The sequence below is a fragment of the Streptomyces sp. GbtcB6 genome, assembly GCF_019091475.1.
In the GTDB taxonomy this organism is placed as follows: domain Bacteria; phylum Actinomycetota; class Actinomycetes; order Streptomycetales; family Streptomycetaceae; genus Streptomyces; species Streptomyces hyaluromycini.
The window spans coordinates 1-331654 of record NZ_JAGXJL010000008.1 but is presented as its reverse complement, the minus strand read 5'-3'; the positions used below and the strand labels follow the sequence as shown (position 1 = coordinate 331654).

294 protein-coding genes and 17 pseudogenes are annotated in these 331654 nt (G+C 71.0%); 168 read left to right on the top strand and 143 right to left on the bottom strand.

The window, feature by feature from the left end:
- The coding region (locus KVT45_RS16885; protein ID WP_217548232.1) for an NAD(P)/FAD-dependent oxidoreductase at positions 1-789 on the top strand (789 nt) is incomplete at its 5' end.
- An 863-nt stretch (positions 790-1652) separates the two neighbouring features.
- Here the strand turns inward: KVT45_RS16885 and KVT45_RS16880 are convergent.
- Positions 1653-2837, bottom strand: a complete 1185-nt coding sequence (locus KVT45_RS16880) for a magnesium and cobalt transport protein CorA (protein ID WP_217548230.1) — start codon at positions 2835-2837, stop codon at positions 1653-1655.
- A gap of 219 nt (positions 2838-3056) precedes the next feature.
- Here KVT45_RS16880 and KVT45_RS16875 point away from each other — a divergent pair, with 219 nt between their 5' ends.
- Positions 3057-4226 (top strand): winged helix DNA-binding domain-containing protein, encoded by a 1170-nt coding sequence (locus KVT45_RS16875; RefSeq protein ID WP_217548229.1) that lies wholly within the window; start codon positions 3057-3059, stop codon positions 4224-4226.
- A 71-nt stretch (positions 4227-4297) separates the two neighbouring features.
- Here KVT45_RS16875 and KVT45_RS16870 read toward each other — a convergent pair whose 3' ends face one another.
- Complete coding sequence (locus tag KVT45_RS16870) at positions 4298-4945, bottom strand: LysE family translocator (protein ID WP_217548227.1); 648 nt, start codon at positions 4943-4945, stop codon at positions 4298-4300.
- A gap of 86 nt (positions 4946-5031) precedes the next feature.
- On the opposite strand from KVT45_RS16870, the gene KVT45_RS16865 reads away from it, so the two are divergent.
- Together KVT45_RS16865 and dmpI are read left to right on the top strand one after the other, a co-directional pair.
- Complete coding sequence (locus KVT45_RS16865) at positions 5032-5898, top strand: LysR family transcriptional regulator (RefSeq protein ID WP_217548225.1); 867 nt, start codon at positions 5032-5034, stop codon at positions 5896-5898.
- Between the two features lie 92 nt (positions 5899-5990).
- Positions 5991-6173 (top strand): 4-oxalocrotonate tautomerase DmpI, encoded by a 183-nt coding sequence (gene dmpI / locus KVT45_RS16860; RefSeq protein WP_123972902.1) that lies wholly within the window; start codon positions 5991-5993, stop codon positions 6171-6173.
- A 98-nt stretch (positions 6174-6271) separates the two neighbouring features.
- Here dmpI and KVT45_RS16855 read toward each other — a convergent pair whose 3' ends face one another.
- The 3 genes from KVT45_RS16855 to KVT45_RS16845 all read right to left on the bottom strand — a co-directional run bounded on the left by KVT45_RS16855 (position 6272) and on the right by KVT45_RS16845 (position 11047).
- Entirely contained in the window at positions 6272-7063 is a 792-nt protein-coding gene (locus KVT45_RS16855; protein ID WP_217548223.1) for a trypsin-like serine protease, read from the bottom strand.
- A gap of 204 nt (positions 7064-7267) precedes the next feature.
- Complete coding sequence (locus tag KVT45_RS16850; RefSeq protein ID WP_217548221.1) at positions 7268-10069, bottom strand: AAA family ATPase; 2802 nt, start codon at positions 10067-10069, stop codon at positions 7268-7270.
- A gap of 144 nt (positions 10070-10213) precedes the next feature.
- Positions 10214-11047 (bottom strand): helix-turn-helix transcriptional regulator, encoded by an 834-nt coding sequence (locus tag KVT45_RS16845; RefSeq protein WP_217548219.1) that lies wholly within the window; start codon positions 11045-11047, stop codon positions 10214-10216.
- Between the two features lie 128 nt (positions 11048-11175).
- Between KVT45_RS16845 and KVT45_RS16840 the strand changes: the two genes are divergently transcribed.
- Positions 11176-12858, top strand: a complete 1683-nt coding sequence (locus KVT45_RS16840) for an AMP-binding protein (RefSeq protein ID WP_217548217.1) — start codon at positions 11176-11178, stop codon at positions 12856-12858.
- Complete coding sequence (locus tag KVT45_RS16835) at positions 12855-14462, top strand: AMP-binding protein (RefSeq protein WP_217548216.1); 1608 nt, start codon at positions 12855-12857, stop codon at positions 14460-14462. Before KVT45_RS16840 ends, KVT45_RS16835 begins: the two co-directional genes overlap by 4 nt.
- Positions 14463-14551: 89 nt before the next feature.
- Here the strand turns inward: KVT45_RS16835 and KVT45_RS16830 are convergent, their stop codons facing one another.
- Positions 14552-15223, bottom strand: coding sequence for a hypothetical protein (locus tag KVT45_RS16830; RefSeq protein ID WP_217548214.1), 672 nt, complete (start codon positions 15221-15223; stop codon positions 14552-14554).
- Between the two features lie 199 nt (positions 15224-15422).
- Here KVT45_RS16830 and gcl point away from each other — a divergent pair, with 199 nt between their 5' ends.
- Positions 15423-17207, top strand: coding sequence for a glyoxylate carboligase (gene gcl / locus KVT45_RS16825; RefSeq protein ID WP_217548212.1), 1785 nt, complete (start codon positions 15423-15425; stop codon positions 17205-17207).
- 199 nt (positions 17208-17406) lie between these two features.
- Here the strand turns inward: gcl and KVT45_RS16820 are convergent, their stop codons facing one another.
- The 4 genes from KVT45_RS16820 to KVT45_RS16805 all read right to left on the bottom strand — a co-directional run bounded on the left by KVT45_RS16820 (position 17407) and on the right by KVT45_RS16805 (position 21508).
- Positions 17407-17649 (bottom strand): hypothetical protein, encoded by a 243-nt coding sequence (locus tag KVT45_RS16820; protein ID WP_217548210.1) that lies wholly within the window; start codon positions 17647-17649, stop codon positions 17407-17409.
- A 356-nt stretch (positions 17650-18005) separates the two neighbouring features.
- Entirely contained in the window at positions 18006-19463 is a 1458-nt protein-coding gene (locus tag KVT45_RS16815; RefSeq protein WP_217548208.1) for a catalase, read from the bottom strand.
- Between the two features lie 184 nt (positions 19464-19647).
- Positions 19648-20541 carry a 2-hydroxy-3-oxopropionate reductase gene (locus tag KVT45_RS16810; protein ID WP_217548206.1) on the bottom strand — a complete coding sequence of 298 codons (894 nt, stop codon included), beginning with the start codon at positions 20539-20541 and terminating at the stop codon, positions 19648-19650.
- Positions 20542-20650: 109 nt separating this feature from the next.
- Complete coding sequence (locus KVT45_RS16805; protein ID WP_217548204.1) at positions 20651-21508, bottom strand: TIM barrel protein; 858 nt, start codon at positions 21506-21508, stop codon at positions 20651-20653.
- Positions 21509-21641: 133 nt separating this feature from the next.
- Here KVT45_RS16805 and polX point away from each other — a divergent pair, with 133 nt between their 5' ends.
- The 16 genes and pseudogenes from polX to KVT45_RS16725 all read left to right on the top strand — a co-directional run bounded on the left by polX (position 21642) and on the right by KVT45_RS16725 (position 38601).
- Positions 21642-23381, top strand: coding sequence for a DNA polymerase/3'-5' exonuclease PolX (gene polX, locus KVT45_RS16800; protein ID WP_217548202.1), 1740 nt, complete (start codon positions 21642-21644; stop codon positions 23379-23381).
- Between the two features lie 193 nt (positions 23382-23574).
- A complete protein-coding gene (locus tag KVT45_RS16795; RefSeq protein ID WP_217548201.1) occupies positions 23575-24228 on the top strand; it encodes a Crp/Fnr family transcriptional regulator in 654 nt (217 codons plus the stop codon).
- A 147-nt stretch (positions 24229-24375) separates the two neighbouring features.
- Positions 24376-25242: a hypothetical protein gene (locus tag KVT45_RS16790; protein WP_217548199.1), complete on the top strand. Its 867-nt coding sequence runs from the start codon at positions 24376-24378 to the stop codon at positions 25240-25242.
- Positions 25239-27452 carry a hypothetical protein gene (locus tag KVT45_RS16785; protein ID WP_217548197.1) on the top strand — a complete coding sequence of 738 codons (2214 nt, stop codon included), beginning with the start codon at positions 25239-25241 and terminating at the stop codon, positions 27450-27452. The genes KVT45_RS16790 and KVT45_RS16785 overlap by 4 nt, the downstream gene beginning before the upstream one ends.
- On the top strand, positions 27449-28567 hold the full coding sequence (locus KVT45_RS16780; protein WP_217548195.1) for a hypothetical protein: 1119 nt from the start codon (positions 27449-27451) through the stop codon (positions 28565-28567). Before KVT45_RS16785 ends, KVT45_RS16780 begins: the two co-directional genes overlap by 4 nt.
- Positions 28564-30087, top strand: coding sequence for a protein phosphatase 2C domain-containing protein (locus tag KVT45_RS16775; RefSeq protein WP_217548194.1), 1524 nt, complete (start codon positions 28564-28566; stop codon positions 30085-30087). The genes KVT45_RS16780 and KVT45_RS16775 overlap by 4 nt, the downstream gene beginning before the upstream one ends.
- Entirely contained in the window at positions 30084-31232 is a 1149-nt protein-coding gene (locus KVT45_RS16770; RefSeq protein ID WP_217548192.1) for a hypothetical protein, read from the top strand. The genes KVT45_RS16775 and KVT45_RS16770 overlap by 4 nt, the downstream gene beginning before the upstream one ends.
- Before the next feature lie 49 nt (positions 31233-31281).
- Complete coding sequence (locus KVT45_RS16765; RefSeq protein WP_217548190.1) at positions 31282-31959, top strand: VWA domain-containing protein; 678 nt, start codon at positions 31282-31284, stop codon at positions 31957-31959.
- 240 nt (positions 31960-32199) lie between these two features.
- On the top strand, positions 32200-32454 hold the full coding sequence (locus KVT45_RS16760) for a hypothetical protein (protein WP_217548189.1): 255 nt from the start codon (positions 32200-32202) through the stop codon (positions 32452-32454).
- Entirely contained in the window at positions 32451-32819 is a 369-nt protein-coding gene (locus KVT45_RS16755) for a helix-turn-helix domain-containing protein (protein ID WP_217548187.1), read from the top strand. Before KVT45_RS16760 ends, KVT45_RS16755 begins: the two co-directional genes overlap by 4 nt.
- A gap of 148 nt (positions 32820-32967) precedes the next feature.
- Positions 32968-33480, top strand: coding sequence for a 2-oxo-4-hydroxy-4-carboxy-5-ureidoimidazoline decarboxylase (gene uraD / locus KVT45_RS16750; protein WP_217548185.1), 513 nt, complete (start codon positions 32968-32970; stop codon positions 33478-33480).
- 4 nt (positions 33481-33484) lie between these two features.
- Positions 33485-33889 (top strand): hydroxyisourate hydrolase, encoded by a 405-nt coding sequence (gene uraH, locus KVT45_RS16745; RefSeq protein ID WP_217548184.1) that lies wholly within the window; start codon positions 33485-33487, stop codon positions 33887-33889.
- 6 nt (positions 33890-33895) lie between these two features.
- Positions 33896-34828: a factor-independent urate hydroxylase gene (pucL, locus tag KVT45_RS16740; RefSeq protein WP_217548182.1), complete on the top strand. Its 933-nt coding sequence runs from the start codon at positions 33896-33898 to the stop codon at positions 34826-34828.
- 119 nt (positions 34829-34947) lie between these two features.
- Positions 34948-36282 (top strand): annotated as a pseudogene (locus KVT45_RS16735) (8-oxoguanine deaminase); the annotation flags it as partial.
- A 314-nt stretch (positions 36283-36596) separates the two neighbouring features.
- On the top strand, positions 36597-37925 hold the full coding sequence (locus tag KVT45_RS16730) for a nucleobase:cation symporter-2 family protein (RefSeq protein ID WP_217548276.1): 1329 nt from the start codon (positions 36597-36599) through the stop codon (positions 37923-37925).
- Positions 37926-37980: 55 nt separating this feature from the next.
- Positions 37981-38601: a TMEM175 family protein gene (locus KVT45_RS16725; protein ID WP_217548180.1), complete on the top strand. Its 621-nt coding sequence runs from the start codon at positions 37981-37983 to the stop codon at positions 38599-38601.
- A 5-nt stretch (positions 38602-38606) separates the two neighbouring features.
- Here the strand turns inward: KVT45_RS16725 and KVT45_RS16720 are convergent, their stop codons facing one another.
- A complete protein-coding gene (locus KVT45_RS16720) occupies positions 38607-39776 on the bottom strand; it encodes an Lrp/AsnC family transcriptional regulator (protein ID WP_217548178.1) in 1170 nt (389 codons plus the stop codon).
- A gap of 89 nt (positions 39777-39865) precedes the next feature.
- On the opposite strand from KVT45_RS16720, the gene KVT45_RS16715 reads away from it, so the two are divergent.
- The gene (locus tag KVT45_RS16715) at positions 39866-41128 is read left to right on the top strand and encodes an amidohydrolase family protein (RefSeq protein WP_217548176.1); all 1263 of its coding nucleotides are present in this window, start codon (positions 39866-39868) and stop codon (positions 41126-41128) included.
- Positions 41128-42699: an AbgT family transporter gene (locus KVT45_RS16710; protein ID WP_217548175.1), complete on the top strand. Its 1572-nt coding sequence runs from the start codon at positions 41128-41130 to the stop codon at positions 42697-42699. The genes KVT45_RS16715 and KVT45_RS16710 overlap by 1 nt, the downstream gene beginning before the upstream one ends.
- A 5-nt stretch (positions 42700-42704) precedes the next feature.
- On the opposite strand, the gene KVT45_RS16705 is transcribed toward KVT45_RS16710, so the two are convergent.
- Genes KVT45_RS16705 through KVT45_RS16690 form a run of 4 tightly spaced genes read right to left on the bottom strand, consistent with a single transcriptional unit; the run spans position 42705 to position 45908 of the window.
- The gene (locus KVT45_RS16705; RefSeq protein ID WP_308310743.1) at positions 42705-43493 is read right to left on the bottom strand and encodes an alpha/beta hydrolase; all 789 of its coding nucleotides are present in this window, start codon (positions 43491-43493) and stop codon (positions 42705-42707) included.
- Between the two features lie 11 nt (positions 43494-43504).
- Entirely contained in the window at positions 43505-44560 is a 1056-nt protein-coding gene (locus KVT45_RS16700; RefSeq protein WP_217548173.1) for an LLM class flavin-dependent oxidoreductase, read from the bottom strand.
- Positions 44560-44880: a ferredoxin gene (fdxA, locus tag KVT45_RS16695; protein ID WP_217548171.1), complete on the bottom strand. Its 321-nt coding sequence runs from the start codon at positions 44878-44880 to the stop codon at positions 44560-44562. Before fdxA ends, KVT45_RS16700 begins: the two co-directional genes overlap by 1 nt.
- 11 nt (positions 44881-44891) lie before the next feature.
- A complete protein-coding gene (locus KVT45_RS16690; RefSeq protein ID WP_217548170.1) occupies positions 44892-45908 on the bottom strand; it encodes an NAD(P)/FAD-dependent oxidoreductase in 1017 nt (338 codons plus the stop codon).
- A 221-nt stretch (positions 45909-46129) separates the two neighbouring features.
- Between KVT45_RS16690 and KVT45_RS16685 the strand changes: the two genes are divergently transcribed.
- On the top strand, positions 46130-47107 hold the full coding sequence (locus KVT45_RS16685) for an ABC transporter substrate-binding protein (RefSeq protein WP_217548168.1): 978 nt from the start codon (positions 46130-46132) through the stop codon (positions 47105-47107).
- On the opposite strand, the gene KVT45_RS16680 is transcribed toward KVT45_RS16685, so the two are convergent.
- The 7 genes from KVT45_RS16680 to KVT45_RS16650 all read right to left on the bottom strand — a co-directional run bounded on the left by KVT45_RS16680 (position 47076) and on the right by KVT45_RS16650 (position 53413).
- The gene (locus KVT45_RS16680) at positions 47076-47501 is read right to left on the bottom strand and encodes a MaoC/PaaZ C-terminal domain-containing protein (RefSeq protein WP_217548166.1); all 426 of its coding nucleotides are present in this window, start codon (positions 47499-47501) and stop codon (positions 47076-47078) included. The genes KVT45_RS16685 and KVT45_RS16680 overlap by 32 nt on opposite strands.
- On the bottom strand, positions 47498-48004 hold the full coding sequence (locus tag KVT45_RS16675; RefSeq protein ID WP_217548164.1) for a MaoC family dehydratase N-terminal domain-containing protein: 507 nt from the start codon (positions 48002-48004) through the stop codon (positions 47498-47500). Before KVT45_RS16675 ends, KVT45_RS16680 begins: the two co-directional genes overlap by 4 nt.
- Positions 48001-48726: an IclR family transcriptional regulator gene (locus KVT45_RS16670; protein WP_308310745.1), complete on the bottom strand. Its 726-nt coding sequence runs from the start codon at positions 48724-48726 to the stop codon at positions 48001-48003. Before KVT45_RS16670 ends, KVT45_RS16675 begins: the two co-directional genes overlap by 4 nt.
- A gap of 242 nt (positions 48727-48968) precedes the next feature.
- Positions 48969-49829: an alpha/beta fold hydrolase gene (locus KVT45_RS16665; RefSeq protein ID WP_217548161.1), complete on the bottom strand. Its 861-nt coding sequence runs from the start codon at positions 49827-49829 to the stop codon at positions 48969-48971.
- Positions 49826-50788, bottom strand: a complete 963-nt coding sequence (locus KVT45_RS16660) for a catechol 1,2-dioxygenase (protein ID WP_217548159.1) — start codon at positions 50786-50788, stop codon at positions 49826-49828. The genes KVT45_RS16665 and KVT45_RS16660 overlap by 4 nt, the downstream gene beginning before the upstream one ends.
- Complete coding sequence (locus tag KVT45_RS16655; RefSeq protein WP_308310742.1) at positions 50785-52104, bottom strand: peptidase dimerization domain-containing protein; 1320 nt, start codon at positions 52102-52104, stop codon at positions 50785-50787. The genes KVT45_RS16660 and KVT45_RS16655 overlap by 4 nt, the downstream gene beginning before the upstream one ends.
- Positions 52105-52219: 115 nt before the next feature.
- The gene (locus KVT45_RS16650) at positions 52220-53413 is read right to left on the bottom strand and encodes a Rieske 2Fe-2S domain-containing protein (RefSeq protein WP_217548157.1); all 1194 of its coding nucleotides are present in this window, start codon (positions 53411-53413) and stop codon (positions 52220-52222) included.
- Positions 53414-53714: 301 nt separating this feature from the next.
- Here KVT45_RS16650 and KVT45_RS16645 point away from each other — a divergent pair, with 301 nt between their 5' ends.
- Genes KVT45_RS16645 through KVT45_RS16635 form a run of 3 tightly spaced genes read left to right on the top strand, consistent with a single transcriptional unit; the run spans position 53715 to position 56328 of the window.
- A complete protein-coding gene (locus tag KVT45_RS16645; protein ID WP_217548155.1) occupies positions 53715-54575 on the top strand; it encodes an ABC transporter ATP-binding protein in 861 nt (286 codons plus the stop codon).
- Positions 54572-55381, top strand: a complete 810-nt coding sequence (locus KVT45_RS16640) for an ABC transporter permease (RefSeq protein WP_217548154.1) — start codon at positions 54572-54574, stop codon at positions 55379-55381. Before KVT45_RS16645 ends, KVT45_RS16640 begins: the two co-directional genes overlap by 4 nt.
- Entirely contained in the window at positions 55378-56328 is a 951-nt protein-coding gene (locus KVT45_RS16635; RefSeq protein ID WP_217548152.1) for a zinc-binding alcohol dehydrogenase family protein, read from the top strand. Before KVT45_RS16640 ends, KVT45_RS16635 begins: the two co-directional genes overlap by 4 nt.
- A gap of 6 nt (positions 56329-56334) precedes the next feature.
- On the opposite strand, the gene KVT45_RS16630 is transcribed toward KVT45_RS16635, so the two are convergent.
- Both KVT45_RS16630 and KVT45_RS16625 read right to left on the bottom strand, forming a co-directional pair.
- Positions 56335-56742: a MaoC family dehydratase gene (locus KVT45_RS16630; protein ID WP_217548150.1), complete on the bottom strand. Its 408-nt coding sequence runs from the start codon at positions 56740-56742 to the stop codon at positions 56335-56337.
- 11 nt (positions 56743-56753) lie between these two features.
- Positions 56754-57218, bottom strand: coding sequence for a MaoC family dehydratase N-terminal domain-containing protein (locus KVT45_RS16625; RefSeq protein ID WP_217548148.1), 465 nt, complete (start codon positions 57216-57218; stop codon positions 56754-56756).
- Between the two features lie 102 nt (positions 57219-57320).
- On the opposite strand from KVT45_RS16625, the gene KVT45_RS16620 reads away from it, so the two are divergent.
- Genes KVT45_RS16620 through KVT45_RS16610 form a run of 3 tightly spaced genes read left to right on the top strand, consistent with a single transcriptional unit; the run spans position 57321 to position 62099 of the window.
- Positions 57321-58187, top strand: a complete 867-nt coding sequence (locus tag KVT45_RS16620) for an alpha/beta fold hydrolase (RefSeq protein WP_217548147.1) — start codon at positions 57321-57323, stop codon at positions 58185-58187.
- Positions 58188-58206: 19 nt separating this feature from the next.
- On the top strand, positions 58207-60477 hold the full coding sequence (locus KVT45_RS16615; protein ID WP_217548145.1) for a CoA transferase: 2271 nt from the start codon (positions 58207-58209) through the stop codon (positions 60475-60477).
- The gene (locus KVT45_RS16610) at positions 60474-62099 is read left to right on the top strand and encodes an AMP-binding protein (RefSeq protein WP_217548143.1); all 1626 of its coding nucleotides are present in this window, start codon (positions 60474-60476) and stop codon (positions 62097-62099) included. The genes KVT45_RS16615 and KVT45_RS16610 overlap by 4 nt, the downstream gene beginning before the upstream one ends.
- On the opposite strand, the gene KVT45_RS16605 is transcribed toward KVT45_RS16610, so the two are convergent.
- Complete coding sequence (locus tag KVT45_RS16605; protein WP_217548270.1) at positions 62047-62838, bottom strand: AraC family transcriptional regulator; 792 nt, start codon at positions 62836-62838, stop codon at positions 62047-62049. The genes KVT45_RS16610 and KVT45_RS16605 overlap by 53 nt on opposite strands.
- A 93-nt stretch (positions 62839-62931) precedes the next feature.
- Here KVT45_RS16605 and KVT45_RS16600 point away from each other — a divergent pair, with 93 nt between their 5' ends.
- Complete coding sequence (locus KVT45_RS16600; RefSeq protein WP_217548141.1) at positions 62932-63795, top strand: NAD(P)H-binding protein; 864 nt, start codon at positions 62932-62934, stop codon at positions 63793-63795.
- A 67-nt stretch (positions 63796-63862) separates the two neighbouring features.
- Here KVT45_RS16600 and KVT45_RS16595 read toward each other — a convergent pair whose 3' ends face one another.
- On the bottom strand, positions 63863-65200 hold the full coding sequence (locus KVT45_RS16595; protein ID WP_254646860.1) for an MFS transporter: 1338 nt from the start codon (positions 65198-65200) through the stop codon (positions 63863-63865).
- A gap of 203 nt (positions 65201-65403) precedes the next feature.
- On the opposite strand from KVT45_RS16595, the gene KVT45_RS16590 reads away from it, so the two are divergent.
- Positions 65404-65805, top strand: a complete 402-nt coding sequence (locus KVT45_RS16590; protein WP_217548138.1) for a helix-turn-helix domain-containing protein — start codon at positions 65404-65406, stop codon at positions 65803-65805.
- Between the two features lie 30 nt (positions 65806-65835).
- On the opposite strand, the gene KVT45_RS16585 is transcribed toward KVT45_RS16590, so the two are convergent.
- The 5 genes from KVT45_RS16585 to KVT45_RS16565 all read right to left on the bottom strand — a co-directional run bounded on the left by KVT45_RS16585 (position 65836) and on the right by KVT45_RS16565 (position 69417).
- Entirely contained in the window at positions 65836-66258 is a 423-nt protein-coding gene (locus tag KVT45_RS16585; protein WP_089107115.1) for a thioesterase family protein, read from the bottom strand.
- A 57-nt stretch (positions 66259-66315) separates the two neighbouring features.
- Complete coding sequence (locus tag KVT45_RS16580) at positions 66316-66951, bottom strand: hypothetical protein (RefSeq protein WP_217548136.1); 636 nt, start codon at positions 66949-66951, stop codon at positions 66316-66318.
- Positions 66952-67041: 90 nt separating this feature from the next.
- Entirely contained in the window at positions 67042-67641 is a 600-nt protein-coding gene (locus KVT45_RS16575; protein ID WP_217548134.1) for a histidine phosphatase family protein, read from the bottom strand.
- A gap of 3 nt (positions 67642-67644) precedes the next feature.
- The gene (locus tag KVT45_RS16570; protein WP_217548133.1) at positions 67645-68175 is read right to left on the bottom strand and encodes a hypothetical protein; all 531 of its coding nucleotides are present in this window, start codon (positions 68173-68175) and stop codon (positions 67645-67647) included.
- Positions 68176-68208: 33 nt separating this feature from the next.
- Positions 68209-69417: a pyridoxal phosphate-dependent aminotransferase gene (locus KVT45_RS16565; protein ID WP_217548131.1), complete on the bottom strand. Its 1209-nt coding sequence runs from the start codon at positions 69415-69417 to the stop codon at positions 68209-68211.
- Between the two features lie 82 nt (positions 69418-69499).
- Here KVT45_RS16565 and KVT45_RS16560 point away from each other — a divergent pair, with 82 nt between their 5' ends.
- Positions 69500-70132, top strand: coding sequence for a winged helix-turn-helix transcriptional regulator (locus KVT45_RS16560; protein ID WP_217548129.1), 633 nt, complete (start codon positions 69500-69502; stop codon positions 70130-70132).
- 241 nt (positions 70133-70373) lie between these two features.
- Here KVT45_RS16560 and KVT45_RS16555 read toward each other — a convergent pair whose 3' ends face one another.
- From KVT45_RS16555 to KVT45_RS16545, 3 genes are all read right to left on the bottom strand, one after another.
- Entirely contained in the window at positions 70374-71171 is a 798-nt protein-coding gene (locus KVT45_RS16555; RefSeq protein WP_217548127.1) for a hypothetical protein, read from the bottom strand.
- Complete coding sequence (locus KVT45_RS16550) at positions 71171-72436, bottom strand: VWA domain-containing protein (RefSeq protein WP_217548125.1); 1266 nt, start codon at positions 72434-72436, stop codon at positions 71171-71173. Before KVT45_RS16550 ends, KVT45_RS16555 begins: the two co-directional genes overlap by 1 nt.
- Before the next feature lie 140 nt (positions 72437-72576).
- The gene (locus tag KVT45_RS16545) at positions 72577-74082 is read right to left on the bottom strand and encodes an IucA/IucC family protein (protein ID WP_217548124.1); all 1506 of its coding nucleotides are present in this window, start codon (positions 74080-74082) and stop codon (positions 72577-72579) included.
- Between the two features lie 108 nt (positions 74083-74190).
- On the opposite strand from KVT45_RS16545, the gene KVT45_RS16540 reads away from it, so the two are divergent.
- Complete coding sequence (locus KVT45_RS16540) at positions 74191-75693, top strand: IucA/IucC family siderophore biosynthesis protein (RefSeq protein ID WP_217548122.1); 1503 nt, start codon at positions 74191-74193, stop codon at positions 75691-75693.
- Positions 75694-75844: 151 nt separating this feature from the next.
- A complete protein-coding gene (locus tag KVT45_RS16535) occupies positions 75845-77263 on the top strand; it encodes an MFS transporter (RefSeq protein WP_217548120.1) in 1419 nt (472 codons plus the stop codon).
- 15 nt (positions 77264-77278) lie between these two features.
- Here the strand turns inward: KVT45_RS16535 and KVT45_RS16530 are convergent.
- From KVT45_RS16530 to KVT45_RS16515, 4 genes and pseudogenes are all read right to left on the bottom strand, one after another.
- Positions 77279-78122, bottom strand: a pseudogene (locus tag KVT45_RS16530) (IS5 family transposase).
- A gap of 86 nt (positions 78123-78208) precedes the next feature.
- Positions 78209-78448, bottom strand: coding sequence for a hypothetical protein (locus KVT45_RS16525; protein ID WP_254646858.1), 240 nt, complete (start codon positions 78446-78448; stop codon positions 78209-78211).
- A 406-nt stretch (positions 78449-78854) separates the two neighbouring features.
- Positions 78855-79571 carry a class I SAM-dependent methyltransferase gene (locus tag KVT45_RS16520; protein WP_217548118.1) on the bottom strand — a complete coding sequence of 239 codons (717 nt, stop codon included), beginning with the start codon at positions 79569-79571 and terminating at the stop codon, positions 78855-78857.
- Between the two features lie 53 nt (positions 79572-79624).
- On the bottom strand, positions 79625-80140 hold the full coding sequence (locus KVT45_RS16515) for a hypothetical protein (protein WP_217548117.1): 516 nt from the start codon (positions 80138-80140) through the stop codon (positions 79625-79627).
- A 135-nt stretch (positions 80141-80275) separates the two neighbouring features.
- Here KVT45_RS16515 and KVT45_RS16510 point away from each other — a divergent pair, with 135 nt between their 5' ends.
- The 3 genes and pseudogenes from KVT45_RS16510 to KVT45_RS16500 all read left to right on the top strand — a co-directional run.
- A complete protein-coding gene (locus tag KVT45_RS16510; protein ID WP_217548115.1) occupies positions 80276-81559 on the top strand; it encodes a histidine kinase in 1284 nt (427 codons plus the stop codon).
- Positions 81547-82197, top strand: coding sequence for a response regulator transcription factor (locus tag KVT45_RS16505; protein WP_067360243.1), 651 nt, complete (start codon positions 81547-81549; stop codon positions 82195-82197). The genes KVT45_RS16510 and KVT45_RS16505 overlap by 13 nt, the downstream gene beginning before the upstream one ends.
- A gap of 44 nt (positions 82198-82241) precedes the next feature.
- Positions 82242-82679 (top strand): annotated as a pseudogene (locus KVT45_RS16500) (IS5 family transposase); the annotation flags it as partial.
- A gap of 115 nt (positions 82680-82794) precedes the next feature.
- Here KVT45_RS16500 and KVT45_RS16495 read toward each other — a convergent pair.
- Positions 82795-83292 (bottom strand): hypothetical protein, encoded by a 498-nt coding sequence (locus tag KVT45_RS16495; protein ID WP_308310741.1) that lies wholly within the window; start codon positions 83290-83292, stop codon positions 82795-82797.
- Positions 83293-83504: 212 nt separating this feature from the next.
- Between KVT45_RS16495 and KVT45_RS16490 the strand changes: the two genes are divergently transcribed.
- Both KVT45_RS16490 and KVT45_RS16485 read left to right on the top strand, forming a co-directional pair.
- Positions 83505-84410, top strand: coding sequence for a HipA family kinase (locus KVT45_RS16490; protein WP_217548113.1), 906 nt, complete (start codon positions 83505-83507; stop codon positions 84408-84410).
- Positions 84411-84700: 290 nt separating this feature from the next.
- The gene (locus KVT45_RS16485) at positions 84701-84988 is read left to right on the top strand and encodes a SelT/SelW/SelH family protein (protein ID WP_217548111.1); all 288 of its coding nucleotides are present in this window, start codon (positions 84701-84703) and stop codon (positions 84986-84988) included.
- Between the two features lies 1 nt (position 84989).
- Here KVT45_RS16485 and aceB read toward each other — a convergent pair whose 3' ends face one another.
- Both aceB and KVT45_RS16475 read right to left on the bottom strand, forming a co-directional pair.
- Positions 84990-86612, bottom strand: coding sequence for a malate synthase A (aceB, locus tag KVT45_RS16480; RefSeq protein ID WP_217548109.1), 1623 nt, complete (start codon positions 86610-86612; stop codon positions 84990-84992).
- 183 nt (positions 86613-86795) lie between these two features.
- On the bottom strand, positions 86796-87395 hold the full coding sequence (locus tag KVT45_RS16475; protein ID WP_217548107.1) for an NTP transferase domain-containing protein: 600 nt from the start codon (positions 87393-87395) through the stop codon (positions 86796-86798).
- A gap of 154 nt (positions 87396-87549) precedes the next feature.
- Here KVT45_RS16475 and KVT45_RS16470 point away from each other — a divergent pair, with 154 nt between their 5' ends.
- Positions 87550-87861 carry a DUF5955 family protein gene (locus KVT45_RS16470; protein ID WP_217548106.1) on the top strand — a complete coding sequence of 104 codons (312 nt, stop codon included), beginning with the start codon at positions 87550-87552 and terminating at the stop codon, positions 87859-87861.
- A 120-nt stretch (positions 87862-87981) separates the two neighbouring features.
- On the opposite strand, the gene KVT45_RS16465 is transcribed toward KVT45_RS16470, so the two are convergent.
- The gene (locus KVT45_RS16465) at positions 87982-88773 is read right to left on the bottom strand and encodes an IclR family transcriptional regulator (protein WP_217548104.1); all 792 of its coding nucleotides are present in this window, start codon (positions 88771-88773) and stop codon (positions 87982-87984) included.
- 273 nt (positions 88774-89046) lie between these two features.
- Between KVT45_RS16465 and allB the strand changes: the two genes are divergently transcribed.
- Together allB and alc are read left to right on the top strand one after the other, a co-directional pair.
- A complete protein-coding gene (gene allB, locus KVT45_RS16460; RefSeq protein ID WP_217548102.1) occupies positions 89047-90387 on the top strand; it encodes an allantoinase AllB in 1341 nt (446 codons plus the stop codon).
- Positions 90388-90445: 58 nt separating this feature from the next.
- A complete protein-coding gene (gene alc, locus KVT45_RS16455; protein WP_217548101.1) occupies positions 90446-91561 on the top strand; it encodes an allantoicase in 1116 nt (371 codons plus the stop codon).
- Between the two features lie 144 nt (positions 91562-91705).
- On the opposite strand, the gene KVT45_RS16450 is transcribed toward alc, so the two are convergent.
- Positions 91706-92452: an SDR family oxidoreductase gene (locus tag KVT45_RS16450; RefSeq protein ID WP_217548099.1), complete on the bottom strand. Its 747-nt coding sequence runs from the start codon at positions 92450-92452 to the stop codon at positions 91706-91708.
- Between the two features lie 110 nt (positions 92453-92562).
- On the opposite strand from KVT45_RS16450, the gene KVT45_RS16445 reads away from it, so the two are divergent.
- Complete coding sequence (locus KVT45_RS16445) at positions 92563-93375, top strand: AIM24 family protein (protein WP_217548098.1); 813 nt, start codon at positions 92563-92565, stop codon at positions 93373-93375.
- Between the two features lie 89 nt (positions 93376-93464).
- Positions 93465-94091, top strand: coding sequence for a dihydrofolate reductase family protein (locus KVT45_RS16440; RefSeq protein ID WP_217548096.1), 627 nt, complete (start codon positions 93465-93467; stop codon positions 94089-94091).
- Between the two features lie 77 nt (positions 94092-94168).
- Here KVT45_RS16440 and KVT45_RS56330 read toward each other — a convergent pair.
- Positions 94169-94291: pseudogene (locus tag KVT45_RS56330) on the bottom strand (IS5/IS1182 family transposase); the annotation flags it as partial.
- Between the two features lie 85 nt (positions 94292-94376).
- Positions 94377-95538: pseudogene (locus KVT45_RS16435) on the bottom strand (FAD-dependent oxidoreductase).
- A gap of 417 nt (positions 95539-95955) precedes the next feature.
- Between KVT45_RS16435 and KVT45_RS16430 the strand changes: the two are divergent.
- From KVT45_RS16430 to KVT45_RS16420, 3 genes are all read left to right on the top strand, one after another.
- Complete coding sequence (locus KVT45_RS16430; protein ID WP_217548092.1) at positions 95956-97404, top strand: MFS transporter; 1449 nt, start codon at positions 95956-95958, stop codon at positions 97402-97404.
- Positions 97405-97525: 121 nt separating this feature from the next.
- The gene (locus KVT45_RS16425; protein WP_217548091.1) at positions 97526-97939 is read left to right on the top strand and encodes a hypothetical protein; all 414 of its coding nucleotides are present in this window, start codon (positions 97526-97528) and stop codon (positions 97937-97939) included.
- A 142-nt stretch (positions 97940-98081) separates the two neighbouring features.
- Positions 98082-98606, top strand: a complete 525-nt coding sequence (locus KVT45_RS16420) for a MarR family winged helix-turn-helix transcriptional regulator (protein ID WP_217548089.1) — start codon at positions 98082-98084, stop codon at positions 98604-98606.
- A gap of 348 nt (positions 98607-98954) precedes the next feature.
- Here KVT45_RS16420 and KVT45_RS16415 read toward each other — a convergent pair whose 3' ends face one another.
- The gene (locus KVT45_RS16415; RefSeq protein ID WP_217548087.1) at positions 98955-99986 is read right to left on the bottom strand and encodes a serine hydrolase; all 1032 of its coding nucleotides are present in this window, start codon (positions 99984-99986) and stop codon (positions 98955-98957) included.
- A gap of 753 nt (positions 99987-100739) precedes the next feature.
- Between KVT45_RS16415 and KVT45_RS16410 the strand changes: the two are divergent.
- A pseudogene (locus KVT45_RS16410) lies at positions 100740-100979 on the top strand (IS5/IS1182 family transposase); the annotation flags it as partial.
- Positions 100980-101024: 45 nt separating this feature from the next.
- Here KVT45_RS16410 and KVT45_RS16405 read toward each other — a convergent pair.
- The gene (locus KVT45_RS16405; RefSeq protein WP_217548086.1) at positions 101025-101636 is read right to left on the bottom strand and encodes an RICIN domain-containing protein; all 612 of its coding nucleotides are present in this window, start codon (positions 101634-101636) and stop codon (positions 101025-101027) included.
- A gap of 547 nt (positions 101637-102183) precedes the next feature.
- Here KVT45_RS16405 and KVT45_RS16400 point away from each other — a divergent pair.
- Positions 102184-102918 (top strand): alpha/beta hydrolase, encoded by a 735-nt coding sequence (locus KVT45_RS16400; RefSeq protein WP_217548084.1) that lies wholly within the window; start codon positions 102184-102186, stop codon positions 102916-102918.
- A 210-nt stretch (positions 102919-103128) separates the two neighbouring features.
- On the opposite strand, the gene KVT45_RS16395 is transcribed toward KVT45_RS16400, so the two are convergent.
- Complete coding sequence (locus KVT45_RS16395) at positions 103129-103869, bottom strand: peptidase E (protein WP_217548083.1); 741 nt, start codon at positions 103867-103869, stop codon at positions 103129-103131.
- Positions 103870-104079: 210 nt separating this feature from the next.
- Positions 104080-104238: pseudogene (locus KVT45_RS58095) on the bottom strand (IS5/IS1182 family transposase); the annotation flags it as partial.
- 320 nt (positions 104239-104558) lie between these two features.
- On the opposite strand from KVT45_RS58095, the gene KVT45_RS16390 reads away from it, so the two are divergent.
- Positions 104559-104954 carry a ribonuclease gene (locus KVT45_RS16390; protein ID WP_217548081.1) on the top strand — a complete coding sequence of 132 codons (396 nt, stop codon included), beginning with the start codon at positions 104559-104561 and terminating at the stop codon, positions 104952-104954.
- Positions 104955-105076: 122 nt separating this feature from the next.
- Here KVT45_RS16390 and KVT45_RS16385 read toward each other — a convergent pair whose 3' ends face one another.
- Positions 105077-105277: a hypothetical protein gene (locus KVT45_RS16385; protein WP_217548079.1), complete on the bottom strand. Its 201-nt coding sequence runs from the start codon at positions 105275-105277 to the stop codon at positions 105077-105079.
- Positions 105278-105447: 170 nt separating this feature from the next.
- On the opposite strand from KVT45_RS16385, the gene KVT45_RS16380 reads away from it, so the two are divergent.
- From KVT45_RS16380 to KVT45_RS16370, 3 genes are all read left to right on the top strand, one after another.
- Positions 105448-106713, top strand: coding sequence for a sensor histidine kinase (locus tag KVT45_RS16380; RefSeq protein WP_217548077.1), 1266 nt, complete (start codon positions 105448-105450; stop codon positions 106711-106713).
- Between the two features lie 47 nt (positions 106714-106760).
- The gene (locus KVT45_RS16375; protein ID WP_217548076.1) at positions 106761-107423 is read left to right on the top strand and encodes a response regulator transcription factor; all 663 of its coding nucleotides are present in this window, start codon (positions 106761-106763) and stop codon (positions 107421-107423) included.
- A 74-nt stretch (positions 107424-107497) separates the two neighbouring features.
- Positions 107498-108679: a cytochrome P450 gene (locus KVT45_RS16370; RefSeq protein WP_217548074.1), complete on the top strand. Its 1182-nt coding sequence runs from the start codon at positions 107498-107500 to the stop codon at positions 108677-108679.
- A gap of 61 nt (positions 108680-108740) precedes the next feature.
- On the opposite strand, the gene KVT45_RS16365 is transcribed toward KVT45_RS16370, so the two are convergent.
- A complete protein-coding gene (locus tag KVT45_RS16365; protein ID WP_217548072.1) occupies positions 108741-109751 on the bottom strand; it encodes a Gfo/Idh/MocA family oxidoreductase in 1011 nt (336 codons plus the stop codon).
- A 130-nt stretch (positions 109752-109881) separates the two neighbouring features.
- Here KVT45_RS16365 and KVT45_RS16360 point away from each other — a divergent pair, with 130 nt between their 5' ends.
- The 5 genes from KVT45_RS16360 to KVT45_RS16340 all read left to right on the top strand — a co-directional run bounded on the left by KVT45_RS16360 (position 109882) and on the right by KVT45_RS16340 (position 117639).
- Positions 109882-110619: a GntR family transcriptional regulator gene (locus KVT45_RS16360; protein ID WP_217548266.1), complete on the top strand. Its 738-nt coding sequence runs from the start codon at positions 109882-109884 to the stop codon at positions 110617-110619.
- 294 nt (positions 110620-110913) lie between these two features.
- On the top strand, positions 110914-112059 hold the full coding sequence (locus tag KVT45_RS16355) for an ROK family glucokinase (protein ID WP_217548070.1): 1146 nt from the start codon (positions 110914-110916) through the stop codon (positions 112057-112059).
- Positions 112056-112637, top strand: coding sequence for a sugar kinase (locus KVT45_RS16350; RefSeq protein WP_217548068.1), 582 nt, complete (start codon positions 112056-112058; stop codon positions 112635-112637). Before KVT45_RS16355 ends, KVT45_RS16350 begins: the two co-directional genes overlap by 4 nt.
- A gap of 98 nt (positions 112638-112735) precedes the next feature.
- Positions 112736-115552: a DEAD/DEAH box helicase gene (locus KVT45_RS16345; protein WP_217548067.1), complete on the top strand. Its 2817-nt coding sequence runs from the start codon at positions 112736-112738 to the stop codon at positions 115550-115552.
- Positions 115549-117639 carry an SWIM zinc finger family protein gene (locus tag KVT45_RS16340; protein WP_217548065.1) on the top strand — a complete coding sequence of 697 codons (2091 nt, stop codon included), beginning with the start codon at positions 115549-115551 and terminating at the stop codon, positions 117637-117639. The genes KVT45_RS16345 and KVT45_RS16340 overlap by 4 nt, the downstream gene beginning before the upstream one ends.
- A 31-nt stretch (positions 117640-117670) precedes the next feature.
- Here KVT45_RS16340 and KVT45_RS16335 read toward each other — a convergent pair whose 3' ends face one another.
- The 5 genes from KVT45_RS16335 to KVT45_RS16315 all read right to left on the bottom strand — a co-directional run bounded on the left by KVT45_RS16335 (position 117671) and on the right by KVT45_RS16315 (position 124242).
- Entirely contained in the window at positions 117671-119782 is a 2112-nt protein-coding gene (locus KVT45_RS16335) for a bifunctional serine/threonine-protein kinase/ABC transporter substrate-binding protein (protein WP_217548063.1), read from the bottom strand.
- A 5-nt stretch (positions 119783-119787) separates the two neighbouring features.
- Positions 119788-121980, bottom strand: a complete 2193-nt coding sequence (locus KVT45_RS16330) for a bifunctional serine/threonine-protein kinase/ABC transporter substrate-binding protein (protein ID WP_217548062.1) — start codon at positions 121978-121980, stop codon at positions 119788-119790.
- On the bottom strand, positions 121973-122860 hold the full coding sequence (locus tag KVT45_RS16325; protein ID WP_308310740.1) for a hypothetical protein: 888 nt from the start codon (positions 122858-122860) through the stop codon (positions 121973-121975). The genes KVT45_RS16330 and KVT45_RS16325 overlap by 8 nt, the downstream gene beginning before the upstream one ends.
- Before the next feature lie 125 nt (positions 122861-122985).
- Complete coding sequence (locus KVT45_RS16320; protein WP_217548060.1) at positions 122986-123462, bottom strand: OsmC family protein; 477 nt, start codon at positions 123460-123462, stop codon at positions 122986-122988.
- A 45-nt stretch (positions 123463-123507) separates the two neighbouring features.
- Positions 123508-124242 carry a DUF1345 domain-containing protein gene (locus tag KVT45_RS16315; RefSeq protein ID WP_217548058.1) on the bottom strand — a complete coding sequence of 245 codons (735 nt, stop codon included), beginning with the start codon at positions 124240-124242 and terminating at the stop codon, positions 123508-123510.
- Between the two features lie 408 nt (positions 124243-124650).
- Between KVT45_RS16315 and KVT45_RS16310 the strand changes: the two genes are divergently transcribed.
- Positions 124651-124983 carry a hypothetical protein gene (locus KVT45_RS16310; RefSeq protein ID WP_217548057.1) on the top strand — a complete coding sequence of 111 codons (333 nt, stop codon included), beginning with the start codon at positions 124651-124653 and terminating at the stop codon, positions 124981-124983.
- Between the two features lie 103 nt (positions 124984-125086).
- Here the strand turns inward: KVT45_RS16310 and KVT45_RS16305 are convergent, their stop codons facing one another.
- On the bottom strand, positions 125087-125260 hold the full coding sequence (locus KVT45_RS16305; protein ID WP_217548055.1) for a CsbD family protein: 174 nt from the start codon (positions 125258-125260) through the stop codon (positions 125087-125089).
- Between the two features lie 488 nt (positions 125261-125748).
- Here KVT45_RS16305 and KVT45_RS56325 point away from each other — a divergent pair.
- Positions 125749-125997: pseudogene (locus KVT45_RS56325) on the top strand (NAD(P)/FAD-dependent oxidoreductase); the annotation flags it as partial.
- 26 nt (positions 125998-126023) lie between these two features.
- Here the strand turns inward: KVT45_RS56325 and KVT45_RS16300 are convergent.
- Together KVT45_RS16300 and KVT45_RS16295 are read right to left on the bottom strand one after the other, a co-directional pair.
- Positions 126024-126953, bottom strand: coding sequence for an SRPBCC family protein (locus KVT45_RS16300; RefSeq protein WP_217548052.1), 930 nt, complete (start codon positions 126951-126953; stop codon positions 126024-126026).
- Between the two features lie 3 nt (positions 126954-126956).
- Positions 126957-127793 carry a histone protein gene (locus tag KVT45_RS16295; RefSeq protein ID WP_217548051.1) on the bottom strand — a complete coding sequence of 279 codons (837 nt, stop codon included), beginning with the start codon at positions 127791-127793 and terminating at the stop codon, positions 126957-126959.
- Between the two features lie 262 nt (positions 127794-128055).
- Between KVT45_RS16295 and KVT45_RS16290 the strand changes: the two genes are divergently transcribed.
- From KVT45_RS16290 to KVT45_RS16255, 8 genes are read left to right on the top strand one after another with little or no spacing between them, the layout of a single operon-like run.
- Positions 128056-128406, top strand: a complete 351-nt coding sequence (locus tag KVT45_RS16290) for a gas vesicle protein (RefSeq protein ID WP_217548049.1) — start codon at positions 128056-128058, stop codon at positions 128404-128406.
- A gap of 30 nt (positions 128407-128436) precedes the next feature.
- Positions 128437-128919 (top strand): gas vesicle structural protein GvpA, encoded by a 483-nt coding sequence (locus tag KVT45_RS16285; protein WP_217548047.1) that lies wholly within the window; start codon positions 128437-128439, stop codon positions 128917-128919.
- Between the two features lie 27 nt (positions 128920-128946).
- Positions 128947-129660, top strand: a complete 714-nt coding sequence (locus KVT45_RS16280; RefSeq protein ID WP_217548045.1) for a GvpL/GvpF family gas vesicle protein — start codon at positions 128947-128949, stop codon at positions 129658-129660.
- A gap of 10 nt (positions 129661-129670) precedes the next feature.
- Positions 129671-129913, top strand: a complete 243-nt coding sequence (locus KVT45_RS16275) for a gas vesicle protein GvpG (RefSeq protein ID WP_217548044.1) — start codon at positions 129671-129673, stop codon at positions 129911-129913.
- A gap of 39 nt (positions 129914-129952) precedes the next feature.
- Complete coding sequence (locus KVT45_RS16270) at positions 129953-130360, top strand: gas vesicle protein (RefSeq protein ID WP_217548042.1); 408 nt, start codon at positions 129953-129955, stop codon at positions 130358-130360.
- Positions 130353-131183, top strand: a complete 831-nt coding sequence (locus KVT45_RS16265) for a GvpL/GvpF family gas vesicle protein (RefSeq protein ID WP_217548040.1) — start codon at positions 130353-130355, stop codon at positions 131181-131183. The genes KVT45_RS16270 and KVT45_RS16265 overlap by 8 nt, the downstream gene beginning before the upstream one ends.
- Entirely contained in the window at positions 131180-131428 is a 249-nt protein-coding gene (locus tag KVT45_RS16260; protein WP_217548038.1) for a gas vesicle protein, read from the top strand. Before KVT45_RS16265 ends, KVT45_RS16260 begins: the two co-directional genes overlap by 4 nt.
- The gene (locus KVT45_RS16255; protein ID WP_217548036.1) at positions 131412-131822 is read left to right on the top strand and encodes a gas vesicle protein K; all 411 of its coding nucleotides are present in this window, start codon (positions 131412-131414) and stop codon (positions 131820-131822) included. Before KVT45_RS16260 ends, KVT45_RS16255 begins: the two co-directional genes overlap by 17 nt.
- Positions 131823-131926: 104 nt before the next feature.
- Here KVT45_RS16255 and KVT45_RS16250 read toward each other — a convergent pair whose 3' ends face one another.
- The 6 genes from KVT45_RS16250 to KVT45_RS16225 all read right to left on the bottom strand — a co-directional run bounded on the left by KVT45_RS16250 (position 131927) and on the right by KVT45_RS16225 (position 134723).
- Entirely contained in the window at positions 131927-132082 is a 156-nt protein-coding gene (locus tag KVT45_RS16250; RefSeq protein ID WP_217548034.1) for a DUF6131 family protein, read from the bottom strand.
- A gap of 88 nt (positions 132083-132170) precedes the next feature.
- The gene (locus KVT45_RS16245) at positions 132171-132779 is read right to left on the bottom strand and encodes an alkaline shock response membrane anchor protein AmaP (protein WP_217548033.1); all 609 of its coding nucleotides are present in this window, start codon (positions 132777-132779) and stop codon (positions 132171-132173) included.
- Between the two features lie 30 nt (positions 132780-132809).
- Entirely contained in the window at positions 132810-133520 is a 711-nt protein-coding gene (locus tag KVT45_RS16240; RefSeq protein WP_254646857.1) for a DUF6286 domain-containing protein, read from the bottom strand.
- Between the two features lie 52 nt (positions 133521-133572).
- Positions 133573-133986 (bottom strand): Asp23/Gls24 family envelope stress response protein, encoded by a 414-nt coding sequence (locus KVT45_RS16235; RefSeq protein ID WP_217548031.1) that lies wholly within the window; start codon positions 133984-133986, stop codon positions 133573-133575.
- Positions 133983-134153 (bottom strand): hypothetical protein, encoded by a 171-nt coding sequence (locus KVT45_RS16230; RefSeq protein WP_217548280.1) that lies wholly within the window; start codon positions 134151-134153, stop codon positions 133983-133985. Before KVT45_RS16230 ends, KVT45_RS16235 begins: the two co-directional genes overlap by 4 nt.
- Before the next feature lie 81 nt (positions 134154-134234).
- Positions 134235-134723 (bottom strand): Asp23/Gls24 family envelope stress response protein, encoded by a 489-nt coding sequence (locus tag KVT45_RS16225; protein WP_217548029.1) that lies wholly within the window; start codon positions 134721-134723, stop codon positions 134235-134237.
- Positions 134724-134880: 157 nt separating this feature from the next.
- Here KVT45_RS16225 and KVT45_RS16220 point away from each other — a divergent pair, with 157 nt between their 5' ends.
- The 5 genes and pseudogenes from KVT45_RS16220 to KVT45_RS58410 all read left to right on the top strand — a co-directional run.
- Positions 134881-135456 (top strand): RNA polymerase sigma factor, encoded by a 576-nt coding sequence (locus KVT45_RS16220; RefSeq protein WP_217548027.1) that lies wholly within the window; start codon positions 134881-134883, stop codon positions 135454-135456.
- On the top strand, positions 135447-136121 hold the full coding sequence (locus KVT45_RS16215) for a hypothetical protein (RefSeq protein ID WP_217548026.1): 675 nt from the start codon (positions 135447-135449) through the stop codon (positions 136119-136121). The genes KVT45_RS16220 and KVT45_RS16215 overlap by 10 nt, the downstream gene beginning before the upstream one ends.
- On the top strand, positions 136121-136489 hold the full coding sequence (locus tag KVT45_RS16210) for a hypothetical protein (RefSeq protein WP_217548024.1): 369 nt from the start codon (positions 136121-136123) through the stop codon (positions 136487-136489). Before KVT45_RS16215 ends, KVT45_RS16210 begins: the two co-directional genes overlap by 1 nt.
- A 214-nt stretch (positions 136490-136703) precedes the next feature.
- Positions 136704-136832: pseudogene (locus KVT45_RS58415) on the top strand (hypothetical protein); the annotation flags it as partial.
- A 32-nt stretch (positions 136833-136864) separates the two neighbouring features.
- Positions 136865-137092, top strand: a pseudogene (locus KVT45_RS58410) (PQQ-binding-like beta-propeller repeat protein); the annotation flags it as partial.
- 316 nt (positions 137093-137408) lie between these two features.
- Here KVT45_RS58410 and KVT45_RS16195 read toward each other — a convergent pair.
- The 5 genes from KVT45_RS16195 to KVT45_RS16175 all read right to left on the bottom strand — a co-directional run bounded on the left by KVT45_RS16195 (position 137409) and on the right by KVT45_RS16175 (position 142970).
- Positions 137409-138995, bottom strand: a complete 1587-nt coding sequence (locus tag KVT45_RS16195; RefSeq protein ID WP_308310739.1) for an AMP-binding protein — start codon at positions 138993-138995, stop codon at positions 137409-137411.
- 35 nt (positions 138996-139030) lie between these two features.
- On the bottom strand, positions 139031-140755 hold the full coding sequence (locus KVT45_RS16190) for an aldehyde dehydrogenase family protein (protein ID WP_217548022.1): 1725 nt from the start codon (positions 140753-140755) through the stop codon (positions 139031-139033).
- Between the two features lie 80 nt (positions 140756-140835).
- Positions 140836-141135: an EthD family reductase gene (locus KVT45_RS16185; protein ID WP_217548020.1), complete on the bottom strand. Its 300-nt coding sequence runs from the start codon at positions 141133-141135 to the stop codon at positions 140836-140838.
- Positions 141136-141199: 64 nt separating this feature from the next.
- Positions 141200-142213: a zinc-binding dehydrogenase gene (locus KVT45_RS16180; protein ID WP_217548019.1), complete on the bottom strand. Its 1014-nt coding sequence runs from the start codon at positions 142211-142213 to the stop codon at positions 141200-141202.
- A 130-nt stretch (positions 142214-142343) separates the two neighbouring features.
- Positions 142344-142970, bottom strand: coding sequence for a TetR/AcrR family transcriptional regulator (locus tag KVT45_RS16175; protein ID WP_308310738.1), 627 nt, complete (start codon positions 142968-142970; stop codon positions 142344-142346).
- Positions 142971-143855: 885 nt separating this feature from the next.
- On the opposite strand from KVT45_RS16175, the gene KVT45_RS16170 reads away from it, so the two are divergent.
- From KVT45_RS16170 to KVT45_RS56310, 3 genes and pseudogenes are all read left to right on the top strand, one after another.
- Entirely contained in the window at positions 143856-144683 is an 828-nt protein-coding gene (locus KVT45_RS16170; protein WP_217548017.1) for an MBL fold metallo-hydrolase, read from the top strand.
- A gap of 51 nt (positions 144684-144734) precedes the next feature.
- Positions 144735-144857: pseudogene (locus KVT45_RS16165) on the top strand (oxidoreductase); the annotation flags it as partial.
- Between the two features lie 272 nt (positions 144858-145129).
- Positions 145130-145361 (top strand): annotated as a pseudogene (locus KVT45_RS56310) (IS5/IS1182 family transposase); the annotation flags it as partial.
- Between the two features lie 394 nt (positions 145362-145755).
- Here the strand turns inward: KVT45_RS56310 and KVT45_RS16160 are convergent.
- The 11 genes from KVT45_RS16160 to KVT45_RS16110 form a co-directional block, all read right to left on the bottom strand.
- Complete coding sequence (locus KVT45_RS16160) at positions 145756-146931, bottom strand: TfuA-like protein (RefSeq protein ID WP_217548015.1); 1176 nt, start codon at positions 146929-146931, stop codon at positions 145756-145758.
- A 3-nt stretch (positions 146932-146934) separates the two neighbouring features.
- Positions 146935-148185, bottom strand: a complete 1251-nt coding sequence (locus KVT45_RS16155; protein ID WP_217548013.1) for a YcaO-like family protein — start codon at positions 148183-148185, stop codon at positions 146935-146937.
- A 178-nt stretch (positions 148186-148363) separates the two neighbouring features.
- The gene (locus KVT45_RS16150) at positions 148364-149557 is read right to left on the bottom strand and encodes a cytochrome P450 (RefSeq protein ID WP_217548011.1); all 1194 of its coding nucleotides are present in this window, start codon (positions 149555-149557) and stop codon (positions 148364-148366) included.
- A gap of 60 nt (positions 149558-149617) precedes the next feature.
- Entirely contained in the window at positions 149618-150304 is a 687-nt protein-coding gene (locus KVT45_RS16145; RefSeq protein ID WP_079174205.1) for a phytanoyl-CoA dioxygenase family protein, read from the bottom strand.
- On the bottom strand, positions 150301-150984 hold the full coding sequence (locus KVT45_RS16140; RefSeq protein ID WP_075029620.1) for a phytanoyl-CoA dioxygenase family protein: 684 nt from the start codon (positions 150982-150984) through the stop codon (positions 150301-150303). The genes KVT45_RS16145 and KVT45_RS16140 overlap by 4 nt, the downstream gene beginning before the upstream one ends.
- Entirely contained in the window at positions 150971-151780 is an 810-nt protein-coding gene (locus KVT45_RS16135) for an aldo/keto reductase (protein WP_217548010.1), read from the bottom strand. The genes KVT45_RS16140 and KVT45_RS16135 overlap by 14 nt, the downstream gene beginning before the upstream one ends.
- 7 nt (positions 151781-151787) lie before the next feature.
- Positions 151788-152648: a radical SAM protein gene (locus tag KVT45_RS16130; protein WP_168497240.1), complete on the bottom strand. Its 861-nt coding sequence runs from the start codon at positions 152646-152648 to the stop codon at positions 151788-151790.
- Positions 152645-153826 (bottom strand): radical SAM protein, encoded by a 1182-nt coding sequence (locus KVT45_RS16125; protein WP_217548008.1) that lies wholly within the window; start codon positions 153824-153826, stop codon positions 152645-152647. Before KVT45_RS16125 ends, KVT45_RS16130 begins: the two co-directional genes overlap by 4 nt.
- A 226-nt stretch (positions 153827-154052) precedes the next feature.
- Positions 154053-154403, bottom strand: coding sequence for a hypothetical protein (locus tag KVT45_RS16120; protein ID WP_075029623.1), 351 nt, complete (start codon positions 154401-154403; stop codon positions 154053-154055).
- Between the two features lie 247 nt (positions 154404-154650).
- Positions 154651-157638 carry a BTAD domain-containing putative transcriptional regulator gene (locus KVT45_RS16115; RefSeq protein WP_308310737.1) on the bottom strand — a complete coding sequence of 996 codons (2988 nt, stop codon included), beginning with the start codon at positions 157636-157638 and terminating at the stop codon, positions 154651-154653.
- Between the two features lie 293 nt (positions 157639-157931).
- The gene (locus tag KVT45_RS16110; RefSeq protein ID WP_254646893.1) at positions 157932-160964 is read right to left on the bottom strand and encodes a glycine--tRNA ligase; all 3033 of its coding nucleotides are present in this window, start codon (positions 160962-160964) and stop codon (positions 157932-157934) included.
- A 984-nt stretch (positions 160965-161948) separates the two neighbouring features.
- Between KVT45_RS16110 and KVT45_RS16105 the strand changes: the two genes are divergently transcribed.
- From KVT45_RS16105 to KVT45_RS16065, 9 genes are all read left to right on the top strand, one after another.
- Positions 161949-164144 carry a peptidase domain-containing ABC transporter gene (locus tag KVT45_RS16105; protein ID WP_217548005.1) on the top strand — a complete coding sequence of 732 codons (2196 nt, stop codon included), beginning with the start codon at positions 161949-161951 and terminating at the stop codon, positions 164142-164144.
- Positions 164132-165460: a condensation domain-containing protein gene (locus KVT45_RS16100; RefSeq protein WP_217548003.1), complete on the top strand. Its 1329-nt coding sequence runs from the start codon at positions 164132-164134 to the stop codon at positions 165458-165460. The genes KVT45_RS16105 and KVT45_RS16100 overlap by 13 nt, the downstream gene beginning before the upstream one ends.
- Positions 165461-165538: 78 nt before the next feature.
- Entirely contained in the window at positions 165539-165787 is a 249-nt protein-coding gene (locus KVT45_RS16095) for an acyl carrier protein (RefSeq protein WP_075029626.1), read from the top strand.
- 6 nt (positions 165788-165793) lie between these two features.
- Positions 165794-167206 carry a class I adenylate-forming enzyme family protein gene (locus tag KVT45_RS16090; protein WP_217548001.1) on the top strand — a complete coding sequence of 471 codons (1413 nt, stop codon included), beginning with the start codon at positions 165794-165796 and terminating at the stop codon, positions 167204-167206.
- A complete protein-coding gene (locus KVT45_RS16085) occupies positions 167193-168938 on the top strand; it encodes an AMP-binding protein (RefSeq protein ID WP_217547999.1) in 1746 nt (581 codons plus the stop codon). Before KVT45_RS16090 ends, KVT45_RS16085 begins: the two co-directional genes overlap by 14 nt.
- The gene (locus KVT45_RS16080; protein WP_217547997.1) at positions 168935-169870 is read left to right on the top strand and encodes a cupin domain-containing protein; all 936 of its coding nucleotides are present in this window, start codon (positions 168935-168937) and stop codon (positions 169868-169870) included. The genes KVT45_RS16085 and KVT45_RS16080 overlap by 4 nt, the downstream gene beginning before the upstream one ends.
- Before the next feature lie 353 nt (positions 169871-170223).
- Entirely contained in the window at positions 170224-170829 is a 606-nt protein-coding gene (locus KVT45_RS16075; protein WP_217547996.1) for a LuxR C-terminal-related transcriptional regulator, read from the top strand.
- A 114-nt stretch (positions 170830-170943) separates the two neighbouring features.
- Complete coding sequence (locus tag KVT45_RS16070) at positions 170944-171801, top strand: AfsR/SARP family transcriptional regulator (protein ID WP_167450166.1); 858 nt, start codon at positions 170944-170946, stop codon at positions 171799-171801.
- A 187-nt stretch (positions 171802-171988) separates the two neighbouring features.
- A complete protein-coding gene (locus KVT45_RS16065) occupies positions 171989-172201 on the top strand; it encodes a hypothetical protein (RefSeq protein ID WP_217547994.1) in 213 nt (70 codons plus the stop codon).
- A gap of 1239 nt (positions 172202-173440) precedes the next feature.
- On the opposite strand, the gene KVT45_RS16060 is transcribed toward KVT45_RS16065, so the two are convergent.
- On the bottom strand, positions 173441-174208 hold the full coding sequence (locus KVT45_RS16060) for a dienelactone hydrolase family protein (RefSeq protein ID WP_217547993.1): 768 nt from the start codon (positions 174206-174208) through the stop codon (positions 173441-173443).
- 157 nt (positions 174209-174365) lie between these two features.
- Between KVT45_RS16060 and KVT45_RS16055 the strand changes: the two are divergent.
- The 13 genes and pseudogenes from KVT45_RS16055 to KVT45_RS16005 all read left to right on the top strand — a co-directional run.
- Positions 174366-174512: pseudogene (locus KVT45_RS16055) on the top strand (transposase); the annotation flags it as partial.
- Between the two features lie 173 nt (positions 174513-174685).
- Positions 174686-175048 carry a MarR family transcriptional regulator gene (locus tag KVT45_RS16050; RefSeq protein WP_217548255.1) on the top strand — a complete coding sequence of 121 codons (363 nt, stop codon included), beginning with the start codon at positions 174686-174688 and terminating at the stop codon, positions 175046-175048.
- The gene (locus KVT45_RS16045; protein ID WP_217547991.1) at positions 175045-176478 is read left to right on the top strand and encodes an MFS transporter; all 1434 of its coding nucleotides are present in this window, start codon (positions 175045-175047) and stop codon (positions 176476-176478) included. The genes KVT45_RS16050 and KVT45_RS16045 overlap by 4 nt, the downstream gene beginning before the upstream one ends.
- 33 nt (positions 176479-176511) lie before the next feature.
- Entirely contained in the window at positions 176512-176805 is a 294-nt protein-coding gene (locus KVT45_RS16040) for a DUF1330 domain-containing protein (protein WP_217547989.1), read from the top strand.
- Positions 176806-177030: 225 nt separating this feature from the next.
- The gene (locus tag KVT45_RS16035; RefSeq protein ID WP_217547987.1) at positions 177031-177762 is read left to right on the top strand and encodes a transposase; all 732 of its coding nucleotides are present in this window, start codon (positions 177031-177033) and stop codon (positions 177760-177762) included.
- Between the two features lie 520 nt (positions 177763-178282).
- Positions 178283-178384 (top strand): annotated as a pseudogene (locus KVT45_RS58090) (3-oxoadipate enol-lactone hydrolase); the annotation flags it as partial.
- Positions 178385-178926: 542 nt separating this feature from the next.
- Complete coding sequence (locus KVT45_RS56305; protein ID WP_308310736.1) at positions 178927-179427, top strand: transposase; 501 nt, start codon at positions 178927-178929, stop codon at positions 179425-179427.
- Positions 179428-179493: 66 nt separating this feature from the next.
- Positions 179494-180168, top strand: a complete 675-nt coding sequence (locus KVT45_RS56300) for a transposase (RefSeq protein ID WP_254646852.1) — start codon at positions 179494-179496, stop codon at positions 180166-180168.
- A gap of 430 nt (positions 180169-180598) precedes the next feature.
- Complete coding sequence (locus KVT45_RS16025) at positions 180599-181276, top strand: urease subunit gamma (protein ID WP_217547985.1); 678 nt, start codon at positions 180599-180601, stop codon at positions 181274-181276.
- On the top strand, positions 181269-183266 hold the full coding sequence (ureC, locus tag KVT45_RS16020; protein WP_217547984.1) for an urease subunit alpha: 1998 nt from the start codon (positions 181269-181271) through the stop codon (positions 183264-183266). Before KVT45_RS16025 ends, ureC begins: the two co-directional genes overlap by 8 nt.
- A gap of 95 nt (positions 183267-183361) precedes the next feature.
- Positions 183362-184036, top strand: coding sequence for an urease accessory protein UreF (locus KVT45_RS16015; protein WP_217547982.1), 675 nt, complete (start codon positions 183362-183364; stop codon positions 184034-184036).
- Between the two features lie 41 nt (positions 184037-184077).
- Positions 184078-184791, top strand: coding sequence for an urease accessory protein UreG (ureG, locus tag KVT45_RS16010; RefSeq protein WP_217547981.1), 714 nt, complete (start codon positions 184078-184080; stop codon positions 184789-184791).
- A 24-nt stretch (positions 184792-184815) separates the two neighbouring features.
- Positions 184816-185622, top strand: coding sequence for an urease accessory protein UreD (locus KVT45_RS16005; RefSeq protein ID WP_217547979.1), 807 nt, complete (start codon positions 184816-184818; stop codon positions 185620-185622).
- Between the two features lie 120 nt (positions 185623-185742).
- Here the strand turns inward: KVT45_RS16005 and KVT45_RS58405 are convergent, their stop codons facing one another.
- From KVT45_RS58405 to KVT45_RS15970, 8 genes are all read right to left on the bottom strand, one after another.
- Positions 185743-186153 (bottom strand): transposase family protein, encoded by a 411-nt coding sequence (locus KVT45_RS58405; RefSeq protein ID WP_368857552.1) that lies wholly within the window; start codon positions 186151-186153, stop codon positions 185743-185745.
- A 197-nt stretch (positions 186154-186350) separates the two neighbouring features.
- Complete coding sequence (locus tag KVT45_RS16000; RefSeq protein ID WP_217547977.1) at positions 186351-187730, bottom strand: cytochrome P450; 1380 nt, start codon at positions 187728-187730, stop codon at positions 186351-186353.
- A gap of 300 nt (positions 187731-188030) precedes the next feature.
- A complete protein-coding gene (locus tag KVT45_RS15995; protein WP_217547975.1) occupies positions 188031-189656 on the bottom strand; it encodes a PEP-utilizing enzyme in 1626 nt (541 codons plus the stop codon).
- On the bottom strand, positions 189653-190615 hold the full coding sequence (locus KVT45_RS15990; protein WP_217547974.1) for a hypothetical protein: 963 nt from the start codon (positions 190613-190615) through the stop codon (positions 189653-189655). The genes KVT45_RS15995 and KVT45_RS15990 overlap by 4 nt, the downstream gene beginning before the upstream one ends.
- A 1-nt stretch (position 190616) precedes the next feature.
- Positions 190617-191789, bottom strand: a complete 1173-nt coding sequence (locus KVT45_RS15985) for a PEP/pyruvate-binding domain-containing protein (protein WP_217547972.1) — start codon at positions 191787-191789, stop codon at positions 190617-190619.
- Positions 191786-192352, bottom strand: coding sequence for a hypothetical protein (locus KVT45_RS15980; protein WP_217547970.1), 567 nt, complete (start codon positions 192350-192352; stop codon positions 191786-191788). Before KVT45_RS15980 ends, KVT45_RS15985 begins: the two co-directional genes overlap by 4 nt.
- Positions 192318-193373, bottom strand: a complete 1056-nt coding sequence (locus KVT45_RS15975) for a pentalenene synthase (protein WP_217547969.1) — start codon at positions 193371-193373, stop codon at positions 192318-192320. Before KVT45_RS15975 ends, KVT45_RS15980 begins: the two co-directional genes overlap by 35 nt.
- Before the next feature lie 337 nt (positions 193374-193710).
- Positions 193711-193866: a hypothetical protein gene (locus KVT45_RS15970; protein ID WP_217547967.1), complete on the bottom strand. Its 156-nt coding sequence runs from the start codon at positions 193864-193866 to the stop codon at positions 193711-193713.
- Positions 193867-194262: 396 nt separating this feature from the next.
- On the opposite strand from KVT45_RS15970, the gene KVT45_RS15965 reads away from it, so the two are divergent.
- The 9 genes from KVT45_RS15965 (at position 194263) to KVT45_RS15925 (ending at position 201265) form a co-directional block, all read left to right on the top strand.
- Positions 194263-194526: a transposase gene (locus KVT45_RS15965; protein WP_308310744.1), complete on the top strand. Its 264-nt coding sequence runs from the start codon at positions 194263-194265 to the stop codon at positions 194524-194526.
- Between the two features lie 32 nt (positions 194527-194558).
- Positions 194559-195878, top strand: a complete 1320-nt coding sequence (gene pcaC, locus KVT45_RS15960; RefSeq protein WP_217547965.1) for a 4-carboxymuconolactone decarboxylase — start codon at positions 194559-194561, stop codon at positions 195876-195878.
- Between the two features lie 89 nt (positions 195879-195967).
- On the top strand, positions 195968-196603 hold the full coding sequence (locus KVT45_RS15955; RefSeq protein ID WP_217547964.1) for an MBL fold metallo-hydrolase: 636 nt from the start codon (positions 195968-195970) through the stop codon (positions 196601-196603).
- Between the two features lie 106 nt (positions 196604-196709).
- Positions 196710-197489, top strand: coding sequence for an exodeoxyribonuclease III (locus KVT45_RS15950; RefSeq protein WP_217547962.1), 780 nt, complete (start codon positions 196710-196712; stop codon positions 197487-197489).
- A 16-nt stretch (positions 197490-197505) separates the two neighbouring features.
- Positions 197506-197913 (top strand): DUF6278 family protein, encoded by a 408-nt coding sequence (locus tag KVT45_RS15945; RefSeq protein ID WP_089107738.1) that lies wholly within the window; start codon positions 197506-197508, stop codon positions 197911-197913.
- Positions 197914-198068: 155 nt separating this feature from the next.
- On the top strand, positions 198069-198812 hold the full coding sequence (locus KVT45_RS15940; RefSeq protein WP_217547961.1) for an amino acid ABC transporter ATP-binding protein: 744 nt from the start codon (positions 198069-198071) through the stop codon (positions 198810-198812).
- A gap of 16 nt (positions 198813-198828) precedes the next feature.
- Positions 198829-199764: a glutamate ABC transporter substrate-binding protein gene (locus tag KVT45_RS15935; protein WP_217547959.1), complete on the top strand. Its 936-nt coding sequence runs from the start codon at positions 198829-198831 to the stop codon at positions 199762-199764.
- An 11-nt stretch (positions 199765-199775) separates the two neighbouring features.
- Positions 199776-200420 carry an amino acid ABC transporter permease gene (locus KVT45_RS15930; protein ID WP_217547958.1) on the top strand — a complete coding sequence of 215 codons (645 nt, stop codon included), beginning with the start codon at positions 199776-199778 and terminating at the stop codon, positions 200418-200420.
- The gene (locus KVT45_RS15925; protein ID WP_217547956.1) at positions 200417-201265 is read left to right on the top strand and encodes an amino acid ABC transporter permease; all 849 of its coding nucleotides are present in this window, start codon (positions 200417-200419) and stop codon (positions 201263-201265) included. The genes KVT45_RS15930 and KVT45_RS15925 overlap by 4 nt, the downstream gene beginning before the upstream one ends.
- Before the next feature lie 43 nt (positions 201266-201308).
- Here the strand turns inward: KVT45_RS15925 and KVT45_RS15920 are convergent, their stop codons facing one another.
- Complete coding sequence (locus KVT45_RS15920; protein WP_217547955.1) at positions 201309-202877, bottom strand: CocE/NonD family hydrolase; 1569 nt, start codon at positions 202875-202877, stop codon at positions 201309-201311.
- A gap of 116 nt (positions 202878-202993) precedes the next feature.
- The gene (locus KVT45_RS15915; protein WP_217547953.1) at positions 202994-203758 is read right to left on the bottom strand and encodes a hypothetical protein; all 765 of its coding nucleotides are present in this window, start codon (positions 203756-203758) and stop codon (positions 202994-202996) included.
- 143 nt (positions 203759-203901) lie between these two features.
- On the opposite strand from KVT45_RS15915, the gene ggt reads away from it, so the two are divergent.
- Entirely contained in the window at positions 203902-205695 is a 1794-nt protein-coding gene (gene ggt / locus KVT45_RS15910) for a gamma-glutamyltransferase (RefSeq protein WP_217547952.1), read from the top strand.
- An 88-nt stretch (positions 205696-205783) separates the two neighbouring features.
- On the opposite strand, the gene KVT45_RS15905 is transcribed toward ggt, so the two are convergent.
- Both KVT45_RS15905 and map read right to left on the bottom strand, forming a co-directional pair.
- Positions 205784-208321: an ATP-dependent Clp protease ATP-binding subunit gene (locus tag KVT45_RS15905; RefSeq protein WP_217547950.1), complete on the bottom strand. Its 2538-nt coding sequence runs from the start codon at positions 208319-208321 to the stop codon at positions 205784-205786.
- Between the two features lie 603 nt (positions 208322-208924).
- Entirely contained in the window at positions 208925-209704 is a 780-nt protein-coding gene (gene map, locus KVT45_RS15900) for a type I methionyl aminopeptidase (RefSeq protein WP_217547948.1), read from the bottom strand.
- 57 nt (positions 209705-209761) lie between these two features.
- On the opposite strand from map, the gene KVT45_RS15895 reads away from it, so the two are divergent.
- From KVT45_RS15895 to KVT45_RS15855, 9 genes are all read left to right on the top strand, one after another.
- Positions 209762-210013 (top strand): helix-turn-helix domain-containing protein, encoded by a 252-nt coding sequence (locus tag KVT45_RS15895; RefSeq protein WP_217547946.1) that lies wholly within the window; start codon positions 209762-209764, stop codon positions 210011-210013.
- Between the two features lie 126 nt (positions 210014-210139).
- The gene (locus KVT45_RS15890; RefSeq protein WP_217547944.1) at positions 210140-211621 is read left to right on the top strand and encodes a hypothetical protein; all 1482 of its coding nucleotides are present in this window, start codon (positions 210140-210142) and stop codon (positions 211619-211621) included.
- A gap of 278 nt (positions 211622-211899) precedes the next feature.
- Positions 211900-212742: a nitrilase-related carbon-nitrogen hydrolase gene (locus KVT45_RS15885; protein ID WP_217547942.1), complete on the top strand. Its 843-nt coding sequence runs from the start codon at positions 211900-211902 to the stop codon at positions 212740-212742.
- Positions 212739-214022: an aspartate aminotransferase family protein gene (locus KVT45_RS15880; protein ID WP_217547941.1), complete on the top strand. Its 1284-nt coding sequence runs from the start codon at positions 212739-212741 to the stop codon at positions 214020-214022. Before KVT45_RS15885 ends, KVT45_RS15880 begins: the two co-directional genes overlap by 4 nt.
- Before the next feature lie 191 nt (positions 214023-214213).
- Positions 214214-215794: a PucR family transcriptional regulator gene (locus KVT45_RS15875; RefSeq protein ID WP_217547939.1), complete on the top strand. Its 1581-nt coding sequence runs from the start codon at positions 214214-214216 to the stop codon at positions 215792-215794.
- A gap of 170 nt (positions 215795-215964) precedes the next feature.
- Positions 215965-216807 carry a nitrilase-related carbon-nitrogen hydrolase gene (locus KVT45_RS15870; protein ID WP_217547938.1) on the top strand — a complete coding sequence of 281 codons (843 nt, stop codon included), beginning with the start codon at positions 215965-215967 and terminating at the stop codon, positions 216805-216807.
- Positions 216808-216885: 78 nt separating this feature from the next.
- Positions 216886-218289, top strand: a complete 1404-nt coding sequence (hydA, locus tag KVT45_RS15865) for a dihydropyrimidinase (RefSeq protein ID WP_089107723.1) — start codon at positions 216886-216888, stop codon at positions 218287-218289.
- Positions 218290-218300: 11 nt separating this feature from the next.
- Positions 218301-219323, top strand: coding sequence for a TIGR03842 family LLM class F420-dependent oxidoreductase (locus KVT45_RS15860; RefSeq protein ID WP_217547936.1), 1023 nt, complete (start codon positions 218301-218303; stop codon positions 219321-219323).
- Between the two features lie 134 nt (positions 219324-219457).
- A complete protein-coding gene (locus KVT45_RS15855; RefSeq protein WP_217547934.1) occupies positions 219458-220978 on the top strand; it encodes an NCS1 family nucleobase:cation symporter-1 in 1521 nt (506 codons plus the stop codon).
- A 35-nt stretch (positions 220979-221013) separates the two neighbouring features.
- Here the strand turns inward: KVT45_RS15855 and KVT45_RS15850 are convergent, their stop codons facing one another.
- Together KVT45_RS15850 and KVT45_RS15845 are read right to left on the bottom strand one after the other, a co-directional pair.
- Entirely contained in the window at positions 221014-221697 is a 684-nt protein-coding gene (locus KVT45_RS15850) for a hypothetical protein (RefSeq protein ID WP_217547932.1), read from the bottom strand.
- A 259-nt stretch (positions 221698-221956) separates the two neighbouring features.
- Positions 221957-222226, bottom strand: a complete 270-nt coding sequence (locus tag KVT45_RS15845) for a GlsB/YeaQ/YmgE family stress response membrane protein (RefSeq protein ID WP_089107720.1) — start codon at positions 222224-222226, stop codon at positions 221957-221959.
- Positions 222227-222484: 258 nt separating this feature from the next.
- Here KVT45_RS15845 and KVT45_RS15840 point away from each other — a divergent pair, with 258 nt between their 5' ends.
- The 11 genes from KVT45_RS15840 to KVT45_RS15790 all read left to right on the top strand — a co-directional run bounded on the left by KVT45_RS15840 (position 222485) and on the right by KVT45_RS15790 (position 234876).
- Complete coding sequence (locus KVT45_RS15840) at positions 222485-222847, top strand: metalloregulator ArsR/SmtB family transcription factor (RefSeq protein WP_217547931.1); 363 nt, start codon at positions 222485-222487, stop codon at positions 222845-222847.
- 227 nt (positions 222848-223074) lie between these two features.
- Positions 223075-224778: an LCP family protein gene (locus KVT45_RS15835; RefSeq protein WP_254646850.1), complete on the top strand. Its 1704-nt coding sequence runs from the start codon at positions 223075-223077 to the stop codon at positions 224776-224778.
- Positions 224779-224880: 102 nt separating this feature from the next.
- The gene (locus KVT45_RS15830; protein ID WP_217547929.1) at positions 224881-226677 is read left to right on the top strand and encodes a gamma-glutamyltransferase family protein; all 1797 of its coding nucleotides are present in this window, start codon (positions 224881-224883) and stop codon (positions 226675-226677) included.
- A 131-nt stretch (positions 226678-226808) separates the two neighbouring features.
- Entirely contained in the window at positions 226809-227657 is an 849-nt protein-coding gene (locus KVT45_RS15825; protein ID WP_217547928.1) for an inositol monophosphatase family protein, read from the top strand.
- A gap of 84 nt (positions 227658-227741) precedes the next feature.
- Positions 227742-229151 carry an NAD(P)/FAD-dependent oxidoreductase gene (locus KVT45_RS15820; RefSeq protein ID WP_217547926.1) on the top strand — a complete coding sequence of 470 codons (1410 nt, stop codon included), beginning with the start codon at positions 227742-227744 and terminating at the stop codon, positions 229149-229151.
- Positions 229148-229657, top strand: coding sequence for an O-acetyl-ADP-ribose deacetylase (locus KVT45_RS15815; RefSeq protein ID WP_217547924.1), 510 nt, complete (start codon positions 229148-229150; stop codon positions 229655-229657). The genes KVT45_RS15820 and KVT45_RS15815 overlap by 4 nt, the downstream gene beginning before the upstream one ends.
- Before the next feature lie 67 nt (positions 229658-229724).
- On the top strand, positions 229725-230651 hold the full coding sequence (locus tag KVT45_RS15810) for a YhjD/YihY/BrkB family envelope integrity protein (RefSeq protein ID WP_217547922.1): 927 nt from the start codon (positions 229725-229727) through the stop codon (positions 230649-230651).
- Positions 230652-230830: 179 nt separating this feature from the next.
- Positions 230831-233491: a LuxR C-terminal-related transcriptional regulator gene (locus KVT45_RS15805; RefSeq protein ID WP_308310735.1), complete on the top strand. Its 2661-nt coding sequence runs from the start codon at positions 230831-230833 to the stop codon at positions 233489-233491.
- Between the two features lie 110 nt (positions 233492-233601).
- Positions 233602-233799: a hypothetical protein gene (locus KVT45_RS15800; RefSeq protein WP_089107713.1), complete on the top strand. Its 198-nt coding sequence runs from the start codon at positions 233602-233604 to the stop codon at positions 233797-233799.
- A gap of 126 nt (positions 233800-233925) precedes the next feature.
- Entirely contained in the window at positions 233926-234396 is a 471-nt protein-coding gene (locus KVT45_RS15795; protein ID WP_217547921.1) for an SHOCT domain-containing protein, read from the top strand.
- A gap of 33 nt (positions 234397-234429) precedes the next feature.
- Entirely contained in the window at positions 234430-234876 is a 447-nt protein-coding gene (locus KVT45_RS15790; RefSeq protein ID WP_217547919.1) for a hypothetical protein, read from the top strand.
- A 39-nt stretch (positions 234877-234915) separates the two neighbouring features.
- Here the strand turns inward: KVT45_RS15790 and KVT45_RS15785 are convergent, their stop codons facing one another.
- Complete coding sequence (locus KVT45_RS15785) at positions 234916-235803, bottom strand: LysR family transcriptional regulator (protein WP_217547918.1); 888 nt, start codon at positions 235801-235803, stop codon at positions 234916-234918.
- Between the two features lie 143 nt (positions 235804-235946).
- On the opposite strand from KVT45_RS15785, the gene KVT45_RS15780 reads away from it, so the two are divergent.
- From KVT45_RS15780 to KVT45_RS15770, 3 genes are all read left to right on the top strand, one after another.
- The gene (locus KVT45_RS15780) at positions 235947-236837 is read left to right on the top strand and encodes an SDR family oxidoreductase (protein ID WP_217547916.1); all 891 of its coding nucleotides are present in this window, start codon (positions 235947-235949) and stop codon (positions 236835-236837) included.
- Positions 236838-236931: 94 nt separating this feature from the next.
- Positions 236932-238398 carry an AlkA N-terminal domain-containing protein gene (locus KVT45_RS15775; RefSeq protein ID WP_217548250.1) on the top strand — a complete coding sequence of 489 codons (1467 nt, stop codon included), beginning with the start codon at positions 236932-236934 and terminating at the stop codon, positions 238396-238398.
- Between the two features lie 10 nt (positions 238399-238408).
- Positions 238409-238891 carry a methylated-DNA--[protein]-cysteine S-methyltransferase gene (locus KVT45_RS15770; protein WP_217547915.1) on the top strand — a complete coding sequence of 161 codons (483 nt, stop codon included), beginning with the start codon at positions 238409-238411 and terminating at the stop codon, positions 238889-238891.
- 16 nt (positions 238892-238907) lie between these two features.
- Here the strand turns inward: KVT45_RS15770 and KVT45_RS15765 are convergent, their stop codons facing one another.
- The 5 genes from KVT45_RS15765 to KVT45_RS15745 all read right to left on the bottom strand — a co-directional run bounded on the left by KVT45_RS15765 (position 238908) and on the right by KVT45_RS15745 (position 244849).
- Positions 238908-240251, bottom strand: coding sequence for a D-arabinono-1,4-lactone oxidase (locus tag KVT45_RS15765; protein ID WP_217547913.1), 1344 nt, complete (start codon positions 240249-240251; stop codon positions 238908-238910).
- A 53-nt stretch (positions 240252-240304) separates the two neighbouring features.
- Positions 240305-241576, bottom strand: a complete 1272-nt coding sequence (locus KVT45_RS15760) for an MFS transporter (protein WP_217547912.1) — start codon at positions 241574-241576, stop codon at positions 240305-240307.
- Between the two features lie 72 nt (positions 241577-241648).
- Positions 241649-242902: an amino acid deaminase/aldolase gene (locus KVT45_RS15755; protein WP_217547910.1), complete on the bottom strand. Its 1254-nt coding sequence runs from the start codon at positions 242900-242902 to the stop codon at positions 241649-241651.
- Positions 242903-242955: 53 nt separating this feature from the next.
- Positions 242956-243795 carry an SDR family oxidoreductase gene (locus KVT45_RS15750; RefSeq protein ID WP_217547909.1) on the bottom strand — a complete coding sequence of 280 codons (840 nt, stop codon included), beginning with the start codon at positions 243793-243795 and terminating at the stop codon, positions 242956-242958.
- A gap of 82 nt (positions 243796-243877) precedes the next feature.
- On the bottom strand, positions 243878-244849 hold the full coding sequence (locus KVT45_RS15745) for an SMP-30/gluconolactonase/LRE family protein (protein WP_217547907.1): 972 nt from the start codon (positions 244847-244849) through the stop codon (positions 243878-243880).
- Positions 244850-244991: 142 nt separating this feature from the next.
- Between KVT45_RS15745 and KVT45_RS15740 the strand changes: the two genes are divergently transcribed.
- The gene (locus tag KVT45_RS15740; RefSeq protein WP_217547906.1) at positions 244992-246533 is read left to right on the top strand and encodes an aldehyde dehydrogenase family protein; all 1542 of its coding nucleotides are present in this window, start codon (positions 244992-244994) and stop codon (positions 246531-246533) included.
- A 52-nt stretch (positions 246534-246585) separates the two neighbouring features.
- A complete protein-coding gene (locus KVT45_RS15735) occupies positions 246586-247395 on the top strand; it encodes a class II aldolase/adducin family protein (protein ID WP_217547904.1) in 810 nt (269 codons plus the stop codon).
- Here KVT45_RS15735 and KVT45_RS15730 read toward each other — a convergent pair.
- The 4 genes from KVT45_RS15730 to KVT45_RS15715 form a co-directional block, all read right to left on the bottom strand.
- Positions 247392-247994, bottom strand: coding sequence for a TetR/AcrR family transcriptional regulator (locus KVT45_RS15730; RefSeq protein ID WP_254646848.1), 603 nt, complete (start codon positions 247992-247994; stop codon positions 247392-247394). The two genes, KVT45_RS15735 and KVT45_RS15730, sit on opposite strands and share 4 nt — an antisense overlap.
- 83 nt (positions 247995-248077) lie before the next feature.
- A complete protein-coding gene (locus KVT45_RS15725; protein WP_217547902.1) occupies positions 248078-248812 on the bottom strand; it encodes a Sir2 family NAD-dependent protein deacetylase in 735 nt (244 codons plus the stop codon).
- A 56-nt stretch (positions 248813-248868) separates the two neighbouring features.
- Positions 248869-249363, bottom strand: a complete 495-nt coding sequence (locus KVT45_RS15720; protein WP_217547900.1) for an NUDIX hydrolase — start codon at positions 249361-249363, stop codon at positions 248869-248871.
- Positions 249360-250454, bottom strand: a complete 1095-nt coding sequence (locus tag KVT45_RS15715; RefSeq protein WP_217547899.1) for an ADP-ribosylglycohydrolase family protein — start codon at positions 250452-250454, stop codon at positions 249360-249362. The genes KVT45_RS15720 and KVT45_RS15715 overlap by 4 nt, the downstream gene beginning before the upstream one ends.
- A 174-nt stretch (positions 250455-250628) precedes the next feature.
- Between KVT45_RS15715 and KVT45_RS15710 the strand changes: the two genes are divergently transcribed.
- Positions 250629-251747 carry a glycerate kinase gene (locus tag KVT45_RS15710; protein ID WP_217548246.1) on the top strand — a complete coding sequence of 373 codons (1119 nt, stop codon included), beginning with the start codon at positions 250629-250631 and terminating at the stop codon, positions 251745-251747.
- Between the two features lie 6 nt (positions 251748-251753).
- On the opposite strand, the gene KVT45_RS15705 is transcribed toward KVT45_RS15710, so the two are convergent.
- The 10 genes from KVT45_RS15705 to KVT45_RS15660 all read right to left on the bottom strand — a co-directional run bounded on the left by KVT45_RS15705 (position 251754) and on the right by KVT45_RS15660 (position 264274).
- Positions 251754-252998, bottom strand: coding sequence for an alpha/beta fold hydrolase (locus tag KVT45_RS15705; protein WP_217547897.1), 1245 nt, complete (start codon positions 252996-252998; stop codon positions 251754-251756).
- 230 nt (positions 252999-253228) lie between these two features.
- Positions 253229-254053: a CDP-diacylglycerol--serine O-phosphatidyltransferase gene (gene pssA / locus KVT45_RS15700; protein ID WP_089104116.1), complete on the bottom strand. Its 825-nt coding sequence runs from the start codon at positions 254051-254053 to the stop codon at positions 253229-253231.
- A gap of 22 nt (positions 254054-254075) precedes the next feature.
- The gene (locus tag KVT45_RS15695) at positions 254076-254732 is read right to left on the bottom strand and encodes a phosphatidylserine decarboxylase (protein WP_189266580.1); all 657 of its coding nucleotides are present in this window, start codon (positions 254730-254732) and stop codon (positions 254076-254078) included.
- 169 nt (positions 254733-254901) lie between these two features.
- Entirely contained in the window at positions 254902-256107 is a 1206-nt protein-coding gene (locus tag KVT45_RS15690) for an acyl-CoA dehydrogenase family protein (RefSeq protein ID WP_217547895.1), read from the bottom strand.
- Positions 256108-256110: 3 nt separating this feature from the next.
- On the bottom strand, positions 256111-256623 hold the full coding sequence (locus KVT45_RS15685; RefSeq protein ID WP_217547894.1) for a MaoC family dehydratase: 513 nt from the start codon (positions 256621-256623) through the stop codon (positions 256111-256113).
- 15 nt (positions 256624-256638) lie between these two features.
- Positions 256639-257598 carry a CoA ester lyase gene (locus KVT45_RS15680; RefSeq protein ID WP_217547892.1) on the bottom strand — a complete coding sequence of 320 codons (960 nt, stop codon included), beginning with the start codon at positions 257596-257598 and terminating at the stop codon, positions 256639-256641.
- Positions 257595-259643, bottom strand: coding sequence for a protein meaA (locus KVT45_RS15675; protein ID WP_217547890.1), 2049 nt, complete (start codon positions 259641-259643; stop codon positions 257595-257597). The genes KVT45_RS15680 and KVT45_RS15675 overlap by 4 nt, the downstream gene beginning before the upstream one ends.
- A gap of 17 nt (positions 259644-259660) precedes the next feature.
- On the bottom strand, positions 259661-261004 hold the full coding sequence (gene ccrA, locus KVT45_RS15670) for a crotonyl-CoA carboxylase/reductase (RefSeq protein WP_217547888.1): 1344 nt from the start codon (positions 261002-261004) through the stop codon (positions 259661-259663).
- 515 nt (positions 261005-261519) lie between these two features.
- Entirely contained in the window at positions 261520-262332 is an 813-nt protein-coding gene (locus tag KVT45_RS15665) for a TetR family transcriptional regulator (protein ID WP_217548244.1), read from the bottom strand.
- Between the two features lie 136 nt (positions 262333-262468).
- The gene (locus KVT45_RS15660; RefSeq protein WP_217547887.1) at positions 262469-264274 is read right to left on the bottom strand and encodes a 3-hydroxyacyl-CoA dehydrogenase family protein; all 1806 of its coding nucleotides are present in this window, start codon (positions 264272-264274) and stop codon (positions 262469-262471) included.
- Positions 264275-264653: 379 nt separating this feature from the next.
- Between KVT45_RS15660 and KVT45_RS15655 the strand changes: the two genes are divergently transcribed.
- Positions 264654-265229, top strand: a complete 576-nt coding sequence (locus tag KVT45_RS15655) for an adenylosuccinate lyase (RefSeq protein ID WP_217547885.1) — start codon at positions 264654-264656, stop codon at positions 265227-265229.
- On the opposite strand, the gene KVT45_RS15650 is transcribed toward KVT45_RS15655, so the two are convergent.
- The 8 genes and pseudogenes from KVT45_RS15650 to KVT45_RS15615 all read right to left on the bottom strand — a co-directional run bounded on the left by KVT45_RS15650 (position 265216) and on the right by KVT45_RS15615 (position 273724).
- Positions 265216-265782, bottom strand: coding sequence for a GNAT family N-acetyltransferase (locus KVT45_RS15650; RefSeq protein ID WP_254646847.1), 567 nt, complete (start codon positions 265780-265782; stop codon positions 265216-265218). The two genes, KVT45_RS15655 and KVT45_RS15650, sit on opposite strands and share 14 nt — an antisense overlap.
- Before the next feature lie 46 nt (positions 265783-265828).
- Positions 265829-266227 (bottom strand): RidA family protein, encoded by a 399-nt coding sequence (locus KVT45_RS15645; protein ID WP_217547883.1) that lies wholly within the window; start codon positions 266225-266227, stop codon positions 265829-265831.
- 56 nt (positions 266228-266283) lie between these two features.
- Entirely contained in the window at positions 266284-267852 is a 1569-nt protein-coding gene (locus KVT45_RS15640; RefSeq protein ID WP_217547882.1) for an alpha/beta hydrolase, read from the bottom strand.
- Between the two features lie 398 nt (positions 267853-268250).
- Positions 268251-269567: a carboxylesterase family protein gene (locus KVT45_RS15635; protein WP_217547880.1), complete on the bottom strand. Its 1317-nt coding sequence runs from the start codon at positions 269565-269567 to the stop codon at positions 268251-268253.
- A 241-nt stretch (positions 269568-269808) separates the two neighbouring features.
- On the bottom strand, positions 269809-271152 hold the full coding sequence (locus tag KVT45_RS15630) for an MFS transporter (RefSeq protein WP_217547879.1): 1344 nt from the start codon (positions 271150-271152) through the stop codon (positions 269809-269811).
- Entirely contained in the window at positions 271149-272318 is a 1170-nt protein-coding gene (locus tag KVT45_RS56290) for an NAD(P)/FAD-dependent oxidoreductase (RefSeq protein WP_217547877.1), read from the bottom strand. Before KVT45_RS56290 ends, KVT45_RS15630 begins: the two co-directional genes overlap by 4 nt.
- Complete coding sequence (locus tag KVT45_RS15620) at positions 272315-272512, bottom strand: ferredoxin (RefSeq protein ID WP_217547875.1); 198 nt, start codon at positions 272510-272512, stop codon at positions 272315-272317. The genes KVT45_RS56290 and KVT45_RS15620 overlap by 4 nt, the downstream gene beginning before the upstream one ends.
- A gap of 12 nt (positions 272513-272524) precedes the next feature.
- Positions 272525-273724, bottom strand: a pseudogene (locus tag KVT45_RS15615) (cytochrome P450).
- A 176-nt stretch (positions 273725-273900) separates the two neighbouring features.
- Here KVT45_RS15615 and KVT45_RS15610 point away from each other — a divergent pair.
- Positions 273901-274503 (top strand): TetR/AcrR family transcriptional regulator, encoded by a 603-nt coding sequence (locus KVT45_RS15610; protein ID WP_217547873.1) that lies wholly within the window; start codon positions 273901-273903, stop codon positions 274501-274503.
- 191 nt (positions 274504-274694) lie between these two features.
- On the top strand, positions 274695-275672 hold the full coding sequence (locus KVT45_RS15605) for an aldo/keto reductase (RefSeq protein ID WP_217547872.1): 978 nt from the start codon (positions 274695-274697) through the stop codon (positions 275670-275672).
- A gap of 83 nt (positions 275673-275755) precedes the next feature.
- Here the strand turns inward: KVT45_RS15605 and KVT45_RS15600 are convergent, their stop codons facing one another.
- On the bottom strand, positions 275756-276607 hold the full coding sequence (locus KVT45_RS15600; protein ID WP_217548241.1) for a menaquinone biosynthetic enzyme MqnA/MqnD family protein: 852 nt from the start codon (positions 276605-276607) through the stop codon (positions 275756-275758).
- Positions 276608-276777: 170 nt separating this feature from the next.
- Entirely contained in the window at positions 276778-277818 is a 1041-nt protein-coding gene (locus KVT45_RS15595) for an Rv2578c family radical SAM protein (RefSeq protein WP_217547870.1), read from the bottom strand.
- Positions 277819-277998: 180 nt separating this feature from the next.
- Here KVT45_RS15595 and KVT45_RS15590 point away from each other — a divergent pair, with 180 nt between their 5' ends.
- The 11 genes from KVT45_RS15590 (at position 277999) to KVT45_RS15540 (ending at position 292534) form a co-directional block, all read left to right on the top strand.
- Positions 277999-278442, top strand: coding sequence for an SRPBCC family protein (locus KVT45_RS15590; RefSeq protein ID WP_217547868.1), 444 nt, complete (start codon positions 277999-278001; stop codon positions 278440-278442).
- A gap of 155 nt (positions 278443-278597) precedes the next feature.
- Positions 278598-280988 carry an MFS transporter gene (locus tag KVT45_RS15585; protein WP_217547866.1) on the top strand — a complete coding sequence of 797 codons (2391 nt, stop codon included), beginning with the start codon at positions 278598-278600 and terminating at the stop codon, positions 280986-280988.
- Between the two features lie 207 nt (positions 280989-281195).
- Positions 281196-283643, top strand: a complete 2448-nt coding sequence (locus KVT45_RS15580; RefSeq protein ID WP_217547865.1) for a SpoIIE family protein phosphatase — start codon at positions 281196-281198, stop codon at positions 283641-283643.
- Positions 283644-283796: 153 nt separating this feature from the next.
- The gene (locus KVT45_RS15575) at positions 283797-284522 is read left to right on the top strand and encodes a class I SAM-dependent methyltransferase (protein ID WP_217547863.1); all 726 of its coding nucleotides are present in this window, start codon (positions 283797-283799) and stop codon (positions 284520-284522) included.
- Positions 284523-284620: 98 nt separating this feature from the next.
- Positions 284621-285454: a M55 family metallopeptidase gene (locus KVT45_RS15570; protein ID WP_217547862.1), complete on the top strand. Its 834-nt coding sequence runs from the start codon at positions 284621-284623 to the stop codon at positions 285452-285454.
- Positions 285447-286751 carry a M20/M25/M40 family metallo-hydrolase gene (locus KVT45_RS15565; protein ID WP_217547860.1) on the top strand — a complete coding sequence of 435 codons (1305 nt, stop codon included), beginning with the start codon at positions 285447-285449 and terminating at the stop codon, positions 286749-286751. The genes KVT45_RS15570 and KVT45_RS15565 overlap by 8 nt, the downstream gene beginning before the upstream one ends.
- Before the next feature lie 36 nt (positions 286752-286787).
- Positions 286788-288722 carry a prolyl oligopeptidase family serine peptidase gene (locus KVT45_RS15560; protein ID WP_217547858.1) on the top strand — a complete coding sequence of 645 codons (1935 nt, stop codon included), beginning with the start codon at positions 286788-286790 and terminating at the stop codon, positions 288720-288722.
- Positions 288723-288745: 23 nt separating this feature from the next.
- The gene (locus KVT45_RS15555; protein ID WP_217548239.1) at positions 288746-289669 is read left to right on the top strand and encodes an LD-carboxypeptidase; all 924 of its coding nucleotides are present in this window, start codon (positions 288746-288748) and stop codon (positions 289667-289669) included.
- Between the two features lie 62 nt (positions 289670-289731).
- Entirely contained in the window at positions 289732-289977 is a 246-nt protein-coding gene (locus tag KVT45_RS15550; protein WP_217547856.1) for a LapA family protein, read from the top strand.
- 19 nt (positions 289978-289996) lie between these two features.
- A complete protein-coding gene (locus KVT45_RS15545) occupies positions 289997-290560 on the top strand; it encodes a GNAT family N-acetyltransferase (RefSeq protein ID WP_217547855.1) in 564 nt (187 codons plus the stop codon).
- A 57-nt stretch (positions 290561-290617) separates the two neighbouring features.
- Positions 290618-292534, top strand: a complete 1917-nt coding sequence (locus tag KVT45_RS15540) for a DUF5107 domain-containing protein (RefSeq protein ID WP_217547853.1) — start codon at positions 290618-290620, stop codon at positions 292532-292534.
- Here KVT45_RS15540 and KVT45_RS15535 read toward each other — a convergent pair whose 3' ends face one another.
- Positions 292535-292885, bottom strand: a complete 351-nt coding sequence (locus tag KVT45_RS15535) for a VOC family protein (RefSeq protein WP_217547851.1) — start codon at positions 292883-292885, stop codon at positions 292535-292537.
- Between the two features lie 390 nt (positions 292886-293275).
- On the opposite strand from KVT45_RS15535, the gene KVT45_RS15530 reads away from it, so the two are divergent.
- Entirely contained in the window at positions 293276-295123 is a 1848-nt protein-coding gene (locus KVT45_RS15530; RefSeq protein ID WP_217547850.1) for a transketolase, read from the top strand.
- Between the two features lie 100 nt (positions 295124-295223).
- Positions 295224-295910 (top strand): GvpL/GvpF family gas vesicle protein, encoded by a 687-nt coding sequence (locus KVT45_RS15525; RefSeq protein WP_217547848.1) that lies wholly within the window; start codon positions 295224-295226, stop codon positions 295908-295910.
- 24 nt (positions 295911-295934) lie between these two features.
- Here KVT45_RS15525 and KVT45_RS15520 read toward each other — a convergent pair whose 3' ends face one another.
- The 4 genes and pseudogenes from KVT45_RS15520 to KVT45_RS15505 all read right to left on the bottom strand — a co-directional run bounded on the left by KVT45_RS15520 (position 295935) and on the right by KVT45_RS15505 (position 298163).
- The gene (locus KVT45_RS15520; RefSeq protein ID WP_217547846.1) at positions 295935-296105 is read right to left on the bottom strand and encodes a hydrophobic protein; all 171 of its coding nucleotides are present in this window, start codon (positions 296103-296105) and stop codon (positions 295935-295937) included.
- Positions 296106-296153: 48 nt separating this feature from the next.
- Positions 296154-296969 carry a class I SAM-dependent methyltransferase gene (locus KVT45_RS15515; protein ID WP_217547844.1) on the bottom strand — a complete coding sequence of 272 codons (816 nt, stop codon included), beginning with the start codon at positions 296967-296969 and terminating at the stop codon, positions 296154-296156.
- A gap of 146 nt (positions 296970-297115) precedes the next feature.
- Positions 297116-297590 (bottom strand): annotated as a pseudogene (locus tag KVT45_RS15510) (diacylglycerol kinase family protein); the annotation flags it as partial.
- Positions 297591-297689: 99 nt separating this feature from the next.
- Positions 297690-298163, bottom strand: a complete 474-nt coding sequence (locus KVT45_RS15505; RefSeq protein ID WP_308310734.1) for a hypothetical protein — start codon at positions 298161-298163, stop codon at positions 297690-297692.
- A 296-nt stretch (positions 298164-298459) separates the two neighbouring features.
- On the opposite strand from KVT45_RS15505, the gene KVT45_RS15500 reads away from it, so the two are divergent.
- The 6 genes from KVT45_RS15500 to KVT45_RS15475 all read left to right on the top strand — a co-directional run bounded on the left by KVT45_RS15500 (position 298460) and on the right by KVT45_RS15475 (position 305326).
- Positions 298460-299107 carry a histidine phosphatase family protein gene (locus KVT45_RS15500; RefSeq protein ID WP_217547843.1) on the top strand — a complete coding sequence of 216 codons (648 nt, stop codon included), beginning with the start codon at positions 298460-298462 and terminating at the stop codon, positions 299105-299107.
- Positions 299108-299306: 199 nt separating this feature from the next.
- A complete protein-coding gene (locus KVT45_RS15495) occupies positions 299307-300926 on the top strand; it encodes an ABC-F family ATP-binding cassette domain-containing protein (protein ID WP_217547841.1) in 1620 nt (539 codons plus the stop codon).
- A gap of 109 nt (positions 300927-301035) precedes the next feature.
- Positions 301036-301293, top strand: coding sequence for a DUF6158 family protein (locus tag KVT45_RS15490; protein ID WP_217547840.1), 258 nt, complete (start codon positions 301036-301038; stop codon positions 301291-301293).
- 247 nt (positions 301294-301540) lie between these two features.
- Positions 301541-302785 (top strand): hypothetical protein, encoded by a 1245-nt coding sequence (locus KVT45_RS15485; RefSeq protein ID WP_217547838.1) that lies wholly within the window; start codon positions 301541-301543, stop codon positions 302783-302785.
- A 115-nt stretch (positions 302786-302900) separates the two neighbouring features.
- Complete coding sequence (locus KVT45_RS15480; RefSeq protein ID WP_217547837.1) at positions 302901-304205, top strand: aminotransferase class I/II-fold pyridoxal phosphate-dependent enzyme; 1305 nt, start codon at positions 302901-302903, stop codon at positions 304203-304205.
- Positions 304202-305326, top strand: coding sequence for an MBL fold metallo-hydrolase (locus KVT45_RS15475; protein WP_217547835.1), 1125 nt, complete (start codon positions 304202-304204; stop codon positions 305324-305326). The genes KVT45_RS15480 and KVT45_RS15475 overlap by 4 nt, the downstream gene beginning before the upstream one ends.
- A 94-nt stretch (positions 305327-305420) precedes the next feature.
- On the opposite strand, the gene KVT45_RS15470 is transcribed toward KVT45_RS15475, so the two are convergent.
- Positions 305421-306059, bottom strand: coding sequence for a DedA family protein (locus KVT45_RS15470; protein WP_254646868.1), 639 nt, complete (start codon positions 306057-306059; stop codon positions 305421-305423).
- Positions 306060-306061: 2 nt separating this feature from the next.
- Positions 306062-306835, bottom strand: a complete 774-nt coding sequence (locus KVT45_RS15465) for an MBL fold metallo-hydrolase (RefSeq protein ID WP_217547833.1) — start codon at positions 306833-306835, stop codon at positions 306062-306064.
- Positions 306836-306919: 84 nt separating this feature from the next.
- Here KVT45_RS15465 and KVT45_RS15460 point away from each other — a divergent pair, with 84 nt between their 5' ends.
- The 4 genes from KVT45_RS15460 to KVT45_RS15445 all read left to right on the top strand — a co-directional run bounded on the left by KVT45_RS15460 (position 306920) and on the right by KVT45_RS15445 (position 312571).
- Positions 306920-307345, top strand: a complete 426-nt coding sequence (locus tag KVT45_RS15460) for a hypothetical protein (protein WP_217547832.1) — start codon at positions 306920-306922, stop codon at positions 307343-307345.
- A 161-nt stretch (positions 307346-307506) separates the two neighbouring features.
- On the top strand, positions 307507-309546 hold the full coding sequence (locus KVT45_RS15455; protein ID WP_217547830.1) for an alkaline phosphatase family protein: 2040 nt from the start codon (positions 307507-307509) through the stop codon (positions 309544-309546).
- A 158-nt stretch (positions 309547-309704) separates the two neighbouring features.
- Positions 309705-310766, top strand: a complete 1062-nt coding sequence (locus KVT45_RS15450; RefSeq protein WP_217547828.1) for an ATP-binding protein — start codon at positions 309705-309707, stop codon at positions 310764-310766.
- On the top strand, positions 310763-312571 hold the full coding sequence (locus tag KVT45_RS15445) for a hypothetical protein (protein ID WP_217547827.1): 1809 nt from the start codon (positions 310763-310765) through the stop codon (positions 312569-312571). The genes KVT45_RS15450 and KVT45_RS15445 overlap by 4 nt, the downstream gene beginning before the upstream one ends.
- A 20-nt stretch (positions 312572-312591) precedes the next feature.
- On the opposite strand, the gene KVT45_RS15440 is transcribed toward KVT45_RS15445, so the two are convergent.
- Both KVT45_RS15440 and KVT45_RS15435 read right to left on the bottom strand, forming a co-directional pair.
- Positions 312592-315114: a VWA domain-containing protein gene (locus KVT45_RS15440; RefSeq protein WP_217547825.1), complete on the bottom strand. Its 2523-nt coding sequence runs from the start codon at positions 315112-315114 to the stop codon at positions 312592-312594.
- Positions 315104-315883, bottom strand: a complete 780-nt coding sequence (locus KVT45_RS15435) for a M48 family metallopeptidase (protein WP_254646846.1) — start codon at positions 315881-315883, stop codon at positions 315104-315106. The genes KVT45_RS15440 and KVT45_RS15435 overlap by 11 nt, the downstream gene beginning before the upstream one ends.
- 144 nt (positions 315884-316027) lie before the next feature.
- On the opposite strand from KVT45_RS15435, the gene KVT45_RS15430 reads away from it, so the two are divergent.
- The gene (locus KVT45_RS15430) at positions 316028-316453 is read left to right on the top strand and encodes an OsmC family protein (RefSeq protein WP_217547823.1); all 426 of its coding nucleotides are present in this window, start codon (positions 316028-316030) and stop codon (positions 316451-316453) included.
- Between the two features lie 138 nt (positions 316454-316591).
- Positions 316592-318439: a molecular chaperone DnaK gene (gene dnaK / locus KVT45_RS15425; protein WP_217547821.1), complete on the top strand. Its 1848-nt coding sequence runs from the start codon at positions 316592-316594 to the stop codon at positions 318437-318439.
- A gap of 74 nt (positions 318440-318513) precedes the next feature.
- Here the strand turns inward: dnaK and narI are convergent, their stop codons facing one another.
- The 7 genes from narI to KVT45_RS15390 all read right to left on the bottom strand — a co-directional run bounded on the left by narI (position 318514) and on the right by KVT45_RS15390 (position 327768).
- Entirely contained in the window at positions 318514-319230 is a 717-nt protein-coding gene (gene narI, locus KVT45_RS15420; RefSeq protein ID WP_217547819.1) for a respiratory nitrate reductase subunit gamma, read from the bottom strand.
- Entirely contained in the window at positions 319227-319721 is a 495-nt protein-coding gene (narJ, locus tag KVT45_RS15415; protein WP_217547817.1) for a nitrate reductase molybdenum cofactor assembly chaperone, read from the bottom strand. The genes narI and narJ overlap by 4 nt, the downstream gene beginning before the upstream one ends.
- Complete coding sequence (gene narH / locus KVT45_RS15410; protein ID WP_217547816.1) at positions 319721-321325, bottom strand: nitrate reductase subunit beta; 1605 nt, start codon at positions 321323-321325, stop codon at positions 319721-319723. Before narH ends, narJ begins: the two co-directional genes overlap by 1 nt.
- Positions 321325-325008, bottom strand: a complete 3684-nt coding sequence (locus KVT45_RS15405) for a nitrate reductase subunit alpha (protein ID WP_217547814.1) — start codon at positions 325006-325008, stop codon at positions 321325-321327. The genes narH and KVT45_RS15405 overlap by 1 nt, the downstream gene beginning before the upstream one ends.
- Before the next feature lie 78 nt (positions 325009-325086).
- On the bottom strand, positions 325087-325902 hold the full coding sequence (locus tag KVT45_RS15400; protein ID WP_217547812.1) for an SAM-dependent methyltransferase: 816 nt from the start codon (positions 325900-325902) through the stop codon (positions 325087-325089).
- A gap of 67 nt (positions 325903-325969) precedes the next feature.
- Positions 325970-326833: a helix-turn-helix transcriptional regulator gene (locus tag KVT45_RS15395; RefSeq protein ID WP_217547811.1), complete on the bottom strand. Its 864-nt coding sequence runs from the start codon at positions 326831-326833 to the stop codon at positions 325970-325972.
- Positions 326834-326919: 86 nt separating this feature from the next.
- Complete coding sequence (locus KVT45_RS15390; RefSeq protein ID WP_217547809.1) at positions 326920-327768, bottom strand: helix-turn-helix domain-containing protein; 849 nt, start codon at positions 327766-327768, stop codon at positions 326920-326922.
- Between the two features lie 118 nt (positions 327769-327886).
- Between KVT45_RS15390 and KVT45_RS15385 the strand changes: the two genes are divergently transcribed.
- The 3 genes from KVT45_RS15385 (at position 327887) to KVT45_RS15375 (ending at position 331026) form a co-directional block, all read left to right on the top strand.
- A complete protein-coding gene (locus KVT45_RS15385; RefSeq protein ID WP_217547807.1) occupies positions 327887-328192 on the top strand; it encodes a 4a-hydroxytetrahydrobiopterin dehydratase in 306 nt (101 codons plus the stop codon).
- Between the two features lie 5 nt (positions 328193-328197).
- Positions 328198-329019 (top strand): class I SAM-dependent methyltransferase, encoded by an 822-nt coding sequence (locus KVT45_RS15380; protein ID WP_217547805.1) that lies wholly within the window; start codon positions 328198-328200, stop codon positions 329017-329019.
- 120 nt (positions 329020-329139) lie between these two features.
- Positions 329140-331026 (top strand): rhamnogalacturonan lyase, encoded by a 1887-nt coding sequence (locus KVT45_RS15375; RefSeq protein ID WP_217547804.1) that lies wholly within the window; start codon positions 329140-329142, stop codon positions 331024-331026.
- A 6-nt stretch (positions 331027-331032) separates the two neighbouring features.
- Here KVT45_RS15375 and KVT45_RS15370 read toward each other — a convergent pair.
- Positions 331033-331654, bottom strand: a pseudogene (locus KVT45_RS15370) (MerR family transcriptional regulator); the annotation flags it as partial.

The window sequence follows — 331654 nt, the reverse complement described above, 5'->3', positions numbered from 1 at the left end:
GAAAGCCTGACCCGTCTGGCGATGGACCAGGCGCTCAAGTTCGGTGTACGGATCCACGCGCCCTGCGCGGTGGCCGGCCTGGACCTCTCCGAGGAGCGACGGCCGGCCGTTCTGCTGGAGGACGGCACACGCATTCAGTGCCGCGCGGTGATCGCCGCGACCGGGGCGCAGTACCGGCACCTCGACCTGCCGCAATGGACGACTTTCGAGAAGTCCGGTTGCGTCCGGTATGCCGCGACCGAGCTGGACGTCCGAGGCTATGAAGACCAGCCGGTGACGGTCGTCGGCGGCGCCAACTCGGCCGGGCAAGCGGCCCTGTCCCTCGCCGCCCGTGGTGCGACGGTGGATCTGATCGTCCGCGGCGCCGATCTCGGAGCCCGGATGTCGTCCTACCTGACCGACCGGATCCGAGCGCATGCGCGGATCCAGGTCCACACGAGCAGCACGATCCGCGAAGTGGACGGCGACGACACCCTCGCGTCGATCGTGGCCGAGAGGTCCGACGGGCGGCAGGACCGGCTGGCTTGCCGCGCCCTGTTCTGCTTCATCGGCGCCGACCCGGTGTCGGGCTGCGTGGGCGGCGTGGCCAAGGACCACAACGGCTTCGTCCTCACGGACAGCCGCCTGCCTGCCGAGCCGCTCGGTACGGCCCTGCCGTTTCAGACCAGCGCACCCCGGGTCTTCGCGGTCGCCGACCTCCGTGCGGGCTCGACGAAAAGAGTGGCCACCGCCGTCGGCGATGGCGCCGGCGCAGTCTCCTCCGTCCACGAGGCACTCGCCGGCGACTGACACGTCCCTCGGCCGCCGCCGGGGGATTCACCTCTGTCGATACCCGAAGGACCGTGTCGGCAACTGGACGGACACCTCGTACCGGGCGCCTGCCACCGCCGCCGCGATGCCTCCCGAGGAGAGATGACACCGGGGCGGTCGTTGACGGTCGCCGCATGTCCTCGTGCCGCGCTGCCGACCACTCGCGCGCGGATGGCGACTTCGGCGGCTCCGAGGGTGACGAACGCGCAGTTCGGAGTGTGGACGGTGAACTTGCTCGGGGCGTCAGCCTCGGAGCAGGGCCGTCGAGACCCCCGGCCGACGGACGACGTCTTCCCGGTCGCCGGAAGCGAAGATCTCGTGGACACCGACGGCCCTCGTCGACGGAGTAGCGTACGTCGACCGTTTACGCTCATTTGACGCTCTGAGGTCCTGAGGACTCGCCCGAGGAGCTCAATAGTGGCCTCTGACCTGGCATTTTTCCTGCCCCAGCTCTGTGTGACGTGTTTCTGATGACGCATCATGTGAAGAAGCCAAAGGTCATTTCTGCGCGTCCGTCTCACCGTATGGGCGCCGGGCTGGGTATTTGTGTCACTCTCTGCGACATGTCGCAGGGGTGATCAACTCGGCGTAAGCCGGGGAACGGGGAGACCTGGCGGGTTCGTTGCGCCTGGCGGAAGGTGGGGAGTGGTATTCGATTCTCCCCGGATTCTCCCCAGCGTCGGCAGGCGCCCAAAAGGCCAGGTCAGAGGCGTGGTTTTGTGAGGGCGAGGAGATCATCCGCATCACTTCTCCCCAGAGGCTCCCCAGAGCCGGTCGGGGCCCCGCTTTGGGGAGGTGCGAGAGCAAACAGCGGAAACTTCGCGTGGGCGAGGGCTCGACCTCTAGAGCCAGTCCCGTCGCTTGAAAATCACGTACAAACTGGCGCATACAACCCCCATCAAGCCGATCGCGAAGGGGTATCCGAACCCCCAGTGCAGCTCGGGCATGTGGGAGAAGTTCATGCCGTAGATGGTGCCGACGAGTGTGGGAGCAAACAGAATCGCCGCCCACGACGAGATCTTCTTGATCTCCTCGTTCTGTTCGAAGCCCGCCTCCGCCAACGCTCGCATTTCCGCGTTCTGTTGCTGGGTGACCAGGGTCGCGTTGACCGTGAGGATTTCCGTGAGGGCCTGGCGGAAGCCGTCCACGCGTTCGCTGATGTGGGTGACGTGGTCGGCTACGTCGCGGAGGTAGCGCTGGAGTTCCTCGTCGGTCTCGTACTTGGTGAAGCCGGCCATCAGGCCGTGCAGCATGCCGACGAGGGGGCGGGTCGCGCGCTGGAACTCGACCATCTCGCGGGAGAGTTCGTAGATGCGGCGGGACACCGACGGGTCGCCGCGGAAGACCTCCGTCTCGATCTCGTCGATGTCGTTCTGGACGCCCTCCACGACCGGGGCGTAGCCGTCGACCACCGCGTCGAGTATCGCGTAGAGGACCGCCTCCGGGCCGAGCTTGAGGAGGTCGGGGGAGTCCTCCATGCGGCGGCGGACCGCCGAGAGGTCCGGGGCCGCGCCGTGCCGGACCGTGATCACGAAGTCCGGGCCGACGAACACGTGCAGCTCGCCGAAGTCGACCTCCTCCGGTGTGTCCAGATAGCGGGCGGCGCTCAGGACGACGAAGAGGGTGTCGCCGTACCGCTCCAGCTTCGGGCGCTGGTGTGCCTCCATCGCGTCCTCGACCGCGAGCGGGTGCAGGTCGAACTCGGAGGCCAGGGAAAGGAGTTCGTCCGAGGTGGGACGGGCCAGGCCGATCCACGCCATGCTCGAGGGCGTGTCGCGCAGTTCGCGGTACGTCTCCGCGAGGGTCGACGGTGTCGACACGCGCACTCCGTCGCTGTACAGCGCCGCCTCCACGATGCTCGGCGGCTCGCCGGGCTCCGCGGCCGATGCGGGCCCGGGCCCCGGCAGCCCGGCCGTGTCGTCATGCTCCGGCGGCAGGGCGCGGCGCCAGACGGACCTTCTGGTACCTCGGCCGTTCCTGCCGTTCGAGGAGTTCTTCGAGGCCGGGCTGGGGCGTCGCTCTGACATCGCGGCCGCCTCTCGGTGGAGCCTGCATCGGCGTGATCTGTGCGATCTGCGTGATCGGTGTGATCCGCGTGGTCCAGGTGATTACGCGTGATCGGTGAGTCTCGGAGCAGGATATACGGGGCATACGGGCCCGGCGGAGGGAATCGAGGACGGGATTCGGTGAGAGGTGCGGACAGGAGCGGACAGAAGCTGTCCGCATTCGGCGTTAGCGTGCCCGGTATGACGAAGCAGCCGCCCGCCCCGGTCCTCGGTACCCGCGCCCTCAACCGGGCCACCCTCGACCGTCAGCTCCTGCTGCGCCGCTCGTCCCGGTCGGCGAAGGAGGCCGTGGCCCACCTCGTCGGCCTCCAGGCGCAGAACGTCAAGCCGCCGTACTACGCCCTCGCCGCCCGCCTCGACGGCTTCGCCCCCGAGCAGCTGTCCAGCCTGATGGCCGACCGGGAGGTGGTCCGGATCGTCACCCTGCGGTCGACCATCCACACCCACACCGCCGCCGACGCGCTCACCCTGCGCCCGCTCGTCCAGCCCGCCCGGACCCGGGAGCTGACCGCCTTCCGCAAGGGCCTGGCCGGTGTCGACCTGGACCGGCTCGCCGCGCTCGCCCGGGATCTGGTCGAGGCCGAGCCGCGCACCATGGCCGGGCTGCGCGAGGCGCTGCGCGCCGAGTGGCCCGACGCCGACCCGCAGTCCCTCGCCGTCGCCGCCCGCTGCACCCTGCCCCTCGTCCAGGTCACCCCGCGCGGACTGTGGGGCCGGTCCGGGCAGGTCGCCCTCACCACCGCCGAGCACTGGCTCGGCCGCCCCGTCGAGTCGGCGCCGACCGCTGACGCCGCTGACGCCACGGTCCTGCGATACCTCGCCGCCTTCGGCCCGGCCTCCGTCAAGGACATGCAGACCTGGGCCGGACTGACCCGGCTCCGCGAGGCCTTCGAACGGCTGCGGCCCCGCCTCCTCACCTTCCGCGACGAGGGCGGCGCCGAGCTCTTCGACCTGCCCGACGCGCCCCGCCCCGACCCCGATACCCCCGCCCCGCCACGCTTCCTCCCGGAGTTCGACAACCTTCTGCTCTCGCACGCCGACCGCACCCGCGTCGTCCCGCCCGGGCTCCGGGGCCGCGCCTGGCAGGGCAACCAGGCCTACCGCACCCTGCTCGTCGACGGTTTCCTGGCCGGCGTGTGGAAGCTGACGGAGGACGCCCTGGTCATCGAGACCTTCGGGCAGAGGAGCCGGGCGGGGGAGCGGGACGCGATCATGGCGGAGGGCGCACGGATGCTGGCCACCCTGCACCCCGGTGCGTCCTACGACATCCGCTTCGGGGCCGTCGCACCCCAAGCCGCCGTACCCCAAGCCGTCGTACCCCGAGCCGTCGTACCCCAAGCGGGCGGGTGAAAGCCCCGGCCGGTGAAAGCCCCGGCCGGTGAACGCCCCCGGGCCGGTGAGCGGCTTCCGTCGGCGCGCGTTCAGTCCGCCCGGCCCGTCACCGCCACCGTCACGCCCAGCCCGATCATCGTCACGCCGCCCGCGCCGCCGATCAGCGACAGGCGGCGGTCGGACCGGGCGAACCAGGTGCGGGCCGCGGACGCCGTCAGGCCCCACAGCGTGTCCGTGACCAGGCCGATGGAGATCGGGACCAGGCCGAGCAGCAGCATCTGAACGGGGACATGGCCCGCCGAGTGGTCGACGAACTGGGGGAGGACGGCGGCGAAGAAGACCACGCCCTTGGGGTTCGTGGCCCCCACCAGGACACCGTCCAGGACCGTGCGCAGATCGCCGCGCGGTTCGCCCGCCGGGGCCCGCCGGACCGCGGCGGCCGTCAGCTCCTTGCGGTGCCGGACGGCCTGGACGCCCAGGTACACCAGGTAGGCCGCGCCCAGCAGCTTGACCGTCAGGTACACCGTCACCGAGCGCTCCACCAGCGAGCCGATGCCGACCGCGACCGCCACCACCAGCAGATACGAGCCGAAGACGTTGCCGACCGCGGTGGCCACGGCGGTGCGGCGGCCGTGGGCGAGCGCCCGGCCGATCACGAACAGCACGCTCGGTCCCGGGATCGCGATGACCAGCAGTGACATCGCGGCGAACGCCAGGACCCGGTCCGTCGACACCATGTGCAGCACCTGCAACACCCCTCCCGAGCCACCCGTACGGAGCCCATTGAAACAGCCTGTTCGGACCGGGCTCTAGAGTCGGGACCATGGAACTGCGGCAGCTCAGCTACTTCGTCGCCGTCGCCGAGGAACTGCACTTCGGGCGGGCCGCCGACCGGCTGCACATCGTGCAGTCGGCCGTCAGCCAGCAGATACAGCGCCTTGAACGGGAACTGGGCGCCGACCTGTTCGACCGCTCGCCGCGCCGGGTCCGGCTCACCGGCGCGGGGGAGCGGCTGCTGCCCGAGGCACGGGCGGTGCTGGCGGCGGCCGAGCGGGCCCGGGCCGCGGTCGCCCCGCCGGCCGGGCTGAGGGTCGGCACGAGTACGGGGCTCGGTGCACACCTGGACCGGGTGCTGGCGGCGTTCGCGCGCCGCGCGCCGGACGTGCCCGTCGAGCTCTTCTCGTTGCCGGCCGCCGAACGCCTCGCCCGGGTCGCGGGCGGCGGCCTGGACGCGGCCTTCGTCCGGGCCGCCGAGCCCGTGCCCGGCGTACGGGTCCATCCGCTGTGGCCCGACCCCCTGGTGGCCGCGCTCCCCGCCGGCCACCCCCTCGCCGGCCGCACCGAGATCGGCGTCGACGAGCTGGCCGGTCTGCCCCTCGCGCTCACCGAGCGCCGCACCAACGCCGCCCTCGTCGACCTGGTCGTCGGCGCCTGCCGCGACGCCGGCTTCGAGCCGCTGCCCGGACCGTCGCCGGGCTCCCTCCAGGACACCCTCGCCAGCATCGGCACCCGCCCGCTGTGGACGGTCGTGTACGCGTCCCACGCGCGCGTGCTGCACAGCCCCCGGGTGGCCTTCGTGCCGTTCCGTGCTCCGGGCCTGGCCCTGCCGACGGGCCTTGCCGTGCCCGCCGTCAGCCCCTCCCCGCACCTGGCCACCCTGCTCCTGGCCTGCGACGATCACGAGAGCTGATCGCTGCGGTCGGGATCTGCTTCTTGGTCGCGGACGTCCCGTGCGATGGACTGGACCCACCGAACAGGACACCCACTCGGAGGAGTTCAGCGATGCCGATCGTCACCATCCAGCAGGGTCCCCGCGACACGGAGCTCAAGCGGGACCTCGTCAGGCGCGTCACCGACGCGTTCGTCGACGCGTACAAGATCCCCGCCGAGACCGTGCAGGTCTGGATCCACGAGGTCCCGGCCGACAGCTGGGGCGCGGCGGGCACACTCACCGCCGACAAGTAGCCGGGCCGGGACGTGGATAGGGGGCGTTGCGGGCTGCTCGTGGTAGCCCGCAACGCCCCCTGGTCACTCACCCGAGGGATACTCGGGAGGTCTTCTGGTTACGAGTTGACCTGCGTGGTCACCAGGTTCGAGAAGGTGGTCAGCCGGGTGTAGACACCCGGGTAACCGGCCTCCGCGCACCCCTCTCCCCAGGAAGTGATCCCTGCCAGGACGCCCCCGATGAGCAGGGGACCGCCGCTGTCGCCCTGGCAGGTGTCTGTGCCGCCGGACGTGTATCCGGCGCAAACCATGTCGGTCTGGACGAAGTCCGAACCGTAGGAGCTCTTGCAGCTGGTGTCGGACACGATCGGGACGGTCGCGGTCCGCAGCTGGTTGGAGGAGCTGCCGTTCTCCGAGGTGGTGCCCCAGCCGAGGATGCGGGCTGTGGTGCCGGCCGCGTACACGCTCGTCTGGGAGGACGTCACGTACGACGCCGGGGTGTACGACATCGCCGTCGAGAGCGTCAGGACGGACACGTCGTCGCCGTTGGTGGCGTCCGTGTAGTCCGGGTTGATCCAGATCTTGCTGACCCGGCTCACCGTGCCGTTGGTGCCGTTCAGGTACGTGCGGCCGCCGACCACGCGGACGCTGCTGGTGGACTCGCCCTCCATACAGTGCGCGGCGGTCACCACCTTGGTGGCCGACACCAGGGTGCCGCCGCAGAACTGGCTGCCGGACGCGTCCGTGATCTGCATCATGAACGGGTACGCGGTCGTGGTGGTCGTGGTGCCGCCGACGATGGGCTGGGGGGCGGCTGACGCGGTGGGGGACGCGATCAGCGCGGTCGCCGCGGCTGCGGCGGTGGCCACCAGGACTGCGGCGGTCTTTCTTGCGCGGTGGTGCCCGAACATGAGTCTCCTCAGTGGGGGTTGCCGGTGGGGGTCGCGCGGGTGTGGGGGGTGCAGCACGGGGGTCGCGGGACCGACCCCCGTATGCCCGGGCGAGCGGCACATCCATAAGCTAGGACCCGGAACCCCACCCTCCCAATGAGGGAACCCCCTAGGGGGATGGGGGAGGGAAAACCCTCGGTCCGCCTCAGTTAACCGGGAGCGCTCTCACTTCGCGCGTCGCCCTGCCGCCAAACGGACTATGTCCACGCGCGATCGGATGCCCAGCTTGCGGTAGACCCGGGTCAGTGTCGCCTCGACCGTCTTGACGCTGATGAACAGCCGCGCGGCGATCTCCCGGTTGGTGGCGCCCTCCATGACCAGCGCGGCGACCTGACGCTCCATCGCGGCCAGCCCGTCCAGGACGGCCGGCTCGGCCGGTGCCTCCACGGGAGGTTCCGGCACCGAGACGGCCTCGTCCACCTGCCGCAGCCACGGTAGCGCCCGGCACCGCCGGAACAGCCTGGTGGCCTCGTCGAACGCCGCGGGGGAGCGCCGGTCGCGCAGCGCGGCCCGCGCGAACGCGGCCCGCGCCTCCTCCAGGCCGTAGCCCAGTTTGGCGAACCGGTCCTGAGCCGAGGTCAGCTGGGCGACGGCCGCGTCGTGTTCCCCGTGCGCCGCCCGGACGAGGGCCTCCGCCCGGTCGAGTACGGCGAGCACGCTCTCCCGGCCGAGCCGGAGCGCGTGCTCCCGGGTGACGTCGATGACGTCCTGCGCCTCGGCGGCTTCACCCACCCGGACGAGTGCCTCGGCGAGGTCCCCCTGCCAGCGGCCCCGTGCCGGGTCGGTGATGCCGAGGCTCTGCTCCAGCTCCCGGACCCGGCGCAGCGAGCGGACCGTGCCCGCCGGGTCGCCGGCCACCAACTGGGCGTATCCGAGAGCGCCCAGGGCCCGGGACAGGTACATTGTGTCGCCGTCCTGCTCGGCGTGCTCCACCGCCTCCCGGGCCAGCGCCAGGCCCCGGTCCACGTCGCCGCCGGACGCCTCGGCCAGCGAGGTGAGCATCGCGGAGGCGGTCTCGCCGATCCCGCTGTCGTGGGCGAGGTGCAGGCCCTCCCGGGCCAGGTCCAGCGCCCGGCCGCAGTGCCCGGAGCGCAGCTCGGTCTCGGCGAGCCCGCGCAGGAAGTGCACCTCGCTCTCCACCTGCCCGCGTCGGCGCACCTCGCGCAGCAGCGCGGTGACGGTGGCCCGTGCCTCGGCCAGCTGGTCGCCCATCACCAGCCAGCGGAACCGGGCGCTGCCCGCCCCGTTGTGGTGGCAGGCCACGTTCGGGTCCTGGGGCTCCTTCAGGGCGCGCTTGATGGTGGCGGGTGCCGCCGGATGGCCCATCAGGGTCTCGACCTGGGCCTGGAGGGACAGCGCGAGGAGTTCGGTGCGCCGGTCGCCGCCCTCGGCCGCGAGGTCGGCGGAGTGCGCCGCCGCCTGCCGGGCCTCGGTGAAGTCGCCGCCCACGATCAGGGCCCGCCAGGCCAGCTGGTAGTGGACCTTGCCGAGCAGCCGCGGATCGTCGCCGGCGTCGGCGAGGGCGTGCGGGAAGGCCGCGTCGACCTCGGTCATGGTGTGGCCCGCGGAGTCGATCACCAGGATCCAGGCCCGCACCCGGTCCGCCGGACGGGTGGCGTGGGTGAGCACCTCGCGGGCGATGTCCTGGGCGAGGTCGATCTCGCCCGCGCTGGTCGCGTCCTCGGCCGCCTGGAGCCGGCGCTCGTCCGGGGAGGGCGTGTGGTCGCCGGGGGTGTGCCGGGCGGCGAGCAGGCCGATCTGCGCGGCCACCGAGGGCGCGCCCCGGTCCCGGGCCTCGGTGGCGGCCTCGGCCAGCCGGTCGGCGACCTCCGGGTCGGTGCCGGTGGTGGCCAGGGCCAGGTGCCGGGCCCGCTCGATCGGGTCGGAGGCGGCCGTGGACAGCGCCGCGTGCGCGGCTCGGCGCTCCTGCGCGGGCGCCTCCGCGTACAGCGCGGCGGAGATCAGCGGATGCGCGAAGCGTACGGCGGGACCTTCCGGCTCGGTCGCCAGCAGCCCCAGTTCGGCCGCCTGGGCGCACTCGGCCTCGGCGTTCTCCCGGCCGGCCGCGTGCAGCAGGGCCTGGGTGGGGCGGGCGCCGGCGCTGGCCACCAGCAGGGTGCGGCGGGCCTCGACGGAGAGCATGTCGAGGCGGCTGAGCACCAGGGCGCGCAGCGAGGTCGGCACCGGCAGCGGCTCGCCCGGGCGGGGCGGGGTCGCGTTCTCGGCGAGGGCGCGGCCGAGTTCAAGGGCGAAGAGCGGGTTGCCGCCGCTCGTGCGGTGGATCTCCCGGACCGTGGAACGGGTCAGCCCGGTGTGGCCGCGGTGGTCGAGGAGTTCGGAGACCTGTCCGCGAGTGAGCGGGCCGAGGCGGACGGCGACGGTGTCCGGGGGCGACGCGCGTAGGTGACGGTCGTACTCCTGGCCCTCCGTGCGGACCGCGCACAGCAGTTGGACCGGGGTGCCGCCGAGCCGGCGGGCGGCGAAGCCGAGGAGTTCGGCGCTGGCCGGATCCAGCCACTGGAGGTCGTCGGCGACGATCAGGACGGGCCCCTCGGCGGCCAGCACGCGCAGCGCGGACAGCACCGCGAGGCGCAGGGCGAGGCCGTCGCGCTGGAGGGTGGACTCGCCGCGGCCGGTGAGTGCCGACTCCAGCGCGGTGCGCTGGGCGCCGGGCAGGTGGGCGGAGACGTCGTCGAGGACCAGGCCGAAGAGGTCGGCGAGGGCGAGGAAGGGAAGATGGGATTCGGACTCGGTCGCCGAGCAGCGCAACACGGTGTGGGCGGTGCCGGCGTATTCCGCGTCCAGTGCCCGCAGGACGGTGGATTTTCCAATTCCGGCGGGCCCGTGCAGGAGGACGCTGCCGCCTGAGGCGAGCTGCTCCCGGGCGGCCGCGACCAGCTCCGCCCGGCCGATGACCAGGTCGGGGCGGCATCTGGCAGGCTCCTGGAAGTCCCGTCGCACGGTCACCGCTCCCCTCGTGTGTCGTGTCCAAACCAAATTCTAGGCAATGAACCCTGAAATCCGGCCGAACGGCATGGTGAGGGAAATAACAGGGGCTTGGCAGATGGCAATTCACAGCGCGTCCGCATGAATGGAATGGGTCCCCTCCGGCTATGGCAACACCCCCGTCCGACGAGCCGCCGACACCGCCTCCCCCCGGGTGTGCGCGCCCAGCTTCCGCATCGCCGAGCGCAGGTAGCCCTTGACCGTCTCGGGCCGCAGCCCCAGCCGCTCGGCCACCGCCGCGTTGGTCGCCCCGGCCGCCACCCACGCCAGCACATCCAGTTCCCGGGGCGCCAGCACCGCTTCGGCCTCCGGTGCCGGTGCGGTCAACAGGCCGCAGGCGGCGAGCAGTTCGGCGCGCAGCTCCGGGTCGGCGATCCGCGGCGCCAGGGCCCGCAGCGCGGCATGAGCCTCCCGCACCTGCTCCCAGGCGGCCCCCGGATCCGGTACGACGGCGGGTTCCGGCCGCGCCGCCGCCAGCAGCCCCCTGGCCTCGTCCTGCACGACCAGCGCCTGCTCCACGTCCCGGGCCGCCGCCACCGCCGCGCCCAGCGTGCGGTCGCCCAGCGGCTGGGCGGTGCGCAGCGCGCCGTACAGCACGCCCCGCACCCGGCGCCGTACCACCACCGGTACCGCGAGCACCGAGCGGAGGCCCTCGGCCGCCACCGGGATGTCGTACTCGTGGCTGATCCGCCGTGAGGCCGAGTAGTCGATGACCGCGCAGGGGCGGGCCAGGGCCACCGCCTTGCCGCCCAGGCCGTTCCCGGAGGTGACCGCGAGCGAGCGCAGGGACGCCGTGTTGGTGCCGGTCAGTTCACTGATCCGGACCTGTGTCCGGCCCGCCTCGACCAGCCCGCCGAAGGCGATCGGCAGCCCGGTGGTGCGCCGGAGTCTGGACAGCGCACCGCGAATCTCCACCGCCCCCGCGACCTCTGCTGCCACCTGTCCTGCCCCTTCGACCCCGGCCTTGTGCTGTCCACACCCCCGTTCGGGGGTAGTGAGACCTGCATCACGGATTACACGATGCCAGAGAGCCGCCCGGCAATGGTCCGGTACTGAAGGAGACGCGTATGACGAGTGCGACGGAGGACTTCCGGAGGGCACGGGACTTCCTGCTGGAAAACCGTGCGGACTACGCCACCGCCTACGAGGGTTTCGCCTGGCCGCGTCCGGACCACTTCAACTGGGCGCTGGACTGGTTCGACGTCATCGCCGAGGGCAACGACCGCACCGCCCTGCACATCGTCGAGGAGGACGGCGGCGAGACGAAGCTGTCCTTCGCCGAGCTGTCCGAGCGCTCCGACCGGGTCGCGAACCACCTGCGCGCGCGAGGCGTCGAGCCGGAGGACCGCATCCTGGTCATGCTCGGCAACCAGGCCGAGCTGTGGGAGATCGCGCTGGCCGCGATGAAGCTCCGGGCCGTGGTCATCCCGGCCACTCCGCTGCTCGGCCCGGCCGACCTGCGCGACCGGGTCGACCGGGGCCGGGTGAAGCACGTGATCGTGCGCGCGGAGGACGCCGCGAAGTTCACCGAGGTGCCGGGAACGTACACCCGGATCACGGTCGGCGGCCTGCCGCCGGCGGAGGCCGGAGCCTGGGAGCCGTACGAGGACGCCTACACCGCTTCCGCCGAGTTCGTGCCCGACGGGCCCACCCTGGCGGACGACCCGCTGATGCTCTACTTCACCTCGGGCACCACCGCCCGCCCCAAGCTGGTCGAGCACACCCACACCTCGTACCCGATCGGGCACCTGGCGACCATGTACTGGATCGGCCTCAAGCCCGGTGACGTGCACCTGAACATCTCCTCGCCGGGCTGGGCGAAGCACGCGTGGTCGAACCTGTTCGCGCCGTGGAACGCGGAGGCGACGGTCTTCATCCACAACTACTCGCGGTTCGACGCGGGCCGGCTGATGGCGGAGATGGACCGGCACGGGGTGACGTCCTTCTGTGCCCCGCCGACGGTGTGGCGGATGCTGATCCAGGCCGATCTGACGCAGTTGCGGACGCCGCCGCGTGAGGTGGTGGCGGCGGGTGAGCCGCTCAATCCCGAGGTGATCGAACAGGTGCGGCGGGCCTGGCACGTCACCATCCGGGACGGGTTCGGGCAGACGGAGACGGCCGTGCAGGTCTCCAACAGCCCCGGCCAGCCGCTGAAGACCGGGTCGATGGGCCGCCCCAGCCCGGGATACACGGTGGAACTGCTGGATCCGGTGTCGGGTGCGCCCGGTGCGACGGAGGGCGAGATCGCCCTCGACCTGTCGGTGCTGCCAGTCGGCCTGATGACCGGCTACCACGGGGATGCGGACCGTACGGCGGAGGCGATGGCCGGGGGCTATTACCGCACCGGGGACATCGGCTCCCGCGACGAGGACGGCTACATCACGTACGTCGGCCGTGCGGACGATGTGTTCAAGGCGTCGGACTACAAGATCAGTCCGTTCGAGCTGGAGAGTGCGTTGCTGGAGCACGAGGCGGTGGCGGAGGCGGCCGTCGTGCCGGCGCCGGACGAGCTGCGGCTCGCCGTACCCAAGGCGTACGTCGTCCTTGCGGCGGGCTGGGAGGCGGGTCCGGACACGGCGAAGGTGCTGTTCGGGCACTCGCGTCGGGTTCTCGCGCCGTACAAGCGGATCCGGCGGCTGGAGTTCGCCCCGCTGCCCAAGACCGTGTCCGGGAAGATCCGGCGGATCGAGCTGCGCGAGGCCACGGCCGCCGGCTCGGCCGGCGAGTACCGCGAGGAGGACTTCCGGTGAGCTCGTCGTACACACACGGCACGAGCGGCACCACGCTGCTCGGCGACACCATCGGGGCCAACCTGGACCGGGCCGTCGCGGCCTGGCCGGACCGCGAGGCGCTGGTGGACGTACCGACCGGCAGGCGCTGGACGTACGCCGAATTCGCCGCCGACGTGGACCGGTTGGCATACGCGCTGCTCGCGAGCGGGGTCGCCAAGGGCGACCGGGTGGGCATCTGGGCGGTCAACTGCGCCGAATGGGTCCTGGTGCAGTACGCCACCGCCCGGATCGGCGCGATCATGGTCAACATCAACCCGGCCTACCGCACCCACGAGGTCGAGTACGTCCTCAACCAGGCCGGGATCTCCGTGCTGTTCGCCTCGCTCCGGCACAAGACCAGCGACTACCGGGCGATGGTGGAGGAAGTACGGGGCAGGTGCCCCGAGTTGCGGGAGACCGTGTACATCGGCGACCCGAGCTGGGCGGCGCTGACCGCCCGCGGAACAGCCGACAGGGCCTCCGAACTGGCGGCCCGCATCGCCGAGTTGTCCTGCGACGACCCCATCAACATCCAGTACACCTCGGGCACCACCGGCTTCCCGAAGGGGGCCACCCTCTCCCATCACAACATCCTCAACAACGGCTATTTCGTCGGAGAGTTGATCGCTTACAGCGAGCAGGACCGGATCTGCATCCCGGTCCCCTTCTACCACTGCTTCGGCATGGTGATGGGCAACCTGGCCGCCACCTCGCACGGCGCCTGCATGGTGATCCCGGCCCCGTCCTTCGAGCCGAAGGCCACCCTGGAGGCGGTCCAGCAGGAGCGCTGCACCTCGCTGTACGGCGTCCCGACCATGTTCATCGCGGAGCTGAACCTCGCCGACTTCGCGTCGTACGACCTCTCCACGCTGCGCACCGGCATCATGGCGGGCTCGCCCTGCCCGGTGGAGGTGATGAAGCGGGTGGTCGCGGAGATGCACATGGCGGAGGTCTCCATCTGCTACGGCATGACGGAGACGTCCCCGGTCTCGCTCCAGACCCGGATCGAGGACGACCTGGAACACCGCACGGGCACGGTCGGCCGGGTGCTGCCGCACCTGGAGGTCAAGGTCGTCGACCCGGCCACCGCGGTCACCCAACCCCGCGGCGTCGCAGGCGAGTTGTGCACCCGTGGCTACAGCGTGATGCTCGGCTACTGGAACGAGCCCGAGAAGACGGCGGAGGCCGTCGACCCCGGGCGCTGGATGCACACCGGCGACCTGGCGATGATGCGTGACGACGGGTACGTCGAGATCGTCGGCCGCATCAAGGACATGATCATCCGGGGCGGCGAGAACATCTACCCGCGCGAGATCGAGGAGTTCCTCTACGCCCACCCCAAGATCCGGGACGTCCAGGTGGTCGGGGTGCCGCACGAGAGGTACGGCGAGGAGGTCCTGGCCTGCGTCATCCCGCACGACCCGGCCGACCCGCCGACCCTGGAGGAACTGCGCACCTTCTGCGAGGGCCGCCTGGCCCACTACAAGGTGCCGAGCCGACTCCAGATCCTGGCCGACTTCCCGATGACGGTGTCGGGAAAGGTCCGCAAGATCGAACTGAGGGAGACCTATAGCGCCCTGTAAGGGGCAGCGCCCCGCAAGGGGCGCGGGGCCGTATCGATATGCGGCCCCGCCGCGTGGGCGCGACCAGCCCCCACCGGGCCCGCAGGTGATCACCGACCTGGGCCGTGCAGTTCATCGGCGTAACCATTCACCGGCTGCGGCGTCCCCGTGAAGTCCAGCACGAACAACGGCACCCCCAAAGCGTCGGCCCGCTCACGCGCCTCCTCGGCGTACCCCGCAAGGGAGAAGTAGACGCACCCCGAGTCCTCCGTCATCGCCGTCAGCCACAGGCACTCCACGTCCCGCAGCGAGGCCGGCTGCACGGTCGGGTCCACCTGGGCCACCAGCCCCCGGGCGGCGAGGCCGATGCCGGACGGCGGCCGCTGGTCGGCGCGGCGGATGTCCCGGTAGCCGAGCCAGCGCAGATACAGCGCGGCCGCGGTGACCGCGTCGCGGGCGGTGCGGATCGTCACGGGATGGAACGCGGTCCGGGGCTCGGGGGCCGGCGGGGCCGCCGACCGGGTGCCGGCGACCGCTATGCGCAGCACCGCCCCGCACGGGCAGCCCAGCTCCGGCTGCGGCCACTGGTCCCGGCGGCCGCAGGAGCCGCAGCTCACCGTCACCCAGTCGGCGTCCCAGGCGCGGTGCGCCACCGGCGTCGGCTCGGCCGTGTCGTCCAGGCTCGGGGTGACCGGCGCGCCGCAGGCGCAGGGGTACGACGGCGCGGTGTAGACGTGCTCGCGCCGACAGGCCGGACAGCGCACCGGCACGCTCTCGGACATGGCCCCACCTCAGGCGTCGCGTCGCTTCAGCCGTCCCATGGTGCTCCCGCCGGGGCCCGGTTGTCCGTCCCTTGACGACGTTCGTCCCCGCACCTACATTGATTTCAGATAGTAGAAGTTAGTTTCCGTAATACGGAATTATGCTCACCGCGGGGCGCGACGGGGGCAGGCATCCGACAGCCGAAAGCAGGAGTTCTCGATGGCTCGTATGACCGCTGCCCGCGCGGCAGTTGAGATCCTCAAGCGCGAGGGCGTCACCGATGCGTTCGGTGTGCCCGGCGCGGCGATCAACCCCTTCTACGCGGCGCTCAAGGCCTCCGGCGGCATCCATCACACCCTCGCCCGTCATGTCGAGGGCGCCTCGCACATGGCCGAGGGCTACACCCGCACGCACCCCGGCAACATCGGCGTCTGCATCGGCACCTCCGGCCCGGCCGGCACCGACATGATCACCGGCCTGTACTCGGCCACCGGCGACTCCGTCCCGATCCTCTGCATCACCGGCCAGGCCCCGACCGCGGTGATCCACAAGGAGGACTTCCAGGCCGTCGACATCGCCTCGATCGCGGGGCCGGTCACGAAGATGGCGGTGACCGTGCTGGAGGCGGCCCAGGTCCCGGGCGTCTTCCAGCAGGCCTTCCACCTGATGCGCTCCGGCCGGCCGGGCCCGGTCCTGATCGACCTGCCGATCGACGTGCAGCTCACCGAGATCGAGTTCGACCCGGAGACGTACGCACCGCTCCCGGTCTACAAGCCCGCCGCCACCCGCGCCCAGATCGAGAAGGCGATCAGGATGCTGAACGCGTCCGAGCGCCCGCTGATCGTCGCCGGCGGCGGGATCATCAACGCGGACGCCGCCGAACTCCTCGTCGAGTTCGCCGAGTTGACGGGTACTCCGGTCGTCCCGACCCTGATGGGCTGGGGAGTGCTCCCCGACGACCACGAACTGAACGCCGGCCTGGTGGGCCTGCAGACCTCGCACCGCTACGGCAACGCGACCTTCCTGGAGTCCGACTTCGTCCTCGGCATCGGCAACCGCTGGGCCAACCGCCACACCGGCAGGCTGGACGTCTACACGGCCGGCCGCGCCTTTGTCCACGTCGACATCGAGCCCACCCAGATCGGCAGGATCTTCGCCCCCGACTACGGCATCGCGTCCGACGCGAAGGCGGCCCTGGAGCTGTTCGTCCGGGTGGCAAGGGAGCTGAAGGCGGCGGGCGGCCTCCCCGACCGCTCGGAGTGGGCGGCCGCGGCACAGGAGAAGAAGGCGACCCTCCAGCGCCGTACGCACTTCGACGACATCCCGATCAAGCCGCAGCGCGTCTACGAGGAGATGAACAAGGCCTTCGGCCCGGAGACCCGGTACGTCTCCACGATCGGCCTCTCGCAGATCGCCGGCGCCCAGATGCTGCACGTCTTCAGGCCCAGGCACTGGATCAACTGCGGCCAGGCGGGCCCCCTCGGCTGGACGATCCCGGCCGCGCTGGGCGTCGCCAAGGCGGACCCGGAGGCGTCCGTCGTCGCCCTCTCGGGCGACTACGACTTCCAGTTCATGATCGAGGAGCTGGCGGTCGGCGCGCAGCACAAGATCCCGTACGTCCACGTCCTCGTCAACAACTCCTACCTGGGCCTGATCCGTCAGGCGCAGCGGGCGTTCGACATCGACTTCCAGGTCAATCTGGAGTTCGAGAACATCAACTCGCCCGAGCTGGGCGTCTACGGCGTCGACCACGTCAAGGTCGCCGAGGGCCTGGGGTGCAAGGCGATCCGGGTGACGGACCCGGCGGAGCTGGGCGCCGCCTTCGAGGAGGCCAAGAAGCTGGCCGCCGAGCACCGGGTGCCGGTCGTCGTGGAGGCGATCCTGGAGCGGGTCACCAACATCTCCATGTCGACCACCAACGACATCTCGAACGTCGTCGAGTTCGAGGAGATCGCGACCGAGCCGGGGCATGCCCCGACGTCGATCAGGACGCTGAAGGTCTGAGCCGGCGCAGACGAGAGCGGGCGGCCCGTCCGGGGGGACGGGTCGCCCGCTTCGTGCTGTCGGTCACTCGGTGCCCGCCGCCCCCGTGCCGGCGGGCACCGTGTGACGTGAATATGCCCCCTGACTGGGGCGGTTGAAGCGTGCTGAACAGAGTTCAGAGCTTTATTTGAGGATCGGCCGGCGCATTCGTACCGGTGCGTCAGCTTTCGGGGTGCTCGCTCAGTCCCGGCCAGTCGTCCGGGCCGCCGCCCTGCCACTCGATGAGGTCGCTCTCCTCGACCTCGATCCGGTCCAGGTCGGCCATCCGCAGGATCTCGATCACGTCGTCGAGGTGGGAGGCGATCCCGAGGGTCACGTCGCCCTCGGTGACCCGCCGGGAGCCGTCCAGGGCCGGTGCGTGCACGACGATGTGCGGAAACTCCGTCGGTGGATGTGCTGTCATGCCTCAAGGCTCCTGCGGCGGGCGCGGAAACGCACGCCGAAGCGCCGGACGCGGGCGGTTCCGCGTCCGGCGCTTCGGCCAGTCCGTGAGGCTCTCCTCGGCTGTGGCCGTCCGACGGCGCGAGGCTGGGCGCGACAGGACGTTCGCGCCGCCGGACGGGGCTGGGGGAGTGTGGCTGGGACCGCGGCGGGTGCGACGGAACCGGGGGCGTTCCTCCCTCTGGTCGGGAAGAGCGCCCGGTTCCTTCACCACCGCACTGGCTCGCACGCCGCCGCGGTCCTCGCCCCGCCCGCGCACCGACACCGACCGGCCACCCCTCATCCGGGCCGTTCGGCCGCCGCGGGCCGTCTGCGGGCTCAGTCCTCGCGCAGGGCGCGGACCGCCTCCGCCACGCGCCTGCCGTACTCCGGGTCGGCGGCGTGGAAGTGGGCCAGGTTCTTCTCGATCACGTCGTCACGGGAGACCTGGGAGAGGCCGCCGGCGATGTTGGCGACCAGCCGCCGCCTCTCCTCCTCGGACATCAGGCGGTACAGCTCGCCCGCCTGCGAGAAGTCGTCGTCCTTGGTGTGCAGCGGGGCCTCGTGGGTGCCCGTGTGGCCGGTCACGGCGAGCGGGGCCGACAGCGGGCGGCCGGTCTCCACCGGGCCGTCGTAGGAGTTCGGCTCGTAGTTCCTGGCGTGCCGGCCCTGGGGGTTGGCGGCCATGAGGCCGTCCCGGCCGTAGTTCTGCGCGGTCGTCGCCCTCGGGGCGTTGACGGCCAGCTGGGTGTGGTTGACGCCCAGGCGGTAGCGGTGCGCGTCCGCGTAGGCGAACAGCCGGCCCTGGAGCATCTTGTCGGGGGAGGGGCCGATGCCGGGGACGAAGTTGTTCGGCGAGAACGCGGCCTGCTCGACCTCGGCGAAGACGTTGTCCGGGTTGCGGTCCAGGACCAGGCGGCCCACCCGCTGGAGCGGGAAGTCGCGGTGCGGCCAGACCTTGGTCAGGTCGAAGGGGTTGAAGCGGTAGTCCGCCGCCTCCGCCGCGGGCATGATCTGGACGTAGAGGGTCCAGGAGGGGTTGACGCCCCGCTCGATCGCCTGGAGCAGGTCCGTCTGGTGCGAGGCCGGGTCCTTGCCGGCCAGTTCGGCGGCCTGCTCGGCGGACAGGCTGCGCACGCCCTGGTTGGTCTTGAAGTGGTACTTGACGAAGAAGGCCTCGCCCTCGGCGTTCGTCCACTGGTAGGTGTGCGAGCCGTAGCCGTTCATGTGGCGGTACGACGCCGGGATGCCGCGGTCGCCCATCAGCCAGGTCACCTGGTGCGTGGCCTCGGGGCTGTGCGCCCAGAAGTCCCAGACGTTGTCCGGTTCCTGACGGCCCGTGAAGGGGTCGCGCTTCTGCGAGTGGATGAAGTCCGGGAACTTGAGCGGGTCCTTGATGAAGAACACCGGGGTGTTGTTCCCGACGAGGTCGTAATTGCCCTCTTCCGTATAGAACTTGACGGCGAAGCCGCGCGGGTCGCGGACGGCGTCGGCGCCGCCGAGGGAGTCGGCGACCGTCGAGAACCGCAGGAAGACCCCGGTGCGCCGGCCGACCGCGCTCAGGAAGTCGGCGTGGGTGAAGCCGGTGACGTCGTCGGTGACCTCGAAGTAGCCGTAGGCGCCGCTGCCGCGTGCGTGCACCACGCGCTCCGGGATCCGCTCGCGGTTGAAGCGCGCGAGCTTCTCCAGGAGGTGCTGGTCCTGGAGGAGGAGCGGGCCGCCGACGCCGGCGGAGGCGGAGTTCTGGTTGTCGGCGACCGGGGCGCCGGACTCGGTGGTGAGCACGCGCTTCGACATCGTGGGCCTTCCGTGCGGGTGTCAGCGGAAATTCATTTCCGCTTCGTGGAGCCTTCGAGGAGCCTAGGATCGGGTCGACCTGGGAGTCAACAGTTTGTTGAAGTGGTTTCCGGGCGGCGCCGGCGCCTGGGCGCGACAGGACAGTTGTCGGCGCCGGCGCCGCCCGGAAGTCATGGGGACCGGCTCAGACCTGGGCGCCGGACAGGCGCTCCACCGAGCGCAGCAGTGCGGAGTGGTCCAGGCCGCCGTCGCCCTGCGCGCGCAGGGAGGCGACCAGCTGCGCCACCACGGCACCGACCGGCAGGGCGGCGCCGACGTTGCGGGCCGCGTCCGTCACGATGCCCATGTCCTTGTGGTGCAGGTCGATCCGGAAGCCCGGCCTGAAGTCGCGGTTCAGGAAGTTGTCCTTCTTCCGCGTCAGCACGGTCGAGCCGGCCAGGCCGCCGTTCAGCACGTCCAGCGCGGCCGCCAGGTCCACGCCGGACTTCTCCAGGAAGACCACGGCCTCGGCGCACGCCTGGATGTTCACGGCGACGATCAGCTGGTTGGCGGCCTTCACGGTCTGGCCGGAGCCGTGCGGACCGCACAGCACGATGGTCCTGCCCAGCGCCTCGAAGATCGGCTTCGCGCTGTCGAAGTCGGCCTGCTCGCCGCCGACCATGATGGACAGCACGGCCTCGACGGCCCCGGCCTCGCCGCCGGAGACGGGCGCGTCGAGCACGCGGATGCCCTTGTCCCGCGCCGCCTTCGCCAGATCGACGGAGGTCTGCGGGGTGATGGACGACATGTCGATCAGCAGCGTGCCGGACCCGGCGTTGTCGAGGATGCCGTCCGGGCCGTAGGCGATGGCCTCGACCTGCGGCGACGCGGGCACCATCGTGATGACCACGTCGGCGTCCCGCACGGCCTCGGCGATCGAGGCGGCCGCGGTGCCGCCGGCGGCGGCCAGCCGGTCCAGCTTGTCCTGCTCCAGCGTGAAGCCGGTGACGTCGTAACCCGCCTTGATCAGGTTCTCGGACATGGGGGAGCCCATGATGCCGAGGCCTATCCAGGCGATCTTGGGGAGTGTGCTGCTCATAGGGGGTGCCTCTCTGGATACGTCGATCGCACAGCCCGTCCGGCGCTTGAGGACGAGGCCGAAGGCCGAAGCGGGGGTCTGGGGGCGGCAGCCCCCAGGGGCGGTCACATCAACGGGCGGCGCGCTGTTCCACCGGCAGCCAGCCGAAAGCTTCGGCGCTCGGCGAAGCCCCCGCCTTGTACTCCAGGCCCACCCAGCCGTCGTACCCGGCCTTCCGCAACCCGTCGAGGAGGTCCGCCAGCGGCAGCGATCCCGTGCCCGGGGCGCCTCGGCCCGGGTTGTCGGCGATCTGGACGTGGCCCGTCTTCGGCGTGTACCGCGCGATCACCGATGGCAGGTCCTCGCCGTTCATGGACAGGTGGTAGAGGTCCATCAGAAAGCGTGCGTTGCCGAGTCCGGTGGCCTCGTTGACCTTGTCGACGACCTCGACGGCGGCCGGTGCCGACACCAGCGGATACCGCGGCGACTCGGGCTTGTTCAGCGCCTCGACCAGCAGGATCGCGCCGATCCGGTCGGCCGCGCGCGCCGCGAGTGCCAGGTTCTCCAGCGCCAGGGCGTCCTGCTCGGCGGGGTCCACGCCGTCGACGCGGTTGCCGTACAGCGCGTTGAGGGCCGTGCAGCCGAGCGACTCCGCGAAGCCGGCCGCGACGTCGATGTTGGCGCGGAACCGCTCCGACTCCGCGCCCGGGACCGACAGGGCGCCCCGGTCGGGGCCGGGGAGCTGCCCGGCGTAGAAGTTCAGGCCGGTCAGCCGGACGCCCGCGTCCTCGATCGCCTTCTTGAGCGCGTCGAGCTCGGACCGGTCGGGGGTGGGGGAGTCGACCCACGGCCACCACAGCTCGACCGCCGTGAAGCCGGCCGCGGCGGCGGCCGCCGGGCGCTCCAGGAGCGGGAGTTCCGTGAAGAGGATCGACAGGTTGACGTTGAAGCGCTGCTCTGCAGCTGTGCCCGATTCAAAACCTGGCATGGGGGTCGGCGCTCCCTTCCGCTGTCTATATTTCCGTATTACGGAATTTGGTTTCTGCTTAATGGAAGACTGCCTGTGACCGGGGAGAGCTGTCAAGAGCGCCCGCGCAAAACCGGCGCCCTACCCTGAAGACATGGCTCGGTCCAACGACGAGGTGGCCACGCTGCTCCAGGAGTACGCGGACCTGATCTCGATCACCGGCGGAGACGCGTTCAAGGCGCGGGTCTACGAGAAGGCCGCCCGGTCCGTCGGCGGCCACCACGCGGATGTCTCCACCCTCGACCTCAAGGGGTTGCAGGAGATCCCGAACGTCGGGAAGTCGATCGCCCAGAAGGTCCGCGAGTACTTCGACAGCGGCGGGGTGGCCGCCGTCGAGGAGCTGCGGGCGAAGATCCCGGACGGAGTCCGGAGGCTGACGGCCATCCCCACCCTCGGCCCGAAGAAGGCCATGGCGGTCTACCAGGAACTGGGCGTCTCGTCCGTGGAGGAGCTCGCGGACGCCATCCACGACGAACGGCTGCGCGACCTCAAGGGCTTCGGGCCGAAGACGGAGGAGAACATCCTCCACGGCATCGAACTGCTCCGGTCCTCCGGCGGACGGGTGCAGATCGACGTGGCCATGGAGCTGGCCGAGGACATCGTCGGCGCGCTCTGCGCGGTGACCGGCTGCGAGCGGTGCACGTACGCCGGCTCACTGCGCCGGATGCGCGAGACGATCGGCGACATCGACATCCTCGCGGCGGCGACGAAACCGCTGCCGCTCATGCGGGCGTTCACCGGGCTGCCGTACGTCACCGAGGTCATCGGGCAGGGCGAGAAGAAGACCTCCGTACGCACCAGCAGGGGCCTCAACGTCGACCTGCGCGTCGTACCGCCCGACTCCTGGGGCGCGGCCCTCCAGTACTTCACCGGCTCGAAGGCCCACAACATCCGCACCCGGGAGATCGCGGTGCACCAGAAGCTCAAGCTCTCCGAATACGGGCTCTTCGATGTCGAGAGCGGCGAGAGGATCGTCTCCGGGACCGAGGAGGAGGTGTACGCCCGGCTCGGCCTGCCGTGGATCCCGCCGACGCTGCGCGAGGACCGCGGGGAGATCGAGGCCGGGCAGCGCGACGAACTGCCCGGACTGGTCACCGAGGCCGACCTCCGGGGTGACCTGCACACCCACACCGACCTCACGGACGGGCTCGCCCCGCTGGAGGAGATGGCCGAGGCGGCCGCCGCACGCGGCTACGCCTACTACGCGATCACCGACCACGCGCCCGACCTGGTCATGCAGCGCATGACCGACGAGCGGATGCTGGCCCAGCGGGAGCGGGTGCGCGAGCTGGACGGCACGTACCCCGTCAAGGGCCGGCGCGGCGGCCTGCGGCTGCTGCACGGCACCGAGCTGAACATCGGCCCGGAGGGCGAGGTGGACTGGCCGGACGACTTCCTCGCCGGGTTCGACCTGTGCGTGGCCTCCGTGCACTCGCACTTCAACCAGAGCCGCGAGGCGCTGACCCGGCGGCTGGTGCGGGCCTGCGAGAACCCGTACGTCAACGTCATCGGCCACCCCACCACCCGCCTCATCGGCAAGCGCCCCGGCATCGACGCCGACCTCGACGCGGTCTTCGCCGCCTGCGCCCGCACCGGTACGGCCCTGGAGGTCAACGCCCACCCGCACCGCCTCGACCTGCGCGACGAGGACATCCTGCGGGCCCGCCGGCACGGCGTGAAGTTCGCCGTGAACAGCGACGCCCACGCCGTCCCGCACCTCGCCAACATGCGCTATGGCATCGGCACCGCCCAGCGCGGCTGGCTCACCAAGGACGACGTGATCAACACCTGGCCGGAGCGGCGGTTGCGGGGTTTCCTGCGCAAGAGCCGGTGAGACCCGGCCGGTGCGGCAACCCCACGGTTCTGGGGCAAACACCTCACTACACGGAACTTCCGCCTCTACAGTGGTCGTCCCGGGCCTCAGCCGCGGCCGAGCGCCCGACCGGAACGGGGGAGGGGGAGTTCCTGTGCGGGACGACGTACGTTCGGCGCCGGAGCCCGGTTTACGTCATGTGTCAGCGTTACAGGTGTTCAGTTCGGAGCACCTGACCCTGCTGTACGACGCGGGTGTGGTGGAGACCTGGCAGCACGGCGACGTGCTTCTGCGCCAGGGAGAACGAGGCGACCGGGCGATCCTGTTGCGCAAGGGCGTCGTGAAGGTCGTGTCCGAGTCCGTGGGGGGCTACACCAGCCTGCTCGCCTTCAGGGGAGCCGGGGAACTGGTGGGCGAACTCGCCTGCATCGACGGTGGAACACGCTCGGCCTCGGTGATCGCGACACAGGACGGGCACGGGGTCTCGGTGTCCGGCAGCAGGTTCGCCGCACTGCTGCGCGCCAACGGCGACCTCGGCCTCGCGGTGCTCCGGAGCGTCAGCGCACGGCTGCGGCACGCCGACGGCCAGCGTGAGGCGCTGGGGGCCGAGCCCGCCGCGACACGGGTGGCACGGCTGCTCGTCGAGATGGCCGGCCGGTACGGCGTGGACGCGTCGGCCTGGGCCCCGACGGCCCGGTCGGTACGCATCACCCAGTACGAGTTGGCGAGCGCGGTGGGCACGTCGCGGGAGTCCGTCGTGCGGACCCTGCGCGAACTGCAGGCCTGTGAACTGGTCGCAACCCGCAGAGGCGTCATCGTGGTCCTGGACCCCGCCTCGCTCGCCACCTGGGAATCGGATCGTCCCTGACCGACGCCAACTGCTCTCCAGTGGGTCATTTGATGCGGAAGAGAGGGCAGGGCGTCGGCTTATCTGGGGTGCGGCGGTCGTCGGAGCACGACCGGGGGAAGCCCGGCGGCCGCTGTCCCACGCAAACGAAGGAGAGGTGCATCCGGCATGGACGGCAAACCGCGCTATTACCTCATCGTGGTCATCGACATAGAGCGATTCGGCCGCCGCACGGACCCCATGCAGCGATGGCTGAGGGAACAGCTCTACGCCATCCTCGACAAGGCGCTGGAGCAGGCGGGGATCGGCACCGACGACGTGGCGGTCACGAGCGACCGGGGAGACGGCTGCTTCCTCCTGTTGCGTCCGTCCGTCTCCAAACTCGACCTGACCACCAGGTTCTTGGACGCCCTGCAGACCGGTCTGCGCGGTCACGCCCAGCGCGGCAACGAGGAGACCGCCTTGCGGGTGCGCGTCGCGCTGCACGCCGGCGAGGTGTCGGAGGACAGGCGCGGCTGGGTGGGCGAAGCGCTCAACACCGCCTGCCGGCTCGTCGACCTGGACGCGCTGCGGACCACCCTCGCGGCGGCCTCCCGTTCCGGCCTGGCGCTGGCCGTGTCCGAGGACTGGCACGCCGCGGTCGTCCGCCACGACTACCCCGAGCTTCCGGCGTCCGGTTTCCGTGAACTGCCGTTCGTGGCCAAGGAGATCACCTCGCACGCCTGGTTGCGCGTCCCCGGCTACGACGAACCCCCGGGGCTGGGCGCTGCGGCCCCGGCCGCCGAGCGCCCGACGCCGTCCGCACCCCGTCCCGCCACGGACACCCCCGCCACGCACGCGTCGGCCGCGGACTCCGCGTCCGCCGCCGCGACCCCGGGCCCCGCGGCTCCGGCCCCTCCGGCGGGCGGCAACCACGGTCCCTTCGCGGGCGCGGTCTTCCACAACCCGGGCCGGGTGTACGGCGGGAACCACTACGAAGGCGTCACGCCGGACGAGGCGCACGCCGACCCCGCCCGGAACGGGGACGGCGCATGACGGAGGAATCCGCCCAGGGCTCCGCCCGGAACGGCCCGGAGAACACCTCGCCCGCCCAGGAGGGCGAGGTCCCGTCCCCGGTGTCCGCCGGTCCGGCGGACACCCCGGAGCTCGGCGTCGAGGACATCCGCCGGGCCCTGTCGGCACGCGCGGCCCAGCCCGGCTCGACGGACGAACGCCTCGACGCGGGACGCGACGCGCGTTCCTACCTCTCGCGCTTCGCGCAGTCGCGGATCACCGGTGAACGGGTGTACGGCGGAGATCACATCGAGGTGCTCCTCGGCCAGGGCCGCCGCTCCGTCCGCGCCTACCAGCTGTCGGCCCAGGACATCGACCTCGTCTCCTCGGCGTTCCTGCCTCCGGCCTCCTACGGCGCCCTCCTGCGCGACAGCGAGCCCTTCCGCGTGGTGCTGCTCAGCGGTGCCCAGGGCCACGGAAAGTACGCGGTGGCACAACGGCTGCTGCTGGAACGCGGGCACGCCACCCTGCAGTGCCTGGAGCCGGACGCCGACCTGACACGACTCGAAGAGGCGTCGCTGCGGCCCGGTCACGGTTACCTGCTCCAGGAGCTCAGCCCCGGCGGCACCGCCCCTGCGCTCACCGGCTTCGAACTCCAGCGCCTCAACTCGGTGATGCGCGCCCGGGACTGCCGCCTGGTCATCACCCTGCGCGACGGTGCGCGAACGGCGGATCCCGAACTCGGCAAGCAGACCTTCCCGGTGAGCGGGCCGCCCGCACCGTGGGACGTCTTCGAGAGACACCTGCGCTGGTGGCTCGGCCCGCAGCGGACGAGACGGGCGGAGGAACTGCTCCGCGCGCCGGAGACGGCCGCGCTCTTCACCGAGCCGCAGTCGGTCGGCACGTCGCTCGCCAGGGCGGCCGAGAACGCCCGTCTGCTCTCCGAGTCGTCGGCCGCACCGGCAGACGCCGTACGCCAGGTCAGGGAACACGGCTCGCTGCGCGACGCCCAGGAGTTCGAGAAATGGTTCGACGGCCTGGACGACCTTCCCACGCAGTGCGTCGCCGTCGCCACGGCGGTCTTCGGCGGAGAGGCCTACGAGACGGTGTCCGCGCTGGCCACCTCGCTCGGCCGGCGGCTCCAGCCGCCGCCCACCGCCGAACACCCCGAACGACCCCGCAACGAGGCGGTCACCGCGACCCGCGCGACGCGGCTGCGCCGGCTCAACGCCTCGCTCGTCGGAGCACAGGTCGCGTCCCGGCACGGTGGCGCCCCCGCGAAGGTGGTGCGCTTCGACGACTCCCGGATGGCGAGCCGTCTCCTGCAGAACGTGTGGGAGGAGTACGACGTCCTGCGCCACCAGCTGCCGGGCTGGTTGAAGGACTGCGCGGGCCATGAACTGGCCACCGTCCGGACCAGGGCGGCGGTCGCCGTCGGGTTCCTGGCCGAGCTGTCCTTCGACAGTCTGCGCACGGGTGTCCTGCAGCCTTGGGCCAGGAGCCCCGCGCGAGCGCTGCGCGAGGCCGCCGCGACGGCCCTGGTCATCGCCGCCGAGAATCCCGAACTAGCCTCACCGGTAAGGGATTTGATCCAGGCGTGGGCAGGCGGTGACGCGGTTCTGCGGGCCACGGCGGCGCGCGCCTGGACCGCCCTCGGGCGCTCCGACGCCGGCAACGCCGGTGAGGCCGTAGCCCTCCTCGACGCGCTCGCCGCCACCGACAGCGCGGAGATCATCGAGGCGATCTGCCTGGGGGTCACCGAGTCGCTCGCCGCGCCGGACGGCCATGAGGCGCGCGACGCCCTCCACCTGCTCCGGCACTGGATCTCCCGGCGTGACGCACAGCGCCGGACCGTCGGGGAGCTGTCCTTCCTCTTCGCGGCGGCCGACCTCCTGGAGGACATGCCGGCACGCGGCGGCGAGCCGCGCCGCCGGTGGCCCAAGCTGCTGGCGCTGGCCACCCGTGACCCCGTGCGCCAGCGGGACATCGCGCTGCTCTGGGACGCGGTCCTCCAGTCCCCCGAGACCTACGAGGCGGCCACCCAGGTCCTCACGGAATGGGCCCGCATGGTGGACCCCGACCCCTCGGGCCGCCGCGCGCTGGCCCGGCTGCTGCACGCGGCGGCACCGACCGACCGCAGCAGACGCTTCCTGCTGCGCCATGTCTCCACCTGGAGCACACCCGACAGCCGCGCCGCCCGCAGCGCCGGGCAGATCCTGAGCCACTTCGACAGCAAAGGCAGCACACCATGACCATGTCCGATCCCGAGCAGCTGATCGCGGGTCCGTGGCCCGCCGGGATGGTGAACCGGGGGGAGACACCGCGGCCGGGGACGGCCCTCGTGTTCTCGCTCGACACCGGCGAACCCGTCGTAGTGGACCGCAAGCCGTCCTTCTTCGAGTCGTCGCGGTTCCACTACCGCTACGAGGTGGACACCACCGACCACCACACCAACTGGCAGGGCACCCTGCCCAGCCGGACCAGGGGATTCGACTTCCAGGCCGAGATCAGCACGGCCTGGCGGGTCAGTTCGCCGGACGTGGTGGTGAAACGCCGCCTCACCACCGTGGCCACGGCGGAGTCGCTGGTGCGGGGCGTGCTCAACGACCTGCTGCGCCCGCTCACGCGGGGGTTCGACATCGAGGACGTCGCCCGCGCGGAGGACTCGGCGAACCGCTCCCTCCGCAGCCGTGAACACCCCTTCGACGCCGGGCTGACGGTCTTCGCCTGCGCGGTCCGGCTCGGTCTGGACGAGACCGCCGAACGCCAGCTGCGCCAGCACCGCGATCTGGCCTGGCAGCGGGAGCATGCCGAGCTCACCCACCAGGTCAACCGGGTCCAGACCGAGGGCGAGCAGCAGCTGACCTCGCTGATGGAGGAGCACGAGGCACGACGCGTCCGGCAGCGGACCGCGGCGCTGCAGGCCGCCCAGCAGGGCGAGGGAGGACTCCTGATGCACCTCGTCGCCCAGGACCCCAGCCAGTTGCGCAGCATCCTCCAGGAGATCGCGGCCAGACAGGACATGGCACTGGAGCGGAAACAGACTCTGCTGCGGGACCTCAAGGGCGACCTGCATCCCGCCGAGTACGCCGAGTGGGTCCAACGGTTCATGGGCGAGCCGCTCCCCTACGCCGGCCCCGCGCTGGGCGGCGGGACTCCCTCACCCCTTCCCCGGCCCCACACCCCCGCGTCTCTGGGAGCGGAGAACGGCGCGACCGGTACGTCCCGACCGGAGCCCGCCACGGGCACCGGCGGTCCGCGGCCGGAGGAACCGGGAAGCGGAGTCGTCAGCTGGAAACCGGTCGGCGGACGACGTGCCCAGGCCCACGGCGACCCGCACCGGGGCGAGGAGGACGACAAGGGATGAACCAGGATCCCCCCGGTCACGACTACGGCCACGAGCAGGGATACGCGTACCCCTACGACCGCGCCAGGCCGCAGGGCCCGAAGTCCGCAAGGCGCGGGCCCGGCAGGTTGCCGGGCGGAGCGCCGGCGGGCACGCCGGGCGGACAGCCGCCCGGTGATCACCGCGGCACGTCCGCAGGACGCTGGCGTCCCGCCGGTGTCATCGGCTGGAGCATGGCACTGCTGGCACTGCTGGTGGGCACTCTGGGAGGAATCATGGCAGGGCCCTACGGCGCGACTGCCGGGTTGGTCGTGGGAGCGATCGCCGGCTTCCTCGCGGGGGAGGCGGTCATGGCGGTCACCTCGCGCAAGCAGGACGAGCAGACGATGCCGGGAGGTGCCGCCGACGGTCCGCGGCAGGGCACCGGCCCCGCCGCGGCCCCCTCGCCCCATGCCCCGGCCTCGTGGCACAGCACCCCTGTCCCGGCCTCGTGGAACAGCACGACCACCCCGGCCGCGTGGCAGAGCCCCCCTTCCCCCGCGGACGAGCGTCCGCCCACGGCCGGTCCCGTCGGCGCGGAGGAACGGGTTGCGGCAACGCGGCCTGTGGCGGAGCCGGCGGTCCCGGCGGTCCCCGCGGTGAGGAAGCGCGTCCCGTCCGGGGCGGCGTGGGCCTGCCCGCCGCCCCCGGTGATGTACCAGCCGTCCCGCCTCGCCGAGTTGCCCTGGCGGCTGCCGCAGCAGCCGGCGCCGCCGGGCATGGCGGCCGACTCCGCGCGGGTGGGCGATCTGGAGGTCCGCGCCGCCTCGGTGGTGGGACCCGGGCACCGGATCGACGAGACCGGTGCCGGCCCCCGCCAGGACTCGTACCGCATCGGCCGGGACGCCGCCGCACGCCATCTGGTCGTCGCGGTCGCGGACGGCATGTCCGACAGCAGCCACTCCGACGCCGCGGCCGCCGTTGCCACCCTCTCCCTCGTCAACTCCCTGCGGCGCCAGCTCGACGAGGGTGTACCGCCGTTCCACCTCGATCACGGCAGCGCCTTTCTGGAGGCGGCGCAACACGTCCACACCCACGCCAGGCAGCGCCAGTGGTCCGCCGACAGCGTGCGCACCGTCGCCGTGGCGGCCGTCGTGCCCACCGGCGCGGCTCCCGACGGCGACCGCGACGTCTGGATCGCCGGACTCGGCGACACCAGCGCCTGGGCACGCGGGCCGCACCGCTGGACCCAGTTGCTGGGCGAAAAGGAACAGGGGCCCGACGCCGGACGGCTCCGCACCTATCTGCCGCACACTCCCGAGGCCGTCGAACGCCGGCACGTCTCCCTCGGCCCCGGCCAGGCGCTGGCCCTGACCACCGACGGGGTGGGCGACGTGCTCGCGGAACTGCCGCAGGCGCACGACTGGTTCCACCACCACTGGGCCGCCCCGGTCACCGCTCTGGACCTGTTGCTGCACATCAGTTACGACTCCCACCAGCGAAACGACGACCGGACCGCCGTCGTCGTCTGGACCCCGTCCGCGGACGGAGGGCGGCGATGAGCACCTGGTCGGACAACCCCTTCCCGGACGACATCCCGTTGTCCTCGGTGAAACTCGCCGGAGAGAACCTGGGCGGAGGCGGCCAGGCGCACACGGTGGAGCGCCTTTCGGACCGTCCCGGCTGGGTCGCCAAGCTGTACAAGGCGCCCATGACCCCGGCGGAGGCGGTCACGCTCGGGCGACTCGTAGCGCTGCCGCACTCGATGACCGAGGCGGACCTGGAGACGCTGGACCGCAGCGCGGCCTGGCCGGTCTCCCGCATCACGGACGGGGACCGGACGGTCGGCGTCGTCATGGCCGAGGCGCCGGCACGCTTCTACGTGCCGTTCAATCTCCGTGGCGGGCGGCGCAGCGGGCCACGGGAACTCCAGCTCGACCATCTGGTCAAGGACTCGGCCTACCTCACGGACATCGGTGTACGCCCGCCCACGCGTCAGCGCAGGCTGGAGATCGCCTGCCGGTTCCTGGAGCTGGGCGCCGTCCTGGAACGGCACGACGTCGTCTACGGCGACTGGTCCTACCGGAACGCGCTGTGGGACCAGGACAGCGACTCGGTGTACCTGCTCGACATGGACTCCTGCGGCATAGGCACCCGGTCGTGGATCGCATCGCCCGACTGGAGCGATCCGGCGTTCCCCGAGGGCACCCCGCTGACCGTCCCGACCGACCGGTACCGGATGGCCCTGCTCACCCTGCGCTGCATCACCGGTGCGCGGGGCGAACCGCTGGAGAATCTCAGCAGACTGGAGCGCGACTGGCCGGCGGGCGACACCTTCCCCGGGCTGCTCCGGCAGGCACTCGACCGCGGCGATCTCCGGAACCGTCCGCGGACGGCGACGCTCCTGAAGGCGTTGCGGAGTCCGGGCGGCAACGGGGCCCAGACGGACGTCACGCCGGGCAGCAATGTCACCGGCTTCCGCCCGGTACGCCACCGCCCGGCCGAGAAGACCGCCGGCGGGACGGCCCGTACGGCCGAGCCGCGCACCCGAGGTCCGGCGCCGCAACCGGCCGCCACCACCGCTCCCGGGCCGGGATCTCGCCCGTCACCGGCGGGGGACCGCAAGGGCGCGGGTCAGTTCATCGGCTGTTGCATCGCCCTGGCCCTGCTCGCGCTGGTCGTCGTCCTCTTCATCCTCTGGGCGTGACCCGTCCCGCGACCGCGCCCCGTCACCAGGCAACTCGAAAAGGATCACCATGAGTTACGCACCGTCGTCCGGCCTGCCCATGTACGTGGTGCTGGACACCTCGGGCTCCATGCAGAAGTCCGAGCACCTGCTCAACCAGACGCTGGAGACGATCTACGACACCATCGACACGACGCCGCAGGTCAAGGAGTTCGTCCACCTGTCCGTGCTGTCGTTCAACAGCCGGCCCCATGTCGTCACCCAGATGACGGACTTCGACGACGTGAACCACCTGCCCACGGTCACGTGTTCCGGACGCACCAACTTCGGCCCCATGTTCCAGCTGGTGCGCACGCGGATCGAGGCGGATGTGCCCGCCCTGGTCGACAAGGGAGTCCGGGTGCTGCGGCCCGTCGTCTTCATCCTCACGGACGGCATTCCCACGGACAAGGAGGATCTGCCGAACGACCCCTGGGAGAACCATCTGGACGACCTGCTGGACCCCCAGTGGAAGACCAGGCCCCACATCATCGCCTACGGCTTCGGCAACGCCCGCGAACAGGTGATCAAGAGGATCGCCACCGTCGCGGCCTTCGTGGCGGAGAACTCGGACGACAACACGTCGGCCCTGCGGAACGCGCTGATCAGCTTCCTGCACTCCATGGTCGCTTCCGCCGCCAGCCGCAGGCTCGAGGTCCCGGAACAGGTCAAGGGCTACCGAACGGTCCCCCTGGACTACGTGGACTGATCGACCCCCGTGGTTCCGGCGCGTCGCTCGCCGACGGTGCCGGACCCCGCACTCTGCGGAGTCCTTGCGGATCAAGGCTGATCGCCGCGGACGAGTCCGTTAAGGTCGTGTCGGAGCGACAGACCGGGGTGGCGGTGGACCGCGTGTTCGGCCCGTTGGCGGGCGTATGTGCCCCGGATGTGCCCTCTCGGTCGGAAGAGTGAGAGAACGCGCAGATCAGAGCCGTGTCATGGGGGCGCAATGCGATTGAAAGTGGAGTTCACCACCGAGCCCTTCGACCTCGACGAGGCCCCCGCGCACGCGCTGGTCGCGCGTGAGGTCATCGAGGCGGCCGAGCTGGACGCGGTGGACGTCGGGCCGTTCGGGAACACGGCGGAGGGCGGCTCCGACGCCGTGCTCGGTGCCGTGGACGCGCTGCTGCGCAGGGCGCTGGAGGCCGGGGCCACCCGGATCTCGCTCCAGGTCAACGTGGTGGGGGAGGGTGACGACAAGTGACCGGAAACGCGGACGAGCCCTTCATCACCGCCGTGAAGCCGCTGGTCGACGCCATGGGCGGGGAGATGCTCCCACCCGACGAGGCCGGCCCCGACGACGTCGTGCTCGCCTGGGAGGGCGTCGACGTGGTCGCCGTACGGCTGCCGCAGCTCGCGGACTCCCTCGATCACATCCTGGCCGCCATGGAGCGCAGGCAGGGCAAGCCGCTGGCCGACCTGGACCGCAAGGCGAAGCAGGAGGTCGTGCGCATACTGGAGGCGCGGGGCGCCTTCTCCGTACGGCACGGCGTGGAGACCGTGGCGAGCGCGCTCGGGGTGAGCCGCTTCACCGTCTACAACTACCTCAACCGCGAGAAGGAGAACTGACCCGCGGGGGTGTGTCCGGGGTGTGTCCGGGTGCGCCCGGGGGTTGTTACGCGGAATTTTCAACAAAGTGTTGACGTCGAGTTCCGGAGGGCGTTAGCTAACGGCAGCCCGTTCAGCACGAAGGCCACCCACGGCCACGGAGGCTCCCGTGACGTCGACTTCCACGCCCCCGGGCCTGGCCCGGTTCAACGACCTGGAGGAGCACGCGGCCCTCGCCGCCCTCCACGAGGCGTGTGCCTCCACGGCATGGGCCCGGCGCCTGCTCGCCGCCCGCCCCTATGCCACCCCGGAGGCCCTCTACACCGCCGGCGACGCCGCCATGGCCGAGCTGAGCACGGCGGACCTGGCCGAGGCCATGGCCGGGCACCCGCCGATCGGCCGCCCCAAGCCGGGCGACCCCACCTCGGCCCGGGAGCAGTCCGGCATGGCCGGTGCCGCGGAGGGCCTCAAGGCGGAGATGCTCGAACTCAACCTGGCCTACCAGGAGCGGTTCGGCCATGTCTTCCTGATCTGTGCCACCGGCCGCAGCGGCGAGGAGATGCGGGACGCGGTCAAGGAGCGGATCGGCAACCCGCCCGAGCGGGAGCGGGAGATCGTCCGCGCCGAGCTGGGCAAGATCAACCGCATCCGGCTGGCCCGACTCGTCGAAGAGGACGCCTGACACCATGAGCACCAGCACCACCGCCTCCGTGTCCACCCACATCCTGGACACCAGCGTCGGCCGCCCCGCCGGGGGCGTCGCCGTCCGGCTCTCCGCCCGCCCCGGCCGGGAAGCGGACTGGCAGGCGCTCGGCGGCTCCGCGACCGACGCGGACGGCCGGTGCAAGGACCTGCCGGCGCTGCCGGAGGGCACCACACACGTACGGCTCGACTTCGCCGTAGAGCCGTATTTCGAGAAGTTCGCGAAGAAGCAAGCCGATGCGCAGCAGGACGCCCCCGCGAATCGGGACAGCGGACCGGCCGTGTTCTTCCCGGAAGTGGCGATCACGTTCGCCGTCGTACCGGGCGAGCACTACCACGTACCGCTGCTGCTCAACCCGTTCGGCTACTCCGTTTACCGAGGGAGCTAGCTACAGATGCCCACGATTCTTGGACAGAACCAGTACGGCAAGGCCGAGAACCGGGTCGTGAAGATCACGCGGGACGGTGCCACCCACCACATCAAGGACCTCAACGTGTCGGTGTCGCTCTCCGGCGACATGGACGAGGTCCACTACTCCGGCTCCAACGCCAACGTCCTGCCGACCGACACCACCAAGAACACGGTGTTCGCGTTCGCCAAGGAGCACGGCATCGAGTCCGCGGAGCAGTTCGGCATCCACCTGGCCCGGCACTTCGTGACCAGCCAGGAGCCGATCAGGACGGCCCGGATCCGCATCGAGGAGTACGCCTGGGAGCGCATCGAGGCCTCCGACGCCAACTCGAAGTTCATCGGCGCCGACGAGGTCAAGCACTCCTTCGTGCGCAAGGGCCAGGAGACCCGGCTCACCCAGATCACCTACGACGGCGAGCAGTGGGAGGTCATCTCCGGACTCAAGGACCTCGTCGTGATGAACTCGACCAACTCCGAGTTCTGGGGCTACGTCAAGGACAAGTACACGACGCTCCCCGAGGCGTACGACCGCATCCTGGCCACCCAGGTCTCCGCGCGCTGGCGGTTCAACTGGACCGACGACGAGCAGAAGACGCCCCACTGGGAGAAGTCCTACGAGCAGACGAAGAAGCACATGCTCCAGGCCTTCGCCGAGACCTACTCCCTCTCGCTCCAGCAGACGCTGTACCAGATGGGCTCGCGGATCATCAACAACCGCGGCGAGATCGACGAGGTCCGCTTCTCGCTCCCGAACAAGCACCACTTCCTGGTGGATCTGGAGCCGTTCGGTCTCAAGAACGCCACCGAGGACGGTGCCGTGTACTACGCCGCCGACCGGCCCTACGGCCTGATCGAGGCGACCGTCCTGCGGGACGGCTGCGAGGCGAAGATCCCGGTGGACCTCACCAACCTCTGACCAACTCCCCACATCGGCACCCGCGGCCGGCGGGGTTCCCGCTCCCCGGCCACGGCACTCAAATCTCCAGGGTCCTGCCGTGCCCTCACCACCAGTCCACTGAGCGAAAAGGACGAATCATGGCAGCAGACCAGCGCATCGTCATCGAGAACTGTTCGATCGCGACCGTCGACGCCCACGACACCGAGTACGCCGACGGGTACGTCGTCATCGTCGGCAACCGTATCGAGTCGCTCGGTGCGGGCAGGGCTCCCGAGGGCCTGGAGAACGTGGTACGCCGTATCGACGCCACCGGCCACCTGGTGACCCCCGGCCTGGTCAACACCCACCACCACTACTACCAGTGGATCACCCGGGGCCTGGCCACCGACCACAACCTCTTCAACTGGCTGGTCGCGCTGTACCCGACGTGGGCGCGCATCGACGAGCCCATGGTGTACGCGGCCGCGCAGGGCTCGCTCGCGATGATGGCCCGGGGCGGCGTGACCACCGCGATGGACCACCACTACGTCTTCCCCAGGGACTCCGGCGACCTGTCCGGCGCGATCATCCGCGCCGCCCGCGAGACGGGCGTCCGCTTCACCCTCGCCCGTGGCTCCATGGACCGCAGCGAGAAGGACGGCGGCCTGCCCCCGGACTTCGCCGTGGAGACCCTCGAAGGCGCCCTCACCGCCACCGAGGCGACCGTCAAGGAGCACCACGACCCCTCCTTCGACGCGATGACCCAGGTGGCCGTCGCCCCCTGCTCGCCCTTCTCCGTCTCCACCGAACTCCTGCGGCAGGGCGCCGAGTTGGCCCGCCGCCTCGGGGTACGCCTGCACACCCACGGCTCGGAGACCGTCGAGGAGGAGCAGTTCTGCAAGGAGCTGTTCGGGATGGGCCCGACCGACTACTTCGAGTCCACCGGCTGGCTCGGCGAGGACGTGTGGATGGCGCACTGCGTCCACATGAACGACTCCGACATCGCCGCGTTCGCGCGCACGAAGACCGGTGTGGCGCACTGCCCGTCGTCCAACGCCCGGCTCGCGGCCGGCATCGCCCGCGTCCCCGACATGCTCGCCGCCGGCGTCCCGGTCGGCCTCGGCGTCGACGGCACCGCGTCCAACGAGTCCGGCGAACTCCACACCGAACTGCGCAACGCCCTCCTCATCAACCGCCTCGGCGCGCACAAGGAGGCCGCGCTCAACGCCCGCCAGGCGCTGCGCCTCGGCACCTACGGCGGCGCCCAAGTACTGGGCCGCGCAAGCCAGATCGGCTCCCTCGAACCCGGCAAGCTCGCCGACCTGGTCCTCTGGAAGCTGGACACCCTCGCCCACGCCTCCATCGCCGACCCGGTGACCGCCCTGGTCTTCGGCGCGGCCGCCCCGGTCACCGCCTCCTTCGTGAACGGCCGGCAGATCGTCGAGGCGGGCCGCCTGCTGCACGTCGACGAGGACGCGATCGCCCGCGCCACGGGGGCCGAGCCACGGGGGGGGCCCCCCCCCGCGGGGGGGTACCCCCTCTCCCCGCTCGGGCCCGGGGGCCCGGGGGGGGAGGCGGGCCCCCGGCCCGGTGGCCGTGGACCCCGAACAGGGTCCACGGCGGCTGTCTCCTGGGCGCGCGCTGCCCTGCGCGCGCCCAGGAACGGTCACCGTCCTTCGGTCCCGCACGACCACATGCACCACCTCCCTGAAACCCGCGTCAGAGCCGACGTGTCAACCGACCGGAGGAGCCGCCCGTGTCCGCGCATCCCGTGCACCCCGTCGACGAGAAACTCCCCGCCCTGAAAATGGCCACCACGGGCCTTCAGCACGTGGCCGCCATGTACGCCGGAGTCGTCGCCCCACCCCTGATCGTCGGCGCGGCCATCGGCCTCACCGGCACCGAACTGACCTTCCTGACCGGCGCCTGCCTCTTCACCGCCGGCCTCGCCACCTTCCTCCAGACCCTCGGCATCTGGAAGATCGGCGCCCGGCTGCCCTTCGTCAACGGCGTCACCTTCGCCGGGGTCGCCCCGATGACCGCGATAGCCGCCGCCACCCATGACAGGTCCGACGCCCTGCCGGTCATCTTCGGCGCGGTGATCGTCGCCGGCCTCCTCGGTTTCCTCGCCGCCCCCTTCTTCGGCAAGGCGGTCCGCTTCTTCCCGCCCGTCGTCACCGGCACGGTCATCACCCTCATCGGTGTCTCCCTGCTCCCGGTGGCCTTCGGCTGGGCACAGGGCCCCGACCCGACGGCCGACGACTACGGCTCGGCGAAATACCTCGGCCTGGCGGCCGCAACCCTCCTCGTCGTTCTCCTCCTCCGCCGTTTCACCGGCGGCTTCGTCAAACAGATCGCCGTACTCGTCGGCCTGGTCGCGGGCACGGTCATCGCCGTCCCCTTCGGTGCCACGGACTTCGGTCCGGTCGTGGACGCGGATGTCATCGGCTTCCCGACCCCTTTCCACTTCGGCGCCCCGCAGTTCCAGGTCGCCGCGATCCTGTCGATGTGCGTGGTGATGGTGGTCTCGATGACCGAGTCGACCGCGGACATGCTGGCGCTGGGCGAGATCGTGGAACGGCCCGCCGACGAGCGGACGATCGCGGCGGGCCTGCGCGCCGACACCCTCGGCTCGGCGATCAGCCCGCTCTTCAACGGGTTCATGTGCAGCGCCTTCGCGCAGAACATCGGCCTGGTCGCGATGACCCGGATCCGCAGCCGGTTCGTGGTCGCGGTCGGCGGCGGCTTCCTGGTGCTGATGGGGCTGTGCCCGATGGCCGCCTCGCTGATCGCCGTCGTACCCCGCCCGGTGCTGGGCGGCGCCGGCGTGGTCCTGTTCGGGTCGGTGGCGGCCAGCGGCATCCAGACCCTGGTCAAGGCAGGCCTCGACAAGGACGAGAACATCCTGGTCGTCGCCGTCTCCCTCGCCGTGGGCATCGTCCCGATCACCGCGCCGGACTTCTACCACGCCTTCCCGCAGACCGCCCGGATCGTCCTCGACTCGGGCATCTCGACGGGCTGTGCGGCGGCCGTGCTGCTGAACCTGGTCTTCAACCACCTCGGCCGGCGGCGCGCGGAAGCGAAGGGCACGACAGACGCCGCCCTGCCCCTCGCGGCACCTCGGTCGATCACGTGACTCAGGCGCTGGGGTGGCGGTAGAAAGTCACCGTGAGCCGACGGGGGAGTACGTCATGAACGAGTCGGGCCGAGTGGAGGCCTTCAGCGACGGGGTCTTCGCCATCGCCGTCACCCTGCTCGTCCTGGACATCAAGGTGCCGAAGACCGCGGAGGGCGACAGCCTCTGGCAGGCACTGGGCGCCCAGTGGCCGTCCTACGCCGCCTATGTGGTGAGCTTCCTGGTCGTCGGGATCATGTGGGTCAACCATCACCAGCTGTTCAGCTATGTCGCCAGGGTCGACCGGAAGCTGATGTTCCTGAACCTGCTGGTGCTGATGGTGGTGTCCGCCGTGCCCTGGCCGACGGCGATGCTCGCCGAGTACCTGCGGGAGGACGCGTCCTCGCACGCGGCGGCGGCCGTCTACAGCCTGGTGATGGTCCTGATGGCGGCCGCCTTCCAGGCACTGTGGTGGCATCTCACCCGGACCGGCCACCTCTTCGACGCCCGCGTCGACGTCGAGGCCGCGCGTGCCACCCGCGCCCGCTTCGCGCTCGGCTCACTCGGCTACCCGCTCACCGTCGGCCTCGCCTTCGTCTCCGCACCGCTCACCCTGGCCGCACACGGCCTGCTCGCCCTCTACTACGGCTTCAACCAGGTACCGGTCCCGACCCGCCCGGACCAGGCCACGCCGTAGCGTCCTCACGTCCAGGCAGCCGAATTCAGCGCGCGGTGCGCGCCGGCGACCTGGGGGTTGCGCAGCGGGACCACTCCCACGCAGCGGCCGTCGTGGTCGAGCAGCCGGCCCATGTGCTTGACCGTGCGCAGCACCACCGAGCGGTCGGCGACGGTCAGCCGGGGCAGCCTGCGGGACAGGTGGGCCTCGAACGCGTGCACATCGCGCAGATCGCGGAGCCAGACATCGATCACCAGGTTGTACGGCCCGGCCGTGATCGAGCACGAGCGGACCTCGCGCACCCCGGCCAGCACCCTGCTGGTCTCCTCCACGTACTGGCCCGGCACCGAGGCGAAGTAGACGGCGGACAGCGGCCAGCCCGACAGCGGCCGGGCCAGGTCGCAGCGCAGACAGAGCCGGGAGGCGAGCAGCGACTGCACCCGGCGGCGCAGGGTGGTGAGGCTGGTTCCGGTGGCCGCCGCCAGGTCGCGCAACGACATCCGGCCGTCCACGCTGAGGAGCTCGAGCAGGCGGGTGTCCAGCTCCTCCCAGCGCGGCTCGGCCAGGGCCGCCGGCGGGCCGGACGGGGGGAGCGCCGCTTCGAGGCGGGCCGCCTGGGCCTCGTCCAGGCTGCGCAGCCGCCAACGGCTGCCCTCCGTCGAGACGCCGGTCGAGACATGCGTACGGGTCGCGCGCACCCCCGGCGTCCGCTGGAAGAGCGAGGTGGTGAGCCGGGCCAGCTCGTCCAGGCTGCGGGTCTGCACCGCGGCCACCAGGTCCCGGCCGCCCGCCGTGAGCTTGATGTTGGGCACCGCCGGGTCCTTCGCGATGGCCTGCGCCACGTCCTCGGCGGCGCCCGGCTCGGCGTCCACCTCGACGGTCCCGGTCACCACGATCCGCGGGTCGTACAGCCGGGGATAGGCGGTCACCCAGGCCAGGCCCGCCTCCTGGAGCCGCTGCCAGCGCCGGGCCGCGGTGACCGGGTTGACCCCGAGCACCTCGCCGACGAGCGTCCACGGCGCCCGGGGGTGGATCTGCAGGGCGTGCACCACACACCGGTCCAGCTCGTCGAGGTCCGGTTCCGGTTCCGATTCCGGGGCGGCGTAATCCTGCACCCCCAGGAGCGGCGCTTCCCTGCGCGCGGTCCGGGAATCCGGCGCGAAGTCTGCATCGTCACACCAGGTTTTCTTCAGCATTCCACACTCCCTTCTCCTGTCCCCGACTGTGCCCGACGGCCCCTGACGGCCCCTGACTGTTCTCGACAGAGGAGGAGTGACCGCACCCCATGACGGATCCCATCACCCCCCGGACCGCTCTGCGGATCCAGCGAGCCCGCCTCATCGACGGCACCGGCGCCGCCCCGGTGGACGACGCCGTAGTGACCATCGATGCCCAGGGCACGATCACCTACGCCGGTCCCGCCGCGACCGCCCCGCCCGCCGCCGGTGAGCGGGTCCTCGACGCGGATGACCGCACGGTACTGCCCGGTTTCTTCGACTGTCACGTCCACCTCGCCTACGCCCACGGCGCGGCACCCGGCCGCCGCGCCGAACTCGACCCGGTGCTGGTCACCCTGGACACGGTCACCCGGCTGCGCCGGACCCTCGACGCCGGCATCACCACCGCCCGCGACCTCGGCGGCCTGTCGGCGGGCTTCCGCACCGCCGTCGAGACCGGCAGGATCGTCGGCCCCCGGCTGCACACCGCCGTCCGCATCATCAGCCACACCGGCGGCCACGCCGACGTCCGCCTGCCCGACGGGACCGATCTGAGCGCCGGGATGTCCGAGATCGCCGACGACACGGCGGCGGCCCGGCTCGCGGTGCGCCGGGTGCTGCGCGACGGCGCCGACCTGGTGAAGGTCTGCGCCACCGGCGGCATGGGCAGCCCGTACGACGACCCTGACGACGAGGGCCTCCTGGAGGAGGAGATCCGGGCCGTCGTGGACGAGGCCCGGCGGCACGGCGGCAAGCCGGTCGCCGCGCACGCCCAGGGCAACGCGGGCATCCTCAACGCCCTCCGCGGCGGCGTCACCAGCATCGAGCACGGCTACGGCCTCGACGAGCGCGCGCTGGACCTGGCCGGAGAGCGCGGGGTGTTCGTCGTACCGACGCTGTCCACCGTCTACGCGGGCATCAACAAGGACACGATGCCGGACTACCACTACCAGAAGAAGACCCGCTGGTCCGGGGTGACCAAGGAGAACATCGCGCGGGCCATCGAGTACGGTGCCCGGATCGCCCTCGGCACGGACGCCGCCGTCGGCCCGCACGGCGTGAACCTGATGGAGCTCTCCTACCTGGTGGACCTCGGCATGGACCCGATGGCCGCCATCGTCGCCGGCACCCGCACCGCCGCCGAACTCCTCGGCGTCGCCGACCGCCTCGGTACCCTCACCGCAGGCCGCACCGCCGACCTGATCCTCTGCGACGGGGATCCGCTCCGGGACATCGGCGTCCTCGGGGACCCCGCGAACATCGTCTGCGTCGTCCAGGACGGCGTCGTACGCAAGGACCTCCTGCCAACAGCGACGGAAGGGCGGCTCTGATGTCCTCACTCACCGACCTCCCCGCCCCGAGCGAGTCCCCGGACAAGCAGCGGCCCAGCGGCGTCGACCGGGTGCTCGCGCTGATCGAACGCGCCGGCAACGCGCTCCCCAACCCGATCCTCCTGTTCACCGCCCTCTTCCTGCTGCTGGCCGTCGTCTCCACCGCGCTCGCACTCGGAGACGTGCACGTCACCGTCCCCGGCACCACCGACACCAAGCCGATCACGGGGCTGTTCACCGGGGAGGGCGTGCGCTGGCTGACGGAGAACCTCGTCACCAACTTCGCGACCTTCCCGCCCGTCGCCGCCGTACTCCTCATGATCATGGCGGTGGGGGTCGCCGAGAAGGCCGGACTCCTGGAGACCGTCATGCGGGCCACCCTGGCCCGCGCGCCCCGGGCGCTGCTGCCGTACCTGGTCGCGCTGGTCGCCTGCCAGGCGCACATGATCAGCGATGTCGCCGCGATCGTGCTGCCGCCGCTGGCCGCCGTGGTGTTCAAGAGCGCGGGCCGTCATCCGGTGGCCGGTCTGATCGGCGGCTTCGCGTGCGTCGGCGCGGGCTACGCGGCCGGGTTCACGATCGGCTCGCTGGACGCCCTCTACATCGGCATCACCCAGCAGGCGGCCGCGGTCCTGCCCGCCGCCAAGGGCCTCGACCTCAACCTCCTCGTCAACTACTTCTTCACCGCCTCCAGCAGCCTGGTCCTGGGCCTGCTGGGCGGCTTCCTCATCAGCCGTGTCCTGGAACCGCGCCTGGGCACCTACGAGCCCTCCGCCGACGAGCCGGAGGAGGAGCAGGACCTCGCCCTCACCCCCGTCCAGCGCCGGGGCCTGCTGTACACCGCGCTCGTCGTCCTCGCGTACGCGGCCGCGGTGCTGTCGCTGTGGCTGCCCGAGGGCGCCCCGCTGCGCGGCGACGGCGGGGCGCTGGTGCCCTCCCCGCTGCTCACCGGCATCGTGCCGGTGCTGTTCGGGGCGTTCCTGCTGGCCGGCCTGACCTACGGCTTCACGGTCAAGGCGCTGAGCGGCTCGGAGGGCGTGGTCACGGCGATGACCGGCTCCGTGCAGAACATGGCCGGCTACCTCGTCCTGATGTTCGTGGCCTCCCAGGTCATCGCCCTGTTCAACTGGTCCAATGTCGGCATCCTGCTGGCGGTGAAGGCGGCGGCCGGCCTGGACGCGATCGGCCTGACCGGCTTCTGGGCGCTGGTCGCGTTCGTGCTCCTCGCCGCCTGCCTGAACCTGTTCATCGTCTCCGGGTCGGCGCTCTGGTCGCTGGTGGGGCCGGTGTTCGTGCCGGCGTTCATGCTGCTCGGCATGAGCCCGGCCCTCAGCCAGGCGGCGTTCCGCATCGGCGACTCGGCCACCGGCATCATCACGCCGATGAACCCGTACGTCTTCCTGCTCCTCGCGATGCTCCGCCGCTACGAACCCGACGCCCGCCTCGGCACCCTCATCTCCCGGCTGGCGATCTTCACCGTGCCGTTCCTGGTGGTGTGGCTGGCCATCCTGGGCGTCTTCTACGGCTTCGACCTGCCGCTGGGGCCGGGGGCGCACATCGGCCTGAAGTGACCGGGTTACCCGGCCGCCGTCCATTCCAGCACGGTCTTCGCGAACTCCCCGGGCAACTGCTCGGGGAGTGGCACGTGCCCGCCGGACAGTACCCGGGTCTCGCAGCCGAGGGCGGCCGCGAACTTCTCCAGGGCGGGCAGGGAGTAGTGGTCGCCGGGCGCGCAGACGGCGAGGACGCGGGCGGTGATGTGCGGCAGCCGGCGGTCCATCTCGTAGGCACGGACGGCCACATGGCCCTCCTCGACGCGGTCCAGGACGCTCAGCGCGTCCACCATGAACCGGGTGAGCGCGGCCTCCTGGCCCTCCTCGTAGAAGCCGCGCCGCCGGTTCCACAGGTCGAGGAGGTGGGAGCCGTCGGGCACCGGGTCCACGTGGTCGACGGGCTTGCGTTCGGCGGCCGTCCGGCGCTTCTCGTCGTCGACGAACGGGGTGGCGGACAGCAGGAGGCTGGCCACCCGGTCCTGGAGGCGGGCGGCGAGTTCCACCGCGATCACCCCGCCGGTGTGATGGCCGACCAGATGGAAGCGGTCCAGGCCGAGCGCGTCCGCCAACTCCTCGGCCGCGTCGGCGAACAGCTCGATGGAGAACGGTCCCTCGGGCCTGGCGGAGGCGCCGAAGCCGAGAGTGTCCATGGCGACGGCCCGCCGCTCGGCGCCGACCAGGGGCAGCACGTCGAGGTACTCGGTCCACGAGCGCGGCGTCTGATGGAGCATCAGGACGGGTTCGCCGGCCGCGTCACCGCACTCGACGTAGTGCAACTGGCCGAAACTGCTGGGCACATAGCCTTTTCTCACGGTCTTCTCCCTCAGTTGAGTCGGGGCAGCACGGCGCTGCCCACCGCCTCGATCAGATCGGTGGGCGGGTCGTAGGAGCCGACGTGCTGGAGGAACACGCCGGTGACGCCGCTCGCGGGCAGGGCGCGGAGCCGGGCGGCGATCTCGTCGGCGGTGCCGAACAGGCAGAACTCCTCGGCGAACCGGAGTGCGTTCTCGTCGCTGATCCAGGCCGAGCAGATGTCGACGGCGGCCTTCCAGTCCTCCGCGTGGACCAGGTCGGGGTAGATGCCCTCGACCTTTTCCGGCACGTGGACGTCGATGCCGGCGAGGGCGAGGAAGGGCGCTCCGCCGTTCTGGGCGATCGAGGCGCAGATCGGCTTGAGCTGTCGCGCCTCGGCCTCGATGTCGTCGGTGACGGCGCAGAACGCGGAGACGGTGAGCGGGAGTCGGCCCTCGCGTCCGGCGGCTCCCTCCCGGACCCGGGCGGTGGCCTGGGCGAGGGTCCGCGGGGAGACCCCGCTGAGCAGGATGACGCCGTCGGCGATCTCCCCGGCCAGGCGCAGGTTCTTCGGCCCGCTCGCGGCCAGGTGGAGGGGGATCCCCGTTCCGGGATTCCCCGGATTCCCCGGACTTCGCGAACTTCGCGGACTTCCCGGGCCCGGGTCGCGCAGGCGTGAGCGGACCCCGCCCGGGAACTCCCACTCCTCGCCCGCGAGCAGGGCGCGCAGCATGCCGATGCCCTCGCGCATCGCCGCCGAGGTGCTCTGCCGCAGTCCGACGGGACCGACCGAGCTGTTGCCGACACCGAGGCCGAGCGTGAAGCGGCCGGGCGCGAGTTCGGCGACGCTCCGGGCGGCGGAGGCGACCACGGCCGGGTGGCGGGTCGCCAGATTGGTGACCGCGGTGCCCAGGCCGATGCGGTCGGTGCCGAGGGCGGCGGCGGTGAGGGTGGTGAACACGTCCCGCCACAGCAGCTGGGAGTCCGGGAACCAGACGTCGTCGAAGCCGAGCCGCTCCGCCCGCCGTACGGTCTCCAGGACGCGGTCGGCCCGGTCGCAGGGCGGGACGCGGATCCCGACCCTCATCAGCGGGCCTCGACGAGCGGGGTGTCGACGCCCACCGGGCCGAGCGTGTTCGCACCGCCCGGCGACCCCAGCGGCGCCGCCCGCCCCGGCAGGGTCTGCTCGAAGAACCGCTTGTTGTCGGCGCGGAACTCGGGGTCGGCGAGCCGGTCCACGGTGATCGCCAGCTCGGGGCAGGCCGTCTCGCAGGCACCGCAGTCGATGCACTCGGCCGGGTTGATGTAGAGCTTGCGCTCGCCCTCGTAGATGCAGTCGACGGGGCACTCCTCGACACAGGAGCGGTCCATGATGTCGACGCAGGCCGGGCCGATGACGTAGGCCATGTCAGTTCTCCTCAGGTATCAGTCGAGTGGCCGGGGAACAGCGCGGCCTCGGGGTCGAGGACGGTGGCCGCGTTGTTCACGGCGGTGGCGACCTCGCCGAAGCCCACGGCGATCAGGCGCACCTTGCCGGGGTAGTCGGTGATGTCCCCGGCGGCGAAGACCCGGGGCAGGTTGGTGGCCATGCGGGTGTCCACCGCGATGCGGCGGGCGTTCAGGGCGAGGCCCCAGTGCTGGAGCGGGCCCAGGTCGGCGACGAAGCCGAGAGCCGCGACCACCGTCCGCGCCGGGACCTCCCGGACGGCCTTGGTGGTGCGGTGCCGCAACTCCACCCGCTCCACGTGCGCGGCGCCGTGCAGGGCGCTCACCTCGGTGTCGGTGATGATCTCGATGCCGAGTTCACGGACCTTCGCCACGCTCGCGTGGTGGGCGCGGAAGCGGGCGGTGCGGTGCACGAGCCGCACGGACCGGGCGACCGGGGCGAGGACCGCGGCCCAGTCGAAGGCGCTGTCACCGCCGCCGACGACCACCACGTCCTGGCCGGCGTGCTCGGCGGGGTCCGGGACGAAGTACACCTGGCCGCGCCCGAGGAAGTCCTCGCCGGCCGGCAGCGCCCGGGGCGTGAAGGTGCCCACCCCGCCCGTGACGACCACCGCCCCGGCCCGGACCACGGCCCCGCGGTCGCTGCGCACGACCGGGTACAGATCGGGCCCGTGGGCCAGCTCCACGGCCCGGTGGCCGAGCAGGTAGCGCGGTCCGTACGGCTCGGCCTGCGCGACCAGGTTCGCCACCAGGTCCCGGCCGCGCACCGCCGGGAACCCGGCGATGTCGTGGATGGGCTTCTCGGGGTACATCGCGCTGATCTGCCCGCCCGGCTGCGGCAGCACGTCCATGACCGTGACGCGCAGTCCGCGGAAGCCGGCGTAGTAGGCGCCGTAGAGGCCTGCCGGTCCGGCGCCGATGATCAGGATGTCCGTCTCGATCGTGCCGGGTTCGTGCGTGCTCGTCGGCACGTCGGTGAGAACGCTCATGGCCCGGGAGCGTAGGAGCGGGGCCGGATACCGTCCTACGGTTCCGTTCCGGTGAGCAGGACGCTCCGCCCGCGCCCCTTCGCCCGCCCCGCTCCGTTCCGGTGAGCGGGACGCTCGGCTCGCCCCTTGCCGTTCCGGCCAGCAGGACGCTTCGCTTACGTGTCCCGGCCCGGCACTGGGACCGTCCTCCCACCCATGCAGCACGACGCCGGGAGGGCGACATGCACAAGGACGCGATCGGCAGGAGAGGTGTCGTCGGGGCGGCACTCGCCCTGTTCCTGACCACGGCCTGTACGGCAGGGTCGACGGACTCGACGGGGGTGTCGGCGGCGGGACTGCCGACGGTGCGGGTGGCCCTCGGCATCGACGCCTCGTACGCCCCCTTCTATCTCGCGGAGGAACGCGGCCTGTTCAAGAAGGCGGGCGTCAACGTGGAGCTGGTGAAGACGGAGGGCGGACCCGCCGCCTCCCAGGCCGTGACCGCGGGCACCGCGCAGATCGCGGCCAACGCCGACTCGACCGCCCTGTCCCTCATGGTCACCGACCCCGGACTGCGCGCCCTCGGCGTCTTCCAGTCCTCCGACCGCTACCTCAAGGTCGTCCTCCGCGACGGGATCACCTCGCCCAAGAAGATCAGGACCATGGCGTCGATCGGCGGGCTCGGCCTGTACGCCACCCACCAGTACCTGCTGCACAACGGCATCGACCCGAAGTCCGTGAAGATCCTCCAGAGCTCGGCCCCGGAGATGCCCGGCATGCTGGAGCGCGGCTCGATCGACGGATACGTGCTGTACGAGCCCTGGGCGGCCAAGGGCGCCGCGTCCGGCGGCCACATCACCGCCCGCATCGGCGACTTCGGGGTGCGCTATGTGCAGTGGCTGCTGGCCGACCAGAACTGGCTCAAGGACAACGAGGACACCGCCGGCAAGGTCTTCAAGGCCGTCGCCCAGGCGGACAGGCTGGTCACCTCCGACCCCGAGGCGGCCGCCGAGGCCTCGAACAAGCAGGTGAAACTCCCTGTCGCGGACACGGAGAAGGTGCTCCCGGAGATCACCTTCTCCGCCCGCGGCATCGACAGCGGTGACGTCACCTCGGCACAGAAGATCGTCGACTTCCTCCTCGGCCAGAAGCTGGTCAAGAAGTCCCCCGACCTCGACACCGCCCTGCTCAAGGGCTGGTACGACCAGCACGCCAGGTGAGTTCCACGAGCCCTGTGACACAGGGGACGCCGTCGCCCTTGACCACGGCGACGTCGAGCGTCACCCGCGTTCCCCCGTCACAGGGCTCGGCCGCACGGACCGTCCCCGTCCAGGTGAGCGGCTCGCCGGCCACGGCGGTGGCCCGGTTGCGCCAGCTCACCGACTCCAGCGCCGCCCCGGGCCCGGCCCACTCCAGGGCATGGCGGCTGAGGGTCTCGCCGTGCAGGGTGGACTGTACGACGACCCCGGGGAACCCCTCGGAGGCGGCGTACCCGGCGTCGTAATGGATGCGGTGCGCGTTCCACGACACGGCGCTGAACCGGAACAGCTGTACGGGGCTGTGCGTGTAGGAACGCGGCGGGCAGACCTGCCCGGCCGCGGGCGCGCCGCTCACGGACCCTCCAGTACGACGATCGTCTCGTCCATCGCCATCAGTTCGGCACCGTCCTGCGCGGTGAAGCGGGTGGTGACGCCGAGCAGCACGAAGTCGCCGGTCCGGCCCTGCCGCAGGTCCGCCGAGATCACCGCCCGTGCGGCGGTCACCCGGGTACCGGCGACCGGGGTCCGCCGCAGCCTGACCGTCTGGCCCCCGTGCACCTGGCGGACCGGCAGTCCCTCGGTGCACGGCGACTCCCGGACGGCCAGCCCGTCCGGGCGCAGCTCGTGCTCGACGGGGCCGTCCTGCCAGCTCATCGTCCCGGCGAGGAACAGCGCGGGGGCCGCGACCGCGTCCCCGGCGGCCTCCTGGGCCCGGGCCCGGCGGAGATAGCCGACGTCGTTCAGGGCCGCCGCGTACCGGCAGAAGTCCTTCACGGCGAGCACCCCGCAGTCCTCGCTCTCCCACTCCCCGACGAGCCCGCGGGCCCGCGCCAGGACCTCGTCCAGTACGGCGCTCACCGCAGCGACCTGGCGATGCCCAGGGCGGCCGTGCGCAGCGCCACGGCATGGCCGGGGCCGTCCATCCGGTAGGTGGGCGCGGTGATGGACAGCGCCCCCACCAGCGTGGACTGGGGGCTGAAGACGGGCACCGCCATGCTCGCGTAGCCCAGCCGGATCTCCTCCGCCTCGGTCGCCACGCCGTCGGCCCGGATCCGCTCCAGCTGGGCCCGCAGCCGCCCCGGCGAGGTCACCGTGTGCCGGGTCAGCGGCTTCATCCCGCTCCGGACCACCTCCGCGAACAGGGAGGCGGGGGAGAACGCCAGGATCGCCTTGCCGGTGGCCGTGCAGTACAGCGGCAGCCGGCCCGCCACCCGGGACTCCTCGCTCAGGCCGCGGTGCGGGAAGATCTTCTCCAGGTACACGACGTCCAGGCTGTCGTGGATCGCGAAGTGGATGGTCTCCTGGGTGGCCAGCAGGAGATCCTCCATGTACGGCTGGGCCACCTCGCGCAGGATCCGCTGCCGGTGCACCCGCTGCCCGATCTCGAAGAGCCTGAGCCCCAGCCGGTAGTCGCAGCCCGAGCGCTCCAGAAGCCCCCAGACGACCAGCTCCTGCGCGAGCCGGTGCACGGTCGCCTTGGCCACCCCGGTCCGGCGCACCAGCTCGGCCAGGGAGAGCGCGTCGTCCTCGGCGGTGAACGCCTCCAGGATCGGCCTGACCTTGCCCAGGACCGAGTTCATGGTGTCCTGGCCGGGAGCCTCGGCCCGGCCGGGAGCCTCGGCCCGTGGGATGACGGAACCGCGCGGGACGGCGAGTGCGGGTTCGGCTGGAGTGGTGTCGGCGCGGCCGACCGTGGTGACGGTCATGGGCGGAACCTCCCGGTCAATCCGTTGCCATGCGGAACTCAGTCCTCTGTCATGCGGGAAACGGAACCATGCGTCCCGTGATCAGGCCATAGGCCCCGTGTAAATTCGCCGTACCGTTAGCGGGCCTCGCCGAGAAACGCCAGGCTGAGCGGGTTGTACAGCTCGGCCTTCTCGTGCTGCGGCCAGTGCCCGCACTCGGTGAAGACCTCCAGCCGGGCCCCGGGGATCGCGGCGGCGATGGCCTCGCCCTCGGGGACGTCCCCGAACGGGTTCTTGTTCGCCCACACCACCAGCGTGGGGGCCTTGATCCGGGCCATCCGGTCCGGCCGGAGCAGGTTGCGCTCACGCCGGTCGACCTCCTGGAGGGCCAGCAGGTTGTGCAGGTTCCGCTGGAACTCCGGCTGGTGGTAGATCTCGTACCGGACCCGGGTCAGCTCCTCGCCGAGGTCCTCGTCCCACTCCGCCCACAGCAGCCGCAGCCGCTCCCGGGTGAGGGAGATGTCGTCCTCCAGGGCCGCCGCCGTCGTCGAGGTCTTCAGCCGTTCCATCACCTGCGGGTTGATCTTCGTGCCGCCCATGCACAGCAGCTGCAGGGAGGCGACCCGGTCCGGGTGCTCGCTCGCCGCCCAGGACGCCACCCAGCCGCCCAGCGACTCACCGACCAGGTGCGCCCGCTCGGCGCCCACGGCGTCCATATAAGCGAGCAGGTGTTCGACGTAGGCCGGAATCTCACCGGGCCGGTCGGGCTTGTCGGTGTAACCGTGGCCGAGCATGTCCACGGCGTGGACGCGGTACCCGGCCGCGGCGTGCACCGGGATGTTCTTGACGAAGGCCTCCAGGTGGCCGGTGGTGCCGTGCAGGAAGACGACGTGCTCGCCGTCCTCGGGCCCGGCCTGGAGGGCGCGGGTACGGATGCCGCCGGCGTCGACGTAGGCGAGACGGTGGTCGGTGCCGGTCAGTTCGGTCCAGATGCTCATGACTGCCTTTCGGAGGACGCGGGGGACGCGGGGTCGAGGACGGCGACGGCCATGCCGGTGAGCCACTCGGGCATCTGCTCGTAGGCCAGCCGCTGCCCGGGGACATGGCCGAGGGCGGCCGCCATGAGCAGCCAGGTGCGGATCTCCTGGGCGCCGTTGCCGGCCCGCTTCTCCAGTTCCCCGGTGGTGAGGCCGGTGAGCCTGCGGGTCTCGCCGCGCTCCACAAGGCTGAGGAACTCCTCGTCGAACTCCGGGGTGAGCGCGGCCTCGGCGGCCCGGATGATCTCGCGGCGGCGGACGTCGTAGTCCTGCCAGTTCTCCCGGCCGTTGAGCCAGGCGTCGACCATGAACTCCTCGTCGCCGCCGTGCGGTTCACGCCAGTCCGGCCAGGGCAGCCGGTGCGAGAGCCCGCCGGAGCCGATCACGGCGACCCGCCGGTCCGCCGGGAAGGAGAGGACCGTCTCCCTGATGGCACGGCCGAGTCGCTCGCAGCGCTCCAGGGTCGGCAGCGGCGGCGCGAAGACGTTGACGACGAGCGGCACGAGCTCCACGTCGAGTCCGTCCAGCAGGTACTGGATCGCGTGCGACTGGCCGTGGTCGATCTGCAGCCGGGCGGAGAAGGCGATGTCGAAACCGTGGTTCTCGACAAGGGAGCCGGCGAGGTGCCGGGCCAGCGGGACGTCGACCCGCTGCGGGCCCTTCGGGGTGCCGGACTCGCCGCTCGCCACGCACTCGCCCACGCCGAGGGTGAAGCTCGGGATGAGGTCCAGCCAGAAGCCACGGAAGTGGTTGGAGCCGACCAGCACCACCGTGTCCGGGCGGGCGGCGGCCAGCCGGTCACGGGCCTCGGCGAGGGCGTCGCGGAAGCGCTCGGCGCGGTCCTTGTGGAAGGTCTGGTCCCAGTGGGTGTTCATCAGCGTGCTGTGCGACGCGCCGACACCCAGGACGATCTCGGTCATGCCGGGTCTCCGGGGATCTCTGTGCGGGGGCGGGTGACGGTGTCGAGCGCCGTACGGATCAGGTGGCGGGTCAGCTTCTCCATCGCCCGCACGGAGACGGTGTTCATCCCGCGTGCGAAGTCGATCTCGAAGGGCGCCTCGGCCTGCGGGACCTTCGGCATGCCGACGCGCACCGTCGGGATGCCGCGACCGCGCAGGATGTTGGCGTCGGTGGCACCGCTGTTGCCGCGGATCACCTCGTGCTCGCGGCCCTCGAAGGCCTCCCACGCGGCGGTCGCGGACCGGCGGATCCAGCTGTCCGGGTCGGTCCGGGTGCCGGGAACGGCGAGCACCATCTCCGCGGTCACACCCTCGAACTTGGCGAGGGCGGCGAGGAACTCCCGCTTCGCCTGCATCGGTGAGGTCTCCGGGGCGATCCGCAGGTCCACCATGAGGGTGCAGGAGGCCGGGGTGACCGCGGCCATGCGCGGCCAGCCGCCGCGCACGGAGGAGACGATGCCCTGCGGGGCGACCGTGCCGCCGGTGTGCCGCTCGGCGTACTCGGCGAACCACTCCTCCAGGTGCCGGGCGACCTCCCCGGCGCGGGCGACCGCGTTGTCGTACGGGAGCCGGTGGCGCGAGCCGACGTAGGTGTGGGTGCCGTGGACGGTGACCTCGAACCAGACCAGGCCGACCTCGTCCCAGGAGACCGTCCAGCCGGGCTTGGCGATGACCGCGTAGTCGGTCCACACACCCTGTTCGAGGAGGTACGAACAGCCGACCCCCTGACCGGTGTTGAGCCTGGAGCTGCCGGGCCGGGCGTTGGTGGGCATGCCGCCCGCGCCGAACGCCGCGACCAGGTCGCCGGTGAGCGGGATGCCGGCGCCCGCGATCGCCTCGGCGGCCATCATCACGCAGGCCGCGTGGCCCTTGGGATTGGAGGCGCCGAGGCCGGTGACCAGATCGTCGTACACCCTCGCCTGAGGGCGCATGTCCTCGCGCAGCTCCGGACCGATCCAGGGGAGGTCCTCACGCTCGTCGCCCACCGTGAGGGTGTCGATGGGGGCGTAGAGCATGAGGTCGGGGCCGGTGCCGTCGCCCTTGAGACGGGACCGGGCGTTGGCTTGGCGGTCGTCGAGGGGCTGGGTTGTTGAATCTTTAATGGTATGTGACATCGTAAGGGCGATGTGCCGGGCCAGTCGGCCTTCGTCGCCCGTCGGGCTGGGGATGTCGACCAGGCCGATGATCAGTTCGCGCAGGCGTTCGCCGGTGACGTGCCGCCAGGCCTCCGTGACCCAGCCGGCGCGCCGCTCGTCGAGGCCGGCCAGGGCGTTCACTGGTTGATCCTGTGCACCTGGGTCATGGTGGTGCGCTCGAAGCGTCGCCTGGCCAGCGGCAGCCCGATGGCGAGGGCGGCCCCGGCCAGCAGGGCGAACAGGGTACGGCGCATACTCACGCCTCCTTCTCTGCAGTTGAGTCGGCCCCGGTCCCGGCCAGCTTCTTGGCGTACTCCTCCTCGCTGAGGTTCCGCCAGGAGGTCAGCGAGACGTCGGGGCGGTAGAGCTTCTCCGGAGGCGCGTCGGTGACGTCGACCATCCAGGCGTCCTGGCCGGAGAACTGGCCGTGGAACAGCCAGCGGATGGCGCCCAGGTACTTGGCGTAGAAGCGCAGGGTCGACCAGCCCTCGGTGAAGTTGACCATCACACCGACGTAGTTGTGGTGGTCGGCGTCCACCGGGACGTAGAACTCGTAGTGGATGAAGTTGGGGTAGACGATCCGCAGCACACCCGGCATGGACAGGGACGCGAAGCCGGGGAACTCCTGGGCCTCGATCGTCGGGTTGATGCTGTCTGCCTTGCCGGTGTTGCCGATGTTGAAGGTCTCCTTCGGCGGCTGCATCTTCCACCAGCGCTTGTTGGACCAGTGGCCCACGCCGGGGAAGTCGGCCTCCCAGTGGACCTCGTCCTGGACCCGGTAGATCCAGCGGCCGCGGGGCACGATCCTGGTGATGTTCCAGGTCGGCATCGGCTTGAAGAGCCGCCACAGGGCCGTGCGGTGCAGGTACTTGGCGTGGCCCTCGTCGAAGCCGTTCTCGCAGGCGAACCGCCAGTTGCCGCCGCGCGGCTCGATCCGGCCGCCCATCACGAAGGGGTTGGAGACGAGCTCCTCGGGAAGCTGCTCGTCGATGGGGTGGGGTTCCTCGTCGGCCAGCGGGATGTACACCCACACCATGCCGAGGCGCTCCTCGACCGCGTACGTCCGTACGCTCACCTTGCCGGTGAGCCGGCAGCCGGGCCCGTCGGTGATGACCGCGCTGAGCCTGCCGGTGGGCAGGTCGAACGTCCAGCCGTGGTAGGGGCAGCTGACCGTGCCGGGGAACTGCTGGTCGCCCTCGGACAGCGGCACCCCGCGGTGCGGGCAGCGGTTGTGCAGGGCGTACGCCTTGCCGCCGTCCCGGATGAGAGTGATCTTCTCGCCGCAGATCGTGAACGGCTGCGGCTTGTCGGTCAGGTGGCTGGACCAGGTGACCGGGTACCAGTAGCCGCGGAAGCCCTGGGCGGCGCCGTCGTAGTGCGGCCATGAAGACCAGTCCTGCCGGCCGGGCGCGGTTCGGCTTCTGCTCTTCGGGCCTTCACCCGTCGTCATCGTGCGTGACCTCCTGGTGCCGTCGGTGCGTGGAGACGAGCTTCGGGTCACGGCAGGTGGCGGCCTACGAAACCGTTCCGCTGAGCAGACCGCCGACGCGCCGGCGGCCCTTGGCGGCGGGCGTCCCGCTCAGCGGACCACCGGCCATGCGCGCACGTCCCGGCGCGGTCTACGGTGCGCGAATTCCCTGCACCCCCGGTACCGCCCCAGGCCGCTTCCCCGCCAACCCTCCGAGGTGCTCATGGAGCCACAGGCCAGCAGCAGAAGCCTCCTCCCGCTCGACACGAAGGGATCGTGAGCGATGACGAAGGCCATCCGGACGGGCCCCGCGCCGGCCCGGACCGAGGGCACGGACAACCGGGAGGGCGGGCACGGCGCCGCCGTCCGCGTCGACGGCGTCGGGATCCGGTTCGGCTCCTTCCACGCCGTGGACGGCATCACGCTGGACATCGCCGCCGGTGAGTTCCTGTGTCTGCTCGGGCCGAGCGGCTGCGGCAAGTCCACCCTGCTGTCGGCGCTGGCGGGTTTCGTCCGGCCGTCCGAAGGAGTTCTGACCGTCGACGGGAAGCCGGTCACCGGACCCGACCCGGACCTCGGGATGGTGTTCCAGAGCAGCGAGGCGCTCTTCGACTGGCTGACCGTCCGGCAGAACGTGGCCTTCGGGCCCCGGATGCGCGGCCGCTCCCGCGCCGAGCAGCACGAACTGGCCGACGAGTACCTGGGGCTGGTCGGACTGCGGCACTGCGCCGACCGGTTCCCCGGGCAGCTCTCGGGCGGTATGGGGCAGCGGGTGCAGATCGCGCGGGTACTGGCCAACCAGCCCCGGGTCGTGCTGATGGACGAGCCGTTCGGCGCGCTCGACGCGCAGACCCGGCAGGTCATGCAGGAGGAGATGGCCCGCATCTGGCAGGCCTCGGGCTGCACGGTCGTGTTCGTCACCCACGACATAGAGGAGGCGATCCTGCTGGCGGACCGGGTCGCCGTCATGACGGCGGGCCCGGCGGCCTCCGTCAAGTCCGTCTACCCCGTCGACCTGCCCCGGCCCCGGGACGAGGACGACCCGGCCGCCCTCGACCTGCGCCGCAGCCTGCGCCAGGACATCGGCGAAGAGGTCCGCAAGGCCCTGCGCGACCAGGGACTCGACCCGGAGGAGTCGTCATGACCACGGTGACCGTGGCCGCCCCGCCGAAACCGCGCGCCGAGCGCAAGGCGGTCCTCGGACTGCGGGCCGCCGGCCTGTACGCCGTCTCCGTTCTCGTCGGCCTCGGCGTCTGGCAGCTCCTGGCCCTGCACTACGGTCCCTCGCTCGTGGCGTCCCCGCACGAGACCTTCACCGCCGCCGGCGACCTCGCCGAGGACGGCACCCTCACCAACTCGATCATCGCCTCCAGCCGCCGCATCCTGATCGGCTGGGGCCTCGGACTGCTCGTCGGCGTCCCGGCCGGACTGCTCGTCGGCCAGATCAAGGTCGTACGCCAGCTCCTGGAGCCGTACATCGAGTTCTTCCGGTTCATCCCGCCGGTCGCCTTCGTCACGCTGGCCGTGGTCTGGCTGGGCATCGGCGAGTCCTCGAAGGTCGTGCTGATCTTCTACACGGCCGTCTTCATCGTCATCCTCAACACCAGCGCCGGGGTGATGTCGGTCGGCGAGTCCAAGCTGCGCGCCGCCGCCTCCCTGGGCGCGAGCCGGGGGCAGATCCTGCGCGGGATCGTGCTGCCCTCGACCGTGCCCTACATCGTCACCGGTGCCCGGCTGGCCATGGGCAACAGCTTCCTGACCATCGTCTCCGCCGAGATCGTCGCCGCCCAGGTCGGTCTCGGCTCCCTGATCTGGACCTCCCGCAACTACGGTCGCATCGACTGGGTGTTCGTCGGGATCATCACCCTGGGCATCCTCGGGTTCGTCTTCGACCGCGTGCTGCGGATCGTGGCCTCCCGGGTCCTGCGTCGATACGGAGTGAAACTGTGAGCGGCAAGTCGAGTGCCCTGGTCCTCGAACGGTTCGGGGTGCTGCCCCGGCTCGTGGAGCGGCCGGTGCCGGAAGCACAGCCGGGCCACACCCTCGTGCGGATGCTGGCGGCACAGGTCGGCCACCTCGATCTGAACGTGGTGGACGGCAAGTTCGGCATCCTGCCGGACCTGCCCGCCGTGCCCGGCACCAACGGGGCCGGTCTCGTGCTCGCCTCGGACACCCACCCGGTGGGCAGCCTGGTCAGGATCAACGGCAAGGGGCTCGGCCTGCGCCGGGACGGCTGCTGGCGGAGCCACGCCCTGGTGCCGGACGCCACCGCGATCCCGGTGCCGGAAGGCACGGATCCCGCACTCGCCTGTGGCTTCTTCACCCCGGCCGGTACCGCCTGGGCGGCGGTGCACTCGGTGGCGGGCGTGCGGCCCGGCGAGCGGGTGCTGGTCACCGGTGCCGCGGGCGCGGTCGGATCGCTGGCCGTGCAGGTCGCGGCGCGGGCCGGAGCCGAGGTGATCGGCGTGGTCGGGCGGCCCGCCAAGCTCGAACGGGTCCCGGTCGCCGCGAAGGCGGTCCTGGCGGGGGACCTGACGGCGGAGGCGGTCGGCGGGCCGGTGGACGCGGTCGTCGACACCGTGGGCGGGCCGGTGCTGCGGGCCGCCCTGGGCCTGGTCCGGCCGCGCGGCCGGGTCGCCCTGGTCGGCTACACCGCGGGCCGCGAACTCACCGTCGACCTCGCGGACTTCCTGCTCGCCGACGTCTCGCTGCTGCCGGTGAACCTGATGACCCGGGGCCGGGAGGTCACCGCCGACGTCGACCGGATGCTGGGCGAACTGGCGGCCGGAGAACTGGAGTTGCCCGTCGAACGGCACCGGCCCGAACGGCTGGCCGAGGCGGTGGAACGGCTGCGGACGGGGGAGGCGGTGGGGAAGGTGGTGCTGGACTTCTCCTGATCGGGGTCAGTCCCGGGTGCGGTCCGGTACGACGACGGCGTGGCCCCGGCAGCACACGGCACCGTCCGTGCGGTGTTCGACGAGATCGAGGGTGATCTCACCGCTGACGGGGTCCACGTCCCGTACCGTGCTCGTCACCGTGAGCCGGTCGCCGGGGTGGGCAGGCGCCCGGTTCTGCCAGGAGACCTCCCGCACCCGCCCCGCCGGCCCGGCGTGGGCCGCGGCCGCCCGGTGCAGCAGACAGCCGTGCAGCTGCGCCATGACGACCGGCCCGTCCAGGCCCTCCGACCGGGCGAAGGCGGTGTCGTAGTGGATGCGGTGCGTGTTGCGGGTGACCGCGCCGAAGCGCAGCAGCATGACCTCGTCGGGCACGAGCTCCGCCGTCGCGGCCTCCGCCGTCGCAGCCCCTGTCATCGCGGCCTCTGTCATCGCACGATGAACCTCTCCGTGACCTCGATCAGGGGCCCGCGTTCGGCGGCGTACGTCTTCTCGACGGTGATCAGGAGCAGATCCGGCCGTTTCCGGTCGACAGCCGTGACCGCACGGCGTACTTCGACGCGATCGCCGACCCGGACCTCTCCGACCCAGCGCACCGCCTGACCGCCCGCCATGAGCCGTACGTCCAGCCCGTCGGTGCCCGGCACCTCGTCGCGGTACATGCCGTCCGGTCGCAACTCGCCCGGCTCCGCGCCCGGTTCGGGCCGCAGCAGGCTGACGAGGTACATCGGGTGCACCACGAAGGCGGGGTCCGCGGGATCCACCAGCGCCGGCGCGGTGTCCCCGGCGGCCCGTGCGAACTCGGCCGCCGCCTCCGCCCGTACGACTCCCAGCGAGCGAGCCTCCCAGTGGCCCATCGCCGCCTGGGCTCTTTTCTCAGCGACATCCAGCATGCGGGGGACCTTAGGAAGGGCGGCACCCCGTGGCCACAGACCCGGACCACTCAGCGGACCGCCCCGCTTGGACCCGCCCGTACCGCCCGGCACGATCCGCTCATGGATCTCATGGACATCCAGGCGCCCCCGCAGGGCGCCTACGCGGAGGCGGACGGCGTCAAGTACCACTACATCGAGCTGGGCACGGGCAGCCCCACGATCTTCCTGCACGGCGGCGGCCCCGGCTGCACCGGCTGGTCGGACTTCGGGCAGGTGGCTCCGCTGTTCGCCGCCGGCCGGCGCTGTCTCCTGGTCGACATCCTGCAGTACGGCAAGTCGGCGAAGCCCGTCATCGAGGGGCCCATGTGGGACTACCACGCGGCGAAGACCGTGGCCCTGATGGACGCGCTGGAGATCGACCGGGCCGACTTCGTCTGCAACTCCTGGGGCGGCACCATCGCGCTGAACCTGGCCGCCAAGTACCCCGAGCGCGTCCGGTCGTTGGTGGTCACGGGCAGCATGCCGGTCTTCTACGGCCCGCTCGCCCCGCTCCCGGAGGGCGGCCGCCGCGGCCGCAACGCCCGGGACGTCTACTACGGCGGCGACGGCCCGTCCCTCACCAAGATGCGCGAGCTGATGGCCCGCCTGGAGTGGTACGACCCGGAGGCCATCCCCGAGGGCACGGTGCGGCTGCGCCACGAGCAGAGTCTCGACCCCGAGGAGACCGCGCTGGCCGGCGCCTCCGACAACCCGCGCGGTGACTGGCAGGACCTGACCGCCGAACTCGGCACGATCCAGGCACCCGTGCTGTTCATGTGGGGCATGCAGGACGCCTTCCTCACCCCCGACTACCCGCTGATGCTCGCCCGTATGATCCCCAAGGGGAGCCTGCACGTGATGAACGAAGCCTCCCACCACCTCCAGGAGGAGCGGCCGTACGACTTCCACAGCGTGGTCGACGGCTTCCTGAACCAGCGGCACGGCTGACCGAAGGGCAGGAGGACAGGTGAGCGCAGCAGCAACTCCGCGGGTCGTCGAACTGAGCAGCCCCTTCACCCGCTTCGCCGGCCGGCTGCTGGTCGGTGTCGGCTACGAGGTCGTCCTGGCCGAACCCCCCGAGGGCCACCCCGACCGGCAGGAGGACCCGGTCGGCTTCGCCCACTGGCACGCCGGAAAGCGCTCGGTGAGCGTCTCGGGGCCACCGGAGCTGCGCCGCCTGCTCGCGGGCGCCGACATCCTCCTCGACGGCACCCCCGAAGGCGCCGACACCACCGGCCTCGACCATCTGGTCCACGTCCGCGTGACCCCGTTCGGGCTGGTCGGCCCGCGCAGCGACTGGCAGGGCACCGATCTCGTCGTGGCCGCCCTCGGCGGGATGCTCGCCCAGGTCGGCGACCCCGACGGGCCGCCGCTGCACCTGCCCGAGAACCAGGCGGAACACCTCGCGGGCGTCAACGCGGCGATCGCCGCCCTGCTGGGACTGCGGGCGCGCCGGCGCGGCCCCGGACAGCTCGCCGACGTCTCCGCGCAGGCCTGTGCAGCCGCCGCCCTGGAGGCCGGCACCCTCGCCTACCTGCACGAGGACCGGGTGCCGCCGCGCCCCGGACACGTACACCCCCTGGTCCCGCACGGGCTCTTCCGGGCCGCCGACGGCCATCTGGGCGGCGGGCTCGGCGGCAGCCCCCGGATGTGGGACGCGCTGCTCGACTGGCTGTGCGAGCAGGGGGCGCAGGCGGACCTCACCGAGCCCCGGTGGCAGGACCCGGTCGAACGCAAGAAGCACCAGGAGTACGTTTTCAAGGTCGTCCAGGACTTCGCGGGCACCTGGCCGAAGGCCGAGTTCGCGGAGCGCGCCCAGGACCGCAAGCTGCCCTGGGCCGCCGTCGACGTACCGGCCGAACTGCCGGACAACCCCCAGCTCGTCGCGCGCGGCTTCTTCACCGAGGTCGATGGCCGCACCGACCTCGGATTCCCGTTCGCGTTCCCCGAGGGCCGCAGGATCACCGCTCTCACCGTGCCGGCGGCGGGCGCCGACCAGAAGCTGCTCGCGGAGCCGCGCCCGGTGTCCGTGGGGGAGGGCGACTCCGCCCGCCCCGCCCTCGACGGCGTCCGCGTCCTCGACCTGACCTGGGTGCTCGCCGGCCCCTACTGCACCAAGGTCCTCGCCGACCACGGCGCCGACGTCATCAAGGTGGAGTCGGCCGGCCGCCCGGACCCCACCCGGTTCGCGCCCTTCATGCACCTCTCCCGCGGCCCCCACACCGACCCGGACACCAACGGCTACTTCAACGAGGTCAACCGCAACAAGCGCAGCATCGCCCTCGACACCCGCACCGACGACGGCGTAGCCGTGCTGCGCGACCTCATCGCGTCCAGCGACGTCCTCGTCGAGAACTTCAGCGCCACCGTCATGACCAGGCTCGGCCTCGGCTGGGACACCCTCCGCGAGCTCAACCCCCGGCTCGTCTACGTCAGCATGTCCGGCATGGGCCACACCGGACCGCGGGCGGGCTGGGTGTCGTACGCCGACACCGTCTCGGCGAGTTCGGGGCTCACCGGCCTCACCGGCTGGGGGCCCGGCGACGTGGTCGGGGTCATCTACGGCCACGGCGACATCGTGGCCGGACTGCAGGCGGCGCTCGCCACCGTCGCCGCGCTGGAACACCGGGAACGGACCGGCCGCGGACAGCACATCGACCTCTCCCAACTGGAGGCGATCGCGGCCCACATGGGCACCAGCCTGCTCACCTCCGCGCGGACCCCGATCGGCAACACGCATCCGGTGTGGAGTCCACAGGGCGTGTACCGGTCGCTGGGCGCGGACAACTGGCTTGCCGTCAGCGTTCGTTCGGACGAGGAGTGGGCGGCGCTGTGCCGGGTGATCGGACGCCCCGACCTGGCGGCGACGGCCGACCGCAGGGGGCACAGCGCCCTCGTGGACGAGGCGATCGGCGCCTGGACGCGCACGCTCCCCGCCGACCTGGCCGCCGAGTTGCTGCAACAGCAGGGGGTTCCGGCCGGGGCCGTGCAGGACGGTCGTCAACTGGTCGAACACGACCCGCAGTTGAGGGCACGCGGCTTCTACGTCCGCATGGTGCACCCCGCCGCCGGCGCCTTCCTCCACGAAGGCCCGCCCATCCGGCTCACCCGCACCCCCGGCTCGGTCCGCACACCCGCACCGTTGCTCGGCGCCGACACCGAGGAGGTGCTGCGCGAGGTGGCGGGATACTCCCCGGAACGGCTCCGGTACCTCTACGACGCGGGAGTGCTGCGGTGAACACTGTTGCCGTCGGCCCGACCGTGCCGGAACTCGTCGAGGCGGCCGCGGAGCGCTACGGCGACCGCCCGTTCCTGCGCGTCGGCCGGACGGCACGCACGTACGCCGAGACCCGCGAGGCGGCGGCCGGGATGGCCGGGGCACTGGCGGCCCAGGGCTGCAGGCCGGGCGACCGGGTGGCGGCGCTGCTGGGAAACCGGGTCGAACTCGTGGACCTGTTCCTCGGCTGCGCCTGGCTGGGCGCGGTCGCGGTACCGCTGAACACCGCACTGCGCGGCCGGTCGCTGGAGCACGCCCTGCGGGAGGCACGGCCCCGGTTCCTGTACGCCGAGCCCGAGCCGGCCGGGCGGGCGGTCGAGGCCGGGTACCCCGGCACGGTGTGGATGGCGGGGGAGACGGCGCCCCGGCACCCCGGCGAAGCCATCGGACTGCCGCCGCACCCTGGCGGAGCCGCCGGGCCGCCTCCGCACCCCGGCGGTGCCACGCCGTTGCCGCCGTCCCCCGTCCGGCCGCAGGACACCGCCGCCGTCCTCTTCACCTCCGGCACGACCGGTCCGGCACGCGGAGTCCGCTGCCCCCAGGCCCAGTTCGTGTGGTGGGGCCGCACGGTCTCGGACGCCCTGCGCCTCACCTCCGACGACGTGCTGTTCACCTGCCTCCCGCTCTTCCACACCAACGCCCTGAACACCCTGGCCCAGGCGATGACGGTGGGCGCGTGCGTCGTGATCGGCGAGCGTTTCTCCGCCTCGCGGTTCTGGCGGCAGGCGGCAGACGCCGGTGCCACCACCGTCCATCTGCTCGGCGCGATGGTCCCCATGCTGCTCGCCGGGCCGCCCGGCCCGGACGACCGGGCGCACCGCGTGTGGCGCGGCCTCTCCCCGGCCACCCCCGGCCCGCTCTGGGAGCCCTTCCGCGAGCGGTTCGGCGTCACGCTGGTCGACGGGTTCGGCTCCACGGAGACCAACCTCGTCATCGGCTCCACCCCCGAGCACCACCGGCCCGGGTACATGGGCACCGTCCGGCCGGGCTTCGACGCCCGCGTGGTCGACGGGGATCTCGGCCCCGTACCGGACGGCACCCCGGGCGAACTCCTCGTCCGCAGCCACCACCCCTACGCCTTCGCCACCGGCTACCTGGGCGATCCCGAACCGGCCCCGGACTCCTGGCGCCGGACCGGCGACCGCGTGGTCCGCGAGCCCGACGGCTGGTTCCGGTTCGTCGACCGCATCAAGGACGTCATCCGGCGGCGCGGCGAGAACATCTCCTCGTACGAGGTGGAGGCGGCCGTCCGCTCCCACCCCGCGGTCGTCACGGCCGCCGCCTTCCCGGTCGCCTCCGAACTGGCCGAGGACGAGGTGATGGTCGCCGTGGTCCTGCGGCCCGGCTGCGTGCCGGACCCGGCGGACCTGGCCCGGCACTGCGCCCGCGAACTGCCCGCGTTCGCCGTTCCCCGCTACATCGAGGCGGTTGCGGAGCTGCCGCTCACCGAGACCGGCAAGGTGCGCAAGGCGGTACTGCGGGAACGGGGGGTCACGCCCGGCACCTGGGACCGTGACCGCGCGTCCGGGTTCAGTGCTGCCGGATCGACTGGCAGGGAGTCGTGGCGGGCAGCCGGCCCCTGAAGTAGGAGCGGGGCGGGACGCCCATCAGGGCACGGAAGTCGGTCGTCATGTGCGACTGGTCGAAGTAGCCGGTCGCGGCCGCCAGTTCGGACCAGCCGGCGCTGCCCGCCCGGGCGGCGACCGTGCGGACCCGGTCGATACGGGCGTAGTGCTTCGGGGAGACACCGACGCCGTCCGTGAACAGGTTCCGCAACTGGCGTTCGCTGACCGCCAGTTCCCGGGCCACGTCCCGCACCTGCGCGGGCACCCGGTCCATCCGCACCGACAGCGCGGCCACGCCCGCCCGCAGCAGTGCCGTCCGGGCCGGGTCAGCCTGTTCCGCCAGCAGCCCGGGCAGCACCTCGGCGATGCGGGGCAGCGCCTCCCGCGGATCCAGCCACCGCACCTCACGCGCGAACCGGCGGGCCACCCCGCCCGGCAGGGCGTCCAGCGGCACCACCCGCCCGACCAGCCCGGCGGCCGGCACACCCAGCAGAGCCCGGGCGGTACCCGGCGCGAGGCGCAGCTCCGCGCACGCGATATGGGCCTTCCCCTCGTGGTAGGCCGCCCGCACCCGCGGCCCGACGGCCAGCACGTCACGCCGCCCGTCCCCGGTCACCCGCAGCACCACCTTGGTCCCCGCGTCCGGCAACTGGACGAACGTGCCCTCGGGCGGGTCGGTGAAGGACATGGTCCGCACCTCCGTGACCCACGGGCGCAGCACCTCGGGCGTGGTCGGAAGCGGCTCGGCGATGGTCATCGGCACCCTTCCACCGTAACGGCCCGGCGTCGCCGCCCGGTCGGACCGGCCGTGCCGGAATTTCCAAGAGCCGGGCTCCCCGGCGAGCCCACCGTGGACCACATGATTCTGGTGACGGGTGCCACGGGCACCATCGGAAGTGACGTCGTACGACAACTGGCCGGGCGCGGTGCGAAGGTGCGCGCCCTCACCCGCGACCCGGCGAAGGCGCAACTGCCCGCCGGGGTGGAGGTGGTGCGCGGGGACTACGGCGACCCGGCCTCCCTGGACGCCGCGTCGGCCGGGGCGACGGCCGTGTTCCTGCTGCGGCCGCCCGGCCCCGACGAGGGGCAGGACGCGGCCCTGGTCGCCGCGGCGCGGGCCGCCGGCGCCGACCGGCTGGTGAAGCTCTCCGCCATCGCCACCGGCGAGCCGGACTCCGGTCCTTCCGGGTCGTGGCACGTGGCCGGCGAGCGGGCCGTGCGGGACAGCGGGCTCGCCTGGACGGTGCTGCGGCCGTCGTCGTTCGCCTCCAACACGCTGACCTGGCTCCAGGCCCTGCGCGCGGGCGAGCCGGTGCCCAACATGACCGGGGACGGCGCGTCGGGCGTGATCGACCCGTGCGACATCGCCGAGGTGGCGGTGCGGTCCCTGCTGGACGCCGGGCACGCGGGGCGGACGTACACCCTGACCGGTCCCGAGGCGATCACCGTCCCCGGCCAGGCCGCCGTGCTCGCCGAGGTCCTGGGCCGCCCGGTCCCGACCCGGGACCTGTCCCCGGACGAGACCCGCGCATTCCTCCGCACGGCCTGGGGCATGGACGAGACCCGGGCGGACGGTGTCCTGACCGGCCTGGCGTTCGTCCGCGCCGGAGGCAACGCGGTGCTCACCGAGGACGTGGCCGAGGTGCTGGGCCGGCCGGCCCGGACCTTCCGGACCTGGGCCGCCGACAACAAGGGCCTCTTCGAGGTGAGCTGAGGTCAGCCGGCGGGCCGGCGGGCCGAGCCGAGGCCCTGCCGTAGGCCTGCGCGGCCGCGGTACGGCCTCACCGGCTCCGCGGCCGCAGTACCGCCCCCGCCAGCACCAGGGCCGCCACCGCGATCCCGGTCGCCACCCGGAACGCCAGCCGGTAGCCCTCCGCCGTGGCCGGGACCAGCTCCGCGCCCCGGTCGAGCAGTCCGCCGGTGCGGCTCGCGGCCAGCGTGCTCAGCACCGCCAGCCCCAGCGAACCGCCCACCACCTGCGTGGTGTTGAACAGCCCCGAGGCCAGGCCGGCGTCCTCCTCGGCGGCGCCGGACATGGCGAGACCGGTCAGCGGGGGCATCGCGGCCGCGAACCCGGCCGCCATCAGCAGCATGGGCGGCAGCACATCGGCGGCGTACGAGCCGTCGGCGGGGGCCCGGCTCAGCAGCGCCATGCCGCCGCTGATCAGCACCAGCCCGGCGAGCAGCACCCGGTACGCCCCGAAGCGGCCGATCGCCCGCGCGGAGAGGGTCGTCATCAGCACCCCGAGCGCCACCGGCGCCGGGAGGAAGGCCAAGCCGGTGGCCAACTCCCCGAATCCCAGGACCCGTTGGAGGTAGAGCGCACCGATGAACTGGAAGCCGTACATCGTCGCGATCATCAGGATCTGCACGCCGTTCGCGCCGGCCAGCGACCGGGAGCGGAACAGCCTGGGCCGCAGCAGCGGGCGTCGGGCGCGCGTCTGGCGGACGGCGAACGCCGTGAACAGGACGAGGGTGAGCGCCGTCAGCAGCAGGGTCGTGGTCGTGCCGCGGTCGGCGGAGCCCACGACGACGTACACGGTGAGCATCAGCGCACCGGTGACCAGCGCCGCGCCCGGGTAGTCGGCGCCGTCGCGGAGCCCGGCGCCGCGCTCCGGGGACAGCACCCGGACCGCCGCCACCCAGGCGACGACGCCGATCGGCAGATTGATCAGGAAGATCCAGTGCCAGCTCAGCGCCTGGGTCAGCGCCCCGCCGAGGAACGTGCCCAGCGTGGCGCCCAGCGACCCGACCGCGCTGAACACCGCGATGGCACGGGCCTGTTCGCGCGGCTCCGGAAAGAGGGCGACCAGCATGCCGAGCACGACCGCCGAGGCCATCGCCCCGCCGACGCCCTGCACGGCCCGCGCCGCGATCAGCAGCCCCTGGCTCGTGGCCACCCCGCACAGCACGGAGGCCGCGGTGAACACGGCGATCCCGGCCGTGAACATCCGCTTGCGGCCCAGCAGATCACCCATTCGGCCGACCAGGAGAAGCAGTCCGCCGAACGGGATCAGATACGCGTTCACCACCCAGGCGAGCCCCGCCCCGGAGAAGCCCAGGTCGGTCTGGATCGCGGGCAGCGCGACGGTCACGATGGTGCCGTCCAGAATCGTCATGAGGGCTCCCGCGCACAGAATGGCGAGAGATGCCCGGCGAGGGTACGTTCGATGCCGTGTGCGCGTCGGTGACGTGGTGGGAGCCGTCATGGCGCTGTGGCCTCCGTGTTCTCCGGCGGAACCGGGTTCCGGTCCCTAGGTGCACGACTTGTAACGGAGGACATCGTGGGTGACCATGGGAGTCGGCGTAAGGAGGCAGTCGGATGTCCCAGAGGAACACCGGTGTTACCAGCCAGGTCGTGAACGCGCACGCGTGCCCGGTCCGCGAGGTTCTTGACAGGGTGGCCGGCAAATGGAGCGTCCAGATCCTGGTCGCGGCCTCGCACGGGCCCATCCGCTTCACCGAGCTGGAGCGCGGCATCGAGGGCATCAGCCGCCGGATGCTGACCCTCACCCTGCGCAACCTGGAGCGCGACGGCCTGGTGACCCGCACCGTGTACCCGACCGTGCCCCCACGGGTGGAGTACGGACTCACCCCGGTGGCGCTGGAGTTGCACGAGACCCTGCTGCGGCTGACCGACTGGGCCGAGCGCAACCGCGGGTACATCGCGCAGGCACGGGCGGCCTACGACGCCGAGCACCAGCCCGAACTGCTCGACGCGTAGACGGATCGAAGCCGATGGGCCCGCCGGCTCTCAGAGCCCGAACAGCTCCGGGTCCGAGGTGAGTTCCTTGAAGATCTCACGAGGGTCGGCGACCAGCTTCCGGGCCTTCAGGTCCAGCAGCCCGCCGACCGCGTCGACCTCGGCGGCCAGCGTGCCGTCCGCCTTGGTTATCTTCTGGACCACCCGGAACGTCTTGCCGCCGCTCCACTCGAACGCGCAGGTCACATCGACCTCGTCACCGGCGAGCAGCTCCCGTTTGTAACGGATGGTCGTCTCCAGCCCCACCGGGCCCACGCCCCGCCCGATCAGCTCGGCCTGCGTGACCCCGGCCGCCTGGAGCAGCGACCAGCGGGCGTGCTCGGCGTAGTTGATGTACACCGCCTGGTTCACATGGCCCTGCACATCGGTCTCGTAGCCACGGACCGTGACGCGGACGGAATACGGTTCGCTCACGACTTCCCCTTCTCGTGTACGACGCACTGATCCTTTGGCGGCATCCTGACATGCCCGTCACACCCGGCGTGGCGATGCCAGCAGATAGCGCGTTCTGTTCCGGGGCTCGGTGTACTCGCCGGTCTGCCAGCCCGCCCGCTCCAGGGTGGCCGCGCACGCCCGCAGCGGCTCGCCCTCCGGTGCGTACACCGCGACCGCCTCCGGCTGCGGGGTCGCGCGCACCCGGTACCCGGGGGTGTCCGGCCCCTCGGGCGGATGCCCGGCCGCCTCCAGGGCGAGTGCGGCGGCCCGCACCAGATGCGCACGCTCCCAGCCGCACGGCCGGTCCGTGGCGCCGTCGGGATTGGTCATCCGGCGCAGTTCGAGCAGCCCCTGCCAGGCGCTGTGGACCTCCCGGGCGCGGGCGGGGCCGGCGTCGGCCGTGTCCTCCCCGCCGACCCGCGCGGCGAAGCCCCCGGTCGGCTCGGCTTCTGTCGAGGCCCGGGGCTCCGTCGCGGTCAGGGGCTCCGGAGCCTCCCGTGTCCGATGCCCCGCCGGCGTCAGGAAATGGTCGTGCGGCGGGCGCGGGTGCCGGAAGGCGAGCCCGCGCTTCACCAGCGCCGCCAGCTGCGCCTCCGTACCCCGCAGCCGTCCGGTGACCGGGTCGGCGGCGTCGATGACCCGCCGCTGCGCGGCGGTGGGCGGTCGGGTCACGGTGCTCCTCCCCGGTGGTCCGATGGTCCGGGACCGCCTGATGGGCGGCCTGCTCGAAGACTACGACCGGGGACTGACAACGCGGTCCGGCTACCCGCCGGGCCGGATGTTCCAGCCCGCGATCACCGGCCGCTCGTGCTCCGTGCCCAGCCGGCACAGCGTCCCGGTCGCCAGCTGGAAGAGGGCCCCGGCGGACGGGGGCAGGCCGAGGCGGCGGGCGGTCAGGACGCGCAGGAAGTGCCCGTGGGCCACCAGCAGCACGACCCCCTCCGTGTTGGCGAGGGCCGCCTCGACCTTGCCCAGCATCCGGTCCGCCCGCTCCCCGACCTGCTCCGGGCTCTCCCCGGGATGCTCCGGCGGACCGGGCGCCACCCCGTCCGTGAAGAGGAACCAGCCCGGCCGGGTGCGCTGGATCTCCATGGTGGTCACGCCCTCGTAGCCGCCGTAGTCCCACTCCCGCAGGTCGGTGTCGACCCGGGCATCGGGCACCCCGATCAGCTCGGCGGTCTCGCGGGCCCGCTGGAGCGGGCTGACGAAGGCGGCACCGATACGGTGCGAGCGGATCAACGGCACCAGCCGCCGGGCCTCGTCCCTGCCGTGCTCGGTGAGCGGCACGTCGGTCCACCCGGTATGCCGTCCGGACCGCGACCACTCGGTCTCACCGTGCCGGACGAGAAAGACATCAGCCATATGTCAGAGGCTAAGAGCCCATCGCTCCAGTTCGGCGAACTCACGCGCCCGCAGGCCGTGCCGCGGGTCCACCGGAAGGAGCAGTGCGGGGCCGTCGTGGTGCTCGGCGACATGGCGGACGTCGAGTTCGGTGACCATGTCGTCCACCCACACGAACGGCCGCCCGGCCGCCCACGCCACGACGGTCCGCGTCTTCCAGTACAGACCGTCCGGATCCGTCGCGAACAGCTCCGGCCACTCGATGACGGGCAGCTCGGGCAGCCCGATGACCGGCCCGATCATCTCGTTGGCCTGGTGCATCCAGGTGGTGGCCCAGGCCGGCTCGTAGGGCAGTGCGAGCAGCCGGGCCCCGTGCCCCGGATTCAGCCGCACCCGCAGCCCCCGGCGCAGCTTGCGGGAGCCGGGCCGCTGGCGGGCGGACCAGTTGGCGGGGTGCAGCCTGCGGGTCACATACCCGCGGTGCCGCAGGAACCGGGCCCGGAAGGGGTTGAGGGGGCCGTCGACGTCGAGGAGGAGCAGAGGCCGCTGGGTCATGGGGACGACATACCCGGACAGCCCCGCGGTCCACTACTGCCGATAACCGCTCAGGAACCGACCGATCCGGCCGATCGCGGTCTCCAGGGTCTCCGCGTGGGGGAGTGTGAGGATGCGGAAGTGGTCGGGGGCGGGCCAGTTGAAGCCGGTGCCCTGGACGACCTGGATCTTCTCCTGGAGCAGCAGGTCCAGGACGAACCTCTCGTCGTCGTGGATCGGGTGGACCTTGGGGTCGATGCGCGCGAAGGCGTAGAGGGCGCCCTTCGGCTTGACGCACGAGACGCCGGGGATCTCGTTGAGCTTCTCCCAGGCCACGTTGCGCTGCTCGTACAGCCGGCCGCCGGGGGTGACGAGTTCGCGGATGGACTGGCGGCCGCCGAGCGCGGCCTGGATGGCGTACTGGGCGGGGGCGTTGGCGCACAGCCGCATGGAGGCCAGCATGGTGAGGCCCTCCAGGTAGTCCTTGGCGTGCTGCTTCGGGCCGGTGACGACCAGCCAGCCCGAGCGGAAGCCGGCCACCCGGTACGTCTTGGACAGGCCGCAGAAGGTGAGGACGACCAGGTCGGGGGCGAGGGCCGCGACGGAGTGGTGGACGGCGTCGTCGTACAGGATCTGGTCGTAGATCTCGTCCGCGAAGACCATCAGGCCGTGCCGGCGGGCCAGGTCGAGGATGCCCTCCAGGATCTCCTTGGGGTACACCGCGCCGGTCGGGTTGTTCGGGTTGATGATGACAACGGCCTTGGTGCGGTCCGTGATCTTCGACTCCATGTCGGCCAGATCCGGGTACCAGTCGGCCTGCTCGTCGCAGAGGTAGTGCACCGCCTTGCCGCCGGCGAGGGTGGTCACCGCCGTCCAGAGCGGGAAGTCGGGGGCGGGGATCAGGATCTCGTCGCCGTCCTCGACCAGCGCCTGTACGGCCATGGAGACCAGCTCCGAGACGCCGTTGCCGAGGAAGACGTCGTCGACGCCGACCTCCAGGCCCAGCGTCTGGTAGCGCCCCGCCACCGCCCGGCGGGCGGAGAGGATGCCGCGCGAGTCCGTGTAGCCGTGTGCCTGGGGGAGCATCCGGATCATGTCCTGGAGGATCTCCTCCGGCGCCTCGAAGCCGAACACCGCGGGGTTGCCGGTGTTCAGGCGCAGCACGCTGTGGCCCGCCTCCTCCAGCGCGTTGGCGTGCTCGATCACCGGTCCGCGGATCTCGTAACAGACCTCGCTGAGCTTGTTGGACTGCCGGAACTCCATTGCGCCCCTCCGGAAACTCGTGTTGCTTGGTTTTACCAAGTAGGAGCTTGGAAAGTCCAACATCTTGTCTAGACTGCGTCGCATGTCACCTCGCCGAAGCTACGACCAGTACTGTTCCGCAGCCCGCGCCCTCGACGTCGTCGGCGACCGCTGGACCCTGCTGATCGTCCGGGAGCTGCTCGCCGGTCCCCGCCGCTACACCGACCTGCACGCGGATCTGCCGGGGGTCAGCACGGACGTCCTCGCCTCCCGGCTGAAGGACATGGAGCGGGACGGGGTCACCACCAGGCGGAAGCTGCCCCCGCCGGGTGCGGCGTACGTCTACGAACTCACGGGGCGCGGGCGGGAGTTGCTCCCGGTACTCCAGGCGCTCGGCAAGTGGGGAGAGCCGGAACTGGGCGAGCGCCGGCCCACCGACGCGCTACGCGCCCACTGGTTCGCGCTGCCCCTGCTGCGGGCCCTGGACGGCGAGGGTGAGGGGCTCGTCGAAGTCCGGCTGGGGGAGGGGCACTTCCACCTGCACGTCGGCGCCGAGGACGGCCCGGTGTACGGCGACGGCCCGGCCCCGGCCGAGCCCGACGCACGGCTCGCCCTCGACACCGGCACGGGCGCGGCCCTGGCCCGGGGGGAGCTGGCGCTGCCGGAGGCGGTACGGACCGGGCGGGTGACGGTGACGGGCGACGGGGCCTTGGCCAAGGAGCTGCGGGAGGCCTGACGGCGGGGGGTCCCCGGACTTCGACTCCCTCGCCGACCGAGCCAACGGAGTCGGCCGAGCCGACCGAGCCCTCCGAGCGGGCCGAGTCGACCGAGCGAGCCGAGCCCTCCGAGCGGGCCGAGTCGACCGAGCGGGCCGAGCCAATCGGGTCGGCCGAGCCCGGGGTGTGGCAGCGAGCCGGCACCCCGGACCTGGACTTCTCAAGTGACCGAGTCGGGCGGGTGGGTGGGCAACGCGGCGGTCAAACCCCCCGCGGCCGCCCCGACCCCCGCGTCAGCGCGTACCCGCCGATGCCCGCCAGCGCGGCCAGCACGCCGCCGATCCCGGTCCACACCCAGCGGTCGGTCCACCAGCCGGAGGACCAGCCGTCGTCGGGCTCGATGGAGGACAGCACCGCCGACTTGGTCGACGAGGAACTGTCCTCGTCCGACTCGGACTTGACCGCGATCCCCGGCACCAGCGGCTTGGCCAGCGAACCGTCCACCGCCGCCGAGCCGCCGATGTCCTTGGAGTCGACCTTCACCTCGGCGCTCACCGGCTGACCGAGGTCCGCCGAGGTCAGGTTCACCACCGTCAGCCGGATGTAGTACGTGCCGGGCAGCGGGTCGTCGGCCCACGGCTCCGACCAGGCCCGCACCGTCCGCATCACGCACGCCAGCTCCACCGAGGCGGCGCCCTGCGCGGCCGTGCGGGTCTGCGCGCCGTACTGGCAGGCCTGCCGGCGCCGCAGCCCGTCGTACACGTCGAGCTGCCAGGTCTGCCCCGCGTGCGAGTCGGGCAGCTTCACCGTCGCCTTGACGTCGGGCCGCTGCCCGGCGTCCGCCGGGAAGGACCAGTACAGGTAGTCGCCGGTGGATCCGCTGGCCGTCGCCTGCTGTCCCTGGTCGATCTCCGTCGCCGTACGGAAGGACGTGCCCGCCTGGGTGGGCGCGTCGCTGTCCGCCGAGGCGCTCGGCGAGGGCGAGGAGTCGGCGACCGCCGGACCCGCCGCAACGCCCACCGCCAGCAGGGCGGCGCTCAACACACGTGTGATCGACATCAGTTGGTCCTCCAGACCGCGACTCGCCAGCGGGACACCCAGCCCCACACCAGACCCGCGAGGAAGCCGGTCAGCACCAGTGCGCCGAGCAGCCACCAGCCGCGGCCGAGACCGAAGGAGGCGACGTCGCTCGCCTTCGACGGCCCGTCCACCACGTCGACCGTCAGCTCGACCGGCAGACCGGGGCTGGTCTTCACCCCGGACGCGGCCGAGAAGGAGTTGGTCACCTGGAGGCAGACGGTCTCCGGGGTGGTGTCCTCGTCGTCGTCGCTCTCGGCCTTCGGGTACCGCAGCCCGGTCGAGATGACGTCCGTACGGCCCAGGCCCGACGCCTCGCCGCGCACGATCTCCCGCCCGTGCACGGTCACCGCGCGCAGCAGCACGCCGTAGTCGGAGTTGACGGCCCGGTCGGCCGCCACGCTCACCGAAGCGCGCAGCTCCTGGCCGGGGTTGACGTCGACCTTGTACCAGCGCTGCTGCCCGAACTCCTCACGGTCGGTGTACAGCCCCGACTTCAGCGCGGGCGCGGACGAGCACTGGTCCGTCCCCTCGGTCGCCACCGGCGTGACCACGGGGTCCGCCGCGCGGTCCACCAACTGGCCGACCCGGTCGGTCAGTTCCTCCTTGTGCTGGACGGAGGTGTACGTGCCGCCGGTCGCGTCCGCGATGCAGCTGAGCTGGTCGCGGGTCTTGGCGTCCGGCACCAGACCGAGGGTGTCGATGGTCAGCCCGACGCCCTTGGCGGCGATCTCGCGGGCCACCTCGCACGGGTCCAGCGGCTGGCAGGTGTCCTCGCCGTCGCTGATCAGGACGATACGGCGGGTCCCGGTACCGCCTTCGAGGTCGTCGGCCGCCTTGAGCAGCGCGGGGCCGATCGGGGTCCAGCCGGTCGGCGTGAGGGTGGCGACTGCGGTCTTCGCCTCGGTGCGGTCCAGCGTGCCGACCGGGTACAGCTGCGCGGTGTCCTTGCAGCCCTCCTTGCGGTCGTTGCCGCGGTAGTTGGCGCCCAGGGTGCGGATGCCGAGCTGGACCCCCTCGGGCGTCGCGTCCAGCACCTCGTTGAACGCCTGCTTGGCCGCGGCCATCCGCGTCCCGCCGTCGATGTCCGCTGCCCGCATGGAACCGCTGACGTCCAGCACGAGTTCCACCTTGGGGACGGCCTGTGTGGTCTCGTCGGCGACCGCTTGGCCGGGGAACGCGATCCCGGCCGCCAGGGCGGCGAGCAGAGCGCAGACTCCTGCCGCCGGCCGATGTGTTCTGATCATCGGCGGATCCTATTGATCAAAGGTGCCGGGCTCCAAAACGGGGTCCGGACCCCGAAACGTGAGTGACCGGCAGGCCAACGGACGGCGACGGGCGGGCCGGTGCGACCACCGGGCGGGTGCCGGTGAGCGGGCCGCGGCGTTCACCGGGTGTCGGCAAGGGGGTTCGGCAGCGCCGCCCACTGGTCCCCGGGCACCTCCGGCGACAGCCGCATCAGGGTCAACGCCTTGGCCGGCAGCGGGCCTTCGAGAAGGGCCGTCAGGTCGGGGGTGGCGGGCAGCTGCCCTACGGCCGCCTCCAGGGCCGTCGCCAGCGCCGGTCCGGAACCCGCCGTGCCCGCCAGCGCGCCCGCGATCAGGGAGCCGAACAGCTTGCGGCGCAGAGTCGTTTCGTCGTCCGTGACCAGGCGGCCCGTCAGGTCGGGCGGGGTGATGCCGTGCCGGCTGAGGCGGGCGGGGCTGAGGCGGATGTCGGCCAGGTCGCGGTAGACCAGCCGGAGGGGAGCCCCGGTCCCGGAGAGCACCACGAGGAGGTTCTGGCCGTGCGCCTCCAGGGCCACGCCCAGGTCCAGCAGCCGCAGCCCCACCGTCAGGGCGAGCCGGGCGAACTCGGCAAGCCAGGACGGCGATTCGGGGAGGGCGGTGGTCGCCAGCGCGGCCACCGGGAGGACCCGCTCGCCGGGCGCCGCGTACACCTCCGGCGACTCGCGCAGCAGCGCTGCCAGATCGGGGGAGCCCGCGGTCACCGCGCCCAGGGTACGGGTGACGTGCAGGAGGCCGTCCGTGCGGGAGGCCAGGTCCGCCGCGAACGACGACAACGTCGCCGCCGCGCCGACCGAGTACGCCGAGATGTCCCGCACGGACGAGGTCAGCCGGGCACTGAGCGCGGTCTTCACATGCGGACCGCCGGGGAGCGCGAGCGTGCGCAGGGACATCAGCGGATGCGCGTCCCGCCAGTGCCCGGCGGAACCGCCCTTCAGGACATGGGCGCTCTGCCACGGGTGCACGGGGACCAACAGCCGCTCCCCGTCCCGGAGTTCGTCCGGCCAGTCGCCGGTCAGCAGACAGTCGCCGACCGCGACCGGGACCGTCTCCAGGCCTACGACCGGCCGGTGCTCCGGCCCGTACGCGAGCTGCTCCGCCGCCGAGAAACCGGGCCGGGAACGGCAGTTGGGATGGAAGGGGTGCCCGTCGACGACCCGCTGCTCCCACTCCCAGTCCTGACCCGGCCACTCCTTCGGGGGAAGCTCCCGGTCGGCCCGCGAGAGCGCCAACGACGCGGCACTGTGTCCGAGTTCGGCCGCGAACCCGCTCGAGTGCGGCCACCCCAGATCCGTCATCAGCCGCGCCGGATCGTCGTACGCCACCCCGTCCAGACGCACGGCGGTCACATACGCGTCGGTGGCGTACGGATCCGCCCGCGGGCCGTGCAGCGCCCGTCCGTCGGCCAGCCACAGGGCCAGGCTGTGCGCCCCGCGCACCCGGCGCGCCACCCACGGCAGCGGCTCGTGGGCCAGCGCCCGCCACAGCCGGGTCAGCACCGCCGCCCGCGCACCGGGCAGCTCGGCCGCGTACCGGTCGACGAGGTCCGGCCGCGCCTCGGCCAGCTCCGCGGCGAGCCGGGTCTCGATGGGGGAGGGACGGTGCACGGGAGGGCTCCTCGGGGGACGGGTACCACAGTCATGATGACCGGTGACGACCGACATACTGATCACGATCGGACTCTGTGGACGCAGAGAACGAGACGCACAGAACGAATGGAACGCGTGGACCTCATGCCCTCCAGCGACGCCGTCGGCGAACGTGCCGACGCGTACGCTGCCGCGCCCCTGCTCAACTGCCTGCTGCGGGAGGTGGCCCAGCCGCTCCCGGACGCCGGGGAAGGGCGGCCGCGGGTCTACCGGCTGCCCGGCGGCGGCCGGCTGCTGCGGGTGCGCGGGGAACGCCGGCCGGCCGCGCCCGAGGTGTACGCGGACGGCAGCTGGCACCGCATCGGCCACGCCGAGCTGGTGAAACTCGTCGCCGAGGAGCTGCGCAGGCACACCGGACTGTCCAACGGCGACCTGCCGACCGAGATGATCGACAGCCGGGACACGGTCGCCGCGCTGCTCGCGGCACGCGCCCGGGCGACGGCGCCCGACGACCCGTATCTGCGTTCGGAGCAGTCCCTCATCACCGGCCATCCCTACCATCCCGCCCCCAAGGCACGCGGCGGCGGCCCGGTCGCCGCCTGGTTGCCGTACGCCCCCGAGGCACACGCCCGGTTCCCGCTGGTGCTGCTCGCGGTCCGCGAGGACGAGGTGGTGGAGGAGGGCGACACGGCCGCGCTGGACGCCTCGGCCGCCGTACCGCGGGGCTACCGGCTGCTGCCCGCCCACCCCTGGCAGCTGGACCTGGTCGCCCGCGACCTCGCCCCGGCCTTCGCGGACGGGCGGCTGTTGCGCCTCGGCGAGACCGGCTTCACGACCTGGCCGACGGCCGCGATCCGCACGGTGTACGAGCCGGAGCGGGATCTCTTCCTGAAGTTCAGCCTGGACGTCCGGATCACCAACGACATCCGCCGCCTCTGGGCACATGACCTGCGCAGACTGCGCCGTACCAATGCGGCCGCGACCGCCGCGTTCACGGCGATGGACGGGCCCGCCGGCTGGCTCGGCGACCGCGGCTACCGCACCGCCCGCTTCGCCTTCGAGGAGCTCGCCGTGCTGGTCCGGGACGGGCTGCGCGGGGCGCTGCTGCCGGGGGCCACCCCGATGCTCGCCGCCGGCCTGGTGGAGGGCTTCGACGGCGACCCGCTGGCCGCGGCGGCGGACCCGGGTACCTGGTGGGAGGCGTATCTGCGGGCGGTCGTACCCCCGGCCCTCACCGCCTTCGCCGAGCACGGCGTCGTCCTCGAAGCACATCTGCAGAACACCCTGGTCGCCGTCGACGCCGACGGTACGCCGGTGCAGGCGCTGTACCGGGACGCCGAGGGGGTCAAGCTGCTGACCGACGTGGAGCGGGCCGCCGGGTGGGAGCGGCTGGTGTACTGCCTGGTCGTCAACCACCTGACCGAGGTGGCCGCCGCGCTCGCCGAGCGCCACCCCGGGTTCGATCCGTGGCCCGCGGCACGGCGGGAGCTGGCCCGGCACCCGCTCCCGGAGGTGACCGACCTGCTGGCCTCCCCGACCCTGCCGGGCAAGACGAACCTGCTGCTGCGCTGGACCGGGGCGGACGGCGCCGACGCGCGCTATCTGCCGTTGCCGAATCCCCTGGCCTGAAATCTTCCGTACTGCGTGCCGGGTCCATCCAGGGGCATGGCGTCACGTCACACGTGAACCGGACCAGACGGCTCGTCAAATGTGCATTATTGTGACTTGTGATGCCATGCGTCATATTTCGCATGCCGTTGAATGGGACGGAGTTGGTGCCGTGGCGTTCGCGGAGCCGGCCGGCGGTGGTGAGCCGGTGTCCTCTCCCGAGTCGGCTCCGGAGTCCGGGCGACGGTCCTGGGCACCGCTGCTGGCGGTGTGCGCCGGGTATTTCATGGTGATCCTGGATGTGACGGCCATCAACGTCGCCGTACCGGTGATCGGCCGGGAACTGTCGGCCTCGCTCACCGGTATCCAGTGGATCACCGACGGCTACACCCTGGTCTTCGCCGGGTTCCTGCTGACCGGTGGCGCGCTGGGGGACCGGGTGGGCAACCGCCGGGTCTTCTGCGCGGGTGTGGCGGTGTTCACGCTGTCCTCGGCCGCGTGCGCGCTCGCGGTGAGCGCCCCGTTCCTGGTCGCGGCCCGGCTGGTGGAGGGGCTCGGTGCGGCTCTGATCGTGCCCGGTTCCCTGGCCCTGCTCCAGCAGGCCTACCCGGCGCCGGCCGCACGCTCGCGGGCCTTCGGGCTGTGGGGTTCGATGGCGGGCATCGCGGCCGCCGCCGGTCCGCTGCTGGGCGGGCTGCTCGTCACCACGCTGGGTTGGCGCTGGGTGTTCCTCGTCAACCTGCCCGTCGGGGTGGCCTGCCTGGTGCTGACGCTGCGGCATGTGGCGCGCTCGCCCCGGCGCGCCGCCCGGGCACTGGACTGGCCGGCGCAGTGCGCGGTGGTGGCGGCCGCGGCGCTGCTGACCGCGGCGCTCAACGAGGCCGGACGCCGGGGCTGGTCCGATCCGGCTGTGCTCGCCGGGGTGGGCCTGGCCGTGCTGGCCGCAGCGGCGTTCGCGGTGCGCGAGCGGCTGGCCCGCACTCCCGTCCTTCCGCCGAGCCTGCTGCGCTCTCGTGCGATGAGCGGTGGAGCCGTCATCGGCCTCCTGTTCAACTTCGGCTTCTACGGCATGGTGTTCACCGCCAGCCTGGAATTCCAGCACCAGCGCGGCTTCAGTGCCCTCGGCACCGGGCTGGCGCTGTTCCCGGCGGTGGCGATGACCATGTTCGCCTCGGTCCTGTCCGGGCGGCTGGCCCGCCGCACCGGCGATCGTCCGCTGGTGGTCTCCGGCATGCTCCTCGCGGCCCTGGGGCTGGCCGGGTGGGCCGCGGCGGGAGCCGACCCCGCCTACCCGGTGCTGGTGGTCCCGATGATGGCCGCGGGGTTCGGTACCTCCTTCGCCCTCACCGGTTCGACCGCCACCGTGATGGGTGCCGCGCCCGCGGAGTACTCAGGCGCCGCCTCCGCCCTGTTCAACACCACCCGCCAGATCGGCAGCGCCACCGGCGTCGCGCTCGGCGGCAGCCTGCTCGCCACCGCCACCGACTACACCACCGGGCTGCGCACCAGCATGGCCATCGGCGCGCTCGCCTACCTGGCCGCCGCGGGCCTCGCATGGCTGTGCGTGCCGGCGGTACCGACAAAGACCTAGGCGGTTTCGTTTGGATCACCTGGCTGACCAGAGGAAGATGCTCGCACCGTGGAGTCCGGCCAGGTAGACGGCTGCTGTCTTCTCGTAGCGGGTGGCCATGCCTCGCCACTGTTTCAAGCGGTTGATGCAGCGTTCGACCGTGTTGCGTTGCTTGTAGGTGTCGCGGTCGAAGGCGGGTGGCCTGCCACCCCGGCTGCCGCGTCGCAGACGGTGGCCGCGTTGATCGGCCGGCACGGGGATGACCGCCCGGCTGCCGCGCCGCCTGAGGTGTTCACGGATGGCCCGCGACGAATACGCCTTGTCTGCGAGGACTGCCGCTGGCCGGATCCGGGGCCGTCCACGCCGTCGGGGAACACGCAGCCGCGCCATCACGTCAGCGAAGGCAGGCGCGTCACCGGCCTGTCCGGCGGTGAGATGGAAGGCCAGGAGCCGGCAGTTGCCATCGGCCGCGAGATGGATCTTCGTGGTCAGTCCGCCACGGGACCGGCCGATGGCGTGGTCGTACGGCTCGTCGGCCGGGGCCCCTTTTTGCGGGCTCCGGCCGCGCGCTGATGGGCTCGCACGATCGTGGAGTCCACCGAGGCGACCCAGTTCAGCTCCTCGTCGGCGTCGGCCTGTGCCACAAGCGCGGTGAACACCCGCTCCCATGTGCCATCGGCGGACCACATCCGCAGCCGGTTGTAGACCCCCGCCAGTTGCCGTACTTCTCCGGCAGCTGCACCCACTGTGCCCCGGTCTGAAACGTCCAGGCGATGGCGTCGATCACCTCTCGGTGGTCCCGCCACCGGCCACCCCGCTTCGGTGTCCGGTCCGGAAGCAACGGCTCGATCCGCGCCCACTGCGCGTCAGTCAACGGCACACCAGGACAAACGAGCAGACGATCCGAAGGGAGCGACTACACGCAGCCGGTGCCATCGGTTTTCCCGGCAGCTGTCCACCAGGACATCACCCGGGCAGCCATCGCTTCCGGCTCTGACGGAAGAGGGGTGAGACCGAAGTGGTCTTCCAGCTCATGCCGCAGGAACTCACCGATCTCCGCCTGGTCGGCGCCCCCGGGAGCCACTGAAGGAGAGGGACCAGCATGCAGTCGTACTCCTCCTGCACCGCGTCAGCGACGCCGATCGGATCCCACTCATTGAGCAGATGCCGCAGGCCGTTCTCGGTGACGTCGGTCCCAGGTCGCATCGCTCCAGGGTGCCACCCCAGAACCGCCGTCATCACTCACCCCCACCTTGATCCAGAAGAAACCGTCTACACCAGCCCCGCTCACCTGTGGCTGGGTAGCACCGCCGAAAACCGCGCGGAATGGGCCAGTCGGCACTGCACCACCACAGGCCCGCTCGCAGAACTCCGCGGGGCTGCTGGACGCACCCGCCTTGTCGCCGTCGCCCGGGCTTGCTGCCGGAGAGGACCCAGCACGATCGGAGACCGGAATCACGCAGCAGAAGCCGCAGGACTCCCCTCTCACCTTGCGGGGGCGCCGCGGTTTTCGTGGCTGGCCGCGGTTGGGGCGGAGCCCCCTCGCCTCCTGGAGCGGCCTGCCGCGCGCCAGGTTGTTCAGCTCGGTGATCGCGGTCCCTGCGTGTGGTGCTCACGCTTTCCCGTCGTCGCTTTCCCGGTCGCCGTCGGCGAGGTGCTCGCCCTGGCGAACGGGCGCGTGGGCTCCGCAGGGTCGGAAGCGGGCGAGGTATGCCGGGCTTGGGCCGCGGCGCTCGGTCAGGTGGAGGCCGGCGGCGTCGGCGAGCCGGTGCAGCCGGCCGAAGGGGATCCAGTGCCGGTCGAAGAACTCGCCGATCACCAGTCGCCCGCCTGGTGCCAGCACCCGTGCCGCCTCGCGCAGTACCCGATCCGGCTCGGGGATCTCGCCGAGCGCGGTCACGGCGTATATGGCGTCGAATGTCCCGTCGGCGTAGGGCAGTTCACGTGCGTCCGAGCGGGTGGGCGTGATCGTCGCCAGGCCGTCGCGCTCTGCGCGGCACATCACGTGGTCGAGCATCTCCTGCTGGATGTCGAGCACATCGAGCCGTCCCTCCGGCCCGAGCTGCGGGGCGACGTGCAGCGACTGCAGTCCGGTCCCCGGGCCGATCTCCAGGATCCGCTCCCCCGGCCGCGGCCGCAGTACGGCGTCCATCCGGTCGGCGGTCAGGAACGGCAACGGCACGTCGAGCAGGCCGCGTTGGGCGTACGGATAGGGCGCCGTGTCGCCCAGCCACCAGGCGGCGGCCAACGCGGCGCCCGCGCCGACGGCGACCGCCCAGCGGGTCCGGGCCGGGATCGGGGCGACGGGGGCGGTGGTGATGCGGTGCATGGTGTTCTCCGGTGGATCGATTCGGTCCGTGGCATGTGGCTGGGCGGTCGGCGTCACGCGGGCCGGCTCAGTGCCCGCAGCGCCAGCCGGCCGCACAGCGCGGCGAGCGGCAGCTCGGCGCCGAGCGCCATGGCGATCGCGGTGGCGAAGTCGCCGCCCGGGGCCGCGGTCGTGGTGTCGAACCAGGCGTCCACCGCAAGCAGCGTCGCGGTCGCGGCGGCTGCCAGGGCCTGCCGCCGGTCGCCGCGGGCGGCGAGGAGGCCGGTGGCGATCAGGCCGAGCGCCTCCAGCGCGTCGAGCCCGACCCAGGCGACCGGCCAGTGCGCCGCGGTCGCGGTGGCCGGCAGGCCGGTGGCCAGCACGTACAGCCACGGCAGCAGGGCGAGCCCGCAGGCGACCAGCAGCCACCCGGCTCGCCGTATGCCCCGCGCCGGGCGCGGTTCCTCCGCCTCTTCGTGGAGCGGGATGACCTCGGCGCGGTCGAAGTCCTCGGCGCTGGCCACTTCCTCATCGCACAAGCCCAGTTGACGCATCGTCTTCCCCCGCTCCCCGCCGGCTCTCCCCTTCACGTGCTCCACCCTCCGCCGCACACCAGGGCGCCGTCAGTCACGCAGGGTTCCGACCCGGGGTGGAGACAAGTGCACCCCCGAACCGGGCGGGAGCGTCATGGCACGGGGATGGCCTGCGGCTTTACCGTTTGACGCATGCAACTCACGACGTGGCTGCAGCTGGTGCTGGGCCGGCCGTTCCGCAGGGCGGGACACCGGACCGCGCTCGTCGCCGCCGGCCTGCCGCTCCACCTCGCCGTGGTGCCACTGTGGCTCTGGCTGGTCGGCACGCTGGCGGCGTTGGTGCCGGCCGTGACTCCGCTGCCCGTGCTGCTCACGCTCGTGGCGCTGCCCGTGCTGCTCACGCTCGTGGTGACACCCCTGCTGACCGTCGGGCAGCGGCGGCGCTACCGGGCGCTCGTCGGCAAGGACCTCCCGCGCCCCGCCGTACCCGGGCCGGGACGCAACTGGAAGTCGGCGGTGCGCCGGCTGACCACGCGGGCCTGGTGGCGGCAGGTCTGCTACCACGCCGTGGCGGGTCCGCTGCTCGCCGTCCTGGACCTCGCCGTCCTCGCCGTCTGGGCCGTCGCTCTCGTGGCCGCCTCCATCTACGTGTGGATCTGGGCGCTGCCCCCGCAGTGGCGGGTCACCGACCTCGGGTACACCACGCAGGCCGCGTACATCACCGCCGGCGGTCTCGCCCTGCTGTTCCTCGGGCCCCGGCTGACCAGCGCTCTGGTGCGGCTGGAGACCCGGGCGGCCGAGGTCCTGCTCGGCCCCAGCCGCACGGAGAAGCTGGCCCGCCGGGTCGCCGACCTCGCCGAGAGCCGGGCCGGCGTGCTCGACGCCGCCGACGCCGAGCGGCGGCGGATCGAGCGCGACCTGCACGACGGCGCGCAGCAGCGCCTCGTCTCACTCGCCGTCAACCTGGGCCTGGCCAGGTCCACCCTCGGCGACCTGCCGGAGGACGCCCGCAAGGTGATCGACGAGGCGCACCGCGAGGCGAAGGAGGCGATCGCCGAGCTGAACAACCTGGTGCGCGGTCTGCATCCGGCCGTCCTTGAGGACCGTGGCCTCGACGCCGCGCTGTCCGGGGTCGCCGCCCGCCTCCCGATCCCGGTACGCGTGGCGGTGGATCTGCCGCAGCGCCCCTCACCCACGGTCGAGGCCGTCGCGTACTTCGTGGTCTCCGAAGCCCTGACGAACGTGGTCAAACACGCCCAGGCGACCCGGGCGGACGTGACCGTGGAGCGGATCGGGGAGACACTGCTGGTGGTCGTCGCGGACGACGGCGCGGGCGGCGCGGATCTCGCGGCGGCCGGCGGCACCGGGCTCGCCGGGCTCGCCAAGCGCGTCGCGTCCGTCGACGGCACGTTCTCCTGCCGCAGCCCCGCCGGGGGGCCGACCGTCATCACCGTGGAGCTGCCGTGCGCGCCGTGATCGCCGAGGATTCCCTCTTGCTGCGCATCGGTGTGGTCAAGGTGCTGGAGGCGGCCGGCTTCGAGATGTGCGCGCAAGTCGCCGACGCAGAAGGGCTGCTGGCGGCCGTCGAGGAGCACCGGCCCGACATCGCCGTGGTCGACGTGCGCATGCCGCCCGGCTTCACCGACGAGGGAGTGCGCGCCGCGCTGGTGATCCGCCGCCAGTACCCGCGTACCGCCGTGCTCCTGCTGTCGCAGTACGTGGAGGAGCGGTACGCCGCCGATCTGCTCGCCGCCAACACCTCGGGCGTCGGCTATCTGCTCAAGCAACGGGTCGCCGACGTCGAGGAGTTCGCCGAGGCGGTACGCCGGGTGGCGGCCGGCGGCACCGCGCTCGACCCGCAGGTCGTCGCGCAGCTGCTGGTGCGCCGGCACAGCGATCCGCTCGACCGGCTGACACCGCGCGAGCGGGAGGTGCTGGAGCTGATGGCGGGCGGCCGGTCCAACTCCGGCGTCGCCGCCGAGCTGGTCGTGAGCGAGAGCGCGGTCGCCAAGCACATCAACAGCATCTTCACCAAGCTCGACCTGCCCAAGGCCGACGCCGACCACCGCCGCGTCCTGGCGGTGCTGCGCTTCCTGGGCGTTGCGACCGCATAGTGCGCGATCACGCCCGCATGCCCAGTCGACAACGGTGCTGGGCCCTCGCGGCCGATGGCAACTGCCGGCCCCTGGCCTTCCATCTCACCGCCGGACAGGCCGGTGACGCGCCTGCCTTCGCTGACGTGATGGCGCGGCTGCGTGTTCCCCGACGGCGTGGACGGCCCCGGATCCGGCCAGCGGCAGTCCTCGCAGACAAGGCGTATTCGTCGCGGGCCATCCGTGAACACCTCAGGCGGCGCGGCAGCCGGGCGGTCATCCCCGTGCCGGCCGATCAACGCGGCCACCGTCTGCGACGCGGCAGCCGGGGTGGCGGGCCACCCGCCTTCGACCGCGACACCTACAAGCAACGCAACACGGTCGAACGCTGCATCAACCGCTTGAAACAGTGGCGAGGCATGGCCACCCGCTACGAGAAGACAGCAGCCGTCTACCTGGCCGGACTCCACGTTGCGAGCATCTTCCTCTGGTCAGCCAGGTGATCCAAACGAAACCGCCTAGGTGTTTTACGGCAGTCGGGCAGGCCGGGACGGCCCGGGACTTGCCGGTCAGGACCCGGCGGCGAGGCGCTCGGCGGGGGCGGTCTGTTCGCCTGGATCAGGGGGATCCGGAGGGGGAGGCCAGTGCCCTGAGGCGATGGCGCCAGGCGGCCGACACGCTCGGCGGGATTCTCGTGGTCAGTCCGGCTTCCTTGGTGAAGGCGAGTCCCCGGCTGTAGGCGCCGCCGCCGCAGCCGTCGGACTGGTGGGTGAGCCGCACGGCGGAGGAGGCGTCGATCTCGGGCCTGCGGCTTCCCTCAGGAGTGACCCGGAAGCGGACCGTTCCGGTCTCGGGGTCGACGTCGTCGGGGAGGGGGAGGCTCACCCGTGTGATGTCCTCCCGTTCGAGTTCGCCCTTGACGCACTTGCCGCGTGCGCACAGCTCGTAGGAGGCGCCGTCAAGGTCGGTGTAGCCCTCCTGGAGGAACATCACCCCTACGCCGGACTCGACGCCCACTCCGGCGCACGGCTTCGAGTTGCCGCCGCACGCCGAGACCGTCGTCATGACGGCGATCACGGCCGCACCGATACCCAGCCGTACGGTGTGTGTCCCCACTACCTGCCCCCACCCGGAAGTGCCTTCTCCGCCGGTGCGATGACCGTGCAGAACACCGTGCGTCGCCGGCCCAGGCACCGCTGCCTGATCATGCAGTATCCGCCACGGTCGCAGGTCATGCTCGGTCACTATGCTCTCTTCATGCGGGAGACTCGAAGCAGGAGCCGCACGGTCGTGGAAAGTAAGGCAAAACACCGGTGGAGCCCTGGAAGATGATGAGAGAGGTCGCTGCAACCCGCTACATCGAACCCCTGAGGGCCGGTGGTTCCGTGCCCGCAGTCGTCGAGGCCGACGACCTCGGCACCTACGTCGTGAAGTTCACCGGGTCCGCGCAGGGGTACAAGGCGCTGGTCGCCGAGGTGATCGTGGGGGAGCTGGCGCGGGCGCTCGGGCTGCGGTTCCCCGAGCTGGTCCTGGTGCACTTCGACCCGGCGATCGCCGGGGACGAGCCGCACCAGGAGGTGCGCGACCTGCACGCGGCCAGCGGCGGAGTCAACCTCGGGATGGACTTCCTGCCCGGTGCCGAGGACTTCACCCCGCAGATCGCCGAGGTCTTCCCGGTGGACCCGCTGGAGGCGGGCCGGATCGTCTGGCTGGACGCGCTCACCGTCAACGTCGACCGCACAGTGCACAGTTCCAACCTCATGGTCTGGCCGACCCTCGGCATCGCACCCCCGCGCCTGTGGCTCATCGACCACGGCGCCGCCCTCGTCTTCCACCACCGCTGGGACACCTCGGCCCCCGGGAAGGCGTACGACTTCCGTCATCACGCCCTCGGCCGGTACGGCCCCGACACCCGGGCCGCCGACGCCGAACTCGCACCCAGGGTGACCGAGAAGCTGCTCCGGGACGTCCTAGCCGAGGTGCCGGACGCCTGGCTCACCGACTTCGGCACGCCCGACGAGATGCGCGAGGCCTACGTCGGCTATCTGCTGGCCCGGGTGCGGGCCTCCGCCGAGTGGCTCCCCACCGACTTCCCGAGCCGCGACCAGCTCGTGGCCGAGGAGGCCGCCCGCGCGGCCAGGACCCGGCAGGGCCGCCCGGAGTGGCTGAAGCGGGTTCCCGACCTGCACGGCAAGCCCGCGGCCCAGCAGGACTGGTCGGTACACCTCGGCTGACGAGCAGCCGGGCGATGCCCTGCTCGCTGGACACGTCCCGCAGGGCGAGGACGATGCCGCGACCTCGCCGCAGGTGCACAGGGCGTCGCTGCCCTCGGCAGGATCGTCGAGTACGGCACGTCGCCGACGTCTACGGCAACCCGCAGCACCTCTGCACCGCCGGCGCACCCGGAGCGGACGGTCTGCGCGGAGACCGACCCGCAGCTCGTGCTCACACCGGCCGGACAGCGGGCCGCCTGCCACTTCGCCGGTGATCTCCCCGTGTGATCACCTTCGGTTACCATGCCGGGATGAGTGAGAGCCGCCGCGTCGAGATCGAGTACTGCACCCAGTGCCGCTGGCTGCCGCGGGCGGCCTGGCTGGCGCAGGAACTGCTGACCACCTTCGAGACCGAGCTGACGGAGCTGGCGCTGAAGCCGGGCAAGGGCGGGATCTTCGTCGTACGGGTCGGTGACGAGGTGGTGTGGGACCGGCGCGAGCAGGGTTTCCCCGAGCCCACCGCCGTGAAGCAGGCCGTACGCGACCGAGTGGCCCCGGGGAAGTCCCTGGGCCACTCGGACAAGCCGGCGCCGGAGTAGGTCAGCCGCGCAGCTGCTCGTACGCGGGCAGCGTCAGGAAGTCCGCGTAGTTCTCGTCGAGGGCGACGGTGAGCAGCAGGTCGTGGGCCTGCTGCCAGTGGCCGGCCGCGAAGGCCTCCTCGCCGGTCTCCGCGCGGATGGCGGCGAGTTCCTCGGCGGCGATCCTGCGGGCCAGCTCAGGCGTGGCCTTCTCGCCGTTCTCGAACTCGACACCGGCGTTGATCCACTGCCAGATCTGCGAACGCGAGATCTCCGCGGTGGCCGCGTCCTCCATGAGGTTGAAGATGGCCACCGCGCCGAGGCCGCGCAGCCACGCCTCGATGTAACGGATGCCCACCTGGACGGCGTTGACCAGACCCGGGTAGGTGGGCTTCGCCTCCAGCGAGTCGACCGCGATCAGGTCGGCGGCCTCGACGTGGACGTCCTCGCGCAGCCGGTCCTTCTGGTTCGGCTTGTCGCCGAGGACCCGGTCGAAGGACTCCATGGCGATCGGGACCAGGTCGGGGTGGGCGACCCAGGAGCCGTCGAAACCGTCGTTCGCCTCGCGGTCCTTGTCGGCGCGCACCTTCTCGAAGGCGACCTTGTTGACCTCGGCGTCCCGGCGGGACGGGATGAAGGCCGCCATGCCGCCGATCGCGTGCGCGCCGCGCTTGTGGCAGGTGCGGACGAGGAGTTCGGTGTACGCCCGCATGAACGGGGCGGTCATCGTCACGGCGTTGCGGTCCGGCAGGACGAACCGGGGCCCGCCGTCACGGAAGTTCTTCACGATGGAGAACAGGTAGTCCCAGCGCCCGGCGTTCAACCCCGAGGCGTGGTCGCGCAGTTCGTAGAGGATCTCCTCCATCTCGTACGCGGCCGTGATCGTCTCGATCAGCACGGTGGCGCGGACGGTGCCCTGCGGGATGCCGACGTAGTCCTGCGCGAAGACGAACACGTCGTTCCAGAGCCGGGCTTCGAGGTGCGACTCGGTCTTCGGGAGGTAGAAGTACGGCCCCTTGCCGAGGTCGAGCAGCCGCTGGGCGTTGTGGAAGAAGTAGAGCCCGAAGTCGACGAAGGCGCCGGGGACCTGCTCGCCGTCGACCTCGACGTGCCGCTCGTTCAGGTGCCAGCCGCGCGGCCGCATGACGACCGTCGCGAGCTCCTCGTCCGGGCGCAGTGCGTACGACTTGCCGCTCGCCGGGTCCGTGAAGTCGATGGTCCGGGTGTAGGCGTCGATCAGGTTCAGCTGGCCCAGGACGACGTTCTCCCAGGTCGGGGCGGAGGCGTCCTCGAAGTCCGCGAGCCAGATCCGGGCGCCCGAGTTGAGGGCGTTGATGGTCATCTTGCGGTCGGTCGGGCCGGTGATCTCGACCCGGCGGTCGTCGAGCGCCGCGGGGGAGGGCGCCACCCGCCAGGAGTCGTCCGCGCGGACGGCGGCGGTCTCCGGGAGGAAGTCCAGGGTCGAGGTACGGGCGATCTCGGCGCGGCGCTCGGCGCGGCGGGCGAGGAGTTCGGCGCGGCGCGGCGAGAACCGCCGGTGCAGCTCGGCCACGAAGGCGAGCGCCGCGCCGGTGAGGACCTCCTCCTGCCGGGGCAGGGGCGCGGCGTCGACGATGGCCGGCGGAGACGGCGCTGGTGCGGACATGAGCTGTCACTTCCTTCAGCGGTGGCACCGGGTGCCAGTCGTTCCGGGTGGAGCGAAGCGCATCCGATCAGAGGCAGACGCTTCTGAACAGTGGATACTAGTTTCCTCATTGTGGAAGTTCAATGGTTTGTTGATGTCGAGATTCTCCGAGTCGAGCCAAGGTGGCGCTCAGTGCCATCCCGTTCACTCAAGGTGTCCCAGGTCCGCTTCCGTGTCGATGTCGTACGGCTCGGCCACGTCCCCGCACTCGACGAGCGTGATCGTGTCCTCGTGGGCCCTGAGATAGGCGCGGGCGCCCCGGTCGCCGGTCGCGCTCGCGGCGATCCCCGCCCAGTGCCGGGCGCCGAACAGCACGGGATGCCCGCGCACCCCGTCGTAGGCGGCCGACACCAGCGAGTCCTCGTCCCGGTACCCGCCGAGCACCCGCGCCACGGCCGCGCCCCCGATCCCCGGCTGGTCCACCAGTGACACCAGGGCCGCCCGCACCCCCGCCCCGGCGAGCGACTCCAGCCCCACCCGCAGCGAGGACCCCATGCCCTCCGCCCAGTCCGGGTTCTCCACGACCACGCAGCCGCCCAGTTCGGCCCGCTCCCGCACGTCGTCCGCACGGGCCCCCAGGACCACGTGCACCGGCCCGCAGCCGCCCGCGCGCAGTACCCCGACCGCGTACTCCACCAGCGGCCGGCCCCGATGTGTCAGCAGCGCCTTGGGTCGCCCGCCGAGCCGTCTGCCACCGCCGGCGGCGAGCAGCAGCCCGGCGATCCGGTCATGCGTGTCCGTCATGCGTCCTGCATACCCGACGCCGGGGCGGGCGGGCGGTTCCCAAGGACTGAAATTCGGTCCGCGCTGTAGCGCTTTCCGTACGGAAGGGCGTTTACTGACCCGCGTCCCCGGGCGCCCGACCACCGTCCTGGGCACCTGGCGAGGGGGGAGAGCTGTGTTGCGGAGCTTGGGGCAGAGGCCAGTGACCGGCAAGGACGAGGATCCGAGGGTGACGGAACTACGCACGGCGGTCTCCCGGCTGCGCCGCGAACTGGCCGCACATCCGGCCGAGTTCCCGGACCGCGCGATAGCCGAGGACGAACTGGCGGCCCTGGCGGCGATGGCGACGGGCGGCATGCCGGAGATCCCGCGCCTGCGCCGCTCCCTGTTACTGATAGCGGGCGCGATCGGCTCGATGAGCGCCCTGTCCCGAGGCCTGTCGGACGTACGCCAGGCGGTGGACCTGTTCGGAGAGCCGAGACGTTGAAACGCCGCCAGGATCGCCAACCTGGGGGCGCGGGGCTGTATTGATTTGCGGCTCCGCCGCGTGGGCGCGACCAGCCGCAACGCGACCCGCACCCGCCCACGGCGAGGCGGGCCCTACCCCTTAGGCTCCTGAACTCACCAACGCCTCGGACAACTCAACGGCCACCTGCTGCAGCACCGGCACGATCTTCTCGACCGCCGCCTCCGTGACCCGCCCCGCGGGCCCGGAGATCGAAATGGCGGCCGCAGTCGGCGAATCCGGCACGGACACCGCCAGGCACCGCACCCCCACCTCCTGCTCGTTGTCGTCCACGGCGTACCCCAGCCGCCGCACCTCCGCCAGGGCGTCCAGGAACCCCTCCGGAGTGGTGATCGTCTTCTCGGTCGCCGCAGGCATCCCGGTCCGCCCCAGCAGCGCCCGCACCTCGGCGTCCGGCACATTCGCCAGCAACGCCTTGCCCACCCCCGTGGAATGCGGCAACACCCGCCGGCCCACCTCGGTGAACATCCGCATACTGTGCTTCGACGGCACCTGCGCCACGTACACGATCTCGTCCCCGTCGAGCAGCGCCATGTTCGCCGTCTCCCCGGTCTCCTCGACCAGCCGCGCGAGGTACGGCCGCGCCCACGTGCCCAGCAGCCGGGACGCCGACTCGCCGAGCCGGATCAGCCGGGGCCCGAGCGCGTACCGCCGGTTCGGCTGCTGGCGCACATAGCCGCAGACGACCAGCGTGCGCATCAGCCGGTGGATCGTCGGCAACGGCAGCCCGCTGCTCGCGGACAGCTCGCTGAGGCCCACCTCGCCGCCCGCGTCCGCCATCCGCTCCAGCAGATCGAAGGCACGCTCGAGGGACTGGACCCCGCCGCCGCTGGACTTGGCGGAGTCGGTGGTGCTGGCGCTGGACGTCGGCACGGCGCGTTCCTTTCGGGGCTGGCGGGAAGGGCAGAAGCCTACCCGTCAGTCGGTTGACTCCCTGATCGTACGTAGCTACGTTCTGCTTGCCGGAATTGTAATTCCGCTTTGTGGAAACGTCCAGAGTGGGCGCCTGTGAGGCCCCGAGAAGCAGTGTGCCCTTGACGGCGCGGGAGCGGGAGTGAAGACTCCTTCAACAGAACGTTGAATTCCGTTACATGGGTGTAAATCCCGTTTCCCGGAAGTAAAACGGCGGCAGAGAGAGGGGTCCGGGTGTCCGACGCTGAACTGGTGCTGCGCTCGACGCGCGTCATCACCCCGGAGGGGACGCGGGCCGCCTCGGTCGCCGTGTCCGCCGGGACGATCACGGCCGTACTGCCGTACGGCGCCCCCGTCCCGGAGGGCGCCCGCCTGGAGGACTTCGGCGACGACGTCCTGCTGCCCGGTCTGGTCGACACCCACGTCCACGTGAACGATCCCGGCCGTACCGAGTGGGAGGGCTTCTGGACCGCCACCCGCGCGGCGGCGGCCGGCGGCATCACCACCCTGGTCGACATGCCGCTCAACTCCCTCCCGCCGACCACGAACGTCGAGAACCTCCGCGTCAAGCAGCAGGTCGCGGCCGACAAGGCGCACACCGACGTCGGCTTCTGGGGCGGAGCGCTGCCCGACAACGTCAAGGACCTGCGCCCGCTGCACGAGGCCGGTGTCTTCGGCTTCAAGGCGTTCCTGTCGCCGTCCGGCGTCGACGAGTTCCCGCATCTCGACCAGGAGCAGCTGGCCCGGTCGCTGGCGGAGATCGCCTCCTTCGACGGCCTGCTGATCGTGCACGCCGAGGACCCCCACCACCTGGAGGCCGCCCCGCAGCAGGGCGGCCCGAGGTACGCCGACTTCCTCGCCTCCCGCCCGCGCGACGCGGAGGACACGGCGATCGCCCAGCTGATCGCCCAGGCGAGACGCCTGCACGCGCGCGTGCACGTCCTGCACCTGTCCTCGTCCGACGCGCTGCCGCTGATCGCGGCGGCCAAGGCGGACGGCGTCCGCCTCACCGTCGAGACCTGCCCGCACTACCTCACCCTCACCGCCGAGGAAGTCCCGGACGGCGCCAGCGAGTTCAAGTGCTGCCCGCCCATCCGCGAGGCGGCCAACCAGGACCTGCTCTGGCAGGCGCTGGCCGACGGCACCGTCGACTGCGTGGTCACCGACCACTCGCCCTCCACGGCCGACCTCAAGACGAGCGACTTCGCGACGGCCTGGGGCGGTATCTCCGGCCTCCAGCTCAGCCTCGCCGCCGTATGGACGGAAGCCCGTAAGCGCGGCCACGGTCTTGAGGACGTGGTCCGCTGGATGTCGGCCCGCACGGCCGCGCTCGTCGGCCTCGACGACCGCAAGGGCGCCATCGCGGCCGGCCGGGACGCCGACTTCGCCGTCCTCGCACCCGACGAGACGTTCACCGTGGACCCGGCGGGCCTGCAGCACCGCAACCGGGTCACCGCGTACGCGGGCAAGACCCTCCACGGCGTCGTGAAGTCCACCTGGCTGCGCGGCGAACGCATCGTCGCGGACGGCGAGTTCACGCCCCCGCAGGGCCGCCTGCTCACCCGCACCCCCTGACCCCTTCTCCTGCCTCCCGCACCCGCACCCGCAGCGGCCGACACCGAAAGGAACACCTTTGACGGCGATCCCGACCTTCACCGGCGACGCGCACCCCTACTCCGGCGGCGACCCGTACGCGGACTACCGCACCGCCGACTTCCCCTTCACCCGGTACGCCGACCTCGCCGCCCGGCAACTCGGTGCCGGGGTCGTCGCCGCCAACGACGAGTTCTTCGCCCAGCGGGAGAACCTGCTGGTGCCGGGACGGGCCGAGTTCGACCCCGAGTACTTCGGGCACAAGGGCAAGATCATGGACGGCTGGGAGACACGCCGCCGCCGCGGGGCCTCGGCCGGCCATCCCTGGCCCACCGCGGAAGACCACGACTGGGCACTGGTCCGGCTCGGCGCCGCCGGCGTCGTCCGCGGGATCGTCGTCGACACGGCCCACTTCCGCGGCAACTACCCGCAGGCGGTGTCGGTCGAGGGCACGTCGGTCGCCGGCTCGCCGTCCCCGGAGGAACTCCTCGGCGACGACGTGAAATGGACGACGCTCGTCCCCCGCACCCCCGTCGGCGGCCACGCGGCGAACGGCTTCACCGTCTCCGTCGAACAGCGCTTCACCCACCTCCGCGTCAACCAGCACCCCGACGGCGGCATCGCGCGCCTGCGCGTGTACGGCGAGGTCGTGCCCGACCCCGAGTGGCTCGCCGTGCTCGGCACCTTTGACGTGGTCGCCCTGGAGAACGGCGGCCGGGTCGAGGACGCCTCCAACCTCTTCTACTCGCCGGCCACCAACACCATCCAGCCGGGCCGCTCCCGCAAGATGGACGACGGCTGGGAGACGCGCCGCCGCCGCGACCGGGGCAACGACTGGATCAGCTACCGGCTCGCCGCCCAGTCCCAGATCCGCGCGATCGAGATCGACACGGCGTACCTGAAGGGCAACAGCGCGGGCTGGGCGTCGGTGGCGGTGAAGGACGGCGAGGACGGCGACTGGCGGGAGATCCTCCCGCGCACCCGCCTCCAGCCGGACACGAACCACCGCTTCGTCCTGCCGACCCCTGCCGTCGGCACGCACGCGCGCGTGGACATCTTCCCGGACGGCGGAATCTCCCGGCTGCGGCTGTACGGCTCGCCCACGGAGACGGGCGCATCGGAGCTCGACGCCCGGTACCAGGAACTCGGCGGCTGATCCCGCGAGGCGCACCGGCCCCCGACACCGGCGCGCCTCGCTGGTCGACCGGGTGCTCGCGCGTGCGGCGTTCCCGGTGGAGGGCCGGGACCGCCTTTCCTGGACGGTGACCGACATCAGCGGCCCGGCCCGGGCCGCTGAACGTCAGGCCGCGTGCCCTCCGTCCACCGCGAACTCCGCGCCCGTGACGTAGTCCGCCCCTGCGAGATACGCCACCGTCGACGCCACCTCGCCCGCCGTGCCGAAGCGCCCCAGCGCCGTCATCGCGGCCTGCCCCGCCGCATAGGGGCCGTCCGCCGGATTCATGTCGGTGTCGATCGGACCGGGGTGCACGATGTTCGCCGTGATCCCGCGGTCCCCGAGTTCGCGTGCCAGCGCCTTCGTCAGGCCGACCAGAGCCGACTTGCTCATGGCGTACAGCGTTCCGCCGGGCCCCGGCACCCGGTGCGTCATGCACGTGCCGATCGTGATGATCCGCCCGCCGGACCCCATCCGTGCGGCCGCCGCCTGCGAAATCAGGAACACCCCGCGGACGTTCACCGCCAGGACCCGGTCGACATCGGCGGGCGACAGGCCGGACAGCGGACCCAGCACGCCCAGACCGGCGTTGTTGACCAGCACGTCGAGCCCGCCCAGAGCCCGAGCCGTGCGCTCCACCGCGCCCGCCGCCTCGTCCGCGTCCGCGGAGTCCGCGCGCAGGGCCACCGCCCGACGGCCCAGTGCCTCGACCCGCTGTACGACGTCCTCGGCCGCCTCCTTGCCGTTCACGTAGGTGACGGCCACGTCCGCGCCCTCCCCGGCGAGCCGCAGTGCCGTCGCCGCGCCGATGCCCCGGCTGCCGCCGGTCACCAGGGCCACCTTGCCGTGCAGGAATCCGTAAGTCGTTGTCATGGGTACATCCCAGCGACCGGGACACGGGGGTGCTGGCGGCGAACGGACACCGAGTTCGGCGGACCGGGGACCGGCGGAACTCTTCGCACGGCCTCTCGCGTTCTCCCCTCGTGACTCTTCAGCAAGAAATCGTCGGCAACGCCATGCAGATGGCGGTCGTCAACCTGCACCCCGGCCAGACCGTCTACTGCGAGGCCGGCAAGTTCCTGTTCAAGACGACGAACGTGACCATGGAGACCCGGCTGAGCGGCCCGTCGGGCAACGGCGGCCAGCCGCAGGGCGGCGGCGGTGGCATGGGCGGCATGCTGCGCCAGGCCATGGGCACCGCCATGCAGGTCGGCCAGCGCATGCTCGCCGGTGAGTCGCTGGCGTTCCAGTACTTCACCTCCCAGGGCGGCGAGGGCACCGTCGGCTTCGCGGGCGTGCTCCCGGGCGAGATGCGCGCCCTGGAGCTGAACGGCACGCGCGCGTGGTTCGCCGAGAAGGACGCCTTCGTCGCCGCCGAGTCCACCGTCGAGTTCGGCATCGCCTTCTCCGGCGGCCGCACCGGCATGAGCGGCGGCGAGGGCTTCATCCTGGAGAAGTTCACCGGCCACGGCACCGTGATCATCGCCGGCGCGGGCAACTTCATCGACCTGAACCCCGCCGACTTCGGCGGCCGTATCGAGGTCGACACGGGCTGCGTCGTCGCCTTCGAGGAGGGCATCCAGTACGGCGTCCAGCGCGTCGGCGGCCTCAACCGCCAGGGCGTCATGAACGCCGTCTTCGGCGGTGAGGGCCTCTCCCTGGCCACCCTGGAGGGCAACGGCCGGGTGATCCTCCAGTCGCTCACCATCGAGAGCCTCGCCAACGCGCTGAAGAAGGCGCAGGGCGGCGACAAGCAGGGCCCGACCGGCGGACTGTTCTCGACCCACGCGGGATGAGGTGCCCTGCCGCCGACCGATGACTTGCCGGCGCCCCGCGGGTCTGAGCTGATGACAACAGACCGCACCCCGGGAAGCAGGCACCCCTCATGGGCAGACTCGTCTCCACCATGTTCGTCACCCTCGACGGCGTCTACCAGGCGCCCGGCGGCCCCGAGGAAGACCCCAGCGGCGGCTTCACCCACGGCGGCTGGAGCTTCCGGTACGGCGACGAGGACTTCGGCCGGTTCGTCGCCGAGGTCTTCGAGCGGGCCGGCGCCTTCCTGCTCGGCCGCCGTACGTACGACATCTTCGCGGCCTACTGGCCGAAGATCACCGACCCCGGCAACCCGATCGCGGCCAGGCTCAACGCACTCCCGAAGTACGTCCCGTCCGCGACCCTGACCGACCCCGGCTGGTCCGGCACCACGGTCCTCGCCGGAGACCTCGCCAAGGAGGTCACGGCCCTCAGGGAGCGCGCCGACGGCGAGCTCCAGGTGCACGGCAGCGGCGCGCTGGTCCGCTCCCTGCTGGACCTCGGCCTGGTCGACACCCTCCACCTGGTGACGTTCCCGGTGGTGCTGGGCTCCGGCCGCCGCTTCTTCCAGGAGGGCGCCGTGCCGACGAAGTTCCGGCACACCGGCGGGCGGGTCACCACGGCGGGCGTCTCCGTCCAGTCGTACGACATCGCGGGCCGTCCCGAGTACGGCTCGTACATCGCCGAGGCGAACGCCTAGGACCTGTCCGGCCGACCATGTGCGGAGCCGGCTGACGAGGGCTGCTGCGGTGGTGGTGTGCCGAGGGAGACGTAGCCGCGCTTCTTGTACCGCTCCTCGTCGAAGCCTGGTGACCGCCCACCGCGTGAGCCTTTGCGTACGTGTGCGGCCTGGCTGTCGGTCTGCTCCGGGATCACGTGCCGGATGCCCCGTCTGCGCAGGCACGCGCGGCACGGCCCGCTGCTGTACGTCAGCCGACGGCACACTGCCGACGCCGGCCCGGCCCCGTAGGGCGAGGCGGTGCTGTCAGGCGGCGGGCGTGATACGCGCCTCGAAGTCGATGTGATGACCCTGGAGCCACATCATCGACTTCCCGTCGCCCTTGGCGGCCTGCTTGAAGATCACGGGCAGCATCAGATCTCGGATGACGCGGCCGACGGGGCCGGCGGCCTTGCTGTTCGAGCCCCGGTTGCCGTGCTTGACGATCTTCTGGACGCGGGCGCGGCGCAGGGCCTCGAAGGTGACGAAGGCGCTGGTGGTGTCGGGGCAGTCACGCAGGCACTGGGCGAGGATGACCGCGTCCTCCAGCGCCATGGACGCCCCCTGCCCGGCGGAGGGCGCGGTGGCGTGGGCCGCGTCACCAATGATGATCATGTTCTGGTCGTTGTGCCACTTCTCGACCATGGGCAGGTCGTAGGTGGGCCACGCGGTGATCTGGTCCGGCGCGGCGTCGATGATCTCGTGCGCAGGGCCGACGTCGCCCTTCATCAACTCGTGCAGCCGGCGGCGCCACTGGGCGTCGCCGATGGCTGACAGCTCGCCCCGCTTGGGTTCGTTGACCATCGGGGGGTTGGCGAACCACACGATGCCGCCGTCGGGGGTGGGTGCCCAGCCGAAGAAGCAGCGGGTGCCGAACTGCATGCGGAACTCGCCCGCGGGCACGTCCACCCGGAAGCCGGGTATGTAACCGCCGGTGTTCAGGACCGGAACGTAGCGCGGCTTGTCGGCCTTGGGGTCGATGGCGGTGCGCACGCGTGAGTGGATGCCGTCGCAGCCGATCAGCAGGTCCCCGACGGCGCTTGAGCCGTCGGCGAACCGGGCGCGCACGCCACCGTTGGACAGCGTCTGCGCGCCGACGAACTGCTTGCCGTGCACGACCTGCGCCCCGCGGTCGGCCGCCATCTTCTGCAGCACGGTGTACAGGTCGGCCCGGGGGGAGCATCTGCGAGGAGCGCCCGTCGGGGCGGCGGGCGGCCATCGGCATGCGGCCCAGGGACTTGCCGGTGCCGTTGATGAAGCTGATGCTCTCGACGGGGAAGCCCAGGGAGTCGACCCCGGCGTCGGCGTCGATGGCCTGCAGGGCGTCCATGCCGTTGGCCTGGAAGTTCAGCCACGAGCCGCGCAGGTTAGCGGGCCCGGCGTCGCGTTCGGAGACGGTCGAGGCGATGCCCGCGCGCTGCAGTGCCATGGCCGTCACGGGGCCGGCGACGCCGGAGCCGATGATCAGTGCGTGCGTCATCTCATGCCTCCGTGATGGCGGTGCGGAGAGCGGGAGCGGTTCGGTCGGCGGCCACGGCGACCGCGGTCCTGAGGGTCATGGTGAGTGGTCCTTCCCCTGGGCGGCAGCCCAAGATGGCACGAGTATCGACTAAGTCGAATGTCATGTGACTTGACGATCGAGCTATATTCCACACTGGAAGAGGATTGCTCGAAAGTCGAACGATCCATGCGCGACACCCTCTGAGGTGCACCCCTTCGCAGGTCAGGCGATGCCTGATGGGTCCCGCTTGACAATCGAGAGGCTTGCCTTCAATCTCAAGTAGCTCGAAGAACGAGAGACATGTTCATCGAGGGATATCACGTGACGAGACACTTGGGAGATCTCATGTCCACCAGGACCGCCGGGGCCCCTCCCGCACTGGCCACCACCACGGGGGCGTACCCGAAGCGCTGGGCCGCCGCGATCATCATGATCATCGCCGCACTGATGGACATGATCGACGGCTCGATCGTCAACACCGCCCTGCCTTCGATCGGGCGCGGCCTGCACGCCGACTCCGCGCAGCTGCAGTGGACCGTCTCGGCCTACATGCTCGGCTTCGCGGCGGCGCTGATCATCGCCGGGCACCTGGGCGATCGCTACGGCCGCAAGAACCTCTTCCTCGGCGGCACCGCCCTGTTCGCGCTCGCCAGCCTGGCCGGCGCCGTCGCCGACAGTCCCGGCACGCTCATCGGTGCCCGCGCCGTCCAGGGCGTGTCCGCTGCCGTGCTGATGCCGCAGGTCCTGGCCTCATTTCGGACCATGTTCGACGAGAAGGAACGCGGCAAGGTCTTCGCCGTCTACGGCGCCATGGCGGGTCTCGCGGTCTCCGCGGGCATCGTGCTCGGCGGCGTGCTGACCGACTGGAACCTGTTCGGATGGGGCTGGCGCACCATCTTCGCCGTCAACATCCCTGTCGCACTGCTCGTCCTGGCCCTGGGTGCGAAGTGGATTCCCGCGATGCAGGAGCGGGCGCGCGGCCGGATCGACCTGCTCGGCAGTCTGGTCCTGGCCGGTGCGCTGGTGGCGATCGTGCTCCCGCTGGTGCAGGGCCGCGACAACGGCTGGCCGCTGTGGGGCTGGCTGCTGCTGGCCGCGGGCGTGGTGGCCCTGCTCGGGCTGACCGTGTTCGAGTCCAGGCGCGGCGTCGAGCACCCGCTGCTGCCCGCGGCCCTGTTCCGCAAGGCCGCCTTCAGCGGCGGCCTGCTGATCCAGTTGGTCTTCTACGGCAGCATGACCGGCTTCGCCCTGGCGTTCACCATCTGGCTCCAGGCCGGGCAGCAGTACAGCGCGACGCAGGCCGGCGTCGTCATGGTCGCCTCCTCCGCGGGCGCGATCATCTCCGCGCCGATGGTGGACGGCCTGGTCGCCAAGTACGGCCGCAAGACCCTGATCGTCGGCGGCCTGATCATCGCCTGCGGCTACTTCTGGGTCCACTACGCCACCCAGCACTCCGCCGCCCACCACACCGGCGCCTGGCCCCTGGTTCCCGGCCTGGTCCTGTCCGGCACAGGCATGGGTCTGATCATCATCCCGCTGGTCAACATCGTGCTCTCCGCCGTGCCCGAGCACCTGGCCGGCGGCGCCTCCGGGATCTTCTCCACCGCCCAGCAGTTCGGCGGAGCACTGGGCGCGGCCGTCATCGGCAACGTCTTCTTCTCCCACCTCAGCCGCGGCATGACCGCGGCCATCGACCAGGCCGGGCTGTGGACCGTGGGCGCGTTCCTGCTCTGCACCGCCCTGTGCTTCACCCTGCCCCGCAGGCCCATCGCCTCCCACGCCGACGGGCACTGAGCCGTCGGGCACTGAGCCGTCGGGCACTGAGCCGACGAGCACTGGCAGACCGCTGCCGACCCCGGCAGTGGCACCACCCGCTCCCTGCGGAGCGGCAACCTCTCACAAAGGAAGCAGAACCATGACCGACACCGTCCTGACCCCCGCCGAGGCCCAGACCCTGCGCACCGCCGCCCACGGCACCGTCCACCTCATGGTCGCCGCCAACCCCGGCCCGGTCTCCTCCACCAAGTCCGGCATGGCCACCGGCAAGGCCATGACGACCGCCACCGGACTGGTCGGCCGCATCCTGGCCGAAAAGATGAAGGACCTGGACCTCGGCGGCAAGAACACCGCCGACATCACCGACCACGTCGGCGGCACCATCACCTCCACGATCTCCACCCTCCTGGCCAAGGTCCCCGAAGAGGTCGACAACTTCCGCCGGACCCTCGACCTGATCATTGACTCCGCCGTCAACTCCCACAGCGGCGGCCCCAAGCCCGCCGTAGCGGAGATGGCCCGCAAGCTCCGCGAGGTCATCCACGCCGCCTGAACCGGCTACCCCGCACGGAAGCGACGTCCGGGCGGCGCCCCGGCCCACCAGGACCGGAGCGCCGCCGACCCGTTCCCGAACCCGCCTTTTCCTCGGGTACCTTGAGAGACGAGCTAAAGGACTGTGAAGGGACCGCGCTGTCATGAGTGCCGAGACCGCCGACGCCAAGGAACCATCGCAGCAGGGTCTCGGTGAGGCCACCCGCGCCTACCAAGCCGCCGTCGACGACTTCGACCGCGAACTCGCCCGGCTCTTCGGAATCAACGAGACCGACCTGCGCTGCCTGGAAATCCTGCTCCTCGAACTACCTGAAGCCCTGCCCAGCCAGCTCGCCGAACGCCTCGGTCTGACCACCGGAAGCACCACCGCACTCCTGGACCGCCTGGAAAAGGCCGGCCACCTCGCCCGCTCCCCCCACCCCACCGACCGCCGCAAGAGCATTGTCCGCGCCACCCCCGCCTTCCAGAAGGCCGCCTACGACCTCATGGCCCCCCTGGTCGACGAAGGCCATCAGATGGTCGCCGACAACTACACCCCCCAGCAGATCGCTACCATCACCGACTACCTCCGGCGCGCCATCGCCCTCCAGCAGCGCCACACCCGGCAACTGCGCTCGATGCCCCGCATGCGCGGCGCCGAACAGGACACCACGGCCAGCCGGGGCTGACCCCACCGCGGAGCACAACAGGCCCTGCAGCCAGCCGCCAGCCGCCGAGCCCCGCCCGCGTACGCGTACGCGGATGTGCCGCTGTGCTCTCGGCCCTGGCCCAGCAGCCGATGCATCCATACAAGATCTCAAGATCTGGCCTCGCCGCACTCGGTGCGCTCAGTCACCAGGAGATCCCCCCTGTTGCGGGCGCGACTTGGCCTTGGTCGACAACCCGTCTGCCAGGAGCTTCACCTGTTCCCGGACACCACCCCCACGCCGACTCGCCGCCCGATCACCCAAGTTGAAACCGCTCAGTTGGGCGTTTCACATCGTGGTCCGGAGGCGGCTCCCTCGGAAACGCGCTGGTCAGTCGAAGATGGCGCAGTTGACCGCGTCCATCAGGGCCGCGCCGGTCTGGTGCGCCTGTTTGGTGAGAGTGGACGTGGCAAAGAAGAAGGCGGCCGTGCGACGGCCGGTGGAGTCGGTGACGTTGTAGGTCGCATAGCCCGGGACGATGCCGACGTGGTCCCAGACCGTGCCACAGTCGGTCTTCGCCGTCTCGATGCCCAGCCCGTAGCCGAGCTCGTCCGGGTCCCCCGGCCCGTCCTCCGGCACGGTGGTGCGCATCTCGGCCAGTTGGGCGGCGGGCAGCAGGCGGCCCGACATCAGCGCGCCGTAGAAACGGGACCAGTCACCGGCGGTGGACACGATCGCGGCATCCGCTCCGTCGGCCGTGACGTAGTCGGCGGTGACGTCCACGTGGTCGTCGTGCTGCGGTCCGGCGTAGTTCCTGAACGCCTCGGGGACGTCCGGTGGCATGTGGGCGGCGTCGGGTTCGTAGCCGTGGGCGTGCCGGTCGTGCCAGGCGGAGCCGGTGGCGTAGAAGGTGTGCCGGAGTCCCAGGGGTCCGGCGATCCGGTCCCGCACCAGCGCCGCAAGGCTCTTACCGGTGGCCTTCTCCAGGACGGCGCCGATCGCGATGTAGTTGGTGTTGCTGTACGACCACTCGGTGCCGGGCTCGAACAGTGCCGGGTGTCTGCTCACCAGGCTCAGGATTTCCGTCGACGTCCATACGTGGGTGTCCTGGCCAGTGAGGGCCGGGGCGAGGGCGGGGTCGTCGGTGTAGTCGAACAACCCACTGGTGTGGTTGAGCAGCATGCGCAGGGTGATCGCCTTGCCGTTGCGCACCTGGCCGGGCAGCCACTTGTCGACCGGGTCGGTGAGGGCGAGTCTGTGCTCAGCGACCAGTTGCAGGACGAGGGTGGCCATCACCGTCTTGGTGTTGGACGCTTCCCGCACCTCGTCGTCCGCCCTGAGCCGATGGTCCTTCTTCGTCCAGGCGGCCTGCTCGGAGATCTCGATGGGCCTGCCGTGACCGTCGTCCACCCGCACGATCACCCCAGGCACTCCTTCTTCCACCAACTTCCGCGCAAGCTCCCGCAGGTGAGCGCGTGTCTGCGCAGTGCCGTCCTGTCGGACCGCCGAGAGCGTCCGAGGGCCGACGGCCGCGCTCTCGCGGACCGCCGCACTCTCGTGGACCGTGTTCGCACTCGACGGGGTCGCAGCGAGGGGCACGACGAGGGCCGCGGACACCGCAACTGTTGCCACTGCGCGAAATCCCGTCAGTTGCGGGCGCCGTCGAACACGCACATTCACACGCAATTCATGCTCCTTCGAGAATCCGGGAAGGCCGTCGGGCACGATCGGGGGACGGGGAGGAGAACACGGGACTCCGCCCGGCGAGTTGTCGCCCGGCCCTGGGGCGAAGCCGGCTCCGGCGGGCCCTGCTCAGCTCTGGGGAATCCTTCGGAGGATAGCCGAAGGCGGGGGTGAAAAAGATGAATGTCGGTTTCTCACTCGTGATTTCCTGGGCGGAGTCCGCGAAATGAGTGGTTTCAGTGAGTTGTTGGGCTCGACCTCGATGTCCCGTGACGACCGGCCGGCTTCACCTACGGACCACGAACCCCATCGAGTCAACGTTCTCCACGGTCCAGCTCCGCACCAAGGTCACGCGAGACGCGGGCGGCCCGGCTGCGCTCTCTCGTGTTCGTGGCAGCGGTTGTGAGAGACAGTGAGCGGTTTTAACTTGGGTGATCGGGCGGCGAGTTGGCGTGGGGCTGGTGTCCGGGAACAGATGAAGCTCCACCCATCAAGGCCTTCGTCATCCTCGACGGCACCCTGCTTCCCATCGACCGGGTCGCCGCCGACCGGCCGTACCACTCCGGGAAACACACGAAGCACGGCATGAACGTGCAGGCCATCGCCGACCCGTTCGGCGAGCAGGCGATGGCCACCCCGAAGTCCTGGCGCCTGCTGCGCAAGCTCCGCTGCAGCACCACCCGCATCACCGACCTGGTCAAGGCCGTCCTCGCCCTGCATCTGACGACGTCAAACCGAGGTTGGAAAAGGCTCCTTGCCGCTCAACCCGAAGTGGGCTCAGCTCACGATCCACACCTGGGCCTCTGCCGGGTGGGCATCGTCGCAATTCCATTGCATGAGCTGGCTGCCGGCGCCGCCGACCGTGTCGAGGCACAGGTTGGTGCCCGCGTGGGTGAACTTTACGCCGGCCGTCTGGTTTATGATTACGGCTGTTTCCACCCATTGTTCCGATGCCAGCCCGTCGCAGAGGTATTCGTCGACGGCTTCTCCCGGGATGCTGGTGCCGTTGTTGACCTCGGCGCAGTACCCACTTGCCTGATTCACCAGGTAGTAGGTATTCGGCGCCCCGGTCGACACGAACGCCCAATTCTGGGTGCTGGAACCGTTACAGCCGACCAGCTGAAGTCTGACGTTGAGTACCCCACCCGGCGCGTCGACGCATTGGCTGTAGGCCAGGTTCTTGATCGTGTGGTAGCTGCTCGCGGCCGCGGCGGCCGTAATGCGGGCGGAGGTGCCCCCTGTTGAGTCCGCAGTCGGCGTGGCGGCGCTTGCCCCGGTCGCCAGGGCCATCATGCCGGCACTGGCCAGAAACGCCCCTGCCAGGACAGACATTTTGTTTCGGATCTTCATCGTCGCGACCTCCAGGTCATTTTGGTCGGAGAACTCCAACAGCCCGCCCCGAAGCAGTGATCCGGCAGAGCGGAGGCACACGGCCACCCTCGAAACGAAATCGAGGTTCGAGTCAGACGGACCGGCTGGAGCAATCAACTCCCTCGCTGACATTGCCCTGTTCACGGAGAGCGTGCCCCGCCGGAAGACCGATGTCGCCCTATGTTCCGCCCAGCGGACCACACCCCGTTTCACCGGCAGGGCCCCGGAGTATTCCGCGAAGATCCCGGCATGGCTTGCCGGCATCCGGCCGCTCTTTACTTGGCACGGTGGCGAAGTGGGTCCGGGACCGGCTGGATGAGCCGTCGCGACGACACCCCGAGTAGCTCTGCGTTGTGTCTCCGTGGCATCCGGCTCGGAGACTCCGCAAAAACCCGTTGGCGGACGAGGACGACCACTGCTACGTTTTCGGTGGCCGTGCGAGAGAACGAGGAGGTGGTACCCGTGAACGCAGTATCGACATGGGTGCTCCCCTCCGGGGCCACGGTCGGGCGATAGGCAGGTCGTCCGGGAGCGCCGTTCCAGTGCACTCCCGAAAGGCACGACCATGCATTTCACTTCCGAGCAGCGCCTCGACGACGGCGTTCTCGAACGCGAATTCACCCTCGGTGAGATCCCCGGCATCCTGTGGACACCCACATCCGCATCCGCACCGGCGCCACTGATCCTGCTCGGCCACCCTCCCCTCGGGCTGCGCAAGATGTACCCCCGACTGGTGGCCCGGGCCCGGCACTCCGCGGCGGGGGGCTACGCCACGGCCACCATCGAGCTTCCCGGAAGCGGCGACCGGCCCCGTTGGCCCGCCGTCGAGCAGGCCCGCGCCGACCTGCGCCGGGCGATGGAGGCCGGCGAGCCGGTCAGCGACGAGATCGTCGACGCCCTCGTCCTCCCGCTGGTCGACAAGGCGGTCCCGGAATGGCAGGCCGCCCTGGACGCCCTCCTTGCGCTGCCCGAGATCGGCGGCCCGGTCGGGTACTCGGGGGGAGTGATCTCCATCGGCGTCCGGCTGGCGGCGGTCGAGCCTCGCATCTCGGCCGCCGTTCTGTTCGCCGGGAGTTTCGTGCCTCGCGCCCTGTTCGAGGAGGCCCGGCAGGTCACCATTCCACTGCACGTCCTGCTGCAGTGGGACGACGAAGGGAACAACCGGCAGGCGGCCCTGGACCTGTTCGACGCCTTCGGTTCCAAGGAGAAGTCCCTGCACGCCCATCTCGGCGGGCACACCGGCGTCCCGCAGTTCGCGGGGGATGCCGCGGCCCAGTTCTTCACCCGACATCTGAAGTGAGGCCGGGCCGTCAGACCGGCAGCAGACGGTAGCTGATGCCGGCCGGCATGCCGTTTGTCGAGCACAGGTACCGGCCTTCCGCAGCTCTCTGCACCGTGGGCCCCTGCTGAACTCTCAGCAGGGGCCCGTCCCGCCTGAAGTCATGACCTGTTCGATCTCTGCAAAGACTGACTCAGTCACCGGCACCGCCTGGGCTCACACATCATCAGTTCACGCGGGCGGAGTGGGCTGGTGTGCTGGGCCGAGCAGACGACATGGCCGGGCTTGTTCCCTGACTCCGTTGTCTCCGTCCGGTTCTACCCGATAAAGCCGGGCCTGAGGCGTGCGAGTCACCGCGTCCGTCAACTGGCCGTCGGTGAAGAGGGCGCCGACGCCGTCCTCCACTGCCCAACCCGCGGGAAGCGCGCGGTCTGCCACGGCCGTCTGATAGGACGATCGACGCCCCGGCTCACTGTCGTAGTGGGGGCAGACCGAGCCGGACAGCAGGCCCAACCCATCAGAGAGATGAGTCAGCGGACCGAAGGAGTCGGTATGCGAGCCCTCGGCCCAGCAGTTGGCGCCGGCGCTGATGCCGCACAGCAGGGTCCCGCGGTCGAAGGCCTCACGCAGTAGTCGGTCCACGCCGTGCGCACGCCAGACCGCCAGCAGATTCGCGGTGTTGCCCCCACCCACATAGACGACGTCCTGAGAGAGCAGGAACGTTCGCAGGGCATCGTCATCGAGCTCCCGCCGAAACAGCTGCAAGACACTGGGCTCGCAGGAACGTGACCGGTACGCCGCGAGAAACTGCTCGACGTAGGCGGGAGCGTCGCCACTGGCTGTCGGAGCGAAGCACACCTTGGGCCGAGGAGCCCGCACCTGATCGAGCATCCAGTCATCCAGCAGACCGTCGTCGTCGGTGGAGAAGCCGCCTCCAAGGAGAGCCAGACGACGTTCCAGAACGACAGCCACGAGGGTTGCCTCCTCAGTTCACGATTCAGACGCGGACGATGCCTCGAACAGTGCCAAGCCATCGGCTACGGCCACAATCGAACAGACCCTCCGTCGACGCGAGGTCCTGTCTGCGCATCACAGGACAAGGACCGACCGCGGACGGAGAACAGCGGCAGGACGACCCGCTCACGATCCACTCCTTACTGAGTGTTCGTGACTGAGTGTTCGTGGGTGGGTCTCGTGGTCGCCGGCGAGGCGACGGTGGTGCATGAGCCGGCCGGTGCTCCGCTCGATCGTCCACCGCCTCGGGGGCACTCTGAACCCGTTGGTGCCGGGCTCGCGTTGGACGGGGTGCACGTCGATGCCGGGGCGGGCGCCGTGGCCGATGGCGGTGGGCGGCCGGTGATCCGCTTGCCGGCGTCGATGCCCGCAGGCGGAACGACGGGCAGGAAAGGCCGCAGCCGTTCCCACTCGGCATCCGTCAGGTCACCCCGCCCCATGTCCACATCAGCGACCCGGACAAGCAGCAGGCACATGATCGGCCGGACAAGGTCCCAGCGGCCCGGCCCCGGTCTTCCCCCAGGCCGGGGCCCGCCCGTGGAGGTCGCGGACCGCAGGTTAATTCCCTGAAAACTCGGGTGACCCGACGGGAAATTCTTCGGACTTGTCATTGACATGCCACACTCTACGCGCGTCATCATGGAGTCATGAGATTCCCCCCACGAATCACCCGCATCGGCGCCGCCGGCGCCCTGCTGTCCGCCCTCCTTGTCGGCGGTACCGTCTCCGCCGCCACCGCGGACGCCGCTGCCAGCTCGGTCGGCAGTATCTGCTACAGCGACCTGCCGTCGCAGGCGTACGACACGCTCGACCTGATCGCGTCGGGCGGCCCGTTCCCGTACTCGCAGGACGGGGTCGTCTTCCGCAACCAGGAGGGCGTGCTGCCGAGCCAGTCCAGCGGCTACTACCACGAGTACACCGTGAAGACGCCCGGTTCCTCCACCCGCGGCGCACGGCGGATCGTGACCGGCAAGCAGTACGAGGAGGACTACTACACGGCGGACCACTACGTCACGTTCAACCTGATCGACTTCGACTGCTGAGTCGCTGACCGAGTCGGCCCAGCGATACCGGCACGTCGACGTCGGCACGTCGACGTCGGCACGTCGATGTCGGCTCGTCCGTCGTCAGGAACGGCGCGACCGGCCGGAGGTCCGGTCCGCGTTCAGCCGGACCTCCGGCTCCCCGCGACGGCGAACAGCGCGCACGCCAGCACGATCAGCGCGACGCTCGCGTAGACGCCGTAGCTGTCGAGGAAGCCGAGCCGTTGCAGGAGGCCCACCCGCCAGTGGGTGAACTCATGCAGCAGGCCCAGCACACCCTGCACCAGAGCAACGAATCCGAGCAGTTCAAGCAGCTGTTTCACGGTACGACCCTCGCCCCGCGGCCGCCCCCCACGCCATCGGCCGTGGGGCGAGTCGTGCCCGCCGGAAGACTGTCCGCACGCGCGCGTGGCACACCGAAAGTCCACGCGAGCGCAACTTTGGTCGACGATCCCGTGCTCGGGTAGGTGCCGCGAGCCGGTCATGCGTAGATTTGTCGACCGTGAGCGGTGACCTTTCCATACGGACGTTCGAGGGACGGCGGTGGCTCTTTCCCTCCGCTGTGATCCATGAACTCGACCCCGACCCCGACGCCGGTCCGGCCGGCCGGCGGCCCCGGCGCACCGCGCGCGACTGGCTCGTCGACTTCAGCTGTTTCCTGCTGGCCGTCCTCCTCGGAGCGGCGGCGGCCAACACGATGCGCCAGGACCCGAACGTCTCGCACGGCCTCGCCGTCGCCGACCAACTGATCGGCGGGCTGGCCTGCGGCGCGGTCTGGCTGCGCCGCCGCTGGCCGACGGGCCTGGCCATCGCCATGATCCCGGTCGGCTTCGCCTCCGACACCGCGGGCGGCGCCGCCATGGTCGCGCTGTTCACGCTCGCCGTGCACCGCCCGTTCCGGTACGTCGCCTGGATCGGCGGCATCAACCTCGCGCTGGTCCCGCTCTTCTACTGGCTGCGCCCCGACCCCGACCTGCCTTACCTGGCCGTCGTCATCCTGGTCCTGCTGTTCAGCCTTCTGGTCGTCAGCCTCGGCATGTTCGTGCGCTCCAAGCGGCAGCTGATGGTCAGCCTGCGCGACCGGGCCCGGCGGGCCGAGACCGAGGCCGGGCTGCGCGCCGAGCGGGCCCAGCGGCTGGCCCGGGAGGCCATCGCCCGCGAGATGCACGACGTCCTCGCCCACCGGCTGACCCTGCTCAGCGTGCATGCCGGGGCGCTGGAGTTCCGGCCCGACGCGCCCCAGGAGGAGATCGCCCGGGCGGCCGGGGTCATCCGGGAGAGCGCCCACGAGGCCCTTCAGGACCTGCGCGAGATCATCGGCGTGCTGCGCGCCGCCGACGGCGACGAGGCGGGCGGGCGGCCACAGCCGACCCTCGCGGCCCTGGACGCGCTGGCCGCCGAGTCCCGCCAGGCCGGCATGAAGGTCATCCTCGACAACCACGTCGGCGACCCGGCCGCCGTCCCCGCCTCCGTCGGCCGCACCGCCTACCGCATCGCCCAGGAGGGCCTCACCAACGCCCGCAAGCACGCTCCCGGCGCCGAGGTCACCGTCCGCGTCACCGGCGCCCAGGGCGACGGCCTGGACATCACCGTGCACAACCCCGCCCCCGCGACGGAGGCCCCGCACGTCCCCGGCTCGGGCCAAGGCTTGATCGGCCTGACCGAACGCGCCACGCTGGCCGGGGGGCGGCTGGAGCACCGGGCCACCGGCGACGGCGGCTTCGAGGTGCGGGCCTGGCTGCCCTGGCCCGCCGCCTGAAGAACGACCGACCACGAACGCCGTATCCGCGTGATTACGTAGGAGCCATGACCGCGATCAGACTGCTGCTCGTCGACGACGATCCGCTGGTGCGGGCGGGGCTGGCCCTCATGATGGGCGGGGCCGGGGACATCGAGATCGTCGGGGAGGGCGCCGACGGCGACGAGGTCGAGGCGCTCGTGGACCGCACCCACCCGGACGTCGTCCTGATGGACATCCGCATGCCGTCCGTGGACGGGCTCACCGCCACCGAGCGGCTGCGCGCGCGTGCCGACGCCCCGCAGGTCGTCGTCCTGACCACCTTCCACGCCGACGAACAGGTGCTGCACGCCCTGCGCGCCGGAGCCGCCGGGTTCGTCCTCAAGGACACCCCGCCCGCCGAGATCGTCGCCGCGGTACGCCGGGTCGCGGCCGGTGACCCCGTGCTGTCGCCCGCCGTCACCCGGCAGCTGATGCGGCACGCGGCCGGCACCCAGGCCGACACCCGGCAGGCACGCGCGCGTGAGCGGCTCGCCGCTCTCAACGACCGCGAGCGCGAGGTCGCCGTCGCGGTCGGCCGGGGCCTCGCCAACGCCGAGATCGCCACCGGCCTCTTCATGAGCGTCGCCACCGTCAAGACCCACGTCTCCCGCATCCTGGCCAAGCTCGGCCTCAACAACCGCGTCCAGATCGCCCTGCTGGCGTACGACGCGGGATTGCTGGAGGAATAGGGCACCTGTGGGGCGGCCCGTGCGTTCTCCGGGTACGGGACGGCCTCGGGGGTCTCCTGAAGGGGGAGCTGAGCATGCAGGTGACCGACCTCGGCGAGTACGGCGACGGTCTGCGCACGGACCCGCACACCGTGTACGCGCGACTGCGCGAGCGCGGCCCGGTGCACCGGGTGCGGTGGCCCCTTCCCGACCAGTACCACGAGACCTGGCTGGTCGTGGGCCACGAGGAGGCACGCGCGGCGCTCGCCGACCCCAGACTGGTCAAGGACACCGAGAAGATCGGCTTCAAGTTCCTCGACGAGGAGCTGATCGGCAAGTACCTGCTGCTCGCCGACCCGCCCCAGCACACCAGGCTGCGCAGCCTGATCACGCGCGCGTTCACCGCCCGCCGGGTGGCCGGTCTTGAGCCGAGAATCCAGGAGATCACCGACCGGCTGCTCGACGAGATGCTCCCGCGCGGCCGTGCCGACCTCGTCGACGCCCTCGCCTACCCGCTGCCGATCACGGTGATCAGCGAGCTGCTCGGCGTCCCCGAGCTGGACCGCGCGCGGTTCCGGAAGCTGTCCAACGAGGTGGTCGCGTCCAGCCGTCCGGGCAGCGAGTACGACGCCTTCGTCGCGCTCGCCGACTATCTGGCGGAGCTGATCGAGGACAAGCGCTGCGCCGGCCCGAGCGGCGACCTGCTCAGCGACCTGATCCGCACCACCGCCGAGGACGGCGACCGGCTCTCCGTCGGGGAACTGCGCGGCATGGCCTTCGTCCTGCTGATCGCCGGCCACGAGACCACCGTCAACCTCATCGGCAACGGCGTCCTCGCCCTGCTCACCCACCCGGACCAACTCGCCGCCCTGCGCGCCGACATGAGCCTCCTGGGCGGCGCGGTCGAGGAGACCCTGCGCTGGGAGGGCCCGGTGGAGAACGCCACGTACCGGTACGCCGCCGAGCCCCTGGAGATCGCCGGCACCGCCATCGACCCGGGCGACCCCGTGATGATCAGCCTCGCCGGCGCCGACCGTGACGCGGACCGCTATCCCGAGCCCGACCGCTTCGACATCCGCCGCGACCACCGCGGCCACCTCGCCTTCGGCCACGGCATCCACTACTGCCTGGGCGCACCGCTGGCCCGCCTTGAGGGCCGGATCGCCCTGCGCACCCTCCTGGAGCGCGCCCCGGGCCTCGCCCTGGACGGCCCGCACGGGGAGTGGCTGCCGGGCACCCTGATGAGAGGGGTGCGCAGCCTCCCGGTGCGCTGGTAGCGACGGTCCCCGGCGGGTCCGGGAGGGTGGTGGGACCGGGCCGGCCTGCCCGGTGCGGCGGTCAGGCCTGCCGGTCCGGGATCTCGGCGAGTCCCACTGCTCGGTGCTCGTGCCGGGAGATCTCGCAGGCCTCCGCGATCCGCAGCGCCTGGAGCGCCTCGCGCCCGTCGCAGGGGTTGGCCAGCTGGCCCCGCACCACGTCGACGAAGGCGCACAGCTCGGCCTCGTAGGCGGGCCCGAACCGCTCCAGGAAGCCGGGCCACGGCTTGTCCGCGGGCGGCGGCCCGGTCGGCTCGGTCGAGGCCACCGGCGTACGGTCGTCCAGGCCGACCACCACGGTGTCCCGCTCGCCGGCCAGCTCCATCCGCACGTCGTACCCGGCGCCGTTCAGCCGGGTCGCGGTGGCCGTGGCCAGCGTGCCGTCGTCCAGGGTGAGCACCGCCGCGCCCGTGTCGACGTCACCGGCCTCGCGGAACATCGCGGGCCCGGCGTCCGAGCCGGTCGCGTACACGTCCACGACCTCGCGGCCGGTCACCCAGCGCAGCACGTCGAAGTCATGGATCAGCGTGTCCCGGAACAGCCCGCCGGACAGCGGCAGCCACTCCGGCGGGGGCGGGGACTGGTCGGAGGTCAGCGCCCGTACCGTGTGCAGCCGCCCGAGGCGGCCCGAGCGCACCGCCTCCCGCGCACCGGCGTACCCCTTGTCGAAGCGCCGCTGGAAGCCCATCTGCAGCACCGTCCCGGCCTTCTCCACCTCCGCCAGGGCCTGCAGCGTGCCCGGCAGGTCGAGGGCGATCGGTTTCTCGCAGAAGACCGGCAGCCCGGAGCGCGCAGCCCGGCCGATCAGGTCGGCATGGGCCGAGGTGGCGGCGGTGATCACCACGGCGTCCACGCCCCACCGGAAGATCTCGTCTGTACTGGGCGCCGCCGTCTCCCCGAGCCGGTGCGCCAGATCCTGGGCCCGCCGGGGATCCACGTCCGTGAGGATCAGCGATCCGACCTCGCGATTACGGCTGAGCGTGTTCGCGTGAATGGTGCCGATGCGGCCCGTCCCGATGACCCCGATGCGCATGGGAACAAGGTGCTGGTGCACACCGTGCGCTGTCAATCCGTATGTCCGGACAATCGAACTACACAACTTCCCGTCAACCCGTCACGGGGATACGCTCGGCCCCGTGCCGAAACCAGATGTGGACCCGACCGTGTCGCTCGACCTCAGTGTGGACCGGAGCTCCCCGGTGCCGTTGTACTTCCAGCTCGCCCAGCAGCTGGAAGCGGCCATCGAGCACGGCTCGCTCACCCCCGGCAGCCTGCTGGGCAACGAGATCGAGCTCGCCGCGCGGCTCGGCCTGTCCCGCCCGACCGTCCGCCAGGCCATCCAGTCCCTCGTGGACAAGGGCCTGCTCGTCCGCCGTCGGGGCGTCGGCACCCAGGTCGTGCACAGCCAGGTCAAGCGCCCGCTGGAACTCAGCAGCCTCTACGACGACCTGGAGTCGGCCGGTCAGCGCCCCGCGACGAAGGTGCTGGTCAACACGGTCGTCCCGGCGTCCGCCGAGGTCGCCGCCGCGCTCGGGGTCGCGGAGGGCGCCGAGGTGCACCGGATCGAGCGGCTGCGGCTGGCGCACGGCGAGCCGATGGCGTATCTGACCAACTACCTGCCCCCCGGCCTGCTCGACCTGGACACCGCCCAGCTGGAGGCGACCGGCCTGTACCGGCTCATGCGGGCCGCCGGGATCACCCTGCACAGCGCCCGCCAGTCCATCGGCGCGCGCGGCGCCGCGGCCGCCGAGGCGGAGCGGCTCGCCGAGCCGGAGGGTGCCCCGCTGCTCACCATGCAGCGCACCACGTACGACGACACCGGCCGCGCCGTCGAGTTCGGCGACCACATCTACCGGCCGACCCGTTACTCCTTCGAGTTCCAGCTGCTCGTACGGTCCTGAAGGCACCACCGCATTGGTCATAATGTCCGGACAATGTGACCGTCCTCATCGCCGGCGGAGGCGGTCTCCCTGGAACCAGGGCCTGGGTGTTGTGTTTGTCACCCATTGACCCGCATCACGCGTACTTGGTCGGGGAGCGCTTCGTGCTGCTCAGGAGGGGCACGAGGTCTGTATCGATGTGCGGCTCCGCCGCGTGGGCGCGACCAGCGCCCACGCACCTGCACCCGACGACGCACCTGTTCCTTATCTCCCCCGAACGGCACTGCACGCACACGTACGGCAGAATCAAGCCCGATGAGCACCTACCGCGACCTCACCGCCCCCATCGGCTCCCGCCGAGCCCCGGTCCTGCGGACCGTCGGCACCCGGGAACGCCGCTCCCACCTGACGGCACCCCGTGTGCCCACGGTCGGTATCGACATCGGCGGCACCAAGGTCATGGCGGGCGTCGTGGACGCCGACGGCAACATCCTGGAGAAGCTCCGCACGGAGACCCCGGACAAGTCCAAGAGCCCGAAGGTCGTCGAGGACACGATCGTCGAGCTGGTCCTGGACCTGTCCGACCGGCACGACGTGCACGCCGTCGGCATCGGCGCCGCCGGCTGGGTCGACGCCGACCGCAACCGCGTGCTCTTCGCCCCCCACCTGTCCTGGCGGAACGAACCGCTGCGCGACCGCCTCTCCGGCCGGCTCTCGGTCCCCGTCCTCGTCGACAACGACGCCAACACCGCCGCCTGGGCGGAGTGGCGCTTCGGCGCCGGCCGCGGCGAGGACCACCTGGTCATGATCACGCTCGGCACCGGCATCGGCGGCGCGATCCTGGAGGACGGCCAGGTCAAGCGCGGCAAGTACGGCGTCGCAGGCGAGTTCGGCCACATGCAGGTCGTGCCCGGCGGTCACCGCTGCCCGTGCGGCAACCGCGGCTGCTGGGAGCAGTACAGCTCGGGCAACGCGCTGGTCCGGGAGGCCAAGGAGCTGGCGGCGGCCGACTCCCCGGTGGCGTACGGGATCATCGAGCACGTCAAGGGCAACATCGACGAGATCACCGGCCCGATGATCACCGAGCTGGCCCGCGAGGGCGACGCGATGTGCATCGAGCTGCTCCAGGACATCGGCCAGTGGCTCGGCGTCGGCATCGCCAACCTCGCCGCCGCCCTCGACCCGTCCTGCTTCGTGATCGGCGGTGGCGTCAGCGCCGCCGACGACCTGCTGATCGGCCCCGCGCGGGACGCGTTCAAGCGCCAGCTGACCGGCCGCGGCTACCGCCCCGAGGCCCGGATCGCGCGCGCCCAGCTGGGCCCCGAGGCCGGCATGGTCGGGGCCGCCGACCTCGCCCGCCTGGTCGCCCGCCGGTTCCGGCGGGCCAAGCGGCGCCGCGTCGAGCGGTACGAACGCTACGAGCGGTTCGCGGAGGCCCGCCGCACCCGGGACACCGCATGACCGCTTCGCTGCCCCGCCAGGCCGCGTCCCCGGAGGAACCGCAGCGCCCGCCCGAGACCCCTGGGCACAAGGCCAAGCGCAGGGCGCTGACGCTGCTGATCATCGGGCTGCTCATCGGCGTACCGGCCGGCTATCTGGTGATCTCCGCCGCCCAGAGCCGCAACAGCGGCAAGGACAAGGAGTCCAAGTACTCGGCGACCGGCCTCACCGCGGGCTGGCCTTCGAAGGTGCAGCGGCGCCTCTACCAGGTGCCGGTCCCGCACCCGGCCGACACGATCGCCTACTACGAGACGAACAACTGGAAGACCAGCCGTCTCTACGTCCAGTTCCGCACCAACAGCGCCGGACTGGACAGCTTCCTGGAGGGCATGGGCGTCAACCGGGACGCGCTCAAGAAGGACGACATCAGCATCGGCTCCCGCGACCAGAAGGTCTCCGGCTGGAAGTTCACCGGCCCCGGCACCTGGTCGGGCCTGACACACAAGCAGAAGAACCCGGCGCCCACCCAGGACGTGGTGGTGAACACGGCCGACCCGAACTACCCGATGATCTACGTCGTCTCGCGCACCGTCCCGTGACGACCCGCCCCGGCCGGTCGCCGGGGCCGACTGTCAGACCCCGCCCGTACAGTCGAAGACGTCTGATCCGACGTGTGGGCGGGAGGGGGTAAAAACGTATGAGCGGCACGACGGCCGAGGCCGAGGCGGGCGTACCGGTGCGCCTGGCGGCGGTCTATCTGCCCGCCGACCTACCCCGCCAGGGCCGGATGGCCTTCTGGGACCCCGACGGGGACCCGTTGCCCGCCGCCGCGACCGAGGAGCTGACGGTCGTACGACCGCACGGCGCCGCCGGTGTCCGCCGTCGGCAGGTGCCCGCGCTCGCCCTGCCGCTCGCCGACGCCCTCCCGCTGCTCGTCCGGGCCCGCCGCGACCCGGCCGCCCATCCCGCCACCGCCTGCTGGGGCGCCGCCGCCCTGCACGCACTGCGGCTGGCCGCCCGCGGCCGGCTGCTGCCCGGCCTCACCCCGGCCGGTCACGACGCCTGGCGGGCCGGCCCGCTGGAGCCCGCCGACATCGCCCACCTGCGCGCGGTGGCCGCCGCCCTGCCTCCCGAGGGCCATGCCGTCCCACTGCCCGGCCCCGGCCCGCTCCTGCTGCCCCAGCCGGAAGCACTGATCCGCTCCTTCCTGGACGCGGTCGCCGACACCCTGCCCCGCACCCCGGCCGCCCCGCACACCTCGGGCCGGCCCTTCGCCGCCCGCGAAGCCCAGCGGCTGCCCGACGCCCACGAGTGGGCCGCGGAGGTCGCCGCCGGCATGGACGCGGGCGTGCGGATCTCGCTGCGCCTGGACCTGTCGGCGTACGACCTGTTCGACGACGGAGAAGGCGCGCCCCGCGCGGGCGCGGCGATCGTCCAGGTGCACAGCCTGGCCGATCCGACCCTGGTGACCGACGCGGCGGCGCTGTGGTCGGGGGCCTCCGACGCCGCCTTCGGCCCCCGCGCGCGCGTGGACGCGGCACTCGCCGTACGCCGGGCCGCGCGGGTGTGGCCCCCGCTGGACCGGCTGGCGGAGCAGGACGTGCCGGACGTGCTCGCGCTCTCCGAGGAGGAGCTGGGGGAGCTGCTCGGGGTGGCGGCGACCAGGCTCGCGGCGGCCGGGGTCGCCGTGCACTGGCCCCGGGACCTGGCACAGGACCTGACCGCCGCGGCCGTGGTCCGGCCCGCGCCCGGCTCGGCCACCGACGGCACGGGCTTCTTCGAGAGCGAGGAACTGCTCCAGTTCCGCTGGCAGCTGGCGCTCGGCGGCGATCCGCTCAGCGACGCCGAGATGGACGCCCTCGCCGAGGCCCACCGTCCGGTCGTACGGCTGCGGGACCGCTGGGTGCTCGTCGACCCCGCCCTCGTCCGCAAGGCGCGCAAGCGCGAACTGGGCCTGCTCGACCCGGTCGACGCGCTCTCCGTGGCGCTCACCGGCGAGGCCGAGGTGGACGGCGAGACCGTCGAGGCGGTCCCCGTCGGCGTCCTCGCGGCCCTGCGCGACCGCCTCACGGCCGGTATCAGGCCGGCCGAGCCGCCCGCCGGTCTGCACGCCACCCTGCGCGACTACCAGCTCCGGGGCCTGGCCTGGCTCGACCTGATGACCTCCCTCGGCCTCGGCGGCTGCCTCGCCGACGACATGGGCCTCGGCAAGACGATCACCGTCATCGCCCTGCACCTGAAGCGGGCCCGCACCGAGCCGACCCTGGTGGTCTGCCCGGCCTCGCTGCTCGGCAACTGGCAGCGGGAGATCGCCCGGTTCGCGCCCGGTGTCCCGGTCCGCCGCTTCCACGGCCCCGACCGCACCCTGGACGGCCTCGCCGGCGGCTTCGTCCTCACCACGTACGGCACCATGCGCGCCACCGCGCCCCGGCTCGCCGAACAGCCCTGGAGCATGGTCGTCGCCGACGAGGCACAGCACGTCAAGAACCCCTACTCGGCCACCGCCAAGGCGCTGCGCACCATCCCGACCCCCGCGCGCGTGGCACTCACCGGCACCCCCGTGGAGAACAACCTCTCCGAACTCTGGGCCCTCCTCGACTGGACCACCCCCGGACTCCTCGGCCCGCTCAAGTCCTTCCGCGCCCGGCACGCGCGCGCTGTCGAGAACGGCGAGGACGAGGAGGCGGTGACCCGGCTGGCCCGCCTGGTCCGCCCGTTCCTGCTGCGCCGCAAGAAGTCCGACCCGGGCATCGTCCCCGAACTCCCGCCGAAGACGGAGACCGACCACCCCGTCCCGCTCACCCGCGAGCAGGCCGCGCTGTACGAGGCGGTGGTGCGCGAGTCGCTGCTCGCCATCGAGACGGCGGACGGCATCGCACGCCGCGGCCTGGTGCTCAAGCTCCTCGGCGCCCTGAAGCAGATCTGCGACCACCCCGGGCTGTATCTCAAGGAGGACGGCCACGGCCGCCCGGACACCCTGGCCGCGCGCTCCGGCAAACTCACCCTGCTCGACGAGCTGCTGGACACCGTGCTCGCCGAGGACGGCTCGGCCCTCGTCTTCACGCAGTACGTCGGCATGGCCCGCATGATCACCGCGCACCTCCAGGCCCGCGCGGTCCCGGTCGACCTGCTGCACGGCGGCACACCGGTGCCGGAGCGGGAGCGCATGGTGGACCGTTTCCAGAGCGGTGCGACCCCGGTCCTCGTGCTGTCCCTGAAGGCCGCGGGCACCGGCCTCAACCTCACCCGCGCCGGCCATGTCGTCCACTTCGACCGCTGGTGGAACCCGGCGGTGGAGGAACAGGCCACCGACCGCGCGTACCGCATCGGCCAGACCCAGCCGGTCCAGGTCCACCGCCTCGTCACCGAGGGCACCGTCGAGGACCGCATCGCCGAGATGCTGGAGGCGAAGCGGGCCCTCGCCGACGCGATCCTGGGCTCCGGCGAGTCCGCCCTGACCGAGCTGACGGACCGCGAGCTGTCCGACCTGGTGTCGTTGCGGAGGACGTCATGAGCGGCGAGGGCGAGCAGCGCCCCGGGGACGCGGCACGGCGTGCGCTGCGGGCGGCACGGGGGCGCGGGGCGGAGACCGGAGACGAGGGTGCGGCACCGGGGGAGCGTGCCGAGCGGGAGCCGAGGCCGGGGGACGCCGCGCGTCTGGCGCTGCGGGTGGCTGCCGCCGCGAAGGAGGCAGAGGAGCGGGATGCCGAGCCCGACCCCGAGCCGGAACCCGAGGCCGGTGCCGGTGCCGACCGGACCGACCAGGCCGACACCGGCGCCTCCGCTGCCGTCCGGCCGGGCGGCCGTCCCGGTGACGTCGCGCGGGCAGCGCTGCGGGCGGCGCGCGCGGAGGCGAGGCGGGCCGGGGAGGCCGCTGCGGCGGAGGCTCCGGAACAGTCCCCGCCCCGCGCGGTACGGCGCCCGCCCTCGCCCTCCCCGGCCCCGGCGTCCGCGGCTCGCGGCCGCACCGCCCGTGACCTGAAGCAGTTCCTGACGACCGCCTTCCGGATGCCGAGGGACGAGTCCGAGCCGGATGAGCCGGAGCAGACCGACGTCCGGGCGGATCAGGAACCCCAGGCGGAACACCCCGAGGGCGCGCGGCCCACGGTCGGGCGGCTTCCCCGGGCCACCGAGGCGGCTCCGCTGCACGCCTCGGCCTCCGCGCTTCCCGAGCCGGCCGAGGAGGCGCCCGCCGCTCCCTCGTGGCGCCCCGCGCCGGCCGAGTCGCCTGCTCCCGCCAAGGCCTCACACCGCCCCGAGCCGAACACCCCCGCTCCCGTCCCCGCCGCGCTACCCGCCCCCTCCACCGGGAGCACACCGGCCGGTCCCCGCCTTCCCTCCACCATGGCCACCCCGCACCGCGACACCGAACTCCGCCGCACCTTTCCTTCCCTCTCGCCCCGTGCCTCCGCCTCTGCTTCCGGCTTCGCGGAGACCTGGTGGGGCAACGCCTGGGTGCGGGCGCTGGAAGAGGGTGCCTTGGACGTCAAGCGGCTCGGTCGCGGGCGGGGTTACGCCGAGCGCGGGCATGTGGACGCCATCACCGTGACCCCGGGACTGGTCCTGGCGTATGTGCAGGGGAGCCGGCCCCGGCCGTACCGCGTGCAGCTGAGGCTGCGGACCTTCGGCGAGGACGAGTGGGAGCGGCTGCTGGAGGCCGCCGCCGACCGGCCCGCCGACATCGCCGCGCTGCTCGACAAGGAGCTGCCGCAGACGCTCGCCGACAGCGGGGTGCCGCTGCTGCCGGAGCCCGGCGAGCTCGAACCCCGGTGCAGCTGCCCGGACTTCGGTCACCCCTGCAAGCACGCGGCCGCCCTCTGCTACCAGACCGCTCGGCTGCTGGACGCCGACCCGTTCGTGCTGCTCCTGCTGCGCGGCCGCGGGGAGCGCGAGGTGCTCGACGCGCTGTCCCGGCGCAGCGCCGCCCGCGCGGCCCGGGAGCGGCAGCCGGCCTCGCTGCCCGGCATCCGGGCCACCGAGGCCCTCGTGCCGCGTCAACTCCCGCCGCTGCCACCCCCGTTGCCGGTTCCCGCGCACCCTGAGCAGCCCCCGGTCTATCCGGGGGTGCCCGGCGGCCCGGACCCGTTCGCGCTGGACCAGCTGGCCACCGACGCGGCGGCCCGCGCCCACGCCGTGCTCACCACCGGACGCGACCCGGTCGGCGACCTGACCCTCTGGCAGGACGCGGTGCGGCTCGCCGCGGCCCGCCCCGGTTCCGGCCTGACCGCGTCCACCCGTGCCCTCTACGCCACGCTCGCGGACGCCGTGGGCCGCACCCCGGGCGACCTGGCGCGCGCGGTCGCCGCCTGGCGCCAAGGCGGCCTGGAGGGGCTGGCCGTACTGGAAGAGCCCTGGGACCCGCCGGCCGGCCGCTTCGACCGGGCCCGGCCGCTGCTACTCGCCGCCGACCTCCCGGCCTTCCGGCCGTCGCGCAATCACCTCACCCACCCCGGCGGCCATCTCCAGCTCCGCTTCGGCCGCGACGGCCTGTGGTACGCCTACGAGTCGGAGCCGGGCCACGACGACTGGTGGCCCAGAGGCACCCCCGACCTGGACCCGGTGGGCGCGCTGACCGGCCTCGGCGCATCGGACGACCTCTAGTCCCGCTGGTTCCGCGTTTTCGCTGGAGGGCCTACGACTTCTTCTTCCCGATGTCGTCGTACCGGGCCACGAACCGGGCCCCGCCGTCCTCGACGCGGTAGAGGAACCAGCCCCCGTCCTGGCCGGTCTCCAGGTACTGGGACTGGCTCTCGTAGCTGTACCTACGGGTGATGCCCTGCCAGGGCTTGCGCAGCAACTCTGCGCGCAGGGATTCGCGTTGGTCGCCGCCGGGCGCGGCGAGGCCGTGGGCGGCGTAGCCGACGGCGTCGTACGCCTCGGCCGCCCACGGGGGCGGAGCCGTGCGGTAGCGGGTGCGGTAGGCGGCGGCGAACGTCCGGGTCTTCGGGTCGGTGGCCGGGTCGCAGTACCCCGTGCTGATCCACCAGCCTCCGCCCGCCTTCAGGAAGGGCGAGCCGAGGATGTGCTCGTCGCCGCCACGGAAGCCGCGGTGCCCGGAGTCGGTCAGGGCCTGGGCGCAGGCGGCGGCGCGGGCCGGGAGGCCGCCCGTGAAGAGGACGGCCGTGTCCGGGTGGGCGGCGAGGCCGTGGGCCACGTCGGTGAAGCCGGCACCCTTGGCGACCTGGGCCACCTCGACGGTGCCCACCAGCAGATCCCCGTACACGGTGACGATCCGGACGGTGGCCTCGCCCCCGTCGGCGTCGGTGAGGTCGTACACGACGACGGTCCGGGCCGGTCGTACCACCCGGTTGAGGTATCTCAGCACGGAGCCGGGCCCCGCGGTGCGGGTGCTGCGCAGGATCAGGGAGCTGGTGATGTTCGTGACGTCGAGCGCGTCGGTGTCGGCGCGGGTGATCAGCAGGCAGAGACCGGCCGCGGTGCACACCGGCACCGCGGCCGGCACGGCCGTGTTGGTGCCGGCGCCGATCACCGCGTACACGTCCCGGGCGGCGACGAGACGGGCGGCCGCGGTCGCCGAACCCGCCGCGGTGCCCTGGTCGTCGGCCGTGCGCAGGGCGAGGTCGAAGGTCCGGTCGGAGCTGGCGTTGTGTGCGTCGACCGCCAACCGTGCCCCGCGCGCCTGGGCCTGGACGACGGCGGTGGACAGGTCGCCGAGCAGCGCGATCGTACGGGTCGGCAGCGGGCCCTTGCCTGCCCTCGGCGTCCCGGACCGCGCCCAGCGCCACCAGGCGGTGCCGCCGCCCACCGCGCCGACGCCGGCCGCCGCCGAGGAGATCAGCAGCCACCGCCGGGACGGGGCGGGCGGGGCGTCGGTGAAGGGCACCTCGGAGAGGGCGGTGGGCTCCGGCACCGGCAGGTCGAGGACGCGCGCGGCACGGTCCGCGACCAGGGCCGGCAGGCCCGCCGGCAGCCACGACTCCGCGGCGAACTCGCCGAAGTCGGAGAGCAGTCGGGGAACCGTGGGGCGGTCGTCCGGCTGTTTGGCCAGGCAGGCGCGCAGCGTCGGGGCGAGGTCCTCGGGAAGGCCGGTCAGGTCCGGGTCCTCGCGGACCGTCCGGTACAGGACCGCGGCCGCGCCTCCGGTGCCGAACGGCGGCCGTCCGGTGGCCGTATGGGCGAGTACGCACCCCAGGGAGAAGACGTCGCTGGGAGGTCCCACGGTCCTGCCGCGGGCCTGTTCCGGTGACAGATAGCCGGGGGAGCCGATGACCGAGCCGTCCGTGGTGAGTGCCGTGGCGCCCACGGCGCGGGCGATGCCGAAGTCGATCAGGCGCGGTCCGTCGGCGGCGAGCAGGACGTTCGCGGGTTTCACGTCACGGTGGACCAGTCCGGCGCGGTGCACGTCGGCCAGGGCCGCGGCGAGGGCGGCGCCCAGGGTCCGGAGCTGTGCGGGCGGCCAGGGGCCGTGCAGCGCGAGCGCCTCGGACAGCGGCAGGCCGGGCACGTAGGCGGTGGCCAGCCAGGGCGCGCGGGCGTCCGCGTCGGCGGTGAGCACGGGTACGGTCCAGCGGCTGGTGAGCCGGGACGCCAGCTCCGTCTCCCGGCGGAACCGGGCCCGGAAGCCGGGGTCCCCGGCGTACTCCTCGCGGATCACCTTCAGCGCCACCCAGGCGCCGTGCGGTGACCGGGCCAGGTACACCACACCCATGCCGCCGGCCCCGAGCCGGCCCACCAGCCGGTGGCCGCCGACCGACGAGGGGTCGGCGGCCTGGAGCCGCTCCAACTCCGCTACCCGTTCGTCTGCTTGGCCAGGACCGGCCCGACCTGCCGGAACCGCCCGTCGTGCACCTGGTGGACGTAGGTCTCACCGCCCATGGTCCGCGCGTCGGCGTTGAACTGGTTGTAGTCGTTGAAGGTGTAGGTGCGTGCGATGCCCTGGTAGGTGGCCTTGTGGAGGCGCAGGGCTAGGGCGAGCCGGTCGGGGCGGCCGCCGCCGGACGGTACGGTCCGGGCGAACTCGCGCAGCACCATCTGGACGCTGTCGTACGCCTCGGCGCCGTACGGGTCCGGGATGCCGCCGTACCGCTTGCGCCAGGCCGCCGTGAACCGCTCGGCCGCCTTGGTCTTCAGGGCGCTCGCGTCGACGGCGGGCGTCACCACGAACCAGCCCTCGCCCGCCGCGCCCGCGAGCTTCGGGAAGTCGGAGCCGTACAGGAGATGGGACATCCAGCGCGGTCCGGTGAAGCCGGCCGCCGACAGTTGCCGGGCCGCCCGGACCGTCGCGTCCAGCGGGCCCAGGTACACGAAGTCGTGGACCTTGCGGGAGAGGACGGAGGCCACGGCGGCCGGGGCGTCGTCAGTGTCCTCGGCGACGACCTCCGGGACCACCTGGGATTGCAGCGACTTCCACCACTGGGTGACCAGGACACTGCCCTGGTCGTACTCGACGGAGCCCCCGGAGCGGTCGATGACGATACCCGCCGGGGCGACCAGGCCGCCCACCAGCGCCTGCAGGGCGATCGCGGTGCCCGCCGCCTGCTGGCCCGTGCCGGTCTGGAAGGTGACGGTCGGCGACCAGACGTAGTAGTCGTTCTGCCCGGTGGTGCTGGTGATGTGGGTGAGCTTCGCCGACGCGTAGACCCGTGAGGCGGCCCGCAGCGTCAGTTCGGTGACCGGGCCGAGCACGGCCACGACAGCGCGGTCCGCGGCCAGTTCGTGGGCGACCGCGGTGGCCCCGTCGACGGTGCCGTGGTCGTCGAGGACCCGTACGCCCAGGTCGAAGGCGCGGTCCGCGGTCGCGTTGTGCTGGGCTACGGCCAGCCGCGCGGCCCGCTCACAGGCCCGCGCCAGGGGCGCCGCCGCCCCGCTCTTCGTCACCTGCACACCGAGCACGTACGACGGCCGGGCCGCCGACTTCTTACCCGAGCCGTCGTCGCGCCCCGCCGCCCAGAGCGCCGCCCCGGTGCCACCGCCCGCCAGCAGCACCGCGCCCCCGGCGAGCAGCAGGCGCCGCCGGGAGGGGCGGGCCGGCTGCCCGGTGCCGGGGTCGTCGAGCACCGTGGGTTCGATGTCCGGCAGGGCGAGGCTCTCCGCCGACCGGGCCGCCACCATGCGGGCGACCGGGTCCGGCAGCCAGGCCGACGGCGACTCCGGTGCGCCGGCGGGCGCCCGTAACGGAAAGTCCTCGGCGAGCCGCAGCCGCAGGTCCCCGGCGCCCGGCCGCTCGCCGGGGTCCTTGGCGAGGCAGGCGTCCAGCGTCTCGCGGAGTCCGCCGGTGACGCCGTCGAGGTCGGGCTCGTCGTGCACCGTGCGGTAGAGCAGCGCGTCCGGGGCGCCGGTGCCGAACGGCGGACGGCTCGTGCCCGCGTACGCCAGCACACAGCCCAGCGCGAAGACGTCGCTCGCCGCTGTGGCCGTCTCGCCGCGGGCCTGCTCGGGGGCGAGGAAGCCCGGGGTGCCGACCACCATGCCGGAGGCGGTCAGGGCGGTGTCGTCGGCGGCCCGCGCGATGCCGAAGTCGATCAGCCGCGGGCCGTCGATCGCGAGCAGCACATTGCCCGGCTTCACGTCCCGGTGGACGAGTTCCGCCGCGTGCACGGCGGCCAGCGCCTCACCGAGCAGCGAGCCCAGCACGCGTACGGCGGCCGGTGGCAGCGGTCCGTGCGCGGCGACCGCCTCCGCGAGCGAGGGACCCGCCACGAACCCGGTCGCCAGCCACGGCTCGCGGGCCGCGGCGTCCGCGCCGAGCAGCGGTACCACCCAGGGGCTGTCGACCCGGGCCGCCAGCTCCGCCTCCCGCGCGAACCGGGCCCGGAAGCCGTCGTCGGCGGCGCTCTGCGCCTGGATCACCTTCACGGCGGCCAGCGCACCCGTCTCGGAACGGCCCAGATAGACCACGCCCATACCGCCGGCGCCGAGCCGCCGCAGCAGTCGGAAGCCCCCGACCGACGACGGGTCGGACGGCCGCAGCGCCTCACTCATCGCCCGCTCCCTTCACCTCGGTGGACGAAGTGGCGGACGGGGTGGCGGAGGCCCGGTTCCGGCCGTAGCGGTCCACGTTCGCCGTCACATAGCCGACGCCCGTCAGCGCGGCCGAGGTGACGGTCGTCTGCTCCTGGTCGCTCTCACCGGCGGCGTGCCGCACGGTCGCGGCCACGGTCACCGGACCGAGCCGGTGCTTGTACCAGTCGAAAGGGCGCGGTTTCGCGGCGCCGTCGGCGACGTACTGGCCGAACTCGGTGAGGTCGTCGTCGGTCGTGGCGTTGCGCTGCTCGTCGAACGGGTCGCCGCGTGAGGTCATCTGCTGCACGGTGTCGGTCGCGTTGAGCCGTTCCTGCGGGCAGCGCAGCGGCTCGTCCAGCGAGGACGCCATGTCCCGGCGGGCCTGGCGCGTCGAGATGTGCACGGTGACGGTGAGGGACACGTACACCGCGCCCGTGCCGCCGGTGCCCGGCCGGACGAACAACCTGGTCAGACTGGCCAGCACGGTGGACGGGAGCGCCTCGCGGCGCCACAGGCAGTCCTCGCCGAGCACGGCCCAGCTGGTCGGACCCAGCTCGTACGGGTCCCGTCTGCGGTACCCGGTGCCGAAGTAGTCGGGCTGCACGGTGAGCCCGCGGACGAACGCCTCGGCCTCGGCCCGTGTCTTCGGCGCGGCGGCCTCGGCCAGTGTGTAGGGCTGGCTCGACGCGGACGGGGAGGCACTCGCGCTCCCCGAGGCGGTCGGGCTGCCCGCCGTACCGGAACCCTTTCCGGCCGTGTCCTTCTGCGTCGCCTCGTCCTCGCCGTGCCCGCCGTTCGTACAGCCCGCGAGCAGCAGTGCCGCCGCCGCCGCGGACAGGACCGCTCTCCGTCCCACCACGCTCAACCCCCCAGCAGACCGCCGAGCGGCCCTCCGCCGGGGGCCGTAGGTCGAACGCTAACGCCATCCTGTGTCAACTGGGCGTGCTGGAAGGAGAGTTGATTCGAACGGTAACCCCTTGGCCATCACTCGGTGACAGTCCGGGCCGTTCGGAATGTCATCCCTTGATGCCGAGCTTCGCCATCCACCGACACGGCGACGGGCGTCCCCGCCTCGACCGTGCGGCTGACCGTGCACAGCCGGTCGTGGGAGACGGCGACCGCCCGTGGCAGGATCGCGCGGGCGCGGTCGCCGGAGGCGCCCTCCGGGAAGGTGACGGAGAAGGCGACCGCGAGGTCCGTCATCCGGTTGCCGTCCTCGTCGCCCACCTTGTGGCCGCTGACGGTGACGGTGAAGGCGGTCGGTGCCACGTGACGGCTCGTGGACACGTCGACGTCCGCCGCCGTACAGCCCCCGATCGCGGCGAGCAGCAGTTCGACCGGGGTGAATTCCGTGCCGTCGCCGGTACCGAAGGCGATGGTGCCGCCACGGGCGTTCGTCGCGGTGAAGCGGCCGGTCGAGGTGCGCTCGAGCGTGACGAGGCGCAGGGAGTCTTCGCTCATGGAGACGAACCTAAGGCAGCCCGGCCGCCTGTGCCGTCAGCGCCGTCAGTGCAGGATGTTGACGGCCCGTGCCACCACCAGGACCACCGTCACCAGCGAGACCGAGGACTGCAGCATCATCAGCATCTTGGCCCAGTGCGACAACGGCATCACGTCGGTCGGGCTGAAGGCGGTGGAGTTGGTGAAGGACAGGTACAGATAGTCGAGAAAGCTCGGCTCCCAGTCCTGCGGCGCGGTCTCCGGACTCTGCATCTGCACGAAGAGGAAGTCCGCGAACTGGTGCCGGCCGAGGACCCGTGCCATCGGTCCGCCACGGTCCCACTCCCAGTACCAGAGGGCGAACACGATGACGTTCGTCAGCCAGATGCCGCCGCCGGTCAGCAGCAGCGGCCCGGCGTCATCCCCCTCGGTGCCGTTCACGAGACCGGCCACCAGCCGGACCGCCGCCCAGCCGTTGGCCAGGCTGATCACCCCCATCAGCACCAGTCCCAGCACCCGCAGCCACCGGGTACGGGGCTCCACCCGCCGGGGGTTGCCGGCGATGAGGCCGGCCAGCAGCACCACCTCCAGGACCGGCAGGGCCCAGTACGGCTGGAAGGCGAGCCGGTGCGGCAGCATCAGCTGGAGGGCGACCGCCACCAGGATCACGGCGGTCACCGCCCACCGCGGCTCGCCCTGCGTCGCCCGGCGCCACGCGGGCACCACATCGCGCTCGCCGCTCTCCAGCAGCCCCTCGATCCTGGCGATCCGGTTCTCGGCATTGGACATTCGGTCGGTCATGGCCACGATTGTCCCGAGTCCGCCCGAGGATCCGCCGACCGGCTCGGCCCCTCGCTCGGCACCACCTGGCACGGGTTGTCGGTAGCGCCTTGTGCGGTCTGTCGGTTGGTGCCGACGGGGGGTTCTGCGGGTGGCGGCGAGTCGTGCGGTGCGGTGTTCGGCGGTGGCCACGCCGGGGTCATGGCGTCAGGAGACGGCCGGCGGCCCGCCGGAGAATATGGCGGGCCACCGACAGTGTTAAATCTGTTCCTCTGGTCTTCCAGTTTTTCTCCGGGTCCGCACTGATTCCATGCGGGACTTCGATGGTCACCGAGTGGGCCCGCGTTCGCGGCGCGGGTCGGAAAGGCACGCCTGTGCTCAGCGTAGTCACCGACTGGGGGATCGAGTCGAGCGAGAGGGGGCAGCCGCGTGAGTGAGATCCCCGGCCCCGGTAGCGGTCGTCACAGCGTAGAACTGCAGATCGACCGGGTCATCGTCGCATCCCTCGAACAGGTCACACTCAGCGTGCGCTGCCTGCGGGGGCCGGTCCGTCGTGGTGCCCGCTTCAACCGGCTCAGCGGTTCAGCCCAAGCGATCGACCTGAAGCTGACGCAGACCGTCTTCTTCAGGCATCGAGTGGCAGCACTCGACACCGGCCTCACCGCGTTCGTGACGCTCCGAGGAGAGGGCGTCCAGCATCTCAAGTCGGGCACCTTGGCCTCCGGATGGCAGGTCATCGAAGGCGTCAACCCGCTGTCCTGACCCGGTCATCCGTACCGCTCCAGGCGAAGCCGCACACGCCCTGGGTTCGATGGCACAAAGGAGCGGGATCCCCGAAATGAGATCCCGCTCAGCATCGGCCTTGTCAGTGCTTGAAAACGTCCTTCGTCTTCTCCTTGGCCTGACGGGCCGCACCCTTCGATTTCTTGGCCTGCCCTTCGGCCATCATCCGCTCGTTGCCGACGGTACGGCCGACGGCCTCCTTGGTCTTTCCCGTGGCCTCTTCCATCTTGCCCTTTGCCTTTTGCTTTCCGGACATTTTCGTTCACTCTCCTAGCTCCGTGGGAAATCGTGCACCTATCCCGAGTACCCCCTGTCGGGCAGTAAAACGGGGTGGCGCTCAAGAAGCGGGTGCCCGAGACGCGGCAACCGGCGGTCAAGAGGTTTCTTCGGTCGGGAGCTCGGGCTCGTTTCCATCCTTGGCCCTTACCTTGTCCCGGACATCTCGCGGCGTGGGCGTGGTGACGTTCCGCTGCTCCGCGGACCGTTTCCGCGTCTCGTCGGCTACCGGAGGTGTGTCTTTGTCACCAGGGGTGTTCATGAGATTCCCTCTCTCGGGTTTTGGGTCGCAGGCTGTGCCGCACTCCTGCCGGTACGTGCCGCACATCGGGCAAACAAGCCGGCCTCGGTTTCGATGGCCCACTCGGGACCCACAACGCGAGTGATCCCGAGCAGCCGAGTCAAACATCGTCTGGGCGACGGATCCTCGCTTTCCCGCCGGTCCGCTCCGGGCTCCGTCCGGCGGCGAAGTTCCGGGGCGAGGCAGGACGGCTCCTGCTGGCCGGGAACGCCCTGCAAGCCGACCTGGCCCCCGAGGCGGTGGGCAGCGGCGGATTCGGCTGGCTGATGTCGATGCTCGGACAGAGCCACGGCTTCCCGGTACCCGTCGGCGGGGCGGGCCCCCTGACCAGGGCGCTCGTGAGCCGGCTGCCGCACCGCGACGGTGTCCTGTGGTGCGGGGAGCGCGCGGTGTCCGTCGTCGTACGGGGGTGCCGAGGGGGAGTCGCTCGGCTCGGGCCGCGTCAGCGCTCCTTCTCGTCGGCCTCCTCGCCCTCGTCGGCCTCCTCGTCGTACTCGCCCTCCGGCTCCTCTTCCTCGTACTCCTCCTGGTCCTCGTCCTCTCCTGCCGCTTCCTCCTCTTCCAGTGCCTCCTCGTGGCTGCGGACCACCTCGCCGTCGCGGATTTCTCCGCGCCAGCCCTCGACTTCCTCGTCGGCGAAGGTGACGTAGCGCTGGAAGTTCTTGAAGTCCAGCCGCAAGCGGCGGCCTTGGGCGCGCCACAGGTTGCCGGTCTTCTCGAAGAAGCCCGAGGGGTAGTACTCGACGACGAGCACGATGCGCGTCAGGTCGGGCGTGAGTTCGTGGAAGCTGACACAGCCGTGAGTGGTGCCTTTCGCGCCCTCGGAGCTCCATACGATGCGCTCGTCCGGCACCTGCTCCTCAACTGATGCCTTCCAGCCCCGAGTCGACGGACCGACCTTCACCTTCCAGGTGCTGGCGACCTCGTCGTTCTTGGACACACTGCGTACACCCTTGGTGAAGCCGCTGAACTCCTCGTACTGGGTCCAGTAGTTGTACGCCGTGCGGATCGGGACACCCACGTCCAGCACTTCGACGATGTTCATGACCTTGGTGCTGCCGGCCTTGCCACCGCCTCCTCCGCCGAAGACGCTCTTGGCCTTGCCCATCACGCTGTCCTTGAGCCCCTTGGCCTTCTCACCCACGAATGCCTTCAGCGGGGAGTCGCCCTGGAGAATCCGACTGCCGACGCCGGCGAGTGTTCCTCCGTTCTCGGCCACATCGAGAAGCTGGTCGGTGACATCTCCCAACTTGTCCCCCGCCTTGTCGACGAGATGTTCCATCTGGGCGCCGAGGTAGTCGACGAGTTCTTCGCGCAGCAGGTCCAGACCCGAACTCGCTTCGTGATCGGTGTCACGCACTTTGCCGGCCATGACCTACCTCCGCCGCGCGGTCGTCTTCTTGGCAGCGGTCTTCCTGGCCGGGGCCTTCTTCGCGGTCGCCCTCTTCGCCGAAGTCTTCTTGGCGGCGGGCCTCTTCGCGGCGGCCTTCTTGGCGGGACGCGGAGCCCTCTTCGCAGCCTCCTTCGCCGGCGCCGCCTTCTTGGCGGGGGGCCTGTGCGCTGCGGTCTTCTTCGCCGGAGCCGCCTTCCTGCGCGGAGTAGCCTTCTTGGCGGCCGCCTTACGGGCAGCGGGCGCGTCCGGGCGCTTCCTCGCCGCGGTTCCCGTCCGCCGGCGGCGACGCTGCGGCGGTTCCTCCTCGGCCTCTTCCTCGGTCTCTTCCTCTTCGGGTTCCTCCTCCTCGGCCTCTTCCTCCAGTTCGTCCTCCGGCTCTTCTTCTTCCTCTCCCTCTTCCGCCTCTTCTTCCTCCTCGTAACGCCCCTCGCCCTTCTCCTGCTCCTCCTCGTCCTCCTCGTACTCGTCTTCGTCCTCTCCGTATTCGTCCTCTTCCTCGTCCTTTTCCTGGCCAATGCGCAGCGTCCGCTCGTGGAGCGAGTCGGCGAGGTCGGAGAGGCGGCGATCGGCAGCGGCTGCCAGGGCCTGGCGGCCGGCGCCCAGTAGTTCGCCGCGCACCTGCTCGTTCAGTTCGGCGACCCCTGGAACATCACCGATCTTGCGGAGTCCGGTCGTCAACAGCTGCTGAGGGTCGAGTCCAAAGCGGCGGCCGGCAAGGTAGGTTGCCATGGCGAAGGCAAGGCGCGCTTTCTTCGTACGTCCGAGCACATAGCCCGCTGCGACGGCGGCGGCGAGGCCGACCTTGGTCGTGTCGTTCATGAGCGATTCCCTTCGGAAAGGGCAGATGAAAAAGCCCGCATCCGGACCAACGCCCCGGTCCCGAACCCGCGATGGAAACAGAAGGCGGATCGCACGCACCGTGCCTCACAGCCCGCTGTGTCACAGACACACCATGCAACCACCGGGCAGGTCACCGCGAAGGCATCCACGCTAGGGCGATACATGTCCCTATGTGATGAAATTATAGGGTTCGTGGGTGGGATATGGCGCCCGCGAACCCGCTCCGACCACCGGAGAGATCATGGCCGCACCAGAACCCCGAAGGCGATCCAGCGGCCGGAGCCGCGGCTCCGACGAGGGCGGCGCGAGCGGTTCCCGTCGCCGCTCCGGCAAGGGCAACGCCGGCTGGGCCATACGCTCCGCTGTCGGACAACTCCAGGAGTTGCTCGGCCGTGCCCCCGAGTCCGTCTCGGCACTGAAACCGACCGAAACCGGTTGGGAAGCCGATGTCGAGGTACTCGAATTGGAGCGCGTCCCCGAAACCACCAGCGTGATGGCCACCTATCGAGTGACGCTCGACGAGGAAGGCGATCTGGTGGGATACGAACGGAAGCGCCGCTATACGCGTGGTCAAATCGACCGGCGGGGCTGAGACGGCACAGCCGGTGTGAAGGGAGGCACCATGACAGTGGTGCCGCAAAGTGGAGGCAGCGTCGCTCGCGGTGGCGGGACCGGCAGCCTCTACGACGTCCTGGAACTCATTCTCGACCGCGGGCTTGTCATCGACGTGTTCGTCCGCGTGTCGCTGGTGGGGATCGAAATCCTCAAGATCGACGCTCGCATCGTCGTGGCCAGCGTCGACACCTATCTGCGTTTCGCCGAAGCGTGCAACCGCCTTGACCTCGAATCCGGGAGGAAGGCGCCCGCCCAGCTGACCGACATCGTCGGAGACACAATCGAGAGCGGAGCCAAAGGAAAATCCAAAGGGGCGCTTTCCGGCGCGGCGGAAGCGGTCACCGATTCCCTCAAGGGGATCACCGGCCGTGACGACGCCGAGGAAGCCGAAGAAGAGGAGCCCGAGGAAGAAGACGAGGGCAAGGAAAGGGAACCCGTGGAGAGGCGACGGCGGCCGGTTCGGCGCACCTCCCGACGTGAGCGCGAATGAGGCTCGCCGCGTGAGAAGGAATGAGCCATGGCCGTATACATCTACTCGATCACCGGCAAGCAGCATCCGCTCCGCCTCGACGGTCTCAACGGCGTCGGTGAACCCCCGGCGGGACTGCGGACAGTGACGGCCGGACCGCTGTGTGCCGTGGTCAGCGACGCGCCGGAGGATCTGCGTCCCAAGCGCCGCGACGTCATCGCGCACCAGGAGGTACAGGAGCGCCTCATGGCTGACGGCACCGTGCTCCCCATGCGGTTCGGTCTCATCGCCGAGAACGACGAGGCCGTCCTGGCGGCCCTGGAGCAGAATGCCGCGGACTACACGGACCGGCTTCAGGCACTGGAGGGGTGCAGCGAGTACCACCTCAAGGCGTCGCAGGACGAGGACGCACTGCTACGCCAGATCCTGCGGGAGTCGGACGTGGCCCGGGAGCTCAATGACGAGATCCGCGGCGGTACCGCCGCCCCCGACGCATCGCTGCGACTCGGTGAGCTGGTCGCCCAGGAGGTACAGGCACGGCAGGAGGCGCTGGCGGCGGGTGTGGTCGAAGCACTGCGCCCCTTCGCCCGGTCGCTTGAATCGTCCCAGCCGACGGGTTCGGACTTCCTCAACGTGTCGTTCCTGGTGACCGAGGACCGGGAAGAGGCGTTCCTCACGACGGAGTTGAGCGTGGCCCATCAGATGGGCGACGACGTCGACTTCCGGCTCAACGGCCCCCTGCCCCCCTACAGCTTCGTCTGAAGGAGTTCTCATGGGCCTGTTCACCCAGCTCGTCACCCTCCCCCTGGCCCCCGTGCGCGGCGTCGTATGGGTCGTGGAGCGGGTCCGCGAGGAAGCCGAGAACCAGTACTACGACCCCGCACCGGTGCACCGCGAACTCGCCGAGCTCGAACGTCTCCTCGTCGCGGGGGACATCGACGAGGAGACGTTCGAGCGGCGCGAGGACGAACTGCTCGACCGGCTGGAGGAGATCCGTGCCTACCGGCAGGGCTGACACTCCTGATCCGGCACGAGGGAATTCGAGGCCGCAACCGTGACTGAACCCCTGGCCAACAGGCTTGGTTCCTACCCGTCCCGAGCGGCTCCGCCCTACGGGCAGGGCTCCTCCGCCAATCTCGCCGACATCCTTGAACGCGTACTCGACAAGGGCATCGTCATCGCGGGCGACATACAGATCAACCTTCTCGACATCGAGCTGTTGACCATAAAACTGCGCCTCCTGGTCGCCTCCGTCGACAAGGCGAAGGAAATGGGCATCGACTGGTGGGAGCACGATCCCGCGCTCTCCTCCCGGGCCGGCGGTGAACGGTCGCTGGCCGAGGAGAACCGCCGGCTGCGGGCCGAGATCGATGCTCTCCGCCAGAGCGACGCCCTCCCCGTGGAGGAGGAAGCGCCCGGGGTCACGGGCGGCCGTCGCCGGGGACGTGCTCGCGATGAGTGACCTGCTGACATACGCGTATGCGGTGCTACGCGCCGCCGAGGGACTGCAGGAGGCGGCCGCTCCGCTCCGGGGCGTCGCCGACGCCCCGGTCGGCCTCGTCACCGACGCCGGCGACGACCGACTGGGGCTCGTGGTGAGTCATGTGCCGGCGCAGGACTTCACGGAGGACGCACTCAAGCAGCATCTCGAGGACCTGGAATGGCTGGAGGCGGTGGCCCGGTCCCACCACGGCGTCATCGAGGCCCTGGCCGAGCGCACCACCGTCCTTCCCCTGCGCCTGGCAACCGTCTACCTCGACGACCAGCGGGCCCGGGAGGTCCTGGAAGCCGGGCGGACCGTGTTCGCCGAGCGCCTGGCCCGGCTCTCCGGACATGTCGAATGGGGGGTCAAGATCTACGCCGAGCCGTCCGAGGTCCCCGCGGCCCCGGCCGTTCCCGCGGCGGACCTGACCCCCGGGCGCGCCTATCTGCGGAACCGCCGGCAGCAGCAGAGTGTTCGCGACACCGTCTACCAGGCTGCGCAGAAGGCCGCCGAGCGGGTGGAGACCGCGGGCCGCAAGCACGCCTCCGACCGGGTACGGCACCGCGTGCAACAGGGTTTCCTCGCCGAAGCGGCCGGCAGCGCCGCCGGGGCCGGCGAGAACGTGGTCAATGACGCCTACCTTGTGCCCCGGAACCGTTGCGACGACTTCCTGGCCGACGTTACGCATGCCGCCGACGGACTGGACGGGGTACGGGTCGAGGCCACCGGCCCCTGGGCTCCGTACTCCTTCGCCATGCCGCCCGGTGAATCCGGCGGTACCGCGGAGGGAGCACCCCCGTGAGCACCCCCGGCCGGCCACCCGAAGCGGAGCGCCTGCCTCAGCGGCAGGTCGCTCTCATCGACCTGCTGGACCGGCTGCTGACCGGTGGGGTCGTCCTCACCGGTGACGTGGTGCTGTCCATCGCGGACATCGATCTGGTACGCGTCTCACTGCGTGCCCTGATCGTTTCCATCAGCGAGCAGAACCCCTCGCCATGGACGAGCACCGGCCCGCTGCGAGGCGGCGACCATGACGGCCGAGGGTGAGAGCCGGCCGCCGTGCCGCGCCGACGAAGTCGCGGAGGCCGCCGCCCGCGCCTTCCGGCTGCTGCCCGCCGCCCCACGCGACCTGGACCCGCCGGCCGGAAAGGGCCCGCGTTCCCCGGCTCGGCGGATCAGCTCCGACCGCGACACCGTCGAACGGGACCTCCTCAGGCTCGTCCTCACCCTCGTGGAACTGCTGCGCCAGCTCATGGAACGACAGGCCCTGCACCGCGTCGACCAAGGAGACCTCACCGACGAACAGGAAGAACGCCTGGGCGCGACACTCATGCTCCTCCACGACCGCATGAGCGACTTGTGCGCCCAGTACGGACTGACCATGGAGGACCTCAACCTGGACCTCGGGCCGCTGGGCACACTGCTTCCGCCCTCCGACTGAACCCCCCCGGTGCCTGTCGAGGGCCGGAAACGAGGCAGCGCCTGAGTCGACCGAAGTCGAGTCGGGCGCTGCACGGCAGGTCAGAGGGGTACGCCGTGGGGCGATCACCAGTAGTGGCGTCGACCGGCGACGGCGTGTCCCATCCCGCCGACGATCCACAGGACGGCTCCGACGACCGCCAGGATGATCCCGATGGTCCACAGGATGGATATCCCGGTGACGAAGCCGATGACGAGCAGAATGATGCCGAGGATGATCATGGTCTCTCCATGGGGGAGTGGTGCCAGCGCCTCAGCGAACGGCGAGAGACCGTAAGAAGGTGTGACACGGGGGCGGGTGGTTCTCTCCTCACTCCGTGCGGTGCGGTTTGTGGGCGGTGACCTGCAGGCGGACCTCGGTGGGCATGTGTGAGGAACCGGTGGACCGACGGGCGGTGCGGAGCGGGCCTTCGCACAGGGCGTCGAGGACGGTGCCGGGTGCCGCCTGAGAGGTGAGAGTGAGTCTGACGCGGGTGAGGGGGCGGGCAGGTCGGCCGGTGATGCGTACGGCCGTTTGCTCCACGCCTGGCAGGGCACCGGCTTCGGCGGCGATCGCGTCGCTGAGCGCGTGGTCGCGCAGTTCGATGCCTTCCTGCGGGGGCGTGCCGCCGACGGGCAGTGTTCCGGGGCGGCGCCGGCGCAGTTGGGCGAGCAGCCACCACAGGGCGAGCAGGGCGACGAGGGCGAGGGCGGCGATGACCGCGGGCCACCACCACCAGCCCTGGCTGCTCCAGCGGGCCCGGTCGGCGGAGCCCAGCAGGACGTCGTCCGGGGTGGTCAGGGGCCAGCCGACGGGCGGCACCAGATCGTGTCGCCGGTAGATGTCGAATCCGGCGAAGAGGATCAGCAGACCGCCGCCGAGCAGTACCAGCCCGGCGAGGGCCAGCAGACTGCGGTTGACTACGGGTTGCGGCGTCATGTGCGGGCTCCGGTGCTGCTGGTTTTTCGGTCAGTCGGTGCGTCGCCGTACCCGTACGACGATGCGGGGAGGGCGGGCAAGGGCGAGTTGGTCGCGCTCGTCGTCGAGGACGGCGGTGAGGTCGTCCTTCACCTGCCGGGGATCGCGGAAGCGGACGTCCGCGCGGGCTTTGACGAGGTGGCGGCGCACCCGGATGCGAGCCTTACCGACTCCGGGTACCCGCATGGCGGCGTCGCGAATCAGATCGGCGGCGCCGTCCCGGTCCAGGGCGGCCCGCAGCCCGGGTGCGGGGGAGCGCAGGGGCAGCCAGTGGCGCAGGCCGGGGGTGAGGGCCAGCACGATCAACCAGACGCCGACGGCGGCCGCCACGGCGGCTCCCGTGAGCATCCACACGTCGTCCACCGGGCGGGTGGCCAGTTCGTCGGCCAGGTGCCGGCGCCAGGCTGCCGCAGGGCGTCCCGCCCGTACGGCGACGACGTCGACCAGTGCCGCGCCCGCCGCCACGAGAACCAGCGCGGCGACCAGTGCGGCCGGAAGGCGGCGCGCGGACCACGGCCGGTGGCTTCGGTGCCCTCTGCCGTGCTCACCGGCCGTCAGGTTCGGTGGGGGAGCGTCGTGTTCGGGCGGAGCGGGCTCTGTCGGCTGCTCCCTCGGCTCCTCGGGCTCCTTTGCCGGCGGCACCGTGGCAGGGCGCGCGGACGGTGCGGTGCTGTGGGTGGGAAGGTCCGGGTCGGATGTCATTCCGGTCCTCCTTCCTGCGTGGTGTGACCGGCGGCACCGGTCACGGGGCGGCTCACCGGACCCGTCCCCGGTTCGCGCCGGTGGCGGTCACCAGTCGCCGGACGGTGAGCGTGACCTCTCGTACCTTCAAACCGGTCAGTTGAGCCACCCGTTCGGCGACGTCCTGCTGTATCCGTTCGCCGATCCGGGGGATGTCGGCGGGGTAGGGCAGGTCCATGGCCAGGTGCAGGCGCACCGAACCGGTACGGGTGGCCGCGGAGGCGGCGGGCGCCGCCGGTCCGTTGCGGTCGGACGGTACGGCGGCGCGCCGGGACTGGGCCGTGCGGGCGGCTTGGGCGGCGATACGGGCGACCACCCTGTCCGGTATGACGGTGGCACCCCGCTCGGCCGGGGGCGGCAGGCCGGCGGCCCGTGCAAGCGGGCCGGACCCTTCGCCGAGGGGCGGGGCACCGGGCCGGGTGTTCACCGCTGCCTCCGCGCATGGAGGTCGAGGTCGCCCTGCACGACGAGGCCGACGATCAGCCCCGCCGTTCCGAGGACGAGAACGAGCAGGAATGCCCAGAAGCCGCCGAAGTAACCGGCGAAGCCCAGGGCCATGCCGGCCGCGAGGCCCGTCGTCGCTGCGTTCATCATGCACTCACCCGTCTCGCGAGCGTCCGTGTCGCCGCGATCACCCGCTCATGCCCGAGGACACGGCGGTGGTCACGGCGGCGGTCACCGCACCCGGCCCTCGTCCGGTTCGGTCGGCCCCTCCTCGTCGTCGGGGAGATGGACGTCGTCGACGACGATGTTCACCTCGACGACCTCCAGTCCCGTCATCCGCTCCACGGCGCTGATCACGTTGGTGCGTACGCCGCCGGCGACGTCGACGATGGAGACGCCGTACTCGACGACGACATCCAGGTCCACGGCGGCCTGCCGCTCGCCGACCTCGACCTTCACTCCGCGTGTGACACCTCCGCCGCCGCCACCGGGGACGCGTTCCCGCATGGCGCCGAAGGCGCGGGCCATCCCCGCTCCCAGGCTGTGGATGCCCGGTACCTCACGGGCGGCCATGCCCGCGATCTTGGCCACCACGCCGTCCGAGATGGTGGTCTTCCCTCGTGTCTCGGCCGGAGCCCCGGCCCCGGTACGGCCCTTCAGCGCGCTCACGCCCGCATCGGCCCGGCCGCCCCCGCTGACGCTGGTGATGTTGTCCGTCATGGCGGTCGCCTCGATCGGTCAGTGGGAGACACCTGTGCGGTGCCGTCGAAAGGTTGGACACATGTGGCGGCGCACTTCTCACACCCAACAGATGTGACGTGCATCACATGTCTTTCTGCGGGTAGCTGCACGTTCCGAGCCCTGTGCGGGAGTTGTCATGATCGAACGCACCGCTTCGCCACGGCTGGAATGCGACCTGCCGGACGGACTGCTGGCCGTACGCGCGGCCGAGGGGGACGAGGACTCCTTCACCGTTCTCGTCCGACGGCACAGCCGGTCCCTCCTGACCCTGGCCTGTTGCATGCTCGGCAACCCGCAGGACGCCGAGGACGCCGTCCAGGACGCCTTCGTCAGCGCCTGGCGGCGACTGCCGGAATACCGCCACAGCGCGGAGTTCCGTACCTGGATGTACCGGATCACCGTCAACCGCTGCCTCACCATGCGCCGGCGCCGGCTGCCGCCGCTGTCCCTGAACACCGTCGTCGAACCCATGGCGGGCGACGCGTGGAGCCAGCCCGACCGGTCCGCCGAGCAGGACGCGACCGCCGCCGCTCTGACCCGCGCGCTCGCCGAACTGGACGCCGGGCAGCGGATCTGCTGGATCCTGAGAGAGGTGCAGGGCCTGCCCTACAGGGAGATAGCCCACATGACGCGGACCACTGAGCCGACGGTGCGCGGCAGACTGTTCCGGGCCCGCCGATCCCTGCAGGAGGCGATGGGCCCATGGCGCTAGACGACCCGCACACACGGCCTTCCGAACCGCCGGAAGCCGACGGGCCCCGCACCGGATCGACCGCCGCCGACGTGCTGCCGATCCCGGGGGACGAGGTGCTGCCCTGCGGCCGCCTGCTCAGCCAGGTCTGGGAACAGGCCCAGGACGAGGCGCCGGCCGCGGACCCGCACCCCGTGTCCTGCCCGCACTGCCGCGAGGCCGTCGAGGGACTGGCCACGGTGAACGCGGCCACCCGGGCGCTGCGCGCCGTGGACCGACCCGGACTGCACGCACTCGCCGACCGCGTCATGAACGCCGTCAGGACGGAGGTCAGGCTGGGACGGCTGCTGCCCCTGGCCGATCCGGACCGGGACCTGCGGATCACCGAGAGTGCCGCGGCGAAGGTTCTGCGGCAGGCCGCGGACACGGTCCCCGGTGCGAGGACCGCGACCTGCCGGCTCACATCCGCGGGCGAGGGCACCGGCGTCCGGGTGACCATGACCCTGGCCGCCACCCTCGACCGTCCGCTGCCCGAGCGCGTTCATCAGGTACGCCGATCGGTCCTCCACTCGGCCGGTCAGGATCTGGGGCTCGCCGTGACGGCCGTCGACATCGCCGTGGTCGACGTACTGGAGCCGTGGCCGCCGCACCCTGGCGCCGGCATCGGGACCGGTGGGGGTGCGTGATGACCACCGTCGACCCGACCACGCTCCTCGGCGTCGCGGCCGAGGCGGCCCTCGCGGTTCCCGGCGTGACCGGCCTGCAACCCCGACTCGCCCACCGCCTCGCGGCAGCCGCCGTGTCTCCCAGGACCCACCCCGCATCCCACCGCACGCCTCCCGAGGCGGGCGTCCGCGCCGAGCGGGCGCCGGACGGCTCGGGCTGGCACATCGAGGTGCGCTGCGTCCTCGCCGAGGGCCGGCGGGCGCTGGACGTAGCCCGCAACGTACACGGCCGGGTGCGGACCGCCGTCATCTCCCGTCTCGCCGCCCCGGATCCCGTCACCGTCACGGTCACCGTGACCCGCATCGCCACCGGGTACGAGGCGCCATGAGCGCCGGCCCCACGGACCGTCAGCGGTGCGACCGGCGGGCAAGAGTCCCCTGATCGGGCCGATGCTCACCAGTCGGTAAAGGAGTCGGCTTCAACGGACCTGTTGGGGACGCGGCGAGCGGACCGCCCCCCTCACACCCACAGCGCACCCCGAGACACGCGGGCAGCAGGGGTTCCGGCATCCGTTCCGGACGTTTTCGCGCGCTGACGGACGGTTGGGCCCGCGCGGACATGCATGCGGTCGGGGCGGGCAGGAGACGCTCACCCTCGAGGATTTCAGCTCCGCCGCGGTGGCCGACGGCCGGGTCTACGTTTCCTTCCCCCGCGACTCCTTGTATGCGGTGGACGCCGCCACGGGAAGCAGGCCGGCGGGAAGCGCTGGGAGCTGCCCTTCAGCGGGTCGACGTGGTCCACGCCCGCGGTCGTCGACGGGACCGTGTACATGGGCAGCAACGGCTGGTACCTGTGGGCTGTGGATGCGGCCACAGGGGAGGAACGCTGGAAGCAGGAGACCGGAGCCGCTCGCCAGTCGTCGCCGGCGGTGGCTGACGGGACGGTGTACGTCGGCAGTTTGGACGATTTCCTGTACGCGATTCACACCTGACGCCCGTGTTTCCCCTTCCCGCACGGGGAACGATCACTCGCCGGACGGGCCCTGCACTGCCACTGCAACACGGTCCTGAACGGGCGCCACGCGGAGGCGTCCCGGGCCACGACCCGTTCACGGTTTGGAGCGGTGGTCGGGCCGATCAACCGCGTGGGAAGGGGATGCGACTGGGCGACGCGATCGCCCGGTACGGGCGGATCGCCACTGTGTCTTCGGAGGTCAGCACGCTGGCACAGGTGTGTTCCGGATCGCCCGGGAGGCTGCCCGGACCGCTGTCGCTGTCAGCGGCGGCCGCACACGTTCGAAGGGCGTCTCAGGCGGTTGCCGGGCGTCCCTTGAGGTCCTTGCGAAGGATCTTTCCTGACGCCGACTTCGGGATGACGTCGATGAAATCGACGATCCGGACCTTCTTGTGCGGGGCGACCCGTTCGGCGACGTACGACATGATCTCGTTCGCGGTCGGGCCGGCGCCGTCCTGGAGGACGACGAACGCACGGGGAATTTCGCCGCCTTCCTCGTCGGGATGCGCCACGACCGCCGCGTCCGCGATCGAGGGATGGGCCAGCAGCACGGCTTCGAGTTCGGCCGGGGGGACTTGGTAGCCCTTGTACTTGATGAGTTCCTTGAGCCGGTCGACCACGTAGACCTCGCCCTTGGCGCCGATCTCGATGATGTCCCCGGTGTGCAGGAACCCGTCCGGATCGATGGTGGCCGCGGTCGCTTCGGGGTTGCCGAGGTAGCCCCGCATGACGTTCGGACCGCGCACGAGCATCTCGCCGGCGGAGCTGCGCCGACCTGGTGTCCAGGCGACGTCCTGGCCGGTCGCGGGGTCGACGGCCTTGAACTCGAGGTTCGGGACGGCCACACCGATCGAGCCGACGGACATGTCCGGGTCGTCGAGCGGGGTGAGATGCGAGACGGGACTGAGTTCGGTCATGCCGAAGCCCTGCATCAGCCGGACGCCCAGTCGTGTCGCGAGGCGGTTGCCGAGTGCCTCGTCCAACGGTGCGGCACCGCTGACCACCATCCGGAGGCTCGCCAGGTCGTACTGATCGACCATCGGGTGCTTGGCCAGGGCAACCGCGACCGGCGGGGCGATGTAGAGGAAGGTGCAGCGGTTCGCCTGGATCCTGGTCAGGAACTCCGCCAGGTCGAACCGGTCCATGGTGACCAGCGTGCCGCGTGCTCTGAGGGTCAGGTTCAGCAGGACGTTCATGCCGTAGATGTGGAAGAACGGCAGCACCGCGAGCACGGTGTCGCGCTCGGTCACCTCCAGCATCGGCTCGCACTGGGCGATGTTGGCGACGAGGTTGGTGTGGGTGAGCATGACGCCCTTGGCCAGGCCGGTGGTGCCCGACGAGTACGGCAGCACCGCGAGGTGGTTGGCCGGGTCGACGGCGATGTCGGGTGCGGCCGCGTCCTGGCCGAGCAGGTCGGGCAACGACGGGTAGCCCTCGGTCGGGTCCAGCACGATGAACGCGTCCCGGCCGAGCCCCGCCTCTTCGGCGCCCGCAAGCGCGCGCGGCAGGAGCGACGAGACCGTGACGTACGTCGACGCGCCGGAATCGCGCAGCTGGCCCGCGATCTCGTGCGGGGCGTACATCGCGTTGAGCGCCGTCGCGGTGGCCCCGGCGCGCAGGATCCCATGGAAGGCGATCGCGAAACCGGAACTGTTCGGCGCGTGCAGTGCCACGACGTCGCCCGGCGCGACCCCGCGAGCGGCGAGAGCGCCCGCGAACCGGTCCACCGCCTGTCTGAGCTCGCCGTAGGTCAGCGTGCGGTCACCGTCGACGACCGCCGTCCGACCGAGATCGGTCTCGCTCAACGAGCCGAATATGTAGTCGTAGACGCTGGTCGACGGGATCTCCACGTCGGGATACGTGCTCTTGATGCTGGTCACGGAGTGCTCCTTCGCCGGTTGTGGGATGCAGAGAGTCAGCCGCGGAATGCGTCGGCGAAGATTCCGGGAAGCTTGAGCCAGCTGGGCTTCGCCGCGAACGCGGACAACTTGGCTCCACTGCGGTGCGCCGTCCTGGCCGTCACAAACCACGGCGGTCGCGGGAACAGCGAGTTCTCGCCGTGCAGAACCGAGCGCGGGAAGGCGCGGTAGGGGCCGTAGACGACCGAGCGTTCGGTGTTGTCGATGAGGTGGGCGTTGTGGACGACCCCGATGCCGGAGCCCACCTGCTCCAAGGTGTTGCCGGGGAACGCGCCCCAGGTGAAGGGGGCGCCCAGGAATGCCACAGCGCTCCACGCATTGACTCCGATGGAGCCGTAGCGGAGTCCGGCGAGGATGTCGTCGAAGTCCTTGATCGCCCGCTTGTCCTTCGGGGCTACGGCGATGCTCGCGCCGAGGGTGCCGTCCAGCTCGGTGTTGGCGAACTCCACCGCGGCCCGGAAGAACTCCGCGCCCGTTCCGGCGAGAGCGGTGTGGCCGAGCACGGGTGAGAAGTACTCGGTCGCGAAGAGGTCTCTGCTCGTGGCTTCGGACACCTCGACCAGCAGGCGCCCGGAGTGGTCCTCGGCCTGGGGGTAGGAACTGCGGGCGGTGTCCATCTTGCGGTCGGAGCCGGGGTACCACGGCTCGCGTCGGGGCAGGCGGTCGAAAACGCGGCGCAGCTCGGCGAGGAACTCCTCCTTCTGCTTCCACTCCGCGGACAGGATCAGCGTCTGGGTGGCGATGCAGTTGTGGCCGGAGTGCTGCAGGCGCTGGGTGGCGATCTGCTCGGCCTGGAACCTGAGGTCGGCCTTGGTCCATCTGCCGGGGATGACGATCGTCGGTGAGACGCCCCCGAGCTCGGAGCTGATCGGCTTGTCCAGGACGGGTGTGCCGGCTTCACGGTTCGCCGAGGCGGTGGCGCCGGTGCCCCACACGATCGCGTCGTGGGTCGCGGCCGAACCGGTGATGTGCACGTGCGCGATGCCGGGGTGCCGGGTGAGATAACCGCCCACCTCTGCCGCGCCGTTGACGATCCGCAGCACGTTCGCGTCGATGAGCGGCTTGAACGCCGCGCTGTAGGCCTCGGTGAGTCCTGCGAACGTCGGGTTCAGTTTGAGCACTGATGCCCGGTTGAAGGCGACGAGTTCGTAGAGCACGTCCAGCGGCCCGATCGAGGCGATGTTGCCGGCACCGAGCACCAGCCCGACGCCACCGTTCTCTCCGACGCGCAGCGCTCCGAGACCGGCCTCTCCTCGTGCCTGATCCTCCGCAACGCCTGGCTTGAGCCAGACCTCGCCCGTGAAGCCGTGGAAGAGGGTGTGCTCAAGCAGGCTCGACGGCAGCACCTTGAACCGGATCCGGCCGCCGGGTGCCGACCGGGCCTTCACGCCGCTGAGCGGCGACTCGCCCTTCGCCATCAGGGTCAGGCTGTGTGCGACGCGACCGAAGCCGGCCAACGACGCGTACGGCCCGGAGATCCACTCCTCCCCCTCCATCGAGCCCTCGTGGGTTCCCTTGGCCGCGATCGCAGCCACGACCCAGTCGTTCGCGTGCCGCGCGATCGACGCTTGTGTTTCCGTGATCAGCGTGGCCCGTTGGTCCAGGCCGAGCCTCGACCAGGCGTCTGCTCCCACGGTGAGGTCCGCGATCGCCCTGTCGAGGTTCGCCCGGACTTCCTCGGTGATCTCGTCGTCGACAGGGGGTATCCGGGTCGCGCTCATCTCTGGTTCTCCTAGGGCGGGTTGACGCGGCGGCGTCGACGAATCGGGGGCTGGTCGAGCCTGTGGCGGGCCTTCTCGTCTCAGGCCTGCTGCGGAGCGGAGATGTACAGGGCGGTCGAAGCGACGTCGAACCCTGCCGCGTGCTTTCCGGCCTCCGCGAACTCGGCGGACTTCAGCGCGGTGGCTACGGCGTCCTCGTCGGCGAAGAACATCTCGACCACCAGATACGGCGTCACGCCCCTGAGCCCGCGTGGGTGGGAGAGCTGGAAGTCGACGACGCCGGGAATGGCCTTCGCCAGCGCGACATGCTCGTCGCGGTACCGGGCGTCGAAGGCGTCGGGGTCGGCGGGGTCGAAGTACTGGACGACGATGCGGTTCATGGGGTTTCTCCTTGGCGGGGTGAGCAGGCCGTTCGGTGTACGGGGTGAGTAGCCGTCGTCCGGTCTAGTAGCCGTCGCGGACGACGAGCGGCTTGCGGAGGCCCTGGGCCAGGGCGGTCGGGGCGTCGTCGAAGCTCACGACGTCGGAGAACACCGGGAGCGGGTCGACGGTGCCGTCGGCGATCAGGGCGAGTACGTCGGGGATGACCGGGCCGACGTTGGGCCGGCCCGTCGTGAACGTCACGCCCTGCATGTACATCGAGAGCACGGGCACGGCGACGTCCTGCCAGTAGATGCCGAAGCTGTGACAAGTGCCGTTCCGGGCGACCGCGTTGAGGGCCGCGTGCAGTCCGTCGGGACGGCCGGACGCGTCGAACGTCACCTGGAACTCGCGGCCACGGGGCACTTCGTCGAGGATCTCGGCGCCCAGTCCGCGGGCGAGTTCGACGCACTCGGGGTCGAAGGTGTCGACGTAGCAGACCGAGGAAGCGCCGAGGGCCTTGGCGAAACTGACGGCGAAGACTCCGACCGAGCCGGTTCCTCCGATGACGAGGACATCGGCGCCCGGCGCGTTGCGCAGTGCCGGGGCGACCGCGCTGTAGGTGTCGGAGAGGTTGTCGCCCACCGACGCCGCCGCACGTGCACTGACCCCCTCGGGCAGCGGCGCCAACGCGTAGCCGGCGAAGGGGATGCGGACCGCTTCGGAGAAGAAGCCGCCGAAGTCACCGCCGGTGGGCAGTCCGAACATCGCGTTCCGCGGCACGTTCGTACAGCCGGTGGGGCGACCGGACGCACACGCGGCGCAGGTGCCGCACGCGACATGCCAGGCGGGGACGACCAGTTGACCGGGCTTCACGTGCGAGACGTTGTCGCCCACCTCAAGGACCTTGGCGACGGTCTCGTGTCCGAGGGCGAACGGGCCCTCGAACGGGGCCAGTCCCGCGATCATGAAGCGGTCCAGGTCGCAGGTGGTCGAGACGACCGGCTGGACGATCGCGTCGTCGTCGGACTCCAGCACCGGCATCGGAACGTCGACGTATCGCAGCTCGCGCTTCTTGACGAACTCGAATCTCTGCATGGGTGGCCCTCCTTGGGACTCGGTCGTGCGGGACCGGAAACCGGCGCGTGCCGGTCGGGGTTCCGGGTGGGTGAACGAAGGTCTGTCTCCGGGGAGTTGACGCCGACGCTCATCGATCAGGCGAGACGCGTCAGCCGATGTCGGGCATACGGCTGGGAGCGGGGTCGGCATCGGGGCGGTTGCTCAGCGCATGGGCCAGCAGGTCGTGGATCTCGGCGGCGACCGCCTCGATCGGGGCGCTGCTCTGCTGGGCCCGGCACATGACCACCGCTCCTTCCTCCGCGGCGACGACGAGGGCGGCAAGCCGGCGGCTTCGGTCCTCGGCCAGGCCGTGACGCCGGAACACGGCCGTGAACGCCTCCTGCCAGCCGGCGAAGACCGCGCCTGCAGAGCGGGCGAGGTGGGGGGCTTCGTCGTTGGTCTCCACGGCCACCGCCACGATCGGGCAGCCGACCCGGAAGCGGCTCTCCACGAGTCCGTCGCGCCACACGGTGAAGAACGTGTCGATGCCTGCCACCGGATCGTCGGCCTGCATGGCGGCCTCGATCACGCCGGCCATGAAACCGCCGGCCAGCTCCACCGCCTCTTCGACCAACTGCGTCCGCCCGCCGGGGAAGTGGTGGTAGACCGAGCCGCGCGGGGCGCCGCTGTGGGCCAGCACCCGGTCGATGCTGGTCGCGCTCGCGCCGTACTCGCGCAGCAGGGCCGCGGTACTGCTGACCATCCGCTCGCGGCTGTCGCTCTTACGAGGGCTCACGAAACCACCACCTCAGTACGCCCCGCGTGGTCCGAGATGGGCCCGGCCGCGGAGATCCGACGTTCGTCCATGCTGGTCCGTCTTCCTCGCCGTGGAGTTGCGGGGCTGCCCACCCAGGCGGACTCACTGAAGCTAATCTATGGTGTATGACATAGAACATGCAAGGGGGTTCGTGCGCTCCCCCTGGTCCGACGTCTGTGCCTGATCAGCCGGAGCCCGCCGCGAAGTCGGCAGCGAAGCCTTCCGATCCCCGCCCATGCGACTCGGTACGCCGAGGAGTCCTCCCGTACGGGCCGCAGAGGAGTGAACGATGACGACAGCCGGTCCCGCCGAACCCCCGGGCTCGATGGACGCCAGAGAGCGGCGGCTCGTGGTGCGCACCACCGCTGGTGCCGTGCGCGGCCGCCTGGAGCACCGCCTGACCGTTCCGCGGCATACCGTTCACCGCGCCGCCGGTGGGGGACGCCCGCAGAAGTCCGGATTCGGGGGCATCTTCGACGTTCCGACGCACAGCACATCGCCCGCGACGGCGATGTCGTCGTGGGCACCTTCAACTACCGCGTGGGTACAGGTGTCTTCGGCGCCTGCCACGGCCTGGACGTCCCGCTGCTGTTCGGCGCGTTCGAGGCCGGCTTCGGGCGCCTGCTGCTCGCCGACGCGGCGGTCACGCCCGAGGCGACGGAGCTGTCATTCCCGCTTCCGCACCGCGTGGACGGCGTTCGCGAGGACGGGGGACCCGGGCCGGCCGGCGTACGACACACGGCGGCGGCTGGAGCCGGAGCTCGACGCGAAGCCGGAGTTCAGGCGGTACCCGGCCCGACCACTTCCCATCCACAGATCACCTACGTCCGTATGACTCCGTATGACAGAGAGGAACCGAGTCGCATGCCCACTCAGCTGAACGTCAACGTCTTCACCGCCCCGGAGAAGCCACTGGTGGGAGAACGGCCCCGGCCCTTCGGAGCGCCGCTGGCCTGGGATCCGATGACCTCGACCCTGATCTACGGTGAGCGCGACGCCGTCCTGGTCGACCCGCTCACCACCGTCGCCGAGGCCGAGGCACTGGCCGACTGGGTCGCGCTGCACCACCGCAACCTGACCGCGATCTACATCACCCATGGCCACCTCGACCACTTCGGCGGGCTCGGTGTGCTGCTCCGGCGCTACCCCGAGGCCCGCGCCATCGCGACACCGGGCTCGGTCGAGCTGGCACGAGCGCACGGCAAGGCGCTGCCGGCCTTCCGCAAGTGGTTCCCGGGGCAGATGCCGACCACGCTCACGCTGCCAGAGCCCTACGAGGACGACACCTTCGCCTTGGAGGGCCACGAGCTGCGGATCATCGAGCAGGGCCACACCGACGGCAAGAACAGCACCTCCCTGTACGTCCCGTCGATCGACCTCGTTGTCGGTGGTGACGTCCTGTACAACCAGTGCCACGCGTACGTCGCCGAGACCACCCCCGCGATCCGCGAGAACTGGATCGCCGCGCTGGACCGGCTGGCGGCACTGAACCCGAAGACGGCCGTGGCCGGTCACAAGAAGCCCGGCGCCCCGGACACCGCCGAGTGCATCGAGACGACGAGGCGCTACCTCACCGACTTCGGGCGCCTCCAGGAAAAGACGTCCACCGACCGTGAGCTGTTCGACGCCATGCACACGCTCTACCCCGACTTCGCGGCCAAGCAGGCGTGGCTGATGTTCGGCCTGTCCTGACCGGCCACGCATACACATCCGCAGCACCCTCAGGAAGGCCCCCCCCGCACCATGACCGCGCCGACGGCCCACGCAGCCGGACAATTCGAGATCGCAGGGAAGAAGGTCGCACGCCTGGGCTTCGGCGCCATGCGCCTGACCGGACGCGGGACCTGGGGCGAACCCAACGACCGTGCCGAGTGCATCCGTTCGTACGGCGCGCGCCCGACACGGTCCGTGGTGAACGAGGGGGCCTGGTCCAGCTCGGCATGAAGGGACGGCCCCCGCTGGGCCGCCCCGAATACCTGTGGCGGTACCGCCGTCTCAACCGCGGCGGGGACCGGCAGGCGAACGCTGCCCTGCGGGGTGCGCCTGCTTTGCGATTGCACTCGCCTACGCGTCCAAGACCGTGTCCTACACGGTCAGTTGATTGTTGGGCTGGGCATGGGGAGGGGCGTTGGGGATGGATCGTTCCGGACGGTCTGTGGGAGTCGGCGAGGCCGCCTGCTCGTCAGCGGTTGCGCCTGGCGGACCTTGCCACCGTGCTTCGGAGCATCGAAGCCGACCGTGCACCGCCGCTTCGCCATCCGGTCCCGCGCCGGGGTCCGGGGCCGGCTGCACCAGAGAGTTCTCCAGCTCCTGGACGAGGAGGACCTGGTCGACCTGTCCCGTGCGGTCCTCGACCCATCTCACGTCCGCTGGTGGCTCAGAGACACCTCCGACCTGGATCCGGTGGGCGCGCTGACCGGACTAGGCCCTGTCGTTTGGATCAGGCCGGCTATGAGGTGCGGCACCTTTCGACCGACCCGAGCGGGGTGTGGTGCGTGCAGCTGCAAGGCGGAGGAGGCGTAGACGATCAGCCGCTGCCGCGGCGGGCGACGCGGTGGGGGCACCTCCCGGCCGAAGGCTGGGGGACGTCGGCGAGTGACGACAACGCCGCTGGGGGCGCCCCCTCTGGGGGAGTGCGTGCCACACCCCGCGACGCCGGGATGATCCAAACGACAGGGCCTAGGGGCGGCGGGCGACCTCCAGAGGTCCGCGCTTTCCTGTCGCCGGCCTCCGTCGGTGTCGCCGCCCGGCGGTTCCGGGGGTGTCAGGACCTGGCGAGAGTCAAGTCGTGACAGGCTTCCTCGATCCAGTCGAGGGGGACCCCGCTGGGCAGGGCGTCGTCACGCAAGTCGGTTGTCAGCGCGTCCCAGTTGTCATAGCCGTGGGCCTTCGCTATCGAGTCCCTGACCTTGGTCTCATGCGGGGGTGTCACCTCCGTGCGGCTCGTCTTGTGATCCTTCAGCCGGTGAACCGCATGCCACAGCATCACTTCCGTCTCGAACTGCCTGAAATGATGAATCTTGTCCATCAGGTTTGCGGACAGTGACGGAATGTCCAGGAAGAGGCCCGCGAGAGCCGGCTCGACCGAGGAATTCCGGGACAGCTTCGACTCGCTCCCGGTGGTCAGTCCTGCGAAATCGAGCTGTCCGGCCAGCAGGAACCGGATGTATTTCTGATACCGGCCGGTTCCGAATATGAACGGAGGGAGTGACAGATCGAGTTCTTCACGGCTGTGGCCGAGAAGCGGGTCGTGCGAGGAGTATCGCGGCCCTTGGCTGAATCGGCGGTCGGTTCCATCGGCAGGTGCCCCGTCGGGCAGGAGCGAAAGAAAGCGAACAGCCCTCAGTGCGTCCAGCCTCTTGATGTCGACGGAGGCTGCGACTTCACCTATCACGCCACTCGGGTCGTCGATCCCGGCCTTCTTGAACAGAAGCCGCCAGACCCGGTCGGGATAGTACGATTCGGCGGCGACCCGGTGAAGCTCCACACCCTGGGACCGGGTGATCAGCTTGAGACCGTACAGCTTTCTGATCGCCGCGCGGATATTGACCAGGGCGACGCTCACCGCCGAGTGGTCGTCGTCGGGATCCGTCGCGACCACCACGGGGTCGTCCGAATCGAAGAGGCCGGACCGGTACATCCTGTAGACGGCTCCGACACCGTGGACGCCGACGGGCCAGCATTCCGCGGCCCGTATGGCCCCCATACTGGACGCCCCGACGATCTGAGCGCCGTCGCGAGCCACCTCGACGACCTCTCGCGGTGACACCGGGAGCACCTGCGAAAACGATCCGTCGATGATGAGGATCCGGGAGCTTCCGCTTTCTCTGGCCCGGTAGACGTCGCCGCGTTTCGCGGGGGGAAGGACGTGCGCCTGCGGCAGAAGGGCCCGTGCCTCGCCCGGCGGCAGGGACGGCCCGGTGAATATGGTGGTTCTCATGGCTCAGATCACCGATTCCAGCAGGCGGAGGGTAGGGGTGCGCGAACTCTCACCGTAGGGAGACGCGAGGCCCGGAACCAGGACACGAACCACCGGCACGCCGAGATCCTCGCGGCTGAGTTCTGTCACCAGGCACTTTTCGTGTCCTGCGTCCCGCAGCCGGCCGACGACCGTGTGTATGTTCTGCAGGATGCTGCCGCTGCCGTCCTTGGCCTGCGGGAACGCCAGGGAGCCGGGGTTCCGGTAAAGAGAGTCGAGCCGCTTCAGCTCGGCCGGCCTGCGCCGCGCGCGCCCGGTCTCGAACACCTCCCGCGCACCCGTGGCGAAGCCGGCGTGACCTTGGCACGCCTCGGTGAGAGCGCGAAGCAGCGCCCGTTCGGGCTGGAGGTCGGCCCCGTACCCGGGGAAGTAGGTCACCTTGCCCTCCTGCCCGAAGTAGCCGTCGTCGAAAAGGACGACCCGGATGACCGGAATGTCGATCGCGTTGGTCAGATCCTGTATCCGGACAACCAGACCCTGACCGGTCAGTGCGTCGATGAGCTCCTTCGCGGTTCCGGCTGGAACCGACTCCGGAGATATGACCCTCAAAGGTCGACGAGGAGAGAAAACCGGGTCGTGGTGAGCGGAGTAGAACGCTTCCTCCGACACCGCGTCGCGCTCGACAAGCTCACCGACCGCGTGGAGGACCGCCTCTGAATACGTATTTCCGGAGGCGAGCCCGTTGGTCTCGATCCGAGCCGTCATGCCTTCCGTGGAGGGATTCAGGACGAGGTCGGTCGGCACCAGATGATGGCCCCCCTGCGCCAGGTCGTACGCTCCCGTCCAGGAGAAAACGGCGTCGGGCCGGTACGTCGTGTCCTGCGGCAGGCTGAAGTCCTCCGGGTCGACCGCAGCGGCGGGAGCGAGTTCCTCGTAGGAACCCCTGACGATCCGGCGGGCCGGAATCTCCTCGGCCGAGACGCGCTCGATCGCCTCCATGACGGCGCTGAGCTTCGCCGCGATCGGCGTCGCCCCCTTTCCCGCGCTCACCATCAGGTCTTTGGCCAGAGGGGTCACGGCCGACCACACGGGGGAGCTGATGTAATCCAGGGGGGTGGTGTCGTACACGCGCGTGACGGGGACGCGGGGCAGCAGTGGTTTCAGGAAGTCCCACGTCTCCTCGAAACTTCTGGCGTGTCCGGCCTCCGAACTTTCCGCATCGGGCTGAAAGCTGTCGGGGCGCAGGGCTGTCAGGCTGTTCGGTTCGACCATCATCGTGATGCCTTGTCTGGAAGCGGGGATCGACGGGAACGCGGACCGCCGCGTCGCTGCGGTTCAGGAGCCGGCGGAGCGGGCCGACGAGGGGCGACGGTCGCCGGTCCACACGGCCCTGCCGGCGCTCGTCACGGCACAGAGGACCGCGACGGCCCGGTCCGCGCCCCTGGGGCCTGCCTCAGGCGTCCCGCGTGACCACGAGGTCGTCGGCGAAACGCGCCCCGAAGTCCCCCTTCCACACCGCGGTCAGCCGAGGCAGCTCCTCCAACAGGCCGGTCGACGCGAGTTGCAGCATCATCTCCCTCATGACCTGCCGCGTGAGTCCGGCGGCCAGACACGCGTGCCGGCCCCGCCCGAAGGCGACATGGCGAGCCCCGGTCCTGTCCGCACGGAAGGTGCCCGGGTCGGCGAACCGCCTCGGGTCGCGGTTGGCCGCCACGAGTACGAGGACCACGCGCGACTCGGCCCGTACGGTGTGACCGTGCAGGGTCAGATCGGACAGCGCGCGCCTGGTGGCCAAGTGGAAGGGCGTGACCAGCCGCAGCGCCTCGTCCACGGCCCCGTCGACGTCTTCCTTCAGGTCGACGGCGGCGCTCTCCGGGCCGGTCAACGCCTCCAACAGGCGTGCGACAGCCGCCGCGGTGGGTTCCAGCGCGCCACTCACCAGCTGGGCGTATATCGCGGTCGCGTCCAGAAGATCCAACGTCCCGTCGGACAGAGCGCGGCTCAGCGCCGAGGCGAGGACCCCCCGGGGAGCCGCGCAGCGCTGCGCGACGAGCCCGGTCAGCTCGTCCAGGGCCTCTTCCGCGAGCCGCCCGATGGCGGGGTCGTACGTCTCGATCGGCCCTACGGCCAGGATCCGGGTGGCGCAGTCCGCGAGCTGTGCCAGGCCGTCCGGCTCCTCGTCCAGGAGATCGCTCAGGCCGGCCGCCAGAGCCGGCCTGACGACATCGGCGAACAGCCTGTCAGGCGTCACCGTGGGACTCGTCGCCGCGACGGAATCCGTCATCGCGGCGACCATCTGCCGAACGGCGGCGGGCGTGAACAGCGGCAGGAGCAGACGCCGCATACCGGTGTGCCGCGGCGGATCGGAGAACACGGGCCAGCGGTCGATGAACTCCGTCACCCGCCAGTAGGTGTTCTCCTGCTCTTCCGTCAGCGAGGGCGGGCAGTAGGTTTCCACCTGGGCGCCGAGCCGGGGATCAGGCAGAAGGTCGTACACGTCGTCGTATCGCGTCACGTACCACGTGTTCGTGCTCTCGTCCCAGTGCACACCGTGCGACTCACGCAGTTCGTCGAACCACTTGACCGGCTCCGCTTCCCGGTCCGTCGGGATCTGCGGCACCGTGGTCTCCGCCGTTACGTTGTCCATCACAAACCAACCCGTTCAATTCACGCGCTTCACAAGCCTGACGGAGTATTGGGGGAGGGGCTACAGGAGCGATCGGTCGGCGAGCAGATAGCTCGTCAGCTCCTGACGCGCTTCGGCCGACTCCGGCACGGCCGCATACGTCGTGGTGATCTGCCGCCGCTTGTCGGCACCGCCGAACGACGCATGGTAGGAGTGCGGATCGAAGGCGATGAGGTCACCGGGGGAGGAGTCGACGGTGAAGGCCGGCACCTCCTCGGGCCGCATCCCGAGGCGACGCATCGGGTTCTCCATCTCCGCGGCGAACGAGTCCCAGCTCCCGCCTCTGCGGTGGGTGCCGGGAATGAACCGCAGCGCTCCGGTGTCGCCGTCGAGCGGCTCCAGATACTGGACGATCTTGAGGAGCCGCAGAGCGCGGTGGTTCCCGTCCCGGTGCCAGTAGGTGGCACCGTCGTAGCGGACTCCGTCGCCGCCGACGTAGACGACATCCGTGCCCAGCAGCCGACGTGCCACCTGAGGACACCGGTCGTCGGCCAGGAGCACCTTCTGGAGCACCTCGCTGCGCTCGGCGATCCGGGCGACGCCCGCACGCCCCTGCCGGCCGACCTGCGGGAAGTTCTCGAAGACGTCTTCGAAGGCGTCGGCGACGGCCGGCACGACGTCGTTCTGCACACCGCGCAGGTGGAGGAACCCGAACGTCCTGAAGCGGGTGACCTCGGCGTCGGTCACCGACAAAGAGGTGAGTCTCATCCGATTGACACCGATCCGGAGACGTAGCGGTTGAGGAAGTAGCGACGCGTGTCGCGCTGCTCGGTCTCGGTCACCGGGTCACCGACACAGTTGAACGCCAGCTGCCGTCGTATGTCGCCGTGCCATGCCGAGTGCAGGACGTTCGTGTCGAAGACGATGACGTCGCCGGGCTCGGACTCGACGACCACCGCCGGAACGTCGCCACCGGTGAGACCGAGGTCCTCCCCGTGCCTGATGACGTGCTGGGTCGGTTCCCCGAGCCAGCCGTTGTCGGCTCGATGTGAACCGGGAAGGAAACGCAGGGCACCCGTGTCGTGCGCGGTGGCGTCCAGGTACAGAACGAAACGCAGGAACGGCGTGGTGTAGAAACCGTCCGAGTGCCAGTACGAGTCGCCGACGAGCGCGTTGGCATCGCTGGTGATGACCTGGTGGTTGCGTTCGAAGAACGCCCCACAGATCGCGCCCACCCACGCCGATCCGGAGATCAGCCCCAGCTCGGGCATCTCGTTGAGGGCGTCGAACCTGGTGACTCTCTCGTTCGGCGTACCGTCGGCCGGCAGATCGATCAGCCGGCCGAAAGCACGCTGCAGTTCCTCCACGGTGTCCGCGGCGGCCCCCCGGAGGCGGGCGAATCCGAACACCCGCAGCTGCTGCGCGACCTCCGCCTCATCGAGTGACATGGGACCGCCCGGGTGCGGAGTGCCGAGCAGCGGACGTGAGCCAGGCCGGCCCCGCCTCGTAGTCATCCAGCTGCTCCTTGGTCCGAGGGCCGATGACCACGGCTTCGGGGCGGTAGATCTCGTGGATCTCGGAGATCCTGGCGGCGATCGCCTCCGCCCTGCGCTCGGGCGGTACCGCCCGCAGCCGAGAGCCGCCCGAGAAGAGACTGCGGATCACGAGACGGTAGTCGGCGAGGAGGCGCGTCACGTTCGTGTCCTGCGGATCCAGCTGGTCCGCCTCGCACATGACCACGCTGCCGGCGGGCAGCCTGCCGGCGATCTGCGGCAGACTCACGTCCGGCAGCAGCACACTGACGCCCACCAGATCCGCCTGCCCCGTCTGTGAGCAGTGCCTGGCGAACCCGGCGAAGTCGATGTCCGACACCCGCCTCGGCTCCGGATTGTGCACGAAGGCGACCTCGACGTGGTCCCGCCCGAGCCGCTGCAGGCTTCCCTGCAGCGACTTGGCCATTCCTTCGAGGCTGTAGTCCAGGGTGGGCAGGGGAGTGGTGGTGTCGATCCCGACCTTGGTCCAGACCGACGCGTCGCCGGGAAGGTGTGCGCCGAGGTCCTCCTCCGCTCTCCCGCGGGCATACACGGGCGAGGTGTCGAACGTGGTGAAGCCCTGGGCGATCGCACCCTCGACGAACTCCCGGCCCTCGTCCGCGTCGCGACCCAGCACCATCAGGCCGTTGAAGGACCCCGAGCAGCGCATGGTGCCGATCACCACGGACGGCTGATCCTGCATCGTGTTCATGGACAACTCACCCTTCGTGGGATTCCGAACGGCAGATCGCCATGCAGGCCAGACCGGTGGTCGGTGGTTCGCAGAACGACTGCTCGAGCGCCTCGCCGATCTCCTGCCGCGTCGCGAAGACCGACACCTGCTGAGAGCTGTCGTAGGGGCAGCGGCGCAGGAAGCCGTCCGCGGACAGGTACAGCCGCGCGGACTGGCAGGACCGGACGACCGGGCCGCGCAGCCACTCGTGGTAGTCCGACACCACTGTCCTCAGCTGCTCCGACATGCCGAAGAAGGTGTCGATCAACGCCAGGTCGCGCTTGAGGTGGGGATTCTCGAAACGGAACGTCGGCGACGGCAGCAGCGGGCTGACCTCCACCGGGACATCGGCCGTCTCGACCACCGAGACGATGGCCTTCAGGTCGTCTTCGTCCAGCTCGTATGCGGTGACATGCAGGCTCGCCCGACGGTGTCCCAACGCCTCGAAGACCTTCGGCGTCGAGGAGATCGTGCGGCCGGTGCGGCCGATTTCGTCCGCTCTGCGGCTGTCGGCGGAGACGGTGACGTGACTGAGCATGCCGGCGACACCGGCGAGGGCATCGAGTCGCGGGCCGGTCCTGGCGGCGGTGACCACCGAGGTGCGGAAGCCGAACTGAAGTGCGACGCGCACGAGTTGACGGAACTCCGGGTGGTCGGTCGGCTCGCCGCCGGACAAGCACAGCTCGTCAACGCCGAGTTCGTGGAGCCGCGACAGTGCCCGGGCGTAGGTGTTGAGGCTCAGGACGTCGCGTCCGACATCGGCCCGGAAGCAGAACCGGCAGTTCACTTCGCAGTTGTCGGCGGTCGAGACGAGCACTCCGCGGAGTGCTCCGAGGCTGTCGGTCACTGCAACCCCGTGTGGTCGGTCAGGGCGAGTTCGAGACCCACCTGGAAGAAGTCGCACATCTGCGGATCGGGCTCGGGGTTGTTCCGGAGCGAGACGTCGTTGCGGGACGGACCACCGCAGACGGCGGCGGCGGGGCACTCTCCGCACTGCTTCGCCGGCAGGAGGTTCTTGGCGGCTCCCGCCAGCAGCTCAGGCTGCTCCCGAAGCTGACTGATCGGGAAGACGAACGAGTCGTCGCGCCAGTTCAGGTCGAGGATGGAGATGCGCCCGCGGGACAGCAGAGCCGCGTTCAGGCCGCCGTCCTGCTGGATGTGCTCGTACATCTTCGGCAGGCGGGTGTCCAGGGCCTGATAGATGCGGTCGAGCGAGGAGAACAGCATGGCACCGCGGGACAGCGCCAGAAGCCGCGAACGGAACACCGCGCGGCACAGCGCCTCGCCGTCGACGTGCCAGCGGCCGGAGATCGGAATGGGGGTGTTGACGTAGATGAAGTTGATGCCGAGGGACAGCACGTACTCGACGGTGTCCGGCAGGTTGCTCACATTGATCGGCGTGGGGGTGAGGTTGCAGCCCACGTGCACCCCGGCATCGATCAGCCGCTGGATGTTCCGGTGGATCCGCTGGTCCGCAGGCTTGCCCGACAGCAGGAACCGCTCGACCTTGTTGTCGTCCGGAGCCCCGTCGAAGGAGACGCCCACGCCGTACTTGAACTTCTTGAAGTGCTCGATCATGGGGTCCTTGATCAGGACACCGTTGGTGACGACGGTGAACTGCACACGCCCCACGCCGTGCTTCTCGGCGAGTTCGAGAGCGTACTCGTCTCCGTACTGCATGAGGTCGAACCGGGTGGTCGGCTCACCGCCGAACCACTGAATGGTGACCTCCTCCTGGCCGGCGTTCTGCTCGAAGAGGTACTCGAGCCCTTCGCGGAGGTCGGGGATGGTGATGTCGTCGGCGCCCGTGTTGGTGTCCACGAAGCAGTACGTGCAGGTCATGTTGCAGCGGTCGGTCACCACGATGCGGTATCCGCTGATCCGCGGCGGCTTTCCGGTCATCCCCAGCCCGTTGAGCCGGTCGAAGATGAGATCACGCTGAGGTGCGGCCGGCGGCTCGGAAGTGAAGCCCAGCTGTTTCATCTCCGCCAGGATCTGGGGATCGTCGTCGCGGATCCGCTTCATCTCATCGGCGGTCAGACTCGCGCTCCCCAGGGAGACGGGATCAAAAACAATACCCTCCGCCCCCTGAGCGACAAGCAAATACTTGTTCCAGAGTCGATCGGCATCGTTCGTCACGGTGAACTCCTAAAGAAACGGAACCAGCCATGCGTCGGAACGAACCGCACAGCGAGAAGCCCGCTGCGGTGCCACCGTCGCTTTCCGATGACACCGCAGCAGGATGGATCGATCAGTCTTCTTGCGCGATGTTCGCGTCCTTCAGGACACCCTGAACGATCTCGGTGTAGTGCTTCTTGAGATGCTCGGTGTTCTCGGACGTCGCACCGTCGGCGAGGACGATGATGCCGGGCAGCGACGGGTTGGGCGCCATGAGAACGATGCCGGGCGGGTCAAGGCTGATCGCCATGACGGCGTCCTCGACCGGCACCCACTCGATCCGTTCCTTGACGGCGTCCATCACGCTGACCTGCTTGGCCTTGAAGTCTTCGCGCTCGCCGAACCACACGCCCGACTTACCGCGCGACCCCACGGCGTCGGCGTAGATGAGGTGGTTGTCCTTCTGTTCGCGAGGTTTGGGCATTCAAACGCCTCCTAAGAAAGGGCCGAATTCGGTCCGCGCCGCCCCGGAGCTGAATTACTGATTGCTCCACGGCTTTTTGTGCGCATATTGCGACCGCTGGCGCTCACTCTCGCACGCCGGGGAATATACGTGGTCCATCCCTGGTATATTCGACGTGCGCCTCGCCTTTTCGGTATTCCCGCTCCATCGCGAGGGGGATTTTAGTGACGTGACGCGATGTGCCGATATGGGCCGGCGACCGGTACCGTCACGGTTCGTCCGTCGGTGCGGAGCCGCCCGGCAGATGATCGAGGATCCGGCTGACATCGTTGGCATCGGGCAGGCCGAGACCGGTGAAGAGTTCGTGCGCCTTGCCGAGCCGGACACGGGCGGTGTCGATGCCGCCGCGATCGGCCTCGGCCCGGCCCAGGACCATCAACGCGTAGGCGTGGTCCCGTACGGCTCCGATCTGTTCGCACCGGACCACGGCCTCGGTGGCGTACCGCACCGCCTCGTCGTACCGCCCTGTCCTGCGGAGGGTTTCGGCGAGCCGGTACAGGGCGTGGGCCTCACGCCCCCGGATGCCGGCGGACCGGCAGACCGCGAGGCACTCGGTGTAGCGGTCGATGGCGTCGTCGAACCGCTCGTGTTCGTGCAGCGCCAGAGCCAGCACGTACAACGCGTAGGCGATCCCCGGAAGGTCGCCCATGGAACGCAGGGTCACCAGCGTCGTCTCGCAGGCCGGGATCGCCTCGGCGGCCCGGCCGCTGCGCACGCGGGCGAGCGCCGCGTTGATGGTGGTCGCCGCCTCGCCGGACCTGTGGCCGAGGACACGGGCGAGTGCGATCGCCTCGTCGAAGCACTCCACCGCCTCGTCGTATCGATGCAGAAACATGACCGCCACACCGAGGTTGTTGAGCGCCTGCCGGAGGATGACCGTGTCCTTCGTGTTCCTCGACGCCGTGACGGCCAGGCGCGCGTGCTCCTCGGTGTCGGACGGGCGGGCGGTCTGCAGGGCGATGCTGCAGCACAGCAACTGTGCCCGGCCCAGAACCCGTTGGTCGCCCCTTAGCTCGGCCTCCCGCGCGAGCTCCAGTGCGGCGGACCGCAGCCCCTCGAACCGGACGTCGGCGCAGAAGGGGCTGACCGCGATGAGCAGGTCGACGGCGGTCCGCAACTGGCCGTCGTAGGGCTCCGTCCGCCGTCCGACGGTGTGCAGCGCGGCCGCCGTCACCAGTCCGATCTCGCCGGTGATCCAGGAACGCGCCGTGCGGACGTCGCCGAAGTGCAGCCCCTGGGAACGCAGCGGGCCGAGGGAGTTCGCCACCGGGTCTCCGGGCACGGCCTGCGCGAAGGCGTTGCACGCGGTGGCCAGCAGGTAGTCGAGCAGTCTGCCGAAGGCCTGCCGGGTGTCGTCCTGGTGTTCCGGCTCCGCGCACTGGGCGAAGGCGCGGAGCAGGTCGTGGTAGCGGTAGCGGCCCGGTTCGGGGGACTCCAGCATGGCGGCGTCCACCAGGGCTTCCAGCAGTTCCTCCGCCGTCTCCTCGTCCGTCGCGAGTGCGGCCGCGGCCACCGGCAGACCGAAGTCCAGGGACCCCGGGACGGCGAGCAGCCGGAAGGCGCGGGCCTGCTCGGGCGGCAGCTGCCGGTAGCCGAGTTCGAAGACCGCGTGGATCGACACGTCACCCACGCGCAGTTCCTCGATGCGTCGCTGCTCGTTGGCGAGCCGGGCGGTCAGTGTCGCGATGGCCCACCGCGGCCGGGACGCCAGCCTGGTGGCCACGATCCGGATGGCCAGCGGCAGGAAACCGCACAGCCGGAGCAGTTCGAGCGCCTGTTCCCGTTCCGCGTCGAGCCGTTCGTGCCCGATGACCGCGCCGAGCAGCGAGAGGGCCTCCTCGGGCCTGAAGGTGTCTATGCTGAGCTGTTTGGTGACCGGCAGACCGAAGAGACGGGACCTGCCGGTGATGATGACTCCGCAGCCGACCGATCCGGGCATCAGGTCCAGGACCTGCGACGCGTCACGTGCGTTGTCCAGGACGATCAGCACCCGGTGGCCGTCCAGCATCGAACGGAGGAGTTTGCAACGGTCTTCGAGGGTCTCCGGTACGGCCTCGGCGGCGACGCCCAGCGACAGCAGGAACCCCGTCAGGACGCCGGCGGGCTCGGCGGGGTTGTCGTCCGCTCCACGCAGATCGGCGTAGAGCTGCCCGTCCGGGTAGGCGTGCCGTACGCCGTGGGCCGTGAACAGGGCCAGTGAGGTCTTCCCGCTGCCGCCCATCCCGGCTATCGCCACGACGGTCGGTGCTCGCCGTCCGGGCGTCGTCAGCAGGGTGTGCATGTCGCTGACGGCGTCGGTGCGGCCGGCGAAGTCGGGAAGCAGCGGCGGAAGCTGTGCCGGAACGGGCAGCGGTTCCCGGTCCCGGGCGGCCGCGGGGAGGGGCTCGGCCGGCTTCGGCTCGTCGGGCACCGCGGGTTCCTCGACGGCCGCTATGGAGAGGGCCGGATCGTTCTCCAGGACCTGCCGGTAGACGGCGGTCAGCTCAGGCCCGGGATCGATGCCCTGCTCCTCCAGCAGCAGCTTCCTGACACCGCTGAACACCGCGAGTGCGTCGGCCTGTCTGCCCGCCCCGTAGAGCGCGCGCATCAACAGGCCGTACGGACGCTCGCGCAGGGGGTGTATGGCCGTGAGGTCCGCCAGGTCGGGAATGACCTGGCGATGGCGGCCGAGGACCAGGTCGACGTCGAAACGTTCCTCCAGCAGAGCGATGCGTAATTCCTCGAGCCGGTCACGCTGCCGCATGGCGAAGGGGCCGGGCACTCCGGCCAGAGTCTCTCCCTGCCACAGGTCGAGTGCGCGGACCAGCCTGTCGCTCGCCTCCTCCAGCCGGCCCGAGGCACGTGCCTGCGCCGCCTCACGAGTGAGCGTTTCGGCCTGCCCCACGTCGAGCGAGGACGGGGGGACGACCAGGCGGTAGCCGTCGCCGACCGACACGAGCACGCTCGGCGTGGAGCGGTCCGGTTCCAGGAGTCTGCGCAGCTGCCAGGCGTAGGTGCGGATCGTGGTGGTGGCCTTGCTGGGGGGCGTGGGACCCCACAACGCGTCCACCAGCTGTGTCTTCGACGCGGTGTGCCCCGGTCGCAGGAGCAGGACCGCCAGCATGGCCCGGAGCTGGGGTGGACCGAGGTGCAGTTCCGCGTCGCCCCGGTATGCACGAACCGCCCCGAGAACGGCGAAGAGCAGTTCTTCCGTCACCTCGCCAAGGCCCTCCTTGCCCGACCACTCCGAACGCCGTCGTCACCACCATGGTCACGAACTCACCGTGGGGATCGGCTCACGCTTGGATCGATCACCTGTGCGCTGAAGTGGCCAGCCGACCGCCGTCGGCTGCCAACCAGCCTATCAATCGCGTCGGTTCATCCTCGAAAATGCGTATACAACGTGAGGCCGCCGGGATTGCGGGGCAGGGGAGACCGGCTCCGGGGAACACCTGAGCGGGTGCCCGTACGGGCACCCGCTCATGAACCGTCAGTGGTCGGCCGGACCTCTCAGACCAGTGACTCCCAGTCGACGATGCCCTCCGCGAGGTCGCGCACTCCGGCGAGCAGGCCCAGCCTGTTGGCCCGGACTGCGGGGTCCTCGGACATCACCAGGATGTTGTCGAAGAAGATGTTCACCGCGTCGACCAGCTCGCCCGTCTCCGCGTTGAAGCGGACGAGCGAGGTCTCCCCGTCGAGGACCTGCCGGCACTTGACCAGGGCGGCGTGCAGAGCCTGCTCGGCGGGCTCATGGAGCTGCTCCGGGTCGTACACCGCCTCCAGCCCGGCCGGCACGATGCGCCGTACCCGCTGGAACGCCGCGAGAACGGTGGCGAACCGGTCGTCATCCTGCAGGCCTTCCAGCTCCTCCAGGGTCCGCGTGGCCAGCCGCGGCGAGTTGCCGCGCACCAGCACCGCGCGGACGTCGGTGGTGGAGTGCCCCAGCTCGATCAGCTGCTGCTCGAAGCGGCGCAGCACGAACTGGGCCGCGTCCTCCAGATGCTTCTGCTCGACCGTGACGGCCTGGTGCTCCGCCGCGACGGCCAGCGCCTGGCCGAGCCTGATCGCGGACAGGTCGCTCCTGCTGAGGAGGATGTTGACCACGCCCAGCGCGGAGCGGCGCAGCCCGAACGCGTCCGAGCTGCCCGTGGGTTCGGCCCCGATCGCGAAGAGTCCGACCAGCAGATCGAGCCGGTCCGCCAGGGCCAGCAGGGCCCCCGGCAGGGTTTGGGGCAACGCGTCGCCGGCGAAACGCGGCAGTTCGTTCTCGTAGAGGGCCTGCGCCACCGCCTGGCTCTCGCCCGCGCGCACGGCGTATTCGCGCGCCATGATGCCCGCGAGGCTGGACAGTTCGGTGACCATCTGGGAGCCGAGGTCGAACTTGGTCAGGGCCGCGGCCCGTTCCAGGACGTCGTGGTCCGTGCCGGACAGGCCGATGACCTTCGCCAGCCGGCGGGCGATGGCCGAGATGCGGTCGGCGCGGTCCGCCATGGAGCCGAGACGCTCCTCGAACGTGAGGAGGTGCGTCTTCTCTCTCATCTCGCTCAGCGGGGTCTCCAGATCCGCCTTCCAGAAGAAGGAGGCGTCCTCGTACCGGGCGCGCAGCACCGCCTCGTTGCCGTGGCGGACGACGTCGTGGTCGCACGTTCCGTTGGCCACCGCGACGAAGTGGGGCAGCATGCTGCCGTCGGCGTCCACCACGGGAAGGTAGCGCTGGTGCTTGCGCATGACGGTGACGAGGATGTCCGCGGGCAGCGTGAGGTACTTCGGGTCGAAGTTCCCGAGGATCGGGGTGGGGGACTCGACCAGGTTGGTGATCTCGTCGATCAGCGCGCCGTACTGCTCCGTCTGGATGTGCCCGCCCACGGCCTCGGCGAGTCGCGCCGCGCCGTCCACCACGAGGCGCCGCCGCTCCGCGGCGTCCGCGAGGATTCCGTGCTCTTTCAGAAAGGGCAGGTACCCGTCGGCCGTCGGCACCTCCGCCGTGGGAGGCACCGCGTCACGGTGAACCTGCGTCGTACGTCCCGACGTCAGGCTGGACACCGTGAAAGGGACGACCCGCTCTCCCAGCAGAGCCATGATCCAGCGGATCGGACGGGTGAAGGAGAGCCGCGGAGCGTTCCACCGCATGTTCTTCTCGGAGCGAAGTCCGGTCACGACCTCCGAGAGGAGAGCGGAGAGGACGTCCTCGGCCGAGCGTCCGACGACCTGCCGGGTGAGCGCGACATGCTCGTTGGCCCCGACGGTGACGCGACCGAGGTCCGCCGGTTCGGCGCCGTTGCTCCTGGCGAAGCCGATGGCCGCCTTGGTGGGGTTTCCCTCCGCGTCGAACGCCGCCGAGACCCGGGGCCCGCGCACGGTCTGTTCGTAGTCGGCCTCGCGGGGTTCCACGCCGAGGACGGTGGCCACCACGCGTCGGGGGCTGGCGTCGACCCTGATCTCACCGTGTCCCAGCCGGGTTGCGCCCAGTTTCTCCGTCAACGCGGTGCGCACCGCCTGCGAGGTCCGTGTGACCTCGGCCGGCGGCATCTCCTCCACGCCGATCTCGACCACGAGGGTGGCCGGCCCCGGTTCGGCCGGCGGGGTCACCGTGCCCTGCTCGGCCCCGACGGGTTCCGCGGCCGCCGCCCGGCCCGGAGCCTCGCTCACCGCGGTGTCGGCCGGGGCGGAGTCACTGCTCGACACGCGGCCCAGAGGGAAACCGAGTTCCTCGCGCCGTGCGACCCACAACTCGGCGACCTCGTGGGCCAACCCGCGCATCCGGGCGAAGGAACGTGCCCGCTCCGTGGTGGAGATGGCGCCCCGCGCGTCGAGCACGTTGAACGCGTGCGAGCACTTGAGGACGAAGGAGTACGCGGGAACGGGAAGACGCGCGTCGAGCATGCGGCGCGCCTCGCCCGCGTAGGCCTCGAAAAGGCTCCGCTGGGTCTCCAGGTCGGCCTCGTCGAGGTAGTAGCGGCTCATCTCGTACTCGGCCTGGCCGAACGCCTCGCCGTAGGTGACACCCGGCGCGTACTTGAGGTCCTTGAAGTGATTGACGCCCTGAAGCGCCATCAGGATGCGTTCCATGCCGTAGGTGATCTCGACGGACACCGGGTCGAGGGTGATGCCGCCTGCCTGCTGAAAGTATGTGAACTGGGTGATCTCCAGACCATCGAGCCATACTTCCCAGCCGAGCCCCCAGGCGCCCAGCGCCGGGGACGCCCAGTTGTCCTCGACGAAGCGAATGTCATGTGCGGCCGTGTCGATGCCCAGTGCCTGCAGACTGCCCAGGAAAAGCTCCTGCGCGTTTCCGGGCTCGGGCTTGAGGATGACCTGGTACTGCGTGTGGGTCTGCAGCCGATTCGGGTTCTCGCCGTAACGTGAGTCGTCGGGCCGGACGCTCGGTTCCACGTATGCGACACGCCACGGCTCCGGTCCCTGGACCCGCAGGAACGTAGCGGGGTTGAGCGTGCCCGCACCCACCTCGGTGTTCATGGGCTGAACGACCAGACACCCGTGTTCGGTCCAGTACTTGTTCAGCACCAGCAGTGCTTCTTGCATCGTCAACACCGAGATCATTCCTCCACGAATACGGCGCATGCTCAGAGCATCTCCCGGCTGAGGCTGCAGGAGACCATGGCCTGCGGGAGTCTACCAATCAGGGCGTTTCCGCTCGGCATCGCCGGGGAGCCAACGGGCGCCACGTCCGGGCCAATTGCGACCGGCCGAGCGGGCCGGCCGGCGTTCCCCCGAGTGGCCGGGACCTGTCGGCGGCCGTCGCCACGGCCCCGTCACCTCCGGCCGCGTCCCGCGGCCGGAGGTGACGGGGCCGGCGCCCGAACGCGGCGGGGAACTCGAAGATCTAGGGAATCCACTAGTCTTTCCGGGCCGCCGTTCTGCCAGTCGATTTTCATGCGACCATGAGTGTGGACGTTTATGCGAAACCTTTCCCTTCCTGCCCAGCCTATTCAGTTCACAGTGTCGGCGGACGGGAAATCGAGGCTTGACTGATCGAATGTTGCTCTCTACGGTTCAGTCGTTCGGTCATCCGGACGTGAAGTGAACGCATTTCATCCCCTGTGCTTCCTCTCGTCAGGTGGTTCGGTGCCTGTAGTGGATTTCGTCCGGGCATCGCTTTTCGGTGATTTCTTGGTGTGGCTCGACACAGTTCTCTGGTTACAGAATCCGATCCACGGATGCGAAGAAGCCCCTGCGAAAGAGAGAAGTCATGGAAAACTTCGACGACATCGACATTTCCGACCTGTCGGAAGAGGAGCTGGACGACATCGTCGGCGGCCAGTTCGGGATTTCCCTCACCTGCGTCATCTGACGATCTGAAGCCCGCGGTCCGTCCGCCGAGGGGGCCTGCGCTTCTTCGGCGGACGGGCCGACGGCTCACGTCCGGACGTCCTGTCGCGGGCAGACAGGCCGGTGACTCACAACGGGAAGGGACTCATGCCTGGCGATTCGCGTTTCAACGCCGAGGCGCTCGAACACCATCGCAGGAGCGATGGCCTTGGACCGGTCTTCGGTCACGCTCCTGCCGTGACCCGGCCCAAGGGAGCAGCCGAGCGGATCACGGCGGTCCGCGAGCGGTTCAGACGACGCACACGCGGAGCGCGGCTGCAGGTCTGCTTCCAAACCCAGGTCAGCGACTGCGGTCCCGCCGCTCTCGTGACCGTGCTGCGCCACCACGGCGTGGACGTGTCCCTCGACGAGATCCGCGCGCGTGCGGGTTCCGGACGCAATGGCGCATCGGCCCGCACCCTCCTGGAGATCGCCCGCGAATACGGCGTCAAGGGCCGCGGCGTACGCGCCGGCACGGAAGCCCTGGCGCGGCTGTCCCCCGGTTCGATCCTGTTCTGGAACTTCAACCACTTCGTCGTCCTGGAGGGAGCCGGCAAAGACCATGTGGATGTCGTCGACCCTGTCCATGGACGCCGCAGGCTCACCATGGCAACGGTCGCCGAGTCCTTCACGGGCGTGGCCCTGGAGTTCGAGCAGCCGCTCGAAGCCGGCTCCGGCCGGCGCCGACGCGGCAGTGAACTCCCCGGCCCCTGGCACCGCTTGCGGCAGTTTCTGCCGCACGGCCGGGAACTGGCGCTGATCCTCGCCTCCTCCGCCGGACTCATGGCCTTCGAACTCGCCCTGCCGCTCACCGCCGGATTCCTGGTCGAACGCGTCCTCGGCAACCGGTCCACCGGCGGAGCGTGGACGGCCTGCGCCATCCTGGCCGGTCTGGTCGTCCTCTATTTCTCCCTGTCAGTGGCGCGATCGTTTCTGGTCACCAGGCGCCAGGCCGTCATCGAGAAACGGCTCACCCTGGGCATCGTCGGGCATATGGCGGACCTGCCCTACGACTTCTTCACCGTGCGCAACTCCGGTGATCTCGCGCTACGGGTCCGCACCAGCAACGTGCTCGTCCAGGTCCTGAGCCTCACCGCGGTCTCGGCCCTCTTCGACAGCCTGCTCATCGTCGTCTATCTGATCGCCATTGCCGTCGCGAACCCGCTCCTGTCGCTTCTCGTCACCGTGCTGGTCGTCGTGCAGACCGGCATCCTCGTGCTGACCTGGCGCCGGCAGACCGGACTGAGCCAAGAAGTCCTCGAACGCCAGACCAAGGCCCAGGAGGAACTGGTGGAGATGCTGGAGAGCATCACCACCCTCAAGGCCGCCGGCATGGACGGCCGGGCGGTGGAGCGCTGGTCGCACACCTTGGTCCATGAGGTCAACAAGCGTCTGAGCGCCCGCCGCGACCTCGCCCTGTTCGCGTCCCTCAGCCGCACGCTGCAGTTCGCCGCGCCCCTGATCGTGCTGGTCGCCGGGATCTGGCTGGTCCTGAGCCACCGCTACTCGCTCGGCGAGGCCATGGGCTTCATGACACTGACGATCGCCCTGTTCATCCCGCTGGAAGGCCTCTTCGACGCCGGCTCCCAGCTGGCCGCGGTCCGGCCCACCCTCGCCAAACTCGACGACGTCCTGCGAGCGGCCTCCGAACCGCGGGGCGCCTTCGCCGGGACCGGCGTGGCCAGACCTGGCCGGATCAAGGCTGAAGCGGTCGGCTTCCGCTATCCGGGAGCTCCGCGGCCCACCCTCGACGGCGTCAGTTTCGAACTCGAACCAGGGCAGTTCATGGCCGTCATCGGCCGTTCGGGCTCCGGGAAGTCCACCCTCGGCATGCTGCTGGCCGGACTGTACACACCCACCGGCGGAACCCTGACCGTCGACGGCACCGACCTGGCCGAACTCGACCGGCCCACCTACCGGCGGCGCATCGGCTACGTCAACCAGAACGCGCACCTCTTCGGCGGCACCATCCGGGACAACATCCTCTTCGGCGGCGACGACATCAGCAAGTCGGATCTGATCACGGCGGTCGGGCTGGCGCACATCCACGAGGAGATCGAAGCCATGCCCATGGGGTACAACACCCTCGTCGCCCCCGGCGGCCACGGGCTGTCGGGCGGACAACGCCAGCGGATCGTGCTGGCCCGGGCGCTGGCGAAGAAGCCCGAACTGGTCATCCTGGACGAGGCGACCAGCGCCCTCGACCCGGCTCTCGAGGAATCCATCATGCGGGGGCTGCTGGACGCGGGAATCACCGTCGTCGTCATAGCCCACCGCCTGACGGTCATGGACGAGGCGGACCAGGTCGTCGTCATGCGAGACGGACGCATCGTCGAGGCGGGTTCCCCCGCCGTCCTCAAGGAGAGCGGAACGGAGTACCTGTGCCTCGCCTGACGGCCTCACGGGTGCGTACCCCGTTCCCCCTGACCTACGAGCAGGAGTGGTTCCACACCAAGACCCTCTCCAGCGGCTGGTCCCACAAGAACACTCAGCTCGCGTTCGAGATCCTGGGCGGCCTCGACACGGACGCCCTCGCCGCGGCCGTACGCGCCTTCGTGGTCCGGCACGACGCCCTGCACCTCCAGATGGATCCGGTGCCGGGCCCGCACCCGTTGCAGTGGACCCGGGGCATCGAGGCCGAGGAGGAAGTCGTCCGACGGGTGAAGGTGAAGGCCGCCTCGCCCGCACAGTTCTCCCACTACGCCTCGGTCCTGCTGTCCCGCGACTGCGTCACCCCGTGGTCGTACGGCACACAACGGCCGTTCGTCATCAGGCTGCTGCGCTACGACGAGAACCACCACGCGCTGCTGGCCACCTTCCAGAACCTCGTCTTCGACGGCCGGGCCCATCACCTCTTCGGGCATGAGGTCTGGCGCGACTACCAGACCCTGCGCGACGGCGGGTCCCCGCCGGACACCGCCCCCTCGTTCGCCGACGCGGCGGTCCGGCAGCGGGAGCGGACGAGCGAGCGGCTGCGCGAGCAGGCGCAGGCGAACTGGCGGGAACGCCTGGCCTTCATGACCCGCGTCTCCTGGCCCCGGACCGGCCCCGCCGAGGCCGACACCGCGGAAGGAGGCATGGTGAGCGCGGAACTGCCGGCCGCGACGGTCACGGCGCTGCGTGGTCTGTGCGCCGAGTTCCGCTTCACCGTCCTGCAGTCGGCGGTCGGGTTGTTCGTCACCGCACTGGCCACTCGAACCGGCATGTCCGAAGTGGGACTGTGGACCTCGATGGACTCGCGTGCGTCCCGGGACATGGACGTGGTGGGCATGTTCGCCGGCTCCTGCCCGCTGACCCTGCGCGACGCCGGCGCCGACGCCTTCTCCGTGCGGACACAGGTGCGTGATCAACTGCTCAACGGGCTCCGGCACCAGAGGCTCGACGCCGAGGACCTCACCGCGCTGACCCGGGAGGCGGAGGAGACCGGCGGCGCACCCGTCAGCCGCGACATCTACGTCAACCTGCGCCGGTTCGAAGGGAACTCCGCGGTCGCGGACGACATCGGCGGTCTGCGCATCACGGCTGACGCCTACCCGCTGCACAGGATCACCTTTCATGACACCTTCGCACTTCACCTCCGGTGCACCGAGTTCCGCGACCGCCTGTGCGTCGACCTCCTCTACGACGGGCACCGGGCCGACCGCCGGCTGGCACGGTCGGTCCTGGACGACATGCTCGCCGGCCTGGCGGCCACCGTGCCCGCCGGATGACCGGGCAGGAGCCGTGAGGGCCGTCCGCCTCCCCGCCGTACCCGATTCCGACCCACGCCCCCCAGCAGAGAAGGCGCCATGTCCGACACGCCGATCGACGAGGTACTGACCGCCGTGAGCGAGGTGTTCGGCAGGCCGGTCGTGCCCGAGGACGATTTCTTCGCCCTCGGCGGCGACTCCATCACCGCGGTCGAACTGAGCCTCCGTCTGGAGGAGAGCCTGGGCGTCGAGGTCGATGTCGAACTGGTCGTCAGCCTCCCCGACCTCGCGGCACTCGCCGCCGCGCTCGCGCAGCCCTCTCCCGCCTCGTCGACAGCCAAGCACTGAGGAATCATGAAGCCTTATCTCTGGGACCCCTGGGCCACCGCGCGGACCCACCCGGACCGCGTGGCCGTGATCGCCGACGGCGAGCAGAGCACCTACGGCGATCTCACCGGCCGCGCGGACGCCCTGGCCCGGGGGCTGCGCGCCCACGGGATCCCGGACGGCGCGGTCGTGTCGACCGACATTCCCACCGGACCGGCCTTCTTCGCGCTGGCCCTGGCCGCGCTGCGACACGGCTTCGGTCTCTTCCCCATCGACCGTGAGCTGCTCGGGATTCCCATGGGACCGTCCCTGCTCGCTTCGGTGTCCACCGCCGTACACATCAGTGCGCGGCCCTGGGCCGACGGACCCGCCCTGCCCTGCCCGGTCGTGACCGACACGCAGCTGACGGCCCGGACGGACGGCCCCGCCACGCCCGCGACGCCGCCGGCCGCGGGCCGCCTCGTGTTCGCCACCTCCGGTACCACCGGACTGCCGCAGGCCGTGGCGCGGACACGTCCACGCAGGCCGTACCGCGGGGTCGCGGTCGTCGAACGCTACGGCGCCGGAGTCGGCCGGGGCCCGCACCTGATGGCCAACCCCACCTACCACTTGGGCACTCTCGGCCCCGCCCTGTACGCGCTGCAGGCGGGCAGCACGGTCGTCGTCCAGCGAAGCTGGTCCTGCGACGCCTTCACGGAACTGGCGGACCGTCACCGTGCGGACAGCGCCATGCTCAGCCCCGACCGCCTGACCGACCTCGTCGAGGCCGGCGCGGCACCGAGCCACCCCTTCCAGGTCGTCTTCCACGGCGGAGCCGCCTGCCCACCCGGGGTCAAGCGCGCGGCCATCGACCTGTTCGGGCCGGTCCTGCACGAGTACTACGGCACGTCCCACGGTGTCATCACCGAGATCACCACGGCGGAGTGGCTGGCCAGGCCCGGATCCGTCGGACGGCCCCTGCCGGGGATCCGCGTCGAGATCTCGCGGGAGGGCCGGCCCGTGCCCGCGGGCGAGACCGGGGACATAGACATCCGGCTGCGGGCGGCCGACCGGGATCCGACCGACACCGGCGTGCTGAAGACCGGGGACGTGGGCCATCTCGACGACGAGGGACATCTGTTCGTCCTCGGCCGGGCCGAGAGCCCGCGGGAGATCCGGATGGCGCGACTGGAGCACGACATCCGGTTGCTGCCCGGAGTCACCGACGCCGCCGCCCTCGACGGCGCCGGCGACCGACCGGTGTGCTTCGTGGAACACGGTCACGGTGCCGACTTCCAGGACCCGGTGCCCGCCATCGAGGCCACGGCGGAAGAACTGGACCTGCCCTGTCCGCGCGTCGTGCTCGCGGTTTCGGGCTCCCTGCCCCGTACGCCCAGCGGCAAGCTGAGGCGGGCCGATCTCGGCGTCCTGGCCCGGAGCGCTCCGCGTGGCCCCCGGTAGCGAAGGACCGGCCCACGACTCCGTCACAGCCACCGGATGGCTCCGGCACCACGCCCGGCAGCGGCCGGAAGCCATCGCCCTGACCAGCTGGGACGAAGGGGAGATCCGGCGCCGTACGACCTTCGGGGAACTGGACCGGCTGGTGGACACCGTCGCCCGCGCGCTGCGGGGCCTGGACGCCGAACCCGGACAACGGGTGGTCCTGGTGCTGCCGAACGACGAGACGTTCGCCGCCGTCCTGCTGGCCGTGATCGGCACCGGACTCGTCGCGGTTCCCGCCCCGGGCCCGCGCACGATGCGCGCGGAGGCGTTCGAGCAGCGACTGCGTGCCATCGTTCGGGACTGCTGCCCGGCTCTCGTGATCACCACGGAAGCGTGGCGGGACACGGTGCGCCCCGCGCTGGAGGACTCCGCCACGCGAGTCAGGATCCGCACCTGGGAGGAGCTGCCGGCGGTCGCCGCCGCCGTGCCGGAGCGCGGCGGCGCGCCCGACGTACGGGCGAGCCCGCGAACACCCGCCTTTCTCCAGTACACCTCCGGATCGACCGGCTCTCCCAAGGGCGTCGTCATCGATCACCGTGCCCTGCGGTCGAGTTGCCGCCAGGCGGCCGTCTGCTACCGCGAGAGCCCGGCCGACGTCGCCGTGACATGGGTGCCGCTCAGCCACGACATGGGTCTGATCACCGGAATCCTCAGGCCGCTGTTCAGCGGATACGAGTCCGTGCTCCTGCCGACCGAGCGCTTCGCCCGCCGTCCGGCGGAATGGCTCTCCGCTCTCACCGTCTGCCGCGGCACGCTGTCCAGCGCTCCCGACTTCGCGTACGACCTGTGCGCGCGCAAGACCACCGACGACGAGATGGCCACCCTGGACCTGCGTGCCTGGCGGGTCGCGCGCAGCGCGGGTGAGGTGGTCCGCACTGCCACCGCCGAGCGGTTCGCCGCCCGGTTCGCGGCAGCGGGGTTCCGGGCCGAGGTCCTGTGTCCCTCGTACGGGATGGCGGAGGCGACCCTCACGGTCACCGCCACCACCCCCGAACTCCCGCCGCTCCGCCTCGCCGTCAGCACCGAAGCACTGCGTGCGGGCCGCGCGGTCCGCGCCGGGCGGGGAACCCCCTCCACCACCCTGCTCTCCTCGGGCGTCCCGCTGCCGGGAACCCGGGTACGCATCGGCGACGGCCGCCAGGACCCGCACCGCGTGGGAGAGATCCACATCCGGGGCCCGCAACTCTTCAGCGGCTACTGGCGCAAGCCGGTCCGGCGATCCCGTTGGCATCCCACCAGGGACCTCGGGTTCCTCGACGGCGGCCAGCTGTTCGTCCTCGGACGGACGGACGACGTACTCGTGCACCGCGGCCGCAACTTCCACCCGGCGGACATCGCCGCGGCCTGTGCCGCCGTACCGGGCCTCAGACCGGGGCGGTGCGCCGCCTTCACCGTCGAGGACGAGGCGGCCGGCGAACTCCTGTGCCTGGTGTCGGAAGTGACCGGCGGCTCCCGCGCACCGTCTCCCGCGCAGGTGGTCGCCCAGGTACGGCGCCGGCTCGCCCAGGTCCTCGACCTGTACGTCTCCGAGGTCGCCCTGCTGCCCGCCGGCGGCCTTCCCGTGACGACCAGCGGCAAGGTGCGGATCTCCGAGACGAAACAGCGCTTCGAGCGGGGCGACCTGCCCGTTCTCCGGCCCCACGTGCCCCGGCGCACATCGTCCGAGCACAGAGAGGAACGCACGACATGACCATTGCGCACTCCACGACACTGTCCCGGTGGGTCGGCGACCCGGCGGCCTTCGCCGCCGACCACTGGCGCCGCCGTCCCGGTGTCTTCACTCCCGACGGCTCCCTCGTCAGTCCCTTCACGCCGGCCGACGTGGACGACGCCCTCGCCAGCGGCTTCCTGCACGAGCCCTACCTGGAGATGACCGGCGCCGAGGGTCCCCTGCCCACCGACACCTACTTCTCGGCACGTTCGGTCCGAGGCGTCTCCCACCCGGGGTTCGCCGACCAGAAGAAGATACGGGGACTGATCGAGCAGGGCGCGACCCTGCTCATGCACCGGGTCGACCAGTGGCACCGCCCCACCCGCGATCTGCTGGCCCGCCTCTCGGCCGAACTCCAGCGGCCGGTGGAGGCGTTCTGCTTCGTCACCCCGCCCGGCGCCCAGGGAGCTCCACTGCATCGCGACGACGCCGATGTGCTCGTTCTCCAACTGGCCGGCAGCAAGGACTGGCGTGTCTACGAGGGACCGGCGAACGGTGAATGGCGCGAGGGGAGTGTGGAAGGGGAGAAGCCGGCGGAGGTGCTGCGCGCCACCGTGCACGCCGGGGACGTCCTGTACATCCCACGCGCCTTCGCCCACGAGGCAGTCGGCAGCGGCGGCCTGTCCGTGCACCTGTCACTGACGATCCGTGAGGTCCACAAGGGCGATCTGTTCCGCAGCCTCCAGAAGCTCACGGCCAGGGCGATGAACGTCGAAGCGCGTCCCCTGGACGACGAAGCCGTCCTCGCCGCCGCCACCGCCATGCTCGAGCACGTGAGCAAGGCACTGGCCGGTCTGACCCCTCAGGACCTGGTGGACCACGCGAGGCGGACCAGGCTTGCCGCCCTGCCCGATCCCGGTGCACCGGTCTCGCTCGGTGACCTGGCCGCCGGATACGCCGATCCGCGGTGATCCCGCGCGTCCCGACGCCGGAGGCCGCACCGGTCGCCACCGGGCGTCCGGAGCCGTGCTGACACCGGGCACCGGTCCGAGGACCCCGGCCGGCCCGTCGTCGTAGCGGCCCGGGGACCGGACGGTCCGCCGGCGCCCGGTGCCGCTCCGCTCGCTGCACCCGGGTGCGGGCGGCGCCCGCACTCATCGATTCCGCACTGATCGTGCGCTGATCGCCGTGAGCCAGTATGGCCGTAACCGAACAGGTCGGGCGCGTGCAGCGCTCCATGCCCAGCGGCGCCTGCGACAGGTCTGCCCTGCGAGTCGCCGTCGATCGGGCCGGCAGGGTGCAGTCGAAAGCCACAGGAGCACGAATGGGTCATTCTGCGCTGACAACGGACAGAGAGGTCTTGGTTTTTCTCGACCGCAAGCACCAGATGCAGTACGGGAGTCCGGAATTCTTCCGACAGTTCGGCGGGTCGGGCGAGGAACTGTACGGAAAGCCGTTTCGCTACCTCATAGAATCGGACCTCCGCGAGGCTATCGACCGCGACCTGAACCAGCTGCTCGTCGGAGACCGGGACCAGTTCAGTCACCGCATAGCACTGCGGCGACGGTCTGCCACACCGCTCAGGGCCGTGCTCACGGCGACAGCCCTATGGGGTAGTTCGCCGAACAGAGCCGTGGTCATACAGCTCTTCCACCCCACGGACCCCGCCGGGCCGAAGACCGTCAGCGAGAGTCTGGTCATCGGTGAGATGGCGGCGAAAATCCTCGAAGGAACCGCGGCAGGACTGACATCAGAATTCCTGGCCTCACGTTTATTCATCAGCCCCAAGACCGTCGATTACCACATCTCGCGCATGCTCCGGCAGTTCGGCATGCCGAATCGGGTGGCGCTGATCGCGCTCGCCTACTCGACGGGAATACTGCAAATCAATTCGTGGCCGCCCCGGGTCGCCGATGAGTTCATAAAATAGGAATCCGGATGAGTCTATGCCCTGCCCCTCGTCTGACACGCGGCCCGTCATCAGGACGCGTCGCCATTTCCCCGGATGGTCCTTGTTTCTCGTAAGGGGGTAGGAGTGGAGCTCATGCGCAGAGCGTGGCAGGGCGGCGGAACGTCCCGTTCGGACGCCGACCCGGACGCGGGGGTCGAGACCGGCCCCACTCAGCTGAATCTCTTAGGGCCGCTCGAGATCCTCGTGTCCGGTGTCACCGTGTCCCCGGGAGGAGCGAAGCCGCAGATCCTCTTCGCCTACCTGTGTCTCCATGCCAACCGGCACGTCTCGGTCGACGACATCATCGAGGCCGTCTGGGGAGAGGCACCACCCTCGAGCGCCAAGAAGAACATCCAACTGTACGTGAGCCGCCTGCGCCGGCAGTTCGCCTACGCGACCGGCGTCCGTCTGATCACGACCAGCGACGGGTACCAGCTCACGGCCGAGTCCGATCAGGTCGACCTGGAGCGGTGCCAGCAACTGTGGCAGCTCGGCCAGGAAAGCCTTCACAACGGTGCGCCCAAGGAGGCCGGCAGGCTGCTGCGCGAGGCGATCCGGCTGTGGCGGGGCAAGCCGCTGAGCGGCCTCACCCACACTCTGGTCATGCAGGCCGAGGCGGCCAGGCTGGAACAGTTCCGGCTCGGACTGCTGATGAAGTACTTCCAGGCGCAGCTCGCGGACGGTCAGCACTTCGAGATAATTCCCGAACTCCTCGCCACGGTCGCCGATCATCCGCACCAGGAACGACTGCGCGCGGATCTCATGATGGCCCTGTGGCGGTCCGGCCAACGCCACGCCGCGCTGGCCACCTATCGCGAGGCGTACCAGCTGCTCGCGGACGACCTGGGAATCTTCCCCGGACGGCAGTTGCATGCGCTGCACCAGGCGATCCTGGCCGACGACGCGGACATCATGGGTGGACTGACGACGGACCGGAGCGTCGCTCCATGACGTCGTTCACGGCCTGCGGGAAGGCGCTCCCGTCGCGGAGGCGGCCGTCGCGGCATTGGGCACAGCAGCCACCGATTCACCGCCCGACCTGCACATTGATCACCCGTTGATCACGGCCTGCCAGCATGGCCAATCGCTGCGGGCCCGGTGGCACGCGGCGCAGAACTCACCAGAACGGATACATGAAGTGAAGCGATGCAAATCCGGCGTTCCGCTGCGTCAGTCCCTGCTTGCCGCCGTCCTGGCGCTGCCGTTCATCCTGGCCGCCGTCATCGTCGGTTCCCCCGTCGGCGGAGTGGCGAACCACCCGTCGTCCGGCACGGTGAACCACCACTACCGGGCCATGGACCCGGAGAGTTGGAACGGCACGGGGTCGAGATACCGCTTGCCCTCCTCGTGACCGGCCGGCGACGGGCGGTCGACGCCGGCGATCGCCAGGGGTGACCGTCGGCCGGGGGCGGCGTGACGCAGCCGGGGGCGGGGCGCGGACTCACCCCAGGGGTGTGCGGCGACCACCGCATCCTCACAACCGTGGCACCACGTTCACAGCCGCCGCGTCCACCGGGTCGGACCCCGGATGACCGCCGGCCGGGACCGGACCCGTCCGCACGCCACGTGACGCCCCCGGCGTGGGCCGATTCCGCGCTGCCGATCCGCTCCCGCCGCTCGGTGTGCCGCGTGCGGCGCGGTGTCCCACCCGGACCGCGGAGGAGCGCGGTGGGAGGTCGGACGGGGAGGGCTGCCGCGATCCGCTCCACATGCCCGGCGAGTGTCTCCCGGTCCGGCTCCACCGGGCACGCGAGGGATTTGCACGTGGCCGCCAGCCGATGCAGGCGTTCGCTGCCCACGGCCGGGTCCGCCACCACGACGCCTGCCGCGTGGGCGCGGTGTGCTGTGAGGAGGGTCAGCTCGGGGTCAGGCCACAGGATCGCACCACGGGGTGATGCCCAGGCCGCCTCTCGCTCGGCGCCATCGGCGCCATCGGCGCCATCGGCGCTATCGGCGGCGAGAACAGGCACGAGTGGCACGTCGGCGAGATCGCAGCCGTGTACTCGCCGGGCTGCCGCGCGCAGCAGCCCGGCTGAGCCTTTGCCGCTCTCCCGGCTCATGAGATCCACCGCCGGCCGCCCCCATTCGGCCTCCGGCACAGCGCGCAGCATCGCCGCAGCCGCAAGGCAGGTCTCGGCGACAGCGTCGAACAGCAGCGCATTGAGCGGGTGTTCAGAGGGCAGGTCGGTGCGGTCGATCTTGGTGAAGAACGGGGCGTTCGCATGCCCGGGGAACGGCGCCGTCAGATCCGCGCCCATCGGCAAGAAGGTATAGATCTGTCCTCGCCGCGGTCGGCGCATGGCGACTTCGTGATGCCCGCGCCGGTGAGGTACCGCTCGACCGCCGCGGTGTACGACGACGGCGGGGCGGACAGAGGTACGACCCGAGCGCGCGGCAACCGAAGTGCGCCCCCGCTCCCGAGTTCGGTCACCGGTTCGATCGTCACGCCGTCCCGCCCTTCCGCGGTGATCACGGTAGGGGCTCTGCCGCAGTAAATCCGGTATTTACTGCGGTAGTTGTGAATACGTCTCCGCGATCGAGTAACCGCCCGAATGCGTTTCTGCTGTGCGGACTTGAGGGGAGTGGACTGTCAGTGCCCGGGGCCAGCATGCTTGCCTGGGTCATGCCCCAGATCCTCCGTCACGGGCAGGCACTCGGCGAGCAGGTTGACGACGTCGCGCCAGGCTCGCTGCGCGTGCCGTGAGTGGTAGCCGACGCCGGGGACCACGGGGTGGCCGACCGGCGGGTGGTGGAAGGCGTGCAAGGCGCCGCCGTAGACCGCGAGGCGCCAGTCGACGCCCGCGGCCTGCATCTCAGCGGTGAACGCGTTCCGTTGCGCGGGCGGCATGATCGGGTCTTCCGACCCGACCCCGGCCCACACCGGGCAGCGAATGCGCGCCGCCTCGCCCGGTCGGCCCGTGGTCAGTGCGTTGACTGTCCCGATCGCGCGCAGGCTGACGCCGTCGCGCCCGAGTTCCAGCCCGACGGCACCCCCCGTGCCGTAGCCGACGGCGGCGATCCGGTCGGGGTCGGTCCGCGGTTCGGTGCGCAACACATCGAGCGCCGCATGGCCGATGCCTCGCATCCGCTCGGGATCAGCGAGCAGCGGCAGGCAGCGGGCCAGCATCTCCTCGGGGTCGCCCAAATAGCGCCCGCCATGAAGGTCGAAGGCCAGCGCTATATATCCCAGCTCGGCGAGAGCATCGGCCCGGCGGCGCTCGACGTCGCTGAGCCCCATGCCCTCTGGTCCGAGCAGCACCGCGGGCCGGCGGTCGACACCGGCCGGGAGCGCGAGGTGCCCGACCATCGTCAAACCGTCGGCCGGGTACTCGACCGTACGCGTCGTAATCGTCGTCATGAGACTGGACGGTAGTGATCGTGGAGCCCGGTCCGGCCGCTGTTCTGCCGCTGGCAGAACAGCGCGGGTATCCCTCTGAAATACGGCGAGGACCCACAAGAACCGTCACAAACCCCGCCCCCACGGCAGCGCCGTCGGATCACCTGCCCGGGCCACCGTCTGCGTGCCGCAGTACGCGCTGAACCTGTCGGACCGCCAGGCCGCCGAGGCGGTGCGCGGCCGCATCGACTTCAAGTACGCCCTCGGCCTGGAGCTGGAAGACCCCGGCTTCCACCACAGCGTGCTGTCCGACTTCCGCGACCGGCCTGCTCAAGGGGCGCGCCGCCCGCGCCAGTCGACCATTTCCATAAACTATGAATATAAAATTGCTACGCTTCGAGCATGAGTCGTCAAGACACCGCTCCTGGCGCGTCCGCCGCCATCGGGGCAGCCCTCTACGGCCTGGCCACCAGGGCCGCGAGACGCCTGCCCCGGGACATGAGCCTGACGTCCGCCGCCACCCTGGCCACCCTGGACCGGACCGGCCCGCGGCGCATCACCGACCTGGCCGCGGTCGAGGGCGTCACCCAGCCCGCGATGACCACCCTGGTCCGGGTGATGGAGGAGTCCGGCCTGGTCGAGCGGCGGGGCGACGCGTCCGACAAGCGGGTCACGCTGGTGTGCCTGACCGAGGCCGGCGCCTCCTATGTCCGGACGCGGCGCCAGGCGGGCGTCCACGCGTTCGAGCGGTTGATCGGCGAGCTCACCGGCGACGAGGTCGAGGCGCTGGTGGCGGCCCTTCCGGCGCTGAAGCACCTGGCAGAGCTCGAAGGCCAGGACCGCGAAGGGCCGAAGCAGTGACCGGGCAGCCGGTCGGCGGGGTCGAGGCGAAGGCGTTCCCGGTGGCGCGTTCCGAGGCGCGGCTGCTGGTCCCCGCCCTGATGTTCATCGCTCTGGTCGTGGCGGCGGTCGCCAGCCTCGGGACGCCGCTCATCACCAGCGTGGCGACCTCGTTCCACGTCTCGCTCGGCAGCGCGCAGTGGACGCTGACCGTCGCGCTGCTCAGCGGCGCCGTCGCCACGCCGGTCCTGGGCCGGCTCGGAGCCGGCCCGCACCGGCGGGCCACGATCCTCGCCACGCTGGCGGTCGTCGTCGCCGGCAGCGCGCTCACCGTGCTGCCGCTGCCGTTCGCGTGGCTGCTGGCCGGCAGGGCGGCCCAGGGCGTCGGGCTCGGGCTGACGGCGCTGATGATGGGCGTGGCCCGGGACCACCTCCCCGAGGAGCGCAGCGCGGCCGTGATCGCCCTGATCTCGGTGGTCTCGATCATCGGGGCCGGCGTCGGCTACCCGCTGGCCGCACTGCTCGCCGAGCTCGGCGGGGTACGGGCCGCCTACGGCCTCGGCCTGGTCGTCACCGCCGCCGCCCTCCTGACCGCGTGGCGCTCCATGCCCGAAGCCCCCGAAGGCCGCTCCGCCCACGTGGACGTGGCAGGCGCGGTCGTCCTGGCCGCTGCGCTGCTCCTGGTGCTGTTCCTCGCCGGCGAACGGAATCTGTGGAGCCGGCACCTCGCCGTGGCGGCGGGCCTCGCCGTCGTCGCGGTGGTGCTGCTCTGCGTCTGGGCCGTCATCGAGCTGCGCGGCACGACGCCCCTGGTCGATGTGCGGGCGGTGCGGCACCCGGCGGTCGCCGGGGCGAACATCGCCATGTTCGTCGGCGGGATCGGCATGTACCTCCTGCTCACGCTCATCACCCGGTACGCGCAGACGCCGCACGGCGCCGGCTACGGCTTCGGGCTGACGACCTTCGTCGCCGGGCTGGTCCTCATCCCGTTCTCGGTGCTGGGGTTCGTCGCCGGCAAGCTCACGCCGCGGGTCCGGACGCGGATCGCCGACCCCCTGCTCCTGGCCGGCAGCGCCGTCGTGGTCGGCGGCGGGTTCGCCCTGTTCGCGGCGGCCCGGTCGGACCTGGCCGAACTGTTCGCGGCGATGGGCGTGCTCGGCTTCGGCGTCGGCGGCTTCTCGGCCGCGATGCCCGGCGTCATCCTGGCCGTCACCCCCAAGAGCGAGACGTCGAGCGCCATGAGCTTCAACTACGTCGTCCGCAGCGTCGGGTACTCCCTGGGCAGCGCCATCGGTGGCCTGATCCTCGCCGCGGGCACCGGCCCCGGCCACCTCTTCCCCGACGACAGCGCCTACACCACCGCGGCGCTGGTCGGCATCGGCGCCATGGCGATCACGACGCTGACAAGCCTCGCTCTCACCCGCCGACGCTCGTCCGAGGCCAACCCGTAAGTCAGATGCACTCATCCCGACACAGGAGGTTCCATGCCCAAGGGCTACTGGGTCAGCGTCTACCGCACCATTTCAGACCCTGAGAAGCTGGCTGCTTACAACAAGCTGGCCCCTGCGGCCGTCAAGGCCGGGGGCGGCCGGGTACTCGTCCGTGGCGGTCGGGTCGTGGCGCATGACGCAGGAATCGCCGAGCGCACCGTCCTGATCGAGTTCGACAGCTTCGAGCAGGCCGTCGCGGCGCACGAGAGTGCGGCCTACCAGGAGGCGCTGGTTGCCCTCTCCGACGGCGTCGAGCGCGACTTCCGCATCGTCGAAGGCATCGACTGACCGAGGTCCAGTCGGATCTTCACTGAAGCAGCAGGATTCTGGGGTGTACCGGCCCGCTCCCGTGAAGGGAGTCACCAGCTGGTTTCCTCACGGCTCAGGCAGCCTGGCCGAGACCGGCGGTGGTCAGGTCCTGCTCGCGCGGCGGGGTGAAGTCGGCGTCGGGTTTCGGGTCGTACGCCTCGGGCTGGATGCCGAGTTCGTGGGTGCGCGAGGGGCGCCACCGGCATGATCATCGTCCGCGCGGACTCGGCGTTCTTCTCCCACAAGGTGGTCGCCGCCTGCCGTCGCCACAAGGCGCGCTTTTCCCTGGCGGTCGCGCAGCGCAAGAAGGTCCGCGGGCTGGTCGCCACCATCGCGGAGGACGCCTGGAGGCCGATCAAGTACCCGAAGGCGATCTGGGACAAGGACGAGGGGCGCTGGATCTCGGACGCGGAGGTCGCCGAGGTGGAGTACACCGCGTTCACCGGCAAGGCGAAGAAGTACCGCACCACCGCCCGGTTGCTGGTCCGCCGGGTCAGACGGCTGAACGACGCCCACATCTCCGATGTCCAGGGCGAGTTGTTCAAGGCATACCGCTTCCACACGGTCTTCACCGACAGCCCGTACGAGCTGGTGGAGGCCGAGAAGTGCCACCGCGCGCACGCCATCGTGGAGCAGGTCTTCGCCGACCTTGAGGACTCCGCACCGGCCCACCTGCCGTCGGGGAAGTTCACCGCGAACGCCGCCTGGCTCACCCTGGCCACGGTCGCGCACAACCTCACCCGCGCCCTCGGCATTCTCGCCTCGGCGTTCCATGCCAAGGCCCGCACGGGCGCCATCCGCCGCCAACTCCTCACCATCCCGGCCAGGTTGGCTGGCGGAGCCCGCACGCTGACCTTCCACCTACCACAACGATGGCCCTGGCAAGCAGAGTTCACGGCCCTGTGGGCAGTGATCGGCTGCCGCCTCCGCACCTGACCGACCGCTCGACCTGCCCGCCCACGACCAAGGACCTCGGAGACCCCGCCACCGGAACGGCCACCCGGCACCCACCCATGCCCACCAGCCCGAAATGCCGAGGAAGTCGACCCGAAAATCACGAGCCGCACTCATCGAACGCGGCTCTGCGGATCCAGGCTGAGAGCACCCGGCTACGGCCCAGCCTTCTACCAAGCGTTCACCGTGTGGTGTTCAAGCAGCTGTTGGGCAGGATTCCCGGAGGTTTTCAGGTGAGTCACGCCGAGCCTCGTCCGTGCCACCACACTCGATGCTGCAGCCCGAACCGCCTGGAGGTCGTGATCAAAGAGGAGAGCGTTGCTCGTAGCGACTGAAGGAGGCACGCGCCCGGAGGGCCCACTGCCGACACGGCCACGAGTACATGCCGGAGAAGGTATACCTGGGCTCTCGTCGGCAGCTCCGGCACTGCCGGAGCGGGGCAAGGCCCGCCAGGTCCACCCCGGCGATGTGACATCTCGTGACAGATGAGAGGGTCAGGCGGGTGAGTGAGACGCCAGCGAATACCCTGCAATACCGCTTTGACGGGCCAGAAGACGCTCCTGTCCTGATCTTGGGTCCCTCGCTGGGTACCACATGGCACATGTCGTAGAAGCCGTCCTCAGGCGTCCACGTGGTCTACATCGCTGCTGTTCATGCAGGTGGGGCCTTTGTGGTCCAGGTGCGTCGACGGGGTTGGTGACAGCAACGTGACACGTGATGGTCGCTGAGGCCCCCGCCGGGCAGGTGCTGGCAGGGTGCCTCAGCGTTCCTCAGCGGCGAGGTCCGCTCCTCGATCCTGCTGCGGCGTCTGTGAACGCCTCCTTGAGGGCCCACAACGGGCGCCGCCGCGCGGCCACCCACTCGACCCGGACGTCAGCTCGTTGGTGCCCTGTCCTACAGCCCTCGAGAGGCGCCGCCCTGGTAGTGAAGCAACCTGAACCAAGATGTCGGTCTCTGTGCCGCAGAATGATCGGCCGGTGTCAGATCCAGGGTGCTCCGGGAGCTGGCACTGAGCATGCTCAGTGTTTCTGGGGGAGGGGCTGTGACGGGCGGGAGAATGGGTGGGTGCTGTCCCGGGTCCGGGCCTGACTCCTGACATCTCTGACCATTGTGTCCCGGTCTCACAGTGTCGGCCGTTGGCTGGGGATGGTGCGTTGTCGGTGCCGGGCCGGCGGGGCGTGTCTCGATAGGGGCCTGCCGTTCGAGTGGCGTCCTCACGATTCTGACCGCCCGACGCGGCCCGGTACCGGCAACGCGACGCGCTATCGGACCGGAAGGGGAGCGGGCATGTCCAGTACGCCGCCTGCTCCGCAGACCCGTCGTCGTCGCCCTGTGGGGGAGGTGGTGTTGGGAGTGGACACGCACCGGGATGCCCATGTGGCTGCGGTGCTCTCCGTGACGGGGACGGTGCTGGCCACTGGCGAGTTCCCGGCCTCTGCGGCGGGATACCGCGATCTGCTGAAGTGGGCCAGGAAGTTAGGAACCGTGAGACGGGCCGGAGTGGAGGGGACCGGCTCCTACGGGGCGTCCCCGTCCCGCTCTCTGCTGGCCCAGGGCATAGACGTGTTTGACGTGAATCGGATGTACCGGGCAGATCGCCGTCAGTGCGGCAAATCGGATCCGCTCGATGCCCACAACGCGGTGTGAGCCGTATTGAGCGGGCGGGCCCGCGCCAGGGCCAAAGCGGGTGACGGGCCGGTTCAGATCGCGAGAATGTACAAACTCACGAAGGCGTCGGCCGTCAAAGTCCGCACACAGGCCATCAACCAGCTCAAAGCCGTCCTCATCACTGCCGACCCCGCCTTGCGGGAAGAACTGGCCGGACTGGGCAACGCCGAGCTCTTCCGTACCTGCGCGCGGTTCACCGACGCGAGCAGCCAGGAAGAGGGCGGTGAAGCGGGGGTGCTGCAGGCCACTCGCGTCACGCTGGGTCTGCTGGCTTGCCGGATCGGCCAGCTCTCCGAGGAGATCCGGGATGTGGACGCTCGTCTGGCCCGCCTCGTGAAATGTCATGCCCCGCAGCTGCTCGATGTGGTGGGGATAGGTCCGGACACGGCCGTCGCCTTGCTGATCACGGTGGGGGACAACCCGGAGCGCCTGGACGGTGAGGCGTCCTTCGCCGCTTTGTGCGGGGTCAGTCCGGTCGAGCGTTCCTCGGGACGCCGGCATTTCCGTCGCCTCAACCGCGGCGGCGACCGGCAGGCCAACGCCGCGCTCCATCGCATCGTGTTCACCCGACTAAAGGTCGACCCGCGCACTCAGGACTACTACGAGCGCCGCGTCAAGGAGGGCAAGACCCGGCGCGAAATCGTCCGCTGCCTCAAACGCTACGCGGCCCGGGAGGTCTTCCACCTGGTCAAACAGCTACAGCCAGGACCCCGCTCATAGGGGCTGTCGTGAACCGGCCACTGCCGACACCAGACGTCTGCGTGCGTGCCGGTTCCTGAACGGGCATTGTCAGGGGAAGGGCGGTATGTGATCACCGAAGGGGCGGCGGCTCCTGTCCGGCTGCAAGTGCGCTTCCAGGCCGTGAGGCCCAGTGCCTCGGCGCAGAAACGTTCGCGTGTTGCGCCCCTTGGGGCAGTGGACCCTGTTTGTCCGGAACTCGCCGATTCGCAGTCTGAAGTCTTATTCCTTCCTCCCTCGCCGAAATGTTCGCCCCGCCGCCCGTCCGAAGTGAAAGCGGAACTTCCGCGTCGACATGTCAGCCCGAGCCAGGACGATCAGACGTGGCGCAGCGTGGCCCGGCCGTCCGGCTTGGGTGGCCCGGCCTGCCCGCGCCGTCGGCAGACGTTGGACTCTGGAGCAGAAGGGCACCATGCATTTCACTCCCCATGAGCAGGAGCGCCTGTTGGTCCATGTGGCGGCCGGCGTGGCGCGGCAGCGCAGAGAGCAGGGAATCAGGCTGAACTATCCGGAGGCGGTGGCACTGCTCACTGCCTACGTCTACGACCAGGCGCGGATCGGCCGGAGCGTCGGCGAGATCATGGACTCGGGGCGGGGGGTCCTGACCAGGGACGACGTCATGGACGGTGTCCCGGAGATGATCGACAACGTCCAGGTCGAGACGACGTTCCCTGATGGCACGAAGCTGGTGACGATCCACGACCCGTTCGACGAGCCGTGCGGGGAGATCGAACTCCACCCCGGCAAAGTCGACTTCGTTGATGAGGCAGTGCCTTTGAACCCGGAGTTGGACGTCACCGAGATCGCGGTGCACAACCCGAGCGACCGGCCGGTGCAGGTCGGGTCGCACTACCACTTCTTCGAGGCGAACGAAGAGCTCGACTTCGACCGGGCGGAGGCATACGGCAAACGGCTCAACGTCGAGGCCGGTACGTCCGAACGGTTCGAGCCGGGGGATCGCCGCACAGTGGAGCTGGTGCGCATCGAGGGCGAGCGGAAGGTGCTGGGGCTGCGCGGGCTGGTAGGTGGGGTCCTGCAGGACCAGGCCCCGGACGACTCCGCCGGTGAGGGAGCTGGTGACGGTGGCTGAGCGGAAGAACACCAGGACGACCAAGCGTGAGGACTACGTAGACCTGTTCGGCCCGACGACCGGGGACGAGATCCGGCTGGCGGACACCGCGCTGCGTATCAAGGTCACCGACGACTGGGCAGGCGGTCTCAGCAAGCATCGGGTGCACGCTCTGCCGGTTCCTGCGGCCAAGGACGAGGACGACTGCCGGAGCAAGGAAAAGAGCAAGGTCAGCCCGCTGATGAGCAGGAGCGGGCACGAGGTGGTCTTCGGCGGCGGCAAGGTGATCCGTGAGTCGATGGGCCAGTCGGCGAGGCCACGCGGCGATGGCAAGGGCGGTCCTCCGGACACGGTGATCACCGGCGTGGTGATCCTGGATCACTGGGGTGTGGTCAAGGCGGACGTCGCGATCCGGGACGGGAAGATCAGTGCTCTCGGCAAGGCGTACAACCCGGAGACCATGGACCCGATCCACGAGGGCCGGACGGACGGGCCGACGGACTTCGTGATCGGCCCGGAGACCGAGGTGATCTCAGGCAAGGGCCGCATCCTGACCGCGGGCGGGGTCGACACCCATGTCCATTTCATCTGCCCCGAGCAGATCGGCGAGGCCCTCGCGTCCGGTGTGACGACCCTGATCGGCGGTGGCACCGGACCGGCCGAGGGATCCACCGCGACCACCGTCACCCCGGGCAAGTGGCACGTCGAACGGCTCTTCAAGGCGCTGGATGAGTTCCCGGTGAACATCGGGGTGCTCGGCAAGGGCAGCACCATGTCCCGCGATTCGATGCTCGACCAGGTGAAGGCCGGCGTGATCGGCTTCAAGATCCACGAGGACTGGGGCGCCACCCCCGCGGTCATCGACACCTGCTTGAAGGTGTGCGAGGGCAGGAACAACCCGGAGGACGACGACCCGGAGAAGGGAGTCGTCAGCAACTACGTGCAACTTGCCCTGCACGCGGACTCGCTGAACGAGGCGGGCTTCGTGGAGAGCACCAAGGCGGCGTTCAAGGACCGTCCCTTGCACATCTTCCATGTCGAGGGCGCGGGCGGCGGCCACGCCCCCGACATGATCACCCTGTGCGGGGAGCCGAACGTCCTGCCCGCCTCCACCAACCCGACGCGCCCCCTGACGGTCAACACCGTCAAGGAGCACATCGACATGATGATGGTCTGCCACCACCTCAACCCGGAGCTGCCCGCCGACCGGGCCTTCGCCGACTCCCGGGTGCGCCCCTCGACGATGGCTGCCGAGGATCTGCTGCACGACATGGGCGCCATCTCGATCATGTCGTCCGACGCGCAGGCCATGGGCCGCATCGGCGAGATGATCATGCGGACCTGGCAGACCGCCCACGTGATGAAGACCCGCTACGGCCAGCTGCGCGAAGGCACCGCCGAGGAGCAGGAACAGCAGCGCGAAGAGGCGGACAACTTCCGCGCCCGCCGCTACGTCGCCAAGTACACGATCAACCCGGCCATCGCCCACGGCGCGGACGGCCTGATCGGCTCCGTGGAGAGGGGCAAGCTGGCGGACCTGGTGCTGTGGGAACCGAAGTTCTTCGGCGTGAAGCCGCACCTCGTCCTCAAGGGCGGGCAGATCGCCTACGCCCAGGTCGGTGACGCCAATGCGTCCATCCCGACGCCGCAGCCCGTCCTGCCCCGCCCGATGTGGGGCGCCACAGGAAACGCGCCAGGCGCCAACTCGGTCAATTTCGTCAGCCCGCAGGCCACGGTCACCGCGCAGGAACTCGGCATCAGCAAGTCCCTGTACGAAATCAAGGACACCCGCAGAGTGTTCAAAGAGCACATGGTCCTCAACGACGCCACCCCGCACATCCGGGTCGACCCGAACACCTACGAGGTGTTCATCGAGGACACCTGCATCACCGAACTGCGCCGGCAGAAGCAGGAACAGGCGCAGGCCGACGAGGCGCCGTGCCCCCAGCGGCCCGCCCCCACGCACTACGCGTCGGAACTTCCCATGGCCCAGCGCTACTTCATCTTCTGACCGTCTGGCGGACGACGGGGCGGGCGGCCCGGCAGGCCGGACGTCTCCCGTCCCGTCTGTCCTGCCGCGCCCTCGAAAGGCATGGCCACCTGTCCATGAGCCGTACCGCTCTCCTCGTCCTGACCGACGGCCGTTTCCCGGCAGGAGGCCACGCGCATTCCGGCGGCGTCGAGGCCGCCGTCGCCGCCCGCGCCGTCCACGATCCCGCCACCCTCTACGCGTTCTGCCGTGGCCGCCTGCACACCGCGGGCCTCACCGCCGCCTCACTGGCAGCCGCGGCCGCAGTCGGACACGATCCGCTCGTCCTGGACGAGGCCGCCGACGCCCGTACACCCGCCCCGGCACTGCGGGCCACGGCCCGCAAGCTGGGCCGGCAGATGCTGCGGGCGGCCCGCGCGGCCTGGCCGTGCGAGGCACTGGAGCGGCTTGCACGCGATCTGCCGGGCGGCGCCCACCAGCCCGTGGTGCTCGGCGTCGCCGCCCACGGGGCCGGCCTCACCGCGTTGGACGCCGCACACGCCGCGGCCTTCGACAGCATCGGAGCCCCCGCCGCCGCGGCCGTGCGGCTGCTCGGCCTCGACCCGTTCGACGCCACCGCGGTCCTGGCCCGTCTTGGCGACGACGTCGACACCGTGGCCCGCCGGGCCGCCGACGCTGCCGCCCGCGTCGCCGATGAGGGAGTCGGCATCCTGCCGGCCGCATCGTCGCCGCTGCTCGACATCACCGCCGAACAGCACGCCGCCTGGCCGATGCGTCTGTTCGCCTCCTGACGCCGACCCCGGACTCACCGCACCCCAAGGAGCTCACGCCCATGCACCTCGACCACACGCACGACGGCCCCACCGCCGTCTCCGCCGACGCCCACCGCCCCGACGGCACCCGACGCGCCCTCAGGATCGGCCTCGGCGGTCCGGTCGGCTCCGGCAAGACCGCCACCGTCGCCGCCCTCTGCCGCACCCTGCGCGACCGCTATTCGCTTGCCGTCGTCACCAACGACATCTACACCCGTGAGGACGCCGAGTTCCTGCTCCGCGAGGCCGTCCTGCCCCCCGAGCGGATCACCGCTGTGGAGACCGGAGCCTGCCCGCACACAGCGATCCGCGACGACATCTCCGCCAACCTGGAGGCCGTAGAAGAGCTTGAGGACCGCCTTGGCCCCCTGGACCTGATCCTCGTCGAGTCCGGCGGCGACAACCTCACCGCCACCTTCTCCAAGGGCCTCGTCGACACGCAGATCTTCGTCATCGACGTCTCCAGCGGCGACGACATCCCCCGCAAGGGCGGACCCGGCATCACCACCGCCGACCTCCTCGTCGTCAACAAAACCGACCTCGCCCCGTACGTCGGCGCCGACCTCACCACCATGGCCTCCGACGCGGCCCAGCGGCGCGGCGACCTCCCCGTCGTCTTCACCTCCCTCACTGGCGACGAGGGTGTCCGGCCCGTCGCCGACTGGGTGCTGGAACGCCTCACCGCCTGGCACCACGGCACCGCGCGGCCCGAACCCGCCGTCGCCGCACACTGATCCCGCTTGGACCCGGCAGGAGACATGAGCACGCTCGCCGAAGACCTCGCGCCCCTCCCGGATGCATCCACCGTCGTGGCAACCGCCCGGGTGCGGGCCGGCCACAACGGCCGCACCACCACCCTTCCGCTGCTCAGCAGCGACGGCCCCTTCCACCTCCAAAGGCTCCGCCCGCGTGGCGGCCTGGCCCGTGTCGACGTCATCGGCGCCATGAGCGGCCCTCTCGGCGGCGACCGGCTCGCCCTCCATGCCGACGTCGGCCCGCACGCCCGCCTCCAGATCACCTCAGCCGCCTCCACCATCGCGCTGCGCGGCCACACCGACGACCCCGCCACCTACGACATCCGCCTGACCGTCGGCGACGACGCCGCCCTGCACTGGCTGCCGCAGCCCTTGATCAGTACCGCCGGCAGCAACCTCCGCCAGACCTGCACCGTCGACTTGGCCTCCACCGCCCGCCTCGTCCTGAGGGACGAACAGATCCTCGGCCGCACCGGTGAGACCAGCGGCAACCTGACCACCCGCCTCACCGTGCTCCGCGCCGGCCGCCCCCTTCTCGACCAGCACACCTCTTACGGCGGCCGCCATCCCGGCTGGGACGGCCCGGCCGTCATGGGATCGCACCGCGCCTGCGGCCAACTCCTCGTCGTCGACCCGTCCCTCGCCCTGGCAGCCCTCTCACCGGTCCTTCTCGGCGACCCCGACACCCCAGCCCACGGTGTGCTGGTCCCCCTGGCCGGCCCGGCGCTCCTCGCCACCGCGGTGGCCGACACCGCCACCCGGCTACGACTCCTCCTTGACGAGGCATTGCAACAAGCGCGCACCCCGTAGCAGCAGTCCAATCGACGCCGTGCCCGCATTGGGCGGACACCCGTCGTGTCCTGGGCGGGGAATCCCCGGTGACCGACCTCTTCGCCGTCTCGGCGAGTCTCTTCATGTCGACGAGGATCGTCACGTAGGTACGACCGCGGTGCAAGGCGAACTCGTCGACGCTGAGACACGGGACAGACGCCAGCGCCGGGACGGGCAGTGCGCGAAGGAGGCGGAGCAGCGTGTCCTTGCCGGTGGTGACGGCCAGGCGTTCGCACAGATTGGCTCCCGCACGTCCGCCCAGAACAAGGCGGTGTCGGTGAGCTGAGCGGTGAGCGCGTTCGTGCGGCGGGAATGTCGACGCGTCAGATCCGGTACTTGCTCGGCGAACGTCCGACGCTCGCAACTGCCGTTGCCGCACACGAGACGGCGTGCCCGCAAATCGAGTCGCACCTGACGGCCGGCGATGGGACGGTGCGCCAGACACCGCTGGTAGTAGCAGTGCACACGCGAGGATCTCCATCCACATCCCGGACAGGTGGCCGCCCCCACCGTGGACCGCACAGTAAGCCGGACCTCAGTGTCTCCAAGGGCCACTCCTTCTACCGCTACCCCAATCCTCGGAAGAAGAAGGTCGGCGAGGCGAACCGCATCCCCTCCCAACACCCAGGTGATGTCCACCTGCTCTTGATCGTCACCACCCCCCCCAAATCAGCGACAGAGCCCGGAAAGTGTTCCAGAACCAGTTTTCACCCGTCGCCGAGAGCGGTACGCCGATGCAGGCGCAGGGGCCCCCTGTGACCAAGGACCAGCCGCGTTACGGTCTTGACCGGCGCGGTGTCGGCGGGTGCTGTGAGGTGCCAGCGGTCGGTGATAGTGGCCAGCGCGAGGGTAGCCTCGATCGTTCCGAAGTCGTTGCCGATGCATTGGCGGGCACCGGTGCTGAAGGGAAGGTATCCGCTGCTAGGACGCGGGCTTGCTTGCGTCAGCCATCGCTCTGGCCGGAACGTGTCCGGGTCGGCGAACACATCAGCACGATGATGCAGTAGGTAGGAGCTGACGACCACGGTGGTGCCCGAGGGCAGGTGCTGCCCGGCCAGTTCTGTGTCGCGGGTGACGGTCCGGGTCAACACCCAGACCGGTGGGTACAGCCGCAGCGTCTCGGTGATGACGCGGCCGGTCATCTTGAGTTTCGGGACGTCTTGTAACCGTGCTGCGCGGCCTCCGAGCACCGCGCTGACCTCGGTGTGCAGCTGGTGCTGGATGTGGGGGTGGCGGGAGAGCAGATGGCAGGCCCCTGCCAGGACCTCGGTGGTCGTGTCGATTCCCCCCAACAGGATGGTGACGACCTGGTCGTAGACCTCGGTATCGGAAAGTGCGCCGATACCGTCCTCTTCTCGGGCTGCCAGGAGAATCGACAGCATCCCGACATCGTCCAGGCTTCCGGACTGGTAGCCGTCGATGATGCGATGGACCACGGTGCTGAGATGCGCATTGGCCCGTACGTACCGGCGTCGGGCCTGGGTGGGGAGCTTGTGCAGCCAACTGGGCAACAGTATCTGCCGGGCTGACCCGATCATGATGTCGTTGACCGAGTCCTCCAGCTTGCTGATCTCCGTCTCGGCCAGGGATGTCCCGAACAAGCTGGTGCACAGCACCCCTGCGGTGACGGTATACATCTCTCTGCCTACGACGATGAGCTGGCCGTCGTGCCAGGACCCGGTCACCTGGTCGATGTGGTCGCTCATCACCGCGGCGTACGCCGGCATCCGGTCACGGTGGAACGTCGGCTGGATGAGCCGTCGCTGGCGGCGGTGGTCGGCGTGGGGGCAGGACACCAGCCCGTTCCCCACGAACTCCCGGGCCTTCTCGAAGATCACACCGCCCTTGTCGAAGGTTCGGTCGTCCAGCAGCACCTGCGATACCAGCTCGGGGTGGCACACGACATACCCTCGCCACGGTCCGACCCTGACCTCCAGTAGGTCTCCGTGGGCCGACAGCGACGCCAGGAATCCCAGCGGATCCCTGGCGATCGGCAGCACATGCCCCAGTACCGGCAATGCCCCCGGTGCTCTGCCGACCCGCCACGCCGTCTCGGTCCTGCCCTTGCCTGCGCTTTCCGGCTTCACTGGGCACTGCCTCTCTCCGCGAACCATTGATCCTGCCCAGATGGGAGCCGAGGGGCCTGTGGCGCAATACCGAAGAGCCGTTCGAGGGGCGACAGCTGTACGCGTCCGGGCTGCGTGGCGTTCCGGCGAGGCGGCAGACGGTGCGCCTTGGCCGATCCAAGGCCGTCTGTCTCCGGCACATCTGCGACCTCCCGCCGGTGACGGCGTGGTGGTCGAGGGTGGCGTAACCCACGTCCCCCGAAAACGGATCCCTTGATGGCCGGGAACCGGATTCTCAGTGCTTCGGCCATCACCACGGTCTCATCCACCGGCACGCTGCTCCCGGGTGGGGGCGTGCTGCAATACCTGTACGGTGCCTGCCCGTCCGTCGACGCGGATGTAGTCACCGGTGTGGAGGTGCCGGGTCGCGTCGGGGCAGATGATGCAGGGGATGCCGAGTTCGCGGGCGATGATGGCTCCGTGGCTGGCGATACCTCCGATGTCGACGACGATCGCTGCGGCCAGTATCAGTAGCGGGGTCCAGCTGGGGTCGGTGACCTTGCACACTACGATCTCGCCGCGTTGGGGCACGGTGTCGGAGGCTGTGCCGAGCAGTACACGGGCTGTGCCCTCGGTGATGCCCGGGGAGGCGGGGGTGCCGGTCAGTTCGTCGGTGTGTGCCAGTTCTTCGTGAGGGGCGGGGGTCGGCATGCCGATGAAGGACAACGGGATGTCGAGGTTCTGGTATTCGGCGTGACGCTGTTTCCGGTAGGCGATGACTTCCCGGACGTCGGGAGCCGTTTCGTCAGCGAGCTTGACCAGTTCGGTCAGGGTGAGGTGAAAAGCGTCCTCGGCGTCCTTGAGGACCCCAGCCTCGACCAGTTCGGTGCCGTGTCGGCGGGTGGCGGCCCGAGCCACGTCGATCGCCATCAGGAACGCTTCCTTGGTCATCTGCAGGTTGCGGATCTGATGGGCTGCCATCCGGGTCGCCAGCCGGAGAGCGAGGCGGTGCCGGCGTGGGAGCAGGCCGTGCAGCTCGCGGAGTGCGTTCTGTCGTTCGGTTACGGCCTTTGCCGCTCGTTGTGCTGGGGCGTCGTCGGCGGGGCGATCCCGCAGAGCGCTGGCGTAGGTGTCGAGGATCGCGGGGTCCTCCCGCCAGGACCGTCCGTACAGATTGCCCTCGTCCACCCCGTGGAAGCCGTACCTGTTGAGTACTGCGGCAAGGTCTCCGCGTTGCCGGGCGATCTGCCACAGCCGCTCACCGAGGTCGCTTTCCGGGCTGTCGCCGGCCCCGGCGAAGATGACGGACAGCAGTTCGGGGCGGCCGGCACGTTCGGTAAGCCGGGCGAGTTGGGTCTGCAGGGCGTCGGTCAGGCCGCGGGAGATCATCTGCAGACGGATGGCCTGCCGGAAATGGTGGAAGGTCTGCTGCAGCAACGCCAGGGCGGGCGCCTGGGCCTGTGGACGGGTGTGGGCTCGCCACCAGGCCAGCTCGCAGGCGTGGTGGCGCCTGGTCCGGCGGGTATGGACGAGCATGGTGACGCTCGCCTTGAAGATGATCACGGGAAGGCGCAGCGGGTCGGCGTGGACGGGTGGGGCATCGGGTCGGACAGTCCCGAAGATGTTGCGTTCGAAATCGTCAGGGGTGCTTCCCGGGACGGTTCCGGCGAGGCGGCGCATGGCGTCCACGCTGATCGCCATCCGCCCGTAGAAGCAGCCCACGAGCCGATCCTCATGGGCGGGGACGCGTCGCGTTCCTCGTCGGCTGAGGACTCCCAGGTCACCGAAGGCTCGGTAGGCGCCCCACGGGGCTCCCTGGGTCCAGAACGACATGCACAGCGGGGACATGACGCCGCTCACGGCCTCAACGGCGTTGACGCGGGTCCACGCCACGTGTGGCAGGGAGGTCCCGCGGATGGGGTCGGAGGGACCGTGCTCGTTGTTCATGGCCTTTCCTCGTTCCGCTCCGGAGCCTTGGTGAATGGGCTGTCCTGGGGGTAGGCGAGTTCGAGATCGACGAAGCCCTGGCGGTCGCCCCATTGCACCGTGGCGAACGTGGCGACGCCGATGTGGTGCAGACCGGACGCCGCGAGTCGACGCCAGGCGATGGGGATCTGGATCACCGCTGCCGCTTGGAAGTTCTCGATGCCTGTGGGGAGGTCGGCGAGAATGGAGGCGCTGTCGAATCCGCCGACCACCGGCAGGCCGTTGGGACGTACCCAGGGCTGGTCGAGCGTTCGCTTCGATTGCCGGACACCGTCGGCGTCACTCATGGCGAGCGTGCCCGCCCACCGCCTCGACTGCAGAAATGAGGCTGCGGCGATGAACACCGGGGGGTCGTCGAAGACCAGCGGCGTCCACCAGCCCTGGTCGGCACGGTAGTCGCGGGGACCCCAGCTGTGATCGCGGATCATCAGCGCCGATGTGCTGACCCGGCCGGTACCGCACCACAGTTCACCGGTCCATGTGCCGCCCACTTCATAGTGGTCGCTGCCGGCCGCCACTTTCTCGTACAGGTCGTTGTAGGAGATGGGCGCCGCTGGGCTGCTCATCTCCAGCCGTAATCCGAAGGGGACGCTGCCCGATCCAGCCGTCATCGGCGGCCCGAGGTATCCCAGACCTTCGTAACCAACCCGCACGTAGTCGAATGGGCGCACAATCTCGTAGTCGAAGCCGCGCGCCGCGTAGCAGTGCTTGGCAGGCTGCTCGACGATGTGCGAGACGAGCGTGTCCCCGATACTCACTGCGGCGATGGCCTCGACCAGCCCGAGCGCGGGCAGGTGCGCCACATGCAGCAGGAAGCCCGAGCGGGAATCGGGATCCATGCCGATGAAATAGACGTTCTCCTGCCATCCGGCGGAATCGTCGGGCGGGTGGGTCAATTCGTCATGTGGAGTCAGCGTCATTTCAGTCCTCCTGCGGGGATCGTTTCGGCTGAGTCTGCTCACATACCGCTCCGGCCTCGCCGTCGACGAGGAGCATGCGATCCTCCAAGCCGGTCAGGCTGCCTCGTCCGCAGCCCACCACGCACGGACGGCCCAGCTCGCGGCTGACCACTGCTGCGTGGGAGGTGGCCCCGCCCAGTTCGGTGACCAGAGCGCGGGCCACGATGATCGCCTGGATGTCGGACGGGTCAGTGGTGGGCCGGATCAGCACCACATCCTGCCCGGCCGCACCCAGCCGAAGGGCGGTGCCGATGTCAGACACGGCCACACCGGCACCTCGCCCTGGGCTGGCCGGGATACCGCGTAACAACGGCCTGTCGCGGCGGTGGTGAGTCGCCCTCCGATGCTGCGCTCCGGCCATGGGGGCACTGACATGGGTGTTGCGGGTCTGCAGGAGCCACAGTCTGCCGGACTCGACGGTGAACTCGATCTCCTGCGGTTTCCCGGCATCCCGCTCGAGCAGGTCGATCGCGGCGAGGAGTTCGGCGTGCACGGTGGGCAGGGTCCGCTCGAGCTCACGGAGAGGCAGAGGTGTCGCCCGGCCTGCGGCCAGGTCCGCGCCGGGCCGGCCTGGCAGCCATTCGCCATAGGGGACCGTGCTGGCGGTGGTCGGGTTGTGGGTGCAAACGATCCCGCTGCCTGATGCCACACCGCAGTCGCCGGCGACCATCGCCTGCACGATCACGGCAGTTCCCTCGCCGGAGAGTTGGTGGGTCTGGCGGTAGATCCGAGCGGGTGGGCCATTCCAGGAATCGAAGACGGCTGCAATGGCCTCGTGCAGGTGTTGCCAGGCATCTCGGGAGGTGCCACCGATGTCCAGCACGGTATCGAGCATTCCAGGCATGCTGTGTGCGGCGCCCGAGCGCACCGAGACCAGCAGTGGATCTTGGGCCGATCCGAAGCGGCGGCCGACGGCGAACTCCAAACGGACCATCGCTCCAGCGATCCGGTCCCGCAGTTGCGGCCCAAGCCTCCGGCCCATCCTGTGATAATCGACGCAACACGCGATCGGCAGGACGAACGCGGGGGGCACCGGCAGTCCGTGGGCGCGCATGCGGTTCAATCCCCACGCCTTGCCACCGATGACCTGCGGCCCGGCCGTCAACTCCCCGTCAATCCACAAGATCTCCGTCACGACCTGCCCTCCCCAGCCTCGGCTTGCTCCCGTGCCAGGCCAAGCCGGTCAAGAAGCCGGGCATGCAGCTCGAACCAGACGGTGTGGCAGCTGTCGATCAGCACACCGGCCAGCCAGCGGTGGTCACCAGCAGCGACGTTGTCCAATGCGGTGCCGAATCGCACCGCATAGATCTGCCAATCGGGCTCCGTACGGCCCAACCGGGACAACATTCCCACGAGCCGTTCCCCTAGCCGTGTCAACTCCTCAGGTACCGGCCCATTCAGCTGCCAGACGGTGACCAGCTGCTTGAACTCGGCGTTCAGCGGAACGAACTCGTTGAAATACAGCTCGCGAACCTGGTCAGCTTCGTGGTCGGCGTCCGGGGACATCATGATTTCCCGGTCAGGCCATACGCGGTTGCAGTCATAGTGCGAGATCCACATCCTTTCGGTGGCCTTCACGGTTTCGCCTACAAGGGGCCTGATGATTTTGGATTCCGGGGCGGTTTTGACGATGCCGCCGTTGGTGAAGATTTGTCCTTTGCTATTACTCAGGGCGTGAGCCGAATTCGCCGATGGCATTGCGGGGATGGCTAGATGCTGTGACGGCCAGATTGCTGACGTTGAGGTAGCCCGTCGTGTCAGGTGAGGCCCGTCCAGAGACCTCGGGGGTGTATCGCCCGGCCAGCCGGTGCCAGTCGTAGATGCCACGCATGTACGCGGAGATCGCGTCGATGTATCGATCGGTGGCCACCTGGGCTGTGCCGGAAAGCCCCAGGGGCCGGCACAGGTGTGGGATCCGGCGTCGCACACGGGAGAGCCGCCCCAGTTGTGCAGCGGCGCGCCTGCGGAGTTCGTCGATGGCCTCCTGCTCAGTGCAGTGCCTCTCGCGCATGAGGCACAGGACCAAGTTGGGGGCGTCGCGTGCCTCGTCGTTCTCCAGAGAGTAGACCTCGTTGATCAGGATGATGACGTCGGTGACGACCTCCCGTGCGGACTCCACAGCGGTGCTGTGGACGGCGGGCTCGGGAACCTCGAAATGGCCGACCCGCTCGCACACATCGATGGAGGGCCTTACGCCGATCACCTTGCGGCGCAGCCGCATCCACTCCCCGCTGTCGGGCATGATGCCGGCCCGGCGGTCGGCCGCCTCGGTCAGGTTCGCGGCCAGGTAGTCCATCCAGTGCCGCGCCGTGCGCTCCTGCCAGCGGCGCGACATCCCTTCCGCCATACGCTGCCACACATCCACGTAGGCATCGGCAAGCGGCGAGGAGGACGGCGCAGGGGTACCCGGTGGAAGGCGCAGCAGGTCGATCAGTTCCTCACAGACGGACACGGCTGGCGGATACTCTCCGGCAGGTACATCGAACTGGTCGTCGAACAGGAAGAACCATCCGTTGACGTCGAAGGCGAGATCGAGGTCGTCGCCCTGCGCGTCCGGGTAGGAATAGGCGGCCACATCGGCTACCTGAGAGAACAGATAGCGCCGTTCCGCCTCCTCACCGTTTACCAGACCCATGCGGCGTGCCCACTGCAGGTTGCGCTCCTGGGCGGCGGCCAATTCGGGGCTGGTCCAGGGAGAAATGGAGATGTCGAAAGTCACGTCCCGCGGCACTGAGACCCCCACGGTGTCTGGGATATGCGACCAGGGAGTGGTCCCCTGGGCAGCGCCGCAGCACGTACTGACCAGAGTTGCCCGACCCCACGCCTGTGTGAAGGCGCACGCCACCACCATGTGGCGCGTGCATGGTCTACGAAGTGCGCCATGGCGCAACCACCCCGTCCCGCTCAGAAACCGTGCCACTGCACGCGCCTGGGGCACGCCCACCCTGCGTGCGCCGGACCGCTGCCCCAGTTGCGCGACTAGCGCCGCACCCGCGCCTCAGCAACCCTCGGCTTTCACACTCCCTGGATCGGGGCGGACCCTTCTTCCAGGCGTGCTACTTGATGCCGGTGCCCCCGTTGATCAGGTCACCGACCGTCAAGCGGCACTCATCCCGCAGCACGAGCGCGACGAACTGGTCACCGAACTGACCAAGCAACTGGCCGAAGTCGCACCGTTCGAGGTCGTGGTCGGGCCCTTGCTCTCGTACCACGGATGTGATCGCGGGTCTCCACCCCGACGAACAGCGGACGCGCCTCCAGCAGGCCGTCCGCAAGACGATCTGCACCGTGCGCGGCGACGACGCCGTGCGCTACCCCTGGTCCACCCAGCACTTCACGATCAACTACGCACACGGCGAGGCCGACTCCGACGAGGCACAACGGCTGCCGCGGCGGGTGCGGCCCGGCCACGCCCCGCTGCGCATCGACGCCGTGCACCTGGTCGACGTCACTGCCGACAGCACGGCCAAGACGATCACCTGGGACCATCTCGCCGAAGTCCCTCTCCGTCGCCGCGGCCGACCTCCGACGCAGGGCGGCTCAACCGGACGGAGCAGACGTTGCGGATCGGGCCGCGACGTCCACCGTGAAGGCCGTCCTTCGCTGCGCTGTGCGGGGTCAGTCCTGTCGAGCGTTCCTCGGGAGGCCGGCAGTCCCGTCGCCTCAACCGCGGCGGCGACCGGCAGGCCAAGGCTGCGCTGCATCGCATCGTGTTCACCCGCCTGCGGGTCGACCCGCGTACCCAGGACTACTACGAGCGGCGGAAAAAGGAGGGCAAGACCCGGCGCGAAATCGTCCGCTGCCTCAAACGCTACGCGGCCCCGGAGGTCTTCCACCTGGTCAAACAACTAGGGTCGGGACCCCGCTCATAGGGGCTGTCGTGACAGATGAGAGGGTCAGGCGGGTGAGTGAGACGCCAGCGAACACCCTGCAATACCGCTTTGACGGGCCAGAAGACGCTCCTGTCCTGATCTTGGGTCCCTCGCTGGGTACCACATGGCACATGTGGGACCGGCAGATCCCGGAGCTGATCCAGCAGTGGCGGGTCTTCCGCTACGACCTGCCCGGGCACGGCGGTGCCCCGGCGCACCCGGCCGGTTCCGTGGCCGAGCTGACCGCCCGGCTGCTGGCCACGCTGGACTCCTTCGGAGTGCAGCGCTTCGGCTACGCGGGCTGCGCGCTCGGCGGAGCCGTCGGCGTCGAGCTGGCTCTGCGGCACCCGGAGCGGATCGCCTCGCTGGCGCTGGTCGCCACCTCGCCCCGGTTCGGGACGGCGGACGAGTTCCGGCAGCGCGGAGTGATCGTACGGACGAACGGCCTCGACCCGATCGCCCGGACCTCGCCCGACCGCTGGTTCACCGGCGGGTTCGCCGCCGCCCAGCCCGCGATCACCGAGTGGGCCGTCCAGATGGTCCGCACCACCGACCCCGGCTGCTACATCGCCGCCTGCGAGGCCCTGGCCGGCTTCGACGTACGGCACGAACTCGCCCGGATCGGCATTCCCACGCTCGTCCTGGTCGGCTCGGACGACCAGGTCACAGGCCCCGCCGAGGCCCGCACCCTGGTCGCCGGGATCCCGGACGCCCGGCTTGCGGTGGTACCCGGCGCCTCCCACCTGGTCCCGGTCGAGCAGCCCGCCGCCGTCACCGAGCTGCTGGTGCGGCACTTCTCCGCCGCCTGGCAGCCCGCCTACGACTCGACCACCGGCCAGATGGCCATCCCGGCCGCCCCGGTCAAGCCGGTCCTGCTCGCGGCGCCCCAGGCCGTGCCGCAGGTCGCACCCCAGGTCACGCCGATCGCCGAGATCGCCCCGGCCGCCGTGCCGCCGCAGCCGTTCGGGCGGCCCGACCCGTACGACGCGGGGCTGAAGGTCCGCCGGGAGGTGCTCGGGGACGCGCACGTGGACCGGGCGCTGGCGCAGGCCGACGAGTTCTCCGGCGACTTCCAGGAGTTCGTCACCCGCTATGCATGGGGGGAGATCTGGGACCGGCCGGGCCTCGACCGGCGCTCCCGCAGCTGTGTCACGCTCACCGCACTGGTCGCCGGCGGCCACCTGGAGGAGCTGGGCTTCCACGTCCGGGCGGCGCTGCGCAACGGCCTCACCCCGGGCGAGATCAAGGAAGTACTGCTGCAGGCGGCGGTGTACTGCGGGGTACCCGCCGCGAACAGCGCGTTCCGGGTGGCCCAGCAGGTCATCCGGGAGGAGACCACCCCCGACGGCTGAGGGACTCCCCTCGACCGGGGGACGGAGCGGCGGACGGACCGGGGGACTCCCCGAGGACCGGGGGGCGGGGCGGGGGCAGGATGGTGACCATGAAGCTCACCAAGAAGTCCCACGCGTGCGTGCGCCTGGAGAAGGACGGGCGCGTGCTCGTCCTCGACCCCGGCGGGTTCAGCGAGGAGGACGCGGCCGTCGGCGCGGACGCGATCCTGATCACCCACGAGCACGCCGACCACTTCGACGAGGGCCGGCTGCGGGCCGCGCTGGACGCCGACCCGGCCGCCGAGATCTGGACCCTGAAGTCCGTCGCCGACCAGCTCGCGGCGGCCTTCCCGGGCCGCGTGCACACCGTCGGCCACGGCGACACCTTCACCGCCGCCGGCTTCGACGTCCAGGTGCACGGCGAACTGCACGCGGTGATCCACCCGGACATCCCGCGCATCACCAACGTCGGCTACCTGATCGACGGCGGCAAGGTCTTCCACCCGGGCGACGCCCTCACCGTCCCCGACCACCCCGTCGAGACGCTGATGCTCCCCGTGATGGCCCCCTGGAACAAGATCTCCGAGGTCATCGACTACGTCCGCGAGGTGAAGCCGCAGCGCGCCTACGACATCCACGACGCCCTGCTCACCGACCTGGCCCGGCCGATCTACGACCGCCAGATCGGCGCCCTGGGCGGCACGGACCACCAGCGGCTCGCGCCGGGGGCCTCGGCGGACGTCTGAGGCGGGACGTCCGAGGCAGGACGCGTGAGGCAGGACGTCTGAGGCCAGGCGTCTGAGGTCGGCTGCCAGAGGCCGGTTGTCAGAGGGGCCCGGTAGGTTGTGGGGCATGCGCATCGCGACCTGGAACGTGAACTCGATCACCGCCCGCCTGCCGAGGCTCCTCGCCTGGCTGGAGAGCAGCGGCACCGACGTGCTCTGCCTCCAGGAGGCCAAGGTCGCCGAGGAGCAGTTCCCGTTCGAGCCGCTGCGCGAGCTGGGCTACGAGGCGGCGGTGAACGCCACCGGGCGGTGGAACGGCGTGGCGGTGCTGTCGAAGGTCGGCCTGGAGGACGTCGTCAAGGGGCTGCCCGGCGACCCCGGCTACGACGGGAGTGTGGAGCCGCGCGCAGTCTCGGCGACCTGCGGTCCGGTCCGGGTCTGGTCGGTGTACGTGCCCAACGGCCGCGAGGTGGACCACCCGCACTACGCCTACAAGCTCCAGTGGTTCGAGGCGCTGCAGGCCGCCGTCGCCGGGGACGCGGGTGGCAGCCGCCCCTTCGCCGTACTCGGCGACTACAACGTGGCGCCGGCCGACGACGACGTCTTCGACACGGCCGCCTTCGAGGGCCTCACCCATGTCACCCCGGCCGAGCGCGCCGCGCTCACCGCGCTGCGCGGGACCGGCCTGACCGACGTCGTCCCGCGCCCCCTGAAGTACGACCACCCCTACACCTACTGGGACTACCGCCAGCTCGCCTTCCCCAAGAACCGCGGCATGCGCATCGACCTGGTGTACGGCAACGAGCCGTTCGCCAAGGCCGTCAAGGACGCCTACGTCGACCGCGAGGAGCGCAAGGGCAAAGGTGCGTCCGATCATGCCCCGGTGGTGGTGGACCTGGAGGTCTGAGTGTCAACCTGGGACCATGAACATCCCCTTTCTGGGTAACAGGCACGGCAAGACCGGTGACGTCCCGCACACCGCCGACCCCGATCTGCTCGCCGAGTGCGAGCTCCTGCGCGCCCAGGCGGCCGAGGAGGGTGTCGCGCTCGACGACACCCCGGCCTCGCTGGAGGCCCTCGACCAGCTGCTCCCGCGCTGGCGGGACGACGAGGAGACCCTGACCTGGCTCGGCACCGACGCCGGTCTGTATCTGGGCACCGTCCTGACCCGGACCGTGCCCGGCGCCGAGTGGGAGATCCGGGCGGACGGAGAGCCGGTCGTACGGCTCGCGTCCGGGCGGGAGTTCGAGGTCGTCGAGTCAGGTCACGACTGGGCCGCGAGCGGGGTCCCCGAACTCTCACAGCTCTACGCGGAGGTCGCCGAGGCCTGAACGACGGCCGCCCGCGCGGCGACGGAGACGGAGCCGGCGATAAAGACGGCGTAAATACGGCTAATGCCCGGAAAGTGCGTGTCGTGCCTCAAGGCCACTCACGGCTGGATAGTTTGCGGCAACCACGACACAGCTGAGAGCGGGTAGGGCTGCGGATGGCCGTCGATCCTCTGATCGAACTGCGGGACGTCAACAAGTACTACGGCGAGCTCCATGTCCTCCAGGACATCGATCTCACCGTGGGCAGGGGAGAGGTGGTCGTGGTCATCGGCCCCTCGGGGTCGGGAAAGTCGACGCTGTGCCGCACGATCAACCGCCTGGAGACCATCGAGTCCGGCACGATCACCCTCGACGGGCGGCCGCTGCCCCAGGAGGGCAAGGCCCTCGCGAAGCTCCGCGCCGAGGTCGGCATGGTCTTCCAGTCCTTCAACCTGTTCGCCCACAAGACCGTCCTGCAGAACGTCTCCCTCGCCCAGATCAAGGTCCGCAGACGCAAGAGGGACGAGGCCGACCGGCGCTCGCGTGAACTCCTCGACCGGGTGGGCCTGCTGGCGCACGCCGAGAAATATCCCGCACAGCTCTCCGGCGGCCAGCAGCAGCGGGTGGCCATCGCCCGCGCCCTCGCCATGGAACCCAAGGCCCTCCTCTTCGACGAACCCACCTCCGCCCTCGACCCCGAGATGATCAACGAGGTCCTGGAGGTCATGCGGCAGCTCGCCCGGGACGGCATGACCATGGTCGTCGTCACCCACGAGATGGGCTTCGCCCGCTCCGCCGCCCACCGGGTCGTCTTCATGGCCGACGGCCGCATCGTCGAGGACCGCACCCCGGAGGAGTTCTTCACCGCCCCGCGCAGCGAGCGCGCCAAGGACTTCCTGTCCAAGATCCTCAAGCACTGAGCGGGGAGCGCCACCCATGGTCCGTACCACCCGTGTGCCCGCCGCCCTGGCCCTGTTCACCGCGCTGCTCGTCGGCGCCGCCGCCGGATTCGGTCTCGTCGGCTGCGGCAAGGAGGGCAGCCCGCCGCGGAAGGGCCCCGCGGCCGACCGGCTCCCCGTCTACCAGGTCGCGGAGGGCTTCCGGCTGCCGGACTCCCCGACCTGGACCCGGGCGAAGAAGCGCGGCCACTTCGTCGTCGGTGTCAAGGAGGACCAGCCCTACCTCGGCGAGCGGGACCCGGCCACCGGCGTCTACTCGGGCTTCGACATCGAGATCGCCAGGATGATGTCCGCCTCCCTCGGCCTCGACCCGAAGACGATCCGCTTCCGGACCATCGCCTCCGCCAACCGCGAGACCGCCCTGCAGAACGGCCAGATCGACTACTACGTCGGCACCTACACCATCAACGACAACCGCAAGAAGCTGGTCGGCTTCGCCGGGCCGTACTACATGGCGGGCCAGTCCCTGCTTGTCCGCCGCGACGAGAACGACATCCACGGCCCCCAGGACCTCGCCGGCAAACGCGTCTGCTCGGCGGCCGGTTCCACGCCGTACCAGCGGATCAAGGCCGAGTACCCGAAGGCGGTCCTCGTCGCCTACGACACCTACTCCGTCTGCGTCGACAACCTGCTCACCTACCAGGTCGACGCCGTCACCACCGACGACGCCATCCTCATCGGCTACGCGGCGAAGGCCCCCGGCGAACTCAAGGTCGTCGGCAGGCCCTTCTCCAAGGAGCCGTTCGGCATCGGCGTCCCCCGCGGTGACACCGCCCTGCGGTTCGCGATGGACGACGCACTGGAGGCACGTGAGAAGAACGGCGACTGGAAGAAGGCGTACGAGGCGACGCTCGGCCTGTCCGGCGTTCCCGCCCCGGCGCCGCCCCCGATCGACCGCTATCCCGCGAGCTGAGCGAGGACGGCATGAACGTACTGACAGACAACTTCCACACCTACGCCGAGGGTTTCCTCGGCACGGTCGAACTGACCGTCTACTCCTCGGCGCTGGCCCTTGTCCTCGGCTTCCTGATGGCGTCGTTCCGGGTCGCGCCCGTCGGCTCCCTGCGCATCTTCGGCACAGCCTGGGTCACGGTGCTCCGCAACACCCCGCTCACGCTGCTGTTCTTCGCGGTGCTGCTCGGCCTGCCCCGCTTCGGGCTGGTGCTGCCCTTCAAGGTGTTCGCGATCCTCGCCCTCGGCTGCTACACCTCCGCCTTCATCTGTGAGGCGCTGCGCTCCGGCATCAACACCGTGCCCAGGGGACAGGGCGAGGCGGCCCGCAGCCTGGGCATGACCTTCGGGCAGACCCTCCATCTGGTGATCCTGCCCCAGGCGTTCCGGTCGGTGATCCCGCCGGTCGGCTCCACCCTCATCGCGCTCGCCAAGAACTCGGCGATCGCGGGCGCCTTCAGCGTCACCGAACTCCTCGGCACCTACCGGACACTGAGCGAGCTCGGCTACAACATCGTCTGGACGTTCGTCTGGATCGCCGTCGGCTACCTGATCATCACCCTCGCCATCAGCGCCCTGTTCAACCTGATGGAACGCGCGTGGGGAGTCGCCCGATGACCGAGGCCACCGCGCTCTACGACATCCCGGGCCCCGCCACCAGAAGACGGCACACGGCATACGCCGTCCTGGCGACGGGCGTCCTCCTCGCGCTGCTCGCCTGGATCCTGTATCTCCTCTTCGACACCGGCCAGTTCACGTCCACGAAGTGGATGCCCTTCGCCTACCAGGGAATCCAGGAGCTCCTCCTGCGCGGCCTGGCCAACACGCTCAAGGCCTTCGCGATGGCGGCCGTCCTCTCCCTCGCGCTGGGCGGGCTGCTGGCCACCGGACGGCTCTCCGAGCACCGGCCGGTGCGCGTGCTCGCCACCTTCGTCGTGGAGTTCTTCCGTGCCATGCCCGTCCTGGTGATGATCTTCTTCGTCTTCGTGGCGCTGAAGGTCCAGCCCCTGCCCGCGCTGGTCGCCGGACTCACCCTCTACAACGGCTCGGTGCTCGCGGAGGTCTTCCGCTCCGGGGTGAACAGCGTCGAACGCGGCCAGCGGGAGGCCGCGTTCGCGCTCGGCATGCGCAAGACCCAGGTCATGTCGTACGTCCTGGTGCCGCAGGCCGTACGGGCCATGCTGCCCGCCATCATCAGCCAGCTCGTGGTGGCCCTGAAGGACACCTCGCTCGGCTATCTCATCACCTACGAGGAGTTCCTCCATGCCGGGAAACTGATCGCCTCGAACCTCGACTACGATTTGCCCTTCATCCCTGTGGTGATGGTGATCTCGCCGATCTACATCGGGATGTGCATGTTGCTCTCGTGGTTCGCCGGCTGGGTGGCCAGGCGGGAGCAGCACAGTCCCAAGACCGGGGCCGCCGAGGTGGCCCCGGCCGAACCGGGGACGCTGCTGCCGTAGGGGGCAGCAGCCAGGGCCAGGCCCGGCCGGCGGCAGCCGGAGATCACTGCTCGCGCAGCGGAACGGACACGTACGACGGGTCGTCCACCGGCGAGGAGAAGGTCAGCTGCGCGCCGGACGGGTTGTGCTCGATGTAGAGCGGGTCCACCGTGTCGACCACCAGCGCGAGCCGGTGCCCGGCGGGCACGTCGTAGGCAGTGGAGAACAGGTCCAGATCCACGTCGAACGCCTTGCCGGGCGTCCGGCCGTGCCAGGTGTACGGCGCGTTGGTGACCAGTTTGCCGAGGCCGAGCGGCCCCACGTCGTAGAGGTAGGCGACGAGTGTGCCGCTCTCGGCGGTCGGGGTGAGGGTGGTGTGCAACCGGGCGGTGCCGCGCACCTGCTGGGCGCTGCCGTACCGCTCGGACTGCCAGACGGCGGCCCAGCGCCGGGGCAGCAGCGGGATCGAGGCGACCGGGGGCAGCTGGGCGACCTGGTCGAGGATGCTGGACAGGAAGACGGTCCCGCCGTCCGCGCCCGAGTCGACGTTCGCGTGGACGGTGGCCGTGCCCGCGAGGTCGATCTTCCGCCGCGTGGCGCCGACCGACTTCCAGTCCGGATAGCCCTCGTAGCCGCCCGTGGAACGGGACTTGAGCTCCACGGGCTGCTCGCGGTCGATCCCGTTGTCCTCGCCCTTGAGGTAGTGGTCGAACCAGCGCTCGGTGTCCGTCCACACGTCGTTGGGCAGCCCGAACAGTCCGGTCAGCTCGGCGGTGGCGTGGTCGCCGGGGCGCAGCTCAAGCCGCTTGGGGCCGGTCAACGTGCCGTAGAAGTCGGCGATCTGGTTGGGCGGGAAGATCGTGTCGCCCCAGGCGTTGGCGAGCATGATCGCCGCGCCGTTCTTGTTGATCTGGTCGACGTAGGTCGCGGCGGAACGTTTCTTTCCCCAGTCGATCAGTCCCTGTTCCTTGGACAGGTCGGCGGCGAAGAAGTCCTTGAGGGCCTGGCTGGTCTCCGCGCTCGGGCGCCCGGTGACGAGGCCGACGCCGTCAAGGAGGGCGGTCGCTTGAGAGTGCTCCGTGCGGCCCGAGTAGATCGAGTCGATCAGGTCGGCCCAGCCGCTGAGCGAGGCGACCGCCTTGATCCGCTTGTCGTGTGCGGCCGCGAGCAGGCTGATGCCGGCGCCGTACGACACGCCCGCCATACCGATGTGCCCTGCGTCGGACGGGGTGTTGGCGAGCGCCCAGTCGATCACCTTGGACGCGTCGGCCACATCGGGCGGACCCGCGACCTCTATCTCACCGCCGGACTGCCAGAAGCCGCGGACGTTGTAGGCCACCACGACATAGCCGGAGTCGGCGAGTTTCTGGGCCTGGGCCAGGTACTGGACCTGGGGGAAGCCCCAGCTCGTGGGCATGACGAGCAGCGGGTAGCGGTGCGAGCCGTCGGAGCCCGCGGGCGTGACCACGTTCGCCTTGAGCGTCGTACCGCCGTCGCCGGTGATGTCGACGAACCGGACACTGTTCGTGGCGGCCTGGGCGGCGGGGGTGAACCCGAGGACGCCTCCGGCGATCAGGGTCGCGGAGACGGCGCCCACGGCGGTCGTACGCAGGGCCTTGCGATGGGTTCCCACAGGTCACTCCCCGTATGTGTCAATGCAAAGTGACCCGACGGTAACCGCGACCTCTTACCGCAAGTAACCCGTCGGTAAGTTACGTGCGGGTAACGATTGTTGAATGGTGCAGGTATTCAGGTGACCCGGTGGGAGGCGGGTGCGGTGTCGGTCGCGGCAGGCGGCAGCGGCGCCTGGGCGGCACGGGTGACGTCCGAGACGAGTTCGACCACGTCAGGGCCGTATGCCTGCGAGTTGACGACCTTGAGGAGCAGTACGAAGGAGTTGTTGCCGTGCTTGCGGGCGAGCCGCTCGTGGTTGCGGGCGAGGTAGCGGGTGGCCGCCTGGTTGGTTATCGCGCGCTGCCCGCAGAAGAGGAACACCGGGCGGGCGTCCGGGCGTTGGCCGGCGGTGAGGCGGGCCAGCAGCACGTACTCCGTGATGCCCGGATCCAGCCGGTAGCGCTCGGTGCCGATCTGGAAGGCACCCCGGTCCGGGCCCGGCTCCGGGTCGATGTTGACGCGGATGCCGGGCAGCATCGCCGACATGTGGGCCAGCATCCGCCGGTTCGACCCCGGCCCGCCCACGCAGAACTCCGTACGCTCGCCGAAGCCCTGCTGCACGTTGTCCTGGGTGACCAACTGGAGGTTCGCGCCGCAGTCCTTGATCAGTGCGGCCAGCTCCAGGAGCGCGAACACGTCGAAACGGTGGACTGCCGGTTCGGACGTGGCCGGATCGCGGTTGACGACCAGCAGCGACTCCGAGTTCTCCGGCAGCCCGAAGAAGGCCTGCTTGCGGCGCAGGCCGCGGCGCCACAGCGAGGTACGGGCCAGCCAGCCGAGCGCCGCGCTGATGCCGGCCGCCACGACGCCGAGGATAATGTTGCGCAGGTCGTCATTCATGGGCGCGCATGCTAGCGGGCACAGGTGGCCGGAACGTACCCGTGTTCGAAGTGTGGCAGTCATATGACAGTGCCCTGAATGTGGCTGTCGGGGCTGCGGCCCCGCCGATACGCTGCGCGGACGTTCCGGAACTGGAGGTGCGGATGCGTCGCCCTGTCGCGCGGAAACTGACGGTCCTGGCGGTCTCGGCCGCGGTGGTGTCGGTGGGGGCGGCAGCGCCTCCCGCCTCCGGCGGTACCACCGCCGCGAAAACCCCGGTGGCCGTCGGCTACGGAGGCGCGGTCGCCAGCGTCGACGCGGACGCCACCGCCGCCGGTATCGAGGTGCTCCGCAAGGGCGGCAACGCGGTCGACGCGGCCGTCGCGACCGCCGCCGCGCTCGGCGTCACCGAGCCCTACTCCTCCGGTATCGGAGGCGGCGGCTACTTCGTCTACTACGACGCCAAGTCCCGTACCGTGCACACGATCGACGGCCGCGAAACCGCGCCGCTGACCGCCGACTCCAACCTGTTCGTGGAGAACGGCCGGCCGCTGGCCTTCGCGGACGCCGTGAGCAGCGGACTGAGCGTCGGCACGCCGGGGACGCCGGCCACCTGGCAGACGGCGCTCAGCCAGTGGGGTACGGAGCGGCTCGGTACCGTGCTGAAACCGGCCGAGCGGATAGCCGGCAACGGGTTCGTCGTCGACGACACCTTCCGGTCGCAGACCGCCGCGAACGAGACACGGTTCCGGTACTTCCCCGACACGGCGAAGCTGTTCCTGCCGGGCGGCCAACTGCCGGTGGTGGGCTCCACCTTCAAGAACCCCGAGCTGGCCCGGACCTACAAGGAGTTGGGGAAGAAGGGGGTCGGGCTCGTCTACAAGGGCGACCTCGGCAAGGACATCGTGTCGACGGTCAACAATCCGCCGGTGGATGCGAGTTCGGGGTGGAAGGCGAGAGCGGGCAAGCTGTCCGCGAAGGATCTGGCCGCCTACCGGGCCAAGTTGCAGGCGCCGACCGAGACGGGATACCGCGGCCTGAAGGTGTACTCGATCGCGCCGTCCTCGTCGGGTGGCACGACGGTCGGGGAAGCGCTCAACATCCTCGAGAACACCGACCTCTCCAAGGCCGGCGAGGTGCAGTACCTGCACCACTACATCGAGGCGAGCCGGATCTCCTTCGCCGACCGGGGGCGCTGGGTCGGCGACCCCGCGTTCGAGGACGTGCCGACGAAGGGGCTGCTGTCGCAGCGGTACGCCGACGAGCGGGCGAAGCTGATCAGCGACGACGCGGTGCTGACCAGCCCGGTCGCGCCCGGCGACCCGAACAACCCCGGGTCGACGGGCACGGCGGCGCCGACCACGTACGAGGGGGAGAACACGACGCACCTCACGGTCGCCGACAAGTGGGGGAACGTCGTCTCCTACACGCTGACCATCGAGCAGACCGGCGGCAGCGCGATCACCGTGCCGGGGCGCGGGTTCCTGCTCAACAACGAGCTGACCGACTTCTCGTTCGCCCCGGCGAACCCCGCGGTGCACGACCCGAACCTGCCCGGGCCCGGGAAGCGGCCGCGGTCCTCCATCTCGCCGACGATCGTGCTGGACAAGGCCAACAAGCCGGTGGTGGCCGTGGGTTCGCCTGGTGGCGCGACCATCATCACCACCGTGCTGCAGGTGCTGACCGAGTTCCTGGACCGGCATCTGCCGCTGGTGGACGCGATCGCCGCGCCTCGGGCGTCGCAGCGGAACGCGGCGAAGACCGAGTTGGAACCGGCGCTGTACAACGACGCTGACCTGCGAGGCAAGTTGGAGGCCATCGGGCACTCGTTCTCGTTGAATCCCGAGATCGGGGCGGCTACCGGTGTGCAGCGGCTGCCGGGCGGGAAGTGGCTGGCGGCGGCGGAGACGGTGCGGCGGGGTGGGGGATCGGCCCAGGTGGTGGATCCGGCTCCGTAGTTCGCATAGTGCGGGTGCGTGGGGGCTGGTCGCGCCCGCACTATGCGGAGCCGCACATTGATACAGCCCCGCGCCCCTGTCGGGGCGCCTAGCTGGTCCGGAACTCCAAGCGGCCGTCCCTCACATCCATCGTTACGTTGCTGCCTTCTGCGACCGTGCCGTTCAGCAGCAGCCTCGACAGCTGGTTGTCGACTTCCCGCTGGATGGTCCGCCGTAGCGGTCGCGCGCCGTACTCCGGCTGGTAGCCGTGTTCCGCCAGCCAGTTGACCGCCGCGTCCGTGAAGTCGGCCGTGATGCCCTGGGCGTGCAGCATGCGACGGGTGTGTTCCAGCAGGAGTTCGGTGATCTGGCGCAACTGTTCGCCGGTGAGCTGGCGGAAGACGACGATCTCGTCGATGCGGTTGAGGAACTCCGGGCGGAAGTGGTCCCGGAGCGGGCGCAGGACCCGTTCGCGGCGGGCCTCCTCCGTCGCCTCCTCGCCTCCGGGTCCGAAGCCGATGCCGGCGCCGCTCCTGGTGATCACGTCCGAGCCCAGGTTGCTGGTCATCACGATGACCGTGTTGGTGAAGTCCACCGTGCGGCCCTGGGAGTCGGTCAGGCGCCCGTCGTCCAGGACCTGGAGCAGGATGTTGAAGACGTCAGGGTGGGCCTTCTCCACCTCGTCCAGGAGGAGGAGGGAGTACGGGTGGCGACGGACGACCTCGGTGAGCTGGCCCGCCTCCTCGTGGCCGACGTAGCCGGGCGGGGCGCCCACCAGGCGGGAGACGGTGTGGCGCTCCTGGTACTCGCTCATGTCCAGGCGGACCATCCGCTCCTCGCTGCCGAACAGCACCTCGGCGAGCGCGCGGGCCAGTTCGGTCTTGCCGACGCCGGTCGGGCCGAGGAAGAGGAAACTGCCGATCGGGCGTTGGGGGCTCGCGAGACCGGCGCGGGAGCGCATGACCGCCTCGGAGACGGCGGCCACCGCCTCGTCCTGGCCGATGACCCGCTGGTGCAGATGCGCCTCCAGGCCCAGCAGCCGCTCCTTCTCCTCCTGGGTGAGGCTGCTGACCGGGATGCCGGTCAGCCGGGAGACCACCTCGGCGATCGCCTCGGCCGTCACCTCCAGGTTCAGCCCCTCGTCCGCCTCGTCCTCGCCGGAGAGTTCGGTGATGCGGGTCTTCAACTCGCCGATGCGGTCCCGGACCTGGGTGGCGCGTTCGTACTGCTCGTCGGCGACCGCCTGGTCCTTGTCCCGGGTGAGCTGCTCGATCTCGCGCTCCATGGTGCGTACGTCGGTGCCCTTGGTGCGGGCGCCGAGGCGGACCCGGGCGCCGGCCTGGTCGATCAGGTCGATCGCCTTGTCCGGCAGCCTGCGGTCGGTGAGATAGCGGTCCGAGAGCTCCACGGCGGCGACCAGCGCCTCGTCGGTGTAGCGGACCTGGTGGTGGGCCTCGTAGCGGTCGCGCAGGCCGCGCAGGATCTCGATGGTGTCCGGGACCGTCGGCTCGGGCACCAGGATCGGCTGGAAGCGGCGGGCCAGCGCCGCGTCCTTCTCGATCTTGCGGAACTCCTCAAGCGTGGTCGCGCCCACGATGTGCAGTTCGCCCCGGGCCAGCGCGGGCTTGAGGATGTTGGCCGCGTCCATCGCGCCGCCCTCGCCGCCACCCCCGGCGCCGACCACGGTGTGCAGCTCGTCGATGAAGACGATCAGCTGGTCGGAGTGCGAGCGGATCTCGCCCACGATGTTGTTGAGCCGCTCCTCGAAGTCGCCCCGGAAGCGGGTGCCCGCGACCACGGCCGGCAGGTCGAGGGCGATCACACGGCGGCAGGCGAGCCCGTCCGGCACGTCCGCGTCGGCGATCCGCTGGGCCAGGCCCTCCACGATCGCCGTCTTGCCGACACCGGCTTCACCGATCAGTACGGGGTTGTTCTTGCCGCGCCGGGAGAGCACCTCGATGGTCTGCTCGATCTCGTCGTCGCGGCCGATGACCGGGTCGATCCGGCCCTCCCCGGCCAGCTCGGTCAGATCGCGGCCGTACTTGTCGAGGGTCGGCGTGCTGCTGGTACGGCGCCGGGTGTCCGGCCCGGCGTGCGAGCGGTCGGTCTCCGTGGTGTCCGGCGGCAGACCGGCGGCGGCGTACCGGGCGGCGTTCAGGATGTGCCCGGCGGCCGAGTCGGGGTTGGCGGCGAGGGCGCCCAGGACGTGTTCGGGGCCGATGTAGCCGGCTCCGCCGGCCCGGGCCAGGTCGTGAGCGTCCAGCAGGGCCCGCTTCACGGCCGGGGTGAGGGACAGCGAGGTCGGCGGGGGCGCCTCGCCGGGCGGGTGCTGGATCGGGCCCGCGCGGCCGTCGATCTCCGTCGCCAGCGAGTCGGGATCGGCGCCGGACCTGCTCAGCAGGGAGCGGGTGGGCTCCGCCGTGAGCGCCGCGCGCAGCAGATGCTCGGTGTCGAGGTCCCGGCTGCCGTGTTCGGCGGCGTACTGGGCGGCGCCCTTGACCAGCTCCCTGGCCGGCTGGCTCAGCAGCCTGCCGATGTCGATCTGCCGGGGACCCTGGCGGGCTCCGCCGCCGCCGAAGAAGCGTGAGAGGAACTCCCCGAAGGGATCCTGTCCGTAGTCGCCCGGTCCGGGGTAGCCGCTGTTCATGAGCGTTCGTTCCGTTCCGGCGTCCCGGCGCCTTGAGGGACGCGCTCGCTGGTCGACGTGCCGGTCCACGCGGGTGCCCCTGGAGGGCCCGGTCACACCACCTTCGCACGCCCGCCGGAGGGGGGCACGTCCAGCCGTTCGGGCGGCGGGCCGACGGGCAGCCGTGTATTTCGCGGACCGTGGCCGCCCACCCGGCCGGAAAGAATTGACCGCCGGCACGGCGCCGGACGCGACAACGCGATAACGCGGTAATTCATGTCTTTCTCGTGGTGCGGACCGGCGAAGGCGGGCCCACCTTCGCCGGTCCGCACCACAGACGGCTTTATGTCACGTGATCAGCGGCCGTTGGTATTCGGCCGGGGCCGCCGCCGACCCTGGGGCGGAGGGGGCGGGGGCACCGGCTGCCGTCGCGTGGGCCGGGGGAACGGAACTCGCATGCGCACGTTTTCCATGAGAACTCCTTCGCTGATTGGGCGGCTTTTTCTCCGCCCGTCACGGATATGTATACGGGGGGACCGCCGTCGTTGTTCAGCGTTCTGGAGAATTCATTTGTGCGGCACCGGCCCGCATATTGCGATAAGAAATGCTCAGGAAAAACCTGTGTCAGTTCTTTGAATTCCTGGCCGTGAGAACCCGCGGTCCCGTCTCCGTGATGGCCACCGAGTGCTCCACGTGAGCGGCCCGGGAGCCGTCGTTCGTGCGCAGGGTCCAGCCGTCGGGAGCCTCGTGGTAGCCGTCCCGGCCGCTGCCGATCAGCATGGGTTCGATCGCGAGGGCCATGCCGTGCCGGAGCGGGAAGCCGCGCCCGGGCCGGCCCTCGTTCGGCACCTCCGGGTCCTCGTGCATACGGCGGCCGATGCCGTGCCCGCCGAAGCCCTGCGGGATGCCGTAGCCGGCCTCCCGGCACACCCGCCCGACCGCGTGCGCGATGTCGCCGGTGCGGTTGCCGACCACCGCCGCCGCGATGCCCGCCGCCAGTGCCCGCTCCGCCGTCTCGATCAGCCGTACGTCCGCCGCGCGCGGTTCGCCGACCGTGAAGCTGATCGCCGAGTCACCGGCCCAGCCGTCCAGTTCGGCGCCGCAGTCGATGGAGACCAGGTCGCCGTCGCACAGCCGGTAGCCGGACGGGATGCCGTGCACGATCGCGTCGTTCACGGACGCGCAGATGACGGCGGGGAACGGGGTGGGTGCGAACGAGGGCCGGTAGCCGAGGAAGGGGGAGGTGGCCCCGGCCTCGCGCAGCACCTCCCGTGCCACCTCGTCCAGTTCGAGGAGGGAGACGCCGATGCCGGCGGCCTCCCGGACGGCCGTCAGGGCCCGCCCGACGACCTGCCCCGCCGCGTACATGGCATCCAGCGATGTGTCTGTCTTCAGTTCCACCATGCCAATTAATATACCGGCTTTCTCGACCGGGTTGGAATACCGGGTTAGAATGACGGCATGGTGCGCACCCCTCTCACCCCGGAAGAACGCGAACGCGGCGAGCGGCTCGGGCGGTTGCTGCGCGAGGCGCGCGGCGGCCGGAGCATGACCGAGGTGGCCGCCGTGGCGGGCATCTCGGCCGAGACCCTCCGCAAGATCGAGACCGGGCGGGCGCCGACCCCCGCCTTCTTCACCGTCGCCGCGCTGGCCCGCGCGCTCGGCCTGTCGATGGATGACCTGGTGGAACGCTGCGCCCTGGTCGTCGCATGACGCGCATCGGTCAAGATCGGGCAATGAGGGCTCTGCGCCCCCGCTGAAAACTCCCCGTAGCAACCCCGTAACACAACTGGTGTTGCCTACGGAGCCGGAGTGTTCCGGTCTGGCGGGAGTCGAGCGATGACTGTGGATCAACTCCCCGGCCGGGTGCGGGAGTTCGCGAACTACCTGAACGGCCTGCTGGCGCGCCTGGACCAGGGCGGCGGCTGGTGCGCCGTCTTCTGGCAGCGCGACCCCGACGGTATGCAGGCCTGCCTCGGCGGGCGCGAGGTGCCGCCCTGGGACGTCGTGGAGGCACTGCTCCAGGACCTTGCGAACGTCTACGGCGCCGAGGCCGCCGCCCGCGAGGCCGAGCAGGCCCGGTCGCTGCACGCGGACGCGCTCGCCGTGTACGACGCCCGGCCGGGCGCCCGCGAGGATCTGAGCGACCGCCTCGACGTCATGCTCCGCGAACAGCGGTACGCCACCGAACGGCTGACCCAGCTCGGCCACGCCCTCGACTCCGCGCACTCCCGCGAGGAGGCCGAGGCCCTGAACATCGACCTCGCCTGGGCCCGCGACGACCACGAACGGGCGACCGCCCGGTGCGCCGAACTCCGGGCCCGGATCGACAGGCTGGAGCACCGGGCCGAACTCGCCGGCCGCCTGCGGGGCGCGCGGACGACGCAGCACGGAAGTGGTGGGGCACTGTTCCGCGCCGGCGGACCGGCGGGGGAGACCTCGGCGACGGCCGGGCCCTCCGCGCCCGGCCGCCTGAGCGGCACCACACCCGACGAGGGCGCGACGGCGTGGACCCAGGCCGTGGCCCCCGAGCCGGCCCCCACCTCTGCCCCCGACCCCGGCCTTGCCCCGGTTTCGGACCCCGCCCCGGCCAAACAGCGCAAGCGGCGGCGGGGCAGTGCCCGGTTCGCCGGCATGGCCGAGGACGAGGCCGTGCCCACCGTCGTACCGCAGACACCGGAGGTGTCCGCGCCCGCGGCCGCCACCGGCCGCCGTACCCCGCGCGGCGCCCGGTTCGCCGGGGCCACCGAGGTGCCGGTGCGGCCGGAGCCGGCGGCGGCCCAGCCCGACGAGGAGGCGCGGCAGGCCGTGGCGGCCGCCGTGGAGCAGCTCGTACGACTGCGGGCGGAGGGCCGCACCGGGGAGGCGCACGCGCTCCTGGCCGAGGTCGCGCACTGGACCGCCGCCCGGTTCCCGCTGCTCGCGGACGCCCTCCAGCGGTCCGGGCTCGGCGCCGACTGGGCCACGCTGCTGTGGGAGACGGCCTCGCTGCCGCCCGCCCGGCTCGTCGCGGCCGCCGACGCCCTGACCGCCGCGGGCCGGACCGACGACGGCCGGCAGATCCTGCGCCAGGGCGTCGCCCGCCCCGCCACGGAGATCGGCGAGGCCGTCCTCGCCCTGGACACGGAGGGCCGCCACCGCGAGGCCCGGGCCCTGCTGGACACCTACGTCCAGGTCCGCACCCCGGAGGAGGCGGCCCACAGCGCGGAACCGGATCCGGTACGCCTGGTGCCGCTGCTTCTTCGCTCGGCGCAGTCGTTCTCGGACCAATGCCACTGGGATGTGCTCCACGCCCTGCGAGTGGCGGGCCTCGCGGTTTGACATGCCTGGGCTGAAGCGCCCCGACAGGGGCGCTGGGGGTACCCCCGGCCGAAGGCTGGGGGAGGAACCGCGCGACCAGCCCCCACGCACCTCAAGTCGGGAACGGCCGCCAAGCTGAAACGGCGCTTCCGGGACGGCCCCCGCATCCGCCAGCCAGGTTAGAAACGTGATCGACTCGGCGGCTTAACGACGATGGTCTTGGCAAGGACTCGAAGGAGGCCTACTTTCGTCCCTCTACGGGCGTAGAAGCCTCTGACGACCCGCCGAAGGAGCAGCTCATGGCCAACGTCGTACGCGCCGCTCTGGTCCAGGCCACCTGGACCGGCGACACCGAGTCCATGGTGGCGAAACACGAGGTGTACGCCCGCGAGGCGGGCCGCCAAGGTGCGAAGATCATCGGATTTCAGGAAGTCTTCAACGCCCCCTACTTCTGCCAGGTCCAGGAACCCGAGCACTACCGCTGGGCCGAGCCGGTCCCGGACGGCCCCACCACCCGCCGTATGCAGGAACTCGCGCGCGAGACCGGCATGGTGATCGTCGTCCCGGTCTTCGAGGTCGAGCAGTCCGGCTTCTACTACAACACCGCCGCCGTGATCGACGCCGACGGCACCGTCCTCGGCAAGTACCGCAAGCACCACATCCCGCAGGTCAAGGGCTTCTGGGAGAAGTACTACTTCAAGCCCGGGAACGCCGGCTGGCCGGTCTTCGACACCGCCGTCGGCAGGATCGGCGTGTACATCTGCTACGACCGCCACTTCCCGGAGGGCTGGCGGCAACTCGGCCTCAACGGCGCCCAGTTGGTCTACAACCCGTCGGCCACCTCACGCGGCCTGTCGGCCTACCTCTGGCAGCTGGAGCAGCCGGCCGCCGCCGTCGCCAACGAGTACTTCGTCGCCGCCATCAACCGGGTGGGCCAGGAGGAGTACGGGGACAACGATTTCTACGGGACGAGCTATTTCGTCGATCCACGTGGGCAGTTCGTGGGGGAGGTCGCGAGCGACAAGGGCGAGGAACTCGTCGTCCGTGACCTCGACTTCGATCTGATCGACGAGGTGCGGCAGCAGTGGGCCTTCTACCGCGACCGCCGCCCCGACGCCTACGAAGGGCTGGTACAGCCGTGAACGACCTCTTCGCCCGCCACCGCCAGGTCCTGCCCGACTGGCTGGCTCTCTACTACGACGAGCCCCTCGAGATCACGCACGGCGAGGGACGGCACGTCTGGGACGCGGAGGGCAACCGCTACCTCGACTTCTTCGGCGGCATCCTCACCACGATGACCGCGCACGCGCTCCCCGAGGTCACGAAGGCGGTGACCGAGCAGGCCGGCCGGATCATCCACTCCTCCACGCTCTACCTCAACCGCCCCATGGTCGAACTAGCCGAGCGCATCGCCCAGTTGAGCGGCATCCCGGACGCCCGGGTCTTCTTCACCACCTCCGGCACCGAGGCCAACGACACGGCGCTGCTGCTGGCGACGACCTACCGGCGCACCAACACCATCCTGGCGATGCGCAACAGCTACCACGGCCGCTCCTTCAGCGCGGTCGGCATCACCGGCAACAAGGGCTGGTCCCCGACCTCCCTGTCTCCGCTCCAGACGCTGTACGTCCACGGCGGCGTCCGCACCCGCGGTCCGTTCGCCGAGCTGAACGACCGTGAGTTCATCGCGGCCTGCGTGGACGACCTGCGCGACCTCCTCGGCCACACCCGCCCGCCGGCCGCGCTGATCGCCGAGCCCATCCAGGGCGTCGGCGGCTTCACCTCCCCGCCCGACGGGCTGTACGCGGAGTTCCGCAAGGTCCTCCAGGAGCAGGGCATCCTCTGGATCGCCGACGAGGTGCAGACCGGCTGGGGCCGCACCGGCGAGCACTTCTGGGGCTGGCAGGCACACGGGCAGAGCGGGCCGCCGGACATCCTCACCTTCGCCAAGGGCATCGGCAACGGCATGTCCATCGGTGGCGTGGTGGCCCGCTCCGAGATCATGAACTGCCTGGACTCCAACAGCATCTCGACGTTCGGCGGCACCCAGATCACCATGGCCGCGGGCCTCGCCAACCTGTCGTACCTCCTGGAACACGACCTCCAGGGCAACGCCCGCCGCGTCGGCGGCCTCCTCATCGAACGCCTCCGCGCGGTCGCCGCGCAGCTGCCCGGCGTACGCGAGGTGCGCGGCCGCGGCCTGATGATCGGCGTCGAACTGGTCAAGCCCGGCACGGACGAGGCCGACCCCAAGTCAGCCTCGGCCGTCCTGGAAGCGGCCCGCGAGAGCGGCCTCCTGATCGGCAAGGGCGGCGGCCACAACACGAGCGCGCTGCGCATCGCACCGCCGCTGTCCTTGACGGTGGCGGAGGCGGAGGAGGGCGCGGCGATTCTTGAACAGGCGCTGCGGAGTGCCTACTAGGAGCTCCGCCGGAAGTGCCGCGACACGCCGTCTGTCGACTGCGGCGCCGTCGCGGCCGGTCGCGCAGTTCCCCGCGCCCCTAAAGGGGCGCCGTGCAGCCCCCTGCTTTTAGGGGCGCGGGGAACTGCGCGACCAGCCCCCACCGGCCCGCAGTTCTCATCGCACCGCACCCGACCAAGGGATCACGCAAGATGACCGCCACATGGGAGCCCACGCACACCACAGACCCCATACTGTCGGTCCGCCAGATCCTCGCCCTGGAAAGGGTCCTCGCCGGCGACCCCGAGGTGGTGGCCGCCGCCGCCCACCTCGACCGCCCCGTCCGCTGGGTGCACGTCGCCGAGGCCCCCGATGTCGGCGTCATGCTCACCGGCGGGGAAATGGTCCTCACCACCGGCGTCCTGCTCGCCGGCGACGAGCACAAGCAGGCCGAGTACATCCAGTCCCTGCACCGGTCCGAGGCCGCGGCCGTGGTCCTCGGCCTCGGCCGCGCCTTCCCCTCCCCGCCCGACGCCATGCGCCGCGCGGCGGACCGCTGCGGCCTCCCCCTGGTGGTCCTGCACCGCCCCTTCCCCTTCGCCGAACTGACCGAGGAGGTCCAGTCCCGCCTGGTCCGGCGGAAGTTCGCCGCCGTCAGCCTCTCCGAGTCGGTCCGCACCGCCCTCACCGGCCTCATCACGGCCGGCGCCCCCCTCCAGCGGCTCCTCGACGAAGTCGCCGTGCACAGCGGCTGCCCGGTCGTCGTCACCAACCTCGCGCACCGGGTCCTCGCCACCGCGGGGGAGCGCTCGGCGGTGGACGACGTGCTGCGTGACTGGGAGCGCATAGCGCGCCAGGCCGGTGGCGGCACCGGCGACGGCTGGACCCGCGCCGAACTGGGCGGCCGCGGCGAGCGCTGGGGCCAGATCATGCTCTGCGGCTACCGCGGCGACACCGCCACCGGCCGGCTGCTCGCCGACCGCGCAGCCGAGGCCCTCGTCCTGCACCGCATGCTCGGCGGCGGCTCCGCCCACACCTGGGAGGAGCAGTCCGCGCAGAGCCTGCTGACCGACCTGGTCTCCGGGGTCGTACCGGCACGGCAACTGCTGCCAAGGGCCCGGGCGGCCGGTCTCCCGGTCAACCGGCGGACCTTCGTCCCGCTCGTCGTACGGGATGCCGAACCGGCCCAGCTGGAGCGGATCCTGCGCCTGCTGGGCCTGCCCGGACTCGTCGCCGAACTCACCGAGCGCATCACCGCCGTGCTCCTCAGCCTCGCCCGCGACCAGGACGCCGACGCCCTCGCCGCACACTTCGCCGCCCGGCTGCACGGCGAGTCGGCGGGACCCCGGGCGGTGGTCGCCGCCGCGGGCGCCCGTACCGTCTGGGACGACGTGCCCGTCGGCCTGCGCGAGGCCCAGCACGTCGCCGACGCGGTCGCCGACACCACCGCCGCCCTCGACCTGCCGGCCGTCGTACGCCTCAAGGACGTCCACCTGCGCGGCCTGATCCGGCTGCTGCGCGACGACCCGCAGGTCCAGTCCTTCGCCGAGCGCGAGCTGGACGGACTGCTGTGCGGGACCGGCGGCGACCAGGACCTCCTTGGCGTCCTGCGGACCTACCTCGCCACCGGCCGCAACAAGTCCCGCACCGCCCAGCTCCACCACGTCTCCCGGCCCGCGCTGTACCGCCGCCTGGAGGCGATACAGACCCGGCTCGGCGTCGACCTCGACGACTTCGAGCAGGCGGCCTCCGTGCACATCGCACTCCTCGCGCACGACGCGCAACAGCATTGAAACCTGTGACGACCTGGGAAAACGGCGGTGAAACATGGGCCAACGACAGCGTGACACGGTGGCACGCCGGACGCCCGCAGACGTGACACGATGGCACTCAAAGCCCGCTTTCGGACTTTCTAGGCTCCTCGCACATCGAGCGACACACGCCCGAGCGACCGGAGGTCCCGATGAGCCGAGTGATTCGTGCCGCCCTCTTCCAGACCGCCTGGACCGGCGACAAGGAATCGATGATCCAGGTCCACGAGCAGGCGGCCCGCGACGCGGCCGCGCAGGGCGCCCAGGTCCTGTGCTTCCAGGAGCTGTTCTACGGACCCTACTTCTGCCAGGTCCAGGACAAGGCCTTCTACGAGTACGCCGAACAGGTCCCGGACGGCCCGATCGTCCAGCGCTTCCAGACCCTCGCCCGCGAACTGGGCCTGGTCCTGATCCTGCCGGTGTACGAGGAGGAGCAGCCCGGCGTCCTCTACAACACCGCCGCCGTGATCGACGCCGACGGCTCGTACCTCGGCAAGTACCGCAAGCACCACATCCCCCAGGTCCCGGGATTCTGGGAGAAGTTCTACTTCCGTCCGGGGAACGCCGGCTGGCCGATCTTCGAGACGGCCGTCGGGAAGATCGGCGTCTACATCTGCTACGACCGCCACTTCCCGGAGGGCTGGCGGGCGTTGGGCCTCGGCGGCGCCGAGATCGTCTTCAACCCGTCGGCCACCTCGCGCGGACTCTCCCGCTACCTCTGGCAGTTGGAGCAGCCGGCGGCGGCCGTGGCCAACGAGTACTTCGTCGGTGCCATCAACAGGGTCGGCGTGGAGGACCTGGGCGACAACGACTTCTACGGGACCTCCTACTTCGTGGACCCGGAGGCCCAGTTCGTCGGCGAGGTGGCCTCCGACAAGGAGACCGAACTCGTCGTCCGCGACCTGGACCTGGCCAAGCTGCGCGAGGTCCGCGACCGCTGGCAGTTCTTCCGGGACCGCCGCCCGGACGCGTACGCCCCACTGACGGCTCCCTGATCGCGCCCCATAGGGGCGCGGGGAACTGCGCGACCAGCCACCGTCGGACCCGCACGTGACCACGAACGAGAGGACCCCATGACCGGCCGGACAGTAATCCGTGGCGGACTCGTCATCACCGCGTCCGACGAGATCCACGCCGACGTCCTGATCGAGGACGGCCGCATCGCCGCTCTCGCGGCGACCGGCACCCCCGCCGCCGAGGCCTTCACCGCCGAGCGGACCATCGACGCCACCGGAAAGTACGTCATCCCGGGCGGTGTCGACGCCCACACCCACATGGAGCTGCCGTTCGGCGGCACCTTCGCCTCCGACACCTTCGAGACCGGCACCCGCGCCGCCGCCTGGGGCGGCACGACCACCATCGTCGACTTCGCCGTGCAGAGCGTCGGCCACAGCCTGCGCGAGGGCCTCGACACCTGGCACGCCAAGGCCGAGGGCAACTGCGCCATCGACTACGGCTTCCACATGATCGTCTCCGATGTGAACCAGGAGACGCTCAAGGAGATGGACCTGCTGGTCGAGGAGGGGGTGACCTCCTTCAAGCAGTTCATGGCCTACCCCGGCGTCTTCTACTCCGACGACGGCCAGATCCTGCGCGCCATGCAGCGCTCCGCCGAGAACGGCGGCCTGATCATGATGCACGCCGAGAACGGCATCGCCATCGACGTGCTGGTGGAGCAGGCGCTGGCGCGCGGGGAGACCGACCCCCGGTACCACGGGGAGGTCCGCAAGGCGCTCCTCGAAGCCGAGGCCACCCACCGGGCCATCAAGCTCGCCCAGGTGGCCGGCGCCCCCCTCTACGTTGTGCACGTCTCCGCGATGGAGGCGGTCGCCGAACTGGCCCGCGCCCGCGACGAAGGGCTCCCCGTCTTCGGCGAGACCTGCCCCCAGTACCTCTTCCTGTCCACCGACAACCTCGCCGAGCCCGACTTCGAGGGCTCGAAGTACGTGTGCAGCACACCCCTGCGCCCCAAGGAGCACCAGGCCAAGCTCTGGCAGGGCCTCAGGACCAACGACCTCCAGGTCGTCTCCACCGACCACTGCCCCTTCTGCTTCGTCGGCCAGAAGGAACTCGGCCGCGGCGACTTCTCGAAGATCCCCAACGGCCTGCCCGGCGTCGAGAACCGCATGGACCTGCTGCACCAGGCCGTCGTCGACGGGCACATCTCGCGCCGCCGCTGGATCGAGATCGCCTGCGCCACTCCGGCGCGGATGTTCGGCATGTACCCGAAGAAGGGCACCATCACCCCGGGTGCCGACGCAGACGTCGTCATCTACGACCCCCATGCAGAGCAGGTCGTCTCCGCCGAGACCCACCACATGAACGTCGACTACTCGGCGTACGAGGGCAAGCGCCTGACCGGCCGGGTCGAGACGGTCCTCTCGCGCGGCGAACCCGTCATCACCGAGCGGGAGTACACCGGACACGCCGGGCACGGCGTCTACACCCCGCGCTCCACCTGTCAGTACCTCAACTAGGAGAGGCGCCCATGGACTTCGGACTCGTCCTGCAGACCGACCCGCCGGCCTCCCGGGTCGTCAGCCTGATGAAACGGGCCGAACGCAACGGCTTCCGCTACGGCTGGACCTTCGACTCCGCCGTGCTCTGGCAGGAACCATTCGTGATCTACAGTCAGATCCTGGCCAACACCAGCAAGTTGACGGTCGGGCCGATGGTCACCAACCCGGGCACCCGCACCTGGGAGGTCACCGCCTCCACCTTCGCCACCCTCAACGACATGTTCGGCAACCGCACGGTCTGCGGCATCGGCCGCGGTGACTCCGCGATGCGGGTGGCCGGCCGCAAGCCCAACACCCTGGCCCGGATCAGCGAGGCCATGAAAGTCATCCGCGCCCTCGGCAGCGGCGGCGAGGCCGACCTCGGCGACGGCGCGGTGATCAGGTTCCCGTGGATCAAACCGGGCGCCCAACTCCCCGTCTGGATGGCCGCGTACGGCCCGAAGGCCCTGAAGATGACCGGTGAGGAGGCCGACGGCTTCATCCTCCAGCTCTCCGACCTCTACCTCACCGAGTACATGGTCAAGGCGGTCAAGGACGCGGCCGTCGCCGCCGGACGCGACCCGTCCGAGGTGACCATCTGCGTCGCCGCCCCGGCCTACGTCACCGAGGACGACTCGCCCGAGGCCCTCGCCCACGCCCGCGACCAGTGCCGCTGGTTCGGCGGCATGGTCGGCAACCACGTCGCCGACCTGGTCGCCAAGTACGGCGAGCACTCCGCCGCCGTACCCGACGAACTCACCGACTACATCAAGGCCCGCCAGGGGTACGACTACTCGCACCACGGTCGCAGCGGCAACCCCGACACCGAGTTCGTACCCGACGAGATCGTCGACCGTTTCTGCATCATCGGCTCGGCGGACAAGCACATCGAGAAGCTGAACGCCCTGCGTGAGCTGGGCGTCGACCAGTTCGCCGTCTACGACATGCACGACGCTCAGGAGGCCACCATCGACGCGTACGGGACGAAGGTCATCCCGGCCGTCAACGGCTAGCCCGCTCCTGACAGTTGGTCTCCCCCTTCCCGCCGTCCCGGGAAGGGGGTCAGGGCGCCGCCCCACACGCGTACCCCCCGCCCCGCCCGCCCGCACGGCCTTTCCCGTCCCACCTCACCCCGATTGGCCTGCCCATGACCGACACCGCTCCCTCAGCGATACCCATCTCCGGTCAAGTCTCCCTCCCCGACGGGCGCGTCGAGCTCACCCCGGGCTCCCCGCCGCCGAGCGGTCCGTACGCCAACGAGGACCTGCTGCCGGTCCCCGTCGAAAAGCGCACCTGGACCACGTACAACTTCTCCGCGCTCTGGGTCGGCATGGCCCACAACACGGCGTCCTGGACCCTGGCCTCCGGGCTGATCGCGGTCGGCATGGACTGGAAACAGGCCGTGTTCACCATCGCCCTCGCCAACCTGATCGTCCTCGTCCCGATGCTGCTCACCGGGCACGCCGGACCCAAGTACGGCATCCCCTTCCCGGTCTTCGCCCGTGCCTCCTTCGGCGTACGCGGCGCCAACCTCCCCGCTGTCGTACGGGCGTTGGTGGCCTGCGGCTGGTTCGGCATCCAGACCTGGATCGGCGGCGAGGCCATCTACTTCCTCGCCGGCAAGCTGATCGGCGACAGCTGGGCCAACGCCTCGCACATCGGCGGCTACGCCTGGACCATGTGGCTGTCGTTCGCGCTCTTCTGGGTGCTCCAGGTCGCGATCATCTACCGGGGCATGGACACCATCCGCCGCTTCGAGAACTGGGCCGCGCCCTTCGTGATCGTCGGCGCCGTGGTGATGCTGATCTGGATGAGCAACAAGGCCGGCGGCCTCGGCCCGCTCTTCGACCAGCCCTCCAAGCTCGGCTGGGGCGGCGGCTTCTGGAAGATCTTCTGGCCGTCCCTGATGGGCATGATCGGCTTCTGGTCGACGCTGTCGCTGAACATCCCCGACTTCACCCGGTACGGCAAGAGCCAGAAGGCGCAGACCTGGGGCCAGGCCCTCGGCCTGCCCACCACCATGACGCTCTTCGCCTTCCTCTCCGTCCTGGTGACCTCCGGCTCGCAGGCCGTCTACGGGCAGCCGATCTGGGACCCGGTGCAGCTGGCCGCCAAGACGGACAACGTGGTCGGCCTGCTCTACGCCCTGGTCACCGTCCTCGTCGCGACGCTCTCCGTGAACATCGCGGCCAACCTGGTCTCGCCCGCCTTCGACTTCTCCAACATCGCGCCCCGGAAGATCAGTTTCCGCACCGGCGCCCTGGCCACCTGCGTCCTGGGCGTGCTGATCTTCCCGTGGAAGCTGTACTCCGACCCGCAGGGCTACATCTTCACCTGGCTCGGCCTGGTCGGCGGTCTGCTCGGCACGGTCGCCGGCATCCTCATCGCCGACTACTGGATCCTGCGCCGCACCCGCCTCGACCTGACCGACCTGTACCGCACGGGCGGCCGTTACTGGTACGACGGCGGCTGGAACTGGCGGGCGGTCGTCGCCTTCCTCGCCGGCGGCATCCTCGCGATCGGCGGCGCCAGCTTCAAGCCGCTGATCGACGGCCGCCCCATCCCGGCCCTGTCCTCGCTCGCCGACTACGGCTGGGCGGTCGGCCTCGGCACGTCCCTGGCGCTGTACCTGGGGCTGACCCTGCTGGTGCGGCCCAAGGAGGCGTGAGCAGGAGGTGTGCGCACGAAGGGCGGCCGGTCCGGTTACTGGCTGCCCTTCAGCGCGGTCACCGCGCTCTTCGCCGCCTGGATGGCACCCTTGTTGATCACGTCGGTGCTGGGCGCCTTCTTGGACTCGAAGTCGCTGCCGTTGTAGGTGACGACCACCAGCGCGTTGGAGACCTGGGCCATCACCACGCCCTCGCGGGTCTGCTGCTTGTCCTCGGTGGTGAGGTTCACGACCGAGTAGCCGCTGTCCCCGAGCCCCGGCACCGCCCCGCCGCCGCTCTTCTCGGCGACCCGGTCCTTGTACTCCTTCGCGGCCGCCGCGTCCGTGTCCATGATCTCGAAGGAGACGTCGAGCCAGCGGTAGTCGTACCCCTTGAGCGCGTTCCAGGAGCAGGTGCGGCGCAGCTTGGTGTCCGTGGAGGGGATCTCCTTGCCGGCCGTCTTCGCGCCGGGCACCAGCGACTTGATGGTGGCCACGGGGATGCTGCCGCAGGGGGCGGGGGCGGCTGAGTACGCCTTGGTGGCCGCCGTCGAGGCGGAGGACGTCGACGGGGCGTCGCTCCCCGACTGGCCGGCCGTCTGCTGGGCCGAGGTGTCACCGGAGGTGCTGGTGGACGTCGTCGTGTCCGGGCCCGACGCCATCACCCAGCCCGCACAGGCGAGCACGGCGACCGGCGTGAGGCGCGCGGTGAGGGCGAGCGGCAGTGGAAGAGAACGCAAGTCGCACTTCTCGCTGGGGGACGGGGTGCGGAGGAGTCCGCACTGCGGACGGGACGCCAGTTTCACACGAGTCCCTGTGGGGCGGAAGTGGAATCCGTGCCTTGCCTGTGGGCCGGACGCGGCGCCCTGTTGACAGCGGCCGCGGCCCGTCCCCTACATCCGGAATGTCGCGCGTCCACGGTCCTTGTACATCCGGAATGTCGTGACTGCATCCGGCCTTCGAGGGTGACCGGGGTCACCGTCGCGCCGGTCCGGTGTCTCAGGCGCGCCGCGAGTTGCCGAACAGCAGCCGGTAGCCGATCAGCAGGACCAGGGAGCCGGCGATCGCGGCGCCCCAGGTGTAGAGGTCGAAGAAGTGGTTCTGCACCGGGCGGTCGAGGAAGCGGGAGGAGAGCCAGCCGCCCACGAAGGCGCCCGCGATGCCGATGAGGGTGGTGCCGATCAGGCCGCCCGGGTCGCGGCCGGGCAGCAGGACCTTGGCGATGGCTCCGGCGAGGAGACCCAGGACGATCCAGCCGATGATGCCCACGTTCGTTGTCCTCCAGTACGAGTGCCGCGTCTGCCGCGGTACGGGTGCCGCTCCGCTGAGTTGCGTTGTTGCGCAAGCTTATGAACGGCGGTGGCCGCCGGCCACGCCTGACGTCGAGCCGTCGATGATCTGTCACCCGCTCATGACAATGCGGGGAACGCGTGGAGGACATTGCGGGGAGGCCGTGCCGGGAGCGGTGACCGCACGCCTACACTGAGTGGGCGTCTGTGCGGAGGCTGTGATGGGAGGGAGCGGGCTGTGGGGGAGGACATCGGGGGCTTCACGGACCCCTCCGACGGGGTGCTGGCGGAGGCGGCCGCGGTGTTCGGGCTGCTCGCCTCGCCGGCCCGGCTGCACATCATGTGGGCGCTGTCCCAGGGCGAGAGCGACGTGACACGCCTCGCCGACCGGGTCGGCGGCGCCCTGCCGGCGGTCAGCCAGCACCTGGCCAAGCTCAAGCTGGCCGGTCTGGTGCGGTCCCGGCGGGAGGGCCGGCGGCAGGTCTACTACGTGGACGATCCGGACATCGTGACCGTGGTGCGGGTGGCCGTCGGGCAGTTGACCGCGCGCTCCCACCAGGCCCCGGCGCCGGTGCGGCGGTTGTACGAGGCCGGCGTCTGACCGCGCGGACACGCAGCGGTGCGCGAGGGCCGACGGTGCGTGTGTCCCGGAGGTTTCATGAGATCCCTCACCTGTGAATTCGGGTGGGGTCTGTGCTGTCGGGGCTATGGGTTTGTTAGATTGCGCAATCACGCAACCCAAGAGGGCCCACCTCGCGGCGGCCCGTATCCCGCCGCGTACGCCCGACCGTACCCGCAGACGGACCCGACCGTTCATGGGAGTGGAAGATGACCGACCCGTGGGACGGCCCGGGAGGCCAGGCCACGCGCAACCGCACCGACCGGGTGCCCGGACAGCGTGGAGCCCTGCCCGACGGGACGCGGCCGACCGGCGGCCGGGCCGCCGCCCGGCAGGCGGCCAAGACCCGCGGCGGCAGCCGGTCCCGGCGGGCCAAGCCGGCGGGCCGCAGCAGGCGGGTCCTGAAGATCCTCGGCCTGGTCACGGCCGTCCTGGTGCTGGTCACGGCCGGCGCGGGCTGGTGGTTCTACCAGCACCTCAACGGCAACATCAACAGCGTGTCGCTCGACGGCAAGGGCGGCACCGAGAAGGCCGACGCCTTCGGCCGGACCCCGATCAACATCCTGGTGATCGGCTCGGACGCCCGTACCAGCACGACCGACTGCAAGCTCGGCGGCGGCTGCAAGGAGACCGGGGTACAGAGCGGCAACGGCAACGCGGACGTCGAGATGGTCGTCCACATATCCGCCGACCGCTCCAACGCCACGGTCATGAGCATCCCGCGTGACACCATGGTCGACGTCCCGGCCTGCAAGGACACCGAGGACAAGACCTCCACGTCGGGCTACTACGGCCAGGTCAACAGCGCCCTCCAGTACGGCCCCGCCTGCCAGGTCGACACCATCCACCAGCTCACCGGCATCCCCATCGACCACTTCGTCAAGCTGGACTTCTCCGGCGTGGTCAAGATGTCCGACGCGGTCGGCGGTGTCTCCGTGTGCGTCAACTCCAACGTGTACGACACCTACTCGCACCTGAAGCTGTCCAAGGGCACCCACACCCTCAAGGGCGAGGCCGCGCTGGAGTTCGTCCGCTCCCGGCACGGTTTCGGCGACGGCAGCGACCTCGGCCGTACCGTCTCCCAGCACATCTTCCTCAGCGCGATGATCCGCAAGTTCAAGAGCGCGGGCACGCTCACCGACCCCACCGCCGTATACAGCCTGGCGGACGCGGCCACCAAGGCGCTCACCGTGGACGACGGCCTGGACAGCGTCAAGAAGCTGATCTCGCTCGCGGCCGACGTGAACAAGGTCCCCACCAAGCGGATGACGTTCACCACCATGCAGACCGCGCCCGACCCGAACAACAGCAACCGCGTGGTGGTCGGCGAGGGTGCCAAGGACCTGTTCGCCACCATGGCCAACGACCAGTCGCTGACCACCAGTTCGGGCAAGAAGTCGTCGGCCGCCTCGGCGACCGCCAGCGCGAAGCCGACGCCCACCGCGACCGTCCCCGCGTCCCAGATCGCCGTGACCGTCGAGAACGGCACCGACATCACGGGCCGCGCCTCCGCCATCGCGAACTCCCTGATCTCGCAGGGCTTCAGCACCGGCACGAGCACGGCCAACGCCCCGAACTCCGCGACCACGACCACCCTGACCTACGGCAGCGGCGACAAGGCGGAGGCGCAGACCGTCGCCAAGGCCCTGGACCTGCCCAGCTCGCACCTCAAGTCGGGCAGCGGCACCGGCGTCACCCTGGTGATCGGCAGCGACTGGTCGACCGGCACCTCCTACCCGGCGAGCGCCGGCGACACCAAGGCGGCCGTCGCCAACGCCAACGCCTCGACCGCCAGCGACTCCAAGACCTGCGCCAAGGTCAGCCCCTACAAGACGGTCAGCCTCAACGGCGTCGCGATGACACCGGCCCAGGCGTACGCGGCGGCGACCAGCAAGCCCGACTCGGACAAGTGACGGGGCGGAGGCGAGCCCCGGGACGGGGTTCGCCTCGCCACGGCCGTGAAAGCATGTAACCGCCAGACACCTGGCCCGGCCGTGCGCACAGCGAGGTGACAGATGCAGTTCACCACCCGTCCCACCCTCCAGGGCACCTTCGGCATGGTGTCGTCCACGCACTGGCTGGCCTCCCAGTCGGCGATGGCCGTCCTGGAGAACGGCGGCAACGCGTACGACGCGGCCGTCGCCGGCGCCTTCGTCCTGCACGTGGTCGAGCCGCACCTCAACGGGCCGGCCGGCGAGGTGCCGATCCTGCTCGCCCCGGCCGGCGGCGAGGTGCGGGTGCTGTGCGGACAGGGTGTGGCCCCGGCCGGCGCCACCGTCGCCCATTACCGGGGGCTCGGCCTGGACCTCGTCCCCGGCACCGGCCCGCTGGCCGCGGCCGTCCCCGGCGCCTTCGACGCCTGGCTGCTCCTGCTGCGCGACCACGGCACCAAGCCGCTGGACGAGATCCTGGCGTACGCCGTCGGATACGCCGAGCACGGGCACCCGCCCGTGGAGAACGTGGGCGCGACGGTGGAGAGCGTCCGCAAGCTGTTCGAGACCGAGTGGACGTCCTCGGCCGAGCTCTACCTGCCCGGCGGCCGGGCGCCCCGCCCCGGCGAGCTCTTCCGCAACCCCGCCCTCGCCGCCACCTGGCAACGGCTGCTCGCCGAGACCGCGGGCGCCGGGGACCGGGAGGCCCGCATCGACGCGGCCCGCGAGGTGTGGCGCACCGGCTTCATCGCCGAGGCGCTGGTAAGGCAGGCCGCCCGCCCCACCCTGGACACCAGCGGCGCACGGCACACCGGCACCCTCACCGCCGCCGACCTGGCCGGCTGGTCCGCGAGCTACGAGAGCCCGGTCTCGTACGACTGGAACGGCTGGACCGTGTGCAAGGCGGGCCCCTGGAGCCAGGGCCCGGCCCTGCTCCAGCAGCTCGCCCTGCTGCCGCAGGAACTGCCCGCCTACGGGTCGGCCGACTACGTCCACCTCCTGGTCGAGGGCTGCAAGCTCGCCATGGCCGACCGCGAGGCCTGGTACGGGGACGCGGCCGAGGTGCCGCTGGCGGACCTGCTCTCGGAGACGTACAACGCCGGGCGGCGGGACCTGATCGGCGCCAAGGCCTCCGACGAGCTGCGGCCGGGCGGCCCCGGCGGGCGCGTGCCCCGGCTGCCCGGGTACGCGCGCGTGGCGGCCGGGAAGAGCGGCGCCTTCGACCCGATGGGCGCCGGTGAGCCGACCGTCGCACAGGTCGCCGCCGACGGCAGCACCCGGGGCGACACCTGCCACCTGGACGTCGTCGACCGATGGGGCAACATGGTCGCGGCCACGCCGAGCGGCGGCTGGCTCCAGTCCAACCCCGTCGTCCCCGAACTGGGCTTCCCGCTGGGCACCCGGCTCCAGATGGCCTGGCTGGAGGAGGGCCTGCCCAACTCCCTCACGCCCGGGCGGCGCCCCCGCACCACCCTCACCCCGTCGATCGCCCTGCGCGACGGCGTCCCGGTGCTGGCCTTCGGCACGCCCGGCGGCGACCAGCAGGACCAGTGGCAGCTGCACTTCTTCCTCGCCGTCGCGCTGCGCGGCGAGGTCCGCGGCGGCCTCGACCTCCAGGGCGCGATCGACGCCCCGAACTGGCACAACGACAGCTTCCCCAGCTCCTTCCACCCGCGCGGCCGCCGCCCCGGGAGCCTGACCGTCGAGTCGCGCACGGACCCGGAGACCGTGGCGGAGCTGCGGCGGCGCGGCCACGACGTGACGGTCGGGCCGGGCTGGTCGGAGGGGCGGCTGTGCGCGGTGGCGCGGGACCCGGAGACGGGGGTGCTGTCGGCGGCGGCCAACCCGCGCGGGATGCAGGGCTATGCGGTGGGACGCTGACGCCGGCGCGCTGACCTGCAACGTCCGTCGACGGCCCGCTGAGCGCCGGCACCGCCTGTTCGTCCGCATTCCATGCGGCGTACATCCAACCCGTGGGGATTATTGTCAGCGGCGCGTGCTCTCATGGAGGCATGATCGAAGCAACGGAGACCATCGACGAGTTTCTCCTCCAGCACGCCGGTGACGTCGAGGACGCCGTCCGCAAGGCCGCCCGGACCGAGATCCTGCCCCGCTGGCGCCGGCTCGCCGACCACGAGGTCGACCAGAAGAGCGGCCCGCACGACCTGGTGACGGACGCCGACCGGCTCGCCGAGCGGTATCTCACCGCGGAGCTCGGGGCCCTCCTGCCCGGCTCCGTCGTGGTCGGCGAGGAGGCGGTGCACGCCGACCCGGAGACGTACGACGCGCTCCAGGGCGACGCGCCGGTGTGGATCGTCGACCCGGTCGACGGCACCCGCCAGTTCGTGCGCGGCGAGGACGGCTTCTGCACGCTGGTGGCGCTCGCCCACCGGGGCGTCCTGCTCGCCTCCTGGACCTACGCCCCGGCCCGCGAGCAACTCGCCACCGCGGTAAGGGGGAAGGGTGCCTTCCTCGACGGTGAGCGGCTGCTCGCCGGTGCGCCCGAGGCGGGCCGTGACCTCCGCATAGCCACCTCCCACCCGGACTACACGACCGACGCGCAGAAGCGCGCGCTGTTCCCGCTGTGGACCGACGGTGTCGCCCCGCGTGCCTGCGGTTCGGCGGGCCTGGAGTATCTCGCCGTCGCCCGGGGCGAGTTGGACGCCACCGCGTTCTCCTGGGAGGCGGCCTGGGACCATGCGGCCGGGCTGCTGCTGGTCGAGGAGGCGGGCGGCGCCCACCTCACACTGGCCGGCGAGCCGTTCCGGATCACGGGCGACAACGCCCTGCCGTTCACCGCGGCCCGGGACGCCGCCACCGCCCACCGGATCGTGGACCTGCTGCTGAACCCGCACTGGTAACCCGAGCGAGGGGAGTGTCGGTCCCCCGGCATATCCTGAAGCCGAGTGGCCATCGGCTGACGAAGGGGTCCCAAGGTGCCGTCGATGCTCGATGCGGTCGTGGTGGGGGCGGGGCCGAACGGCCTGACGGCCGCCGTGGAGCTGGCCCGGCGCGGCTTCTCCGTGGCGCTCTTCGAGGCACGGGACACCGTGGGCGGCGGCGCCCGCACCGAGGAGCTCACGCTCCCCGGCTTCCGGCACGACCCGTGCTCGGCGGCCCACCCGCTCGGCATCAACTCGCCGGCGTTCCGCGCCCTGCCCCTGGAGCGGTACGGCCTGGAGTGGCTGCACGCGGACCTGCCGATGGCGCACCCGTTCCCCGACGGCCGGGCGGCCGTGCTGGCCCGCTCCGTCGCCGAGACCGCGGCCTCCTTCGGACCGCGTGACGCCGGCACCTACCGCAGGCTGGTGGAGCCGTTCCTGCCCAAGTGGGACACCCTGGCCCGGGACTTCATGTCCCTGCCGCTGACCGCGCTGCCGCGCGACCCGGTCACCCTCGCCCGGTTCGGCCTGGCCGGGCTGCCGCCCGCCACCCTGCTGCTGCGCCGCTTCCGCGACGAGCGGGCCCGCACCCTCTTCGCCGGTCTCGTCGCCCACGTCATGGCCCCGCTCAGCGGCTTCGCCACCGGCGCCGTCGGCCTGGTCTTCGCGCTGGCCGCGCACGCCCGCGGCTGGCCGGTGGCGCGGGGCGGCTCCCAGGCCATCTCCGACGCCCTCGCCGCGTATCTCACGGATCTCGGCGGCGCGATCCACACCGACTACGAGGTCAAGCGCCTCGACGACCTGCCGCCCGCACGGTCGTACATCTTCGACACCTCGCCCACCGCTCTGGCCCGCATCGCCGGCTTCGGCACCTACTACCAGGGCTACCGCTACGGCCCGGGCGTCTTCAAGATCGACTACGCGCTGGACGGGCCCGTCCCCTGGACGGCGCCGGAGGCCCGCCGCGCCGGGACCGTGCAGATCGGCGCGGACAGCGCGGAGATCGGCACCGCCCTGCGCGCCGCCTCCCGCGAGGGCCGCGCCCCCGACCGGCCGTTCATGATCACGGTGCAGCCGAGTGTCGTGGACCCGGGCCGCGCCCCCGAGGGCAAGCAGGTCTTCTGGGCGTACGCCCATGTGCCCAGCGGCTGGACCGGCGACCTCACCGAGGTGATGGAGCGTCAACTGGAGCGCTTCGCCCCGGGATTCCGCGACCGCGTGCTGGCCCGCGCCACCGCGGGACCCGCCGAACTCGCCGCCCGCAACGCCAACTACGTAGGCGGCGACATCGGCACCGGAGCCGTCTCCGGCCTGCAGATCATGCTGCGCCCCAAGCTGTCCCTGTTCCCGTACAGCACCCCGCACCCGGCCGTCTTCATCTGCTCGTCCGCCACCCCGCCGGGACCGGGCGTGCACGGCATGTCGGGGCACAACGCGGCGAAGGCCGTGTGGAGGAGGTTGCGACAGTCATGACCCGTATCACCCTCGTCCAGGGCGACATCACCCGGCAGAGCGTCGACGCCATCGTCAACGCGGCCAACTCCTCCCTGCTCGGAGGCGGAGGCGTCGACGGCGCGATCCACCGCCGCGGCGGCCCCGCGATCCTCGCGGACTGCCGCAAGCTGCGCGCCTCCCACTACGGCAAGGGCCTGCCCACCGGACAGGCCGTCGCCACCACAGCCGGCGACCTCGACGCCCAGTGGGTCATCCACACCGTCGGCCCCGTTCACTCCCAGAGCCTGGACCGCTCCGAGCTGCTGGCCTCCTGCTACCGCGAGTCCCTCAAGCGTGCCGACGAACTCGGCGCCCGCACGGTGGCGTTCCCCGCCGTCTCCACCGGGATCTACGGCTGGCCGATGGACGACGGCGCCCGGATCGCCGTCGAGACGGTCCGGGACGCGGACACGGCCGTCGAGGAGGTGCGGTTCGTGCTCTTCGACGAGCGGGCCTACGAGGCGTTCGCCCGGCAGCTGCCCTGACGGCACGGCACAGGGTGCCGCCGCACCGCCCGCCCCGCACCCTGGACGGCAGGGAAAGGAGCAGGCGATGCCGACCAGCGGGCGGAGGCCGCACAGCGGGTCCCGGTTCGGTGTGTCCCGGTGGCGCGAGCGGACCGCACGCCTGGTCGCCGCCGCGAAGGCCGCGCACCGGCGGGCGGAGACCCGGTTCCCCGTCGTCACGCACCTCGCGGACCGCATGGTGTCCGTGAACATCTTCGACACCGCCACCCGCCTGGCCGCCCAGTGCTTCCTCACCGCCGTTCCGCTGCTCTTCGTCTTCGCCGCCTACGCCCCACCGGTCGTCCGCGACCAGCTGCTCCGCTCCATGCGCTCGGTGTTCGGACTGACCGGCCCGGTCGACACCGGAGTCCAGCAGCTGATGCAGCCCCCGAACGAGAGCCTGCGGCAGACCACGGGCGTGGTCGGCGGACTCATGGTGCTGATCTCGGCCACCGCCGTCAGCCGGGCCGTGCAGCGGCTGTGCCAACGCGCCTGGGAGATCCCCCGGGGCGGCATCCGGGTCGCCCCCTGGCGCTGGGTGGCCTGGCTCGGCCTGTGGATCGGCGCCCTGCTCGTGCAGGGCACGCTGTACAACGGCTTCGGCCTGGGTATCTGGCTGGGCGTCCCGGTCACCCTCGGCTGCCAGACCGGCCTGTGGTGGTGGACGCAGCACCTGCTCCTCGGCGGCCGGATCGGCTGGCGACCTCTGCTGCCCGGCGCCCTGCTCACGGCGGCCGCCCTCACCGCCCTGACCGCGACCGCCCGGCTGTACCTGCCGCGGACGCTCGACCGCACCGTGGCCGAGTACGGCCCCGTGGGCTCGGTGTTCGTGCTGCTGTCCTGGCTGATCGTGGTCTGCCTGGCCGGGACCGTCAGCGTCAGCACCGGAGCGGTCCTCGCCCAGGAGCCGTTCCTCGCCACCCGCCTCGGCAGCCCGCCGCCCGGCCGGGACCCGGACCCGCGGACGTCCTGACGCCGGGGCGCCAAGGCGTCGGGACGGCGGGGCGCCCGGGCGGAGGGGCGGCGGGACGACCACCGGCCGCCGAGGGACCGGCGACGGGCCGCAGGCCCCACCGCGTGCCCTGCACGGCGGCACCAACACTGGGATCCTGATCGGGTGGAGTGCCGACCACGGCCGACCGGACCCGGGAGGTGATCTCTGTGGCCGCGAGGGAGGACAGCACACGGGGACCGGCCGTCGGGTACGCCGATCCACTGGGGGAGCCGTTTCTGCGCACCCGGTTCGCCGTGCCGGCCAGACCCGCCACCTTCGTCCGCAGACCCAGGCTGACCGCACACCTCGACCAGGCCCTCGACACCCCGCTGACCATGGTCAACGGCGCCGCCGGAGCCGGCAAGACCCTCCTCGTCGCCGACTGGGCGGCCGGGCTCGGCCAACCGGTCGCCTGGCTCACCAACGAGGCGGGCGACCAGGGACCCGGCATGTTCTGGGCCTATGTGCTGCACGCCCTGCACACCGCCGGAACACCGCTGCCCGCCGGAATCGGCGGCTCTCCCGGGGGCGTCCGCATGGTGGACCACCGGCTGCTGGCCCGCCTCGCCGACGAGCTGAACGGACGCGACCGGCCCGCGATCCTCGTCCTCGACGAGTTCGACCGGCTGGCCGCCCCGGAGACGGCCGAGCAGCTGGAATTCGTCCTCCACCACGCCGGACGGGGGCTGCGCCTGATCCTCGTCACCCGCACCGAACCCCTGCTGCCCCTGCACCGCTACCGGGCCGCGGCGGCCATGACCGAGATCAGGAACCAGGAGCTGGCCTTCACCCCCGAGGAGGCGGCCGACCTGCTGGCCCGGCACGGCCTGCGGCTGCCCGCCGACGCCGCCCGCGCCCTGGTGGAGCGCACCCGGGGCTGGGCGGCCGGACTGCGCCTGAGCGCCCTGGCCGCCCAGCAGAGCACGGATCCGGAGACGTACCTGAAGGAGTTCGAGGCCGGCCACAGCACCATCGCCGACTTCCTCCTCGCCGAGGTGGTCGGACGGCAGCCGCCCGAGACGCAGGACCTGCTGCTGCGCGTCAGCGTCCTGGACCGGTTCGGCCCCGAGCTGGCGGAGGCGCTGACGGGCCGCCCGGACGCCGGGCCGCTGCTGGCCGGGCTGTGCCGGCAGAACGCCTTCGTCGAGGACCTCGGACACTCCTGGTACCGGCTCCATCCGCTGTTCGGGGAGATCCTCCGGGTCCATCTGCGGGCGCACTCCCCGGGGCTCGAACCCGAACTGCACCGGCGCGCCGCCCGGTGGCTGCGGGCCCACGGCGCGGTGCCCGAGGCGCTGGCCCACGGCGCGGCGGCGGCCGACTGGGAGTGCACCGCAGGCGTCCTCGTCGACGACCTGGCGATCGGCCGGCTCCTCACCGGCCTGCGCGCCGACGACCTCACCGGGCTGTTCTCCGGGATGGGCCCGGAGGCCACCGGAGCGGCCGTGGACCTGGTGCGCGCGGCCCGCGAGCTGTCCGAGCACGATCTCGATCACGGCCTGGCCCACCTCGGCCGCGCCGAGGAGAGCCTGGCCGCCGGTGCGACCGCCGCCGGCCGGCTGAGCTGCGTGCTCCTGGAATCCCTCGCGGCCAGGCTGACCGGTTCCCCGGACCGCGCCGAGCAGGCGGTGTCCGAGGCCGCGCGACTGCGCCGCGAGGTGCCGCCCCAGCTCCTCGCCAAGCATCCCGAGCTCACCGCCCTGCTCCTCACCCATCTGGGCTCGGCCCGGGTGTGGGCCGGGCACTTCGACGCGGCGCGCGCCGCCCTGACCGAGGTGGCCGACCTTCCCGGTGACGCCCTGACCGAACTGCCCCGGGAGGACTGTCTCGGGCATCTGGCACTGATCGACTACTTCGACGGCCGGCCCGACCGCGCGGAGAGCCGGGCCCTGGCCGCGACGGACGCGACGCGGCACTGCGGCGGACGCCCGTTCCCCGGCGCCGGGCTCGGACAGCTGGTGCTGGCCGCCGTGGCCGTCGACCGCGACGAGCTGGGGCGGGCCCGGGCCCTGCTGGCCGAGGCCGCCGAGTACGGCCCCGGCCCCGGCGTGCCCGACCCGGTGACCGAGGCGTACCGCGCCCTGGTGACGGGCCGGCTGCACCTTGCCCTCGGTGACCCGGCTGCCGCCGCGCACGCGGCCGACCCGGCCGTACGGACGCAGGTGCCCTCGCCCTGGGCCGAGGCCAACGCGGCCCTGGCCGCAGCGGCCGTCCTGCTCGCCGAGGGCCGGCCCGGCCGGGCCGCCGAGGTGCTGGACGGGATCGAGCGCCCCGGCGGACCCGTGTGCGCCGCGGAGGTCGCGTGGGCACGGCTCGCCGCCGGCCACCGTGAGGAAGCCGTCGAGACGGCCGGGCGGCTGTGCACGGAAGGCCGGACCGGCCCCGGGGTCACGGTCCGGGCCGCCCTGGTGCGGGCCCGCGCCGCGGCCGAGGCGGGGGACACCGGCACCGCCCGCAAGCTGCTCGCCAGAGCCCTCCTGGAGGCGCGCCGGGACCGGCTGCGGCGCCCGTTCCTCGACGCCGGGCCGGGGATCCGCCGCCTCCTGGACGCCCCGCCGCTGCACGGCCTGGCCGCGGCCTGGCTCTACGGCGACGGCCCCGGCGCCGACTCCCCGCCGCTGCTCGTCGAGGAGCTGAGCGGCCGTGAGCGCGAGGTGCTCGGCAGGCTGGCGCAGATGATGTCCACACAGGAGATCGCCGCCGATCTGTACGTCTCCGTGAACACGGTGAAGACGCACCTCAAGAGCATCTACCGGAAACTCGGCGTGGGCCGGCGCGGTGACGCGGTGCGCCGGGCCCGCGAGCGCGGGCTGCTGTGACCGCTGCCGGCATCGGCCCCGGTTCACCTGCGCCGGGTGAGGCCGGCGGGCGGCCGCGGGGGGCAGGATCACGGGACAGACCGCAGCAGACCCGCGGCGGGAGACGGCTCATGCGCTACGAGATCCGCGTCGAAGGGACCATGTCGGAGACGCTGACCCGGGCCTTCCCGGAGATGGAACACGTGACGATGTCCGGCGAGACGGTCCTGTTCGGCCCCGTCGTCGACGAGGCGCATCTGTACGGCCTGCTGAACCGCTGTCTGTCACTGGGGCTGCGGGTCGTGGAGATGCGGCGCCTGCCGGAGTGACAGGCGCGCGGTCGCAGGAGCGGCGCACGATCACCCGCACCGGGTGAGGAACCCCGGGGCTCGCCGTGCGCACGCTGGGACGGCAGGGCGCGGCCGACCGGCCGGCGCCGTGGACGGAGGACGTACATGAGCGCGCAGACCTACCTCGCATACGACTATCCGCTGCTGAGCGCCTTCTGGACGATGCTGTGGCTCTTCCTGTGGATCATGTGGCTCGTCCTGCTGTTCCGGGTCATCGTGGACATCTTCCGCGACGACTCGATGGGCGGCTGGGCCAAGGCCGGCTGGCTGGCCCTCTGCATCGTGGTCCCCTTCCTGGGCGTCCTCGTCTACGTGATCGCCCGCGGCAAGGGCATGGGGCAGCGGGAGATCGCCCAGGCCCGCGACCAGCAGAAGGCGTTCGAGTCGTACATCCGGCAGACCGCCACGGGCGGCCCCGGCCAGACCAGCAGCGTCGACGAACTGGCGAAGCTCTCCGAGATGAAGTCCCGCGGTGACATCTCGGACGAGGAGTTCCGCAAGGCCAAGGCACTCGTCCTGAGCGACTACGGGCCGGCCGAGCGCTCCGGCTCGGTGCCCACCGCCCACGGGCGCTGAGCACCCCCTCCGAGAACGAATCGAGGCAGCCCCATGACCGCGACACATCCCGCGCACCACCCGCACCAGCACACCGCCAAGATGGCGTGGGCCGGAGGACTGACCGCCTTCGCCGCCGTCATGCTCCTCATCGCCGGCCTGCTCGCGGTGTTCCGGGGCATCATGGCGATCGCCCAGGACGACGTCTTCGTCACGACCCCCAACTACGTGTTCAAGTTCGACCTCACCAGCTGGGGCTGGATCCATCTGGTCCTGGGCGTGATCGCCGTGGTCGTCAGCATCGGCCTCTTCCAGCCGGCCGCGTGGGCACGCGGCGCCGGTGTGGCCATCGCCGCGCTGGTGATCATCGCCAACTTCCTGTCCCTGCCGTACTACCCGGTCTGGTCCGTCGTGATGATCGCGCTGTCCGGGTTCATCATCTGGGCGCTGTGCGTGGCGCGCGGCGACGACTCGGCGGATACGGGCACGGACCTGGGCTGACGGGCCAGGCCCGTCCCTACCCCGCGTGCGGGACTCCGGTCACACCGGGTCCCGCACGTCCGGCACCAGATGGGCCTCGGCCGCGCGGCGGAACGCCGTGCCCAGGGGGTGGCGGTCGCCGGCGCGCGTGGCCAGCACGACCTGGACGGGGTCGGCGTCCTCGACCGGGACGGGGGTGATGTCGGGCCGCACGTTGCCGCGGAACCCGGCCGGCGCCAGGGACACCACCTCACCGCTCGCGACCAGCTCCAGCTTGTCCTCCAGCGTCTCCACCACGGGGCCCAGGTTGGTGTGGCCGGGGGGATTCGCCCCGATCCGGTCGGCGCCGGTGAAGCGGGGGAGCGGCTCGTCGGCGAAGTCGGCGAGGGTGACCGACTCCTTGCCGGCCAGCCGGTGGCCGAGCGGCACCAGGAGGACGCGCGGCTCGTCGTAGAGGACCGTGATGTCCAGGTCGTCGGCGGAGAACAGGAACCGGGTCACCACCACGTCGACCCGGTGGTCCAGCAGCGCGTCCCGAGGTTCGTTCCAGTCCACGTGCAGGGTACGGACGTCGGCCGCCGGGTGGCGGTGGCGCAGCTCGCGTACGGCCGGGGTGACGATCATGTTGGTGGTGTAGCCGACGGTGAACGTGCCGTGCGCGGCCGCCGAGCGCGTACTCGCGGCGGCCCGGCCCGCCGTCCGCAGCAGCTCCCTGGCCTGGGGAAGGAAGACCGCCCCGGCCTCGGTGAGCCGGGTCCCGCGCGGTGTGCGGTCGAGCAGCCGGGCGCCCAACTGGCGCTCCAGACGCCGGATCTGACGGCTCAGCGACGGCTGGGCGAGATGCAGTGCGTCGGCCGCGCGACCGAAGTGCAACTCCTCGGCGACCACGGTGAAGTAGCGCACCAGGCGCAGCTCCAGGTCCACCGGCGGTACGAGGGAATCGGGCACCCGTCGACTCTACTCCCGCCCCGTGATCTGCGGTCATGACCGGACAGGCATCACCGGGTGCGGAACAGGTCTTGGACCCGGGGCCCGGGCCGGGCGCACGCTGGAGTCATCCCAGCACATTCACTCTCGTGAGGTGATTCGTCATGCGTGTGTTCGTCACCGGCGCCACCGGGTTCATCGGCAGCGCGGTGGTCCGCGAACTGCTCGGCGCCGGCCACCAGGTGCTAGGCCTCGCCCGCTCGGACGCGGCCGAGGCGGCCCTGAAGGAGGTGGGGGCGGAGGTGCACCGGGGCGACCTGAACGACGTCGACGGGCTGCGGATCGCGGCGGATGCGACGGACGGGGTGGTCCACACGGGGTACAACCATGACTTCTCCGACATGCCCGGCGCTCTCCGTACCGAACTCGACGTGCTGAAGGCCCTCGGTGACGCGCTCGCCGAGTCCGGACGGCCCCTGGTCGTCACCTCCGTGACCGGCCTCCTCGCCCCGGGCCGCCTCGGCACCGAGGAGGACACGCCCGACCCCGCGGGCCCCGGCGCCCACCGGGCCGAGGCGGAACGCTCCGCCCTGGCCCTGGCCGACCGCGGGGTGCGGGTGTCGGTGATCCGGCTCCCTCAGGTGCATGGAGCAGGCGACCACGCCTTCGTCCCGTTCCTGATCGGCGCCGCCCGCGACAAGGGTGTCGCCGCCTACGTGGGGGACGGCACCAACCGCTGGTCGTCCGTGCACCGTCTCGACGCCGCCACCCTCTACCGCAAGGCCATGGAGACGGCTCCGGCCGGGGCCGTGCTGCACGCGGTCGCCGACGAGGGCGTCCCGCTCCGCGGCATCACCGAGGTCATCGGCCGCCGCCTCGACGTGCCGGTCGTGTCCCTCGCACGGGAGGAGGCGTCCGACCACTTCGGCTGGATGGCGGCCTTCGTCGGCAACGACAACCCCACATCCGGCGCCGCCACCCGCGAGCGGTACGACTGGCGGCCCGCGCAGCCGGGGCTGCTGACCGACCTCGACCAGGACCACTACTTCGGCTGAGCCCGCCCGGGCCTCAGGTCAGCCCACCTTCGTGTCGGATTTCCGCCAGCATCGGCCACACCCGGTGGCCGATGCTGGACCCATGCAGAAAGGGATGCACCTAGACCGCGAGCACTGCGTACGGGCCGTGCAGTCGAAGGACGCGCGGTTCGACGGCTGGTTCTTCACGGCCGTCCTGACCACCCGCATCTACTGCCGGCCCAGCTGCCCGGTGGTACCGCCCAAACCCGAGAACATGACGTTCTACCCGAGCGCGGCCGCCTGCCAGCAGGCCGGGTTCCGGGCCTGCAAGCGCTGCCGTCCCGACACCAGCCCCGGTTCCCCGGAGTGGAACCAGCGCGCCGACCTGGTCGCCCGCGCCATGCGGCTGATCTCCGACGGGGTCGTGGACCGCGAGGGCGTACCCGGCCTCGCCGCCCGCCTCGGCTACAGCCCCCGGCAGGTGGAGCGCCAGCTGCTCGCCGAACTCGGCGCCGGCCCGCTGGCCCTCGCCCGGGCCCAACGCGCCCAGACCGCCCGCCTGTTGATCGAGACGACCGCCCTGCCGATGGCGGAGATCGCCTTCGCGGCCGGCTTCTCCTCGATCCGCACCTTCAACGACACCGTCCGCGAGGTCTTCGCCCTCTCCCCGAGCGAACTGCGCGACCGCCGCCCCAAGTCGGCGCATCACGCCCCGGGCGCACTCACCCTCCGCCTGCCCTTCCGCGCCCCCCTCAACCCCGACAACCTCTTCGGCCACCTCGCGGCCACCGCCGTACCCGGCGTCGAGGAGTGGCGGGACGGCGCCTACCGGCGGACCCTGCGGCTGCCGTACGGCCACGGCATCGCCGCGCTCGCCCCGAAGCCCGACCACATCGCCTGCCGGCTCACCCTCAGCGACCTGCGCGACCTGCCCGTCGCCATCAGCCGGTGCCGGCGGATGCTCGACCTGGACGCCGACCCGGTCGCCGTCGACGACCGGCTGCGCACGGATCCCTTCCTGGCGCCGCTGGTCGACAAGGCGCCCGGGCGGCGGGTGCCGCGCACGGTCGACGAGGCGGAGTTCGCCGTCCGGGCCGTGCTCGGCCAGCAGGTCTCCACGGCGGCCGCCCGCACCCACGCGGCCCGCCTGGTCACCGCCCACGGCACCCCGGTGGACGACCCCGAGGGCGGCCTCACCCACCTCTTCCCGTCCCCCGAGGCGCTCGCGGAGGTGCCCCCGGACTCCCTGGCGATGCCCCGCACCCGCCGCACCACCTTCACCACCCTGGTCGGCCAACTCGCGGACGGCACCCTCCACCTGGGCGTGGAGAGCGACTGGGCGGAGGCCCGCGCCAAGCTCCTCGCCCTCCCCGGCTTCGGCCCCTGGACCGTCGACGTCATCGCGATGCGCGCCCTCGGCGACCCGGACGCCTTCCTCCCCACCGACCTCGGCATCCGGCGCGCCGCCCAGGAGTTGGGCCTGCCCGGCACCCCGGCCGCCCTCACCGCACGCGCGGCGGCCTGGCGCCCCTGGCGGGCCTACGCCGTCCAGTATCTGTGGGCGACCGACAGCCACCCGATCAACTTCCTGCCCGTATAAGGACATTGCCGTGAAGAACCACACCGTGACCGACAGCCCCTACGGCCCCCTCACCCTGGTCGCCGAGGACGGCACCCTCTGCGGCCTCTACATGGAGGACCAACGGCACCGCCCGCCCGAGGAGACCTTCGGCGACCGGGACGACGACCTCTTCGCCGAGGCCGAGGAACAGCTGACCGCCTACTTCGCGGGCGAGTTGAAGGAGTTCACCCTCGAACTGCGCCTGAACGGCACCCCGTTCCGGCGCGGCGTCTGGGAGCAGCTGCGCCTGATCCCCTACGGAGAGACCCGGTCGTACGGCGAACTGGCCGAAGCCCTGGGCAATCCGCAGGCTTCCCGCGCGGTCGGCCTCGCCAACGGGAAGAACCCGATCGGCATCATCGTGCCCTGCCATCGCGTCATCGGCGCCAACGGCAGCCTCACCGGCTACGGCGGCGGCCTGCCCCGCAAGCAGCGGCTGCTGGACTTCGAACGGGGAGCGGGCCTCTTCTGACAGCCCGGCGACCGGATCAGTCGCCGAGCACCCGGCGCAGATAGGCGTTGCTGAAGCGCCGGTCGGGGTCGAGCCGGTCGCGCAGCGCCCTGAACTCGTCGAATCGGGGATATACGCTCGCGAAGTGGGCGGCTTCCCGGGTATGGAGCTTTCCCCAGTGCGGGCGCCCCTCGTGCGCGACGAAGATGCGTTCCGCCTCGGCGAAATACCGCCGCCAAGGCGTGCCCCGGTACACGTGGACGGCAATGTAGGCGCTGTCGCGTCCGGATGCCGTGGAGAGGGTGATGTCGTCGGCGGGGGTGGTGCGGACCTCGACCGGGAAGCCGATGCGCAGATCCGAGCGCTCGACCATGGTCTTGAGTTCGCGGAGGGTGTCGAGGACGGCCGCGCGCGGGACGGCGTACTCCATCTCGATCATCCGGACCCGGCGCGGGCTGGTGAAGACCTTGTAGGGGATGTCCGTGTAGGTCCTGGCCGAGAGGCCCTGGCTGGTGATCCGCGCGATCGCCGGGACGGCGGCGGGAACGGCCCGGCCCACGGAACTGAGCGCCTGGAAGACGTTGTTGGAGAGGAACTCGTCCGCGAACCACGCCTTGAGCCGACCCAGCGGTGCATGCGGGCCCACGGTCCGGTTGTTGCGCAGGGTGGTGCAGTTGTCCGTGTGCGGGAACCAGTAGAACTCGAAGTGGTCGTTGTGGGCGTGGAGTTCGTCGAATGCCCCGGTGACCTCGTCGAACGTCATCGGTTCCTCGTGAGCGGCGAGGAGGAAGAGCGGCTCGACGGCGAAGGTGAGCGAGCTGACGACGCCCAGGGCGCCGAGTCCGACGCGCGCCGCCGCGAACACCTCCGGGTTCTCCGTCGCCGAGCACCTCACCAGCGAGCCGTCCGCCGTCACCAGCTCCAGGCCACGGATCTGTGCGGAGATGGCACCCGAGGTGCGCCCGGTGCCGTGGGTGCCCGTGCTGGTGGCGCCGGCCACGGTCTGTTCCATGATGTCGCCCATGTTCGTGAGCGACAGGCCCTGCCCGGCCAGAGCCGTGTTCAGCGTCCTGAGCCGGGTGCCCGCCTCCACGGTGACGGTGCCGGCCTTCCGGTCGATCGCCCGGATGCCGCTGAGCCGGTCGGGGCGGATCAGCACGCCGTCGGTGGCGGCGGCGGTGGCGAAGGAGTGGCCGCTGCCCACCGCTTTCACGGGCAGGCCGTCCTCGGCCGCCTGGCGTACGACGGCGCGCAGCTCCGCCACCGAGGTGGGGGAGACGACCCGGGCCGGGTGGGCGGTGACGTTCCCGGCCCAGTTCCGCCAGGTGTCCGGCTTCGGGTTCGCTCTGTGCCGGGGAGCGTCGGAGCGGAGGGTGTCCACGGCTTTCCTTCCTTCTTGGGGTGTCGGGTCGGGTGAGGAGTGGGCCGGCGCCGCTATCTGACGGACCGAACGCGGTACACGAGCAGGACCCCCACGCTCGCGGCCACGCCGACGCAGGAGAACAGGAGCGGATAGCCGCGGTCGGAGGTGATGACGAAGCTGGCGATCAGCGGGGCCAGGGCGGGCGGGACGATCGTGCCGATGTTCATGATCCCGAGGTCCTGGGCCCGGCTCTCGGCATCCGGCAGGACCTGGGTGATCAGAGCCTGGTCGACGGCCATGTAGGCGCCGAAACCGCCGCCCATGACGGCTGACGCGATCAGCGTGACGCCGAAGTCGGGAAAGCTCGCCAGCAGGAAACCCGCGGCCGCCTGGAGCAGCGCCGCCAGTGCCACGAAGATCCGTCGCCTGCCGAGGCGGTCGGAGAGCACCCCGACGACGGAGCTGGCCAGGACACCGGCCAGGAGGTACAGGGCCGTACAGGCGAGAAGGCTGCCGGCCGGATCGGGGACCTTCAGGTCGTCGGTGAGGAAGTAGAGGGTGTAACAGACGCCCAGCGAGTTCGCCAGGTTGACCAACAGCCGTCCGCCGAACGCCCAGGCGAAGTCCCGGTTCCTGAGCGAGCGGCCCATGGAGGTGAGCAGCGTGCGCAGCCGCAGCGCGGGCTCGGAGTCGTACGTGGTGTCACGGAAGCGCGCGAGGAACGGCACGGTGCAGACGACCAGCAGGGCCGCGACGACGAGGTAGCTGCTCGCGGGGGACAGCGCGAACGCGGAGACGAGGGCGATGCCGGTCACCACGCCGAGGGACTGGGGTCCGTAGATCGTGCTGGACACCACGCCGCGCTGGTCGACGGGGACGCGGTCGGCGATCATGGCGGTCAGCCCGGCGGTGGCGGCGCTGAGGCCGACCATGCTCGCCGACCACGCGAGGGTCACGCCGGTCACCGTCGTCTGCTCCCCGGTGATCGCCAGCCCGGCCGCGAAGGACAGCGCACCGCCCGCGAGCCAGAGCCTGCGTCGTCCGAAGCGGCTCCGGGAGCGGTCGCACAGCGCTCCGCACACCGGGAGGGCGATCAGTGAGACCAGTCCGGCGAGGGCGTTGACGACGGCGAAGCTCTGGACCTTGGAGGCCGGGTCGATGATCTCCAGCTGCTGGGGCAGCAGCAGTTGCAGGGGGACCAGACTCGCCATCCAGTAGCCGAACCAGACCAGGCCGAACAGGGTGATCCAGCCACGGGAGACGGGATCGGTCGGCGCATGGCCGGCATCGGTCGCGGCGGCGGCCGTCGGCACCGGGGCCGGTGGGTGGAATTCAGTGGGCATACGGCCTCCGGGGGATCCGGGGAGCGGAAACGGGCCTGTCCGGCAACGGCTCAGGAAGGGTTCAGGAACGGCTCACAGGAAGGCGTGTCCCTCGCCCCGGTAGGTCGCGACCTCGTCGACGATCTCCGCGCCGGACACCAGGTGCAGCGTGTTGACGCGTTCGCACAGTTCGCCGGCCTTGGCGTGCCGGAACCACACGTGGTCGCCGAGCCGCAGTCCGTGCGCGGCGGCGCCCAGGACCGGTGTCTGGACCTCGCCGGCCGCTTCCCTGGGGTTCAGGCGCAGGCCGTGCGGCCAGGTCAGGGTGGGCAGACGGTCGAGGCCGGGCGCGCCGGAGGCGATCCAGCCGCCGCCGAGCACGGTGGCGATCCTGGCGCTCGGGCGGCGCACGACGGACATGACGAAGAAGGCGGCGGGACGGGGGCGGAAACGCCGGTAGAAGTCGAAGAGCCCGGGCCCGTAGAGCCCTGATCCGGCACCGATCTCGGTGATGACGTGTTCGGCGGAGGTCTGTTCGATGGAGCCCGTACCGCCGCCGTTGACGAACTCCAGCGGTGCCACGGCCTCCACGGCGGCTATGACCGCCGCGCGCCGGTCGGCCAGTTCGGCGGCGGAGAGGCGCTGCATGGTGCGGATCGCGGCCCGCCTGAGCAGCGACCCGGGCTGGTTGTCGCCCAGGCCGGCGATCTGGCCCCCGTAGGACATGAGCCCGGCCAGCCGGAATCCGGGCCGGTCCTGGACGGCGCGGGCGAGTGCGGCGGCCTGCCGCGGGGAGTGCACGGGCGACCGGTACGGGCCCAGGTGGATGCGGCCTCCGGCCAGTTCCAGCGAGGCGTCCAGATCGATGCAGACGCGGATGTCGGGGCGGGAGGTGCCCACCACCTCGTCCACGAAGTCCAGCTGGCCGACCGAGTCGATCATGAGGGTGACGCGTGCGGCCGCGCGCTCGTCCGAGGCGAGCCGCCGCAGCGCGGTGCGGTCCGTCGTGGGATACCCGATCACCACGTCGTCGTGGTCCTCGGCCAGCCACAGGGCCTCCGGCAGCGTGAAGGCGAGGATTCCCCTGTACCCCGGACGCCGGACGGCACGCCCGATCAGCTCGCGGCTGCGGACCGACTTGCTGGCCAGCCGGATGGTCGCCCGGCCGGCCGCCCGATGGGCCAGATCGGCGGCGTTGCCCTCCAAGGCGTCCAGGTCCACCACGGCGAAAGGCGGGTCCAGGTGTTCCGTGGCCCGGTTCAGCTGGATCATCCGGTCCTGGTCCGGCCCGCTGACAGCGGCTGCGGCCCCTTTGACGTCCTGCCGGAACGTGACGTGCGTGCTCATATCCGCACCCTTTCTGGGAGGTTCGTTCGAAGAGCGGTCGGGGGAAAGCCCCCTCAGTTCCCGGATGACGGGATCCCCGGAGCGGAGAGCATCCGTGCCCGTTGCCGCCGGCCTCTGGCCTCGACGACGGGGATGACCCGGCGCATCAGCCCGGGGAGGACTCCGACGATCCGCTGCACCCGGCCGGCGAACGGCGGGAACACCACTTCGACCGGCCTGCTCGTGACCGCGTCGACGACGGCCTCGGCGATCTGCTCCGGGGCGTACGACTTCTCCGCGAAGGCGATGGCGGAGGTGGGGTCGGCCATCTCCTGGACGAGCATGCCGGTCCGGGTGGACGGCGGGTGGACGATCGTGAAGTCCACCGGTCCGTCGCGTTCCTCTATCGCGACGCTGTGGTGGAAGGCGCGAAGTCCGTGCTTCGTGCCGCCGTAGGTGGCGTATCCGGGCAGCGGCAGGAACGACGTCATGCTGCAGACGTTGATGATGTGACCGTGGCCCTGCGCGGTCATGCGCTCAAGCGCCGTGCAGACCCCTGTGACGGTCCCGAGCAGGTTGATCTCGACGATGTCGCGGTGCTGCTGGGGGCGGAGATCGCGGGCGTTCCCGGTGTGGGTGATGCCGGCGTTGTTGACCAGCACGTCGACGACCCCGAAGCGGGCCTGGGCCGCGTCGTAGGCCCGGCTCCACTCCTCGGGGGAGCGGATGTCCAGGGCGTGGGCGGCGGCGCGTTCGCCGAGGGCACGGGCCCGGCTCAGGACGGCGCCCTCGTCCACATCGGTCAGCATGACGCGATGGCCGCGCGCGATCGCCAGTTCCGCGATGGCGGCTCCGATGCCGCCGGCCGCGCCGGTCACGAGGATGACCCGGCTCTTCTCGGATGTTTGGGACATGGCCACAGGCTCTCCTGGTCAACTGTCCAAGTCAATTGTTCAGATCGGATTCACGCGAATTGTTACTTCGGGACTTCGGGGCTCACATCCGCACCAGCTCGACACGGCCGCCGTTGAGTTCGGCGGCGCGGACGGGGTCGTCCGTCGGGACGGTGGCGGCGAAGAGGGTGCGCCCGTCGGGCCCGGCCATCAGGCAGCTCAGGGTGTGCTGGCTCGTGGCGACCCGCTCGATGGCGCGGCCGCCGGGGGCGATGCGCACGCATTCGCCGCGCAGGGCGTTCGCGACCCATATCGACGTACCGTCGGCGTCCCATGCGATGCCGTCCGGGGCGATCGGGGACGAGGAGCGCTTCGAGACGGCGGGGTGGTCCAGGAGCGCCGAGACCCTGCGGGTGATGCGGCCGGCCGTCCCCGGGTGGTTCACGAGGCGCCACAGGAGCGGTGAGATCAGGGGCGCCCACGGTCGCGGATCCGTCAGGGAGCCGTCGGGGTTCCTGGAGAAGGCGGTCAGCCGCATGGCCAGGCTCTCGGCCACGATCACGCTTGTGCCGTCGGGACTGAGCAGTGTCCCGTTCGGGAAGAGCAGGGGCTCGGTCAGTGCGAGCAGGCTGCCGTCCGGTGCCAGGCAGGCGATCGGCGCTCTCGGCGGGCCGGGCGGCGCGTAGAGCATGGAGTTCGGGTGCTCGCGTGAGTGGGCGTGATAGTCGAAGCCGAAGTTGCCGACGTAGGCGCGCCCCTCGGGGTCGACGAGCATGTCGTTGACCGGACCGCCGACGATGTGGCGCAGGTCGGCGTGTTCGACCAGCTCGCCGTCGGCCTCCAGGCGGTACACGCAGCCACCGTCCATGGAGACGACGAGCAGGCGGCCGTCGGGCAGCCAGCCGAGTCCGCCCGCCCGGCCGGGGACCTTCAGCACCGTCTCCGGCTCTCCGGCGCCGTCCCATCGGTGCACCGTGCCGTGCGCGAGATCCGAGAACCACAGGGCTCCCTGATGCCAGCGCAGGGACTCGGGAACGCCCAGGCCGCTCAGTGCGACCGATGCCGTCCTTTTCATCCGACCGCTCCTTCAGGACGCGGGACCGAGAGGGTTCAGCGCCTCTCCCCACGACTTGGACGCTTGTACAAGACGCTTGACTTGTACGGGCGACCGTCTCATTCTGAGTGAAGAGAAGTCAACGTTCCGGTGGGGAGTTTTCGTGACCCAGAATCAATCCCTCGTCGCAGAAGGCCCTCCGGTGGGGGCGCGCATCGCGGTGGACGACCCCGCCACCGGAGCGGTGGTCGGCGAGGTGCCCGACACGTCCGCGGAAGAGGTGGCGCGGGCGGTGGAGCGCGCCCGGCGGGCGCAGCGGGGCTGGGCCGGGCTGGACACCCGGGCGCGCGCCGAGTTCTTCGTGCGCGCCCGCCGCTGGCTGCTGGCCCACCGGGAGGAGGTCGCCGACCGCATCGTCGAGGAGAACGGCAAGGCGCGGGAGGACGCGATCGTCGAGATCGTCTACTGCGCCGCCGCCTTCGCCTACTGGGCGAAGCAGGCCCGCGGCCTGCTCGCACCGACGAGGGTCCGCTCCCTCTCGCCCTTCGTCCTCGGCCGCAGCATGTACACGCGCAGGGTGCCGCGCGGGGTCGTCGGAGTCATCGGCCCGTGGAACAACCCGCTGCTCAACTCCTTCGGGGACGCCGTCCCCGCGCTCGCCGCAGGCAACGCGGTCGCCCTCAAGCCCTCCGAACAGCCCCCGCCCACCGCTTTGCCCATGGAGCGGATGGCCCGCGAGTGCGACTGGCCCGAGCGCGTCTTCCAGGTCGTCACCGGCGCGGGGGCCACCGGGCGCGCGGTCGTGGACACCGTGGACTTCGTCATGTTCACCGGATCGACCAGGACCGGCCGCCAGGTCGCGGCCCGGGCGGGCGAACGCCTCATCCCCTGCTCACTGGAGCTGGGCGGCAAGGACGCCCTGGTCGTCCTGTCCGACGCCGCCCTGGAGCGGGCCGTCAACGTCACGATCCAGGGGGCCCTGTCCAACGGCGGGCAGATGTGCACCTCGGTGGAGCGGGTCTACGTCGAGGCGCCGGTGTACGACGCGTACCTCACCCTGCTGCGGGAACGGTTCCAGCAGGTCACCTCGGGCCGGCCGGCCGGGCTCGGCAGCGTCGACGTGGGCGCCGTCACCTTCCCGCCCCAACTGGCGGTCATCAAGGACCACGTCGAGGACGCCGTGCGCAAGGGAGCCTGCGTACTCGTCGGCGGACGGGCCTCCGACGGACCCGGCCGGTTCTTCGAACCCACGCTGCTCGTCGACGTCGACCACACCATGAAGTGCATGCGGGAGGAGACCTTCGGCCCCACGCTGCCCGTGATGAAGGTCGCCGACGCCGAGGAGGCCCTCCGGCTGGTCAACGACAGCACGTACGGGCTCCAGGCCTCGATCATCGGGTCGGACATGAAACGCGCCCGCCGCCTCGCCGAACGGTTCGAGGCCGGATGCGTCACCATCAACGACGCCCAGACCAACTACATGGCCCTGGGCCTGCCGATGGGCGGCTGGAAGGAGTCGGGCCTCGGGGTCCGTCACGGGGCCGAGGGATTCCTCAAGTACACCCGGCTCCAGGCCATCAGCGCGAACCGGTTCCCGATGCGCCGGGACATGCACATGATCCCGTACGAGCCCTCGGCCTACCGGTTCCTCCTCCGCCTGGTGGACGTCATGTACGGCAGAGGCCTGCGCGGCCGCGCCGACTAGCGCTGCACGAACCCCCAGTTGACGAACCCGCAGTTCACGAGAGGGCCAGACCATGACCATGACCCCCGAAGCGACGTCACACGCTTCCGTCGCCACCCTGCCCGAAGGCGTCTCCCTGCCGCTGCCCCAGCAGAACCTGAGCTTCGAGCAGGAGCGCGAGGTGCGCAAGCAGGAACTCGCCGCCGCCTTCCGCCTGTTCGCCCGCTTCGGTTTCTCCGAGGGCGTGGCCGGCCACATCACGGCCCGTGACCCCGAGAACCCGTCGGCGTTCTGGGTCAACCCCTTCGGCATGTCGTTCAGCCAGATCCGCGTCTCCGACCTGATCCTCGTCGACCACGACGGCACGCTCCTGGAAGGCAGGCGCCCGGTCAACAACGCCGCGTTCTGCATCCACTCCGAGGTGCACCGGGCCAGGCCCGAGGTGGTCGCGGCGGCGCACACCCACTCCGTGCACGGCAAGGCCTTCTCCAGCCTCGGCGTCCCGCTGGCACCGATCACCCAGGACGCCTGCGCCTTCTACGAGGACCACGGCATCTACTCGGACTACCGGGGCGTGGTGAACGACACCGAGGAGGGCCGGCGCATCGGCGCGGCCCTGGGCGACGGCAAGGCCGTCGTGCTGCGCAACCACGGACTGCTCACGGTCGGCGCGTCCGTCGCCGAGGCGGCCTGGTACTTCATCACCATGGAACGGTCCTGCCAGGCCCAGCTGCTGGCCATGGCCGCCGGAGAGCCCACGCTCATCGACCCCGAGACGGCGCGGATGGTCCGCGACCAGATCTCCGGTCCGCTGCCGGGCTGGTTCCAGTTCCGTCCGCTCTGGGACCAGATCACCGCGGAACAGCCCGACCTGTTCGACTAGGCCGCTCGCGGGCGGGCCAGCGTCAGGAGGTGTTCGCCGGTCAGGCGCAGGACCTCGCGGCTGTGCTCGCTGTCGCGGTCGACCAGCCAGCTCAAAGTGATGCCGTCGAGCACCGCGTTGAGGTAGCGGGCCAGCACCGGAACGGGCACGGCCCACTCGATGCCCGCGGCCTCGGCGACCTCCTCCAGGAGCTCCTGGTGGACTTCCCGGTAGTGCTGGTACTGGCGCCGGGCCAGGTCCTCGAACCCGGCCTGGCGCAGGGCGTAGTGCGTGAGCTCGTAGCTGACCTGGTGCTCTCCCGGACTGAGCTCGACAGTGCCCCAGAAGGCGCTCAGGCTCTTGGTGATCCGCGAGCCGAGGTCGCCCTCCCCTTCGAACGTCTTCCGCGCGGTGGCCACCGTGGCGTCGGTGAAGCGGGTGAGGACCTCCTGAAGCAGTTCCTCGCGCGAGTTGAAGCAGTAGTGGAAGACGCCCAGCGGCATTTTCGCCTCGTTGACGATGGCCCGTGTGGTCGCCTTCGCGACTCCCTCGCGGATCATCACCCGAAACCCCGCCGCGATCAGCTCCTCGCGTCGGTCCTTCGCTGCCATCCGGGACATCTGGCTCGCCTTCTGTTTCGAGAACGAATGCGTGTGCCACCCATGCTATCGCAGCGTCTTGGACGGTTGACCAAAATCCGGTGTCAGCCGGTCTCGCCGCCCAGTTCACGCAGCCGTTTCGGCAGGGCGGTGCCGATGGGCTCGCGGAGGATCTCGTCGGCCCGGTCGTCGTACGGCGTCGGCTCCGCGTTGACGATGATCAGCCGTGCCCCGTGGTCGGCGGCGACACCGGCGAGGCCGGCGGCGGGCTGGACCTGGAGGCTGCTGCCGACGGCGATGAACACCGTGCACGCCTGGCTGATGGCGAGGGCCTCACCGAGGACGTCCGGGTCGAGGCGCTCGCCGAACATGACGGTCGCCGACTTGAGGATGCCCCCGCACTCCAGGCACGGCGGGTCCTCCTCCCCGGCCTCGACGCGGGCGATCGCGTCCGCCATCGGCCCCCGGGCATGGCACTTGGTGCACACCACACTGCGCGCCGAGCCGTGCAGTTCGAGCACCTTGCGGGCGGGCATCCCGGCGAGCTGGTGCAGCCCGTCCACGTTCTGCGTGATCACCCGTACGGGTGTCCCCGACTTCTCCAGCTCGGCGACGGCCCGGTGCGCGGTGTTCGGCTCGGCCTTCAGCGTCCGGTTCTTCCGCCGCATCTGCCAGGACCGGCGCCGGATCTCCGGGTCGCCCATGTAGTACTCGTACGTCACGAGCTTCTCGGCCTCGGGATCCTTCCGCCACAGCCCGTTCGGGCCGCGGTAGTCGGGGATCCCGGAGTCGGTCGAGATGCCGGCGCCGCTGAGGATGGCGACGAGGGGCTTGGTCATGTGTTCGAGGGTAGGGCGGGCCCGGTGCGGGCGGCGAGCGGATTTCGGCGGGCCGCTCAGTCCACCCGGTGGCCGTTCTCCAGCTCGGCGGTGCCCGAGCCCTCGGTCAGGACGTCCAGTGCGGCCAGGACGCGGCGGCCCAGCGAGCCCGGCAGATGGGCGGTGAGTTCCGCGCGGGGGACCAGCCGCCAGGACAGCAGCTCCTCCTCCTGGAGGCGGATCGCCTTCAGGTCGGCGGCGGAGACGACACCGCCGTCGTACAGATAGGCGACGATCGGCGGCCGGCCCGTGCCGTGCACCCAGTCCACGGCCAGCAGCCGGCCCATCTCGCGGTCCAGGCCGATCTCCTCCAGGGTCTCCCGGCGGGCGCCCTGGCGCGGGGTCTCCCCGTCGTCGGACTCGACGGTTCCACCCGGCAGGGCCCAGCCCTCCCGGTAGTTGGGCTCGACGAGCAGCACCCGTCCCTCGGCGTCCCGGATGAGCGCGGCGGCCCCGGCGAGGATCCGGGGAAGGCTCGCGATGTACTCGGCGTATGCGTCAGTCGTGGTCACTCGGGAAGAGTAGCCAGTGCGGACTCCGCGTTCGTCCGGGCGAGGCGCACAGTGCGCTCCGCCAGGTCGCTGATGCGGGCCCCGTCGAAGCCGAAGACGGCGCTGCGGACCGTGTCCTCAAGGGGGGCCTTCCACTGGTCCGGGACGGCCCTCGCGCCGGTCAGTACCCCGGCCACCGAGCCCGCCGTCGCGCCGTTGGAGTCGGTGTCCAGGCCGCCGCGCACGGTGAGGGCGATGGTCCGGGTGAAGTCGCCGTCGCCGTGGAGGAGCCCCGCGGTGAGGACGGCCACGTTCGGGACGACGTGGATCCAGCCGAGACCGGCCGTCTCGTCGGAGACGGTGGCGAGGGTCTCCTCCCAGCTCAGCCGGGTCTCGTACAGGGAGACCACCCGGCGCACGGTCCGGGCGAGGCGGCAGCCCGCCGGTACGACGGTGAGCGCGGTGTCGACCGCCTGCCGCACCGTCGGCGCGGTGAACGCCGCCGAGACCAGCGCGGCGGCCCACATCGCGCCGTACACCCCGTTTCCCGAATGGGAGAGCACCGCGTCGCGGCGGGCCAGGGCGGCGGCCCGGCGCGGGTCGCCGGGGCAGGTCCAGCCGAAGACGTCGGCACGGATCAGGGCGCCGATCCACTCCTGGTAGGGGTTGTCGTAAGTGGCGGTGAGGGGCGGTTTCAGCCCGTTGACGAGGTTGCGGTAGGCGGCCCGTTCCGCCGTGAAGGTCTGGAGGTACGGCAGCCGTTGCAGCCACAGCTCGCCGACCTGCTCGGTGCTGAAGCCGAAGCCGTGGGTCTCCAGGAGGTGCAGGCCGAGGATCGCGTAGTCGACGTCGTCGTCGCGGCAGCTGCCGTGGACGCGGCCGCGTACGCACTGCCGCCACTCGGGGCGCAGCGCGCCGGCGTCGCTCTCGTCGGCGGGCTCGGGGAGGTAGTCGCCGAGCGGCAGGGCGGCGGCCCGCCGCAGGTAGCCGTCGATGCGCTCACGCGTCCACAGATCGCCCCGCTCGACCGGTTTGCCGAGCATGTTGCCCGCGATCCGGCCGAGCCAGCCGCCCAGCACACGGTCGGCGAACTCGGGACCCAGACTGCTCATGGCTGAGGTCTACCCGTTTTCGGGCGCCCTGCCCTCCCAGCCTGTTCCCAGCCCCTTCCCAGGCTTCGGGCGGGGCATGACGGGGAGGCTGTCCTCCGGTTAAGGTCACAGCGGCGCGACTGGCCTTGACGTGCGCGAGGCCCGGAGAGCAAGGGGATACAGGTGACTCAGCGCGTGCTCATCGCCGCGGACAAGTTCAAGGGCTCGCTGACGGCCGTGCAGGTCGCCGAGCGGGTCACGGCGGGGCTCAGGCGGGTCGTGCCCGGCGTCGACGTCGAGGCGCTGCCCGTCGCGGACGGCGGGGACGGCACGGTGGCCGCGGCCGTCGCGGCCGGATTCGAACGGCACGAGCGGGAGGTCGCCGGGCCGCTGGGGCAGGAGGTCACCGCCGCGTTCGCGCTGCGCGGCGACACCGCGGTCGTGGAGATGGCCGAGGCGAGCGGCCTGCAGCGGCTGCCCCGCGGTGTCTTCGCGCCCCTGACGGCCTCCACGTACGGCTCAGGAGAGCTGCTGCGGGCCGCGCTGGACGCGGGTGCGCGCACCATCGTCTTCGGGGTCGGGGGAAGCGCCACGACCGACGGCGGCGCCGGGATGCTGTCGGCGCTCGGGGCGCGGTTCCTGGACGAGGAAGGCGAGCCGGTTCCGCCGGGCGGCGGCGGCCTCGCCGACCTGGCCCGCGTGGACCTGTCCGGCCTGGACCCGCGCCTGTCCGCCGTCGATCTCGTCCTCGCCAGCGACGTCGACAACCCGCTCACCGGCCCGAAGGGCGCACCTGCGGTGTACGGCCCGCAGAAGGGGGCCTCGCCGGACGACGTGGCGGCCCTGGACGAGGCGCTGACCCACTTCGCGAAGGTCCTGGAGGCCGAGGCCGGCCCGCGTGCCGTCGAGTACGCGACCGCGCCGGGTGCGGGGGCAGCCGGAGGCATCGGATACGGAGCCTTGCTGCTCGGTGCCCGCTTCCGGCCCGGTATCGAGGTGATGCTCGACGTCCTGGGCTTCGCGCCCGCGCTGGAGCGGGCGTCGCTGGTGATCACGGGCGAGGGTTCGCTGGACGAGCAGACCCTGCACGGGAAGGCGCCGGCCGGGGTGGCGGCCGCGGCGCGCGCCGCGGGCAAGGAGGTCGTGGCGGTGTGCGGCCGCCTCGCCCTGCCGCCGGCGGCGCTCGGCCGGGCCGGTATCCGCCGTGCCTACCCGCTGACCGAGGTCGAACCCGACGTGGTGAAGTGCATCGCGGACGCCGGGCCGATCCTGGAGCGGGTGGCCGAGCAGATCGCGCGGGATTTCCTGAGCTGAGCGGGGCTACTCCAGCTGGGTCAGCAGTCCGTCGTCGTCCCGGTAGAAGCTGCCGCTCGTCTGGTCCTCCACCCGGTGCTTGTCGAACCACTGCATCGACATGTGGTGGACGACCTTGGCGGGACGCTCCCAGACCACGGAGTGTCCCGCGTCGGCCAGCTCGAACATCAGCTTCTTCGGTCCCGGGATCGCCTTGTACAGGCCCGGGACGGAGAACGTCAGGATGTCCGGCAGCGGTGGGATCGGCGGGGTGTTGGCCGACCGGTCCGTCTCGCCGTAGACGATCATCACGGGCACCCGGTCACCGAGGATGTACTTGCCCGCGGCGTCCTTGAGCGGAACGGTGTGGTTGTTCCAGCCCCACCAGTAGGTGTTCCGGTACCGAAGGACGCCCTCGGCGGTGCCCCCCGGCGGTATCGGTCCCCAGGTGCTGCCCAGGGGGTCGTTGGCCATCATCGCGTCCCACACGATGTCTCCCATGTCGGGTTCCCGCTGGAGCGGGCTGGCCTGCTCCTTGTCCCAGCCGATCTTGAAACCGGTCTTGCTGGCGACGTGCATCGGGAAGCCGAACGTGAGGGCCGGCGTGGACATGGGCAGTGTCGCCGCTTCCGACGGACGTCCGAACGGATTCGTGGCGTCGCCTGACCAGCGGCCCTTGGGCGGGAAGATCGGGGCGAGCAGGAAGAGGCTCTTGACGTTCTCCGGGTGCTTGAGGGTGTAGGGGCCCATGACAAGGGCGCCGGCGGACCATGCGACGAAGTCGATCGGACCGGTCGTACCGGTCTGGGCCTTGATGAACTTGACCACCGTGTCGACCTCCGCCTCCTCGCTCTCGGAGTTGCCGAGCTGGTGCCCGTACGGGGGTGCGCATCTGGCCGAGAGCGGGTTGGGCACGAGGACCGACTCCTGCTGGGCCGGATTGGTATTGCAGGGTGTGTCCATCGGCAGCGGCCTTGGCGTCCGCCCGCTGCCCTGCAGGTCCATCATGAACACGTCGAAGCCGTGCTGGGCCAGCTGCTGTGCCCAGCTGTAGCGGATGTCGGAGCCGCCGGAACCGGGGATCACGAGGTCGAAGCCCGCGACCGCGGGCACGCTCCGGCCGTGGAGCATCAACACGGGAGGTGGCTGGGGTCCACCGTTCTTCCGGTACTCGCGCACGAACAGCTGCACCGTTTGGCCCGGGTTCGCGGGGATCATCGGGATCGTCGAGATGTGCGGCACGGAGTGGTCTTTGACCGTGAGTGAGGCCATGGGTGTCCTCCTGCCCGAAAAGAGAGGCAATCCCCATCCCCGAATAGGGACAAACCACCGTAAAATTCAGCCCAATTCCACCGTCCTCCCCTGTCTCGCCCTGCGCAACTCAGCCCCGGCCAGGGGTGGTTGACCGGTCAAAGGCCAAGGCCGTATGCCCTTGAACGCGAAACGGGTGTGGCCCGAGCCTTCGAGGCTCGGGCCACACCCGTTTCGCTTCGTGACGAGGGTCAGGGCAGCTGCGCCGCCCGCGCCTCGCGCCTGTTGTCGCGGAAGTTGTTCACCCGGCGGGCCGTGGCGAACAGCGGGATCACCGCGCCCATCACCAGCTGCAGCGCGCAGCCGGTCTGGAGGAGCAGCTGACCACCGGGGGCGTCGAAGGCCCAGGCGGCCAGGAGGCCCATCGAGAGCACGATCCAGGCCAGCATCGCCCCGGCGAGGCGGCCGCGCGGCTTCGGGTACTCGACCCGGCTCACCATCAGCCAGGCGGTGCCGAGGATCGCGAGGAGCGTGGCGAAGAACGGCAGCTCGAGGAGGACGATCGAGACGACGGTCAGCGCCCCGAAGGGGCTCGGCATGCCCTGGAACATGCCGTTCGTCGGCGTCACGCACGAGAAGCGCGCGAGTCTCAGCACCACCGCGAGCAGCACGACGACCGCTCCGACCGCGGCCACCTTCTGGTACGCGTCGTCGGCGACCATGCCGTAGACGAGCACGAAGTACGCCGGCGCGAGGCCGAAGCTGATCAGGTCGGAGAGGTTGTCCAGCTCGGCGCCCATGGGGGAGGAGCGCAGCTTCCGCGCGACCAGGCCGTCGAACAGGTCGAAGACCGCCGCGCAGAGCATGAGGATCACCGCGGTGGCGGCGCTGTGGCGCGCCATGCCGGCCGACTGGTCGTCCCCGGTGAGGTGCGGGATCAGGATGCCGGTGGTGGTGAAGTACACCGCCATGAAGCCGCACGTGGCGTTGCCGAGGGTCAGGGTGTCCGCTATCGAGAGGCGCAGAGAGAGGGGCATCTCCTCCTCGTCCTCGCCGATCTCGTCGGCCTCGGGCACCCAGCCCGCCTGGGTCTCAGGATCAATCACGGTCAATGCGAGTCACCCCAGCCACGGTCTTCTGGCCGACCTCGACCGCGACCTCCACGCCCTCGGGCAGGTAGATGTCGACGCGCGAGCCGAAGCGGATCAGCCCGATGCGGTCGCCCTGCTCGACCTTCGTGCCCTGCGGGACGTAGGGCACGATACGGCGGGCCACCGCGCCGGCGATCTGGATCATCTCGATGTCGCCGAGTTCGGTGTCGAAATGCCAGACTACGCGCTCGTTGTTCTCGCTCTCCTTGTTGAAGGCGGGAACGAAGCCACCGGGGATGTGCTCCACCGACGTCACCTGGCCCGAGAGGGGCGCGCGGTTGACGTGGACGTTGAGCGGGCTCATGAAGATGGCGACGCGGGTGCGTCCGTCCTTCCACGGCATGATGCTCTGCACCACACCGTCGGCAGGCGAGATGACACGGCCCTGGGCGATCTCACGCTCGGGGTCGCGGAAGAACCACAGCATGCCCGCCGCGAGCGCGGTGGCGGGTACGGCGACGGCCTTCGCGGCGCCGGAGCGACGGGCGCGGAGGAGGCTGACGGCTGCGGTGGCGACGGTCGGGAGAAGCCACGGCGATGCTCCGCGCGCGAGGCGTACGCCGGCCAGGCTGTCTCGATGTGCAGAGGTTTGGCTGTGGGGCATGGATGACCTTCGTAGCGGATGATGCCGCGCAGGAAATGGGGACGGCGGCTTTCCGGGATCGTACCGGTCGGGGGCCACAACTGGGCAAGCCAGGAAGACGAGTCGGCGGCCGAAGACCGTTGACGGGGTGTGATCTTCTTCTCGAAGAAAACACCCCGTACCCGGACAATCAGCCCTGGAATCGATACTCTTCGAGCAACCTTCGCCCGATGATCATTTTCTGGATCTCGGCGGTACCTTCGCCGATCAGCAACATGGGCGCCTCACGGTAGAGACGTTCGATCTCGTACTCCTTGGAGAAGCCGTAGCCGCCGTGGATGCGGAAGGCGTCTTCCACGACCTCCTTGCAGTACTCGGAGGCGAGGTACTTCGCCATCCCGGCCTCCAGGTCGTTTCGTTCCCCGGAGTCCTTTTTGCGTGCGGCGTTGACCATCATGGCATGCGCGGCCTCGACCTTGGTGGCCATCTCCGCCAGCTTGAACTGGATGGCCTGGTGCTGGGCGATCGCCTTGCCGAAAGTGTGACGCTGCTGGGCGTACCGGACGCCGAGCTCGAACGCGCGCTGGGCGACACCGCACCCACGTGCCGCCACGTTGACGCGGCCGACCTCGACCCCGTCCATCATTTGGTAAAAACCTCGGCCCGTGACGCCGCCGAGCACCCGATCGGCCGGAAGCCGCAGCCCGTCCATGATCATCTCGGTCGTGTCGACGCCCTTGTAGCCCATCTTCTCGATCTTGCCCGGGATGGTGAGGCCGGGGCGGACCTCGCCGAAGCCGGGCTCCTTCTCGATCAGGAAGGTCGTCATCGACTTGTGCGGGGCCGTGCCCTCGGGGTGTCCTTCGTCACTTCGCACGAGGACGGCCACCAGGGACGACGTACCGCCGTTCGTCAGCCACATCTTCTGGCCGTTCAGGACGTACTCGTCGCCGTCCTTGACCGCCTTCGAGGTGATCGCCGACACGTCCGAGCCGAGCCCCGGCTCCGACATCGAGAACGCGCCCCGGATGTCGCCGGCCGCCATCCGCGGCAGGAAGTGGTCCTTCTGCTCCTGCGTGCCGTGCTGCTTGAGCATGTACGCCACGATGAAGTGCGTGTTGATGATCCCGGAGACGGACATCCAGCCCCGGGCGATCTCCTCGACGCACAGCGCGTACGTCAGGAGGGACTCGCCCAGGCCGCCGTACTCCTCGGGGATCATCAGGCCGAAGAGGCCGAGTTCCTTGAGGCCGTCGACGATCGCTTGCGGGTACTCGTCGCGGTGCTCCAGCTCGGTGGCGACCGGGATGATCTCCTTGTCCACGAAGTCGCGGACGGTGGAGAGGATCTCCTGCTGGACGTCGGTCAGACCGGCGGTCTGGGCGAGACGGGCCATCGCTTACTTCCCCTGTTCCTTGAGCTCGGGGCGGCCCGGCTGCTCGCCGCCGCGCTCCTTGATGTACGTCTCGGTCGGCACCATCACCTTGCGGCGGAAGATGCACACCAGCGTGCCGTCCTGCTTGTAGCCCTTGGTCTCGACGTAGACGATCCCGCGGTCGTTCTTCGACTTCGAGGGCCACTTGTCGAGCACGGTCGTCTGGCCGTAGATCGTGTCGCCGTGGAAGGTCGGCGCCACGTGCTTGAGCGACTCGATCTCCAGGTTGGCGATCGCCTTGCCCGAGATGTCCGGTACGGACATGCCCAGCAGCAGCGAGTAGATGTAGTTCCCGACCACCACGTTCTTGCCGAAGTCCGTCGTCTTCTCGGCGTAGTTCGTGTCCATGTGGAGCGGGTGGTGGTTCATGGTGAGGAGACAGAACAGGTGGTCGTCGTACTCCGTGACCGTCTTTCCGGGCCAGTGCTTGTACGTCGCCCCGACCTCGAACTCCTCGTACGTGCGTCCGAACTGCATCGCGCTCAGGGCTCCTTATTCGCCGGGGATCTCGAACTTCGACGTGCGCTGCATGCCGGCGGCCCGGCCCTTGCCGGAGATGACCAGGGCCATCTTGCGGCTGGCCTCGTCGATCATCTCGTCGCCGAGCATCGCGGAGCCCTTCTTGCCGCCCGCCTCGGACGTGTAGTAGTCGTACGCGTCCAGGATCAGCTCGGCGTGGTCGTAGTCCTCCTGCGACGGCGAGAAGATCTCGTTGGACGCCTCGACCTGGCCCGGGTGCAGCACCCACTTGCCGTCGAAACCGAGGGCCGCGGCGCGCTGCGCGACCGCGCGGTAGCCCTCCACGTTGCGGATCTGGAGGTAGGGGCCGTCGATCGCCTGGAGGTTGTTGGCGCGGGCGGCCATCAGGATCTTCATCAGGATGTAGTGGTAGGCGTCCGCCGGGTAGCCGGGCGGCTGCTCGCCCACGACCAGCGACTTCATGTTGATGGACGCCATGAAGTCGGCCGGGCCGAAGATGATCGTCTCGACGCGCGGGGAGGCCTGCGCGATCTCGTTGACGTTGTTCAGACCCTGCGCGTTCTCGATCTGCGCCTCGATGCCGATCTTGCCGACCTCGAAGCCCATGGTCTTCTCGATCTGGGTGAGCAGCAGGTCCAGGGCGACGACCTGCTGGGCCGTCTGCACCTTCGGCAGCATGATGCAGTCGAGGTTCTGGCCGGCGCCCTCGACGACGGTGACGACGTCACGGTACGTCCACTCGGTCGTCCAGTCGTTGACCCGGACCACGCGCGTCTTGCCGGTCCAGTCGCCCTCGTTGAGGAACTTGACGATGGTGTGCCGCGCCTCGGGCTTGGCGAGCGGCGCGCACGCGTCCTCCAGGTCGAGGAAGACCTGGTCCGCCGGGAGACCCTGCGCCTTCTCCAGGAAGCGGGGGTTCGAACCGGGTACTGCCAGGCACGAGCGCCGCGGGCGGAGACGGTTGACGGTCATGCGGGGACCTCCAGGGGGTCGAGCTTGTTCGCTTTCCGGATCTCGTCGACGATGCGGCCGATGATTCCGGTGATGTCGAAGTCCTTCGGGGTGAAGACCGCGGCCACTCCGGCTTCCCTGAGCTTCGCGGCATCTCCATTCGGGATGATGCCACCGGCGATCACCGGTATATCTGTGGCACCGGCCACACGGAGTCGTTCCAGGACGTCCGGGACCAGCTGGGCGTGCGAGCCGGAGAGGATCGACAGGCCGACCGCGTGCACGTCCTCGGCGAGGGCCGCGTCCACGATCTGCTCGGGGGTGAGCCGGATGCCCTGGTAGACCACCTCGAAGCCGGCGTCACGCGCGCGCACGGCGATCTGCTCGGCGCCGTTGGAGTGCCCGTCAAGACCGGGCTTGCCAACGAGAAACCTCAGCTTGCCGCTGCCCAGATCGCGGGCGGTGGCGTCCACCTTGGCCCGCACCTCGGCGAGCGCCGAGCCTGCCTCCACCGGGACGGTGACGGGCGCGGAGGAGACTCCGGTGGGTGCCCGGAACTCGCCGAACACCTCTCGCAGGGCCCCGGCCCACTCACCGGTCGTCACGCCCGCGCGGGCGCACTCCAGGGTGGCCTCCATGAGGTTGTCGGTGCCCTTGGCGGCCTCCTTCAGCCGCTCCAGGGCCTTGCAGGGCCGCGGGTGGTTGAACGGCGGCTGGTAGCGCGTGTCGCGCCAGTGCCCGATCGCCGCCACCACCCTCGCCTCGACCGCCGGGTCGACCGTCTGGATGGCCGTGTCCAGGTCGGCGGTCAGCGGGTTCGGCTCGGTCGTCTCGAAGATGTTGACGCCGACGATCTTCTCCTGGCCGGACTCGATCCGGGCCCGCCGCTCGGCGTGCGAGGAGACCAGCTGCGACTTCAGGTAGCCGGACTCGACGGCGGCCATCGCGCCGCCCATCTCCTGGATCCGGTCGATCTCAGCGAGGGAGTCCTCGACCAGCTGGGCGACCTTCGCCTCGATGACGTGCGAGCCCTCGAAGATGTCCTCGTACTCCAGCAGGTCGCTCTCATGGGCGAGCACCTGCTGGATGCGCAGCGACCACTGCTGGTCCCAGGGTGTCGGCAGGCCGAGGGCCTCGTTCCACGCCGGCAACTGCACGGCACGCGCGCGGGCGTCCTTCGACAGCGTCACGGCGAGCATCTCGAGGACGATCCGCTGGACGTTGTTCTCCGGCTGCGCCTCGGTCAGGCCGAGGGAGTTGACCTGGACGCCGTACCGGAACCGCCGCTGCTTGGGGTCCTCGATGCCGTACCGCTCACGCGTGACCTTGTCCCAGATGCGGCCGAACGCCCGCATCTTGCACATCTCCTCGACGAACCGGACGCCCGCGTTCACGAAGAAGGAGATACGGGCGACGACGTCACCCATCCGCTCCTGCGGCACCTGGCCGCCGTCGCGGACCGCGTCCAGCACGGCGATGGCGGTGGACATCGCGTACGCGATCTCCTGGACCGGTGTGGCGCCCGCCTCCTGCAGGTGGTAGCTGCAGATGTTGATCGGGTTCCACTTCGGGATGTGGGAGACCGTGTACGCGATCATGTCCGTCGTCAGCCGGAGGCTCGGCCCCGGCGGGAAGACGTGCGTCCCCCGGGACAGGTACTCCTTGACGATGTCGTTCTGGGTCGTGCCCTGGAGCTTGGTGATGTCCGCGCCCTGCTCCTCGGCGACCACCTGGTAGAGCGCCAGCAGCCACATCGCCGTGGCGTTGATCGTCATCGAGGTGTTCATCTGATCCAGGGGGATGTCCTGGAAAAGCCGGCGCATGTCACCGAGGTGCGAGACGGGCACGCCCACCCGGCCGACCTCGCCGCGGGCGAGGATGTGGTCGGGGTCGTAGCCGGTCTGCGTCGGCAGGTCGAACGCCACCGACAGGCCGGTCTGGCCCTTGGCGAGGTTGCGCCGGTACAGCTCGTTGGACGCCTCGGCCGTGGAGTGCCCGGCGTACGTGCGCATGAGCCACGGCCGGTCCTTCTCCCGCTTGCCTTCGGCGATCTGACGCTCAGTCATCTATGACCTCGGGTGTCTCAGATGTTGCGGAAGCGGTTGATGGCGTCGAGGTGCTTGGCACGCATCTCCCCGTCGCGCACGCCGAGGCCCTCCTCGGGGGCGAGGCAGAGGACGCCGACCTTGCCCTGGTGGAGGTTGCGGTGCACGTCGTAGGCGGCCTGGCCGGTCTCCTCCAGGGAGTAGACCTTCGACAGGGTGGGGTGGATCTTGCCCTTCGCGATCAGCCGGTTGGCCTCCCAGGCCTCGCGGTAGTTGGCGAAGTGCGAGCCGATGATCCGCTTCAGGGACATCCACAGGTAGCGGTTGTCGTACTCGTGGTTGTAGCCCGAGGTGGAGGCGCAGGTGACGATCGTGCCGCCCTTGCGGGTCACGTAGACCGAGGCGCCGAAGGTCTCGCGGCCGGGGTGCTCGAAGACGATGTCGACGTCCTCGCCGCCGGTGAGTTCACGGATGCGCTTGCCGAAGCGCTTCCACTCGCGCGGGTCCTGCTCGTGCTCGTCCTTCCAGAACTTGTAGCCCTCGGCGTTGCGGTCGATGATCGCCTCGGCGCCCATGGCCCGGCAGATCTCCGCCTTCTGCGGCGAGGACACGACACAGATCGGGTTGGCGCCGCCGGCCAGCGCGAACTGCGTGGCGTACGAGCCGAGTCCACCGCTCGCGCCCCAGATCAGCACGTTGTCGCCCTGCTTCATGCCGGCGCCGTTGCGGGAGACCAGCTGCCGGTAGGCGGTGGAGTTGACCAGGCCCGGGGCGGCGGCCTCCTCCCAGCTGAGGTGGTTCGGCTTCGGCATCAGCTGGTTGGACTTGACGAGCGCGATCTCGGCGAGGCCGCCGAAGTTGGTCTCGAAGCCCCAGATGCGCTGCTCGGGGTCGAGCATGGTGTCGTTGTGGCCGTCGCTGGACTCCAGCTCCACGCTCAGGCAGTGCGCGACGACCTCGTCCCCCGGCTTCCAGGCGTTGACGCCCGGGCCGGTGCGCAGGACGACGCCCGCGAGGTCGGAGCCGATGATGTGGTACGGCAGGTCGTGCCGCTTGGTCAGCTCGCTGAGGCGGCCGTAGCGCTCCAGGAAGCCGAAGGTCGACAGCGGCTCGAAGATCGAGGTCCACACCGAGTTGTAGTTGACACTCGATGCCATGACGGCGACGAGGGCCTCGCCCGGGCCCAGCTCGGGCAGGGGGACCTCGTCGAGGTGGATCGACTTGCGCGGGTCCTTGTCGCGGGTCTCCAGGCCCGCGAACATGTCCGTCTCGTCCTTGTGGACGGTGATCGCGCGGTACGACTCGGGGAGCGGCAGGGCGGCGAAGTCGGCCGGCGTCGATTCCGGCGACTGGATCGCGTCCAGAATGGCCTGAGTGGTCACGGTGTTGCCTCCGGCGATGCGCGCCCCTGAGGGAAGGGGCGTCGAGGGTTACGTCGGTGCTGCTGAGGGTTTTGGGAAAGGTGCCGTCGGTTCGGCGGGGGTGGTGCTTCGGCAGCGCTTTGTGGCGCGGGAGGTTGCCTGTGACGCAGGCGTCCGGCGGGCGAACTGATGGGTTCGCCGGGACAGGCCGGACACCATCAACGTATGACACCGCGTGTCAGGTGGCAAGGCACTGAGTGCCAGGAATCGCTCTCAGATGAAATCTTTACGTAACAAATGAGCGATGATCGATCAGACTTACTGGCGGGTAGGGGAGAATGACCTGTCTTGCGGGAGTCGTCCGAATGTCGGAGGCGGGCCGTGAGGTGTGGCTCACACGAGCGGCGTGACGCACGCGTCAGGGCGCGGTCGGGCCTGTTTCGGGCGGGCCGCGGTTACCCACTCAGCCCGTCCGGCGTTTGAGGACGAGCGGCGGAGCCGCGGTTCGGTGACCGCGGCCCGCCACTACCGTCGCTTTACGACCGCTCCTTCAGCGCCTGCTCAATCGTGCGCATCACCTCGTCCAGCGGCGCATCCGTGCGCGCCACCGTCACCAGCACCTCACCCTGCGACGCGACCGAGGCCGACGCCGGGCGAGGCGCGGCCTCCCGGCCCGCCCCGATCCCGTTCCCGAACGTCTTGCGGACGATCGCGAAGGCATGGTCCAGCTGGGTCTCCACGTCCCCCTGCCCGCCGGCCCGCAGCCAGCGCCGCAGCACGTGGTTGTGGGCGGTGACCACCGCCGACGCCGCGACCTCGGCCAGCAACGGGTCGTCGTTCGCGTCGTCCGCGTGGGCGTGCTCGTCGAAGTGGCCGAGGAGATAGCGGGTGAAGAGCCGCTCGTAACGGGCCACCGACGCGATCTCGGCCTCGCGGAGGGTGGGTACCTCGCGGGTGAGCTTGTAGCGGGCTACCGAGATCTCCGGCCGGGCCGCGTACATCTTCATGACTTCCTTGATGCCGCGGCACACCGTGTCGAGCGGATGCTCATGGGCCGGGGCCGCGTTCAGCACGGCCTCGGCGCGGATCAGGGTGTCGTCGTGATCGGGGAAGATCGCCTCTTCCTTGGAGCGGAAGTGACGGAAGAAGGTGCGGCGGGCGACCCCGGCCGCGGCCGCGATCTCGTCGACGGTGGTCGCCTCGTACCCCTTCGTCGCGAAGAGCTCCATCGCGGCGGCCGCCAGTTCTCGGCGCATCTTGAGCCGCTGGGCCGCCGCGCGGCTGCCCGCGGCACTCTCCGGCGCGTCGGACGTGGCGGGGGTACGTGAGGACTTGGCGGGCTGGGGCATGACCCGAACGTACTGCATGTGCGCAGCTTGATGCGCAGGTCCGGGGTTTCCCCCGCCCGTGAAGGGCGGGGGACCGTCGGCGGGGTCGAGCAGTCCGCCCCAGTCCTTCTCGTCCCGGAACCAGTCGCCGACGCCGTCAGCGGCGGGCATATTCGCGGAAGCCACGGCCGGTCTTGCGGCCGAGGCAGCCCGCGGCCACCAGGTGCTCCAGGAGCGGCGCGGGCGCGAGGCCCGGGTCGCGGAACTCCCGGTGCAGCACCTTCTCGATGGCGAGCGAGACGTCCAGGCCGACCACGTCGAGGAGCTCGAACGGACCCATCGGGTAGCCGCCGCCGAGCTTCATCGCCGCGTCGATGTCGTCGAGGGACGCGTAGTGCTCCTCGACCATCTTGATCGCGTTGTTGAGATACGGGAACAGCAGCGCGTTGACGATGAATCCGGCCCGGTCGCCGCAGTCGACCGCATGCTTGCGGATCTTCGCGCAGACCTCGCGGACGGTGGCGTGGACGTCCTCCGCCGTCAGCACGGTACGGACGACCTCGACCAGCTTCATCGCCGGCGCCGGGTTGAAGAAGTGCATGCCGATCACGTCCTGCGGACGCGAGGTGGCGCGGGCGCAGGCGACGACCGGCAGCGAGGAGGTGGTGGTGGCGAGGACCGCGCCCGGCTTGCACACCTTGTCCAGGGTCGCGAACAGCTGCCGCTTGACCTCCAGGTCCTCGGCGACCGCCTCGACGGCCAGGTCGACGTCCGCGAAGGCGTCGTACGAGCCGGCCGGGGTGATCAGGTCCAGGGTCTGCGCGGCCGCCTCGGCGGTCATCCGGCCCTTGCCGACGGAGCGGTCCAGGGACTTGCCGATGCGGGCCTTGGCGGCCTGTGCCTTCTCCTCGCTGCGGGCGGCGAGGACGACCTCGTACCCGGCCTTGGCGAAGACCTCGGCGATCCCGGAGGCCATGGTGCCGGAGCCTGCGACGCCGACCGAGCGGACCGTACGGCCCGGGGTGAGCGCGGCGCCGTCCAGCGGGGTGAGCGCGTCCCGGACGACGACGGCGCTGCCCGGCGCCTCGTAGGTGTAGAAGCCGCGGCCCGACTTGCGGCCGGTCAGGCCCGCCTCGCTGAGCTGCTTGAGGATGGGCGCCGGGGCGTGCAGGCGGTCGCGGGACTCGGCGTACATGGCCTCCAGGACCGTACGCGCCGTGTCGACGCCGATCAGGTCGAGCAGGGCCAGCGGGCCCATCGGCAGGCCGCAGCCGAGCCGCATGGCCGCGTCGATGTCCTCGCGGGAGGCGTACTTCGCCTCGTACATCGCGGCGGCCTGGTTGAGGTAGCCGAACAGCAGCCCGTCCGCGACGAACCCGGGACGGTCGCCGACCGCGACCGGCTCCTTGCCCAGCTCGATCGCCAGGTCGGTGACGGCGGCGACGGCGCTCGGCGCGGTCAGGACCGAGGAGACGACCTCGACCAGCTTCATCGCCGGGGCCGGGTTGAAGAAGTGCAGGCCGAGGACGCGCTCGGGGCGGGCCGAGTCCGCGGCCAGCCGGGTCACGGAGAGCGCGTTGGTGCCGGTCGCCAGGATGGTCTCCGGGCGGACGATGCCGTCCAGCTCCCGGAACACCTGGTGCTTGATGTCGTACGACTCCGGGACCACCTCGATGACGAGGTCGGCGTCGGCCGCCGCCGTCAGGTCGGTGCCGGTACGGACCCGGCCGAGGACGTCGGCGCGCTCCTGCTCGGTCAGCCTGCCGCGCGCCACGGCACGGGCGGTGGAGGTCTCCAGCGCGGCGACGGACCTGGCGGCCTGGGCCTCGCTGACGTCGATACCGATCACCTCGCGGCCGGCCTTCGCGAGGACCTCGGTGATACCGGTGCCCATGGTGCCGAGGCCGACGACGGCGATCGTCTTGAGCGGGGACAGAGAAGGGTCGGACTGGGGAGTGGCCATCGCGGGACTCCAGGAATGAGGGTGACGACTGGAAACGCGCCCGGGTGCGCCGAGGGGGCGCACCGGGTGCGGAGAGAGCTGCGTGAATGTGGGTGTCGCCGGGCTGCGAGCGCACACGCCCGGTGCTGCTGCCGCGGGCGTGCACACGCCCGGGAGCGGCGGATTCCGACCGGCCCTGTCCCGGAGCCGGGTCGTACTGCGGTACCGAGGTACCGAACCGACCTGATACTCACGCGGCCGCGTCACCAGACCGGCGTGAGCATTACTGCGAGTGGGTGACTCGCTCGATTGAGCTTAACCGGCGGGTAACGAGCGCGCCAGCCCCCCGACTTTGTGATGTACGTCCCCCCGCCCCCGCGACCCCTCTACGCTGGGCTTCGTGGACGAAGAGTTGCGATCACTCACGGAGCGTTTGCGGCAGGAGTCGCAGGGAACGGCCGCCTACGACCGGCTCCTGGCCACCGAGGACCACGACGAACTGGCGGAGGTGCTCACCGCCGCCGGACAGCCCCTGTGGGCCAGGGAGCTGGCGGCGTTCCGCCTGGGGACGGCCGGCGACCGGCGGGCCTTCGAGACCCTGGTCCTCCTCCTCAACCACCGTGACCCACCCCGCTGCGCCTCCGCCGCCTACGCCCTCGCCCGACTCCAGGACCCGCGCACCGCCCGCGCTGCCGCCGCCCTTGCCACCAACGAACTCCGCGTCGCCTACGCCCTGCACCCCGTCCGCCTCCTGGTCGAACTCCGGGCCCCGGAGTCCGTCCCCGCCCTGATCACCACCCTGGAGCGCCGGCTGCGCCCGCACGATCCCTACCGCAAGGTCGCCCTCGCCTGCGTGGACGGCCTCGGCTCCCTCGGTGACACCCGCGCCCGCCGCGTCCTGAACGAGGCACTGGCCCACCCCACCCTCGCCGAAGCGGCGGTGCAGGCCCTGGCCCGCATCCCTAGGCCGAGGTGACGCCGAGCTCCCTGACGTACCGCACCTCAGGCACCGCTACTCCGTCGACCTCGTACGGCTCCTCGACACCGTCGGCCGCGAAGCCCGCGATCTCGTAGAACCGCCGGGCGCGCGCATTGCCCTTCAGCACCCACAGGTACACGCGCGCGTGCCCGGCGCACTGCTCAAGGACCGTCGCGAGCAGCGCCCGCCCGGCGCCGGTGCCGAGGTGCGCCGCGTCCACGTAGACGGCGTACAACTCGGCGTCACCGGTGCGCACTTCATCCTCCCGGTACGGCCCGTGCGCCGCCCACCCCACGATGGTGCCGCCCCGCTCGGCGACCAGCTCCGTCACCCCGTCCCCGCCATCCAGGAACCGGGCCCGGCGCCGTTCGGCGTCCCGCTCGACACTGAGCCCGTCCAGGAACGGCTGCGGCATGAGGCCCCGGTAGGCGTACTGCCAGCCCCGGACGCGTATCTCCGAGACCCGGTCGCAGTCGTCGAGCGTCATCGGGCGGACATGGAGGGAGGGGTCGTCGGGGGAGGGGCCGTGGAGCGGGTTTTCGGCGTTCATGACGGCACCCTAGGGAGCGGACGGCCCCGCCCGCCCGGATTTCGCGTCAGCCGGCCACCACCGCCAGGGCCTCGATCTCCATCAGGAACCGCGGGCCGACCAGCGCGGCCACCTGGACGGCGGAGGCGGCCGGGAGGCGGTCGTCGGGTATGTGGGCGGTGCGGGCGGCACGGATCGCCGGCAGGTGGGCCATGTCCGTGACGAAGTAGGTGAGTTTGACGACGTCGTCGAAGGTCGCTCCGGCCGCCGCCAGGCAGCGGCGCAGGTTCTCGAAGACCTGGCGGGCCTGGGCCGCCGGATCGCCCTCGCCGACCAGCTTGCCGTCCTCGTCCAGCGGCAGCTGGCCGGAGACGGCGACGAACCGGCCGGTCGCCGCCACCACGTGCGTGTACTGGGCGGCGGGGGCGACGCCGTCGGGGGCGGTGATGCGGGTCAGATCACTCATGCGTCCATGCTGGACCACGGGTCTGACAACGCCCCCGACGGGACGTCAGGACCGGCTCAGCCGCGGAAGCCCAGCAGACCGTGCAGAGACGAGCTGCGCGACGACGTCGAGGCCGCCTTGGCGGTGAGGGGCTTGGGGTCGGGGGTCTTCCGGCAGACCGCGTCCGCGGTGCCGTCGCCGTGCGGGACCGTGCCGTCGGTGAGGTAGGCGGCGAGGTAGGAGTCCAGGCAGGTGTTGCCGCTGAGCGTGATGCCGTGGTTGCCGCCGCCCTGCTCCACGACCAGGCTGGAGCCGGCCAGCAGCCGGTGGACCGTGACGCCGCCCTGATAGGGGGTGGCCGCGTCGTCCGTCGCCTGGAAGAGGAGGGCCGGCGGGAGCTTGCCGTTGGCGATGTTCGGCGGCTTCAGTGTCTTCGTCGGCCAGTACGCGCACACCGCGTTGTACCAGGCGTTGTTCCAGGCCATGAACGGCGCCTTCTCGTACGCCGCCCAGTTGTCCTTGCGCCACTGGTCCCAGTCCCGCGGCCAGGAGGAGTCCCGGCACTGGACGGCCGCGTAGACGCTGTAGCCGTTGTCGCCGGACGCGTCGACGGCGGCGAAGTTCTCGTACGCCTCGACCAGCGCCGCCGTCCTCTTGCCGTTGACGTAGGCGGAGAACGCGTCGGCCAGGTAGGGCCAGTAGCCGTTGTAGTAGCCGCCGGGGATGAAGGTGTCCTCCAGCTCGGCGGCGCCCACCTTGCCGCCCGCCGGCTTCTTCGCCAGCGCGGCCCGCATGGCGTACCACTTGGCCTCGACCTTCTCCGGGTCGGTGCCGAGCTTGTATGTCGAGTCGTACTTCGCGATCCACGTCATCAGGGCGCGCTGGCGCTGGTTGAACGCGTAGTCCTGGCTCAGGTTGTCCTCGTACCAGATGCCCGTGGGGTCGACGATCGAGTCCAGGACCAGGCGGCGGACCCGGTCCGGGTGCAGCTTCGCGTAGACCGCGCCCAGGTAGGTGCCGTAGGAGTAGCCGAAGTAGCTGATCTGACGGGCCCCGAGGGCCTGGCGGACCGAGTCCATGTCCTGTGCGGCGCTGACCGTGTCGAGGTACGGCAGCAGGCTCGGGTACTTCTTGCCGCAGGCCGCCGCGAACGACTGCACCCGCTTGAGGTTCGCCTGTTCGAGAGCGGGGGTGGCCGGGACCGAGTCGGGGCGCACCGGCTTGAAGTAGCCGGGCGCGCAGTCGATCGCCGGGCCGCTCTTTCCGACCCCGCGCGGGTCGAAGCCGATGACGTCGTACTGGGCCGCCACCTTCTTGGGCAGCGCGGACGCCACGAAGCCCGCGAGGGCCAGCCCGCTGCCGCCGGGGCCGCCCGGGTTGACCAGCAGCGGGCCCTGAGAGGCCGACGCGGTGTGCGGGACGCGGGAGAGGGCGAGCGTGATCTGCTTCCCGCGCGGGTTCCGGTAGTCGAGGGGCACCTTGACCGAGCCGCACTGGAGCGTCGGGTAGTCGGTGGTGCCGCACTTCTTCCAGGTCACCGGGGACACCTGGACGGGGGTTCGGGCGGCGGCGCTCGCGGGCAGGACGGTGACCGAACCGGCCACGACAGCGGCGGCGGCGCACAGCACGGCTGCGCGTGTTCGCATGGGGTCCTCCCAGGACGGAGGGTCGCGGACCGCACGTGTCACGGTCCTCGCCGCATCGTCCCGGAAAAAGGACCCGGAAGAACGCATTCTGACGATTAATAACCCAATTGGTCCGAGGCTTGCGCCCGAACGCCCCCCAGGCACAAACGCCCTGAGTGGGTGTTCTGCGAGAGTCCGGCGGTCCTCGTTGCGCTTCAGGGCGGGGCTGCGTTCGCACAGTTCGTCAAAGCACTCGCGTTCGGTCTCGGTGACCCGGCGGACGGTCAGACGGGGCAGCGGAGCATCCGCCGGGATCGTCCTGTGCGACAGGGCCGTAGGTGGCGACAGACAGTGTTGACGTCACCGCGACAGCCCAGCTGTTGGATCTGCCGGGCAAGCGCGGCGGCGTCGGTACAGCCCTAACCGATCCGCTGGACGGACGTCTCGTCGCCACTCCATTGCGGCCATGCGACTTCGGCGGTGCTCGGCGATCCGTACCGCGCGAAATGTGCCCAGCTCTGCCGGAGGGTCTTGCCTTTGGCCTCGACGGTGGCCCAGTCGGTGCTGCCCAGCACCGGGCTCCCGGCCCACGCGTCCCGTGTCCCCAGCAGGAAGGGCATCTCGGCGCCGTGCACGGCGCCGAGGCCCCCTTCCGTCGGTGCCCAGCCGAACTCGTACAGGAAGGCTGCTCCGCCGGCGTCGAGGACCTGTTGTGCGATCGCGTGCGCCGGCTCGACGAAGACCTTGCGGGACATCGCCGCGACGGCTTCCTCGGGTACCGGGGACGGGGCGCTGAGGGCGAACGCCCTGCCCTCGTCGGAGGTATAGCCGATGAGGAGGTCCGGCATGGGCTCGGACTGGAAGGTGCGTCGGTTCGTACGAGGGTCTCCGAGTGGATCCATCAGCGCGGGCCGGAACGGCACCGTCCCCCTCCTCGACGACATGTCCGCATTCCACTGTGCGGTCCGGGCTTGGGCGTCGAGGATCCGCCGCACCGGGAGTGTCGTCAGATCGCCACGGGCTGCCTCGGCGAAGTAGGGCCCGGCCGCGAATGCCTCGTCGCGGGTGGGGAGCGTCGCGAGAGTCGGTGCGCTCTGTGCGATCACCCGTCGGATCAGTCGTCGGCTGCGTGGGACCGACAGGAGCGTGATGGCCGAGCTTGCGCCGGCGGACTGGCCGAAGACGGTGATGTTCGCCGGATCGCCGCCGTACGCGGCGATGTTGTCGTGCACCCATTCCAGCGCGAGGATCTGGTCGTACAGGCCGAGGTTGCCGTTGCTGACCCCTTTGTGGACCAGGTAGCCCAGCGCACCCAGCCGGTAGTTGACGGACACGACGACGACATCGCCGTCCGCGGCGAGCCGCCCACCGTCGTACATGGGGAGGGTGCCGCCACCGGTCATGTATCCGCCGCCGTGCACCCATACCATCACCGGTCGGCTGCCGGCGAGATCCGGTGTCGTGATCGCCAGGTAGAGGCAGTCCTCGGACTGCGGCGGCTCGTTCCACTGCGCGCCGTAGACCGGTTCCAGGCGGGACGGCAGCTGCGGGCAGATCGGGCCTGGCCGGGTCGCGTCGACGGTGTCGGCGTGCCGATCGGCCCGGACCGGCTGTGCGAAACGTTCGGCCGTTCCGTAGCGGATCCCGGGGAACCGCAGTAACTGGTCCGCTCCACGGATGCCGGTGACGGGCCCGGACTCCGGGCGAGCGAGAACGGATCCGGTGTCGCTGATCATCGTTTGGCTCCTTGTCGTTGAGGGCGGTTCAGCTGCACAGGACACGGGGCGGTAGCGGGATCCCGGCGCCATGCGCGGTCCACGCGCAGCCGCCGCGGAGATTCAGCGTGGTCCGGAGCAGTGAGGGGAATCGACGTCGGCCATCGCTTGCCCACACCGTCGCGAACTGGCGGGTGTCGATGTCGTCGGCGGCCACCACAACGTCCGTGGCGGAGCCGAGGCCGTCCCGGCATTGGTGCGGTCATGCGAGTGCGGCGCGCCGGCGACCGGCCAGCAGCAGGACGGCCGGCCCGATCACCGGCAGCGCCACGAGCACGAGGAACACCGTGGACAGGCTCGCCACCCCGCCGAGACCGCCGACCAGGGCGGCGCCGACGCTGGCACCGATGAGGAACACCAGCGTCGCAGCCCCGATGGCGACGCCGCGATCGGCGGCGGCCACGGCCTCGTCGGCGGCCGACATCATGGCGGGCTGCCCCAGCCCGAAGGCCACCGTGATGAGCCCCACGCCCAGCGCGAGCAACGCCGGGGAGTCCGTGGCCGCGCCGGCCGCGGCGACGAGCAGTGCGAGGACCGCGATGGAGCACGCCACGGCGATGGCGCGCCGTGCACCCAGCCGGGCGAGCGCCCTTCGGCAGAACCACGGCGCTACCAGCCCGACGGCCGCCGCGGGGAGCATCAGCAGACCGGTGGCCAGCGGTGTCCAGCCCCAGCCCGCGGCCACGCTGGGCACCCCGACGAGCAGTGCGAACCAGCCGGCCGGGATGGCGGCGGCCGCGAACGAGCTGCGCAGCACCACCGGGTTGGTCACGACGGAGCGGGGCAGGAACCCGTGTGGCCGCGCCCGCACCCAGGCGACGACGGCCGGCGCGCCCGCGGCGAGCAGCACCGCGCCGACGATCGCCGTGACCGCGCCCGACGACGGCGACTGCAGCAGCAGCACGAGCCCGGACGCGGCCATCGCGATGAGCACGGCACCGGTGCGGTCGATGCGTTCGCGGGACCCTCCGGACGGCGTGAGCCGGGCCAGGTACGGGAGGGCGAGCAGCCCGAGCGCGGGCAGCGTCATGGCCAGCCGCCAACCGCCGGCATCCTCCAGCGCGCCGCCCATCAGAGGGCCCAGTGCACTGAACGTGGCCCCCACCCCAGCCACCCGGCCGAGCGCCGCGCCACGCTGCGGGCCGTCCCACATCGCCGAGACCAGCGCGGTGACCAGCACCGCGATGCTCGCCCCGCCGAAGCCCTGCACGACCCGGGCGACGATCAGGAGGGGGAAGGCCGGGGCCAGTGCGGACCCGGCCGCGCCGACCGCCATCGCGACCACCCCGAAGACCAGCGGCGCCCGCAGCCCGTACGCGTCGGCCAGCCGCCCGTGCAGCGGGGTCGCGACGGCAAGCACCACCGTGTACACGCTGATCGTCCAGGCGGCGCTGCTTGCGCCGATGCCGAGCTCGCCCGCCAGCCGGGGCAGGCTCACCGTGACCGCGGACGTGCCGGTCGTGGCGAGTCCGTAGAGGATTCCGAGGAGGGCGGCGATCCACCCAGGGGAGCGCACGCCACGGGGCGTGCCATTGCGGCTGCTCACGCTGTTCCCAGTTCGTTGCGGGGGCTGAGTGGGCCGACTTCGCCGATGCGGGCGCGGAGGCGGCGGGTGTCGCGGGGCAGGTTCCAGCCGAGCACGCCGGTGATCCGGCCGTCGCGTGCGTACACGGCCGCGAACCGGCCCTCGCGGATGTCGCCGGCGGCCAACGACGGTACGGCGCCTGCCGGGAAGTCGCCGTACGCCTGGATCCGCACGTCGTACTGGTCGGTCCAGAAGTACGAGATCGCCGCGTACGGCTCGCCCTTGCCGAGCAGGGTGCGGGCGGCGGCCATGCCCTGCTCGGTGGCATTCATCCGGTGCTCGACCCGAGTCCGCCTGCCGTGCACGGGATGCGTCCACGACGCGACATCGCCGGCGGCGGCGACGTCCGGCGCGGCCCGGCACAACGAGTCGCAGTCGACGCCGTGGGTCAGCGACAGTCCACTGCCCACGAGCCAGTCGGTGTTGGGTACGGACCCGATGGCGACGAGCACGACGTCGGCCGGCAGTACGGTGCCGTCGGCGAGTTCCACACCGTCGACACGAGAGTCACCGGACAGCCCGGTCACCCCGACGCCCAGCCGCATCCGCACGCCGTGGCCGGCGTGCAGCTGCGCGACCAGGCCACCGAGCCACGGTCCGAACTGGCGGATCATGGGCGTCGGCAGAGGATCGACGACGGTGACGTCCGCGCCCGTACCCGAGGCCACGGCGGCCACCTCGCAGCCCATGAAGCCGGCTCCGACGATCACCACCGACCGAGCCGACGCGAGATCCTCCTTGAACGCCACCGTGTCCGGCAGGGTCCGCAGCGTGTGCACGCCGGCCAGTTCCTGCCCGAACGGCAGCCGCCGCGGCGTGACCCCCGTGGCGATGACCAGCTTGTCGTAGGCCAGATCGTCGCCAGGGGACAGTGTGAGCCGTCGGCCCTCGACATCCAGACCTGTGGCCCGCACCCCCAGCATCCACTCGACGCCCTCCACGCCGCACGGCAGGGCGATCTTCGACGGTTCCCATGCGCCGGACAGGATCTGCTTGGACAGCGGCGGCCGGTCGTACGGCATCACCTCTTCGTCGCCGATGACCGTGAGCGGCCCGTCGTAGCCCTCGCGCCGGAGCGTCTGGGCCGCGGTGAGCCCCGCGGCCGACGCGCCGACAACGGCTATCACGACTCGTCCAGCTCGATGGCCAGCGCCGGGCACACCCGGGCCGCCTGGCGCACGTCGTCGTACAGCTCGACCGGCGGAAACTCGTTGCGCAGCACGACGATGCCGTCCTCGTCGCGCTGGCCGAACACGTCGGGGGCCATCAGCACGCACTGCCCGGAGCCGACGCACCTGTCCTGATCGACAGCAGCCTTCATGGCGAGAAGTCCTTACCAGGTGACGGGAAGCGAGTGGACGCCGTACACGAAGTTGTCGTGCTTGAACTGCACGTCCTCGAAGGGGATCGCCGGCTCCAGCGTCGGGATCCGGCGGTACAGCGTGCTGTAGACGACCTGCAGCTCCACGCGGGCCAGAGGCTGGCCGAGGCACTGGTGCACGCCGTAGCCGAAGGCGATGTGGTGCCGGGCCCGGCGGTGGATGTCCAGCCGGTCCGGCTCCGGGAACTGACCCTCGTCACGGTTGCCGGCCTCGTTGGCCAGGATGATGCCCTCGCCCGCGCGAACCAGCCGGCCGGCGACCTCGATGTCCTCGGTGGCCACGCGCCGCCGTCCGCCGGTCGTGATGTTGAGGTACCGCAGCAGTTCTTCGACGGCGTCGGCGATCAGGTTCGGGTCGTCGGTGTCGCGGATCTCGGCCAGCTGCGCGGGGTTGCGCAGCAGCGCGAGTGTGCCCAGGGCGATCATGTTGGCGGTGGTCTCGTGGCCCGCGCTGAGCATCAGTGCCGCCATGGCGGCGATCTCGTCGCGGGTCAGCGCGCCGGTGGCGAGCTGGTCGGTGACCAGTCGGCCGATCATGTCGTCGGTCGGCTGCTTCTCCTTGGCCGCCACCAGGTCCAACAGGTACGCCTTGAGCTCGTCGTTGGCCTTGATCGCCTCGTCCATCGTCGTGTTCCGGGCGGCCAGCTTGGTGCTGCGGGACTGGACGAAGTCGTGGGCGGAGCACGGCACGCCGCGCAGGTCGCAGATCACCAGCGACGGGACCGGCCGCGCGAACGCGGTCACCAGGTCGACGGGCTTGGAACCGGCGAGCATGTCGTCGATCAGGCCGTCCGTGATCTGCTGAATACGCGGCCGCATCGCCTCCATCCGCTTGATCGTGAAGTTGCGGGTGAGCATCCTGCGCTGCTTGTCGTGCTCCGGGTCGTCCATGCTGATGAACGCCTTCGACTTCTCGCGCTGGACCAGGATCGCCTCGGTCTGGGCGGGATAGCCGGGCTTGCCGCTGTCGGCGCTGAACCGCTGGTCGGCCAGTACCGCGCGTTGCACGTCGTAGTCGGTGACCAGCCACGGCGTGCTGCCGTCCTAGATTCTCACCCGGCTGATCGGCCCGGCCTCACGCAGTTGCGGGGACGGGTCGAAGGGGCACTGGGCGGCCCGGGCCATGGGGAAGGCGGGTATCGCATCGGACATGGCTACCCTCCGTGATTGAACGTTCGTTTAGTTATGGAGGGTAGCCCATGCCTCCTGCCGGTGCGCAACTTGTGCTCCGGCAGCGTGTGGCCGAGGGCGTCGGGTGACGAGCCGGACGGCCTCGTCGACGAAGTCGCCGATGACTCGGTCGCCCTGGGGACCGGTTACAGTGCCTCGTGGCCGAGACATCGCAGCGCGCACGCAACCCGCGAGGGCAAGGTGACCGGCTCCGCCTGGAAATCCTGGAGGGGGCCGCGCGCCTGCTGTCCGAGTTGGGCGGCGAGGAGGGGCTGACGATCCGCGGCGTCGCACGCGCCGCGGGCATCTCGCCGGCCGCTTTCTACCAGCACTTCGCCGACAAGTCCGCGCTGGTCGAAGGGCTGATCGAGTACGACTACGAGCAGATCTCGCGGGCCATGGCCAAGGCCGATGAGTCGTGCGAGCAGGACGCCGTGCTGGAGCGGGTGCGGGCCCAGGTGCGGACCTACTGCCAGTTCGTGGTGGACAACCCCGGCCACTACCGCCTGCTGATCAACCATCAGCCGATGACGGCGCCCCGGACCGGGCCGATGGTCGACCTCGTGACCAAGGTGGCCACGGCGTTCGATCGCTGCGAGCAGGCCGGTGTGCGGCTGCGGATGCCGCCACGGCGAGCCGCGGTCCTGGTCTTCACGGCTGCCCATGGCCGGGTCGCGCTCTGGCACGCCTCAGGTGACTCCGCGGCGGTCGAAGCCCTCGTCGACTTCGTCGACGAGGTGGTCTGGCTCGTCACCCAATGACCTCGGTCACATGCCGCCGGTGTGCAAGCTGCGCACGCCGGCGGGCGGCGTACCCTACCCTCCATAACTAAACAAACGTTTAGTCACGGAGCGTTGCCCTGTCCGAAGCGCTACGCGCCTTCCCGTTCAAGCACGGCAACTTCGTGTACGGCGTCCACTCGCTTTCCGTCACCTGGTAAGGATTTCTCGCCATGCAATACCTCCGATTGGGCAAGAGCGGGCTGTCGATCTCCAAGGTCGTGCTGGGCTGCATGAGCTTCGGCGACCCGGCCGGCGGCACCCATCAGTGGTCCTTCGGCATCGACGAGTCCCGTCCGTACTTCAAGCAGGCCATCGAGTCCGGCATCACCACATTCGACACCGCCAACATGTACAGCCTCGGCGCCAGCGAGGAGATCACCGGCCGGCTGCTGCGCGAGTTCGCCAAGCGGGACGAGGTGGTCATCGCCACCAAGGTGAACGCCACGATGGGCCCCGGCCCCAAGGGCGGTGGTCTGTCCCGGGCGGCGATCCTCACCCAGGTGGACGAGAGTCTGCGCCGGCTGGGCACCGACTACATCGACCTGTACCAGATCCACCGGCTCGACCCGAATGTGCCGGCCGAGGAGATCATGGAGGCGCTGCACGATGTGGTGAAGGCCGGCAAGGCCCGTTACATCGGCGCGTCCTCGATGTGGACCTGGCAGTTCGCCAAGCTCCAGCACACCGCGGACCTGCACGGCTGGACCCGGTTCGTGTCCATGCAGGACCAGTACAACCTGCTTCAGCGCGAGGAGGAGCGGGAGATGCTGCCGTACTGCCTGGACCAGGGCATCGGCGTGATGCCCTGGAGCCCGCTGGCGCGCGGCCGGCTGACCCGCGACCTGGACGAGCAGACCACGCGCAACAGCACCGACGGCGCCGAGGAGATCCTCTACGGCCAGACCGCCAAGGCCGACCGGGGAATCATCGACGCGGTCGCCGCCATCGCCGCGGAGCGCGGCGTCAGCCGCGCCCAGGTGGCGCTGGCCTGGGTGATGCACAAGCCGGCGGTCACGGCGCCGTTCGTCGGCACCACCAAGCCGCACCACCTCACCGACGCCGTCGCCGCCACCGAACTCAAGCTCGGCGCCGAAGAGCTGACCCGGCTGGAGGAGCACTACACCACGCGCCCCGCCTCCGGCTTCTGACCCGCGCCCGCTCGATCACGCCCGCTCGGAACAGGACGGTCACCCGGCCGCGGTTCCGAGCGGGTCCGCCCCGCCGTGCACCGCTACGGCTGGAGGACCGAGATCTCCAGCTCAGGATCGAATCCGGAGTCCGAGGCAACCCTGCGAGCGAACTCGCGAACACCCGCCAACTGGCGTTCGCCGAACGAGAAGTCCAGAGCCTCGGTGTAGTAGCGGCGCAACGCCTGCTCGTCGAACGCCTCCCACCGGGCGGCCTGCTCGCACACCTTGTCAATTTCGGCCATCGAGAGGTCCCGGGACTCCAGGAAGGCCTGGTGCACCTCGCGCACGATGCGAGGGTTCCGCGCCAAGTAGTCCTTGCGGACGGCCCAGGCCGCGAAGACGAACGGCAGACCGGTCCACGCCTTCCACATCTCGCCCAGGTCGTACACCAGCAGTCCCAGATCCTCGGCCTGGTGAAGGTAGGCGCGTAGCGCGGCGTCACCGATGACGACGGCGGCGTCCGCGTCCTGCATCATCACCGGCAGGTCCGGCGGGCAGGTGAAGTACTCCGGGCGGACCCCTTCCCGCTCCTCCAGCAGAAGTCGAGCCAGGCGTACCGACGAGCGCGAGGTGGAACCCAGGGCGACCCGGCGCCCGTCCAACTCGCGCAGTGGGACCTGGCTGACGATCAGGCAGGAGGTCACCGCGCCATCGCTGCCCACCGCGATGTCCGGGAGCAGCACCAGGTCATCGGCATGCTTGAGGTACTCCATGCAGGCGATCGGACCGATGTCCAGGGTCCCGTCGACCAGCAGACTGCTCAGCCGGTCCGGAGTGTCCTTGGTCAACTCCAGGTCGAGCAAGGTGCCTGTGCGGGCCAGTCCCCAGTAAATCGGCAGACAGTTGAGAAACTGGATGTGCCCGACCCTGGGACGCTTCCCCGGTTCATGCAGGACGCGAGCTACGTGTGAGATATCCACGTCCGCAGGCTAGTACTTCAGAGTCCGCCCGGTGCCAGGGGTACCCGGTCAGGATCAGGCGGGCCAAGGGCGGTTGTGGGGCGGCGGAACACGACTGAGTCAGGGCGCCTGCTCGGCGGCGGTGGTTTCGCAGCCCCACCCACTCAGAGCAGCGTGAGCTGGGTCGGTTCCGGCAGTGCGGGCTCCTCGGAAGCCGCCGGTACCGGGATCCGGCGGGGGGTGCCCGCGCGGTTCGGCCCGATGCCGTACTCCTGGGCCAGCTCGTGCACCTGACGGGTGACCCGGCGCTGGTACCACTTGGGCGCGTAGGCGCCCTCCGCGTACAGCCGCTCGTAGCGCCGCACCAGATGCGGGTGATGCGCCGCGAGCCAGCTCATGAACCACTCGCGGGCGCCGGGCCGCAGATGCAGCACCAGGGGTGTCACCGAGGTGGCCCCGGCCGCCGCGATCGCCCGCACGGTGGCCCGGAGCTGGGCCGGGTGGTCGCCGAGGAAGGGGATCACCGGCGCCATCAGGACCCCGCAGCCGATACCGGCCTCGGTGAGGGCGCGTACGACGTCCAGGCGGCGCTCGGGGGCCGGGGTGCCCGGCTCCACGGTGCGCCACAGCTCGGGGTCGACGAAGCCGACCGAGACCGAGATGCCGATGTCCGTGACGTCCGCCGCCCGGCGCAGCAGGTCGAGGTCGCGCAGGATCAGGGTGCCCTTGGTCAGGATCGAGAACGGGTTCGCGTGCTCGGTGAGGGCGGAGATGATCCCCGGCATCAGCCGGTAGCGGCCCTCGGCCCGCTGGTAGCAGTCGACGTTGGTGCCCATCGCGATGTGGTCGCCGAGCCAGCGGCGTGAGCCCAGCTGGCGGCGGAGCAGCTCCGGCGCGTTCACCTTGACCACGATCTGGCTGTCGAAGCCGATCCCGGTGTCCAGGTCCAGATAGCTGTGGGTCTTGCGGGCGAAGCAGTACACGCATGCGTGCGTGCAGCCCCGGTACGGGTTCACCGTCCATTCGAACGGCATCCGCGAGGCGCCCGGCACCCGGTTGATGATCGACCGCGCCCGCACCTCGTGAAAGGTGATTCCGCGAAATTCAGGCGTGTCGAAGGTCCGGGTCGTGACCACGTCCGCGCCGAACAGCGCGGTGCCGGCCCGGCCGGGTCCGGTCTCCTCGGTGAGGTTCTCCCAGCGCATGACGCCTCCTCGGTAGCACTGCCCAGAGAATAGAACATCTGTTCCCATGATCGTGCGAACGATCTGTGGAGACCGCGCGGACACCGATTCCGATCGCTTCCGGCACCCCGATTTGGGCGGCCGGGTGCCGGGGTGATTGGCTTGGCGCAACCCCGAGAACTCAGGTGCTGGAGGAAAGCGATGGCGCAGGTCGAGGCCACTACGGAGCGGGTCGTCTCCGCGGACGCGGAGACGGTGTTCGACGCGATCGCCGACTACAGCGGCACGCGCGCGAAGCTGCTGTCCGAGCACTTCAGCGAATACGAGGTGCGTGAGGGCGGCGACGGCGAGGGCACCCTGGTCCACTGGAAGCTCCAGGCCACCAGCAAGCGCGTCCGCGACTGCCTCCTGGAGGTCAGCGAGCCCACCGACGGAGAGCTGGTCGAGAAGGACCGCAACTCCTCCATGGTCACCACCTGGCGCGTCACCCCGGCCGGCGAGGGCCAGTCCAAGGTCGTCGTGCACACCACCTGGCAGGGTGCCGGCGGTATCGGCGGCTTCTTCGAGAAGACCTTCGCGCCCAAGGGCCTCGGCCGGATCTACGACGCGGTGCTCGACAAGCTCGCCGCCGAGGTCGGGAAGTAACCGCCCGGGGACCCAGGCCTGTTGGCCCCTCACCGGTTCGAGTGGATCTCCGGCCCGGCCGGTCTCGTGCCGTAACTCGTCGTGCTTGCTCACAGTTGTCGCCCTACGGGAAATAAGGCGGGAATTGTGCGCAGGCGCGACGAGGGGAGCGGTACGTGGGCGGAACGACGCTGGTGCAGTACGAGGAACCGGCCGCGGCGCCCGCGGACGCCCCCGTGCCGGAACCCGCCCCGGCCTCCGGACTCGGGCCGCGCCGCACCCGGTTGGTGTTCTGCGGGCTGATGCTCGCCCTGCTCCTCGCCGCGCTGGACCAGATGATCGTGGCCACCGCGCTGCCGAAGATCGTCGGCGAGCTGCACGGCCTCGACAAGATGTCCTGGGCGATCACCGCCTATCTGCTCACCGCCACCGTCGGCCTCCCCGTCTACGGCAAACTCGGCGACCTCATCGGCCGCAAGGGCGTCTTCCAGTTCGCGATCCTGGTCTTCGCCGTCGGCTCCGCGCTGGCCGGACGGGCGCAGAGCATGGACCAGCTGATCGCCTTCCGCGCCGTCCAGGGCGTCGGCGCGGGCGGGTTGATGATCGGGGTGCAGGCGATCATCGCCGACATCGTGCCGCCCCGGCAGCGCGGCCGCTTCATGGGCCTGATCGGCGCCGCCTTCGGCCTCGCCTCCGTCGCCGGGCCGCTGCTCGGCGGCTACTTCACCGACCACCTCTCCTGGCGCTGGTGCTTCTACGTCAACGTGCCCTTCGGGCTGGTCACCCTGGCCGTCATCAGCGTCGTACTGAAGCTGCCGAAGCCCCGGGCCCGCGGCCGTTTCGACGTGCTGGGCGCGCTGTTGCTCGCCGCCGCCTCCACCTGCCTTGTTCTGCTGACCAGTTGGGGCGGCACGGAGGACGCGTGGGGCTCACGCGTCATCATCGGGCTGGGGGCCGGCGCGGTGGTCGCCACCGGGCTGTTTCTCGTCGTCGAGCACCACGCGGTCGAACCCCTCATCCCGCTCCGGCTGTTCCGGGACTCCGTCTTCAACGTGAGCGGCCTGGTCGGACTGATCATCGGCGTCGCCCTGTTCGGTGCCGCCAGCTATCTGCCGACCTTCCTGCAGATGGTCGACGGCGCCTCGGCGACCGAGTCCGGGCTGCTGATGCTGCCCATGATGGGCGGGATCGTCGGTGCCTCGATCGTCGCGGGACAGCTCATCAGCCACACCGGCCGCTACCGGATCTACCCGGTGCTCGGCGGGGGGCTGTCGGTGGTCGGCATGTGGCTGCTCTCCCGGCTCGAAGTCGGCACCCCGCGCTGGCAGTACAGCATCTGGATGGCAGTGCTCGGCGCCGGGATCGGCATGGTGATGCCGGTGCTCGTCCTCGCCGTGCAGAACTCCGTACGGCCCGCCGACCTCGGCACCGCCACCAGCGCCAACAACTACTTCCGGCAGATCGGCGGCAGCGTCGGCGCCGCCGTCTTCGGCACCCTCTTCGCCGACCGGCTCACCGACGCCCTGTACAAACGTCTCCCCGCCCACGCCGGCGCCCGCCTGCCCGACCCCGAGTCCCTCACCCCGCAGCTCGTCCACGCGCTGCCCCCGGCGCTGCGCGACGCCTACATCCGCGCCTACGCCGACGCGATGCCCCGGATCTTCCTCTACCTGGTCCCGGTGCTCGTCCTCGGGCTGCTCGTCACCTGCTTCCTCAAGGAGAAACCGCTGGTGTCCCACCCCACCGCCGAAACGGAGTCCGAAGCCGTGAACGCCCCGATCCCGCAGGCCCGGTCGCCGCACACCGGCGCCGGGATCCCCGTCTGCGGCACGGTGCAGCATCCCGACGGGACCGTGGTGCCGCGCGCCGCGCTCACCCTCATCGACGCCGTCGGCCGGCAGGTCGGCCGGGGCGCCAGCGGCGAGGACGGCCGGTACGCCCTGGCCACGCCCGGCTCCGGGCCGTACGTCCTGATCGCCGCCGCCGGCGGACACCAGCCGCAGGCCGTCTCCGTGACGGTCGGCGAGCGGCCCGTCGAGCTGGATGTCGTCCTCGGCGGTGCCGGGCGGCTCGCGGGCAGCGTGCTCACCGCCGACGGCACTCCGGTACGGGACGCCACCGTCACTCTCACCAACGTGCACGGCGAGGTCGTCGCGAGCGTCCGCAGCGGCCGCGAGGGCGGCTATGTGATCACCGAGCTGGTGGCCGGCGAGTACACCCTCGCCGCCAGCGCCCCCGCCTTCCGCCCGGCCGCCCTCCCGGTCACCGTCCAGGCCTCCCGGGAGACCCGGCAGAACGTCGAACTCGCGGGCGGCGCCGTGCTGAAGGGCACGGTCCGGGCCGGGGGAGGCCGGCCCGTGGAGGACGCGCGGGTGACCCTGCTCGACGCCGCCGGGAACGTCGTGGACACACTCACCACCGGTGCCGACGGAACGTTCCGGTTCGTGGACCTGTCCTCCGGCGAGTACACGGTCATCGCCGCCGGTTACCCGCCGGTCGCCACGGTCCTCCAGGTCGCGGGCGGCGGCCGCACCGAACGCGATCTCCAGCTCGGCCACGAGGACTGAGCGAGGACAGAGCGAGGACCGAGCCAGGGGTGATCACCGACGCGGTGAACACGGTTCGCGCACCGCATACGGGCGCCGACCTGCGCGCCGGTGCGATCCGGTGAAACCAATTCCAGGATTGCCACACATCGCAACCGGCGGCCACCGTACGGTAGTGACGGGCGGCACAGATCTTTTGCGGAGCCGTGGGGAGAGAGGGCCTGGGTCATGGACCGTGGCAGCGAGCGGGACGCACCTCCCGGCCTCGGTGCTGGGGACGGCGCTCCGGGCCGCATCCCCCTGGCCGTGGTCGTCGTCGACCGTGACGGCCAGGTCTCCCACTGGAGCACCGGCGCCCGGCGGTTGTTCGGCGCGGCCAAGGAGGACGCCATCGGCCGCTCCGTCCTCGACCTGCTGCCCGTCTCCGGCGCGCTCCCCGAGGACGACGAGATCACCCCGTACGGCGCCTACGCGGCCTACGACGGACTCGGCCCCGACCTGGAGTCCTCCCTCGACGGACGGCTGAACTTCCCGGCCGCCGGCCGCGCCCGGCTCACCGTCGCCGACCGCGACCGCGCCGATGTGCTCTGGTGGGCCTACCCGCTGGTCGGCCCCGGGAACGAACGACTGCTGGTGCTCGCCGCCGACGCCGAGCGCCTGCGCCAGGCCGAACGCGACGAGGGCATCGCCTTCGAGCGCATCGCGCCCGGCTTCGCCCTGCACACCGACTTCCCCGGCGCCGAGGAACTGGCCCGCAGGCTCCCCGAGATCCTGCCCAGCATGAGCGTCGACGAGAGCGCCCGGATCGTCGCCCAGGTCCTCGAACTCGGCTACCCCATCCTGGAGTTCAGCCAGAACGACCGGGTGCCCGTGACCCCCGACTGGGGCGTCGCCCGGCGCACCGAGCGGATGGCCCGCCGCGAGCGTGCCGCCCGGGTGGCCGCCCAGGGCCTGCCGGTACCCGTCGAACTCGCCGACGACGAGGGCGAGGACCTGGAGTACGCGGCCGTCCGTGAACGCCTCGAATTCCTCAACGAGGTCAGCGGGAAGATCGGCACCTCGCTCGACCTGTCCCGCACCATCATCGAGGTCAGCAGAGCCGTCGTACCCCGCTTCACCGATGTCGCCGGCACCTATCTGCGCGAACAGGTCGTCGCCGGCGAGGAGTTCCCGGACGGCGTGCCCGACACCACCACCATGTGGCACCGGGTCGCCGTCGAGCACACCGACGAACCCGGCCGCTGGGACGACGTCATCCCGGTCGGCGAGGCGATGCCGTTCCCGGCGCACACCCCGTTCTTCCAGTGCATGACCACCGGCGAGCCGGTCCTGGTGCCGCGGATCAGCGAGGAGATGGGCCACGCCATCGCCTCCCAGTTCGAGAAGCGCGACATCCGGCCGCTGATCACCGGCCGCTCGATGCTGGTCGTACCGCTCAAGGCGCGCACGGTCGTGCTCGGCTTCATGATCCTGCTGCGCCACCCCGAGCGCGAGCTGTTCAACGACATGGACCGGGTCACCGGCGCCGAACTCGCCGCCCGCGCCGGGCTCGTGCTCGACAACGCGCGCATGTACACGTTCCAGGAGAGCGTCGCCGAGACCCTCCAGGACAGCATGCTGCCGCACATCCCGCCGCGCATGGCGGGCTGCGACATCGCCACCCGGTACCTGCCGGGCACCCTGCTCGGCCGCGTCGGCGGCGACTGGTTCGACTCCGTGAAACTCCCCGGCGCCCGCACCGCCCTGGTCGTCGGCGACGTGATGGGCCACGGCCTCAACTCGGCGGCGATGATGGGCCAGTTGCGGACCGCGGTCCAGACGATGGCGGCCATGGACCTGCCGCCCGCCCAGCTCCTGCGCAACCTCGACGACCTGGCGCAACGCCTCGGCGACGGCTACCTCGCCACCTGCCTCTACGCCGTCTACGACCCGATCGAGGGCGAACTGCACCTCGCCAACGCCGGCCACATCCCGCCGGTGCTGGTGCGGGCCGTCGACGGGCGCAGTGAACTCCTCGACCTGCCCACCGGGGCGCCCATCGGCGTCGGCGGGGTCGCCTTCGAGTCGCTGCGGGTGCGCGTCGACCCCGGCGACCGGCTGGTCATGTGCACCGACGGACTGGTCGAGATGCGCGGCGAGGACATCGGCGTCGGCCTCGCCACCCTCTGCGAGTCCGCCGCCCACCCGGCCGCCTCCATGGACGACGCCTGCGACACCATCATCCGCGCCCTCAACACTCGCGGCGGCCGCAAGGACGACGTCGCCCTGCTGATGGCCCGCCTCAACGGCATCGGGCCGGAGGACGTCGCCGAATGGCGGCTCGCCCTCGACCCGGCCGAGGTCCGCCGCGCCCGCGCCGTCGTCCGCGAGCAACTCCACGACTGGGGCCTGGCCCGGCTCGCCGACCCCGCCGAACTCATGGTCAGCGAACTCGTCACCAACGCCGTACGGCACTCCCACAGCCGCCCCGTCCAGCTCCGGCTGATACGCGGCGAGACCCTGCTGTGCGAGGTCGATGACGACGACCACACCCTGCCGACCCTGCTCAGCGCGGGGCCCGGCGACGAGGCGGGACGCGGACTGCGGGTGGTCTCCACCCTCGCCCGGGAGTGGGGCACCAGCCGTACGGCCGCCGGGAAGACCGTCTGGTTCGAACTCACCGCACGGCGCCGCTGACCCGGGCGCGCCGCCGGCCCGGGGGCGCACGTCCGTCGAACGCGGGGTGAAGGAACGCGCCGGGCGCTTGTGGCCGTAACCGGCGCAGGGTAGACCGTACTGGCCCGTCACTTACGACGGGTCACATGCGGCTGCATCCTGGGGAGTTGGGCCATGAGCGTGACGAGTCGGTACCGCAGTGCCTGGGAGGGTTTCTGGCGCGAGGCGCCCGACGAACCGGGGGCGGTGTTCTGGGACGCCGAGCCGGTTGTGACCGCCGCCGTCCACGTCGCCCTCTTCGAACCCCACCTCACCGACCCCGGCCTGCCCCTGGTCGACCTCGGCTGCGGCAACGGCACCCAGACCCGCTTCCTCGCCGGCCGCTTCCCCCGCGTCCTGGGCACCGACATCGCCGAGGCCGCCCTGGACCACGCCCGGCACGCCGACCCCGCGGGACAGGCCCGCTACCGGCTCCTCGACGCGGCCGAGAAGAGCGAGGCCGAGGCCCTGCACGCGGAGCTCGGCGACGCCAACGTCTACATGCGGGGCGTCCTGCACCAGTGCGAACCCGACGACCGGCAGCCGGTGATCGACGCCGTCGCCACCCTCGTCGGCAGCCGCGGCCGGGCCTTTCTCGTCGAGCTCTCCGAGGCCGCCCGCCCCGTCCTCGGCGGCCTCGCCCAGAGCCCGTCGGGACCGCCGCCCAAGCTCGCCCCGGTCTTCCGCCACGGCATCGCCCCCGGCGAGGTCCCCGACGCCGCGGTCCCCGAGTACCTGCGCAACGCCGGCCTCACCGTCCTCGCGAGCGGTGACCTTCCTCTGACCACGACCGAGTCCACACCTGACGGCGAACTGATCGTGCTGCCGTCGAAGTGGGTGCTGGCGGGACGCGAGAGCTGAGGGACGCGACCGGGCGGCGGAGCCGGGCCACCGGACGCCGTCCGACCCGCCGGGCGCACCGTGGCCCGTGGCCCCTCCGACGCGTAACGTGACCGACCATGAAGATCCTCATCAGCGCCGACATGGAGGGCGCCACCGGGGTGACCTGGCCCGGCGACGTGCTGCCCGGCGCGCCGCAGTGGGAGCGGTGCCGGCCGATGTTCACCTCCGACGTCAACGCCGCCGTCCTCGGCTTCTACGACGGCGGCGCCGACGAGGTCCTCATCAACGAGGCCCACTGGAGCATGCGCAACCTGCTCCTGGAACAGCTCGACGACCGCGCCGAGATGATCACCGGCCGCCACAAGACGCTGTCCATGGTCGAGGGCGTCCAGCACGGCGACGTCGACGGCATCGCCTTCGTCGGCTACCACACCGGCGCCGGCATGGAAGGCGTCCTCGCCCACACCTACCTGCCCAACTCCGTCACCGGTGTCTGGCTGGGCGACGTCCGCGCCAGCGAGGGCCTGCTCAACGCGCACGTCGTCGCCGAGTACGGCGTCCCGGTCATCCTCGTCACCGGCGACGACCTGGCCTGCGAGGACGCCCTCGGCTACGCGCCCGAGGCCCTCAAGGTCGCGGTCAAGGACCATGTGTCGAGGTACGCGGCCGTGTGCCGGACGCCCGCCCGGACCGCCGCCGACATCCGCGCCGCCGCCAAGGACGCGGCCAGGCTCGCGGTGCGCCACGAACCGGTGACCGGCGGACCGTTCACCATCGCCCTGGAGTTCGACGCCGAGCACCTCGCCCTGGCCGCCACCGTCGTCCCCGGCGTGGAGCAGGTCGGCGAGCGGAAGGTGGCGTACACCGAGGGGACCATGTACGACGGCATCCGCACCTTCAAGGCGGTCACCACGATCGTCTCGGCCGCGGTGGAGGAGCAGTATGGCTGACCAGCAGGCACTCGACGAGGTCGTCCGGTTCACCTCCGAGCTGATCCGGATCGACACCAGCAACTTCGGCGGCGGCGACTGCCGGGAGCGGCCCGCCGCCGAGTACGCGGCCGAGCGGCTCGCCGGGGCGGGACTGGAGCCGATCCTTCTTGAGCGGACCGCGGGACGCACCAATGTCGTCGCCCGCATCGAGGGCACCGACCCCGCCGCCGACGCGCTCCTCGTCCACGGCCACCTCGACGTCGTACCCGCGCAGGCCGCCGACTGGAGCGTCGACCCGTTCTCCGGGGAGATCCGCGACGGGGTCGTGTGGGGGCGGGGCGCCGTCGACATGAAGAACATGGACGCGATGATCCTGGCGGTGGTGCGGGCCTGGGCCCGGGACGGGGTACGGCCGCGGCGGGACATCGTCGTCGCGTTCACCGCCGACGAGGAGGCCAGCGCGGTCGACGGCTCCGGGTTCCTCGCCGACCACCACCCCGAACTGTTCGAGGGCTGCACCGAGGGCGTCGGCGAGTCCGGCGCCTTCACCTTCCACGACGGCACCGGACGGCACCTCTACCCGGTCGCCGCCGGCGAGCGCGGCACGGCCTGGCTCAAGCTCACCGCGCGCGGCCGGGCCGGACACGGCTCCAAGGTCAACAGGGAGAACGCGGTCACCCGCCTCGCCGCCGCCGTCACCCGCATCGGCGAGCACCAGTGGCCGCTCCGGCTCACCCCCACGGTCACCGCCGCCCTGACCGAACTCGCCGCCCTCTACGGCATCGAACCCGACCTCACCGAGATCGACCTGCTCCTCGACAAGCTCGGCCCGGCCGCCAGGCTGGTCGAGGCGACCATCCGCAACAGCGCCAACCCGACCATGCTGAACGCCGGTTACAAGGTCAACGTCATCCCCGGCGAGGCCGTCGCCTTCGTCGACGGACGCTATCTGTACGGCACCGAGGACGAGTTCCGGGCCACCCTCGACCGCCTCACCGGCCCCGACGTCGACTGGGAGTTCCACCACCGAGAGGTCGCCCTCCAGGCACCGCTGGACTCACCGACGTACGCCCGGATGCGGGCCGCCGTCGAGGAGTTCGCCCCCGACGGGCACGTGGTGCCGTACTGCATGTCGGGCGGCACCGACGCCAAGCAGTTCTCCCGGCTCGGCATCACCGGCTACGGCTTCGCCCCGCTCAAGCTCCCCGAGGACCTGGACTACCAGGCCCTGTTCCACGGCGTCGACGAACGCGTCCCCGTCGAGGCCCTGCACTTCGGCGTCCAGGTCCTGGACCGCTTCCTGCGCACGGCATAGCACGGAGTAGCACGGCATCGGCGAGTAGGAGAGAACGTGGAGACGAAGGCGTACGGCTCGTGGCCCTCACCCGTCGACGCGGCCCTGGCGGCCGCGCACGACGGCTCCGCCGAGTGGGTGGGCTTCGTCGGCGACGAGCCCTGGTGGACCGAGCCCCGGCCCGTGGAGGGCGGCCGCAGGACCCTGGTACGCGGCAGCACCGGGGAATCCGTGCTGCCCGCGCCGTGGAACGTCCGCAGCCGGGTCATCGAGTACGGCGGACGGCCCTGGGCCGGTGCGGTACCCGACGACGGCGGTCAACCCCTGCTCGTCTTCGTCCACTTCGACGACCAGCGGCTGTACCTGTACCGGCCCGGCGAAACACCCCGGCCGCTGACCCCGCCCGGACCCCGGTGGGCCGACCCGCGGTTGCTGCTCGACCGGGGCGAAGTCTGGTGCGTCCTGGAGGAGTTCACGGGCACCGCACCCACCGACGTACGGCGGGTGCTCGCCGCCGTACCGCTGGACGGCTCGGCCGCCGACGACCGGGCCGCCGTACGCGAACTCACCGACGGACGGCACCGGTTCGTCACCGGACCGCGCCTGACGCACGACGGGCGCCGGGCCGCCTGGCTCGCCTGGGACCATCCGCGGATGCCCTGGGACGGCACCGAACTGCTGGTCGGCGAGGTCGGCGCGGACGGTGTCCTGCACTCGGTCCGCACCGTGGCCGGCGGTCCCACGGAGGCCGTCGCACAGGTGGAGTGGTCCGCGGACGACCGGCTGCTGTACACCAGCGACCGCAGCGGTTGGTGGAACCTCTACCGCGACCACGAGCCCCTGTGCCCGCGCGCGGAGGAGTTCGCGGGGCCGCTCTGGCGGCTCGGCCAGAACTGGTTCGCGCCGCTGGACAACGGCTTGATCGCCGTCCTCCACGGGCGCGGGCCGCTGGCACTCGGGATACTCGATCCGGAAACCGGCGAGACCGCCGACGCCGCCGGACCGTGGACCGAGTTCTCCGCCACCCTCGCCGTGGACGGCACCCGTGTGCTCGCCGTCGGCGCCGGCCCGCGCACCGCCCACGAGGTCGTCGAACTCGACACCTCCTCCGGCCGCACCCGGGTCGTCGGCGCCCCGCACCAGGACCCGGTCGACCCCGCCCACTACCCCGAGCCGCAGGTCCGCACCTTCGCCGGTCCCGGCGGCCGCGAGGTGCACGCCCACATCTACCCGCCCCACCACCCCGGCCACACCGCCCCCGAGGGCGAGCTGCCGCCGTTCGTCGTCTGGGCGCACGGCGGCCCCACCAGCAGGACTCCGCTCGTCCTCGACCTCGCGATCGCCTACTTCACCTCCCGGGGCATCGGGGTCGCCGAGGTCAACTACGGCGGCTCCACCGGATACGGGCGGGAGTACCGGGAGCGGCTGCGCGAGCAGTGGGGCGTGGTCGACGTCGAGGACTGCGCGGCCGTCGCGCTCGCCCTCGCCGAGGAGGGCACCGCCGACCGGGCCCGGCTCGCGATCCGCGGCGGCAGCGCCGGCGGCTGGACCGCCGCCGCCTCTCTGACCGGCACCGACGTCTACGCCTGCGGCACCATCTCCTACCCCGTCCTCGACCTCACCAGCTGGGGCGCGGGGGAGACCCACGACTTCGAGTCCCAGTACCTGGAGTCCCTGATCGGACCGCTGGCCGAGGTGCCCGAGCGGTACGCCGAGCGGTCGCCCAGCGAGCACGCCGACCGGCTCACCGCGCCCTTCCTGCTGCTCCAGGGGCTGGACGACGTGATCTGCCCGCCCGCGCAGTGCGAACGCTTCCTCGCCCGGCTCGACGGCCGCCCGGTGCCGCACGCCTACCTCACCTTCGCGGGCGAGGGCCACGGCTTCCGGCGCGCCGACACCCTGGTCCGTGCGCTGGAGTCGGAGCTCGCCCTCTACGCTCAGGTGTTCGGGCTGGACGTGCCCGGAATCCCCGAGCTGGAACTGGTGAAGTGACCGAAGTGGCGGAAGTGACCGAAGTGACCGCGCTGACCAGGCCGCCGAGGCTCTCCGCCGGAGCGCGGGTCGCCGTCGTGGCGCCGAGCGGGCCGGTGGTGGAGGAGCGGCTCCAGGCCGGCCTCGACATCCTGCGCGGCTGGGACCTCGACCCGGTCGTGGCACCCCATGTGCTCGCCACGGACGGCGAGCTGGGGTATCTCGCGGGCTCCGACGCGGACCGCGCGGCCGACCTCCAGCAGGCCTGGTGCGACCCGTCGGTGTCCGCCGTGCTCTGCGCGCGCGGCGGCTACGGCGCCCACCGCCTCGTCGACCTGCTCGACTGGGCGGCGATGCGGGCGGCCGGCCCGAAGGTGTTCGTCGGCTTCAGCGACGCCACCGTGCTGCACGAGGCGTTCGCGACCCGGCTCGGGCTCGCCACTCTGTACGGGCCGGTGGCCGCGGGCGCCGACTTCGTCAAGAGCACCGAGGCACAGGACCATCTGCGGGCCACCCTCTTCGCCCCGGAGACGGTCCGCACGATCCCCTCCCGGGGCGCCGCGCTGGTGAGCGGCCGGGCCGAGGGCGTCACCGTCGGCGGCTGCCTGCGGCTGCTCGCGTCCGGCCTCGGCACCCCGCACACCCACACCGGCGCCCGCGGCGGACTGCTCGTCCTGGAGGACGTCGGCGAGCGGCCGTACAGCCTCGACCGGAGCATCACCCAGCTGCTGCGGTCCGGCTGGCTCGACGGCGTCGCCGGGATCCTGCTCGGCTCCTGGGACCGGTGCGGACCCTACGAGGAGGTACGGCCGATGCTCGCCGACCGGCTCGGCGGCCTTGGTGTGCCGGTGGTGGAGGAGTTCGGGTTCGGGCACTGCGAGGCGGCCCTGACCATCCCGCTCGGGGTGGCCGCGGAGCTGGACGCGGGCGCGGGCACGCTGACCCTGCGGGAACCGGCGCTGCGCTGAGAGCTCACCCGGAGGGCCGCGTCCGGCGGGCGCGGCGGCGGCCCCGGGACCACCCTGGTCGCATGAGCCCGAAGACCTCGGCGAAGCGGGATCGGACCGGCAGCCGGCGCGGTGTGCTGCTGACCCCCGGCAGGATCGCCGTGCTGCTGCTCGGCGTCCTCGGCCTGGTCTTCGTCTTCGAGAACACCCGCGCCACCGAGATCCGGTTCCTGGTCCCCGTGGTCACCACACCCCTGTGGATCGCCCTGCTCGCCACCGGGCTCATCGGCGCGCTCTGCGGGGCGTATTTCATGAAACGCCGGAGCTAGCTCCGCGTAGGGTGACTGGATGCCGCACACCGCTTCCCGCTATCTCGCCGAGGGCCCCCGCGTGGGCATCCGCCACTTCACCTACGAGGACGGCGCCGAGTTCATCGCCCGGGCCAGGGAGAGCAAGGACCTCCACCAGCCCTGGCTGTTCCCGCCCGCCACGGACGCGGCCTACGCCGGCTACGCGGGGCGGCTGATCGAGGACCGCAGCAAGGCCGGGTTCCTGGTCTGCGAGAAGGGGGCCGGGGAGCGCGACGGGGCGATCGCCGGGTTCATCAACATCAACAACATCGTCGAGGGCGGCTTCCAGTGCGGAGCGCTCGGCTACGGCGTGTTCGCGCACGCCGCCGGGCGCGGGCTGATGCGCGAGGCGATGGGCCTGGTCGTGGACTACGCCTTCGGGCCGATGCGGCTGCACCGGCTGGAGATCAACGCCCAGCCCGGCAACGCCGCGTCCATCGCGCTCGCCCGCGGTGCCGGGTTCCGGCTGGAGGGCTTCTCGCCGAACATGATCTACATCGACGGGGCCTGGCGGGACCACGAACGCTGGGCGATCACGGCGGAGATGCGGTCCACCGGCTGACCTTTGCGCAATCCTGACCGGCGGCTCCCCTGGCCAGCTCACCCGGTGCCGGGTTCCATGGTGATCGTGACGAGGATCCGACGTGAGGTACTGACCCTGCCCGCGGCGGAGTTGGGCCCGGACAACCCGCTGCCGCCGCTCCGCCCCCTTGAGGAGATCCACCGCGTCGACGAGCGGGACCGGGAGGAGCTGCCGCGGGACATGGCCCGGCAGCTCGGCTACGAACCGCTGCACAGTCTCCTCCCGGTACGGGTCCGCGACGGCTACGGCAGAGCCCGCACGCCCCGTGAGCTCGACGCCCTCGTGATCGAGAACGACCGGCTGCGCGCCACCGTCCTGCCCGGCCTCGGCGGCCGCGTCGCCTCCCTCGTCCACCTGCCCACCGGCCGCGAACTCCTCCACCGCAACCCGGTGTTCCAGCCCGCCAACCTCGCCCTCAACGGCGCCTGGTACGCCGGTGGCATCGAGTGGAACATCGGCGCCACCGGCCACACCACCCTCTCCTGCGCCCCGCTCCACGCGGCCCGCGTGCCCGCCCCCGACGGCGGGGAGATGCTCCGGCTGTGGGAGTGGGAACGGCTGCGCGACCTGCCCTTCCAGGTGGACCTGTGGCTGCCGGACGGCTCCGACTTCCTGTACGCCGGCGTCCGCGTCCGCAACCCGCACGAACACCCGGTGCCGCTCTACTGGTGGTCCAACACGGCCGTGCCCGAGGACCACCGGATCGTGGTCCCGGCCGAGGAGGCCTGGGAGTTCGGGCCCGAGCGCCGACTGCACCGGGTGCCCGTTCCGGCGCACGTCGCCCAACACCCCTACCCCGCCGACTGGTTCTACGACATCCAGGACGGGCGGCGCCGCTGGATCGCCGCACTCGACGCCGACGGACACGGCCTGGTGCAGACCTCCACCGACGAACTGCGCGGCCGGACACAGTTCGTGTGGGGCTCGGGGCCCGGTGGCCGGCGCTGGCAGGAGTGGCTCGGCGGACCCGGCACCGGCGGCTACCGCGAGATCCAGGCCGGACTGGCCCGCACCCAGCTGGAACACGTCCGCCTCGACGCGGAGAGCGAGGTCTGCTGGCTGGAGGCGTACGGCCCGCTGCCGGCGGCACCGCAGGACGTCGAGGAGCGGCTGGAACTCGCCCTGCCACGCGCCGAGTTCGACGCCGCGCACGCCGCCTGGAAGCCGTACGCCGACACCGAACCCGGCGAACTCCTCGCCACCGGCTCCGGCTGGGGCGCCCTCGAAGTGCTCCGCGCCGACTGGAAACTGCCCGGCACGCCCTTCACCGAGCCGACGCTGACCGAGGAACAGGCCCCCTGGCGGGAACTGCTGCGCACCGGCACCCTGCCCGAACCCCGCCGGGTACGGCCGCCCGGACCGACCCTGGTCGCCCCGCACTGGCGCGACATGCTGGAGACGGCCCCCGCCACCCCGCACACCGAGTACCACCTCGGCGTCGCCCAGTGGCACGCCGGCGACCGTGCCCAGGCCGTCCGCAGCTGGGAACGGGCCCTCCCGCTCGCCCCGTCCCTCTGGCCGCTGCTGCGCTGTCTCGCCGTCGCCGACCAGGAGCACGGGCACCACGAGCGGGCCGCCGAGCGGTACGCCGACGCCTTCGACGACCTGTGCCGGGAGCGCCGCGACGACGGCGAGACGTGGACCGCGGCCTGCGCGGCGCTCGGCCGCGAGGCCGTCGAGGCACTGCTACGGGTACGGCGGGTCGCGGACGCCCGCGCCGTGTGGGAGGCCCTGCTGCCCGCGACCCGGGAGCGCGGCCGCTTCCGGCTCCTGGAGGCGGAGCTGCTCCTCGCGGAGGGCCGGCGGACGGCGGCCCGGGCCGTGTTCGACGCCGGGTTCGAGGTCGCCGACCTGCGGGAGGGGTCGGAGGCGATCGGCCGGCTGTGGGCGCGGCTCGGTGACGAGCCGCTGCCCGCCCGGTACGACTTCCGGATGCGGCCGCAGGGCCTTTGATCAGTCCTGGTGCTGGTCGACGTACTCGAACACCGAGCCGTCCGGGTGCATCGCGAGCAGATTGCGGCCGACGGGCGTGGCCACCGGCCCCGCGATGATCCGGGCGCCGAGGTCGTCCAGCAGGCGGCGGGCCGCGTCGACGTCCTTCACCGCGATCGTCGCGGCCACCTTGCGCAGCACCTCCAGCTCCGCCTCGGGTCCGCTCATCAGAAGGAAGGAGCCGACCGCGGCGACCTGGACGCCGCCGCGCTCGAAACGAGCGGCTCTGCCGCCGGAGAGGCGTTCGTAGAACGGGATCGCGGTATCGAGGTCGTCGACGCAGATGCGCAGGGAGGCGCCCAGAATCTCCATGCCCACGAGCCTAGTTGCCGGGGGCCGGGACGGCGTCATGTCCGGTGATCTCCTGGTACGGCCTTTCCGGGTCGGCGGGGTGGCCCAGGATGTCGCTGCCAGCTGCGGGCCGGTGGGGGCTGGTCGCGCCCACGCGGCGGCAGCCGCATATGGACACAGTCCCGCGCCTCTACGGGGGCGCGCTTGCGCCGTGGGGAGGGGGAGCTTCGACGCGCGGTGTTTGGGGCCCCCGCCTAGGGTTACCTGGTACGGCCTGGATCTCGCCGTGTCCTTGGAGGCGCACCGTGAGGCGTCGACCCCGGAACGTGACCGCACCGAGATCGCCCTGCCGACCCCACCGGCCGCCCCGGTGCCCCCGATCCGGCACGGACCGTCCCCGGAAGGAGCCTCATGAACACCGCCGAACTCGTCGAACTCGCCCAGCAGTTGCGCGTGGACAGCGTGCGGGCGGCCGCCGCGGCCGAGTCCGGGCATCCCACCTCGTCGATGTCCGCCGCCGATCTGATGGCGGTCCTGCTCGCCCGCCATCTGCGCTACGACTTCGAGCGGCCCGGCCACCCCGGCAACGACCGCTTCGTCCTCTCCAAGGGCCACGCCTCGCCGCTGCTGTACGCCGCCTACAAGGCGGCCGGCGCCATCGACGACGCCGAACTGCTCACCTTCCGGCAGCTCGGCAGCCATCTGGAGGGGCACCCCACCCCGCGCCGGCTGCCGTGGGTGGAGACCGCCACCGGCTCCCTCGGCCAGGGCCTGCCGGTCGGTGTCGGCATCGCGCTGTCCGGGAAGCGGCTGGAGCACGCCCGCTACCGGGTCTGGGTGCTGTGCGGGGACAGCGAGCTGGCGGAGGGCTCCGTGTGGGAGGCCGTCGAGCACGCCGGGTACGAGCACCTGGACAACCTCACCACGATCGTGGACGTCAACCGGCTCGGCCAGCGCGGACCCACCCGGCACGGCCATGACCTCGATGCCTACGCCCGCCGCTTCCAGGCCTTCGGCTGGCACACCGTGGAGATCGACGGGCACGACGTGGACGCCGTCGACCGCGCCTGCGGCGAGGCCGAGGCCACCGCCGGACAGCCCACCGTGATCCTCGCCCGCACCCGCAAGGGCAGGGGCGTCGCCGCCGTCGAGGACCGCGAGGGCATGCACGGCAAGCCGTTGCCGCACGCCGAGGAGGCCATCGCCGAACTCGGCGGAGTGCGGGACCTGCACGTTCATGTGGAGGAGCCGCCGGCGGCCCGTGCGCTGCACTCGGTGCCCACGGGACCGATCGAACTCCCGCGCTACGACAGGGGTGACGAGGTCCCCACCCGCGATGCCTTCGGGAAGGCGCTCGTCGCGCTCGGCCACGCCCGCGCCGACGTCGTCGCGCTGGACGGCGAGGTCGGCGACTCCACCCGCACCGAGCTGTTCGGCAAGGAACACCCCGACCGCTACTTCGAGTTCTACATCGCCGAACAGCAACTGGTGGCCGCCGCCGTCGGTATGGCCACCCGAGGCTGGGTGCCGTACGCCGCCACCTTCGCCGCCTTCCTCACCCGGGCCTACGACTTCGTCCGCATGGCCGCCGTCAGCGGCAGCGGGATCAACCTGGTCGGCTCGCACGCGGGCGTGGCCATCGGGCAGGACGGGCCGTCCCAGATGGGCCTGGAGGACCTGGCGATGTTCCGCGCGGTGTACGGCTCGACCGTGCTCTATCCGTGCGACGCCAACCAGACCGCCAAGCTCGTCGCGGCCATGGCCGGGCTCGACGGCATCCGCTATCTGCGCACCTCGCGCGGTGCGAGCCCGGTGATCTACGGCCCGGACGAGGAGTTCCCGGTGGGCGGCAGCAAGGTGCTGCGCTCCTCCGAGGAGGACCGGCTGACCGTGGTCGCCGCCGGGGTCACCCTGCACGAGGCGCTGAAGGCCGCCGACCTGCTCGCCGAGGACGGCATCCGGATCCGGGTCGTCGACCTGTACTCCGTCAAGCCCGTCGACCGGCGGACGCTGCGCCGCGCCGCCGCGGAGACCGGCTGTCTGCTCACCGTCGAGGACCACCACGAGGAGGGCGGGCTCGGCGACGCGGTCGTGGAGGCGTTCACCGACGGCAGGCCCGTACCGCGGCTGGTCCGGCTAGGCGTGCGCACCATGCCTGGTTCGGCCGCGCCCGACCAGCAGCTGCACGCCGCCGGGATCGACGCCGATGCGATCGCGGAGGCCGGGCGGCTGCTGGTCGGGGAGGCGGTCGTGCGCTGAGATGCGGACTCCGGCCGCGCTCGGTGCCAGACGGAGGACCATGAGGAGGCCCAGGAAAAGGGCCGGGAGAAGGGCCGGGGAAGGGCCAGGAGGAGGACAGATGACAGCACAGGGCGGACTCCGGTACGTGTACGCCGTCTGCCGTCCGTTCGCGGCGGCCCTGCAGGCCCAGCTCACCGGCGTGGCCGGCGCCCCGCCGGGACTCCTCAGGCACCATGGCCTGGTCGCCGTCGTCAGTACCGTCCCGGAGGGGGACTTCGCCGACGAGCCGCTGCGGGACCATCTGGCGGACCCGGAGTGGCTGGCCGCGACCGCCCGTGCCCACCAGGGCGTGATCGACGCGCTCACCACGGTCACCACGCCGCTGCCGCTCGGGCCGGCCACGGTCTTCCGGGACGACAGCGGCGTACGGACCATGATGGAGGCCCGCGAGGCCTACTTCCTGCAGACCCTCGACCGGCTCGAAGGGCGGGTCGAGTGGGGTGTGCGGGTGTACATCCCCGTCGGCCCGCCCGAGACGGCACGGGCCACCGAGGAATTCGCCCGTATTCTGCACGAGCGGCTTTCCGGGCGCGCCGAGGATTCCAGGCTTTTCGGGACGTCCGCGCAGAGACTGCTCGACGCTGCCTATCTGGTGCCGCGCGCGGATTCCGAGGAGTTCGTGGAACTGGTCGACCGCGCGAAGGACACGGCACCGGAAATACGGGTGGAACTCACCGGGCCCTGGGCGGCCTATTCCTTCACGGAACCGACCGCCGAGTCGACGGGGCCGGCAGCGCGTAACTGATTCCGGCCCCGTCGGCCGGTGACGTCACCACCGGTACCAGCGGCCCCTGCCGCCGGCGCCGGTCGTGCCGTGGACCAGGAATCCGAGGAGCCACAGCACGAGCACGACGAGCGCGATCCACCAGAGCAGTTTCACCGCGAATCCGGCACCGAAGAGAACCAGAACCAGAAGCAGTACCAGCAGGATGGGAACCATGGTGTGAACCTCCTGCAAAGCGGGTTTCCTGGAATCCGCGGATCAGGCTCACTTACGGCAGAGAATTTCTCCGTGCAGTACGGCGAACCAGCCGTCCTCCTGCCCCGCCCACGCCCGCCAGGCCGCCGCGATCGCCTGCAGCTGCTCCGTGGTCGCGTGGCCGCCCTCGATGGCCCGCTCGGCGTAGGATGAGGCGACCGTGCGGTCCGCCCACAGCCCGCCCCACCAGGCCCGCTCCTCGGCCGTGCTGTACGTCCAGGTGCCTGAGGTGGCCGTGATGTCGGTGAGCCCCGCCGCCAGTGCCCAGGACTTCAGCCGCCGCCCGGCGTCCGGTTCGCCCCCGTTGGCGCGGGCCACCCGCCGGTACAGCTCCAGCCAGTCGTCCAGCCCGGGCACCGCCGGGTACCAGGTCATCGCCGCGTAGTCGCCGTCGCGCGCGGCGATGAAGCCGCCGGGCTTGGTGACCCGGCGCATCTCGCGCAGCGCCTGCACCGGGTCGCCCACGTGCTGGAGCACCTGGTGGGCGTGGACCACGCAGAACGTGTCGTCCGGGTAGTCCAGCGCGTGGACGTCGGCGACCGCGAAGTCCACGTTCGTCAGCCCGCGCCCGGCGGCGGTCGCCCGGGCCTGCTCCAGGATGCCCGGCACGTAGTCGACGCCGGTGACATGGCCGTCGGGGACCAGTGCGGCCAGGTCGGCGGTGATGGTGCCGGGGCCGCAGCCGATGTCCAGGATCTTCATGTGGGGCTTGAGCGAACCGGCCAGATAGGCGGCCGAGTTGGCGACGGTTCGCGAGGTGTGGGAACGGAGCACCGACTCGTGGTGCCCGTGCGTGTAGACAGCGGTCTCCTGCGGCTTCGACATGGCTCGACCCCTTCGCGTCACACCGGCGGACGGGGCCGGACGACCCCGCCTCGCGGTATCCGCAACGCTACGCTCGCATGCCGAATGATGAGACCCGCGTTTCGAGATGTGGACTGACGGCTCGTCATGACGGCTGGGTGGGTGTGTCAGGGCAGCGGCCGGTGCACGGTCAGTGCCTCCGGTAGCTTCTTCACGGTCATCTCGCCCGCCACATCGGTGACTTCACCGTCGTACGCGAGCGGTGTGCGGGCCGCCGTGCACCACGCGTACGTCGAGCTGCCCGTCCGCCAGGTCGGTGCGGCGGCCCGGGGTCATGGCCAGTCGGTGGTACAGGCAGTTGCCGACGAACCGCAGCCACAACGGGTGGGTCTCGCCCCGCAGTTCGACCCGGAACGGATGACGGTCCGTGCGCAGCACGCGCAGCACGGCCGGCGCCTCGGCGGGCCAGGCGCCGATGCGGTGCGACCAGCGTTCACGCTCCCGAACCAGCTCCGGATAGACGCCCAAACTCGGCGTGTTGAGGAAGACGCCCTCCCGGTCGCCGGAGGTGAAGCGGCCGACGTCCACCCGGACCGCCTCGCCCTCGCGCACCGCCCGGCCGAGGTCCCGGCCGTCCGCCAGGCAGCAGCCGAACCGGTAGACCTCAAGCCATGCCGATCTGCCCTGGCCGGCTGGTCAGCTGCTCACGCACAGCGGGGGAACCCAACTGAACCAGTCAGGTCAAGGGAGTTCCGCCGAGGCGTCCCGGCTGGCCAGGGCGGCTTGGCGGGCCTGGAACAGGGCCCGGAGCGCTTCCTGTGCGCCGCCGCGGTCCAGTTCGGGCTCCTGGGCGAGGAGCAGACGGGCCTTGGCCTCGACGTCGCCCCAGGCGCGGCGGCTGCGCCGGTTGGCCGCGCACCTCACGTCACTGCGGAGGAAGCCCGAGCCGGCCGAGAGCCCGGCCGAGACCAGCGCCAGTAGGGCCGCGGGGACGCGGGCTTCCGCCGACGCGAGTCCGGCGGCCCCGGAGACGCCGGCGAGGACGGCAGCCGGGAAGCCGAGCCCGATGTCGACGACGGTCCAGAAGCCCACGCGCCGGTCCGCGTTGCGCAGTTCGCGCCGCGCCTCTTCCAGGAGGCGCTCCGCCTCGGCCCGCAGGCGTGTCGGTGCGCTCGGTGGGACTCCGTTCTGCTGCGGCATGTCGGCATCGGTCACTGCCCAAGGATTCCAGCCGGGCGGCCGGTGCGACAGCCGAACATCATTCCCTTGAGGGAACGGAACACCTCCACCGGCGCCACCGCCGCGCCCCCTGCCGGGGACTCCAGGGCGACCCCGGTCGCGAAGGCGGCCGTCGGCACAGCCGGGAGTCGAGGGCGAGCAGCCGGTCGCGCAGCGCGTGTCGGCCGGGCTTCGGGACGGTGAGGTCGACGTCTGGGCTCATGCGGGTGCGGTTACCCTGAGGTGGCACTTTCCTGCCGGCACGCGGTGCGGTCGAGTGAGAGGAACCCTGGATGCGCCTGCTCCTCATACGTCACGGGCAGACCCCGACCAACGTCGACTTCCTGCTCGACACCGCGGTACCGGGTCCCGGTCTGACCGTCCTCGGCGAGCAGCAGGCGGCGGCCCTCCCCGGGGCTCTCGCCGGCGAGGACATCGCGGCCCTCTACGTCTCCACCCTGACCCGCACTCAGCTCACCGCCGCCCCGCTGGCCGCCGCCCGTGGTCTCGAACCGGTCGTCCGCGACGGCATCCGGGAGGTCTCCGCCGGCGACCTGGAGCTGCTGCCCGGCCACTCCGAGCGGGGCGAGGAGTACATGCGGACCGTGTTCGCCTGGGCGGCCGGGGACACCGCGCTGCGTATGCCCGGCGGGGAGACCGGGGACGAGGCGCTGGGCCGCTACGACGCCGTGATCGCCGAGGCCGCCGCGAGCGGCGCCGGGACGGTCGCCATGATCAGCCACGGCGCCGCGATCCGCCTCTGGACCGCGGCCCGCGCCGACAACGTCGACGTCCCCTACGCGGCCTCCCGCCCCCTCGACAACACCGGCGTGGTGATCCTGGAGGGCTCCCCGGCGGACGGCTGGAAGGCCCTGTCGTGGGAGGGCGCGGTGGTGGAGCCGGCGGGGGCGAGTGGGCCGACGGGGGAGCCGGTGGAGTAGGGGCGGCGAGGAGTTCCGGGTGCGGCCCGGTGGGGGCTGGTCGCGCAGTTCCCCGCGCCCCTGAAGGGGCGCTCGCCGTGGCGCCCTTCTTTCGGGGGCGCGGGGAACTGCGCGAGCAACCACGACGCACCCGCAGCCGACGACGTCGGGCCCATAACGGTTTGCCCCAGGGCGTGGGTGCCCCGCAGAATCCCTGACCATGGGACATCTGGAAGCCGCACACCTCGAGTACTACCTCCCCGACGGGAGGGCGCTGCTCGGCGATGTGTCGTTCCGGGTGGGCGAGGGGGCTGCCGTCGCCCTCGTCGGACCCAACGGCGCCGGCAAGACCACCCTCCTGCGGCTGATCTCCGGCGAGCTGAAACCGCACGGCGGGACGGTGGCCGTGAGCGGCGGTCTCGGGGTGATGCGCCAGTTCGTGGGTTCCGTACGGGACGAGACGACCGTGCGTGACCTGCTGGTGTCCGTCGCACCGCCCGGGATCCGGGAGGCCGCGCAGACCGTCGACCGGGCCGAGCACGGCATCATGACCGTCGACGACGAGGCGGCCCAGCTGCGGTACGCGCAGGCCCTCGCCGACTGGGCCGAGGTGCGCGGGTACGAGCACGAGACCCTCTGGGACATGTGCACCACGGCCGCGCTCGGGGTGCCGTACGAGAAGGCCCAGTGGCGGCAGGTGCGCACGCTCTCCGGCGGTGAGCAGAAGCGGCTGGTGCTGGAGGCGCTGTTCCGGGGCACCGACCAGGTGCTGCTGCTCGACGAGCCGGACAACTACCTGGACGTGCCCGGCAAACGCTGGCTGGAACAGCAGCTGAAGGAGACCCGCAAGACGGTCCTGTTCGTCTCCCATGACCGCGAACTCCTCGCCCGCTCCGCCGAGAAGATCATCTCCGTGGAGCCCTCGCCGACCGGCGCCGACGCCTGGGTGCACGGCGGCGGCTTCGCCACCTACCACGAGGCCCGGCGTGAACGCTTCGCCCGCTTCGAGGAGTTGCGCCGCCGCTGGGACGAGAAGCACGCCCAGCTGAAGAAGCTGGTGCTGAACCTCCGCCAGGCCGCCTCGATCTCCCACGAGCTGGCGTCCCGGTACGCGGCCGCCCAGACCCGCCTGCGCAAGTTCGAGGAGGCCGGCCCGCCGCCCGAGCCGCCGCGCGAGCAGGACATCAGGATGCGCATCAAGGGCGGCCGTACCGGCGTCCGCGCCGTCACCTGCGCGCAGCTCGAACTCACCGGCCTGATGAAACCCTTCGACCTGGAGGTCTTCTACGGCGAACGGGTCGCCGTCCTCGGCTCCAACGGCTCCGGCAAGTCGCACTTCCTGCGGCTGCTGGCCGGCGAGGACGTGGCGCACACGGGGGCGTGGAAGCTGGGCGCGCGAGTGGTGCCCGGGCACTTCGCGCAGACCCACGCCCACCCCGAGCTGGAGCGCCGCACGCTGCTGGACATCCTGTGGACGGAGCACTCCCAGGACCGCGGCGCGGCGATGTCCCGGCTGCGCCGCTACGAACTCACCCAGCAGTCCGAACAGAACTTCGAGCGGCTGTCGGGCGGCCAGCAGGCCCGGTTCCAGATCCTCTTGCTGGAGCTACAGGGTGTAACAGCACTGCTCCTGGACGAGCCGACCGACAACCTCGACCTGGAGTCCGCCGAGGCCCTCCAGGAGGGTCTGGAGGCGTTCGACGGCACGGTGCTCGCCGTCACCCACGACCGCTGGTTCGCCCGCTCCTTCGACCGCTACCTGGTCTTCGGCAGCGACGGCCGGGTCCGTGAGACCCCGGAACCGGTGTGGGACGAGCGCCGGGTGGAACGGGTGCGGTAGATGGGGCGCGGCAGCGAGGCGCGGTAGGGAGGCCCGCGCGCCCGGATGTTCGTACAGTGGAGGCAGGAATCCGGACCGCCGGGACCCACACGACGAGCGGGGTACCACCATGACCGGAGTCGACCCCAGCCGGCTGGACGACCAGCAGCTCATGAAGGAGCTGGAGACCATCCACCGGACGCGCCACGACACCCTGCTGTACGGCTCGAACGACGCGCTGCGGGCCCACAACGAGCGCATGGCCCAGCTGGAGGGCGAGTACCTGCGCCGTCATCCGCGCCGTCTCGTCGCCGCCGGCCGCACCCGGGAGGGCGCCCGCGAGCGGAACTGCGCCGAGGCGGCCGCGCCGGGCGCCTCCGCGAGCTGAGGCCGCAGTACCGGAGCACCGAACGACTCCGCCGACGTCTCGCCGACCACCTCGTACACCGGTGTGGTCTCCGCCTTGCCCGGTGCCGTACCCGACTCGCCGGAACCGGACCATGGCGTCACTCGAAAGAGGGCGCATGTCCTGCGAATGGGGTCCGGCCGCGCGCGGCCGGGCGTGGGGCGGGCTGTGATGGCTGCGGGGGTACGGGCCCCGTGCCTCCGAGTCGTCCGTGCAAGGAGCTCCTCCCATGCGCCGCACCGTTCGCGCCCTGTCCGTCGCCGTCCTGACGGGTGCCGCGTTCGGCGCCACCGGTACGGCCGTCGCGGCCGCCGATCCCGCCGCCGAGGTCAGCCCCGGCAGCGCCCGGCCCGGCGCCACCGTCATCGTCTCCGTGACCTGCGAGAAGGCCGACGGCCGGGGCACCGGGCAGGTCCCCTCGGCCATCGACGCCACGTCGTCGGCGTTCGCCGGGCGCACCGTGCGGCTGGCCAGGGTCGACCAGGGCGGCGGACTCCTCTACCGGGGCACCGCCCAGGTCGTCTCCGGGGACAAGCCAGGGAGCTACACGGAGGGCGACGCGGCGGCTGGTGACGTGGCCGGGGGCGCGGCGGGTGCCGGGCACGCCGGCACCTGGACCGTCGACGGGACCTGCCCGGCGGCGAGCGGAGCGCGGGCACGGCCCTGGAGCACGCACCTGGCGGTCGCCCGGGAGGACGTGGGCACGGCTGTCGCCGGCGACGGCGGCACGCCTTTCACGGGCGACGGCGGCACGGCTTCGGTGGGCGGCGGCGGCACGGTTCTCCAGGGCGGCGGTGGCGCCATGCCGCAGGTCGGCGGCGGCACGGCGGCCCAGGGGGACGGAGGAACGGTCGCTCACGGGGACGACGGCACGGTCACCGGCGGGGACTACGGAATGGCCGCGCGCGGCGACGACGGCATGTTCACCCGTGGTGACGAGGGCACGGCTCCTCGTGGTGACGAGGGCACGGCTCCTCGTGGTGACGAGGGCACGGCTCCTCGTGGTGACGAGGGCACCGCTCCTCGTGGTGACGAGGGCACCGCTCCTCGTGGTGACGAGGGCACCGCTGCCCGCGGAGACGACGGAGGGGCCTCGCGCGGGAACGGCGGAATGACCCCTCGCGGTGACGACGGCGCGGCCTCCCGCGGCGACGGGGATGCCGTGGATCCTCCGGGCGAGGGCGGTGACGTCCCCCGGGGGAACGGTGAACGGCCCTGCGCCGGGGGACAGCAGTCGTGCGGCGGCGGCGACCGGCAGGAGTGCGGCGGGGCGCACGGCGGTGACGGCTCCTGTGCGGTGGCGGGAGTGCAGCACGGGGTGGAGGCAGGGGACGGGGGCGCCTACGACACGTCCGTACCGGCGCTGGTCGCGGGCGGGATGCTGATCGCGGCCGCCTGCTGCGGCGCCGCCTACCGGGTGTGGGGCGGCAGGCCGGACCGGCTGTGGGGCGGAAGGTCCGGCGCGGACGGGTGACCGGACCGCCACCGGGTACCCCGGCCGAACACTCCGGCACCGTACGCACGACCCGACGACGGAGCACGGCCCGGCCCGGACAGCACACGGCACCACGGACTGCGCGGAGGCGGACATGCGGCGGACGGATCCCGGGGGCCACCGACCGGCGAACGGCACCTCCCCCGAGGAGAGCGAGCCGGCGGCGCCCGAGGGCCACGGGCCCGTCCGCTACGGGCCGCCCCTGCCCGACGACGGGCTGCCCGTCCTGCCCGAGCTCTCCGCCGTACTGGCCGCCGCGGCGAACCGGGGCGCGGAGGAGCCCGTCGGCGGCGGACCGGCGCTGCTGGACGCGGCCTGCGGCTACTGGGAACGCCGCGGACTGCCCGCCCCGCCCGACCGGGTGACCGCAGGCCCCGGTGCCCCCGCCCTGCTGCTGGCGCTCACCGCCGCGCTCGGCGGTGACGTCATGGTGCCGCGCCCCTGCGCCGCCTGGTGGGCGCCGTACGCCAGACTCCTCGGCCGGCCCGTCTTCCACGTGCCCACCCCGGCCGAGTCCGGAGGCGCGCCCGACCCGTACGCGCTGCTGGAGACCGTGCGCCGGGTCCGGGACGAGGGCGGCGACCCCCGGCTGCTCGTGCTCTCCGTCGCCGACGACCCCACCGCCACCGTCGCCCCGCCCGAACTGCTGCACGAGACCGTGGAGGCCGCGACCGGCGCGGGACTGCACCTGGTCAGCGACGAGACCTGGCGCGACACCCTGCACGCCCCCCACGCCACCGTGCTGCTCAGCCCCGCCGAGATGCTCCCGGACCGGGTCACCGTCGTCACCGACCTGGCCGGTGCCCTGCTGCCGGCCGGCTGGCCCGCCGCCGTCGCTAGGTTCCCCGAGGGCGCCACCGGTACCGCCCTGCACGCGCGCGTGCTCGACATCCTCACGGCACTGGGCGCCCGCCTCGCGGGGCCGGTCGCGGTCGCCGCGGGCTACGCGCTCGACGAGCCAGGGCCCGTCACCGCCCGCCGGGAGGCCGTCGTACGGCTGCACGCGCGCGTGGCCGCCGCCGCGCACACCGCGGTCGTCGCCGGCGGCGCCCTGGCCCGGCCCCCGCAGGCCGGCCGTCACCTGTACGCCGACCTGGAGCCGCTGCGCGCCGGGCTCGGCATCCACGGGGTCGGCGACGCACAGGAGTTGGAGGACTTCCTGACCGCCCGGCTCGGCCTGCCCGCACCCGGCGGCCACCGTTTCGGCGACGACCTCGGCGCGCTGCGCGTCCGGCTCGCCACCGGGCCGCTGCTGGGCGCCACCGACGCGGAACGCCTGGAATGCCTCACGTCACCCACACCGTTGGAACTGCCACATGTGCAACGCGCGTTGATGTCGTTGAGGTCCGTACTCGACGATCTCCGCGACGACGCTCAGCGATGGGAGCCTCCTCGATGACGCAGCAGACGCATGAGTCAGGGTCCGCGACGACGACTGCCACCACAACGCCTGCCACCACGACGACTGCCCTCACGACGCCTGCCACGACGACCAGAGAAGCCGGTACCTCCGCGGCCCCGTTTCCCCCGCTCGCCGAACCCCGCCCGCTGGGCGAACTCCGGGTCTGGCCGCGGACCTTCCACGACCGTCTGACCGCCCCGCTGCCCGGCCTCAAGGCCATGGCCCGGTTCGCCCGCGAGGGCTCCGTCCGCCCCGGCCGCGAGGGCCTCGCCGACGTCCGCCGGCTGCCCTTCGAACCCGGCCCGTTGCCCCGCGTGGACGCCGGCACCGTCTCCGTCACCTGGGCGGGACACGCCAGTTGGGTCCTCCGGATCGGCGGCCTGACCGTCCTCACCGACCCGGTGTGGTCCCGCCGTATCCTCGGCACGCCCGCCCGCATCACCCCGGTCGGCGTCCCCTGGGAGACCCTGCCGCGCGTCGACGCGGTCGTCATCAGCCACAACCACTACGACCATCTCGACGCCCCCACCCTGCGCCGCCTGCCGCGCGACACCCCGGTGTTCGTGCCGGCCGGGCTCGGCCGCTGGTTCCGGCGCCGCCGTTTCACCACCGTCACCGAGCTGGACTGGTGGGAGGCGGCCGAACTGTCCGGGGTCCGCTTCGACTTCGTCCCCGCCCACCACTGGTCCAAGCGCACCCTCACCGACACCTGTCACAGCCTCTGGGGCGGCTGGGTCCTCACCGCCCCCGACGGCGGGCGCGTCTACTTCGCCGGCGACACGGGCTACGGCCACTGGTTCTCCCGCATCGGCCGCCGCTACCCCGGCATCGACCTCGCCCTGATGCCCATCGGCGCCTACGACCCCCGCTGGTGGCTCAGCGACGTCCACCTGGACCCGGAGGAGGCGGTACGGGCGACGGAGGACCTGGGCGCGAGGCACATGGCCCCCATGCACTGGGGCACCTTCATCCTCTCCGCGGAGCCGGTACTGGAGCCGCTGACGCGGGTACGGGCGGCCTGGGAGAAGGCGGGGCGGGAGCGGGAGGATCTGTGGGACCTGCCGGTGGGGGGATCAAGGGTTCTGGAGCGGACTTCAGTCCAAAGCGCCCTCGACTAGAGCGCCCCTTAAGGGGCGTGGGGCTGTGTCAATTTGCGGCTCCGCCGCGTGGGCGCGACCAGCCACAACGCCACCCGCACTCCGCAACGCACCCTCACCCGGCAGACCGAACCCGCCGCCACACACTCGGCGTCACACTGATGACCACCGTCAGCCCCACCGCCGCCACCACCCCTTCCCACGGCTCCGGAAACAACGACCCACCCAGAATCCCGATCACCTGATACGTCACCGCCCACGCCAGACACGCAGGCAGATTCCCCCGCGCGAACCGGCGCAACGGCCAGTCGGCCAGCAGACAGGCCAGCATCACCGGGATGCGCCCGGCCGGCACCAGCCGTGACAGCACCAGCACGGCAACCCCATGCTCGGCCAGCTTCGCCTGCGCCTGCTCCAGCCGCTCCTCCGGCGCCCGCGCCCGGATCGCCGCCAGCCACCGCGACCCGTTCTTCGACCCCATCCCGCGCCGCCCCAGCCAGTACAGCGCCGCATCCCCCAGGAAGGCCGCCAGCGACGCCGTCACGAACACCAGCGCCAGCGCGAACGGCGCCGTCTGATGGAACGCCACCACCGCCGCCGAGCTCACCAGCGCCCCCGTCGGCACCACCGGCACCAACGCCCCGATCAGCACCAGCAGGAACAGCGTCGGATACCCGATCGCCTGCTGCGTGGACTCGGTAGAGGTGGAGGTCGCCGCCGTGGAGCCGGCGGCGGCCGCCAGGACCACCAGCAGTCTCACCGTGCGACCTCCAGCCGCACGCTCTCCCCGTGGCCGAGCCTGTGCACCGCCACCTGCGGCGCGTACTCGGCGGCCAGGCGCACGAACTCCTCGCCCGGCGCATGGAATTCATGCGGGCGCACCGCGTCCATGCCGATCGGCCAGTAAGTCCCGTAGTGCACCGGCACCGCACTGCGCGGCGACAGCAGCGCCAGCGCCCGCGCCGCCCGGCCCGCGTCCAGATGCCCCTCGCCGAGATGCGGCCCCCACCCGCCGACCGGCAGCAGGGCCACGTCCACCGGCCCGACCGCCTCGGCCATCTCCTCGAACAGCCCGGTGTCCCCGGCGAAGTACGTCCGCGCCGCGCCCTCGACGACATATCCGAGGGCGGGGGAGCGGTGCGGGCCGACCGGCAGCCGACGCCCGTCGTGCCGCGCGGGCACCGCTCGTACGACGAGCGGGCCGACGTGTATCTCGTCGCCGACGTCCACCTCGGTGATCCGCAGCTGACGGAGCCGACGGAGCGCGGGGACCGCCCGTGGTGCGCCCCGGGGCACGAGCAGGCGCGTGCCCGGGGCGAGCCCGGCGAGCGAGGGCACGTGCAGATGGTCCGCGTGCAGGTGGGAGACGAGCGCGAGGTCCGCGCGACGGGCCTCGGGCGGCGGCGGGGCACCCCGGCGGCGCCGCAGGTGCGCGAGCCGGCGCGCGAACAGAGGATCGGTGAGCAGGCGTATGCCCGAATCCTCGATCGTGCAGGTGGCGTGACCCCACCAGGTGATCTCCACCGGCACCTCTTTGCCTCCTTCGCGCGACTCCCCGAAGCCTACGTGCAGGAGTAGGGTCGGCGGCGAAACCCGGAGGTGAGGGGGGACGCCATGGGACAGGTGCGGGGTGCCTCCGTCGGGCTGGTGCGGGTGACCGCGATCGCGAGTCTGACGCCCCTGGAGGAACTGGAGATCGACCCCTTCCTGGTCGACTCCCGCAGCCAGCACGCGATGTGCGCGCGCTGGGCCGTGGAACACGGGTACGTCATCGCCCGCGAACTCCTGGTCCGCGGCCTGCGCCACGACCACAGCGCCCTGTGGACGGGCGTCCGCCCGGGCCTCGACGTCTTTGTCGCCCCGAGCAGACGGGTCCTGGAGAGCGCGCTGTCGTCGGTCGAGGACTTCATGGCGGAGTGCGCGAGACGCGGGGTCCGGGTGGAGACGGTGGGCCGCGCGGAACCCCGTTACGACGCCCGGATGAAGGCCATGGTCCACCGCCGCCTGTCGATGCCGACGGCGGGCTACGACGGCAGGTAGGCCCCCCGCTCCCGCATTGATCGACGCTCACCCGTATCCGGCCCACAGCCGTGTGACAGTGTGGACGGCGGCAGACCCGCGGCCGGTGCGGGTCGCGGACGTGAGGTCGGTGGGGCGTGCGGTGGCGGCGGGTCGTCAGTCAGGTCGGACGGAGCGTCACGGTGTGGGCGGTCTCCACCGTCACCATGCTGGTCCTCGCCGGCATCCTGCCCGACTTCCAGCTCCAGTCCGCCGACGGTGACAGCGCCACCCGCATCGCCATGACCGCGGCCCTCGGCGCCGGCGCCTTCGGTGTGCTCTCGGCCGTGGTCTGGCCCCTTCTCGTACGGCTCCTGCTGCTCGTGCCGGCCCTCGTCCTCGGCCTGCTCGTCTTCTTCCTCAACGGCTCCCTCCTCCTCGTCGCCCTGCGCATCAACCCCTCCGGGCAGAGCGAGGCGGCGCCGGAGACCGCCGTGATCGTGGCCGCCGTGATGTCCGCCGTCGCCTCCGCCACCGGCGGTGCCCTCGCCGTCCGCGACGACGACGCCTACCGCCGCCGGCTCTCCCGCCTCGCCACCCGCCGCCGCAGATCCCGCCCGCCCTGTGCGGCCACCCCCGGCACCGTCTTCCTCCAGCTCGACGGAGTCGGCCACGACGTCCTCACCGCCGCGGTCGCCAAGGGCCTGATGCCGACCGTGGCCGGCTGGCTGGGCGCGGCGGAACAGCAGCCCGACAACCAGCCCACCCACCAGCCCACCCACCGGCTCACCCCCTGGCGCACCGACTGGTCCAGCCAGACCGGTGCCAGCCAGCTCGGCATCCTGCACGGCTCCAATTTCGACGTCCCCGCCTTCCGCTGGTACGAGAAGGAGCACCGGGAGGTGATGGTCTGCAACCGGCCGACCAGCGCCGCCGAACTCCAGCGCCGGGCGATCGAGCGCACCGCCGACGGAGGACTGCTCACCCTGGACGGTGCCAGCCGCGGCAACCTGTTCAGCGGCGGCGCCGACGAACAGGCCCTCGTCCTGTCGATAGCCACCCGCCGCCGCGGCCGGGAGAACCGTTCCCGCGCAGGCTACTTCGCGTACTTCTCCGACCCCGCCAACGCCGTCCGCACCGCGCTCTCCTTCTTCGCCGAGGTCGCCCGCGAGATCGGCCAGTCCGCCACGGCCCGGCTCCGCCGGCAGCGCCCGCGCGTCAAACGCGGCGGCCTCTACCCCTTCGTCCGCGCCTTCGCGACCGTCGTCGAACGCGACGTCGTGGTCGCCGCGGTCATGGGCGACCTGCTCGTCGGGCGCAGCGCCGTCTACGCTGACCTGGTCGCCTACGACGAGGTCGCCCACCACTCCGGCCCGCACAGCCGTGACGCCGAGAAGGTGCTGCAACGCCTGGACCGCGCCCTCGCCCTGATCGAGAAGGCCGCGGAGCACGCCCCCCGGCAGTACCGGATCGTCGTCCTCTCCGACCACGGCCAGAGCCCCGGCGAGACCTTCCACACCCGCTACGGCCTCAGCCTCGGTGATTTGGTCCGCGCCGGGTGCGGACTGCACGTGCCGCGGCGCGCCGAGCGCACGCACAGCGGCACGGAGGCACGGGCCGCCGTCCGCGCGGCGCTGCGCAGGCCGGTCGAGGAGGGCGGCGAGAAGCACCGGCCGACCCGGCGCTCGGAGCCGATCGTGCTCGCCTCCGGCAACCTCGGCCTGGTCTCCTTCCCGGACGTGCCGCACCGTATGACCAAGGAGGAACTGGACGCCCGCCACCCGGCGCTGCTCACCACCCTCGCCAACCATCCCGGCATCGGGTTCCTGCTCGTCCGCAGCGAGGAGCACGGCGGGGTGGTGCTCGGCGCGTACGGCGCGGAGATCCCGCTCGACCGGCTCGACGGCCCTGCGGGGCCGCTGGCCGTGTTCGGGGCGGGCGCCGCCGATGCCGTGCGGCGGACGCACGCCTTTCCGCACACCGCCGACATCATGGTGAACTCGTGGTACGACCCGGAGAGCGGCGAGGTGCTCGCGTTCGAGGAGCAGATCGGGTCGCACGGGGGACTGGGGGGTGCGCAGGGGCGGCCGTTCCTGTTGTCGCCGGTCTGCGTCTCCGCACCGGTGGAGGAGGGGGAGGAGCTGGTGGGGGCCGAGGCCGTGCACGGGGTGCTGCGGCGGTGGCTTCGGGAGGCGGACGGGCCGCAGGTTCCGTTGTCTGCGGAGGAGGAGAGGGCCGCGTAGTCGGTCGGGTGCGGGTGAGTGGGGGCTGGTCGCGCAGTTCCCCGCGCCCCTGAAGGGGCGCTTGCGCTCGGCTGCGGATAAATCGGCTGCGTTCCTTTCGCTCCCGGCTCACACTGTTCGGGTCGCAAGCCTCTCGAACACCCCCAAGGAGCAGCCTCTTGCAGGCAGCCGTGACCGTCACGCCCTCTCGTATTCCCGAACTCCTTCTCGGGCTCGCCACCGTGCGGCCCGTGTTCATCTGGGGCGCGCCCGGTATCGGGAAGTCCTCCCTGGTGCGGGAGTTCGCCGAGTCGCTCGGGCTGGAGTGTGTGAGCCTGCTGGGTACGCAGCTCGCGCCCGAGGACCTGATCGGTGTGCCACAGATCCGGGACGGGCGATCCGTCTTCTGTCCGCCCGAGTCGATCGCCCGGGACGAGCCGTACTGCCTGTTCCTGGACGAGCTGAACGCGGCCACCCCTGATGTGCAGAAGGCGTTCTACTCGCTGATCCTCGACCGGCGCATCGGGAACTACGAGCTGCCCAAGGGGTCGATCGTGATCGGTGCCGGCAACCGGGCCACCGACAACGCGCTCGCCCGGCCCATCGCCTCCGCGCTCGTCAACCGGCTGGCCCACGTCCACCTGGAGGCCTCCGCGCACGACTGGCTCGCCTGGGCCGCGGGCAACGGCATCCACCCGTGGATCCTGGACCACCTCACCGACCGGCCCGACCACCTGTGGTCCAAGCCACCGAAGACCGAGGAGCCGTTCTCCACGCCGCGCTCCTGGCACATGCTCTCCGACGCCCTGCACTCCTTCGGGCGTGAGCTGGACGAGGAGACGCTGAAGGTCCTGGCGCACGGCACGCTGACGCCCGCCCACGCCACCGCCTTCTGCGGATACGTCAAGATCGTGCGCAGCCGGTTCGGGATCGAGGCGATCCTGAAGGGGGACGCGGGGTGGCCGAACCGGATCGAGGACCGCGACCTGCTGTACTACCTGGCCGAGTCGTTCCGGGGACGGCTGGTCAAGGAACTGCCCGCCGACAAGGAGCACATGTCGGCGAACGGCCGGCAGACCGCGTACCGCGCCAAGTCGCTGCTGGTGCAGCTCGCCGAGATCTCCGTCGAGGTCGCCCAGACCGTCATCGCCTCCGACGCCGACGGCAACCCGGTCCTGCCCGCCTGGTTCCTGATCGAGGCGGCCCGGGACATGCCCCGGCTGGTGGAGGCCCGGCGATGAGCCGAGCCGCCGCCCGCAAGGAACAGCCGAAGAAGAAGGACCCCGCCGCCGAGAACTTCGCGGCCGGAGTCGAACTGCTGCGCGCCAACCCCGCCCTGCGCGCCGTCGAGTTCACCATCTGCCGGCACGAGAAGTGCGAACTGGCTCCCCACGAGGGGCTGGTGCGCGCCGACTCGGACGGCGTGCTGCACGCGCACTCCACCCGGCGTGCCGAACCCGCCGAGTGGGCCTGGGCGTTGGCGCACTGCACCATCCATCTCGGCTTCGGACACCTCCCGGCCGCCACCGGGCCGCGCACCCAGCCCGACCGCTACGACCTCGCCGCCCGCTGCGCCGTCGTCAACCGCTTCCTGCAGACCTTCCCAGTCGGCGAGGCCCCCGACCATCTGCCCGCCTCCTACCCGGAGGGCGACGAGGAGCGGCTCGCCGCGGGCTGGCGCCGGACCGGCGGCATCCCGGCCGCCTACGAGCGCGGTGGAACGAGCGGCGGTGAGCCCGACCAGCTCCTGCTCTCCTGGAACCAGTGGGCCGGCCAGGTCCCCGACTGGCAGGTGGGGTTCGCCCACGCGCTGACCCGCACCATGTCCCGCGCGATGGACCTGGCAGGCGGCCGCCGTACCTCCATGTCAGGGCCGCCGACCCCGCTGCGCCCCTGGGAACAGGCGCTGAGCTGGTTCGTCTCCTCCTATCCACTGCTCGGCGGCATCGCGGCCGGGATCAAACTGGTCGCCGACGCCGAACTGGCCCGCGCCCACGACATCGCGATCGCCGCCGTCAACCCCGAGGCCGGCGAGATCTACGTCAACCCGCTCCGCACGATGGACGACGAGGAGTGGCGGTTCGTCCTCGCCCACGAGATGCTGCACGCCGCCCTGCGCCACGGCGACCGCCTCGGCGCCCGCGACCCCTACCTCTTCAACATCGCCTGCGACTACGTCATCAACGGCTGGCTGGTCGAGATGCGCGTCGGCACCATGCCCGAAGGACTGTTGTACGACACGGAGTTGAAGGACCTGTCGGCGGAGGAGGTGTACGACCGGATCGCCGGCGACCTGAGACGGATGCGGCGTCTCGCCACGTTGCGCGGCAAGGGGCGCGGTGACGTGCTGGGCGCACCGATCGGGCCGCCGGGCGCCAGTGTCGACCTCGACGAGTTCTACCGCCGGGGCCTGGGACATGGCCTGGATCTGCACCGGTCGCAGGGCCGGGGTCTGCTGCCCGGCGGCCTGGTCGAGGAGATCCGCGCGCTCAGCCATCCGCCGCTGCCGTGGGACGCCCGACTCGCCCGGTGGTTCGACGAGTTCGTGCCGCGCCCTGAGGCCGTACGGTCGTACGCCCGCCCCTCGCGCCGGCAGTCGTCCACCCCGGACATCCCGCGCGCGGGCCGGTACTTCCCGCCCGAGGAGGTCGCCCGCTGCACCTTCGGGGTGGTCCTGGACACCTCCGGCTCCATGGACCGCACCCTGCTCGGCAAGGCCCTCGGCGCGATCGCCTCCTACGCCGAGGCCCGTGACGTACCGGCCGCACGCGTCGTCTTCTGCGACGCGGCACCGCACGACGCCGGCTATCTCCCGACCACCGAGATCGCCGGCCGGGTCCGGGTGCACGGCCGCGGCGGTACCGTCCTGCAGCCCGGCATCGACCTGCTCCAGCGCGCGGACGACTTCCCGCCCACCGCGCCGGTCCTGGTGATCACCGACGGCTGGTGCGACGTCCTGCGGGTCCGCCGCGAGCACGCGTATCTGATTCCGGACGGCCGTCGCCTGCCGTTCACTCCCCGGGGGCCGGTCTTCCGGGTGCGGTGAACGGCCGGCGGCGACCTGTCTCACCAGCGGGGCGAGTACCCCGAGCGCATCCGGCCGAACTCGTTCATCCCATGGATCGCGGGAGCGAATCCGCCGCCGTGCGCGTGATCGCTGAAGGACATCACGGTGCCGAGACTGTCGGCGAGCGTCATGAACTTGCGCAGGGTGACCGAGTCGTCCCTGAACTCGGGGGCCGGCACATGGCGGTGGGCGATCTGCAGCGTGTTCAGATGGCGCTCCAGCCGTTTCTTCGCCGCCTCCTTGTCGCGGTCGTACAGGTCGTCCAGGGCGTAGAAGGTGACCTCGCTGGTCCACAGGCCGACACCGTGCACCAGTACCGTCTCCTCCGCGAGGGCGTGCCCCAGGGCCAGGTCGAGGGTGCGGCTGCGGCTCTCGCGGGCCTGTGTGTCCACGTACTGCACCACCGCCGTTCCCAGGCCGGCCAGATCTCGATCCGGGGGCACCCGGACTTCGAGGACCACCCAGTACGTCTCCTCGAAGGCCAGGTCCGGGGCGAAGATCCGGATGCCGCTCTCGCCGGTGATGATGTCGGGCAGCGCCTCCGTGCCGTAGTCCTCCCGGGCCCGGGCGGCCGCCTGCCCGGCCGCCCGGATCACCTCGGCCCGGGCTCTGGGGTCGGTGACCAGGTCGTGCCCGTACACGTGCCAGATCTCGACGGCCGGATCGATGTCCAGCCGGAGCTGGATGTCGATGGCCGCCAGATGATCACGCCGGTTCAGGTCCCCGAGGAGGTCGGCCTTGACCTGCTCGGGCCGGGTCACGAAGGTCGAGTGGCCGCCGGCCAGCCCGGCCAGGGCGGCGAGCTCGGGCATCCGGGCGTCGGAGCCGAAGCCGAAGCAGGACAGGGTGAGATCGCCGCGCAGCCGGGCCGCGATGTTGGTGCGGATCTTGATCCAGTCGCGTTCGCCGGAGGTCGGGTCGCCGTCCGAGAAGAGGTACAGGCAGTTGACCGTGCGGCCGTTCACGGCGTTCCGGCTGATCTCGTCGATGCCGTAGCTCACGCCGAGGTTGATGTCGGTGCCGCCCTCGGCTCTCAGCGCGGAGAGGGCCGCGGTGAACTTGCCGGACCGTTCCAGGTCCTCCTTCGTCGCGGCGGGCAGCACGGTGCGCACCCCGTGGTCGAAGGTGATGATGCCCAGACAGTCCGTGGGGCGGAGCCGGCCGTAGATGGTGTGCAGGGCGGACCTGACCGTGTCGAGTTTCTCCCCGTACATCGAACTGCTGGTGTCCACGACGAAGACGAAGTTGACGGGGAGCGGCTGGGCGGCGGGGCCGGGATCGGACGGGGTCGAGCCCGCCTTGAGCGCGATCTCCACGAAGTGGGTGGTCGCCTCGTTGGCCTTGAACTCACCGGAGACGGCGGCGAGCCCGTGACTCACGGCGACCGCCTCACCGGCTCCCGGCCCGGGTACCTGGCCGTCCCGGGACACCACGAAGTCGTCGAACCGGATGTGCTCCTGACCGATGATGACCCCCTGCTCGATCAGCTCCTTCGCCCCGAGCACGGAACGCGTCCCGAAGGCGTTGTTACGGCGGACGTAGAGACCGTCGTGAGGGAGGGGGCGGGTGGTGTCACGGGGGGTGTGGAAGGGGCCGCTCGGGGGTGAGAAGGAGTAGGGGCCGCGGTGGGGTGCGAGGTAGTTGTAGCTCCTGGTGTCCGGGGCGCTCGGCGGCGCGGATGGGGGGTACGCCGCGGACCTCGGTGCAGCTGGGAAGGGCCGTCCTTCCCGCAACGCTGGGGGAGATTCAGGCAGGAGGTCCTGGTTGGCCTCGTCCGGGGCGAGACGATCTTGCGGGGCGCTGATATTGATGGTGTCTATGTTCTTCGCCGCTATGAGCTCCCCGTCCCCGTCCCCGTGCTGGTGGATGGATTGCACGTACCCGGCCGCCGAGCCCCTGAGACTCCAGGAGACGATCGGCACCCCTCGTCGCAGCCAAGGCCACAACTGCGCGTCCGGAACGAACGGCTCCGGGGCGATCACGTCCGGGTGGACGAGGAACGTCAATGCACGGGCAAAACCACGCGCGCCGGCCCTTCGGGCGGCTGCCCGCCACGCCTCGTCGCTGCCGTCAACCGTGAGTTCGACGTGCAGGCCGAGCGCGTCCGCGACAGTGCGGCAGTCACTCGCCTGCGCCCCGCCGGTCAGGACGACCGCCGAGTGCCCGAGAAGCGGCCGGAGCTTCCGCCCCGTCTCCAGCGTGTCCTGCCCGGGAGAGCACATCCACAGCACCGCCCCTACGCCCAGTAAGCTCCACAGCGCCGCGCCCCTCTCCGGCTGCTGTGCGAACGATCCCGGCTCGGCACGGACCACCAGTACGGCATCGGGATGCTCCGCGAGCAGCGCGTCGACGACCTCCGGCGTCCGTGCGACCGGCTCCAGCAGGGTCAGCCCGAGCGCGGCCGCTCGCTGGCGTGTTTCGGTTATGCGATAGGTCGGCCACTCATGCGTTCCGGCGTCGTAAAGGATCGCCGGCCGCACAGTCGTCCCCGTCGTGTCTTCACTCGGCTCTTCACTCGGCATGAGTTCTCTCCGTCGTACGCGTGGGCAGCGGACACCGGGCCTGCAGCTGCGTCCGGGTGCGCATACCGTCGTCGAACATGTTTTCCGCCCGCAGGCGCCTCAGCCAGGCGTCGAGGTCGGGGCTGAGCCCCGTGCTCTCCTCGGCCAGACGGGAGGCCCGGTCCCGTCCGGCCATGTCGTTGCCGAGCAGCAGGAGCATGATCTTCAGGGCGAGGCTGTACGGGTTCGTCCGGTCGAGCTTCAGGGCCTCCTCGACGTACCCGGAGGCGACCGTGAGATTTCCCCGGGTCAGGGCGATCCGGGCCTTCCAGTACCAGAACTCCTCGGATTCCCGGTCGAGACGCGAAGCCTCCAGGGCGCGTTCCGCCGCGTCGGGCTCGTCGGCCTCCACATGGCGGCGCACCGTCGCCGTCGACCGCCCGGCGCCGGTCCCGGTGCCGTCCGGGCGAGGCGCGCGCGGGCCCGTGGCCACTCGTACCACGATGAGCAGGGCCGCCAGCAGGAACAGCAGCAGCATCCCCACCAGTACCAGGAACTGGAGTACGCCCTTGCTCTCGGCGAGCGTGGCGTAGACGCCGAGGACGGCGACGACGAACGCGAGGACGACCACCGTGCCGAACAGTGCGGAGGCCTGCCCGGAGCTGAGAGTCCGGAACATCCGGTTGCGGATGATGTCGCGTACGAGGTCCCGGTAGAGCAGGTACAGAACGCCGAGGGCTATCCCGCCAAATCCAGCTATTCCCCCGAGGACTTGGAAGAGTTCCACCATGGGAGGGACTGTAGGGCCTCCGATAAGCGTCCGGGACGGGATTCACAGACCTTTCCCGGCAGGTCGACGCCCCGATCGGGGGGTGGAGGCGAGATGAATGTGATCGGATGGGATCCCAAGGACCAGAGTTCGGAAGGATCCATCGTGGCAACCACGCGCACCGCACACACCGTCTGGGAAGGCAACCTCCTCGAGGGCAACGGTGTCATCACCTTCGACTCCTCCGGTATCGGCGAGCAGCCCGTCACGTGGGCCTCGCGCTCCCAGGAGGCGAACGGCAAGACCAGCCCCGAGGAGCTGATCGCGGCCGCCCACTCCAGCTGCTTCTCCATGGCGCTGTCGCACGCCCTGGCCGGCGCCGGCAACCCGCCCACCAAGCTGGTCACGAACGCCGACGTCACCTTCCAGCCGGGCACGGGCATCACCGGCATCCACCTGACCGTCGAGGGCACGGTCCCCGGCCTGGACGAGGACGGCTTCGTCGCCGCCGCCGAGGAGGCCAAGAAGAACTGCCCGGTCAGCCAGGCCCTGACCGGCACCACCATCACCCTGGACGCGAAGCTCGCCTGAGCGTCGTACCCACCGCGATGCCGCGCCCCCTGCTCGTGGGGCGCGGCATTGTTGTTTACGGGGCACCCGGCATTGACAACGGCTCGCTCAAGTTTTGTGCTGGAGTCGGGGAAGCGCCTGGGCGGAGAGGGGACGGACATGGCACGTGCGGTCGGTATCGACCTCGGTACGACGAACTCGGTGGTGGCCCTGCTGGAGGGCGGTGAGCCCACCGTCGTCGCCAACGCCGAGGGTGCGCGCACCACCCCGTCGGTCGTGGCCTTCGCGAAGAACGGCGAGGTGCTGGTCGGCGAGGTGGCCAAGCGGCAGGCGGTGACCAACGTGGACCGCACCGCCCGCTCGGTAAAACGGCACATGGGCGACGCGGCCTGGCGGTTCCCGGAGCGCGGGAGCGTCGACGGCACCCGGTTCCGGGCCCAGGAACTGTCGGCGCGGGTGCTGCAGAAGCTCAAGCGGGACGCCGAGGCCTACCTCGGCGAGGACGTCACCGACGCGGTGATCACCGTACCCGCGTACTTCGACGACGCCCAGCGGCAGGCCACCAAGGAGGCCGGGGAGATCGCCGGTCTGAAGGTGCTGCGGATCATCAACGAGCCGACCGCCGCCGCGCTGGCCTACGGCCTGGACCGGGGCGAGGAGCAGACGGTCCTCGTCTTCGACCTCGGGGGCGGAACTTTCGATGTGTCGCTCCTGGAGATCGGCGACGGCGTGATCGAGGTCAAGGCCACCAACGGCGACACGCTGCTGGGCGGCGACGACTGGGACCAGCGGATCGTCGAGCATCTCGTGCAGCGGTTCAAGGGGCAGTACGGCATCGACCTGAGCAACGACAAGATGGCCGTGCAGCGGCTGCGCGAGGGTGCCGAGAAGGCGAAGATCGAGCTGTCGTCGTCGACGGAGACATCGGTCAACCTGCCGTACATCACCGCCTCCGCCGAGGGTCCGCTGCATCTGGAGGAGAAGCTGAACCGGGCTCAGTTCCAGGAGCTCACCGCCGACCTGCTGGACCGCTGCAAGAAGCCCTTCCACCAGGCCGTCAAGGACGCGGGCGTGCGGCTGTCGGCGATCGACCACGTCATCCTGGTCGGCGGCTCGACCCGGATGCCCGCCGTCACCGAACTGGTCCGTGAACTCACCGGCAAGGACCCGCACAAGGGCGTCAACCCGGACGAGGTGGTCGCGGTCGGCGCAGCCCTCCAGGCGGGTGTCATCCGCGGTGACGTGAAGGACGTGCTGCTGCTCGACGTCACCCCGCTGTCCGTGGGCATCGAGACCAAGGGCGGCATCATGACCAAGCTCATCGAGCGCAACACCACGATCCCGACCCGGCGTTCGGAGATCTTCACGACCGCGACCGACAACCAGCCGTCGGTGGGGATCCAGGTCTACCAGGGCGAGCGGGAGATCGCCGCGTACAACAAGAAGCTGGGTGTCTTCGACCTCACCGGTCTGCCGCCCGCACCGCGCGGGGTGCCCCAGATCGAGGTGGCCTTCGACATCGACGCGAACGGGATCATGCACGTCTCGGCGAAGGACCTGGCGACCGGACGCGAGCAGAAGATGACCGTGACCGGCGGCTCAGCCCTCCCGAAGGACGACATCGACCGCATGATGCGGGAGGCCGAGCAGTACGCGGAGGAGGACCGCAAGCGCCGCGAGGCCGCGGAGACCCGCAACCAGGCCGAGCAACTCGTCTACCAGACCGAGAAGTTCGTCCGGGAGAACGAGGAGCGGGTGCCGGGCGGTACGAAGGCCGACGTGGCGGCGGCGATCGCCGAGCTCAAGGCGCTGCTGGAGCGGGACGCCGACACCGCCGAGCTGCGGCAGGGGGTGGAGAAACTGGCGAGTGTGAGCCAGCGGATGGGGCAGGCCATGTATGCGGCAGCCTCCGGCGGTTCGGCCGAGGAACAGCGGGCGCCCGAGGCCGAGGAGGAGGGAGTGGTGGACGCCGAGATCGTGGACGAGGACAGGGGTACGGGTGGGTGAGGTACCGCCGGGTTCCGCCGTCGTGGCTGATCGCCGTTGCGGCGGGAAAAAGTCTGGTTGCGGGTGGAAAGAGATCAGTTGGTCTCCCAGCCCCGCCGCTCCGGCCGTGGGCCCAGTTGTCTCGGGTCCCTTGACCGGTACACCACGTACGGGCGGAACAGGTACTGCACCGGGGCGCTGAACATGTGGACCAGGCGGGTGCAGGGGACCAGGGCGATGAGGATCATGCCGATGACCGCGTGGACCTGGTACAGGACCGGGACGCCCGCCATGAGCGCGGTGTTCGGCCGGAGGGTGAACAGGCTGCGGGCCCAGGGGGCGATCGTCCCGCGGTAGTCGTAGCCGTCGCCGGAGGCGTGGGTCAGCTTCGCGGTCATGCCCAGCACGATCGCGGCGAACAGGAACAGGTACATGACCTTGTCGTTCGCCGTCGTGGCGTGGAAGACGGGGGCCCGGGTGCGGCGGCGGAAGAGGAGGAGGGCCAGGCCGGCCACCGCGAGGGCGCCCGCGAGCGTGCCGCCGTAGAGGGAGAACAGGTGGTACGTGTGCTCGCCGACGCCCAGCGACCGTGTCCAGGACGCCGGGACGAACAGGCCGACGAGGTGGCCGGCCAGGACGAACAAGATGCCGTAGTGGAAGGCGGGGGAGGCGATGTTCAGGAGTCTCGACTCATAGATCTGGGAGGAGCGGCTGGTCCAGCCGTACTTGTCGTAGCGGTAGCGCCAGACGAGGCCGGCGGCCAGGAGGGCCAGGGCGACGTACGGCAGGGCGCCCCACAGGAGTGTGTTCATGGGCGGACTCCGGTGGGCGCGGCCGGCAGGGTGGCGCAGACCGCGTCCAGGACGGACGCGTACGGGGTGCCGAAGTCGGCGAGGCGGCAGCGGAGTTGTGCCAGGCAGTCGCGGTGCTCGGTGAGCAGGTCGGTGTTGCCGGTGCGGGCCGTGAACTCCAGGACGGCGGGGAGGAAGTCCGGCAGTTCCTCGCCGGTGAACTCCATGCCGTACGCCTTGTAGATGTCCTGGAACCGGACCAGGGACATGCCCCGGCGGCGGGTGTCGCCGTCCCGCCACCAGCTGAGGTAGAGGCTGTGGCGGTTCTTGAAGTCGAAGACCTGCACATAGTGCGCGGCCAGCTCCTGCGGTGGGGTCACCGTCGCGTGATCGGTGAACTCCCGCAGTTGCGGGGCGGCTTCGCGCAGCAGCGGCAGCCGGGCGATGAAGTCGTCGTCCGGGTAGGTCAGACAGAGCGCCGCCGCCTGGTAGAACACCGCGTCCGAGGGCATCAGTCCTCCTTCGCCTCGTCGGGAGTGTCGGCGGTCTGCCGTCTGCGCAGACCGTGGAAGTTCGCCACCGACACCACAGGGAGCAGTTTCCGCCCCGAGTCCTGGCCGAAGGGGCCGTCGCCGCCCATGCCGGGGCCGCCGTCGAAGTCGAGGCTGCATCCGTCGGGCAGCGCGGACTCCTCCAGGCGGCGGGCGTCGCCGACGGCCGCCGTCGGGATCACGTACCGGTCCTCGTACTTGGCGATCGCCAGCAGCCGGTACATCGCCTCGATCTCCTGCGGCCGCATCCCGACCGCGGAGCCGATCGCCGGATCCGGCTCCTCGCCCAGGTTGAGCGCGCGCATGTGGGAGCGCATCGCCGCGAGCTTCTCCAGACAGGCGCGGACCGGGGCGGTGTCACCCGCGGCGAACAGCTCGGCCAGGTAGGCGAGGGGGATGCGCAGGGTGTCGATCGCGGCGAACAGGTTGTCGGCGTCCTCGCCGTCGTGGCCGGTCTCGGAGAGCGCGTCCACGACGGGGGACAGCGGCGGGATGTACCAGACCATGGGCAGAGTGCGGTACTCCGGGTGCAGGGGCAGCGCCACCCGGTACCTGCTGATCAGCGCGTGGACCGGGGAGCGGCGGGCCGCCTCCGTCCAGTCGTCCGGGATGCCCGCCGCCGCGCAGGCCAGCCGCACCGCCGGGTCCTCCGGGTCGAGGAAGACGCCCAACTGGGCCTCGTACAGCGCCTTCTCGTCCTCGGTCGCGGCCGCCGCCGTCACCTTGTCGGCGTCGTAGAGGACCACCCCGAGGTAGCGCAGCCGGCCCACGCAGGTCTCCGAGCAGACCGTCGGCAGGCCGGCCTCGATCCGCGGATAGCACAGCGTGCACTTCTCGGCCTTGCCGGTCGCGTGGTTGAAGTAGACCTTCTTGTACGGGCAGCCGGTCACGCACATCCGCCAGCCCCGGCACCGGTCCTGGTCGACCAGCACGATGCCGTCCTCGGTCCGCTTGTACATCGCCCCGGACGGACAGGAGGCCACGCAGGACGGGTTGAGGCAGTGCTCGCAGATGCGCGGCAGGTAGAACATGAAGGTCTGCTCGAACTCGAACCTCACCTTGTCCGAGGCCTGTTGACGGGCGCGCTCGACCATCGGGTCCAGGTCACCGTGGGCGGGGGCGCCGGCCAGGTTGTCGTCCCAGTTCGACGACCACTCGATCTTCATCGGCTTGCCGTCGAGTTGGGAGACCGGGCGGGCCACCGGGTAGTCGTCGCCGAGCGGGGCGTCGGTGAGGTTGCGGTACTCGTACGTCCAGGGCTCGTAGTAGTCCTTGATCTCAGGGAGCCTGGGGTTGGCGAAGATCCCGGCCAGCTTGTGCAGTCGGCCGCCGGCTTTGAGCTTCAGTGCGCCGCGCCGGTTCAGCTCCCAGCCGCCGCGCCATCTCTCCTGGTCCTCGTAGCGGCGCGGATAGCCCTGGCCGGGGCGGGTCTCGACGTTGTTGAACCAGACGTACTCCATGCCCCGCCGGTTGGTCCACGCCTGCTTGCAGGTGACCGAACAGGTGTGACAGCCGATGCACTTGTCGAGGTTCATCACCATCGCGATCTGGGCCATCGGGCGCATCAGTACTCGACCTCCTGGCCGCGACGGCGGATCACCGTCACCTCGTCGCGCTGGTTGCCGGTCGGGCCCAGGTAGTTGAAGGCCCAGGACAGCTGGGCGTAACCGCCGATCAGGTGCGAGGGCTTGAAGAGCAGCCGGGTCAGCGAGTTGTGGATGCCGCCGCGCATGCCGGTGGTCTCCGTCCTGGGGACCGCCACCGTGCGCTCCTGGGCGTGGTGCAGGTAGACCGTGCCGGCCGGCATCCGGTGCGAGACGACCGCCCGGGCCGTCACCACGCCGTTGCGGTTGACCGCCTCGACCCAGTCGTTGTCCCCGACCCCGATCGCGTCCGCGTCCTGCGGGGACATCCAGATGTTCTGGCCGCCCCGGGAGAGCGCGAGCATGAACAGGTTGTCCTGGTACTCGGAGTGGATCGACCACTTGCTGTGCGGGGTCAGGTAACGGACCGTCACCTCCCGCTGCCCGTCCGGGCCGAGGCACGGCTCGCCGAACAGCCTGTTCATGTCCAGCGGCGGCCGGTAGACCGGCAGCGCCTCGCCGAGCTCGTGGATCCAGTCGTGGTCGAGGAAGAAGTGCTGGCGGCCGGTGAGCGTGTGCCAGGGCTTGAGATGCTCGGTGTTGAGGATGAACGCCGTGTATCTGCGGCCGCCGGACTCGCTGCCCGACCACTCCGGTGAGGTGATCACCGGGACCGGCGCGGCCTGCGTGTCGGCGTACGTGACCCGCCTGCCCTCGTGCTCGGCGGCCAGATGGGCCATCCGCTGCCCGGTGCGCTGCTCCAGGGTGCGGAAACCCTGGGTGGCGAGGCGGCCGTTGGTGGTGCCGGAGAGCGCGAGGATGGCGTCGGCCGCCTTCACCGCCGTGTCGAGGCAGGGACGACCCTGATATCCGACTCCGTTCAACTCCCCAAGACGCACGACCTCTTCGTCCGGCCTCAGAGCGATTCCCTTTGCAGGCAGGCCCAGTTGTTCCACCAGCGGGCCGAGTGCCGTGAACTTGGCGCCGATCGCGGCGTAGTCCCGTTCGACCACGACCAGGTTCGGCATGGTCTCCCCGGGCACCGGCTCGCACTCCCCGCGCTGCCAGTCCCGCACTACCCCGCCGGGCTGGGCCGTCTCGCCCGGGGTGTCGTGCTGCAGCGGCACGGCCACCAGGTCCCTGCGCACCCCGAGATGGTGGACGGCCAGCTCGCTCAGCCGCTCCGCGAGCGCCTTGAAGGCGTCGAAGTCGGTGCGCGCCTGCCAGGGCGGGTCCACGGCCGGGGTGAAGGCGTGTACGTAGGGATGCATGTCGGTGGACGACAGGTCGTGCTTCTCGTACCAGGTGGCGGCGGGCAGCACGACGTCCGACAGCAGGGTGGAGGAGGTCTGCCGGAAGTCCAGGGAGAGGAGCAGGTCGAGCTTGCCCTCAGGTGCCTCGTCCCGCCAGGTCACGTCCCGGGGGCGCTGGTCGGGGCCCGCCTCCTCGGCGCGCAGGGAGGAGTGCGTGCCGAGGAGGTGCTTGGTGAAGTACTCGGCGCCCTTCGCCGACGAGCCGAGGAGGTTGGCCCGCCAGAGGGTCAGGACACGCGGCCAGTTCTCCGGGGCGTCCGGGTCCTCGCACGCGAACCTCAGGGTGCCTGCGCGGAGTTCGGCCACCGCCTTGGACACGGGGTCGCCGGACACCTCACCGAGTTCGAGGGGATTGCGGTCGAAGGTCGGGTACGACGGCATCCAGCCCGAACGGGCCGACAGCGCGAGGCAGTCGGCGCCGGTCATCCCGGCGAACCTGCCCTCGCCCAGGGGTGAGGCCAGAACGTCGGCGCCGAACCGGTCGTAACGCCACTGGTCGGTGTTGAGGAACCAGTAGGCCGTGCCGATCATCTGGCGCGGCGGCCGGGACCAGTCGTTGGCCGATGCCAGGCAGGCCCAGCCGGTGACCGGGCGGCACTTCTCCTGGCCCACGTAGTGCGCCCAGCCGCCGCCGTTGCGGCCCTGGCAGCCGGTGAGCTGGAGCAGGGCCAGGAAGGCGCGGTAGATGGTCTCGGAGTGGAACCAGTGGTTGGTGCCGGCGCCCATCAGGATCATGCAGCGGCCCTTGGAGCGTTCGGCGGTCCGGGCGAACTCCCGGGCGATCTTCACGCATCTGGCGGCCGGGACCGAGGTGTGCCGCTCCTGCCAGGCGGGGGTGCCCGGGGCGTCGGCGTCGTCGTAGTGGGTGGGCCAGCCGCCCGGCAGCCCGTGCCGCCACACGCCGTACTGGGCGAGCAGCAGGTCGTAGACGGTCGTCACCAGCGGGCCGTCCGCACCGCCGAGGCGGGTCGCCGGGACCCCGCGCCGCAGGACGTCCCCGCTGCCCTGCCCGTGCTCGCCGCCGTCGGTGTCGAAGCGCGGGAGCAGTACCTCGACCCCTGCCGCCACCGCACTGCCGTACAGGGTCAACTGGGGTTCGATGTCACCGAGTTCGAGGTTCCAGCGGCCCTTGCCGGGGTCCGTCCAGCGGAAGCCGAGGGAGCCGTTCGGGACGACCGCGCGACCGGAGGCGGCGTCCAGGACGACGGTCTTCCACTCGGCGCCCTCGCCTCGCTGCCCGAGGTCGGCGGCGCGCAGGAACTTGCCCGGCACATACGCGCCGTCCCGCTCGGTGAGCGTCACCAGGAACGGCAGGTCGGTGAACTTCCGTACGTAGTCCGCGAAGAACGGGGTCTCGCGATCGACGAAGAACTCCTTGAGGATCACGTGGCCCATCGCGAGGGCGAGCGCGCCGTCCGTGCCGGGGTGCGGGTGCAGCCACTCGTCGGCGAACTTGGCGTTGTCCGCGTAGTCGGGGGAGACGACCACGACCTTCTGGCCGCGGTAGCGGGCCTCCGCCATCCAGTGCGCGTCCGGGGTGCGGGTCACCGGGACGTTCGAGCCCCACATCATCAGATAGGCCGCGTCCCACCAGTCGCCCGACTCCGGCACGTCCGTCTGGTCGCCGAACACCTGCGGCGATGCCACCGGAAGGTCCGCGTACCAGTCGTAGAACGACAGCATCGGGGCGCCGATCAGGGAGTGGTAGCGGGCGCCGGCCGCGTGCGACACCATCGACATCGCGGGGATGGGGGAGAAGCCCGCGATGCGGTCCGGGCCGTAGGCCTTGATCGTGTGCACCTGCGCGGCGGCGACGATCTCCACCGCCTCGTCCCAACTCGCCCGCACCAGACCGCCCTTGCCGCGCGCCTGCTGGTAACGGCGGCGGCGCTCGGGGTCGTTCTGGATGTCCGCCCAGGCCAGCACCGGGTCCGTGAGCCGCCGCTTCGCCTCCCGGTACATCTCCAGGAGCACGCCCCGGACGTACGGATGACGTACCCGCGTCGGCGAGTACGTGTACCAGGAGAACGCGGCGCCGCGCGGGCAGCCGCGGGGCTCGTACTCCGGGCGGTCGGGGCCGACCGACGGATAGTCCGTCTCCTGGGTCTCCCAGGTGATGATCCCGTCCTTGACGTACACCTTCCAGCGGCACGAGCCGGTGCAGTTCACCCCGTGCGTGGAGCGCACCACCTTGTCGTGGCTCCAGCGGTCCCGGTAGAAGGAATCTGCCTCCCGGCCGCCGGTCAGGGCCACACTGTGCAGATCGGGCGCGGGCGTGCCGGGCCGGAAGAACCGGGCGGCGCTCAGCAGCGCCGCACCCGGCTCCTTCGGCGGTGTCCGCGTGTCGGTCACGTCCGCTCCCTCGCTCACCCTTTGCTTCGACGCTAGGGGCGGGCACGGGAACGCACCTGTTCAGGGCGCCCGGACGGGTCAGACCTTGCGGGCGACACCGCCGTACACCGGCACGATGCCCTCTGCCTGGACGGCCACGTCCACCGGCTCCGGACGCCAGCCGGAGACCGGGATCACCCCGGGGCCGAGCAGCTCCAGGCCGTCGAAGAAGCGGTAGAACGCGGGCAGCGCACGCGGGTGGAAGGGCGTCCCGCTGCGCCGGAAGTTCGCGGCCGCCTGCTCCATGGCCTCCGGGCTCAGGTCAGGGGTGACCTGGGACAGGATCAGATGGCTGCCCGGAGCGAGCGCCTCGACGTACCTGCGTAGCAGGCCGTACACGTCGTCGCCGTCCGGGTCGTCGTCGAGGTAGTGGGTCAGCGCCACCAGCGACAGCGAGACGGGCTCCTTGAAGTCCAGGGTCTCGGCGGCCCGGGCCAGCAGGGTGTCGACGTCCCGGACGTCGGCGTGCACATACGCGGTGCTGCCCTCCGCCGTGCCCCGCAGCAGCGCCTCCGCGTGGCGCAGCACGATCGGGTCGTTGTCCGCGTACACCACCTTCGACTCCGCTGCCACGCCCTGCGCCACCTGGTGCAGGTTCGGCTCGGTCGGGATGCCCGTGCCGATGTCCAGGAACTGGCGGGTGCCGGACTCGGCGACGGTCCGCACGGCCCGCTGCATGAACCGGCGGTTGGCACGGGCCCCGCGCAGCACGGTGCCGTCCACGGCGAGGATCCGCCGGGCCAGCTCCTCGTCCACCGGGTAGTTGTCCTTGCCGCCCAGCCACCAGTCGTACACCCGCGCCGGGTGCGGCCGGCTCGTGTCGATCGAGATCGGGGCGGGCTCGGGTGCGGTCACAGTCTGTGCTCCTCGGATCAGGGTTTGTCGCGGTACTCCCGCTCGGGGTTTGTGTCGGTACTCCCGCTCAGATCTTGTCGCGGTACTCGCGGAGCAGTTCCTCGGTCCGCTGCGCCGAGGCCGCCCGGGCCGTCATGTGGTCCAGGACCTCCAGATGCGCCCCGACCTCGTCACGGGAGTCCAGGTACAGGGCGCCGGTCAGATACTCGGTGAAGACCATGTCGGGCAGCTCCGGCTCGGCGAACCGGAACAGGGTGAACGGCGCGTACGTCCCCGGGTGCGGGCCCCTCGCGAACTCGGCGAGCTGGAGGGTTATCCGGTCCCGCTCGATGTAGGCGAGGAGCTTGTCGACCTGGTCGCGCATCACCTCGCAGTGGATGCTCACCGGGCGCCGCAGCACCGTCTCGTCCATGATCACCCACAGGTGGGGCGGATCGTCCTGCTCCAGCAGCCGCTGCCGGGTCATGCGCAGCGCCACATGCCGCTCGACGGCCGTGGGGTCGCTGTGGCCGATCGTCCCGGCCTCCATCACGGCCCGCGCGTACGCCTCGGTCTGCAACAGGCCGGGAAAGAAGTGCGGTTCGTAGGAGCGGATGACCCGGGCGGCGCCCTCCAGGCTCACGTACAGGCTGAACCAGTCCGGCAGCACGTCGTGGAACCGCTGCCACCAGCCCGGCTGATTGGCCTCCTCGGCCAGCCGCACGAACGCGGCCTGCTCCTCCTCGGCCACTCCGTACGTCTCCAGCAGCACCTGGATGTACGGGATCTTCAGCGCGACCTCGGCCATCTCCATGCGCCGCACGGTCGCCTGTGCCACCCGCAGTACCCGCGCCGCCTCGTCCCGGCCCAGGCCGGCCGCCTCGCGCAGCTCCTGGAGCCGCTTGCCGAGCACGACCTGCCCGACCGTGGGCGCAGCACGCCGCTCACTCACGCCACGCCTCCCCTACGTGCACAAGTACGGGGAGCAGTGTGCCACGCGATGCCGCATCGCACACCTGGTCGAGAGAACTGCTTACGTCAACTTACCAGCGAGTTCAGGTACTTGGCGGTCGCCGGGTCCGCGGGCAGAAACGTCTCGATGGCCAGCTCGGCGACCGTCACGTCCATCGGCGTGTTGAACGTCGAGATCGACGACACGAACGACAGCACCCGCCCCGCGTGCTCGATCCGCATCGGCAGCGCGAAGTACGCGACGGGTCCGGTGGATTCGGTGGTTTCGGCGGGTTCACCGTCGCCCGAGCCGGCCGGCGCCGGATAGGCGGCGACCTCCTCGTACAACTCCCGTAGCGCCTCCGAGCGGTGCAGGGCGATCTGGCGTTCCATCTGCGCCAGCAGATGCCCGCGCCACTCGCGCAGGTTGCGGATGCGCGGTGCCAGCCCGTCCGGGTGCAGGGTCAGCCGCATCGCGTTCGGGGCGGGCGCGAGCAGCGACTCCGGGACGCCCTCCACGAGCATCGCGACACCCCGGTTGGCGGCGACCACCGTGTACGTGGCGTCCACGACCAGCGCCGGATACGGCTCGTAGCCCTGGATCAATCGCTCCATGCCGTCGCGCAGCGCGTCCAGCGCCGGGTCGTCCAGCGGGGTCTCCGGGTAGTGCGGGGCGTAACCGGCCGCCAGCAGCAGCGCGTTGCGCTCCCGCACCGGCACGTCCAGGTGCTCGGCCAGCCGCAGCACCATCTCCTCGCTCGGCCGCGCCCGGCCCGTCTCGACGAAGCTGATGTGCCGGGCCGAGGAATCGGCACGCAGTGCCAGCTCCAGCTGGCTCACCCGCCGCCGCTCCCGCCACGCGCGCAGCAGCGGGCCGACACCCTTGCCGTCGGGGGCGGTCGGGGTGGCGGCGGGACCGGACGCGACAAGGGTCATGCCGACGACCGTAGCCGAGGCCCCGGACACGCGACCGTCCTAGCCGCCCGGAAGGCCTGTTCATGGCAGGCTGACCGCACGTACGCAACTCGCTGGTCACCGGGAAGGAAGCCGCACCATGGCCGTCGCACCGCTGTCGCAGAAGGAGATCGAGGACCGGCTGGCCGAGCTGCCCGGCTGGGCGCTGGACGGCGACCGGCTCGCCCGCGCCTACCGCCTCGGCTCCCACTTCGCCGCCGTCGCCCTGGTCGTGCACATCGCCCACATCCAGGACGAACTCGACCACCACTCCGACCTCACCCTCGGCTACCACACCGTCACCCTCACCGTGAACACCCACAGCGTGGGCGGCGCCGTCACCGCCAAGGACTTCGAACTCGCCCACAGGGTGGAGGACATCGCCCCAGGCCACGGCGCACACTGAGCCATGTGCTCGACTACGACAAGGAAGCCGGCGCCTACGACGCGACACGCGGCGGCGAGGCCCGCGCCGAGGCAGCCGCCGACGCCGTCCTCACTCTGATACCCGACAGCACGGGCAGGACCCGCCGGACCGGCCACACCTGCAGCCCCGACAACGCCTGCAGCCCCGACGACGCCGACCGCCCCGGCCGTCTCCTCGACCTCGCCTGCGGTACCGGCATCGTCACCCGCCGGCTCGCCGCCGCCCGCCCCACGCTCCGGGTCACCGGCGCGGACCGCGCACCCGGCATGGCACGGATGGCGGCGGCCCGGCTGCCGGGGTCGGTCCTGCTGGCCGACAGCCGCCGACTCCCCTTCGCCGACGCGACGTTCGACGCCGTCACGACCGTATGGCTGCTCCACCTCATGGCGGACACCGCCGAGGTCCGCGCGATCGTCGCCGAGTGCGCGCGGGTGCTGCGGCCCGGCGGGGTGTACGTCACCACCGTCGACAAGGCCGCCGCGCACGACGTCGGCAGCGACATCGACGCCGTCCTCGCCGCCCGCCCGCGCCGCCCGGCGTCCGACGCCTCCGCGGAGGTGAGCGCGTATGCTCTGGCGAGCGGCCTGCTGCCCGCCGGGAAGGCCGCGTTCACCGGCGTAGGCCAGGGCCGCAGCCCCCGCTCCACCCTCGCCGACCTGCGGCGCGGCTGGTTCACGATGCTCCCGCCCGACGACCCCCGCGTCGAGGGGTTCGCCGAGCGCTTGGCGTCCCTGCCCGACCAGGACCGCCGCAGGCCCGATCCCCGCTTCGGCGTACGGGCGTACCGGAAACCGGTGGCCGACTGAGACTGCTCGCCTAACCGGCCGGAAGAAACGCCGAGTTGGCGCAAAGCAACGGCAACGAGACGGCGATCGGCGGCGACCGAGTGTGCGGAACCCCGTCCGCATGCTCTGGAGGTTCGTCCCATGCAGCACCCGCACCCGCACCCTTACCCACACCGCAGACGCCGCGCCCTCCTCCCGGCGGTCACCGCGATCGCGGCACTGATCGCCGCCGGCCTTACCGCGCTCTCTCCCACCACCGCCGCAGCCGCCACCGCCCGCCAGGTCGAGGCCCTCGACCGGGGCGTGGTCAGTGTCCACACCGATGCCGGCAACCTGGTCAGCTGGCGCTGGCTCGGCACCGACCCCGACGACGTCTCCTTCAACGTCTACCGCGCCGGTACGAAGGTCAACTCCACCCCGATCACCGGTTCCACGAACTACTTCCACTCCGGCGCCCCCGCCCAGGCCGACTACACGGTCCGCGCGATCGTGGGCGGCGTCGAACAGGCCGACTCCGTCCACGCGATCCAGTTCCGCGCCGGCTACAAGGACGTCCCGATCACCCCGCCCACGGGCGGCACCACCCCCGACGGCGTCGCCTACACCTACGAGGCGAACGACGCCTCGGTCGGCGACCTCGACGGCGACGGCCAGCTGGACTTCGTCCTCAAGTGGCAGCCGACCAACGCCAAGGACAACTCCCAGTCCGGCTACACCGGCGACACGATCCTCGACGGCATCAAGCTCGACGGCACCCGCCTGTGGCGCATCGACCTGGGCCGGAACATCCGCTCCGGCGCGCACTACACCCAGTTCCAGGTGTACGACTACGACGGCGACGGCAAGGCCGAGGTCGCCATGAAGACGGCGGACGGCACGGTCGACGGCACCGGCACGGTCATCGGCAGCGCGTCCGCCGACTACCGCAACTCCAGCGGCTACGTCCTGTCCGGCCCCGAGTACCTGACCATGTTCAACGGCCAGACCGGCAGGGCGATGGGCACGGTCGACTACGTCCCGGCGCGCGGCACGGTGTCCTCGTGGGGCGACTCCTACGGCAACCGCGTCGACCGCTTCCTCGCCGGCACGGCGTATCTGGACGGTGCCCGGCCTTCGTTGATCGAGGCGCGGGGCTACTACACCCGCACCGTCATCGCCGCGTGGGACTGGCGCAACGGCGCCTTCACCCGCCGCTGGACCTTCGACACCAACTCCTCCACCAACACCGGCAAGGGCTACGACGGCCAGGGCGACCACCAGCTGTCGATCGCCGACGTCGACGGCGACGGCAAGGACGAGATCGTGTACGGCTCGATGGCCGTCGACGACAACGGCTCCGGCCTGTGGACGACGAAGAACGGCCATGGCGACGCCATGCACGTCGGCGACCTCGACCCCGCACGGCCCGGACTGGAGGAGTTCAAGGTCGACGAGGACAGCTCCAAGCCGTCCTCCTGGATGGCCGACGCGAAGACCGGCGAGATCCTCTGGTCGACCGACCCCAACGGCGACAACGGCCGGGGCGTCGCGGGCGACATCTGGGCGGGCAGCGCGGGCGCCGAGTCCTGGTCCTCGCACGCGGACGGGGTCCGCAACCCGCAGGGCACGGTGGTCGCGAGCCGCAAGCCCTCCAGCACCAACTTCCTCGCCTGGTGGGACGGCGACCCGGTCCGCGAACTCCTCGACGACACCCACATCGACAAGTACGGCACGTCAGCCGACACCCGCCTTCTCACCGCCACCGACGTGCACTCGAACAACAGCACCAAGGCCACCCCGTCGCTCGCCGGGGACATCCTCGGCGACTGGCGCGAGGAGGTCGTCTGGCCGACGACCGACAACACGGCCCTGCGGATCTACTCCACCCCGTACGAGACCAGTACGAAGATCACGACCCTGCTCCACGACACCCAGTACCGCACGGCCCTGGCCTGGCAGAACACGGCCTACAACCAGCCGCCCCACCCGAGCTTCTTCATCGGCGACGGGATGCCGACAGCACCTCGGCCGGCGGTCTACACACCCTGAGACCGACTACGCGCCCTGGCGCAGGGCGGCGGCCATCCACTCCCGGATTGCCGCCGCCCGGTCCGGATCCGGCTTGGGCGTACCGTTGACCGTCGCCACCAGGGACTGGTACCTGGTCAGCAGCTTCAGACCGGTCGCCGCGGCCAGCCGCTGCGCCGCCTTGCCGTTCCGGTCGAACTCGACGATGCCGCGCCGGGCCCTGTCGACGTCGTGCTCCCCTGTCATGGCGGCGATCAACTCGGCCGAGTCGGCGGCCACCCGCTCGGCGATGTCCCGGGCCTGCGGTGAGTCCGCGGGCACGCCGGCCTGCTGGGAGGCCCGTGCCTCCAGGAGAAGCGTCCGATGCCGCTCGATGTGGGCCATCATCTCCGGTGACGCCATCAGCCTGCCCTGCTCGGTGCCGAAGGTGCGGTGGAAGAAGTCCCGCAGTGCCGTGCGGAACCCCTCGTCCTGCACGATCTCGGCGAGTTCGATCCAGGCCTCCAGCTGCTCGGTGGACGGCTCCTCGGGCAGGTGCGGCCGCAGGCTGTACAGCCGCTCGACATAGCCGGGATGAACGTCCAGGCCGTCGGTCACGAAGTCCCAGAACCGGTCTACGAGCCGGTCGCGGTCGTCGTCGGACATCGAC

Coding starts and splice junctions, on each gene's coding strand:
- KVT45_RS16880 (WP_217548230.1), bottom strand. CDS start 2,837: ATGTCAGAGCGACGCCCCAGCCCGGCCTCGAAGAACTCCTCGAACGGC.
- KVT45_RS16875 (WP_217548229.1), top strand. CDS start 3,057: ATGACGAAGCAGCCGCCCGCCCCGGTCCTCGGTACCCGCGCCCTCAAC.
- KVT45_RS16870 (WP_217548227.1), bottom strand. CDS start 4,945: ATGGTGTCGACGGACCGGGTCCTGGCGTTCGCCGCGATGTCACTGCTG.
- KVT45_RS16865 (WP_217548225.1), top strand. CDS start 5,032: ATGGAACTGCGGCAGCTCAGCTACTTCGTCGCCGTCGCCGAGGAACTG.
- dmpI (WP_123972902.1), top strand. CDS start 5,991: ATGCCGATCGTCACCATCCAGCAGGGTCCCCGCGACACGGAGCTCAAG.
- KVT45_RS16855 (WP_217548223.1), bottom strand. CDS start 7,063: ATGTTCGGGCACCACCGCGCAAGAAAGACCGCCGCAGTCCTGGTGGCC.
- KVT45_RS16840 (WP_217548217.1), top strand. CDS start 11,176: ATGACGAGTGCGACGGAGGACTTCCGGAGGGCACGGGACTTCCTGCTG.
- KVT45_RS16830 (WP_217548214.1), bottom strand. CDS start 15,223: ATGTCCGAGAGCGTGCCGGTGCGCTGTCCGGCCTGTCGGCGCGAGCAC.
- gcl (WP_217548212.1), top strand. CDS start 15,423: ATGGCTCGTATGACCGCTGCCCGCGCGGCAGTTGAGATCCTCAAGCGC.
- KVT45_RS16820 (WP_217548210.1), bottom strand. CDS start 17,649: ATGACAGCACATCCACCGACGGAGTTTCCGCACATCGTCGTGCACGCA.
- KVT45_RS16815 (WP_217548208.1), bottom strand. CDS start 19,463: ATGTCGAAGCGCGTGCTCACCACCGAGTCCGGCGCCCCGGTCGCCGAC.
- KVT45_RS16810 (WP_217548206.1), bottom strand. CDS start 20,541: ATGAGCAGCACACTCCCCAAGATCGCCTGGATAGGCCTCGGCATCATG.
- KVT45_RS16805 (WP_217548204.1), bottom strand. CDS start 21,508: ATGCCAGGTTTTGAATCGGGCACAGCTGCAGAGCAGCGCTTCAACGTC.
- polX (WP_217548202.1), top strand. CDS start 21,642: ATGGCTCGGTCCAACGACGAGGTGGCCACGCTGCTCCAGGAGTACGCG.
- KVT45_RS16790 (WP_217548199.1), top strand. CDS start 24,376: ATGGACGGCAAACCGCGCTATTACCTCATCGTGGTCATCGACATAGAG.
- KVT45_RS16785 (WP_217548197.1), top strand. CDS start 25,239: ATGACGGAGGAATCCGCCCAGGGCTCCGCCCGGAACGGCCCGGAGAAC.
- KVT45_RS16780 (WP_217548195.1), top strand. CDS start 27,449: ATGACCATGTCCGATCCCGAGCAGCTGATCGCGGGTCCGTGGCCCGCC.
- KVT45_RS16775 (WP_217548194.1), top strand. CDS start 28,564: ATGAACCAGGATCCCCCCGGTCACGACTACGGCCACGAGCAGGGATAC.
- KVT45_RS16770 (WP_217548192.1), top strand. CDS start 30,084: ATGAGCACCTGGTCGGACAACCCCTTCCCGGACGACATCCCGTTGTCC.
- KVT45_RS16765 (WP_217548190.1), top strand. CDS start 31,282: ATGAGTTACGCACCGTCGTCCGGCCTGCCCATGTACGTGGTGCTGGAC.
- KVT45_RS16760 (WP_217548189.1), top strand. CDS start 32,200: ATGCGATTGAAAGTGGAGTTCACCACCGAGCCCTTCGACCTCGACGAG.
- uraH (WP_217548184.1), top strand. CDS start 33,485: ATGAGCACCAGCACCACCGCCTCCGTGTCCACCCACATCCTGGACACC.
- pucL (WP_217548182.1), top strand. CDS start 33,896: ATGCCCACGATTCTTGGACAGAACCAGTACGGCAAGGCCGAGAACCGG.
- KVT45_RS16730 (WP_217548276.1), top strand. CDS start 36,597: ATGGCCACCACGGGCCTTCAGCACGTGGCCGCCATGTACGCCGGAGTC.
- KVT45_RS16725 (WP_217548180.1), top strand. CDS start 37,981: ATGAACGAGTCGGGCCGAGTGGAGGCCTTCAGCGACGGGGTCTTCGCC.
- KVT45_RS16720 (WP_217548178.1), bottom strand. CDS start 39,776: ATGCTGAAGAAAACCTGGTGTGACGATGCAGACTTCGCGCCGGATTCC.
- KVT45_RS16715 (WP_217548176.1), top strand. CDS start 39,866: ATGACGGATCCCATCACCCCCCGGACCGCTCTGCGGATCCAGCGAGCC.
- KVT45_RS16710 (WP_217548175.1), top strand. CDS start 41,128: ATGTCCTCACTCACCGACCTCCCCGCCCCGAGCGAGTCCCCGGACAAG.
- KVT45_RS16700 (WP_217548173.1), bottom strand. CDS start 44,560: ATGAGGGTCGGGATCCGCGTCCCGCCCTGCGACCGGGCCGACCGCGTC.
- fdxA (WP_217548171.1), bottom strand. CDS start 44,880: ATGGCCTACGTCATCGGCCCGGCCTGCGTCGACATCATGGACCGCTCC.
- KVT45_RS16690 (WP_217548170.1), bottom strand. CDS start 45,908: ATGAGCGTTCTCACCGACGTGCCGACGAGCACGCACGAACCCGGCACG.
- KVT45_RS16685 (WP_217548168.1), top strand. CDS start 46,130: ATGCACAAGGACGCGATCGGCAGGAGAGGTGTCGTCGGGGCGGCACTC.
- KVT45_RS16670 (WP_308310745.1), bottom strand. CDS start 48,726: ATGAACTCGGTCCTGGGCAAGGTCAGGCCGATCCTGGAGGCGTTCACC.
- KVT45_RS16665 (WP_217548161.1), bottom strand. CDS start 49,829: ATGAGCATCTGGACCGAACTGACCGGCACCGACCACCGTCTCGCCTAC.
- KVT45_RS16660 (WP_217548159.1), bottom strand. CDS start 50,788: ATGACCGAGATCGTCCTGGGTGTCGGCGCGTCGCACAGCACGCTGATG.
- KVT45_RS16650 (WP_217548157.1), bottom strand. CDS start 53,413: ATGACGACGGGTGAAGGCCCGAAGAGCAGAAGCCGAACCGCGCCCGGC.
- KVT45_RS16645 (WP_217548155.1), top strand. CDS start 53,715: ATGACGAAGGCCATCCGGACGGGCCCCGCGCCGGCCCGGACCGAGGGC.
- KVT45_RS16640 (WP_217548154.1), top strand. CDS start 54,572: ATGACCACGGTGACCGTGGCCGCCCCGCCGAAACCGCGCGCCGAGCGC.
- KVT45_RS16630 (WP_217548150.1), bottom strand. CDS start 56,742: ATGACAGGGGCTGCGACGGCGGAGGCCGCGACGGCGGAGCTCGTGCCC.
- KVT45_RS16625 (WP_217548148.1), bottom strand. CDS start 57,218: ATGCTGGATGTCGCTGAGAAAAGAGCCCAGGCGGCGATGGGCCACTGG.
- KVT45_RS16620 (WP_217548147.1), top strand. CDS start 57,321: ATGGATCTCATGGACATCCAGGCGCCCCCGCAGGGCGCCTACGCGGAG.
- KVT45_RS16605 (WP_217548270.1), bottom strand. CDS start 62,838: ATGACCATCGCCGAGCCGCTTCCGACCACGCCCGAGGTGCTGCGCCCG.
- KVT45_RS16595 (WP_254646860.1), bottom strand. CDS start 65,200: ATGACGATTCTGGACGGCACCATCGTGACCGTCGCGCTGCCCGCGATC.
- KVT45_RS16590 (WP_217548138.1), top strand. CDS start 65,404: ATGTCCCAGAGGAACACCGGTGTTACCAGCCAGGTCGTGAACGCGCAC.
- KVT45_RS16575 (WP_217548134.1), bottom strand. CDS start 67,641: ATGGCTGATGTCTTTCTCGTCCGGCACGGTGAGACCGAGTGGTCGCGG.
- KVT45_RS16570 (WP_217548133.1), bottom strand. CDS start 68,175: ATGACCCAGCGGCCTCTGCTCCTCCTCGACGTCGACGGCCCCCTCAAC.
- KVT45_RS16565 (WP_217548131.1), bottom strand. CDS start 69,417: ATGGAGTTCCGGCAGTCCAACAAGCTCAGCGAGGTCTGTTACGAGATC.
- KVT45_RS16560 (WP_217548129.1), top strand. CDS start 69,500: ATGTCACCTCGCCGAAGCTACGACCAGTACTGTTCCGCAGCCCGCGCC.
- KVT45_RS16555 (WP_217548127.1), bottom strand. CDS start 71,171: ATGTCGATCACACGTGTGTTGAGCGCCGCCCTGCTGGCGGTGGGCGTT.
- KVT45_RS16550 (WP_217548125.1), bottom strand. CDS start 72,436: ATGATCAGAACACATCGGCCGGCGGCAGGAGTCTGCGCTCTGCTCGCC.
- KVT45_RS16540 (WP_217548122.1), top strand. CDS start 74,191: ATGGAACGCGTGGACCTCATGCCCTCCAGCGACGCCGTCGGCGAACGT.
- KVT45_RS16525 (WP_254646858.1), bottom strand. CDS start 78,448: ATGCGACCTGGGACCGACGTCACCGAGAACGGCCTGCGGCATCTGCTC.
- KVT45_RS16520 (WP_217548118.1), bottom strand. CDS start 79,571: ATGCACCGCATCACCACCGCCCCCGTCGCCCCGATCCCGGCCCGGACC.
- KVT45_RS16510 (WP_217548115.1), top strand. CDS start 80,276: ATGCAACTCACGACGTGGCTGCAGCTGGTGCTGGGCCGGCCGTTCCGC.
- KVT45_RS16490 (WP_217548113.1), top strand. CDS start 83,505: ATGATGAGAGAGGTCGCTGCAACCCGCTACATCGAACCCCTGAGGGCC.
- KVT45_RS16485 (WP_217548111.1), top strand. CDS start 84,701: ATGAGTGAGAGCCGCCGCGTCGAGATCGAGTACTGCACCCAGTGCCGC.
- aceB (WP_217548109.1), bottom strand. CDS start 86,612: ATGTCCGCACCAGCGCCGTCTCCGCCGGCCATCGTCGACGCCGCGCCC.
- KVT45_RS16475 (WP_217548107.1), bottom strand. CDS start 87,395: ATGACGGACACGCATGACCGGATCGCCGGGCTGCTGCTCGCCGCCGGC.
- KVT45_RS16450 (WP_217548099.1), bottom strand. CDS start 92,452: ATGACAACGACTTACGGATTCCTGCACGGCAAGGTGGCCCTGGTGACC.
- KVT45_RS16440 (WP_217548096.1), top strand. CDS start 93,465: ATGGGCAGACTCGTCTCCACCATGTTCGTCACCCTCGACGGCGTCTAC.
- KVT45_RS16430 (WP_217548092.1), top strand. CDS start 95,956: ATGTCCACCAGGACCGCCGGGGCCCCTCCCGCACTGGCCACCACCACG.
- KVT45_RS16425 (WP_217548091.1), top strand. CDS start 97,526: ATGACCGACACCGTCCTGACCCCCGCCGAGGCCCAGACCCTGCGCACC.
- KVT45_RS16420 (WP_217548089.1), top strand. CDS start 98,082: ATGAGTGCCGAGACCGCCGACGCCAAGGAACCATCGCAGCAGGGTCTC.
- KVT45_RS16400 (WP_217548084.1), top strand. CDS start 102,184: ATGCATTTCACTTCCGAGCAGCGCCTCGACGACGGCGTTCTCGAACGC.
- KVT45_RS16390 (WP_217548081.1), top strand. CDS start 104,559: ATGAGATTCCCCCCACGAATCACCCGCATCGGCGCCGCCGGCGCCCTG.
- KVT45_RS16375 (WP_217548076.1), top strand. CDS start 106,761: ATGACCGCGATCAGACTGCTGCTCGTCGACGACGATCCGCTGGTGCGG.
- KVT45_RS16370 (WP_217548074.1), top strand. CDS start 107,498: ATGCAGGTGACCGACCTCGGCGAGTACGGCGACGGTCTGCGCACGGAC.
- KVT45_RS16365 (WP_217548072.1), bottom strand. CDS start 109,751: ATGCGCATCGGGGTCATCGGGACGGGCCGCATCGGCACCATTCACGCG.
- KVT45_RS16355 (WP_217548070.1), top strand. CDS start 110,914: ATGAGCACCTACCGCGACCTCACCGCCCCCATCGGCTCCCGCCGAGCC.
- KVT45_RS16350 (WP_217548068.1), top strand. CDS start 112,056: ATGACCGCTTCGCTGCCCCGCCAGGCCGCGTCCCCGGAGGAACCGCAG.
- KVT45_RS16345 (WP_217548067.1), top strand. CDS start 112,736: ATGAGCGGCACGACGGCCGAGGCCGAGGCGGGCGTACCGGTGCGCCTG.
- KVT45_RS16340 (WP_217548065.1), top strand. CDS start 115,549: ATGAGCGGCGAGGGCGAGCAGCGCCCCGGGGACGCGGCACGGCGTGCG.
- KVT45_RS16330 (WP_217548062.1), bottom strand. CDS start 121,980: ATGAGTGAGGCGCTGCGGCCGTCCGACCCGTCGTCGGTCGGGGGCTTC.
- KVT45_RS16320 (WP_217548060.1), bottom strand. CDS start 123,462: ATGAGCGAAGACTCCCTGCGCCTCGTCACGCTCGAGCGCACCTCGACC.
- KVT45_RS16315 (WP_217548058.1), bottom strand. CDS start 124,242: ATGACCGACCGAATGTCCAATGCCGAGAACCGGATCGCCAGGATCGAG.
- KVT45_RS16305 (WP_217548055.1), bottom strand. CDS start 125,260: ATGTCCGGAAAGCAAAAGGCAAAGGGCAAGATGGAAGAGGCCACGGGA.
- KVT45_RS16300 (WP_217548052.1), bottom strand. CDS start 126,953: ATGGCCGGCAAAGTGCGTGACACCGATCACGAAGCGAGTTCGGGTCTG.
- KVT45_RS16295 (WP_217548051.1), bottom strand. CDS start 127,793: ATGAACGACACGACCAAGGTCGGCCTCGCCGCCGCCGTCGCAGCGGGC.
- KVT45_RS16290 (WP_217548049.1), top strand. CDS start 128,056: ATGGCCGCACCAGAACCCCGAAGGCGATCCAGCGGCCGGAGCCGCGGC.
- KVT45_RS16285 (WP_217548047.1), top strand. CDS start 128,437: ATGACAGTGGTGCCGCAAAGTGGAGGCAGCGTCGCTCGCGGTGGCGGG.
- KVT45_RS16280 (WP_217548045.1), top strand. CDS start 128,947: ATGGCCGTATACATCTACTCGATCACCGGCAAGCAGCATCCGCTCCGC.
- KVT45_RS16275 (WP_217548044.1), top strand. CDS start 129,671: ATGGGCCTGTTCACCCAGCTCGTCACCCTCCCCCTGGCCCCCGTGCGC.
- KVT45_RS16265 (WP_217548040.1), top strand. CDS start 130,353: ATGAGTGACCTGCTGACATACGCGTATGCGGTGCTACGCGCCGCCGAG.
- KVT45_RS16255 (WP_217548036.1), top strand. CDS start 131,412: ATGACGGCCGAGGGTGAGAGCCGGCCGCCGTGCCGCGCCGACGAAGTC.
- KVT45_RS16250 (WP_217548034.1), bottom strand. CDS start 132,082: ATGATCATCCTCGGCATCATTCTGCTCGTCATCGGCTTCGTCACCGGG.
- KVT45_RS16245 (WP_217548033.1), bottom strand. CDS start 132,779: ATGACGCCGCAACCCGTAGTCAACCGCAGTCTGCTGGCCCTCGCCGGG.
- KVT45_RS16240 (WP_254646857.1), bottom strand. CDS start 133,520: ATGACATCCGACCCGGACCTTCCCACCCACAGCACCGCACCGTCCGCG.
- KVT45_RS16230 (WP_217548280.1), bottom strand. CDS start 134,153: ATGATGAACGCAGCGACGACGGGCCTCGCGGCCGGCATGGCCCTGGGC.
- KVT45_RS16225 (WP_217548029.1), bottom strand. CDS start 134,723: ATGACGGACAACATCACCAGCGTCAGCGGGGGCGGCCGGGCCGATGCG.
- KVT45_RS16220 (WP_217548027.1), top strand. CDS start 134,881: ATGATCGAACGCACCGCTTCGCCACGGCTGGAATGCGACCTGCCGGAC.
- KVT45_RS16215 (WP_217548026.1), top strand. CDS start 135,447: ATGGCGCTAGACGACCCGCACACACGGCCTTCCGAACCGCCGGAAGCC.
- KVT45_RS16210 (WP_217548024.1), top strand. CDS start 136,121: ATGACCACCGTCGACCCGACCACGCTCCTCGGCGTCGCGGCCGAGGCG.
- KVT45_RS16190 (WP_217548022.1), bottom strand. CDS start 140,755: ATGAGCGCGACCCGGATACCCCCTGTCGACGACGAGATCACCGAGGAA.
- KVT45_RS16185 (WP_217548020.1), bottom strand. CDS start 141,135: ATGAACCGCATCGTCGTCCAGTACTTCGACCCCGCCGACCCCGACGCC.
- KVT45_RS16180 (WP_217548019.1), bottom strand. CDS start 142,213: ATGCAGAGATTCGAGTTCGTCAAGAAGCGCGAGCTGCGATACGTCGAC.
- KVT45_RS16170 (WP_217548017.1), top strand. CDS start 143,856: ATGCCCACTCAGCTGAACGTCAACGTCTTCACCGCCCCGGAGAAGCCA.
- KVT45_RS16160 (WP_217548015.1), bottom strand. CDS start 146,931: ATGAGAACCACCATATTCACCGGGCCGTCCCTGCCGCCGGGCGAGGCA.
- KVT45_RS16155 (WP_217548013.1), bottom strand. CDS start 148,185: ATGATGGTCGAACCGAACAGCCTGACAGCCCTGCGCCCCGACAGCTTT.
- KVT45_RS16150 (WP_217548011.1), bottom strand. CDS start 149,557: ATGGACAACGTAACGGCGGAGACCACGGTGCCGCAGATCCCGACGGAC.
- KVT45_RS16145 (WP_079174205.1), bottom strand. CDS start 150,304: ATGAGACTCACCTCTTTGTCGGTGACCGACGCCGAGGTCACCCGCTTC.
- KVT45_RS16140 (WP_075029620.1), bottom strand. CDS start 150,984: ATGTCACTCGATGAGGCGGAGGTCGCGCAGCAGCTGCGGGTGTTCGGA.
- KVT45_RS16135 (WP_217548010.1), bottom strand. CDS start 151,780: ATGAACACGATGCAGGATCAGCCGTCCGTGGTGATCGGCACCATGCGC.
- KVT45_RS16125 (WP_217548008.1), bottom strand. CDS start 153,826: ATGAAGCGGATCCGCGACGACGATCCCCAGATCCTGGCGGAGATGAAA.
- KVT45_RS16120 (WP_075029623.1), bottom strand. CDS start 154,403: ATGCCCAAACCTCGCGAACAGAAGGACAACCACCTCATCTACGCCGAC.
- KVT45_RS16110 (WP_254646893.1), bottom strand. CDS start 160,964: ATGCAAGAAGCACTGCTGGTGCTGAACAAGTACTGGACCGAACACGGG.
- KVT45_RS16095 (WP_075029626.1), top strand. CDS start 165,539: ATGTCCGACACGCCGATCGACGAGGTACTGACCGCCGTGAGCGAGGTG.
- KVT45_RS16090 (WP_217548001.1), top strand. CDS start 165,794: ATGAAGCCTTATCTCTGGGACCCCTGGGCCACCGCGCGGACCCACCCG.
- KVT45_RS16080 (WP_217547997.1), top strand. CDS start 168,935: ATGACCATTGCGCACTCCACGACACTGTCCCGGTGGGTCGGCGACCCG.
- KVT45_RS16075 (WP_217547996.1), top strand. CDS start 170,224: ATGGGTCATTCTGCGCTGACAACGGACAGAGAGGTCTTGGTTTTTCTC.
- KVT45_RS16070 (WP_167450166.1), top strand. CDS start 170,944: ATGCGCAGAGCGTGGCAGGGCGGCGGAACGTCCCGTTCGGACGCCGAC.
- KVT45_RS16060 (WP_217547993.1), bottom strand. CDS start 174,208: ATGACGACGATTACGACGCGTACGGTCGAGTACCCGGCCGACGGTTTG.
- KVT45_RS16050 (WP_217548255.1), top strand. CDS start 174,686: ATGAGCCTGACGTCCGCCGCCACCCTGGCCACCCTGGACCGGACCGGC.
- KVT45_RS16040 (WP_217547989.1), top strand. CDS start 176,512: ATGCCCAAGGGCTACTGGGTCAGCGTCTACCGCACCATTTCAGACCCT.
- KVT45_RS16035 (WP_217547987.1), top strand. CDS start 177,031: ATGATCATCGTCCGCGCGGACTCGGCGTTCTTCTCCCACAAGGTGGTC.
- KVT45_RS56305 (WP_308310736.1), top strand. CDS start 178,927: ATGGTGCGTTGTCGGTGCCGGGCCGGCGGGGCGTGTCTCGATAGGGGC.
- KVT45_RS56300 (WP_254646852.1), top strand. CDS start 179,494: ATGTACAAACTCACGAAGGCGTCGGCCGTCAAAGTCCGCACACAGGCC.
- KVT45_RS16025 (WP_217547985.1), top strand. CDS start 180,599: ATGCATTTCACTCCCCATGAGCAGGAGCGCCTGTTGGTCCATGTGGCG.
- KVT45_RS16015 (WP_217547982.1), top strand. CDS start 183,362: ATGAGCCGTACCGCTCTCCTCGTCCTGACCGACGGCCGTTTCCCGGCA.
- ureG (WP_217547981.1), top strand. CDS start 184,078: ATGCACCTCGACCACACGCACGACGGCCCCACCGCCGTCTCCGCCGAC.
- KVT45_RS16005 (WP_217547979.1), top strand. CDS start 184,816: ATGAGCACGCTCGCCGAAGACCTCGCGCCCCTCCCGGATGCATCCACC.
- KVT45_RS15995 (WP_217547975.1), bottom strand. CDS start 189,656: ATGAACAACGAGCACGGTCCCTCCGACCCCATCCGCGGGACCTCCCTG.
- KVT45_RS15990 (WP_217547974.1), bottom strand. CDS start 190,615: ATGACGCTGACTCCACATGACGAATTGACCCACCCGCCCGACGATTCC.
- KVT45_RS15980 (WP_217547970.1), bottom strand. CDS start 192,352: ATGCCATCGGCGAATTCGGCTCACGCCCTGAGTAATAGCAAAGGACAA.
- KVT45_RS15955 (WP_217547964.1), top strand. CDS start 195,968: ATGAAGCTCACCAAGAAGTCCCACGCGTGCGTGCGCCTGGAGAAGGAC.
- KVT45_RS15950 (WP_217547962.1), top strand. CDS start 196,710: ATGCGCATCGCGACCTGGAACGTGAACTCGATCACCGCCCGCCTGCCG.
- KVT45_RS15945 (WP_089107738.1), top strand. CDS start 197,506: ATGAACATCCCCTTTCTGGGTAACAGGCACGGCAAGACCGGTGACGTC.
- KVT45_RS15940 (WP_217547961.1), top strand. CDS start 198,069: ATGGCCGTCGATCCTCTGATCGAACTGCGGGACGTCAACAAGTACTAC.
- KVT45_RS15935 (WP_217547959.1), top strand. CDS start 198,829: ATGGTCCGTACCACCCGTGTGCCCGCCGCCCTGGCCCTGTTCACCGCG.
- KVT45_RS15930 (WP_217547958.1), top strand. CDS start 199,776: ATGAACGTACTGACAGACAACTTCCACACCTACGCCGAGGGTTTCCTC.
- KVT45_RS15925 (WP_217547956.1), top strand. CDS start 200,417: ATGACCGAGGCCACCGCGCTCTACGACATCCCGGGCCCCGCCACCAGA.
- KVT45_RS15915 (WP_217547953.1), bottom strand. CDS start 203,758: ATGAATGACGACCTGCGCAACATTATCCTCGGCGTCGTGGCGGCCGGC.
- ggt (WP_217547952.1), top strand. CDS start 203,902: ATGCGTCGCCCTGTCGCGCGGAAACTGACGGTCCTGGCGGTCTCGGCC.
- KVT45_RS15905 (WP_217547950.1), bottom strand. CDS start 208,321: ATGAACAGCGGCTACCCCGGACCGGGCGACTACGGACAGGATCCCTTC.
- map (WP_217547948.1), bottom strand. CDS start 209,704: ATGGTGGAACTGAAGACAGACACATCGCTGGATGCCATGTACGCGGCG.
- KVT45_RS15895 (WP_217547946.1), top strand. CDS start 209,762: ATGGTGCGCACCCCTCTCACCCCGGAAGAACGCGAACGCGGCGAGCGG.
- KVT45_RS15890 (WP_217547944.1), top strand. CDS start 210,140: ATGACTGTGGATCAACTCCCCGGCCGGGTGCGGGAGTTCGCGAACTAC.
- KVT45_RS15885 (WP_217547942.1), top strand. CDS start 211,900: ATGGCCAACGTCGTACGCGCCGCTCTGGTCCAGGCCACCTGGACCGGC.
- KVT45_RS15875 (WP_217547939.1), top strand. CDS start 214,214: ATGACCGCCACATGGGAGCCCACGCACACCACAGACCCCATACTGTCG.
- KVT45_RS15870 (WP_217547938.1), top strand. CDS start 215,965: ATGAGCCGAGTGATTCGTGCCGCCCTCTTCCAGACCGCCTGGACCGGC.
- hydA (WP_089107723.1), top strand. CDS start 216,886: ATGACCGGCCGGACAGTAATCCGTGGCGGACTCGTCATCACCGCGTCC.
- KVT45_RS15860 (WP_217547936.1), top strand. CDS start 218,301: ATGGACTTCGGACTCGTCCTGCAGACCGACCCGCCGGCCTCCCGGGTC.
- KVT45_RS15855 (WP_217547934.1), top strand. CDS start 219,458: ATGACCGACACCGCTCCCTCAGCGATACCCATCTCCGGTCAAGTCTCC.
- KVT45_RS15835 (WP_254646850.1), top strand. CDS start 223,075: ATGACCGACCCGTGGGACGGCCCGGGAGGCCAGGCCACGCGCAACCGC.
- KVT45_RS15830 (WP_217547929.1), top strand. CDS start 224,881: ATGCAGTTCACCACCCGTCCCACCCTCCAGGGCACCTTCGGCATGGTG.
- KVT45_RS15825 (WP_217547928.1), top strand. CDS start 226,809: ATGATCGAAGCAACGGAGACCATCGACGAGTTTCTCCTCCAGCACGCC.
- KVT45_RS15820 (WP_217547926.1), top strand. CDS start 227,742: ATGCTCGATGCGGTCGTGGTGGGGGCGGGGCCGAACGGCCTGACGGCC.
- KVT45_RS15815 (WP_217547924.1), top strand. CDS start 229,148: ATGACCCGTATCACCCTCGTCCAGGGCGACATCACCCGGCAGAGCGTC.
- KVT45_RS15810 (WP_217547922.1), top strand. CDS start 229,725: ATGCCGACCAGCGGGCGGAGGCCGCACAGCGGGTCCCGGTTCGGTGTG.
- KVT45_RS15800 (WP_089107713.1), top strand. CDS start 233,602: ATGCGCTACGAGATCCGCGTCGAAGGGACCATGTCGGAGACGCTGACC.
- KVT45_RS15795 (WP_217547921.1), top strand. CDS start 233,926: ATGAGCGCGCAGACCTACCTCGCATACGACTATCCGCTGCTGAGCGCC.
- KVT45_RS15790 (WP_217547919.1), top strand. CDS start 234,430: ATGACCGCGACACATCCCGCGCACCACCCGCACCAGCACACCGCCAAG.
- KVT45_RS15780 (WP_217547916.1), top strand. CDS start 235,947: ATGCGTGTGTTCGTCACCGGCGCCACCGGGTTCATCGGCAGCGCGGTG.
- KVT45_RS15775 (WP_217548250.1), top strand. CDS start 236,932: ATGCACCTAGACCGCGAGCACTGCGTACGGGCCGTGCAGTCGAAGGAC.
- KVT45_RS15760 (WP_217547912.1), bottom strand. CDS start 241,576: ATGCCCACTGAATTCCACCCACCGGCCCCGGTGCCGACGGCCGCCGCC.
- KVT45_RS15755 (WP_217547910.1), bottom strand. CDS start 242,902: ATGAGCACGCACGTCACGTTCCGGCAGGACGTCAAAGGGGCCGCAGCC.
- KVT45_RS15750 (WP_217547909.1), bottom strand. CDS start 243,795: ATGTCCCAAACATCCGAGAAGAGCCGGGTCATCCTCGTGACCGGCGCG.
- KVT45_RS15745 (WP_217547907.1), bottom strand. CDS start 244,849: ATGAAAAGGACGGCATCGGTCGCACTGAGCGGCCTGGGCGTTCCCGAG.
- KVT45_RS15735 (WP_217547904.1), top strand. CDS start 246,586: ATGACCATGACCCCCGAAGCGACGTCACACGCTTCCGTCGCCACCCTG.
- KVT45_RS15730 (WP_254646848.1), bottom strand. CDS start 247,994: ATGTCCCGGATGGCAGCGAAGGACCGACGCGAGGAGCTGATCGCGGCG.
- KVT45_RS15725 (WP_217547902.1), bottom strand. CDS start 248,812: ATGACCAAGCCCCTCGTCGCCATCCTCAGCGGCGCCGGCATCTCGACC.
- KVT45_RS15715 (WP_217547899.1), bottom strand. CDS start 250,454: ATGAGCAGTCTGGGTCCCGAGTTCGCCGACCGTGTGCTGGGCGGCTGG.
- KVT45_RS15705 (WP_217547897.1), bottom strand. CDS start 252,998: ATGGCCTCACTCACGGTCAAAGACCACTCCGTGCCGCACATCTCGACG.
- KVT45_RS15695 (WP_189266580.1), bottom strand. CDS start 254,732: ATGCCCCACAGCCAAACCTCTGCACATCGAGACAGCCTGGCCGGCGTA.
- KVT45_RS15690 (WP_217547895.1), bottom strand. CDS start 256,107: ATGGCCCGTCTCGCCCAGACCGCCGGTCTGACCGACGTCCAGCAGGAG.
- KVT45_RS15685 (WP_217547894.1), bottom strand. CDS start 256,623: ATGCAGTTCGGACGCACGTACGAGGAGTTCGAGGTCGGGGCGACGTAC.
- KVT45_RS15680 (WP_217547892.1), bottom strand. CDS start 257,598: ATGACCGTCAACCGTCTCCGCCCGCGGCGCTCGTGCCTGGCAGTACCC.
- KVT45_RS15675 (WP_217547890.1), bottom strand. CDS start 259,643: ATGACTGAGCGTCAGATCGCCGAAGGCAAGCGGGAGAAGGACCGGCCG.
- KVT45_RS15665 (WP_217548244.1), bottom strand. CDS start 262,332: ATGCCCCAGCCCGCCAAGTCCTCACGTACCCCCGCCACGTCCGACGCG.
- KVT45_RS15660 (WP_217547887.1), bottom strand. CDS start 264,274: ATGGCCACTCCCCAGTCCGACCCTTCTCTGTCCCCGCTCAAGACGATC.
- KVT45_RS15650 (WP_254646847.1), bottom strand. CDS start 265,782: ATGAACGCCGAAAACCCGCTCCACGGCCCCTCCCCCGACGACCCCTCC.
- KVT45_RS15645 (WP_217547883.1), bottom strand. CDS start 266,227: ATGAGTGATCTGACCCGCATCACCGCCCCCGACGGCGTCGCCCCCGCC.
- KVT45_RS15640 (WP_217547882.1), bottom strand. CDS start 267,852: ATGCGAACACGCGCAGCCGTGCTGTGCGCCGCCGCCGCTGTCGTGGCC.
- KVT45_RS15635 (WP_217547880.1), bottom strand. CDS start 269,567: ATGATCAGCGACACCGGATCCGTTCTCGCTCGCCCGGAGTCCGGGCCC.
- KVT45_RS15620 (WP_217547875.1), bottom strand. CDS start 272,512: ATGAAGGCTGCTGTCGATCAGGACAGGTGCGTCGGCTCCGGGCAGTGC.
- KVT45_RS15605 (WP_217547872.1), top strand. CDS start 274,695: ATGCAATACCTCCGATTGGGCAAGAGCGGGCTGTCGATCTCCAAGGTC.
- KVT45_RS15595 (WP_217547870.1), bottom strand. CDS start 277,818: ATGCGCTGGGAGAACCTCACCGAGGAGACCGGACCCGGCCGGGCCGGC.
- KVT45_RS15590 (WP_217547868.1), top strand. CDS start 277,999: ATGGCGCAGGTCGAGGCCACTACGGAGCGGGTCGTCTCCGCGGACGCG.
- KVT45_RS15580 (WP_217547865.1), top strand. CDS start 281,196: ATGGACCGTGGCAGCGAGCGGGACGCACCTCCCGGCCTCGGTGCTGGG.
- KVT45_RS15575 (WP_217547863.1), top strand. CDS start 283,797: ATGAGCGTGACGAGTCGGTACCGCAGTGCCTGGGAGGGTTTCTGGCGC.
- KVT45_RS15570 (WP_217547862.1), top strand. CDS start 284,621: ATGAAGATCCTCATCAGCGCCGACATGGAGGGCGCCACCGGGGTGACC.
- KVT45_RS15565 (WP_217547860.1), top strand. CDS start 285,447: ATGGCTGACCAGCAGGCACTCGACGAGGTCGTCCGGTTCACCTCCGAG.
- KVT45_RS15550 (WP_217547856.1), top strand. CDS start 289,732: ATGAGCCCGAAGACCTCGGCGAAGCGGGATCGGACCGGCAGCCGGCGC.
- KVT45_RS15545 (WP_217547855.1), top strand. CDS start 289,997: ATGCCGCACACCGCTTCCCGCTATCTCGCCGAGGGCCCCCGCGTGGGC.
- KVT45_RS15540 (WP_217547853.1), top strand. CDS start 290,618: ATGGTGATCGTGACGAGGATCCGACGTGAGGTACTGACCCTGCCCGCG.
- KVT45_RS15535 (WP_217547851.1), bottom strand. CDS start 292,885: ATGGAGATTCTGGGCGCCTCCCTGCGCATCTGCGTCGACGACCTCGAT.
- KVT45_RS15530 (WP_217547850.1), top strand. CDS start 293,276: ATGAACACCGCCGAACTCGTCGAACTCGCCCAGCAGTTGCGCGTGGAC.
- KVT45_RS15525 (WP_217547848.1), top strand. CDS start 295,224: ATGACAGCACAGGGCGGACTCCGGTACGTGTACGCCGTCTGCCGTCCG.
- KVT45_RS15520 (WP_217547846.1), bottom strand. CDS start 296,105: ATGGTTCCCATCCTGCTGGTACTGCTTCTGGTTCTGGTTCTCTTCGGT.
- KVT45_RS15515 (WP_217547844.1), bottom strand. CDS start 296,969: ATGTCGAAGCCGCAGGAGACCGCTGTCTACACGCACGGGCACCACGAG.
- KVT45_RS15500 (WP_217547843.1), top strand. CDS start 298,460: ATGCGCCTGCTCCTCATACGTCACGGGCAGACCCCGACCAACGTCGAC.
- KVT45_RS15495 (WP_217547841.1), top strand. CDS start 299,307: ATGGGACATCTGGAAGCCGCACACCTCGAGTACTACCTCCCCGACGGG.
- KVT45_RS15490 (WP_217547840.1), top strand. CDS start 301,036: ATGACCGGAGTCGACCCCAGCCGGCTGGACGACCAGCAGCTCATGAAG.
- KVT45_RS15485 (WP_217547838.1), top strand. CDS start 301,541: ATGCGCCGCACCGTTCGCGCCCTGTCCGTCGCCGTCCTGACGGGTGCC.
- KVT45_RS15480 (WP_217547837.1), top strand. CDS start 302,901: ATGCGGCGGACGGATCCCGGGGGCCACCGACCGGCGAACGGCACCTCC.
- KVT45_RS15475 (WP_217547835.1), top strand. CDS start 304,202: ATGACGCAGCAGACGCATGAGTCAGGGTCCGCGACGACGACTGCCACC.
- KVT45_RS15460 (WP_217547832.1), top strand. CDS start 306,920: ATGGGACAGGTGCGGGGTGCCTCCGTCGGGCTGGTGCGGGTGACCGCG.
- KVT45_RS15445 (WP_217547827.1), top strand. CDS start 310,763: ATGAGCCGAGCCGCCGCCCGCAAGGAACAGCCGAAGAAGAAGGACCCC.
- KVT45_RS15440 (WP_217547825.1), bottom strand. CDS start 315,114: ATGCCGAGTGAAGAGCCGAGTGAAGACACGACGGGGACGACTGTGCGG.
- KVT45_RS15435 (WP_254646846.1), bottom strand. CDS start 315,883: ATGGTGGAACTCTTCCAAGTCCTCGGGGGAATAGCTGGATTTGGCGGG.
- dnaK (WP_217547821.1), top strand. CDS start 316,592: ATGGCACGTGCGGTCGGTATCGACCTCGGTACGACGAACTCGGTGGTG.
- narI (WP_217547819.1), bottom strand. CDS start 319,230: ATGAACACACTCCTGTGGGGCGCCCTGCCGTACGTCGCCCTGGCCCTC.
- narJ (WP_217547817.1), bottom strand. CDS start 319,721: ATGCCCTCGGACGCGGTGTTCTACCAGGCGGCGGCGCTCTGTCTGACC.
- narH (WP_217547816.1), bottom strand. CDS start 321,325: ATGCGCCCGATGGCCCAGATCGCGATGGTGATGAACCTCGACAAGTGC.
- KVT45_RS15390 (WP_217547809.1), bottom strand. CDS start 327,768: ATGACCCTTGTCGCGTCCGGTCCCGCCGCCACCCCGACCGCCCCCGAC.
- KVT45_RS15385 (WP_217547807.1), top strand. CDS start 327,887: ATGGCCGTCGCACCGCTGTCGCAGAAGGAGATCGAGGACCGGCTGGCC.
- KVT45_RS15375 (WP_217547804.1), top strand. CDS start 329,140: ATGCAGCACCCGCACCCGCACCCTTACCCACACCGCAGACGCCGCGCC.